The organism is Geomonas edaphica (assembly GCF_004917075.1).
Classification (GTDB): domain Bacteria; phylum Desulfobacterota; class Desulfuromonadia; order Geobacterales; family Geobacteraceae; genus Geomonas; species Geomonas edaphica.
This window is the reverse complement of record NZ_SSYB01000002.1, coordinates 57,672-519,044: the sequence shown is the minus strand read 5'-3', so window position 1 is coordinate 519,044 and position 461,373 is coordinate 57,672. Positions and strand designations below refer to the sequence as shown.

The 461,373-nt window shown below is 60.0% G+C and carries 399 protein-coding genes, 4 tRNA genes and 3 riboswitches (2 of these 406 running past the window's edge); of the genes, 112 read left to right on the top strand and 291 right to left on the bottom strand.

Annotated elements, in window-relative coordinates; genetic code table 11:
- From E8K79_RS08505 to E8K79_RS08425, 16 genes are all read right to left on the bottom strand, one after another.
- A protein-coding gene (locus E8K79_RS08505; RefSeq protein ID WP_136514362.1) for an ATP-binding protein crosses the window boundary here: on the bottom strand, positions 1-1,465 show its start. Its footprint begins 1,574 nt before the window's first position; only the first 1,465 of its 3,039 coding nucleotides appear in the window; it begins with the start codon at positions 1,463-1,465; its stop codon lies off the left edge, out of view.
- A gap of 221 nt (positions 1,466-1,686) precedes the next feature.
- Entirely contained in the window at positions 1,687-2,250 is a 564-nt protein-coding gene (locus E8K79_RS08500) for a manganese efflux pump MntP (RefSeq protein WP_136514361.1), read from the bottom strand.
- Between the two features lie 26 nt (positions 2,251-2,276).
- On the bottom strand, positions 2,277-2,618 hold the full coding sequence (locus E8K79_RS08495; protein WP_136514360.1) for a DUF2845 domain-containing protein: 342 nt from the start codon (positions 2,616-2,618) through the stop codon (positions 2,277-2,279).
- A gap of 67 nt (positions 2,619-2,685) precedes the next feature.
- The gene (locus E8K79_RS08490; protein WP_136514359.1) at positions 2,686-3,786 is read right to left on the bottom strand and encodes an ABC transporter ATP-binding protein; all 1,101 of its coding nucleotides are present in this window, start codon (positions 3,784-3,786) and stop codon (positions 2,686-2,688) included.
- Positions 3,783-4,481, bottom strand: a complete 699-nt coding sequence (locus tag E8K79_RS08485) for an ABC transporter permease (protein WP_136514358.1) — start codon at positions 4,479-4,481, stop codon at positions 3,783-3,785. Before E8K79_RS08485 ends, E8K79_RS08490 begins: the two co-directional genes overlap by 4 nt.
- A 3-nt stretch (positions 4,482-4,484) precedes the next feature.
- Entirely contained in the window at positions 4,485-5,351 is an 867-nt protein-coding gene (locus E8K79_RS08480; RefSeq protein WP_135870418.1) for a substrate-binding domain-containing protein, read from the bottom strand.
- A 114-nt stretch (positions 5,352-5,465) separates the two neighbouring features.
- A complete protein-coding gene (locus E8K79_RS08475) occupies positions 5,466-6,278 on the bottom strand; it encodes a TOBE domain-containing protein (RefSeq protein WP_136514357.1) in 813 nt (270 codons plus the stop codon).
- A gap of 338 nt (positions 6,279-6,616) precedes the next feature.
- Positions 6,617-7,396, bottom strand: coding sequence for a TIGR04290 family methyltransferase (locus tag E8K79_RS08470; RefSeq protein ID WP_136514356.1), 780 nt, complete (start codon positions 7,394-7,396; stop codon positions 6,617-6,619).
- A gap of 33 nt (positions 7,397-7,429) precedes the next feature.
- Positions 7,430-8,485, bottom strand: a complete 1,056-nt coding sequence (locus E8K79_RS08465) for a CgeB family protein (RefSeq protein WP_136514355.1) — start codon at positions 8,483-8,485, stop codon at positions 7,430-7,432.
- Entirely contained in the window at positions 8,482-9,585 is a 1,104-nt protein-coding gene (locus E8K79_RS08460) for a CgeB family protein (protein WP_136514354.1), read from the bottom strand. Before E8K79_RS08460 ends, E8K79_RS08465 begins: the two co-directional genes overlap by 4 nt.
- Before the next feature lie 325 nt (positions 9,586-9,910).
- Positions 9,911-11,008: a CgeB family protein gene (locus tag E8K79_RS08455; RefSeq protein WP_136514353.1), complete on the bottom strand. Its 1,098-nt coding sequence runs from the start codon at positions 11,006-11,008 to the stop codon at positions 9,911-9,913.
- 26 nt (positions 11,009-11,034) lie between these two features.
- Entirely contained in the window at positions 11,035-12,156 is a 1,122-nt protein-coding gene (locus tag E8K79_RS08450; protein WP_136514352.1) for a glycosyltransferase family 4 protein, read from the bottom strand.
- A gap of 325 nt (positions 12,157-12,481) precedes the next feature.
- Positions 12,482-13,483, bottom strand: coding sequence for a Gfo/Idh/MocA family protein (locus tag E8K79_RS08440; protein ID WP_136514351.1), 1,002 nt, complete (start codon positions 13,481-13,483; stop codon positions 12,482-12,484).
- Positions 13,484-13,498: 15 nt separating this feature from the next.
- Complete coding sequence (locus E8K79_RS08435; RefSeq protein WP_136514350.1) at positions 13,499-14,470, bottom strand: MDR/zinc-dependent alcohol dehydrogenase-like family protein; 972 nt, start codon at positions 14,468-14,470, stop codon at positions 13,499-13,501.
- Entirely contained in the window at positions 14,470-16,521 is a 2,052-nt protein-coding gene (locus tag E8K79_RS08430) for an NAD-dependent epimerase/dehydratase family protein (protein WP_136514349.1), read from the bottom strand. Before E8K79_RS08430 ends, E8K79_RS08435 begins: the two co-directional genes overlap by 1 nt.
- Positions 16,518-17,639, bottom strand: coding sequence for an NAD-dependent epimerase/dehydratase family protein (locus E8K79_RS08425; RefSeq protein ID WP_136514348.1), 1,122 nt, complete (start codon positions 17,637-17,639; stop codon positions 16,518-16,520). The genes E8K79_RS08430 and E8K79_RS08425 overlap by 4 nt, the downstream gene beginning before the upstream one ends.
- Positions 17,640-18,344: 705 nt before the next feature.
- On the opposite strand from E8K79_RS08425, the gene treZ reads away from it, so the two are divergent.
- The 11 genes from treZ to E8K79_RS08375 all read left to right on the top strand — a co-directional run bounded on the left by treZ (position 18,345) and on the right by E8K79_RS08375 (position 28,136).
- A complete protein-coding gene (gene treZ / locus E8K79_RS08420; RefSeq protein ID WP_198419796.1) occupies positions 18,345-20,210 on the top strand; it encodes a malto-oligosyltrehalose trehalohydrolase in 1,866 nt (621 codons plus the stop codon).
- Entirely contained in the window at positions 20,207-22,246 is a 2,040-nt protein-coding gene (locus E8K79_RS08415; protein ID WP_136514347.1) for an amylo-alpha-1,6-glucosidase, read from the top strand. The genes treZ and E8K79_RS08415 overlap by 4 nt, the downstream gene beginning before the upstream one ends.
- A 3-nt stretch (positions 22,247-22,249) precedes the next feature.
- Positions 22,250-23,509: a cation:proton antiporter gene (locus tag E8K79_RS08410; RefSeq protein ID WP_136514346.1), complete on the top strand. Its 1,260-nt coding sequence runs from the start codon at positions 22,250-22,252 to the stop codon at positions 23,507-23,509.
- Entirely contained in the window at positions 23,502-23,987 is a 486-nt protein-coding gene (locus tag E8K79_RS08405) for a hypothetical protein (protein ID WP_136514345.1), read from the top strand. Before E8K79_RS08410 ends, E8K79_RS08405 begins: the two co-directional genes overlap by 8 nt.
- Positions 23,984-24,235 carry a monovalent cation/H+ antiporter complex subunit F gene (locus E8K79_RS21100; protein ID WP_162604630.1) on the top strand — a complete coding sequence of 84 codons (252 nt, stop codon included), beginning with the start codon at positions 23,984-23,986 and terminating at the stop codon, positions 24,233-24,235. The genes E8K79_RS08405 and E8K79_RS21100 overlap by 4 nt, the downstream gene beginning before the upstream one ends.
- The gene (locus E8K79_RS21095) at positions 24,232-24,579 is read left to right on the top strand and encodes a cation:proton antiporter (RefSeq protein ID WP_162604629.1); all 348 of its coding nucleotides are present in this window, start codon (positions 24,232-24,234) and stop codon (positions 24,577-24,579) included. The genes E8K79_RS21100 and E8K79_RS21095 overlap by 4 nt, the downstream gene beginning before the upstream one ends.
- Positions 24,566-24,808 (top strand): Na(+)/H(+) antiporter subunit B, encoded by a 243-nt coding sequence (locus E8K79_RS08395; RefSeq protein ID WP_136514343.1) that lies wholly within the window; start codon positions 24,566-24,568, stop codon positions 24,806-24,808. Before E8K79_RS21095 ends, E8K79_RS08395 begins: the two co-directional genes overlap by 14 nt.
- Positions 24,805-25,566, top strand: coding sequence for an MnhB domain-containing protein (locus E8K79_RS08390; protein ID WP_136514342.1), 762 nt, complete (start codon positions 24,805-24,807; stop codon positions 25,564-25,566). The genes E8K79_RS08395 and E8K79_RS08390 overlap by 4 nt, the downstream gene beginning before the upstream one ends.
- On the top strand, positions 25,563-25,907 hold the full coding sequence (locus tag E8K79_RS08385; protein ID WP_136514341.1) for an NADH-quinone oxidoreductase subunit K: 345 nt from the start codon (positions 25,563-25,565) through the stop codon (positions 25,905-25,907). Before E8K79_RS08390 ends, E8K79_RS08385 begins: the two co-directional genes overlap by 4 nt.
- A gap of 2 nt (positions 25,908-25,909) precedes the next feature.
- Positions 25,910-27,718 carry a complex I subunit 5 family protein gene (locus E8K79_RS08380; RefSeq protein WP_136514340.1) on the top strand — a complete coding sequence of 603 codons (1,809 nt, stop codon included), beginning with the start codon at positions 25,910-25,912 and terminating at the stop codon, positions 27,716-27,718.
- 118 nt (positions 27,719-27,836) lie between these two features.
- The gene (locus tag E8K79_RS08375; RefSeq protein WP_136514339.1) at positions 27,837-28,136 is read left to right on the top strand and encodes a DUF2795 domain-containing protein; all 300 of its coding nucleotides are present in this window, start codon (positions 27,837-27,839) and stop codon (positions 28,134-28,136) included.
- Between the two features lie 47 nt (positions 28,137-28,183).
- Here the strand turns inward: E8K79_RS08375 and E8K79_RS08370 are convergent, their stop codons facing one another.
- Entirely contained in the window at positions 28,184-28,498 is a 315-nt protein-coding gene (locus E8K79_RS08370; RefSeq protein ID WP_135871676.1) for a BON domain-containing protein, read from the bottom strand.
- 151 nt (positions 28,499-28,649) lie between these two features.
- On the opposite strand from E8K79_RS08370, the gene E8K79_RS08365 reads away from it, so the two are divergent.
- Positions 28,650-29,063: a hypothetical protein gene (locus E8K79_RS08365; RefSeq protein ID WP_136514338.1), complete on the top strand. Its 414-nt coding sequence runs from the start codon at positions 28,650-28,652 to the stop codon at positions 29,061-29,063.
- On the opposite strand, the gene E8K79_RS08360 is transcribed toward E8K79_RS08365, so the two are convergent.
- Positions 29,060-29,740, bottom strand: a complete 681-nt coding sequence (locus tag E8K79_RS08360) for a uracil-DNA glycosylase family protein (protein ID WP_136514337.1) — start codon at positions 29,738-29,740, stop codon at positions 29,060-29,062. The genes E8K79_RS08365 and E8K79_RS08360 overlap by 4 nt on opposite strands.
- Positions 29,741-29,786: 46 nt before the next feature.
- Between E8K79_RS08360 and E8K79_RS08355 the strand changes: the two genes are divergently transcribed.
- Positions 29,787-30,695, top strand: coding sequence for a zinc dependent phospholipase C family protein (locus E8K79_RS08355; protein WP_407925462.1), 909 nt, complete (start codon positions 29,787-29,789; stop codon positions 30,693-30,695).
- Here E8K79_RS08355 and coaBC read toward each other — a convergent pair whose 3' ends face one another.
- The 15 genes from coaBC to E8K79_RS08280 all read right to left on the bottom strand — a co-directional run bounded on the left by coaBC (position 30,696) and on the right by E8K79_RS08280 (position 43,729).
- On the bottom strand, positions 30,696-31,898 hold the full coding sequence (coaBC, locus tag E8K79_RS08350) for a bifunctional phosphopantothenoylcysteine decarboxylase/phosphopantothenate--cysteine ligase CoaBC (RefSeq protein WP_136514336.1): 1,203 nt from the start codon (positions 31,896-31,898) through the stop codon (positions 30,696-30,698).
- Positions 31,899-31,907: 9 nt separating this feature from the next.
- Positions 31,908-32,537 carry an MBL fold metallo-hydrolase gene (locus E8K79_RS08345; RefSeq protein WP_135871686.1) on the bottom strand — a complete coding sequence of 210 codons (630 nt, stop codon included), beginning with the start codon at positions 32,535-32,537 and terminating at the stop codon, positions 31,908-31,910.
- Positions 32,538-32,551: 14 nt separating this feature from the next.
- Positions 32,552-33,724, bottom strand: a complete 1,173-nt coding sequence (locus E8K79_RS08340; protein WP_136514335.1) for a 3'-5' exoribonuclease YhaM family protein — start codon at positions 33,722-33,724, stop codon at positions 32,552-32,554.
- A gap of 46 nt (positions 33,725-33,770) precedes the next feature.
- Positions 33,771-35,345, bottom strand: coding sequence for an NAD(P)/FAD-dependent oxidoreductase (locus tag E8K79_RS08335; protein ID WP_136514334.1), 1,575 nt, complete (start codon positions 35,343-35,345; stop codon positions 33,771-33,773).
- 10 nt (positions 35,346-35,355) lie between these two features.
- Positions 35,356-35,763: a response regulator gene (locus tag E8K79_RS08330; RefSeq protein ID WP_136514333.1), complete on the bottom strand. Its 408-nt coding sequence runs from the start codon at positions 35,761-35,763 to the stop codon at positions 35,356-35,358.
- Between the two features lie 73 nt (positions 35,764-35,836).
- Positions 35,837-37,027, bottom strand: coding sequence for a hybrid sensor histidine kinase/response regulator (locus E8K79_RS08325; protein ID WP_136514332.1), 1,191 nt, complete (start codon positions 37,025-37,027; stop codon positions 35,837-35,839).
- An 88-nt stretch (positions 37,028-37,115) separates the two neighbouring features.
- The gene (locus E8K79_RS08320; RefSeq protein ID WP_136514331.1) at positions 37,116-37,559 is read right to left on the bottom strand and encodes a universal stress protein; all 444 of its coding nucleotides are present in this window, start codon (positions 37,557-37,559) and stop codon (positions 37,116-37,118) included.
- A gap of 31 nt (positions 37,560-37,590) precedes the next feature.
- Positions 37,591-37,971: a response regulator gene (locus E8K79_RS08315; protein ID WP_012530095.1), complete on the bottom strand. Its 381-nt coding sequence runs from the start codon at positions 37,969-37,971 to the stop codon at positions 37,591-37,593.
- A gap of 260 nt (positions 37,972-38,231) precedes the next feature.
- Positions 38,232-39,080, bottom strand: a complete 849-nt coding sequence (locus tag E8K79_RS08310) for a helix-turn-helix domain-containing protein (protein WP_136514330.1) — start codon at positions 39,078-39,080, stop codon at positions 38,232-38,234.
- A 1-nt stretch (position 39,081) separates the two neighbouring features.
- Positions 39,082-39,834, bottom strand: a complete 753-nt coding sequence (locus E8K79_RS08305) for a tetratricopeptide repeat protein (protein ID WP_135871700.1) — start codon at positions 39,832-39,834, stop codon at positions 39,082-39,084.
- A gap of 102 nt (positions 39,835-39,936) precedes the next feature.
- Positions 39,937-40,854: a PfkB family carbohydrate kinase gene (locus E8K79_RS08300; protein WP_136514329.1), complete on the bottom strand. Its 918-nt coding sequence runs from the start codon at positions 40,852-40,854 to the stop codon at positions 39,937-39,939.
- Between the two features lie 84 nt (positions 40,855-40,938).
- Positions 40,939-41,802: an S-methyl-5'-thioadenosine phosphorylase gene (gene mtnP, locus E8K79_RS08295; protein WP_135871704.1), complete on the bottom strand. Its 864-nt coding sequence runs from the start codon at positions 41,800-41,802 to the stop codon at positions 40,939-40,941.
- A 57-nt stretch (positions 41,803-41,859) separates the two neighbouring features.
- Positions 41,860-42,894: a 23S rRNA (adenine(2503)-C(2))-methyltransferase RlmN gene (gene rlmN, locus E8K79_RS08290; RefSeq protein ID WP_136514328.1), complete on the bottom strand. Its 1,035-nt coding sequence runs from the start codon at positions 42,892-42,894 to the stop codon at positions 41,860-41,862.
- Between the two features lie 65 nt (positions 42,895-42,959).
- Positions 42,960-43,373 (bottom strand): nucleoside-diphosphate kinase, encoded by a 414-nt coding sequence (gene ndk / locus E8K79_RS08285; RefSeq protein ID WP_135871708.1) that lies wholly within the window; start codon positions 43,371-43,373, stop codon positions 42,960-42,962.
- A 149-nt stretch (positions 43,374-43,522) separates the two neighbouring features.
- Positions 43,523-43,729, bottom strand: a complete 207-nt coding sequence (locus E8K79_RS08280) for a hypothetical protein (RefSeq protein WP_136514327.1) — start codon at positions 43,727-43,729, stop codon at positions 43,523-43,525.
- 484 nt (positions 43,730-44,213) lie between these two features.
- On the opposite strand from E8K79_RS08280, the gene amrA reads away from it, so the two are divergent.
- Positions 44,214-44,762: an AmmeMemoRadiSam system protein A gene (gene amrA / locus E8K79_RS08275; RefSeq protein ID WP_136514326.1), complete on the top strand. Its 549-nt coding sequence runs from the start codon at positions 44,214-44,216 to the stop codon at positions 44,760-44,762.
- Between the two features lie 685 nt (positions 44,763-45,447).
- Here amrA and E8K79_RS08270 read toward each other — a convergent pair.
- The 5 genes from E8K79_RS08270 to E8K79_RS08250 all read right to left on the bottom strand — a co-directional run bounded on the left by E8K79_RS08270 (position 45,448) and on the right by E8K79_RS08250 (position 52,551).
- Positions 45,448-46,773, bottom strand: coding sequence for a citrate (Si)-synthase (locus tag E8K79_RS08270; RefSeq protein ID WP_135871714.1), 1,326 nt, complete (start codon positions 46,771-46,773; stop codon positions 45,448-45,450).
- A 218-nt stretch (positions 46,774-46,991) separates the two neighbouring features.
- A complete protein-coding gene (locus tag E8K79_RS08265) occupies positions 46,992-48,182 on the bottom strand; it encodes a M24 family metallopeptidase (protein ID WP_136514325.1) in 1,191 nt (396 codons plus the stop codon).
- 123 nt (positions 48,183-48,305) lie between these two features.
- Positions 48,306-49,955, bottom strand: a complete 1,650-nt coding sequence (locus E8K79_RS08260) for an AMP-binding protein (RefSeq protein WP_136514324.1) — start codon at positions 49,953-49,955, stop codon at positions 48,306-48,308.
- A gap of 757 nt (positions 49,956-50,712) precedes the next feature.
- On the bottom strand, positions 50,713-51,678 hold the full coding sequence (locus E8K79_RS08255) for a D-2-hydroxyacid dehydrogenase (protein ID WP_136514323.1): 966 nt from the start codon (positions 51,676-51,678) through the stop codon (positions 50,713-50,715).
- Positions 51,679-51,951: 273 nt separating this feature from the next.
- On the bottom strand, positions 51,952-52,551 hold the full coding sequence (locus tag E8K79_RS08250; RefSeq protein WP_136514322.1) for a DUF502 domain-containing protein: 600 nt from the start codon (positions 52,549-52,551) through the stop codon (positions 51,952-51,954).
- A 207-nt stretch (positions 52,552-52,758) separates the two neighbouring features.
- Here E8K79_RS08250 and E8K79_RS08245 point away from each other — a divergent pair, with 207 nt between their 5' ends.
- From E8K79_RS08245 to mtaB, 4 genes are all read left to right on the top strand, one after another.
- Positions 52,759-54,126 carry a S41 family peptidase gene (locus tag E8K79_RS08245; RefSeq protein ID WP_136514321.1) on the top strand — a complete coding sequence of 456 codons (1,368 nt, stop codon included), beginning with the start codon at positions 52,759-52,761 and terminating at the stop codon, positions 54,124-54,126.
- Positions 54,126-55,070 (top strand): tRNA (adenosine(37)-N6)-dimethylallyltransferase MiaA, encoded by a 945-nt coding sequence (miaA, locus tag E8K79_RS08240; RefSeq protein WP_136514320.1) that lies wholly within the window; start codon positions 54,126-54,128, stop codon positions 55,068-55,070. The genes E8K79_RS08245 and miaA overlap by 1 nt, the downstream gene beginning before the upstream one ends.
- Before the next feature lie 388 nt (positions 55,071-55,458).
- Positions 55,459-56,127, top strand: a complete 669-nt coding sequence (cysE, locus tag E8K79_RS08235) for a serine O-acetyltransferase (RefSeq protein ID WP_135871727.1) — start codon at positions 55,459-55,461, stop codon at positions 56,125-56,127.
- 366 nt (positions 56,128-56,493) lie between these two features.
- Positions 56,494-57,786, top strand: coding sequence for a tRNA (N(6)-L-threonylcarbamoyladenosine(37)-C(2))-methylthiotransferase MtaB (gene mtaB, locus E8K79_RS08230; protein ID WP_136514319.1), 1,293 nt, complete (start codon positions 56,494-56,496; stop codon positions 57,784-57,786).
- 313 nt (positions 57,787-58,099) lie between these two features.
- On the opposite strand, the gene E8K79_RS08225 is transcribed toward mtaB, so the two are convergent.
- The 8 genes from E8K79_RS08225 to E8K79_RS08190 all read right to left on the bottom strand — a co-directional run bounded on the left by E8K79_RS08225 (position 58,100) and on the right by E8K79_RS08190 (position 67,264).
- Positions 58,100-59,344: a DUF6178 family protein gene (locus E8K79_RS08225; protein WP_136514318.1), complete on the bottom strand. Its 1,245-nt coding sequence runs from the start codon at positions 59,342-59,344 to the stop codon at positions 58,100-58,102.
- A gap of 286 nt (positions 59,345-59,630) precedes the next feature.
- Positions 59,631-59,909 (bottom strand): YcgN family cysteine cluster protein, encoded by a 279-nt coding sequence (locus E8K79_RS08220; protein WP_129127773.1) that lies wholly within the window; start codon positions 59,907-59,909, stop codon positions 59,631-59,633.
- 248 nt (positions 59,910-60,157) lie between these two features.
- Positions 60,158-60,952 carry a hypothetical protein gene (locus E8K79_RS08215; RefSeq protein WP_136514317.1) on the bottom strand — a complete coding sequence of 265 codons (795 nt, stop codon included), beginning with the start codon at positions 60,950-60,952 and terminating at the stop codon, positions 60,158-60,160.
- Positions 60,953-61,180: 228 nt separating this feature from the next.
- Positions 61,181-62,065, bottom strand: a complete 885-nt coding sequence (locus tag E8K79_RS08210) for an ExeA family protein (RefSeq protein WP_246043765.1) — start codon at positions 62,063-62,065, stop codon at positions 61,181-61,183.
- Between the two features lie 160 nt (positions 62,066-62,225).
- Entirely contained in the window at positions 62,226-62,459 is a 234-nt protein-coding gene (locus tag E8K79_RS08205) for a hypothetical protein (RefSeq protein WP_136514316.1), read from the bottom strand.
- 315 nt (positions 62,460-62,774) lie between these two features.
- A complete protein-coding gene (locus E8K79_RS08200; RefSeq protein ID WP_136514315.1) occupies positions 62,775-64,409 on the bottom strand; it encodes a capsule assembly Wzi family protein in 1,635 nt (544 codons plus the stop codon).
- Between the two features lie 322 nt (positions 64,410-64,731).
- Positions 64,732-65,106, bottom strand: a complete 375-nt coding sequence (locus tag E8K79_RS08195; protein WP_136514314.1) for a GxxExxY protein — start codon at positions 65,104-65,106, stop codon at positions 64,732-64,734.
- Positions 65,107-65,332: 226 nt separating this feature from the next.
- Positions 65,333-67,264 (bottom strand): polysaccharide biosynthesis protein, encoded by a 1,932-nt coding sequence (locus E8K79_RS08190; protein WP_136514313.1) that lies wholly within the window; start codon positions 67,262-67,264, stop codon positions 65,333-65,335.
- Between the two features lie 297 nt (positions 67,265-67,561).
- Between E8K79_RS08190 and E8K79_RS08185 the strand changes: the two genes are divergently transcribed.
- A complete protein-coding gene (locus E8K79_RS08185; protein ID WP_136514312.1) occupies positions 67,562-68,188 on the top strand; it encodes a fibronectin type III domain-containing protein in 627 nt (208 codons plus the stop codon).
- 448 nt (positions 68,189-68,636) lie between these two features.
- On the opposite strand, the gene E8K79_RS08180 is transcribed toward E8K79_RS08185, so the two are convergent.
- From E8K79_RS08180 to E8K79_RS21090, 42 genes are all read right to left on the bottom strand, one after another.
- Positions 68,637-69,806 carry a DegT/DnrJ/EryC1/StrS family aminotransferase gene (locus E8K79_RS08180; protein WP_136514311.1) on the bottom strand — a complete coding sequence of 390 codons (1,170 nt, stop codon included), beginning with the start codon at positions 69,804-69,806 and terminating at the stop codon, positions 68,637-68,639.
- A gap of 57 nt (positions 69,807-69,863) precedes the next feature.
- Positions 69,864-70,499: an acetyltransferase gene (locus tag E8K79_RS08175; RefSeq protein WP_136514310.1), complete on the bottom strand. Its 636-nt coding sequence runs from the start codon at positions 70,497-70,499 to the stop codon at positions 69,864-69,866.
- On the bottom strand, positions 70,496-71,101 hold the full coding sequence (locus E8K79_RS08170; RefSeq protein WP_136514309.1) for a sugar transferase: 606 nt from the start codon (positions 71,099-71,101) through the stop codon (positions 70,496-70,498). The genes E8K79_RS08175 and E8K79_RS08170 overlap by 4 nt, the downstream gene beginning before the upstream one ends.
- Positions 71,095-72,321 (bottom strand): glycosyltransferase family 4 protein, encoded by a 1,227-nt coding sequence (locus tag E8K79_RS08165; protein ID WP_136514308.1) that lies wholly within the window; start codon positions 72,319-72,321, stop codon positions 71,095-71,097. The genes E8K79_RS08170 and E8K79_RS08165 overlap by 7 nt, the downstream gene beginning before the upstream one ends.
- Positions 72,322-73,452 carry a non-hydrolyzing UDP-N-acetylglucosamine 2-epimerase gene (wecB, locus tag E8K79_RS08160; protein WP_136514307.1) on the bottom strand — a complete coding sequence of 377 codons (1,131 nt, stop codon included), beginning with the start codon at positions 73,450-73,452 and terminating at the stop codon, positions 72,322-72,324.
- Positions 73,453-73,474: 22 nt separating this feature from the next.
- Positions 73,475-74,587, bottom strand: coding sequence for a capsular polysaccharide biosynthesis protein CapF (locus E8K79_RS08155; RefSeq protein WP_136514306.1), 1,113 nt, complete (start codon positions 74,585-74,587; stop codon positions 73,475-73,477).
- 50 nt (positions 74,588-74,637) lie between these two features.
- Positions 74,638-75,672 carry a nucleoside-diphosphate sugar epimerase/dehydratase gene (locus E8K79_RS08150; RefSeq protein WP_136514305.1) on the bottom strand — a complete coding sequence of 345 codons (1,035 nt, stop codon included), beginning with the start codon at positions 75,670-75,672 and terminating at the stop codon, positions 74,638-74,640.
- Position 75,673: 1 nt separating this feature from the next.
- Positions 75,674-76,852 carry a glycosyltransferase family 4 protein gene (locus tag E8K79_RS08145; protein WP_198419795.1) on the bottom strand — a complete coding sequence of 393 codons (1,179 nt, stop codon included), beginning with the start codon at positions 76,850-76,852 and terminating at the stop codon, positions 75,674-75,676.
- Between the two features lie 36 nt (positions 76,853-76,888).
- Complete coding sequence (locus E8K79_RS08140) at positions 76,889-77,953, bottom strand: CgeB family protein (protein ID WP_136514304.1); 1,065 nt, start codon at positions 77,951-77,953, stop codon at positions 76,889-76,891.
- Positions 77,950-78,996, bottom strand: a complete 1,047-nt coding sequence (locus tag E8K79_RS08135) for a glycosyltransferase family 2 protein (RefSeq protein ID WP_136514303.1) — start codon at positions 78,994-78,996, stop codon at positions 77,950-77,952. Before E8K79_RS08135 ends, E8K79_RS08140 begins: the two co-directional genes overlap by 4 nt.
- Positions 78,997-79,028: 32 nt before the next feature.
- Positions 79,029-80,603: an asparagine synthase-related protein gene (locus tag E8K79_RS08130; protein WP_136514302.1), complete on the bottom strand. Its 1,575-nt coding sequence runs from the start codon at positions 80,601-80,603 to the stop codon at positions 79,029-79,031.
- Between the two features lie 36 nt (positions 80,604-80,639).
- Entirely contained in the window at positions 80,640-81,536 is an 897-nt protein-coding gene (locus tag E8K79_RS08125) for an alpha-1,2-fucosyltransferase (protein ID WP_136514301.1), read from the bottom strand.
- A gap of 15 nt (positions 81,537-81,551) precedes the next feature.
- Positions 81,552-82,982, bottom strand: coding sequence for a hypothetical protein (locus E8K79_RS08120; RefSeq protein WP_136514300.1), 1,431 nt, complete (start codon positions 82,980-82,982; stop codon positions 81,552-81,554).
- A gap of 14 nt (positions 82,983-82,996) precedes the next feature.
- Entirely contained in the window at positions 82,997-83,908 is a 912-nt protein-coding gene (locus E8K79_RS08115) for a glycosyltransferase family 2 protein (protein WP_162604628.1), read from the bottom strand.
- A complete protein-coding gene (locus E8K79_RS08110; protein ID WP_136514298.1) occupies positions 83,901-84,983 on the bottom strand; it encodes a glycosyltransferase WbsX family protein in 1,083 nt (360 codons plus the stop codon). The genes E8K79_RS08115 and E8K79_RS08110 overlap by 8 nt, the downstream gene beginning before the upstream one ends.
- A gap of 681 nt (positions 84,984-85,664) precedes the next feature.
- Complete coding sequence (locus tag E8K79_RS08105) at positions 85,665-87,185, bottom strand: lipopolysaccharide biosynthesis protein (protein WP_136514297.1); 1,521 nt, start codon at positions 87,183-87,185, stop codon at positions 85,665-85,667.
- Positions 87,186-87,527: 342 nt separating this feature from the next.
- A riboswitch (cyclic di-GMP riboswitch) is annotated at positions 87,528-87,617 on the bottom strand.
- Between the two features lie 185 nt (positions 87,618-87,802).
- Positions 87,803-88,570: a tyrosine-protein phosphatase gene (locus E8K79_RS08100; protein WP_246043764.1), complete on the bottom strand. Its 768-nt coding sequence runs from the start codon at positions 88,568-88,570 to the stop codon at positions 87,803-87,805.
- Between the two features lie 84 nt (positions 88,571-88,654).
- Positions 88,655-89,023, bottom strand: coding sequence for a four helix bundle protein (locus E8K79_RS08095; RefSeq protein ID WP_136514295.1), 369 nt, complete (start codon positions 89,021-89,023; stop codon positions 88,655-88,657).
- A 264-nt stretch (positions 89,024-89,287) separates the two neighbouring features.
- A complete protein-coding gene (locus E8K79_RS08090) occupies positions 89,288-91,609 on the bottom strand; it encodes a GumC family protein (protein WP_136514294.1) in 2,322 nt (773 codons plus the stop codon).
- 51 nt (positions 91,610-91,660) lie between these two features.
- A complete protein-coding gene (locus E8K79_RS08085) occupies positions 91,661-92,569 on the bottom strand; it encodes a polysaccharide biosynthesis/export family protein (protein ID WP_246043763.1) in 909 nt (302 codons plus the stop codon).
- A gap of 414 nt (positions 92,570-92,983) precedes the next feature.
- Complete coding sequence (locus tag E8K79_RS08080; protein ID WP_136514292.1) at positions 92,984-93,499, bottom strand: KdsC family phosphatase; 516 nt, start codon at positions 93,497-93,499, stop codon at positions 92,984-92,986.
- A 248-nt stretch (positions 93,500-93,747) separates the two neighbouring features.
- Complete coding sequence (locus E8K79_RS08075; protein ID WP_136514291.1) at positions 93,748-94,191, bottom strand: hypothetical protein; 444 nt, start codon at positions 94,189-94,191, stop codon at positions 93,748-93,750.
- Entirely contained in the window at positions 94,188-94,472 is a 285-nt protein-coding gene (locus E8K79_RS08070; protein WP_136514290.1) for a nucleotidyltransferase domain-containing protein, read from the bottom strand. Before E8K79_RS08070 ends, E8K79_RS08075 begins: the two co-directional genes overlap by 4 nt.
- Positions 94,473-94,747: 275 nt before the next feature.
- On the bottom strand, positions 94,748-95,713 hold the full coding sequence (locus E8K79_RS08065) for a KpsF/GutQ family sugar-phosphate isomerase (protein ID WP_136514289.1): 966 nt from the start codon (positions 95,711-95,713) through the stop codon (positions 94,748-94,750).
- 254 nt (positions 95,714-95,967) lie between these two features.
- Complete coding sequence (kdsA, locus tag E8K79_RS08060; RefSeq protein ID WP_136514288.1) at positions 95,968-96,789, bottom strand: 3-deoxy-8-phosphooctulonate synthase; 822 nt, start codon at positions 96,787-96,789, stop codon at positions 95,968-95,970.
- Positions 96,790-97,133: 344 nt separating this feature from the next.
- Positions 97,134-98,735, bottom strand: coding sequence for a CTP synthase (locus tag E8K79_RS08055; protein ID WP_136514287.1), 1,602 nt, complete (start codon positions 98,733-98,735; stop codon positions 97,134-97,136).
- Positions 98,736-98,954: 219 nt separating this feature from the next.
- Positions 98,955-99,710 carry a 3-deoxy-manno-octulosonate cytidylyltransferase gene (gene kdsB / locus E8K79_RS08050; protein ID WP_136514286.1) on the bottom strand — a complete coding sequence of 252 codons (756 nt, stop codon included), beginning with the start codon at positions 99,708-99,710 and terminating at the stop codon, positions 98,955-98,957.
- Between the two features lie 192 nt (positions 99,711-99,902).
- A complete protein-coding gene (locus E8K79_RS08045) occupies positions 99,903-101,138 on the bottom strand; it encodes an EAL and HDOD domain-containing protein (protein ID WP_136514285.1) in 1,236 nt (411 codons plus the stop codon).
- Between the two features lie 156 nt (positions 101,139-101,294).
- On the bottom strand, positions 101,295-102,362 hold the full coding sequence (locus tag E8K79_RS08040; RefSeq protein WP_136514284.1) for a protein-glutamate methylesterase/protein-glutamine glutaminase: 1,068 nt from the start codon (positions 102,360-102,362) through the stop codon (positions 101,295-101,297).
- Positions 102,363-102,854 (bottom strand): chemotaxis protein CheD, encoded by a 492-nt coding sequence (locus E8K79_RS08035; RefSeq protein WP_136514283.1) that lies wholly within the window; start codon positions 102,852-102,854, stop codon positions 102,363-102,365.
- Positions 102,851-103,729, bottom strand: coding sequence for a CheR family methyltransferase (locus E8K79_RS08030; RefSeq protein ID WP_136514282.1), 879 nt, complete (start codon positions 103,727-103,729; stop codon positions 102,851-102,853). Before E8K79_RS08030 ends, E8K79_RS08035 begins: the two co-directional genes overlap by 4 nt.
- A 25-nt stretch (positions 103,730-103,754) precedes the next feature.
- A complete protein-coding gene (locus tag E8K79_RS08025) occupies positions 103,755-105,842 on the bottom strand; it encodes a chemotaxis protein CheA (RefSeq protein WP_136514281.1) in 2,088 nt (695 codons plus the stop codon).
- The gene (locus E8K79_RS08020; protein ID WP_135871811.1) at positions 105,839-106,204 is read right to left on the bottom strand and encodes a response regulator; all 366 of its coding nucleotides are present in this window, start codon (positions 106,202-106,204) and stop codon (positions 105,839-105,841) included. The genes E8K79_RS08025 and E8K79_RS08020 overlap by 4 nt, the downstream gene beginning before the upstream one ends.
- A complete protein-coding gene (locus E8K79_RS08015; protein WP_136514280.1) occupies positions 106,204-106,566 on the bottom strand; it encodes an STAS domain-containing protein in 363 nt (120 codons plus the stop codon). Before E8K79_RS08015 ends, E8K79_RS08020 begins: the two co-directional genes overlap by 1 nt.
- 346 nt (positions 106,567-106,912) lie before the next feature.
- The gene (locus E8K79_RS08010; protein ID WP_136514279.1) at positions 106,913-108,706 is read right to left on the bottom strand and encodes a methyl-accepting chemotaxis protein; all 1,794 of its coding nucleotides are present in this window, start codon (positions 108,704-108,706) and stop codon (positions 106,913-106,915) included.
- Between the two features lie 564 nt (positions 108,707-109,270).
- A complete protein-coding gene (locus tag E8K79_RS08005) occupies positions 109,271-109,915 on the bottom strand; it encodes a metal-dependent transcriptional regulator (RefSeq protein WP_135871817.1) in 645 nt (214 codons plus the stop codon).
- A gap of 505 nt (positions 109,916-110,420) precedes the next feature.
- Positions 110,421-112,412, bottom strand: a complete 1,992-nt coding sequence (gene feoB, locus E8K79_RS08000) for a ferrous iron transport protein B (RefSeq protein ID WP_136514278.1) — start codon at positions 112,410-112,412, stop codon at positions 110,421-110,423.
- A gap of 156 nt (positions 112,413-112,568) precedes the next feature.
- Entirely contained in the window at positions 112,569-113,000 is a 432-nt protein-coding gene (locus tag E8K79_RS07995) for a Fur family transcriptional regulator (protein WP_135871821.1), read from the bottom strand.
- A gap of 357 nt (positions 113,001-113,357) precedes the next feature.
- Positions 113,358-114,038, bottom strand: a complete 681-nt coding sequence (locus E8K79_RS07990) for an ankyrin repeat domain-containing protein (RefSeq protein ID WP_136514277.1) — start codon at positions 114,036-114,038, stop codon at positions 113,358-113,360.
- A gap of 62 nt (positions 114,039-114,100) precedes the next feature.
- On the bottom strand, positions 114,101-115,330 hold the full coding sequence (locus E8K79_RS07985; RefSeq protein WP_162604627.1) for an alpha/beta hydrolase family protein: 1,230 nt from the start codon (positions 115,328-115,330) through the stop codon (positions 114,101-114,103).
- Positions 115,327-116,289 carry a DUF4123 domain-containing protein gene (locus E8K79_RS07980; protein WP_162604626.1) on the bottom strand — a complete coding sequence of 321 codons (963 nt, stop codon included), beginning with the start codon at positions 116,287-116,289 and terminating at the stop codon, positions 115,327-115,329. The genes E8K79_RS07985 and E8K79_RS07980 overlap by 4 nt, the downstream gene beginning before the upstream one ends.
- Positions 116,286-116,612: a hypothetical protein gene (locus E8K79_RS21090; protein WP_162604625.1), complete on the bottom strand. Its 327-nt coding sequence runs from the start codon at positions 116,610-116,612 to the stop codon at positions 116,286-116,288. The genes E8K79_RS07980 and E8K79_RS21090 overlap by 4 nt, the downstream gene beginning before the upstream one ends.
- 158 nt (positions 116,613-116,770) lie before the next feature.
- Here E8K79_RS21090 and E8K79_RS07975 point away from each other — a divergent pair, with 158 nt between their 5' ends.
- Positions 116,771-117,178, top strand: a complete 408-nt coding sequence (locus E8K79_RS07975; RefSeq protein ID WP_136514274.1) for a c-type cytochrome — start codon at positions 116,771-116,773, stop codon at positions 117,176-117,178.
- Between the two features lie 89 nt (positions 117,179-117,267).
- Here the strand turns inward: E8K79_RS07975 and E8K79_RS07970 are convergent, their stop codons facing one another.
- Positions 117,268-117,483, bottom strand: a complete 216-nt coding sequence (locus E8K79_RS07970) for an outer membrane protein assembly factor BamD (RefSeq protein WP_136514273.1) — start codon at positions 117,481-117,483, stop codon at positions 117,268-117,270.
- 365 nt (positions 117,484-117,848) lie between these two features.
- Here E8K79_RS07970 and E8K79_RS07965 point away from each other — a divergent pair, with 365 nt between their 5' ends.
- On the top strand, positions 117,849-122,315 hold the full coding sequence (locus E8K79_RS07965) for a DEAD/DEAH box helicase (protein ID WP_136514272.1): 4,467 nt from the start codon (positions 117,849-117,851) through the stop codon (positions 122,313-122,315).
- A 2-nt stretch (positions 122,316-122,317) separates the two neighbouring features.
- Here E8K79_RS07965 and modF read toward each other — a convergent pair whose 3' ends face one another.
- Entirely contained in the window at positions 122,318-123,775 is a 1,458-nt protein-coding gene (modF, locus tag E8K79_RS07960; RefSeq protein WP_136514271.1) for a molybdate ABC transporter ATP-binding protein ModF, read from the bottom strand.
- An 82-nt stretch (positions 123,776-123,857) separates the two neighbouring features.
- Between modF and E8K79_RS07955 the strand changes: the two genes are divergently transcribed.
- Positions 123,858-124,100 carry a CopG family transcriptional regulator gene (locus E8K79_RS07955; protein ID WP_136514270.1) on the top strand — a complete coding sequence of 81 codons (243 nt, stop codon included), beginning with the start codon at positions 123,858-123,860 and terminating at the stop codon, positions 124,098-124,100.
- A 303-nt stretch (positions 124,101-124,403) separates the two neighbouring features.
- Here the strand turns inward: E8K79_RS07955 and nifS are convergent, their stop codons facing one another.
- The 3 genes from nifS to E8K79_RS07940 form a co-directional block, all read right to left on the bottom strand.
- Positions 124,404-125,576 carry a cysteine desulfurase NifS gene (gene nifS / locus E8K79_RS07950; RefSeq protein WP_136514269.1) on the bottom strand — a complete coding sequence of 391 codons (1,173 nt, stop codon included), beginning with the start codon at positions 125,574-125,576 and terminating at the stop codon, positions 124,404-124,406.
- Positions 125,573-126,433, bottom strand: a complete 861-nt coding sequence (gene nifU, locus E8K79_RS07945) for a Fe-S cluster assembly protein NifU (RefSeq protein WP_136514268.1) — start codon at positions 126,431-126,433, stop codon at positions 125,573-125,575. Before nifU ends, nifS begins: the two co-directional genes overlap by 4 nt.
- Before the next feature lie 369 nt (positions 126,434-126,802).
- Positions 126,803-128,224 (bottom strand): phosphoglucomutase/phosphomannomutase family protein, encoded by a 1,422-nt coding sequence (locus E8K79_RS07940; RefSeq protein ID WP_135871840.1) that lies wholly within the window; start codon positions 128,222-128,224, stop codon positions 126,803-126,805.
- A 237-nt stretch (positions 128,225-128,461) separates the two neighbouring features.
- Between E8K79_RS07940 and E8K79_RS07935 the strand changes: the two genes are divergently transcribed.
- A complete protein-coding gene (locus E8K79_RS07935) occupies positions 128,462-128,755 on the top strand; it encodes a PxxKW family cysteine-rich protein (RefSeq protein ID WP_129127722.1) in 294 nt (97 codons plus the stop codon).
- A gap of 86 nt (positions 128,756-128,841) precedes the next feature.
- The gene (locus E8K79_RS07930; protein ID WP_135871842.1) at positions 128,842-129,300 is read left to right on the top strand and encodes an NUDIX domain-containing protein; all 459 of its coding nucleotides are present in this window, start codon (positions 128,842-128,844) and stop codon (positions 129,298-129,300) included.
- 544 nt (positions 129,301-129,844) lie between these two features.
- Here E8K79_RS07930 and E8K79_RS07925 read toward each other — a convergent pair.
- The 39 genes from E8K79_RS07925 to secA form a co-directional block, all read right to left on the bottom strand.
- Complete coding sequence (locus tag E8K79_RS07925; RefSeq protein WP_136514267.1) at positions 129,845-130,666, bottom strand: menaquinone biosynthetic enzyme MqnA/MqnD family protein; 822 nt, start codon at positions 130,664-130,666, stop codon at positions 129,845-129,847.
- A gap of 88 nt (positions 130,667-130,754) precedes the next feature.
- A complete protein-coding gene (gene gcvH / locus E8K79_RS07920) occupies positions 130,755-131,144 on the bottom strand; it encodes a glycine cleavage system protein GcvH (RefSeq protein WP_136514266.1) in 390 nt (129 codons plus the stop codon).
- Between the two features lie 3 nt (positions 131,145-131,147).
- Positions 131,148-132,488 carry an acetyl-CoA carboxylase biotin carboxylase subunit gene (accC, locus tag E8K79_RS07915; protein WP_135871848.1) on the bottom strand — a complete coding sequence of 447 codons (1,341 nt, stop codon included), beginning with the start codon at positions 132,486-132,488 and terminating at the stop codon, positions 131,148-131,150.
- Between the two features lie 82 nt (positions 132,489-132,570).
- Positions 132,571-133,053 carry an acetyl-CoA carboxylase biotin carboxyl carrier protein gene (gene accB / locus E8K79_RS07910; RefSeq protein WP_136514265.1) on the bottom strand — a complete coding sequence of 161 codons (483 nt, stop codon included), beginning with the start codon at positions 133,051-133,053 and terminating at the stop codon, positions 132,571-132,573.
- A 206-nt stretch (positions 133,054-133,259) separates the two neighbouring features.
- A complete protein-coding gene (locus E8K79_RS07905; protein ID WP_136514264.1) occupies positions 133,260-134,327 on the bottom strand; it encodes a M24 family metallopeptidase in 1,068 nt (355 codons plus the stop codon).
- Between the two features lie 21 nt (positions 134,328-134,348).
- Positions 134,349-134,783, bottom strand: a complete 435-nt coding sequence (aroQ, locus tag E8K79_RS07900) for a type II 3-dehydroquinate dehydratase (protein ID WP_198419472.1) — start codon at positions 134,781-134,783, stop codon at positions 134,349-134,351.
- 11 nt (positions 134,784-134,794) lie between these two features.
- Positions 134,795-135,157 (bottom strand): roadblock/LC7 domain-containing protein, encoded by a 363-nt coding sequence (locus E8K79_RS07895; protein ID WP_135871856.1) that lies wholly within the window; start codon positions 135,155-135,157, stop codon positions 134,795-134,797.
- Positions 135,147-136,367, bottom strand: a complete 1,221-nt coding sequence (locus E8K79_RS07890; protein WP_136514263.1) for a tetratricopeptide repeat protein — start codon at positions 136,365-136,367, stop codon at positions 135,147-135,149. The genes E8K79_RS07895 and E8K79_RS07890 overlap by 11 nt, the downstream gene beginning before the upstream one ends.
- A gap of 1 nt (position 136,368) precedes the next feature.
- Positions 136,369-137,457, bottom strand: a complete 1,089-nt coding sequence (gene aroB / locus E8K79_RS07885; RefSeq protein ID WP_136514262.1) for a 3-dehydroquinate synthase — start codon at positions 137,455-137,457, stop codon at positions 136,369-136,371.
- Positions 137,454-137,969: a shikimate kinase gene (locus tag E8K79_RS07880; RefSeq protein ID WP_136514261.1), complete on the bottom strand. Its 516-nt coding sequence runs from the start codon at positions 137,967-137,969 to the stop codon at positions 137,454-137,456. The genes aroB and E8K79_RS07880 overlap by 4 nt, the downstream gene beginning before the upstream one ends.
- Before the next feature lie 121 nt (positions 137,970-138,090).
- A complete protein-coding gene (aroC, locus tag E8K79_RS07875) occupies positions 138,091-139,275 on the bottom strand; it encodes a chorismate synthase (RefSeq protein ID WP_136514260.1) in 1,185 nt (394 codons plus the stop codon).
- A 75-nt stretch (positions 139,276-139,350) separates the two neighbouring features.
- Positions 139,351-139,653 carry a disulfide isomerase DsbC N-terminal domain-containing protein gene (locus tag E8K79_RS07870; protein WP_136514259.1) on the bottom strand — a complete coding sequence of 101 codons (303 nt, stop codon included), beginning with the start codon at positions 139,651-139,653 and terminating at the stop codon, positions 139,351-139,353.
- A gap of 43 nt (positions 139,654-139,696) precedes the next feature.
- A complete protein-coding gene (locus tag E8K79_RS07865; RefSeq protein ID WP_136514258.1) occupies positions 139,697-143,836 on the bottom strand; it encodes a putative Ig domain-containing protein in 4,140 nt (1,379 codons plus the stop codon).
- A gap of 41 nt (positions 143,837-143,877) precedes the next feature.
- Positions 143,878-144,453 (bottom strand): hypothetical protein, encoded by a 576-nt coding sequence (locus tag E8K79_RS07860; protein ID WP_136514257.1) that lies wholly within the window; start codon positions 144,451-144,453, stop codon positions 143,878-143,880.
- Between the two features lie 9 nt (positions 144,454-144,462).
- Complete coding sequence (gene pilQ / locus E8K79_RS07855) at positions 144,463-147,246, bottom strand: type IV pilus secretin family protein (protein WP_136514256.1); 2,784 nt, start codon at positions 147,244-147,246, stop codon at positions 144,463-144,465.
- Positions 147,247-147,258: 12 nt separating this feature from the next.
- On the bottom strand, positions 147,259-147,798 hold the full coding sequence (locus E8K79_RS07850; protein WP_136514255.1) for a pilus assembly protein PilP: 540 nt from the start codon (positions 147,796-147,798) through the stop codon (positions 147,259-147,261).
- On the bottom strand, positions 147,767-148,384 hold the full coding sequence (locus E8K79_RS07845; RefSeq protein WP_136514254.1) for a type IV pilus inner membrane component PilO: 618 nt from the start codon (positions 148,382-148,384) through the stop codon (positions 147,767-147,769). The genes E8K79_RS07850 and E8K79_RS07845 overlap by 32 nt, the downstream gene beginning before the upstream one ends.
- A gap of 72 nt (positions 148,385-148,456) precedes the next feature.
- Positions 148,457-149,005: a PilN domain-containing protein gene (locus tag E8K79_RS07840; protein WP_136514253.1), complete on the bottom strand. Its 549-nt coding sequence runs from the start codon at positions 149,003-149,005 to the stop codon at positions 148,457-148,459.
- Positions 149,002-150,054 carry a type IV pilus biogenesis protein PilM gene (gene pilM / locus E8K79_RS07835; protein WP_136514252.1) on the bottom strand — a complete coding sequence of 351 codons (1,053 nt, stop codon included), beginning with the start codon at positions 150,052-150,054 and terminating at the stop codon, positions 149,002-149,004. Before pilM (E8K79_RS07835) ends, E8K79_RS07840 begins: the two co-directional genes overlap by 4 nt.
- Positions 150,055-150,070: 16 nt before the next feature.
- Entirely contained in the window at positions 150,071-150,268 is a 198-nt protein-coding gene (locus E8K79_RS07830; protein WP_129127701.1) for a helix-turn-helix transcriptional regulator, read from the bottom strand.
- A gap of 285 nt (positions 150,269-150,553) precedes the next feature.
- On the bottom strand, positions 150,554-151,135 hold the full coding sequence (locus tag E8K79_RS07825) for a pilus assembly protein PilX (RefSeq protein ID WP_246043762.1): 582 nt from the start codon (positions 151,133-151,135) through the stop codon (positions 150,554-150,556).
- Between the two features lie 48 nt (positions 151,136-151,183).
- On the bottom strand, positions 151,184-152,347 hold the full coding sequence (locus tag E8K79_RS07820; RefSeq protein ID WP_136514250.1) for a PilW family protein: 1,164 nt from the start codon (positions 152,345-152,347) through the stop codon (positions 151,184-151,186).
- Positions 152,344-152,763 (bottom strand): type IV pilus modification PilV family protein, encoded by a 420-nt coding sequence (locus E8K79_RS07815; protein ID WP_136514249.1) that lies wholly within the window; start codon positions 152,761-152,763, stop codon positions 152,344-152,346. Before E8K79_RS07815 ends, E8K79_RS07820 begins: the two co-directional genes overlap by 4 nt.
- Positions 152,729-153,223 (bottom strand): pilus assembly FimT family protein, encoded by a 495-nt coding sequence (locus E8K79_RS07810; RefSeq protein WP_136514248.1) that lies wholly within the window; start codon positions 153,221-153,223, stop codon positions 152,729-152,731. The genes E8K79_RS07815 and E8K79_RS07810 overlap by 35 nt, the downstream gene beginning before the upstream one ends.
- 166 nt (positions 153,224-153,389) lie before the next feature.
- A complete protein-coding gene (locus tag E8K79_RS07805) occupies positions 153,390-154,013 on the bottom strand; it encodes a pilus assembly PilX N-terminal domain-containing protein (RefSeq protein WP_136514247.1) in 624 nt (207 codons plus the stop codon).
- Between the two features lie 14 nt (positions 154,014-154,027).
- Positions 154,028-155,233, bottom strand: a complete 1,206-nt coding sequence (locus tag E8K79_RS07800; RefSeq protein ID WP_136514246.1) for a prepilin-type N-terminal cleavage/methylation domain-containing protein — start codon at positions 155,231-155,233, stop codon at positions 154,028-154,030.
- Positions 155,234-155,253: 20 nt separating this feature from the next.
- The gene (locus E8K79_RS07795; protein WP_136514245.1) at positions 155,254-155,667 is read right to left on the bottom strand and encodes a type IV pilus modification PilV family protein; all 414 of its coding nucleotides are present in this window, start codon (positions 155,665-155,667) and stop codon (positions 155,254-155,256) included.
- Positions 155,639-156,127 carry a type II secretion system protein gene (locus E8K79_RS07790; protein ID WP_136514244.1) on the bottom strand — a complete coding sequence of 163 codons (489 nt, stop codon included), beginning with the start codon at positions 156,125-156,127 and terminating at the stop codon, positions 155,639-155,641. Before E8K79_RS07790 ends, E8K79_RS07795 begins: the two co-directional genes overlap by 29 nt.
- The gene (locus tag E8K79_RS07785; RefSeq protein ID WP_246043761.1) at positions 156,127-161,772 is read right to left on the bottom strand and encodes a pilus assembly protein; all 5,646 of its coding nucleotides are present in this window, start codon (positions 161,770-161,772) and stop codon (positions 156,127-156,129) included. The genes E8K79_RS07790 and E8K79_RS07785 overlap by 1 nt, the downstream gene beginning before the upstream one ends.
- A gap of 112 nt (positions 161,773-161,884) precedes the next feature.
- A complete protein-coding gene (locus E8K79_RS07780) occupies positions 161,885-162,664 on the bottom strand; it encodes a DsbC family protein (protein ID WP_136514243.1) in 780 nt (259 codons plus the stop codon).
- Between the two features lie 203 nt (positions 162,665-162,867).
- Positions 162,868-164,238 carry a sigma-54-dependent transcriptional regulator gene (locus E8K79_RS07775; RefSeq protein ID WP_136514242.1) on the bottom strand — a complete coding sequence of 457 codons (1,371 nt, stop codon included), beginning with the start codon at positions 164,236-164,238 and terminating at the stop codon, positions 162,868-162,870.
- Between the two features lie 66 nt (positions 164,239-164,304).
- Positions 164,305-165,777, bottom strand: a complete 1,473-nt coding sequence (locus E8K79_RS07770; RefSeq protein WP_136514241.1) for a sensor histidine kinase — start codon at positions 165,775-165,777, stop codon at positions 164,305-164,307.
- An 11-nt stretch (positions 165,778-165,788) separates the two neighbouring features.
- A complete protein-coding gene (locus tag E8K79_RS07765) occupies positions 165,789-166,610 on the bottom strand; it encodes a prepilin peptidase (RefSeq protein ID WP_136514240.1) in 822 nt (273 codons plus the stop codon).
- Positions 166,611-166,682: 72 nt separating this feature from the next.
- Positions 166,683-169,349: a valine--tRNA ligase gene (locus E8K79_RS07760; protein WP_136514239.1), complete on the bottom strand. Its 2,667-nt coding sequence runs from the start codon at positions 169,347-169,349 to the stop codon at positions 166,683-166,685.
- A 122-nt stretch (positions 169,350-169,471) separates the two neighbouring features.
- Entirely contained in the window at positions 169,472-170,782 is a 1,311-nt protein-coding gene (locus E8K79_RS07755; RefSeq protein ID WP_136514238.1) for a response regulator, read from the bottom strand.
- Between the two features lie 238 nt (positions 170,783-171,020).
- A complete protein-coding gene (locus tag E8K79_RS07750) occupies positions 171,021-172,157 on the bottom strand; it encodes a serine hydrolase domain-containing protein (protein WP_136514472.1) in 1,137 nt (378 codons plus the stop codon).
- Between the two features lie 85 nt (positions 172,158-172,242).
- Positions 172,243-172,647, bottom strand: a complete 405-nt coding sequence (locus E8K79_RS07745; RefSeq protein WP_136514237.1) for a DUF2914 domain-containing protein — start codon at positions 172,645-172,647, stop codon at positions 172,243-172,245.
- Positions 172,648-172,729: 82 nt separating this feature from the next.
- Positions 172,730-173,905 (bottom strand): bifunctional glutamate N-acetyltransferase/amino-acid acetyltransferase ArgJ, encoded by a 1,176-nt coding sequence (gene argJ, locus E8K79_RS07740; protein WP_136514236.1) that lies wholly within the window; start codon positions 173,903-173,905, stop codon positions 172,730-172,732.
- 220 nt (positions 173,906-174,125) lie between these two features.
- The gene (gene secA, locus E8K79_RS07735; RefSeq protein WP_136514235.1) at positions 174,126-177,002 is read right to left on the bottom strand and encodes a preprotein translocase subunit SecA; all 2,877 of its coding nucleotides are present in this window, start codon (positions 177,000-177,002) and stop codon (positions 174,126-174,128) included.
- Positions 177,003-177,365: 363 nt separating this feature from the next.
- On the opposite strand from secA, the gene mnmH reads away from it, so the two are divergent.
- A complete protein-coding gene (gene mnmH / locus E8K79_RS07730; protein ID WP_136514471.1) occupies positions 177,366-178,388 on the top strand; it encodes a tRNA 2-selenouridine(34) synthase MnmH in 1,023 nt (340 codons plus the stop codon).
- Between the two features lie 13 nt (positions 178,389-178,401).
- Here mnmH and E8K79_RS07725 read toward each other — a convergent pair whose 3' ends face one another.
- Positions 178,402-179,283: a DUF2156 domain-containing protein gene (locus E8K79_RS07725; protein WP_136514234.1), complete on the bottom strand. Its 882-nt coding sequence runs from the start codon at positions 179,281-179,283 to the stop codon at positions 178,402-178,404.
- 235 nt (positions 179,284-179,518) lie between these two features.
- On the opposite strand from E8K79_RS07725, the gene E8K79_RS07720 reads away from it, so the two are divergent.
- From E8K79_RS07720 to E8K79_RS07700, 5 genes are all read left to right on the top strand, one after another.
- Positions 179,519-181,489, top strand: a complete 1,971-nt coding sequence (locus E8K79_RS07720) for a cache domain-containing protein (protein ID WP_136514233.1) — start codon at positions 179,519-179,521, stop codon at positions 181,487-181,489.
- A gap of 38 nt (positions 181,490-181,527) precedes the next feature.
- Positions 181,528-182,910 carry a sigma-54-dependent transcriptional regulator gene (locus E8K79_RS07715; RefSeq protein ID WP_135871919.1) on the top strand — a complete coding sequence of 461 codons (1,383 nt, stop codon included), beginning with the start codon at positions 181,528-181,530 and terminating at the stop codon, positions 182,908-182,910.
- Between the two features lie 387 nt (positions 182,911-183,297).
- The gene (locus tag E8K79_RS07710; RefSeq protein ID WP_135871921.1) at positions 183,298-183,495 is read left to right on the top strand and encodes a hypothetical protein; all 198 of its coding nucleotides are present in this window, start codon (positions 183,298-183,300) and stop codon (positions 183,493-183,495) included.
- 71 nt (positions 183,496-183,566) lie between these two features.
- Positions 183,567-183,818 carry a hypothetical protein gene (locus E8K79_RS07705; RefSeq protein WP_129127679.1) on the top strand — a complete coding sequence of 84 codons (252 nt, stop codon included), beginning with the start codon at positions 183,567-183,569 and terminating at the stop codon, positions 183,816-183,818.
- Positions 183,819-183,850: 32 nt separating this feature from the next.
- Positions 183,851-184,900, top strand: coding sequence for a hypothetical protein (locus E8K79_RS07700; protein ID WP_135871923.1), 1,050 nt, complete (start codon positions 183,851-183,853; stop codon positions 184,898-184,900).
- 203 nt (positions 184,901-185,103) lie between these two features.
- On the opposite strand, the gene E8K79_RS07695 is transcribed toward E8K79_RS07700, so the two are convergent.
- Entirely contained in the window at positions 185,104-185,511 is a 408-nt protein-coding gene (locus tag E8K79_RS07695) for a hypothetical protein (RefSeq protein WP_162604623.1), read from the bottom strand.
- Positions 185,512-185,776: 265 nt separating this feature from the next.
- Between E8K79_RS07695 and E8K79_RS07690 the strand changes: the two genes are divergently transcribed.
- The 7 genes from E8K79_RS07690 (at position 185,777) to E8K79_RS07660 (ending at position 193,651) form a co-directional block, all read left to right on the top strand.
- A complete protein-coding gene (locus E8K79_RS07690) occupies positions 185,777-186,088 on the top strand; it encodes a DUF485 domain-containing protein (RefSeq protein WP_129127677.1) in 312 nt (103 codons plus the stop codon).
- A 16-nt stretch (positions 186,089-186,104) separates the two neighbouring features.
- Entirely contained in the window at positions 186,105-188,099 is a 1,995-nt protein-coding gene (locus tag E8K79_RS07685; RefSeq protein ID WP_198419794.1) for a solute symporter family protein, read from the top strand.
- Between the two features lie 206 nt (positions 188,100-188,305).
- Entirely contained in the window at positions 188,306-189,523 is a 1,218-nt protein-coding gene (locus E8K79_RS07680; protein ID WP_136514231.1) for a DUF294 nucleotidyltransferase-like domain-containing protein, read from the top strand.
- A gap of 65 nt (positions 189,524-189,588) precedes the next feature.
- Positions 189,589-189,912 carry a DUF4212 domain-containing protein gene (locus E8K79_RS07675; RefSeq protein ID WP_136514230.1) on the top strand — a complete coding sequence of 108 codons (324 nt, stop codon included), beginning with the start codon at positions 189,589-189,591 and terminating at the stop codon, positions 189,910-189,912.
- A complete protein-coding gene (locus tag E8K79_RS07670) occupies positions 189,905-191,425 on the top strand; it encodes a VC_2705 family sodium/solute symporter (RefSeq protein WP_136514229.1) in 1,521 nt (506 codons plus the stop codon). The genes E8K79_RS07675 and E8K79_RS07670 overlap by 8 nt, the downstream gene beginning before the upstream one ends.
- Positions 191,426-191,582: 157 nt before the next feature.
- Positions 191,583-192,848 carry a putative nucleotidyltransferase substrate binding domain-containing protein gene (locus tag E8K79_RS07665; protein ID WP_136514228.1) on the top strand — a complete coding sequence of 422 codons (1,266 nt, stop codon included), beginning with the start codon at positions 191,583-191,585 and terminating at the stop codon, positions 192,846-192,848.
- A gap of 8 nt (positions 192,849-192,856) precedes the next feature.
- The gene (locus E8K79_RS07660) at positions 192,857-193,651 is read left to right on the top strand and encodes a sugar phosphate isomerase/epimerase family protein (RefSeq protein WP_136514227.1); all 795 of its coding nucleotides are present in this window, start codon (positions 192,857-192,859) and stop codon (positions 193,649-193,651) included.
- Here E8K79_RS07660 and E8K79_RS07655 read toward each other — a convergent pair.
- The 12 genes from E8K79_RS07655 to E8K79_RS07600 all read right to left on the bottom strand — a co-directional run bounded on the left by E8K79_RS07655 (position 193,641) and on the right by E8K79_RS07600 (position 209,287).
- Entirely contained in the window at positions 193,641-194,096 is a 456-nt protein-coding gene (locus E8K79_RS07655; RefSeq protein ID WP_135871933.1) for a universal stress protein, read from the bottom strand. The two genes, E8K79_RS07660 and E8K79_RS07655, sit on opposite strands and share 11 nt — an antisense overlap.
- 164 nt (positions 194,097-194,260) lie before the next feature.
- Positions 194,261-195,070 (bottom strand): inositol monophosphatase family protein, encoded by an 810-nt coding sequence (locus E8K79_RS07650; protein WP_198419793.1) that lies wholly within the window; start codon positions 195,068-195,070, stop codon positions 194,261-194,263.
- Positions 195,060-195,509, bottom strand: a complete 450-nt coding sequence (locus tag E8K79_RS07645) for a ferritin family protein (RefSeq protein WP_136514225.1) — start codon at positions 195,507-195,509, stop codon at positions 195,060-195,062. The genes E8K79_RS07650 and E8K79_RS07645 overlap by 11 nt, the downstream gene beginning before the upstream one ends.
- A gap of 600 nt (positions 195,510-196,109) precedes the next feature.
- Positions 196,110-197,645, bottom strand: a complete 1,536-nt coding sequence (locus E8K79_RS07640) for an ammonium transporter (RefSeq protein ID WP_136514224.1) — start codon at positions 197,643-197,645, stop codon at positions 196,110-196,112.
- Positions 197,646-197,695: 50 nt separating this feature from the next.
- Positions 197,696-198,034, bottom strand: coding sequence for a P-II family nitrogen regulator (locus E8K79_RS07635; protein ID WP_129127667.1), 339 nt, complete (start codon positions 198,032-198,034; stop codon positions 197,696-197,698).
- A gap of 447 nt (positions 198,035-198,481) precedes the next feature.
- Positions 198,482-200,614, bottom strand: coding sequence for a putative bifunctional diguanylate cyclase/phosphodiesterase (locus E8K79_RS07630; RefSeq protein ID WP_136514223.1), 2,133 nt, complete (start codon positions 200,612-200,614; stop codon positions 198,482-198,484).
- Positions 200,608-203,055 (bottom strand): response regulator, encoded by a 2,448-nt coding sequence (locus tag E8K79_RS07625; RefSeq protein ID WP_136514222.1) that lies wholly within the window; start codon positions 203,053-203,055, stop codon positions 200,608-200,610. Before E8K79_RS07625 ends, E8K79_RS07630 begins: the two co-directional genes overlap by 7 nt.
- Positions 203,056-203,172: 117 nt before the next feature.
- Complete coding sequence (locus E8K79_RS07620; protein WP_136514221.1) at positions 203,173-203,859, bottom strand: type 1 glutamine amidotransferase; 687 nt, start codon at positions 203,857-203,859, stop codon at positions 203,173-203,175.
- A 13-nt stretch (positions 203,860-203,872) separates the two neighbouring features.
- Positions 203,873-204,991, bottom strand: coding sequence for a CapA family protein (locus E8K79_RS07615; protein ID WP_246043760.1), 1,119 nt, complete (start codon positions 204,989-204,991; stop codon positions 203,873-203,875).
- A 21-nt stretch (positions 204,992-205,012) separates the two neighbouring features.
- Positions 205,013-207,001 (bottom strand): heterodisulfide reductase-related iron-sulfur binding cluster, encoded by a 1,989-nt coding sequence (locus E8K79_RS07610; RefSeq protein ID WP_136514220.1) that lies wholly within the window; start codon positions 206,999-207,001, stop codon positions 205,013-205,015.
- A gap of 61 nt (positions 207,002-207,062) precedes the next feature.
- Positions 207,063-208,391: an FAD-binding protein gene (locus E8K79_RS07605; RefSeq protein WP_136514219.1), complete on the bottom strand. Its 1,329-nt coding sequence runs from the start codon at positions 208,389-208,391 to the stop codon at positions 207,063-207,065.
- Positions 208,392-208,474: 83 nt separating this feature from the next.
- Positions 208,475-209,287 (bottom strand): electron transfer flavoprotein subunit beta/FixA family protein, encoded by an 813-nt coding sequence (locus E8K79_RS07600; protein ID WP_136514218.1) that lies wholly within the window; start codon positions 209,285-209,287, stop codon positions 208,475-208,477.
- A gap of 218 nt (positions 209,288-209,505) precedes the next feature.
- On the opposite strand from E8K79_RS07600, the gene E8K79_RS07595 reads away from it, so the two are divergent.
- Positions 209,506-210,357: an energy transducer TonB gene (locus E8K79_RS07595; RefSeq protein ID WP_136514217.1), complete on the top strand. Its 852-nt coding sequence runs from the start codon at positions 209,506-209,508 to the stop codon at positions 210,355-210,357.
- On the opposite strand, the gene galU is transcribed toward E8K79_RS07595, so the two are convergent.
- From galU to E8K79_RS07560, 7 genes are all read right to left on the bottom strand, one after another.
- Entirely contained in the window at positions 210,354-211,220 is an 867-nt protein-coding gene (galU, locus tag E8K79_RS07590) for a UTP--glucose-1-phosphate uridylyltransferase GalU (RefSeq protein ID WP_136514216.1), read from the bottom strand. The genes E8K79_RS07595 and galU overlap by 4 nt on opposite strands.
- A gap of 358 nt (positions 211,221-211,578) precedes the next feature.
- A complete protein-coding gene (gene folD, locus E8K79_RS07585) occupies positions 211,579-212,424 on the bottom strand; it encodes a bifunctional methylenetetrahydrofolate dehydrogenase/methenyltetrahydrofolate cyclohydrolase FolD (protein ID WP_136514215.1) in 846 nt (281 codons plus the stop codon).
- 182 nt (positions 212,425-212,606) lie between these two features.
- On the bottom strand, positions 212,607-212,846 hold the full coding sequence (locus E8K79_RS07580; protein ID WP_135871958.1) for an FmdB family zinc ribbon protein: 240 nt from the start codon (positions 212,844-212,846) through the stop codon (positions 212,607-212,609).
- Positions 212,847-212,931: 85 nt separating this feature from the next.
- Entirely contained in the window at positions 212,932-213,390 is a 459-nt protein-coding gene (locus E8K79_RS07575) for a CBS domain-containing protein (protein ID WP_129127656.1), read from the bottom strand.
- Positions 213,387-213,701 carry a DUF167 domain-containing protein gene (locus tag E8K79_RS07570; protein WP_135871960.1) on the bottom strand — a complete coding sequence of 105 codons (315 nt, stop codon included), beginning with the start codon at positions 213,699-213,701 and terminating at the stop codon, positions 213,387-213,389. The genes E8K79_RS07575 and E8K79_RS07570 overlap by 4 nt, the downstream gene beginning before the upstream one ends.
- On the bottom strand, positions 213,702-214,148 hold the full coding sequence (locus E8K79_RS07565) for a DivIVA domain-containing protein (protein ID WP_136514214.1): 447 nt from the start codon (positions 214,146-214,148) through the stop codon (positions 213,702-213,704). It lies immediately after the preceding gene.
- Complete coding sequence (locus tag E8K79_RS07560) at positions 214,145-214,474, bottom strand: YggT family protein (protein WP_135871964.1); 330 nt, start codon at positions 214,472-214,474, stop codon at positions 214,145-214,147. Before E8K79_RS07560 ends, E8K79_RS07565 begins: the two co-directional genes overlap by 4 nt.
- Positions 214,475-214,720: 246 nt before the next feature.
- On the opposite strand from E8K79_RS07560, the gene E8K79_RS07555 reads away from it, so the two are divergent.
- The 5 genes from E8K79_RS07555 (at position 214,721) to E8K79_RS07535 (ending at position 219,112) form a co-directional block, all read left to right on the top strand.
- Positions 214,721-214,818, top strand: a tRNA-Sec gene (locus tag E8K79_RS07555).
- Positions 214,819-214,943: 125 nt separating this feature from the next.
- Positions 214,944-216,218: a M48 family metallopeptidase gene (locus tag E8K79_RS07550; protein ID WP_198419792.1), complete on the top strand. Its 1,275-nt coding sequence runs from the start codon at positions 214,944-214,946 to the stop codon at positions 216,216-216,218.
- Positions 216,219-216,471: 253 nt separating this feature from the next.
- A complete protein-coding gene (locus E8K79_RS07545; RefSeq protein ID WP_136514213.1) occupies positions 216,472-217,020 on the top strand; it encodes a hypothetical protein in 549 nt (182 codons plus the stop codon).
- 383 nt (positions 217,021-217,403) lie between these two features.
- A complete protein-coding gene (locus E8K79_RS07540) occupies positions 217,404-218,081 on the top strand; it encodes a hypothetical protein (RefSeq protein WP_136514212.1) in 678 nt (225 codons plus the stop codon).
- A gap of 281 nt (positions 218,082-218,362) precedes the next feature.
- Positions 218,363-219,112 carry a methyltransferase domain-containing protein gene (locus E8K79_RS07535; RefSeq protein ID WP_198419791.1) on the top strand — a complete coding sequence of 250 codons (750 nt, stop codon included), beginning with the start codon at positions 218,363-218,365 and terminating at the stop codon, positions 219,110-219,112.
- Between the two features lie 213 nt (positions 219,113-219,325).
- On the opposite strand, the gene E8K79_RS07530 is transcribed toward E8K79_RS07535, so the two are convergent.
- Positions 219,326-219,544, bottom strand: a complete 219-nt coding sequence (locus E8K79_RS07530) for a VF530 family protein (protein WP_136514211.1) — start codon at positions 219,542-219,544, stop codon at positions 219,326-219,328.
- Positions 219,545-219,671: 127 nt separating this feature from the next.
- Between E8K79_RS07530 and merB the strand changes: the two genes are divergently transcribed.
- A complete protein-coding gene (gene merB / locus E8K79_RS07525; protein ID WP_136514210.1) occupies positions 219,672-220,307 on the top strand; it encodes an organomercurial lyase MerB in 636 nt (211 codons plus the stop codon).
- Positions 220,308-220,331: 24 nt separating this feature from the next.
- Here the strand turns inward: merB and E8K79_RS07520 are convergent, their stop codons facing one another.
- From E8K79_RS07520 to E8K79_RS07500, 5 genes are all read right to left on the bottom strand, one after another.
- Positions 220,332-222,974: a GAF domain-containing hybrid sensor histidine kinase/response regulator gene (locus tag E8K79_RS07520; protein ID WP_136514209.1), complete on the bottom strand. Its 2,643-nt coding sequence runs from the start codon at positions 222,972-222,974 to the stop codon at positions 220,332-220,334.
- A gap of 2 nt (positions 222,975-222,976) precedes the next feature.
- Complete coding sequence (locus tag E8K79_RS21575; RefSeq protein ID WP_136514208.1) at positions 222,977-223,975, bottom strand: CheR family methyltransferase; 999 nt, start codon at positions 223,973-223,975, stop codon at positions 222,977-222,979.
- Positions 223,976-224,198: 223 nt separating this feature from the next.
- A riboswitch (cyclic di-GMP riboswitch) is annotated at positions 224,199-224,273 on the bottom strand.
- Positions 224,274-224,429: 156 nt separating this feature from the next.
- Positions 224,430-225,257 carry a hypothetical protein gene (locus E8K79_RS07510; protein WP_136514207.1) on the bottom strand — a complete coding sequence of 276 codons (828 nt, stop codon included), beginning with the start codon at positions 225,255-225,257 and terminating at the stop codon, positions 224,430-224,432.
- Positions 225,258-225,267: 10 nt separating this feature from the next.
- Complete coding sequence (locus tag E8K79_RS07505; protein WP_136514206.1) at positions 225,268-225,558, bottom strand: hypothetical protein; 291 nt, start codon at positions 225,556-225,558, stop codon at positions 225,268-225,270.
- A 158-nt stretch (positions 225,559-225,716) separates the two neighbouring features.
- Entirely contained in the window at positions 225,717-227,612 is a 1,896-nt protein-coding gene (locus tag E8K79_RS07500) for an ATP-dependent helicase (RefSeq protein WP_136514205.1), read from the bottom strand.
- Positions 227,613-227,870: 258 nt separating this feature from the next.
- On the opposite strand from E8K79_RS07500, the gene E8K79_RS07495 reads away from it, so the two are divergent.
- Positions 227,871-228,344, top strand: coding sequence for a hypothetical protein (locus E8K79_RS07495; protein WP_136514204.1), 474 nt, complete (start codon positions 227,871-227,873; stop codon positions 228,342-228,344).
- Between the two features lie 32 nt (positions 228,345-228,376).
- On the opposite strand, the gene E8K79_RS07490 is transcribed toward E8K79_RS07495, so the two are convergent.
- The gene (locus E8K79_RS07490) at positions 228,377-229,042 is read right to left on the bottom strand and encodes a LysE family translocator (protein ID WP_136514203.1); all 666 of its coding nucleotides are present in this window, start codon (positions 229,040-229,042) and stop codon (positions 228,377-228,379) included.
- Positions 229,043-229,395: 353 nt separating this feature from the next.
- Between E8K79_RS07490 and cmoA the strand changes: the two genes are divergently transcribed.
- From cmoA to E8K79_RS07475, 3 genes are all read left to right on the top strand, one after another.
- Positions 229,396-230,130 (top strand): carboxy-S-adenosyl-L-methionine synthase CmoA, encoded by a 735-nt coding sequence (gene cmoA, locus E8K79_RS07485; protein WP_136514202.1) that lies wholly within the window; start codon positions 229,396-229,398, stop codon positions 230,128-230,130.
- Positions 230,127-231,104 (top strand): tRNA 5-methoxyuridine(34)/uridine 5-oxyacetic acid(34) synthase CmoB, encoded by a 978-nt coding sequence (cmoB, locus tag E8K79_RS07480; RefSeq protein ID WP_136514201.1) that lies wholly within the window; start codon positions 230,127-230,129, stop codon positions 231,102-231,104. The genes cmoA and cmoB overlap by 4 nt, the downstream gene beginning before the upstream one ends.
- A gap of 145 nt (positions 231,105-231,249) precedes the next feature.
- On the top strand, positions 231,250-231,627 hold the full coding sequence (locus tag E8K79_RS07475; protein ID WP_136514200.1) for a hypothetical protein: 378 nt from the start codon (positions 231,250-231,252) through the stop codon (positions 231,625-231,627).
- A 20-nt stretch (positions 231,628-231,647) separates the two neighbouring features.
- Here E8K79_RS07475 and E8K79_RS07470 read toward each other — a convergent pair whose 3' ends face one another.
- Positions 231,648-232,607, bottom strand: coding sequence for a tetratricopeptide repeat protein (locus E8K79_RS07470; RefSeq protein ID WP_136514199.1), 960 nt, complete (start codon positions 232,605-232,607; stop codon positions 231,648-231,650).
- A gap of 316 nt (positions 232,608-232,923) precedes the next feature.
- Here E8K79_RS07470 and E8K79_RS07465 point away from each other — a divergent pair, with 316 nt between their 5' ends.
- Complete coding sequence (locus E8K79_RS07465; RefSeq protein ID WP_136514198.1) at positions 232,924-236,085, top strand: PocR ligand-binding domain-containing protein; 3,162 nt, start codon at positions 232,924-232,926, stop codon at positions 236,083-236,085.
- Positions 236,086-236,155: 70 nt separating this feature from the next.
- Here the strand turns inward: E8K79_RS07465 and E8K79_RS07460 are convergent, their stop codons facing one another.
- Positions 236,156-237,229, bottom strand: a complete 1,074-nt coding sequence (locus tag E8K79_RS07460; protein WP_136514197.1) for a GTP pyrophosphokinase — start codon at positions 237,227-237,229, stop codon at positions 236,156-236,158.
- Between the two features lie 483 nt (positions 237,230-237,712).
- Between E8K79_RS07460 and E8K79_RS07455 the strand changes: the two genes are divergently transcribed.
- Entirely contained in the window at positions 237,713-238,159 is a 447-nt protein-coding gene (locus E8K79_RS07455; RefSeq protein ID WP_136514196.1) for a hypothetical protein, read from the top strand.
- 731 nt (positions 238,160-238,890) lie between these two features.
- On the opposite strand, the gene E8K79_RS07450 is transcribed toward E8K79_RS07455, so the two are convergent.
- The gene (locus E8K79_RS07450; RefSeq protein WP_136514195.1) at positions 238,891-239,322 is read right to left on the bottom strand and encodes a hypothetical protein; all 432 of its coding nucleotides are present in this window, start codon (positions 239,320-239,322) and stop codon (positions 238,891-238,893) included.
- A 367-nt stretch (positions 239,323-239,689) separates the two neighbouring features.
- Between E8K79_RS07450 and E8K79_RS07445 the strand changes: the two genes are divergently transcribed.
- From E8K79_RS07445 to E8K79_RS07435, 3 genes are all read left to right on the top strand, one after another.
- A complete protein-coding gene (locus E8K79_RS07445; protein WP_136514194.1) occupies positions 239,690-240,061 on the top strand; it encodes a hypothetical protein in 372 nt (123 codons plus the stop codon).
- A 120-nt stretch (positions 240,062-240,181) separates the two neighbouring features.
- A complete protein-coding gene (locus E8K79_RS07440; protein WP_246043759.1) occupies positions 240,182-240,520 on the top strand; it encodes a BrnT family toxin in 339 nt (112 codons plus the stop codon).
- Positions 240,498-240,836, top strand: a complete 339-nt coding sequence (locus E8K79_RS07435) for a CopG family antitoxin (RefSeq protein WP_136514192.1) — start codon at positions 240,498-240,500, stop codon at positions 240,834-240,836. The genes E8K79_RS07440 and E8K79_RS07435 overlap by 23 nt, the downstream gene beginning before the upstream one ends.
- 157 nt (positions 240,837-240,993) lie before the next feature.
- Here the strand turns inward: E8K79_RS07435 and E8K79_RS07430 are convergent, their stop codons facing one another.
- Positions 240,994-241,851 (bottom strand): SDR family oxidoreductase, encoded by an 858-nt coding sequence (locus E8K79_RS07430; protein WP_136514191.1) that lies wholly within the window; start codon positions 241,849-241,851, stop codon positions 240,994-240,996.
- A gap of 97 nt (positions 241,852-241,948) precedes the next feature.
- Between E8K79_RS07430 and E8K79_RS07425 the strand changes: the two genes are divergently transcribed.
- Positions 241,949-242,359 carry a winged helix-turn-helix transcriptional regulator gene (locus E8K79_RS07425; RefSeq protein ID WP_162604621.1) on the top strand — a complete coding sequence of 137 codons (411 nt, stop codon included), beginning with the start codon at positions 241,949-241,951 and terminating at the stop codon, positions 242,357-242,359.
- A gap of 18 nt (positions 242,360-242,377) precedes the next feature.
- On the opposite strand, the gene E8K79_RS07420 is transcribed toward E8K79_RS07425, so the two are convergent.
- The 5 genes from E8K79_RS07420 to E8K79_RS07395 all read right to left on the bottom strand — a co-directional run bounded on the left by E8K79_RS07420 (position 242,378) and on the right by E8K79_RS07395 (position 246,480).
- Positions 242,378-243,394, bottom strand: a complete 1,017-nt coding sequence (locus E8K79_RS07420) for a DUF3187 family protein (protein ID WP_136514190.1) — start codon at positions 243,392-243,394, stop codon at positions 242,378-242,380.
- The gene (locus tag E8K79_RS21775) at positions 243,391-244,908 is read right to left on the bottom strand and encodes a 2-dehydropantoate 2-reductase (protein ID WP_246043758.1); all 1,518 of its coding nucleotides are present in this window, start codon (positions 244,906-244,908) and stop codon (positions 243,391-243,393) included. The genes E8K79_RS07420 and E8K79_RS21775 overlap by 4 nt, the downstream gene beginning before the upstream one ends.
- A 310-nt stretch (positions 244,909-245,218) precedes the next feature.
- Positions 245,219-245,491, bottom strand: a complete 273-nt coding sequence (locus tag E8K79_RS07405; RefSeq protein ID WP_136514189.1) for a YtxH domain-containing protein — start codon at positions 245,489-245,491, stop codon at positions 245,219-245,221.
- A gap of 27 nt (positions 245,492-245,518) precedes the next feature.
- Positions 245,519-246,115 (bottom strand): DUF3618 domain-containing protein, encoded by a 597-nt coding sequence (locus tag E8K79_RS07400; RefSeq protein ID WP_136514188.1) that lies wholly within the window; start codon positions 246,113-246,115, stop codon positions 245,519-245,521.
- Positions 246,031-246,480 carry a phage holin family protein gene (locus tag E8K79_RS07395; RefSeq protein ID WP_136514187.1) on the bottom strand — a complete coding sequence of 150 codons (450 nt, stop codon included), beginning with the start codon at positions 246,478-246,480 and terminating at the stop codon, positions 246,031-246,033. The genes E8K79_RS07400 and E8K79_RS07395 overlap by 85 nt, the downstream gene beginning before the upstream one ends.
- A gap of 221 nt (positions 246,481-246,701) precedes the next feature.
- Here E8K79_RS07395 and E8K79_RS07390 point away from each other — a divergent pair, with 221 nt between their 5' ends.
- Positions 246,702-247,067, top strand: a complete 366-nt coding sequence (locus tag E8K79_RS07390; protein ID WP_136514186.1) for a DUF3135 domain-containing protein — start codon at positions 246,702-246,704, stop codon at positions 247,065-247,067.
- A gap of 85 nt (positions 247,068-247,152) precedes the next feature.
- On the opposite strand, the gene E8K79_RS07385 is transcribed toward E8K79_RS07390, so the two are convergent.
- Positions 247,153-248,205 (bottom strand): adenosine deaminase, encoded by a 1,053-nt coding sequence (locus E8K79_RS07385; protein ID WP_136514185.1) that lies wholly within the window; start codon positions 248,203-248,205, stop codon positions 247,153-247,155.
- A 207-nt stretch (positions 248,206-248,412) separates the two neighbouring features.
- On the opposite strand from E8K79_RS07385, the gene E8K79_RS07380 reads away from it, so the two are divergent.
- Entirely contained in the window at positions 248,413-249,999 is a 1,587-nt protein-coding gene (locus E8K79_RS07380; protein ID WP_136514184.1) for an L-lactate permease, read from the top strand.
- Here the strand turns inward: E8K79_RS07380 and E8K79_RS07375 are convergent.
- The gene (locus E8K79_RS07375) at positions 249,996-250,385 is read right to left on the bottom strand and encodes a hypothetical protein (RefSeq protein WP_136514183.1); all 390 of its coding nucleotides are present in this window, start codon (positions 250,383-250,385) and stop codon (positions 249,996-249,998) included. The genes E8K79_RS07380 and E8K79_RS07375 overlap by 4 nt on opposite strands.
- 315 nt (positions 250,386-250,700) lie before the next feature.
- Here E8K79_RS07375 and E8K79_RS07370 point away from each other — a divergent pair, with 315 nt between their 5' ends.
- Positions 250,701-252,077 (top strand): ABC transporter substrate-binding protein, encoded by a 1,377-nt coding sequence (locus E8K79_RS07370; protein WP_136514182.1) that lies wholly within the window; start codon positions 250,701-250,703, stop codon positions 252,075-252,077.
- 261 nt (positions 252,078-252,338) lie between these two features.
- Here E8K79_RS07370 and E8K79_RS07365 read toward each other — a convergent pair whose 3' ends face one another.
- Complete coding sequence (locus E8K79_RS07365) at positions 252,339-254,237, bottom strand: methyl-accepting chemotaxis protein (RefSeq protein ID WP_136514181.1); 1,899 nt, start codon at positions 254,235-254,237, stop codon at positions 252,339-252,341.
- Positions 254,238-254,461: 224 nt separating this feature from the next.
- Here E8K79_RS07365 and E8K79_RS07360 point away from each other — a divergent pair, with 224 nt between their 5' ends.
- The 9 genes from E8K79_RS07360 (at position 254,462) to E8K79_RS07325 (ending at position 267,500) form a co-directional block, all read left to right on the top strand.
- Entirely contained in the window at positions 254,462-256,237 is a 1,776-nt protein-coding gene (locus E8K79_RS07360) for a transporter substrate-binding domain-containing protein (protein ID WP_246043757.1), read from the top strand.
- Positions 256,234-257,646 (top strand): sigma-54-dependent transcriptional regulator, encoded by a 1,413-nt coding sequence (locus E8K79_RS07355; protein ID WP_136514179.1) that lies wholly within the window; start codon positions 256,234-256,236, stop codon positions 257,644-257,646. Before E8K79_RS07360 ends, E8K79_RS07355 begins: the two co-directional genes overlap by 4 nt.
- Positions 257,647-258,094: 448 nt before the next feature.
- The gene (locus E8K79_RS21740) at positions 258,095-258,274 is read left to right on the top strand and encodes a hypothetical protein (protein WP_407925476.1); all 180 of its coding nucleotides are present in this window, start codon (positions 258,095-258,097) and stop codon (positions 258,272-258,274) included.
- Between the two features lie 15 nt (positions 258,275-258,289).
- Positions 258,290-258,505 carry a glutaredoxin family protein gene (locus E8K79_RS07350; RefSeq protein ID WP_407925475.1) on the top strand — a complete coding sequence of 72 codons (216 nt, stop codon included), beginning with the start codon at positions 258,290-258,292 and terminating at the stop codon, positions 258,503-258,505.
- Between the two features lie 436 nt (positions 258,506-258,941).
- Positions 258,942-260,582 carry an anaerobic C4-dicarboxylate transporter gene (locus E8K79_RS07345; protein ID WP_136514463.1) on the top strand — a complete coding sequence of 547 codons (1,641 nt, stop codon included), beginning with the start codon at positions 258,942-258,944 and terminating at the stop codon, positions 260,580-260,582.
- Between the two features lie 67 nt (positions 260,583-260,649).
- Positions 260,650-263,613 carry an NAD-glutamate dehydrogenase domain-containing protein gene (locus E8K79_RS07340; RefSeq protein ID WP_136514178.1) on the top strand — a complete coding sequence of 988 codons (2,964 nt, stop codon included), beginning with the start codon at positions 260,650-260,652 and terminating at the stop codon, positions 263,611-263,613.
- Between the two features lie 214 nt (positions 263,614-263,827).
- Positions 263,828-266,359, top strand: coding sequence for a hybrid sensor histidine kinase/response regulator (locus tag E8K79_RS07335; RefSeq protein WP_136514177.1), 2,532 nt, complete (start codon positions 263,828-263,830; stop codon positions 266,357-266,359).
- Positions 266,360-266,400: 41 nt separating this feature from the next.
- Complete coding sequence (locus E8K79_RS07330) at positions 266,401-266,997, top strand: chemotaxis protein CheD (protein WP_136514176.1); 597 nt, start codon at positions 266,401-266,403, stop codon at positions 266,995-266,997.
- A 14-nt stretch (positions 266,998-267,011) separates the two neighbouring features.
- On the top strand, positions 267,012-267,500 hold the full coding sequence (locus E8K79_RS07325; RefSeq protein ID WP_136514175.1) for an SRPBCC family protein: 489 nt from the start codon (positions 267,012-267,014) through the stop codon (positions 267,498-267,500).
- A gap of 349 nt (positions 267,501-267,849) precedes the next feature.
- Here E8K79_RS07325 and E8K79_RS07320 read toward each other — a convergent pair whose 3' ends face one another.
- The 7 genes from E8K79_RS07320 to E8K79_RS07290 form a co-directional block, all read right to left on the bottom strand.
- The gene (locus tag E8K79_RS07320; RefSeq protein ID WP_136514174.1) at positions 267,850-268,971 is read right to left on the bottom strand and encodes a transaldolase family protein; all 1,122 of its coding nucleotides are present in this window, start codon (positions 268,969-268,971) and stop codon (positions 267,850-267,852) included.
- 49 nt (positions 268,972-269,020) lie between these two features.
- Entirely contained in the window at positions 269,021-271,102 is a 2,082-nt protein-coding gene (gene tkt / locus E8K79_RS07315; RefSeq protein ID WP_136514173.1) for a transketolase, read from the bottom strand.
- 237 nt (positions 271,103-271,339) lie between these two features.
- Positions 271,340-272,335, bottom strand: coding sequence for an aldo/keto reductase (locus E8K79_RS07310; RefSeq protein WP_136514172.1), 996 nt, complete (start codon positions 272,333-272,335; stop codon positions 271,340-271,342).
- Between the two features lie 89 nt (positions 272,336-272,424).
- Entirely contained in the window at positions 272,425-272,628 is a 204-nt protein-coding gene (locus tag E8K79_RS07305) for a hypothetical protein (protein WP_136514171.1), read from the bottom strand.
- A gap of 120 nt (positions 272,629-272,748) precedes the next feature.
- Positions 272,749-274,155 carry an OmpA family protein gene (locus E8K79_RS07300; protein ID WP_136514170.1) on the bottom strand — a complete coding sequence of 469 codons (1,407 nt, stop codon included), beginning with the start codon at positions 274,153-274,155 and terminating at the stop codon, positions 272,749-272,751.
- A 243-nt stretch (positions 274,156-274,398) separates the two neighbouring features.
- Positions 274,399-274,767, bottom strand: a complete 369-nt coding sequence (locus tag E8K79_RS07295) for a rhodanese-like domain-containing protein (RefSeq protein ID WP_136514169.1) — start codon at positions 274,765-274,767, stop codon at positions 274,399-274,401.
- A 9-nt stretch (positions 274,768-274,776) separates the two neighbouring features.
- The gene (locus E8K79_RS07290) at positions 274,777-274,986 is read right to left on the bottom strand and encodes a hypothetical protein (RefSeq protein WP_136514168.1); all 210 of its coding nucleotides are present in this window, start codon (positions 274,984-274,986) and stop codon (positions 274,777-274,779) included.
- Positions 274,987-275,252: 266 nt separating this feature from the next.
- Between E8K79_RS07290 and flgM the strand changes: the two genes are divergently transcribed.
- The gene (flgM, locus tag E8K79_RS07285; protein ID WP_136514167.1) at positions 275,253-275,537 is read left to right on the top strand and encodes a flagellar biosynthesis anti-sigma factor FlgM; all 285 of its coding nucleotides are present in this window, start codon (positions 275,253-275,255) and stop codon (positions 275,535-275,537) included.
- 105 nt (positions 275,538-275,642) lie between these two features.
- Here flgM and E8K79_RS07280 read toward each other — a convergent pair whose 3' ends face one another.
- The 5 genes from E8K79_RS07280 to E8K79_RS21080 form a co-directional block, all read right to left on the bottom strand.
- Positions 275,643-278,129, bottom strand: a complete 2,487-nt coding sequence (locus tag E8K79_RS07280; protein WP_136514166.1) for a methyl-accepting chemotaxis protein — start codon at positions 278,127-278,129, stop codon at positions 275,643-275,645.
- Between the two features lie 37 nt (positions 278,130-278,166).
- Entirely contained in the window at positions 278,167-278,922 is a 756-nt protein-coding gene (locus tag E8K79_RS07275) for a substrate-binding domain-containing protein (protein WP_136514165.1), read from the bottom strand.
- A 264-nt stretch (positions 278,923-279,186) separates the two neighbouring features.
- Complete coding sequence (locus E8K79_RS07270; RefSeq protein ID WP_136514164.1) at positions 279,187-280,668, bottom strand: M15 family metallopeptidase; 1,482 nt, start codon at positions 280,666-280,668, stop codon at positions 279,187-279,189.
- Between the two features lie 67 nt (positions 280,669-280,735).
- Positions 280,736-286,393 (bottom strand): MBG domain-containing protein, encoded by a 5,658-nt coding sequence (locus E8K79_RS07265; RefSeq protein ID WP_162604620.1) that lies wholly within the window; start codon positions 286,391-286,393, stop codon positions 280,736-280,738.
- 2 nt (positions 286,394-286,395) lie between these two features.
- Positions 286,396-290,982: a pilus assembly protein gene (locus tag E8K79_RS21080; protein ID WP_162604619.1), complete on the bottom strand. Its 4,587-nt coding sequence runs from the start codon at positions 290,980-290,982 to the stop codon at positions 286,396-286,398.
- A 290-nt stretch (positions 290,983-291,272) separates the two neighbouring features.
- Here E8K79_RS21080 and E8K79_RS07260 point away from each other — a divergent pair, with 290 nt between their 5' ends.
- The 4 genes from E8K79_RS07260 to E8K79_RS07245 all read left to right on the top strand — a co-directional run bounded on the left by E8K79_RS07260 (position 291,273) and on the right by E8K79_RS07245 (position 296,451).
- Positions 291,273-292,454: a hydrogenase small subunit gene (locus E8K79_RS07260; protein ID WP_136514162.1), complete on the top strand. Its 1,182-nt coding sequence runs from the start codon at positions 291,273-291,275 to the stop codon at positions 292,452-292,454.
- A 170-nt stretch (positions 292,455-292,624) separates the two neighbouring features.
- Entirely contained in the window at positions 292,625-294,340 is a 1,716-nt protein-coding gene (locus E8K79_RS07255; RefSeq protein ID WP_136514161.1) for a nickel-dependent hydrogenase large subunit, read from the top strand.
- Positions 294,337-295,509 (top strand): cytochrome b/b6 domain-containing protein, encoded by a 1,173-nt coding sequence (locus tag E8K79_RS07250; RefSeq protein WP_136514160.1) that lies wholly within the window; start codon positions 294,337-294,339, stop codon positions 295,507-295,509. The genes E8K79_RS07255 and E8K79_RS07250 overlap by 4 nt, the downstream gene beginning before the upstream one ends.
- Before the next feature lie 96 nt (positions 295,510-295,605).
- Positions 295,606-296,451: a L,D-transpeptidase gene (locus tag E8K79_RS07245; protein WP_136514159.1), complete on the top strand. Its 846-nt coding sequence runs from the start codon at positions 295,606-295,608 to the stop codon at positions 296,449-296,451.
- Positions 296,452-296,814: 363 nt separating this feature from the next.
- On the opposite strand, the gene E8K79_RS07240 is transcribed toward E8K79_RS07245, so the two are convergent.
- Positions 296,815-297,006 carry a ferredoxin gene (locus E8K79_RS07240; protein ID WP_136514158.1) on the bottom strand — a complete coding sequence of 64 codons (192 nt, stop codon included), beginning with the start codon at positions 297,004-297,006 and terminating at the stop codon, positions 296,815-296,817.
- A 35-nt stretch (positions 297,007-297,041) separates the two neighbouring features.
- The gene (locus E8K79_RS07235; RefSeq protein ID WP_198419790.1) at positions 297,042-297,383 is read right to left on the bottom strand and encodes a YtxH domain-containing protein; all 342 of its coding nucleotides are present in this window, start codon (positions 297,381-297,383) and stop codon (positions 297,042-297,044) included.
- Positions 297,384-297,547: 164 nt separating this feature from the next.
- Here E8K79_RS07235 and E8K79_RS07230 point away from each other — a divergent pair, with 164 nt between their 5' ends.
- The 5 genes from E8K79_RS07230 (at position 297,548) to E8K79_RS07210 (ending at position 303,552) form a co-directional block, all read left to right on the top strand.
- On the top strand, positions 297,548-298,609 hold the full coding sequence (locus E8K79_RS07230) for a hypothetical protein (RefSeq protein ID WP_136514157.1): 1,062 nt from the start codon (positions 297,548-297,550) through the stop codon (positions 298,607-298,609).
- Positions 298,610-298,612: 3 nt separating this feature from the next.
- Entirely contained in the window at positions 298,613-299,785 is a 1,173-nt protein-coding gene (locus tag E8K79_RS07225; RefSeq protein WP_136514156.1) for a vWA domain-containing protein, read from the top strand.
- Between the two features lie 3 nt (positions 299,786-299,788).
- Entirely contained in the window at positions 299,789-300,196 is a 408-nt protein-coding gene (locus tag E8K79_RS07220) for a hypothetical protein (RefSeq protein ID WP_135872396.1), read from the top strand.
- A gap of 124 nt (positions 300,197-300,320) precedes the next feature.
- Entirely contained in the window at positions 300,321-301,181 is an 861-nt protein-coding gene (locus E8K79_RS07215; RefSeq protein WP_135872118.1) for a substrate-binding domain-containing protein, read from the top strand.
- Positions 301,182-301,254: 73 nt separating this feature from the next.
- Complete coding sequence (locus tag E8K79_RS07210) at positions 301,255-303,552, top strand: hybrid sensor histidine kinase/response regulator (RefSeq protein ID WP_136514155.1); 2,298 nt, start codon at positions 301,255-301,257, stop codon at positions 303,550-303,552.
- On the opposite strand, the gene E8K79_RS07205 is transcribed toward E8K79_RS07210, so the two are convergent.
- The 7 genes from E8K79_RS07205 to moaA form a co-directional block, all read right to left on the bottom strand.
- Positions 303,536-304,876, bottom strand: coding sequence for a radical SAM/SPASM family putative metalloenzyme maturase (locus E8K79_RS07205; protein WP_136514154.1), 1,341 nt, complete (start codon positions 304,874-304,876; stop codon positions 303,536-303,538). The two genes, E8K79_RS07210 and E8K79_RS07205, sit on opposite strands and share 17 nt — an antisense overlap.
- A 333-nt stretch (positions 304,877-305,209) precedes the next feature.
- Positions 305,210-307,192, bottom strand: coding sequence for a (Fe-S)-binding protein (locus tag E8K79_RS07200; RefSeq protein ID WP_136514153.1), 1,983 nt, complete (start codon positions 307,190-307,192; stop codon positions 305,210-305,212).
- Between the two features lie 622 nt (positions 307,193-307,814).
- The gene (locus E8K79_RS07195; RefSeq protein ID WP_136514152.1) at positions 307,815-309,161 is read right to left on the bottom strand and encodes an FAD-binding protein; all 1,347 of its coding nucleotides are present in this window, start codon (positions 309,159-309,161) and stop codon (positions 307,815-307,817) included.
- A 344-nt stretch (positions 309,162-309,505) separates the two neighbouring features.
- Positions 309,506-310,318, bottom strand: a complete 813-nt coding sequence (locus E8K79_RS07190; protein WP_135872128.1) for an electron transfer flavoprotein subunit beta/FixA family protein — start codon at positions 310,316-310,318, stop codon at positions 309,506-309,508.
- A gap of 114 nt (positions 310,319-310,432) precedes the next feature.
- Positions 310,433-310,612 carry a hypothetical protein gene (locus tag E8K79_RS07185; RefSeq protein WP_135872130.1) on the bottom strand — a complete coding sequence of 60 codons (180 nt, stop codon included), beginning with the start codon at positions 310,610-310,612 and terminating at the stop codon, positions 310,433-310,435.
- Positions 310,613-310,655: 43 nt separating this feature from the next.
- On the bottom strand, positions 310,656-311,087 hold the full coding sequence (locus tag E8K79_RS07180) for an MOSC domain-containing protein (protein WP_136514151.1): 432 nt from the start codon (positions 311,085-311,087) through the stop codon (positions 310,656-310,658).
- Positions 311,088-311,146: 59 nt separating this feature from the next.
- Positions 311,147-312,127 carry a GTP 3',8-cyclase MoaA gene (gene moaA / locus E8K79_RS07175; RefSeq protein WP_136514150.1) on the bottom strand — a complete coding sequence of 327 codons (981 nt, stop codon included), beginning with the start codon at positions 312,125-312,127 and terminating at the stop codon, positions 311,147-311,149.
- 489 nt (positions 312,128-312,616) lie between these two features.
- On the opposite strand from moaA, the gene E8K79_RS07170 reads away from it, so the two are divergent.
- The 5 genes from E8K79_RS07170 (at position 312,617) to E8K79_RS07150 (ending at position 318,447) form a co-directional block, all read left to right on the top strand.
- Entirely contained in the window at positions 312,617-313,780 is a 1,164-nt protein-coding gene (locus tag E8K79_RS07170; RefSeq protein WP_135872136.1) for an iron-containing alcohol dehydrogenase, read from the top strand.
- Between the two features lie 277 nt (positions 313,781-314,057).
- Positions 314,058-314,179: riboswitch (molybdenum cofactor riboswitch) on the top strand.
- Positions 314,180-314,220: 41 nt separating this feature from the next.
- Entirely contained in the window at positions 314,221-315,951 is a 1,731-nt protein-coding gene (locus E8K79_RS07165; RefSeq protein ID WP_136514149.1) for an aldehyde ferredoxin oxidoreductase family protein, read from the top strand.
- A 69-nt stretch (positions 315,952-316,020) separates the two neighbouring features.
- Positions 316,021-316,245 (top strand): MoaD/ThiS family protein, encoded by a 225-nt coding sequence (locus tag E8K79_RS07160; RefSeq protein ID WP_135872140.1) that lies wholly within the window; start codon positions 316,021-316,023, stop codon positions 316,243-316,245.
- A 1-nt stretch (position 316,246) separates the two neighbouring features.
- Positions 316,247-317,098: a HesA/MoeB/ThiF family protein gene (locus E8K79_RS07155; protein WP_136514148.1), complete on the top strand. Its 852-nt coding sequence runs from the start codon at positions 316,247-316,249 to the stop codon at positions 317,096-317,098.
- A 107-nt stretch (positions 317,099-317,205) separates the two neighbouring features.
- Positions 317,206-318,447, top strand: a complete 1,242-nt coding sequence (locus E8K79_RS07150) for a molybdopterin molybdotransferase MoeA (RefSeq protein ID WP_136514147.1) — start codon at positions 317,206-317,208, stop codon at positions 318,445-318,447.
- A 433-nt stretch (positions 318,448-318,880) separates the two neighbouring features.
- Here the strand turns inward: E8K79_RS07150 and ahcY are convergent, their stop codons facing one another.
- From ahcY to E8K79_RS07135, 3 genes are all read right to left on the bottom strand, one after another.
- Positions 318,881-320,275: an adenosylhomocysteinase gene (gene ahcY / locus E8K79_RS07145; RefSeq protein WP_136514146.1), complete on the bottom strand. Its 1,395-nt coding sequence runs from the start codon at positions 320,273-320,275 to the stop codon at positions 318,881-318,883.
- 53 nt (positions 320,276-320,328) lie between these two features.
- Positions 320,329-321,246: an ArsR/SmtB family transcription factor gene (locus E8K79_RS07140; RefSeq protein ID WP_136514145.1), complete on the bottom strand. Its 918-nt coding sequence runs from the start codon at positions 321,244-321,246 to the stop codon at positions 320,329-320,331.
- Positions 321,247-321,669: 423 nt separating this feature from the next.
- Positions 321,670-322,761 carry an NAD(P)H-dependent flavin oxidoreductase gene (locus tag E8K79_RS07135; RefSeq protein ID WP_136514144.1) on the bottom strand — a complete coding sequence of 364 codons (1,092 nt, stop codon included), beginning with the start codon at positions 322,759-322,761 and terminating at the stop codon, positions 321,670-321,672.
- A gap of 142 nt (positions 322,762-322,903) precedes the next feature.
- Between E8K79_RS07135 and E8K79_RS07130 the strand changes: the two genes are divergently transcribed.
- Together E8K79_RS07130 and E8K79_RS07125 are read left to right on the top strand one after the other, a co-directional pair.
- On the top strand, positions 322,904-323,863 hold the full coding sequence (locus E8K79_RS07130) for a sensor histidine kinase (RefSeq protein ID WP_136514143.1): 960 nt from the start codon (positions 322,904-322,906) through the stop codon (positions 323,861-323,863).
- A 1-nt stretch (position 323,864) separates the two neighbouring features.
- Positions 323,865-324,569 (top strand): response regulator transcription factor, encoded by a 705-nt coding sequence (locus tag E8K79_RS07125; RefSeq protein WP_135872154.1) that lies wholly within the window; start codon positions 323,865-323,867, stop codon positions 324,567-324,569.
- Between the two features lie 150 nt (positions 324,570-324,719).
- Here the strand turns inward: E8K79_RS07125 and metK are convergent, their stop codons facing one another.
- Positions 324,720-325,889 carry a methionine adenosyltransferase gene (gene metK, locus E8K79_RS07120; protein ID WP_136514142.1) on the bottom strand — a complete coding sequence of 390 codons (1,170 nt, stop codon included), beginning with the start codon at positions 325,887-325,889 and terminating at the stop codon, positions 324,720-324,722.
- A gap of 264 nt (positions 325,890-326,153) precedes the next feature.
- Between metK and E8K79_RS07115 the strand changes: the two genes are divergently transcribed.
- Positions 326,154-326,663 (top strand): hypothetical protein, encoded by a 510-nt coding sequence (locus tag E8K79_RS07115; protein ID WP_136514141.1) that lies wholly within the window; start codon positions 326,154-326,156, stop codon positions 326,661-326,663.
- Positions 326,664-326,733: 70 nt separating this feature from the next.
- Here the strand turns inward: E8K79_RS07115 and E8K79_RS07110 are convergent, their stop codons facing one another.
- Positions 326,734-327,249, bottom strand: coding sequence for a peptidylprolyl isomerase (locus tag E8K79_RS07110; RefSeq protein ID WP_135872160.1), 516 nt, complete (start codon positions 327,247-327,249; stop codon positions 326,734-326,736).
- Between the two features lie 166 nt (positions 327,250-327,415).
- On the opposite strand from E8K79_RS07110, the gene E8K79_RS07105 reads away from it, so the two are divergent.
- A complete protein-coding gene (locus E8K79_RS07105; protein WP_136514140.1) occupies positions 327,416-328,045 on the top strand; it encodes a peroxiredoxin in 630 nt (209 codons plus the stop codon).
- Between the two features lie 120 nt (positions 328,046-328,165).
- Here the strand turns inward: E8K79_RS07105 and E8K79_RS07100 are convergent, their stop codons facing one another.
- Positions 328,166-330,202 carry an ATP-dependent helicase gene (locus tag E8K79_RS07100; RefSeq protein ID WP_136514139.1) on the bottom strand — a complete coding sequence of 679 codons (2,037 nt, stop codon included), beginning with the start codon at positions 330,200-330,202 and terminating at the stop codon, positions 328,166-328,168.
- A gap of 789 nt (positions 330,203-330,991) precedes the next feature.
- Here E8K79_RS07100 and ligA point away from each other — a divergent pair.
- Positions 330,992-332,998, top strand: a complete 2,007-nt coding sequence (ligA, locus tag E8K79_RS07095) for an NAD-dependent DNA ligase LigA (protein ID WP_136514138.1) — start codon at positions 330,992-330,994, stop codon at positions 332,996-332,998.
- A 61-nt stretch (positions 332,999-333,059) separates the two neighbouring features.
- Here the strand turns inward: ligA and E8K79_RS07090 are convergent, their stop codons facing one another.
- The 8 genes from E8K79_RS07090 to E8K79_RS07050 all read right to left on the bottom strand — a co-directional run bounded on the left by E8K79_RS07090 (position 333,060) and on the right by E8K79_RS07050 (position 339,062).
- Positions 333,060-333,704, bottom strand: coding sequence for a four helix bundle suffix domain-containing protein (locus E8K79_RS07090; protein WP_136514137.1), 645 nt, complete (start codon positions 333,702-333,704; stop codon positions 333,060-333,062).
- 158 nt (positions 333,705-333,862) lie between these two features.
- A complete protein-coding gene (locus E8K79_RS07080) occupies positions 333,863-334,777 on the bottom strand; it encodes an electron transfer flavoprotein subunit alpha/FixB family protein (protein WP_136514135.1) in 915 nt (304 codons plus the stop codon).
- 9 nt (positions 334,778-334,786) lie between these two features.
- On the bottom strand, positions 334,787-335,563 hold the full coding sequence (locus E8K79_RS07075; RefSeq protein WP_136514134.1) for an electron transfer flavoprotein subunit beta/FixA family protein: 777 nt from the start codon (positions 335,561-335,563) through the stop codon (positions 334,787-334,789).
- Positions 335,564-335,761: 198 nt separating this feature from the next.
- Positions 335,762-335,959 carry a hypothetical protein gene (locus tag E8K79_RS07070; protein WP_135872172.1) on the bottom strand — a complete coding sequence of 66 codons (198 nt, stop codon included), beginning with the start codon at positions 335,957-335,959 and terminating at the stop codon, positions 335,762-335,764.
- A 94-nt stretch (positions 335,960-336,053) separates the two neighbouring features.
- Positions 336,054-336,974 carry a diguanylate cyclase gene (locus tag E8K79_RS07065; RefSeq protein ID WP_136514133.1) on the bottom strand — a complete coding sequence of 307 codons (921 nt, stop codon included), beginning with the start codon at positions 336,972-336,974 and terminating at the stop codon, positions 336,054-336,056.
- A gap of 348 nt (positions 336,975-337,322) precedes the next feature.
- Complete coding sequence (locus tag E8K79_RS07060; protein ID WP_136514132.1) at positions 337,323-337,598, bottom strand: hypothetical protein; 276 nt, start codon at positions 337,596-337,598, stop codon at positions 337,323-337,325.
- A 47-nt stretch (positions 337,599-337,645) separates the two neighbouring features.
- Positions 337,646-338,518 carry a pseudouridine synthase gene (locus E8K79_RS07055; RefSeq protein ID WP_136514131.1) on the bottom strand — a complete coding sequence of 291 codons (873 nt, stop codon included), beginning with the start codon at positions 338,516-338,518 and terminating at the stop codon, positions 337,646-337,648.
- Positions 338,519-338,525: 7 nt separating this feature from the next.
- Entirely contained in the window at positions 338,526-339,062 is a 537-nt protein-coding gene (locus tag E8K79_RS07050; protein WP_136514130.1) for a nitroreductase family protein, read from the bottom strand.
- 177 nt (positions 339,063-339,239) lie between these two features.
- Here E8K79_RS07050 and E8K79_RS07045 point away from each other — a divergent pair, with 177 nt between their 5' ends.
- The gene (locus tag E8K79_RS07045; RefSeq protein ID WP_136514129.1) at positions 339,240-339,647 is read left to right on the top strand and encodes a MerR family transcriptional regulator; all 408 of its coding nucleotides are present in this window, start codon (positions 339,240-339,242) and stop codon (positions 339,645-339,647) included.
- A gap of 67 nt (positions 339,648-339,714) precedes the next feature.
- Positions 339,715-340,956, top strand: a complete 1,242-nt coding sequence (locus E8K79_RS07040) for an endonuclease Q family protein (protein ID WP_136514128.1) — start codon at positions 339,715-339,717, stop codon at positions 340,954-340,956.
- A gap of 1 nt (position 340,957) precedes the next feature.
- Here the strand turns inward: E8K79_RS07040 and E8K79_RS07035 are convergent, their stop codons facing one another.
- The 3 genes from E8K79_RS07035 to E8K79_RS07025 form a co-directional block, all read right to left on the bottom strand.
- Entirely contained in the window at positions 340,958-341,653 is a 696-nt protein-coding gene (locus E8K79_RS07035; protein ID WP_136514127.1) for a DsbC family protein, read from the bottom strand.
- Positions 341,654-341,758: 105 nt separating this feature from the next.
- The gene (locus tag E8K79_RS07030) at positions 341,759-342,661 is read right to left on the bottom strand and encodes an ROK family protein (RefSeq protein WP_136514126.1); all 903 of its coding nucleotides are present in this window, start codon (positions 342,659-342,661) and stop codon (positions 341,759-341,761) included.
- Complete coding sequence (locus E8K79_RS07025; RefSeq protein WP_136514125.1) at positions 342,658-343,134, bottom strand: HIT family protein; 477 nt, start codon at positions 343,132-343,134, stop codon at positions 342,658-342,660. Before E8K79_RS07025 ends, E8K79_RS07030 begins: the two co-directional genes overlap by 4 nt.
- Before the next feature lie 289 nt (positions 343,135-343,423).
- On the opposite strand from E8K79_RS07025, the gene E8K79_RS07020 reads away from it, so the two are divergent.
- Together E8K79_RS07020 and E8K79_RS07015 are read left to right on the top strand one after the other, a co-directional pair.
- Entirely contained in the window at positions 343,424-345,673 is a 2,250-nt protein-coding gene (locus tag E8K79_RS07020; protein ID WP_136514124.1) for an NADP-dependent malic enzyme, read from the top strand.
- A 256-nt stretch (positions 345,674-345,929) separates the two neighbouring features.
- On the top strand, positions 345,930-346,661 hold the full coding sequence (locus E8K79_RS07015) for an energy transducer TonB (RefSeq protein WP_136514123.1): 732 nt from the start codon (positions 345,930-345,932) through the stop codon (positions 346,659-346,661).
- A 4-nt stretch (positions 346,662-346,665) separates the two neighbouring features.
- Here E8K79_RS07015 and E8K79_RS07010 read toward each other — a convergent pair whose 3' ends face one another.
- The 20 genes from E8K79_RS07010 to rimP all read right to left on the bottom strand — a co-directional run bounded on the left by E8K79_RS07010 (position 346,666) and on the right by rimP (position 367,647).
- A complete protein-coding gene (locus tag E8K79_RS07010) occupies positions 346,666-348,459 on the bottom strand; it encodes a tetratricopeptide repeat protein (protein ID WP_136514122.1) in 1,794 nt (597 codons plus the stop codon).
- Positions 348,460-348,520: 61 nt separating this feature from the next.
- Positions 348,521-350,407, bottom strand: a complete 1,887-nt coding sequence (locus E8K79_RS07005; protein WP_136514121.1) for a transglutaminase family protein — start codon at positions 350,405-350,407, stop codon at positions 348,521-348,523.
- Positions 350,394-351,143 (bottom strand): DUF58 domain-containing protein, encoded by a 750-nt coding sequence (locus E8K79_RS07000; protein WP_342782507.1) that lies wholly within the window; start codon positions 351,141-351,143, stop codon positions 350,394-350,396. Before E8K79_RS07000 ends, E8K79_RS07005 begins: the two co-directional genes overlap by 14 nt.
- A 113-nt stretch (positions 351,144-351,256) precedes the next feature.
- Positions 351,257-352,174 (bottom strand): AAA family ATPase, encoded by a 918-nt coding sequence (locus tag E8K79_RS06995; RefSeq protein ID WP_136514462.1) that lies wholly within the window; start codon positions 352,172-352,174, stop codon positions 351,257-351,259.
- A 145-nt stretch (positions 352,175-352,319) separates the two neighbouring features.
- On the bottom strand, positions 352,320-353,072 hold the full coding sequence (locus E8K79_RS06990; protein ID WP_136514119.1) for a 7-carboxy-7-deazaguanine synthase QueE: 753 nt from the start codon (positions 353,070-353,072) through the stop codon (positions 352,320-352,322).
- Positions 353,065-353,433, bottom strand: coding sequence for a 6-carboxytetrahydropterin synthase QueD (gene queD, locus E8K79_RS06985; RefSeq protein ID WP_135872206.1), 369 nt, complete (start codon positions 353,431-353,433; stop codon positions 353,065-353,067). The genes E8K79_RS06990 and queD overlap by 8 nt, the downstream gene beginning before the upstream one ends.
- 112 nt (positions 353,434-353,545) lie before the next feature.
- Positions 353,546-353,899: a hypothetical protein gene (locus tag E8K79_RS06980; RefSeq protein ID WP_136514118.1), complete on the bottom strand. Its 354-nt coding sequence runs from the start codon at positions 353,897-353,899 to the stop codon at positions 353,546-353,548.
- Between the two features lie 23 nt (positions 353,900-353,922).
- The gene (locus tag E8K79_RS06975) at positions 353,923-354,531 is read right to left on the bottom strand and encodes an L-threonylcarbamoyladenylate synthase (protein ID WP_135872210.1); all 609 of its coding nucleotides are present in this window, start codon (positions 354,529-354,531) and stop codon (positions 353,923-353,925) included.
- A 2-nt stretch (positions 354,532-354,533) separates the two neighbouring features.
- Entirely contained in the window at positions 354,534-355,637 is a 1,104-nt protein-coding gene (locus E8K79_RS06970; RefSeq protein WP_136514117.1) for an aminopeptidase, read from the bottom strand.
- 100 nt (positions 355,638-355,737) lie between these two features.
- Positions 355,738-356,178, bottom strand: a complete 441-nt coding sequence (gene dut / locus E8K79_RS06965; RefSeq protein ID WP_136514116.1) for a dUTP diphosphatase — start codon at positions 356,176-356,178, stop codon at positions 355,738-355,740.
- Positions 356,178-357,434, bottom strand: coding sequence for a M16 family metallopeptidase (locus tag E8K79_RS06960; protein ID WP_136514115.1), 1,257 nt, complete (start codon positions 357,432-357,434; stop codon positions 356,178-356,180). Before E8K79_RS06960 ends, dut begins: the two co-directional genes overlap by 1 nt.
- 53 nt (positions 357,435-357,487) lie before the next feature.
- On the bottom strand, positions 357,488-359,578 hold the full coding sequence (pnp, locus tag E8K79_RS06955) for a polyribonucleotide nucleotidyltransferase (protein WP_136514114.1): 2,091 nt from the start codon (positions 359,576-359,578) through the stop codon (positions 357,488-357,490).
- A 180-nt stretch (positions 359,579-359,758) separates the two neighbouring features.
- Positions 359,759-360,025: a 30S ribosomal protein S15 gene (gene rpsO, locus E8K79_RS06950; protein ID WP_129127510.1), complete on the bottom strand. Its 267-nt coding sequence runs from the start codon at positions 360,023-360,025 to the stop codon at positions 359,759-359,761.
- Between the two features lie 139 nt (positions 360,026-360,164).
- Positions 360,165-361,049, bottom strand: a complete 885-nt coding sequence (gene truB / locus E8K79_RS06945) for a tRNA pseudouridine(55) synthase TruB (protein WP_246043775.1) — start codon at positions 361,047-361,049, stop codon at positions 360,165-360,167.
- A 2-nt stretch (positions 361,050-361,051) separates the two neighbouring features.
- Positions 361,052-362,020: a DHH family phosphoesterase gene (locus E8K79_RS06940; RefSeq protein ID WP_136514112.1), complete on the bottom strand. Its 969-nt coding sequence runs from the start codon at positions 362,018-362,020 to the stop codon at positions 361,052-361,054.
- Positions 362,001-362,360: a ribosome-binding factor A gene (locus tag E8K79_RS06935; protein WP_136514111.1), complete on the bottom strand. Its 360-nt coding sequence runs from the start codon at positions 362,358-362,360 to the stop codon at positions 362,001-362,003. Before E8K79_RS06935 ends, E8K79_RS06940 begins: the two co-directional genes overlap by 20 nt.
- Positions 362,361-362,455: 95 nt before the next feature.
- Complete coding sequence (gene infB / locus E8K79_RS06930) at positions 362,456-365,359, bottom strand: translation initiation factor IF-2 (protein ID WP_136514110.1); 2,904 nt, start codon at positions 365,357-365,359, stop codon at positions 362,456-362,458.
- Entirely contained in the window at positions 365,360-365,953 is a 594-nt protein-coding gene (locus E8K79_RS06925) for a DUF448 domain-containing protein (protein WP_136514109.1), read from the bottom strand. It abuts the gene before it with no gap.
- Position 365,954: 1 nt separating this feature from the next.
- On the bottom strand, positions 365,955-367,127 hold the full coding sequence (gene nusA / locus E8K79_RS06920) for a transcription termination factor NusA (RefSeq protein WP_136514108.1): 1,173 nt from the start codon (positions 367,125-367,127) through the stop codon (positions 365,955-365,957).
- Positions 367,128-367,167: 40 nt separating this feature from the next.
- Positions 367,168-367,647 (bottom strand): ribosome maturation factor RimP, encoded by a 480-nt coding sequence (gene rimP / locus E8K79_RS06915; RefSeq protein WP_135872232.1) that lies wholly within the window; start codon positions 367,645-367,647, stop codon positions 367,168-367,170.
- A 406-nt stretch (positions 367,648-368,053) separates the two neighbouring features.
- Here rimP and thrC point away from each other — a divergent pair, with 406 nt between their 5' ends.
- Positions 368,054-369,430, top strand: coding sequence for a threonine synthase (gene thrC / locus E8K79_RS06910; protein ID WP_136514107.1), 1,377 nt, complete (start codon positions 368,054-368,056; stop codon positions 369,428-369,430).
- Positions 369,431-369,497: 67 nt separating this feature from the next.
- Complete coding sequence (gene yrfG, locus E8K79_RS06905) at positions 369,498-370,193, top strand: GMP/IMP nucleotidase (RefSeq protein WP_136514106.1); 696 nt, start codon at positions 369,498-369,500, stop codon at positions 370,191-370,193.
- A 3-nt stretch (positions 370,194-370,196) separates the two neighbouring features.
- On the opposite strand, the gene E8K79_RS06900 is transcribed toward yrfG, so the two are convergent.
- Entirely contained in the window at positions 370,197-370,577 is a 381-nt protein-coding gene (locus tag E8K79_RS06900; protein WP_246043756.1) for a helix-turn-helix domain-containing protein, read from the bottom strand.
- Positions 370,578-370,864: 287 nt separating this feature from the next.
- Between E8K79_RS06900 and E8K79_RS06895 the strand changes: the two genes are divergently transcribed.
- Complete coding sequence (locus E8K79_RS06895) at positions 370,865-372,631, top strand: M3 family oligoendopeptidase (protein ID WP_136514104.1); 1,767 nt, start codon at positions 370,865-370,867, stop codon at positions 372,629-372,631.
- A gap of 148 nt (positions 372,632-372,779) precedes the next feature.
- Here the strand turns inward: E8K79_RS06895 and acnB are convergent, their stop codons facing one another.
- The 43 genes from acnB to xseA form a co-directional block, all read right to left on the bottom strand.
- Complete coding sequence (gene acnB, locus E8K79_RS06890) at positions 372,780-375,299, bottom strand: bifunctional aconitate hydratase 2/2-methylisocitrate dehydratase (RefSeq protein ID WP_136514103.1); 2,520 nt, start codon at positions 375,297-375,299, stop codon at positions 372,780-372,782.
- Positions 375,300-375,519: 220 nt separating this feature from the next.
- Positions 375,520-376,272, bottom strand: coding sequence for a formate dehydrogenase accessory sulfurtransferase FdhD (gene fdhD / locus E8K79_RS06885; RefSeq protein ID WP_136514102.1), 753 nt, complete (start codon positions 376,270-376,272; stop codon positions 375,520-375,522).
- Positions 376,273-376,315: 43 nt separating this feature from the next.
- Complete coding sequence (gabD, locus tag E8K79_RS06880) at positions 376,316-377,773, bottom strand: NADP-dependent succinate-semialdehyde dehydrogenase (protein WP_136514101.1); 1,458 nt, start codon at positions 377,771-377,773, stop codon at positions 376,316-376,318.
- A gap of 185 nt (positions 377,774-377,958) precedes the next feature.
- Positions 377,959-379,311, bottom strand: coding sequence for a cohesin domain-containing protein (locus tag E8K79_RS06875; RefSeq protein ID WP_136514100.1), 1,353 nt, complete (start codon positions 379,309-379,311; stop codon positions 377,959-377,961).
- A gap of 170 nt (positions 379,312-379,481) precedes the next feature.
- Positions 379,482-380,816 carry a S41 family peptidase gene (locus tag E8K79_RS06870; RefSeq protein ID WP_136514099.1) on the bottom strand — a complete coding sequence of 445 codons (1,335 nt, stop codon included), beginning with the start codon at positions 380,814-380,816 and terminating at the stop codon, positions 379,482-379,484.
- 36 nt (positions 380,817-380,852) lie between these two features.
- Positions 380,853-382,049: a murein hydrolase activator EnvC family protein gene (locus E8K79_RS06865; RefSeq protein ID WP_136514098.1), complete on the bottom strand. Its 1,197-nt coding sequence runs from the start codon at positions 382,047-382,049 to the stop codon at positions 380,853-380,855.
- 1 nt (position 382,050) lies between these two features.
- Entirely contained in the window at positions 382,051-382,998 is a 948-nt protein-coding gene (gene ftsX / locus E8K79_RS06860; RefSeq protein ID WP_136514097.1) for a permease-like cell division protein FtsX, read from the bottom strand.
- Positions 382,985-383,656 (bottom strand): cell division ATP-binding protein FtsE, encoded by a 672-nt coding sequence (ftsE, locus tag E8K79_RS06855; protein WP_136514096.1) that lies wholly within the window; start codon positions 383,654-383,656, stop codon positions 382,985-382,987. Before ftsE ends, ftsX begins: the two co-directional genes overlap by 14 nt.
- Positions 383,657-383,674: 18 nt before the next feature.
- Entirely contained in the window at positions 383,675-384,088 is a 414-nt protein-coding gene (locus E8K79_RS06850) for a type II secretion system protein (RefSeq protein ID WP_136514095.1), read from the bottom strand.
- Positions 384,089-384,092: 4 nt separating this feature from the next.
- Positions 384,093-384,584 carry a type II secretion system protein gene (locus E8K79_RS06845; RefSeq protein ID WP_136514094.1) on the bottom strand — a complete coding sequence of 164 codons (492 nt, stop codon included), beginning with the start codon at positions 384,582-384,584 and terminating at the stop codon, positions 384,093-384,095.
- A 19-nt stretch (positions 384,585-384,603) separates the two neighbouring features.
- A complete protein-coding gene (locus tag E8K79_RS06840; protein ID WP_136514093.1) occupies positions 384,604-387,186 on the bottom strand; it encodes a cohesin domain-containing protein in 2,583 nt (860 codons plus the stop codon).
- Between the two features lie 22 nt (positions 387,187-387,208).
- Entirely contained in the window at positions 387,209-387,847 is a 639-nt protein-coding gene (locus tag E8K79_RS06835) for a type II secretion system protein PulP (protein ID WP_136514092.1), read from the bottom strand.
- Positions 387,844-388,398 carry a type 4a pilus biogenesis protein PilO gene (pilO, locus tag E8K79_RS06830; protein ID WP_136514091.1) on the bottom strand — a complete coding sequence of 185 codons (555 nt, stop codon included), beginning with the start codon at positions 388,396-388,398 and terminating at the stop codon, positions 387,844-387,846. Before pilO ends, E8K79_RS06835 begins: the two co-directional genes overlap by 4 nt.
- A complete protein-coding gene (locus E8K79_RS06825) occupies positions 388,395-388,961 on the bottom strand; it encodes a PilN domain-containing protein (protein ID WP_136514090.1) in 567 nt (188 codons plus the stop codon). The genes pilO and E8K79_RS06825 overlap by 4 nt, the downstream gene beginning before the upstream one ends.
- 1 nt (position 388,962) lies before the next feature.
- A complete protein-coding gene (pilM, locus tag E8K79_RS06820; protein WP_246043755.1) occupies positions 388,963-389,871 on the bottom strand; it encodes a type IV pilus biogenesis protein PilM in 909 nt (302 codons plus the stop codon).
- Positions 389,872-389,886: 15 nt separating this feature from the next.
- Positions 389,887-391,608 (bottom strand): GspE/PulE family protein, encoded by a 1,722-nt coding sequence (locus tag E8K79_RS06815; RefSeq protein WP_136514088.1) that lies wholly within the window; start codon positions 391,606-391,608, stop codon positions 389,887-389,889.
- A 7-nt stretch (positions 391,609-391,615) separates the two neighbouring features.
- Complete coding sequence (locus tag E8K79_RS06810) at positions 391,616-392,821, bottom strand: type II secretion system F family protein (protein WP_136514087.1); 1,206 nt, start codon at positions 392,819-392,821, stop codon at positions 391,616-391,618.
- A gap of 73 nt (positions 392,822-392,894) precedes the next feature.
- Positions 392,895-393,080: a hypothetical protein gene (locus tag E8K79_RS06805; RefSeq protein WP_136514086.1), complete on the bottom strand. Its 186-nt coding sequence runs from the start codon at positions 393,078-393,080 to the stop codon at positions 392,895-392,897.
- A complete protein-coding gene (locus tag E8K79_RS06800) occupies positions 393,080-393,820 on the bottom strand; it encodes a polyprenol monophosphomannose synthase (protein ID WP_136514085.1) in 741 nt (246 codons plus the stop codon). Before E8K79_RS06800 ends, E8K79_RS06805 begins: the two co-directional genes overlap by 1 nt.
- Before the next feature lie 212 nt (positions 393,821-394,032).
- Positions 394,033-394,109: transfer RNA gene (locus E8K79_RS06795), tRNA-Asp, on the bottom strand.
- Between the two features lie 97 nt (positions 394,110-394,206).
- Positions 394,207-394,282: transfer RNA gene (locus E8K79_RS06790), tRNA-Val, on the bottom strand.
- Positions 394,283-394,293: 11 nt separating this feature from the next.
- Positions 394,294-394,370, bottom strand: a tRNA-Asp gene (locus E8K79_RS06785).
- 28 nt (positions 394,371-394,398) lie between these two features.
- Entirely contained in the window at positions 394,399-394,674 is a 276-nt protein-coding gene (locus E8K79_RS06780) for an HU family DNA-binding protein (protein ID WP_129127480.1), read from the bottom strand.
- An 86-nt stretch (positions 394,675-394,760) separates the two neighbouring features.
- Positions 394,761-397,184, bottom strand: coding sequence for an endopeptidase La (gene lon, locus E8K79_RS06775; protein WP_136514084.1), 2,424 nt, complete (start codon positions 397,182-397,184; stop codon positions 394,761-394,763).
- Between the two features lie 22 nt (positions 397,185-397,206).
- Positions 397,207-398,460, bottom strand: coding sequence for an ATP-dependent Clp protease ATP-binding subunit ClpX (gene clpX, locus E8K79_RS06770; protein ID WP_129127478.1), 1,254 nt, complete (start codon positions 398,458-398,460; stop codon positions 397,207-397,209).
- Positions 398,457-399,056: an ATP-dependent Clp endopeptidase proteolytic subunit ClpP gene (gene clpP / locus E8K79_RS06765; protein ID WP_129127477.1), complete on the bottom strand. Its 600-nt coding sequence runs from the start codon at positions 399,054-399,056 to the stop codon at positions 398,457-398,459. The genes clpX and clpP overlap by 4 nt, the downstream gene beginning before the upstream one ends.
- Before the next feature lie 8 nt (positions 399,057-399,064).
- Positions 399,065-400,381, bottom strand: a complete 1,317-nt coding sequence (gene tig / locus E8K79_RS06760) for a trigger factor (protein ID WP_136514083.1) — start codon at positions 400,379-400,381, stop codon at positions 399,065-399,067.
- A 321-nt stretch (positions 400,382-400,702) separates the two neighbouring features.
- Positions 400,703-401,731 carry a cytochrome d ubiquinol oxidase subunit II gene (gene cydB, locus E8K79_RS06755; protein WP_136514082.1) on the bottom strand — a complete coding sequence of 343 codons (1,029 nt, stop codon included), beginning with the start codon at positions 401,729-401,731 and terminating at the stop codon, positions 400,703-400,705.
- A 10-nt stretch (positions 401,732-401,741) separates the two neighbouring features.
- Positions 401,742-403,085 (bottom strand): cytochrome ubiquinol oxidase subunit I, encoded by a 1,344-nt coding sequence (locus E8K79_RS06750; protein ID WP_136514081.1) that lies wholly within the window; start codon positions 403,083-403,085, stop codon positions 401,742-401,744.
- 121 nt (positions 403,086-403,206) lie between these two features.
- A complete protein-coding gene (locus E8K79_RS06745) occupies positions 403,207-403,623 on the bottom strand; it encodes an RrF2 family transcriptional regulator (RefSeq protein ID WP_135872286.1) in 417 nt (138 codons plus the stop codon).
- Between the two features lie 131 nt (positions 403,624-403,754).
- A complete protein-coding gene (locus E8K79_RS21250; protein WP_012529698.1) occupies positions 403,755-403,910 on the bottom strand; it encodes a hypothetical protein in 156 nt (51 codons plus the stop codon).
- Between the two features lie 154 nt (positions 403,911-404,064).
- On the bottom strand, positions 404,065-404,622 hold the full coding sequence (locus E8K79_RS06735; RefSeq protein WP_136514080.1) for a ComEA family DNA-binding protein: 558 nt from the start codon (positions 404,620-404,622) through the stop codon (positions 404,065-404,067).
- Positions 404,619-406,205: a citramalate synthase gene (gene cimA, locus E8K79_RS06730; protein WP_136514079.1), complete on the bottom strand. Its 1,587-nt coding sequence runs from the start codon at positions 406,203-406,205 to the stop codon at positions 404,619-404,621. Before cimA ends, E8K79_RS06735 begins: the two co-directional genes overlap by 4 nt.
- A gap of 157 nt (positions 406,206-406,362) precedes the next feature.
- Complete coding sequence (locus E8K79_RS06725; RefSeq protein WP_136514078.1) at positions 406,363-407,580, bottom strand: aspartate kinase; 1,218 nt, start codon at positions 407,578-407,580, stop codon at positions 406,363-406,365.
- Between the two features lie 211 nt (positions 407,581-407,791).
- Positions 407,792-408,265, bottom strand: coding sequence for a tRNA (adenosine(37)-N6)-threonylcarbamoyltransferase complex ATPase subunit type 1 TsaE (gene tsaE, locus E8K79_RS06720; RefSeq protein WP_136514077.1), 474 nt, complete (start codon positions 408,263-408,265; stop codon positions 407,792-407,794).
- Between the two features lie 5 nt (positions 408,266-408,270).
- The gene (locus E8K79_RS06715) at positions 408,271-408,720 is read right to left on the bottom strand and encodes a CBS domain-containing protein (RefSeq protein ID WP_136514076.1); all 450 of its coding nucleotides are present in this window, start codon (positions 408,718-408,720) and stop codon (positions 408,271-408,273) included.
- 2 nt (positions 408,721-408,722) lie between these two features.
- The gene (locus E8K79_RS06710) at positions 408,723-410,312 is read right to left on the bottom strand and encodes an NAD(P)H-hydrate dehydratase (RefSeq protein ID WP_136514075.1); all 1,590 of its coding nucleotides are present in this window, start codon (positions 410,310-410,312) and stop codon (positions 408,723-408,725) included.
- Positions 410,313-410,690: a holo-[acyl-carrier-protein] synthase gene (locus E8K79_RS06705; RefSeq protein ID WP_136514074.1), complete on the bottom strand. Its 378-nt coding sequence runs from the start codon at positions 410,688-410,690 to the stop codon at positions 410,313-410,315.
- Positions 410,691-410,764: 74 nt separating this feature from the next.
- Positions 410,765-412,006, bottom strand: coding sequence for a peptidase MA family metallohydrolase (locus E8K79_RS06700; protein ID WP_136514073.1), 1,242 nt, complete (start codon positions 412,004-412,006; stop codon positions 410,765-410,767).
- The gene (gene dxs / locus E8K79_RS06695; protein ID WP_246043754.1) at positions 411,999-413,936 is read right to left on the bottom strand and encodes a 1-deoxy-D-xylulose-5-phosphate synthase; all 1,938 of its coding nucleotides are present in this window, start codon (positions 413,934-413,936) and stop codon (positions 411,999-412,001) included. Before dxs ends, E8K79_RS06700 begins: the two co-directional genes overlap by 8 nt.
- Complete coding sequence (locus E8K79_RS06690; protein ID WP_136514072.1) at positions 413,937-414,824, bottom strand: polyprenyl synthetase family protein; 888 nt, start codon at positions 414,822-414,824, stop codon at positions 413,937-413,939.
- Positions 414,825-414,890: 66 nt separating this feature from the next.
- Complete coding sequence (locus E8K79_RS06685) at positions 414,891-415,118, bottom strand: exodeoxyribonuclease VII small subunit (protein ID WP_129127463.1); 228 nt, start codon at positions 415,116-415,118, stop codon at positions 414,891-414,893.
- Positions 415,119-415,230: 112 nt separating this feature from the next.
- Positions 415,231-416,571 carry an exodeoxyribonuclease VII large subunit gene (gene xseA, locus E8K79_RS06680; RefSeq protein WP_162604618.1) on the bottom strand — a complete coding sequence of 447 codons (1,341 nt, stop codon included), beginning with the start codon at positions 416,569-416,571 and terminating at the stop codon, positions 415,231-415,233.
- A gap of 122 nt (positions 416,572-416,693) precedes the next feature.
- Between xseA and E8K79_RS06675 the strand changes: the two genes are divergently transcribed.
- Positions 416,694-418,067 (top strand): ParA family protein, encoded by a 1,374-nt coding sequence (locus E8K79_RS06675; protein ID WP_136514071.1) that lies wholly within the window; start codon positions 416,694-416,696, stop codon positions 418,065-418,067.
- 146 nt (positions 418,068-418,213) lie between these two features.
- Here E8K79_RS06675 and E8K79_RS06670 read toward each other — a convergent pair whose 3' ends face one another.
- Entirely contained in the window at positions 418,214-419,167 is a 954-nt protein-coding gene (locus tag E8K79_RS06670; RefSeq protein WP_136514070.1) for a divergent polysaccharide deacetylase family protein, read from the bottom strand.
- A 275-nt stretch (positions 419,168-419,442) separates the two neighbouring features.
- Here E8K79_RS06670 and E8K79_RS06665 point away from each other — a divergent pair, with 275 nt between their 5' ends.
- From E8K79_RS06665 to E8K79_RS06650, 4 genes are all read left to right on the top strand, one after another.
- Entirely contained in the window at positions 419,443-419,862 is a 420-nt protein-coding gene (locus E8K79_RS06665; RefSeq protein ID WP_136514069.1) for a bacteriohemerythrin, read from the top strand.
- 318 nt (positions 419,863-420,180) lie between these two features.
- Positions 420,181-420,876, top strand: a complete 696-nt coding sequence (gene ric / locus E8K79_RS06660; protein WP_456237319.1) for an iron-sulfur cluster repair di-iron protein — start codon at positions 420,181-420,183, stop codon at positions 420,874-420,876.
- Positions 420,877-421,280: 404 nt separating this feature from the next.
- Positions 421,281-421,997, top strand: coding sequence for a c-type cytochrome (locus E8K79_RS06655; RefSeq protein WP_136514067.1), 717 nt, complete (start codon positions 421,281-421,283; stop codon positions 421,995-421,997).
- Positions 421,994-423,364, top strand: coding sequence for a cbb3-type cytochrome c oxidase subunit I (locus E8K79_RS06650; protein ID WP_136514066.1), 1,371 nt, complete (start codon positions 421,994-421,996; stop codon positions 423,362-423,364). Before E8K79_RS06655 ends, E8K79_RS06650 begins: the two co-directional genes overlap by 4 nt.
- A 177-nt stretch (positions 423,365-423,541) precedes the next feature.
- On the opposite strand, the gene hcp is transcribed toward E8K79_RS06650, so the two are convergent.
- Positions 423,542-425,188 carry a hydroxylamine reductase gene (gene hcp / locus E8K79_RS06645; protein ID WP_136514065.1) on the bottom strand — a complete coding sequence of 549 codons (1,647 nt, stop codon included), beginning with the start codon at positions 425,186-425,188 and terminating at the stop codon, positions 423,542-423,544.
- Between the two features lie 193 nt (positions 425,189-425,381).
- On the opposite strand from hcp, the gene E8K79_RS21245 reads away from it, so the two are divergent.
- Positions 425,382-425,555, top strand: coding sequence for a hypothetical protein (locus E8K79_RS21245; protein ID WP_198419789.1), 174 nt, complete (start codon positions 425,382-425,384; stop codon positions 425,553-425,555).
- On the opposite strand, the gene E8K79_RS06640 is transcribed toward E8K79_RS21245, so the two are convergent.
- On the bottom strand, positions 425,552-426,220 hold the full coding sequence (locus tag E8K79_RS06640; RefSeq protein WP_136514064.1) for a hypothetical protein: 669 nt from the start codon (positions 426,218-426,220) through the stop codon (positions 425,552-425,554). The two genes, E8K79_RS21245 and E8K79_RS06640, sit on opposite strands and share 4 nt — an antisense overlap.
- A gap of 378 nt (positions 426,221-426,598) precedes the next feature.
- Here E8K79_RS06640 and E8K79_RS06635 point away from each other — a divergent pair, with 378 nt between their 5' ends.
- The 10 genes from E8K79_RS06635 (at position 426,599) to cobO (ending at position 435,620) form a co-directional block, all read left to right on the top strand.
- On the top strand, positions 426,599-428,002 hold the full coding sequence (locus tag E8K79_RS06635; RefSeq protein ID WP_136514063.1) for a cbb3-type cytochrome c oxidase subunit I: 1,404 nt from the start codon (positions 426,599-426,601) through the stop codon (positions 428,000-428,002).
- A gap of 10 nt (positions 428,003-428,012) precedes the next feature.
- Positions 428,013-428,876: a cbb3-type cytochrome c oxidase subunit II gene (locus E8K79_RS06630; protein WP_136514062.1), complete on the top strand. Its 864-nt coding sequence runs from the start codon at positions 428,013-428,015 to the stop codon at positions 428,874-428,876.
- Between the two features lies 1 nt (position 428,877).
- Positions 428,878-429,048, top strand: coding sequence for a cbb3-type cytochrome c oxidase subunit 3 (locus E8K79_RS06625; RefSeq protein WP_135872329.1), 171 nt, complete (start codon positions 428,878-428,880; stop codon positions 429,046-429,048).
- A 169-nt stretch (positions 429,049-429,217) separates the two neighbouring features.
- Positions 429,218-429,709 (top strand): c-type cytochrome, encoded by a 492-nt coding sequence (locus E8K79_RS06620; protein ID WP_136514061.1) that lies wholly within the window; start codon positions 429,218-429,220, stop codon positions 429,707-429,709.
- Positions 429,706-430,929 carry a 4Fe-4S dicluster domain-containing protein gene (locus E8K79_RS06615; RefSeq protein WP_136514060.1) on the top strand — a complete coding sequence of 408 codons (1,224 nt, stop codon included), beginning with the start codon at positions 429,706-429,708 and terminating at the stop codon, positions 430,927-430,929. Before E8K79_RS06620 ends, E8K79_RS06615 begins: the two co-directional genes overlap by 4 nt.
- A 266-nt stretch (positions 430,930-431,195) precedes the next feature.
- Positions 431,196-431,651, top strand: coding sequence for a FixH family protein (locus E8K79_RS06610; protein ID WP_136514059.1), 456 nt, complete (start codon positions 431,196-431,198; stop codon positions 431,649-431,651).
- A gap of 11 nt (positions 431,652-431,662) precedes the next feature.
- Positions 431,663-434,068 (top strand): heavy metal translocating P-type ATPase, encoded by a 2,406-nt coding sequence (locus E8K79_RS06605; RefSeq protein ID WP_136514058.1) that lies wholly within the window; start codon positions 431,663-431,665, stop codon positions 434,066-434,068.
- On the top strand, positions 434,061-434,297 hold the full coding sequence (ccoS, locus tag E8K79_RS06600; protein ID WP_136514057.1) for a cbb3-type cytochrome oxidase assembly protein CcoS: 237 nt from the start codon (positions 434,061-434,063) through the stop codon (positions 434,295-434,297). The genes E8K79_RS06605 and ccoS overlap by 8 nt, the downstream gene beginning before the upstream one ends.
- 38 nt (positions 434,298-434,335) lie before the next feature.
- Positions 434,336-435,010, top strand: coding sequence for a sulfite exporter TauE/SafE family protein (locus E8K79_RS06595; RefSeq protein WP_135872340.1), 675 nt, complete (start codon positions 434,336-434,338; stop codon positions 435,008-435,010).
- 28 nt (positions 435,011-435,038) lie between these two features.
- Complete coding sequence (gene cobO, locus E8K79_RS06590) at positions 435,039-435,620, top strand: cob(I)yrinic acid a,c-diamide adenosyltransferase (protein WP_136514056.1); 582 nt, start codon at positions 435,039-435,041, stop codon at positions 435,618-435,620.
- Between the two features lie 11 nt (positions 435,621-435,631).
- Here cobO and E8K79_RS06585 read toward each other — a convergent pair whose 3' ends face one another.
- Together E8K79_RS06585 and E8K79_RS06580 are read right to left on the bottom strand one after the other, a co-directional pair.
- Positions 435,632-436,603 (bottom strand): diguanylate cyclase, encoded by a 972-nt coding sequence (locus tag E8K79_RS06585; RefSeq protein ID WP_136514055.1) that lies wholly within the window; start codon positions 436,601-436,603, stop codon positions 435,632-435,634.
- Positions 436,600-440,265 (bottom strand): PAS domain S-box protein, encoded by a 3,666-nt coding sequence (locus E8K79_RS06580; RefSeq protein WP_136514054.1) that lies wholly within the window; start codon positions 440,263-440,265, stop codon positions 436,600-436,602. Before E8K79_RS06580 ends, E8K79_RS06585 begins: the two co-directional genes overlap by 4 nt.
- Before the next feature lie 228 nt (positions 440,266-440,493).
- On the opposite strand from E8K79_RS06580, the gene E8K79_RS06575 reads away from it, so the two are divergent.
- Positions 440,494-441,777: a 4Fe-4S dicluster domain-containing protein gene (locus E8K79_RS06575; protein ID WP_136514053.1), complete on the top strand. Its 1,284-nt coding sequence runs from the start codon at positions 440,494-440,496 to the stop codon at positions 441,775-441,777.
- Here E8K79_RS06575 and E8K79_RS06570 read toward each other — a convergent pair.
- From E8K79_RS06570 to E8K79_RS06555, 4 genes are all read right to left on the bottom strand, one after another.
- On the bottom strand, positions 441,774-443,963 hold the full coding sequence (locus E8K79_RS06570) for a tetratricopeptide repeat protein (protein ID WP_136514052.1): 2,190 nt from the start codon (positions 443,961-443,963) through the stop codon (positions 441,774-441,776). The two genes, E8K79_RS06575 and E8K79_RS06570, sit on opposite strands and share 4 nt — an antisense overlap.
- Before the next feature lie 204 nt (positions 443,964-444,167).
- Positions 444,168-444,785 carry a LysE family translocator gene (locus E8K79_RS06565; RefSeq protein WP_136514051.1) on the bottom strand — a complete coding sequence of 206 codons (618 nt, stop codon included), beginning with the start codon at positions 444,783-444,785 and terminating at the stop codon, positions 444,168-444,170.
- Positions 444,786-444,806: 21 nt separating this feature from the next.
- Entirely contained in the window at positions 444,807-446,108 is a 1,302-nt protein-coding gene (locus E8K79_RS06560) for an MFS transporter (protein WP_246043753.1), read from the bottom strand.
- A 38-nt stretch (positions 446,109-446,146) separates the two neighbouring features.
- Positions 446,147-446,686, bottom strand: coding sequence for a surface-adhesin E family protein (locus E8K79_RS06555; RefSeq protein ID WP_136514049.1), 540 nt, complete (start codon positions 446,684-446,686; stop codon positions 446,147-446,149).
- Between the two features lie 83 nt (positions 446,687-446,769).
- Between E8K79_RS06555 and E8K79_RS06550 the strand changes: the two genes are divergently transcribed.
- Both E8K79_RS06550 and E8K79_RS06545 read left to right on the top strand, forming a co-directional pair.
- Positions 446,770-447,024, top strand: a complete 255-nt coding sequence (locus tag E8K79_RS06550) for a type II toxin-antitoxin system Phd/YefM family antitoxin (RefSeq protein WP_136514048.1) — start codon at positions 446,770-446,772, stop codon at positions 447,022-447,024.
- Entirely contained in the window at positions 447,021-447,281 is a 261-nt protein-coding gene (locus tag E8K79_RS06545; protein ID WP_136514047.1) for a Txe/YoeB family addiction module toxin, read from the top strand. Before E8K79_RS06550 ends, E8K79_RS06545 begins: the two co-directional genes overlap by 4 nt.
- On the opposite strand, the gene E8K79_RS06540 is transcribed toward E8K79_RS06545, so the two are convergent.
- From E8K79_RS06540 to E8K79_RS06505, 8 genes are all read right to left on the bottom strand, one after another.
- Positions 447,269-447,985, bottom strand: a complete 717-nt coding sequence (locus E8K79_RS06540) for an aspartate/glutamate racemase family protein (RefSeq protein ID WP_136514046.1) — start codon at positions 447,983-447,985, stop codon at positions 447,269-447,271. The two genes, E8K79_RS06545 and E8K79_RS06540, sit on opposite strands and share 13 nt — an antisense overlap.
- A 59-nt stretch (positions 447,986-448,044) precedes the next feature.
- Positions 448,045-448,395, bottom strand: coding sequence for a hypothetical protein (locus E8K79_RS06535; protein WP_136514045.1), 351 nt, complete (start codon positions 448,393-448,395; stop codon positions 448,045-448,047).
- A 136-nt stretch (positions 448,396-448,531) separates the two neighbouring features.
- Complete coding sequence (locus E8K79_RS06530; RefSeq protein WP_136514044.1) at positions 448,532-449,239, bottom strand: general secretion pathway protein GspB; 708 nt, start codon at positions 449,237-449,239, stop codon at positions 448,532-448,534.
- 1 nt (position 449,240) lies between these two features.
- Positions 449,241-450,902 (bottom strand): AAA family ATPase, encoded by a 1,662-nt coding sequence (locus E8K79_RS06525; RefSeq protein ID WP_136514043.1) that lies wholly within the window; start codon positions 450,900-450,902, stop codon positions 449,241-449,243.
- 216 nt (positions 450,903-451,118) lie between these two features.
- Positions 451,119-457,886, bottom strand: a complete 6,768-nt coding sequence (locus E8K79_RS06520) for a retention module-containing protein (RefSeq protein WP_162604617.1) — start codon at positions 457,884-457,886, stop codon at positions 451,119-451,121.
- Positions 457,887-458,234: 348 nt separating this feature from the next.
- On the bottom strand, positions 458,235-460,232 hold the full coding sequence (locus E8K79_RS06515; protein WP_162604616.1) for a hypothetical protein: 1,998 nt from the start codon (positions 460,230-460,232) through the stop codon (positions 458,235-458,237).
- A complete protein-coding gene (locus E8K79_RS06510) occupies positions 460,204-461,310 on the bottom strand; it encodes a hypothetical protein (RefSeq protein ID WP_136514040.1) in 1,107 nt (368 codons plus the stop codon). The genes E8K79_RS06515 and E8K79_RS06510 overlap by 29 nt, the downstream gene beginning before the upstream one ends.
- Positions 461,307-461,373: the final stretch of a hypothetical protein gene (locus E8K79_RS06505; protein WP_135872831.1), read on the bottom strand. The gene runs 407 nt beyond the window's last position; the window shows 67 of its 474 coding nt (coding positions 408-474); its start codon lies beyond the right edge, outside the window — the gene reads right to left on this strand; the stop codon is at positions 461,307-461,309. Before E8K79_RS06505 ends, E8K79_RS06510 begins: the two co-directional genes overlap by 4 nt.

The window sequence follows — 461,373 nt, the reverse complement described above, 5'->3', positions numbered from 1 at the left end:
CGAGAAGCTGGCACACCCCCTCGATCAGACGCAGCGGGTCCTGCTCCCTCACGATGAGCTGGTCTACCATGCGCACCGCACGCAGCACCCGGTTCAGATGCTCGACGCGAGCCTCTACCAGCTTGGGCTCGGTGATGTCGGTGGCGACGCCGTCCCAGACGACGACCCCGTCAGACCTCTCCCTCGGGCGGGAGCGCAGCTGCAGCCAGCGCCACTCCCCGTCGGCGCGCCGCATGCGCAGCTCCATCTTGAAATCGGACAACGCATCGCCACTGGCCTTTTCCTGCCTGGCAAGTTCAGGCAGTTGCCCAGGGTCGATCTGCCGGTGCAGCGCCCAGGCGTCCGCAAGCACGGCCTCCCTGGTGACGCCGTGCACCCGCTCCAATCCGGCGCTCAGGTAGACGAAGCGGGTGCGGCCATCCGCCTCGTGAAGGTACTGGTACACGTAACTTTCCGGCAGGTTGTCGCCTAGAAGGCGCAGACGCTCCTCGCTTTCCCGAAGCGTCGCCTCGGCCTCCTCGCGGGCGGCCGCCGCGGAGAGAAGCATCCCCCGCACCTTCTCGATCTCGGCGATGGGAGCGCCCGTTTCGGGAACTGCTTGCGGCGTATGAGCAAGCGCCTCCACCGAGCGCGCAAGACGTCGGCCTGCGAGCATGGCACCGGCCACACTCACGAAGGTTGCCGCCGCGATTGCGGCCAACATGGCGAGAACGGCGCCTTGCATGGGAGCCCCGTAGGTCCTTTCCGGCACCTCGACCACCACGGACCATGGTGCCAGTGTCGACCCGCCTATGAAACGCCCCAAAGAGCCCTGCGCCCGTTTCGGGTGCTCCCCTTTCGGGGAGCGGCTGGCGATCACGGCGTTGTTACTGTCCAAGACGGAGACCGACCAGTCCGCAGGGATGACCAGCTCGTCGAGGCGGTGCTGGAATTTGCTCGCTTCGGTAAGGCAGAGAAGGACGTGCGTGGTGCGCCCGTCGCGGACCACCGGCACGGCGATCGATACAAGCGGGGTCTTGGCGACGGGACCGAAGAAGAGGTCGCTCACCGCTGGCCTCCCGGTCGTCGTGACAACGCTGAATGCAGAACGCCCCCGCACCACCGGTAGATGAGGCAGCGGCATCCCCAGGGGAACGCGCGTGTTGAGGATCATCTGTTTTGAGAGGTCGGATAAAAGGACGTGACTGTCGAAGGTGCGACGGAAGAGCTGCGCCTCCTGGTACAGCTCGCCGAGACGGGCCGGGTCGCCGACCGAGGAAGAAGCGGCAAGGACCTGCAGCCCCGACACCAGCGACTCCACCTGCCTGTCAAGAGCGATGGTGACGTTGCGCGTCAGGGTTTGGGCCTGGAGCTGGTATTGCGTTTTGAGGGCGCTGACGTTGTCGGCGGCAAGATACGCCGCGAGCAGCACGAGGGGCAGCACGCAGATCAATATCAGCCGGGTGAGGAAGGTTCTCAGTGACATGCCAGCATCCTTCGATAGGCTCTTGCTTGGACATGGCTGAAAACGGTGGCCACTGGATCAGGTCGAGTGAAGGGACGGGCGAAAGCGCATTCTGCCTTTCAAAAATCCACATGAAAGCGTATCGACAAACGCCCCGGTGACTTTAGTCGATAATGGCGGAACCGTTACTGCTTGTACTGATCGCAGAGCGCGACGCAGACGGGGGGGCGTTTATATTGACTCTATTTCAGCAGCGTGTGCTCAAGAAGGATCTTGAGTCCGATGAGACAGAGGACCACCCCGCCGCAAACCTCCACCCTCTTTCCCCAATTGTCGCCCAGCTTTCGCCCAAGGAGCATGCCGGTTACCGTGAGGACGCCGGCGACGAGGCCTATGACCACGGAGGGAACCCAGACGCTTACGCCCAGCATGGCGAGGGAAAGACCGACCGCGAAGGCGTCGATGCTGGTGGCTATCGAAAGCATCACCATGGTGAGTCCGCGGGTCGGATCGGAAGGGTCCCCATCCTCTTCGTCATCGAAGGCCTCGACGATCATCCTTCCGCCCACGTAGGCAAGCAGGCCGAAGGCGATCCAGTGGTCATAGGAGGTGATCCATTTCTGGACCGTGAGTCCCAAAAGCCACCCCGCGATAGGCATGATGGCCTGGAAAAGGCCGAAGTGAAAGCCCAGGCGGAAGAGGTGCCGCCCGGTGATGGGGTTTAGGACCGCGCCCGCAGCGAGGGCGACGGCGAAGGCGTCCATGGCGAGGGCCACGGCGATCCCCATGATGCTGATCCAATCCATTGTTTCTCCTGCTGATGTGGCCCGTCCTAGTACCCGTAGTCGAGGCTCTGGATCCGGCAAACGCGGCCGTCCTGAAGCTCGAGCTGGTACTGGAATTCATTGGGGCCGAAGTTGAAGATCCAGTTGTCCACGACGATGGTTGTGACGGTCGCGGTCTTGGTCCCGTAAGTCCCCTTTTCCACCAACTTCCTGGAGCTCTGCGTCGCTGTGGCGGGCTCCCCGCATTTTGCCACCACCTCGCCTGCTGAATTGCCGATGGAGACGATCCCACCCTTGCACCGCATGCTCTCGGATTCGGCGGCTGATGCACAGTCAAACGCTGCCAGGGTCACGCAAAGGGCCGCAAGAAAACCAACGTGTGCTTTCATAGCCTTTCCTCCCTCAGGTGTAGTCAGTGCAGGACTATATAGCGGAAGCCTGCTTTTGAAAAGGGTATTACGCCGCGCGTCTGCCGATTACGTGCACCGAGGTGGCCTTGAAGGAGGCGAAGATCTCTTTCCCCTCGAACAGGGCAAGCTCCGCGAATGATTCGCGGGTGACGTAGGCGGTGAGCGGAAAACCGCAGTCAAGACGCAGCTTGAGGAAGGGCCCCATGGAGGCGATGCCGGCAACGCGCCCGCCGAAATGGTTGCGGGCGCTGCTTTTCTTCCCGGCAGTGGTGGTGCTCACGGTAACGTTCTCGGGGCGGATGCAGCAGTAGACGAGCGCACCGGGCTGCGCTTCCCCCACCGTGTCGATCTCGCTTCCCGCGACCTTGACCGTCATCTGCTGGAACCGGTTGCCGACCACCTCTCCTTCGAGGATGGTCTCCATACCGACGAAGTTGGCGACGAACTCGTTCACCGGGTGGTTCATCACCCCGGCGGGTGGCCCCTCCTGAACGATGCGGCCGCCGTTCATCACCACAATGCGCTGCGACATCCTGAGCGCCTCGGACTGATCGTGGGTGACGAGGATGGCGGCGATGCCGCGGTCGCGGATGACCTCGTCCATGTCCTCGGTGAGCGCCTGTCTCGTCGGGGGATCGAGGTTGGCGAAAGGCTCGTCGAAGAGGATCACCTCGGGTTCCACGGCAAAGGCGCGGGCGAGACTCACGCGGCGCGCCTCGCCGCCGGAGAGCTTTCTAGCCGAGCGCTGCGCCATATCGACAAGCCGGAAGCGCTCCAGGTAGGACGTGACCCGGCTCTTGATCTCACCGCGCCCCATCCCCCTGATCTTCAGCCCGCTCGCCACGTTATCGAACACGGTGGCGTCGAAGAGAAGCGGTTCCTGCAGCACCATGGCGATGCTGCGGCGCACCTTGAGCCAGTCGGCGGAATTCACTATCTCACGCCCCCGGTAGGAGACGGTGCCGCTGCTGCGCTTGATGAGTCCCAAAAGGGAGAGAAGCAGCGTAGACTTCCCCGCACCGTTGGGTCCGATCAGTGAGATGAATTCGTTTTCCGACAAAGAAAAAGAGGGTATATCGAGCACCGGCACGCCGCCTCGATCCACCCTCAGCCCTTTCAGGTCAAGCACGTTTTGTTGCTGTGTCATCTAGGTCTTTCTCGCTGCTGGATGTAGGTAAGGATGTAGTTGACCGCGAAGCAGAATAGCAGAAGGATCACCGACAGGGCAATGGCGATGTCGAAATTGCCACGCCCGGTCTCCATCACCGTCGCCGTGGTGAGGACGCGGGTGTAGCCGCGCACGTTGCCGCCGACCATGATGGAGGCGCCCACCTCTGAGATGACCCCGCCGAAACCGGCCATGACACCGGCCATGAGCGGCAGCCTCGCCTCCCGGACCAGCATCATGACCATCTGCCTTCTGGTGGCGCCAAGGGCCAGGATCTGCAGTCTCAGATTCGCCGGGAGGTTTTGCATGGCGCCGATGGTGATCCCCATGACGATGGGGGTGGCGATGACGGTCTGCGCGATGACGATGGCGGTCGGGGTGTAGAGGAGTTCCAGGTAGCCCAGGGGGCCGTTTCTCCAGAGCATGATGGAGACGAAAAGGCCCACCACCACCGGCGGCAGGCCCATCCCGGTGTTTACCACGCTCACCAGGATCTTCTTGCCGGGGAAGCTGGTCAGGGCGACCAGTGTCCCCACCGAGATGCCTATGACAAGAGAGAAGAGCGTGGCGAGCCCGGAGACCTTGAGCGACAGCAAGGCGATGCCCAGCACCTCGCTGTCGAGCGAGGCGAGGAGCTGGGCGGCCTTTAAGATCCCTTCGAGGATTACGTCCATTAATTACAGGCCCAGGGTTTTCGGGTCTTTGCCGGCATCCGGGAAGAAGAGCGGAGCGCCGAACTCCTTCTTGCCGAAGGTGGCGATGATCCCCTGGACCTTCTTGGATACCATGAAGTCGGCGAACGCCTTGGCGCCGGCGTTGTTCACCTTGGGCCACTTGGCTGGGTTCACCTCGATGACGTGGTAGACGTTGAGGAGCTTCGGCTCGCCTTCCACCATGATCTGCAGGCCGAGATGCGCCTTCTTGTTGAGGGCGAGGTAGGTACCGCGGTCGGAAAGGAGATACCCCTTCTTCTCGGCGGCGACGTTCAGAGTCTCACCCATGCCGAGACCGGTCTGCTGGAACCACTTCTGCCCTTCGGGGGTGATGCCGGCGGCCTTCAAAAGCCCCTTTTCCTTGGCGTGGGTCCCGGAGTTGTCGCCCCTGGAGAGCCAGAGGGAGCCGGTCTTCGCGATGGTCTTCAGCGCCTCGGCAGCGGTCTTCGTGCCGCGAACCTTAGCGGGATCGTTGGCAGGTCCGAGGATGATGAAGTCGTTGTGCATGACGAGCTTTCTGTTCTGGCCGAAGCCACCTTCCATGAACTTCTTCTCCGCCTCCGGGGAGTGCACGAGGAGCACGTCCGCCTCACCCTTCTCTCCCATCTTCATGGCCTGGCCGGAACCGACCGAGATGGTCTTCACGAAGTAGCCGGTCTGCTTCTCGAAGAGCGGGATCAGCACGTCGAGAAGACCGGAGTCCTGGGTGGAGGTGGTGGTGGCGAGGATGAGGTTTTTCTGCTCGGCGGCCCACCCGGTTGAGACCGAGGCGACCGCGCTCAGGAGGAACAGGGCGACGAACAGGGGAAGCATTCTTAGGATTCGATTCATGCAGGCAACTCCTTTTTTAGTGTTTTTTTTCTTTGTACCGGGAATCGTGATAGTGCTCCCGATATAGCGACACGCGTGGAAAAAGGGACGGTGTGTCTCGTCCCCTTACTGGTTTCAGCTTACGCCGAGGATGACGCTCGAGGCCTTGAAGAGGGTGCAGGCGTGTCCGCCGACCTTGAGGCCCAGGGTGGTCCCGCTTTCGTGCGTGATCACGGCGCTTATCGTGTTGCCGCCCCCCACCTCGACGTCGATTTCCGTGGAGACCGCTCCCTCGATGACCTTGACGACGGTACCGCACATGACGTTGCGGGCGCTGATCTTCGCGTCGTGCAGGTCGGTGCCGACCATGACCGAGCTCGCCTTGATGATGGCGTAGGCGGAGCCACCTTCCCTGAGGGCAAGGTTGTCGACGGCGCCGTTGGTGATGACGGCGACAAGCGGGGCCCCGCCGGTGAGGGTGAGGATGACCTCGGCGTTAACCGGCCCCCGGGTGATACTAGTGATGATTCCGGACAAAACGTTGCGAGCGCTTACTTTCATGGAAATCCTCCTCAGGAGCTGGTACAGGCTTGCAGTGTCGCCCAGCCTCCCCTCGAGATTCTCCAGGAATTTACGGTGCTCTTCCTGGAGCACGCCGTACTGCTTCACCACATCTTTGCCGTATGGGGTGAGGGTCGTCCCACCGCCCCCCCTGCCGCCGGTCACCCGCTCCACAAGCGGTTTCTCGGCAAGGTTGTTGATCATGTTGACGAGATCCCAGGCGTTCTTGTAGCTGATCCCCGCCGCCTTCGCCGCCTTGGTGATGGAGCCTAGCTCATCTATTTTCTCAAGCAGCTTGATCCGGTCGAGCCCAAGGAACTTCTGGTCGTCCTTGTGGAACCAGAGAGCCCCCTCGAGCTCAATGCCGCGTTTTGCACCATGACTCAAAATAGCACCTCGTCGTTCTTCCTATGGCAGAGACAGGTCCATTACACTGTCTGCGCTGGAAGCTTAGACATTATATGCCATGAGACCACTGTGTAAAGCTTATCTATGACTGAGTTTTACAAAACAAGGAAGGCAGACGTTATATCACAAACGACATAGCGTAAACAAGAAAAGGAAACGGGAGGAGGCGTATACATTTTTAAAGTTGGGGACGCGCCACAAAAGAGGCCTGATGCCGGTGTGAACCTGCTCCTCCCACAGGAGGGGGGAGGCCGGGAGGGGGGAAGCCGGTGAATGCTGCAGTGCTCCACCTTCCCATCTCTGTCCCTCCAGACGCCTCACCCAACGCCGTTGGTAGCCGACAGATATTCCGCCCGGTTCCAGGTGGTCATGCAGGAAGGATGGATGGGATCGGGCTGGCAAAGGTAGGTTTCATCGCCAGGATGGCCGGTGATGCGCATCCCCGCGGAACGGAGCATCGCCTCGATACCGGCGTGGTTCGCGATCCACCAGTTGGTAGGATCGCCGGCGAAGCGCTCCTCGATGAAGGACATCTTCGGCCACCCCGGTCCGAGGAGGGCGTCGCGTTCGTTGATCCAGAAGTCGTGCTGCCCCGCCACCTCGCGGCCGGGCATGGTGATGGATTGGAAAACGAGCATCCCCGCCGTCTTCTGGGCCACGATATCGAGGGCGAGCATCGGGTAGCGCAGGTGGTAGAAGACCCCCATGAAGAGGACGAGGTCGAACTTCCCATGGATGCGGGCCAGGTCGTACACCTGCATCTGCCGGAATTCGACGCGGTCACGCAGGCCGTACTGCTCGGCGGCCCAGTCGGCCTGTTCGAGGTAGTGCCCGTCGCAGTCGATCCCCAGGACGCGTGCCCCGCGACGCGCGAGCTCGAAGCTGTAAAAGCCTGCGTTGCAGCCGATGTCGAGCGCGCTCCAGCCATTCAGGTCTTCGGGGATGCATTCGGCGATCTCGCGCCATTTGAAGGAAGGGAAGTCTCCCAGGAAGTGGTCCGGGGCGGTCTCGGTGCCGTCCGGCAGGTGCAGGTTGTGAAACCAGGGGGAGAGTTCCTTGATGTCGTCTTCCAGCGTTCTTGCTTTGGCGTGGGTCATGCGGCTACCTTTCGTGAATTGTTTTCCTCGCCGCTACAGCGCGGTCAGGTATTCCTCGAGTTCTTCGGCCCGGCAGGCGGCTGAGTGGTGGCCGAGTACCCGGGCGCGGGCGCGCTCCCCGATGGCGCGTCGCTCCTCCTCGGGGAAGCGCTGCAGGAAGCGGAGCATTTCCTCGGCGCTGGAGGCTACGAGGATCTCTTCGCCCGGGGTAAAGAACTCTTCAAGGCCAGGCCAGCGGTCCGACACAACGGGAACGGCGCAGGCGGCCGCCTCGAAGAGGCGCACGCTCGGGGAATAGCCCGCGACTAGCATCTGTCTGCGGGTCAGGTTGAGCGTGAAGCGCTGCGAGCTGTAGAACTCGCTGTGACACTCCGGAGGAAGATGCTCGATGTGGTGCGTGTTCTCAGGCCACTTGAGCGAGGCGGGGTACTGCGCCCCTGCCACCACGAAACGCCCCTTGCGCCAGTGGAAGGCTGGCTGAAAAAGGAGCTGCTCCAGACCGGGCTGCCGATCGTCACTGTAGGTGCCGAGGTAGCCCAAATCCCAGCGCGGCGTCACCGGCATCGGGAAGTGCACCAGTGGGTCGACGGAACAGTAAAGGGGGCGCGCGGCACGCGAGCCGTAGTGGCGCTCAAGATGGTCGAGGGTCGGGCCGCCGGTGAAAGAGAGGTAGAGGTCGTAGCAGGGAATCAGGTCCTCGCTCAAGTACTGGCACTCCCCCCTGGCAAGGGCGGCCAGGGTCACCGGGGTGTCTATGTCGTAGAAGGCCTTGATCCCCCGCGCGTGCCGGCTTACCCACTTCCCGACCTCGATCCCCTGGTAGACGTAGGAGCCGACGATGACGCAGTCGGCATCGCAGATCTCCGGGCCGTATTCGGAGAAAAGCTCGTCCAGTGAGCCGTAGAGAAGCGTCCTGCAAAATGGCGGCTCCGGGAGGTCGCGGTGCGCCTCGTACCAACGCGCGTCGCGCTCGAGGAAGAGGATCTCGTGTCCGCGCCGATCCATCTCGCGCAAAAGGCCCCGGTAGGTGGTGGCGTGACCGTTTCCCCAGGAAGAGGTGATGGAGAGCCCAAGGACGACTATCTTCATGGCAACCTCCCGATGCGCCGCGACGATCCGGCGGAGAAGATCTCCTCGAACTGCCTTGCCCGGTGCGCGTAGGTGTGCTCGGCACGTACGCGCACCCGCGCCTTTCTACCTACCTCCGCGGCAAGCGCGGGAGTGAGCCGATCCAGGATCTGCGCCACCTCCTCGCCGTCGGCCGCGACCAGGATCTCGCGTTCCGGCTCGAAAAATTCCCCGATACCTTCCCAGAGGTCGGTGATCATGCAGGCGCCGGCACCCGCCGCCTCGAATACGCGGGTGGCAGGGGAAAAGCCGTATCGCGCCATGCCGTCGCGGCTTACGTTCAGAACCGCCATCGGGCTGCAGTTGAAGGCGTTGTGGTCGCCGGTGCCGAGGTGCCCTATGTAGCGGACGTTCTCGCTTTTGGACTTGTCCTCCCAGCCGCTGCCGGCCAAAAGGAAACTGCGCCGGGGTAGCCTTTCGGCTACGGACAGGAAGAACTCCTCGACGCGCCGTTCGCGGTCCGGCAGACGGTTCCCAAGGAAGGAGAGATCGGAGCGCAGTCGCTCGTCGGGGGGGACCGGGTGATGGGTGTCAGGGTCGAGCGCGTTGTAGATGGGGACGCACTCGCGCGCCCCGAAGCCGCGGTAGGCGCGCACCACGGGGTCGCCGCCGCCGTAGGTGAGGATCATGTCGTACAGCGGCACGAGGGGGAGAAACGGGTCCGCGGGGTCGGTACCGATCCGCTCCAAGGTCGCCGGTGCGTCCACGTCCCAGAAGATCACCTGGGTCCCTTCCCGCTTCAGACCGAGCACTTCGGCCTCGAGCAGAGCGTCGAAGACCCCGACTCCGCTCGCCTTCACCACGATATCCGAGCCGCGGGCCGCCTCGAGGGAACTGAACACTCCCTCCTCGGTCGCGGGGTAGACCACCACGGTCGCCCAGTCCGGGTCCTTCATGTCGCGGTGCGCCTGCCGGCCGTAGGCGTCCGGCTCGTAGAAAGTGACGCGGTGCCCCAGGCGGGCGAGCGCCCGCACCATGCCGCGGTAATAGGTGGCGGCACCGTTCCAGTAGGCGGATACAAGGCTCGAGGCGAAGAAGGAGATGTTGAGCGGTGCGGCCATGCAGTTATTTCCTTTCTATGCAGTTCTTCGGAGCATTCCGAGGTTCGACCGGGAATCCGGGGAAGAAATGTGTGTTCCCACGAAGCAGAAAGCGGGCCCAGCGTCCCCCCCTTTGCGAAGGGGGGCAAGGGGGGATTTGCCTTGGTTATGCCATGCAACCGAGACTATTCCTGCAAAGTGCGCAGTTGATCGCAGATGCTGCGCAACTTCTGTTCGGACCTGCCAACAAAAAGCAAATCCCCCCCGCCCCCCCTTCGCAAAGGGGGGAGCAAAAGGTCACCTGCGACGCTTCGTGGACGACCTCTTAGCCATCCCCACGGAACTTCTAATCTGCCGTCCCCAACTCCCGGCAGATGCCGAGCAGTTCGTCGACGCGGTGCCGGCAGGTGTGCCGTGCCAGAATGGTCTGCCGCCCATGCACGGCGAGCCGGTGCGCCTCATCGGGGTCCTCGAGCAGCGCCTTCATCCGGGCTTCCATCTCCCGCCCGTCGCGGGCGTAGAGAAGATCCTTACCCGCCTCGAAGAGCCCGTCGCAGTCGACCCACGGGGCGGAAAGTAGCGGGATGCCGCAGGCAAGCGCCTCGAAGGGGCGGATGGTGGGGATGCCGGGGAGCGCCTCCATGTAAGGGCGGCGCGGTATGTGTACGGTGAGCCGGAACCTGCTGAAGACCCGGGGGACGTTGAAGTTTGGGAGCCAGCCGCCGTAGCCTATCCCGTTTTCGGCAAGGAGTTGCAGCGCCTGGCGCGGATAGCGCACCCCGTACACCGCCGCTTTCAGATGTAGGCGGCGCACCGGCTCGACGAAAAACTCGCGGATCTCCTCGCTGCGCTCGTCGTCGCCCCAGTTGCCCACCCAGACCACGTCCCCCACCTTGTCAGCCCCCTCTACCGGGGCGAAGACCCTCACGTCCGCCGCCTCGTGCCAGACCCACACCTTTTTCGCCCATCCGCGCTCGAGGTAGATATCCCTGATTTTCCCGCCATAGGCGAGGACACCGTCGAAACCGGAGAGGTCATAGGCGGCCATCGCCTCGGCATCGGTGACGCTACGGTGGTGCGTGTCGTGGAAGAGGAGCCGGTAGCGCCCGCCCCCCTTGCGGTGCAGGCCGATCAGCCGGACGAGTTCGGGGTCGTTCCATTCGTGCACGATCACCAGGTCCGCCTGCGCGAGGGCTTGGTCCAGGTCGAGCTCATCCAACCTGTAACGTATCCCGACAAGCCCCGGGTAGACCTGTTCGAACTCCTGCAGCGCGTATTCGCCGCTGTCGCGCAACATGTTCCGGTAGCTCCAACCTTCCTCGGGCTCGTACACCGCGACCTCATGCCCCATGAGGCGCAGTTCGGTGACCACGCCGCGCAGGAAATGGGCGTTGCCGTGGTTCCAGTCGGAAACGATGGAGTGGTAAAACATTACGATGCGCATGGGTCCTTCCGAAGTCGCGTGATTTGTTACGCCTGCTCCCGGAGCCGGTCGTAGAGGTCGAGGTAGCCAGCAGTCATCCTGGCGGCGGAGAAGCTGCGGCTTCGCTCCAGCGCCTTTTCCCCAAGGCGCGCCTGCCGGTTACGGTCGGCGCAGAGAGCGCAGAGCTCGCCTCGCAGTGCCCCGGGGGACTCGGGATCGACGAATACGGCCGCCCCATCCCACAGCTCGCGCAGGCTCGGAATATCGCCGAGAACGAGGGCGCACCCCGAGAGGGCCGCCTCCAAAACGGTGAGCCCGAATGGCTCGTAGCGCGCGGGGAGCGCGTAGACTGACGCCGCCGCGTACCAGGGGGCAAGCACGTCGGGAGCGAGGACGCCGAGCCGGTTCACCCCCTCGACTGCAGCGGCACCGCCGTCGGGGCGGTTGATCTCGCCCGCGACGTAAACCGGCCACGGCAGGTCGTAGGCTTTCTTCACGAGGGCGGCGATGTTCTTTGCGTCATCCCATACCCGTCCCACCGTGAGGATGAAATCCTCCTTCCGCCCTGGGCGGAAGCGGGTGCGGGCCCGCGCGTTGTAGACCACCTGAGCGTCCGGCAGAGGGAGGTAGATGCGGCGGATTGCTTCCAGCATGGCCGCCGATGGGGCCGCCACCAGTCCCGCCGCGGCGAGTCCTCGGGTCACCCGGTCGCGGTATTCGTGCAGACGCTGCGGCGCCTCTTTGCCGCGCACCGCCTGGTACCAGGAAAGGACGCAGGAGTGGGCGACGACCAGGCAGGGGCTTCGCCAGGGGAGCGCTGCATGGACGTAGCCGTTCAGGTGCACGAGGTCGGGCTTAAGCTCAGCCTCTAGCGATAAAAGCCACTCCCCGCTCAGCTCGACGTCGAGCCAGGGATCGTCCATCCATTCAAGACGGTACCCGCTTTCGTAGAGGGTTACGTTCCTCTCGTCGGCCACCTCACGCCGCTGTTCCGGTGAGAGCGGCTGTCCCATAGTAGCAAGCGCCACCTGCACGCCATGGGCGGATAGGCCGCGCGCGAGTTCGAGGGCGTAGTTCCAGACCCCGCCGATGGGGTCGGCCGTCATCAGGACGAGCCCCGGCGGCGTGATTTTGCCCCCCTTCCCTGCTTTGTGGACCGGATCGTTCATGAACAACACGCCTCTCAAAGTAAGTCCCGCCTTAGCCTACCTTATTGCGTGGTTTTTGCCGGAAGGTCGGAAGCGTAGAGTTCAACTGCCCACGAAGCGCGGCAAGAGCCCTTACGTCCCCCACTTTGCGAAGGGGGGACAGGGGGGATTTGCTCTTCGTCGGCATGTACGAAATATCTCTTCCAGCACTGCAGCCGTTTCAGGAGTCAACCCAAGGCAAATCCCCTCTGTCTCCCCTTCGCAAAGGGGAGGACGCGAATTCACGGATAGCGCTTCGTGGTTTCATTGAGAGATACCTTCATGAATTCCCCAGACGAACCGCGCGCTATCTCCCGTACGCCTGGTCGAGCACCTGGGCCACGCGCACGAGGTGCTCGGCCTGCGGGTCGAAGGCGCCTCTGCCTAGCCGCAACTGCCTCGCCCAGGCGACGGCGCAGCGCCCACCCCACTCATCGGGAGGCGAGGAGATGGTCTCCGAGGCGGTGCCACGGAAGCGTTCGGCGACGAAGTCGTAGAAGGAGCCCTGGACGTTCTTGAAGCTGACGCCGCCGCGGGTGCCGTAGAAGCTCGACTCGATGACGGCGTCGCGCCCCGCGGAGACGTTCCAGGAGCAGGCAAGGCGCACGGCATGCCCCTCTTCCAGCACGAGCGACACCACTGCATAGTCCTCGACCTTGCCGCTCCCAGTCTTCAACCTCTCCCCGCCCGCGAAGATCGAGCTGGAGACGCTGCGGACCTCGGGGTAGCCGAAAAACCAGAGTGCCAAATCGACCAGATGGCTGCCAAGATCCATCAGGCAGCCACCACCGGAAAGCTCGGGATCGTAGAACCAGGGCTTGTCCGGGCCGTAGGCGTTGTGGAAGGTGAGGTCAGCGGCATAGACCTGACCGATTTCACCGGAGCTGACCAACTGGTGGATCTTCATGATCCCGTCGGCGAAACGGTAGGAGAAATCGACCCCCAAAAGCCGGTTCATCGACCGGGCCGCATGCACCACGAGTTGTGCCTCCTCGGCGTTTCTCCCCAAGGGCTTCTGGCAGAATACGGCAAGCCCCCGGTCCAGGGCGCGCAAGGCCTGGTAGCAATGCCCGGCGGAAGGGGTGGCGATCACCACCGCGTCTAGGTCGAGTTCCAGCAGCGCATCGAGATCCTCGACCAACACTGCCCCGGGGGCAAGCTTCGCCGCCTCCCGTGCGTTCTCTTCGCATGGATCGGCGATCGCCGCAACTTCCGCCTCGCCGCTCAGGGCAATGGCCTGCATCCTGTGACGGCCGATCCAGCCGGTTCCCAGAAAACCCACCCTGGGCAATGCCATTTTCTTCTTCATCCTTTCCCCTTTCCTTTACTGGCCGATGCGGATCATCCCCTTCAGAAAACCGTCGGGACGCTCCTCCATGATCCGGTAGGCGCGGTCCAGCCCCGCAAGCGGGAAGCTGTGCGTGATGAGCTCGCCGAGCGGGAACATCCTCGACTCGACGGCGGCGATCCCCGCCCGCATCCCCTCCAGATAGACTCGCGCGTCGCGCTCGTGCGCGTTGATGACGTCGATACCCTTCCAGTTCCAGAGCTGGAGGTTCACCTGGCGCAGACCGTCCTGGTGGTACCCGGCGATAATGATCTTGCCCCCATCGCGGACCAGCTCTCCGGCAAGGTCCAGCGGCCACTGGTGCCCGGTCGCCTCGACGACGCGGTCACACCCACGCTCGCCCGCTATCTCGCGCACCCGGTCCATCACCAGCTGGTGGTCGTCGAGCAGCACGGTCTCCTCGGCGCCGCAGCGTCTGGCGAGGTCGAGCGCAAAGCCGCGGCGCGAGATGGCGATGACACGGGCGCCGCGCGCGGCGGCGAGGGAGGTGAAGATGGCCCCCAGAAAACCGGCGCCGATCAGCGCCACCGTCTGACCAGGCTCGATGCAGCTGCGGCGAAAGACGTTCATGGCGCACCCGACCGGCTCGCCCGGGAAAGGCTGGCCGTCCAGGGACGCCGGGATCTTCACCAGCGCGTCGGTGCGCACCAGGTCGAACTCGGCGTAGGCGTTGTTGGAGAGAAAGGCGACGCGATCCCCCACCTTCACCCCCTGCGCCCCGTCCCCAAGCGCCTGCACCCTTCCCCACCCCTCGTGGCCGGGCGCGCCGGGAAGGGCCGGATAGTTGAACCAAGGACGTCCCTGCCAAAGCGGCAGATTCGAGGCGCAGACCCCGCATCCTTCGAGAGCGACTAGCACCTCGCCAGCCCCCGGCTCGGGGCGCGGCACCCTTTTCACCTCCGTCTCTCCCGGTCCAGTGATCACCGCTGCTTCCATGGTCTCACCCATCAAATCGCCTCCACACCCGAAGCCGGGTATCTTTTTCTTCCCGCCTTGTCCGAGGTCCCTTCAGGCTCAAGGCGCATCGACGCACAGAGCCACCGGTACAGCCGCTCCACCCCTTCCTCGACCGAGTGGCGCGGCGTCCAGCCGCAGGCGCCGTTGAACTTGCCGATATCCGACACGTAATAGCGCTGGTCGCCGGTGCGCCATGCGTCGAAGGAGACCTGCGGCAGGCGGCCGTGCAGCCCGCGCAACAACTCCAGAAGTTCCAGAAGGCTTATGGTGCGCTCGGGGCCGCCCCCGATGTTGAAGGCCTGGCCGGTGAGGCGCGGCATCTCCTCGCGGGCCCGGCACATCGCCTCCACCAGGTCCTCCACGAAGAGCAGGTCGCGCACCTGACAGCCGTCGCCGTACAGGGTGATCGGCTCTCCCTTCAGGGTGCGGATGGCGAAGTGCGCCACCCACCCCTGATCCTCGGTGCCGTACTGGTGCGGTCCGTAGATGCAGCTCATCCGGAAGACCGCGGCGTGGATCCCGAAGCTGCGGGCGTAATCGAGCACGTACTGGTCGGCGCACCCCTTGGAGCAGCCGTACGGGCTCAAAAAGTCGAGCGGGGTCCCCTCGCCAAAGCCGCGTTCACGCAGCGCCGGGTCGATCGGCTCGTAGCGCGAGCCGCTTTTGCGGATGCGGCATCCCTCGATCCCGCCGTAGACCTTGTTGGTCGAGGTGAACAGCAGTGATGGTGGCTCCTTGGCGTTGCGGATCGCCTCGAGGAGCGCGAAGGTCCCCTGGCCGTTCACCGCGAAGTCGGCGGCCGGGTTGTCGACGCTCGTGGTCACCGCGACCTGCGCCGCGAAGTGGTAGACGTGCGAGGAGCGTGCGATGGCGTCCTGGAGTGCCAGGTGGTTCCGGGTGTCGGCGATCCTCACCTCGAGCCGATCGCCGCAGTTCTCCGTGAGCCAGAGAAGGTTCTCTTCCACCCCTTCGCGCGAGAGGTTGTCGTAGACGATGACCCGATGGCCGTCTTGCGTCAGGCGGTGCACGAGGTTCGTCCCGATGAAGCCGGCGCCGCCGGTGACGAGGATGGCCTTCTCCGGACAGGCAGTGGCGCAGGTGCGCGCAGCCTGATCGATCCGCTTCAGCGCGGTGACACTCCCCTTTTCCAGCAACCGGTAGAGAAGCTTCGGGGTGCCGTCCGCCTTCTTATACCCGAAGAAGTATTCCCGCTCGTCCAGATGGAAGCGGTCCACGGCGGCGAGTGCCGGGTCGAGGTCGTCGGCGCCGTACCAGTAGATGCGCTGCGCCGGGGCGCCGAGGAGCTCCAAAAAGACCCGGGCCTGCTTGAACTCGTCGTGCTGCCAGGTGGAAAAGCCCGCCTCGGTGACCCAGATCTCGCAGGTGGCGCCGCGCTCATCTAGGATCTCCCGCACCATGGCGATGTTGCGCGCCCACCCCTTCCAGGTGTAGTCGAAGATGTCGGGGAAGCCGTGGATCCCCACCACGTCGATGTAGTCCATGACGCCCAGGTCGAACATGCGGCAGAGCCAGTGGCCGTCGATCGGGCTCATCCCCCCCAGCACGGTTTTCTTACCGCGCTTTTTGGCCCAGTAGGCGGCGGCCCCGATCATCTCGCCGAAGCCGCTCCAGTGCGGGTCGAGGGTCCAGTCCCATTCGCTAAGGTTGTTGGGCTCGTTCCAGAGTTCGATGTATTCGAAGTGCTCGCCGAAGGAGGTGATGAAAAGGTCGATGAAGTCGGCGTAGTCCCGGGCGCGCCTGGGCGGGGATGAGGTCTTGGCCTCGATGCCGATGGAGGGGGGGGTGTAAAGGACGCAGGGGAGGAGCTCCACGACGCCGGACAGGCGCGGGATGAGCCACTCGTACCAGCTTTTACCCTCGCTCGTGTACCAGTCCGCCCAGGATATGCCGGTCCTGAGGCGCTTCACGCCGAGCTTTTCGAGGTCGGCAAGCACCCGCTCCACCCGGTCCCGCTCGCCGGGACGAAACCACTCGACCAGCCCCAGGTGCTCCGGCAGCCGTTCCACGGATGTGCGGCTCATAGCGTAAGTCCCCGCTGGGCAAGCTCGGCGTGTGCCTCGGCCACCCTGTCAACCGCCACCTCCCCTTCGAGCCACGAGGCGAGCTCGGTGAGCCCCTCCTCGAAGCCGACCCGTGGTGCGTAACCAAGCGTCTCCCGCGCCGCGGTGATGTCGGCGAAGCAGTGTCGGATGTCGCCTGCCCGGTAACTCCCGGTGATCTCCGGTTCGATGGTGGTGCAGTTGAGCACCCGGCAGAAGCGCTCGAGGAGCTGCAAAACCGAGATGCTCGCGCCGCTTCCTATGTTGAAGAGGCGCTGCTTCTGGGGGTCCACCTCCATGGCGAGGCGACAGGCAACCGCCACGTCTCGCACGCTCACGAAGTCGCGCTGCTGTAGGCCATCTTCGAAGATGCGCGGGGCGTTGCCGTTCATCAGGCGCGAGGCGAAGATGGCGAGCACCCCGGTGTACGGGTTGGAGAGGGCCTGGCGCGTGCCATAGACGTTGAAGAAGCGTAGCGCCACCACCGGGATGTGGTAACAGTTCCCGACGATGAGGGCCATCCGCTCCTGGTCGTACTTAGAGAGCGCGTAGACCGAGGCAAGCGATGGGGTCTTGTCCTCTGGGGTCGGGACCGGGATGAGCTGCTCGCGGTTCGCGGCGCACGGCTCCCAGCTCCCGCAGCGCAACTGTTCGATGTCGCGCATGATGTCGTCGTAGCGGGTCCCGCTTTTGTCGAGGTAGCGCCCTTCCCCGTAGATGCTCATGCTGGAGGCGACGATGAGTTTCCTCGATCCACTTGCGCGCGCCATCTCCTCGAGGAGCACCGCGGTGCCGCAGTTGTTGACCGAGGTGTACTGCTCGATCTCGTACATGCTCTGGCCGACACCAACCATGGCTGCGAAATGAAAAACTGCCTCCGTCCCGGCGAGCGCCTCTTTCACCGCCCTCGCGTCCCGCACGTCCCCCTTGATCAGCTCGACTTCCGGGTCCAGATAAGCAGGGCGCCTGCCTTCGGGACCATGCACCTGCGGAACCAGGCTGTCCAGGACGCGCACCCGGTAACCGTGACGTAGCAACTCGTCCGCCAGGTGGGAACCGATGAAGCCGGCTCCACCCGTTATGAGAACGGTTCCTGCCATGGGATCCTCCTTGGAGCGATGGGATGACTGCGGCACTCGTCTAATAAACCAAGAATTAGCTTTAACACATTAGCAGTACCCAATACTATCAGTGCCGGTTTTTCTGTCAAACGATTTGAGAAAAAAAGCGCTCTTTCTCCCAATAAGATGGAGGAGATGGGAGGGTAAGCGCCCTCAAGCGGTGTAGCAATTGCGTCACTTTCGCCGCCCTTCTCTTCCCCTCGTCCGCCAAATGAAAACCGCCCCTCCCCGCTTCGGTTTTAAAATTCACGTTATATGTTATTTTTAGAGCCTGTTAATTTTCTAGCGTGGCATGGCCGATACTTCTCGCCTTTGGAACGTTTCTTCAGGGAACACCGTGAACAGGAGGTGGAGTCGCAAACGAGGCGCAGCAGGTGACCTCGCGCTCCCCCCTTTGCGAAGGGGGGACGGGGGGATTTGATTTTTGTCCCCTGTTCCCTCGGTCAGCAGGAGTTGCTTTCACCGTTGGCGAAAAGCATGGTTGTTCAGCATCTTTCATCCATCTTGTGCAGCGGCGGCGATCGCAGTGTTGGAAAGAGCTTGTACGGTCTGACAAAGGCAAATCCCCCCTGTCCCCCCTTCGCAAAGGGGGGAACCTTAGGCCACTGAAGCACTTCGTGGGAACAGACACCAAGCTCCCCGGACTTACCGTCTGCACCTATTTATGAATTTCCGGAGGTTACCGTGACAGCAGTCCAGCGAAGAATGCCGGTAGGAGCGGAGGTGGCGCCGGACGGCGTGCATTTCCGGGTGTGGGCTCCCCGGTGCAGGAAGGTATCGATACAACTCGAGGGAGCGCCGCAGGTAGTGGAGTTCCCCATGGACCTGGAAGAGAACGGGTACCATTCCGGCACCTGCCCGTTGGCACGCGCGGGAACCCGCTACCGCTACCGCCTGGACGACAAAGAAAGCTACCCTGATCCCGCCTCACGCTTCCAGCCCGAGGGGCCGCACGGTCCATCGCAAGTGGTCGACCCGGGGAGCTTCCCCTGGAGTGACGCCGACTGGCAGGGCATCGAGCCCGAAGGGCACGTCATCTACGAGATCCATGTCGGAACCTTCACCATGGAAGGGACCTGGAAGGCCGCCGAAGAGCAGCTGCCTGCACTACGGGACCTAGGCATCACCCTGGTCGAGGTCATGCCGGTGGCCGATTTCCCCGGACGGTTCGGCTGGGGTTACGACGGGGTGAACCATTTCGCCCCGACGAGGCTTTACGGCACACCCGACGACATGCGCCGCTTTGTAAACCGGGCCCACTCGCTCGGGCTCGGCGTGCTTTTGGACGTGCACTTCGGGCCGGAGGGAAACTACCTGGCACAATTTTCCGATTACTACTACGGTGAAAACGAGAGTGACTGGGGGAAGATGATCAACTTCGACGGGAAGCACTGCGAGTCGGTGCGGGAGTTCTTCATCGCCAACGCGTGCTACTGGATCGACGAGTTCCACATCGACGGGCTGCGTTTCGACGCCACCCACGCCATCGCCGACGGTTCGCAAGTACACATCCTGGGAGACATCACCACCCGTGCGAGGATGGCGGCCAACGGGCGTAAGCTCTTCCTCGTCGCGGAAAACGAAAGTCAGGACGCCCGTTGCATGCGCCCGAGAGAAGAAGGAGGCTTCGGCATGGACGGCGTGTGGAACGACGACTTCCACCACAGCGCCCACGTGGCCCTGACCGGCTACCACGACGCCTACTACTCCGAGTACTTCGGCTCACCACAGGAGCTGATCTCCTGCGCCAAGTGGAGCTACCTGTACCAGGGTCAGTTCTACTTTTGGCAGGGAAAGCGGCGCGGCTCCTCCACCCTCGGGCAAAGCCCGAGCCGCTACATCAACTACCTCCAAAACCACGACCAGATCGGCAACTCCGCCTGGGGTATCCGCATCGACAAACTCACCAACCCCGCAGCACTCAGGGCGATGACCGCCCTTTACCTACTGCTCCCGCAGACCCCGATGATCTTTCAGGGACAGGAGTTCGCCGCGAGCTCGCCGTTTCTGTATTTCGCGGATCTCAGCCCGGAAATCTCGCAGCAGGTGCACCAGGGACGCATCGAGTACCTGAAGCAGTTCACCAACATCGATTCTCCCGAGGTCATCGACACCATCGACAAGCCTTACGAGCTGGAAACCTTCCAGCAGTCGCGCATCGACCTGAAGGAGCGCGAGCGCCACGGCAAGGTCTACACGCTCTACCGCGATCTGATCAGGCTGCGGCGCGAGGATCCGGTTTTCAGCCGCGGCTATGCCTGCCACATTGAGGGGGCGGTGCTGGGGCAGGCGGGCTTTCTGCTTCGCTACTTTCTGGAGGATGAGCAGCGCCTTCTGCTCGTGAACCTCGGACGGGAGCTGCACCTGGTGCCTATCCCCGAGCCTATGCTGGCGCCCCCTTCCTGCTGCCGTTGGGAGATCCTCTGGAGCAGCGAGAAGGTCGAATTCGGCGGTTCGGGGACACCCAAGCTCGACACGGAGAAGTTCTGGCGTCTGCAGGGGTATGCAGCTGTGGTGCTGGTACCCGTGCCGGAAGGAGAAACCCCATGACCACGGTGACAAGAGAGTTCCCTTTTGCCAGCCACGATGAGGAAGCGAGGACCCGTCAGCTCCTGGAGCAGGAGTGGCTTCTGACGAACGGCCTGGGCGGTTACGCCTCCGGCACGGTTTGCGGCGCGCTCACCCGCCGCTACCACGGTCTTCTCATCGCGGCGTACCCATCACCCCTCGGGCGCATGGTCCTTTTGAACCGGCTGACCGAGGCGATCCGGTTTCCCGACGGGACCATGTTCCGCTTCGGAGGGGACCAGAAGGAGGCGGGGCTCGAGTTCCATGGTATGGAGTACCTTTCGGGTTTTCGCCTGGAGGACGGCCTCCCGGTATGGCGCTACGACATCAACGGGACGATCATCGAAAAACAGCTCGTCATGGTGCATCGGCAGAACACGGTGCACCTCATCTACCGTCTCGTCTCAGGTGAAAAGATGGTGCGCCTGAAGCTGCAGCCCTACCTGCAGTTTCGCCCCCACGACGCATCTGTCGACGTCGCGTCCGAGGATCCTTACATGTTCACCGCGGTGCAAAACCGCTACCAGATCTCCTCGGGGCCTAACTCGCCGCAACTGCGTCTCGTAATTAACGGCGGCCGGGGCAACTTCACCCTTGAGGAAAAGCACAGCACCGACATCTTCTACGACGTGGAGAACGCGCGCGGCTATGATTCGCTAGGGACGCTCTGGACCGCTGGTTACTTCGCCGTCGACTTGGCGGCGGGCCAGGACGCGGCGCTCACTGCATCCACCGAGACCTGGGAGACCATCGCGGCGCTCCCCCCCGGCGGTGCACTGGAGATGGAGCGGGAGCGGCGCAGGCTTTTGCTCTCCGCCGCAGACCCTCGCGCGCGCCAGGGGCTCCCCGCCGAACTGGTCCTAGCCACCGACCAGTTCATCATCACCCCGGCTGGGCGCCACAAGGACGCCGTGCGCGCCCACGCCATGGGAGATGAGGTCTGCACCGTGATCGCCGGTTACCACTGGTTCACCGACTGGGGGCGCGACACCATGATCTCGCTGGAGGGGCTCACCCTCGCCACCGGGCGCCACACCGAGGCGGGATGGATCCTACGCACCTTCGCGCACTACGTAAAAAACGGCCTGATCCCGAACCTTTTCCCCGAGGGGCACAACGAGGGGCTCTACCACACGGCGGACGCGAGCCTCTGGTTCTTCCATGCCCTGAACCGCTACCTCGAGTACACCAACGACCGCGCCACGCTGCACATGATCATGCCCCAGATGCGCCAGATCATCGACCACCACCTCTCCGGCACCAGTTTCGGCATCGGGATCGATCCTTCCGACGGGCTCCTAAGGCAGGGGGCCGAGGGGTACCAGCTCACCTGGATGGACGCCAAGGTGGGGGATTGGGTGGTGACGCCGCGCCGGGGCAAGGCGGTCGAGTTGAACGCCCTTTGGTACAACGCGCTGAGGCTCATGCAGCAGTGGACCGAGCAGGATGGGGACGACCAGTACGCCCGGCAGTTGGGCTCCTTCGCCGACCAGGCCTACCGCTCCTTCAACCAGCGCTTCTGGTACGAGGAGGGTGGATATCTCTACGACGTGGTGGACGGCGAACTGGGCGACGACAGCGCCTGCCGTCCTAACCAGCTCTTCTCCATCGCGCTCCCCTTCCCGATTCTCGAGCGGGACCGCTGGCCGCGGGTGGTGGAAACGGTACGCCAGCGCCTTTTGACCCCGGTCGGCCTGCGCACCCTCGCCCCGGGACACCCGGACTACAAGGCGACCTACCACGGCGACCTGAGGGCGCGCGACGCCGCCTACCACCAAGGGACGGTCTGGCCCTGGCTCATCGGTCCCTTCATCGACGCATGGCTGAGGCTCCACCCCGAGGAGATCGGGGAGGCCCGTGGCTTCCTCGAGGGGCTCGCGCAGCAGATGAACGAGCAGTGCATCGGCTCCATCAGCGAGATCTGTGATGCGGAGGCGCCGTACAACCCGCGCGGCTGCATCGCCCAGGCCTGGAGCGTCGCCGAACTGCTCCGGTGCTGGCTCAAGACGGCGCAGTAATCGATGCGAGGCTTCCAGATCACGGCGCTTTTGACCACGCTTACGGCAACCTTTGCCTACCTGAACCACCGGTTCCTCAAGCTGCCGCCGAACGTGGGTCTCATGCTGCTAAGCCTCCTCTTCTCCCTGCTCTTGTGGAGTTCCATAGCGGTGGGCGTCGACGTGGTTACCCCGGCGCGGCAGTTGATGGACCACATCGACTTCGATGTCCTCTTCCTGCAGGGGATACTCAGCCTGCTGCTCTTCGCCGGAGCGCTCTTCGTGAAGGTCGAGGAGCTTCTCAACGTGAAGCTCAGCATCGCGCTTTTCGCGGTCGCCGGTGTCCTGGTCTCGGCAGGGGTGATCGGAGGGGGCTTCTACCTCCTCGCCCTTCTGCTGGAGCTGCCGGTCCGACTTGAGTACGCCCTGCTCTTCGGAGCTATCATGTCCCCCACCGATCCGGTGGCGGTGCTCCCCACCTTGCGCCGGCTCGGCATCCCGGACCGGCTTAACGCCTGGATCGCCGGAGAAGCGCTCTTCAACGACGGCATAGGCATCGTCCTTTTTCTGGCCCTTCATGCCGCGGCGCTGAACGCCTCAGCACCGAGCGTTATGTCCGTTTTAAGGACCTTCGTCATCCAGACCGCCGGAGGGCTCGCCTTCGGGTCGCTGCTTGGGTGGCTCGGTTTTCTGCTCATAAAAAGCATCGACAACTACCGTCTCGAGATCCTGATCACCCTGGCGCTCGTTCTTGGCGGCTACTCCCTCGCACTCCTCATAGGGGTTTCCGGCCCTCTTTCCATGGTGGTGGCCGGTCTTTTCATCGGCGGACGCGGCCGCAAGCTCGCCATGTCGGAACACACCCGCATGCACCTGGACCAGTTCTGGGACCTGGTGGAGAAGTACCTGAACGCCATCCTCTTCACCCTGATAGGTCTTGAGCTCCTGGTGCTCAGCGACCGCCTGAGCCTGATCCACCTCGGCACCGGTCTACTCGTCATCCCGGTGGTGCTGCTCGGAAGGTTCCTGTCCGTGCTGGCGGTGGGAGGGCTGGTACGGATGCGGGAGCCCTTCTCCCTCAAGGACGCCTCCATCATGACCTGGAGCGGGCTGCGCGGGGCGATCGCCATAGCGCTCGCCATGTCGCTTCCCCAAAACGAGGGACTGCATATCCTGCTCGTCGCGACATACATCGTGGTGCTCTTCTCGATCCTGGTGCAGGGCCCCACCCTCGGGCTCCTGCTGGCACAGACCTCAAGCGAGGGGGGAGGCTCCCATGAATAAAAGCAGAGTCGGCACCGCTGTCATCACATGGCTTTCCTTTCTAGGGTTTTACATGCTCTTCTGCGGCAAAGCGGACCCCTTGGAAGCGGTTGCCGGGGGAGCGGCGGCCCTCCTCGCCCTGAAGCTTGTCGGGATGCTGCGCGACTCGTTCATAAGCCCGCTGCGCGTGAAGCCCGCCTGGCTGCTCCTGGCTTGGCGTCTGCCCCCGGCCATGTTCTCCGAATCCTGGCTGCTCCTGGTAGCTCTCATCAGGGAGCTGCGCGGCAAAGAAAACACCGGTGTCACCATAGAACACCCCTTCGACTTTACGGCGGACCGGCACGAGTCGGCGCGGCGCGCCTGGATGACCTTTGGGGTCTGCATCACACCTAACAGCTACCTCGTCTTCGTGGACCGGGAGCGGCGGCGAGTGGTGATACGGCAGTTGGTGGGGAGGGAAATCTCAACCATCGACCGCCTTTTCGTGGAGCTGTCATGAACATTTGGCTTTTCTGCGCACTTGCCCTGCTCCTGCTCATGGCCCCATGCGGCTGGCTCTGCCTTCGCGGCACCATCATGGAGCGTTTCGTGGCGCTGCAACTAGCACAACTGTTCGCCGTGCTCGCCATCCTGCTCCTCGCCGAAGGGTACCGCCGCGCCATATACTTCGATCTCTCGCTCGTGCTGGCGGTCCTCTCCTTCGCCTCGGGGCTTGTCTACCTCCGCTTTCTGGAGCGCTGGCTGTGAGCCCCGACCTTCCCGCCGGAGTCGTCGTCGGGCTTCTCGTCTTCGCCCTGCTGGTCTGCACCTTCAGTTGTGCCGGCGTCGCAGTCATGAAGGGGGTCTACGCCAAGCTGCACTACCTCTCCCCCCCTGCGGTGCTCGCGGCGGGGGCCATGGCAACGGCGATAACGATTCAGGAAGGGATGTCCGCCCCCACCATCAAGGCGTGGCTCGTCTTCGCGGTCATGGTGGTCGGCAATCCAGTAATCACCTTCGCCGCGGCACGGGCGCATTACCTACGCGAGGCGAAAGACGTAAAGAAGCCTACCGACGATCAGGGAGAGGAGGATGACCATGGGGCCCATTGAGGTGGTGGCGTTTCTACTGGTGGCGACATCCGGGTGGGCGGTGGTGGCGACGCGCGATCCCCTCCCCCAGTCGATCATCGCCGGTTTTTTCGGACTCACCCTCAGTATCCTTTTCCTGGTGCTGCAGGCGCCTGACGTCGCCCTTTCCGAAATGGTCGTCGGGGCGGTCGCCTTCCCGCTCATGGTTCTCCTTACCGTGGCGAAGACCCGCTCCAGGTGGGCGCGATGAACGATCGCCTGCGCAACACGCTTTTCGGCTTTGCTGCCGCGCTCCTTGCCGGGGGCCTAGTCGCCGCCTTCACCTCCCTCCCCACTTTCGGCCGACAAAGTGGGGCCTACCGGGCGCTGGTGCTGGAGAGCATGGAACCCATGCGGCACGCCCAGCAGGCGGTCGCCGCCGTCACCTTCGATTACCGCGGTTTCGACACGCTCGCCGAAGAGTTCATCCTCTTCGCCGCGGTAGCGGGAGGGCTACTGCTGCTCAGGCGGCAGGAGGACGAAGAAACCCGCGAACCGACGGACCAGGCACCGGACCGCGCCGGCATCGAGGCCGCACCGGCCGTTCTCGGGCTTGGCGTTGTCATGTTCCCTTTCACCCTGCTGCTGGGAATCTACGTCGTCCTGCACGGTCACCTGACGCCCGGCGGCGGCTTCCAGGGCGGGGTGCTGGTGGCTACCGCCTTTTACTACGTCTACCTGAGCGGTGAATACGGCGACCTCCTGAAGATTAAGCGCGACCATCTGGCCTCCCACCTGGAGGCCGCCGGCGCCATGAGCTACGCCATAATAGGCGCCATCCCCCTCCTCTCCGGCTACCATTACATGCGCAACCTCTTTCCTCTCGGAGTCTCAGGGGAACTTCTCTCCACCGGCAGTTTGCCACTGCTCAACACAGCCGTCGGTATCGAGGTGGCCTCGGCCTTCGTGCTCCTGATCGCCGCCTTTTTGCGCCAGGTCCTCGTGATCCGCAGAGAGAAGAAATCATGAACGCGCTCCCCTTCCTCGTTGTCGTGTGGCTCCTGGTGGTAGGCCTTTACGGTATCGCCACCTGCAGGAACAGCATTTACCTGGTGAGTGCTCTCGTCGTCGCCCAGTCCTCAGGCTACCTGCTGCTTCTCTCGGTCGGCTACGTGAATAAGGGCACCGCGCCCATTACCGGCGACATCCCGGGAACGCGGATCATGGTCGACCCGGTGGTGCAGGCGCTCACCCTGACCGACATCGTCGTCGGGGCAACGGTCTCTGCCCTGCTCCTCGCCCTCGCCCTTCAGCGCCACAAGCGCAGCGGGACGCTCGATCCGAAGAGCGAGCCCCCCATGCGGGGTTGACCATGAATATTCCTCCCCTTCCCGTCGTGTTGCCGCTCTTCATGGCGGCGCTTCTGGCTGCTCTGGAACAGCTGCGCTCCCGGCACCGGGTGCTTGACGTCCTCTCCCTTCTGACCGCCCTTGCCGTGGTGATTTTCGACCTCCTGCTTCTGCAGCGCTCTTTGGCCGCCACCCAGGTCTACTGGTTCGGGGACTGGAGCCCGATGCACGGCTTTCCCGTCGGCATCGCCTTCGTCATCGACCCGGCCGCAGCCCTTTTGGCCCTGCTCGCCTCCCTTCTCACCGTTGCCGCCCTGCTCTTCTCCTGGCACCACTTCCTCGCCGTCCGCACCTATTACCACACGCTGATGCTCCTCTTCCTCGCCTCGCTGCAGGGGTTCGCCCTCACAGGCGACCTCTTCAACATGTTCGTCTTTTTCGAGCTGATGGGCGTCGCCGCCTACGCCCTCACCGGCTACAAGATCGAGGAAAGCGGTCCCCTGGAGGGAGGACTCAACTTCGCGGTGATGAACAGCCTCGGGGGGCTCATGGTGCTCCTAGGCATCGGCCTTCTGTACGCCATGACAGGGGGATTGAACCTCGCCTGGATCGGTGCCGCCTTGCAGGGAAAACCGGTCACGGCCGCGGGAGGCGTCGCCTTCATGCTCCTGTCCGTAGGTTTTCTGGTCAAGGGGGCCGTGTTCCCGTTCCACTTCTGGCTTCCAGACGCCCACTCGGTAGCCCCCACCCCGGCCTCCGTCCTCTTCTCCGGCATCATGGTGCAGCTTGGCCTGTACGCGGTGGCGCGCATCTACTGGGTGGTCTTTAGCGACGTGCTCGCCCAGGCTCCGGTGCAATCAGCTTTCCTCGGCATCGGCATCGTGACGCTACTGGCCGGCGGCGCCATGGCCTGCCTGCAACGCCACCTGAAGCGCCTTCTGGCCTACTCGACGGTTAGTCACAGCGGTCTCATCCTTGCCGGGTTCGCGCTGCACGAGCGGCAGGCCCTAGAGGGGACCCTTCTCTACATCGTCGGACACGGCTGTATCAAAGGGGCTCTCTTCATCGCCACCGGTATCCTCGTCTATCACTTCCGCTCCGTGGACGAGAAGCAGTTGCACGACAGATGCTGTAGGCTAAAGATCACCGGGGCCCTTTTTCTCCTTGCCGGGCTGGCCCTCGCCGGACTCCCCCCCTTCGGTACCTGGGCCGGCAAAGGGATCATCGAGGAGAGCGCGCGCGGGCTCGGCTACGGCTGGCTTGTTCCATTTTTCACGCTGGGGTCCGTGCTCACTGGGGGAGCTGTCCTGCGCGCCGGGGGCGGGATCTTCTTCGGTCTCGGGCATCTCGATCCCTTCTCCAGTTCCGCACCCGCCTCCGGTGAGGAAGGCGCGGAAGCGGAAAGGTCGAGTGGGCCGACGCCGGTGCTCATGCTCCTTCCCATGGCCTTGCTCCTCTTGAGCTCTTTCGGGGCCGGTCTTCTGCCGCAGAGCCAGCAGGTTGCAGCGCTGGCAGCGGCACGCTTCGTGGACCGCGATGGATACCGGGATGTTGTCTTGGCGGGAGAGCGGCAGCCCGCATCCCCTGCGGTGAGCGAAGCCCGTCCCGGATTAGGAGGAGGTCTCATCGCAGCAGCCGGAGCGGTCGCGCTTGCCACGCTGTATCTGGCCCCGGGGCCGCTGCATGGTCGCGCAACGAAGCGAATCAAGTCCCTCGTCAAGGAGCCAGTCACTCTCCTGCGCCGGGTGCACAGCGGCTATATCGGGGACTACGTCGTCTGGTTCACGGTGGGTACGGCCGCTCTCACTTTGCTTGCCGTTCTTTCCTGGTGAGCGTTACCTGGGCGTTGTCGCCTCTGTCACAGGCGGCCTTTTCAATTGATTAAAAAAAACCAATTCAATATAATCGACTTGTGTATGGGAGACAAAAAAGACGTAAAAGGAGGAAGTTATGGCAACGCGTGGCACAGGTCATTCGCCGGCAAACGTCACCAAGCATCTGAAAGGTATCGACTTCCCGGCAGAGAAACAGGAGCTCTTAAAACACGCTCAACACATGAAAGCAGAGAAAGTGGTTCTCGACGAGATCCAGAAAATGGAAGAAAAGGAATATGGCAGTATGGCGGACGTCATGAAAGCATTCGGCAAGGAGGGGAGCGAAGAATCAAGCTCTAAAACTGGCAGGAGCAAACAACAGTCAGGCGGACAGGCAGGCCAAGGTAAATCCCACAGCAGGTCTTCCCATCATTGACCCTAATTCCACCCCCTCCCTTCCGGGAGGGGGTTTTTTTATTCCCTCTACTTCGTTATGAGGTCGTTCTTCACTTCCTGGACACCCTTCACGCCGCGGGCGATCTCGCCCGCTTTCCTCGCGTTCTCCGCCGAATCCACGAAGCCGCTCAACTGAACCACGCCGCGGTAGGTGGTGACGTTGATCTGGAACGTCTTCAGGGCCAACTCGTCGAAGAGGGCGGCCTTGACCCGGGTGGTAACCACCGAGTCATCCACGTACTCTCCTGTCGACTCGTGCCTTGACGTGGCAGTGCAGCCGGCGAACGAGGCGAGCATGCAGGCACAGAGCATGACAGTAACGATGCGTCTAATCTTAGCCATAGTGATCTCCTTTGTGCTGGATTGGTTCGGCCGAAGCCGGTTAAGCATATCTAACCGACCAGTACACCGCAAGAAGATAAATTTGAATTTGTTAATCACACTACTATACTTGGCGATGGCTTTAGGAAAACCGCTGCACAGGAGGTCAATCATGAAGCGCGCGCTCTTACTACTTGTACTGCTGGTGCCCGGGGTTAGCGATGCCCTCGCCGTTGACGTATCCATCTGCAATCCTGGATCAACCGCAATCTACTACCCAAACGGCGACCTGAAGTCCTGCAACCTGAAGGACATCACCTTGCTGAGCGGGGTTAGGTGCAACCTGCTGGCCGAAGCGGAGTTCTACGAACTGGGGATGTTGAAGAGTTGTATCACCAAGGACTTCTTCTACTACGAGGGGTTGGTCTGCAATGAGTACGGGGCGATCAGCTTCTACCAGTCAGGCAAGCTGGAGGGGTGCGTCCTTGCGACGCGGGTGCAGGTGGACGACAAGATGTGCGTGGAGCAGCAGCCGATCTCACTCTTTGAAAACGGCCGTTTGAAGTCGTGCAGTTCGCCGCGCTAGCCTCTGCCCAGGCGGCGCATGACGAGTTTCATGTCTTCCCAGACGTGGCGCTTTAGTCCCTCGTCAGCAAGGAGCGCCTCCGGGTGCAGCGTCGGCATGACAGCTATCCCCTGCAGCTCGCGGAAACGGCCACGCAGCCGCGCCAGGGGAGTCTGATCGTTCAGAACCAGCGAGGTCGCTTCCTCTCCAAGCGACACGACCACCTGGGGAGCAAGCTCGGTCACTTTAGCCGCCAGGACCCTCGCCATGGCATCCTGATCCTGTCCCGCTTCGAAGCTCACCAGGCAGATTTCATCCCGCTTGAATTTCATCGCCGCGATGATCTTGGCAAGGAGTCCTCCCGGCGCTCCGTCAAAACCTTCCCCGGACATCAGGAAAAGAAGACCGGAACCAGGTTGTCCCTCCTGGCGCAGATAGGGTTCTGCGGCAGCAGCCGCGGGGGCGGCTTCGGAAGGAGCCGAGGTTGCCGTGCCGGATCCGGCGCCACCAGCCGTTGCAGGCGGCATGTCGCCAACCGTACCAGCAGCCGAAACCGCAGCTGTACCGGTGGAGGCCGCAGGCAGCTCCTCAAGCGGGGCGGCCTCGAAGAGAAGCTCGTCAACGCCGCTCTCGGCCAGACCGGTCAGATACCCCTTGAGCGAGCGTAAAAGCAGGTCCCGCTCCTCCATCTCCGCCATGGCAAACCCCTTTACATTTCCCGTTTCATTAACTATGCTCGAAAGCATGCCGCTACTGATTCTCGCCACATCCCTGATACTTCTGGCGCTCCCCGAGCAGGCACTTGCCTGGGGGGCCGGGGTGCATCTTCAACTCGGCATGAACGTCCTGAACAACCTAGACGTCCTCAAACCCGCCGTAGCCGCCATCATCGCAGCACACCCGTACGATTTTCTCTACGGCACCATCGCGGCCGACATCACCCTGGGCAAGAAGTTCACCCACTACCTGCAGCACTGCCACCGCTGGCGCATTGGGCACCGGGTCCTCGACAAGGCCGGCGACCCAGCACAGCAAGCCTGCGCCTACGGCTACCTGAGCCACCTGGCCGCCGATTGCATCGCGCACAACTACTACGTCCCCTTCAAGGTGATGCGGAGCTTCTCATCGCTCACCCTGAAACACGCTTACTGGGAGATGCGCTTCGAGAACTACGTGGATAAGGAGATCTGGGACACTGCGAAGAAAGTGGCGCAGGAGCATTTCAGCAGCAACGATGAGCTGCTGCGCAAGGTGCTCTCGGATACCATCTTCTCCTTCGGCACCAACAAGCGGATCTTCAATTCCATCCTGCTGGTGAGCCGCCTCGAGAAGTGGCAGAGCCTCCTGTCGACCCTGTCCGATACCTCGCGCTATCAGCTCGAAGAGGACGACCGGGAGGAGTACATGCGCCTCGCCCAGGAAGCGGTCTTCGACTTCCTAAACAACGACGACTCCTCACCCTTCTTCCACGCCGACCCAACCGGCGAGCGGGCGCTCGCCGCCGCCGAAGCGGTGCGCAAGAACCTGCGCCTTCTCTACCGCACCGGAAAGATCACCAAGGACCAGGCGTACGCCGAGCTCGACGAGATCAAGCTGAAGCTGAAAGAGGCGATCTGCGAGCCGGAACTGCTGCTGCAAATCCTTTCCAAATAACTAGCCGCGCTCCCCGCCGCGCAGATGTTCCACGTGCTCCAGGATCACCCCGGCGAGTTCCTCTTTCTCCATGATGGGGAGTTCCTCCACCCGGCCGTCACGGAAGAGAAGCTTCGCGATATTGGTGTCCACGTTGAACCCCGCCCCTTCCTGTGAGACGTCGTTCGCCACCACCATGTCCAGATTCTTCTTCTCCAGCTTCACCCCGGCGTTGCGCACGAGGTCCTGCGTCTCGGCGGCGAAGCCGACCAGGATGCGTTTCCCCTTGCACGCCCCGAGCTCCGCCAGGATGTCCGGGTTCTTCTCGAGCTCGATGGTGAGGCTCTCCGTCTCCTTCTTCACCTTGTTGCCGGCACGCAGCTTCGGACGGTAGTCCGCAACCGCGGCCGCCTTGATGACAACGTCGGTTTTCTCGAGGCGCTCCCGCACCGCTTCCCGCATCTGCTGCGCGCTTTGCACGCGGACTACGTCCACCCCGAGCGGCGCAGCGATACAGGTCGGCCCGGTCACCAGGGTCACCTCGGCGCCGCGCAGGCGCGCCTGCCGGGCGATGGCGTACCCCATCTTCCCGGAGGAGTGGTTGCTGATGAAGCGCACCGGGTCGATCTCCTCGAGCGTCGGCCCGGCCGTCACCAGAATACGCGTCCCTGCAAGCCGCTTCGGGGTCAGGGCCGCCACCGCCTCCTCGAGGATCACCTCGGGCGCCTGCAGTTTCCCTTCCCCCTCGTAGCCGCACGCCAGCATGCCGCAGGCGGGGGCCACGAAGAGGTAGCCGTGTGCCTTCAGGCGCGCCTCGTTCTCCTGGTAAATCGCGTTGCGGTACATGTTCACGTTCATCGCCGGCGCGATCAAAACCGGCGCCCTCGTCGCCATCACCGTGGTGGTGAGAAGGTCATCCGCTATGCCGTGAGCGATCTTCCCGATGCAGTTGGCCGTGGCCGGAGCGATGATGAATAGGTCGGCGCGATCGGCGAGCGAAATGTGGCCGATTTTTTCCTCGGAGATCAGGTTGAAGAGCTCCAGATGCACCGGGTTCCCGGAGAGTGTCTGGAACGTGAGCGGCGTCACGAACTCGGTGGCCGCTTTGGTCATCACCACCTGGACACGGGCTCCCGCCTTGACCAAAAGACGCAACAGCTCCACAGCCTTGTAGACGGCGATGCCGCCTGTCACCCCGAGAACGATCTCCTTCCCCTTGAGCATGGCGTCCCCCTAGTCGTTGAGGTACGGGTTAAAGCGCCGCTCCTGCCCGATGGTGCTGGAGGGTCCGTGTCCGGGCCAGACGATGGTATCGTCCGGGAGCGCCATCAGCTTGGTGCGGATCGAGGTGATGAGCTGGTCGTGGTTTCCTCCCGGGAGGTCGGTGCGCCCAACCGAGTCGGCGAAAAGGGTGTCCCCGGTGATCACCAGCTTTTCGTTCGCGAGGTAGAGGCAGCAGCCCCCCTGGGTGTGTCCGGGGGTGTGCAACACCTCGATGACGCGCGCTCCGAGCTGAAGTTGCATCCCGTCGGTAAGGAAAAGGTCCGGCTCCGGCGAGTCCTCCACGGTGAGCCCGTATTTCATGGCGGAGCGTGACGCGTGCACCAGGAAGTTGAGGTCCTCCTTGTGCGCCAGAAGCGGCGCTCCGGTCTTCTCCTTAAGCCTGCGGTTGCACCCCATGTGGTCGAAGTGACCATGGGTGTTGACGATGTACTTCACGTTGATGCCGAACTGAGCGACCGTGGCAAGGACGATGTCGCAGTCCGCGCCCGGATCCACCACCATCCCTTCCTTGCTCTGCTTGTCCCCGAGGATGAAGCAGTTCACCCCGAGCGGTCCGACGACTATGGTTTCAAATAGCATGGCTATTCCTCCCGTCACTTCTTCAGAATGGCGAACGGGTTGTTGCTGAAGTTTTTCCGCTCGCGCTGGTCCTGCCGTTGTTCCTGACGTTGTTCCTGACGTTGTTCCTGACGTTGTTCCTGACGCTGCTGCGGAGCCGCCTCAGGCCGGTGGGCCGGGCTCGGCGGCGCCGGCGCGATGACCGTCTCCGCTACAAGCTCGGACGGCTCAAGATCCGTTCCCCCTTCACCCTCCGCAACGACCGGTTTTTCCTTGAAGAAGTAGCGGTCGTAGAGGCGGTGATAAGCGGTCCAGCGGGACGGGTTGTCCGGCTCTTTTCTTATGTGGGTCCGGATACCGTTGATCTTCGAGTCGAGGTCGTCCAGGTAGTTGAGGATGGTCGCTTCCAGGGTCTTAGGACGCTTGGGCGAGCCGTACTCGTACTGACCGTGGTGCGACAGGATCATGTGTTTAAGGAGCATGGCGAGCTCGTCCGGAAAGTTGGGGAGCTTCGCGATCCGCTCATGCAGCATCTCGACACCGATGGTGATGTGGCCGAGCAGCTTACCCTCATCGGAGTAGTCGAAGCAGCGTAGATAGGTCATCTCGCGCACCTTGCCGATGTCGTGCAGGAGCGCGCCGGCAACGAGAAGGTCGCGGTTCAACCCCTGGTAGAGCGGCACCATGGCGTCCGCGAGCCGCGCCACGGCAAGCGAGTGCTCCAGGAGCCCCCCGAGGTAGACGTGGTGCATTCCCTTCGCCGCCGGTGCGGTGCGGTACTGCGCCATGAGCTCCGGATCCTCGAAGAAGGAGCGGAGCAGCCGGGCGAGGTCCTGGTCGGCCATGCCGGCGATCAGGGCGTGCAGCTCGGCCTCCATGCCCTTGATGTCGTTGTCGGTCTCGGGAAGAAAATCGGCGAGCACCACGCTTTCCTCGGGTACCCGCTTCAGCTCGGAGACGATGAGCTGCATCTTGCCCAAGTAGACGCTCGCCTTCCCCTTCACGGCGAGGAAGTCGTTTCTGTCGAACAAAGAGCCGACCTGGTCCGCGTTGTCCCAGATCTTGGCATCCACCTCCCCCGTCTTGTCCATCAGCTTCAGGGTGAGGTACGGCTTGCCGTTCTTGGCCATGGCGACGATCTTTTCCTTGACCAGGAAGACCGCATCTACGATGTCGCGGTCCTTTATTTCGGCAACGGTTTTTTTCAAGTAAGGCTCCTTGTAATCAAAATCATGCTGATACGGTGCGCCATCTCTAGCGTCCGGCGGTGATCCTTGCCGCGATGGCGTCGGCCACCCGGATGCCGTCGAGAGCGGCACTCATGATGCCGCCGGCGTAGCCTGCCCCCTCCCCGGTCGGGTAGAGGCCGTTATGGCTAGTCGACTGCAGATCTTCCCCCCTCACGATGCGCAGCGGGGCTGAGGTACGCGTCTCCACGCCGGTAAGAGTCGCCTCGGCCGAGATAAAGCCGCGCATCTTACGGTCGAAGTACTCGATCCCCTCCCTTAGCGTCGCCGCAACCGGCGCAGGGAGCAGCGAGACGAGGTCGTACTCGGTCACGCCGGGGCGGTAGCTCGCTTGAACCCGCCCGTTTCCCTTGCCGAGAAAGCCCATGAGGCTTTGCGCTGGGGCGCGATATTCTCCACCGCCGGCGTGGAAGGCGCGCCGCTCCAGCTCGCGCTGGAACTCGACCCCGGCAAGAGGGGATGCACCGGCGAAATCCGCGGGCCCGACGGTCACCACGAGGGCGCTGTTGGCAAAGGGGCCGTTTCTGAGGTAGCCGCTCATGCCGTTCACCACCACACCGCCCGCCTCCGAGGAGGAGGCCACCACCACCCCGCCCGGGCACATGCAGAAGGAGTAGGCGGAACGGCCGGTCCGCTCATTGTTGTAGGCCTGGAAGTACTCCGCCGCGGGGAGCGAGGGGTGCGCGTTCCGGCCGTACTGAATCTCGTTGATGAGGGGCTGCGGGTGCTCCACCCTGAGCCCCACCGCGAACGGCTTCTGCTCCAGGTTGACCCCAATGGCGTGCAACAGGGCGTAGGTGTCGCGTGCGCTGTGCCCGGGTGCCAAAACGAGCGTGTCGCACGGCTCCTCGCCGGTCTCGTTCACCATGACACTCGCCACCCGGCCGGCGGCCATCCCGATCCCGGTCAGCCTCTGCTCGAAGCCGACGGAAAAGCCCGAGGCGATGAGCCGCTCGCGGATGCCGCGCACCACCGCGCGCAGCCGGTCGGTGCCGATGTGCGGCTTCGACGCGTAAAGGATCTCGGGCGGTGCGCCGAAGTCGACCAGGCGCTGCAGCACCCAGCCGCAGTTCGCGTCCTTCACCCTGGTGGTGAGTTTGCCGTCCGAGAAGGTGCCGGCGCCCCCTTCCCCGAACTGCACGTTGCTCTCTGCGCACAGCTCACCCAGGCGCCAGAAACGGGAAACGTCCTTCGCGCGCCGGTCCACGTCGCGCCCGCGCTCAAGGATCCTGGCGGTGAGGCCGTACTCGGCGAGTCTCAGCGCGGCGAAGAGCCCAGCCGGCCCCATGCCGACGATGACGATGCGCTCGGAACTTAAGAGACGCGGGAAGCGGGGTGCGGCAGGCGGCTCCACCCGCGTCACGTCCCCCTTGGGGTTCACCCGCGACTCATCGGCGAGCGATACCCGGACCGTGTAGACCAGCTTGATGGCCCCCTTCTTCCGGGCGTCCACACCCTTTTTCACCAGGGTGAGCTCCGTGATCTCGGATTCGCGCACGCCCAGGCCGGCGGCGGCCAGAGGACGCAGCGCACTCTCCTCGACGCCCGGGCTCAGGGTGAGGTTACGTAACAAAAATGGCATGGGGTTTCCGTCAGGCGGCGCCGGCGCCGCGCCGTTTTCTTTCCAGGAGCTGCTCGACGATGATGACGATGTCCAGAGGAGAGGTTGATTTCGGGATGTGCACCTTCGCCCCCATCTCGGGGATCGGGTGTTCGTGTGGGGCGCCCTGGAACATCGAGGTCAAAAGGATGAAGATCGGCTCCGGCGACCGCGCCAGGCGCCCCATCTCCAGGGAGGCGCTCACCCCTCCCATGCGGGGCATGATCAGGTCGAGAATGACGACGTCGAAAACGCCGGCGGCGTAGGTCTCGACGCCGCTAAGGCCGTCCCCAGCGGTCACTACGGCGAAGCCCGCACCCGTGAAGGCGTCGGACATCACCTTCAGGAAGAACTTGTCGTCGTCTACCAGGAGGATGCGGCCCCTGCTCTCTGCTGTCATTTCGACCTCAAGGCGTGATGGAATGCGACATCATACAAAAATGCGGTCGAAAAGAAAAGCGGAAAGCACCCTTTTATCTCGGCGCGTTAAGCGGCAGGCGCACCGCGAAGGTGGTGCCGGCGGGGTCGCTCTTTTCCACCTCGATCTTGCCCTTGTAGGTCTTGACGATGCGCAGCACAACCGAGAGCCCCAGACCGGTGCCGCGGCTGTTCGTGGTGAAGAAGGGATCGAAGATGTTGGGAAGGTTCTCGGGGGGGATGCCGGGACCGGTGTCGGCGACACGCACCGTGAGGAAACCCTGTTCCTCCTCCAGCGATACGGTGAGGGTCCCCTCCTCCTGCATGACGTGGATCGAGTTCAAAAAGAGGTTGGTGAAGATCTGCTCGATCTCCATCGGGTCGGCCTTGATGGCGGGGGGGAGGCTTCTGAAGTCGCGCACCACCTTGATCCTTTTTTGGCGCAGTTGCGGGGTGAAGGCATCGAGTGTGTGCTCGAGAACCCGGTCCACTCGGACCTCGCTGATCTCGAACTTCGGGCGCTTCGCGGCGTCGAGGAGCTTGCCGAGGATGTTGTCGATCCGGTCCACTTCCTTGAGGATCTTGTCGACGTACTCCTCGCGCTCCGGCTCGTCCAGCCCGCTCTTGATCAACTGGACGAAGAGCGCGATCGAGTTGAGCGGGTTTCTGATTTCGTGAGCCATTCCGGCGGAGAGGTAGCCAAGCGAGGCGAGTTTCTCGGACTGCACCACCTCGGCCTGGGCCCTGGAAAGCGCCTCGCTCTTTTCTTGCACGCGCGCCTCGAGTTCCCGGTTCCAGTCGGCGATCTCAGCCAAAAGCCGCTCCCGCTCGCTCAAGAGGGCGCGGTTTTGCAGCTCGATACCGCGCAGCTTCAGGACGCTCTCGATCCGCTCGACGAGGTCCTGGTTGTTGAAGGGCTTGAGGATGTAGTCCGACGCCCCCGCCTTCATCAGCTCGACGGCGATTTCCTCGCTCCCCTTGCCGGTGAACATGATGACGTAGGTGTCGCTGTAGAGCCGCTTGATTTCCCTCAGGGCGGTGAGACCGTCCATGTTGGGCATCATGTAGTCCAAAAGGACCAGCTCCGGACGCTCCCGCTCAATGGTCTCCAACCCCTCCTGCGCGCTGAGGGCGGTGTAGACCTGGTAGCCGCGGTTTCTCAGGATGATGCCGGTGAGATCGAGAATGACCTTCTCGTCGTCGACGATCAGAACGCGGCCGCGCGGCTCTTTTTCCACATCGCTCATTTCAGGTCCTGCTCCTTCCGTATAGGATCAAAAACATCAAAAAAAAGGGGCAGCGAACGCTGCCCCGCATGGATGTATGCCGCTTTTATCAGGGAAGCCTCACCGTGACCACCGGGCAGTGCGCCTTGCGCACCACGCGCTCAGCGGTCGACCCGAAGAGCAGGTGGTCAATACCGCTTCTTCCCTGGGTGCCCAGAACGATGCAGGAAGAGCCGTCGGTTTCGGCCCTTTTCATGATCTCTTCCCAAGGTACCCCGGTCACGATGGCAGTCTCGTAATTGGCGAAGCCGGCGATGTTTTGGGTGATAAAGGTGCTCATCATCTTCTGCGCACCCTCCTCGATCTCCTTCTCGAGGTTCTCAAAGGAGACGTGGGGTACGTAGAAGCCGCGCAGGTCGACCGGCTCGTTTATCACGTGCATGATGGTCAGGCGGCTTTTGAACTGCTTGGCAAGGGTCAGCGCGTAGGTAAAGGCGTGGCCGGAGCTTTCGGAAAAATCGGTGGCGAAAAGTATCTTGTCGAAGTTTGGCATCTGGACCCTCCCCGGTTTTCGGCGATCAGAGTCAGTGGCTCGTTTCCTTGAAGATCTTCTTGAGGATCGACTTCAGTTCATCGATCTTCACCGGCTTGTTGATGTACTCGAAGGCCCCAAGGTTCATCGCCTCGATATAGGATTCCACACCGCCGTAAGCGGTGATCATGATTACGTTGCTGGACGGATAGCTCCTGTTCAGCTCCTTCAGGAAGGTAATGCCGTTCATTTCAGGCATATTGATATCGGTGACGATCAGGTTCACTTCCTGCTCGCGCAAGTAGTTGAGCGCCTCGAACCCGTTCGCCACACTGTCTACCAGGAAGCCTTCCTTGGCAAGTAGTCGGGAGAGGCCGATGCGAGCGTTCTCCTCGTCGTCTACCACCAGTATTCTCTTCGGCTGCTTTGGCAAGATCGGCTCCATATTCTTATTAAAATCTGCAGGATTGATTCTAACACTAGGGAACCCGCTGTCAAGGGTGGGTGAGCCCTCTTCAAAAGATTCCGTAACCGGGCGTAGTGAAAGGTATTACGCGGCGAAGACGAAGCGGGGGCATCCCTGCGCAATCGAACTCGCAGCTGCCCCCTTCCCATTAACGTCCGTCACAGTCACTTCTTACCGTCAAACAACCGAAACCAGCCATACCTTAGAGACGGGGATCGTTTCCGGTCTCACTGCCCTGCTTCGCGACCGGTCAACTCCACGTGTGCAGGTTTTCCAGGCTCGCCCAGTGCCTTGAGGGGGCGGCCGTTCAACTCACCCTCGACCGCGCCACCGTCACCGAGGTCGAGAACGAAGGAACGCTCCCCTTTCCACTCGATGATGTCGCCGGCCTTCAGGTCGTAACGCTGCGAGATGCTGTCGTCGATGGTGATGCTGAGCCAGCTGTCCTGGGTGAAGCGCAGCTTCAGCACGACGCCTCCCTTTTTGCCGGGCGGCGTCGCTGTGCTCTCCCCATCCGCAGGGGGCGTGGGAAGCACACCGCGGCTTGAGCTGAGCGGCTTTTGAACGGCGCCGGCAAGAGGTGCAGGCGCGGGAGCTGCGGCCGGCGCAGGGGGGGCTGCCGGAGGGGGGGCTACAGGACGCTCATCCTCGGAGATGAAAACAGCCACGACAACCACAGCTACCAGCAAAAGCGCAGGCACCGCCCACCGTCCGGGACCGGCCACCCTAACCCGCTCGAGGCTTCCGATGCCGGGGCGCTTTGTTTCGGCCTCGGTCGTCTTGGTTGCGGCAGGAGGCTGTGGGCCGGGAGGGGGAAGGAGCCCCTTCTCGTACCGTGCCACGATATCGTCACCGGAAAGGGAGAGATAACCGGCATAAAGCCGCAGAAAACCTTTGATATACGCCGCATTGGGGAGCTTTTCGAACTGTCCCGCCTCGATGGCGACCAGGTAGTTCTTTCCGATCTTGGTGACGCGGGCGGCGTCCTCCAACTGAAGCCCATTCGCCTCGCGGGCCTTGCGCAGGTACTCCCCTACCGGGAGTTCCGCGTCGTTTTCCAACTCTGGCTCAGCCACTTTACCTCACCTTTAGCAGGTCCAGGTACTCCCTGGAGAGCTGCCCGATCTCGGAATCCGGGGCCAGGCGCACGACATCCTGGAACGCGTTTCTGGCCGCGTCGGCGTTTTTGAGCTTCATCTGCGCAAGCCCCATGTGGTAATGGGCGCTCGCGTAGGTCGGCGCAAGCCTAAGCGCCTTCTGGTATTCCTCCACGGCAAGCTCGGTCTTGTCCATGGCGAAGTAGACGCGTCCGAGGTTCAGCCTGGTACGGGGATCGCTGCCGTTTTTGCCGACCAGGCCGCGCAGCACCTCGAGGGCATGGGGGTAATCCCCCTTCCCGAGGTAGGCGAGCCCCAGGTTGATGGCGGCGTTGTCCTGTCCCTGGTAGAAGATGTCGTCCTGCACAACCTTGAACTGGTTGATGGCGTCATCCCAGCGCTTCATCTCAAGGTAGTTGACACCCAGGTTGTTGCGCGCATCGGAAAAGTTCTTCCTGAGGGAGACCGCCTTCAGAAACTTCTCCTCGGCGAGGTCATAGTGTCCCTTGCGAAAATAGGCGAGCCCCAAAAGGTTCAGGAGTTCCGGGTCTTTTGGGGTGAGCTTCTCGGCGGCGGTCAGCTCCTTCAGGGCGCCGGTGAAGTTGCTCTCGGCATAGAAGGACTGCCCCATCTGGAAGTGGTAGACGGCCAGGTTCTTGTCGGCCTGACTCAGGGCGCACCCTGAGGCGAGCAGGACGGTGACGGCAAGCATGAAGGGCGTGGGACGGATCATATACCTCACAGGAAACCCGCGAAATTGCACCAGGAAAAATTAACAGATGTGATGGTCATTGTCAATGAGGAGCCGGTAACCGGCGGCGCGCCAGATGCGGCGCTACAGTTCCCCGCCCCCCTGGAAATGGGTCATGTTCTTGAAGCTGCGGTAGCGCGCCTCGATCTCTGGGTAGCTGAGGGTCTTCAGACGTTCGAGGCTGAAGTCCTCGACGTTGAAGGAGGCCATCACCGACCCGAAGATGATCGCCTGACGGATCCCCTCATCGGAGAGGTTGCCGGTGTTGGCGAGATACCCCATGAAACCGCCGGCGAAGGTGTCTCCTGCGCCGGTAGGATCAAAGACCTGCTCGAGCGGGAAGGCCGGGGCGGCAAACACCGAGTGCCCGTTGAACATGAGCACACCGTACTCGCCGCGCTTCACGATGAGGTTCTTGACGCCGAGGCCGATGATGGCGCGTGCAGCCTTCACAAGGTTCGCCTCGCCGGAGAGCTGGCGCGCCTCCCCCTCGTTGATGATCAGGAAGTCGACGCGGCTGATCACCTTTTTGAGCGCATCAGGCTTCGACGAGATCCAGAAGTTCATGGTGTCGCAGGCGACCACGCGCGGGCTCTTCACCTGGTTCAGCACCTCCATCTGCAGCTCGGGGTCGATGTTGGCGAGGATCAGGTACTGCGCGTCCGCATATGAGGCCGGGATCACTGGCTTGAAGCTCTCGAAGACGTTCAGGTGGGTTTCCAGGGTCTGCGCCTCGTTCAGGTCGTAGCCGTAGCGCCCTTTCCAGTGGAAGGTCTCGCCAGGAACCCGGGATAGGCCGGTAAGATCGATGTTGCGCGAGGAGAGAAAGCGGGTGTGCTCCTCGGGGAAGTCCTCCCCGACCACGGCGACGAGGTTTACGTCAGTGAAGAAGCTCGCGGAAGTGGCGAAATAGGTGGCCGAGCCCCCAAGGACGCGGTCTCTTACGCCGAATGGGGTCTCTACGGAATCAAGCGCGACGGAGCCGACAACAAGTATGCTCATGAAAGCCTCCGGTATGGTACGGGATGGGTGTGCGACTGCGGATAAGAAGAAGCCGCCGGGAAGCCCCGGCGGCACGTGTTCGTTTTACAGGTATTTCCCGAGGATGAGCTCGAGGTTTTCGCGGGTCTCGACGGGGATGACCGAGGTATCGCTGATCACCGCGTACTTGAGCGCCTCGCCGCAGGCACAGCCGCGGCCGGCGGCAACCTGCGCCACTGCCTGGCGGATGATCTTTTTCGCGGTGGCCACGTTGTTCTTGATGATCTCGATGATCGCCTCCACGGAGACGTCGTCGTGGGACTCGTGCCAGCAGTCGTAATCGGTGGAGAGAGCGATGACGCCGTAGCAGATCTCGGCCTCGCGGGCGAGCTTCGCCTCGGTCAGGTTCGTCATGCCGATTATGGAGGCGCCGAAGGAGCGGTACAGGTGCGACTCGGCGCGGGTGGAGAAGGCCGGTCCCTCCATGCAGACGTAGCATCCCCCCTTGTGCACGGTGGCCCCCACCTCCCCGGCCGCCCGGTACAGGATATCGGAGAGTTCGCCGCAGACGGGGTCCGCGAACTGGACGTGGCCGACCACGCCGTTGCCGAAGAAGGTGTCCTTCCGGAAACCGCGGGTGCGGTCGATGAACTGGTCCGGAACGACGATGTGCCCGGGGACGATCTCCTCCTTCAGGCTCCCTACCGCCGAGACGGAGATGATGCGGGTGACGCCGAGCTTCTTCATGCCGTAGACGTTGGCGCGGTAGTTTACCTCGGAGGGGGTGAAGCGGTGCCCCTTGCCATGGCGCGGCAGGAAGACCATCTGCACGCCGTCAAGGGTACCGGTGACGTACTCGTCGCTGGGCCTGCCGAAGGGGGTATCCACGATAACCTGGCTCACCCCGGTCATCCCTTCCATCTCGTACAGTCCGCTGCCGCCGATCACACCGATTACTTCGTTAGCCATAGCTTCCTCCCAGCGTCATTGAATTAATAATATACGGAGCGCCCCTTTCAGGCGCCGCTAGTCTGCCTCGTCCTTTCGGTCCAACTTCCCCTTCAACTGCCCGCAGGCGGCGGAGATGTCCCCACCGCGGCTGGAGCGGGTGATCACGGTAACGTTCTTGTCCAATAGGTACTTGTGAAACCGGTCGATGCTCTCCTGGGTCGGCGTCTTAAAGCCGCACCCCTCGTGCTCGTTGAACGGGATCAGGTTCACCTTGGAGGGGATGTTGCTGATAAGGCGCACGAGCCTTTTCGCGTCCTCCAGCGTGTCGTTCAGGTCCCGGATCATGACGTACTCCATGGTGATCCAGCGCCTGGAAGGAAGCGGGAACGCCTTGCAGGCGGCCAGGAGCTCTTTCAGAGGGTAGCGCCGGTTGATGGGCATGATCTGGTCCCGCACCTCGTCCGTGGTGGCGTTCAGGGAGACCGCGAGGTTCACCGTGCAGCCGCGTCCAAGCTCCGCCATCTCCGGGACGAGCCCCGAGGTGGAGACGGTCACCTTGCGCGTGGAGAGCTGAAAGCCGTCCGGGTCGGTGAGGATCTTCACCGCAGGGATGACGCCAGCCAGGTTGTGCAAAGGCTCTCCCATCCCCATGAAGACGATGTTGTTCACCGGGTGCTCTCGTTTCACCGCGCAGACCTGGTTCACGATCTCGGCCGTAGTCAGGTTCCGCTCCAGGCCGAAGGTGCCGGTCAGGCAGAAGGCGCACTGCATGGCGCAGCCGACCTGGCTGGAGATGCACAGGGTGTTTCTCCCCTCGTCAGGGATGAGCACGCTTTCCACAGCGGAGCCGTCTTTCAGGCGGAAGAGGTACTTCCTCGTGCCGTCCGCGGAAGCCTCGACCGCCTCGGGGATGAGGTTGCTAATCTCGGCACGCTCCTGCAGGACGGCCCGGAACTCCTTGGAGACGTTGGTCATCTCGTCGAAGCTCATGGCATCCATCTGGTAGAGCCACTTGAAGATCTGTTTCGCGCGGAAGCGTTCCTTGCCGAGCCCTGAGATGTACGCCTCGAGGTCCTGCAGGGTCAAATTCTTTATATCGGTCTTTTCCATGTCTTTTGATACTAAAAAAGCCCTTCTCGCGAAGGGCTCTTGGTCTGTCTTGAACCAGCTTCGGATTAAACCAGTTCCAGCTGGTTGAAGAAATACGGGATTTCGAAGGAAGCGGACTCGGGGGAATCGGAGCCGTGCACGGTGTTCTCTTCGATGCTGACGCCCAGGGACTTGCGGATGGTACCTTCCGCGGCGTTGGCCGGGTTGGTTGCCCCCATGAGGGTACGCCAGTCGGCGATGGCGTTTTCCTTCTCCAGCACCAGGGTGATCACCGGGCCGCGGGACATGAACGCGCAGAGGTCGCCGAAGAACGGACGCTCTTTGTGGACGTAGTAGAACCCTTCGACCTGGCTCTTGGAGAGCAGGATCTTCTTCATGCCGACGACCTTGAAGCCAGCTTCCTCGATCATAGCGATGACCTTGCCGGTCACGTTTCTCTCGACTGCGTCAGGCTTTATGATGGCAAATGTTCTTTCCATTGTTTCCTCCGAGATTAATTTATAGTAGACGACCCATCTAATTAGCATTCCGGCTCCGCCGTTGTCAAGGCAAATGGCCGGATAGAGGCACAAAAAAAGCCCACAGAGCGATCTGTGGGCTTTGCGAAACAGGGCGACCCTGTTTCAGCTTACTTCTTCTCAGCCGGGGCAGCCGGAGCAGCCGGAGCAGCCGGAGCAGCTTCCGGAGCTTTAGCGGAGGACATCGGAGCCTGAGCCGGAGCAGCCGGAGCAGCCTGCTCAGCGGCCGGAGCCGGAGCCTCTTCTTTCTTCTTGCAGCCAGCAGCGAAGGACAGGGCCAGAGCCAGGCAAAGTGCGAAGGAGATCAGTTTTTTCATTGACGATATCACCTCTTTTCTTTTGGATTTACCATTACTGCGCAAAGCGCATGGTTTTTTTCGTACGACAACAAAGGCCGAATATACTAGCATTCCTGTAAAAGTCAACACTTTTTAAAAGTGGCGAATATAAAAAAATATTAGCAGCGGCTTTGTAAACTTTTTGATCGACCCGCCTAAACATATCAACTCCACAATATTGCAATAAACATGGACAGAAGTACCCAACGGCAGGTGACTCCTCCCCCAAAAGCGAGGTCGTGGAGCAACGCTAGGGTGAACGGAAAGCGTCCAACATGACGCCAAGGGAAGAGCGCTGCTAGCTGTCGCCCTCAAACATCCCCCTCCTGGTCGTGATCGTGTTGATAAAGACGAAAAACGCTGCGTGAAGGATCGCATAGTTCTTGTAAACAGAGACTGAATATATTACTTTAGTCCAATCTCTCTCCGCCCCGCGCCGGAGCTACGCCACCAAGGGGGACCCGTGAACGAAACACTCAACTCCTCAGACAAGAAACTTCTTCTTCAACTGGCCCGCGAAGCGGTAACGTCGACAGTCCGGACCGGCAAACTCAAAATGCAAACGGTGGCCGAGGAAAGGCTGCTGGTACCCCAGGGGTGCTTCGTCACCATCAAGAAAAAAGGGACGCTCCGAGGCTGCATTGGCAACTTCACCTCTGACAAGCCCTTATATCAATTAATCCAGGAGATGGCCGCCTCCGCTGCAACCAGGGATCCCCGTTTCTACCCGATGAAGGAGGACGACCTGGCTGAATTCGAGGTGGAGATATCGGTGCTCTCGCCACTCAACAAGATAGAGTCCCCAGAAGAGGTGGAGGTCGGCAAGCACGGCCTGTATTTGGAGAAGAACTTTTCGCGCGGGGTGCTGCTGCCCCAGGTAGCAGTGGAGCACAAATGGGATCGCGAGACCTTCCTGACGCAGACGGCGCTTAAGGCCGGCCTAAAGAGAGACGACTGGAAAGAGGGAGCCGATCTTTACGTCTTTAGCGCCCAGGTATTCGCAGAACAGTAATGGACGATTCGGGGCCGCCCCACCGGCGGTCCCGTATTTTCCCAGTCTTCCCCCGCCTAGCATCAGCCCCAGCCTATCCTGGCTTTAGCTCTAGCTTTAACCCTGGCTTTAGCCTTAGCCTAGCCGACCATACCCCTGTCCACGCCTGGCCCATCACTCCCAGCCGCCGTCTAAAAAAAAGTTTTTCAGGGAATTCCGGGGAAGCACGTATCAGTTAGCCTCGAAGCGATGAGCGGGGCATCATGTCCCCCCCTTTGCGAAGGGGGGGCAGGGGGATTTGCCTTAGTCGGACCATACAAACGCCTGCCAACACACCGATCACGCACGCTGCACAAAAAATTGGCTGATATCGGAGAACCCTTCTTCTCATCCAGGAGGAAAGCAAGACCTGGAATCCCGCCCTGTCAACTAGAGCTGAGGGACAAAAGCAAATCCCCCCCGTCCCCCCTTCGCAAATGGGGGGGGGAGCTTTAACGCCACCGTTCTCAGTGAGAAACGGACCGCTTCTTCCCCGGAATTCCCGGATGAACCTTCGCAAAGGGGGGAGCTTTAAGGCCACCGTTCTCAGCGATAGAGGACACGGGCTGCCCTAAAACGCTTCTTCCCTGAAATTCCCGGATGAACCTAAAAAAAAAGGGGGCGCAAACGCGCCCCCTTCCGATCAGCATTGCCGTAAAGCGGCGAATTACATCTTCCTGCCGCCCTCTGCAGCCCACTTCTCGAGCATGTCGGTGGTAACGGACTTCGGACGCTCGATCGCGTAACCAAGACCGCGGTCCCAGGTGATGTTCGCCATGCAGCCAAGCGCACGACCTACACCGAACAGAACGGTGTAGAAGTCCCACTCCTTGAGGCCGTAGTACCACTGGATGACGCCGGACTGCGCATCGACGTTCGGCCAGGGGTTCTTGGTTTTGCCGTGCTCGGTGAGGACGCCCGGGGCGGTCTCGAAGATCATGGCGACCAGCTTGAACAGCGCGTCGTCCTTGAGGCCCGGAGTCTTGAGGCAGAACTCACGCTGCGCGGTGTAGCGCGGGTCGGTCTTCCTGAGAACGGCGTGGCCGTAGCCCGGAACGACCTGACCTGCGTTGAGGGTATCCCAGAGAGCCTTGGTGACGTTCTCTTTGGTCGGCTCGGCGCCGTTGAGTTTCTTCTGGAACTCCATGATCCAGCCGAGCACTTCCTGGTTGGCAAGACCGTGCAGCGGGCCGGCAAGGCCGTTGAGGCCAGCGGCGTACGCGTAGTACGGGTCGGAGAGAGCGGAATGCACCAGGTGGGTGGTGTGAGCCGAGACGTTGCCGGACTCGTGGTCGGAGTGAAGGATGAAGTACATCCTTGCCACATCCTTGTACTGCTCGCTCTGGCCGATCATGTGGGCGAAGTTAGCGCCCAGGTCAAGTTTCGGATCGATGGCGATCTGCTTGTCGCCGCGATACTTGAGGTTGTAAATGAAGGCGGCGAGAACCGGGATACGGGCGACGATGTCGCTGGCATCCTCATATACGTACTCCCAAGCGTCCATCTTGTTGAACTTGCCGCCGCTGTAGAAGGCAGCGAACTTGGACTCTTTCTGCATCGCCATGATGCCGACGGAGAGCATGACCATCGGGTGGCTGTCCTTAGGCAGCGAGCGCACGACGGTGTACACGTACTCGGGCACCACCTGACGGGTCTTGAACTCGGCCTCAACGGCGGCAACCTGCTCCAGGGTCGGAACCTCGCCAGTCAGCAGGAAGTACCAGAAGGACTCGACGGTCGGGTACTCGGAACCTGCAGCCTTCGGCAGTGCCTCGAAGGTCTCGGGGATGGTCTTGCCGCGGAAGCGGATCCCTTCCTGCGGATCGAGGTAGGAGATGTCGGTGACGAGCGACCTGATGTCGCGGGCGCCGCCGATGCACTGGCCGATGTCCACCTTGTCGATAACGACGGAGCCGAACTCTTTGGTCAGCTTGGTGATACGGGGGCGGTGTGCCTGGATCTTCTCAAACAACTTCTCTTTTAATTGCGTCATGTGCCAGATCTCCTTTTCTGTTGGGGTTGAGGTACATACCGATCAAGTAAACTGATCAAATTGCCCGCTGACACCGTGCCTTTTGACACTGACCTTCGGCCGGTTGCGTGAGGTAGGTATACTGTATACAAAGATTTTTCAAATGTATACCATTGAGCCGACTCAATTTCAATACAAAAAAATCCCGTTTTACTATTTTGCATACATTTTAATCCAACCTAAAGCAGTACCAGTTCCTGCTCTGAAAAGGTGAGACGTTTAAGCCCCTGTTCTGACAGATAAAAGGAATTTTCTATGCCAACGGCTCCCTCACCGGGAAACACCAGTTTTGGCTCAAAGGCGAAGGCCATCCCCACCTCCAAGGTTTCCTCATCGAACCCTCTGGCGATGAACGGATATTCGTCGATCTCAATGCCGAGACCGTGCCCGATGAAGGATATCTGGCCGCCGGGTGTGCCCATGAAGGCGTCGGCATATCCCATGGCACAGGCACGCTCGAGACAGGCGCGATAGATGCCGCCCCAACTGGCCCCCTCGACGGCCATCTCCATCATCAGTTCCTCGATGCGGAGCATATCCTCGTAACCGCGCCGCATCCGGTCCGAAACGGAACCGATGGCAAAGATCCTGGTCTGATCCACCAGGTAGCCGTCGAAACAACTTGCGAAATCAACCACCACCGGTTCGTCGCGTCGAATCCTGTTGTAGCTCGCGCCGTGGCCAAAGGCCGGGGTAAGCCCCATGCCGCCGAGGGCGGTGTTGGTGCACGCAGGAGCGGCGGCATCGGCACCGGATAGAACCTGTACACCGGAGATCTCCCCGTTGAAGGCCCGCATCCTTACATACCCCTGGTGCCCCTCGACGCGCATGACGTGTTCGAGTTCGGCGGCAAGATCCACCTCACTCATCCCCTCGCGGATCACCTCACTGGCGCGACGGTAGGCCTTGTCGGCCTGGCCGGCCGCGTCCTGCAGGATGTGGATCTCGTAGTGGGTCTTGCACATGCGCACGCGCCTGATGAGAGGCGTGGCGTCCACGGGCTTTGCGTCGGGGAAAAGGGAAAGGTATCTGTGGTAGAGGTTGACCGGCAGGACGTCGAGTTCAAGACCCAGACGCTGCGGCGCTAAAGCGCCATGCTCGGTGATCAGGGAGGGGAGCCGGTCCAGAGAGGGAAGCGGCACCACGTGTTCCAGGGCGCTCTCCATGCGTGCACGCATGAAGTCCCGGCGCACAAGGTAGATCGGTTTTCCTGAGACGGGAAGGTAGAGGACACCGGTCTGCACGGTACCGGTGAAGTAGAAAAGGTCTGCGTTTTGCACCATGAGGACCGCGTCCATGCCCGCGGCCGCCATCTCGACTTGCAGCTTCCTGTAACGGTATTCCAGTTCGTTCTTCGGCGTAAGCCGCATATCCCCTCCTCTCTCCTCATGATGTTCATGAGGAGGAGAAGGAAAGATAACTCACAATCTGCACCGCGTCAACCTTTGCAGGCCAGTAAGATCAAGGGGTTATTAGCGAATCTGCAGTGAAGATCAGACATTTTCCTCAAGCTGCAGTTCGCGAATCGCCATCTCGCGCAGCTTGAATTTCTGGATCTTACCGCTTGCCGTCATGGGATAGGAGTCGACGAAGCGGACATATTTCGGGATTTTGTAGTTGGCGATCCTGCCGCGACAAAATTCCTTCACCTCGTCCTCGGTCATCTCGCACCCCTGCTTTAGCACCACTGCCGCCATGACCTGCTCGCCGTACTTTCGGTCCGGCACGCCATAGACCTGGATGTCAGAGATATTCGGATGGGTGTAAAGGAACTCCTCGATCTCTCTCGGGTAGATGTTTTCGCCGCCGCGGATGATCATGTTCTTGATTCGCCCGGTGATCTTGCAGTAGCCGTTTTCGTCCATGACCGCGAGGTCCCCGGTGTGGAGCCAGCCGTCCGTGTCGATCGCCTTCGCGGTCTCATCGGGCATCTTGTAATACCCCTTCATAACCAGGTACCCCCTGGTGCAGAGCTCGCCCTGCTTGCCCGGCGGGAGTTCCGCGCCGGTTTCGATGTCGACGATCTTCAGCTCCACGTTCGGAAGCACCCTGCCGACGGTGGAGACTTTAAGCTCGATCGGGTCATCGGTGCGGGTCTGGGTGATGACCGGCGAGGATTCGGTCTGCCCGTAGGCAATGGTGATTTCGCTTGCGTGCATGTCGCGGATGACGCGGCGCATCACCTCGATCGGGCAGTTAGAGCCAGCCATGATGCCGGTCCTAAGCGAAGTGAGATCGAACTCCTGGAAACGTGGATGTTCGAGTTCGGCGATGAACATAGTCGGAACGCCGTGCACCGCAGTGCAGCGCTCCTTTTCGATAGCCTGCAGCACTTTCAGGGGGTCGAAGATCTCCACCGGGACCATGGTGGTGCCGTGGGTGACGCAGGCCATGACCCCTAAAACGCAGCCGAAGCAGTGGAAGAAGGGAACTGGGATGCAGAGGCGATCATGTTCGGTGAAGCGCATGCACTCACCGATGTTGAAGCCGTTGTTGACCACGTTGTGGTGGGTCAGCATGACCCCCTTCGGGAAACCGGTGGTGCCCGAGGTGTACTGCATGTTGATCACCTCGTTCACGTGCAGCGTTGCCTCCACGGCCGCAAGTTCGGCGTCTGACACATCGCGCCCCAGCTCGACGATCTTCTCGAAGTTGATCATCCCGTTAGGGGCTCCCTCCCCAATGAAGACGACGTGCTGCAGACAGGGAAGTGTCGCGTTTGAAAGCTCACCGGGCTTGCTCGTCGCAAGCTCCGGAACCACGCTCGACAGCGTTTCGACGTAGTTGGTATCCTTGAACCCCTGCACCATGAACAAAACGCGCGAGTCGGACTGCCGAAGGAGGTACTCGAGTTCGGCGGACTTATAGCTTGTATTGACGGTAACGAGCACCGCCCCGATCTTCGCGGTGGCGAACTGCAGGGTCACCCACTCTGGAACGTTGTAGGCCCAGATCGCCAGGTGATCGCCCTTTTTCACCCCTAAGCGCAAGAGCCCCTTCGCCACTTGGCGGCAGCGCTCATTGAACTCGCGCCAGGTGTAGCGCAGACCGCGCTCGACGTAGATCAGCGCCTCGTTGTCGGGATATTTGCCCGCTATGTCGTCCAGCAAAGCTCCGACTGTCAGATTGATCTCTTGCGTCATGGGCACCCCCTGTGTTTCACGGTATCAAACGGTTGTTAAACCGAGAAAAGTCATTATAAAAAAAAGGTTTGTCCAATTAACATAGGCACCTGCGGCATGTCAAGATTTATGGCTCGTCGGCCTGCCGCTTCTTTGAGCAGGGAGAGGACCGGGTCCGAAACAGGCGCTCCTCCGGCGCAAAAAAAGCTTGACACGATTTTCCGGCGCCACTCCGCTACCTTAGGCTAAACCACTGAAATCATTAGTACTATGTTTGAAACGTCGTTAGCAGCAACCTGATTATTTTTTAGGCAAAACGCAGAGACCGGCAATTTAAAAAGCATTTCTCCCTCCTTCAACGTCTTTTCCACAGCGCTTTCCACAAAAGGTGTGGAGCGGGCCGGAAAACCTCATTTTTACGCGATGAAACGGGTAGTTAAACAGGAGGAGAGGAATCGGGGCTTCTTCACCAGGCGGCGGTTATGCCGTAAACAGCAAAGACGCAGAGGTCCTGCAGACCGGCTCCGTCCTCCGGTCAGACCATCGCACAGACTAAACACCTATTCGAACAGGGATGAAAGGGATACAGGGGATAAAGACATAAACCTTTCTCACGCAAAGACGCAAAGACAAGCTCAAACAAGAGATTTTGGTTTAACCCAAAAGTCTTTTTGTCTCTGGTTTATCCCTTTCATCCCCTTCATCCCTGTTAAATGTTTTTCAGTTTTTCTTTGCGCCTTTGCGTCTTGAGTGAGCGCAGCGAACGGGCGTGACACGCTTAAAGGTTTTGGTTCACGACGTTTTGAGGGGAACCTTCGAGGAAGGCGGCTATATTTTGCGCCGTTGTCGCCATGAGTCTTTGGCGGGCGGCCAGGGTGGCCCAGGCGATGTGCGGGGTGATGATGCAGTTTCTTGCGGTGAGAAGCGGGCTGTCGGCGGGGATCGGCTCTGAGGCGGCAACGTCCACGGCGGCTCCGGCGATGACGCCACGGTTTAAGGCATCGGCCAAGTCTCGCTCGTTTACAAGCCCTCCCCTCGAGGTGTTGATAAGAAGCGCATGGCGCGGCATGCGCGAGAGCAGTCCTGCGTTCACCATACCCGCGTTATCCTCGGTAAGCGGACAGTGCAGGCTTACCACGTCGGAACGCTCAAAAAGCTCGTGAAGCTCCACCCAGGTGACCGGAAATCCGCCGGGCGCGGTACGGTGACGCGGGTTGTACGCGACGACCTGCATGCCCAGGGCATGGGCGACAGCCGCGACGCGCGCGCCGATGCGTCCGAGCCCCACGATCCCGATCGTCCTTCCACAGAGTTCGGTGAGCGGTTCCCCGACGAGGGTGAAGTCCGCCGAGCGGGTCCAATCACCCCCGTGCACGGCCTCGTTGTAACGAGCCACTCGGTTGGTGAGTTCCAAAATCAGGGCGATGGCGTGCTGTGCCACCGAGTCGCTGCCGTACTCCGGCACGTTCACTACCGGGATGCCAAGCCGCGCCGCAGCCGCGAGATCAACCACGTTGTAGCCGGTAGCCAGGACACATATGAGCTTAAGCTCGGGGAGTTCGGTCAGGGTGGCAGCCTTGAGCGGCGTCTTGTTGGTCAGGACGATCTGCGCGCCGCTGGAGCGCTCCACAACAAGATGCTCCGGGGTGCGGTCGTGCACGGTAAGCTCGCCGAAAGCAGCGACCTCGTCCCACGGGTTGTCACCGGGGTTCAAAGTATGTCCGTCCAGCACCACGATCTTCATGACCACCTCACTCAAAACCGATTCAAACAGGGATGAAGGGGATAAAGGGGATAAAGGCATAAAACCTTTGTCACGCAAAGACGCAAAGACGCAAAGACAAGCACAACAAAAGATTCTGGTTTAACCCAAAGTCTTTTGTCTTTGGTTATCCCTTTCATCCCATTCATCCCTGTTAAATGGCTTTCGGGTTTTACTTTGCGACTTTGCGTCTTTGCGTGACAGAGATTTTGTCGTCTTTGTTTTGCCTTGCGTCTTTGGGTGAGCCGGGTTTTGTTAAAGGTTTTTTTCAACCACGACGCCGCCGGAGACCACGAACTTAACCGCGTCCTCCACCGTCATGCCGCAGTCTTGAACCTCGTCCTCATGGAAAAAGAGCGCGAATCCGGAGGTCGGATTCGGCATGGTCGGCACGTACACTACAACCAACCTCTCGCCGTCATGCTCGACCTCAGCGGTCACGAAGCCGACGGCACGCACCCCCTTGCGTGGCCACTCAACGAACACGGCCCGACGATAGGAGGTCTTGCCGTCCTTGAAAACCTGGGTGAGCTGCTTGCTCGAGCCGTAGATCGACTTCACCAGGGGGATACGCGAAAAGAGGTCGTCCCACCACCTGAGGATCCTGGTCCCCATCACGTTGGTGGCGAGAAGCCCGGAAAGGTAGATGACGATCAATCCGGTCAACATGCCAAGGCCGGGAATGTAGGTGTGGTTGTTGATCAGGGCAGTGAGCAGCGAATCAAGATATGACCCGAGGATACCGTCTGCGAAGTTGAACAGGAACTTCAGAATAAAAATGGTGATGCCAAGGGGAACGACCACGAACAGACCCGTGATGAAGCGCCCCTTGAAATGTTTGATGAGTTTTTCCATTGCGCCTCCTATCTTCCGTTTGCGTTATGCTACAAAAGCGGCCGAAATGTCAACGGGTTTGGGAAGTGAACTGCTGCCCGCGGAAGAACGTCAACCATCTGCAGCAGTATGACAGTTTCGCGGGTGATACACAGTTGACAACGCCCCGCGCAAAAATTACAGTAACAGTCGCCGTTTCATCCCGAAAACTAGCAAAGGCCCACCTGGATGCTGAAAAAAGGTTTCGTCATATCGGCCGTCGCCGCCCTCCTCGCTTCCCTCTTCTTCCTGGCACCGCTTCTCGATAAGGAAGAGCGTGCCCGCCGCAGCGAGGCGGAATACCTCGCCATGTTCAGGGAAGTGGTGGACATCGTCAAAGAGAGCTACGTCGACAAGGTCGACGACAAAAAGCTCATGACCGGCGCCATCAACGGCATGCTCGCCGCGCTCGACCCGCACAGCGTGTACCTTCCCGCTTCGGACTTCTCCGAGATGAAGGTGCACATGGCCGGTGCCTTCGGCGGTGTGGGGATCGAGCTGGACATGCGTAACGGCAAGCTCATGGTCAACGCGCCCATCGAGGACACCCCGGCCTTCAAGGCAGGCATCCTGTCCGGCGATCACATCGCCCTCATCGACGGAAAGCCAACCAAGGATCTCCCCATCAACGAGTGCGTTAGCCGGATGCGCGGCACCCCGGGTACCACTGTCGCCCTGACCATAGAGAGAGAGGGGGCCGCAGCGCCGCTCACCTTCCGCCTCACCCGCGCCATCATCAAGACCAAGAGCCTGAAGGCGCGTCTCATCGCGCCCGGTTACGGCTACGTCCGCATCGCGGAGTTCCAGGAAAGGACCGGCGAGGACTTCGAGAGAGCCCTGAAAACCTTGGCCGCGGACAACGGAGGACCGCTCTCCGGTCTCGTGCTCGACCTGCGCTACAACCCAGGCGGGCTCGTTGACCAGGCCTACCGTGTAGCCGACCGCTTCATCGGCGAGGGGCTCGGCAACGGCGACATCGTCAGCACCAGAGGGCGCGAGCCCGGAATGACCAACACGCTCACCGCCACGATAGGGAATAAGGAGCCGAACTACCCGATGGTGGTGCTCATAAACGGTGGCAGCGCGAGCGCCTCCGAGATTGTCGCCGGCGCGCTGCAGGATCACAAGCGCGCCGTGATCATGGGAACGCAGAGCTTCGGCAAGGGGAGCGTGCAGTCGGTGATGACCCTCAACAACGGCGATGGGCTGAAGCTCACCACCGCACGTTACTACACCCCGAACGGACGCTCCATACAGGCCAAGGGGATCACCCCAGACATCATCATTGAGTTCGCCACGAAACCGGCGCTCAAAAAGGAGAAGGAGGCCGATGTCCGCGAGCGGGACCTGGACGGGCACATGGAGGAGGTTCCCGAGGCAGGGCACCCGACCCCGGCGCCGCCGAAAAAAGCCGCGCCGCCGCAACTTACTAACCGCGGCAACGGGAAGAGTCAGGAGCTTAGCAATGAAGAGCTTCTGCAAAAGGACAATCAGCTCGCTCGCGCCATCGACCTGCTGAAAGATGTCAACGTCCTGCAAAAGAGTGCCGGCCGTTGATGGTATCCGGCAGCAGCAAGACGCCCGGCCACCACAACCTGCTGGTCATCCTCGGAGCCACCGCCTCGGGAAAGACGCGGCTAGGCGTGCAGTTGGCCGACAGGTTCGACGGTGAGATCATTTCAGCCGATTCGCGTCAGGTCTATCGCGGCATGGACATAGGCACCGGCAAGGACCTGCACGAGTATGAAGGCATTCCATACCACCTGATTGACGTAGCCCCCCCCGGCTCCGAGTTCAACCTGTTCCAGTTCCAGCGTCACTTCCTCGCTTGCTTTGCCGAAATCTCAGAGCGCGGCAAACTGCCGATCCTCGTGGGAGGTAGCGGCATGTACCTCGACTGCGTGCTGCGCGGCTACCGCCTGGCCGAGGTTCCGGAAAACCTGGAGCTTAGGGAAGAGCTTTTGCCGCTTTCCATGGAAGAGCTTGCTGAGAGGCTGGCCCGCGCCACCCCCGCCCTGCACAACACCACCGATCTTACTGAGCGCAGTCGCCTCGTGCGTGCCATAGAGATTGCCGAACATAATGGCGAGGCAAGTGAGCCGTGGCCAGACATCGTGCCGTTCACCATCGGTATCCGTTGGGATCGAGCCATGATAAGGGAGCGGATCACCCGCAGGCTAAAGGAGCGCATGGAAGCAGGTATGATCGATGAGGTGCGTCGTCTACACGAGGCAGGGACGAGCTGGGAGCGGCTCGAGTTTTACGGCCTGGAGTACCGCTACCTCGCCCGGCACCTTAAGGGAGAGCTCTCCCGCAACGACATGTTCCAGAAATTGAACGCCGCTATCCACGATTTTGCCAAGAAGCAGGAGAACTGGTTCAAGAAGATGCAAAGCCGCGGCACGGAGATCAACTGGATCGAAGGCGCCGGGGACCCACTAAACGAGGCACTCGAACTGCTGCAAAACCGATTCAAACAAAACCGATTCGAACAGGGATGAAGAGGATAAAAGCATAAACCTTGATCACGCAAAGACGCAAAGGCGCAAAGACAAGCAGATCAAAAAAGTATTTTGGTTTACCCCCAAAGTCTTTCTTATCTTTGGTTTATCCCTTTCATCCGCTTTATCCCTGTTGAATTGTCTTTCAAGTTTTCCTTTGCGTCTTAGCGTCTTTGCGTGACACCAGATCTTGTTTTAGATGTTATCCCTTTCATCCCCTTCATCCCTGTTAAATAAGCCTTTCTTTTGGTTTTACTTTGCGACTTTGCGTCTTTGCGTGAACCGATTATGCTTCTGTTTTGCTTTTTGCTTCGGGTTTCATGTTAATTATTGACGTATTCGGTGTGGTATGTTACGACAAAAAGACATGAAACCAGGGAGGGAACCGATGTTTGCAAGGTTGAAATCAGACATAAAGGCAGTCTTTGACAGGGATCCGGCGGCAAGAAGCGTGCTCGAGGTGATCTTCTGTTACCCGGGACTGCACGCTCTCTGGTTCCACCGGGTTTCGCACTGGTTCTGGATCCACGACTGCTACTTCCTCGGACGCCTCACCTCCCACTTCGGGCGGTTTTTCACCGGTATCGAGATCCACCCCGGAGCGAAGATCGGCAAAGGCTTCTTCATCGACCACGGCATGGGCGTGGTGATCGGCGAGACCGCCGAGATAGGTGACAACGTAACCCTCTACCACGGTGTCACCTTGGGCGGTGTCAGTTGGGAAAAGGTGAAGCGTCACCCTACCCTTATGGACAACGTCGTCATCGGCTCCGGTGCGAAAATCCTCGGCCCCTTCACCGTGGGAAAAGACAGCAAGGTCGGCTCCAACTCCGTCGTCGTGAAGGAAGTCCCCCCCAACTCCACCGTCGTCGGCATACCCGGGCGCGTGGTAATGGCCACAGAAAAGCCGCAGGACCGTCTCGACCTTGAGCACGGCAAGATGCCGGACCCAGAAGCGAAGGCGATTTCCTGCTTGTTCGACCAGATCCGCGAACTGGAAAGGAAGTACAACGCCCTCGCTGCCGAGCACGAGGCCCTCAAAAAGAAGCTCAACTAAAAACGATTCGAACAGGGATAAAGGGGATGAACGGGATAAAGACGTAAAACCTTTTTCTCACGCAAAGACGCAAAGGCGCAAAGAAAGAAGGAAATAAAAGAGACTTCGGTTTAACCCCGAAGTCTCTTTGTCTTTGGTTTATCCCCTTCATCCCCTTCATCCCTGTTAAATAAGCCTTTCTTTTGGTTTTACTTTGCGACTTTGCGTCTTTGCGTGACAGGAGCTTTTAGGTTTATCCCATCCCCCCCGGCATCCCTGTATTAGTTCTTTTTTTCTTTTCGTCTCAGCTCCTTTGCGTTACAAATGTTTTTCGGCCTTATCCCTTTCATCCCCTTTATCCCTGTTAAATATGTTTTTTGAGGTTGCATGAACAAGAAGATAGCCATCACCACCCTCGGCTGCAAGATCAACCAGTTCGAGTCTGCCGCCATGACCCAGGCCCTCGAGCAGCAAGGGTACAGCTTCGTTCCCTTCACCGAAAAGGCCGATATCTACGTCATCAACAGCTGCACCGTCACCGCCAAAACCGACGCCGAGTCGCGCCGTCTGATCAGACGCGCCTCCCGCATGAACCCGGAGGCACGCGTCGTGGTTACCGGCTGCTACGCCCAGATGGCCGGCGACGATCTTCTGAAACTCCCCGGCGTAAACCTTATCCTCGGCAACACCGAGAAGAAAGACATCGTCGGCTTCATCGAGGGGCTGAAGGACGAGCCGCAGGCAGTGGTGAGCGACATATCGAAGGAGAGGTCGAAAGAGAGAACGCCGCTTGAGAGCTTCGCCGAGCACACCCGAGCCTTTCTGCAGGTGCAAAACGGCTGCGACGCCCGTTGCGCATACTGCATCGTCCCCTATGCGCGCGGCGCCTCGCGCAGCGTCGCCCCAGCGGAAGCACTCGAGGGTATGGCCGCGTTTGCAGCGAACGGATTCCGTGAGATCGTGCTGACCGGGATCCATCTCGGCGCCTACGGCCTCGACCTCGACCCGCCGACCGACCTTTTGGGCCTTATGAAGCTTGCCGAAGAGCAGGGAGTGGTGCAGAGGCTGCGGGTAGGCTCGGTGGAGCCGACCGAGGTCCCCGCCGAGATGATCGAGTTCATGTCCACTTCGAAAATCGTCTGCCCGCACCTGCACCTGCCGCTGCAAAGCGGCTCCGACGGCGTGCTGGCCCGGATGGACCGCGGCTATGATACGAAGCTTTTCCGCGGTGTCGTCGACGCGCTGGTTGCGGCCATCCCCGACGTTTGCGTCGGGTCCGACGTCATCGCCGGCTTCCCCGGCGAGACGGACCAGGAGTTTGCCGAGACCTTCGCGTTCATCGAGTCACTCCCCCTCGCCTACCTCCATGTCTTCCCATTCTCGCAGCGTCCCGGGACCCCCGCTGCCACCATGGCCGCCCAGGTGCAGCCGAAGGTGATCAAGGAGCGCGCCGAGAAACTCAGGCTCCTCTCTGAGCGGAAGAAGGCAGAGTATGCCGCCAAGTTCGTGGGACGTGAACTACAGGTACTGGTGCAAAAAGACGATGGTGGGCGCAAGGGACTTGCCAGGAACTACCTGACCGTGCAGATCGACGGAAGCGAGGAGATGGTGAACCGTGAGGTGAACGTAGTGATCACCGGGACCAAAGGCGGGGAACTGATAGGCAGGATAAAAGCGTAAACCTATTCAAACAGGGATGAAGGGGATAAAGGGGATAAAGACATAAAACCTGTCTCACGCAAAGCCGCAAAGGCGCAAAGACAAGCAGAAACAAAGAAAAGATTTTGGTTACCCCCAAAATTCTTTTGCTTTTAAAGGTTTTATCCCTTCCATCTCCTTCATCCCTGTTAAATGAGCCTTTGTCTTTGTTTTCTTTGCGACTTTGCGTCTTTGCGTGACAGAGAATTTTGCCTTGGTTTTATCCCTTTTATCCCCTTCATCCCTGTTAAATAAGTCTTTGTCTTGGTTTTTTCGCGTCTTTGCGTGACAGGGTTTAGTGGTGTGCCTGTATGAACTCCGCCACGCGCTGCACGTCGCCGGTATCCCGGAACTCCCGGTAACCGTCGATGCCATCCTCATCGAGCCCGCGGTAGTAGCGCGGACGCTTCGTCTTAAGCCCGGCAAGCAGTTTCGCCGTGGCGTAGTCCTCGCTCTCCACGTCCCGCCCCGCGAACTTGAGCTGCAACACGATGCTGTAGCCGAGCTGAAACAACCTCTTCAACTCCTCCTCGACCAGGATGCGCGCAGCCACCTCCTCATCACCGGCAGCGACCTTCTCCAGCGCGATGTTCAGGTAACCGCACACCCGGTGCATCACCGCGAGCATCGACTCCGGCTCGTGGAAGGCCTCTCCTTCAGCGACGAGCGCACTGTTCACGAGGTAATTCAGCTCCTGGTGGACGACCTCCGAGCCGGCGCGGTTCAGGGCGCGTGCGAAGAGCGTCCCCTCATCGGCGGAAACCGGAAGAAGATGCCCCCCCTCCCCTGCCGAGACAAGCTCTTTCCCTCCCTCCAGCTCGAAATGGTCCGGATGAACGCGGGCGTATATCGACAACGCCTCGTCAAGCGGGGGGAATCCCAGGTCCTGCAGCCTTCCGGTACGGAAACGCTGGCACTGCTCCTCCATCTCCAGGTCGACGTCCCCTTTCACCCCCTCCATGAGCGCCGTATAGAGCGGGTTGTCCAGCTTGATCAGCATGGAGAGAAACGAGCCGATCAATTGGCTGTGCTGCGGATTCTTGAAAGTCACCATGAACACGCCGTCGAAGGTGTGGTCGTAGTCCGCCAGGTCGTCGTTGCCCTGATCGCCGATGCCACCGCCCACCACGATCTCACGGCTCAGCAAGAGCTGCAAAAGCTCGAAGTCCAGGTGCTTCAGCAGTTCATGCATGCGCGGCTCGCCCCCTTCAATGAAGTAGGTAAGCCAGTGACAGGCGCGATCCTCCGAGAAGGTCCAGCCTTCCCAGAGTTCAATATCGAGGATGAAGACACACTGCTCGGCCGAAGCGATGCGCAGGAGTTCCACCGCGTCGGCCTCGCCCACCTCCTTGATGAGCCAGAAGAACTCCTGCGACTCCAAAGAGGCGGCGAGCCTTTTCGCATTGGGGTCGGCGAGGATCAGGCCCATCTTCTCCTTGCCGCTGCAGGTTTTCAGGTACTGGGTTTTCTGCTGAAGGGAAAGCGCGTGGAAATCAGCTTCCGAAAGTTTGACTGCTACTGCGTGGTTCTTATCCGACATAGTGGGTTACAACTCCTATCATTTTAGATGCATCAAAAAAGCGCCTCACGCCCGTTCGCTACGCTCACTCAAGACGCAAAGTCGCAAAGTAAAACAAAAACAAGGCATATTTAACAGGGATGAAGGGGATGAATGGGATAAAAACTAAAAACCGAAAGATCTTGGGGGTAAACCAATTCTTGTTTGCTTTTGATTGTCCTTGCGCCTTTGCGGCTCCGCGTCTTTGCGTTAAAAGATTTTACGCTTTATCCCCTGTATCCCCTTCATCCCTGTTTGAATCGTTTTTTTACAGAATCCCTTTGCGCATGGCCTTCTTGTAGCCGCAGCTTCTGTGCAGCCACTTCAACTCTTTTACGAGTTCAGGGGTCAGCTGCACGCACTCAGGGAAAACCTTGAAGCGCTTCTTGTAAATCTTGCAGCGCCTGGTCGTTATATCCAGATAACGGCAGGGAGTCGAGGTGAACAGGATCCTGCCGTCCTCGTCCTCAATCTTTTCGAAGCAGCAGAGTCCGCACTGCTCGCACAGCGCCTCCCACTGCGCCTGGTCCATCTCATGCGCCGACATGTTACCTTCCCTTCCTTTCGAACCAAAAATCTCTGTCACGCAAAGACGCAAAGTCGCGACGAAACCAAAAACAAAGACTATTTAACAGGGATGAAGGGGATAAACGGGATGAAACCATAAGACAAAAAGCTTTTAGGTTTAACCCCAAAGTCTTGTTTTTCTTTGCGCCTTTGCGTCTTTGCGTGACACAGGTTCTAAGCCTTTATCCCCTTTATCCCATTCATCCCCGTTCGAATCGGTTTGTGCGGTTATTCCTCGCCCGCCCCGAGGGGGACTACCAAGGAATTACCCTTGCTGTTGGAGAAACGGACACTGTCTTCGTAGATCTGCTCTACCTTATACCCCTCCACCACGGCACCCGGGCGCAGGGCACGCCCGTTCACCATGGCGAAACTCGCCTCGCTGCTATTTTGCCATGCGATCCCGGAAACTCGGATCGCCGGACGCGATTTCTGCAGGGCAGGCTCCGGCACCACGGCAGCGACTGCCGCCGCTTCTATAGGCGCCGGCTGGAGAGCGGCATTCGAGACCGGACGAACCTTCTGCAAAGGCTGCGTGACCTTCACTGCCGCTTGCTGTTTCGGTGCGGCCGGGGTTGCCTCAACTTTCGCAGTATTTCGGACCGGCTTTGCGGCTAAGGCCGGGGCAGTGGACTGCGCAACCGGTTTGGCAGAAGTTTTTGCGACGGGCTGCGCAGGTTTTGTGACGACCTTGGCAACCGGTGCAGCGACCGGCTGCATCGTGGGTTCCGCAACAGGCTGCTGCACCGGTTGCTGCTTTTCGGCTACAGGTTGCTGCACCACCTTGGCAGGAGCTTCTGCAACGGCCGGACGCGCCGGTTTTTCCGCGACCGGAGTCGGATGCGTAAAGCCTCCCATCAGGGCGTAGGTGACGATAGCGGCAACTGAGGCACCGCCAAGCGTCCAAGCGGGCAGAAGCCAGGCAGGACGGCGATCCCGTCCCCTGCCAATGCCGCCGCTGGCCGCACGTCTCGATCTTTGCGACTCATCGACCTTCTCTAAAGCCTTCAAAATAGAGCTCATATACTCCTCTATATACCAGTTCTGTCACGCCCGTTCGCTGCACTCACTCAAGACGCAAAGTCGCAAAGTAGAGCAAATAAAAAACAAAAGCTATTTAACAGGGATGAATGGGATGAACGGGATAAAAAACCAACAGACTTTGGGTTTAAACCAAAACCTTTCTTTTGTTTTTGCCTCTCTTTGCGCCTTTGCGTCTTTGCGTGATAAAGGTTTTAGCCTTTATCCCCTTCATCCCTGTTTGAATATGTTTCGTCCGAAGACGCGACGCAACAAGTTTGATGTCGTGCCGTAAGGGGAGAAACCGCCCACCTCGGAAACGGCCTGGGCCGCCATCTTGCCGGTGATGGTCCGCGCTTCCTCGGTGAAGCCGATCAGCAGGGCCCGGTCACAAACCACGTTCACTAGCCTCGGCACCCCTCCCGAGAAACGGTAGATCCGTTTCATGGCAGCCTTGGAAAACTCGGCGGCGCGGTAGCACCCGGCGAGCTCCATACGGTGGTCGATGTAGTGCTGCGTGCTCTCGAAGTCCATGGGAAGCAGATGATAGCGCACGGTGACGCGCTGGTTCAACTGGCGCAGCTCCTTCCTCGCAAGGACGGACAAAAGCTCCGGCTGGCCCGAAAGAACAATCTGGATCAGCTTGTCGGTCTCTGTCTCAAGGTTCGAGATGAGGCGGATCTGCTCCAGCACCTCGGCTGGCAGATTCTGCGCCTCGTCCATCACCAGCACGACCCTGCGCCCTGCCTCTTTCTGCTCGAGCAGGAAGGCGTTCAAGACCTGCAGCAGTTCCACCCGGCTCTCCGACTCCCAGGAAAGCCCGAACTCGCGGTTCACGCTCTTCAAAAGCTCGAGGTCGGAAAGGCATGGATTGAAGATGAGGGCTGTGCGGTGGCCTTCCTGGTCGAGTTTGCCCAAGAAGGTGCGCAAAAGCGTCGTCTTGCCGGTACCGACCTCGCCGGTCAACTCCACAAAACCCGCGCGGTGGTCGACGGCGTAGATCAGGTGCGCGTACGCCTCCCGGTGCTGTTCGCTCATGAAGAGAAAGCGGGGATTGGGAGTGAGGGTGAACGGGCTCTCCCTGAAGCCGTAAAATTCGCAGTACATCGCAGGCATGTGCCTTCCCTTTAGAGGTTGCCGTTGGCCGAGGGGGTGAATATAGCGTGAATCTGTCGAGAAATAAAGGGGAAAGGGTGGGATGATCAGCTGCCAGTGGGAAGGAGTTATGTAGACATTTGAGTGGGTGCCGCGCCCACCGCTATATACGGTCCGACAGTCAGCATCGTTCGACGCCATGTTTTTGGGGATCATACAAGGCCAGACGCTTCTCCAGACTGAGCCATTCATTGTCCAGTTCGGTCTCCAGTTCACGCCAAAGTAACTCGGTGCGTTCTTTCATACTGCGGCTCCATTCGCGAACCTCTCGAATAAGGGCCTCTTGCCCCTCAAGAAGGTAATCGAGTTTGCTGTTTATGCTTTCCAAAAGCAGGATGACTTTATCTCTATCCATGGACAGTCTCGCAGGTTGAAGTACCGAAAAGTGTACAGGCAGGACTATGCCACAGCGCAGCCGTCAACACAAGCGAAGAGCTTCCCCGCTGAGCCTCCATTCCATCGAAGAACCAGGCGAGGCCTTTACGCCCCGTTTTGTGACGGTGCTTACTCCACAGAGTGGCCTTTAAAGCTCCCCCCTTTGCGAAGGGGGGAACGTTAGGCCCAATGCGCGCCTCGTGGGTTGCGGCACTCCTCTTTCCCCCGGGATTTCCGGAAGAACATTAGCAGCAGGGAAACAGTTCACCAGGCCTACTGTTGATGCAAGGTGGGATCAGTAGCGGTAGGTGAGTTCGGCACGCAGCAACTGGTTCATCTGCGTGTCGCCGGCGCGCAGCTCGTAGTTGTGGACCCATTCCTGACCGTAAAGAAGCAGAGCGCTCCATTCCTTGAAAACCGGGAAGGTCCAAGAAGCGCGCAGGGCGTTCTTGCGCTCGATCGCCTGCATTACCCCGCCCGCGTCATACCTCCCCGTCTCGTCGACGGTGACGCGGCCGTAGTCGCCGCGCCGGGTATGGAACGCCTCCAGCGCGAGGTTGTTACGTACGGAGAACCAGTGGCTGTAACGCAGGAAGAAGTCCTGGGTCGCGCCCCCCTGGGAGTGGCCAAGCGGCAGCCCGTGGTACAGGTATCCCTCAATGAAGGTGCCGTTAGTGTAAAGGATGCGGTTGCCACGAAAGTATTCGAAGCGCAGGTCATCCCGGCCGCTGTCGGTGAGCCTCGGGATGTAGAAGCCGGCGACGTAACTCTCTACGATGGGCCAGAAGGCCGCGGCGTCTTCGCCGGACAGCTCGCCGTACAACTCAGTGTTACGCAGCCAGGGGAGTCTCAGCCGCAGATCAAACCCTGCGATGGAATTGGAATTGTCCTCACTCGCCCCCCCCACAAGGCCGCGTACGATGTCTCCGAAGCCGTTGTTGACGCCGGGGCCGCCCGCCTGTCGTCCGAGGTTTATGCCGAACTCGAGGTTTTCAAGCGGCTTCATGGCGAGCTTACCCGCGAAGAAGTATGGCTCGCGCTCCTTGCCGTCGGTGACGGTTTTCTCAAGTCGGGAAAAAACCAGGGAGTACTTGAGGTCCCAGAGGTATTTACTTTTCACCAACTCTGGACTGGAGAGCTTTACCTGGTCGAGGTTTCTGGCGTTATTGGTGAGCGTAATGGCGCCGCGATAGCCGGGACCAAGCCAGTTTTCGTCGCGCCCCACCTCCAGTTCGAGCCCCTTGCCGCCGATTTTCACGTAGCCGCGGTTCAGGCGCACCCTCGCCTCATCGTCCGCCTCCGACCAAAGAAGCTGCGGCTCAACGAGCGCACTTCCCATGGCACCGAAGTAGAGCTCCCCGCTCCCCCGTAAGTCCAGGTTGTTTCCTCTTTTGTAGACAACACCGTCGTTATTTTCGAAAAGCGGCGTCCCCTCGCTCCCCCGCTGTTGTACCGGTGAAGGATAAGGGTTTGAGGGTCGCAGGCCGCCGCCGATGCCGAAGACGCCGTCGTCGCCGGGGTCATGCACGGCGCGGTAATAGCTTCTCGGTGCACCTTCCAGGTAGACGTAGCGCAGTCGAGCCGTTGTGAGTGGAGCGTAGTCGAAGGCAGGAGTGGACTCTTCGCGACCGTAGTAAGTCAGTTCGCGGGGCAAGAGCTCCTTAAGGCGGGAGATCAGTTCGGTGGCAAGCGGCGAGGTAGCGCCGGATGCGGTTTTCTCCTCAGCCTCCCGGACCATGCGTGCCGCTTCGGCCCGTGAGAAGGGGCGGATACCCTTGACGTCAGAAGAAACCAAACCGAAACCGGAGAGTTTCTCTAGGTAGAGGTAAATGGGACTGTCCAGTGGAATATTAGGGGACGAAAGCGCAAAAGCACCCCCCGGATAAAGGACAGCAACGAGCAATGCCACAACGATTTTGGATAATCTCATTCAAAAATCTCTTTTAACATGGATGAAGGGGATGAACAGGATAAAGGCTTCAAACAAAAAGACTTTCAGGTTTAAACCAAAAGCGTGTGTGGTTTCTGGTTATAAAGGTTTTATCCCCTGTATCCCCTTCATCCCTGTTTGAATCGGTTTTAAAGCCTTAAACACTTTAACAGGGATGAAGGGGATGAACAGGATGAAGGCTTTAAACACAAAAAAGGCTTTCGGGTTTAAATCAAAAGTGTGTGGGTTTCAGGTTATAAAGGTTTTATCCCCTTTATCCCCTTCATCCATGTTTGAATCGGTTTTGAGGCATGAAACGGAGTCAGGCGATGAGTCTATTACCGAGACTTCTGTATTGCAGCTTCGGACTGCCGAAGTTAACCAACAACCCTACTTCGATTCCGGTCGCTTTCAAATAGTTCAGTACTTGGGCTATATGCTCAGGAGCTAAAGCTTTCACTGCTTTCAGTTCCAACAACACCGTCCCTTCAACCACAATATCTGCGAAAAAATCCCCGACAACTTTATTGCGATAAACGACCTTCAGAGGAACTTGCGAGTCAGCTTGCAATCCGACATCCGTCAGGGCTACCAGTAGAGCCTTTTCGTACACAGACTCAAGGAAGCCGCTGCCGAGTTCATTGCTGACTTCAAAACAGGCGCCAAGAACCTTACCGGTCAAGTCATCATGGACCACAAGGACCTCCGTCACCAACAAAGATGAAAAACCATCAACGTTTATAACAGGTCCTGACGTATTTTCTTCGACAAAGGCAAAAACCGCTGAACAGGGATAAAAACGGATGAACGGGATAAAGGCTTCAAACGAAAGGACTTTCTGGTTTAACCCAAAAACTTTTGTCTGTTCGTTTTTAAAGGTTTTATCCCCTGTATCCCCTTCATCCCTGTTTGAATCGGTTTTGTTATGCTGCCGTTTCCTCCCGCAGGTTGCGGACGAGCGCGAGTTTTTGCGGCGGGAACAGGTCGGGACGGACCCTCTGGAAGGCAAAGGGAGGCGCGGCCTCGAAATGATACCGCGGCACGAACTCGGGCACGACGCGCCTAAGCGTACGCAAAACGGCATCCAGCTCATGGCTTCTCGCAACAGAAAAGAGCTCGTCCAGATCTGCACTCACCTGCTTAAGATCGGTCTCCACCGGCGCCATGACCCGGATCTTCTTGTGACTGGTCAGCTTGATCCCCTCCCCGTCGATCAGCAGTTCCTCGAAAAGCTTCTCGCCGGGCTTCAGACCGGTGAACCGGATATCGATTTCATTGTACGGGATGAAACCGGAAAGACGGATCAGCTCCTCGGCAAGAGAAAGGATCCGTACCGGCTCTCCCATGTCGAGCACGAAGATCTCGCCGCCGTGACCGATGCACCCCGCCTGCATTACCAACTGTGACGCTTCCGGTATGGTCATGAAGTAGCGCACCACGTCCTTGTCGGTGACCGTGACCGGCCCACCTTTCCTGATCTGCTCCTTGAAAAGCGGGATGACGCTGCCGTTACTTCCGAGCACGTTGCCGAAACGTACCGTCGTGAACTTCGTCTGACTCTTCGCTGCCAGCGCCTGCACGTAGATCTCCGCGCTTCGCTTCGTGGCCCCCATCACGTTGGTCGGGTTCACCGCCTTGTCAGTCGAGACCATAACAAAATTGCGCACCTTGAACTTATGCGCCGCATCGGCGACGTTCCTCGATCCCATGACGTTGTTCAGCACAGCCTCGGCCGGGTTGTATTCCATCATGGCGACATGCTTGTACGCCGCGGCGTGAAAGACGACCTCCGGCCCGAACTCGTCGAACACCGCCTCGACGCGGTCTTGGTTCTTCACGTCCCCCACCATCGGGATGATACGGAGGTCCGGGAAGCTCTCGGAGAGTTCCTTCTCTATATAGAATAGAGGCGTCTCGGCGTGATCGAAAAGCACGAGCTTTGCCGGCTTGAAACGGGCCACCTGGCGACAGATCTCGCTTCCGATGCTTCCCGCCGCACCCGTCACCAGCACCCGCTTGTCCGTCAGGTAGTTCCTTATCGCGGTCTGATCCAGGACTACGGGATCGCGCCCCAGAAGATCCTCGATCTCCACGTCTTTTATATGGCTCATGGAGACATCGCCGTCGATCATCTCCGTGATGCCCGGAAGCGTCTTGAAGCGCGCCTTGGTCTTCTCGCAGTTTGCTATGACGCGGCGCATGAGGTCCCTGTCGCCTGAGGGGATGGCGAAGATGACTTCTTCGATATTGTGCTTACGCACCAGCCCGCTGAGCCTGCTCGTCCCCCCAAGAACACGGACCCCGGAGAGCCGCATGCCCATCTTCTGAGGGTCGTCGTCCACGAAGCCCAGCACGTTGTATGCGGCCTCTGGCTGCTTGCGAATCTCCTTGAGAAGAAGGTTCCCCGCCTCCCCCGCCCCGATGATGAGTGTTCTCTTCCCTTTGCAAAGCCCGGGGATGATCTTCGTCTCGCGATAGATCCTCCACACCAGTCGGCTCCCGGCAACGAAGGCGAAGAGCAGGAACCAATCCAGGATATAGATGGAGCGCGGCATCCCGAAGGGGCCTTTCATGTAGACGAGGGTGAGGGCTGAAACGGCGGAAGAAAGGGAGACGATCTTGAAGATCTCGTAGGCGTCCTGCAGCGAGGCGTAGCGCCAGATGCTGCGGTAGACCCCGGAGGCGACGAACATGGCGGGCTTCACCGCCATGGCGACAACGAGGCCGGTTTTCAGGTTCTCCACCTGGTTCGGTCTGATCTGGAAATCGAAGCGAAGGAGAAACGAAAGGAAGAACGCGGCGGCAATAAGCACCACATCGAGGAAAAACACCAGGACCCTTCTGGCGTGTATCATGACCCCTCCCAACAAGCAGCGCTCAACCAGGTCTTGCGCTGCGACATAAGAACGAACAACAGCTGCCAAGAATATCACAAAACCTTAAGGAAACAAACCTTAACAATTCGCATAAGGCGATTTACCACGTCATGCTAAGCCTTACCCGATGCCGCTTTCAACTTGCCCTCTTCGGCAGGAGATTCTCTTAACTTAATTGGGAAAAGAGCACCCACCGTTAAGAAAAATCATTGACCTCCCTAGGAAGCGTGGTAGTTATTTAAGCGCTTTCTAATTTCATTGCAAAAGGAGCTGCTTATGGACAACATCACGCTACTCAGCAGTGCGGAAGCGATCCCGAGAACGGCTGCCGTCGTGGTAGCCATATCGAAGGACCCCAGCCTATACACGCTCGTCGAAGCCTGTTTTCCTAAACAGCAAGAGTTGCAGGAAGTCGACGAAGAGCACAAGGCGGCTTTCAGTGCCGCAGCCGACGGAGACCCTGAGAAGGCAAAGCGGCTGAAGGCGGCACGGCAGAAGCTGGACCGCAAGTTCAGCATCTTCTTCACCTTGGTGCGTCATGCCGCAGTGGAACATCCCGAGTTGTTGGAAGCATTCGGGGTCCCCGCCGCGAAGACAAGGAAGGCCCCGACGACACCCGCCCTTACCAGCCCACAGAACCCGCGGGCGAAGCACGGTAAAAACACCGGAGAAATCGAGCTCAAGGTAAACCCGATAAAAGCTGCCAAGAGCTACGATATCTCATGCTGCATCGGAGACCCTTCCATCGAGGCGAACTGGAGACATTGCGGTGTAGGGGTGAAGGCGATGCATCTTTTAGTAACAGGCCTTGTTCCCGGCACCGTCTACTGGTTCCGGGTAAGAGCGATAGGAGCTAACGGGCCTGGGCCCTGGTCGCAGTACGTCACGCTCATGTGCGTCTGATCCGAAAACGAGGTCCCCGCAGGCCATAGCCTCCGGGGACTTCTGTGCATAAGCTCAACGCCCGCTCATTCAGCCGTGCATGACACGAAACCGCCCACCACACACAGCAGACCGGCTTCCCCCTTCAACGCCCTTTCCCGTTAAAGATCAAAGACTTACCTTATGGCTACATATCATCGCGTACGTTCCACGATGGCTTGTTGCCAAAATCAGTCATTTTCTCTCAAAAAACTTTCGTTTTTCAAAAAAGTGTTGGTTTTAGGCCCAAAAAACTTACTTTCCTTCCAAAACTAACTCTCTTGAAGGGAAAACTATTACTTTTGGTGAAAAAAGTGAAAGTTTTGGGCCCAAAACTGTTACTTTTCTCTAAAAACCAAAAGTTTTGATCCGAAAAACTTTCGTTTTCCACGAAAACCAATAGATTTGGCGTTCCCTCTAAACTTTCAGATCATTTCCGCACAGCGGCCATTACTTTTGTTACGGCGGCCACGGTATCCAGCATGTCCTGTTCGGGGAGCGTTGGATGGACAAGGAACATGAGGCTAGTTTCTCCGAGCTCTTTCGCCACGGGGAAACGCGTTGCCGGTCTCAAGCCATCGAAGGCTTTCTCAAGATAGATTTCGCTGCAACTGCCGCTGAAGCAGGGAATCCCTTCGGCAGTGACAGCGTTCATGATTCTATCGCGGTCCCATCCTTCCGCCAGACGTTCCGGCTCAACGAAGACGTAATACTTGTAGTAGGCGTGGCCGATCTCGGGCGGCGGAACCGTCACCCTGAGCCCAGTGAGGTTGCGGAAGCCTTTGGTGAGGATCTCCGCGTTCCTTCTTCTTGCCAGGGTCCATTCAGGCAGTTTGGCGAGCTGGATCCTGCCGATCGCCGACTGCATTTCGGTAAGGCGCCAATTGGTGCCGAAGGATTCGTGCAGCCACCGGAACCCCGGCGGGTGCTGACGGTTGTAGACCGCATCATAGCTCTTGCCGTGATCCTTGAACTCCCAGGCACGACGCCAGATGTCCTCATCGTTCGTGGTGAGCATCCCCCCTTCCCCGCCGGTGGTCATGATCTTGTCCTGACAGAAGGAGAACGCGGCAACGTCGCCCAAAGAGCCGACCGGGCGCCCCTTGTATGAAGCACCGTGGCACTGCGCGCAGTCCTCGATGACCTTGAGTCCATACTCGCGCGCCAGTTCCAGTATCGGATCCATGTCACATGGCCAGCCCGCGAGATGCACGCATATGATGGCTTTGGTTTGCGGGGTGATGTGCGGACGTATGGTCTCGGCGGTGATGTTTTGGGTTACGGGGTCAACGTCTGCAAGGACTGGTGTCGCCCCACGCATGACGATGCAACTGGCGGATGCGATAAAGGTCCGGCTGGTCGTTATCACCTCGTCCCCGGGACCGATCCCCAAGGCGTACAGTGCAAGCTCCAGGGCCACCGTCCCATTAGCCAGCGCAATGGCGTGGTTCACACCACAGTGCTTGGCAAACTCCTTTTCAAACATGCGCCCTTCCGTCCCCGTCCAGTAATTGACCTTGTTGGACAGGAGCACCCTCCGCACAGCATCGGCCTCTTCAGTTGTGAAGGCCGGCCATGGGCCGAATTGTTTACCAGTCATGCTAATACCTCTTGAATCATTACTTCCCGCGCCCTCCGGCAACGGGTGCCGCATAGATCAGATGTGCTTTATTACCCTGGCAGGGCTACTAACCACAAGCACCTTGTCTGGGAGGTCCCCGACAACCGTCGAGCCAGCCCCCACGATGACGCCACTCCCCACTTCCAGGTTGGGAATGACCGTAGCCCCCGCACATATAAACGTCCCCGCACCGACCTTGACGGTCCCGCACAGAGTCGCCCCTGGCGCCACATGAACGCCGTCGGCTACGAAGCAGTCGTGGTCGATGCTGGCGCTGGTGTTCACGATGACATGATTGCCGATGGTGCAATCCGAATTGATGACTGCGCCGGCCATGACCACGCAGTTATCTCCGATGGTCACTCCACGAGCAATCTCTGCGGAAGGGTGTATCGCCGTAACCAGTTCATATCCGCTGGTGACAAGCCAGTCGGCGACGGCTTTGCGGGCGGCATTGCTCCCGATGGCAACGATTCCTTTTTTCACCCCACAGCGACTCAGCTCTTCCTTGCCGCCTGCGACAGGATAACCAAAGACGCTCTTGCCTTTCAAAGAGGCATCGTCGTCAAACAAACATGCGATTTCAAAGACGCCTTGCTTTTCCATGATGTCGATTACCACCTTGGCATGCCCGCTGGCGCCGAAAACAAAAACCCTATCCTTGTTGATCATGGCTCCCCTGACTTCGCCCCCATGAATTCCTCCATGGTCGCCTTTCCCGGATGGTTGATACCTTCCCGAACGAATACTTTTTGCACGGTCATCCAAAGGATCTTGAGATCAAGCCAGAAGGAGTGATTGTCTACGTACCAAACATCGAGCTTGAACTTGTCTTCCCATGTTATCGCGTTTCGGCCGTTAACCTGGGCCCAGCCGGTGATGCCTGGCTTGACATCGTGGCGGCGCGCCTGCTCCGCCGAATAGCGCCCCAGATACTGCGTTAAAAGCGGGCGCGGGCCGACCAGGCTGAGTTCTCCCCTCAGCACGTTTAAAAGTTGGGGAAGCTCGTCGATGCTTGTTTGGCGCAGGAATTTCCCGAAGGAAGTGAGCCGGGCCTCGTCCGGCAAAAGGCGTCCATCCACATCGCGCTCGTCGGTCATCGTCCGAAACTTGATGACATAAAAAAGCTTCGACTGGAATCCGGGGCGTTGCTGCCTGAAAAACACGGGCGATCCCAGTTTGATGCGGACCAGTACGGCGAAAACACACAAAAACGGGCTGAGCAGCGCCAAGGCAACGAGGGCGACGATGAAATCAAAAACGCGCTTCACCATGATGCCCCCGCTCCGGCAACGGCCTGAAACAGTTCTTCAAACTTCCTGGTTCCCACGGGGAGAGCCAGCTCCTTTTGGTAATACTCGGCCCCATTTCTTCCCATCTGGTCGAGTTGCTCCTTATCCATTGCAACAAGTTTCTCTACCGCTTCCGCGATGCTTTGTGCGTTGCCGGGAAGACAGGGAATACCCGCGCCCGCCCTCTCCACGAGATCTGCGGCGTCGCCGCGAACCGCCATGATGATCGGCCTGCCGATGGCCAGGTATGCCTGGGTTTTGGAAGGAAGCGTGATCGCGAAAAGGGGGTCGTCTTTCAGGTGGACCAGCAGGGCGTCCGCGCGGGAAAGCAGGCTACCTATCTCCGACACCGGCCTGCGCGGGAGGAAAAGAACGTTGCCCAGTCCCATTCGCTTCTTTTCCCTTTCCAAATGCTCGACCTGAATACCTCCGCCAACCAGGACAAATTGAACCTTGGGCTGGCGTTGTTTGAGAAGTTGCGCCGCTTCAAGAACAGCGTCGAGAGCCTGCGCCTTTCCCATGGTGCCGGCGAATATCACATTGAAGCGCCCATTCAACTCAGGGGCTTCATCTCCGGCCGCCGTGGAGACGATCTGTGCCTCATCACACCAGTTGTAGATCATGGCAAGCTTCCCGGTGGGCACACCGCGCTCCAGCAACATCCGTCTAAATCCGGGGGAGAGTACGACAACTTTGCTGGCCATTCGATAAGTGAGACGGCAGAAGAGATCAACGCAGGTGAGGATCCTGCGGCTATTAACCATTCCGGTTGCGGAGAGGGTGTCAGGCCAAAGGTCCTGTACGTCGTACAAAAAGGGAATACGCCTGAACAGCCTCAGCGCCATGGCCGGAAGCGCCACCGTCGCAGGCGGATGATAGACATAGGCGACATCGGCCCTTCGCACCAGAAACGGCCCGAGAATCGCTGCCGACAACGCAAAGCTCAGGTAATTCATTATCCGTCTGACAGCGGAGCCGTCATGGCTAGGGTAAAGCGGAACCCGGATTATCGATACGCCATCGACAGTCTCACGTTGCAGCAAGCGTACACGGTAGCCCGGGTAGAGTTTGCCTCCCGGGTAATTGGGAAACCCCGTTAGCACCTCAACGTCGTGTCCTAGGCGGACCAGCTCCCTGGCGAAGACCATTCCCTTGAAAGTAGGTTCAGGGTCGAACCACTGACTGAGGATAAGGATGCGCATCTAACATTTCTTCCAAACAGTGCGATTGACGTAATCGGTGTAACTGATAAGGATGCGCAGCACCTTGTCGGAGACATTCGGCATCGAGTAATCGGCGACCGGCCGAAGCAGTCTCATATCCCCTCGCGCCTGGTCGGCCAGCACCGCAAGCCCTTGGTGCACCCGCTCAACCTCGAGGCCGGTCATCATGACGCTTGCTTCCTCCATTCCCTCCGGACGCTCATGCGCCTCTCTGAGGTTGAGGGCAGGGAAATTGAGAATGGAGGATTCTTCCGTTATCGTGCCACTGTCCGAAAGCACGGCTCGCGCATGCATCTGCAGATGGACGTAATCGGTAAGCCCCAGCGGCTTCATGAGCTCGACATTTTCATGAAAAGTGACACCGAGGCTTTCCACGCGCTTCCTGGTGCGGGGGTGGGTGGAGACGATGACCCTTTTGCCGTAGGTCTCAGCGATGCTGTTCAGCACGTCGACCAGTTTCCGGAAACTCACCTCAGAATCGACATTCTCTTCCCGGTGGGCGCTGACGACGAAATAATCCAGCGGATCAAGTTTAAGAGTCGTCAGTATTGTGGAACGTTCAATCTTCGGCAGGTAGTGCCCGAGCACTTCAAACATGGGCGAACCGGTCTTTATTACCCGGTCCGGTGACAGCCCCTCCCTCAAGAGGTACTCCCTGGCGATGTCACTGTAAGTGAGGTTGATGTCGCTTGTGTGGTCGACAATTCTGCGGTTTGTTTCTTCCGGGACCCTTTGATCAAAACAGCGGTTACCCGCTTCCATGTGGAAGATGGGGATCTTCCGGCGTTTCGCCGGAATTGCCGCCAGACAGCTGTTGGTATCGCCAAGGATCAGAAGGGCATCGGGCTGGATTTCCCCCAGAAGGGGATCGATCTTTATGATCATTTGTCCAATGGTCTCTGCCGCGGATGCGCCGGCTGCACCTAAAAAATGATCGGGCTTGCGGATCTCCAGATCGTTGAAGAATATCTCGTTCAGTTCGTAGTCATAGTTCTGACCGGTATGGATGAGGGTATGGTCCGTGTACTGGTCCAGCTTGGAAAGCACGCGGGAGAGCCTGATGATCTCTGGTCTGGTACCGACGACTGTAGCAACTTTGAGCCTTTTCAATTTCACCTCTTTCTACCTTCAGTTAGACGGTTTCGAAGAAAGTATCCGGATGGTCGGGATCATACGCTTCGTTGCACCACATCACAGTCACCATGTCACTATTGCCCGTGTTGCTGATGTTATGCGTATAACCAGTTGGAATATCAACCACCTCCAGCTTGGCACCGTTCACCGGGTATTCGATAATCGCGGCACTCCCCACCTTGCGGAACCGGATTACCCCCTGACCGCTCACCACGAGGAACTTCTCATTTTTCGTGTGGTGCCAGTGGTTTCCCTTGGTGACACCCGGCCTGGAGATATTCACCGACACCTGTCCCCGGTCTGCGGTCTTTATGAACTCGGTGAAGGAGCCCCGCTCGTCCACGTTCATCTTCAGGGGATAGCTGAAGCAGTCGGTCGGCAGATAGCTCAGGTAAGTGGCGTACAGTTTATTGGTGAACGGATCGGCCATGTCAGGTATGATGCGCTGTTCGCGGCTCTCTCTGAACGAGCGGATCAGTGCCGCTATGTCGCCAAGCTTCAAGGTATGGACCGGTTCCGACAGGCAGAAGCCTTCCAACTGAACCACTGCACCCTCTAGGGCGGCGATGAACGAGGCAACCACGTCGTCCACGTAGACCAGCTTCATCACCACATTCGGGTCGTTGACCTGTATGGGGAGATCATTGGCGAGGCTGTGGCAGAAGGTCGCAACCGCCGAGTTGTAATTGGGGCGGCACCACTTGCCGAAAACGTTGGGCAGGCGGAAGACATACACCGGTGCACCGGCGGAACGGCCATAGGCGAATACTGCGTCCTCGGCGGCCTTCTTGCTTGTACCGTAGGGGTTGTCGAGTGCGGCCTGGATCGAGGAAGAGATCAAGAGCGGCGTCTTTCGGCCGTTGGAGGCAAGATGATCGCAGATCCGCTTGGTCATGCCTGTATTCCCCGAGACAAACTCATCCACATTCCGGGGGCGGTTGACCCCAGCCAGGTGAAAGACGAAGTCGGCCTGGTCGAGCAGATCGTTAAGCGTGGCGGGATCGTTCTGTATGTCAAAAGAGAGAATGCGGATGTCGGCACGCTGCTGGAGCGTCACTCGCAGATTCCTGCCAACAAAGCCCTCTGAACCGGTAATCAGAACAGTCTTCATAATACCCTCGAGCAAAAAATCAATTCATGGCTAACAGTTCTGCGAGGCTTTTATCTTGGCCGAAATTCAGAGGCGCTTCCGGCCAGTTCGCGGCGGACATAGTCAAGGGAGAGGAGTTTCTGCTTTACTTGCTCGACGTTCAGACGCTCGGTGTTGTGCGAGTTGTAGTCCTCAGCCTGTGACAGTTCATGCTCCCCTTCCACGAAATACTTGTTGTAATTCAGGTTTCGGTTGTCGGCGGGGATGCGGTAGTAGCCTCCCAGGTCGGTGGCATGGGCCATTTCTTCCCTGGTCATCAGCGATTCGTATAGCTTTTCGCCATGGCGTGTGCCGATAATCTTCACCTCGTTGCCGGCGTTGAACAGCTCCAGGAGCGCACGGGCCAGATCGCCGATGGCGGACGCCGGAGCCTTCTGCACAAAGGTATCCCCCTGCTGACCGTTTTCGAAGGCATACAACACCAAGTCGACGGCATCGTCGAGGGACATGAGGAAGCGGGTCATGTTGGGATCGGTAACGGTGAGCGGATTCCCTTCCTTGATCAGCTTGATAAACAGGGGGATAACCGAGCCACGCGAAGCCATGACGTTACCGTACCGGGTGCAGCAGAGAGTAGTCTTTGCCGGATCGACAAAGCGTGATTTGGCCACCACGGTTTTTTCCATGAGGGCCTTTGACATCCCCATGGCGTTGATCGGGTAAACCGCCTTGTCGGTCGAAAGTGCAATTACCCGTTCGACCCCTTTGGCGATGGCGGCATTAAGTACGTTGTCGGTGCCTAGGATGTTGGTCCTGACCGCCTCCATCGGGTAAAACTCGCAAGACGGCACCTGCTTGAGTGCCGCGGCCTGGAAGACGTAGTTGACCCCCTCCATGGCTTGGAGAACGCTGTCGTAATTGCGCACATCGCCGATGTAGAATTTGACCTTTGGATTGGCGAGGCTGATCCGCATGTCTTCCTGCTTCTTTTCGTCACGGGAGAAGATGCGGATCTCCTTGATGTCGGTGTCAAGGAAACGGCGCAGGACTGCGTTACCGAAGGAGCCGGTGCCGCCGGTTATTAGTAAGGTTTTTCCAATAAACATATTAACCTTCCAGTTGTGATTTCGTGTGTTTGCTGCCAGCAGCAACTTGCGCGATGAATGAAAAAGTCTCTTCGGCGCATCGCTCCCATGAGTATTCTTGTGCAGTCGCAAAGGCCAGATCGGCAAGTTTTTTCCGCAGGTTGGGCTGATTGAAGAGTGTCCGCAACGCTTCAGCAATCTCATCCGGTTGTTCCGGATCGAAATAGGCCCCTGCCTCACCAAGGACCTCCGGCATAGGCCCTCTGTTTGAACAGGCAATCGGTAGTCCCGCCGCCATCGCCTCTAGAAGTATATTCGGCAGATTCTCGCAGCTTGAAGCGAATACACATGCATCAGCTTGCCGGTACGCTGTATGAAGCTCTTCAAACGGTACTGCACCGCGATAGTGCAGAAACTCCCCATTTGGATCATTTTTTTGAACGGCCTCTAACAGGTGCTCAAGAGCCGGGCCGTAAGCCGGACCAATAAAATCAATTTCCAGATGTACTCCTGCCTTGCGCAGCGAGGCAACCGCCTCGGCCACATGCCACTGATGTTTGTACATATCAATGATTGAAACATACAGGATGCGAAATGGCTTCACCATCGAATACTGATTCATAGCCAACTGCTCACGCGGTGGGTATGAAAATCGTGAATCAATTCCGTGTGAAACAATCGTCGTTTTGCCACGTGAGGTTTTTATAACCTGCATAACAACATCACGGGCATAACACGTTAGGAAAATTAGCCCATCTGCTTGTTTAAATGAACGCCCCTGACTGATGCGCAAAAGGAACAACTTGAGACTCATCAACGATCGGCCGAACCGCGCAAGTTCGCGCCATTCAAACGGCAGAAGATTCTGGCTTAATGCCACCATTGGATGAAAATTACCCGCATAAGAACCGCCCGGTACAAACAACACATCACAACGAGCCAATCGAGCCAACGTGGATAGTTTGAAACATTGCCAAAAAGCTCGATATGGCAGGCTCTTGTCAAGCATCCGCTGGTGGTTCTTAACCAACCATGGACGATCATCGATGCGATTCAAAGTTGCCAAACCACTCCAAACGACAATCTTTGAGAAACCATGAACCTGAGGATCAGCTGCCCGGAGCAATTCAATCAGATGGGTGACTCCACCTCCGGCACGTATATTGGAGGCATCAATACCAATGATAATCTTGCTATTCATGAGTGATATTTTTGACTAAATTTCGAGTTAAAGTAGTCATTTAACCTCAGGGATGTATTTAAGCATTCTTCGCATTCGCGATACAACATCGTGTCCGTCAGCTATTACTCTATGATAACCCGAAACGGCCACGGCCTGCCTCTCTTCCTTATGGTGAAGATAATATCTTAATTTTTCGAGCAGTTCTTCTGTCGATCGAAAGAATTCCGCCTCTACTCCTTCCTGAAACATTGACGCCAGATCTTCGGAGTACTCTGCAAGCATGAAAGTACCAGCAGCAGGTATTTCGAAACAACGACGAGTATATGTATCCCTATTGAGCTTTGAGAGCAGACACAAGGCAATTTTGGCACCACAGAGCGCCTTATTGTAGTCCTCACCACGCAGCGGCACAATAGGCGCAAGTTGCCTTAATAGCTGAGAACGTTGCGAAATCAAATTCCACTCAGGGCCAAATAATTTAAGATTAAATCCCTCCCTTAAAATCAGTTCCAGTAGTGCATCTCGACCATCAGGCTCATAGTGCCCAGCAAACACGACGTCGCACACAAATTTTTTTTGCTCTTCCGGTGTCAACTGAACAGGCCGGTTTCTTTCAGGAATGAACCAAGAACGTAGTAACTCAACCCGTTGTGCTCCAATTCGCCTGAACTCCTTAATGTTGTGGAGTCGATAAGCTAGCATCAGATCATAAGCAGGCACTGCAGCAAGAAAATGGCGCCACAACAGTTTATTATGTCCATCTGCAAAAGGATCATCATTATTATACCCAACTAAGATGGTAGCAGGTAGACTCTGCTTTACAATTATAAGAGAGTCCTCAATGATGTGAGTACCACGATATATGAAGATAACGTCGGGTTTTAAATTAAGAGATGTTCTCACAAAATCTGCATTGATCTGTGCAATGAGAGGACCAGCTATGAGCTTATTCTGCAGTTTGCGACTAAATTTTGCAAAGAACGAGTAAAAACCTTCTATTGGCTTAAAGTACTGGTGCCAAGAGAACCGGAATATTTCATGTCCAAGAGAACTGAATGCTCGGCAAACTGCTTCCTCATGCAATTCAGAGTGCCAATCACCTGCGACAAGTATCTTCACTGTGATTCGCCCCTGTATACGGAGCCAATAGCCGGCGTATATCCTAAACGTTTTTTAATTATCCGTATTAAAAAATCTACTCTGCGAGAACCAAAAATAAGTAGCAAAGTGAAATAGCAATAAAAAATGCCCGATCTCCAAAACCCGAGCTTTGCCAAATTCAGGGCATATTTGACGAACACAGGAAGGCTCTGGTGTGACTGAATCGAAAGAATGGGATAAGAATAGTTACAAATATCCTGCAAAATAGAAGAGTAGATTTTAACACCCCTGCTTTTCTCTACCCATGCAGCGATGTTAAGCATACCCGCAACAAAATGCACCGATGACTCAGGCGTCTGAGCTTCAGGGACAAATAGCCCTCTCTCCTTCTCGCTGTTACCAAAATCAGGAATACCGCCGGTACGATATAAGGCGAGTATTTCAGGAAGAAAAACGCCATTCATTTCGGTCAGAATATTCGCGACCAAGTAGAGTTGATAGAGAAGCGTTCCATCAAAACGATCGGTACCATAGCGAAGAGCAGCTTCTCGATGAATAGTCACGCCGGGAATAACGACGGATCGGCGATAAAATGTTGCAATGGTTGATGCACCGAAGGGGAAAAAAAGTTCTCGATCAAAATACCTAAAGGTCTGCACAACATTCTTCGGAGATCCATTAAATGCCGCGTAACTCCGCAATACAACACCAATATTATCATGCCGCCCTAATGCAGAAGCAACCGTTTTAAGAGCACCAGGACACATAAGGTCATCATTACCCATAAAAAGGCAGTAGTCACCATTCGCTTTCTCTATAAGGTTACGGAAGTTCCCATCATAACCGAGATTTTCTTCGTTTTCGAAATATCTGATACGATGGGGATGTAAGATTCTGAAACCTTCGACTATAGAACGAATTCTTTCGCGTTGTGGAGATTTGTCTTCACAGATTACCACTTCAAAATTTTCTAAGTCCTGTGAAAGAATGGATTCGAGAAGGGGGGGCAAAACTTCAGAACGATTATACGATGGGATACAGACAGATATGATTAAATTCACAAACTACTCCCAATCACCGTGATATACATGTATTAAGGAAAAACATCATTGGTCGAAGCCGGAAGCAAGGATAATATTTTACCGCATCTAGAAACCTCGTTACTTCTCACAGGCTTCCCAGCTAATATTTTAAATTGTTCATAGTTTATAACGTCATTATCAAATAAATACCTCAATGTGGATAGGATATCATTTCGACATTCACGTCTAAAAGCTCCATTCAAATCCTCAGTCCAGTAAGGGCTAAAAAATCTAATTTTGTCATTAGTGCAAAGGCTTGACAATACCGCGAACCTGCTAGACCATTTTCGGCGCATTGAATGGATATATTGTTTAGTAGTTTGAAGTGAGATCGACGAGGAAAGGTCCTCTATATTAGAAAGGTCAGGTCTCCTCATATTCATCAATTGCCGGATTATTTTTTTGTCTCTACGCAAATCAAAGGGCGCCGAGATAAAAAGTTTTTCTAAAAGGGGGTCAGAGAAAGGAGCTACAACTTCGCAATATTTTTTGTATGTTTGAATCAACAAGGAAAAGGTTTTTGATTGCCTCTGAGTTAGATAAACATATTCGTCGAAACCTATATTGAAACAATTATTTTTCCAATCATCATAAATGTATTCCAAATCTAAAATGATTTCACTAATAATAGTCTCATCGATGTTGAGCTCTTGAGCATGAATTTTTAACTTCTTAAATACATTAAAATTTTCAAGTGGCTGTATAGGTTCTTGTCTTTGAGAAGCAGCATAGCCAGCAACTGCGTCAGCCATAAAACCAGTAATTAATAAATTGCTGTTATTTGAGTATCTTTTGAGATAAGAAAATAAATGTGCATGAGTAACCGATAGGCACCCGCGCCACAAATTCCAGAAATCATAAGCAATTTCTGGATAAAGATTTCTTGGTATATCATGAAAAGTGTGATCGGTAATATTAAGCACTGAACACACCTGCCTCGCAATTCTATACTCATAAGTCTTTTTTGAAAATCCGAAGGTTACAGCTTTAATTCTATTCACGTCGCCTGATGACGCTAAATGTAACGCTAAAAGTCTACTATCAAGCCCACCACTCAAAGGTAATAATATCTTCCCGTTTGGGGGTAACCTTTCCCAGAGATTAGAGCAGATCTGAGCGAGTCGATTATCAATTGATCTTAATAGCTCCGACTGGTTGGTTTCATAAGTATTAATATTAAAAAAATACCAGCGTGTAATTGTCCATTGTTTACTTTTGAAATCTAGATAAAATATTGACCCACTAGGTATCTGAATTATCCCTCTATTTAATGTCCTAGAAGAAAAAGAATAATCATATATGATTGATTCCCAGAATCCTGGAAGATCAGGTTTAGCAGTAGCTTCATCATTATGAGTTAACAGTCCTATTTCGTTAGCAATTGACTCACTTTCACTATCATAAAAAACAGGAATTGTGCCGAAATTATCCGTAACTATTTCGATCCCGGCATTTTTCTTGTATATAAACACCCCGTTTGTTTTTTCATGCATCGCATCTATTTTTGATATTTTTTGGGGAGGTGTACCCAATTGGGTAAACATCCAATCGCCATTAGGTAGTTCTTGGAGATTCAATTTATTCATAGACTATCGCCTTAATCAGATCAGCTAATGTGTATCTCAAAGTAAACACCATCTATCCGGAATAAGTCCTGAAAATCCCCATGCCGTAGATGTCCCCGAAAAGATTTTACCTGGAGTTATAATAATTTTTGAATCTGACTCACCTAACCACGCACCCCACCAACTGAAGGTGCTATTTGCCGTTATAATATGGTGGCACTGTTTCATAAGCCACAAATCGGCATAGGCATTTTCATCCCCTACGTTATGGGATACGCAGGTGACCATATTTTCCGGTAGTGCTAATAGTTTTTTTGCACTAATAGGATCATCGGAAAAAATGAAGAAGTGGGGCGCTGAGACTTTGTCCAATATATGTTGGATAGCTCTTTTGTAATAGTTGCTTTCAAGATTATGGCTAGTAACATTAATTACAGTTTTTGGTTTATCAAACCAACGCACATGTATACAAACTGAATTACAGCTTGTGATTTTTCGTGCAATCTCTCTATTAACTGAATCAACGGGTGAAATGATACGGAGGTCATCTTTTATGATTCTTTCAACATCCTTGAAATACATTTCACTTTGCCACAGGCCGTCAATATAAACAGTTCCATTCGGCTTCACTTCAAGTAACCGAGAGTCTAAGTCAATACCTTCTTGTTGAATGTATTTTCTATTTTGAAAAGGCGTTTTTTGGGCAAAAAGTTTTGCAACTCCACGTCGGTAACGTTCAAAAGGTTCCATGCGTTCGATTGAGGTGGCTTTACGTGCCGAAATAGCAAACTTGTCGAGCGCATATATTCGTCGATATTGACGATCCCTGATAAATCCTGTTACGTCATCAATAATCAACTCTGCATCATTAACAAGCGCGAGTCGACGAGCAGCAGCGTAGCAAAAAAGTTGATTACCAAGCCCGCCTTTAATACGAACAATGATTTTTGACATACCGTAAACTTCCCATCAATAGCCAGTAGTTTTTATGAGTAAACCACTACCTTGTAAACCTGTAAGCAAATAAAGAGCGTTTCCACCAATAAACAGAAACAACGAAATAATAAATTTGGTCCACAAATGGTCGTTTGCTTTAAATGTTACAGGTAAGATAAATGGCATTGCTACTGCTAAATAAGCAGTGTGAACACCAACAGCTAAAACCCCTATAAACCATAACATAATTGAGTTTAAGATAAGCACATCACTGTTTAATAAAATTGAACGCCAATTGCGCATAAGAACTAATAAAACAGCTAATTGACACACATGAAAAATATAATCCGGGAAATAATCCATCTCAAAAGAACCGCTCGGATTAATCCATGGGAAAGGTCCGGCAATTCCTCTAACAATCAAAAGTGGTATTGTGGCAAATCTAGCCCAAAAACCGTTTTGAAGGGTTTGATGTCTTCCAAAAACGTATTCAACTAATGATGGAAAAATCAAAACAATGCCTGTAACTATGATTAATAAAAATATTGCCAACTTAACATTGTTAGATACAGAGAGGTTCTTTTTGGTATCATTCACGTATAAATAAATAGTAGATACGAGGACAACAAGCAAGTACGGTTCACGCACAGAAGAAGCCAATAATGCAGCAGGAAAGGCCAACGTAATCCTACCAACAAGACCAAAATTTCTCCCAATAACAACTAGCGCGATAGCAGCGACGATCCAGCATATGCCGACGCTGTCTCGCCACATAAGACTTGCGGGGAACGCCCATGGAATCCATGCAGTTGCTACACCCGCTAAAAAGGATGCACCCAACGGATACCCCAAAGTTATGGCTAATCCTACAATAATTATTCCAGCGACTACGTGATGAAAACTGTTGAAAGGAGCTAAATCAAGCGCATTGTGGCTTTTCCCTGCGGCCAGGAAATATCCCATCCAAGAATGAATGTTCGCGTTTTTTGTGTCACCAATTTCATAAGTTTGGCTCGGCCGCCATTCACCATGTCGTAATAAATTGTCCGCTGCCTTGGTAGCATTTTCATATGTCCAGTAAAATTCCCAATTATTTGAAAGATAATTACCATTGCCTTGGAAATAATGCGGGTCTGTTGACAAATAACTATCAACGCCAACGAGTACACGTGCGATATATGCAGCTACAATGGCAGTCTGGGCAATTTTGCCCCAATGATAGCGACGGAACCAAAATGAACAAAAGAATACGCCAATAGCCCCAGAGCTAAAAGCTGCTATAAATGTTCCAAAGCAGTCTTCGTTACGCGCTAAAAAAAAATACAAAACAAAAAAGATCGCGGTTCCAGCTAGTGCATAAGATAAAGTAGTCTGTAATAAACAACTGGCAGTAACTGTAACAGATTCTGGCTGAACAAAAGGAAGGCGTTTATCATTCGAAAGTGGATGCGTCTTAATATCCACGGCCTATTCTCCGATTATTTCTGTTTATTGGACGAGATAAGTATTGGATTATGTGCCCGACGATATCCCAAAAACCAACCCTTAAAAAGACCACACCACGCAGTTGGCCAGCGAAGAGGGTTCAGGATGTTTTCCTTACGCAATGGCCCTGATCGAAGTGAAGTCAAAAGAACGAGCTTCCATGATTTTTCTTTTGGGTAGCGATATTTATACAAAAAGAAATTCGCTGTTTTTGTCCATTCTTGAAAAGACTGGTTGCCAGGTATTCGGCAACCTCCCATTGGTTCTTTGATGTGTATAAGCCAGATATCAGGATGCCAGATAAATTTCATACCTTGTAAAGTGAGTCTATTCATGAGATCACCTTCTTCCCAATTGGCACTGCCTATAAATGATTCATCCCACCCACCAATAGAGAGAGCGATCTCTCTCCTAATGGAGAAATGGCAGCCAAACAAAGGACCACTTTGTACAGGCACCGTTAACATAGAAGCTTTGGTCGTTCCCAACTCTGGACATTTAAGGTTTAGATCATCAATTGCAGTGAGAGATAGGCGATGCCAGACTTGGCCACCCAAAGCAGCCAAATCTTTGTCATATTGGTAAGAATTCCAATGTTTACCGACCAGATCGCTTGGAACTAATATATCGTCATCTAAAAACAAACAAATTGGACTTACCGAAACACGTAAAGCGTCATTTCTTGCGCCACAAAGGCTCGCCTCCGACCTATTCAACCAGACGAGATCTACCTTATGCATTTCGTAAGCTAGTTTGGTTGCAGTAGCAGGACCCAAAATTCCCAACGTCTGATTAACCACTATAACACGCACAGGTAAGGGAGATTGCTTTAGTAACATTTGCAAAGTTGCATTGATTCTATGATCTCGTCCAAAAGTTGGCACTATGACATCAACATCAACCATTATTCGCGCCGCTCCCATTAGTTTTATCAATGAAATCGTTCAGTGTTTCAAGCCATGCTTTCCCATACATCAAATCTGGTTCGAGGTAGTTACCTTCAGCCCACTCATTCCAGGACTTAATTAGAAGAATATGTTCTGACTCGGTGTTGTTATTTATGAATCCCGTGATGCTAGTGCCTAAATGCTCGGCGAATTTTTCAGGAGAACTACTAGAAAGAACCACCCCCCGACGACCGATTCGTGGTGTATTGTCCCAATTAGGAATTGCCGTCGGTATAGTTGTTATGCCGTCGCATAGTGAATTCTGAAAAAATGGTGCCAACTCTGAGTACTCGATTACCCAACGAGGATAGCGAAACAGACGATGTCGTACCATATTCTTCAGCCGATTTCTCTTGTGCTTTAAATAACCCTCCAGTGCTATATTAAGACTATGGGGTGCCAAAGCATCAAAACCACTGCCCAACAAACGCAGATCACCATCCAGCGCGATGAGATGTATCCCGCCGAATCCGTCTTCCAACGCCCAAGTCTTGAAATAATCGACAAAAGAATTAACTTGCGGGATGTCATTAGGTTTAAATATAGCGAAAACTGGTTTTTGATTAACTCTAATATACCTACCGTCTTCGAAGAATTTTCTCAAATACTCATAATGTGCCCGGTAATCTTCCTTTCCTGGATATGTCTGTTTAACCAGCATGTCGTGGCGGCCAGACCAGTGGGCGGTCCAGTCATGGTTGGCCCAGCACAAGCAGAAGGGGAATTTAGGGGTTTTTCGAGCAAGCAACAATTCAAGTGGTTTTTCAAGCAACAACCTGCCAGCGTACCAGTAATGATAGTAACAGAATCCAGAAAGACCAGCCAAAGCAGCTAAATTTGCCTGGTCAATCTGTGTTTCAGTAAGGCGAAGATCATAGAAACCAAGATCACCCGGCAGATTAGGTTGTCGATGTCCAGGAAATAGCGGCCTAGCCTTTGCGACGTTGCGCCACTCAGTAAATCCAGCCCCCCACCATTCGTTGTTCTCAGGGATTGGATGAAATTGAGGAAGATGAAATGCAATCGCCTTCATAGATTAAAATACCCTTCTGCAATAGTCGCTATACCTAGGAGCCTGTCGGACTGATGTCTGAAGCCTGCGCGAACCCGCTTCGCTATCCGACCGGCGTTGTCTAAAATTTCTGAAGCTTCTCTTCCTCTGGCCGCAGATGCAGCGCAACGGCATGAGATGCCCCTTATTGGGGCATAAATCTTGTTCTTTCGCGATCTATCTGGTCAAAGCATAGTGCTGCTTTTTCAGGTACGCCATACATACTAGGTTCCGCCCGCCTTCTGCTACCTCGTATCCACGTAGTTGGAATCTTCGGAATCCCACGACCGCCTTGATGACGCATAAAACAGGTTCTGAAGTAACTTTGTATAACGCGTAAACTGGTTTCCCAGCGCAGTCTTTAACCGATGCTTCATCTTTTTCATGACATCCGCATCATCCGGCAGTGGTGGAGGTTCCTGGAATCGATCCCAGAGTGGCGGATTGTGCTGATTGCGGTAACAATTTCGACTATGAACCTGGCAAGATGCCCTTCGGGGCCCAATCTTGTACCGAGGCGAGAGCAAATACAATGTTTACTGATCAATTTCAATAAACTGGACAACCATCTCGCGTAACTCCTTGGAACCATAGCATTGAAGTGGAACGAGTGTAGCACATTACGTCGGAAAAACCCAACAAGTGCCTAGAGTTTTAAAATTCTTATGCACGTATTGGAGGACCTAAACGGAACAATTTGTGTCGTATCCATGCTCTTTCATTCACATTTATTGCAAGCAAGTACGCTAATCCTACATGTACTAACAATAGAACTGAACACGCACATATAAATGAGAGCCAACCTGTTGCGGGCATTGTAAACACCACAATAGATGCGCATATGGTAGCAATCATGCAGGGGACAACAACAGGGGAGATAACCAACGTAATATACTGATTGAAGTACATATCAAGTGCGGCCATTCCTCTATATTGTAAATAGATGGCCATCGGGATGTGTGCTATAAATGTCGCAAGCATGACGCCTGAGAGCCCATAATAGTACCCTAGAAGAAAAGACAATCCTAAGTTTGCAACTCCTTCATAAAAAGCAAACCTGGATAATTGGCTCAATTCTCCAGTAGCTATAACAAAAACCATATTGACATGTCCAATAACATTCAATAAGGCAAAACCAGCCAAGGCAAAGGTCATTAAATCACCGGCATACTGTGCTGACCCCACCCAAACTTCAATCATGTGACGATTAAGTAGTAAAATACCAACAAATAAAGGAGCACCAAGCAGCAAGGTGTATCGGTGGACGCTCAGAAATAAATCTTTGAGTTTTTCTACATCTTTTCTTGAGTATAACTCGTTAATAGCCGGGCCAAAATTGTCAACTAGCCTATTTACAAAAAGATAACCGACGACCGATGGCATTTGAGTTGTGTAATATATGCTTGTAGCTGCGGCACCATAGAGAAATCCTACGACAAGGTTGTCGGTTCCTGAAACCAATCTCCAGGCCAAGTTTATGAATAGTGCATGCTTGCCAAAGCTAAACATTTCACGTGTAAGGTTACGGTCAGGCAATCCCCAATAGGGTTTGATGTTTGGGTAAAGAGATTTAAAACGCCTATAACAAAGAAGTATGATCACTCCTTCGCTAACGATATTTGCCAACATCAGCCCGATTAAACCCATGCCAAAATATAAAAGACCTAGTGAAAACAACAGCTTAAAAACATTACCAACTATTCCTATCATGTTGGCAGAACTCATATTTTGTGAAGCATTTAGACCGGTTTGAAATATTTGCCAAGGTGTGCGCAAAATGGTCCAAATGGCAAGTATGCCAAGAGCATATTTAGTTTGTAATGCAATTTCTCGCGAAAAAGAAAACCAATGTTGGCCCCACAATGCTAAGAGCAACAGTAAAATTGAAAACAGTATATTTGTAAAAAGTACTATTGTACGGCTTGTCGTAAGTACTGTCTCAAAATGTTTTCCATCATCATATCCGAAAGCTTGAGACAAAAACCGAGTTAAGGCGAGAGAGAACCCCATATCTGTCAAGGCGAGATAAGCAACCGCTTGCATTATAATCGCATAAGCACCAAAAGTTTCTTGCCCAGCAACAGCAAGAACCAAAGGTGCTAAAAAAACCTGCAGTCCAATCTGACAACCATATTGAAGAAAGCTAGTCAAAACCCCCTTTGCTGCTTTGTCTGCACGACTCATTTAGAAAAACCTTAAGGGACGTTGTTACCTATTCATCTAGGTTCTTTCGCAAATTAATTGACGGTGACCGGCAGGTCCAGAGGAAGGGCCAAGCAGAAAGGACCTTCGGCGGCATTCGTGTGGAGCATCTCCCTTAGCTGCCAGGATCGCCCGGTCCATCCGGCATGACACCTCATCATCGAGGCCGAGATCTCAAACTGGCTTCGGTGTTGGTGGTGATGGCGGTCAGACGGTTAACCTGTTAGGCGAATGCTTCGTAAGGCGGCCTTGCTTCGCGTAAAAAAACGCCCGATTCTGAACGAAGGGGCGTCTTGGGATTGGACTCGGTTCTGTCCCGCCTTTTTTGACAACCCGGCTGTCCGTGTCGTGTACAACGACCGAGGACCCGCAGCTTTGCGTCACCAGATCTCTCTGGTTTTGCCCTGTTCCAAGGAGTAAGTCCCTGCATCTAATACCATTCTGCCTTAAAAGTCAAGGAAAGTTCCCGGTAAAGCATGCTTCATTCAGCGTCCTGCAGACAACAAATGCATATATTGCGAAAAGTCACAAGAGGCATAAATATCATTAGATGAATATTCTGTGAGACAAGAAAAACTTTTGAGTAAGACTCAATCCTTTCACGGGTTGTCCCGCGACTCGCGAATCCCGGAAGCCTTCAGCCCTTTCACCGAGTGCCCGTCTGTACCGTAATGGCTGTAGAGACCCATATCTTGTAACCGTTGGGCGTTCCGCTGCACCCGCTCGCCGTAGAGGCCCGCAAAGCTGCCTAGGTTTCCTTGGAATTGGCAGCCTATCTCTTGCAGGTAGGAAAGCAAAGCGTTTGGGAATTGTGAGTTCTGGGTTTTTAGTTTTGAGTTAAAGAAGGAGGTCCAGAAACCTTTTTTACTTTTATCTTCTTTTGGTTCCAGCAAGCGATAGCGCTCGGGATGGGCTATTAGGGGGGTAAAGCCTTTCTGAACGACTCTAAACAGGGTGCTCTTCACCTGGTCTTCGGTCGCTTGATTGGAAAACTCGACCAGAAGCAGCCCGGTGTCGCCTACAAGGAGCGGATCGTCCAGATTACCGAGGAGAAACTCGTCCAGGTAGTACTCCCGCCCTGGCTCTAACCGCAGGTCTATTCCCTCCCGGTCGAGTCTTCCCTGCAACGCTTCCACCCCGCTACGTACGGCCTGGCTCCCGGCGGAGTACACTCCATTGATCAGATGGGGGGTGCAGTGGACCGTCTGGAAACCGGCGGTGGCCAAAAAACGGGCCATCTCTACGGATTCCTCAACACTCTTCGCTCCATCGTCGACACCTGGGAGAAGGTGACAGTGGTAATCGGTTGGAGAGTTGTGAGCTGCTGAAAAGTTATGAGTTGTGAGTTGTGAGTTTTGGGTTGTCATTCTTATGTTGAGTTTTTAGTTATGAGTTTCGAGTTTCGAGTTACGAGTTACGAGCTTTTCAACCATAGGTTTATTGCTTCGTGCTTAATTCTTTGCTTTGAGTTTTTTGGTCTCGGCGGTGGTTTTTACTATTGAGGTTAACATATTGCTGATCTCGACGGCTTCTGATAACAAATCAAATGGCAGAGGAGCGTTGAGAATCTCGCTGTCTCGGAGCAGTTTGAGCCAATAAATCGTTTCTCTCGCTTCTTTCGATGCTATTGACATCTTTGAAAGAAAATCGGCCCGGCTCTGCCCGGCTAGCGCTTCTTCTACATTCGCTCCTATACTGGTACCTGACCTCAACAACTGCTTGGAAAGCACATATTCATTCCGCCTCGCCAGTTCTTTGTACAAAGCGATGATCTGAAGTGCGAAAGCATAACACTTTTCCTTTATGATGCTTTTGGTCATCGCTCGGACTCACTCTACTTTAACCATATATCGTTGGGAGTTTTGGGCTTTATATCGTTGTGAGTTTTATGTTTTTGTTTTTTAGTTTAAATGCAAATAAAAAAAGTGAATCTACCAATGCTGATCGCTTAGACCTTTCAACCAAAAACTCAAAACCTATAACTTAAAACTTGTATTTAAAAACATGAATCTTACAAAAATTGATAGCTTAGATTTTCCAACCCAAAACTCAAAATTTATAACGCAAAACTTGTTTTTCTAGCCTTATGATTTAAAGAACCGTTTCCACCAGGGTTCAGCCTTGGCGGTAGTTTTTTCATCCTCACCATAACCGTATCCGTAACCATAACCGTAACCATAGGCTACGTCACTGCCGGTTTTGTTGTTGACGACGAGACCGGCAACGGGGGCCTGAACGTTGCTAAGTAACTCACGCACGCGGGACGCGGCTTTGCCGGGGACGCGACCCGTTTCCATCACCACGAGGACAAGGTCAGCAAGGGAGGTGAGAACAGGCGCGTCGGTGACAGCGAGTACGGGCGGGGCGTCAATGATGAGTTGGTCGTACTCTTCCCGGAGGCGGGCCAACAGGTCGTTCATGGCGACTGACCCCAATAGCTCGGAGGGGTTGGGAGGTGTGGTGCCGGCGGCCAGGAGAAACAGGTTGGGTACCCTAGTCTCACGAACGGCATCAGCGCAGCTGATATCGCCAGCCAGAACTTCGGAAAGCCCCGGCACCTTTTCGACCTGCAGTTTGTCGTGAAGTGTGGCGAGACGCATGTCGCAGTCGATTAGCAGGACCCTCGCACCGGTTTGGGCAATGGTGGTGGCCAGATTGGACGACACAGTGGATTTGCCCTCGCCCGGGAAGGAGCTCGTAACGAGCAGGATGTGCTTATTTCGGCTGACTGCGGAGAAGTGGATTGCCGTCCGGAGGGAGCGCAGCGCCTCGGCCCCAGGCGACCTCGGGTTGTCGTGGCAAGTGATGACGTTCGTGACACCGCCCCGCACGCCATTCCTGCCGATGTGGGGAACGGTAGCCAGGAGGGGGTAGCCGAAGATACGCTTCGCCTCGTCGGGGTCCTTGATTGTGTCGTCCAGGTAATCCTGAAAGAAGGCGAGTCCTACTCCGAACATGCAGCCGACCAGAAGCCCTAGGAGGAGGTTCTTCCCCTTCTGCGGCTTGATCGGACGATCAGGGATGATGGCGGGATCGACGATGCTGATATTGCTGATGGTGGAGGCCTTGGAGATGCGGGCCTCCTCGTGCTTTTGCAGGAGCATGGTGTAGATGTCGGCGGTGACCTTGACCAGCCGCATGTAACGAGCCAGCTCGCGCTCTGCCATCGGGAGATTCCTCAGCTCTCCTTCGTAGCCCCCCATCCGCTGGGCGATTCCGGCCTCCTGGCGGGTGGCGTTCCTGATGCCGGTCTCGTAGGTTGCCTGAATCTTCCGTTGCAGCTCGTCGATCTGCGCCTGGACATCCTTCACGGCGGGGTGTTCCGGGGTGTTTTCACCGAGCAGCGCCCGTTTCTGCACCTCCAGCTCGGTCAGTTTCGTTGCCATCCCCGCGACCAGCGGGTCGTCAGCCGTGGCGGCCGGCGTATAGGTCTTACCGCGTCCCCTGCTTTCCTTGAGGGATGCGAGGGCGAACTCTAACTGCTTTTTCTGCAGGTTCACCGCCGCCCGTTGCTTCTCTATGTCGGAAACGTTTTTGATCAGTTCCTGCGCTTCCGCATCGAGCTGCATCACTCCGGTCCTGCTCTTATACCCCTGCAGATCGCTCTCGGCCTTGTTCAGTTCGTCCCTGACCTCCTTCAACTGCTCCTCGACAAAAGTGACGGTGCGGTTCGCCTCCTCGCTTTTGGAGGCGACGCTCCGGTCCAGGTAGACGGACGCCAAGGTGTTGACCACATCCGCGGCCAGGCGGGGATCCGTGTGGTTGTAGGTGATGCCGATGATGCCGGTCTTCTTCCCGGCCTCCATCGCCTTGACCCCACTGCGCAGGGCTGCCACCGTCCCGTTGAAGTTGAGCAGGGTCAGTTCGCAGCTGTCCCCTTTCTTCCCCTGAATCTGGAGCATGAGGGTCAGTTCCGGCGTCTTGAGAAGCTCGTTGCTCCGCCCGCCGCCGATCACCCGGCCTTCGTCGTCGCTTACCGTGTAACGGTCGCCTGCAGTTAGGGTGACCCGATAGGACGGTTTCTTCGCCGTGGAGACGAACTCCAGAACTTTGCAGGAGAGCCCGTCTGAAACGTGATCCACCCGCCAGTCCAGGTGGAGATTCTTCACCACCTGCTCAGCTATGGTGCGGGACTTGAGGATCTCTATTTCAGCCTCTATCGGGTTGTTGCTGGAGAGAAGCGACAGTTCGCCCAGCACCCCCCCGCCCCCCTTATCGTCCTTGACGTGGAGCGTGGCCCCTGCCTGGTAAACGGGACGCACTGAGAAAGTGTAGAGGGCAACTCCGGCAAAGACGGCCAGAAATGCGATGAGAAAGGTGCGGCGGCGGCGCATGATGACGTTGATGTAGTCGGAGAGATGGACTTCCTGTGGCTGATGTGTCGGAGGTTGGATGACAGGGTTCATTTTTTATCCAGTTCGTAGTGTGTTTGTGATTGAGTCGTACGCCGCTGCACGTCAGTTGCTCAGGTACTTGATGTTGACGAACGGCTGCAAAACGGCGCTGATGGCCTGCAAAGACGGCAGGATGTCGGCGATGACGTCGTTCCAGTTGCCGATCTTACTCTTGGGGACGTAAACGATGTCCCCTTCCTGAAGCTGAATCGGAAGGGCTTCCCCGCGGAGGATCTTGTCGAAATCAACCACCAGCAGTTCGCCCCGGGTGGTGGAAAGGGAGCGGATGACCCGGACATAACGGAAGTCGTAGCCGATTTCGCGCAGTTCGGCGCTTGCGATGGCCTGGGCCAGGTTGAGGCCGGAGTTGGGTAGCGGAACCGGTCCCGGTTTTTTCACCGCTCCGAAGATGTAGACCTGTTGGGAATGGTTGTCCGGGATGAAGAGGGTGTCCCCCCCTTTGAGCCAGACGTTCTGCCTGGCGTCTCCCCGCATAAGAAGGTCATATACGTCCACCGGGACGATGCGGCCATCGCGGCTGAGACGGGCGCCGCGCAGGTCGGCGGTCTGGTCGAAGCCGCTGCCGAGAGCGAGCCCCTGGACGAGGGTGAGGGGGCGGTCCATGTAGTAAGTGCCAGATGCGCGGAAGTTGCCAAGAAGGTAGAGCGGTTTACTGCGGTAATCGGCCACCTCCACCACCACCCAGGGGTTCGCTAGGTATTTGCGGAGCGCATCCTGAATGCGAGTCTGGGCTTGGGAGAGGGTGAGTCCCGCCACCTGCACCGAACCGACGAGTGGAAGACTCACATGGCCATTGCCGTCCACCCGGCTCCCCTGCACCTTGCTGTTACTGCTGCCGTTCACGGAGGCGATGGAGAACTCGGGTCTTCCGCTGATGTTGATGAAGAGGACGTCATTGGCACCGATAATGTAGTCGGTTGAGGGGGGTGGATCCGCCTGAAGGGTCGGCACCGCAACGGCCTCCCGGTCAACCACGGCGGCGGAAGCGCCTGCAACTTCCTGGTATACGATTGATTTATGGGCGCCGGCTGGGAGATCTGTATAGGTGGTACAACCTGTATGGAGGAGAGCAAGCGCGCAGAGCGAAATCACATAAAAGATACGGTTCATTGATTGATCCTCAGAAAAATTTAACTTTTCTTATAACTCAATCGCTTTGTTATTGTCAATATTTTGCTGAGAAAATGCGCAGCGCTGTTTCCGGTGGGAGGCAGGCGGGGAAAGCGTCAGGCGACTTAAGCTGTCTAGATCACATGCAAAGCACACGCACAGACTTTGCTGAAAAAGCCCACGAAAAAGGAATGTCTGTTTTTGACATTCCTATCTGTGCTCATTTTTAAATTTCATAATCTAATACACTTCAGATCAGACATAGTATCTAGAAGTGACAGTGTCCCACGTCCCCTGGGCCTTCAGGATGAGATCGCACACCTCTCGCACTGCACCCCAACCACCACGATTCTTCGCGACGAATTGGGCGAAGGGAAGGACCTCGGGCACCGCGTCGGCGGGGGCCGCCGCGAAGCCTACCCTCTTAAGAAGCGGGATGTCGATTACGTCGTCCCCCATGAAGGCGACTTCCTCGTCGGACACTCCGGTCGCCTCAAGCATCTGGCGGTACGGGACCAGTTTGTCCAGCGACTTCTGGTACACCTGCCCGATGCCGAGTTCGACGGCGCGGTTATACACCACCTGCGACTCGCGCCCGGAGATGATGCCGACTTCTATACCGGAGCGCTGCAGCATCTTGATGCCGTGGCCGTCTTTTACGTTGAAGAACTTGCTCTCAACGCCGTTGGAGTCGAAGATGATGCGCCCGTCGGTCAGGACGCCGTCCACGTCGAGGATAAGCAGCTTGATCTTCTTCAGTCTATCTTCCATGAAAACCTCACAAAAACATTTTAACAGGGATGAAGGGGATAAAAGGGATAAACCAAAACAAAAAATCGGGTTAAACCTTCAAACCTGCTCACGCAAAGACGCAAAGTAAATCTTAAAATCGAGGAGTTTTTGGGGTTAAGCCAAAATCTTTTGTTTGTTCTGCTTGTCTTTGCGCCTTTGCGGCTTTGCGTGACAAAAAGGTCTTAAGCCTTATCCCCTTTATCCCCTTCATCCCTGTTTGAATCGGTTTACTGGTATTTCCGGCTGTGAACCTTCACCCGCTCTACGCTGTCGAGAAGCGCCGGGGTCAGCTCCAACACCTTGGCGAAGGTCTCGTGTATCGCCTCGGACAAATACTGGTGCGCGATGTCATTTCTCACCATACGTATCTCTACGAAGGTGTCACTGCTGCCGATCAGTCCCTTCTTTTCGGCCCGGTTTATCCGATCCCTTACCGTTCCCTGCGCGTCCAGATCGATCTCATCTATCAGGCGGAATACCTTTTGAACCAGAATATCGCTCAGCCTCGCGAACCTCCCGGTGAAGGATTCGAAGCTTTCCAATTCCTCGGGGTGATATGACTGCTTTAGCCCGATCCTGCCGCATTTGTCGAAAGAGTACTGAAGCACGTCAGCGGCGTCCTGCAGCAGTTTCAGCTCCTTTTGCAGTATGAGGAAGAGTTGTTCGGTCACAGCTTCACTCCGGTCTTCAGTGCGAGTTGGACGAAGGGGTCGGTGGCATCGACAGCTAGAACTATGTCTATCTTTTGCTCTCCGATGAGCTTGTAGAGCTCCTTCTTTATCGCTCTTTTGGCATCGCCGCCGGATAGCTTGGCGGAAAACACGAGCAGGTCGATGTCGCCACCCCTTTTGGAATCGTCGACCCTCGAGCCGAAAAGAAAAACGTCCGCATCCTGGTCGAGGTTGCGGATGGTCGTCTTGATCGCATGGACTTCGTCCGGCTTTAATCTCATGCAACAACCTCAAAACAAAAACATTTTAACAGGGATGAAGGGGATGAACGGGATAAAACCCAAAAACAAAAAATCGGGTTAAACCTTCAAAACCTGCTCACGCAAAGACGCAAAGTCGCAAAGTAAATCTGAAACATTGAGAGGCTTTTTGGGGTTGGAACCTAAATCTTTGTTTGTTCTGCTTGTCTTCGCGCCTTTGCGGCTTTGCGTGAGTACAGCTTGAAGGCTTTAAGTTTTTATCCCGTTTATCCCCTTCATCCCTGTTTGAATCGGTTTTATGCTATCCCGGCTTTGAGAAGATCGTGCAGGTGCACGATGCCCACGGGCTTCGCATCTTCGTCGTCGGCAAAGACGAAGAGGGAGGTGATGGAGTACTGCTCCATCTGCTGCAACGCACGGGCGGCCAGTTCGTCGCGGCGGATTCGCTTGGGCCCTGCCTTCATCAGGTCGGACGCGGGCAGGTTGATGATGTCCAGCCCTTTGCTAAGGGCACGACGCAGATCCCCGTCGGTGATGACTCCGATCAGCGCGCCATCGGCAGAGGTTACACCGGTGATCCCCAGTCCCTTGGAGGTTATGGTGAAGAGTGCCTCACGCATAAGCGTGTCTGCGGCGACGAGCGGAAGCCCTTCGCCGGAATGCATGATGTCTTCTACTTTCAGCAGAAGCCTGCGCCCGAGCGCTCCGCCGGGATGGAACATGGCGAAGTCTTCGGCCCGGAAACCGCGGCTCACCAGCAGCGCTACGGCGATGGCGTCACCCATGGCGAGGGTAACGGTGGTGGATGCGGTGGGAGCAAGCCCCAGCGGGCAGGCTTCTTCCTTCACGGAAATGTCGAGGAAGATGTCACCGCTTTTGGCGAGGGTGGAGTTGGGGTTGCCGGCCATGGCGATGAGCGACGCACCGAGGCGCTTGATGATCGGGAGGATGCGCACCACCTCGTCGGTTTCACCGGAGTTGGAGATGGCGATCACCACGTCTCCCTTCATGATCATGCCGAGGTCGCCGTGGATACCTTCCGCGGGATGCAGGAAGAAAGCGGGGGTGCCGGTTGAGGCCATGGTGGAGGCGATCTTTTGCCCGATGAGACCGGACTTGCCCATACCGGTGACGACGACGCGCCCCTGTGTGTTGAGTATCATCTGCACGGCCTTCTCGAAGGCCTGGTCAATGGAGGACTCGAGGTTCAAAAGCGCCTCTGCCTCGACGCGGATAACTCTCTTCGCTTCTTCTAATATCAAAATGGACTCCTTAAAAGCTGAAACAAAAAATCGGTGTCACGCAAAGACGCAAAGTCGCAAAGAAAACCTTGAAAGCATATTCAACAGGGATGAAGGGGATAAAAGGGATAAAACCAAACACAAAGACTTTGGGGTTACGCCAAAAACCTTTTGTTTGCCTTGCTTGCCTTTGCGCCTTTGCGCGAGAAAAGGTTTTAAGCCTTTATCCCCTGTATCCCCTTCATCCCTGTTTGAATAGGTTTCGTTTGTCGGTTTTACTGTTTCACGATGGCGTCGATCGCCTTCAGTTTCTTCAGAAGCACCGGAAGGTCGTCTAGACGCACGGAGTTCGGTCCGTCGCAAAGGGCCTGCTCGGGCTCCTCATGTACTTCCATGAAAACGCCGTCCACACCAGCGGCTACCGCGGCGCGGGAGAGGAACTCCACGTACTCGCGCTGACCACCGGACGAAGTCCCCTCGCCTCCCGGAAGCTGGACGCTGTGGGTGGCGTCGAAAATAACCGGGAAGCCGGTGGAACGCATGATCGGGAAGCTGCGCATGTCGACGACGAGGTTGTTGTAGCCGAAGGAAGCGCCGCGCTCGGTGAGGATGATGTTGTCGTTCTCGCAGGAGCGGAGCTTGCCTACGACGTTTTTCATGTCCCACGGCGCAAGGAATTGCCCTTTTTTTACGTTGATCACCTTGCCGGTCTTGGCCGCGGCGACCAAAAGGTCGGTCTGACGGCAGAGAAAGGCAGGGATCTGCAAAACGTCGAGGACGTCGGCGGCGGGCTCGACCTGTTCTATGGAATGGATATCGGAGAGCACCGGAACGCCGAGCGATTCCTTCACCTTGGCGAGAATCCTGAGGCCTTCGGTCATACCAGGGCCGCGGAAGGCGGTGACCGAGGTGCGGTTTGCCTTATCGTAGGAGGCTTTGAAGATGAGCGGGATGCCTACGCCGTTGCAGATACTCATGAGGCGTTCGGCGTGGCGCAGTGTAGCGGCTTCGTTCTCAATAACGCACGGCCCGGCTACCAGCACGAGCGGCCTGTTGCCACCAATCTTGATGTCACCTACAGCGATCTCACGGGTCATAACTTCTCCTATACTCAAGCCTGAAAACGTTGTCACTCAAAGACCAAACCATTTTAACAGGGATGAAGGGGATAAACGGGATAAAAACGAAACGAAGACGCTAAAAATCTCTGTCACGCAAAGACGCAAAGTCACAAAGAAAACCTTAAACAGATAGACAAAATCAATTAACAGGGATGAAGGGGATGAAAGGGATAAAACCTTAAGACGAAAAGATTTTGGGTTACCCCTAAGTCTTGATTTTCTTTGCGTCTTTGCGTCTTTGCGTGAGAAAAAGCTTTTATGCTTTTATCCCCTGCATCCCCTTCATCCCTGTTTGAATCGGTTTTGTTTTAGTTTCTGTTTTACCCTTTGCGTGCCCTGGTGGCGCCGACGAAGGCCTTGAAGAGCGGGTGCGGGTTGAGCGGCTTAGACTTGAATTCCGGGTGAAATTGGCAGCCCAGGAACCACGGATGGTCGGGGAGCTCAATGATCTCCACCAGGTTCCCTTCCTTGTAGATGCCGGAGATGATCATCCCCTTCTCCTCAAGGGCGGCCCGGAAGGTGTTGTTGAACTCGTAACGATGACGGTGCCGCTCGGAGATCTCGGTGGCGCCGTAGGCCTTCTGCGCGAAGGTCCCCTTGACGAGAGAGCAGGGGTACGCGCCAAGACGCATGGTGCCACCCTTCTTGTCGACCCCTTTTTGCTCCTCCATGAGGTGGATCACCGGGCTCTTGCATGCCGGCTTGAACTCGCTGGAGAACGCTTCGGGAAGCCCACAGACGTTACGCCCAAACTCGACGGCGGCCATCTGCATGCCGAGGCAGATGCCGAAGAAGGGAACCTTGTTGACGCGGGCGTACTCGATCGCCTTGATCTTCCCTTCGGTGCCGCGCTCGCCGAAGCCGCCCGGAACGAGGATGCCATCCACGCCGGAGAGGAACTTGTCGGCCCCCTCTTCCTCGATCTTCTCTGAGTCGAGGTAGACCAGGTTGACGCGGCAGTCGTTGGCAATGCCGCCGTGGGTGAGCGCCTCGGAGAGCGACTTGTAGGATTCCTTGAGATCGACGTACTTGCCGACCACGGCGATGCTGACCTCGCCGCAGGCGGGGTTGGTGAGTTTGGAAACCACCTGCTGCCAGTGCGACAGGTCCGGCGCTTTGGTCCAGATGTTGAGCTTCTCGACGACCTGGTCGTCCAGCCCCTCGAGGTTCAGCGCGAGCGGTACAGCGTAGATGTGCTCGGCGTCGCGCGAGGTGATGACCGCCTTCTCCTCGACGTTGCAGAAGAGAGCGATCTTCGCCTTCATGTCCTGGGGAAGTTCCTGCTCGCAGCGGCACAAGAGGATGTCCGGCTGGATGCCGATCTCGCGCAGCTCCTTGACCGAGTGCTGGGTCGGCTTGGTCTTCAGCTCGCCGGCGGTCCTGATGTAGGGGACCAGGGTCACGTGCAGGTAAAGGACGTTACCGGGGCCGCGGTCGCTTTTCAGCTGGCGGATCGCTTCAAGAAACGGCAGCGATTCGATGTCGCCCACGGTGCCGCCGATCTCGACGATGGCGATGTCGCTACCTTTCGCGTTTTCAAGGATGTTGGCCTTGATCTGGTCGGTGATGTGCGGGATGACCTGTACGGTGCCCCCCAGGTAGTCGCCGCGGCGCTCCTTCTCGATGACCGAGAAGTAGACCTGCCCCGTGGTGAAGTTGCTCTTCTTGGAGAGCTTGCTGGAGGTGTAGCGCTCGTAGTGACCAAGGTCGAGGTCGGTCTCGGCGCCGTCGTCGGTCACGAAAACCTCGCCGTGCTGGAACGGCGACATGGTACCGGGGTCGACGTTGATGTACGGATCGAGCTTCTGGATGGTGACCCGAAGGCCCCTCGCCTCGAGCAGAGCGCCCAAAGAAGCGGCGGCGAGTCCCTTACCTATGGAGGAGACAACGCCGCCGGTTACAAAGATAAATTTTGTCTTCACTGAAAAAACCTCCGAATGGAAACCGTTCAACGTTCAGCGTTCAACGTTCAGCGTGATACCGGTTAAAAAGCGGTAGCTGCGTGACGGAACCTGAAACGCGAACTAGATACAAAAAACGTTCGGCGTTGACAAGCAAATCCCCCCTGTCCCCCCTTCGCAAAGGGGGGAACGCGAGGACTTGTGCAACGCTTCGTGGAAAGTGGAACTTTGCTGCTTCCGTTAGCCTTTAAGCTTGGCCAGCACCTTCTCGAGATCGGCGGGGGTGTCCACACCTATCGACTCGAACTCGGTCTCGACGACCTTGATGCGATAACCGTTTTCCAATACGCGCAACTGCTCGAGTTTCTCGGCCATCTCCAGATAGCTCGGCGGAAGTGCGGCGAACACCGGGAGAAACTCCCTGCGGTAGACGTAGAGACCTACGTGCTTGTAGCACAGAAGCTTGCCGCAGCAGAATGCGTCGTCCTTGAGATCGTTCCACTTATCCCGAAAGAAAGGGAGCGGCGAACGCGAGAAGTAGAGCACGTTCCCCTTCGGATCGGAAACCACCTTCACCACGTTGGGAGAAAGGAAATCGTGCAGGGTCCTGATGCGGCACTTAAGGGTCGCCATCGGGATTGTAGTATCCTCGAGCATCGGCTCGATAGCCTGGTCGATCATAGCCGGATCGATGAGGGGTTCGTCCCCCTGCACGTTCACGATGATGTCTGCGTCCAGCCTTCCCGCCACTTCGGCCAAGCGGTCCGTCCCGGTCTCGTGCTCCGCCGAGGTCATCTCCACTCTGCCGCCGAAGCCCCGCACCGCGGAGGCGATACGCTCGTCGTCGGTCGCGACGATCACTTCGGAAACGAGCCTCGCCTTGGAGGCGCGTTCATATACATGCTGCACCATGGGCCGCCCCATGATGTCCGCCAATGCCTTACCCTCAAAACGCGTAGAAGCATACCTGGCGGGAATTACCGCGGTTATTTTCATTTGGCGTCTCAATACGGACCGAACCGGCGTGGCCGGGCCTCAAGTCCTGGTTGCGGTTGTGTTGTGGTGATTTGTAATGGCTGGCTTGCTGCTTGTAGCCGGTGGAGCGCAGCCTGAACTGCCGGCTCCGTCCCTTTGTCTGGCGGGACGAAACAAGTTACATCAAAAGAAAGGTTCGTGTCAAGGAGTGAATCAGAGGGAAGTACTAAGCTTATCGGCCCACGAGAAGGTCTCCAACTGTGCGGTAAGAAGCTGATCAAGGGAGAGCTCACAGATCTCCAACTGCTCGTTGACTGCAGGGAAATCGGCCTGTTCTAGAAGCTCGGCAAGCACAAGCAGCGCACCCAGATCGCCGTCTTTATGAAGCAGCGCACTCTTCACGCTGTCCACGAGGTTTAGCTTCCCGATGAGCTCAGCCATGGAATCTTCGAAGAGTACGTCTATGAGTGAGAGAATCCCGACCATGAAGGCCTGATCGGCAAATTCGCCTGCGGCGCGGCCGTGCGAGGCCAGCATGAGGAGTTCCATGAGCTTGCCGCGGGTCGCCGCCATCTCGAGCAGCGGACTCTGCACGCCGTTACTGTCGTTGTTTGCGTAAAGGGCGAGGGTGATCCAGCGCTTCAGCTGTTCGAGGCCGAGGACGGTCAGGGCGTGGCGCAGCGTCTTGATGCGCACGCGTAGCCCCATGGCGACCGAGTTGACCAGGCGCAAAAGGTTGTAGGTGAGCCCCGGGTTCTGCTTGAAGGTCTCCTCGATCTCGGACCATTCGGCGTCGGCCATCACCTGCTTCATGAGTTGCATCATGGTGATCTTGCCGATGTCGATCTTGTTCTGTCTTAAGACCACCGGGCGCGCGAAGTAGTACCCCTGGAACAGGTCGAAGCCGAGCTGTGAGCAGAACTTGTAGTGGTCTGCGTTCTCCACCTTCTCGGCGAGCAGGGTAAGAGGCCAGTTCCGGAACTTGCCGACCATCTCAGCGAGCGAGGTATCAGGGGTCTCGAGGACGTCCACCTTGACGATGTCTATGAGGCGGTAGATGTCGTGAAAGCTCTCCGAGTAGACGTGGTCGTCGAGTGCAAGGGTGAAACCGAGTGATTTGAGGGTGCGGCAGCGTTCGAAAACTTCTGCGTCAGCAACGATGGTCTCTAAAAGTTCGATGACCACGCGGTCCTTCGGTAGAAGTTCCAGCGCGTCGCTCATAAGCACTTCGCGGGTTACGTTGAAAAAGCCCTTGTGGCGCCCGAGCACCTCCTGGAAGCCGAACTCGGAGAGGGAGTTTACGATGACGCTGGCGCTAGCCATCTGCAGGTCGGAGACGTTGGCCGCGTAGAGGCTCTCCGGAGAGCGGAAGAGCAGTTCGAATCCCACAATCTGCTGCGTCCGGTCCAGTATCGGCTGGCGCCCGAGAAAGAACTTTTCGTCAACCATGTCAACACCCCGAAAACCGGTTCTACGTTCTATGTTCTACGTTCTAAGTTAAGGACTGAAAAGCATCCTGCCTCAGGTGAAGCAGGTGAAGCGGCTCTCGGCTCTACAGTTCCAAGGTTGCAACGTAGAACTTAGAACCTAGAACTTAGAACGGCCTTACTGACACAGCCTCAGCATCTCTCGGCTGATGGAGTCCAGGGGACGTATGTAGTCGACGCCCCCCAGCTTGATCGCCTCGTTGGGCATCCCAAAGACGATGCAGCTCGCCTCGTCCTGCGCTATGTTCAAGGCACCTGACTGCTTCATCTCCAGCATGCCATGCGCCCCGTCATCTCCCATGCCGGTCATGATGATCCCTACCGCGTTCTTGCCGGCATACCGCGCGGCGGAACGAAACAGCACGTCGACCGACGGACGGTGCCTAGAGACGAGCGGGCCGTCCTTTATCTCGACAAAATAGCGCGCGCCACTGCGCTTCAAAAGAAGATGATGGTTCCCCGGGGCGATCAGTGCCCGGCCGCGCACCACGGTGTCGTTGTTCTCGGCTTCTTTCACCGTGATCCGGCACAACCCGTCCAGCCGCTGGGAAAAGGCGCGCGTGAATCCCTCGGGCATGTGCTGCACGATCACGATACCGGGGCAGTCCGCGGGAAGTGACTCAAGAAAGACGCGCAGCGCCTCGGTTCCACCGGTGGACGCGCCGACCACCACCACTTTCTCGGTGGTCTGCATCATCGCCTGGCTTTTCGGCTTCTCCATGATGACGTCGGCGGTGAGTTTCGGGGCCACTTGATGACTTACCACCGGGACGCGCCTGAGCCTCGCCTGGCTCGCGGCCTTGACGACGTCGCAGATCCTCACCCGCGACTCCTCGAGAAACGCCTTGGTCCCTAGACGCGGTTTCTGGATGATCTCCACCGCGCCGTACTCGAGCGCCTTCAGCGCGGTCTCCGACCCCTTCTCGGTGAGACTCGAGCACATCACCACCGGGATGGGATGCTGGCTCATGATCTTGTGTAGGAAGGTGATGCCGTCCATGCGCGGCATCTCGACGTCGAGGGTGATGACGTCGGGGACCTCCTGCCTGATCCGGTCCGCAGCGATGAACGGGTCACCCGCGGTCGACATCACCTCGATCTGCGGGTCCGAGGAGAGGATGTCGGCAAGCGTCTGGCGCACTACGGCCGAATCGTCAACGATGAGCACTTTTATTTTCTTGGGCATCTAGCATACCCCCGATCGGTTCAGCCTTTTGAGAAACACGGCGCCGGTATGGGTGTGGAAGATGATCTTCCTCCCACGTTCGCCGAAAAGGTCCTGGTTCACCACCTTGATCGACTCCCGTGCGAGCATCGTGAGCGCCATCTCGGCGTTCTGCCTCCCGACGGCCCGTCCCCGGCCGCGCCCCTGGAACATGTCGGAGCCGCCGAAGATTTTTACCTCGAGTTCGCCGGCGAGCGCCCCCCGTTCCAACAACCGCGCCAGCATCTCGGTCAGGGCGCTGTCCATGAACCTGCCGGGATGAGTCTGTCCCTCCTCTTCCCTTTCACGGTACGTGGGTAGCTGAGCGTGGCAGATCCCCCCCGTTTTTAAACGTGCGCAGAACATGGTAACCGCAACACACGAGCCCAGCAGGGTGGTCACCAATAGCGGTTGTGAGCTTACCACTATCTGTCCCGGTTTCAGGAAGAGACCCCCTGCCCCCTCCGTGCTCATCGTGGCTTCCGGTACACCGTCGGGTACACGCTGACAAGGGGTACGTCCAGGCCGCTCAGTGTCTCGGAATGCCCCATGAAGATGTAGCTGCCGGGCTTCATGTTGCGGTGAAAACGCTGCAACAGCCTCTCCTGGGTCGGCCGGTCAAAGTAGATGATCACGTTGCGACAGAAGATGATGTCGAGCGGCTCGCGCATACCGAAATCGTCGTCCATGAAGTTCAGACGGCGGAAGTTCACCTTGGCGCGCAACTCAGGCACGATGCGCACCATGCCGCTTGCGCGGTCCTTGCTGCGCAAAAGGTACTTCTTCTTGAGCTCGATCGCCACGGGCTCGACCTGGGACTCGTTGTAGATGGCGGTCTTCGCCTTATCGAGCACCCGGGTAGAGATATCGGTGGCGAGGATCTTGAAATCGAAGCCGGGGTTTCTCGCCGCGAACTCCGAGAGCACCATGGCGAGGGTGTACGGCTCCTCGCCGGACGAGCAGCCGGCGCTCCAGATGGCGAGGGTCCCGCTCGGGTGGCGCTTCACCCATTCGGGAAGCACGGTCTGGGTCAGGTAATGGAAATGGTCGGGCTCTCGGAAAAAATCGGTCTTGTTCGTGGTCACCATGTCCAGCATGGGAACCAACTCCCTGTCGAGCCCCTCTTGAGAGAAGAGAAAATCGCAGTAATCGGTGAAGCTGTGCATGCCGAGACTTCTAAGTCTCTTCTGCAGGCGCGCTTCCAGCATCGTCTTCTTCACGTCGGGCATCTTGATGCCGCAGGTGTCGTAGATAAACCGGCTCAGCCTGCCGAAGTCACGCGCAGAAAGCGACGCACTCGGCTCGATTCGACCTGGTTCCTCCATCTTGAGGGCCTCCGCTGCGTACATTTTTACCGCTACCTCCTGCCCGCTTTCACGCCTGCGCCGCCTCTGCCGCCTGCACGAGCTGTGGGATGTCGAGGATGAGCGCCACGGTGCCGTCGCCCAGGATGGTGGCGCCCGAGATCCCCTCGGTGTCCTTGTAGGCCCGCCCGAGCGATTTGATCACGGTCTGGTGTTCCCCGATCACGTGATCCACTACGAAACCAACCCGTACCCCGCTCACCTGGGTGATGACGATCTGCTCGATCTCCGGGGGGTCGCCGGGAATCGCGAAATGCTCCCTGAGCGGGATGTAGGGGACGAGTTGGTCGCGTACGTGGGCCAGGTTCCTGCCGTGGGCTGCGGCCACATCCTCCCGGGTGAGCTCGACGCACTCGTCGACGAGGGCAAGGGGCATCATGAAGGAGTCGTTGCCGATCTTTACCAAGAGGCTCTCGATGATCGCCAGGGTAAGGGGGATCTTCACCATGATGCGGGTCCCCTCGCCGCGCACGCTGGTGATGTCAATGGAACCGCGCAACGCCTCGATAGCCCGTTTCACCACGTCCATGCCGACGCCACGCCCGGAGACCGAGGAGATCGTCTTGGCGGTGGAGAAGCCGGGGGCGAAGATGAGGTTGAAAAGTTCCTTGTCGGAAAGCTCGGCCCCGGCAGTGATGATGCCGCGCTCGATCCCCTTGGTACGGATGGCCTCCTTGTCGAGCCCGGCGCCGTCGTCGGCGATGGTGATGAGAACGCTGTCGCCGGAGTGAACGGCGGAAAGATGCACCGTACCGCGCTCGGGCTTGCCCGCCGCGACACGTGCCTCGGGACGCTCGATGCCGTGGTCGATGCTGTTTCTGATCAGATGCACGAGCGGGTCGTTCAGCTTCTCGATGACCGTCTTGTCGAGCTCGGTCTCTGCCCCTTCCGTGGTCATCTCGATCTGCTTGCCGAGCTCGGCGGAGAGATCGCGCACGAGGCGCTTGAACTTGCTGAAAGTGCTGCCGATGGGGAGCATCCGGATGTTGAGGGCGCTGTCCCTAAGTTCCGCAGTCAGCCGCTCCACCTCTTCCGCGATCGCCATCAGCTCGGCGTCGTCGCGCTGGGCCGCGGTCTGCGACAGACGCGCCTGCACCGTCACCATCTCGCCCACTAGGTTGACCAGCAAATCTAGCCGCTCCGCGGGGACACGGATGCTCGAGGAGGCCTCGGCGACCTGCTTCTCCTGGCGGACTTCTTTTATGTGCTGCTGCTCCGCCAGGGCCGCCTGAACCTTCCCTTCGTGCAAAATCCCTTGCGAGATGGCCAGTTCGCCGAAACGCTTTTGCTGTGATAGGACGACCCTCATGTCGTCGCTCGTGATGTCGCCGCGCTCGACGAGGATCTCGCCCAGCCTCTTGTAATCCTGTTGCTCCTCGTAGCGGTTGTGCTCGGCGATCGGCTCGATCTTCAGCTCGCAGTCGTCCTCGACGAAGATGAAAACGTCGCGGATGGCGTTCTCCCCCTGGTCCGTGGTGAGGATGACGTCCCAGTAGACGTAGCAGGATTCCGGGTTCATCTCCTCCAGGCAGGGAAAGCCCGCCGTCTGCGCCACCACGGTGCAGGCACCTAATTCCCTCAACTCCGCGATCAAGGTGAGCGGGTTGGTGCCGGAGACGAAGATCTCGCGCGCCGGGGCGAAGCGGATCCGGTAGGTCACCGGGTCTTTTTGCGCCTCGTGAACCTCCTCCTTATGTGCCTCGGCGGCAACCTGCCCCTGGAACCCGGCGAGCTCGCGCAGCCCAACGATGATCTCGGCGCTTGCCTGCAGATCGGCCGCCTCACCGCTGTCCGCGGCATCCAGCATGGACCGGATCTGGTCGCGAGCAGCAAGGGTGAGGTTCACCAGACGTCCGGTGACCTGGAGCTTGCCGTTACGCACCATGTCGAAGATGGTCTCCACCTCGTGGGTGAAGCTCGCGATGTCGTCGAAGCCGAACATCGAGCCGGACCCCTTGATGGTGTGCATGGCGCGGAACACCCTGCCGATCAGGTCCTGGTCGTCGGGTCGCTCCTCGAGCTCGAGAAGAGAGCTTTCCAGCTCAGCCAGGAGCTCGTACGCCTCCTCCTTGAATGCCTGCCGGTGTTGGTCGATCATCCCAGCACCTTTTTGACTACCGCCATGAGCTGTTCGGGTTTGAACGGCTTGACGATCCAGCCGGTAGCACCCGCCGCCTTACCCTCTTGCTTCTTCGAATCCTGAGACTCGGTGGTGAGCATGACGATCGGGATGAACTTACAGCTTGCCAGGGCCCTCGCCCCCTTGATCAGCCCGATGCCGTCCAGGTTGGGCATGTTGAGGTCGGTGATCAGCATGTCGACCTTGGTGCTGGCGAGCTTTTGCAGCGCGTCCTTGCCGTCGACCGCCTCGACCACCTCATACCCCCCCTGCTTCAGGGTGAAGGTCACCATCTGCCTGACGCTCGCGGAATCGTCCGCGGTCATGATTACTTTTGCCATTAGTTATCTCCTCCTACCCAGATACAGCTGCACGCTCGATCGTAGGCGCAACCTGTATGCCTGCGGAATCCTGCCGAGGTCGCCATGTCGCGGAAGGTCGGGTTGCCGCCGTCCACGATATGGAATTCCTTGCCAGCCGTTCCCGCGCTGTGGTGAGCCGCACAAAGAAGCTGCAGGCCGGTCAGATCTATTCCGGTGAGTGCGGAGACGTCCACCTGCACCTCGTTTCCACCCGAGAGCGCCTCGATGAGCGCCTCCTTGAAGTCTCCTGCTACGCCTATGGAGACCTCTCCTGCAACCTTCAGGACCCGGGTTCCGGGATGCGCTGGGTCTTGCCTGCACTCCAACATCAACTCTTCCATTTCTTCCTCGCCTTGTTTAGAAAGGTTCCACCGATTCGAAATACACACACTCCCCACGGCGAAGGTTCTTCCGGGAATTCCCGCCGCAGGCGACCTCGGGCTCCCACCTTTGCGAAGGGGGGACGGGGGGGATTTGCCTCTGTGCCCGGCATCGCGCTCAAGTGCAGGCATCTCGCGTCCGATCCCGCAGTGTACGCAATAAACTCCTCAGCTGGTGCTTGCGTGTAATGGCAAGGCTAAATCCCCCCTGCCCCCCCTTCGCAAAGGGGGGAACGTGATGCCATGCTCACTGCTTCGAGACTGAACGCACGCATGCTTCCCTTAAATTTCCTGAAGAACCTTCGCGTTAAAACAGCTCCACGTTGTCGCCCATGTCGTCATCCGCAGAAGCGGGCGAGGAGGCCGACTGGGTAGGCGGCCGTCTTTCGGAAGTCGAGCCGCTCATCGATTCATGAATCCTGCGTTCGCTCTGCATGGTGTAGCGCTGGGCCAACTGGTCCAAGTTCCCGGTCGAGCCGGCGGGCGCGATGATGCGGGCATCGGCCGCGATGGCGGAGAGCGCCCTGATGGAGACTTCCAGAACCCTGGCCACCTTCTGATGCACCGTGATCCCGGCGATCGCCTGCTCGATTTCGGTGGAAAGGTGCGAGACGCCGTCGTCCATGCTGCCGAGCGAATGTTTCAGGGTATCGTTGACCCGCCTGAGGGACTGTACCAGGGTCGAGAGCTTGTCCACCATCACCTGCACCTCGCTCTCGAGGTTGGAGGCCTCAGCGTTCACCCCTGCGCTCAACCGGTCGGTCACCGAGATGATCCCCTGCAGTGTGTCGGAAACCGCGCCGGTGTGGGTAATGGCGTCTATGGACAGACGCTGGATCGCCTCGGCAAGGACGCCGAGCGCGGCCCCCTCGTCGCCGGTATAGGCCGATTTTATCTGGGCGTTGAGGGCGATCAGCTTGATTTCCTCGCCGATCTTTTCGATGTCGCCGACAAAGGTTGCGATCTCCCCCACCGTCTCTGCCACGGTCGCCATGGCGGCGCAGAGCCCCTGGTTCACCCGCGAGCTTTCCATGAGAGCGTCGCTCGCCACCGAGATGTCCCGCTCCATGTCGGTGAAGAAGCCGCCTCCGGCCTGGTCCGCGATCCCGGCAAGACCGCTTGTCTGGGTGGAAAGCCCGGACTGTTTGCGCGCCACCTCCCGAAGACTTTCGATGATGGTGCGTACCGCGGCGTCCAGTTCCTCCGATGCGTGTCTCAGTTGGGCCACCTGCAGCTCGCAGATGATGGCGGCGGCATCCGCGCCCGCCGTACCGTCCGAGAGCCCCTGCTTCAGCTCAGCAAGGGACTCCTCTACGTGCTCAATTTGCTGGCGCACGATATCGTGTGCCTGCATCGACATGACGACATCGCCTATGGAGCGGGAAACCTCGTCGGATACCGCGGAGATGGTCGCGGCGGAGCTGGAACAGCGGGAGTTGATTTCGGTCAGGGCCTGCACCCCCGTCCTGGTCCGTTCCAGCACATCGAGGACCTTGTCGTGTTGCTTCGCACCCGCTTCGAGTACGCCGGAGAGGGTCTGCGCGATGGCCCGGGCGAGGTCGTCCTTTCTCTTGATGATGAAGGCGGCCTTGTCGTTCACCTGGACCGACAGTTCGCCTACGTCGCTTGCCAGGGTGTCGAAACCGGCGGCACTCTGCCCCAGCCGCGCGCTCTCGATCTTGGTCGAGATGCCTAGCATGCGCAGCACCTTGTTCACCTTCTTGAACCCGGAGAGCGGGTCGCTTACCTGGGAGAGGAGGCTCAGGATCTCGCGCAGCGTTTGTGCGCTCTCCTCTATCTCACCCTGGGCCCGGTCCACGTAGCGCCCCATCTGGTCGAGCATGTCGTCCAGGCCACCCATGGCAGCGGTGACGTGTTCACCCGCCACCTCTCCGACCATCGAAGAGGCGAGCTCCGAGATACCGACGCCGCGTTGGTAGAAGTCCTGCAGCCTGCCGCCGATGGCGAGGAATTCGTCCTCCGTCGTCCCGGAAATGACGGCTAATTCCGACACGGCTTTCTCTAGGGCTGCAGACCACGCTTCGGCGAGCCTCTTCAACTCGGCCTGTTGTTCGTTTATGTCTTTGCCGGTAGATATCATATCGTTCCTTTTAAGCGTTTAACCTTCTCACGCCCCGTTTGCTGCGCTCACTCAAGCCGCAAAGTCGCAAAGAAAGTCTCAACACAATCGAATGCCAAAACGTCTAACAGGGATGAAGGGGATGAATGGGATAAAACCTTAAGCCTAAAAAAATTTGGTTTAACCCCAAGTCTTGTTTTTCTTTGCGTCTTTGCGGCTTCGCGTCTTTGCGTTGAAAGATTACAGGGTTTGTGCCTCTGGTTTTCTTTCTTTGCGTCTTGGCGCCTTTACGTGAGAAAGGTTTTATGCCTTTATCCCCTGCATCCCCTGCATCCCCTTCATCCCTGTTTAAATCGGTTTTAGTCCGGTGCCCGTGCGCCTTCAGCACGCCTAGTGCCCGGTCTTGATACTTTATCGTCACGGTTGTGAAGATCTTGAAGTCTTTTTCTCATGGGGGGGAAAAGTGCGTGGTGCTAATGGGACGGAGGGCAAAGCCGCGCGGGGAAAAGCAAAAAAGGCGCCCGGTGAGGGGCGCCTTCGGTGTTGCGGGCTGCTTTGCGGCCGTGTCGGCAAGGACGGTACAGCTTATCTCCTGACGAAGATCTCGCGGGCCATGGCGGAGTCTATGGCGAACTCGGAGAAACCGACCCTGAAGATATAGGAGGGAAAGGCCTGCAAAAGCGAGATGCGGTTGCCCGGAAGCACCCCCATCGCCATGAGTTTCTGCATCTTCTTGCTGTCCTCGGTCTGGATGTAGGCGATGTCACCTTCGTCGCCCGGTTTGAGCTCGGTCAGCGGGACAACCCCGAGATCGCCGCTTTTGCGCGCCTCGTCGCAGCACTCACCCGGTGGGATAGGCTTGCCGTGCGGGCAGGTGACCGGGTGGTTCAGCATGGCGCAGACCTTGCTGTCCACCCCCTCGTTCAAAAGGTGCTCGAACTGGCAGGCTTTCATGTCGCCGCTTTCACCACGGATGTTGAGGACGTCCATCATGAGCCGCTCGGCGAGCCGATGCCGCCTGATGGTCATGCGTCCCTCCTCGCGCCCCTCAGGACGGAAGTAGATGCGCCCGCCGCGGATCTCGACGAGGGCACGGGAGGAAAGCTCCTGGTAGGCCGGGTCGGACGCTTCGATCTCCATCCGGTCCAGCTCGGCGTAACCGGTCCCCTTCTCCTCCGACTCGATCCAGAGCGCCTCCAGTATCTCTTCCGCTTTATCACTGAGTTTCATAACCTCTCCTTTTACTCCCTCGCTCGAGGGTCGTCATCGGCCCACGGGCCTTGCGGCGCCTGCTGGATCTATTGTTTCTTTCCGAAAATTTTCTTAAGCCCCTTAACGAGAGCCGGCTCCGGCGGATTCTCATAATTGCAGCGGGGACATTTTACCATCTTGCAACCGGATGACATCGGGCAATTCTTGCATCCGACGTTTCCTTCACTTTCCTCGAACTCATGTCCGCAAAATCCGCACCGCATATAACCTCTTAATACATAAAACCGGTGTCACGCAAAGACGCAAAGTCGCAAAGAAAGGCTCACACCAAAAACAATTAACAGGGATGAAGGGGATGAACAGGATAAAACCTTAAGACAAAAAGTTTTTTGGTTTACCCCTAAAAGTCTTGACTCTCTTTGGGTCTCCGCGTCTTTGCATTGAAAAATTATATCGTTTATGCCTCTGGGTTGTTTTTCTTTGCGTCTTTGCGGCTTTGCGTGACAAAGGTTCTTGAATGTTTTTACAGAATGTTCGTCAGCAGCAGGAAGCGGTTCAAAAGCCAGCCGCAGCCGAAGGCGAAGGTGGAGACGAAGAGACCGATGCTTAGAGCCACGTTCCAGCCACGCTCCTTCTTCATGATCAGAAACTGCGCGACGCACGGTATGAAGAGGGTCAGGGTCACGGCGGCAACGGTAAGCTGGCGCGGGTTCATCAACCCCTTGCTCTGCAGATCGTACAGACCGGCCGCACCGTAGTCACGACGGAAAAAACCGAAGATGAAGGCGACGGCCGATTCCTTGGGAAGCCCCAAGGACGCCATGACCGGGGTCATCGCCTCGATCATCTTTTCGAAGAAATGGGTGATCTTGCCGAGCCACAAAAGCACCGAGGCGAGGATGAAGAGCGGCAGGATCTCCATGAAGTACCACTGCATCCTCGTGTAGGTCTTGGTGAGCACGTTCGAGAACTGCGGTAGACGCATCGGCGGGATCTCCATGTAGAACATCGGGGTCTCGCCGGGAAGCACCTTGGCGGCAAGCAGGCCGACAAGCAGGAAGATGCCGAAGAGGCAGAGGCTCCAGACCAGGAGCGCGCCCGGCGTCTGGGAGAGCAGCGACATGATCACACCTAACTGCGCCGAGCACGGGATGGCAAGCGCCAGAAGTACGGTGGCAATCACCCGCTCGCGTACCGTTTCAAGGGTGCGGGTTACCATGGTAGCCATGGTGTCACAGCCGAAACCGAGCACCATCGGGATGACGGCACGGCCGGTGAGACCCATCGTCTTGAAGACCCGGTCCACCAGAAGGGCCAAGCGCGGGAAATAGCCGCTATCCTCGAGGACGGAGAAGAAGAGGAAGAAGGTGGCGACGATGGGGAGGATGATGCCGACGGCATAGCGAAATCCCAGGGTGATGATGCCGTATTCGCCAACAAAGAGCTCCTGGATCACGGGCCACGGAACGCTCCCCTTGACGACCCCGGTGATCCAAGGGTTGAAGTATTCTTCGAACCCTTTTCCCTCCAACACATCGACCAGGGTGCCGGCGCCGAAAACGCCGACGAACTGGTAAAGGCCGAAGTAGAGCACGATGAACAGGAGTGGTATCCCCGTCGCGGGGCGCACCGTCAGGCGCGAGATGCGCTCGGCCAGGGTAACCACCCTCTTTTCCGGCGTCTTGAAGGCGCCGTCGAGCACCCGCTTGACGATGGACTTGCGCTCCATGGAGAGGTCGAGATGAAAAGATTCACGCCGCTCGAAGCGCTTCTCACGCACCGCGCCTTCCACCTGGGTGAAACCCTCTCCCTCGGTGGCGCGCACGAGATCGGCGACCTCGTCGTCCCCCTGCAGAAGAAGCAGCGACAGCGCCTTCTTCGAGAGGATGTAGTCTCCCTTCAAGGTCGCGGCGATCTCGGCAATGTCCCCTTCCATGAGGCGCGAAAAGCTGAAGGGGGGGATGGCGCTCGCGCTGGAGCCAGCGATGGCGGCCTTGATCTCGGGGACACCGACCTTCTTAGCGGTCGCGGCGCCGATCACCGGTATGCCGAGGCGCTCGGACAGAAGCGGGATGTCGATCTGAAGCCCCATGCGCGCCGCCTCGTCCATGATGTTCACCACGAGGATCACGGGGAGCTCGGCCTCGATCAACTGCAGCGTCATGGGGAGCATGCGCTCCAGGTTGCGCGCGTCAAGGACGTGGAGCACGAGGTGCGGACGCTCGGTGAGGAGGATCTCCCGGGCCACCCTCTCCTCCTCGGTGATGGGGAGGATGGAGTACATCCCCGGGGTGTCGATGATCTCGAATTCCTCGCCGCCGATCACGGTGTTGCCGCGGGAGACCTCAACCGAGGTGCCCGGGTAGTTGGAGACGGTGACGTAAGCGCCGGTGAGGGCGTTGAAAAGCACACTCTTGCCGACGTTGGGATTCCCGACCAGCGCCACCTTCTTGGCGCCGGTGCTGGTGACGGTGGGTGTTTCGTGACAGGAACCCTTCTTACCGAAAATCGACATGATTCTACTACCCCTTTTAACGTTAGCTTGCCAATGAAATGTCAATGGATATCACTTTCATGATGGCGGGAAAAAATTTTTACTGCTCTTGATCGATGGGTTGGCTACGCAGGCAGGCCGGGAGGAGCAGGGGCCGTGCCAGGCTCCCTCCGGGCGTTACTTCCTGCAGGTGGCGCAGAGGCCGTACAGTTCGAGACGGTGCCGCTCGATCAGGAAGCCATGAGTCTCGGCCACTTCGTCCTGCAGCTTCTCGATCGCTTCGTTTTCGAACTCTTCGATGTGTCCGCAACGGGTACATACCAAGTGGTCGTGATGCTCCCCCTCGCTCACGTGCTCGTAGCGGGTCTGGCCGTCGCCGAACTGCATCTCGCGGGCGATACCCGCCTCGGCGAAGAGCTTCAGCGTGCGGTAGACGGTTGCGTAGCCGATGTTAGGGTGCTTGGACCTGAGCTTCAGATACAGCTCCTCGATGCTCAGGTGCCTGTCGCTGGAGAGGAAACTGTCGAGGATGATGTCGCGCTGCTTGGTCGACTTGAGTCCGCGCTGGGACATGAATTCGGCGAAAGCTTTTTTCTTGGCTCGTTTCATGATGACCCCAATTGAAAGTGGATGTCATGATAACGACGAGCCGTGTCACTGTCAATCATTTTTTGATGGATTGGATCAGGGGGGGAGACAATAAGTTTCAGGACGCTAATTGTGTTCTCCGACCAAGCGCTGTGTGAGCCAAAGCGCCTCCCCCTTTGCGAAGGTTCACCCGGAAATTCCTGGGAAGCACGTGTGTGTTGCTCGAAGCAGTAAGCTGGTCAAACGTTCCCCCCTTTGCGAAGGGGGGCAAGGGGGGATTTGCTTTTCGCCTGCCTACTTCCGCCGCTCCAACGGGAGTCTAGGGAACAGGCGTACTTGTAGTGCAAGCCCGATAGGAAAGGGAAACAGGTGCGATAGTTACATGTACGGCAGGCCAGGAGGAACGGTCGCCCCTCGCTCCCGCAAAAGCCGCAGCAGTTCGGCACGCTTGTGACAGTCAGGGAGGTCAGGATCGATGCACATGCGCCGCTGATCATCCACCAACTGGTCCAATACATTAAATCCATGGCTACTTCTAACCCTAAACTCCGCCCCCTTAAGCAGCAGTTCTTTTGCCCTGTCGTACTCCATGTGCATAACCAAGTCGAGTAGCAATGATGAGCCGTCAGGCAGTTTTGAGTTGACGTCTGCTCCACTTGAAAGAAGCATCTCATACTGGATCCAGTTCTGGCGTGATAGTGCGAAAAATATTAACGGCATGCCCTGACATTTCAGATTCGGGTCTAAACCGAACTCCAGAAAAAGACGTAGAAAATCTGGGTCTTTTTCTGTAACGGCGTCATCCGCTGCCGCCACAACGCCTCGAGGTGTTATGGAGTTAGGGTCAACTCCCAACTGGAACAGCAACCTGACCACCTGCTTTTGCTTCAGCTTTACTGCGACCCGTAGAGGCGTATTCTCATGCTTCCCCACCGCATTCAAATTCCCGCCCTCTCCTGCCAACGTTCTGATTGCCTTTAAATCGCCTATGGAGATAGCTTTGATCAACTCTACATCCTTAGATACCACAAAATCCTGATTATACCCGCTTTCTGACATTGACTTATCTCCCACACAACTGGTTAGAAGAGAAATTCCCATTGCAAAAGCAGGCAGGGCTCTCACTGCCTTTCCCTACTGATCGTATTCATGTCATCAGCCTTTTGCTGTTCAAGCCCCGCAATGACATATACGGGGTCATGCAAACCCACCTTTCGTACAGGGTTGATGGCGTTTGAGAGCTTCTCCGCAAGACCAGGCGTTAGTCCCTGAACTGATTTACCATTTAGCACGTCTTCAGCGTTAGCAATAATAGGGAGCTTATGTATCACACCCGGTGGGCCATAAGTGACAGTACCGGATTCTGACATTGCACGACGCCCTGCGACAACCATAGTGCCACCAATAGCTGGGGCCGCCAAGGTGACTCCTGCAACAATGACGCGTTGGTTTGCCGGATTTTGGATGCAATCCAGGATTTCACCGTCAGCAATGTAGTTCGTGACGTATCTTGCAGCAGCCTCTCTATTGTATCGTCCACCTACACGTTCCAGCGTAAGGGGATGTACCCCTGCAGGGTCAATCGCATTAACTTTTATGCCGGCAACAAGTCCGGCCGCAATTGCCATTCCACCTCCCATTGAATGACCAGTAACCTCAAGCTTGTTGCCCAAGAAGCGCTTCAGCTTCCGAGCGGCTGCTATGGCACGAGAATAATGGTCCGTTTCCCCTCCGAAGGCTTGGACCAGATCGGTAATTCCATCTTTTTTCCCTTGCGTGCCACGAAAGGACAGCACGTACTGCTCGTGATCAAAAACATCAGGTTTGGATTTGTAAAGCTCTGCGAAATAGCCATCTTTATAATCTTCTGGAGAGAATCTGCGATCTAGTTGTGGAAAATCTTCTTGATTCATTCCCATTCGTCTCAGTTCCCCCCCCCCGACCCTCTCCCACCCCTCCGGCGGGTCGCCCTGCCCTACTTTGTAGGTATCCTCGGCAAGACGGGCGCGCTCGACGGCGACGTTGTTGCGTTCGAAGCGTTCGGTCGCGTGTGCCAAGGCCTCCCGCTTGGGTCCGGCGGGCATGTTCTCCAACCGTTCCCTGCTCGACAAAAGCTTGGCCTTCCGTTCAGCGACGCGCTCTGCCTTCCTGTTCTTCGGACAGGGTTCGATGACCGCCCCGGCCGGCTGCGGATTAATTCTCTTCGCCACGTACGCTTTCGCCTTTCTAGAGACAGTTTCCACCCTTTCTTTTGCCATCTCTGCCGCGTGCGCGACAAACTCAGCACCGCTTCTGACCGCATCGCCTGCACGGTGCGCAAGTTCCGATAAGATATCGCCTTGCCCGTTCACAGTCCCCTCCCGCCGTCGCCGGTCCCGAGAGATGCTGCCGTCGCATCGATGAAGTCCCACAGCCATTCCGCTTTCCTACCGCAGTCCATCTCGTAATCCAGCAAAACTTCCCGCGCGGCGGGGTACGACTCATCGAAGTTCATCCCAAGAATCCAGGCTGCGGCGAGGAAGGCGGCGATATGATTTTCCAGTACCAGTTTGTACCCTGCCGCGCGTTCGGTAAGCTCCATGACCATCCGATCGAGGTTGGTTCTCGGCACCCTTCTGCTTTCGGGAAACACCTCGTTCAAATAAAGTCGCATACGCTCCAGGTAGATGCTCATCCCCAGTAGCTGGAGCTGTTCCGGTCGTACGTTCAGCTTCCCTGCTTCACCTTGCGGTCTCAATCTGTTCCGCTCAACCAGCCCATGAAGAGTGTCCAACGGGGCGCCTTCCCCTAGTGCCACCGTGTGCTGACGAAGCACATCTCCATCGAACCCGAAAATCAAGGCGACACCAGGTTCCTCGTCTTCCACGATGAAGAATTCCACGTCGCCAAAGAAAGCCCTCAGTTCCACCTTGGTACAAGTTGGAAGGTAGTTTCGCAGGACGACAGGGTCGTAATAGCGAAAATAAGCCTGCCGGTCCGCGTACTCGATGAGGATAAGGCTTCTGAAATGCCTGTTCAGCCCATGAAGGTCGCAGCGCGAGACGCCTAAGACACCGCTGCTAAGCCCCCACAGGGACATGACCCAGTCGGTGAAAGGCGCCTCGGGCTCAAGCGCCACGAGGTAGGGCGCGACTGCCGCCAAGTCAGGCGCCAGCTCACCCCGTAACAGGCAGTAGCGCTCGGGTTGGCAATGCGCGAGGGTCGCAAGGAGGTCCGGCCGGGCTGCGCCGTCCAGCATGGCGAACGCCCTCGCCTCATCCGTGCAAAGGAGCAGTCGTTTCAGGGTCCTAATGTCTGCCGCAGATATCATTTTTGCCTGGGTTTGTTGATGATCTCGGGGGGAACGTCTTCGGGGAGGGGCTGCACGGGCCTGCCGCAGCGCTGGCAGCAGTCTTCGCAACCGGTCGTGGTCGCCTCCTCTCGCTCGGTGGGAGGCTTTGTCGGCTGTTTCTGCGCCGCCTTGCACTTCTGGCAGCATTCGCAGGCATCTTCCTGGGTTGGACTGCTTTCGATATCCCTTTGGTCCGGGATGAACTTGCCGTTGGCGCGGTGGACGACCTCATTTCCGGCCGCACAGCAAATGGATACCTGACATGAAAACGCCAGCACGACCAGCATGACCATTCTCTTCATGATGGAACCTCCTTTGCCCCTAACGGACGCCATAGATTAGCATTTGCCAACAAAAAGTCAAAAAGGCCTCTGCAGTTAAAAAAGAAGCTCTTGGCACAGCAGGATAAATGTTGTCTGGTATACTCGCCGGATGAAAAAACCCTAACAGGAGGTGTCACATGCAGAGGCGTTTGGTTGTAACCCTGGCAATTCTGGCACTAGCTTCCACCGCAGTAACAGGATGCAAAAAGAAGAGCGAAGAGCAGGTCACGCCGCCGCAAAGCAAGGTAAGCTCGGCTACCTCACCGGCGGCCAAGGAACCCGCTCCTTCAGCGACCGGGCTCACCGGCGAGCAGCTCTTCAAGCAACACTGTGCCGTCTGCCACCCCAACGGCGGTAACACCATCACCCCGGCGAAGCCTTTGGGAGCAAAGGCGATGGCTGAGCGCAGCAAGATCACCAAGCCCGAGGATATCGTGAAGGTGATGCGCAACCCCGGTCCAGGCATGACCAAGTTCGACGAGGGAATGATCTCCAACGACGACGCCAAGAAGATCGGCCAATACATCCTCGCAACCTTCCCCTGATGCACAAAAAAAAGCGGCGGGGTGTTTTCTCCCCGCCGCTAGCCGATAAAAGCCCCTTCCCTTGCGTCCCTCTGTCTACGAAACTGGCGCTACTTCCCTCCCAGCGCCGTAAGCCGCTCCTTAGCCTGCTTTGCGACCGGGCTGTCCGGGTACTTGTCCACGATCTCCTGGTAAAGCTGCTTCGCATGTTCGCGGTTGTTCTGTTTCTCCTCGAACTGCGCGGTGTCGTAAAGCTCCTTGCTTTTATCCCCGGAACACCCGGCTCCCGCCACGACCAGCATCGCCACGAGCAACAGTCTCTTCATGCGAACCTCCATCGTCCCTACCGGCGAACGCCGTGAGACGCGAAATAATTGGCAAACTCAGGCATCCATTACCATTGGAGGCAGGCAAAGTAAACATCTTTCCGAAATGCCACTTTACAAGGGTCCATCGGAGATTCCCGGAACATGGAATACAGCTGTCCACGAAGTGCTGCGTGAGCCTAGGCGTCCCCCCCTTTGCGAAGGGGGGACAGAGGGGATTTGCAGTTCGCTTGGATAGTTCCAAGGAACTATTATCTTTCCTTTCTTAATAAACTCGGCTCACAGCCCCTCTCACTTGGGACAAGAGCACCACAAAAAAGACGCGCTACTTGAAGAGGGCTTCACCTTCGCCTAAAGTCATAGCTATGTCCTCGACCATCCTCAGACACTTTCATCCCTTGGTACAGAAATGGTTCGCCGAAACTCTCGGTCAGCCAACCGACGTCCAGTTGCGGGCCTGGGACGAGATCAGCCAGGAGCGCCACGTCCTGGTGACGGCGCCCACCGGCAGCGGCAAGACCCTTGCCGCGTTTCTCTGGGCGCTGAACCAGCTGATCACCGGGGCCTGGTCCGCCGGGGAAACAAGAGTCATCTACGTGTCGCCGCTGAAGGCGCTCAACAACGACGTGCGGCGCAACCTGCTCGCACCGCTCGACCAGTTGCGCCGGGTCTTCGAAAATGAGGGGGAGCCTTTTCCCGCCATCGGCGTCCAGACGAGAAGCGGCGACACTCCGGGCTCCGAGCGCCGCCGCATGCTGCGTCACCCCCCCGAGATCCTCATCACCACACCGGAAAGCCTCAACATCCTCCTCACCTCGAAGGGGAGCCGCGCCGCGCTCACCGGTGTTGCCACCGTCATCCTCGACGAGATCCACGCCGTCGCCGGGGACAAGCGCGGCACCCATCTCATCACCGCCGTCGAGCGGCTGACCCTTTTGAGCGGCGAGTTCCAGCGCATCGCCCTTTCCGCGACGGTTCGCCCCCTGGAAACGGTGGCGGACTTCGTGGGCGGTTTCCGTCAGGTAGGAGAACGCTACCAGCCCCGTCCGGTGGCGCTGGTGCGCGGCGAGCAGGAAAAACGCTTCAGCATCGGAATCAGCGCGCCGAACGCGGCGCACAGCCCGGCCGAGGAAGAGTTCTGGCCAGCGCTCGTGGAACGCTTCATCGACATCATCGCCCGCCACCGCTCGACGCTTTTCTTCGCGAACAGCCGCCGGACCACGGAAAGGGTCACCCGGCTCATCAACGAGTTGTCAGGCGAGGAACTCGCCTACTCGCACCACGGCTCCCTATCGCGGGAGATCAGGCTCGCCGTAGAGGAGCGGCTGAAAAGAGGCGAGCTTAAGGCGATCGTCGCCACCAACTCCCTTGAACTGGGCATCGATATAGGGCGGCTTGACAGCGTCGTCCTGATCCAGACGCCTCGTTCCATTTCCTCCGCCATCCAGCGCATCGGGCGCTCCGGGCATGGCGTGGGAGAGGTGAGCAGCGGAACGCTCTTCCCGACCTTCGGGATGGATTTCGTCTGTGCCGCGGTCATCGCGCGCGCCATAGCCGACGGCGAGATCGAGGAACTGCATCCGGTCGAGGCGCCGCTCGATCTCCTCGCCCAGATCGTCCTAGCCATGACCCTGCCGGAGAAGTGGCACCTGGAAGATCTCTTCGACTTCCTGAAGTGTAGCTACCCCTATCGCAACCTGACCAGACAGCAGTTCGACATCGTCGTCGGCATGCTGGAGGGGAAGTACGCCGACACCCGCGTTCCGGAGCTGCGCCCACGGGTTACCATGGACCGCATCGACGAGACCATCGCGGCGCGACCGGAGCTCTCCATGCTCGTTTACCTGGAAGGGGGAACCATCCCGGAGCGTGGTTATTTCGAATTGCGCCTGAAGGAAAGCGGCGCGAAGATCGGTGAACTGGACGAGGAGTTCGTCTGGGAGAGAAGGCTCGGCGACACCTTCGCACTGGGGGCACAGGTCTGGCAGATCACCGAGATCACGCACAGCACCGTGTTGGTCGTCCCAGCCCGGAAGTCCCAGCAGATCATACCGTTTTGGCGCGCCGAGGAACTGGACCGCGACTTTTTCCTCTCGGAGAGGATCGCCGGTTTTCTGGAGCAGAGCGAGGAACAGCTCGGGAAACCGGCACTCGCCGCGCGGCTCGTGGAGCGCCATTTCATGGATGCCGGCGCCGCCGAGGCGCTTGAGGGTTATCTCAAGCAGCAGAGGGAAGCAACACGCGCCCCCCTTCCCCACCGCCATCACGTGCTGATCGAGCAGTTCCGGGACCGCGTCGGAGGGGCCGAGACGCAGCAGATCATCCTGCACACCCTCTGGGGCAACGCCGTAAACCGCCCCTTCACCTTCGCCCTCACCGCTGCTTTTGAGAAACGCTACGGCTACCCGCTGCAGGCCTTCTACAATAACGACGGCATAGCGCTTTTGCTCCCGGACGAACTGGAACAGGCGGAAGGGATCCTGGAACTCGTGACGCCGGAGAACGTCGAGACGCTTCTCAGGGAATCGCTGGAGGCGAGCGGTTACTTCGGGGCGCGCTTTCGCGAGAACGCCGGGCGCGCCCTTCTCCTGTCGCGCAGCAGCTTCAAGAGAAGGATGCCGCTGTGGCTGAACCGGCTCCGCTCGAAGCGACTTCTCGCCTCGGTGCTAAAGTACCGCGACTTCCCGGTGCTGCTCGAGACCTGGCGTTCCGCCCTAAAGGACGACTTCGACCTGGTGAACCTGAAGCGGCTCCTCGAGGAGATCCAGGACGGCACCATCGCCGTCACGCAGGTCCGCACCGCCCAGGCCTCTCCGTTTGCCCGCGGGCTCATCTGGCAGCAGACCAACAAGTACGTCTACGAGGACGACACTTTGGGAGGCGGGCGCAGATCGTCGCTTGGGGGCGAGCTCCTCAAGGAGATGGCGCTCTCGCCGCACCTGCGCCCGCGCCTGCCCCAGGAGCTGGTCCGGCTCTTCGAGGAAAAACGGCAGCGCACCGCCCAAGGGTATGCCCCGGAATCGGCACGTGAGCTGATCGACTGGGTTAAGGAGCGGCTTTTGATCCCGGAAGAAGAGTGGCCTCTCCTTCTGGAAGCGGTGCGACGCGATGGCGGCTCCAACGAGGAATTGCTCCCGCAGCTGGCGGAGCGGATCGTCCTGCTGAGGCCACCGCGCACGGCAGCGCCGCTCTTTGTCGCACTGGAGATGGTTCCCGAAATCGCGCGGGGGCTTTCCCTTTCGAAACAGGAGGTGGCCTTCGAGCCGCTCGTCGATGATGCGATACTTCTGGACCGGCTGCATAAAGCGCTGCGGAAACTCTGGGAAAGGGAGCGTTCCAGCGAGGAGGAAGCGGAGGAAGAGGAACCGTGGGCGACAAGGGTGATCGGCCGGTGGTTGAGCTATTACGGACCGGTGCCGGTCGCACGGTTGCAGGCAAGGCTCGGGTTGCGGGAGCAACAGTTGCGCGATGCCCTCGCGACCCTTGAGGAGGCGGAAGCCATCATCCTTGATCGGTTCACCGAGGAGAGCATCGAGCCCGAGGTTTGCGACGCGGTGAACCTCGAGGCACTGCTGCGCATGCTGCGCCGATCGCGAAAGCCGGTTTTCGAAGCCCTCGAGGTCGCCCAACTTCCCCTGTTCCTTGCCCACTTCCAAGGATTAACAGCTCCGGGAGATAAGCCAGACGACCTGAGGACCCGGCTGGAGCAGTTGCTCGGCACCCCGCTTGCCGCGCCCAACTGGGAGGAGGAAGTTCTGCCCGCGCGCCTTGCGCCGTATTTTGGGGCCTGGCTCGACAGTCTCATGCAGACGAGCGACCTCCTCTGGTTCGGCTGCGGCGAGCGCAGGCTCTCCTTCGCTTTTCCCGAAGACCTCGATCTCTTTCGCGATGTGGAGGAATACGGGAAGGAAGCGGACATCCCTGCCAGGCTCATCCAAGACCCCATGGGGCGTTACAGCCTCTCCTCGATCTGCTCCATCTCTGGAAAACCGGCTGGCGAGGTCAACGGCGAGCTCTGGCAAGGCGCGTGGGGCGGCGCACTGAGCAACGATTCCTTCGCCGCGGTGCGCCGGGGCATCCTGAACCGCTTCGAGCTCCCCCACGCGGAGCCGGGACATGCGCGCCAACTGCGGCGCCCGCTCGGAACACGCTGGAGCCGGGTGCAGGAAGGACCCGGCAACTGGTACCTCTTGCCTCGTTCGACCGAGGCGGGAGATGTCCTCGAGCAGGAGGAGCGCAACAAGGACCGCGTCCGCGTGCTGCTGGATCGTTACGGGATTCTCTTCAGGGAGTTGCTAACGCGGGAAATGCCGCTTTTGCAGTGGGGAAGGCTCTTCAGAACGTTGCGCATCATGGAGATGTCTGGCGAGGTACTCTCCGGGCAGTTCTTCGAGGGGATCCAGGGGTTGCAGTTCATTTCGCCGCAGGCCTACCGGCTGCTGCAAAAGGGACTGCCGGGAGACGCGATCTACTGGCTGAACGCCACTGACCCGGCATCGCTTTGCGGCAGCGGCATCGCGGGGCTGCACGAGACGCTCCCCTCCCGCGTTCCCTCCACGCATCTGGTTTACCACGGGCCGCGTCTCGTCCTGGTTTCCAGGCGTTACGGGAAAGAACTGGAGTTTGCCGCGGAACCGGATCATCCGCTTTTGGAGCGCTACTTGTCCTTCTTCACCATCCTGGTAAGTCGGGACTTTAACCCGCTCAAGCGGGTGACCGTGGAGCGGATCAACGGGGACCCGGCGCAATCTTCCCCTTACGCGGAGGGGCTAAAGCGCTTCGGCTTCCAAGAGGCCTACGCAGGCCTTGAGTACTGGCGACAATACCCGTAGCGCTATCCGATGACGGCGGTGTAGCCGCCCCCGGCGGCCGGCACCAGTTCCATGCTGTTGGTGATGCAGGGTATGCGGTCATCGAAGTTATGGTTCACGTAGAGGATCTGGGTGTTGCCTGTGCGCCCCAGGTGGTCGATCAGCTTCAGCACCATCTCGCGGTTCACATCGTCCAGCCCTTGGCACGGCTCGTCGAGGATCAAAAGGTCCGGCTGCTTCACCATGGCGCGGGCGAGAAGGACGAGACGCTGCTCGCCGTAGGAGAGATCACGGAAGGCGTGGTCCCAGCGGTGCCCCATGTGTAGGATGTCGAGCCACTCGAGCGCGATCTCCTGCTGGCGCAGCGTATATTGAGAATACATGCCGATGGAATCGTACATCCCGGAGATGACGGCCACCTTCACCGTACCGGCCAAGCGGTACTCCTGCTGCAGCGAGGTGGAGACGAGGCCGATCCGCTTCTTGATGTCCCACACACTTTCCCCGCTCCCCTTTTTACGGCCGAAGAGGCTGATATCGTTGGCGTAGGCCTGCGGGTTGTCGCCGCTTATGAGGCTCAAAAGGGTTGATTTCCCCGAGCCGTTCGGCCCGCTGATCTTCCAGTGCTCCCCTTCCCGCACGGTCCAGGTAACCCCGCTCAGAATCTGCTTCTCCCCGTAGCGCACCGTGACGTTTTTCATGTCGATGAGCGGCTCGCCCGGCACAAGGGGCGACACGCTGCGCGCCGTGTCGACCTCGGGCAAGACGGCCGGGAGGGTGTAGTGGAAGGCATGGAAGCGGCGCAGCGCCTCCGACGCCAGCATCTCTTCCCTTTCCCCCGACATGAAAATGCGGCACTCCTTTATGTAGGCTATGTGGGTCGTCTCCGCCACGATCTCGCTGAAGCGGTTCAAAATGAGCACCACCTGGGTGCCGCGCTCGATGCAGCTACTGATCAGCTGTTTGAGCACCGCGCTCGAGTCCCGATCCAGGCCGTCGAAAGGCTCGTCGAGCACCAGCAGCTCTGGATCCTGCAACAGCGCCTTGCAGATGAGGGCCTTGCGCATCTCACCGGTCGAGAGGAACTTGATGCCGCGCTCCAGGATCTTAGTGAAGCCAAGTTCCTGTGCCAGTTCCGCGAGCCTCGCCTCGTCCGCATCGGTGCCGGCGAGAATGAAGCGGTCCACGCGTGTGCCTTCCGTCACGTAGCCCAGGAAATCGGAGTCGTCGTTGTAGCGTTCCACTTCCAGTATCTCGTCGATCTTTTCGAACGAGACGTAGGCGGAGCGGACCGGAACGCGGCTCGTACCGGACAGTACGGGAAGTCCGTTGCAAAGTAGCTTTCCCATCGCCGATTTGCCGGAACCGTTTGCGCCGACCACGGCCCAATGCTGGTCGCGGGCAATCTCGAGCGTTATGTCTTCCAGGAACGTCCCTTCCGTTATCCTGGCTTTTACCTTTTCCAGACGGATCTCAACCAATGATTTTTTCCTTTCACATCGGCTCCGACATCGACTTGACGGAACAGCGTCATGGCGCTATGCTCGGCTCGGAGGTATAGATATGTGTGCATTAACAAAAAGAACGACGGTGTATTTCGACCCTGCCATGCACAGGGCGCTACAACATAAGGCGCTGGAAACCTCCCGCTCATTCTCAGATCTCGTCAACGATGCAGTCCGCAACAGTCTGGCGGAAGATGCAGAGGACTTGGCCGCCTTCGAGGAGAGGGTAAACGAGCCGCTAGTCACCTACGAGTCTTTGCTTCAAGAGCTAAAGGCAAATGGCTCGATACGGTGGCCTTAAAGCTCCCCCCTTTGCGAAGGGGGGCGGGGGGGATTTGCTCTTTGTTGGCCCAACAGAAGTCGCTCAGCATCTGACATCTACTTTCACAGTTGCGGGAATGGCCCAGATAGCATGGCATAACCACGGCAAATCCCCCCAGCGTTCCCCCCTTCGCAAAGGGGGGAACGCTGGGGCTCATGCAGCACTTTCGTGGGGACAGACATCTGCCTTCACGAAATCCCAGAATGAACAAATTTAAGGGGTGAGCATTGACATGCTCACCCCTTTTATTTTGCTCCGTCTGTTGTCTTTCAGACCGCGGATTTACTTCTGAACCAGATACTCGCGCCCGAACGGCGACATCTCGCGCAGACGGGAGATGATCGGCGGCAGTTCCTTGATCACCGCGTCGATATCGTCGTCGGTGGTGAACCTGGAAAGCGAGAAGCGGATGGAACCGTGGGCGCAGGTGAAAGGAACGCCCATGGCACGCAGCACGTGGGAGGGCTCAAGGGAGCCGGAGGTGCAGGCACTGCCGGAGGAGGCACAGATCCCCTTATCGGAAAGAAGGAGCAGGATCCCCTCCCCTTCCACGAACTCCATGGCGATGGAGAGGGTGTTGGGGAGACGGTCGGTACCGCCGCCGTTGATACGGGTGTTCGGAATCAGCGCGGTCAGCTCGCGCTCGAGACGATCGCGCAGTTCGCGCACGCGCCCCGCCTCGTCCGCCATGTACTGCTCGGCAAGCTCGCACGCCTTCCCCATCGCGATGATGGATGCGGTGTTCTCGGTACCGGCCCTGCGGCCGCGCTCCTGGTGCCCGCCGACCAGCATCGGGCGGAACGGAGTACCACGGCGCACGTACAGGACGCCGACGCCTTTCGGGGCGTGCAGCTTGTGCCCGGAAAGGGAGAGCATGTCGATGGCGGACTCCGCCATGTTCAGCGGGATCTTCCCTACCGCCTGCACCGCATCGGTATGGAAGATGGCACCCTTCTTCTTCACGATCCTGGCAGCTTCCTCGATCGGGAAGATGACGCCGGTTTCGTTGTTCGCGTACATGAGGGAGACTATGGCGGTGTCTTCGTCCAGCGCCTTCTCGAGCTCGTTCAGGTCGAGCTGACCGTTGCCGTCGACGTTCAGCTCGGTGACGCGGTAGCCGCGCTTGGTGAGGTTGCGGCACTGGGTCAGCACGGCCGGGTGCTCGACGCGGCTCGTGATGATGTGACGCTTCTCCGGAAACACCTCGAGCGCCGAGCGGATCGCGGCGTTATCGCTCTCGGTGCCGCATGCGGTGAAAACGATCTCGTCCGGCAGGGCGCCCAGAAGAGAGGCGACGCGGGCACGCGCCTCGTCCACCTTCTTCTGCACCTGGCCGCCGAAGAAGTGCATGGAGCTCGGGTTGCCGTACAGCTCGCAGAAATAGGGACGCATCTCCTCGAAAACGCGCTCGTCCACCTTGGTGGTGGCGTTGTTATCAAGATAGATCTCTCTCATCCCTGTACCTCCTGCACGGTGATGTCGGGGGAAACGAGTTCGCGCAGCTTCTGTTCGACGAATCTTGCGGTGTAACCGGAGGAGGCGCACCCGGCACACGCCTTCCTGAAGGCGACCTGGACGTTGGAGCCGTCGATGTCGATCAACTCGAGGTCACCGCCGTCAGCCCAAAGCTGCGGACGTACCTCGTTTTCCAGGGTTTCCTGGATGAGCTGCATCTTCCTTAAGTTGGTGAGCTTGGAGGGCTTCTCGGCCGCCGCCTTCTTCTCTTCGCCCATCACCTCGGCGATCAGTTCCTTGATCTTCGGGATGCAACCGCCGCAGGCGCCCCCCGCCTTGGTGAAGTGGGTGACCTGCTCGGCCGTGTGCAGTTTGTTGGAGGCTATGACCTTCTTCAGGAAGACGTCGGTCAGCCCGAAGCATTTGCAGACCAGTTCCCCCTCGGTCTCGACGTGGTCATGACCGTGGCCGTGAGCCGGTGCATCGACGCCGCGGTACTTGGCGATGGCGGCTTCCAGAGCTTCCTGCCCCATGACCGAGCAGTGCATCTTCTCTTCCGGAAGCCCGCCCAGGAAATCGGCGATCTGCTGGTTGGTGATCTCCAGCGCCTCGTCAAGGGTCTTCCCCTTCACCATCTCGGTGAGGGCGGAAGAGGAGGCGATGGCGCTGCCGCAGCCGAAGGTCTGGAATTTCGCGTCGACGATGCGTTCCTTATTTTCATCCAGCTTTATAAAGAGTTTAAGGGCATCGCCGCAGGCCAGGCTTCCCACCTCGCCGACCGCATCAGCATCCGTTATCTCGCCCACGTTCCTGGGGTTGAGGAAATGTTCTTTTACTTTATCGGTGTAGTCCCACATAGACCCTCCCTTCTAATTAGTCCCGTCATCATAGCGCAAAGCTCGTGGAAAGAACAACCCCTAAACGACCCCGAAACAACAGCAAAGTGGTCAGGTACTTTTTTTATCCAGAGTTTACGGCAGGGATTGCAATTCCCGCTCCCCATGCGGCAGCGGCGGAAAAGAAACCAATCACGAAGCGGTAAGTGGGGGAATGCGCGAAGGAAGTTGTACCACGATCGTGAACGGGTATCGTCGTTGCTTTCGAGGCGCTGCCTGCAGTGCGGTCTGGTGCGCGCAAAAAAGCGGCAACTGAAAAAGGGAACGCAGAGCGCCCGGGAAAGAACGGTTCCCCTTTGGCGTCTGCGTCCCTTGTGCGATGAGGTTTTCCTATTTGCCCAGGATGAATGCCCGGCCTGCTTCCACGAGCGCCTGGAGACGATCTTCGCTGGAGGCCTCGCAGTAAAGACGCACCACCGGCTCGGTGCCCGACTTCCGGAACAAAAGCCAGCTGCCGTCTTCGAGAAGGAACTTGTTCCCGTCCACGGTGATCTTTTCACGCACCGCCTCTCCGGCGAAGCTCGCCGGAGTGGCGGCGATGGTCTGCGGGAAGGACTCCTCCAGTTCGGGGGAGAGCGTGATGTTCACCCGCTTGGTGAGATAGCGCCCGACCTTGCTGTAGAGCCGCTCCAAAAGCGCCTTGACCGGCATCCCCTCGTGCGCAACCATCTCCGCTACCAGCAAGCAGGCCAGAATGCCGTCCTTCTCGGGCACGTGCCCCTTGATGGACAAACCGGCGCTCTCCTCGCCGCCGATGATGATTTTTCCCTGGCTGATCAGTTCGCCTACGAACTTGAAGCCGACGGGCGTTTCGTACACCTTGATGCCGTGCATCTTCGCCACGGCGTCGACGAGATGGGAGGTGGCGACCGAGCGACCGACCCCGCCGGTCATCCCCTTCACCCGGACCAGGTAATCCAGAAGAAGGGCGATGATGTAGTTCGGTTCGATGAAGCTTCCGTCTCCGTCGACGATGCCGAAGCGGTCCGCGTCGCCGTCGGTTGCGATGCCCAGAGAAATTTCCGGATCCTGCTGCACAAGTTTTATAAAATCGTGGATATACTTCTCGCTGGGCTCGGGGGGAAAGCCGCCGAAATATGGATCGCGGTTCGCATTCATCTGAACCACCTTCACGCCGTGCGCCTTGAGCGGTTCGGCGAGGTAGCCGCGCGCCGTACCGTAGAGCGGGTTGACCGCGACGGTGCCGAGTTTGGCGATGGCGGCGAAGTCGACCTTCTTGGCGAGATCGGCAAGGTAGTCCTGCATCGGGTCGATCTCCTCAAGGAGTCCCTTCCGGGCCGCCTCGTCAAGAGGACACTCGTTGTAGCAGATCTCGCCGGACATCTCGTTGGCGCGGCGCTCTATGTCGTTGGTGGTTTCGGGAAGTGCGGGGCCGCCCCAGGAGGGAGAAAACTTGATGCCGTTATACTCCGGAGGATTATGGCTTGCAGTAAAGTTGATGGCGCCGGCGGCGCCCCTTCTCAGGATCTCGAACGAGATGACCGGGGTGGGAGTATCACGGACACACAAAAAGGTGGGGATACCGGCGCCGGTCAAGACGCGTGCGGACTCCTTTGCGAACGCTTCCCCCATGAACCTTGAATCGTAGCCGACGATGATGCCTTTATTCGCTTCGCCGGTACTCTTAACGTGATCGGCAATGGCCTGGGTCACTACCTTAACATTCTCAAAGATGAAGTCCTCACACATGATGCCGCGCCAGCCGGAAGTGCCGAAAGTGATTCGCTGCATAAACCCTCCAGGACAATTGATAGTAAGGCCACCTGCTGTGGCAAAACGTCCAGTATCGAGTTGTATAACACATCGAAAACAGGAGTGCCAAGCGACCCGATAGAATAATTACTAGAGATTAATTCAATGCGGTAGGAGAGTCAAGTTTTCGGGAAAAAAGTGGGTTGACATTTTTCTTTCGAAATTGGTAGAGTGTCTTTTATCAACGATTACGAAGCAATTGAGGAGGCTTAAAACATGCAATGTCAAACCGTACTTCCTGGTGCCGAGTGCACTTTCTGGGGTAAACAGGGTTGTGTATTTACCGAAGGTTCCTGCCAGCTTATCGTAGAGAACTGCGAAGGTTGCGACAGGGTAGTCGATGGCTCCATCGGGAAGGTTTGCAGCGCATACCCGGCCCCCGAGAAGAAGTGGGTCGGCGGTATCTGCAACTTCGCTACCCACGTCAAGGTCGAGATCAAGACCGACGACGCCAAGATCAACCCGCTCAAAGCTTCCAAGAAAGCTGCAGGCGCCAAGAAGAAGAAGTAGTACCCAGAACAATCTGCTGTACCATAAAAGGGAGGACCGAAACGTCCTCCCTTTTTTTGTATCAACTATTGAACTGGAGGCTAGTGATGCCTTTTGACTTCCTCGCCTGCCCCGCGTGCGGTGCCAAGGTCAAACAGTACCGGAACCCTCTGCCGACCGTGGACGTGATCGTAGAACTCCCCGAAGGGGTCGTGCTCATCGAGCGCAAGAACGAGCCCTTGGGTTGGGCCATCCCGGGCGGGTTTGTCGACTACGGCGAAACGCTGGAGCATGCGGCCGTGCGGGAGATGCAGGAAGAGATCGGCCTCGAGCTGGAAGAAGAACAGTTGCGGCTGCTGGGATGCTACTCGGACCCGGCCCGCGATAAGCGCAGCCACAACATCTCGACCGTGTACGTAGCCACGGCCACCGGCACCCCCAACGCGGGGGACGATGCGGCAGCATTCGGCATCTTCCCCATCGACGCACTCCCCGAACCACTCTGCTTCGACCACGCACGGATTCTTTCAGACTATCGCAGTAAAAAAGCGGCAGGAGAGTTATAGAAGCGCTGGTTTAAAACGAACGAGCCCGACGTGCGTTTGAAATCAAAAAAGTGAATTTCAAACGACAGAAATTTTTTTCAACTCGTTAAGATGCGGTTTGAAATTTCAAAACGGAAATTCAAATCGATGGACGCGCGTTTAAACTTCAAAAAATAAAATTCAAACGGCGGAAATTTTTTTCAACTCGTTAAGATGCGGTTTGAAACTCCAAAAAAAAATTTCAACACGAGGACCGCACGTTTGAACTTCAAAAAATAAAATTCAAACGGCAGAAATTTTTTTCAACTCGTCATGACGCGTTTTGAAACTCCAAAAAAAAAATTCAACACGAGGGCCGCACGTTTGAACTTCAAAAAATAAAATTCAAACGGCGGAAAATTTTTTCAACGCATCAAGACGCGGTGAGAAACTTCAAAAACGAAAATCAACCCGAGGTCGGCACGTTTGAAATCCGGAAATTTTTTTTAAACGTCTGAAGGGCCTTTTGAATTCACGCAGCCGCGGTTCAAAACTCGGGAACCGGAATTGAACCGGTTCTTCCCCCCTATTCCAGAAAACGCAACTCCGGCAGGCTCGGGATCAGCCCCATCTCGAAGGCATACCGGAAGAAAAGGCGTGCCCCTTCCAGATGAGCCACGGTCAGCTCGTACGAGATGGTCTGCCAGTAATCCACCAGTGCCTCCTCGCTGAGCCAGGCGCGCTCCTCGCTTCCCGCAGCAATCTCGGCGTAGCTGTCATACGCGAGCTTTTTGGCGGCCACCAGGTCCCTGGCAAGCGCCTTGAGCTCCGCGTGCTTTTCGCGCGCCGCGTCGCGCCGCACGATCCAGAGGGCGAACACGAAGGGGAGCCCGGTAAACTCGTGCCAGAGCTGCCCCAAGTCGTAGCAAAAGAAACCGGAACCCGAGGCGGCCCCTTTGAGCGCCAAGTCGCCGATGAGGAGCAGGCCGGGGAAGCGCTCCAGGGCCTCGGCAAGGGGGAGCGCGGTGCGTTCGAAGGTGTTAGTGAAGCCGTACTTGCGGGCGAGTAGCACCTTCAGAAGGTTGACCGAGGTGTCCGATTCGGCGGTGAGGCCGATGGCGGCGCCGTCCAACTCCTCGATCGGCACGCGCGAGAACATGAAGACGCTCTTCACCGGCCCTATGGCGCTGATGGAGAGCTCCGGCAACAGGCAGTACTGCTCGTGCGCCATGGCGTATTCGATGGACGAGGAAGGGCTTAAGTCTATGCCGCCTGCCCTAAGCATCGCGTTCAGTTGCGCCGGGACTCCGTCCACGAAACGGTAGCCGGTGCAGTCAAAATGGGATTCGAGGGCGGTGAAGATGGGGGTGCAGTTCGCGTACTTGATGTGTCCGATATTTATGGTCACGGCAAAGCTCCAGGATAAGGCTTAAGAAACAAAACGAAAAGGCGAGAGTATCTCTCGCCTTTTCTGGTATATCGGGTGCAACTTCTTGTTATTCTTCTGAGACCGAGACAGTGTCCTCGTAAAGCTCGGCGGACATGAGGAGGTTCAGTTCCTCAGGGTCGGCCATCTCGATGACGACCAGCCAGCCGCCGTCATAAGGGTCATCGTTCACGAACTCCGGTGCGGTGGCGAGCTCGGAGTTGGACTCGAGAACGGTCCCGGAAAGCGGAGCGTAGAGCTCGGCGACCGTTTTTCTCGCCTCTATGGAGCCGAAAGAGTCGTCCTGCTCCAGTTCGTCGCCCGGCTCCGGCAGCTCAACCGAGGTCACGTTGCCAAGCTCCACCTGCGCGTAATCGGTGATGCCGATGACAGCCCGGTCACCTTCGACGCGCACCCAGAGATGTTCCTTGCTGTATTTGAGTTCTTCGGGAAAGTCCATAGTTTACTCCAGCACCAGCCTTTCAATGAAACCGGTATCTATGTTCCCTTCGATGAAGTCCTTGTTCGCCATGATCCGCTTGTGGAACGGGATGGTGGTCTTGATCCCGTCGACGATGTACTCGTCGAGGGCACGGGCCATACGCTTGATCGCCTCATCCCTGGTGTCGGCATGTACGATGAGCTTCGCGATGAGCGAGTCGTAGTGCGGAACGACGGTGTAGTTGGTGTAGACAAAGGAGTCGACACGGACGCCAAGTCCCCCCGGGGTGTGGTGATCGGTGATCTTACCGGGGCACGGGGTGAACTTCACCGAGTCCTCGGCGTTGATGCGGCACTCTATGGCGTGCCCCTTGATCTTGATGTCTGCCTGGGTGTAACGGAGTTTTTCGCCGTAGGCGGAGCGGATCTGCTCCTTCACGATGTCGACGCCGGTGATCATCTCGGTTACCGGATGCTCCACCTGGACGCGGGTGTTCATTTCCATGAAGTAGAAGTTGTTCTTCTTGTCGACCAGGAACTCCATGGTGCCGACGCTCGAGTAGTTGACGGCCTTCGCCGCCGCAACCGCGGCCTCGCCCATCTTTTTCCTGAGCTCGGGAGTGGTGACGGTGGAGGGGGCCTCCTCGATCACCTTCTGGTGACGGCGCTGAATCGAGCAGTCACGCTCCCCAAGATGGATGACGTTGCCGTGCTTGTCGGCAAGCACCTGGATCTCGACGTGGCGCGGGTTTTCGCAGTAGCGCTCGATGTAGACCTCGGGGTTGCCGAAGCCGGTCTGCGCCTCGGACCTTGCGGTCATGAAGGCGTTCGGAAGAGCCGCCGGCGAGTGCACGATCTTCATGCCGCGCCCGCCGCCTCCCGCCGTCGCCTTGATGATGACGGGGAAGCCGATCTCCTTGGCAACTTTGATCGCCTCGTTGACGTCGTTCACCCCCTCCTTGGTGCCGGGGAGGATGGGTACGCCGACCTTGATGACGGCCTGACGTGCGGAGATCTTGTCACCCATGATGCGCATGCTCTCGGCGGTGGGGCCGATGAAGGTGATGCCGCACTTCTCGCAGATCTCGGCAAAGCGCGGGTTTTCGGAGAGGAAGCCGTAGCCGGGGTGGATCGCCTCGGCGTCGGTCAGCTCCGCCGCGGAGATGATGGCGTTGATGTTCAGGTAACTGGAGAGGCTCGGTGCCGGTCCGATGCAGACGCTCTCGTCGGCGAGCTTTACGTGCAGCGACTCTGCATCGGCAGAGGAGTAGACGGCAACCGTCTTGATCCCCATCTCCTTGCAGGTCCTGATGATCCGGAGGGCAATCTCCCCCCGGTTGGCGATAAGAATTTTATGGAACATCGATGTCTCCAGGAAACAGATAAAGATCGAGATTCAGATCGGCACGCAATCCAAGGCTCGATCTTCATCTAAATCTGTTTGATTACAGCTTCTCCACCACGAACAGGGCGTCGCCGTACTCGACCGGCTGGGCGTTCTCCTTGCAGATCTTGAGGATCTTGCACTTGAACTCCGCCTCGATCTCGTTCATGAGCTTCATCGCCTCGACGATGCAGAGCACCTGTCCCTTCTCCACGATCTGGCCGACTTCAACGTAGGCAGCAGCCTCCGGAGCGGGAGCGCGGTAGAAGGTGCCGACGATGGGGGAAGTGATCACGTCGCCCTGCTCTTTCTCGGCAGCGGCCGGAGCTGCTGCGGAAGCGGCAGCCGGAGCTGCGGGGGCGGCGGCCGGAGCGACAGGAGCGGCCGGTGCATACTGGTAAGCGACGGGCGCCTGCATCTGGAACTGCGGAGCGGCGCAGCCTCTCTTGATGACCACCTTCTCGTCGGTGTTCTCCAGCTCGAACTCGGTGATGTCGGTCTCCGTTACCATCTTGATCAGCATCTTCAGGTCTTTTATATCCACATCTTTCTCCTTTATTGCATGGTTGTGGGCCGCCCCGTTGCAGCCGGAGAAGCCCCCCTAAAAACAAACGTTGCGCTTTAGGCCCCCCACTTTGTGATGGGCTACTTCCAACTCCCCACTTTGCGAAGGGGGGCCGGGGGGGATTTGCCTCTGCCAACCCAACTGAAATCCCCCTAAATCCCCCTTCGCAAAGGGGGACTGCAAAGTCAGACTATGATCAGGTCCTTGGGGACCCTGGTGATCGGGCGGCAGCAGTTTTTCTCGACGACCACGGTGTCCTCGATACGGACCCCACCCCACTCAGGGATGTAAATCCCCGGCTCGATGGTGAAGACCATCCCCTCCTGGATGACGTGTTTGCTGCGCGGCGACGCGCCCGGGTGTTCGTGGATGTCGATACCGACACCGTGCCCGAGGCCGTGACCGAAATAGGCCCCGTACCCTTTGCCCGCGATGAGGTCGCGCGCCTTGGCGTCCAGGTCCTTGAAACTCATACCGGGATGCACCGCCTCCATGGCCACCCGCTGGGCCGCCAGAACGGTCTCGTACACCTCGCGCTGCTTCGCGTCGGGTTCTCCCAGACAGACGGTAACCGTCTCGTCCGAGCAGTAGCCCCGGTAGATGGCACCGAAATCTATGGTGACTAGTTCTCCCGCGGCAAGTTTCTTCTCCGAGGCCCGACCGTGCGGCAGCGCGCCGCGCTCGCCGGAGGCCACAATGAAATCGAAGGATTTCCCTTCCGCCCCCTTTTCACGCATCGCCACTTCGAGCATCCAGGCGACCTCGGCTTCGGTCATGCGCGGCTTCAGGCGCGCCACCGTCTCGAGGAGCGCCTCGGAGGCGATAGCGGCTACCTGCTCCAGGATCGCAAGTTCGCCGGCATCCTTGACGGTGCGCAGACCGGCTAGCTCCGCGTCAGCGGGAAGGTATTCGATCCCCGGCGTCTTTCCGCAGAGTTCCTGGTAGAAGGCGACGGTGGTGGAGCCGGCCTCGAAGGCGACCCTGGCCGGACGGAGCTCTAGCAGCCGCTCGACCAGCCCGTCCATCCGGCTCGAGAACTCGATGACCTTTGCGCCCGTGACCTCGGCGCCCGCCTGTGAGGTGTAACGGGAATCGGTGAGAAACCACCCGTCTTCTGGAGAGAGAATGAGCAGCGCCTCGCTGCCGGTAAAGCCGGTTAGATACCTGATGTTGCTGAGGTTTGTCACCAGCAACAGATCGGCGTTGAACCGTTTCAGGCACTCTCGGGCCGCGGGGATTCTGTTACCTATCATAATTCCGTCCGTAAGACAATCTTATTTTCCCAGCCGTTTGGCAAGGGCTCTGAGCCCCAAAAGGTAGCTGTCGGCGCCGAAACCGCAGATCTGGCCGACCGCCACCGGGGCGATATAACTGTGGCTTCGGAAGGCTTCCCGGGCATGGACGTTGGAGAGGTGTACCTCCACGGCCGGAAGCGCCGTGGCAGCGATCGCGTCACGGATGGCAACGCTCGTGTGGGTATAAGCGGCGGGGTTTATCAGGATGCCGCGGCAGTCCGCCATGGCCCCCTGGATGGCGTCCACCAGGTCGCCTTCGCTGTTGCTTTGCAGTATTTTGAGGTCAAGCGACAACTCTTCGGCCAGCGCGGTAAGCTCCTTGTTGATCCCCTCAAGGGTCATGGTGCCGTAGACACCGGGCTCCCTGACCCCAAGGAGGTTCAGGTTCGGGCCGTGTAAAACGAGCACCTTCAGCTTGGCCGCGCTCATTTGAGTTCCTCCCTGAGGCCAGGTGCTGCACGTTTCAAAAGGTAGCGGGCCTTTCCGAAGTTGCCGTCGGCAGGAAGCACCAAAGACACGAAGAACTCATCGCTTATGCCGCGCACGATGACGCAGCACCTCTCACTGATGATGGAAACCTCTTCCAGGTCACCGGTCTTCAGCACGCCGACCGTTCTTTTGATCTCCTTGAGCACCGAGGCGTATTCGATGGTCATGGTCTGCACGTCCACGCCACTCTCCTCTCGCAGGTACTCCTCGATGGCGATGCCGTCATAACCCATGATGACCCCGCCCAGGCCCCCTCCGCTCTCCTCGACGATCTCCCGCAGGATTGCCTTAAACCCCATCTTTTCTTCTCCTTATGTTTTCCAGCCAGCGCTCCAAGGCGCTTTCCACGCCCCCTTCCGTCCCACCTGCGTCTTCGTGACGAGGGTGTTCAAGCGGAGCAGCCTCCTGTTCCGCAGGTGATTCCATCCCGGCAAAGGCAGCGGATAAACCTGCTGCGGCAGCGGGGATCTCTTCGGAGGCGGTGGGCAACGAAGGTGCAAAGGGCGCCACCACCGTTGCTGCCGCCTCGGCGAGACCGGCCGGCTCGACGAAAAGCTCCGGAGCAACAGCCACCGGCGCGGACGCTGCTTGCGGTGTTGCCGGTGCCGCGGAAGGCGGTGTTGCAGCCGGCTGTTGAGCGGACGGCTGTCCCGACGCGAGTTCCGCCGGCCCAAGCTGCAGCTCCTGCAGTTCGGTCAGTTCCTCGAGCCTTAAACGGTACTGCTGGTTGCCGGGATGGGCGGTGAGGAGCTCGCGATAGATGTTCTGCGCCTTCTCAAGGAAGCCCTGCGATACGTAGAGTTCGGCAAGGGTCGCGGTCGTCAGCGGGTCCGGTGCGCCCGGACGGGACGCGGCAGCCGGGGGTGCTTCCGCCAACTCCGGCTCCCCTTCGAGGTCCTCGATGGCCCAAAGATCGTCGTCTTCGGGTTCGGGCACCGGTATCTGTTCCGCCGCTTTGGGCACTGATGCCGAAGCAGGCTGGGACACACTCATCGCCGGAGCTAAGTAGGGTGGCTCTTCGATCACCTCTTCAAGCTCCTCGATGATTTCTACATCCTCAATGATCTCCTCTTCCGAGGAAGCGGCGGAAGCGGCCGAAGCGATCGAGTTCAGCAGCATGGTGCTTTCGAGGTCCTCGGGGTCCCGCTGCAGGACGCGTCCCAGGATGTCGCGCGCCGCGTCGATCCGGCCCAGCTCGACATAAATCTGGCTCAAAAGCTTCATGGCCTGGATGTGGTCCGGCTTGAGCTCTACCGCCTTCTCGAGTGCCTGGCAGGCATCCGCGGACTCCCCCTTCGCATAGCAGGCGTTGCCCAGGGCGAGAAACCCGAGGGGGTATTCGGGATGGGCGGCGCACCCTTTACGGGCAACAGAGATGGCGTCGTCCAAAAGCCCGAGCTTCCGGTACAGTTCGGAGAGCGGTGCGAAACACAGCGACTTGGCGTCCTTGGCCAGCAGGTCTTCGTAGCGCTGTATCTCCGTCCAAAACGATAAGGCGTCCTCTACCATGTCACTCTCCTATGCCGCAGATCTCCAGAAGTGCTTTGAGGTCGGTGACCCGTTCCATCTTATAGGCGCCGATGCCCCGGTTGCAGATAAAGAGCAGCCCCTTGTCGCGCACCTTCTTGTCGTGGGAAAGCGCCTCCGCGTAACGCTCGGCCGGGAAGGCGGGCAGTTCGGCAGGCAGCCCAAGGGCTCCGACAAGGGCATCGATGCGCCCACGATCGGAATCGCTGCAGTAACCGTAGTGATGGGATATCTTGGCCGCCTGTACCATACCGATGGCAACCGCCTCGCCGTGCAGGTAGCTGGTGTACTCGGTGAGGGTCTCCACGGCGTGGCCAAGCGTGTGACCGTAGTTCAGCACGGCACGTATCCCCCCTTCCCTCTCGTCCAGAGCGACCACCTGCGCCTTGATGGCGCAACTGCGCGCAACGGCGTGGATGAGCGCTTCCTTGTCGCGGGCGAGGAGCTTCTCTACGTTCTGCTCGAGAAAGGTGAAGAAGTCGCCGTCGAGCACCGCGCCGTACTTCACGATCTCGCCCAGACCGCTTCGGTACTCCCGCTCCGGCAGCGTGTCCAGGGTATTCACGTCGATCAGTACTGCCTTTGGCTGGTAGAAGGCACCGATTAGGTTCTTGCCGCGGGGATGGTTGATGCCGGTCTTGCCGCCGACGCTCGAGTCGACCTGCGAAAGGAGCGTGGTGGGGAGTTGTACGAAGGGGATGCCGCGCAGAAAACTTGCGGCGGCAAAGCCCGCCATGTCCCCGATCACCCCGCCGCCCAGGGCCAGGATGAAGGAACCGCGGTCCAAGGACGCATCAACCAGACCGTCGTAGATGAGGTTGAGGGTCGTGCTGTTTTTGTATGCTTCACCGTCAGGAAGGATGACCTCTACCGCACGGTATCCAGCCTCCTCGAGGGAAGCGCGCACCGTTTCTAAGTAAAGCGGAGCCACGGTGGTGTTGGAGACGACGGCCGCGGTACCGGAGAGGCCGAGAGCACGGCAGAGGGCACCGACACCGCCCAGGATGCCTGCCCCGAGTTCGATGTCGTAACTGCGCTCTCCCAATGCCACTTCGATATGCTGAACGTTCACGGATACCTCTTCAAAGAATCAATTAATTCGTCCACGACCCCGGCGACGTCCTTGCCGGTGGTGTCGATGCGCAGATCGGCATCGGCGTAGAACTCCTCGCGGGCCTTTAACATGGTGCGGATCTTTTCCACGGAAGCGCCGTCGGCGAGCAGGGGTCGTTCGCTGTTGCCGCTCACACGCGCCACGATGGTCGGGACATCGGCTTTCAGATTGACGATGCGGCCGTACTGGCGCATGACGGCGCGGTTGCCGCGGTCGATGACGGCCCCACCTCCGGTCGAGATGATCTGACCGCTGCCGGCGGCGATTCTGACCAGCACGCGCGACTCCAGTTCGCGAAAATACGGCTCGCCGTGTGCCGCGAAGATCTCCTTAACGCTCATCCCCGCCTCTTCCACGATAGCGTGGTCGAGGTCCACGAACTCCCAGCCGAGCCTCTGCGCGAGCACATGGCCGACCGTGGTCTTGCCGCACCCCATGAAGCCGGTAAGAAAGATGTTCCGGATATTCATAAACAAACCCTTTAACGCGAAGACGAAAAGCCGCTAAGACGCAAAGGGGGACCGACGAGCATGCCGAGTCAAAAAGCTTTTCTTCCGCGTCTGCGCACCTTGGCGTCTTTGCGTTGAAGCCTTAAAACTCCCGCAGGTACTCGATGTAGGACGAGTAGTTCCGTGCCGTCTCGGCTACCGAATCACCGCCGAACTTTTCCATGAAGGCACCTGCAATCTCGATCGCGACTACGGCCTCAGCGACCACGGACGCAGCGGGGACGGCGCAGCAGTCAGAGCGCTCGACAGTGGCCTCGAAGGGCTCCTTGGAGAGCATATCAACCGACTTAAGCGGCGTGTACAAGGTAGGAATCGGCTTCATCGCGCCGTAGATGACGATCTCCTCGCCGTTGGTGATCCCACCTTCGAGCCCTCCCGCACGGTTCGTGTTGCGGTAGAAACCGGTCTTTTCGCCGCGCGCCACGCGCTGCTCATCAAAAAAGATCTCATCGTGCACCTTGGAACCCGGAAGACGGGCCGTCTCGAAACCGGCGCCGACCTCAACCCCCTTGAAAGCCTGGATGCTCATCACTGCGGCAGCGAGACGGGCGTCAAGCCTTCTGTCCCATTGCACGTGGCTCCCAAGCCCCACGGGGAGACCGTTCACGCGCACCTCGATCACGCCCCCCAGGGTGTCACCCGCGTCCTTCGCTCGATCGATCGCTTCCATCATCTCCACCTCGGCCTTCTCGTCGTAGGTGTAGACCGGCGACTTGGAGATTTTCTCCTGCAGCTCCTTCACACCGGCCTCAGCGGGGCGCTCCGCCCTGACGCCCCCAAGTTCGACCACGCACCCGGTGACCGCGATACCAAAGCGGTTGAGATAAGCCTTCGCTACCGCTCCGACGGCCACGCGGATCGCGGTCTCGCGGGCGCTGGAGCGCTCGAGGATGTTACGCACGTCGTTATGGGCATATTTCATTGCCCCCGGGAGGTCGGCGTGTCCCGGACGTGCACGGGTGACCCGGATGCTGTCGTCACGGAACTCGGCATACGGAGACATGCGCTGTTCCCAGTTCACCCAGTCCGAGTTTTCCACCACAAGGGTGATGGGGGAGCCCAGGGTTTCACCCCAGCGCACACCGGAGAGGATCCGTACACGATCCGTCTCGATCTTCATGCGACCGCCGCGCCCGTAACCGCCCTGCCTGCGGGCGAGATCCTCGTTGATGTCTTTCTCGGTGAGTTTGAGCCCGGAGGGTACCCCTTCGACGATGGCGGTCAACTGCGGGCCGTGCGACTCGCCCGCGGTAAGGTATCTGAACATGCCTGCTCCTTATTTGATAAACGAAAGCCAGGAGCTTCCCTGGCTTTCGATGCGCTGGTGATGTCTTTGGCTAAATTACTTCTGGAACTTCTTCTGTGCCTCGGTGGTGAGGTTGGCCTTGGTCTCAGTCGACATCATGCTGCCGGTAAAGATGTATTCGCACTTCTTGTCTACGTAAAAAATGACCGGGTGACCGCCCACAGAGATGGCGGCTTCGTAAAGCCCATCGATTCCCTTGACCTCCGAGACCTGCAGCACTTCAAAGTTCATCGGAATGAACTTCTTGACCGCCGCTTGCACCTGCTCCTTGGCGGGGGGCTTGGAGCAAGCGGAAAGAATCAGCGCAGAAAGACAGATAACAACAAAATGTTTAAACATTAAAAAAGACTCCTTGTGTTTGTTTCATCCAACCTGGCGCCCTCTACCGGGCCACCGCCATCTTTTGCTTGCGGAACCGGTTGAAGGCGTAGAACAGCGGCAAAAGCAGCATGGTGACCGGGTACTTCACCGCAAAGATAAGCGGGGTGAGTGCCCAGCGGGTAAGCAGGCGCAGGAAGCCGTGTTCGTAGATGAAATCAGCGATCGGCGGGCTGTGCTTGTAGTAGAAGGATACGAAAGCACGGCCCGGTGCGGATTTGAGAAGCACGTTGTCACGGAAATGCCTGAGCACCACGACCTGCGGGTCGAGGTAACTACCGTAGGCAGCGGTTGCGATAAAGCAGCCGCTCTTGCCAGTGGACGAGGCCGGCGGCGGGTTGTTACCCGTATCGGTACCGCCACCGGAAGTGCCCCCTCCCTCGACACCGACAACGATGGGGTCCTGGATGAAACCAGCGTTCAAGTCGGAGTCGTGGCGCTCGTCGTTGTCAATGACGGCAAAGACCGCGGTGTTGCCAGAGCGGCTCACTGGGGTGATCTTGGTCCAGGTTATCTCATTGGTAAGCGGGTTATTCACCACCTTATAGTAGACGCTGCTGTCGCTCAGTGTGGTCTGGAAGGTTACTGCGACATTCACCGTCGCAGACGGCTGGACGTCCTCAATGCGAAGGCTGATAGCACTGAGCGGGGTGAAGTTGTCCGGTTTGCCTACACTGACATCGGCAAGAGCAGGATTGGAGAAGAATATGGCGGTGTCGGCAGTCGTGCCGGCAGTCCCCTCGATGGCGGCAACGGCGCTGGCCCCGCTACCGGAAAGGGCGAGTGTGTACGTAGCGCCGGTGGTGTCGGTTACGGTAAGAGTACCGGTGTAGTTGGAAACGGCCTTCGGCGTGAAATAAACGCTGATCGGAAGTGTCTGCGCCGGCTCGACGTTACCGAATCCGGTAGCTGTAAACGCGGAGTTGTTAGTGACGACGTTGCTCACAGTGATGCGTGAGGTGGTGGTATTTTTCACATACACAGTTGCTGCGGCGCGGGAGTTGACCAGGGTGCCGCCAAAGTTTTGGGTGCCACCGAGGTCGGCTCCGTTGCGATCGACGAAGACAAGGTTACCAGAAACGATGCCAGCAGCCCTTACCGAGATGGTGAGTAGCTTGGTATAGATGTTGCCGTCGGCGTCGGTCACCTTGACGTTAAAGCTGTAGCTGCCGGAACCACCAGCGGTCCCCCTGATGACGCCGGAGGCGGTGTCGAGGGTCAACCCGGGCGGCAGCGTACCGCTGCCTGAGATGGACCAGACGTACGGCTGGGTGCCGCCATCGGCAACCAGTTCCTGAGCATAGCTCGCACCACTATCAACTGACGGAAGAGAGTTCGTGGTTATAGAGAGAGTCGGATTCACCTTGATGACAAGATCACGCGTCGTTGAAGCCCCGGTTGAGTCGGACAACTTGACCGTGAAGGAGAAGGTGCCGGTCTGGAGCGGCTTGCCGCTGATGGTCCCGGTGCTGGGGTTCGGGATGAGGCCGGCGGGGAGGCTGCCGCTAGTGATCTGCCAAAGGTAGGATGGCGTCCCCCCCTGCATCATGAGTGACTGGTTGTAGTCTGCACCGAGGACAACTGCCGGCAGACTCGTGGTGGTGATGAAAAGTGCCGGGTTGATATCGAGGGTCAGGTTTTTGGACGCCGTGTAGGTCCTGTTGGGGGTCACGGTATCGTCAAGGTAGCTTGCCTGTACCGTCACGTTGTAGGACCCGGGAATAAGCGGTCCAGTAGCCGGGTCCACGTCAGTTATGGTGCCGCTGGAGGTGAGCTGTAGTCCCTGCGGCAGCCCCTGCGCGGTCCAGGTCAAATTGGCCGGCTTTACGGTGACCCCGGGGATGGAAGCCGCAAGCGTTTTGCTGTAGCCCGTCTTAAGCTGTGTCCAGGTCGGCAGCGACGAGGTCGAAATCGACATCGCCGTGATGTTCATGGTGAGCGACTTGGTCGTGGAAGTCCCGTTGGAATCCGTAACCGAGACGGTGAAGGTATAGGACGAGGTGGCGGCCGGATCGATCGTTCCGCTGATAACGCCAGTGGTGGACGAAAGGGCAAGTCCCGGCGGAAGTGTGCCGGAGGTGACAGTCCAGGAACCGTATGGCCTGACGCCGCCGGTTGCGGTGAGCGTGGCCCCCTGATAGGCGGAGCCGGCGGTGCCGTCAGGCAGCGAAACCGTGGCAATGGAGAGAGGCAGATTGCCTACCCCTGCGCCGGAAAGGTTGATCACCGCCTGCCCCCCGTTGGAATCGAAGATCATGCGGTACCCCTCAGCGGGGTTCGAGTAGGAGCCTGCAGCAGTCGGAGCGAAACGAACCGTCATCTCGGCATTGGTGCCCGGGCTTATGGTGGTCGGCTTCGGTGTGGTGAACGAGAAAGGCGCAGCCGGGTCCACAATCGAATTTATGGTGAGAACCGAGTTACCGTCGTTTCTGATCCGGAAGGTGATGTCTTTGTACGGCGTACTGGACGAGATATCAACATTGCCGAAGTCGATGGCACCGCTTAGGATCGGTACATCGTTGGTGTCGGTGATGGTGAGCTGCGGCGCGGTGGAGAACTCGAGCAGCTGGGCAAAGATATCCGAGTTGGATAGCGCGCGGCCGTCCTTCCACACCACCATGAATTTCCTAAAGTTAACGTCACCGAAGGCGACCGCGGGAGAGAGCTGGTTGCCGGTAGCCACCGTAACGATGGAGTTGCCGCCGGAGAGGTTCCCCTGCGGGTCGACGAACTGGCTGTACAGGTCGATGTTGCTCAGGTTTGCGCTCTGGTTCCTTGCATCTTCCCATGCCACGAAGAAGCGCTGGTTGACGTTGTCAAAGGCTGCAACCGGTGCGGTCTGATCGCCGACGGCGTTGGAGATGCGAATTCGATCACCGTAGGAGGTGAAACCTGAAAGATCAACGAGTTGCCCGACGATGTTCTTGCCACTTTCCGTCCCACCGTTGTTGTCTTCCCAGGCGAGCAAGAGACGGTTCGTGTTGGGATCGACGGCAACTGTTGGGTTGGTCGAGGCAAAGCCCACAGTACCGTAGCTGAAGTCGTTGATGAAGCCAAGCCCCTGATCTCTGCGCAGTTTCACCTTCGTCGGGGCGTCGTCCTTTTTGACTGAGGTAAAAAGGTAGCTCTTGTAAATCGCCCTGATCACATCAGGCGGTCCGACTATCGTGGTAGTCGTGTAGTTGATGGAGAGGGTAACGGTAGTGGTAGAGCCACTCCAGCTGGTGAAGATCTCGCCTGTAATCGGGCTGTAGGCGATCCTCGGGTGTGATTCGTTCAGCTGTACCGACCATGTGTCGGTGATGACGGAACCGTTGTCGGTGATGGCCCCAATGCGCACCGTCTTGGAGACGTTTTGCATGTTGTTGGTGGCGCCAGTGAGCGGGTCGACTTCAATGGTGCGTACGAGGTTGTTGTCGGCGTACGGCAGCGGGATGTGACCAATTGTAATAGAGTCGGAAGTGCCGACCGCGGTGTAGGTCACGTCGTTGGTGGCGTTAGCGTCGGTATCGTAGGTCGTTGTGTCGACCCAGGCGACGACGAACTTGCCGGTAACCTCGTTGTAGATAAGGTCTGGGTCGTTCTGGTTAATATCGATGTTAGCGGTGTGGGTGGAGATCGTGAAGTTCGAGCCGATGAGGGCACCGGTCATGCTGACGAACTGGCCGTAGATCTGGCCGTAGCCGGCACGGGAGTCTGTCCAGACAACCAGGTACCTGCTCTTGGTGGCATCGGTCGGGTTCGTCGGGTCCCTGTAGAAGGCAACCTTGGGCTGGGACTTGTTGCCGGTAACAGTGGTGATCGGGAAGTTGACCGGGTTGGCGGCGATGGAGGTAACGTTCCCTGTGACCCCCTGTCCAAGCGAATCGGAACCGACGCAGATGGCACCGTAGAGCTGCTGACCGTTTCGGCTGTCGACGAAAACGGTCAGGTAGCGGTTGTGATTCACCGTGTCATAGGCAATGGCAGGCTGAGACTGGTCGGTGGTATTTGTAGTTACCTGGAAATCGTTGGCAAGTACTTTGGCCGGCTTCTTGCCAGACGTAACCGTTGTGGAGTCGGTTCCGCCGTCACCGGAACAACTGAGCATGATGGCGCACAAAAGCATCAAAAACACCCAGCTAATCTTCTTCGAAAAATTCATTTCACACCCCTCTTACCAATCAAGACATGGGACTTTATCGTTTAGGTTCTGTCTGCGACCGCCAGGTTCATCCTAGCTGTAACGTTGTGGACATCGCCGTTGCCTCCGATTTCCGAGGCCTCGAAAACGATGTTCACGTAGTACTCGAAGACGGTGGAACCACAAACCGGCATGGCAAGCGACGTGCGGTTCAGAAGAGCTAACTTCTGAGCTTCAGTAAGGACCGGAACCGATATGGTCGAGGTCGTGCCCGGATCGACTTGCTGAGATACGTTCAGGTAGGAATCGGGGATGTCCGGAGTGGTAGCCGGGTTCACCGGGGTGTACTGGATAGTGATCTTGCTGATGACAAGTTTGAGCGCACCGGTCGTGTATAGCGCGGTGGATTTGAAGTCGACGTCGGTGGTATCGGTGACGATGTTGCCACCAGTAGATACTGAGGCTGAGCAGGTATTCCCGGTCAGAATGTCGGACTCCAACCTGTTTGTCAGGGCGGTGGCGCTCGCGTTTACCGTGGTGAACTCCCCTACTCCTCCACCTACGTCACCGGCCCCACACGAACTGAGGACCGCGATCGCGCACGCACTGCAAAGAAACAAAGCTAACCTTTTAAACATGTGATCTCCTTAAATAACAATCTTCGGCGTAATGAAGATGAGCAGTTCGGTTTTGGTCTTTTGCTTCGAGTTCGACTTGAAAAGCCAGCCAAGAAGCGGAATGTCCGCGAGGAACGGCACGCCCGTGTCGGATTCCGTGTCGCTATCAACGTAGATCCCGCCGATAACGGTGGTGTCACCGTTGGAGACAACGAGCTCGGTAGTGGCCTCTTTCTTGTTAATCGGCGGCGGCGACCCAGTGCCCGGGGAGTTGTTGCTCGCCTTGATCTTCATGCTGACCGAGCCGTCGGCGGTGATGTGCGGCGTGACTTCAAGGGTGAGAGCGGCCTCGACAAACTCGGTCTTGGTCCCCTCAGCAGAAGTGGTCTGGTAAGGGATCGACTGTCCCTGCGAGATCTTCGCTGCCTTGTTGTTCAAGGTCACCACTTTTGGTGTGGAGATAATCTTCACCTGCCCGACGGTGGCAGCAGCTGCAAGTCTCATGTCGAGCTGAACGTTGCTGGTCAGCTTGCCGAAGGACATCCCAAGGCCCAGACCGCCTGACCCGCTCGTCCCTGGGCCTGCCGACGATACGACGCCGCCGAAAGTGGTCTCCATGGAGTTGATGTTCGCCACCGACGCGGAGGCGTCACGGTAAGTGAGCCCCCACTGCACGCCAAGATCGCGGGTGAAGGTGGAGGTTGCCTCAACGATGCGGGCCTCGATCATCACCTGTTTTTCTGGCGCATCAAGGTTTTTCAACAATGCGCGCATCTCGTCGAGGGCGGGCTGGACGTCCCTAACGATGACGCGGCTCGTGCGATCGTCTTTAGTGATGATGCCGCGCTCGCTTTTTAGCATGCCGAACTGGGTGGCTACGTCCCCGACAGAGGCATAGTTCACCTCGAACACTGCAGTCTTAAGCTCCATCATGCGCTCGGCGGCTTTCTTCGCAGCGGCCTCCTCGTCAGCCTGGTTCTGCATCTTGTTGCGCGGCTTGATCTGCACGATGTTCCCCTGCTGCATCATGGCAAGCCCTTTGGAGTCAAGGATGACGTCGAGTGCCTGGTCCCAGGGAACGTTGACCAGCTTGATGCTGATGGTTCCGGTGACATCGTCACCTATGAGGAAGTTCAGGTTACTCACCTCGGCGATGAGCTGGAAGATCTTTCTGATGTCGGCGTCGGAGAACTCGAGAGTGACCCTTCTCCCCTTATAAACCTTCTTAGGGATGCGCTTCTCCGCCGAGGCGGAGATGTCGGTCATCGGCTCTTCGACGCGTGCAGGTGCGGGGGAGGCGGCGAGCTCGGCAGCAGCATCGGTGCCGCCGTGCGCCAGTGCGGGTGCCGCAGGCAGCTTTGCCGGGACTGCGGGACCGGGGTTCACAATATCCCAGGTGAAGACGTCGCCCCTGCGGTTCGTGCTGTACTCGGGGTTGCCGCGCAGCTTGACCGAGATCCTTGTGAGGTACCCTTTCTTTCCTTTCACCTGGTATGGGGTGACCGAGAGCACCGGCGTCCCGAACTTGGAGGTGTCCATGGCGCGCTGCAATTTTTTCGGTACCTGGCAGTCGTTGATGGTGAGGGTAAGCCCCTGTGCGGAGCGCACCGGCTCACCGGGTTCACAGGTGCCGTACAGTTTCATGGTTATGCGGGATACCCCGTCCACAACCCTGAACTCAACAGCCTCGAGCGACCCTTTCACGTTCTTCGAGGGCGGGACATCCGTCTTCATTCTGGTAACGGGAGCGGGAGCCGCAGGTTTTGGTGCTGGTGCCGCTGCGGGAGCTGCGGGAGCTGCCGGCTCGGCCGGTGCTGCTGGTGCGGCCGCGGCTGGGGCCGGAGCTGCAGCGGCAGCCTCAGCTTGTACGGGCCCTTTTGCTTTCAGTTTGATCTTCACGCCGAGATCCGTCTTGACAACCTCGTAGGCGGGCAGCCCCTCCCCTGATGCGTCGAGGACCACACGTACCTTGTCCGGGGTTGACCCCACGCGCGCGTTAGCGACACCGAAGGCGCCTATAGGCACTACGTTCTGTACCAGGGCGTTTTTGACCTTGAAGAGGTCGAGGACGATACGATCCGGCTTGGCGAGCTTGAACGAGTTGAAGGTCTGTACGCCGCCTTGTACAGAGAGTTCCACGCCGTCGGCCACGGTCATGATGGCGTTCAGCTTCTGGCCGTTACTGGCATCAGCCACGGGGGCCTTCGCCACCGGTTTCTCAGCAGGCGGTGCGACAGGTGCCTGTGCGTCGCTTTTTTGCACGGGGGGTGTCGCAGCCGCGGCGTCCGCTACGAGGGTTTTCTCTTCGATGCGCGGCTCCGCGATGGGAGCCTCCTTGACCTCCGGCTGCTCTGGCTTGGCCTCGGCCTCGCGCGGCAGGGTGATCATGAGCTTGCTCTTGTTGGCGGGGTCGGTAGCGACGAAGAAATCGACATCGTGGGTGAGCACCACAGAAACGCGGGTCAGCACACTTCCTCCGACCGGCTGGCGCTCAACATCGATACGCTTCACACTGCCGCGGTTAACCTCGATCGGTGAGGAGACGCCGCCCGGCTCAGTCTGAGAGATATCGACGATGATCTTTGTCGGCTCACCGCTTTTGTAAGAGGTATAGGTGAGAGGCTTGTCGCTGATCAGCTCGACGCTGGAACCGTCGGGGGAGACCGTCACGGAGCGTAGCGTGGCAAAAGCGGTGGCCCCTGCTTGAGCAGGCTCGTTCGCGGCGGTCATCCTCTTGACGCAGCCGGCGGAAACCGTCAACAAGACGATTAGGGCCATGGCATTGAAAAGAATTCTGCTCTGGTACATGGTCATCTGAAACGCTCCTTACCTTTTCTTGGCCAGCGTGAGCACGATGGTTCTACCCTTGCCGCGGCCTGCACCCTTCTCTACGACCTCGACGCTGGAGGGGGTGATCCTGGTGACGCGGCCGTTTCCGTTTCCTACCTGCATCCCGACCTGCACGACGTAACCTTTGCCATTGGGATCTATCAGAAGCGCCCGGTTCTCCCTCATGCCGGCGATGATGCCGGCTACCTTGAACTTGCTCACCTCGAAGCTCTGGATGGGGAGAAGGTCGGCCGCAGGGGATACGCTGGAGCCAGCCGCTGTGGCGGACGGTGCAGGGGTGACCGGTACGATCGCGGGCTTAAAGGGATCCTTCTTGAAGCTAAGAGCCCCGGAACCTTTGACCGCAGACGACAGCTGCTGCTGCACCGGCGCCGCCGGCTTGGGAGCGGGCGGCGGCTGCGCCGGCTTCGGCGCTGGGGCGGGTGGCGCGGCTTCTTCTTTCTTGCAGCCAGGCACAAGCGCCAGCGCAAGCAGCAGCACGACGCTATTTCGGTTTATTCTGGTTGGCTTTCGCATTAGCATTCTGTGCCTCTTTGGGGTCGAGGAAACGGAAGGTGGTGGCCAGGCAGTTCACCTTGAGGCTGGTCCTGCCGCCAACCGGCTTTATGTCTATGAAACTAACGTTTGTGATGTTCACGATACGCGGCAGTTTGCTCACCGCGACGAAGAAGTCCGCAACGTTGAAGAAGGTCCCCGCGACGGCGATATCCACCGGCACCTCAGCATAGAAATCCTTGGGGACTTCGGGCTTTGGCCTGAAAAGGAGGAATTCAAGCCCAGAGCTTTTGCCGACGTTGGAGATGTTCGTCAAAAGCGACGGGATCTCCTTCTGATTCGGCAGCTCGGTCAGGGCGTTGTCCAGATCGCGCTTTAGCTGCTCGTACTCCGCCTTGAAGCGGGGGAGGTTGTTGGCGATGCGACGGTTCTCCGCCACCTGCTTCTGCAGATCCTCGTGCTTTTGCTTCAGCCCCTCCAGCTCCTGTATGCGGGGGCGGTGCAGCCCGTAGTACATGGCCGCCCCCTCGAGGAGCATGAGCAGAATCAAAAGTGCGACCTTCTCCTTGGTCGGGAGCTTCAGCAACTTCTCTATCTGTGGATCCATGGCAATGCCTCTGCTTCAGCGTGATTGTTGGCGCGAGGTCAACACGCGCCTTCCCTGTGCCGGAACCCCGGCCTACGGCTTCTGATCGGCGATCTGGAAGTTCAGATCGAAGCGCTTGTACTTGACTCCGGAGAGTTCCGCCTGTTCCGAGACGGCCAGCTCCACATTTTTGAAGGCGCCGGAGGCCTGCAGGCTCTTCATAAAGATCGCAATGAGGTCCTCGCTAAGGGCACCGCCGCTCACAGAGATCTTGTCGCCGTTCTCGGTGTACTTGGTGAGCCACACCTTATCGGGCACCGACTCGGAAAGTGCAGACAAGCGCGACGCAGGACCGCTTTTGTCCCGACGCAGCCGGTTCAACACGTCCAGCTTCTTCTTCACGTCGGCCTGCAATTTCTTCAGGTTGTCGATCGCGCCGATCTTCGTCTTCAGCGTGGCAAGTTCCGTCTCGGAGCTAGCGATCTCAGTATTCAGGCTGGTTATCTGGCTACGCAGGTAAATCCAGGCGCCCACCCCTACCGCTAAAAGCCCCACTAGGGCGACCACGAGGATGGCGACCTGCTGTCGCATGGTCTCTTTCTTTTTAGACGCCCGTACGGGAAGGAGGTTTATCTTTATCATTTGTCTCCGGCCCTCCTCGTCGCGAGGCCCACCGCAACCGACATAAGCGGGGCGATCTCCTCAAGGTACCTCGGATCAAATTCCTTCTCGTTCACCGACACCTGAGCCAGGGGATTCATCAGCTCGACCGGGAGCGACAGGCGTTGCTGCACCGCTTCCACAAGTTGCAGCGTCTTCGCGCCTCCCCCAGAGAGAAAGACCTTGGTGATGCGTTCCTCGCCGGCGGTGGAGTTGTAGAAGTCAAGGGAGCGGCGCATCTCGAGGGCTATGGTGTCGTTGACCCGCTGCAGCACATCCTTCAGACGGGGATCCGCCGCATCGGCCGCTTGAAGCTTCATCTCCTCGGCCTCGCTACTGCTGATGCCGAACTGCTTCTGAATCTCCTCTGTGTAGAGGTTGCCCCCCATCTGCACGTCGCGAGTGAAAAGGGAGATGCCGTCGCGCACGATGTTCAGGTTGAAGATGCTGGCCCCGATGTTGACGAGCGCCACCACCTGCTCAGGGTCGGCCGGGTAGTTTAGCTCATAGGAGTTTTGCACCGCGAAGGAATCTACGTCCACCACGACCAGCTTGAGTCCGGCCTCAGCGAACACCGAGAGGTAGTCGTTGATGATGTCTTTCTTGCTGGCAACCAAGAGGACGTTCATCTTGGAGGGGTCCTGCTCGTCGGGGGAGAGGATTTGGAAGTCGACGTTAACGTCGTTGATGTCGAAGGGGATGTACTGCTCCGCTTCCCAGTGGATCTGGTCCTCGAGCTCTTCAACTGGCATCACCGGAAGGGAAATCTTCCTGATGATAACCGAGTTGCCGGAGATGGAGCATGCGGCCTCCTTAGCCTTCACCCCGAGGGTGGTGAGAAGCTGTCGGACGGTCTCGACGATGGAAGAGCTGTCCATCAAGGTGTTGTCGACGATGGCCTCCGCGGGAAGCGGCAGGATCCCGATCTTCACCAGATGGTACCCACCCTTGGCCGGGCGCATTTGCACCAGCTTAACTGCACTGGACCCTATGTCGACCCCTACTATGTCCTTCTTCTTGGAGAAAAGCATCGCGTGGTCCTATACCCTAGTCCTGGAATACCTTGTTCTTGTCGGAGAGGGAAAATCCAAGAGCAAGCAGGATCTTGCGCTTGGTCTCCATCCTGCATTCCTCACCCCGTTCGATCCGGTCGATGGTTATCGGTGACACCCCGGCCAGGCGCGCCAGCTCTGCCTTGCTCATCAGGCGCTCTTCCCGCAATTTCTTCACGCTGTTCATGATCATTGATTGGCACCGCTTAAGACAGTCGTAGGAAATTTTGGCATAGATATACGCCAAACTTCACGAAAGTCAACATTTTAATTCAAGTTATACATAATTATATGCCAAAGAAAGGTACTGATCCCACATCGGGAGCGAGACCGCCTCCCGCGAAGTATCAGAATTCTAATGGGCGGGCATGGGAGATGATACCAATAAAAAGGCGAGTTGCAATTTGTAGCAACCCGCCCTTCAAGATCACCTATGGCACTATTTTTGCGCCGCACAGCGGCACCTCGCCGTAAACGGTCAGTACGCGTAGAGCACTGACAACCGCGCCCTTTCACGCGTCTGTCCCTCCCGGCTCCCCTGTACGCCAAGATGGTACATGGCCGGAACGTGTTGTGGACGCACCACTTCATCCTGGGCCGCCACCGCCCCCCCAGCATCGAGGAGGTCGTAACCGCTTCGGTCCGTGTTGCCGGGAACGGTGTCTACGATCTTCGTGGTTACGGTGAATCCCCGCGCCGCAGGAAGGCCAGCGAGCCGGAACGACACATCCGGAGCCGCAGCGGGGTCGTTTGATGCCTGAGCCGCGCTGCAGGCGGTCCAAGAGCCAGGAGACAATGTGAGTTTTTGCCTGAGGCATGCATCAAGTTTGACATGCAGCTCGATCCCGGAGAACTCACGCTCCAAGTCCACGATCGTCGTTTCCGGCTGGAAGAGCCTCGGCATCAGTTCCTGAGTAAAGAGATCGACCGCGCCTCGCGCAGCCGAGAGCGAGCTGTGGTAACGCTTCTGGCTTGCGGAAACCTGCGTGCCAGCAGTGATCATGGTTAGAAGTGCGACGGCGATCACTAGCGACAGCGCGGTCAGCATAAGCGCTGTCACCAAAGCCACCCCTTTTTGTGAACAAAGCCTGCGCATCGCCCCTCCGCGCTACAGGTTTTTCGGCTGCACGACGATGGTGTAGATCTTCCAGTGGTAGTTGCGCCAGCTTGCCCCGAACTTTGCAGTGAGCGCCTGTTCGCTCCAGACATGCCCGACTTCCGGCCGCCCCGGGTCGCCGACAAGAATAACGCTTGAGGGGGCACTCACTGGATACATAAATGATGGATCTCGCTTTCCCTGCTGCGCCATCACATAGACTCTGACCTCTTTCAGCTCCTCGCGCAGCTTCTTTGGAGTCGGGTCATCTTCGCCGGAGGGACCGCTGTTGTCAAAAACATCGTCACCGTTGGTATCAAAGTAGAGGACTACCTGCATGTCTGCGACGCAGTCGAGAAGCGGATATTTTCTGTATTTAGGCGTGACGTCGTGATCGTACACGGCCTTATAGAGGATACCGGTCCCCTTGTTACAGAAGGACGAAATCCTATCTGACCCCTGGTCTATGTAATAATCCGAACGGTTAAAAGGAAATCTTAGATTTGTGTCTGCTACGCCGTAGGCTAGATAAGTATCGGTCTTTTCGCTCGGGGCGAACGTCTTGTCTAAGGGATCCGTAAAATTGATCGCGTAACTCTCGCCGCTTTGATCCGTCACCAGTGATCGACTTGGGCCGTCCGAGAGAACTTCGTTTTTGAGCACGATGACGCGTGGCTTCTTGCTGATGTCCAGTTCGGGAGTGACTCGCGATGGTTTGGTAATTCCGCCGTAGGTGACGTAGCACCAACTGCGGCAGACCGAACGGTCCCCCAGCGGAGTTCCCTTAAGCACGAGGTAATCAGAGCCGTTGAAGCCGACGTTGTCTCCCACCCGGTAGGCGGAGGGAGGATTGTCGTTGTACAGGCTTGGCCTAGCGCCGGGACACCCGCCGCTGCAACTGTTCACAAACTGCCACGCCCCCTCCGCTTCCACATAATTAACCGTATCGGGTACGCTCCATGGTAGGCCGAAACCTGCCAGCTCGACGTCGCTGCGCATCACCTCGAGCCCGATCAGGCCGGCGATGTCGGTCTCGGCACTTTTAGTAAGCTGACTAGAATTTTTCACAATCCTCGTGAAGGAGACACAGATGAGCGTCATCACCACCGAAAAGATCAGCATGGCGACCAGCATCTCGACCAGCGTGTAGCCCTGCTTCGCTCCCCGTCGCATCATTCCCCGACTCTCCTCGTCCTCAGGGCGTAGATCTCGTGACTCGCCGTCTCCCCCTTTGGACTCCAAATAACGCCTACCGTCAGTTTCAAGGTCGTGGTGGTGCTACCCGCCGGCTCCGCCTTTGTCGTCACTTTATAGCTCCAGGGGACTCCACCTACCTTCGTCGTCTCTTCCTTAGTCTCGCCTGACTTCTCCTTGATCTTCTCGAAGGGAAGCCGGGTCCATCCATGCATCTGTTTTTCCGCCACCAGCACCGCTTCTGCGCGAAAGCGGTTCTTCATCCCGTGCTGATAGGCGACGATCACGGCCTGAAGCAGCCCCAAAAGCCCAACAGTCATCACGAGCATGGCCATCAACATCTCCACGAGCGTGAAGCCGCCGTTACTTGAAAGTGATGTTTGGCGAGACGCAGTCATTTGCCATCTCCTTTACTCCAGACCTGATGCTCGTCGCACTTATGACGATGCTGTTCAATGCAGGTTGAGTTCCTTCGATATCGACACAGATAGAGCCCCAACTGTCGGTGAAGCCCGTTTCCTTGAAGTCGACTTCGACTTCTTCCGCAGCCCCGGAGAAGTTTTTCGTGATTGGAAAATTAAGAGACTGCACCATGATGGGATCGACCCCTTCCCTGCGCTCACTGGCCGATGAGTAAACCTCGAACCGATCCCGGTAAAGTTTCACACGGGTTCCCCGGTGTTGGGTGATCGCATTCATCCGGGCCTTCATAAGTTCCGCGAGTATGAGGCGAGTCTGCGCCTCAGCTCTGAAGCTGCGGTCGTAGCGCTGGAACATGAGGGTGCCAAGGGCGATGAGAAGCGATACGGTCGCAACAACCGTTATCATCTCGACGAGCGAAAATCCGCGTGAGGACATTTTTCCCCCAGGAAGATGACCGGGCACCGGCAACGAGGGGCACGGCTAAATTTGAACTCACCAATGTTAGCAAAGGACGGGGGAAAAAAAAGGAGGGAAAACTGAGTCGGCAGGCAAAAAAAAAGGCCCTCCCCATGGGGGAGGGCCGCTTGGCGTGCGAATGCTGTCAGTAGGCGTAAAGGACGGAGAGGACGGCCTTTTCTTTCGGGTTGGTGGCACGCTCCCCTTGCACCTCCAGGCTGTAGAGTGCTGGGTTGTGTTTCGGGGCGATACCGGAGCCGATACCCGCGACCCCCACCCCTGCATCAAGGTAATCGACCCCGGTCGGGTCCGAGTTGCCAGGGACCGTATCAACCACCTTGGCGTAGACCTTGAAATTGGTGTTGGAAGAGAGCCCCTTCAAAGTGAACTGTAGGTCAGGCATGTCCTTCGGGTTCACCGTCCTAGAAAGGCTCCCCCAATCCTCAGTCGCCTTACCCAGCTTCGTTCCTAGGGCCGCTTTGTCTATCACGAGGTTGATGTCACCCATCCCGCCAGCGCCGTAGTCTTTCAAGAGAGGGTTCACGCTGGTGGAGTAGTTGGCGAAAAGCCTCGGGATGAACTCGCGGGTGATGAGCTCGGTGCCGCCGTAGGAGGCTTCCAGCGCGTTGCGGTAGGCCTTCTGGCTCCCGGAGACCCTGGTCTCAAGAAGCAGCATTTGCATCAACCCCGCCACAATCCCAAGGCAGATCAGGGTGAACATCAGTGCCGTCACAAGTGCTATGCCGTCTTCGTTGCCGATCTTTTTCATAAGCGTTCCGTGTCTTACTGTATGAGGTTCTGCGGTCGAACCACTATGGTGTAAAGCTTCCAACGGTAATTACGCCAGTCTCCCCCGATCCTCGCGCTTAGGTCGAAGGTCCTCCCGATCAAAGGGCTCGCGGCACCGCCAAACCTTTCGCCCACGTCCACGGTCTGACTCGGGTAGGAGTAGAAAGAGTCCTTCTTCCCAGTGTGCGCCAGGATGTAGACCCTTATCTCCTTTAGCCTCTCCCGGATGTCCTGCGCGCTGCCGGTCCCCGGCAGGTCCGCCTGATGCAGGTTGACCTCCTTTGAGCCGGCGTCTCCGATCCCATAGACCACCTGCATGTCGGCCACACAGTCAAGAAGCGGTATGGGGCTGAAGCCGCCATTCGCCGCCTGGCTGAGCACAGCCTTATAAAGAACCCCGGTGTGGGGTGCACAGGCAGGAGGCGGGGCGGCGGGCGTCGCAACGTAGTAGTCGGCGCGGTTGAACGGCATCCTGGGCTCAGTCCCCGGGTCCACCCCGTACACTTCAAAGGCGTCACCAGAGGAGTGTGGCAGGGTGAGACTCGTGTACTGGTTCTGTTTGAAATAGGCGGAGAAGTTACCGGTGCTGTCCACCTGCAGCTGCCGGCTCGGGATGCGGTCGATGAAGGTGTTCCTGAGCACGATTACCCGCTCCGTGGCATCGTTGGCGCTCTTAAAATCGCGGCTTGAGTCCCCCCAAACGGTCGTGTGCCTGCCGGTGTCGGTGTAGGTCACGTTTACCGATTTCTTCTGGGTGCCGTCAACAGAGGTCGCCGCGATCAGGGACTTGATCACCAGGTATTGGGAGCCACCGTTGAAGGTGGTAGATCCGCTCTGGACGGCGCGCGGGATGCCGGGCGCGACGCCGGCGTCGTTGTAGATTCGCGGGCTATCACCGGCAGACCAGATGTCGGCAGAGACCGGCCCACCGCTATCCCCGGCGGTCGCCTCGGTGTACTTCGTAGCGGCCGGGGTCGACTGGAAGGCCCAGGGGAGCCCGTATCCCGCGTTTTGCAGGTCGGAGCGGAACATCTCGAGACCTACCACGTTGCCGATATCGGTCTCCATCTGCTTACTCTGCTGCCCCACCTGGGTGAGTACGGTCTTGAAGCCGTTGGAAACCACGATGAGCACGGTGACAAAAATCGCCATGACCACGATGAGTTCCACCAGGGTGTACCCCTTGTTCCGCTCCACCATCGGTAACTCCTGAGCCCCGGTCATGGCTGCGCCACCACTGAAACCACCCGGTTTTGCGAAGTGAGGTTGCGGAAGGCCCACTTGACTACCACGGTCACCTGTCTCGTTGTCGGCTGCAGGGAGCCGTCCCGTGCAAGCACCTGGGAGCTGCGTTCCACCACGTACTGCTTGCTTACCCCCCTCACCTTCCTGTCTACGTTCATGCTCGGATAGGCATCGGTTATGGAGGCGAAGTTCATGCCGCGGAACTCTGCCATGTACTGCTCGCCCACTTTCACCGCCTCGTTGCGCAGCTCGTTCTTCAGGTTGTGCTGCAGGGTCACGTTCACGGTCTCCAGCACACCGAACATACCGACCGAGATGATGATCATCGCGACCATAAGTTCGATGAGGGTAAAGCCGTCGTTATTTTTGATCAATGCTGCTTGGGGCACAGGCGCCTCCTGATCTTCTTTTTCCCATATAGGTGCGCACCGTCGAGATGATGGTGCTGTCCATGTTGCCGGGATTTTCGGCGACGTTGCCGGGTTCCACACAAATGGCGCGTTCGACCGAATTGACCACCCCAGACGCGTCGTAGACGACGGCTCCCGCCCCCGGGCCAATCACCATCGGGAAAGCAAGGTTGACCACCGAAACCGGCGCCACCGTCGTGTCGTTGGTCGCGTAGATGTTAAGGGAACTGCCGACGACCATCACGGCGCGCGGGCTCTTCGTGTACATCGCCTGGAGGCGGACATCGGTGAGAGTCGAGTAGATGCTGCGCACCTGCTCCTCGATTTTGGCCTTCTTCTGCATGGTGCTGAAGCTAAGGCTTCCGATGGTCAAAAGCGTCGCCATGATAGCAACCACTACCACCAGCTCAACGATGGTGAAACCTCTCTCTTTGCTCATCACCGCTCCTGGATATGCATGATGCGCTTCACCGGTTTGTTCCCGCTTTTACTGACGATCGGGAAGGCGTCGGCAGGCGGCTTGCCCGTCATCGGCACGCCGGTGCGCCTTAAAAGCCGTGCGGCGCCGCTACCGAAAGCACTCTGCAAGTCAATCTCCTTAAACTCACCTGTGGAGAGCTGGATGAGCGCCTTGCCCGTGAGCGCCGCATCGCTTGGCCTGCCGCCGGTGTCGTAGCCCACCGCCCAAAGGAACGAGTTCCCGCCGAAGCCGCACGGGTCCGCCGTCGGCATGAAGGAGGTGAGGAACACGGTGCCGTTGGTCAGTGCAACGGCGTCGGTGACGATGCGCTCGGCGCCGAAATCACCGCTTGCCCCGTCGAGGTCAATCTTCCATCCTCCGTCCCCTATGTCGGTGGCGATGCTCGTGGACTGGTCGGTGATCCCAGAGGTCACGGTGGCCTTGCAGGTCTTGTCAATGAGGTTGCCTGGGTTCGCGTCCGTGTTGTAGCAGGGGTCCTTTATGCCGTAGATGCTGCGCTGGTTGGTGAAGTCATCGATATCCTTACCGGCACGGTAGTAGTACCTGCCGGACCCGAAGTAGAGCCAGAGGTGTTTGTTCTTCCTATCCTGCAGCCTGGAGATCGACGTCACCACGGGACCGGTATCACGGACCACCTCACTCCACTCCCAGTTGGCGACGGTGTCGGTCTCCTTAGTCATGATCCTGACCACACCGCCGTCGCTCCAGGTGTTGGTGGTGGTGTTCTTTTTGGTGTAGCCGATGTAGATGGCGTCATCCTGGTAATGTCCATTGGCCGAACTGTTCCAGCGGTCCGCATCGATCGAGCCACCCAGCATGGAACCGGCGAAGGCGTTGGGTATCCCGGTATCGATGGTGCGCAAGAGTTTGCCGGAGCGCAGGTCCACGATGAAGAACTTAAGCGTTTGGCTCGACTGCCCCATGAACTGGCTGTTGATGGTATCGATCTTGCCGGTGGGGCCTGAGCCAAAGACAGCGTACCAGTGCCCGTTTTTGGCCCGATCCCCTACCCTTACGATGGCGGGCCCGGTGGTCGCGTACCCCATTGAGGTATCGTTAAATTCCCACATGAGCGACGGGGTGTTGGGGTCGGTGACATCGAGGGCGAAGTAGGTGGAATAGCCTAACGCCTTTGTGCCGTCGGATGGATCGGCAGCAAGCGGGGTCGCCACGCAAGGGGCCCCGGAGGCGCAACCGGAGGCGCCGCCGATTCCCATTCCGCCAATGAGTATGGTGCGCCAGGTGTTGGCAGCCGGGTCCAGTGCGGTGCCGGCGGCCCCGGTGGTCACCGCGTTGGGCTTCACGCAGTCGTAGTAGGTGGCGGCATCGGAGCACGCCGTGCTGCTACCAATACTCGCATCGAAAAGCAGCGTTGCACCGTCAACATAGTAGAGGTGGCTGTAGTCAGGATCCCCGTAGAATTTAAGGTAAGGGAGCGCCTGTTTCGGGATGTAGGCCCACTGCTCCTCTCCCAGCCCGTCCCCGGAGAGGGTCGCCTTCTGGGTGTTGCTCGCGGTCACGTCGAGAAGCCCCAGTTTGAAGGCGTGCAGCATGCCGTCGTTCGCACCGACGTAAACCGTGCCGCGGCTCTTGTAATCGCTTGAGCCGACGAACGAGGCATAGGAGACGTCGTTGTAGCCGGCCGACGGGACCAGGTTGTACGTGTTCAGCTTTCCAGTCGACTGGATGCGCGGCGTGGAAGAGATGATGTCGCCCAGGCGCCATATGCCGTCGTCCACCGATCCGCTTATGGGGTCCTTGATGGTAACTTTACGCTTGCGGTAAGACGCCATGCCGGTCGCGTCATCCTGGTCGAGACCGTGCACGTAATTGATGAGCCGGGTCGCTTCGCCGGTGCTCACGTTCAGGTACGGCGCAAGGGCTGCCGAGTTATCGGTCTTCGAATCGCCGGTGAAAGTGGAGGAGGAGAAATCGATGAGCGAGGTCCCGTTGATCGAGGTCTTGATCTTCCGGGCTCCGCCTGTAGCCGTAATGTCACGGGCCCAGAGCTGCTTTCCTGCACGCCAGATACTTTTCACGTAGTCGGTGTCTTCCTTCACCTCGGCGGTGTCGCCGATGCCGTCACCGTTGTTGTCGATGGAGGTATAGGCGTACGTTGTGTTGTCGGTGCTGTCGAAGCGGAAGTTAACCACGTGGTCCGCGATGAGATCGAGTACTCGGTTCTGGTCCGTGTCCTCCCTGATAGTGGAGCGGCTGATCTGAGGATCGACGAAGTACCAGAGGTTCTGCATCTCGCCGATCCAGTTTGTCGAGGTCTGGTTATAGAACACCTTCTTCGGGAAGAAGACCGCCTGGAGGATGTTGGCGCCGCTCCCTTCGGAGTTGCTGAGGATCGACGCCGCGGTGCCGGAGGAGGCCTTGGCGGCTATGTTCTGGAAGATGGTGGAAAGCGAGTCACGGAGCTTCTTCGGGTTGTTGGCCTGCTGCAGCGTAGTGCCGCCGTTGCTCGCCGTTTTGCCGAGCAGATTTGCGGCAGAGCAGACGTCGGTGGTGCCGGTGTCCTCGCCGTTGAAGACCACGTAGGTGGTGAAGTAGTCGCGGGGGTAGACCCCGTTTTGGCAGCTCTCACCCGTCGGGCAGTCGGTGTCCTTGGTGCATACGGTCGAGGTGTGACCAGAGCAGTGCAGCGGAGTAACAGCCGAGGTGCTGAAGCTCGCCAGGTTCTGCCGTCTGCCGATCCAGGACATGATCGGCAGGTTGGAGGTGCCGCCATGGTCGACCTCGCCAGAAGGGACCGTGCAGGCCCCGGCGGTGGTGCCGGCCTGGGTGGCGTAGAGGGTGGCGAGGTTGCCCACCGGAGTGTTGCGGTCCGCGGTCGAGCTACCGTCACTCAGAAGAAGCAGGTAGTTCTGCTGGCAACGGTACTCAGAGGGATGCAGCACCTCGTTGAAGTCGCTCGTGTTGATGCGCAGGCCGGTGATCCCGGTGGCGGCGCCGGTGACGCGACTTTTGAGGGTGTTGTCATTCTGCGGGATGGCCGCGAAGTATCCTAGCACGTCATACAGGGTCTCGGCGAGCGGCGTCCAGGAGATGGCCCTGATGTCGTCGATCTTCTTGACCAGCGTGTTGGAGGTGATGTGGTCACCCGCGTCGTCGCGTATGCAGGCCTGCGATGAGCCGGTGCAGTTCATCACCGAGGTGCAGACATCCGTTCCCTTGGTGCCACAGTAGCCGTTGAGACACTTGTTCGGTAAAGAGCATTGGCCGTCGGTAACGCAGGCGGTGGTGGTCATGGTGGCGCACAACCCTTGCCCTACGGGATAGACGATACGGCCGCCGTCAAGATCGCTTGACGAATAATCGCCGCAGTGATTGGCGCTGCCGCAGTCTCGGTCCAAGGTGCAGGACTGGAGCGGGTCAACCGGTGTAGTGCCTGTGCTCCCGACGTAGCAGACCTTCGGAGGCTTCACTCCGGCGACCGTTGTCGTCTCGGACGCGGAGCCGAAGGGGTTAAAGTTGGCAAAGCCCAGCCTGATCTTGCTGGCGAACTCCTGGATGAGCCCGATCGGCTGGCAGATGCCGCCGGTGCAGGCGAACTGTTTGTCCGGATCAATTGAAGCGCAGTCGGTCACCGTGCTGCAGGAAGTGGCGGCGACCCGTGCCCTCATGGTCTGGATCGGCGCACCCAACTGTGCCTCGACACCGATGCCGCTGAGAATCGCAGGCATGTTGTCGGTCAGCGCGGTATCCGAGGGTGAATCCGTCGGGTCGGTGACGGGGGGCGCTGTCATGTCACCGCAGAAGCGGTATTCGGCTTCCTTCATCGCCAGGTAGCTGTTGGCGGCGCCGGTGGCGGTCACCACCCAGTTGCCGTTGGTGTCCTTGGTGAAGAATGTCCCCTCGTAGTTCGTGCCGCACAGAAGGGCCGGGTTGCCGGGACCGATGGCGCTGGGGCCTGAATCGCAGGTCACCGTGCCGTCGGCCGCACAGTCGGTATCGACGGTGCACTGCTTCAGATGGTCGTTGTGGCAGGTCTTGTAGGAAGCGTATATGTCCGGGCACTGATTCAGCACCGTGTTCATGTTCGGGAAGCCGTAACCGTCGGCAGCGGTATGGGTCTCACCGCGGATGGTCCAGCACTCCTGCATAGACTGTTGAAAGCTGACCTTGGTCTTCGTCGCCGCCCCTTGTGCGGTCAGCACGCAGTCGCCTACGTAGTTAGCAACACACGGGCCGTAATCGGCAGCGCTGGTGCTGATGCAGGGGCCCTTGTTCGCGGTGGTCGCAGCGACATAGCCGACGCAGGCCCCGGTCTTCGGCGTGAAGTTGGTGCCGGTCGACTTGAATTTGCAGTCGGTATCGGTGACGCAGGCGTTCCCCGGCGGCGTGTCCTTGCTGCCTGGAGTCGGGGTGTACATGCTCTTACTGGTGGAGCAGGTGCCGTTTTTCGCAGGCACGTCTATTAAACAGTTGGCATCGGTTGAACAGGCGATAGTCGGATCAACGGAGCAGGAGTTCCGCGCAGCCACGCTGCAGGAGGTGGTGTCGCTCAGGCCGGTGCAGGTCTTGTTCAAATATTTCTGGCAGATGTAGGATGAGGTGCTCGCCTTGTTCAGGTAGCAGTCGGAGCTGGTGGCGCAGGCAGGAAACGGCTGAAAGGCAGCCGGTACGGTCCGGCAGGTGCCAGTGGCAGGCGCAGTGCTCGCAAGGCAGGCACTCACATCCTGCTTGATGTCAGCGTTGCCGCCGCTGGCGATCGAGGTGATGGCATCCTGGCAGTTGCTGTAGTTGAAGGCGGCCCCGCCAAAGAGGTTTATATAGGTCTGGCCGCCAGTAGCAGGGGCGGTCGGGTTATACGGGTTGGGTTCGCCGGTGATGGTGTAGGTCACCTCGAGCGAGGTGTTTGGGTCCGGAGTGCCATCGGAGAAGTTGACGAAATTGGAGGCGTTCTGATCCTTCACGAACGGCTGTCCCACGCACCCACGCGACTGGGGCTTGAGCGCTGAGCCGTCGAAGACGCCGCCTGTCAGGATCTGTTTCTCAGTGTCGAGTTTCGAGGCGGTAAGCCAGTTGAGATAGCTTCCTTTCGCCACGAAGGCGACCAGGGATTTTGCCGAGGTGTACTCGAGACACATCTGCCCGGGGAAGGTTTTTGTGGTGTTTGCGGCATTGGTGCCGCAGGAAACGGTGGTCAGGGCATCGGCAAGTGTACTCCCTGCAACGACCCTGAATTCGTCCCCGGTGCCATCGGTTTGCTTCTTGTAATAGTAATAGAACTTGTCCTTGTTGAAGTAGCCGTAATAAGGCTTGGTACTGTCAAAGGTCTGGTCATAGCAGTAAAAGGGCCGGCGGTCGAAGACACTGCAGGTGCCGCCCGGACAGTCGGCATTCTCGGTGCAGACCTTGGCGGAGTTGTTCGAGCAGTGTTTCATCCCCTCGTCGACATAGGCCAAGTCATACATACTGGCCGAGTTGTCGATCATGAGCAGCAGGTTCGGGGGTATGTTGCCGGCAACGAAGGCGGGCTTCACGCAGTACGGCTCGCCCGGCCAGGAAAGCTGCGCATGGGCCGGTAACGCCTGCAGTGCGAAGGACAGCGCGAATAAGGAGGCCGCGGCTAGAACTCTCTTGCTATTTTTCATCAAACACCTCCATCACCAGAGGGGACGTTTATTCCAAATTAAGACCTTCCAGGCTCCCGCACAGGAGGTCGTATCTTTTGCGTCATCGTCAGGTGGGTCGTAATGGGACCGGCTAGCGCAGCAGTTCCCGCATCTCTTCCGCGCTCCGGAATCCGGGCTGTATGCGACCGTCCGGAAGCACGAGGGTCGGCGTCGAGTTGATGCCGTTGGCCCCGGCGAAGCGGATGGTATCATCAATCGGCTTTTTGTCATCCTTATCGGTCGCGGGAGGAAGCGGCTTTCCAGCAAACGACTTATCGAGTAGCTCCATCGAGTTGTGCGACAGGATTACCCGAGACTTGTCGTATGCCTTCGGATGCATCTTGAGCGGGAAGAACTTGATGTAGATGGTGAGATCAGGCTCCATGTCCGCCAGTTTTTTCAGCTCAACGTGAGCCTTAGCGCAGTACGGGCATTCCGGATCGGTGAAGACGTAGAGCTTTTTCTTGCCGTTTGGATTACCGAGCACCAGCGCGTTCTCCGGGGTAAGTGTGGCGGGGTCCAGGTGGTCCTTACGCTCCTGGCGCGCAACCTGCGCCGAGCCTCCCACAGGCTGCCGCGAGGCAAGGTCGAAGACCTGACCGGCGATGATGTGCTTTTTGCCGTAGTCAAGATACGCGACTCCCGTTTGACCTTGCTGTTCGAAGGTGACCTCGTACAGCCCACGTACCGGTGCCGGCTTGACGTCTTTGACCGAGCCGATGTCCTTTAAAAGACCGCTCGCCTCCTGGAGGGTTATCGAATGGCATGATGCGCAATCACCGCTGCAACCTTGCGACATGGCAAAGGCGTGGGAGGAGAAGGAGACGGCTGCTGCAAAGGTAAAGGTAGCGAGAACTTTCCACAACGACATCAGTACACCTCATACGTGATTTTTATTGCCTCGGGGTTGTCAGCAACAACCATGCCTCGAACCGCGCTGCTCGTGACAGTGATCGTTTCAGCGTCAAACCGCACAGTTGCGCAATACCATACCACGGCGACGCGGGGAAGCCTATGCATTTTTTTCATAGCAGCCTCCCCCTGACCCCGCAAAATTTGGCACCATACGGCAGGCTAACCCAGATCGTATTCCTTCAACTTGTACAAAAGAGCGCGATGGCTGATCTCGAGCAGGCGCGCCGCGTGAGTCCGGTTCCCACCGGTCTTTTCAAGGGCGCGCACTATGAGTCGACGCTCCAGCGCCTCGGCTCCTTTCTTGATGGAGAGCGAGTCGGAAAGCTCAGGCAGCGACTGGTCTAAACCCGCCCCGTCGCGCACGACATCCGGGAGTACCGCCAGCCCGAGCGAAGTGCCCTCGCAAAGGACAAGGCCGCGCTCCATGCAGTTCTCGAGCTCCCGCACGTTGCCAGGCCAGCGGTAGCGCAGCAGGGCCTGCAGTGCTTCGGGTGTAGGTCGCACCCCCGGCTTTCCCATCAGCGCACCGTACTTCTGCAGGAAATGCTCGACGAGGAGAGGCACATCCTCAATGCGTCCGCGCAGCGGAGGCAGGGTTAGAGCGAAGACGTTAAGCCGGAAGTAGAGGTCCTCCCGGAACTTTCCGTTGGCGACCTCCTGAACGAGATCGCGGCTTGTCGCAGACACCACCCGCACATCGACCTTCGTGGCAGCCGCCCCGCCTACCCGGCGGATTTCTCCTTCTTGGAGTACGCGTAAAAGTTTCACCTGCAACGGCAGCGGCAGCTCGGCGATCTCGTCCAGGAAAAGAGTCCCGCCATCCGCCTCCTCGAAGAGCCCGACCTTGTCGTAGCTCGCGTCGGTGAAGGCTCCCCTGACGTGGCCAAACAGCTCACTCTCAAGAAGGGATGCCGGTATGGCACCGCAGTTGACGGCAACAAAGTGGCCTTGTCTGCGCGAGCCGCAGTTGTGCAGAGCACGGGCTATGAGTTCCTTGCCGGTACCAGATTCGCCCTGGATGAGGACCGTGGTCTTGTGCTCCGAGAGTTTTTTCACGAGCTGCATGATCTCGGACATCCGTGCGTTGCGGGTGATGATTTCCGAAAAGGTGCTGCCGCGCCCCACCTCTTCGCGCAGACGACGGTTTTCGTCCTTCAGGCGTTCGCGTTCCTCCGCCTTTTTAAGGACTAGTGCGACCTCGTCGCTGTTGAATGGCTTGGAAATGTAGTCGTAGGCACCAAGCTTCATGCAGTCGATGGCGTCATCAACGGTACCGTAAGCAGACATCATGATCACCGTGGCACCAACGCCAGCTTTTGTGCAGGCGGTGAGAAAGCTTTTGCCGTCCATGACCGGCATGCGGATGTCGCAGAGGATGAAGGAGTAGTCCCCTTCGCGCGCCTTGGCAAGGGCGTCGGCGCCGTCCGGCGCCTGCTCCACCAGGTAGCCCTGCTTCTTGAGGAGAACCTGCAGCATGTGGCGTAGGTTTTCCTCGTCATCCACAACAAGGATTTTCTTCTTCTCGGTCAAATGCAGCTCCTTCTCTTTTCTGTCTGACTGGTCCGACTGGGCCGACAGCCCACAGCCAGCCGCCCCCTACCCTGTCGCCCCTGCCTTCGCCGGTAGGGTCAGGGCAAAGCGGCTCCCCTTCCCCTGCTCGCTCTGCGCCTCAAGCTTTCCACCGCAGGATTCGGCGATGCGGGCGGCGATGGCCAAACCGAGCCCAGTGCCTTTCCCGGGCTCCTTCGTGGTGAAGAACGGATCGAAAACCTTGCCGAGATGTTCGGGGGGCATGCCATGACCACTGTCGATCACCTCGACGACCACATCGGCTCCGCGAAGGCTTCCCTTTAGCCAGAGCTTTCCTCCCTGCGGCATGGCATCTCTAGCATTCATGATCAGGTTTATGAGCAGTTGCTCCAACTGGTGAGGATCGGCGTTCACGCAGGGAAGTTCAGCCGCTATCTCCACGGACACCTCCAGGTGTTTCAGCACCCCCTGAGCGGAAAGAAGCTCAACCACCTTTTCGATCAGTCCGCCGATCATCACCTCTTCGCGCTGCGCGTCTTTGGGGCGGGCGTAATCCAAAAGCCCCCGGACGATCCGGTCGATCCGTTGGGACTCCTCGGTGATGCGCCGCAGGAAGTCGGCCTTTTCAGGGTCCGCGGCAAGATCCTCGCTGAGGATCGCGCTGTACCCCATGATTGCCGCAAGCGGAGTACCGATTTCGTGCGCCATCCCCGCCGCAAGAAGCCCCACCGAGGCCATCTTCTCAGAACGGACCGCCTCGCTGCGCGCTTCGACCAGCTCCTTGTTGGCCCAGGTCAGCGCAGCGACCTTTTCCTCGACCTCAACCCTCTTCTCCCTGAGTGCCACGAGCATGCTATTGAAGGACTCAGAAAGCTCTGCAACCTCCGCACTCCCGGCTACGTTGACGGAAACGCCCAGATCTCCGGCGGTGATCCTCCGCGTGGCCTGGAGGAGTTTCTTGAATGGAGAGACAACGGTGCGGGAGAGCAGGTAGGAACCTAGCACCAGCAGCAGCAGGAAATCGAGGGCGAAGTAGGCGAGAAAAAGACGGCGCGACGAGGAGAGCCGCTCCTGTGCGGGGCGAAGCGAAAGTGTAAGCCGGGCAGCGCCGACGATCTTCCCCTGCTCGACGATCGCAGAGTATAGGCGACAAGTGGCATGATCGGGAGCGATTTGAAAAAGCGAGCGGCCGCTGTTCAGCACGCTGAGAAGACTGTCGTCCACCGCACTGCCGGCGGGGTACGCATAGAGGCGTCGCCAGGCGTCATCCACCACGAGCAGCCCTTCGAAGCTTCCGTCCTGCCTCAGCTGCTCAAGATACCGTGCCACGCCGCTACCCGGGTCGGGAGGGGCCAAGGGGCGCGGCAGAACGGAGACAATGGCACCCAGAAGAAGCCGAGTGTCTTCCCCTTTCTGGGTCAGCAGGTCTTTTTCTGCAGTCTTGAACGAAATTAGCGAGAGGAGTAGCCAGGTGAGCACGAGCAGCAGGCTCACGGCGGAGAGGATGTAGAAGGTGAGGCTGAAACGGAGAGGTTTCATGGCAGCCGCGCTCACCCTCCCATGTTCAGGTACCAGTTGATGATGCGGCGGCCGTAGAAGATGTAGAGGACAGCGGCGCTAGCCAGGAACGGCCCGAAGGGGATGGCGAGGGTGGAGTCTTTCTTCTTTATCGCCATCAGAGTGACGCCAATCACGGAGCCAAGTAGCGACGAGACGAAGATGATGAAGAGAATCGATTTCCATCCCAGAAAGGCGCCCATCATGGCCAGAAGTTTAATATCGCCCCCACCCATGCCGTCCTTCTTGGCTACGGCCTGGTAGATCCAGGCAATAAGGAGCAGGCTTCCGCCGCCGGCAACTATACCGATCAGGGAGTTGAGCCAGCCGAGACTCGGGATGAAAAAGGAGACGAGAAAACCAGTGACGATGCCGGGGAGCGAGATCGCATCAGGGATAATCTGGTGCTCGAGGTCAATGAAGGTTATCACGACGAGAGCAGAGCAGAACACGAATAGGATGATGAAGTAGAAAGCAGGCCGCCCCATTACCTCCAGCGGTGCCATCTCCAGGAAAGCTGGCGGGAAGAATTTGACGAAAAGGGCAAGCGATAAAAGCCCGTTCAGAGCCTCGACGAGAGGGTACTGGATCGAGATGTGGGTCCCGCAGGAGCGGCACTTGCCGCCAAGTGCCAGGTAGCTAAGGATCGGGATGTTGTCGTACCAGCGGATTTGGTAGTCGCACTTAGGGCAGTGCGACGGCGGCGACACCACCGACTCGCCATGCGGCATCCGACAGATGCAGACGTTCAAAAAGGAGCCGACCACGGCCCCAGATAGGAAAGCGAAAAAGGCGTAGAGAATGTAAGGAGTCAATGCTACCTCTTGGGGGCAATCCGTTATCGGACCAGTCTTACTTGTCTGACTGGTCCGACAAAAGGGTAATTGCTACTTCAATCTCTGGATCTTCTCCAGGCTCTCCTCGAGGAGCTTCTTCTTGTTCTCGAACTCGGCGATCTTCTCGCGCTCCTTCTCGACCACGTCGGCCGGCGCGCGCTCTACGAAGCTAGGGTTGGTGAGCTTCTTGGACAGGAACTCGATGTCCTTCTCGATCTTTGCGATCTCCTTGCCGAGGCGCTTCTCCTCTTCCTCGACGTTCACGAGCCCTTTAAGCGGAACGATGATCTCGACGTCACCTGCCACCTGCAGCGAGGCCTCGGCGGGACGCTCGATCCCCTGACCGATGGCGAGATCGGAAAGGCGCGCAAGGCTCATCACGTAGACTTCGTTCTTCTTCAAAAGCGCGAGGCTCGCCTCGGACTTGCAGTCGAGTATGGCGGCGATCTGCTTGCTCGGGGCCACTTCCATCTCGCCCCTGATGTTCCGGATCCCCTTGATGACTTCCATGACCAGCTCCATCTCGGAGGCGGCCGCGGCGTAGCCCTGCCACTCCTCGCACGGGGTCGGGAAGTCGGAGATCATGATGGAGTCGGCCGCGCCGTCCTTCTTCGGAAGCGCCTGCCAGATCTCCTCGGTGATGAACGGCATGAACGGGTGCAGAAGGCGCAGGAGGTTCTCGAGCACGAGCCAGAGCACGTACTTGGTCGCCGCCTGACGCTCGGCGTCCCCTTTGTAGAGGTCGTCCTTAGCGAGTTCGATGTACCAGTCGCAGAACTCACTCCAGGTGAAGCGGTACAGCTCGTTTGCCGCCTCGTTGAAGCGGAACCCTTCGAGGGCGGAGTCGACCGAGGCAGCCGCCTCGTTCAGGCGGAAAAGGATCCAGCGGTCGGCGTTGGAGAGCTTGAGCGACGCGACATCGACCTGGTTCGGATCGAAACCTTCCAGGTTCATCATGGCGAAGCGCGAGGCGTTCCAGATCTTGTTGGCGAAGTTGCGGTACCCGGCGATCCTCTCCTCGGCAAGCTTGATGTCGCGCCCTTGCGCCGCGAAGGCGGCCAGGGTGAAGCGGAAGGCGTCGGTACCGTAGGCATCGATCACGGTGAGCGGGTCGATGACGTTCCCTTTCGACTTGGACATCTTCTGTCCCTGCGCGTCGCGCACGAGGGCGTGGATGTAGACGTCGGTGAAGGGTACCTCGTCCATGAAGTGCAGCCCCATCATCATCATGCGGGCGACCCAGAAGAAGAGGATGTCGAAACCGGTGACGAGGCAGGAGGTCGGGTAGAATGCGGCGAGTTCCGGGGTCTTATCCGGCCATCCCATGGTGGAGAAGGGCCAAAGCGCCGAGGAGAACCAGGTGTCGAGCACGTCGGTCTCCTGGCGGATCTCATCGGAGCCGCACTGGCTGCACGAAGTCGGGTCTTCCTTGGCCACGGTGATGTGGCCGCAGTGGTCGCAGTACCAGGCGGGGATGCGGTGCCCCCACCAGATCTGGCGCGAGATGCACCAGTCTCGGATGTTCTCCATCCAGTCGTAGTAGGTGTTTTCCCACTGCTGCGGCACGATCTTGGTGCGGCCGTCCTTGACGGCGCCAAGCGCACGCTCCGCGAGCGGTCCAACCTTCACGTACCACTGCAGCGACATGTACGGCTCGACGACGGTCTTGCAGCGGTAGCAGCCACCCACGGAGAGGCCGTGGTCCTGGATCTTTTCGAGGAGCCCGGCTGCCTCGAGGTCCGCCACCACCTGCTTTCTCGCGGCGAAGCGGTCCATCCCCTCGTACTGCTTGCCGGCAGCGTTCACCACGCCGGACTCGTCGAAGACGTTTATGCGGTCGAGGTTGTGCCGAAGGCCCATCTCGAAGTCGTTGAAGTCGTGGGCCGGGGTGATCTTCACGACGCCGGTGCCGAACTCGCGGTCGACGTAGTCGTCGGCGATGACCGGGATTTCGCGGTTCACGAGCGGAAGCATGACCATCTTGCCGATCAGGTGGCTGTAGCGCTCGTCCTCGGGGTGTACCGCGACGGCGGTGTCGCCCAGCATGGTTTCGGGACGGGTGGTGGCGACGATGACATGCTCGTCGGTGCCCACCACCGGGTAGCGCAGATGCCACAGGTGCCCCGCCTTCTCCTCGTGCTCGACCTCGATATCGGAAAGCGCTGTGTGGCAGCGCGGGCACCAGTTGATCAGGCGGTTATCGCGGTAGATGAGCTTCTCTTCGTACAGGCGCACGAAGACCTCGCGCACCGCCTTAGAAAGACCGGCATCCATGGTGAAGCGCTCGCGCTCCCAATCGCAGGAGGCGCCCAGGCGCTTCAACTGGCCGATGATCTGCCCGCCGGATTCACCCTTCCACTGCCAGACGCGCTCGATGAAGGCCTCGCGGCCAAGCTCGAAGCGATCCTTTCCCTCGGCGGCCAGCTGACGCTCGACCACGTTCTGGGTAGCGATACCGGCATGGTCCGTGCCCGGCATCCAGAGCACGTTGTAGCCGCTCATCCTCTTCCAGCGGCACAGGATGTCCTGCAGGGTATTGTTCAGGGCGTGCCCCATGTGGAGGACGCCGGTGATGTTCGGCGGGGGGATGACGATGGAGTAACCCGGCTTGTCGGACGGGACGGAGGCATGGAAGTAACCCTTCCCTTCCCACTCCTGGTACCACTTCTGCTCAACGCTTTTCGGCTCGTAAACCTTTTCCAGCTCTTTGTTTGCCATCTGATTACCTCTTCAGGAAAATGCTCTAGCAGGGCTCACCCCGCACAGCTTGTATTAAGTAATGAAAAAAGGGGATCGTGAAATCCCCTGTTTCATAAGCGGATGCGCGTACGACGTCCGCTTTAACCGCGTACGCCGCTCCTCAGCTTGCGGATCTCTTCCTTGATGATCACTTCCGCCAGGTCGGGCACCACTTCCCACACGATCCGCTCGATCACCTCGCGCGAAACCTTGGAGAGCGCGGCGACCAGTTGGTCCTCGGTCAACTCAGGGACCGCTGCGGGCGATGCGGCCGCGGGGGCCGCCTGGACCGGTGCGGCGACCGCAGGTGCGGCAGGTGCGGCAGGTGCGGCGGGTGCGGCGGGGACAACCGGCGCCACCTGAGCGGCGGCAACGGGTGCGGCAGGTGCTGCCTCGGATGCGGGCTCATCCAGTCCGAACTCGAACGGCTCGTACTCGGGAACTCCAAAGGCCGTGGCCTCGGCTTCCGCTTCAGCCTCGGCGGGGACCGCCGGTGCCGCCTCGGGCTCCTCGGCAAAGGCGAAGAACTCCTCCTCAGAAACGGTGAGCGCGGAATCGGCGGCCGGTTCATCAGGGTCGAGCGGCGGGCCGGTCTCCTCGATTTCCTCAGCCTCGTCGAAGCTGAAGATCTCCTCGGCCTCGTACTCGGCCTCCGGCTCAACCACCCCGAAAAGCTGGGCTGGGGATTCGGCAGGCGCGGCCGGGGCCTCCTCTTCCAGTTCGAAGGCGCCCCAGAGATCGTCTTCCATGGTCGCCTCCACCATCTCCACGGCAGCGGCGGGTGCAGCGGCGGGCTGTGCCGGCGCCGACGGCGCCTCCCATGCCGGTTCCTCGACCGCGGGGAGCTCCCATGCGGGCTCCGCGGCGGCGGTAACACCTTCCCAGAGGTCCTCGTCCACGGGTGCCGCAGCAGGTGCCGCAACTGGAGCTGCAGCAGCAGGTGCCGATTGAGCCATGGCATCAAACGAGGAAAGATCACCCCAGATCTCTTCCGCGGCGGGAGCGGGCTGGGCTGCAACGGGGGGGGCGGTCTTGCGGGTCTTGCCGAGTTCCAGCATCTCCTTCACCCGATCGATCAGTTGCTGCGACTCGAACGGTTTCGAGATGGTGGCGTCGGCACCGCACTGGCGGGATTTCTCTTCGTCCAGCGGTTCGAAGGCGCCGATCAGGAGGATGACGGGAACGGCACCGAGCGCCGGATCACGACGGATTTCGGCGCAGACCTCGTAGCCTGTCTTGCCCGGCATCAGCGCGTCGACGAGCATCACGTCGGGTTTGATCTCCCGCGCCTTTTCAAGGGCAGCAGTACCGTTATCGACAACGGTAAGTTCAAACTCCTCATTGGCGAAGATGATCGCCACGACCTTCTGGATAGTGATGCTGTCATCGGCGAGGAGCAGTCTGTTGCCCATCGATTCCCCCTGTAACTAGGAAGCTTATCTATAGGAGTTATCTTGCACTGAAGATGTCATGCCGTGCGGCTAAGACATAGAGAACAGCAAAGCAGGATCAAAGGTTCTCTCTGTGTCTGGTCTGACAGAAAAGACAGTCTGCTAAGTGAGCGCAAATAGATCCAGTATCAAGCCAAAATGGTAAAAAAAGCTAGCATAAAGGGCAAAGGGTGTCAAGGTTTTTGCCCTTTCTTATTAATCACTCGTCATTGAACCTGGCCATCTCACCGAGCTCAGGCGGAATGCCGAAGATCTGCGAGGCGAGCGTGGAGAGATCTCCGCGCAGCTTATTGAAATCATGTACCTTTTTATATTCCAACCGAGAGGTGAGGAGAATGACGAAGGTATCCGATGCCGGGTCGATCCAGATCGAGGAACCCGAGTAACCGGTATGCCCGAAGGAGACCCTCGAGAACCCCTGGCCGCGTGGGGCCGAGAAGGGGGAAGAGATGTCCCACCCGAGGCCACGAACGACGAGTCCGCCGCGCGAGAAATACGGAGCGGTCATCTGGTCCACGGTGCGCTGGGCAAGCACCCTCTTGCCGTCGAGCACCCCGCCGGCGAGCATCATGCGGCAGAAGCGGGCGAGGTCACCCGCGGTGGTGAAGAGGCCGGCGTGACCGGCGACGCCGCCCAACTGGCGGCAGAGGTAGTCCTGCGGTTCCCCGAAAAGGACCCGGTCGTCGCTGATGGTCCCGGAACAGCGCCCCGTCTCCCTGGGATGAAAGGAGGTGTCGACCATGCCGAGCGGGCGGTAGAAGGAGACCTGGGCGAAGAGGTCGAGGGGAGCACCGGTGGCGCGGCGCACCAGCTCGGCCAGGAGGATGAAGTTCAGGTCCGCGTAGCGGAAGCGATGCCCCACCTCCCCCTTCAGCTTCTGCGCGGCGGCGCCTTCGACGGCACTCTGCATCGGGTTGGCACTGGAAAGGGGTATGTCGTCTAGCCCCGAAGTGTGGGTTAGGAGGTTCATCACCAGAATGGCGTCCTTCCCCTTCCCGGCGAACTCCGGGAACCACTTGACGACCGGGTCCAGGAGGGAGATCCTCCCTTCCTCGGCGAGTTTCAGCACCGACGGTGTGGTGGCGGTCACCTTGGTGAGCGAGGCGATGTCGAAGATGGTGGAAACGGCCATGGGAGGAGCGTCGGGAAACGGGGAGATGCGCCCGTAGGGCTTCTCGAAGAGGATGCGGTCCCTGTTGCCGATGACCACGACGCCGCCGGCGATGAGGTTGCGCGAGATGGCCTCGTTCATCAGCGAGTCGATGCGGGGCTGATCGCCGGCATGGGAATCGGTGGCGAATACGATGACCAGCAGGATAAGGCAGATGCTTCTCAGTAGGGGGCTTAAGTGCCCCCCAAAACGTGTGACTGATCTCAATGTGTACTCTCTTGCTGCGTTACCCGAACGTGACCGCTTTTAGCTAGTTCATCCTGAAACTAACCGATTTTAGGACCTTGCCTTCCATATCGACGGCATCGCAGCGCCACTCGCCCGAGTTCCCCTTCTCCACCGCCTTGCGGCTGTAGGTGCGCCAGTGCGCCCCCTTGACCGGGAGCTCGTACTCGGCGACCACCTGGTCGTTCAGATACCACACCTGTTTGATGGTGGTGTCGGTATCCTCAGGTGCCGAGAACCTGGTAAAGCAGTACAGCGCCTTGACCGAAGTCGAAGAGATGCGCCGCACCGAGTCGATGGGGTTTCCCTTGACGATCTTCGTGGTGACCGCCATCTCCGTAATCTTCAGGTCGCCCGCGCGTGAAAGGCCCGGTGCGGCTAGGGTGGCAACCAATGCAGCGATGACGGGTAACATCCTGGTGCGGATCATTGTTCCTCCAGCAGCGTGTGGCGGAGAGTGATATGCCGGCGTGCCGCCGGTGCCGCCCGAAGAGGCGGCGTCGTTTGCCGTTCTAGGTCCGGTAATCTGCGTTGATGCGTACGTAATCGTAGGAGAGGTCGCTGGTAAAAACGACGGCCTCGCCGGCGCCGAGTTTCAGGTCGATGGTGACGCGGAATTCCTTCTGCTGCAGGACGCGGGTCCCGGCAGCCTCGGCATCACCTCCCGCGAAGACGCCGCCGGTTGCCATGACCACGTCGTCGAAGCGGATCTCCACCCTATCCTGCTGCACATCGGCACCCGAGTAACCGATGGCGGCGATGATCCTGCCCCAGTTGGCATCTTGCCCGAAGAAGGCGGTCTTAACCAGCATGGAGTTTGCGACGGCGAGGGCCGCCTTCTTGGCGTCGGCCTGGTTTGCCGCGCCTTTCACCCTGATCTCGACGAACTTGGTCGCACCTTCGCCATCCTTGACGATAAGCTTCGCCAGGGAGAGGAGCACGTCGTGCAGGAGAGCGGCGAAGGCGGCACCTTCAGGGGTGCCCGCCTTGATTGCCGGGTTCTGCGCCGCGCCGTTGGCGAAGATGACCGCAGTATCGTTGGTCGAGGTATCGTTGTCGACCGTGATCGCATTGAAGGAGCCATCCACCGCCTCGGTGAAGGCGCTCTTCAGGAAGGCGCCGTCGACCTCCGCGTCGGTGACCAGGAAGGAGAGCATGGTGGCCATGTTGGGATGGATCATCCCCGCCCCTTTTGCGATCCCCCAGATGCTGTACGGCTTCCCACCGGCCTCGCCGCTGCGGCGCTCGATTTTTTCGAAGGTATCCGTGGTCATGATCGCACGGGCCACGTCGTCCAGAGTGCCGTGGTCCAGGCCGTCGACGAGCGGCTGGATGCCCTTTTTGAAGCGCTCCATGGGGAGCGGCTGGCCGATCACCCCGGTGGAGGCGATGAGGAGTTCCTCGTCCGAGAGGCCTAGCGCCTCCGCGGTCCTTCTGCCGCACTCGAGTGCATCGACCATCCCCTGTTCGCCGGTGCAGGCGTTCGCGTTGCCGCTGTTCACGAGGAGGGCGCGGCACCTGCCGTTTTTGGAGCGCTCGCGCGATATGAGGACCGGAGCCGCCTGTACCTTGTTGGTGGTGTAGACCGCCGCCACCTGGGCGGGGAAGTCGGAGAATATAAGTGCCAGGTCGAGCCGGCCCGGCTTCTTGATGGCCGCCTCAACGGCGGAGAAGCGAAAACCTTTCATAAATCCCCCAGAAACCGTTCAACGTTCAGCGTTCAACGTTCAACGGAGTTGGTCGCCCACCGCATCTCGGTGCGGTACTGCTAACGCAACCAACACACACGAAGCAATCGAGCGTTCAGACATCCGGGGGAGCGGTACGGGTACCGCGACGCCGGTAAAGGGGGTAAACAACCACACCCTTCATTGAACGTTGAACGCCGAACGTTGAACGTCTTTTAGATTACTTGCCGCAGCACTTCTTGTACTTCTTGCCGCTGCCGCAGGGGCAGGGATCGTTTCTCCCCGCGTTGCGCGCATTTTTCGCGGTACCCTTCGACGCGGCCTCTTCCGCCTCCGGTTCGACGAGGTTGAAGACCATCTTCTGCTCCGGCTGCTCCAGCTCGTACTGAGCGAGATCCTCCTCCTGGCCGATCTGCACCCAGAAGATCTTCTCCACTACTTCCTGACGGATGCGGTTCATCATGTCCATGAAGAGCTGGTACGCCTCGCGCTTGTACTCCTGCTTCGGATCCTTCTGACCGTAGCCGCGCAGACCGATCCCCTCTTTCAGGTGGTCGATGGAGAGAAGGTGGTCCTTCCACTGGGTGTCGATGACCTGCAGCATGATCACCTTGATCAGGTGATCCATGAGCTCGTCGCCGAACTCGGTGACCTTCTGGTTGAAGCGGTCACGGGTGCTGCTTCTAAGCGTATCCTCGAAGTTCACCGGGGTGATGCGATCGAAAAGCTCCGGGGTCAGGTCGAGGTGGATGCCGAACAGCTTGAAGACGGTGTCTGTGATCCCCTGCCAGTCCCACTCGCGCGCCGGGGTACGGTCGATGACGAAGGCCTGCACCACGTCGGTGACGGTCTCCTCCAGCATCCCGGCGAAGCTCTTCCTGATCTCGTTGCCGGCGAGGATCTCTTTCCTCTGGGTGTAGATCACCTCGCGCTGCTTGTTCATGACGTCGTCGTACTCGATCAGGTGCTTCCTGATCTCGAAGTTGTGCGCCTCGACCTTCTTCTGCGCGTTCTCGATGGCGCGGGTGATCAGGCCGTGGGTGATCGCCTCGCCCTCCTCGATGCCGAGTTTGTCCATGATCATGGAAACACGGTCAGAACCGAAGATGCGCAGGAGGTCGTCCTGCAGCGACAGGTAGAAACGGGAGGAACCCGGGTCGCCCTGACGGCCGGAACGGCCGCGCAGCTGGTTGTCGATGCGGCGCGACTCGTGACGCTCGGTGCCGAGGATGTGCAGGCCGCCGAGAGCGACCACCTCGTCGTGCTCCGCGGCGCACACCGGCTTGTGCTTATCCACAAGGAGATCGAACTGGCGCTTGTACTCGGCGAAGAGCAGCGGCTCGAGCTGATCGGTGTCGATGTCGAACCCGTTTTTCACGTGACGATCGACCACGGGGAAAATGTTGCCGAAGTCTTTCTCGAGCATGCGCAGGATGGCTGCTTCGTCCTGTTCCTCGTCGATCGCCTTTCCGATCGCCTCGAGAACCTCCTCGGTCTTCACCTCGGGGGTGCCGCCGAACTCCTGGCGCGCAAGCCCGTCCGGGTTACCGCCCAGAACGATGTCGGTACCGCGGCCGGCCATGTTGGTGGCGATGGTGACCATCCCCTTGCGGCCCGCCTGGGCGACGATCTCCGCCTCCTTCTCGTGCTGCTTCGCGTTGAGGACGAAGTGCGGGATCGCTTCACGCTTCAGGAGCTCGGAGAGCTGCTCGGACTTCTCGATGGAGATGGTGCCAACCAGGATCGGCTGCCCCTTCTCGTGCAGTTCCTTGATCTCGGCGATGACCGCGGTGAACTTCTCGCGCTCAGTCTTGTAGATGACGTCCGGGAAGTCCGGGCGCAAAAGCGGGCGGTTCGTCGGGATAACCACGACGTCCAGCTTGTAGATCTTGTGGAATTCCTCCGCCTCGGTGTCAGCGGTACCGGTCATGCCCGAAAGCTTGTCGTACATGCGGAAGTAGTTCTGGAAGGTGATCGTGGCGAGAGTCTGGTTCTCGTTCTCGATCTTCGCCCCTTCCTTCGCCTCGATGGCCTGGTGCAGGCCGTCGGACCAGCGGCGCCCCGGCATGAGGCGGCCGGTGAACTCGTCGACGATGAGGACCTCGTTGTCGCGCACCACGTAGTCCACGTCGCGCTTGAACAGGGCGTGCGCACGGAGCGCCTGCTGGGTGTGGTGCAGCATCTCCATGTTTCTCGGATCGTAGAGGTTGTCGATCTTTAGGAGCTGCTCGACCTTCAGCACCCCTTCCTCGGTCAGGGCCGCGCTCTTAGCCTTCTCATCGACGGTGAAATCGCCGGTGTAAGTCTTTCTTTTGCCGGAGAGGGTATTGGCCTCGACCTCGATCACCTCACCCTTTTTCAGCATCGGGATGATGCGATCGATGATGTAGTACTTGTCCGTGGAGTCCTCGGTAGGGCCGGAGATGATGAGCGGGGTCCTCGCCTCGTCGATGAGGATGGAGTCGACCTCGTCGACTACGGCGAAGTTGAAGGGACGCTGGACGTAGTCGGCCAGGTCGAACTTCATGTTGTCGCGCAGGTAATCGAAACCGAACTCGTTGTTGGTGCCGTAGGTGATGTCGGCGGCGTAGGCCTCGCGGCGCTCCCAGTCCTCGAGGCCGTGCACGATGACGCCCACGGAGAGCCCTAAGAACTTGTGGATGCGGCCCATCCAGTCGGAGTCGCGCTTGGCGAGGTAGTCGTTCACGGTGACGACGTGGACGCCCTTGCCGGAGATGCCGTTCAGGTAGGAAGGAAGCGTCGCCACGAGAGTTTTACCCTCGCCGGTCTTCATCTCGGCGATCTTGCCTGCGTGGAGCACCATGCCGCCGATCAACTGCACGTCGAAGTGGCGCATGCCGAGAACGCGCTTGCCCGCCTCGCGGCAGACGGCGAACGCCTCCGGAAGCATCGCGTCGAGGCTCTCCCCCTTGGCGTAGCGCTCCTTGAACTGTGCCGTCTTGCCGCGCAGTTCATCGTCGGTGAGCTTGACGGTCTCCGCTTCCAGCTGGTTTATGCGTTCCACGATAGGCCAGAGACGCTTCAGTTCCCGCTCGTTCTTGCTCCCGACAAACTTCTTTATAAGCGCGCCAAACATCTATGAAATCTCCTTAGCAGTTAAAACAGGATAAAAAAAACAGTGTACGCTACCATAAAAGTGAGAATCCCTCAACTGAAAAGGCGCCAGTCTTGCAGGGTTTTCCGGGTGTAATATTGCCCGGCAGTCCCCTCCCCCGTTCGGCCGACACCCCGTACGTTTTCCCCGCCCCCGGAGGGGGAGGGTCAGGGAGGGGGGGCGCAGCGTCCTGCCAAAACGTGCCAAACCTGCCCGGGTGCCCCACCCCCCTCCCGACCTCCCCCCTCCAGGGGGAGGAACTCCATCCGTCGGCCTGTGCGGACGTTCTTGCATTCCCACTGCCGCATCTCTATAATGGGCCGCCGGAAAAGGAGCCCAATGTACGTGGAAACAACGCCGTTCAACGAAGAACTTATCGACACCCACCTGATAGTCGACGTCCGCACCCCTCTTGAATATGTAGAGGACCACATCCCCGGAGCCATCAACGTTCCGCTGCTCACCAACGAGGAGCGGGTCGAGATCGGCATCCTGCACAAAGAGGACGGCCCCCACGCGGCGCGCCGCCGCGGTCTGGAGCTCACCGCGCACCGCTTCCCCGCCATGGTGCAAGAGATCGCGGACGCCGCGGCAGGACGCCCCATCCTCGTCTACTGCTGGCGCGGGGGACTACGCAGCAAGACCGTCACCGTCATACTCGACCTCGCCGGCTTCAAGGCGACCCAGTTGATCGGCGGCTACAAGAGTTTCCGCCACGTGGTCGGCGAGTACTTCACCCCTTTCACGCCCAAGGTGCCGCTCGTCGTCCTGCACGGCATGACCGGCATCGGCAAGACCACCCTTTTGCAGCGCCTGAAAGAGCGCGGCCGCTCCACTCTCGACCTCGAGGGACTCGCCTGCCACCGCGGCTCGGCCTTCGGCCAGCTTGGGCTCAACCAGGACCTCACCCAGAAACGCTTCGAGACCCTCCTTTGGGATGCCTGCCGCAGGGCGCCCGAAGGCGAGCCTCTTATCCTCGAGGGTGAGAGCGAGCGGATCGGGCGCGTCTCGCTTCCGGGCGACTTCTACCAGAAGATGGCGCAGGGGATCAGGGTGTGGTGCCATGCCTCGCTGGAAACCCGCGTCGTGCGTCTGATCGATGAGTACGGCCTTCCCGAGTACAAGGAGGAAATGGCGACGGCGCTGCAGCGCATCAGGAAGAAGCTTGGGGGCAAGCGCTGCGATGAGCTCGGCGAGAACCTGGAGCGCTGGGAAATGGAAGAGTTCATGAAGGGGTTGGTGATCGACTACTACGACAAGGTCTATTACAAAAACCGCACCTGGGACGCCGACTTCGACCTCTGCATGGAGGACTTCGACCAGGCGGCAAAAGAGCTGGAAGAGCGCCTGGCGGCGCGGACGACGTAGCCGCCAGGAAGGCTTACCGCCTCCGCACCCGGTACTTCGCGAGGAGCTCCACCGGGTGATAGGAGAGCTTCGCCTGCCGGAGCGCCTCCTCTCCCAGATCCTGCTCGCGGTTCAGATAGGTGCATTCGGTGAAAAGCAGCCGGGAGAACTCCCGGTCCAGGAGCTGGTAAAGCCCCTCCATGAAGTTGTCCCCCTTCTCGAAGTGGCAGACAGCCGTCTCCAGGTTCAGCCGCTCACCTATGGCAAAACCGCGCACCACCCCTTCCACCAGCACCACGACCCCGGAAAGCCCCAGTTCACCATGCAGCCTTAGCGCCTCCGCGCACCCCTCGACCTCGCCCCGGACCGACCCGGCGGGGGCAAGCTCCATCTTCACCCTCCCCCACTCCTCGAGAAGCGCGAGTGATCCCGCCACGTGCCGCTCGGCGAAGAGCTCCACCTCGTGCCGGTGCCGGTTAACAAAGTAGTTCACCCGGTTCTTTTTCTTGTGGTAGAGCTTCCCGCTTAGCTGCACCATCTCCTCTTTCACGTGAAGGTAGTCGAAATTGTTGCGGTCAGGCACCGCTTCGAAGCGCTCCGATGGGAGATGGCGCGCGAGGAAAGCGTCGTCTGCGCCGTAAAGCGTGAGCCCTTCATCGAGGAGCTTCAGGGCGACCGCGTTGACGTCGCCGCCGAAAGGTGGAAGGAAGTAGGGGGTGCCGTCGTAGCCCCGCCCGAGCGCGAGGACGGCGTCCCCAACTCTGGTCAGGCGATATTCGTGCGCCTTGCGGAAAAGGTAAAGGTTCGCGAAGGTGAGTTCCGAGACGCGCGGCTGCAGCTCGGAAAAAAGCCGGTCCAGGAGGGGTTTGTCCTCCAACGTGATGCCCCGCGAGCCGGGATATTGCGGAATCTCCATGGCGCTCTCCGGAAAAAATTTGTCACAGTATACTCATTTTTTTGCAGAAATGCGAAAAAAGGACTGGCATTTGCCATACCGTATACGGTAGTATCGCCGTTACACTGTCAGCAGTGTTTGCAAAAAAGTGTTTGTCTCAGTGCAATGCCAGTAAACACGGCGATAAACGCGCTAACTGCACACGAGATAGTTTCCACCATTTGCACAAAAAGAAAACCCATTTTTCGGGGGAGCCGTGCAGAGATACCTCTTCGACTTCATCAACAACCTGAAGCTGCGCTGGAAGATGGTGGTTCTGGTGCTCCCCCTTGTGATCATCCCCATCTTCCTCGTGGGTGGGATCATCGGTTATATCTCGACCAAACAGGCCTACCTCGGCATCACCCAGACCAGCAAGGATGACCTGCAGCACATGGCCTCCTTCACGGTCGACCTCCTGAACTCCCACTACCAGCAGTTCCAGGTCTACAAGCAGGACAAGGAGAAATCCTTCCACGACGAGCTGCAGACGGTCACCGAGCTTGCCTACAACGTGGTGAAGAGCCAGCAGAACCTCCAAAAAACCGGACGGATGGATCTGAAGACGGCCCAGCGCGAGGCGCGCAACGCCCTCTTGAAGGTGAACGTCGGAAAGACCGGCTACATCTACGCCATGGACAGCCGCGGCGAGCTGAAGGTGCACGTGGCGCAGGAGGGGGCAAACGTCTTTGATAGCCGCGACGAGAGCGGGCGCTACTTCATCAGGGAGATGATCGAAAAGGCGAAACGCTCGAAGCCTGGCGAGATCCTGTACATCGTCTACCCCTGGAAAAACGCGGCGCTCGGGGACAAGTCGCTGAGAAAGAAGATGGTGGCGTACCGCTACTTAAAGGAATGGGACTGGATCATCGCCGCCGGCGGCTATCTCGAGGAGACCTACGAGGACGTCGCCTTCGAGCGGCGCTCCTTCGAGGCGCTGAAGGAGAAGATCAAGAGCAAGAAGGTGGGCAAGACCGGCTACATCTATGCCATGGACACCTCGGGGAACTTCATGATCCACCCCACCGGGGAGGGGAAGAACTTCCTGAACGCCACCGACTCCAACGGGCAGCACTTCATCAAGGAGATGTGCGAAAGGAAAAACGGCTGGATCCGCTACCCCTGGAAGAACAAGGGGGACGAGGCGCCCCGCATGAAGATCGTGCGCTACGAGTACTTCGAGCCGTGGAACTGGATCGTTGCGGTGGGTTCCTACGAGGAGGAGTTTTACCAGGAGGCGAATGCGATCAAAGGGCGCATCCTCGAGAGCATGGTGGTGCTCACCATCCTCGTCTCGGTGCTGGCGGTGTTCATGGTGCTTTTGGCCTCGCGCGTTATGACCGAGCCGATCAGCCGAATGATCGAGGTGATCAGGAGGGTGAAGATGGGGCGGCTGGACGAGACCATGCCGGTGGACTCGGAAGACGAGCTGGGCGAACTCGCCACCGCCTTCAACCGGATGACCAAGATCATCAAACACAACAAGGAGCTCGAGGCAAACCTTGCCCAACAAGGGAAAATGGCGTCCCTCGGCGTCCTCTCCTCCGGTGTGGCGCACGAGATCAACAACCCGCTCGGCGTGATCCTAGGATACGCCGCCTACATCGAGAAGAAGCTGACGCCTGAGGACCCGAACTACAAGTTCATCCACGAGATCAAGCGCGAGAGCAAGCGTTGCAAGAAGATCGTCCAGGACCTCCTCTCCTACGCCCGGACCCCGCAGCCGGTCCTCGAGGAGACCAACGTGAACGACCTTCTGGAGCAGATCGTCGACTTCGCTGCGAACCACACCGACATGCATCACGTGACGGTGCAAAAGAGTTTCGACCTCTCCCTGCCTCGCGTCATGGTCGACGGCGACCAACTGCGCCAGGTGGCCATAAACCTGATTCTGAACGCGGGCGCCGCCATGCAGAGAGGGGGCGAGCTCGTGGTGAGCACCGCCGCCGTGGAAGACGAATGGGTTTGCCTCAGGTTCCGCGACAACGGCGCGGGGATCTCGCCCGAGCACATCGAGAAGATCTTCGAACCCTTCTTCACCACCAAGGTCAAGGGGACCGGCCTGGGTCTCGCGATAACCAAGCAGATCGTGGAGCAGCATCACGGCAAGATCGAGATCACCAGCGAGATGGGGGTCGGCACCACCGTCGAGGTGAAGCTTCCCATCAACAGGGACGAATACTGTTAGGAAAACGCCGCGCCGCGCGCGGATAACGGAGTGGCACCATGACGAAAAAACGGGTGATGTTGGTCGACAACGAGGAGGGGCTTTGCCGCATGATGGAGGCGGTCCTCTCCGACAACGGCTACCAGGTCTCCGCGTTCACGAGGAGCTTCGAGGCGGCCGAGTCCTTCCAGGCCGGTCAGTGGGACCTCCTCGTCACCGACATCAAGATGCCGGGGATGGACGGGCTCGAGCTCCTGCAGAAGGTGAAGCAGAAGGACCCGGCCATCCCGGTGATCATGGTCACCGCCTACGCCACGGTGGAGATGTCCATCCAGGCCCTGAGAAAAGGGGCCTATGACATGCTCACCAAGCCCTTTGAGCCCGAGGAGCTGTTGTACCGGGTGAAGAACGCGCTGCAGCACACCCGCCTCATGGAGGAGAACCGCGAACTGCGCGAGGAACTCGTCGGGCGCTTCAACTTCGGCAACATCATCGGGGCGTCGAAGGCCCTGAAGGAAGTGCTCGAGCGGGTCGAGAAGCTCGCCGTGCGCGACACCTCGGTGCTCATCACCGGCGAGTCCGGAACCGGCAAGGAGCTCATCGCCCAGGCGATCCACTACAACTCCCCCAGGAAAGACAAGAAGTTCGTCGCCATAAACTGCGGCGCCCTCCCCGCCTCGCTTTTGGAGAGCGAACTCTTCGGCTACAAGAAAGGGGCCTTCACCGGCGCCGCGGAGAACCGGCGCGGCCTGCTGGAGACCGCCGACGGCGGGACACTTTTTCTCGACGAGGTGGGGAACCTTCCCATGACGGTGCAAAAGACGCTGCTGCGCTTTCTCCAGGAGCAGGAGTTCAACCGCCTGGGGGACCCCACCCCCACCAAGGTCGACGTCCGCGTCCTCTCCGCCACCAACGCGGACATGAAGCAGGCAGTGAAGGCAGGGGAGTTCCGCGAGGACCTCTTCTACCGCCTGAACGTGGTCAACATCAACCTCCCACCGCTCAGGGAGCGACGCGACGACATAGCACTCATCGCCGCCCACTTCATCTCGCTGCAAAACGCCAAGTTCGGCACCCACATAAAGGGGCTCGCCCACGACGCCATGGAGGCGGCGGTCGATTTTTCCTGGCCCGGCAACATCCGCCAGCTGAAGAACGTGATCGAGGCCTGCATCGCCATGGAAAGCAGCGACTACATCACCCTGCCGGTGCTCTCCCAGTTCATCGAGGTGATCCCTTCCGAGGGGGGCGCCGAGGCTACGGCCGATGAAGGTGACTACTCGAGGGCGCTCATGCGTTTCGAGACCGAGTACCTGAGAGGCCTCTTGCGCAAGAACCAGGGGAACGTGGAGGCCGCCGCCAAGGAGGCGGGGACCAACATGGCCACCATCTACCGAAAGATCAAGAAGTACGCCATCAGGAAAGAGGAGTACAACAGCTAGTCCTGCCCGCGGCGTTTCTTTTTTGCATCATTGCAAAAAGGGGCGCCGCCATACTTGCAGCCTTGCAAATTCATTAGCCCCGACGCGCCCTACCCGCCAAAACCGCCGATATCACTCACCTTTACATGAAACGAGGCAAAAAGCCCTACGAAGCTGCCCCTCGGTAACCACGCCCCTCCCCTTTCGGCTTTCTTCGCGTTTTTGCAAAAAGCCCACTGAGAAGCTCCGCCGCGCCCCCGCCCCGCGATGCGGTAACTCACCGGTTTAAAGGCGTTTGAGATCCAATGATGCAGGTAAACACCAAATTGGTACGGCAGTTGCTAATCCTGTTTACGTCACCCCTTTCTTGCCTGAGGGCGTCTGCTTTGAAAGAGGAATAGAGGTCTTATGCAGGAAACAAAGGTCTGCCCCTTCTTCGGCAAAAATGACGATTACTGCGACGTAGGCTGCGGCTACATCTCGCCGCACGACGTGAAGCAGATCATCATGTTCTGCAGCTGCCGATTCAGGGAATGCCTGAAGTACCAGGAGCTCTCGGACCGCGTTCCGGTCGGAAAGCTCGATCCGAACCTCTGCCTGGTGTGAGCCGACGGGTTCAGCCAGGCGGACGGATCACCGCTTAGTCCACTGTGATTTGTTGCAAAAGGAGAAAGGCGATGAGTGAAAAAGAACTAGAACTGCTCGCTAGACTCGAGGAACTGGAACGGCACACCTGGCGTAACAGCGCGATCCTGCGCGCCGTCGCCATGGTCGCCTTTACCGCGCTGATCGGCATCGTGGTTGCCTCAGGCGTGGTGGGTGGCGGCCGCGGCAGCCACTGGTCCGGTCCGGCCTGGAACACCATGTGGCTCTACGGCCTTTTTGCAGCGAACGCGGTCTCCATGTTCTGGACCACCCACAAGGAATAGCCCCACAGGGCGTCGATGCGGAGGAACTTCACATGCCGATGAAATTGACAAACGTGATACTTCTCTTGGTCGTCGTCGTGACCTGCGCCGTCTTCTCGTTGCGCATCTTCCAGGGGCTGGACGAGATGATGGGGGATCAGTACTGGGTCGTCGATACCACCCAGGGTGACCACGGCTGGTACGCCATGGGCCTCTTGCCGCACGTGAAAAAAGTACCGAAGGAAGTGGTCCAGGCGGTGAACACCGACCCTGAGCGCGACGACAAGTACATCATCTACGCCCAAAACGGCGACTTCGCCGGCAACTCGGTCTACGGCATCTGTCTCGGCATCCCGCTCATCATGTACCTGATCTGGTTCGCCTTCATCCTGGGTTTTCCGGACCGCATCGATCCCTATCTGCTGCCAAGGCGCATCTTCACCCTGACCGTCATCATCATGTGCTCGGTGATCGTGAACCTCTTTTTGATGCGCATCGCCGCCGACTTCGCCCGGGATCCCATGTCGCGCATCGCCAACGTAGCCGGCAACCACGCCTCGCTCCTCTTCCACAACGCGGGGATCTGGTTCGCCATCCTCTTCTCGGCCCTCGGCACCCCGAACCACTCCATGCGCGAGACCGCGGCGCCGGACAGCCGCAACTGGCAGACCCAGGCGAACGAGAAGTTCAACTGGATGTTCGTGCTCCTCTTCGCGGTTACCATACTTGAAGTGGCACTCGTCAAGAACAAGCTTGCCCTGCCCGACGCGGCGGTGGACTACTCGGTCTGGATCATCCTCGTCGTCATCTTTATGAGGATGTTCGGCTTCTCCCCCAAGTACTGGGTCAAGCGAGGGCGCGGCATCGCCATCATGGTGGCAGGGACCCTCATCACCCTCCCCGTCTTCTACCTGCTGGAGCGCGCCACCGGGACATTGGGCGCCGGCTTCGCCTCCCCGATCCTCACCAAAACCCTCGGGCCGGAGAACGCCAACATAGGCCTCTCGCTCATGGTTTCCATCTACCTCATCTTCTGGATGGAGTTCGCTGCCGCAATACGGATGAACGGTCCAGCTAGGCCACTGTCATTGGGACGAAGATAACTACTACAAGCTTTGGAAGACACTGAATAAAGGAGGATACCGGTATCGGCATCCTCTTTTTTTGTCGTAAAACGGCTTCGCTACAAGCTTAATAAAACACAGCGACAATACACGCCATTTAAACGCCACGTCTGATTTGCTTTAAGTGCAGTGCTGCTTTTTTACTCCATCGTCACAGCTCGCTCTTTGATCTCATCTGAGTTTCAAAAGACAGTCAACAGTGCAGCTGACAGCCCTATCTCGACCCGCCTACGTCCTTCAAATGCCGTCATCGCCTCTCGAAGATACAGAGATTTGTTGCCATTTAGAGGCAGGATAGTGTCCGCCCATGCTATAAAACCCGCGAGATTGAGTCGCCCAAAATGTCTGACACAACAATGCGACAGCGTTTGAGTGATCCGCAAAACAGCCACACAAAACGCCTCAAACGAAGCACGCGCGCCGACTAACCAAACAATAATAAAAAATAATTTACCACCCAGTTTGGCATTTAATGCAACAAAATCGAAATGTTGCACTTGACCAGATATACACTTTTCGACTTTTTTAGCGATCAAAATATTTAGAACGCTGTTTATTTTTATTGTACATTTACCATGCGTGTGGTACAAGAAATACACGTATACATCAGATGCAAAACCGCAGCGAGGAAAGCTGACGGAAACCTCGACCAGATACCGACTTAAAAAGTACGTAAAACCGACAACATGGCGTTTTTTGAATCAAAACAGAACGCTTTAACAAAATTTAGCAAAACAGCATCGGGAATTTTGGAAACGAAATCAGTTATGGAAAGGGGGATTTATCGAAGAGTAGGAACAACAGGGGCGGGACGCCGCCGCGCAACGCATCTTACCCTAGAAAGGAGTGACAACCATGGCAGAAAGACAGTACGACTGGAAAGCAATTGCAAAGAATCCTAAATTCGTGGAACTGCATCACAAGAAGACGGCCTTCCTTTTCGGATGGTGGATTTTCTCCTGCGTGTACTATTTCCTGCTCCCCATCGGGGCGGCGTACACACCGGGACTCTTCAAGGTCAAGATCATCGGCGTAGTAAACTTCGGGTACATTTTCGCGCTTTCCCAGTTCTTCGTCTCCTGGGGGATTGCACTCTACTACTCGCATGTCGCCAACAAGGACTTTGACCGGTTGACCAGGGAACTGATCGACGAATTACATCTCTAGGAAAGGAGGACAGGACATGACCATCAAGAAGATATTCATAGCAGCCAGCTTGGCCCTCTCGGTAGCCGCAGCCGCCTACGCTGAAGAGCAGAAGGCACCGGCAGCCGGCGCAGCCCCGGCGATGAGCGCACCCGCAGCCCAGGGAGCACCCGCCGCGACGGCAGCAGCACCCGCGCCCAACGCAGCCGCTTCAGTGGCCACACCTGCCCCCGCCACACCGGCACCGGCAAAGAAAGAACTTAAAACGAACAGGACCATCACCATCGGGATGTTCCTCGTGATCATCGCCATCACCATGGGTGTCGTCGTCTGGGCGGCCAAGCAGACCAAGACCGCATCAGACTTCTACGCAGCAGGGGGCGGCATCACGGGAACCCAGAACGGCTGGGCCATCGCCGGCGACTACATGTCGGCAGCCTCCTTCCTCGGTATTTCCGGCCTCATCTCGCTGTACGGCTATGACGGCTTCATGTACTCGGTCGGCTGGCTGGTAGCCTATATCACCGTGCTCCTGATCGTCGCGGAGCCCTGCCGCAACGCGGGCAAGTACACCCTTGGCGACATCCTCTCCTTCAGGACCTCGCCCAAGCCGGTGCGCGCCTTCGCTGCCATCTCCACCGTCGCCGTCTCCACCTTCTACCTCACCGCCCAGATGGTCGGTGCAGGGAAACTGATGGCCCTCCTGATCGGGATCCCGTACAAGCTGTCCATCATCGGCGTGGGCGTACTCATGGTAGGTTACGTAGTCTTCGGCGGCATGGTCGCCACCACCTGGGTACAGATCATCAAGGCGGGCCTCCTCATGGCCGGCGCCTTCCTGCTCTCCTTCCTGGTCATGATCAAGGCAGGCTTCAACCCGATCGGCTTCTTCTCCACCATCGTCGGCAGCCCTGAGATCCAGGACCACGTATCCAAGCTGGTGCTCAAAGACGGCGTCATCCTCTCCGGCATGGACGCAGGCCAGCGCTTCCTCGAGCCCGGCCTTTACCTGAAGAACCCGCTTGACCAGATCTCTCTCGGTATGGCACTCGTGCTCGGCACCGCCGGCATGCCGCACATCCTCATGCGCTTCTTCACCGTGCCGACCGCACAGGCCGCACGTAAATCCGTCATCATCGCGATGTTCATCATCGGCGGCTTCTACATCCTGACCACGCTCCTCGGCTTTGGTGCAGCTATCCACCTGACCCCGCAGGGGATCACCTCGGTTGACCCGGGCGGCAACATGGCAACCCTGATGCTGGCCCAGCAGATGGGTGCAGACATCGCGCCGATAGTCGGCGACCTGTTCCTCGCCTTCCTGTGCGCCGTCGCCTTCGCCACCATCCTCGCCGTGGTCTCCGGCCTGGTGCTTGCAGCCTCCGCGGCCATCGCCCACGACATCTACGTGAACGTGATCAAGGACGGCCACGCCGACCAGCACGAGCAGGTCTTCGCGGCACGCATCACCTCCTTCGTGGTAGGCGCCTGCGGCATCATGATCGGCCTCGCCGCCGAGAAGCAGAACGTCGCCCACCTGGTGGCACTTGCCTTCGCGGTCGCCGCCTCCGGCAACCTGCCGGTCGTCATTCTCTCGCTGTTCTGGAGGAAGTTCAACACCGCAGGCGTCATCTCCGGCCTCCTGGTCGGCACCATCGCCTCCATCTCCCTGGTGATGGTATCCCCCAACATGACCTACCCGAAAGTGGTCGCCGAAGGCGCCAAGAAGGTGATCGTGGCCATGGAGAAGAAACAGGCGGCACTTCCGGCAGGCCAGAGCCTGTCCGAGAAGGACGCGAAGGCGCTTGCCAAGGCTAAGGTGGACGCACAGCAGACCGGCACCTCGATGGTTGGCCTCGAGAAACCGCTCTTCACCCTGAAGAACCCGGGTCTCATCTCCATCCCGCTGGGCTTCATGGCCGCCATCCTGGGCGCCCTCGCCTTCCCGAGCAGGCGCTCCGAAGACATGTTCGACGAGGTTTATGTCCGCCAGAACACCGGTTTGGGTATGGCCAAGGCAGTCGAGCACTAGCAAGCAGCAGCAGCAACACAGCAAGGAATTGGGGAAGGGAAACCTTCCCCAATTTTTTTTACCCGCACTCCAATCCTTCCGTGCTCTTTGCCGAAGAAGAAAACCATGGAAGCACTCGAAAGTGACCGCGATTTAAGCAAAACAGTTTTACATCCCCATTTTTTTCTGTAGAATCGCCACAGAACACATTAAAGAGGTGGCCGCACATGCCGCATCAGACCTACCCACCGGAGCCAGGCGAGGAGGCACTCCTCGAGGAGTTGCTGGGGGAGGTGCGCGCCTACCTGCCGCTTCTGGACCGAGAGGAGATGAAACTGCTCCTCTCCGGGCTGGTGCAGCGGACCTCCGATGAGCTCGGCAGATTCAGGATCTGCTCCGGACGAGAAGAGACCCTGGTCGAGCGGGTAAAAACCGAGACCGATTACACCGCACTCCTGAGCCTCCATGAGGAGCTGAACGCCCTCGAGATGGAGCGCTTCCTAAGCTTCTACTCCGTCCCCTCGCTGCACGAAAACTGCACCTGGTACCGCGACGCCCTTGCCCGGCGGGCCCTCGAGCTCGTTGCGGCCGAGCTCCCTTCCCCGCCGCCCGTCCCCTTCGCCCTGATCAGCATGGGAAGCGACGGTCGTGAGGAGCAGACCCTCATCACCGACCAGGATTACCTCATCGTCTACGCCGACGAAGGGGGCGAGGAGGCGGACCGCTACTTCGCCGAGTACAGCCGGGTCCTCGTCGAGAGGCTGGCCGAGATCGGCTTCAAGAAGTGCACCGGCGGGATCATGCCCTCCAACGACAACTGGCGCGGCTCCATCTCGCAGTGGCAGCGACGCCTGCACGCCATCGTGCGCTACGAGGCCGAGGACTACGGAAAGAACCTCATGGACCTGATCGTCCTCTCCGACGCCCGGTTCGTTGCGGGTGACGAGGAACTTGCCGGCCGGCTGGTTTCCCTGATCCGCGCCCTCTTGCAGGACTACTTCATGGCGCTTTGGGGGATGGCCAAGGCGGCCACCGAGATGAAGCTCGCGCTCGGCTTTTTAAAGCGTTTCTGGACCGAGGGAAGCGGCGAGCACAAGGGGGCCTTCAACCTGAAGCTCCTCGCTTGGGCGCCGCTCGTGATGAACGTGCGCATCCTGGCGATCAACCAGGCGATACCCGCCACCTCGACGGTGAGAAGGATCGAGCTCCTGGAGCAGGAGCACAGCTTCTCGGCCAACATGGCGCGCGGGCTCGTCGCGGCCTACCGCATCCTCACCAAGCACCGCATCCTGCTCCAGATAAAGGTCATCAAGGGAATCCAGAAGGACGCCTACTACCTGAACCCGTACTCGCTCCCCTCAGACGAGCGGGAGCGGATGCGGCAGGCGCTCCTTCTGATCGAGGACCTGCAAAAGACGATACACACGAACTTCTCCATACTCTAGAGCCGCCGTGCCGACGCCCTTTCGGCGTCAACCGCGGCGGTCGCCCATCCGTCAAGGGAGGAGACATGAGCCGTCCCGAAAAGCGCTCCAAGGTAAACCTGTTCCGCCCCAAGAAGGGGCATATGCGGGACGAGGTGCTGATCATCCTCGCCATCCTCTTCGGCTGGGTCGTCTGCACTTTCGGCTTCCAGTTACTGGTTTACGCCTGCCGCGGGACCGGGGCGGGGAGCCTCCTCACCCGCCTCACCTTGTTCAACCTCCCGCTGCACTTCTGGTTCACCGGGCAGTTCCTGCCGCTTTGGTTCATCTTCTTGTGCATCATCTTCAACGTCTACGTGGACCGGATCACCGAGTACCACAGCCGCAAGCGAGACAGAAGCTATGAATGACTCGTCCTGGTCCATCTTCGTCGTCCTCCTGGTGCTCCTCTCCTTCATCCTCGTGGGACTGAGGCAGAAAGCGCGCGAGAGCCAGGAATACGGCTTCGGCGGGCGCTTCACCGGCCGCATCGGCGGCGGCGCCGCCATCGCCAGCAACTGGATGAGTGCGGCGAGTCTCATGGGGCTTGCCGGGATCATCTACCTGCACGGCTATCAGGGGCTCGCCTACGTCATCGGCTGGACCGGCGGCTACGTGCTGCTCCTCGTGCTGTTGGCGAGCCAGATAAGACGCTTCGGCAAGTTCACCACCCCCGAGTTCGTGGGCGAGCGCTACGGTTCCAGGCCCGCGCGTCTCATCGCCGCCGTGATCTCCATCGCCATCTCGGTCATCTACTGCGTCGCACAGTTCAAGGGGATCGGCCTCATCTTCTCCTTCATGTTCGGCTTGGGGTACGAGCAGGGGGTCACCTACGGGGCCCTTGCCGTGGTCTCTTACCTGGTCATCTCCGGGGCGCTCGGTGTGCCGCGCAACCAGCAGCTGCAGTACCTGGTGATCTGCGTCGCCTTCATCGTCCCGCTCATGTGGCTCGCCCGCCGTCTAGGCTACTTCTGGGTGCTGCCGCAGTTCGGCTACGGACGCGCCTTGACCGACCTCTGGCGCGAGTTCCGCATCGACTTCACCCTCCCCTTCGCCGACGACTCTCTCTTTCAGTGGTGTGCGCTCTGCTTCACCCTCATGGTCGGCACGGGAGGGCTGCCCCACGTCCTCTCCCGTTTCTACACCGTCCCCAACGTGCGTGACGCACGCTGGAGCGTGGTCTGGGGGCTCTTCTTCATCGCCCTCGTCTACTGGTCCGCCCCCGCCTTCGCCGTCTTCGGCAGGCTCATCGAGGCGCGCCGCGGCATGATTCCCTCCCCTGAGGCGGCACGTGCCGCGGCCGATGTCGTGACGCTCAACACCGCAGTCGCCGCGGGACTTCCGGGATGGCTCGTCGGCGTCCTTGCCGCCGGGGCCCTATCCGCCGCCTTCTTCACCGTCGCGGGGCTTCTCATGACCGGGGCGGCGTCGATCTCGCACGACATCTATTACAGTTTCCTGAACCCGCGCGCGAGCGAGCGGGCGCGCATGCAGGTGGCCAAGGGGGGGACTCTGGTGCTTGCGGCGCTGGTCCTCATCATAGCGCTCGACCCACCCGGGCTCATCGCCGAGATCACCGCAGTCGCCTTCGCCCTGGCCGGGAATACCATTTTCCCGCTCTTTCTTCTCGGGATCTGGTGGGACCGCGCCAACCGCTACGGCGCCATCGCCGGTATGCTGACCGGCGTGCTCTGCACCGTGGCGCAGCCCGTTTTCGGCGGAACTTTCCCCGCCGTCGCCGCCTTGTTCCCAGTGACCTCGTCCGCCCTTTGCGGGACGCCCCTGGTGATCCTGGTGATGATCGCCGTTTCGCTCGCCACCCCTCCCCCGCCCGAGGAGATGAGAAGCTTCCTCGAGCAGGAGGTGCACGGGCATATGGACTGAAAACCGAACGGACGTTCCGCGTTCAGCGTTCAACGTTCCCGCGCGGCATCCATGAGGTCCAAGAGCAACTTGGAATGCAGAGGTTTTCCTGGTGTGAAGCAGTTAGAGGTTCAAAACGTTGAACGCTGAACGTTGAACGGTCTTTCGGGGGGTACTCATGCCCATGCTGTTGGGATCCAAAGGGGAGGACATCCTCACCTGGCGGGCCAGCACGGTGCTGCTGGAAAATCTGAAAACGCGCCTGGAGCGCAAGTGGGAGAGCAGCTCATCCCGCGCCGCCGAGAGCTTTCTTACGACGCTCATGGACACGCTGCGCGCGGAGCTCGACTACGAGGGGCAACTAGACCAGGAACTTGCCGTCGTCGAGGAGGAGATCGCCCGCGCGGAAACGGCCTCGGCACTCGTGGCGCCTCAACAGCGCTACCGCGAGCTCGCGGCGGCCCACTTCCGACGCCGCGGCTCTCCCCTCGCCCTTTGCGGCGCCTGCAGCCGCCTGCACGACCTCGTGCTGAAAAAGGCGGCTGAGCTCGCCGAAGAGCGCATGCGCGAGCTGGGACAGGGAACGGCGCCGGTCTACGCCCTCCTCGTTTCCGGCGACAGGGCACGCGGCGAACAGACCCTCTACAGCAGGAACCGCTACCTCTTGCTGCACCAGCTCGACTCCGAGCGATTCTACCTGTTCAGCCGGCAGTTCACCCTGGCGCTACAGCAATCGGGGCTTCTGGGCGAGCAGGAGACCCCGTGGCACGGCTCCCTCTCCGAATGGCGGTCGCTTCTGAAAAACGGCAACGACAAAGGTGAAACGCCCCCCGTCTCCCCGGCCCCACTTCCCCCCTTCGCCGCGGCAGAGCGCCAGCGCGCAACCCCGCTACCCGAGTGGCGCTGGCGCCTTGAATCCATGGCCGACCTCGCCTACGTCACCGGGTTCGAGCCGCTCGCGGACCAGGCGGTCGGCGCGGCGACCCTCGCGCTAAGAGAAGAACTCGGGCGCGATCCCTTCTTCCAGCTCGCGCGGCGCGTGATCAGCCTGCCGCTTGCTCTCGGCCGTTTCGGGCGCTGGCGCCTCGAGCGAGGCGAGCACCAGGGTGAGATCGACATCGAAAGGCTCGCCCTGTCGCCCTTGGTGCAGCTCGTGCGCATCCTGTCGCTGAAGGCCCAAGTGCATGAGGGGGGAACGTTGCAGCGTATCCGTGCGCTCTTGTACCGGGGCGCCATGGACGTAGACCTCGCCGAGAGGCTCTTGAAGGCGCTGCAGTGCCTGCTCGCGCTGCGTATCGAAAGCGAGATCCGCAGCGAGGGGCCCGGCGGATATGCGAACCCCGAGGTTTTCGACCTCGAACAGGACGCACGGCTCAGGGAAGCGCTGGAGGCAGTGCTCAACCTACAGAAGATCGCCTACCAGAACATGGTGGGACAGGTATAGGACCAGGCATGAGGATTTCCATCTCCGCAGGAACGCTCTTCATCTTCCCGCTTCCCAAGGCGTTCGCCATGGCGAGGGAGGCCGGGTTCGACGGCGTGGAACTGGTGATCAACCAGGAGTTCCAGAAGGTGAACTCGCGCCGCCTGGTGAAGGAACTCGCGGAGATCATGCCGATCTTCTCCATCCATGCCCCTTTCCTGCAGCTGGATGGCTGGGGAAGTCCGGTCGACTCATTGAAACGTTGCGTGGAGATCGCCGCGGAATGCGGCATAGGGCTGGTGAATTTCCACCCGCCGTCATGGATGGGGTGCGAGTTCGCCTACTGGCGCTGGCTTTACCGCATGCAGGACTTTCAGCAGGAGGTGGGGGGGGACCAGGTGACGCTCACCCTGGAGAACATGCCGTGGACCGGAAAGTACCGGATCAACGGTTACATCCTTTCGGAGACCCAGAAGCTGATCGAGTTCCTGCACGAGAGGAACCTCTTTCTCACCTTCGACTGCACCCACATGGGGAGCGGGCGGGCCAACTTCATCAACGACTTCTACCTCTGCTACAACAGCGGACGGATCCGCAACATCCACTTCTCGGACTACGGCCACGGCAGGCAGCACCTGTTGCCGGGACACGGCATCCTGCCGCTCACCCGCTTTTTGAACCACCTGCGCAACACCGAGTACAACGACATCCTGACCCTGGAGCTCTCACCCCACGAGTTTCCCAAGGGGGAGCAGATCATCATCCAAAGCCTGCAGGAGATCCTCGCCTATCTAAGGCAGGAGACCGACAAGGCTACCCTCTGACCACGTAGACCGAGCATTTCGCGTCCCGCACCACCTTGTGGGAGACGCTCCCCAGCAGCTTTCGCTTCAAAAACCCCTTGCCGGTACTCCCGATCACGATCACATCGATCTCCTCCTTCTGCGCGAAGCGGATCAGCTCCTCGGCCGGGTCTCCGTAGACGACGGCCGTCTCGAGCGGCACGTCGAGTTCCGCCGCGATCTTCTCCACGACGTAGAAGATGCGCTCCTTCAACTCGCCCCACTTCTCCTGCTCCGTTATGGGGCGGGCCGGGACGAAGTCGGTGAAGGTGTTGCGCGGCGCGTTGGGGAGCACCAGGAGCCCGTACACCTTGCTCTTGAACTGGCTAGGGATCCCCGATGCGAAACGCACCGCCTCCTCGGCGGCCTTGTCCGAGAGCGGCGAACCGTCTATGGCCACCAGGATTTTCTTGCGCAGGTTAAGCATCAGGATCCTCCGGCTGTCAGGGTGGGCGAAAAGCTGCACAACTATATAACATCGCCACGTTTTTTCCTACAGGATTTTAAGAAGCGACCGGCGCCGACACTCCTTTGCGTTAAAGCAAAAAAAAGGCGCTCCTAAGAGCGCCCTTTCCCAAATCCAACTGCCGCTCAAAGAAGCGGCGCCGACTTTTCGGCCCGCTCCAGGAGCGCTTCGATCTCCTCGTGGATGAGCCCGTTGCTGGCGAGGATGCGGTGGTCGCCGATCCGGTGCGGCTCCCCTTTGTGGTTCGTTACCATCCCCCCCGCCTCCCTGACCAAAAGCGACCCCGCCGCCACGTCCCACGGCTTTAGCTTGCACTCCCAGTAACCTTCGAGCCTCCCGGCGGCCACGTAGGCGAGATCGAGGGCGGCGGCCCCGGCGCGGCGCACACCGCGCGCGGCCAGTTGCAGCTCGAAGAAGTTTCTGAAGTTGTTCTCGTTGCCTCGCGCTACGTCATAGGGAAAGCCGGTCGCGATCAGGGAGTGGCGCAGGGGTTTGCGCGAAGAGACGCGGATCGGCCTGCCGTTTAGGAAGGCGCCGCCGCCGCGTACCGCGGTGAAGAGCTCGTCCATCATGCAGTGGTAGATGACCCCAAGCGTCAGCTCTCCTTCGTGCTCGAGGGCGATGGAGACGCAGAACCAGGGGAAGCCGTGCGCGTAGTTGGTGGTGCCGTCCAGGGGGTCGATGACCCAGCGCCAGGCGGGGTCGCCGTCGGCGTAGAGGTTCTCCTCGGCGAGGAAGCTGTGACCGGGGAAGGCGGCAGCGATCCGGCTCACGATAAGTTCCTCGCAGGCGCGGTCCACCTCGGTCACGATGTCCACCTCACCCTTGAAGTCGAAGGTGAACTCGCCCCAAAGCCGTTCCTTCTGCAGCCTGCCGGCCTGGCGCGCCGCGGTGACCGCGGTGTCTAGCATCGCTTGCAGCCCCTCAGTAGACATCATCCCTCCCGTCCTTCAAAAGTTCGCGCATCTCCTCGAGAAGGGTGAAGTGCATCTCGTCCTCCTCGGCCATGGTCTGGAACAGCTCGCGCTCCCAGGGGTGCAGCGCCTCACGCGCGAGATCGGCGCAGGCGCGGGCGGAAACGGCCTCGAACTGCATGGCGTTCAGGTAAAGCCCGAGGTCGCCACGGTAGCGCCCGAGCTCCTCCGCCGACAGGCGGCGCAGGATGCTTCTCGCCCCCTCAAGCGTCGCCGATTGGCGCAGATCGACCCGGCCGCCGTCTCTCAGGGCGCGCAGGGCTCCCGCATGACGCAGTTCGTCCTCGCTGAACATCCTGAAGATGGAGGAAAGCCCAGCGATCCCCGCCTCGGCGCTGCAGCGCTCGTAGTACCCACTGCCGTCTCCTTCCTTGCGGAGCACCATGTCCCTCGAATCCATAATCGTCCTCCCGAGATCGTTCTGTTACGGCTGGAAAACAGTAACAGGAAATCTCGGTATTTCAAAACGCTAGATCATTTTTTTGGCGGTGCGACGCTGCCAAAGAGCTGCAGAGTTTCATGCCCATCCCGCCGCGAGTCCCCCTCCCCATCTCTCCCCCTGCGGCGTCGGGAACGGCGTTTAAACTCTGTGGGACGCCCCCCGAGGAGTACCCAACGAAGCGTCGCATGAGCCCGGGCGCTCCCCCCTTTGCGAAGGGGGGACGGGGGGGATTTGCTTTTTGCTCCTTGGTTTCCGCCAGTCGAACTTGATCGAGGATTACTTTCCGCCTAGACAAAACAGCTACAGTTGCTCGGTATCTCACACCATCTTCTGCAGCGCGCGCGGTCGAAGTGTCAGGAGGAGCTTGTATGGTCCGACCAAGGCAAATCCCCCCTGCCCCCCCTTCGCAAAGGGGGGACCCCATGGCCAGCTCACAGCTTCGTGCGGCGCGAGTCGTCATGGATCGACTCATTCTCAAGAATCCTTCTTGGAACGAAAAAAGGGGGGCTTGCGCCCCCCCTCCATCTTTGCTGCTGAAAATACGTCTTGCTGCGAGAACTAGTTGTAAGCGGTCTCGGAGTGCTGGGTCTGGTCGAGGCCCATGATCTCGTCTTCCTTCTCGACGCGCAGGCCGATGGTCTTATCAAGGATGAGGGCGATCACGAAGGTCACCACCACCGCGTATGCTGCAGCCGCACCGACCGCAATCAGCTGGGTGACGAACTGCTTCATGTTTCCGGAGGTGAGGCCGGTTGCGCCTACCGTAGCGAAGACGCCGGTCAGGATGGCGCCGGTGGTGCCGCCCACGCCGTGTACGCCGAAGGCGTCCAGGGAGTCGTCGTACTTCAGTTTCGCCTTCAGCATCACGCCGCCGTAGCAGACCAGGCCGCCTGCGATGCCCATGAGAATGGCGGCACCCGGCTGAACGAAACCGGCTGCGGGGGTGATCACGACCAGGCCCGCTACGACGCCAGAGCCAAAGCCCAGTGCCGACGGCCTGCCGGCGTGAATCCACTCGGCGATCATCCAGGTGAGGCCTGCGGCGGCCGGGGCGATGGTGGTGGTCATGAAGGCGAGGCCAGCGAGACCGCCCGCCGCGTCGGAGCAGCCGGCGCCGACGATGGCGGAACCCGCGTTGAAGCCGAACCAGCCGAACCAGAGGATGCCTACGCCCAGCAGGGTAAGCGGCAGGCTGTGCGGAGCCATGCGCTCGGTCGGGAAGCCGTGGCGTTTGCCGAGGAAGGCGAGTACCACCAGGGCGGAGATACCGGAGGAGAGGTGAACGACGGTACCGCCGGCGAAGTCGAGAGCGCCCATCTTGAAGAGCCAGCCGTCAGACATCCAGACCCAGTGCGCCAGCGGATCGTAGACCAGGGTGGTCCAGAGGAGGACGAAGAGGCAGTAGGCGGAGAACTTGATCCTTTCTGCGAGGGCGCCGGAGATGAGGGCCACGGTGATGATGGCGAACATCGCTTGGTACATGGCGAAGACGTATTCGGGAATCGCGCCCGGCTCGGTCGGGACGTTCTGGAACAGCGTGTAAACCGCGTTGCCGTCCTTGAAGGTGATCAGACCGTCAAGCAGCGCCTTGCTGAAGTTACCGACAAGGCCGTGCCCCATGTCCGGTCCGAAGGCGAGCGAGTAACCTATGATGGCCCACTGCACCCCCACGATCCCCATGGCCACCAGCGAGTGCATCATGGTGGAGAGGACGTTTTTCTGGCGCACCATGCCGCCGTAGAAAAGCGCGAGGCCAGGGGTCATGAAGAGGACCATGGCGGCGGAGACCAGCATCCAGGCGGTGTCGCCGGTATTGAGGACCGGGTCGACGTTTTTCGGTGCGGCAGCGGCTGCGGGGGCTGCGGCAGCGGGAGCGGCCGGTGTTGCGGCGGGTGCTGCGGGTGCCGTGGCCGGGGCGGCAACGGCGCTTGCCGCGGCCGGGGCCGAGGCGGAATCGGCAGCCTTCTCCTCGGCGATCGCGAGGACCGGCACAAGCATGAGGCTGCCCAGAAGGGCCAGTTTGCCGAGTTTCATGGCGAGGCAGTTGGAAGCGGGGGTAGCTGCGTCCTTAACCTTTTTAATGTCACGTATCATAACACTCTCCATTGATCGTTTTGTTATGGATTGGTCTTGTCAGCTAGGGCCTAGACGGCCTCGTCGCCCTTCTCTCCGGTCCTGATGCGGACCGCGTCTTCCAGCGGGAGTATGAAGATCTTGCCGTCCCCGATCCTGCCGGTCTTGGCGGTTTCCTCGATGGTGGCAACGGCCTTGGCCACGAGCTCGTCGGCCACGGCGATCTCGATCTTCACCTTGGGGATGAAGTCCACGACGTACTCGGCGCCGCGGTACAGTTCGGTATGCCCCTTCTGGCGGCCGTACCCTTTTACCTCGCTCACGGTGATCCCCTCGATCCCGATCTCGTTGAGGGCGTCCTTCACCTCGTCCAGCTTGAACGGCTTGATGATTGCTTCGATCAGCTTCATCGCGTGCCTCCTCTTCTTTGTGATGGCGGTGGATTTCGTCGTCAGTACACAGCGTGTACTCATGCTTGCAGAACATTCGGCAGGCCGGCTCGCCGGCTTGCAGACATAGCATCAATCGGGTTAAACGGGTTTCACCCTCTTTTCAGGCCCGTGAAGGCTTCGATGCCCTTGCCTTTGTTCAACGTCGAATAAACAGCTTCTGGTCCAGCCTTGAAAACAGTCCCCCTTTCCCAATAATGATGCCCTCCACCACGACCTGCACCATTGCCTAAACGGGCGGGAAAGCCTTGTCCAGCACGCCATCGTGCCGTGTCTGATCACGGTTTAGCACAGGCCATGCCATCACGAAGCGACATCTATAAACAGTGGATACTACGAGGTTTTCCGACACGCACTCGTATACGTGGCGGCGAAGCGGGTGACTATTGCGGCAGCGATGACCTTTTTTTAGGCAGGGTCGGAGGAGGGAGGGAGGAGAAACATGCGCGCGATCTCCTCGGGGGGGACCGGCTTGCAGAACAGGTACCCCTGGTACATGTCGCAGCCATGGTCGGTCAGGAACTCGAGCTGCGCCCGAGTCTCCACCCCTTCTGCGATAACGAGGAGTTTCAAGGTGTGAGCCATCTCGATGGTGGCAAGGGTTATGGCGGCATCGTCCACCTCGGTGGTGATGTCCTTGATGAAGGCGCGGTCGATCTTGAGGACATCGAGGGGAAAGCGCTTCAGGTACGAAAGCGATGAAAACCCGGTGCCGAAGTCGTCGATGGCAAGGCGCACCCCCATCCCTTTCAGCGCCTGCAGCGTTTTCACGGTCCGCTCGGTATGGGCCATGAGCACCCCTTCGGTGAGTTCCAGCTCCAGGAGCTCGGGGGGGAGGCCGGTCTCCCTGAGGACCGCGGTCACCGCGTCCAGGAGTTCGTTCTTCATGAACTGCTGCCCGGAGATGTTCACGGCCATGACCACCGGTTTCATCCCCGCGTCCATCCAGAGCTTGTGCTGGCGGCACGCCTGCGCGATGACGATCTGGTCGATCTGGATGATCAGTCCGATCTCCTCGGCGAGGGGGAGAAAGCGCGACGGCTCGACCATACCGAGCTCCCTGCTGTTCCAGCGCACCAGCGCCTCAAGCCCCACCACCTCCCCGGTGACGTTGGAGACCTGGGGCTGATAGTGGAGGACGAATTCCCCCTCCTTGATCGCCTTGTGCAGCTGGCTTTCCAGGATGATCCGCTCCAGCGCCTTTGCGCTCATCGACTCGTCGTAGATCTGGTAGCCGTTTCTCCCCTGCTCCTTCGCCTGGTACATGGCGCCGTCCGCGTTCCTGATCAGGTCGCTCGCCGTGGTGGCATCGAAGGGGTAGAGGCTGATGCCGATGCTCGTGGAGACGAAGACCTCCTGCCCCTCGAGCGAGTAGGGGACCGAGACCGCCTCGAGGATGCGCCGGGCGACCTTCGCCACGTCCTGGAAGTGCTCGATATCCGAGAGCATGATGGTAAACTCGTCACCCCCGAGGCGCGACACGAGCGAGGGGGGACAATCATCCTGCTCGGCCCGGGCGAGGCAGTCGCTTCTGCGCACGCAGCGCAAAAGGCGGTCCGCCACGTCCTGCAGCAGGCGGTCCCCAACCCCGTGCCCCAGGGTGTCGTTCACCAGCTTGAAGCGGTCCAGATCGAGGAAGAGGACGGCAAGCATCCGGTCGTTGCGGTTCGCGTAGATGAGCGCCTGTTCCAGCTGCTGCTGAAAGAAGCGGCGGTTGGGGAGCCCGGTCAGGGCGTCGTAGTAGGCGAGGAGCCGGATCTGTTCCTCGGCCCGCTTCCTCTCGGTGATGTCCTGGATGGTCCCGGTAAGACAGATGGCGTCCCCCGCGTCGTCCAAAACGGTCGCCAGTTCCGCGTGCAGCACCCGCTCTCCCCCTTCGATCAGGATGCGGTAGTCGAAACTGACCGGGGTACGCCTTGATACGGCGTCCTCGAGGGAGCCCTGCACGAAGGCAAGATCCTGGTGGTGTACCAGGTCCAGGATCGGGTTCATCCGGTTTTGTTCCCGGTCGAGGCAGCAGATGCTGTAGACCTCCTCGGAGCAGCGGATCTCGCCGCTGGATAGGTCCCATTCCCAGCTTCCTATGTGCGCTAAGCTTTGGGCGTGGGCAAGTCCCGCCCTACTCTCTCTCAGCTGCTCGAGCGCCGAGCTCGCCCGCAGCATGTAACTCACCCGGTAGCCCAGGATGTGCCAGTTGATCGGTTTGGTGATGAAGTCGGTCGCCCCCGCCTCGTAGGCTGAATCGATGGAGGCGAGATCGTCCAGCCCCGTCATCATGAGCACCGGGGTGTCGCGCCCGGCATCGGTGTTTCTTATCTCGGAGCAGACCGAGAAGCCGTCGATCCCCGGCATCATGACATCCAGGAGCACGATGTCCGGGTCGTGGAGGGCGAAATCTTCCAGCGCCTGCTCGCCGGTTTCCGCGTCGCGCACGACGAACCCGGAGCTCTCCAGGGCCTCCCGGGCCAGCATACGCACCGCCTGGTCGTCGTCCACCACCATGACCAGCGGGGTTGCGCGCTTGCTCTTCCTGGTCAGCATAGCGGTCCTCCCTTGAGCGCGTCGCGTACCAGCCGGTACTCCTCCTCGGCCTCGTGCAAAAGCGGAAGCGCCCCTTCGGTCGAGCCGGCTCGCCCCAATCGCTCCAGTTCCCTGCAGACCCCGGCCAGGCGCAAGGCGCCCAGGTTGGCGCTCGATGACTTGAAGCTGTGCGCCGCCGCCTTCAGTTTCTCCGCATCCCCCCCTGACTCCGCCTCGCGCATGGTCTTTAATAGCGCCGGCGTGCTTGCAAGGTAGAGGTCCACGACCTTGCGCAGCACCTCCTTGCCGCGATTGCCGGGCAGGGTCCTGATCATGGCGAGGGCACCACTCATCCTGTCGCGGGAGATCACCTCGGCCTCCTGCGTTTCCCCATGCTGCGGCGCCGTCCCACGCAAGAGCCGCTCCATCGCCCGGGCAACCTGTTCACGGCTGAACGGCTTGGAGATGTAGTCGTCCGCCCCGGCCTCGAGGCATGCTTCGCGGTCCCCCTTCATGGCATGGGCGGTGAGGGCGACGATCGGGACCCGCCCCTCCGCTGCACCCTCGCGCTCCCTGATGCGCCGGGTCGCCTCCAGCCCGTCCATGATCGGCATCTGGCAGTCCATGAAGACCACGTCGTAGCCGCAGCGCTGCACCTCTTCCACCGCGGCAAGCCCGTCCTCGACCACCTTCACCCGGCACCCGAGGCTCTCGAGCATCCCCTTCCCCACCTCCTGGTTCACCACGTTGTCCTCGACGAGGAGCACCCGGCGCAGGCGCGGCGGGGTCGCCCCGCAGCATCCCGCCTCGAGGCGCTCATTCTCCTCCATCCCGAGCGCCGCCACCACGGCGCCGTATAGCCCTTCCTCGCGCACGCCGCCGCGTGGATAACAGGTCGCCTCCACACCGGTAAGGCGCGGGTCCCCTGCCAGTTCCTCGTTTTCATCGAGAAGAAGAAGGCGCAGGGAACGCCCCTCAGGGAGGGCCCGGATGGCACAGGTGAGTTCCATGGCGCCACTTCCCGCCACCTCCCGATCGATCAGGGCAAGGTCAAAGGGGGCGGCGACCAGGCGGCAGAGCGCCCCAGGCGCGTCCCCCGCGCTCTCCAGCTCCACCCCCCACGAGGCAAGCTGCTCCGCCACCGCTTCGCTTAGCTGCGGCGCATCGCTCACCACGAGCACCCTCTTGCCGCGCAGCGCAGCACAGCAGCGCTCGGCGCGCGAGGACTCCTCGTGGAGCTGCAGGCGGGCCGTGAAGCTGAAACGCGCCCCTTCCCCCGGCGCACTCTCGACCTCGAGCGCCCCCCCCATGAGCTCGGTCAGCTGCCGGGCGATGGCGAGCCCCAAGCCGGTACCGCCGTACTTGCGGGTCATCGACTCGTCCCCCTGGGCGAACTGGCGGAAGATGCGCTCGCGTGCCTCGGTCGGGATGCCTATGCCGGTATCCTCCACACTCACGCGCACTAGCGCCGGTTCCTCGGCGAGGGACAGGGTCAGGCGGACCCACCCCCGCGGGGTGAACTTCACCGCGTTGCCGAGGAGGTTCACCATCACCTGGCGCAGCCTGCCTGGGTCACCGATGAACATCCGGGGGAGCCCCGGCTCCAGCTCCAGTGAGAGCTCGAGGCTTTTCCGCGCCGCATCCTCGGCGAAGATAGCCACCGCGTCGGAGGCCAACTGCGGAAGGTCGAAGGGGATGTTCTCGAGCTCCATGCGCCCCGCCTCGATCTTCGAGAAGTCGAGGATGTTGTTGATGATGCAAAGAAGCGCCTCGCCCGAGCGGCGTACCGTCTCCACGTAGCGCACCTGCTCCTTGGTGAGGCCGGTTCCTAGGAGGAGTTCTGTCATGCCGAGCACCCCGTACATCGGGGTCCTGATCTCGTGGCTCATCTGGGCCAGGAAGTCGGACTTCGCGCGGCTTGCCGACTGGGCCGACTGCATGGCGTGGCGCACGCTTTTGAGGCTCTCCTCGAGCTGCTCGTTCACGCTGCGCAGCTCGCTCGTCCGCTCGGCCACCTCGAGTTTCAGCTCCTCCGAATGCAGCGCGAGCCGCTCGTCGCGCACCGAGATCTCGGCCAGCATGTTGTTGAAGCAGGCGAAAAGAAGGCCGAGCTCGTCCCCCGACGCCACCTCGGGGTCCACGCGCACGCGGTAGTCCTGGCTTGCCGAGACGAGCTCCATCTTCTCGGTGAGCCGGCGGATGGGGTCCGAGATGAGCCGGTCGATGCGCTGGGAGAGGAGACCCAAGAGCGCGGCCAGGCCACAAAACGCGAAGATGAACTGCAGGGAGGCGAAGAGTATGAGCGGCGCATCGGCACCTGGAAGGCGCGGAGAGGCGGGGATCAGGAGGCGGTAGCAGAGACACCCCGCGGCGAGCCCGAGCAGGAGCATCCCGTTGCCGACGAGAAGCAGTGTGATCAGTCTGGACTTAAGGCAGTGTTGACCCGGCCACGGAAGCTTCACGGCACCCCCTCGGTCGCGCTCCGGAGGAAGATCTACAGCCGCGCCCCCGGGCAGGGGGCGATTTTAATGATGCCCGGAGCACAAACGTTAGAACTTTACAATAAAGGGTCGGCTATTTCAAGGTTGTGCAGGAGAGAGCGAGAGGGATACGAAATTGGCGAGGATGGTACGGGAGGCTGCGTTGAAGGTCTCCTCTGCGGCGATGAAGCCCGAGAGGTGGTCGGCGCGCGGGGAGAAGAAGCCGTCCCAGAGGTCCACGATGGAGCGGTCAACCTCGGGGTGAAACTGCACCCCGTAGATGCGCCCGGGGAGGCGGAAGGCCTGCGCCGGGCAGGCGGGGGAAGAGGCAAGCAGGGTCGCCCCTGGCGGCGTGGTGAAGCTGTCGTTGTGCAGCTGGAAGGTGACGAAGGGGTTGCCGACGCCGGCAAAGAGGGGATCGGCAGCGCCCGCAGCGGTGAGCTCGACGTGGTGTATGCCGTGTTCCCCGTGGGGCGAGGGGGAACTCACCGTGCCGCCGCAGGCGTGCGAGAGAAGCTGTCCACCGAGGCAGATGCCGAATAGCGGCAGCCCGGCGGCGACGGCCTCCCGCATGAAAGCGATGACGCGCGCGAGGTGCGGGTGCCGCTCCGTGTCGTGCGCACCCATCTCCCCCCCGAGCACCACCGCCGCCGTGAGGCCGGAAGGGTCGGGAATCGGGTCCCCCGTGAAGGCGCAAACGGTGCGGTAAGGAACGCGCGCCTCCTCGAGGACCTGGTGCAGCATGCCTGCCGGGCAGTTGGGGTCGTTTTGCACGATGAGGAACATGATAACTCCTTCTTTATCGCTTTACGCCGAGCGCTCCCCGCTCCCCGAAGACGATGGGGGAGTCCGGAAAATCATCGGCCGAGAGTCTGCGTATAAGGCGCATGGCGCGCCGCTTTGGGTCGGGGCGCGGTCCGGTGCCGGGAGACTGCCGAAACGACTCGATGCTTCCGGCAACGAAGGATCCGTCGGCGGTGAGTTCGGCGGTGATGAGCGGCGCGTAGCCGCTCTCCCCGGCGACGCTCACCCCGCTGCAGGTGGCGAAGTTGCCGAGGCTGTAGGCGATCAGCCTGCCGCGGTAAAGCTCCAGCCCCCGCGGCACGTGCGGCCCGTGCGCGAGCACGAGGTCGGCGCCGCGGTCGATGGCGTCATGGGCGAAGCCGACCAGGTCGCCGCGCGGCTCGTCGAGAAAACGCTCCATCCCCGGGGAGACGTGCAGCGCCCCGCGCCCCTCGGCACCGGCGTGCACGGAGATGATGACGATGTCGTTTAGGCGCGCCTCAGTGGCGATCTCCTGCAGGGGGTGTGCCGGGAAGACGATGGAGCGCGGCGCCGGGCCGTAGGAGAGGGAGATCACGGCGACCTTCACGCCGCGCACGTCGAAGCGGGCCACCTCGCCCCTCTTGCTGGAGAAAAGTATCCCCGCCTCCTCGAGGGCGCGCCTCGTCTCGGCGAGCCCTTCCGGCCCGAAGTCGTGGGCGTGGTTGTTGGCGAGCGAGACCATGGAGAAGCCCGCTTCTTTCAGGTTGCGAACGTAGGATGGGGGGGTGCGAAAAAGGTAACGGCGCCCGGGAAGGGGCACTTTTCCGGGGAGTTGCGCCTTGGTGAGCGGTCCCTCGAGGTTGCCGAGGGCGAGGTCGGCGCGCTTCAAAAACGGCGCGGCCGCGGCGAAGAGGTCCCGGCCGCCGCGCGGCGGGAGCCTCGGGGTCGGGTAGTCGGTGCCCATCATGATGTCGCCGACCGCGGCAATGGTCACCGTCCTCCCGGCGGCCTCGGCCGGAGGAGAGGTGTGGGGGACGAGAAGGGAGAAAAGAATCGCGACGGCGGCGCGCCATGGGGTGAGCGGGGTCAGCGGGGTTCTCCTTTTGCCTGCAAAGCGTGCACTCCCCCTCCCGGCGCCCCATTTTTTGGGCACCCCGGAAGGGGGAACACGGTATCAACCCTTTTTGTGCAAGAGCCCTTCGGCGAGCACCTCGACCACGTCCCGCACCTTGACCTCTCCGGCACCGCGGTCCTTCAGGCCGTCCTCCATCATAGTCATGCAGTAGGGGCAGGCGACGCATACGGTGTCCGGCTTTTCGGCCAGGAGTTCGTCCACGCGGGTGTGGTTCACCCTGTCGCCGATGAACTCCTCCATCCACATGCGCCCGCCGCCGGCGCCGCAGCAGAACGAGTTGCGGCCGTGGCGCTCGGCTTCCTGCGGTGCGCTGCCGGTGACGGCCTGAACCACAGTGCGCGGCGCCTCGAAGATGTCGTTGTGGCGCCCTAAGTAGCAGGGGTCGTGGTAGGCGATTTTGCCGAGGCTCTTCTCGCTGCCGTCGAGCTTGATGCGCCCCTTTTTGATCAGGTCGGCGATCAGCTCGCTCTGGTGCACCACCTCGAGCTCGAGGCCGTACTGGCGGTAGTCGTTTTTCAGCGTGGTCAGGCAGTGCGGGCAGAGCGTGATCACCTTGGCGACGCCGCGCTCGCGGAAGATTTCCACGTTCTCCTTAGCCATCTTGTCGAAGAGGTACTCGTTGCCGAGGCGTCTAAGCGAATCGCCGCAGCACTTCTCGTCCTTGCCGAGGATCCCCCAGGAGACCCCAGCCGCGTTCAGGACGGTGGCGAGCGCCACGGTCACCTGTTTCGCGCGGGAATCGAAGGAGCCGGCGCAGCCGACGTAGAGGAGGTATTCGGTCTCACCCGCGACAAACGGCTTCACGGGAAGGGTGGAGACCCACTTGGCGCGCTCGCCCGGGGCGATCCCCCAGGGGTTGGAGCGCTGCTCCATGTTCTCGAAGAGGTTCAAAAGCTCCTCGGGGAACTTCGACTCAGTCTCCACCAGGTGGCGGCGCATCTTGACGATCTTCGGCATCTGTTCGATGAGGACCGGGCACGCCTCCATGCAGGCGCCGCAGGTGGTGCAAGACCAGATGGCGTCCTCGGTGTTGGTCCCCTCCCCTTCGTCGCCGATGAGCGGCAGCGTCCCTTTTCTTCCATCCTTCAGCGCCGGGCCGTTCTCCAAGAGGTTCGTCTTGATGGCGTGCACTACCTGGCGCGGGTTCAGCGGCTTTCCGGTGATGGAGGCGGGACAGACGGACTGGCAGCGGCCGCACTCGGTGCAGGAGAAGGAGTCGAAGAGGTCCTTCCAGGTGAAGCGCTCCACGCTCCCGACACCGTAGACCGCCCCCTTCTCGAAGGTCTCGCGCGGCTGCGTGGCGGGCCAGTTAAGCGCCCCGAAATAGCAGTTGGGGATCGCGGTCAGGATGTGCATGTGCTTGGAAAGCGGCAGGAAGCAGATGAAGGCGATCAGCACGAGGGCGTGCACCCACCAGGAGACGCTCTCCACGAGGGTAAGATCGACGCCGGCATGGGTGAGCCAGGCGGCCACCACGGTGGATACCGGCATGGCGGAAGCGGCGGCCTCCCTACCCTGCGCGATGATGGCGCCATGCATCCCGAAGTAGGCGAGCATCAAAAGCGCGATGAAGGAGAGGATGGCGAACGCCTCGGGGCTTCTCCCCTTCACGTACAGGCTGTCCAGTTGCGGCGGCCTGACCACGATCCTGCGCACGAAGGAGAGGGCGATGGCGAAGAGGGTCAGAAGCGACACCACGTCGAAGGCGACGAGGAGCGCCCTGTGCAACCCTTCCGGCAAAAGTGCGAGGCTAAGCGACGGGAAGACCCCGTTCACCAGGAACTCGCCGTTCGCGATGGCGAGGATCACGAAGGACCAGAAGATGACGAAGTGGTTCAGGCCGAAGGGCTTCTTAATGACGCGCAGCTGCCCGAAGGCGTAGAGGAACATCTCAGAAAGACGGCGCCCCGGCTGGTCGAACCTCTCCTCGGGCAGTCCCAGAAGGACCAGCGACAGGCGGCGGTAGACGCTCCAGGCGAAAAACAGGAGCGAGGCGACCAGAAGCGTCGTGAAGATGGCGGTTTGCATGGGTGGTACCTCGTATCGTTTGCGGCCTATGGCCGCTAGCAGGGTTCTTTTTCTCTTGCGGCTACTTGGCCCCGGAGCGGGCCGCTTTCAGCGTCCTCAGCTTCTGCGTGAGCGCGGGGATCACCTTGAAGAGGTCGCCTACGATGCCGTAGCTCGCCACCTCGAAGATGGGGGCCTCGGGGTCTCGGTTGATGGCGATCACCACGTCCGAGTCCTGCATCCCGACCAGGTGCTGAATCGCGCCGGAGATGCCGCAGGCGATGTACACCTTCGGGCGCACCGTCTTACCGGTCTGACCCACCTGGCGGTCCGGGGGCATCCACCCGGCATCGACCGCGCTCCTGGAAGCGCCGACCACGCCGCCAAGTACCTCGGCGAGTTCCTCGAGCATGGAGAAGTTCTCCTTGGCCATCATGCCGCGCCCGCCGGAGATGATGAACTCAGCGCCGGCGATGTCCACCTTGGAGCCGCCGCCGTCCATCAGGATGTCGAGCACCTTCACTTGGACGTCATTCTCGGCGATCGGCACCGGCTCGCGCACGATCTCTCCTTTAGCCTGCGGGTCGAACTCCGGCATCGGCATGACGTGCGGCCTGACCGTGGACATCTGGGGACGGAACTTGTCGCAGACGATGGTGGCCATGATGTTGCCGCCGAACGCGGGACGGGTCTGCATCAGGTTCCCCTTCTCGTCGACGGAGAGGCCGGTGCAGTCTGCGGTAAGCCCGGTGGCGAGGATGGTGGCGACTACGCCGGCGAGATCGCGCCCAAGGCCGGTGGCGCCCATGAGGATCACCTCCGGCTTGTACTTCTCAACCAGGGCGCAGAGGCTCTTCTGGTACGCCTCGGTGCGGTAGTGCCGCAGTACCGGCGCGTCCATGAGGTACACGGTCTCGGCGCCATAGCCGAACGCCTCGGCGCAAAGCTTCTCCACGTTGTCGCCCATGACCACGGCGCAAAGTGGCGCCTTCCTCGCCTGGGCGAGCTCCTTACCTTTCCCCAAGAGCTCCCAGGAGACCTTGGCGGCCTCCCCCTCGGTCTGCTCGATGAAGACCCAGACGCCGCGGTAGGCGGCGAGCTTCTTCTTAAGCGCCGCCTCCTCGGGGTCCTCCTCCACGACCTCTCCACCGGAAGCGGCGGCGAGTTCCTGAAGGATGCGCAGCTCCTCCGGGGTGAAGGCCATCTCGATCGCCTGCACGGGGCAGACCTTCACGCATTTGACGCACCCGATACAGCGCGAGGGGTCGATGATCGGCTCGCCCGCGTCGTTCATCTGGATCGCGTCAACCGGACAGGCGCTCTGGCAGCGGGCGCCGCAGGCTATGCACTTGTTTTCCAAAAGCTGCGCCTTGCCGCGCGGTTTTTTCGGTGGTTTCACAGCATCGGTCATTGCTTCTTCCTTGATGATTCCTGGCTGACGATCGTTCGCCTATTCCGGCTCCCGGTCGCCCGAATCCAGGTGGTGAATTTGAATTAAAGCGCTAAGAGATCCTTCTCGATCATCTTGTCGATGAGGAGCTGGGCCGCCCCCTCCGGGTCGTGCGCGCCATCCCCGAGCATCTCCCCCTTGGCCCTCTCGGGGGAGAAGATGCGGCTTACCCATGTGGGGGAGCCCTTGAGGCCTATGGTGTTCACGTCGAGCCCGAGCACGCTGTTATCCCACACCTCCACCTGCGCGTCGGCGGACTCGAGGCGCATGGCGACCGTCGGGTAGCGGGGACGGTTCAACTCGCGCACCACGGTGAGCAGTACCGGAAGCGGGGCCTCGACGTGCTCGTGGCGCCCCTCGAGCTTGCGGCTCACCTTGATCCTGCGGGCGGAAAGGTCAAGCTCGTCGACCCGGTCCACCAGGGTGAGCTGGGCGAAGTCCAGACGCGTGGCGATGCCGGGGCCTACCTGGGCGGTGTCGCCGTCGATGGTCTGCTTGCCGCAGATCACCACGCCAACCTCGTCCTCCTGGGCCAGGCGCTCGATGGCAGCGGCAAGCACCTTGCTCGTGGCGAGCGTGTCAGCGCCGCCGAACACCCGGTCGGAGAGAAGCACGGCCCGGTCCGCCCCTTGGGCCAGCGCCTTTCTGAGGGTCGCCTCGGCGTTGGGTGGCCCCATGGAGATGGCGACCACGCGGCAGCCGTAACGGTCCTTGAAGCGGAGCGCCTGTTCCACAGCATGGGTATCGTAGGGGTTCACGATGAAGGGAACGCCCTCACGGATGAGGGTGTTGGTGACGGGATCGATCTGTACCTGCGTGGTATCTGGGACCTGCTTGACGCACACCACTACGAGCATGGCTACCTCGGAAGTGAATTTTTATGTCTTAACGTTACTAGAGATTTCAGGAAAAAAGTTGACCTAGGTCAAGGAGCGGTAAAAAACTGAGGGGTGGAGGGCACGCCGTCAGGCGCGAAACTGTCTGCCCAAACCCCTTGCTTTTTGCGAAATGATCTTCTACCATCACGCGAGGTTCAGCGCCAACACATCACCCGATCAGTCACGGGTGGAGATACATGTCAGATAGATACGTCGAGAAAAACTTCCTTTACCTGCTGCTGCTCTCGCTGCTGTGCCATCTGGCGGTATATCTTGTTATCACGTTAATCCCCCCTGGACAAGACAAAAGCAAAAGGCCCCCGGAAGCGACCATGGTCGATCTGACCGACCTCCAGGAGCTCCCTCCCCAGCCGAAACCGGAGATCAAGCCGCAGCCCAAACCCGATATCAAGAGGTACTCGGAAACCCCGCAGCGCGTCGTCAGGGAGATGGCCCCGAAGGCGAGCGATGCGGTAGACCGGATACTGCCGCAAAGAAAAAGCGCTCCGCCCCAACCGAATCGCCCTTCCCAGGCAACGCGTGAGCCGTCCTACCCAGCGCCCCAGCCGTCCAGAGAACAGGCGGCACCGGGCCAGGGGATCTTCAAGCCCAAAAGCGCCCCGCTGGACCGCGCGAAGCTCTTCCCGAGCGCGACCAAGCTAGCGCGCCTTGAGGAGAGCTACCGCGAAAAGTACCGCAGCGAAGTCGAGGAAGGGGATACCCGTTTTCTTAACACCGACGATATCCAGTTCGGCTCGTTCCTGCGCCGGCTGGAGACCGCCATCTACGGCGTCTGGCATTACCCGCAAGCGGCACTCATGCGCGGCATCGAGGGGACGACGCCGGTCAGGATCACCTTCAACCGAAAAGGAGAGATCGTCCGCGTCGACATGCTGGAAAGTTCCGGGAGCAAGATCCTGGACGACGAGGTGCTGCGCACCCTGAACGCCCTCGGGCCGATAGGCTCCTTTCCCAAGGGGTACACCGGCGAAAGCTTCAAGCTGATCGCCTTCTTCCACTACGGCAGCGGCAGCGGCCGGCTGCACTAGCAGCCCAGTCGCTGCCTCAAGAACGCCTCGAAATCCCCGTTGAATTCATCGCGCTTCAGCGCCATATCCACCGTCGCCTTCAAAAAACCGAGCTTGTCGCCGCAGTCGTGGCGTATCCCGTCAAATCGGCAGCCGTAGATCGGCTCCTGGCGCGACAGCGTCTTGATGGCGTCGGTGAGCTGAATCTCCCCGCCCTTCCCCGGCTCCTGGGTCTCGAGGATCGGGAAGATCCCCGGCGTCAGGATGTAGCGGCCGATGATGGCGAGATCCGACGGTGCCTCGGCGACCGGCGGTTTCTCCACCAGGTCGAGCACCTCGTAGGCGCGGTTCGCCAGGTGGTTCGCACGCACGCAGCCGTAGGAAGAGATGGATTCCATGGGGACCTGCTCCAGGGCGAGGACCGGGGAGCGGTAGCTCTCGTAGGTCTCGAGGAGCTGGGCAAGGCAAGGCTTTTGAGCGTCGATGATATCGTCACCCAGAAGTACGGCGAAAGGCTCGTCCCCGACGAACTCCTTGGCGCAGAGGATGGCGTGGCCAAGCCCCAGCGCCTCCTTCTGCCGCACGAAGAAGATGTTCGCCATCTCCGCGATCTCGCGCACCTGCTGCAGCTCGTGATCCTTCCCCTTCTCGTAGAGCAGCGACTCGAGCTCGAAGGAGATGTCGAAGTGGTCCTCGATGGCCCTCTTGCCGCGGCCGGTGACGAAGAGGATCTGTTCGATCCCCGAGGCGACCGCCTCCTCCACTACGTACTGGACGAGCGGCTTGTCGATGAGCGGAAGCATTTCCTTGGGTGTTGACTTGGTGGCCGGCAGGAAGCGGGTGCCAAGCCCCGCGACCGGGAAAACGGCCTTTTTAACGCGCATCGTAATACTCCTTGCTCATGTCTTATTGATTCGTCTCCCCTCCCCTTGCGGGAGGTTCATCCGGGAATTCCGAGAATTCCGGGGAGCCCGGTGTGTTCTCACGAAGCGCCGCAGGTGACCTAGCGCTCCCCCCTTTGCGAAGGGGAGACGGGGGGGATTTGCTTTTGTTCCCGGTACTTGCTGTTAAAAATTAGACATCAAGCGTCTGATCCCACTGCGTGTGCGATGGACTCTTCAGTTGGTGCATGTTGAGAAGACGAGGCTAAATCCCCCCTGTCCCCCCTTCGCAAAGGGGGGAACGTGATGCCATGCTCACTGCTTCGAGACTAACGCACCCATGTCCCCCACCCGTCTGCTCCTACATCCCCCTTTTCGCCGACTCCAGGGTGTTCTGCAAAAGCATGGTGATGGTCATCGGCCCAACGCCGCCCGGAACCGGGGTGATCGCCGAGGCACGCTCGCTGGCCGCGGCATACTCCACGTCGCCTACGAGCTTCTTCTCGCCCACGCGGTTCACCCCCACGTCGATGACCACGGCCCCCTCCTTGATCCAGGCCCCCTTGATCATCTCGGGAACACCGACCGCAGCGATTACCACGTCCGCCTGCCCCACCTTGGCGGCGAGGTCGCGGGTTTTCGAGTGGCATAGCGTCACCGTCGCGTTTTGCTGCAGGCACATGAAGGCGACCGGCTTACCGACGATGTTGGAGCGCCCGACCACGACGACCTCCTTGCCGGTCAGGTCGACACCCGTCTCCTTGAGCATCACCATGACGCCGTAGGGGGTGCAGGGCTGGAAGAGCGGCTTGCCGATGACGAGGCGGCCGACGTTGTAGGGGTGGAAGCCGTCGGCGTCCTTCTCGGGCGATATCGCCTCGAGGACCCTTTCGGTGTTGATCTGCTTCGGCAGCGGCAACTGCACGAGGATGCCGTGGATCTTCGGGTCGTTGTTCAGCTTGTCGATGAGGGTGAGGAGTTCCTCCTCGCTCGTTTCCGCCGCGAGCTTGTACTCGTCGGAGAAGATACCGACATCGGCGCACGCCTTCTCCTTCATGGAGACGTAGACCTTGCTCGCCGGGTCCTCCCCGACAAGCACCACGGCGAGCCCGGGGACGATCCCCCGCTCCTTAAGTTTTGCCGCTTCTGCGCTGATCTCGGCGCGGATCTTTGCCGCGATGGCCTTACCGTCGATGATTTTCGCCATGAACGTGTACCCCTCTTTCCGCTGGAATATGCAGGCGCGGCGCGTCCTCGCGGGCGGGCCGGGCTCAGTTTTTTAAGCTGTCGATAATAATTAAAACGGAAGGTTTTGTAAAGGATTTTGCCGGGAACGGGGGACAAAAAAAGCCCCCGTGGGTACGGGGGCCTTGTCGTTTCATGGCGTGATCAGGAGGCCGAAGGGCAACCGGCGCATCCCCCGCCAGAGGGGCAGGAAGGGGCCGCCTTGGAATCGCTGTAGCCGTCACCGTACCACCCTCCCCCTTTCAGGGAGAAGCCGGACTGGGAGATCAGCTTTTCAACGGAGCCGCCGCACTTAGGGCACTCCGTGGCGGGTGCGTCGGAAAACTTCTGGCGCAACTCAAAGGTTTCGTTGCAGCTTTTGCATTGATACTCGTAAAGTGGCATCGCTTTTACAACCTCCTATAAACTTTTCCGCCGGTCGCAGGCGGCCGGGGACAGGTACAAATATAAGTACCCGGTACATTTTTTGTCAAGAGGCAACGATCAGGCTCTGGCTGATGGCGAAGAGCAGGCGCGAGCGATAGATGATCCCAACCACCTTCTTGCCGTCCACCACGGGTACTCTCTGGAAACGGTGCGTGAGAAAGAGCCTCGCCACGTCGCTGACGCTCGCGTCCTGGGTGACCGAGATGGGCTGGTGCTCCATGATGGCGGAGGTGGGGAGATCCTTGATGCGGTCGCACAGGGAACCGAAGAAGGCGGGGTCGGATTTCCCCTCCGGCGCGTCGTCCATGATGGCGGTGATGATACTCAAGGGCGTGAGGATTCCCGCGAGTCCCCCCCTTTCGTTGACCACGATCAGGCCGGGTGCGGCGTTCAGGAAGCTCTCGTCGCCGAAGTTGCTCTTCATGATCCGGACCGCCTCACCCACCGTGGTCTTGGTGGTGATGGACGGCACGTCCGTTACCATAATGTCTTTCGCCTTCATTGCTGCTCCTTCTCCGATTTGAATAAGGGCAGGAGGTCATCCTGCTCCACCCCTTGTACTCTGACCACCTTGTGCCGGGACTTGGCGCCCGACTTGATGCTGACCTTGGACTTGGCGATGCCGAGGCTCTTCGCGATGAGCTCGACGCACTGCTTGTTCGCGGCGTCATCCACCGGCGGCGAGGTGAGCCGTACCCTTAGCTCCCCTTCCTTCGGGCCGCAGATCTCGCTGCGCGAGGCGCGCGGCTGCACGTGCACCGTGAAGAGGAGCCCCTCAGGTGTGCGTGTTACCCGTACCGTCTCTTCGTTCATTTATTTGTCCAGGGCGAGCAGCTTATAGTAGGTATCCAGGAGGTTCTTGAAGCCCGACTCGAACTGAAGCTTGTCCCTCTTCAGCTCCTGGATCTGGTTGTTCAACTGCACCAGCTTGTTCTCGGCGTCCGCGATGATGCGCTCCCCCTTAAGCTCAGCCTCCGAGATCATGAGGTGTGCCTCCTTCTGGGCGTTCGCCTTCATCTCCTCGGTGATGCGCTGAGCCGCCAGCATGGTCTCGCGCAGTTGCGCCTCGCGGGCCTCCATCTCCGTCATCTGTGTCTGGTTGCGGTTGATGCGCTCCTTCAGGTCGTTGTTCTCCCTGATGAGCTCCTCCATCTCGCCCGCCACCAGTTGCAGGAAGGCATCCACGTCCTCCGGGTCGAGCCCGCCGAACATCTTCCCCTTGAACTGCTGCTGCTGGATGTCCATGGGGGTTATCTTCACAGGGCACCCCCTTTGAGCTGGTTACTGTAGATGATGAGATAGCTGTAGGCCGTGTCGAAGACCACGATCTGCACGAGGTAGATCAACGCGAAGAGTACGAGCGGAGAGAGGTCGAGCATGCCGGTGTCCGGCATGTAGCGGCGGATGCGGCGCAGCGCAGGCTCGGTTACCCGGTAGATGAAGTTGACAATGGGGTTGTAAGGGTCGGCGTTGACCCAGGAGATGATGACACTGGCGAGCAGGATGTACTTGTACACAGTTAAAAGACCGTTGGCCAACTCGATGATCTTCGCAAGGGCCAAGAGTATGTTGGCGAACAGGATCATTCATCCCCCTCTTTAAATGGTAGTAAGCACGCCAAGCTATACAGAAAACACGATTGTTTGTCAAGCATCGCAGGGGTGTTCGGATAGGCGCAACTATCAGCAAAACTAAGAACATTTTTGTAAGGCGAACAAATAAAGGAGACGAAAGAGAGGGTGCCCGGAAGAGGCAGCGCTTTTTCATATCCGATTTTATATATTGACTTAAAGTTGGAGATGATTTAAAAAGTTCGACAAGAAAATCAATGAGGAAGCACCACCGTCGCTGGTGGGCGGCCCGGTCTTCAAAACCGGTGTGGGGGGTGAGAAACTTCCCAGGTGGGTTCGATTCCCATGTGCTTCCGCCATTACCCTACCTCCATAAAGAGAGCCTTTGGTATCACCAAGGGCTTTTTCTTTGTCTACTCCAGTACAAGAAAGGGTTATTGGAATGAATTCTCGTCCAGTCGCCGTAACGTGCCCCTCGTGCGGATTGAGTAAATCCGTCCCCTTCGACAAATGCCCGCCCGACGCGACGGTCACCAGTTGCCCCAGATGCAAAACCAGCTTCGTTTTCTCAAGGGACGCGGCGACTCTGCCGCTGCCCGAACCGATTACGGACGAGGTGGCGCCACCCGCCGTCGCGGCATCGACGACGAAAGCCCAGGCGACTCGAAACTGTCCTAAGTGCGGCTATCAGAGGCAGGAGTCCGATGCCATCTTCGATGCGGCGTCATGCCCCAAGTGTCACGTGGTCTATGACAAATGGACGACCGGCCCAAGCGGATCCTCGAAGAAAGCCTCCGGCAGCATCCCCAACGTCAAGCTGGGCCCCATCATCTACCACCGGGAGGAGCGCCTCTTCATGATCCACGCCGTGGTTGCGACGATTTACTGGCTGGGGCTGCTCTTCGCGACCAAAGGCGTTTTCGCGTTACTGCTGCCCGCTTTCGGCATCGCCCTCCTGATCGGTCAATCCGCACTGATCGCCCATCTGAAGGGCAACGGCATCAAGCTCTCCCCCACCCAGTTCCCCGACCTTTACAACCGGCATCTCACCTGCTGCAAGACGCTCGGCCTGAGTGACCTTCCCGACGCCTACCTGATCAACGGCAGTGGCTTTCTGAACGCCTTCGCCACGAGGTTTTTGGGCAGGAACTTCGTCGTGCTCTACACGAACGTCATCAACGCCATGTCCGACCGTCCCGAAGCGATCAACTTCTACATCGGGCACGAACTCGGTCACATCAAACAGAGACACCTGCAGTGGGCACCCTTCCTCTGGCCCGCAAGCCTATTCCCGCTGATAGGAGCCGCCTACTCCCGTGCCCGCGAGTACACCTGCGACCAGTACGGCAGAGCCTGCTGCGACAGCACCGAGAGCGCTCTCAAAGGACTGATCGCGTTGTCCGCAGGAGAAAAGCTCTGGTCCGAGGTCAACGTGGAAGCCTACCTGAATCAGATCGAGCAGAGCAGCGGTTTCTGGATGTCGTTGCACGAGCTCATCTCCGACTACCCCTGGCTCGTCAAGCGAGCCGCACGAGTCGACAACCCGTTTGCCGCCCCCCCGCCACGCAGTTTTTTCGCCTGGTTCTTTGCCCTCTTCATGCCGCGCATGGGAGTAGGAGGATCAGCCGGCGGCGTTCTGGTCACCGTAGCCATCATCGGCATCCTGGCCGCGATAGCCGTCCCCCAGTTCGCCCAGTACCAGGCTAAGGCGAAAGCACACAACGCAGAGATGGGAGTGGGCAGGGTGAACAGCAAGTAAGAACGTCAGGGCAAGTTCTTGAGACTTTATAATTTGGGTGTCAAAGTCGTGATTTCAAGAATCTCCTCTTATCACCACCGCACCAAACACTTAAAAGGAGGGAAACATGCGAGGGCTTTTGACAATGCTTTTGGCGGTATCAGCTTGCACGGTTGTCGGGTGCACCCAGATCTCAGCTCCAATACGCCCAACAGCTGATAGGTCAGACAACTCGGCGTTGAGCGGAGACCAGTATTCCGAGGTGGGAGGGGCTGTGGTACGCCAAGAGGACGTTCTAACTTTCCCTGCTTTCTCAACAGAGAAGTGGGTTGAGTTTAAGGAAGAGAACATGGAGCGAATTCCGCCTGGAACAATATTCACTGCCGCATTCCAAGGCCCTGGTGAAACCTATCAGTGTGCCCCACCGATGGCCACCCCGCTTGTTGTTTTTGGTACCCCAGAACCCTCTACCTGCCTCTGGATATCAAAAGAAGGCTTGGTAAAAGGATCTTGCACCTGCGGAATGCCTGGAACTTGCTATGATTTTTCCAGTCAGCAACCTCCTGTTCAGATGAAGCTGACAACAGCGTATGCTCCCGGATCTATACGCAAAGAGATCCTTTATAATGGCAAATCCAAAGACACAATCAAGATGGTTTATCGTGAATTTGCAAACGATATGGCTCGCCCTGCTTTTTATCAAGACCTAAGCTATGACTTGTCGGAATCCAAAGTGATCGGGTTTAGAGGGCTGGTGATAGAAGTTTTGGAAGCCACTAACACTGGAATAAAGTATCGGTTTACCAAGCGAAGCTGGATTTAAAAGGGGCAGGGCTGGACGTTGTTGATATATTTACATTTGGTGAGGCAAGTAGAGGGGGCCTGGGGTCAGGTCTTGTTTCTTGATTTTATTATATTTACGAGGGCCGAGTTCAAGAATAAAGACCTGCCTCCCAGGCTCTGAATCCTCGGCAATGAGACCTAGCGAGGAATAAATTTGTATAGAGCGCAGAGGGACAGAGCGCAGGGGACACATATAAGATAATAAGTTTATATCGCCGAATCTTATAAACTTATACGTGTCCCCTTATTTCCATAATCTACAAACTTATACCTGCCGTCTTTGTTCCCCCACTTCGAAACCCTCTCATTGATCTGATAATAGTCTAGGCCGGTCAGACTAGGGACGGTAATGGTAAGAAAATCATGCATGAAAATTATAAATTAGGGATCGCACCAAGTGATTTTATAGCAATGCTCGCAAAAGGCGTCTCAGGAGCAGTTCCTGTTATTGGCCCCTTTGTAGCTGAAGTCCTAGGAGCAGTAATACCGAACCAAAGGGCAGATCGTTTTGTGAAATTCTTGGTTGCTTTTGAAGAGAGAGTGAAAAAGATAGAAGTTGACAGCGGTGAACTCAAAGCCAGATTCATGAGCCCTGAATTTATAGATATATTTGAGGAGGGCGCAACGCAGGCAGCAAAAGCATTTCTTGCAGAACGCCGTGAATATATTGCTCAAATTCTTACTAACGGGTTAAGAGAGAGTGAGCTAAATCATTTAAAAACAAAAAAATTGCTTCAGTTACTATCACAAGTTTCTGATCCAGAGATCATCTTTCTTCAATTTTACTTTCTTGTTCAAGAAGGTGCCCCAGGTGAAGATAATGAGTTTTACCAAAAACACCAAGGTGTAATGGAACTCGCTGACAACTCTTTGGGTATGCCAATTGAGAACTACCAAGACTACGAAATACAGAAAGCCTATTTATATAATCTCACACATCTTAAGCTATTGAAGAATGATTCTTCTGGACCTCCTTCTGTAACTTATCTTGGAAGATTATTTTTAAAATCGATCTTAGGCACAGCGACAACTTCAACATGAGGGGAAGTCCCCCACTTGTCATGCTGCTAAGTACGGGGATGGGACTGGAATGAGGGTCAGGTCTTTATTCTTGATTACCCGTTGACGATCCGAACAAACCTCTCGGCCAAGAAGGAGTAAATTGAGCAAGAGTAAAGACCTGTCCCCCATGGTTGCATGGTTGCTGGAGACAACAAAGCCCTAAAGTCAAAACTTCAGAGACGTCCCGCTATTCGCTGTAGCCTGCCTAACCGGTCAATAACAATCTTCGCCAACAGAATCGACAACAAATTAAGGGGAACATGTCTGAAAACGAAAATTCCATAACAGAAAGACTAATTGCAAGCGCTGGTATCGCAAAGGGAATGCGTGTCCTTGATATCGGTTGTGGCAATGGAGTAGTCTCATTTCTCCTTTTGGAGGCAGTTGGCCCAGAAGGAGAGGTTATTGGCATAGATATCAATGGAAGCGCTCTTGAGATGGCTAAACACCGCGCGCAATCAAGCAATGTCTCGAATGTCAAATTTTGCGTCGCAGATATTTCCGCACACTTGCCAGAACTGGGAGTCTTTGACGCTGCATTTGGTCGGCGTGTTCTTATGTACTTGCAAGACCCCGTATCTGCTTTGAAAAACATTTCCAGCAATGTCAAAAGCGGCGGAGTGGTTGCTTTCCAAGAAAGTGATTCAACAATTACACCTGCACGCATTACTTCTCTCCCCCTTCATGAAAAAGTAAACCAATGGATATGGCGAACTGTTGAGAGGGAGGGCGGCAATCTTCATATGGGATTCGAATTACCAACCGTTCTTACCGAAAGTGGGTTTATTGTCGAGAATGTTAAAGCAGAGGCAATTATTCAGGGGCAAAAATTACACTATCCATTTTCAACAGTGGTTCGGGCCATATTACCAAGAATAGTCGAACAAGGAATAGCGACTGAAGCTGAGATCGATATTGATACGCTTGAGCAAAGATTGAAAGAAGAAAGGCCAAAGAGCTGCGTGTTTATTAGCGACCTCGCTTTTTCTGTTTTGGCACGCAAGCCCTAGAAGCAGCGTAAGAGTCACGGGCGGCGAGGGGCTGGAGGTAGAGTAGAGGGCAAGGGAATCTGGGAATCTGGGGCCAGGCTTGCAAAGTTGCGATTTCTGATGCTCTGGCCGTTAAATTTGCTATTATTGCAGGCGCCCCCCATAACTTCCAGGAGTTACGGTTTCGACGGTAGGGCTAGAAGGAGAACGGTGAAAGGGAGGTCTTGCCCCCCTCTACATCTTCAACCGCAGGTACATCTCCTCGACCTTGTCTCTGGCCCAGGGCGTCCTTCTTAGGAACTTGAGGCTGGAGGAAATGCTGGGGGTGTGGGTAAAACAGCGAATGTCGATCCGCTTTCCCAGCTCTTCCCAGCCGAACTCCTCCACCAATTCGGTGAGAATCATCTTCAAAGTGACGCCGTGGAGCGGGTCGGTAGGCGATTGAGTGGTCATGGTTTCATCCTGATTGCAGCTTGGTGCAAATCTGAGTAAAGTGGCGTGCTGTTGATATGGCTGATTGACCGGAACGAGACTCCCCAGTCAACTCCCAGCCGCTGGGTCATAAAGAGAGGTAAGGCACATGTCCATTGATCCTTTATTGGGAGAGCGACTCCAGGCCGCATTGCATTGTCGACATCCCAAGCTCTGGTTGCATTTGTTGCGCGCGTTGGCAAAAGGCAAGCCCGTGGCTAAAGCAAGCATAGCACTCGCTCTCGATATCCCCCTGCGAGACATAGAAACGGCTTTGATGGAATTCAAAGACACCGTGTTCGATGATGACGGCAACATAATCGCCTGCGGACTGTCTCTGATTCCCACACCACACCGCTTCAGCGTTGACGGCCACAATCTGTTTACATGGTGTGCACTGGATGCTCTGATGTATCCCGTTGCATTGCAGCGGATGGCTCTGGTGGAATCACGCTGCCCGGTCACAGAAGTTCCGGTTCGGTTAACTGTCACGCCAACAGGGGTTACCGCGCTGACTCCGGTCGAAACTGTGGTGTCTCTCGTGATACCTGCCGACCAGGCAGGTTGCTGCAATGTGCGCAACGCTTTTTGCAGCCAAGTCCATTTCTTAAGCGCCCCAGAGGCTGCGGATAAATGGCGCTCCACGCATCCGGAAGCGACGATTCTGTCCGTTGAAGAGGTCTGGCGTTTGGGACGCGCAATAGCCCAGCGTCGGCTGGATAAAAAAGATAAAATTGCGGGCTGAATTCCCCCTATTTGTGTTGTGACGTCATTGATCGTCCAACACGCTGCGGATTTTGGCGGCCAGCTCTCGTAAGGCATACGGCTTTTGGATGAAGTTCACACCTTCGTCCAGCACTCCCCGGTGTGCGATGACATCCGCGGTGTAGCCTGACATGAAGATAAACCTCATACCGGGATGAGAGGCGGTCAGTCGATTCGCCAGGTCATGGCCGTTCATCTGCGGCATCACAACGTCGGTGACGACAAGCTCGACGGGCTCACCTTCTGCGAGGGCAAGCGCTTCGCCCGGGGTGACCGCGGTGAGCACGCGGTAGCCTAGGTTACGAAGGTAGTTCTCCAGCAGGCGTAGGTTGGCCTCCTCGTCCTCTACGATCATCACCGTCTCGGTTCCGCGCCCCGGATCCATAATCCGGTGCTCGACCTCGGACGCACCATCCTCAGTCCGCGGGAGATAGATACGAAAAGTCGCCCCCTCCCCCGGCTCGCTATAAACATTGATAAAGCCGCCATTTTGTTTAACGATGCCGAAGACGGTCGCAAGCCCGAGCCCCGTCCCCTTCCCCACCTCCTTGGTGGTGTAGAATGGCTCGAAGATGCTCGACATCTTCTCCCGAGCGATCCCCCGTCCATCGTCACTTACCGTGAGAGTAACGTAATTCCCCGGAATGAAATCCGGGTGCTCGTAGCAATACTCCTCGTCGATGGATGCATTCCCAGTCTCTATCTCCACCTTCCCCACACCGCCGATTGCATCCCTCGCGTTGGTGGCGAGGTTCGCGAGAATCTGGTCAAGTTGTCCGGAGTCCATCCTGACCTTCCAGAGTCCCCGAGCCGGCTTCCAGGCAAGATCAATGTCCTCCCCGATGAGCCGACGGATCATCTTTAGCATGGGCTCCAATGTAGCGTTCAGATCGAGCACCTTGGGGGCTATGGTTTGCTTCCGGGCAAAGGCGAGCAGTTGGCGCGTAATGTCTGCTGAGCGCTCGGCGGCCTTTGCGATCTCCTCGAGGCGTTCCCTGACCGAGCTCGCGGGATCGACCTCCATCAAAGCGAGCTCGGCACTGCCGTGAATGACCAGGAGCATGTTGTTGAAGTCGTGGGCGACCCCTCCGGCGAGGCGTCCCACGGACTCCATTTTTTGGGATTGGAAAAGTTGCGATTCCAAGTGCTGTCTCTCGCGCTGGGCGCGCATCTGCTCCGTTACATCGCGTGCCACCACCACGGAGCCGACAACAGCCTCTGTCGCGTCCAGAATCGGGCTGAAGCTGAAGCTCCCCATCCACGCCTCCCCGGTGTCCCTGCGCCGCAAGTTGTACATAACATTCGTGGCTTGTTCGCCGCGAAGGGCACGTTGTAGCGCCAGTTGCCCCGGCGGAACCGGTTCTTGGGTGTCACCCAAAAAAACATCGAGGATGGATGGGACCGTCTGGAGAACTTTCGCGCACTCGTCCTTGCTCTGGAAACGGTGAAAGGAGGCAAAGGCGTCGTTGAATTCCACGGTCCGTCCGTCGCTGTCGGCGATCAACACGGCATCGGTCATGCTGTGCAGGGCCGATCTGAGCTTCGCCTCGCTCTCTCTCAGGCTTTCCTCGGCCCTAGACCGCTCCAGTACGACGGCGCACTGAGCCGCCACCCATTCAATAATCCGAAAGTGCTCTTCGGTCCAGTGTTGGGGTTCCTTCGAATAGGCCTCGACGGCACCAACGTTTCGGCCTTCCACCCGCAACGGCGTTGCCAGGATCGACCGAAAGTTCCGCTTGGGGGAGGACGGTACGAGGATGTCCGACCGCGCGGTCAGGTCGTCCACATACCCGGTCCGGTCACGTCCCATGATCACCGACGCAAATGATCTCTCCAAAGGCCATGTGGCATCGGCCAATTCGTCCCACCCCGCGTAGCTCGACACCACCAGGCTCTCGCCCGCAGACTGCACAATTGCTGCCCCGCTGGCGGCTTCACCAAGCAGGGACAGGAGCGAGCTGCACACCTGGTCGAGCAGCTGCTTCCCACTTCCACCGCCGCGCAACGAGGAAAGGATGGTCACGAGCATCGACTCGCGCTGCTGCAACTCTTCGTTGGCGCTGCGAAGCTCCTCCGCCTGTACCTGAAGTTCCTCTGCCTGCTGTGTCAGTTCCTCAGCCTGCTGCCTGAGTTCCTCTTCCTGGCTTTGCAGTTCCTCGGTCTGCTGAGCAAGCTCCGCGCTCTGCTGGGTCAGCTCCTCGTTCTGTTGAGCCAACTCTTCCGCCTGCTCGTTGATCTCCCGGTTTTGCCGCTCCAGCGCTTCGTTGGACGCGGAGAGATCCAGATTGGCAGCGGTGAGCCTCTCGGTCAACCGAATGATCGCGTGAATGGCGCCCCCGATCACGGTGATGTTCACTACCTGGAAAGACCACTGCATCAATTCGTAGAAGTCATTGGTATTCGGGTCTGGCAGCACCCAGAAGGCCTTTGCGGCAGCAATGGCCATAAAGGAGCCCGCCATGGCCCATAGGAGCCGCAGGTCCCGGTGCCAGAGGCACGCAAGCAATGGCAGGCCGTAGGTGAGTGTTATGAGTGTGTTGGGAAGAAGGAAAATCCGAAGGTACGCCATCAGGCCGACGGATACCAGGAATATGACCACAGAGAGAGCGATGGAAGGCTTTCTGGTCCCGGAAGCTTCACTTCTCATACTTACTCTCCCGTTTTTCGATAGACATTTGCGGCCACTCGGACCAGAGTCAGCGAAGGGGGCAGCTTTTCGGCCTTTCCGACCACTAGTGCACCGTCGTGTCCAAGCGCCGATGTCAGCCTCTCCCAGAGCAGTACCACATGTGGCTCGTTCAGGTAGATGGCAACGTTGCGACAGAGGATGATATCCCATCCTCCCCCGGGGATGTCGGAGAGCAGATCGCCGACTTGCCATCTGCATCGATCCCGGAGTGCCTGCGTGATGCCGGATCGCGCGGGGGGCGAGGGGAAAGCATCAAGCCCTGCCGCCTCCCGCGCGTGGAATATGCCAGCGCGGGCGCGGTCAATCGCGTCCGCGCGACAGTCCATCCCCAACAGCTCGCTCTCCTCCAAGGCGCCCAACTCTTCCAAGAGCATCGCGATCGAGTATAGCTCCTGCCCGTCGGAACAGCCGGCGCTGAGCACCCTCAAACCGTGCCTTGAGCTCAACAGCTCCGGGAGGAGATTTTTCCTTAGATAGTCAAACACTGGACGATCGCGGAAAAACTCTGTCACCCCGATGAGAACAGAGTTGAGCGCTTGCCCCAAAAGTTCCGGTCGCAGTTCCAGAGCAGCTTTTGCCTCACAGGCCGTAGTGACGCGAAGTTGACGCAGGCAGGATGGCAAGCGGCGGGCCAATGCCGCCGGTCTATAGGCGGATGCATCCAGTCCGAACCGTCCCAAGAGCCACACGAGGAAAGGATCAGGCACTGCTTCCGCAACTGACTCCTGCGGGGCATGGACATCTTTAGCTTTATGAAAGCTAGTTGAAGGGGAAGACTTTTTAGCAACCGGGCGAGTTCGTCCAGAGGTGCGGGCCGGACGCGCGACGCCCTCGAAAAAGACGTGACTCAGGTCGTATTTAGGTATGCAACAGGAATCGAACTGTTCAGACTGCGGAGGCACCGGAACGGGCAACGCGGAGTTTCCATCTGAACATTTTAATTCCAAATGATCATTCATGCGTCTTTGCAAGTTAGCACCACCCTAAAGAAAGGAAAATGGTATGCGCCCGCAGGAGAAGTTTTTCAAAGTACTGATGATAAGGTGGGCCTTTATCTGCAATTTTTAAGTTTCGTGCGCAGACCGCTTTTATCAGGCCAGCGGAAGCTGAAAAATAAAATACCTGCCATCGTCGAAAAGGGCAGGTTCTAGGTGCGGCACAACGCGCAGCACTTACAACCGCTTCGGTAACCCCTCTTCCCGTTCCGGGCAGGTGGCTTTGCGTCGTCCGGTCCCCCGGATTTTGCCTTTTCGGCCGTATATTATATATTTGGGAACAGAATGAGGCAACGGCACTGAGATGTCAACGACAAAGAAAGGCGGGGTCAGGTCAGGCATGCAGAGGGAAAATGGGACAGGCTACTTTATCAATTCTAGCAGCAGGAAAATATTAAAGTAGCCTGTCACCTTTTTCCTAGGCGAATTTGGGATTTCGAGGCACCTCAAGCTTGTTAAAAAACTCGAAGCCGATAGCCTCGACCGTCGACCGGAAGTAATCTATGAAGAGATCAGCATCGTCTTGGGTGTATGAAATGGCAGGCAGCATCTTCTTCTCAATGATATACAGGGAAAAGTACTGAGCATAACCGGCGAGGAGGTGCTCAATCAGGGTGACCGCGACGAGCGCCAGATTGGCTAGATAGACCTGGTCTGGAGTGGTTTCCTCCTCCAGCGCCCCAGTACGAAAGATCTCCTGGATCCTCCGGCACCCGTAATCAAAACAGTCGCTTTGGCTTGCGGGATTCTTCATCTCGCTCGTTACGGCGGACTTTTCAGCATCGAGCGCTTTAGCAAACCCGTCGACCGATGAGAACTTCCCGCTCAGGAGCTTGCGGAAAACGCTGAGCATCCTATCATAGGAGAGCTGTTCAATGCCCGTTTGCATAGCAAAGCGCTGGAAACACTCATCAAGAGATCCCGACTTCCTGTAAACATTCTCCTGCATCCGGTCGATTTCCGAGAGGGAATAGTTCGTTAACTCGCCCTGGTACTCATCATAAGTTCTGAACAGAGTTCTTATGGACTCTATGATATTTTGCCTGTTCTGGTTACTCATCAAAAACACAAGGTTGTTGGTGTACTGTGCCTCTGTTCCGTGCACCGATGTCACGTAACTTTTGTACTCCTCGTAGTGCGCTGGACAGTAGTTTGTCGTCTGGTCGTGATTTTCGTACTTCGCCTGCGACATGCAGCCCGCATAGCTGCACTCTTTTCGGGATACGGAGATGTTCCAGTTGGGCATGGCCAATTCCTCACGGGGTTGAATTGATCTTGGTAAGAAAGAAAGCGACGGTGGGGTATTTTTCCGTAACGCGTTTAAGGTTCGCGTTTATCTTCCACTCTGGGTAGGCCGCCACTTCCTGCTGGCAGGTGGCATAGCGCTGGCGAACCAAGTCGTTTGGCTCGGCCAGATGCATCTTGAGCGTCCAGGCCAGGAGCATAGCGATATTGTTGTTTATGGTGCCATCATGCCACATCGCCTCAATCTCACCGTCGAGCTTGTCCATCATCAGCTTGATGAATGCCTGTTCCTCGCTATTCATTCATACCTCCTCTTTATTGGTATAGCGGCGTCAGCCCGATGCTAGCGCCTGCTTCTCTTTGCAGAGTGGGGGTGACACAGTCCTCCTCCCAAGCAGCATCTCGGGTGGTTGGGAAGCCGTGCACTCAGCTGGTCCGAGTAACGTGCACGGTCCACAAATCATGACGGACCAATGGGAGGGGCCTTGAACCTGTCCAGGACATGGACGGGGAGCTCCTCGACGAACCTTGAGATCTCCTGGCGGAACGCCTTTCCGTAAGAGTTGGCGGAAGAGGTGTAACACGAGAGATATAGATCGTGGCTCGCGCGGGTCACGGCCACATAGAAAAGCCTTCTCTCCTCCTCCTCGCATCCGGGTGCCAAGAGCGCTAGGTTGAGCGGGAACCAATATTCCACAAGGCCGATGACGAAGACGTAGTCCCACTCTAGCCCTTTGGCGCTATGAATGGTGCTGATGACAACCTGAGACTCCCCGTGCTCCTTGCTTTCGACCACAGTATTGAGGCTGAAAGATTCCAGCAGCTTTCTGATCTCCCGGAACTGCCCCGCGAGCTCCAGCATGATACTGATGTCTTTATCGAGGTCGTCAGGGGTCAGGGGGAGCCGTTCCAGCAGCTGGCGCTTTATGGATCTGGTGATGTGCACCAGCAGGGACTGGATGTCCTGGCTCTTTCCGTATTCGGCGCAGTAGCGGTCGATGGTCTCTTTAAACTGCACTAACGCGAGGCAATGGGCACTGCGGTCAGCTACGGCCTCAGACCAGAAGTCAGTGTCGTTGTTTTCCGCCCTCAACTCTAGCTGGTCGAGGTGGCCCTGGGGGACTAACCGAAGCAGGTTATTGATGGAAAGGAGCGAGATGATATCGAACGGGTTCAGAACCAGTCGCAGGTAGTCAAGGAGGATTTTGATGTGATCCTCGGCAAAGAAGTCCTTGCCCCCGATGAGCCGGTAATCAATCCCCCTTCTCGTGAATTCGTTTTGCAGGAGCGCGGCTTGCCTAGTGGTGCGGCTTAAAATAGCAATGGAAGGGCGCCCCGTGGCCCTGGCGATGGTGTTCTGGACGGTTTGGGCGATGCAGTGGGCCTCTTCGGCCGGAGTCTGGGCGATTATCAACCTAGGTTTTCGGGAAGACGGTTTCTGCGACCGGCAGGTTTTAAAAATTTGGTTTTTGTTGTTACCTATGGAGATATTGGCCACGTCGACAATGCCAGCGGTCGACCGGTAGTTGTTTTCCAGGACAACCTTCTCCGCATCGAAGGCTGCCTCGAAGGTGATAATGTTATTCACGTTCGCCGCTCGGAAGCCGTAAATCGATTGGGAATCGTCTCCGACGACCGTGAGGTTTGCGTTGTGCAGTTGTTTTAGGATGTTGCACTGGATGTTGTTGGTGTCCTGAAACTCGTCTACGAAGATGTGGTGGATTTTTCTGCGCAGTTCCGCCGCCGCCCCGTCCCGGTTCAGCATATCGAGGAGCAGCCTCTGGATATTGTCGAAGTCGACGCGACCACTTCTTTTGCAGAGCGATTCGTACTTGCCAACAATCTTCCTGGTAACTGGAAGGGGGACACTCTGTATCTCTTTGTAGCTAGGTGACGCGAGAAGGTCTTCCAAGGGGAGGGCGGCGTTGATGGAGAAACTGTAAAGGGACTGGATGGCGCGGATCTGCTTAGGATTGAGGATGCCATAGGCTTTGGCTGCTATGGAAAAAATTCTATCGCTGTCCTCGCTGACAAGGATGCTCCATTTGCCAACGGTGTGGGCACCGATACCATCCTGCTGGAGCAGCTTCCAGCACAGACTGTGGAAGGTGCCGGTCCACACCCTGCCTTCAAGCGCAGGGTCCGCGCATGCTGCCCGGACCCGCTCCCTGATCTCCTGGGCAGCTTTCCTGGTAAAGGTGGCGAAGAGAATCTGCCGATCGCCAGCTTCATCCAGCATCGACAAGGCCCGCTCAACCAAGGTCTTGGTCTTGCCACTTCCAGCTCCAGCGAGGACTAGGAGGTTGGAGCCGCGATGGCTTACAGCGGCCCTTTGTCGGGAATCGAGCAGTTGCATCAGCACCTAATTCATTAAATAAAATATACTTCGTGGGGCGCTCTGGCAAAAGGGTGACCACACGGCATGGCGGCATTTATAAGGAATGGTGCTTCGAGGCAAAGAATTATAGTTTTTTCAAGGCGGAAATGCAACGGGCAAATCACATAGACTCCAATGAGCAAATATTTTCAATAGGGCCTACTAGGAGCACGGGGATGTCACTGCCTAAAGAAACCGCCGCGGCACTCCGATAGTGTGCTGAGGAGGATTCATCGCATGGACACCTTCGTCCGTTATTTCCTCATACTGTCGTTACTCAAACCTTATCCGCGCCGGATGACGGCGAGCGACATGCAAACGGCGCTAGGCAACCAGGGCATCGACCCGCGGGTCTTGATGTCGCCCACATACAACTACTTCCAAACTCTAAACTGCACCATGTCAAGCAGGAGTGCGGACTATGAGATCTACAGCCCTAAAGAAAGCACGCACCAGACTCTCGTGCCATGCATGACTCCTGAAAATTTCGCCGTAGGCGAAGGAACTTTTGCTTACCAATGTACGGTGGGACAGGCAGGTGACGAGCTCCTGCATAAGGTGGTGGTCTACACCATGGGACGCGGAAAGAGTCGGGAAGTCATGCATTGCCGCAACCCGCAGTTTCCCAACGGCAAAACTATCGCTTGCGAAACAGAAGAGGTAAACGCCGCGGGGGTTCTAAGGCTTCAACGGATAGAGAGGGCATTGTAGCCCCCCCTGACGAAGGGGCTATGGGGCTTAGGTTAGGTGCCGGTGAGGTTTAAGGACGCGGTGGAGATCTGGCGGCGGGCTTCCTTTAGGGTGGTGATGAAAAGGGCTAGGCCAACACTGCTCACGACAAGGGCGGCCAAGCGATTGAAGGGACTGCGAAAACGGGCGTACCCGGTGCGCACCTTGCTGCGTGAAAAGACATACGCGAGAAGCAGATGCCAGGAGGCCGACGACACCATCACGAGTGCTATGACTGAAACCTGCAGTACCTTGTCCGGAGCGGGTGGAAAGGAGGCGGCCAGAATACTTCCGAAAAAGAGGGCCGCCTTCGGATTGGTGATGTTGGTCAAAAAGCCAAGACGAAAGGCTGCCAGCGGGGTTTTCGCGGCGCGAACCTTCTCCTCCGAACCGTGCGCGGCGGCTGCACGCCAGAGACGCCACGCGATGTACAGGAGATAGACCGCGCCGGAAATCTGCAGTGCCATCCTGAGAGTTGGAAACACCACGAAAATCACGTGCAGCCCGCACACGGCACAGATGCACCAGATGGTGGAACCGACGGCGACTCCGATGGCCGCCACTCGGGCCGATTTGCCGTCATCGCTTGCGGCAAGCTGGGTGATGAGGAGGGTGTTCGCACCGGGACTGAGCAGAACTGCTACGTAGAGAAGCCAAATAGTAAGAAGTGTGGAGAACATCGCAGTTCCTTCCTTTTAACTGACCACCGCATCATAACCGCGATGGGACAAGGTGTGGACCAGCCAGTAAACAAGGGTAAGCGGTCCCCCTGTATCGACTCAGGCCCGTTGAAAAGATTCGTAACATTACTTCAACCGGGGCCGCTAGTGAAATTATCTTTTCGCATGAAAATTATCCCCATTGCCTATAAGTGGAACCAGCCTTCAGCCCTGTGACCTGTCACCACAACTTCGGCTCGATTCGGGGCGGCATTATCTCGGGGTGGCAAACACGGGGTTGATGTTCGGGAGGAAACGGGCTATGTTCCACTCTCTGCTTCACGCAAAACCAGCTTCACGAGGAACCAAAGACTGTGATCAAAAAAACAGATGCCATCTATGCCGCCCCTCTGCAGGAGATGATCGACTTCAAGTTCGATGAACGGGTCGTCGCAGTCTTCCCGGACATGATACAACGCTCGGTCCCAGGCTACGGGATGATCATATCCAATATCGGCATCCTCGCGGCGAAGTACACCCAGGCGGGGAGCCACTGCTATGATCTCGGCTGTTCCCTTGGAGCGGCCACCCTTTCCATGCGCCAGCGCATCAAGGAACCGGAGTGCGACATCATCGCGGTCGACAACTCCCCCGCCATGCTCGAGCGCGGCCGCGAGCTCCTCGCGCGCGATGCCGCTGCGGCCGTTCCGGTGACCATGATCTGTGCCGACATCCAGGAAGTCCCCATCGAGAATGCCTCGGTCGTCGTCCTGAACTTCACACTGCAGTTCATCCCCCCGGCACAGCGTCCGGAGCTGATCGAGCGCATCTACGCCGGACTCAGGCCGGGCGGCATCCTCATCCTCTCCGAGAAGATCGCCTTCAGCGAGCCGGCGCGTCAGCACTTTCATCAGGAGCTGCATCACGACTTTAAAAGGGCCAACGGCTACAGCGACCTGGAGATCAGCCAGAAGCGGTCGGCGCTCGAAAATGTGATGATCCCTGAGACTCTCGCCTGTCACCAGGAGCGGCTTAAGTCGGCCGGTTTCTCTTCCGTCGAGTTATGGTTCCAGTGCTTCAACTTCGCCTCCATGGTCGCCATCAAATGAATTTCTACGACGCCCTCTATCCGCAATTAATCGCCATAGGGCAGGAGCGCTGGGCAGAGCAGCTGCGAGCGACTCTGCCGGAGAGACTGGATCTCGACAGCCACGGCAAAATGTCCAGTTGGATCCATGCCCTGCAGTCGCTGCCGGAGCTGCGGCCGTCCCATGTTGAACTGCGCGACAGCGTCACCATCGGCTCGAGTGCCGACCTCGATCTCGCAAAGGTGAACCGCGAAGAGCTGATCGCCCAGCTCCAGGCATTTCACCCCTGGCGCAAAGGCCCCTACAACTTCTTCGGCATCGAGATCGATACCGAGTGGCGCTCGGACTGGAAGTGGGACCGCGTATCCCCGCACATAGAGCCGCTCGCGGGACGCAGGGTACTCGATGTCGGCTGCGGCAACGGCTATCATGGCTGGCGCATGCGCGGCGCAGGCGCCGAGTTCGTGCTGGGCATCGACCCCTTCCTGCTTTCGGTGCAGCAGTTCCAAGTGATGCAACGCTACCTGCGCGACCCGCAGCACCACGTGGTCCCCATCGGCATCGAGGACGTCCCCGCCGATCTTGCCTGCTTCGACACCGTCTTCTCGATGGGTGTTCTCTACCATCGGCGCTCTCCCCTCGACCATCTCTTCGAGCTGAAGGGGTGCCTGCGCAGCGGCGGACAACTGGTGCTTGAGACACTGATCGTCGAAGGGGACCAGGAGACCATCTTCATGCCCCCGGGGCGTTACGCGAAGATGCGCAACGTCTGGTTCCTCCCCTCCATCGCAGCGATGACCCTGTGGCTCAAGCGCTGCGGCTTCACCGAGATCGCCTGCGTCGACACGAACCGCACGAGCACCGGCGAGCAGCGCACCACCGATTGGATGCGCTTCGAGTCGCTCCCCGATTTCCTCGACCCCGACGACGCGGAGAAGACCATCGAAGGACACCCTGCACCGCTGCGTGCCATCTTCACCGCGACGAAGCCGTAGCGGCGGGGCCGTTTTTTTCGGCAGCAGTGGCAAATCCTCCCCCCATGCGGTACATTTTGTGACTGGCAAAAGGCGAAGTCGCACCGACCACTGACCTCGCCACCGTAGTGACGCACCAACCATTCCAGCTAAGGGGAGGCGCATCATGGATATTGCGAGAGAAGACAGACTGCTCTCAATGGAGTTGGGGACGTTAAGCAAGGAGTCGATCAGGAGATCTCAAAGCGTGGAGGAAGACGATAATAAACAGCGTCAGCTCTTCGCGTTTGCACAGGTTATCGGGGCACGCGACCTGCTGCAATACCTCGTGGATAACGAGGAGTGGTCCGATTTCGGGGAGTTCCTGGAGGCGATAATCGAAACCGAGGAGTCGCGATACAGGGAAGCTTGTGAGAACGACGACCGCCAAACCATGATCATCACCATGGCTCACCGCCGCCAGTGCAGCAGGCTGGTAAGGAGGCTGACCGATCCCCGACGCAGGCAATCGCTGCTCGCGCAACTCGATTCTCCCGCGGAGTGAGCGCCTTCACCGTCGCAAAGTTAGCCGAAAAATTTCTCGCTGAACCAAAAAACCCCCATCGGCTCTTCCGGCATGTCTCCGCGTATCTTGCAACTCGCCACGTCTACGCTCTCGACCCCGGCGGCGCTCTCGAATACCTTGACCATCTCGAGCGCCCGTTCCTCTGAATCCGATACCACGTCGTAGACGATACCGTAAGCCTGCGCCTCCCGATACCAGGGATGGTCCATCGGGAGCTTGGCGACAATCGCGAGGCGGTAATATTTGGACTCCGCACTGTAGCGTAATTCTTCCAGCTTCACTATTTCATAGAGCACCGGAGTGCTGCATCCGAACTCCTCCAGAAAATGCATCAGGAAACTCCGAACCTCTTCCTTTGATCGTCCCTTTAGCAACCGAATGCGCGCGAGTGCCGCGGCCACAAGCCCTACCCTTTTTTGATACTCCCCATCCCCCTCGGTACGCTCCTTGAGAAGGACTTCGGCCAATGCTTCCGCTTCGGCAAGTCTGCCGACCCCCTCCAAAGCAGCCACTCGCGCCTGTTCGGCACCCGGTCGCAGAGAAGGTTGTTCGAGGCAGTCAAGGTAACCAAGCGCCGCCTGGAAGGCCTTACAAGCTATCGAGAGAAATGCCATGTTGAGACGAATCATATCCGCGTTCGCCTGCGGACAAAGCAGTGCCTGTTCATAGGCGGCCAGCGCTTCTTCATATTTATTAAGCTGGCCGAGATAGATGCCGAGGCAGAACCAGTTCGTCCAAAAAGTGGGGCGCTTCAACACGCCGCGCCTCATCGTCGAAACGGCATCTCTGAAATTCTTGGAGCTGGCATAGACCTCGGCGGCAATGTAGAAGGCGAGAGGCCCTTTGGCCTCTTCGAGCTTCATGGCGACTTGAATAGCTTCCGAGTACCTTCCGGCCTCCAAATGATCAAGCCCCTGGTTCGTCAGCTTTTCAATCCTCTTGTTGGCTATATCATCCATCACGGTCGTCTCCTTCACTGCAGCATGTGCTCCACATCCCCGCACAAAAGATTAAGCAATTCACATCAAACTGTCAATAGAGAGCGCTTCACCGTTTCCGCCCCCGGAAGGCCCATCGAATGGGGTTCGTTCGCAGTCTCCGCAGCCCTCCGCCACTGGAACAGCCGATTCCCCACAAACTCAAACCGCAATTGACCGTTCTCTTTACGACTTCTTTTTCTCTGTTATCTTTTCTATGTCCACAACTCATTAAGGCCAGGTTCCGCTTTTGTCCGGCCTGATACAGTGCATCCGAACATCGAACAAAGGACCCGGAATGTTCAAAAGTCTCATCCTCATGCTATGCCTCATAGTCTCCGTTGCAGCAGCGTCGGGCGCCTATCAATCCCAGAAAACGCTGGTGGTGGGGAGCGAGGAGAATTTTCCTCCCTTCTCCACCGGAAGCACCGACGCGACCGCCGGCGGTTTCGCCGTGGAACTCTGGAAAGAGGTCGCCCGGGAGGCGGGGCTCCCATACACCATCCGGGTCAGGCCGTGGGGCGAACTGCTCCAGGAATTCAGGGACGGCAAGGTGGACGTGCTGCTGAACATCGCCACCTCGGACGAGCGCCATCGCTACACCGACTTCAGCGTCCCCCACGTCATCGTGAACGGCGCGATCTTCGTGCGCAAGGGGGACTCCCGCATCGGCTCCGAAGCGGACCTGGTCGGAAAATCCATCATCGTGTTCAAATCCGACCTCGCCCACGAATACGCGATATCCAAGGGATGGCAAAAGCAGCTCGTGCTGGTGGACGATGCCCGGGAAGGACTCAAACTCCTTTCCTCAGGCAAGCACGACGCCATGCTGCTCAGCAAGCTTGCCGGCATGCAGACGCTACGCGAGCTCCGCATCGACAACGTGCGCCAGCTCGACGTGAAGGCCGGCTACGCGCAAAAGTTCACCTTCGGCGTACACAAAGGGGAGTCGGACCTCCTCGCCGTGCTGAACGAAGGACTGGCCCTGACCAAGGCCGACGGCGACTATGACGAACTGTACCAGAAATGGTTCGGGGTTTATGAGCCCAAGGAGCCGACTTTCAGGGACATGCTGAAATACCTGCTACCCTTCGCGCTGCTGGTCGCGTGCCTCGCCGTTTATTTCTTCTACCGGCGCACTTGCGAACGCAAAGCGTCCGAGGCCGCCCTGCGGGAAAGCAAACTGCGCCTGGACACCATCCTCGACAACGTCGGCGCCTACATCTTCATAAAAGACACCCAGTACCGCTACAGCTACGTGAACCGCGAGGTCTCGGAGTTGTTCGGGCAGCCCGAGGAGATGATCCTTGGCAAGACCGACGACGCCTTTTTCTCCCCCCAATCGGTGCGGGAGATAATGATCAGCGACCGCCCTGTTCTCGAAGAGGGGCTCACGGTCAAAAGAGAAGAGACGAATCTTGGTGCGGAAAACGAAATAACGCGCAGCTATTGGACGGTGAAACTTCCGCTTAGGGACGAGTCGGGCGCGATTTACGGCCTTTGCGGCATATCGACCGACATCACGGAACTGAAAAAGTTGGAAGACGAGTTGAAGAAGAAAAGCGTCCAGCTCGAGGAGGAACTGGCGGAGCGGGAGATTACCCAGGAAACGCTGCAGGAGCAGACGGCGCTCCTCGAGGAACAGACCGCGATGCTCGAGGAGGAGGTCGAGGAACGCAGGCGGGCCGAGATCGCGCTCAAGGAAAGCGAGGAGACCGTCCGGCACAAACTGAAGGCGATCCTGGAACCAGAAGGCGACATCGGGACACTGGAACTCTCCGACATCATCGACAGCGAAAAACTCCAGGCGATGATGGAGGATTTTTACAAGATAACCGGGATGCTCGGAGCGGTCCTCGACGTTTCGGGCAAGGTGCTCGTCGCGGTAGGGTGGCAGGACATCTGCACCAAGTTCCACAGGGTCCATCCCGAAGCCTGCAAAAACTGCCTCGAGAGCGACACCGTTCTTTCCAGGGGCGTGGCGTCGGGGACCTACAAACGCTACCGCTGCAAGAACAACATGTGGGACATCGTGACGCCGATAGAGGTGGGTGGCAGGCACGTCGGCAACGTCTTCATCGGGCAGTTCTTCTACGAGGACGAGCCGCCCGACGTGGAGGTTTTCCGCGAACAGGCAAGACGCTACGGTTTCGACGAGACGGAGTACCTGGCCGCGCTGGACCGTGTGCCGCGCTTCACCCAGGAAGCGGCCGAGGCGGGGATGAAGTTTTACGCGGAACTGACCGGGATGGTCTCCACGCTCAGCTTCACCTCGATAAAGGTGTCGAGGATGCTTGCCGAGCGCATCCACCTCGAAGAACAGCTCCGGCAATCGCAGAAGATGGAGGCGGTGGGACAACTGGCCGGCGGCGTCGCCCACGACTTCAACAACATCCTGCAAGTGATCACCGGCTATGGCAACATGCTCAAGATGAACGAAAGCCTTGGCAAAAAAGAGCAGGAATGGCTTGATCACATCCTCTCCTCGTCCGAGCGGGCGGCGCAGCTCACCCAGGGACTGCTGACCTTCAGCCGCAAGCAGGTCATCCACCTGGAACCTGTCGACCTGAACAAGGTAATAGAGAACTTCAAGAAATTCATCCTCAGGGTGATCGGCGAGGACATACACCTGAGGACGGTGACCTACGGCGACCGGCTCATCGTGCATGCCGACGTGGGGCAACTCGAACAGGTGCTGATCAACCTTGCGACGAACGCACGTGACTCCATGCCCAGAGGCGGTATGCTCACCATCGAGACCGGGCTGCAGGCGGTGGAGTCCCCCTTCGACCACGAATCCGGGCGTGCGGAACCAGGAAGCTACGCCGTGGTGACCGTGTCAGACAGCGGCAGCGGTATGGACGAGGAGACGCGCAAGAGGATCTTCGAGCCGTTCTACACCACGAAGGAGGTCGGCAAGGGAACCGGCCTCGGCATGGCGATCGTCTACGGCATCATCAAGCAGCATAGCGGGATCATCAACGTCTACAGCGAGCCCGGGCACGGGACCACCTTCAGGATTTACCTGCCGGTGCAGGAGGCCAGGAGCGAGACGGACGCCCAAATCGTGCAGGTGGAGGCGCCCAAAGGGGGGAGCGAGACCATCCTTTTGGCCGAGGACGATGCCGAAGTCCGCAACCTCGTGGTATCGATACTAAGCCAGTACGGTTACGAGGTGATCCAGGCCGTGGACGGGCAGGACGTCGTCGAGCAGTTCGCCGCGAACAGTGAACGGGTCGCGATGATTCTCATGGACATGATCATGCCGAAAAAGAACGGCAAGGAAGCCTACGAGGATATCTCGCTGCTGCAGCCGGGGGTCAAGGTGCTTTATTCGAGCGGCTACACCGCGGACTTCATCCAGAACAGGGGCGTGTCCGAAGAAGGGATCGAACTGGTCATGAAACCGGTTCAGCCGATGGAACTGCTGAGAAAGGTCAGGGAGGTGCTGGACCGCTGATGCGGTGACGGCGCCCCCCTACCCCGCCCAGTACCAAGGCTCGCGACCGGCGCGCATCAGCACCAGGGGATTACAGCTGCAGCGCTTCGGGTGACGGCTGACTGGCCTTGATCCAAGCGACGAAACGTTCCTTGTTCCTTCTCGACAAGATGCGCGGGAACTTCTCCGGATCGTAGAGATAGAGACAGTGCCTGATCGAGGTGTAGGCGCTGAAGGTCCTCTCAGGGTTTTCCGCGAGTACGCGTTCGCGGTACTCCCTGACGACCTTCAGGTTCTCGTTCAGGCACCTGTGCAGTTCGGCCTTTTGCAGGGCGCCGTTTTGCTCCAGGATGTCCTGCACGAAATCATCCACCTTCTCGTCATCGAAGACGAAGTCGCGGAAAAAGTGCGCGGCGATGGGGACGAAGTTGAAGGCGTTCACCGTCCTGGTTCCCGCAGTCACCGCCTGGCCCGTCGCTTCCGGCTCAATCTGGGTAACCGTCGCCTGCTGCATGAGGTCCGAGGTGGCGTTTCTGATCTCTTTAAACTCGCGGTCGGCGAGTTCGAAAAGAGCGGCGAGCACGTTGATCCTGCGCTTCAGATCCACCGGTATCGACTTCTTGTACTTGATCTTGTGGTCCAGCATGCTCCAGGCGTCCTGTATCAGGGACCGAATCTGCACCTCGAAGCAGAGATCCTCCGGCGGCAGGTTCCTGGTGAGGTAATCCGCCTTAGGGTCCAGGGCCAGGTCCATGTGCAGCCCCTTGTAGCCGAAGGAATCCTCCGTGCTCTCCACGGCCGAAGTCTTGTCCGTTACGTTTAGTATCTTGAAGTTGCGCTGCAGCAGCTCCGACACCACCGGGACCTCGTCTTCATAGAGACAGACGATGCGCACGCCGATCAGGTCCGAGATGAAATCCCTGATTTGGTAAGGCTGCTCGTCAGCCTCAAGTTTCCCCTGGTATTTGCGCTGGAACTTTTTGATGCACTCCTCTTTTTCCTTTACGCGCCCCTCGACCTTGATGGTCGTCCCCGCCCCGGTCTGTCCGACCAGGCATCTGACGATGTCCACAAAGTAGTCCTTCGCCGCGATCAACTGTTTCTCGTGAGTATCGTAGTATTTCCTGAAAAGCGCTTTTTCGCGCTGAAAATCAAGCGATGCCATAATTTAAATTCCTCATACCTCAAGCCGCCCAGCCGGAAATCCTCCGTAGCCAGCGCTTCACCATCCAATCAAGTCTTACATAACGCACCCGCTCACGCAGGCGTTCCGCTTTTCAATAACACAGGCGGCTTCTTTCAAAAAGGGAATTCGCTCTCATAGGATCGGGGGCGGCAGGCTCTTTAGCAGCGTCGGACTCACTATGTTTACAGTTTTGCCTTGAACAATAACAACGAATCCATTAGATTGCGCTTACACCTTATGAGTTTCGGGAACACCGTGATCTGATTTCAGAATGGAGAAGACAAGCCATACAAGGCCGCATGCAATGGCGAGATCGTGGACTCCTTCCTTTATTACGCGGAATCGGAAACCTCAGGAGGATTCCCTGTAAAACCAGATATGAAGCTGGAAAATCTGCGCCTGTGGCCCAGCCTGCTCAATTCATAACACTCTCCATTTACTGCTGACAACCAAGGAGGACAAATGAGAACATCCCTGATTACCGTCTTATTGTTGAGTGTCTGTTGTTTCGCAAATGCAAAAGAAATCAAAAATTGGCAGAAAAACATCCCTCCTGCTAGCAAAGGTTGGAAGCAATATCAGTTAGCGAACAGTCCGAACTTCATTGTTGCCTACTCAAAGGATGATGGTAAGGAGGAGAAAGGGTATCAACAAGTGATTTTGAGGATACTGTTCAAGGATACTGAGGCAAAAAGGTTTTATAAAACCTATGACCAGACATCATTTTTGGAGTATGGATACAATATAAATTGCAAAAGAAACTCTTACTTTACAATCTACGCACTTGAACTGGACAAGAACAACAAGCAAGTAAATTCAAATTTCATACTTTCACCAAGTCCAAACGACTGGAAACCTGTCAGTAAAAATCGGTTTGTTGCCGATATGAATAATTCGGTATGTAAATAAAAAGCAAATAATCGCATGTGAATTACAGAGTGAGGTAGAGATGTAGATAACTTGTCTAATGTTTTAGTTACAACTCCCTTCCGCACTCGCACCTGCTTCATCGTCGGCCGCATCATCTGTCGCCTCCATCCTCGTCAGCTTCTTTCAACCCGGACTTGGTGTTTGTATATCTTGGGTGACAAGACGTGCATCTTGATAAATATCGCGTGAACCATGATTTACACGCTGCGAATGAAGGTTGACTTCGTGTGTAGGTGGATTTACTTCGCGTAAGTCATGATTTACTTCGTGTACATCACCATTTACTTCGTGTGCATCAAGAGTTACTTCTAACACATCCGAATTCATTTTTAATATATCACGACTTACTTACCATACATCCGGATTTACTTTTAATATATCTTGACTTACTTCTAATACATCACGATCAACTTCGCATACATCTAAATGTGCAGGAACTAAATTGCGGTTTAAATCTTATCAATCTCGCCTGACTCGAAGTGCATCGACGTTTACACGATATAAATCACGTTTCACTTCATACTTTCAACTCTCAGGTTATTAGGGATCAGCAGGGGCAGGAAAGATGCGCTGGCGCGGAGGACGGTCTACGGGGTGCCTTGAAAAGAAGGGAGTCCGGCGAGAGCAGAAAAAAACAGGGGGTGCCGAGGGGCACCCCCTGGCAAAGAGGTGGGGTAATGCCACTTATGCGGTGGAGAGCTGGAACCGCATCAAGATGAAGTACCGCCCTCCCCTCCTTCCTGCTCGCTCTGAACGGCACTGAGTGCCGCATTTACGCCCTTACCCCGACCGTGTCCTCTTTTGTCCCTGCTCAGGTCAAATCCTGAAGCGCTGAACACCTCGGGTTTCGAAATGGCGGCCATTTCCAGGTGCAAAGCAATCTGTTCGAGGTAAATGACGAGTTGCCTCTGAAGTTCGTCGCGTTCCATAATCAACAGCCTGTTGCCCATGATGGACTGGTTATGCACCGCATCGTGTTTGAGCACTGCAGCCAGAAACGCCTGGAACAGCGCCAACCTCCCTTCCCAAAATGAATCGGGAAACTTGGTCTTGTCAGAGAGGGCAGCAGCCACCCTCTGCACCAAGGTGTGAAACTTCGTTGGGGGCATTTTCCGGTAGTTTCGTATGATCCGATAACCCACGTCGCACCTCCCTTGCTTCGCATCAGCGAAAGTCGTGGTCCGTTCAACAATTAACCCACCTCAATTATAAAAAACTTACAGAAGTCTACTCCGCCGATGGCGCAATGCAAGCAGGAGCTCCAAGCACCACTGAGGAAGCCGAAACCTCCACCTGTAAAATCAATTTGAGAAAGTGCCCCGTTTTTGCCATACTGCCGCGCGCAACCCATTGCGGTTACGGCTCATTGATTGGCGAAGAACGAAAAGGCGGATGCACCCGCTTCTGCCGATTCGCATGTTTCAAGAAGATACGAGGTATGTTATGGATGTCGGGGGCTACAAAGCCGAGCCCGGCTCCTTCCCTTCATCTCTATCCAAGGAGTGTTCAATGCGTTACATCAATACCGACAAAATCCTTGCCGCCCAACTCACCACTCCCGCCGAGAATCCGCTCGTAGGCGACGATACGCGCCTGATCGACGTCTGGTTCGACGGCAGCGCAGTTCGTAAGCAGCTCTTCAAAAAGGTGCACAAGACCGAGCAGGAGGAAATGGCGAGGGACCTCGAAGGAAGGGGTTTTCTGCGCTCCGGCAATCTCCTCATCAACCCGCGTGCCGTTCTCTTCGCCGAGATGGAGCACGAGATCGTCGGCGGTCTCGTCACCATCGGTTACCAGGACAACGGCAAACCGGTGGAACTGAAGGTGGATACGAAGGCGTTCAAGGACCTGTGCGAGCGACTGGCAGGTAAGAAAAAATGATTTAAGTGTAGCATTGAAAAGCAGTCCCTCTCAGAACAACAAGAAGCCCGCCGGATATTTCGGTGGGCTTCTTTGCACCTGCAGGTCACCAGGTTCCTCCCGGCCGGAGAGCTTTTAGAGATGACAAAAGGCACACAAGAAGCTAAAATCACCTCTATGAAACCAGTCAACTGGAACTCAGACAAGAACATGAGCCTGAAGTCCGAACGTGGCATTTCATTTGAGGAAACCTTGGTATCTATTTCAACAGGTGGCCTCTTAGATGTAGTGGAGCATCCTAATAAAGAGCGTTATCCAAACCAGCGCATTTTTGTTATCCATGCCCGAGGTTACGTCCATCTTGTCCCATTTGTAGAAACAGAAAAAGAAATATTCCTTAAAACCATCATCCCAAGTAGAAGCGCCACTAGAAGGTATATCAAAGAAGGAACATCCGATGAGAAAAAAGATAAAACCTGAAGATAAGCAATATGAAGACGACATCATGGCGTCGTTCGAAAGTGGTGAGTGGCAATCAGTGCCTGGCCTGAAAGAAGAGACGGCGCGTTATGCTTCCAGTGCATCAGCTACGCTGACCAAGGACAAACGCATCAACATTCGACTATCATCGAGAGATTTAGAAGATATTCAAATGCGTGCAGCAGAAGAAGGGATGCCGTATCAGACATTGATCGCCAGCATTCTCCATAAGTACGCAAGCGGTAGACTCATTGAGAACACGCAACATCCGGCGCCACGTGCGACCGGCCGTTCGAAAAAAATGCTCGCCGGTTAGCTCTTCCCCGTCACCAGCCTCACTTCCTCTCACCGCTTCGGAAATCAGTCAGCTCCAAAACATACAAAAGCCCGCTCGGCAGTGCCGGCGGGCTCTTTTTGTGTCAGAGAAAGCTGCCAGAGACATGACAGTCCCACTGAAGAGACAGTCGGGCGTTTCAGGCGCCTTTTTTGCCTTGGGCTATCACCGCTGCGAGGGAAGTGGTGGGCCTGCCGATCAGGGCGCTCAACAGGTGACCGTCGTCAAAGAGGCCTCCCTTGGCTGCGCCGCTGTCTGAGTCGGCCAAAAGTGCGGCAAAAGGCTCGGGAAGTCCGACGGAGACGAGCAGTTTTTTGAACTCGAGCTCGGGGAGGTTCACGTAGTTCACCTCTTTGCCGTACTGCCGGGAAATCTCGGCGGCGAACTCCGTCAGGGTGTAGGCGGTGTCGCCGGCGAGTTCATAGACCTGCCCCCCCTCCCCTTCCCTGGTGAGCACGGCGACGGCGGCTTCCGCGTAATCGGCACGGGCGGCCGACGCGATCCGGCCGTCACCGGCGGAGCCGTAGAAGGTTCCATGCTCGACCGCAGAAGGAACACCGGCGGCGTAGTTCTCGGTGTACCAGCCGTTGCGCAGCATCACGAACGGTACGCCGGAGTCGCGGATCATGGTTTCGGTGGCAATGTGCTCGGCGGCAAGGGCAAGGGGTGAGGTGTCGGCATGCAGCAGGCTCGTGTAGGCTAAAAGTTTCACGCCAGCTTCCCTGGCTGCTTCGATGACGGTGCGATGCTGGTTGATGCGCTGCCCGACCTCGCTCGAGGAGATGAGCAGGAGCTTTTCGGCTCCGGCAAGCGCCGCCTTCCAGCTCTCGGGAGCGTTGTAGTCGGCCTGGCGGACCTGCACTCCCAGGGAGGCGAGATCTTTTGCTTTGTCCGGATTCCGTACGGCGGCAACGATGCTTGAGGCAGGCACTCTCTTCATAAGCGATGCGATGACGAGACGACCCAACTGTCCGGTAGCTCCGGTAATGACGATCATGTGACTAACTCCTTTATGTCTGGATGCGATGTATGTTACAGGTGGAGCATAACAACAACGCTTTCAAAAAGTAAGTACGCACAAAAAGGTAAGTGTCATGAGTGAGTCGAAAGCCGTTAGCCTGGCAGAGCAGATGCGCCGCGGAGAGCTGTTCTCCACGCAGTGTCCCTCGCGTGAAATACTGAAGCATGTGACCAGCCAATGGGGTGTCCTGGTACTTGTCGCCCTTATGGGAGGGACGCACCGATTCAGTGAACTGCGGCGCAAGGTGGGAGGAGTGAGTGAAAAGATGCTTGCGCAGACGCTTCAGTACCTGGAGAGGGACGGCTTCGTCTGTCGCGTCTCGTTTCCTGTGGTGCCGCCTCACGTGGAGTACTCGCTGACCCCGCTCGGAAGGGACATCGGACTGAAAGTGGAGGCACTGGCGGACTGGATCGAAAGCAACCTGCCGAGCATCATGTCCGTTCAGGCAACGGCGGACCAGGAAGTAGCCGAACAGCAGGCGTAGCGGAGCAGCTTCTTCGTCCTAGAAGCGCTGCCCCAGACCCAGGTGAAGGGCGACGTCCGGAGAGGCACCGACGATGATGTCCTCGGAAAGGGCTATGTCGAGCGTGGTCGAGGGGGTGAAGGCGTAGGTGCCGCCAAAAAGAAGCTGCACGGCGGGGGAGGTAAGCTCGCTCAGCTCGCTGTCCTTGTAGAAGGCGGTGTGCCCGGAAAACTGCACCTTGAAGGCGATGAAGTCGCGCGGGGACCAGCCTCCGCCGACGGTTCCGAAACCGACCAGGTTCTCCTGCTGTCCCTTCAACACATCCCCATCGGTGAGCCCCATGCCGCCGAGCGCACCGAAGAGGGTCGCGTGCCCCCATTTCCCCGGGAGTTGGTAGTCATCGCTGCCGGTAAGCCAAAGGGCCAGGTCGGTGCTGCCGCTGCCGGTAAGCCGCGAGCTGCTTCCGGTGGGAAGCTTCATGCTGGCACGCAGCGCAAGCGCGCGGGGATTAACGCTACGGTCGTGGTACAGCTGCCATGCGCCGTTCAGCCGGACGTCGCCCATGCGGAAGGTGGCATCGTCCATACGAAGCCGCTCCTCCCCATCACGGTCATAGCGGAAAAGGAGCCGGTTATCGGTCGCACTCAACCGGTTCCCTTGTGGGAGCCCGAAGAACCGGTGCCACTGCTCGATGAATCCGTCGAAGATCCCCCCGTTGTAGGCCACCATGGGAAGATCGAAACCCAGTTCCAGGTTCTCTGAAACGCCGTAGCGAAGCGCGAGCGTGATCCGTTCGCTCTCGCCATCCAAAAGCAGGTGCTCCCGTGCGTTTTTGTCCTCGACGTAGCTGTTCGCAACGTCGAGAGCGAGAAGCCCCCAGGCCTTTCCCACCGGCTGCACAATGGCGTTCTCCGCGGCCGGCAGACCGTAGACCTGCACAAGTGGATTCTGGTTGAAGGTGTAAAAGGGTGTGATCGCCAGCGGTTCGGCGCCGACGCCCGAAACCGTGACGGCGACTAAAAAGAGCGCAACGGCAAAGCTTGCAAGTTTCCTCATCGATCCTCCCCAAACCACCCCTTCTCGTTCTCCTCGGTAAGGCGCCCCAGCAGGTACTCCCACAGCGCCGGGCAGCCCGCCTCAATAGGAGGCCCTATACGTCCTATCACCCGTTCGTAGCTGATGCCGTTTTCGCGCCAGCTCTGCCCCTCGTTCGCCAGGTTGAGCAGAGCCGGAATGGCGCGGTCGGCGGCATGGGCGAAACGCGCCTCCGGGGTCACCGCTTCCTCGAACTCGAGCCAGAGGGCCAGAAAAAAGGAGCGCTGCGGTTCCTGCACCATCCCGAAGATCCTTTGCACCGCCTCCAGTTCGGCGGCCTTACGCTCTTCCCATCCCTCGGTGGCATAGACGATGGTGTCCCCGGTATCGATCTCCCCCACATCGTGCACGAGGAGCATACCGACAACACGGTGCATGTCCAGCACAGTCCGGGCATAGGGCTGGAGCGAGTAGGCCATCATGGCGATATGCCAGCTGTGCTCGGCCGAGTTCTCGTAGCGGTCACTCCCCTTCGAACGGTTCTTGCGGGTCACGCTCTTCAGCTTGTCAAGCTCGAGAATGAAGTCCACGGTGCGTGAAATGGTCATCGTCCCCCTCTCCTTCTCGTTTTCAATCCGCTTCAGTTCCGAGAAAAGCTCCCGGTTCACCGGCGTCGGGATCCGATACTGCTCTCCCATGGCGATCATGGTCCCGGCCAGCATGTCCACCTCGGTCGGACGTCCCGCTTCCACATCCTGGAGCATCGAGGTCTTACCGAAAGCGCCCAGGGTTCCAAGTACGCGGTACCACTCCTCCAGGTCGGACTCGGAAAGATCCACCTTTTTGGCTACGGCAACGGCGATCACCTCGCGCATGGCGGCGTCCATCATTTCCCGCGCGCGGGCGGACTCCCTGAGGGCGCCGTAGGTCATGCCGAGGACGGCGGATACCTGGTTCACGCCCACGTTGATCATGTACTTGAACCAGAGGCTGCGGACCATGTCCGGGGGCACCTCGCAGTTGATTCCAGCACGCCGGAAGAGGTCGCCGACAAGGCGGACCCGCTCACTTTGTTCCGTGTTGTCACGCTCGCCGAAGAGGATGCGCCCCAGATTCTGGTAGGTGACGGCGTTTTCCTCGCGCACGGCGTCGATACCGAGCGACAGGGCGTACAGCACCTTGTCCCAGCCGTACACCGCAGCGATGCGCTCCTCGCTGTCGATGCCATTCATCACCGAGAGGATGACGGTGCGCTCACCGACGACGCGGCGGATGCCGGCGATCGCCTCGTCGAGCTGCCGGTGCTTCACCGCCACGATGACAAGGTCCGCGGTGGGCGCCTCTTCCGGGGTGAACGCAGGGATGGGAAAACGTGTACCGTTCACGACCACCCCATCGGCCGCCAGCTTTTCGCGGCGGGCTCCGTCGGCGATGAAGAAGACCGAGTCACGGTCGAGGGTAAAAAGGAGGCTGCCGTAGACGGCGCCGAGCGCTCCGGCACCGATGATGGCGATCTTTTGGATGGGTCGGTTCATCAGGTTCTCGAATGGGAAAAATTTTAGGCAATTTGTCATACTGCGGCGGCGCCGTCAACCCTGGTTTGGGGGGAGGTTGTTGAGCAGAGGCAAATCCCCCCTTGCCCCCCTTCGCAAAGGGGGGAACGCTTGGCCAGGGGGAACGCTTGGCCAGCTTACTGCTTCGAGGCAACACACACGTGCTTCCCCGGAATTTCCTGAAGAACCTTCGAAAAGGGAGGGGGCACGCTGGAGTTCGGGCAGTGCCGCTTAAAAAGGAGGCTGCCCTTTCGGGCAGCCTCTTGCGGAGACTTGCGCCCCGCGGCGGTTATCAGTGATATTCCTCAACGTTTGACGATAGCTCCGAGACCTTTTCTTCCGCGTACTCACGCCCCTTGCGCAGGTTCCGGTTCAGCTTGTCCTGCACCTCGGTAGTCAGCCCTTTCATCTTAGAAATGGCGTCACCGGTCACGTCGGATACCTTTTTCCTCATCTCATGCCCCGTTTTCGGAGTGTAAAGCAGGGCAAGCCCCGCCCCTACCAGTGCCCCGGCCGAAAAGCTCACCACCTCAGCCGTGGTGCTCGCGTGTCCGTGTCTTCTCATGACGTCCTCCTTCCAGCCTTGCTGGTTCTAGACTCTGCCGGCCTTGTGGTTGTACCAGTAGCTCCCAAGGGCGGCGCCTACGCTTGCCGCCAGACCACGCCAGGCAAGCTTTTTCCCTTCCCGCGGCGTGCCGTGCTTTTGCGAGGCCCGTTTGCCGCTTAGGAAGGATTTGAGGGCGGTTGCCGCAAGAGACCACCCCGATAACGGCGGTGCCACGGCGGTCGAACTTTTCGCGTTCAGCCTGCGCAGAAGCAGCCACAGCGCTCCGGCTCCCGCTGCCCGGGCCGCGCTCCCCGTCACAGGGACTTCAACCGTTTTCTTCATCCCAACGCTGGCGGTGACCCTGTCGCGTACCCGCTTGTTGCCAAGCGCCACGAGCGCGGCGGCTGTGCCGATAAGCGAGGCCTGCACCGAGGTCCGCTGCGCCAACCGCAGTACGCCTGCGATCCCTTTCCATGCCAACAGTTTCGCCCGGCGTACACCGCGCGTCTTCAGGTACTGCGGCGAAAGATGTTCCTCAAGATCGTGCACGGTCCGGGTTATATCGCCTTCCGTATGCCGGATCTGCTCGCGAATCTCGTCCGCCGATGCGTGCTGCTCGTGAACCTTAACGTTTTGGCCCATTTTACCGTCTCCTTCAAAGCCCCCATCGTCTGCGTGGGCTTTGCATCCATCTCCTTCACATACTTTCCGCCTTTAAGAACGAGCACCGCTCCTATCGCCAAGAGACCCAGCGCCACCAATAGCGCCGCACCCCACGCCGGCATGATCGTCGCGAGCCCCAGCACGATGGCCGCCGTCAACACTAGGAGCCCCGTGTACAAAAGCACTCCACCCACGACGATGGTGGCCGCGTCCTTGGCGGCATGTACCACCTTCTCCTTCATCTCGGCCGCAAAAAGACCAAGTTCCTGTCGGAGCAGGTCACGCAACTCCCCGCCTAGCTCCGACACCAGTTCACCAATCGTTTTCTCCTTTTTCTCCGGCATGACAGCCTCCTTTCCGAATGACGACCTGGCATCACTCCGGACCAACGTTACCTGTAATTAATGTTAAGAAATTTAAATTTTTATTGCAAGCGGGCATTGTCTCAGCCTCCAGCCGTATACATTTTGCTGGCATTTTTTTGTAATTTGAATAACAATTAGAAAAACTCAATCGGATGTTTGAGTATGGCTTTTATTGCAATGAAAGGAAGAAGGAGAGTGTCATGAGTACCAGACGAGAGTTCACATCTTACACCCCGGGAGAACTGCGGGAACTATACAAGAGAGACCCTGCCCTGTTCGATGAACTGGCGGACGAAGCCGTGAAGAAGGCCTGCGTGGCAAGTACCCCCGAGAAATCACTGCAACTGCAACGCATGCAGTGGTCGATCGGCATGCAGTTACGTAAGGCCAGCAGCAACGTCGGGCGCATGCACCTCATGGAGAACATCTTTTACAGCGAGGTCTACGGCGAGAATGGTCAGCTTGAGAAACTGGTGCAGACCTGCAACAGCCTAATGCGCACCCTCGGCAGAAAGGACCGCATCGAGAGGAAGGAAGAAGAAACCGCAAAACTACGCAAGATTTGACGAAACGCAGCGTGTGACAAAAGCGGCCACGGGGTGTTATCTGAGCGCAAAAGCAGTCTCAGATATACTCCGTGGCCACTTTATTTCAGGCCTTTTCCCCGCACGCGGCGGCGAAGAACGCGTCGAGCGCCGCCACCCACCCCTTTTTCTCCTCTTCAGCAACGAAAGACGCCTCGAAACTGTTTCGCGCCAGTTGGTACGCCTCGCGCGCGCCGAGTTCCGGCAGGGCCGCGAAGGTCGCCGCGTAATTGTCGTTCAGATAGCCTCCGAAATACGCGGGGTCGTCCGAGTTGACGGTGGCGGCGATGCCGGCCTGAAGGAGCCTGCCCAGGTTGTGGTCGTGCATCTCGTGGAAGACGGCGAGCTTCACGTTGGAAAGCGGGCAGACGGTGAGCGGCACCCTCTCACGCGCCAGCCGGGCCACGAGGTCGGCATCCTCCAGGCAGCGCACGCCGTGGTCGATACGCTCCGCCTTCAGGATGTCCAGGGCGTCGCGGATATAGTCGGCCGGCCCTTCTTCGCCTGCGTGCGCGACGATGTGCAGCCCCAGTTCCCGGCAGCGTGCGAAGACCCGTGCGAACTTCTCGGGCGGGTTGCCCCGCTCGCCGCTGTCCAGCCCGACGCCGATGAAGCGGTCGCGATACGGCAACGCTTCCTCCAGGGCGGCGAAGGCCTCCTCTTCGCTTAGATGGCGCAGAAAGCAGAGGATCAGCGATGCGGAGACGCCGAGCTCTTCCCGTCCGCGACGCACCGCACGGTCCAGTCCGCCTATCACCGTCGCAAATGGGATGCCGCGCGAGGTGTGCGTCTGCGGATCGAAGAAGATCTCGGCATGGAGCACGTTGTCGGCCTTGGCGCGGTTCAGGTAGTTCCAGGCCATATCGAAGAAGTCCTCTTCGGTCTGCAGTACACCGGCACCCGCGTAGTAGATGTCGAGGAAACTCTGCAGGTCGGTGAAGGCGTAGGCTGCGCGCAGCTCCTCGATGGAGGCGTAATTGAGTTTGATGCCGTTTCTCTGTGCCATCTCGAAGATCAGCTCCGGCTCCAGCGAGCCCTCGATGTGTATGTGCAGTTCCGCCTTGGGCATGCGGTTTAATATGGAGGGAAGCTCCCGGCGCGGGATCGATTCCAGGTTCATGTGGTACTCCTGTTGCTTTGAATGGTGCTCCTCGGCTGAGGAAGCCGCGGATTGTGCCACAACGGCACCAAAGCCACAACACTTCCTTTACAAGAGACGGCAAATGAGCATTTATTTCTGGAACCGTGAGGCTCGTTCCTTTATGATGGGGCGCTTGTGCCGGATAAAGCCTGCGGCACAAAGTCACTCCCGAAAGGAGCCTCACCGATGTCCCCGCTGCTGCTTACCCTGCTTCCCATTCTCGTCATCCTCGTTCTTCTACTGGTATTGCGCAAGGCGGCCGATATAAGCGGCCTTGCGGGATGGATCGTCATCGCGCTCGTCGCCTGGCTCGGCTTTGAGACCTCCGCCGAGGTGATCCTGCGCTCCACCGCGGCGGGACTCATCCGCTCCTTCTCGGTGTCGCTCATCGTCGCCACGTCACTTCTGCAGATGGCGGTGATGGAAAAAACCGGCGCGCTCAAACGCATCACCATCTTCATAAAGACCATCGCCAGCGAGAACCGGGCCGTGCAGATCATGATGATCAACATAGGCTTCGGCACACTCATGGTGGCGGTCGGGGCGACTCCGGTCTCCATTCTGCCGCCGATCCTCCTCGCCATGGGGTATTCGAGCACGGTCGCGGTGGCGCTCCCCGCCATCGGCTACGACTCCCTCTGCACCTACGCCCTCCTGGGCGCTCCCATCGTCGTCTTCGTGGACATCGCCAACAGTTTCTTAGGCAAGGGGGAGATCACCCTGCACCAGGCGGGGATGGTCTTCTGCCTTTTCCTGCCGGTGGTATCGACGCTGATCGGGTTCTGCATGCTCTGGATGGTCGGGCGCTGGGAAGGGATCAAAAGCGGCTTCCTCCCCTGCCTCATAACGGGCGGCGTGATCGGCGTGATCGCCTCCTTCACCAACCGCTACGACAACCTCGTGGTGCTGACCGGGGTGATCTGCGGCATCGCCGTGATCATCGCCATGGCGCTGTACCTTATCGTCACCGGGCATCCGGTACTGGACCAGAGCCGGCTGACCAAGGACGAACTCGCCTTCTGCCGCGCCTTCCCGCTCTGGCGCGCCGTGATGCCGTGGTTGTTACTGGTGCTCCTCATCCTCGCCCTGAACCTCCCGAAGGAGATGTTCGACCTGCTATACCGCACCCTGAAGCTGCCGGTCGCAGGGCTTTCCGCCGACGGCAAGCCGATCGATACCCGCGCCCTCTGGCAGGCCTACACCTGGATCCTCGCGAGCACGCTCCTCGCGCTCCCCTTTCTGCGCCCCACCGGGCAGCAGTTGCGCGAGGCCGGCGCGGTATGGTTGAAGCGTGCGCCCCGTCCGGTGTTCGCCGCCGCCATCTTCTTCGCCATCGGCGAGGTGATGAACATGACCGGGTACGACATGGCCACGCACCAGTTCGCCTCGCCTAGCATGGTGCGCGTCCTAGCGGACGCGTCGGCCCAACTGTTCCATGGGGCTTACGGGCAGGTGGTCGCCTTCATCGGGCTTTTCGGGGGCTTTATCACCGGGAGCGAGGCGTCCACCATCGCCATGTTCGCCAAGTACGCCATGTCGACGGCCCGAAACCTCAAGATGTCCACCGAGGCGATGCTGATCATAACCGCAGGGCTCGCCTTCGGGGGGGGACTCGCCAGCGTAGTTTCCCCGGCGAAGCTGCAAAACGCGGCAGCCGCCATCGACAGGATCGGGGAGGAGAGCCTCGTCATACGCATCGCCTTCATCTTCGCCATCATCCTGACCCTGGTCACCTCATGCTTCGTCGTGGCACTGCTCTGGCTAAGGGGCTAAGACCTTTTCTGCATCCTGCCGCGGATGGCGAAGGAGAGACGCGCCAGACGGCGGTGTGGGTAGTTTTGGTCGATGACCGGGATACCTTCGACGCAGGTCACGAACCCTTCGGACTGTGCCTCGTCGAAGCAGTCGTGGGCGGCGTTTCTCAGGGTGTCGAAGAAAAAGATGGTGGATATCATCGCGTTGTAGCATGAGATCCCCAGCACTTCGTGCCCCTTCAAACCGCTCGCGAAGCCGCTGCAGGCGACCAACGCGATGAAGGGGGCGGTAACGAGCGCCGTGTAGAGGATCAGGGTGGCACGCGCCCTTATCGCCTCCTTGGTCAGTTGTACGCCTTCCCAGGGGTCCTCATCCTCATATCGACGGTAATCGCGTTCGCGCATGGCTCCCCCCACTCTCTCAGGAGACTGCTGATGCCGGGTTGTTCCAGAGCACAATTGTACCGGATTTCACGACGTCGTCACAGTATCGACACGGCAGCGGGTCTCCTCAACCACAACACTTTTTCCTGTGAGAAAGACGCCATGCCGCTCAAGCTTGGAACCATTATGCCGAAACTGTTTACAAATGCGTCATGTGCAACATGCGCTCTCTGCACCGGAGACTTTCTGTCAAAAGTGATCAAAAAAAGCTCTTGAGGGTTGCACCGTCCTCTGCTCACCGGCTGGCTAACTCCAGGCCGGGTGGAGAAACGAATTATGGATAAAAGCATGCTCCGGCTGCTCCTGTTTTTCCTCACCATCATCCATCTAATCGTTCCGGCCGGTGCCAACCGTGCGGACGCCGCTGAGGTCAAGACACGTCAGAAGGTCCTGATCCTCAATTCCTACCATTCCGGATACCGGGGCTCCGACGACATCGCCAAAGGGTTCACGGAGACTCTGCTTAAATCCCTACCCCAGACGGAAATACAGACCGAGTATCTGGATTCGAAGAATTACAGCGGCAGCGCCTTCGACGCCAAGATCATCGACCTGCTCAGGTTCAAGTATGCGCGGAGACACTTTGACCTCATCTTTTCCACCGACGACTACGCCTTCGACATCCTGGAAAAAGAGCGCGAGAGCATCTTCGGGGCCACACCGGTCGTCTTTTGCGGCACCAATTCCTTCGATCCGATCCGGCTCAAAGGAAAGCGCGACATCATCGGCATCGACGAACGCCCGAGCTTCAAGGATACGCTTGACCTGATCTTCCGCCTGCACCAGAAAACGAAGGAGATCATCGCCATCAGCGACCGGTCGGTGACCGGAAAGCTGAACGAAGAAGAGTTTCGCGAGGCTGCCGCCGCATTCTCGAATAAAGCCCGTTATACGTACCTGGCCGGGCTGCGCATGGACGAACTCGTCGCCCGTGTGAAAAAGGTGGAGCCGGACAGCGTCATCGTCTATTTCGCGTCCTTCGTGGAAGACAAGACAGGGGAGCGCGTCTCAAGCAACGATGCGTTGAAGATCGTTTCCGACGCGAGCCCGGTACCGATTTACGGCGGTTGGGAGTTCAGCCTCGGCAACGGCATCGTGGGGGGACGCCTCATCAACCTGCGCGAACACGGCGCCGCGGCGGCTGTCATGGCGGTCAGCGTCCTCAAGGGTGCCGCCGTTGCGACCACGCCGAGCATCGCACCGAGCCCCAACAAGGACATGTTCGACTACAAGCAGATGCAGCGTTTCCGCATACCGGAATCGAGGCTGCCCAAGGGGAGCATGGTGATCAACAAGCCCCCCAACCTGCTCTGGAGCCTCAGGGTGGAGATCCTGGCGACCATCTCGGTCATTCTTCTCTTCGCGCTCATCGACAACCTGTTCAAGCTGGTACACAGCCGCAGAACGATAAAGATGCACCGCGACGCCCTGATCGAGCGGAACCTGGAACTGGAAGAGGCCCTGTCGAAGATAAAGGTGCTCGAGGGGATCATTCCCGTCTGCATGTACTGCAAACAGGTGCAGAACAACGAGCAAAGCTGGCAGCAGATGGAGTCCTACATCTCGCAGCACTCGGAGGCGCAGTTCAGCCACGGCATCTGTCCCGCCTGCTTCGCGGAGAGGTTCGGGGACGCAGCGACCAAGAAGGCGTGATGCGCGGTTCGATGTTGTTTTTCCGCCATCATTTCTAAGCTGCAGCGTGGGATTTACCTGATATCTGGTTGCCGTCCTGTTCAAAGCAAATCCCCCCTGTCCCCCCTTCGCAAAGGGGGGGACGCCGGGGCAGCTTTCTGCTTCGAGGGACACATCCATGGTTCCGCGGAATTCCCGGATGAACCTTAGCAAACGTGGAAAGGCTTAAAAAAAGGGGGACGAGTGATCTCGTCCCCCTTTTTGCGTTGTGGTGCGGGCGCCTTACAGCTTAAACTTCCCGACGATCATCTGCAGTTCAGCGGAGAGCTCGGATAGACGGGAGGCGGACTGGGCGGAGTCCTGGGCACCGCTGGCGGTCTCCTGGACCACGGCGGTCACCTGCTGGATGTTGTTGGTGATCTCGCCGGTGGTCGCCCCCTGCTCCTCGGCGGCGGTCGCGATCTGGTTCACCTGGGTGGTCACCTCGTTCACCTGCTCGAGGATGCTGGCGAGCGCCCCCTCGAGCTGGGCCGCCTCCTGGATCCCCTGGTCGGTCCCCCTCACCCCTTCTTCCATGGAGGCGATGGCGGACTTGGTCTCCTGCTGGATCGCCCGGATCATGGTCCCGATTTCCTTGGTTGCCCTGGTGGTCCGCTCGGCGAGGGCGCGTACCTCGTCAGCGACGACGGCAAAGCCGCGTCCCTGCTCGCCGGCGCGCGCCGCCTCGATGGCAGCGTTAAGCGCGAGGAGGTTCGTCTGGTCGGCGATGTCTTCGATAGTGGCTACGATGGCACCGATCTGCTCGCTCCTCTCGCCCAGTGAGGAGATCGCCTGAGCGTTGTCGCGGGTCAGTTCACCACGCTCGCGAATACCATTCACCGTGCTCTTCACGACCTTGAAACCGTCCTGGGTGGTGTCGGCGGCGCGCTGGGCGCTATCGGCGGCATGGTGGCAGTTGTTGGCGATGTCCGCGGCGGTAGCGGCCATCTCCTCGCTCGCGGTGGCCACCGTGGCGGTCTGCCCGGCCACCGACTCGGCACCAACCGATATGGACATGGAGGTGGAGGTGAGGGCGTTGGACTCGGAGGCGAGCGCCCGGGAGGCATCCGCGATCTGGCCGATGATCCCCCCCATGTGCTCGACGAAGGTGTTCAACTTGTCGGCAAGGAGCCCGATCTCGTCGTTGCGGTTTCCGACGTCCACACGCTTGGTCAGGTCCCCCTCACCTTCGGCCAGGTCGGAAACGCGGTGGCAGAGTATCCCCAGTGGGCTCAGGAGGCGGCGCAGCACGAAGAAGATCAGCGTGATACCACCGCCAAGGAAGATGGCGCCCAGCACGACGAGCGCCGTCACCTGCTTGTTGACCGGGGCGTAGACCTCTGACTTCACCGTGGTTACGCAAAGGTACCAGTCGGCCGCGGGGATCTTGGCGTAGGTGGCGATCTTCTCCTCACCGTCTGCAGTGTATTCCAGCGTCCCACTCGGTGCAGCGGCCAGCTTCGCGCTCAGATCGCCGAGCCCGGTGGCGAGCTCCTGGAACTTCTTCTTGAGGACCAGCTCCTTTTTCGGGTGAATCAGTATCTTCCCGGTCTTGTCGATGACGAAGGCGTAACCGGATTTCCCCACTTTCACGTCCAGCACCTGCTTGACCACGTCGTCAAGCATGATGTCGGAGCTGAGTACGCCGGTGAAGGCCCCCCCTGCGGTGATCGGGGCGATGAAGGAGATGATGGTCTTGCCGGTTTGGGCGTCGACGTACGGCTCGGTCTGCGACACTTTCATCTCGCTCTTGGCCTTCTCGTACCACGGCCTCTTGCGGTGATCCCATCCGGCATCCGGGACCCAGCCGTCGGAGGAGACGAACGTGCCGTTCTCATAACCGGGGTAGACCGTAGAGAATCCGCCGGCCCCGGCCAGAAGCTGTACGAGCTTCATGATCTGGTCCCTGGACTGCCCCTGCTCTTTGGTGAGGTCCTTGGCGCCTGCGGCGATGATGGCCTCTTTGGACAGGAGCCACGCGTTGACGCTGGCGGCGTTGTCATTGGCCAGCGCCACCTGGGAACTGCTTATCATCCCCCCCATGATCTTGCGGGTGCTGCTGGTGGCGGCGACGATGAGCGCTATGAGCGCCACGGCAAACATTATGACGACTGTAACGTTTACCTTGCTTCTCAGGTTCATAAGGTACCTCTTGGATATGTAATGTGTCTTCGGAACAGAAATGCTCCGAAGATAAGCCCGGTGCAGGTCATATCGTTGTCTTCGGCGCATAATCCGGGCACTTAAGCTAATTCCGGCGCGGCCAACAAACATTGGACTAAAATAATTGATCAATGCCATCGCGCCAACAGCGATAGCCGGAAGAACTGCTTGCAAGCTGCTGGATTGACAGATAAGCTGCATCGATGATGACTGCATTTGCCCGCTTCAGATTCATACTGGTGATCCTCTTGTGCCTTGTCGCCGGCTCGCTGACACTGGTCCTGCCAGGCACCAACGCCGCCGATGGTATAGCGGAGGGTGGAGAGGAGCCGGCGCTCGTGGTGGTAGGCGGCGACCGCAGCTATCCCCCCTACGAGTTCCTGGACCGGGAGGACAAACCGAGCGGCTACAACGTGGAGCTCACCCGCGCGGTGGCCCGGGTCATGGGGCTCAAGGTCGAGATCCGCCTGGGTGCCTGGTCGGAGCGGCGCCGGGACCTGTTAAACGGGGACGTCGACATCCTGGAGGGGATGTCCTTTTCGGACGAGCGTGCGCAGAGCATAGACTTCTCGCCGCCTCACACCATCGTGCACCACTCCATCTTCGCCCGCAAAGGGGGCAACCGTCACCTCACCCTCGCGGACTTGCGCGGCAAGGAAGTCCTCGTCTTGAACGACGGCATCATGCAGGAGTTCCTGGCGGCGAAGAAGGTGGGTGCGAAGATCGTCCCGGTCCCCACCCATGCCGACGTGCTGCGCGCGCTTGCCTCGGGGAAGCACGACTACGCGGTGATGGCTAAACTCCCCGGACTCTACCTGATACGGGAGCTAGGTCTCACAAACCTTGAGGCGGTGGGCGACCCGGTATCGGCCCAGCAGTACTGTTTCGCGGTGCAGAAAGGTAACGCGGCGCTTCTGGCCCGCTTCAACGAGGGGCTCGCCATTCTGAAGAAGACCGGCGAGTACCAGAGGATCTACAACAAATGGCTTGGCGTGCTGGAACCGCCCGGGCTCACCTGGAGCGAGGTGTTCAAGTACGGCGCTATCGTGGTGCTGCCGCTCATCCTGCTCGTGGGGGGGACGGTGCTATGGTCGCGCACACTGCAGCGGGAAGTCGCCGCGCGCACCGCGGAGCTCACCCGCGAGGTCGAGGAGCGGCGCCACGCCGAGGAGGAGCTCCGAAACCGCCAGCAACAACTGGTGCAGGCGGACAAGATGGCGGCGCTGGGGATCCTGGTCTCCGGGGTCGCCCATGAGATCAACAACCCGAACGGCCTGATCCTTTTGAACCTCCCGGTGATGATGGAGGCGTTCAGGGACGCGGAGCCGATCCTTGAGGAGCATTTCGAGCGGCACGGCGATTTCGAGTTCGGCGGGCTCCCCTACTCCCGCATGCGCGAGGTGCTCCCTAAGCTCATGGGGCAGATGCAGGAGGGGTCGCGCCGGGTGAAGCTCATCGTCGAGGACCTGAAAGACTTCGCGAGACAGCAGGAGCCGGGCAAGAGCGCCGAGCTCGACCTGAACGAGACGGTGCAGGCCGCGCTGCGCCTGTTGGCGAACCTGATCGAGAAGAGCACCGACAACTTCACCGTGTCGCTCGGTGAGGGGATCCCGAAACTGCAGGGAAGCGCCCAGCGCATCGAGCAGGTGGTGGTGAACCTCCTGGTGAACGCCTGCCAGGCGCTCCCCTCACCCGAGCGGGGCATCGAGCTCGCCACCTGGTTCGACGCGGCGGAGAACAGCGTCATCCTCGAGGTGCGCGACCAGGGGACGGGGATTGCTCCGGAACATTTGCAGCACCTGACCGATCCCTTCTTCACCACGAAGCGCGAGAGCGGCGGGACCGGCCTAGGACTTTCCGTTTCGAGCGGCATCGCGAAGGAGCACGGCGGCGGGCTCGCCTTCACCTCCGAGCAAGGTGCCGGGACCGCGGCTCGTCTCACCCTTCCCGTACCTCTGCCAAAGGAGCAGCAGTCATGAGTGCGACCCTCTACCCGTCTTTCGGCATCCTCCTCGTGGACGACGAGCCGGATTGGCTCTACTCGATGAGCATCACGCTGGAGCGCGCCGGGCTGAACAACATCCTCACCTGCCAGGACAGCCGCGAGGCGCTCTCGATGATGGCGCGGCACGAGATCGGCCTCGTGCTACTCGATCTCACCATGCCGCACCTCTCGGGAGAGGAGCTTCTGGAGCGGATCGCCGAGGAGCACCCCGAGGTGACCGTGATCATCGTAAGCGGCCTCAATCAGCTGGAGACCGCGGTGCAGTGCATGAGAAGCGGCGCCTTCGACTACTACGTGAAGACCTCGGAGGAGGGGCGCATCGTCAAGGGGGTCAAGCGGGCGGTGCGCGAGAAGGAGCTGCAACTGGAGAACCGGGAGCTCAGAAACCGCTTCCTGTACGACCGGCTGGAGCACCCGGAGGCCTTTCGCGACATCGTGACCGGCGACAAGGGGATGCGCTCCATCTTCCAGTACATCGAGGCGGTGGCGGTTAGCTCGCAGCCGATCCTGGTAACCGGGGAGAGCGGCGTCGGGAAAGAGCTTGTCGTCGCGGCGCTGCACCGTCTTTCGGGACGGAAGGGTCAGTTCGTCGCGGTGAACGTGGCGGGACTCGACGATGCGATGGTTTCTGACACCCTATTCGGACACGTGAAGGGGGCGTACACAGGCGCTGCCGAGGCAAGAAGCGGCATGATCGAGCAGGCCGCGGACGGGACCCTCTTTCTGGATGAGATCGGCGACCTGAGCTTAAGCTCCCAAGTGAAGCTCCTGAGGCTATTGCAGGAGGGGGAATACTACCCGATCGGGAGCGACCGGCCCAGACGCATGAGAGCGCGCGTGGTGGTGGCAACGCACCAGGACCTGGCAGCGCGCCAGGCGGCGGGTGCCTTCAGGAAGGACCTCTACTACCGGCTGCGTGCGCACCACCTGCATGTCCCCCCGCTAAGAAAGAGAAAGGAAGACATCCCGCTGCTTTTAGATCACTTCCTCGAGCTTGCCTGCGCCGAGTTCGGCAGGAAAAAGCCGACCCTCCCGAAGGAACTCGCCGTGCTGCTTTCCACCTACGACTTTCCGGGCAACGTGCGCGAGTTGAAGGCGATGGTGTACGACGCGGTCAGCCTGCACCAGGGGGGTGTTCTCTCCATGGAGGCCTTCATCCGGGCCATCGGGGAGCGTCCGGCGCATCCTGCCGAGGAGTCGCACGCCGAGCCGTCGGAGAACCCGTTCTTCAACGTGGAGCGTCTCCCCGGCTTCACCGAGGCGATTGATCTCTTGGTCGCCGAGGCGGTGCGTAGGGCCGAGGGGAACCAGTCCATCGCGGCCAGGCTTCTCGGCGTGTCGCAGCCAACGCTCAGCAAGAGGCTCAAGCAGCGCAGGGAGTGATTTGTGTGCTTAGTTTCGAAGCGGTGAGCATGGCATCACGCTCCCCCCTTTGCGAAGGGGGGACGGGGGGGATTTGCTTTTTGCTTTCCGGTTCCGTCAACTGAACTGGATTCCAGAAGTTGTTTTCCATGTGGACGAGACCGGCACGGCTGTTCGGCTTCGGTCATTTCCTTATTCAGCGTGGACTATCGCCGCGTCAGCAGGTGCTGGGATGGGCTGACCAGGCAAGGCAAATCCCCCCTGCCCCCCCTTCGCAAAGGGGGGAACGTTTAGGGCTAGTGCGGTGCTTTGTAGGCAGCTGTGCTTCCCGTTCCCCGGAATTCTCTGAAGAACCTTCGCAAAGGGGGGGACACTGGGGCTCGTGCAGCGTTTCGTAGCTGGAAGTCCTCATAGAGCACCCTGAACTCTACGGGACAGCGCAATGGCGCAAAATTTTGCGGAGGAACCGATGACTAAGTATTTAAAGGGGGGCGCCCGGTTTTTCCGGCGACAGTGGACGATGGCCCTGGCGGCTGCCTTTGCCCTATTCCTGCTCGCGCCGTCGCTCGTGGGGTGCGCGACGGCACCGGTGGCGGAAACGGGCGCCCGCTCCTACCCGACGATCGTGATGTTCGTCGGCAGCGGCTGAAGCTACTGCGAAGAGGTGGAAAGTTATTTCACCACAAAAGGAATCCCCTTCACGGTACGCGACATACGCAAGGACCCGAGCGCACGCAAGGAGTGGCGCGAGCGATACGGCGGCGAGATCGTGCCGACCATCGTCTTCGACGGCGGCAAACGGATCGTCGACGGCTGCGACATCCCCGCAATCGAGCGCACTCTGCGCGAGCTGGCACCCGCCACACCCGCCCCACGCTGAGACGGGCTTGCCGCTTCGATCCCCCTCCCTGTCCCTCCCCTTCCGGGGGCGGGGACGCTACAGCAACTTCCTCAGAAGCGATGTCATATCCCTATAGAAGTTGCAGCTAGCGGCGCCCTCACCCTGCCCCTCTCCCACGGGGAGAGGGAATGTGGAGATCCGTAGCAAGATCCACCCAAAAGGGGTATGCCCGCGGGCATACTATGCCTTTCGTCATACCGACTGCTAAGCCGCTGTAGTTTCGCACCTTTCCGCACCACAACCGCCCCCCCTATTCCCGCGGGCATACCCCTCCGCCTAGGCACGCAACTCCTCTACACTTCTTAACCACCAGTTATTACAGCGCTTATTCACACAAACATCTCTTGGCATCCCCGATGCTATGTCCAGGTCATGGACGCGCGGACGTCCGACCACCTCAGAGGGGAGAATCATCATGTTCTGGCTGGAATTCGCAGTGGTACTGGCAGCAATCTTCGTAGGGGCCCGGCTGGGCGGTATCGGCCTGGGCGTTCTCGGCGGCCTCGGACTCGCCGTCCTCACCTTCGTGTTTCACCTGCAGCCTACCGCACCGCCCATCGACGTCATGCTGATGATCGCCGCGGTGGTCACCGCCGCCGGGGTCCTGCAGGCGGCCGGAGGGCTCGACTACCTGGTAGCGCTCGCCGAGCGCATCCTCAGGAACAACCCGGACCGCATCACCTTCCTGGGTCCGATGGTGACCTACTTCTTCACCCTCTTCGCCGGTACCGGCCACGTCGCCTACTCGGTGCTCCCGGTAATCGCGGAGGTGGCGCGCGAGACGGGGGTCCGTCCGGAGCGCCCGATGTCCATCTCGGTCATCGCATCTCAGCAGGCCATCACCGCGAGCCCGATCGCAGCGGCGACCGTCGCGCTCCTCGGTCTTCTCGGCGGGTCCGCCGCCAAGTTCGGCTTCAATGTCGAACTGATAGACATCCTAAAGGTCTGTATCCCCTCCACCTTCATCGGCGTCATCATCGCCGCTTTCATCTCCAATAAGCTGGGTAAGGAACTGGACCAGGATCCGGAATACCAGAAGCGCCTGCAGGAGGGAACCGTTCCCCCGCCGCGCACCGCCCACACCGACACCGCCAAGGTGAACGAGGCGATCAGGAACACCCCGAAAACGGCCAAGATCGCGGTCGCCCTCTTCCTGCTCGGCACCATCCTCGTGGTCCTTTTCGGCTCGTTCCCGCAGATGCGCCCCGAGTGGAGCGTCGGTAGCGACACCCGCATCAGCCACATCGTGGTGAAAAGCGAGTCCGAGGCGAAAGAGGTGCTCGCCCAGCTTAAATCCGGCGGGAGCTTCTCAGATGTCGCTAAGCAGTGCTCCATCGACGCCACCGCGACCACCGGCGGCGACCTCGGCTGGCAGGCGAAGGGGAAAATGATCCCCGAGTTCGAGAAAGCGTGCGCAAAACTGAAGAAACCGGGCGACCTGACCGAAGTGATAAAGACGCCCTTTGGCTACCATATCGTCAAGTTCGACGACAAGCGCCCCGCCCAGAACAAGGAGAAGATGGGGATGCCGCATGTGATCGAGATCGTCATGCTCTCCATCGCCGCACTCATGCTCCTTCTCTGCAAGGTGAAGATCCACAAGGTCGCCGAGGGGAGCGTCTTCATTGCCGGGGTGCAGGCGGTCATCGCCATCTTCGGTATCGCCTGGATGGGTGACACCTTCTTCCAGGGGAACATGGACTTCCTGAGCGGCTCCATCAAGGATATGGTCACCACCGCGCCGTGGCTCTTCGCCTTCGCCCTCTTCGTCCTCTCCATCCTGCTCTACAGCCAGGCGGCGACGGTGCGGGCCCTCATGCCGCTCGGCATCAGCCTCGGCATCCCGGCGCCGTTTCTCATCGCCATGTTCCCTGCGGTGAACGGCTACTTCTTCATCCCGAACTACCCGACCGTGGTCGCCGCGATCAACTTCGACCGCACCGGCACCACAGGCATCGGCCGCTACGTCTTGAACCACAGCTTCATGATCCCGGGGCTCGTCGCCACCTTCTCATCGATAGGCATCGGGTTCGTACTGGCAAAGCTTATGTTCTAGCCTGGTTCCCCCTCCCCTTGCGGGAGGGGCAGAAATTCACTCACTTCTTGCAAAGGAGTTACGAGCAATGAAAGCAACAACCGCAGAGCTTAAAAGGCTGAGCACACAGATTACAGAGAACCGTTCCTGGCTCATGGAACAGTTTCCCCCTTACTTCTTCATCGCCATGAAGGACGAGCCGGAGGCGATGGCCCTTCTCGAGCGCGAGATGGGAAGCCTCGCCCAGAATCGCCGCCTCGTGCTCGCCGACCGGGAGAAATGCCTGATCCAGGCGCTCCCCAACGTGCCGGGCTCCCTGTACGACACGCTGCGCCGCATCCCCGAGCGCGAGATCTCGTACGCGATGATCGGCCACTCGGAGAACCCGCTCCCCGGAAGCGACCGCACCCTCGAAATCCAGCGCTTCGAGTTCGACAGAAAAAGCAACAAGGAGATCCTTGAGGGGGGCGGAACCGAGGTTCCTTCCGCGATACGGTCCAAAGTGGCCCAGGCGCTGCGCAAGAGCTACCCTGACTTCGCCATGGCCGACCTGGACCGCCTCCTGCGCATCATCTGGCTCAACAACGAGAATTACGTCCGCATGGCCTGGCCCGAGCGCCTGGCCCAGGTGCTGAACCTCTATCAGAAAGGGAACCAGGCCGGAGGGCTCTACCTGGACGTCGAGGAGATGGAGGGGGGAAGAGAGTCGCGCATCCACTTCGCCGTCGCCAACCCGCCCCAGCACGACTTCCTGCTCCAGGTGATGGAGGTGTTCAACCGCCTCGACCTCGGCGTGAACCGCGCCTACTGCCTCACCATCTCCAACGGCGTGCACCCGATCTTCCTCGGGACCTTCTACGTGCGCCGCCGCGACGGCGAGATCCTCTCGCGCGGCAGCGAGCTCTTCAGCCTGTTGAGGGACGAGCTCTGCAACACCCAGATCCTCGCCACGAATTCCCACGCCTACCGCGACTTCGTCACCAAGGGGACCTTCAGCGGCCGGCAGGGTTCCCTCGTGAACGCCTTCATCGCCTTCTGCCACACAAACCTCGCCCATAACCAGCCGGACCGCTTCGGCCTGGACGACGTGAAGAGCGCCTTCTTCTCGCACCCAGAGATCGCGCTGCAGTTGACCGAGCTTTTCTCGGTGCGCTTCGACCCTGCGGTCGCCGACCGCGAGCTCATTTATCCGAGCGCCCTCGCCGAGACCGAACAGGTCGTGGCGGGCTACAACACGGGACACCGCTACCTGGACGAGGTGCGCCGCGCCATCTTCCGCTGCTGCCTCATCTTCATAAAGCACACCCTGAAGACGAACTTCTACGTGGCGGAGAAACAGGCGCTCGCCTTCAGGCTCGACCCCGCTTATCTCACCGAACTTGGCAGGGAGTTCACCTCGGATCTTCCCCCCGCCCTCCCCTTCCGGGTCACCTTCTTCTTCAGCCGCTTCGGTTTCGGCTACCACATAGGCTTCTCCGATATCGCCCGCGGCGGCTGGCGCACCGTGATCGCGAGGAACGGCGACGATTTCATCACCAACGCGAACACCATCTTCCGTGAGAACTTCGTCCTCGCCCACACGCAGCACCTGAAGAATAAGGACATCTACGAGGGGGGATCCAAACTCGTGCTGATCCTCGAAGCGGGGGACCTGCAAAGAAGCGGTGAGCGCGACCTGGAGACGCTCAGGCTCTACAAGCTGCAGTACGGCGTGGCGAACGCCTTCCTCGACATCTTCGTGACCCAAAATGGCGTGGCGAAGCTCCCTGCGGTGGTGGACTACTACCGCGAGGACGAGCCGATCGAATTAGGCCCGGACGAGAACATGCACGACTCCATGATCGAGAGCATCGCGCGCATCTCCAAAAATCGCGGCTACCTCTTGGGCATCGGCATCATGTCCAGCAAGACGGTCGGCATCAACCACAAGGAGTTCGGCGTCACCTCGACCGGCGTGGTCCGCTTCGCTGAGATCACCATGGCCGACCTCGGCATCGACATGGTGAACCATCCCTTCAGCGTGAAGTTCACCGGCGGCCCCAACGGTGACGTGGCAGGCAACGCCATGCGCATCATGCTGGACCGCTATCCCCGGATGCAGATCCGCCTCATCCTGGACGGCACCGCGGCACTCTTCGATCCCAAGGGGGCGCGCCACGAGGAGCTCTCCCGCATCCTCCTGAAGGAAGACCTGGACGCCTTCAACCCGCAGGCGCTGCACGAGGGGGGCTTCATGCTCTTCAGAAGCGGCAGCCGCACCGAGGGGCTTAAGACCCTGTACCGCAAGGCGACCATGAAGGCGGACGGACTTTTCGAGGAGTGGATCTCCATCGACGAGTTCTCCCGCCTCTTCGGGGAGCTCATCTTCACCACCGAGGCCGACCTCTTCATCCCGGGAGGGGGACGTCCCGAGACCATCGACGCCAACAACTGGGAACGCTTCTTCCTGGCCGACGGCACCCCTTCGGCACGCGCCATCGTGGAGGGGGCCAACTCCTTCATCACGCCCGAGGCGCGCATGCAGTTGCAGAAGAAGGGGGTCATCATCATGCGCGACGCCTCGGCCAACAAGTGCGGCGTCATCTCCTCCTCCTACGAGATCATCGCGAACCTGCTCATGAGCGATGCCGAGTTCCTCGCCGACAAGGAGGAGTACGTGGCAGGGGTGATCGCCATCCTCGAGAAGCGGGCGGCCGACGAGGCGCGGCTCATCCTGAAGCGCCACCGCGACAACCCGGTCCTGCCGTGCACGGAGATCTCCGATGCCATAAGCACCGAGATCAACGGCCACTACGCGCGCCTGTTCCGCTTCTTCCAGGGGCGCCCGGAACTCCTCGGCCAGCCGCCGTTTCGCCGTGCGGTGCTCGCCCACCTGCCGGTGCTCATCGCCGACAACGCGCGCTACCGCCGCAGGATCGCCACGCTGCCGCAGAAGTACCTCTGCGCCATCCTCGCCGCCGAGCTCGGCTCCTCGATGGTGTACCGCGGCGACCAGGAAACCGACTTCGAGGACATCCTGAGGCTGCACATCTCGAGAAACTTCCCCGCATAACCGACGTCACCTCCCCTTCCCTTCCCCGGGAGGGGGAGATCAACGGACGCAGCACCAGTGAACCCGCCGGCAACGGCGGGTTCACCCGTTTGTGCAACCGTTTTTTGCTGTTATCATTAAGTCGCCCGAGGCTGCTCGACGGCGCTTCATAACTCAACATTTCCGCCAAAATGCCGATGAGCGGTGCATCACCCCTGTCCCGCCGGAGGAAGTTGTGCCGAAGACGAGTTACTCCCCGCCCCAGCAAGATCGCACCGACAACCGGTCGGTCGCACTACGCTACAGCATCGTGCTGTTCGCCATCTTCCTGTTCGTGTTCACACTCATCGTCTGGTTTACCGAGGGAAATAACGAAAGGGCCAAGGAAAGCGACCTCACCTCCCGCACCAGGACCTTCAGCGGATCGCTTCAGATCACCCTCGAGGGGAACAAGAGCTACCTCGAGATGCTCGCCTACGAGCGGAGCTCTGGGAAGCTCAATGCCGGGCTGTTCCAGGAGAGGGTGAGCCAGTACGTGCAGGCCCATCCCGAGCTGATCAACGTCACCTGGGTCGACGCCGACTTCACCATCACCGACGTAGCACCGCTTGCCCCCAACCGTCAGATCGTCGGCCTGCAGCTAAACCTCCCGGAGCCCAAGCGGGCCTCCCATTTGGCCCGCGAGCAGCGCAAGGCGGTTTATACCCGTCCTTTCGAGGCGATCCAGGGAAGACCATCCTTTGAGATCTGGGTCCCGGTCTACCGGGACGGTACTTTCCTTGGACTCTTCGGAGGGGTGTACTCCTGCGACCGGCTGCTGCAGCAGTTGATCTCGCAGACCCGCCCCCGCCTCTACCACTTAAGCCTCTCCGACATCAACGGTCGTATCCTCGCCACCTCTTCGCAGCGCGACACCACGGACCATCACGCCATCAAGGAGGTGGCGATTACTGACGAAACGAGCGGCGTCATGCTCCGGGTGCAGCGCTACACCAGCCGAGTCGACTGGCGTTTGAGCCTCCTCAAAGCCCTTTCCTTGGTCCTCGTGGCCGGCATGGGATACGCCCTGTGGCAGCTCAAACAGGAGATCGACGAGCGCAGAAGGGCCGAGGAAGAGGTGAAGCAGAAGGCTGTGCAACTCGAGGAAGAGATCACAGAGCGGCAGGCGGCCCAGGAAAGCCTGCAGGAACAGGCCGCACAGCTCGAGGAGGAGATCTCGGAGCGCTGGCTGGCAGAGGAGGCTCTCAGGGAAAGCGAGGAACGGCTGCGGCTTCTGCTCGATTCGACCGGCGAGGCGATCTACGGCATCGACCTTGAGGGAAGGTGCACCTTCTGCAACCGCGCCTGCGTCAGGATGCTCGGCTACCAGGGCGCCGAGGAGCTTCTAGGCAAGGACATGCACGACGTGATGCACCACAGCTACCCCGACGGCCGCAAGATGCCCGAAACGGAGTGCAGGGCGCACCAAGCCATGGTGCAGGGAAAGGTCGGTCACGTCGAGGAGGAGGTCTTCTGGCGCTCGGACGGCAGCAACTTCCCGGTGGAGTACTGGTGCTACCCGCAGGTGAAGGAGGGGAAGGTGGTGGGGTCCGTGGTTGCGTTCATCAACACGACCGAGCGCAAGCACCTGGAGGAACAGTTCCGCCAGTCCCAGAAGATGGAGTCCATCGGACGCTTGGCCGGGGGAGTGGCGCACGACTTCAACAACATGCTGAGCGTCATCTCGGGCGCCGCGGAACTATCGAAAAGAAAGCTAGAGGACGGCGAGCCCGTGGGGCAGTACCTGGAGCTCATCATAAACGCCGCGCGCCGCTCGAGCGACATCACCCGACAGCTCCTCGCCTTCTCGCGCAAGGAGGTGATCTCGCCCAAGCCGGTGAATCTCAACCGTCAGATCGAAGAGGCGAACCGGATCCTTTTGCGGCTGATCGGCGAGGACGTGCAGCTCACCTTCCACCCGGCGCAGGAACTCTGGTGCGTGCTTATCGACCCCTCGCAGGTGGACCAGATCCTGATCAACCTCGCGGTGAACGCCCGTGACGCCATGCCGGAAGGGGGAAACCTCACCATCGAGACGGCCAACGTCCAGGTCACCAGCCAGTACGCCTACCTGCACCCAGACGCACGCGCCGGCGAGTACGTGCGCCTCACCGTGAGTGATACCGGCTGCGGCATGGACAAGGCGACCGCGGCGCACATCTTCGAACCCTTCTTCACCACGAAAGGGGCGGGCAAAGGGACCGGTCTCGGGCTCTCCACCGTGTACGGCATCGTGAGCCAAAACGGCGGCTTCATCAACGTCTACAGCGAACCGGGCGAGGGGGCGGTGTTCCGGATCTATCTGCCGCGCCTACCGGAGCAGGGGGAAAGCGCCGAGGGGGGCTCTACTGATGAGCAACAACTGCAGGGTACGATCCTCCTCGTGGAGGACGAGGAGATGCTTTTGTGGCTCACCACGAGGCTGCTGGAGGAGATGGGGCTCAAGGTGATCCAGGCGCAGGCCCCCCTGCAGGCGGTGGAGATCTGCCGCGACAGGCTCAGCGAAATCGACATGATCCTGACCGACGTGGTTATGCCGGAGATGAACGGCCGGGAGATGGTGGCACGCATCAAGGAGTTCGCGCCCGAGGTCCGCGTGCTGTACATGTCCGGCCACACCGCGGACACCGTGGTGCAGCGGGGAGTGATGGAGTCGGGGATGCACTACATCCAGAAGCCCCTTGAGATGGAAAAGCTCCGGGAGAAGATCAGGCAGGTGCTGACGTAGTTTGCCGCGGTGCCGCACAACCCGCAGGAGACAGGTACCCGATGAAGATCGAAAAGTACCAAAACGGAGAGCGGGTCACTATTTCGCCGGGAGAGCTGTACGTAACCGGCGGCCCCTGCGTCATCTCCACGCTCCTTGGCTCCTGCATCGCGGCGTGCCTCTACGACCCGGTACGGCGCATCATCGGCATGAACCACTTCATGCTCAGTAACCCGCGCTATTCGAAGGAGCTCCCCCTCAACATCACCGACGCAGGTCGCTACGGCATCCACGCCATGGACCTTTTGATCAATGCCATGATGGCCCAAGGGACGGACCGGCGCCACGTGAGGGCGAAGATCTTCGGCGGCGCCACCATCATCAACCCGGAAAGCTCCAAGGACAACTTCTTCTGTGTCGGGCAGGTGAACTGCCGCTTCATCCTGCAGTTCATGGAGAAGGAAAGGATTCCCGTTGACGCCATGGACATCGGCGGGGACTTCGGCCGGGTGATCCACTTCTCCAACGGTGACTTCGCGGTGCACCGCAGGAAGGTGGATTCAAAACGCAGCGGCAAGCTTGCCCAGCGCGACCGCTACTGCTGGCAAAAGGCGATCGAGCAGCAGCAAGAGGCACTCACCGAGATCGAACTCTGGTAGAAGGAAGGAACGTGATGAAGATGTACCGATTGAAGCAGGAACAGCTGCTGCCGATGCCCATCGAAAGGGCATGGGAGTTCTTCGTCCACCCGGCGAACCTGCCGCTCATAACGCCGCCGGACCTGGGCTTCAGGATAACGGGCGCCTTGCCGGACAAGATGCACGCAGGGATGATCGTAACCTACACGGTCACCCCCTTTTTAGGCCTCGCCGTCAACTGGGTCACCGAAATCACACACATGCACGAGCCCCACTTTTTCGTGGACGAGCAGCGCTTCGGGCCGTACCGGCTCTGGCACCACCAGCACACCTTCGAAGAGACGCCGCAGGGGACCCTGATGACCGACATAGTACACTACGTGCTCCCCTTCGGGCTCCTGGGACGACTCGCCGCACCGCTTGTGACGCACCGGGTCCGACAGATCTTCAACTACCGCCACGTGGCGCTCGCCAGGGAACTCGGCTTCCCCCCCAGTTCCGCTTCGCAGGCGGAAGGAGTCTGAGCTCTTTCCGCCATCCACTCTCTGCACTGTCACACCCCTGCTACCTGCTCCCTTCGGCGCATCCGGTGCCGCCCGACACGCTGCACATTTTTTAGGCAAAAGGGTAAAAAACTGCGATCTACGGTAGGATATCGAGACGATCCAGAAACTTATCCACAGTTTTTTCCACCAAACTGTGCATTGCCAAGCCGCGTCCACCTTGATTCCGGCAGGATCGCGGGAAACTTATTCACTTTTATAGCCTTTTTCGCACCGGCGACATAATATTGACAAATATTAATTTGCGCGTGCCAATCCTGCGCATTTGAAGATGCTTCGTGTTGCGGGGGATGCGCCATCCTCCTCATCCCTACAAGGCCGCTCGTCGCTTGAGTTCGATGTTGCGCAAGAGGCTGTCGTAATGACGCGTCAGACGCTCCACCCCTTCGTCCTCAAGTTCCTGGGCCAAATGGTGCAGGTTCACCCCCAGGGTGCAGAGGTTCTCCAGGAGGACGATGGCCTCCTGCACGCCGTCGTCGAGCCGGCATACGGAGGCGCCATGCTCACGGAAGGCGGCCAGCGTAGCAGGCGCCATGAGCTGCACCGTGTCCGCACCGACGAGTGCCTCGGGATAGGTGAGGTCGAGGTCGCCGGCGCCGGCGCCGGAACTCGCCCACACGAGCCTCTGCGCCCGTCCACCACGCGCCGCGAGAACGCGATAGCGGTCATTGCCGTGGATCTCCCGGTTCACGCAGCGCAGGGCCTTAGCTAAGGCGATGGCGGCCTTCCCCTTCAGCACCTCCGCAAGGGACCTCTCCGCATTCTCCCCCCGGGCGAGGCTTGAGAGGAGCGGTTCAAGCAGGCGATCGATCTGCATGAGCGGCAGCTCCACCACCGAGGTGACGCACTCAAGCGGCAGCCCCCGGGCGGCCCGCTGCGCCAGGGCGTCCAAGTAGGCGTCTGCAACGGCGCGGTATCGGGGCACGCTGAAGACCAGGGTGACGCAGACGCTTATCCCCTCGCGCACCAGTTGGCGCAGGGCGGCCACCCCTTCCAGGGTGCCGGGGATCCTTATGTAGAGGTTGGGGCAGTCGGCGGTATCCCAAAGACGCCGTGCCTCGGCAACGGTTGCGCCGGCATCTCTGGCAAGACGGGGGGAGACCTCGAGGGTCGCAAATCCCTCTTCCCCTTTTGACAGCTCGTAGACCGGGCGCAGTAGTTCGGCGGCAAGACGGGCATCCTCGGTGAGGAGAGCCGCGCAGATATGGGTGGCGCCGAGCCCGCGCCGGGAAAGGAACGCGATCGAGGCGTCGTAATCACTACCGGCGGCTACGAGCCGTTCCAGCGACGCAGCGCTGGAGGCAAACCCGCTCACACCGTCCTCCTGCACCAGCGCAGCAAGCTCACCGGAAAGGAGCATGCTGCGGCCGATGCCGTCAAGCCACACGCTCTGGCCGCAGCCGCGCAGCCTCGTGATCGGCGTTTCTCTCATGATCGCTCCTTCCCGGCAGGGAGCATGAGGCGCCTTCAGCACCCCCGAATCACGCCCCCCTTCCGATCAGCTGCAGGGCAAGCCTGCAGACGTTGTCCACGGTGAAGCCGTATTCGGAGAGCACCACCTCGCCCGGCGCGGAAGCTCCGAAACCCTCCACACCCAACACCGCGCCGGCACTCCCCACGTACCTGTGCCATCCAAGCGGGCTTCCCGCCTCGATGGCGAGCCTTGCCGGGACCTCCGGAGGGAGCACCGATTCACGGTACTCCCGGGGCTGCTCGTCGAAAAGTTCCCAGCACGGCATCGACACCACGCGCGTCGCGATCCCCTCTTCCTGGAGCCGGTCGCGCGCCCGCAGCGCGAGGGAGACCTCGGAGCCGGTGGCGATGAGGATGAGCCGTGGCGTGCCGCCGTCCCCTTCGGCCAGGACGTAGCCGCCGCGTAGCACGCCTTCGGCGGCGGCGCAGGTCGCCCGGTCCAGGGTGGGGACCGCCTGGCGCGACAGGACGAGCGCCACCGGCCGGTTCCTCGTCTCGAGCGCGGCCCTCCAGGAGAACGCGGTCTCGTTGGCATCGCATGGGCGCAGCACCAAAAGACGCGGAATGCCCCTGAGCGACGCGACATGCTCCACCGGCTGATGGGTCGGACCGTCCTCGCCTACCGCGATCGAGTCGTGGGTGAAGACGTGGATCACCTTGAGATCCGACAGGGCGGCCAGGCGCAGCGAGGGGCGCAGGTAGTCCGAGAAGGTGAGGAAGGTGGCGCCGAAGGGGAGTACCCCTCCGTGGGCGGCAAGGCCGTTCATGATCGCGGCCATGCCGTGTTCTCGCACGCCGAAGTGGACGTTGGCGCCCCCCCTGCCCCACACGCCCCCGACGGCACCCTGCCGGTCTTCAGGCTGCCACGCCTCGCTCTGGAAGTCCCCCTTGCCGGTAAGCGCGGTCACCGTGGAGGGGTTCAGGTCGGCGGACCCGCCGAAAAGCTGCGGCAGGCGGGAAGCGAGTGCGTTCAGTACCTTGCCGGATGCGGCGCGGGTCGCCATCCCCTTCGCGTCGGCGGGAAATTGTGGGAGCACCTCCTCCCACCCGACGGGGAGCTCCCCGGATATGGCGAGGGCAAGTTCCGCCGCCTCTTCCGGGTACTGCGCCGCGTAACCCTCGCGCAGTTCCTCCCACGCGCCCTGCCGCGCCCCCCCCTGCTCTAGCGCCTCCCTGAAGCGCGCAAGCGCCGGTTCAGGGACGAGGAAGGGGGGCTCGTCGGGCCAGGAAAGCCGCTTCTTGGCGGCAAGCACCTCTTCGGCCCCAAGCGGCGCGCCATGGGCCTCGAAGCTCCCCTCTTTTGCCGGAGAACCGAAGCCGATCCGGGTGCGCACCATGATGAGCGACGGGCGCTCTTCTTCCGCCCGCGCCGCCTCGAGCGCCTCCCCGAGTGCAGCCAGGTCGTTGCCGTCCTCCACCTCCAGGACCTGCCATCCGAAGGAGCGGAACCTCCCAGCACGATCCTCGGAAAAGCTGAGCGAGGTGGAGGCGGCGAGCGTGATGCGGTTGTCGTCGTAAAGGCAGATCAGTTTCCCGAGGCGCAGGTGCCCGGCAAGCGACGCAGCCTCCGAGACCACCCCCTCCATCAGGTCGCCGTCACCGGCGATGACGTAGGTGTGATGGTCGACCAAGCGAAATCCGGGACGGTTGAAACGCGCCGCCAGGTGCGTCTCGGCCATGGCCATGCCGACCGCGTTGCCGAAACCTTGCCCCAAGGGGCCGGTCGTCACCTCTACCCCCGGCGTCACGCCGCGCTCGGGATGCCCGGGGGTGCGGCTTCCCCATTGGCGGAAGCGTTGCAGCTCCTCCATCGGGAGGTCGTAGCCGGTGAGATGCAGGAGCGCGTAGAGGAGCATCGAGCCGTGCCCGGCGGAAAGGACGAAGCGGTCCCGGTCGAACCACCCCGGATCGCGCGGGTTGTGCTTAAAGAACCTGCTCCAGAGCAGGTACGCCATGGCGGCGGCCCCCATGGGCATCCCCGGATGGCCGCTGTTTGCCTTTTGCACGGCGTCTACCGCGAGAAAGCGTAGCGTATTGATGCAGAGTTCATCGGTCTCGGTGGCGGGTGCGATAAGGGGATGCTTGCTCATGGCGCTGCTCCTTTAGCCTTGACGGTCTCGGAGCATCGGCCGGTTCCCCTCCCGCACCTGGCGGACCGCTGTGGGCGGCCCGGAAACGGTCGGCAGGAAACCCCGGTCGGCTCCTGCCATGAATATAGCAAGTCATTGAGCAAAGTTAAACCTTGTCGCTCGTGCTCTATGACAATGAATCATGCAACAGATACTGTAATGGATGTGTCTGTGACTGATAAAGGTCGGAAACGCGGCCTAGTCGGAGTCCTCGGTGAAGCGAAGGGCATCCTCTTCGCAGCGCTCCCCGGCGACATCGAAGCAGGAGACGGAGCGGTCGAGGGCACACCATACGTCCTCGGCGAACCTGAGCCCCACCGCCTGCGTGTTCTCCTCAAGGTAGCGCGTATGCTTGGTCCCGGGTATCGGGACGATATCGCCGCCGCGCCTAAGGATCCAGGCGAGGGCAACCTGGGCAGGCGTCGCGTCATGGGTGCGGGCGATCTCGTCCACCATGGAGACGAGCGTGAAGTTGTGCGTTAAGTTGTGGGCGAAGAAACGCGGGTTCTTGCGACGCCGGTCGCACGGCTCCAGGTCCTCCGGCGTCCGGATCTTGCCGGCGAGAAAACCGCGCCCCATCGGGCTGTAGGCAACCATGCCGATGCCTAGTTCGCGCAGTACCGGTATGAGTTTTTCCTCCGCCCCGCGCTCCCAAAGCGAGTACTCCGCCTGGACCGCGGAGAGCGGGTGCACGGCATGGGCACGCCGTACCACGCGCGGCCCCGCCGCCGAGAGCCCTATGTGGCGCACCTTCCCTTCCTCGACCAGCCGGGAAAGCGCCCCCACCGTTTCCTCCACCGGGACGGCTGGGTCAAGTCGGTGCTGATAGTAGAGATCGATGTAGTCGGTCCCGAGCCGCTTGAGCGACCCCTCGACCGAGCGGCGCACCTGGGCGGGGCTGCTGTCCAGACCGATCAGTTCGCCGTGCGGCCCGAAGCGCCAGGCGAACTTCGTCGCGATAACGAGCCTCTGGCGCGGCACCTCTTTCAGGAGGAGCCCCAGGAGCTGTTCGTTGCTGAACGGGCCGTAGTTCTCGGAGGTGTCCCAGAAGGTAACCCCCAGTTCTACGGCGCGGCGCAGCACCCTTATCGATTCGGCATCGTCCCGGTGCCCGTAGCCGCAGGTCATCCCCATGCAGCCAAGGCCGATGGCAGAGACCTCCAAACCGTACTGTCCCAGTTTCCGCTTGTGCATTTCCACCTCCCCCGCTGACTATCGGTCGGCGTTCCACGCTGCGGCGCCTCATCGGTTGCCGCAGCGCACGTCACCCGGCGGCAGCGCCTTCAGTCTTCGCATCGTTTTCCCAGCACCATTCTCGCAAGCGGAATGGTGCTGGCGGCACCGGCAAGAAAAAGCGTCCAGCCGGCAAGCCTGCGCCGGCGTCCGCTCAGCCGATCGGCCAGCAGCAGCCCCAGGCCGCCTCCCAGCAACACGCGCGTCGCCGCAATCAGGGAGACCTGCGGCAGGGTAACCACGGTCTTATTCATCTCTTTCTCCTAGGACCAACAAAAATAGCCCATGCGTGATGGGCTATTTCTGCGGCGGTAACAGGCTGCCGAAGGCCAGGGTGCTTGAGGTGAGCGGGGTTCCCTGGCCGTTGTCCATGGCTATTTCTGGATCACGCAGTCGATGATGGCGTTGATCCTGCGGTTTTGCGCACGCCCTTCGGCGGTCTTGTTGTAGGCGATGGGACGGGTTGCGCCGTACCCCTTGGCGGAGAGCCTGGAACGCTCGATGCCAAAGTTCTTCACCAGGTAGTCGACCACGTTCTGGGCACGCTGCTGAGAGAGCTTCATGTTCTGCTCGGGGGTGCCGGTGCTGTCGGTATGCCCTTCGATGACCGCGGTGGTCGTGGTGTAGCGCTTCATGTAGTCGGCCACCTTGGCGATCTCGTCGCGGTACTGCGGTTTCACATCCGCCTTGCCGGTATCGAAATCAAGCACGAGCGACATGCAAAGGCGCTGCGGCGGGGGGAGCTGCTGCACGTCGAAGGCGCAGTCGATGATCGCCTCGATGCGGCGATTTTTCTGTTTCCCTTCCTCGGTCGCGTTGTCGGCGATGGGACGGGTGAAGCCGTACCCCTTGGCGGAGAGGCGTGAACGGTCGATGCCGTACTGTTCCACCAGGTAGTTCACCACCGCCTCGGCGCGGCGCTGGGAGAGGTCCATGTTGTGGTTGTAGGAGCCGACGTTGTCGGTATGTCCCTCGATTACGGCAGTGGTGGTCGGGTATTTCTTCATGAAGTTGCCGACCTGGGCGATCTGGTTACGAAGGTCATCGCGGATGATCGCCTTGTCGATGTCGAACTCGCCCTGGAGCGTGATGCAATACTTGTAGTGCCCGGGGGTGGGCTCGGTCGCGGTGGCCGGTGCGGGTTGCGGCTCAGGCTCGGTGGCAGCCTTCTCTTCGGCAGGGCCGCCCGGTGCGGCAGTCGCCTTGGCGGGGGCCATGGCCGCCTTTCTCCCACCCATCACGAAGGAGAGACCAAGGCTATATTCCCAGTTGTTGGCGATGTTGTCGTCGAGGTCCTTGTTCTGGAAGTCGAGGATGTGGCGGGCGTCCAGCCTCAGGGCTAAGTTGTCGCCCATGAAGAACTTGAGGCCGCCGCCGGCGTTGAAGGTGCCGTCATGCGAGTTGGGGCCTTTGAGCCTGATGGTGGTCCCGCCGCCGCCGACCGCTACGTAGGGTACGAACGCGGTCCTTGGCATGAAGTTCCAGAGGAGGTCGAGGTGATAGGAGTAGATCCCGAAGTGCTTGTCGACGCTGGCGTACTGCCCCTTCATGTAGCTCCCCACGAGTTCGGTGCTGAAGTGGTCGGTCCAGTCATAGCCAAGCCGCAGGCCGCCCATGAGGCGGTGTTCCTTGAGCCATGCCTGATCGTCGTCGTCAAAAACATACCCGCCGACGAAGGGGGAGATGCTGAATGCCCCCGCCCGTTCCCCTGCCTGCGCCGTACCGGCAAACGCCATCACGGCCAGGACCATCATGCAGATAAAGCTGGTGACTCTTTTCATCGCAGCCTCCTTGTTGAGGAGCACCCGCTGGTACAGGCCTCCTGCCAATTTTTAGGCCCCGCCCGCGGCGAGCGCCCCTAGCCCGGCCCTCGCCGGCGTGGATTGATCGCTTACCCGATGTTGCGGCCGGCGCCTTCGGGGGCGCCGGAAAAATTAACGCATACCAATATATCGTCCTTCCCCCCCCTGTCAACTCCCGCAAGGCTTTAGGGGGTGCGCCGCTCGTGAGAGCGCCGGTAACGGCTACAGCCCGCGGTTGCGGGTCATCTCCCGAGCGGCGCGGCGCTCCTCCGCTGGGAGCCCCGCCTTAAGGTATTCCAGCACCCCCCCGGTGAGGGCGCGCGCCTCGATCCCCGCCTCCTTCAGCCGCAAGGCAAGCTCAAGGGCGGGCTCGTCCCCCGGGACCGTGGCACAGATGACGACGAGTCGGTCGTGCGGCAGCTCCGGAAGGTGACGCAGCACATCGTCGAGATTCGCCACGAGCGCGCCGCGCACCTTGTGCACCGAAAGGTCGACGTCCCCCGGGTGATGCAGCTCGATAAAAAAGAGCGGCTCTCCTTCCTTGATCCGCTCCCAAAGCCAGTCCACCGACACGGCAAGTTCCCTTTGCATGGCGTCCTCCTAGTTGTCCTCTCCTTCGTCCCCCGCCTTCTGGTCCACGTGCTTCGGCGGTACCTGCCGCCTCAGGGTGAGGTAGACGAAGAGGGCAATGGCCAGGATGATGAAGAGGGTGACGCTGATGGCGAAGGTTCCGAAGGAATGCTGTTTCACCACCGTGACCGGCGCGTTCGCCGGAGCCTGGGTCTGCGTCTGCAGTTGCGCGCTAGGCATAACCTCCTCCTTTGACAGCGTTTTTTCGTCACTTGCCCGCGGCGCCCCGCAGGCACCACACAAAAATAACTTAGTGACTTTTAATGTCAATAAACCAATATTTCTTTTTTTGATAGGGAGGGGTGCTGCGGACCGCGGTGGTGAGAGGTGGAACGGGCAGGTTAACGGCTGCGCCATGAAAGAAAACTCACTGGGCTTCGGTGTCGGAAACGTTTACCATTCAAACAGATGCAACGTTCCCAACCGAATTCAACGAAGAGGAAAAAATGGACGTTACCTCGAAGATAGATCAGGCGAAGTCGGCCCTCCCCGTGGAAGGGAGAATGGAAAACCCGCTGCGCCCCCCTGCCAAACGGCAGCAACCTCAATCGACCAAGCAGGAAGACGTGGTGGAGCTCTCGTCGTCCTTGGCGAGTATCTCGACACAGGAGTTGGACCGGGATCAGGCCCGGCGCGTAGCGGCGATCAAGGCGCAGCTCGACGCGGGGAGTTACCGGGTGGACACGCGCATGGTGGCGCAGAAGATGCTTACCGGTGGCGCAGGCCTCTGATCGCCCCCCCCTCTCAACCACGAACAAAAAACGGCGCGCCACGAAAGTGACGCGCCGAACTGTTTCTACCACCGGACGTCGGGCGCCCCCCGACGCCCCTTCCCGTTAAGCCGCCTTGCAGCGAAACCAGCCTGCCATACCGGAAAGTTCCTCAGCGATCTGCCGCAGTTCCGACGAGGCGCGCCTCACCTCGTCGGTGGAGTGCTCCGACCTTCTGGTGATGTCGGCCATGCCATCGACGTTGGCGGATATCTCCACCATGGCGGTCGATTGCTGCTCGGCCGCGGCCGCGATCCGCTCCGCCATTTCGGCACCACGGTTCGAGGCGGCCAGGATATCCTTGAGCGAGCGGCTCGCCTCGCCGGCGCGGCGCACACCCTCCGTGACGTTCTCGTTTCCGGCGCGCATAGCGCGCACGGTGCGCGAGGTCCCGTCCTGGATCTCCCGGATCATGGCGGCGATCTCCGTGGTCGCCTCGGTGGTGCGCGTGGCTAGCTTGCGCACCTCGTCCGCCACCACGGCGAACCCCTGCCCCATCTCCCCCGCCCGGGCCGCCTCGATAGAGGCGTTCAGCGCCAGAAGCGAGGTCTGGTCGGCGATGTCGTTGATGATGTCGACGATGGAGCCGACCTGTTCCGAACGCTCACCGAGGTTGTGTACGAGGGCCGCCGCCTCACGCACCGAGCTCGCGATCTGCTCCATACCCTGTGCGGTCCCGGCAACGATCTCGCCCCCCTCTTGCGCGGTCGTGAGCACCTGCTGGGATGCCTCGGACGCCTGGGCAGCGCTTCCCGCCACCTCGTTGATACTCTGCGATATCTGGCCTACCGCGTCCGCCGACTGCTCCGTCGCGATGGCCTGCTCTCGGGCTCCCTGCGCCAGTTCCTCGGCCGTGATGGAGAGATGCCGAGAGTGATCGGCAAGCCTGCCGATGGAGCCGGCAAGCGCCCCGGTGATCTCGCCAAGCTTCGCGGAGGTCTGGTTGAAGTGCAGAGCCAGGGCTCCAAACTCGTCCTTGCGCCCGGCATCGAGCTTGCCGCTGAAATCACCGCTGCCGAACCCCTCGGCGAGTACGGTAAGTTCCCGTATCGGCGTGGTGATGGAACGGGTCAGAAGGATGCCGGTAACCAGACTGAAGACGATCATCGCGCCCCCCAGAAGTGCCACCACCAACACGAAACCTTGCACCACGCGGTTCACCGAGGCGACCGCCTTCTCCTGTTCGGTCTGGGCCGCGGTCACCCCGTCTTTGCCACGCTCATTTTGCTGTGCCACCAGCTCCTTAAGCTTTTTGTTCAGGGCACCCGCCTGGCTGCGCACCTGGACCACCTGCTGCAGCTTCGCCACAACCCCCTCTTTGGAGAGGAGCTGCCCCTTGATGCCGGCAAGGTTCGCCTGCACGCCGCGCAGGACGCCGAGCTCTGGGCTGCGGCTCCCAAGCTGCGCCGCCATGCGCTTCTCGATCCCCTCGGCGGCCGCGAACCTCGCCTGGAGCTCCCCGGTGACCTGGGCGATCTCCTCATTTGTCCGCGCGGCAAAGAGCTCCCTGATGTCGCTCTTGATGTCGAGCCCCAACGAGAGGAGGGTGCCGTTCAAGGCAAGGATGTCCCCCGCCAGGTTCGATCCTTTCAGCGAGTCATCGTGGCTGCGACTTTCCTGCTGGTACTTACCGGTCGCCAGGGTAACCGACTGCTCGATCTCGATCACCGAGCCCGAGAGCTTGGCCGATACGTTCTGCGCCATCTGCTCGTACTCGGGTGAGGGCTCCCCTCCTTTGGAGAGCACGGCTCCCTTCAGTTCCAAAAGCCCCTGGGGCCCGTTGACGAGTCGGCGCGCCTCCGCCGCCATTTCGGCAGGGACCTTGACGCCGGCATCCCCGGCAACGACCAGGCGGTTCTTGCCGAACTCGTTCAACGCCGCGTCGAGTTTGCCGCGTGCGATGATCACCCCCTTCTTGCCGTTGGCCTTCAGGAGCTCGGAGAGAGCGTAGTTCGCGTCCTTCAGGTAGTCCCTTGCCGTGGTGAGGCTCATGAGTTTTTGGGTGATATCGCTTGCCGAACCGCTGGAGGCCGAAAGCTGCCGGGCCGAGGTCTTCTGACGCTTCTGGATGGTGACGTCAAGCTCGGACAGCTTCCGCGTGATCTCCTGGAGTTCCCGCTTCATCGCGAGGTCGGCCTGGCGCGCCCCCTCCTCGGCCTTGAGCCGCGCCTGGGTGGTGGTGAGCATCTCGGAGGTGAGGCTTTGCAGCCGCTCGACTTCGCCGCTGGCGCCGTCTCCCCCTTCCCCACCCTTGAGGATCGCCAGTTCACCGCTCACCTTGTGCAGATCGGAGAGGGTCCGTTCACTTGCGCTGCGGGCGGCGGCCAGGGCATTCACGTCCAAGGCGAAGGCCACCTCGGCGAGATTTGCCGTGTGCTCCTGCAGCGAGCGCTGCATCTCAATGGTCTTTAGCTGAAACGGGGTGGAGCGCTCGGTCAGGATGAAGAGCTTTCCCTGAACGAATTTCATCCCCAGCAGGCTCACCCCGCCTATGATGGCGATACCGGCGAGGGTGAGCAGGGCGTTGCTGATAAGCTTCGTCTTTATCGTCATGTAAAGGTACCGTTTCTCTGTCTGTAGGCCTGAGCGACTATTTCTTCACGTAGTTTTGTCCGTCGCCCTTGATGTAGTCGAGAACCTTCTGCGCCCTGGGTGAGGGCTTGCCGTTGGTGATCGCGATAATCGGCATAGTGAGGGCTGGGCTCTCCACCACCTTCACCGTCGCATCGGCGAGGCCGTGCGGGTCGATGCCGACCGCCTCGGGGGTTGCTGCGACGCTCTCCTTGATCTTGGCGTAGTTGGTGGTGTCGAGGATGTCCTTGGCAACCTCAGCGCCATCGAGGATCTCCTTCTTGAACTGGGCGTTCTGACCGGGCGTCGCTTTGCCCCAGACCACGATGATGTCTTTATCGTCGCCGCCGACCTCTTTCCAGTTGGTGATCTTCCCGGTGAAGATTCCCTTCAGCTGTTCCTTGGAGAGCTGCGCCACCTTGTTGGAGGGATGAACGAAGATCACGGTACGGTTCACTGCAACCTGAGTCATCACGAGCCGGTTACGGTCCACCTTGACCCCGTCCTTCTCGGCACCGCTGACCATCGACTCGAGCGGAACTGCGCCGGCCGCGATGTCGAGTTTGCCGTTCAGGAGATCGACAAGACCGTCCTTCGGGGTGGACTGCAGCACCAGCAGGGTGTCACCCGTCGCCTTCTCGAAGGGGGCCTTTACAGGGGTGAACACCGCGGCCATGGAGGCGCCCCCGCCCCCTACCTTGAGCTCCTCCCCGTAGGCTGCCGCCGCAGCCAACACCCCCAAACCGCACACCGTTACCTTCAGCATCTTTTTCATTAAGCACCTCCGGGATTTTTTGGGGTGTATCGACAGATGCCCGGGGGAACCTTAGCAAAAAAATCAACAACATCCGTATACAGAAGAAAATCGCGTGGAATGGTGGAACGGGGGCGGAGGGCCGTCGAAGGAACTGGGTCCACCGCGGCCTTTCCCCCTGGGCGGCCGTCCCCCCTCCCAGCCTCCCCCCTCCGGGGGGAGGGACGCTCTGACAGTACATCGTAGCGGGGGGCCATAGCCTGATCGGGAAATAATATGTGGTGATTAAGGCAGGGGGAGCTTAGCGGGATCGAACTCGATGTGCTGGTAGTCGGGGAAACGCCAGCCTCCACCCCAGGTGAAGCCGCGCTCTTTGAACGCGGCTAGGAGCGGGTCTGCCGGCTGCAGCATGCCAGGCAGGCGCTCATTGCGGGCGAGGTAGGGAGCCGAGGCGGCGGGTAGAACGCGGCAGAGGGCGGGGTTGCCGAGGCAGAACTCGAGCGCCGCGGCGCCCCCGTCGACCCGGGCGCCCTTTTCCCTTCCCGCCTCTTCCAGCATGAGATAGGGGTTCTGCAGCGGGTTTATGTCGAGCGCAGCGCCGTAGCTGTGCCGCGAGAAGACGCCGGCCTTTCCCGGGACCTCCCGGCAGTTGAAGGCGGAGCTGTTGTTGGCGGCCATGGAACGGAAATCGTCGGCGTCGAAGGCGTCGATGAGCTCCATCCGCTCGATCGGGAACCGGCCGTTGTAGCCGTGCTGCAGCGCGTCCATGAAAAAAGCGGCAAGCGCCTGGTGCACCACGAGCTCACCGTAATGCCGCGCGCCGTCGAACCCCCAGAATGAGGTGACCAGGTAGGCCAGTTCCTTCAGGGGAACCGGACACTCCTGACGCCAGACCCCTTTTTCCTGCATGCGTGCCGCAACCTCCGGCGGGAGTGCGACCGCGGCCGCGAAGAAGCCGCTTCCCTGCCTGAGCGCCAGAAGGCGCGCCCCCTCCGAGAGCCGCTGCTTTAAAACGGGGGGGAGATCGGCGGGGAGCACGCTTTTCACCCCGTCGGCCGCGACTGCGACGGCCGAGGTGGTGCCGATTACCACCTGCGGCCTTTTTTCCGGATCAAGCCACTGCATCACCTGCACCAGGTCCGCTTCAGGCATCGAAACGCATCCGGCGGTGCCGGCGCCGGGCGCGCGCTCGACGTGGATGAAGATAGCGCTCCCCATCCCCCGCACCACGGGTTCGCTGTTGTAGTCGACGGCTATCGCGTAGCGGTAGAGGGGATCGGAGCGTAGAAGTTCCTCGAAGGAGGAGGCATTCGTGGCGCCGCGCACCACCCAGCGGTTGTAGTCGGGGGACTGTGCGTCGTCGACCCAGAGGTCCTGCGCGTCGACCTGCCGGAACGGGAAGCGCCCGCTGACGGCGGGTACCGAGCCAAAGGCGCGGGTGAGCGGGAAGATGCCTGAAGGGGTGCGGCCATCCCCCTCGCGCTTTTCAAATGGGGGGGCCACCCCGTTTCTGCCGAGGTTCACCGGGACCTGTGGGAGGGCCTGCTCCCATCCGGTCAGGGTGTGCTGCACCGGGTACAAAAACGCCTGCGGGCGCCCGGGCGTCCCGGGGTCCACGTAAAGGAGCTGCCCGCTGTCGGTTGTGGAGGCGATACCGTTGAGGCTCGCGCCGATATGCCGGGGAAGCTCCATCCGCGGGCCGCACCCGGCAAGGCTCAGGACCGCTAGGATGCAACCGGCAGCGATGGACCACCAACTCTGTTTCATGAGCCGCTCCTTTTCTAGACGTTAGCGACGTCTATACGATTTCGGAGCGCCGAAGGCAAGAAAAATCCTAGAAAAAAGCGAGACCGACGATTCTGCGCAAGAGCACGAGGACATCCCCCACGTCGATCATACCGTCCGGTTTGGGGACCCCGTCCACCAGCGGCGCGAGGTCGCCGTGGGCCATGACCTCGGCGGAAGCCTCTTCCGCCCCCAGCGAAACCCTGAGCAGGCGTGCCGCGTCACCCAGGTCCACCCTACCGTCGCCGTCTAGGTCACCGGCGATGCGCTCCACCCTTATCAGGTTGCGCTGCGCGACGCTTACCTCCCCCGCCGCACTCCGCGCCTCGACGGTCACTCGGTTCTCGCCCGGGCGCAGGGCGATCTCACGCTCGAAGAGCCCGGCGGATAGCGCCATAGGCGCGGTTGTCCCGTTCACGACGAGGGTGAGGCCACCGTCCGCTATGGTGCTGCAACTCCCCCTGAGCACCACCGACGCCGCCTCGGTCCTCATATCCTGTGGCGGCCACGTGATGGCGACGGAGGGGCCATTGGCGGCGGACGTGACGCTGCGCTTGACACGGGAGCTTCTCCCGTCCCGCTCGGCGGTGAATTCCAGCGTGTTGACGCCGGGCAAAAGCGCCGCGGTCGCCGAGAAGGCGCCGTCGGTGACGGTGAGAAGTTGCGTCCCCTCCCCGTTCACGGTCATGGCCAACGTACTCCCGGTCGGGACGATGCCCAGAACCGAGAGGGAGGTGGCCTCGGTGACACTGTTGTCGGCCGGGGTGGTGACTTCAAGCTTAGGCGCGAGCGGGTCCAGGGTGATGCTGAAGGTATGCGTGGCCAGATTGCCGGAACGGTCACGGGCGGCGACGCTGACGCTGTTCGCCCCCTCGGAGAGAACCACGGCCGAGCTGAAAAGGGAGGCGTCGGCGGTCCGGTCGATCCCCTGCACGGTGAGGCTCGCGATCCCCGAGGCGTCGGAAGCCCGCCCCAGGACGTTAAGGACCGGGTTGGAGGTGAAGCCCCCCGAGCTCAGCGTGGATAGGGAGAGCTCCGGCGGGGTCCCTTCGGCTGCGACGATAAGCGCCCTCGACACCGGCGCCGCGGCAAGGTAGTTGCCGTTACCCGGCTGCAGTGCGCTGAGCACCGTGGTCCCAGCTCCGACGACGGTCACCGTGCTCCCCGCAACCGTGGCGACCGTGGGGTCGGAGCTTTGATAGCTCACGGAAAGCCCGCTTGTGGCACTCCCCTCCAGTTCGAAGGGAGGATCCCCCACCACCTTCTGGGCCGGTGAGCTGAAGGTCACCTGCTGCCCGCTTCGATGCACTATGAAGGTCTGCGACATCTCCGGCGCCGTCTCGAGGTCCCCGCTTCCCGCCTGGGAGGCCGTGATCACCGCACTTCCAGCCCCGGTAACGGTGAGGACGTTACCGTCGACGCGGGCCACAGCCGGATCGGAACTTCGGAAGGTGAGCGGGAGGCCGCTGCAGGCCGAGGCCACTATCACGAAGGGGGGATCGCCGAAGGTCCGCTCAGGGATGGCGGGGAAGGTGATCTCCTGACAGGACCTGAACACGTTGAGCGTCCCGTCCACCGCCGTGATGCTGTAGTTCGCAGCCTGCAGCGTCCCCACGCCGGCTAGAATGGGATAACTCCCGACCGCACTGGTCAGGGCGGCCGTGGTGGATAGCGTAGGAGCGCCGGAGAGGACGGAGCTACCCTCTCCCTTTACGAATCCGCGATAGAGCATGGTGAGCTCTGGGTTGGGGGTCAGGTAGGCACGTGACTTGTCCTCCGCGACCACCGTCAGCCGCGCCTTGACAACCGTGCACGGGACCGGGACGGGAGGCGCGGGGTCCCAAAAATTATCGCCGGGCTGCGAAACTATGATCACGGTGCTTCCGGCTGTACCTGGGTGGATCTCGCCATCCACAACGGTGGCCACCGTCGGGTCAGAGCTCGCGTAGACAAGCGGTAACCCACTATTTGAACTCCCCCCCGCGGCGACGGGAGGATCGCCATAGGTCATCGTCACCGGCACTGGGGGGGTAATGCTCTGGGTCTTGCCGGTCACGGTGAACGTGCCGTCGGCGAAGCTGTACACGTAGTTCGCGCTCGTGATCCCCCCGAGTCCGGCCGTGATGGGATAGGTCCCCTTTGGAGTGGATGCGTCAACGGTGGTAGCAAGCAGAGGGGGGCCGCCCAGGCTTGCCGGAGTGTCCCAAGGAGCAAGCCCTGAGAAAACGGCGGTAAGCTCAGGAGTTGGAGATCCGGCAACCTTCGTCTTGTTTTCGACCCTGATGAGAAGTGGTGCCTTTAAGACCGTACAGGTGACCGAGACGGGAGCCGCGGGATCCCAGTAGCCGTCACCCGGCTGCGATGCGGTGATCACGGCGCTTCCCGCCGCACTGATGCGGACTTCGCCGTTCACTACGTTGATTACTGCCGGATTTGAGCTCGCGTAGCTAAGCGGCAACGCGCTGCTTGCGCTCCCCCCGGCGGCGAAATCGGCGTCGCCCCAGGTCCTTGGTGCCGGGGCGGGCAGGGTAATCTGCTGAGGCTTCCCAATCACCGTGAACGTGCCGTCCACGAAGCTGTAACGGTAGTTGGCGCTCGTGATACTCCCCAAGGAGACGCGGATCGGATAGCTCCCCTTTGTGGTGAAGGCATCAACGGAGGTAGCAAGCAGCGGAGCGCCGCCAAGGCTTGCCGGGGTGTCCCGTGGGGCAAGCCCGGTGAAGCCGGCGCTAAGCACTGGGTTTTCCAATCCGGCCGTCTTCGTAAGGTCGTCCGCTTTGATGACGAGTCCCCTCTGGCCAATGCTTAGAGGGGCGCCGATGAAGACGAGCTCATAGCCGCTGCCAAGGGCGAGCGTCCCCTGGGTGATGGGGTAGCTGCCGACGTCCTCGCCTGCCGTGCGTGAGAGGGCGCCGGTGAAACTGTCCCCGGCCTGCAGCGCCGGGGTGAAGGTGTATGTGAGAGGCGGATCGGCATCACCGTAGGTCTTCTTCGCGGGACCGGCGGTTACCGTGACCTTGATTTTAGTCTGCTTCAGGTAGTAGAGCCGGACCGACTCCATGAGCGCCCCGGCACTGCCTGTGCCACCCGCGGTAAATCCCCTAGCACGCACATAGTGATTGGCATTGACACCCAGTTGCTCCGCGTTGAGGCCATCAAGGCGCCACCCTCCAGGGATTCGGTCCGCGTGCCCGAGAAGTTCCCATTGCACGCCATCGGCCGAGTACTCGAACCAGGCCCGCCACAGCTCAGCCGACCGGCCGGAGCGGCGCCAAGTGATGGAGGTGCCGTCCGCGGCGACCGAGAGATCCTCGGAACTCCAGCCGCCGAAGACGCGGGCAAGCTTGCTCCTTGCCCCAAAATTGTTGAAGTTGCCGCCGAGAAGGAACTTGCCGTCCGGCTGCAGGTCGACCGTGTTCACGGTGTACTGCACCATCGACGGGGGCTGGACAAGTCCCAGGTCGAAGTCGGGGTCAAGGCGCCCCTCCGGCAGGATGCGCGCTGCATAGCTCCGTTCGAGCATCGTCCCAAAGCCGTCGCGTACCGTATCGAAGAGCCCGTAAATGATGATGGCCCCGTCGGCTTCTAGCGCGGCGCCGAAAATGGTGGGAGCGTAGAGGGAATCTGTGGCACCGGCCGCAACAACGAAGCTCTCGTCCACGGCGCCATCTGGGTTAAGCAACAGAATGTTTCTAAGCACCGTGTCGGTATGCCCGGTTGCTGGATCCGTGACGGAGCCCGGGTACTGAAGGTCCCCAGCGACCAGTATCCTGCCGTCAGCAAGGACGACGATGGCGTAGACACCTTTAGCGAACTGCAGCGGTGTGCCTCCGTTCCATGCGGGGTCGAGGCCCCCGGAAGGGAGGACTCTCAAGAGCTTTCCGTTTTCAGTGCCGACAAGGAGCAGATCGTTGTGCTGCATGGCAAGGACGTTCACGTAGGCATTGATCTCTGCAGTAGGAACGAAGCGCTCATCGCGCGCCCCGCTTTCATGGTAGCGGGCGAGGTAACACCAGGTGGAATTATCCCCTACGTCCCCCCCGGCGTAGAACATCCCTTTCTCGCCCAACGGCCCTCTGGCCGGCTGTACGATGGGGGTGATCCCCCCAAACCCCTTGCCGAGGGTGGAGTTAATGATGGCATTGAAGGATGGCACCGGCACCCCGGCGTCATCCACCAGCATGAGGCTGTGCTGCAGCTGGCCGTTCACGAAGAGAAAATCTCCGCCTAGCAGCAGCCCTCCATCGGGGATGGTGGCGATGCTCACGATGCGCCTGGTGAGCTCGATGGGACCGAAGCCATCGTCGAAGGACCAGTCGCGGGTAAGCCCGGCGGTGTAGGAGACAGCCTCCCCGAGTATATTTTTGAACGGCCCGGCGATGAAGATGCGCCCATCTGGGCGCTGCGTCGCCTTGAACACCATGCTTAGGTCCATGTCCTCATCCTGCACGATCTGCGGGATATCGTCATCGAGTACACCGGTCTGGTAGAAGCGGGCAAGGGAAGTGCGGGGGACGGTGCCGATCACGGTGAATGCACCACCCGCCACTAGCTTGCCGTCGCCCTGCATTGCCAGGGCAAAGATCGCCGCATCGGGGGCAGGATAAGGAAAGGAATCCAGCGTAGCGTCGATATTGAAGCGGGCCAAGTTCGCGCGCTTTGCCCCCAGCGGCCCGACGGTGAAGCGCCCGGCCGCGACGATCCTGCCGTCCGGCTGCAGCACAATAGCGCTTACCTGCCCCCCCGGGATCGTGTCGAGTGCAGCGTCGAAAGCGTCGGGGGCGCCGTCCGGCATGAGTCGCGCCAGATAGGCGCGCGCGAGCCCTGAGCCGGAGAAATCTCCCCCGAGGAGGACCTTGCCGTCCTCCTGCACCGCTAGCGCCCGCACCACCCCTCCCGGCGAGGGGGGAGCGAAGGTGCCGTCATACACCCCCAAAGAGGTGAAGCGCGCTATGTTGGGCGAGCCGGGGGTGACGAACTCACCGCCGACCACCACCGCCCCGTCCTGCAGCGCGATGGCGTAGACCGCCGCGTTTCCCGCGTCGTCGCCAAGCCCTCCGACGTAATGCCAGTCTAGCTCACCGCTCGTGGCACCCGCGGCCGAGACCCCGGCCAAGTTCCGTGTCGGCACGCCATCCTTGATCGATGCGAAGACACCGCCGACTAGGATGCTCGTTTTAGATGGAAGGATGGTGATGGCGTGCACCGTGACGGGACCGGCTGCGGTCACCGGGTCGAACCCGGCGTCGAGTGCGCCGTCTACCCCGGAAAGTCGGGCAAGCCCCTTTCTGGTCACGCCACCGACGCTGGTGAAGCCGCCGCCGATCAGCACTAGCTCCGGCCCGGCCTGGAGGGCAGGGGCGGGCTGCAGCGCCACGGCGTACACCGGGCCGTCCAGTACAGGAGGGATAAAGGAGGGGTCGAGAGTACCGTCCGGGTTGAGACGCGCGAGGTTGCGTAGGGTCGCTACCGGGGTGCCGCTGGTCAGGGTGAAGTCGCCGCCGATGACGATCTTGCCGTCGGCGCCCTGCACCGCGACGGAGTGTACCGAGCCGTCGATGGCTACGGTACCACCAGGGGAGATGTTGAAACCGTCCAGATACGGGTTCATGGCACACCCGACGGTGGGATGGACGAGGAAAAAGAAAAGGGCAAGGAGCATCACCCAGGTGGCCTTATACCACTTTGTCGCAACGGCTCGTCTCATACCTAACGCTCCTGCATGTGGATGATTCTCTTGAGCGGCTTGAGACCGCTGTTGGTGACCAGGCGCGGCTTCACCGCCTTCCCGGGCAGCGGCGCGCTGCGGCGCCCGGCACGGTCGGGGAAGGCTGCGAGGTCGACAGCAGCAACGGAGCCGTTGGAGAGCGGGAGTAGCGCTTGCCCTAGGATGGCACCCACTGCCCCCCCGGTGCTGTATTGCACGCCCCATAGGTATGAGACACCTTCCCCGCATGGATCTAGAGACGGTTTGAAGGTGGGGAAGAACACTGCACCGCTCGTGACGGAGCTAGGTGAATCAAGGGCGCGCTCGCTTGCCAGCCCGGCGGATGCCCCGTCGAGGGCGATCCACCACCCCCGGTAGCTCCCAGGTTGCTGTCCGGGGAGGATCACCTTCCCGGCATCGGTCACCTCGGTGAGGTCACCTCGGGTGACAGGGGAGGCGGCGCAGATATCGTTGATCCTGAGTACGTTGTCACTGCCGTTGTAGCAAGGCTCGATGACACCAAAAAGCGCGCGTGCCGACTGCAGGTCGTCCTGATTGTAAAAGTGGCGACCGGTGCCGAAGTACAGCCAAAGCCGCTTGTACTGCCGGTCCTGGAGCTTCGCCACCGCCCCGGTGACAGGTCCAACGTCGTCGATCACCCGGCTCGTTTTCCAGTTAGCAGGGTTCGGGTCCTCGCCGGTGTAGAGCCGCAAGACCCCGCCCGTCCACCCCGCGTCGCCGCGCCTCGTGTACCCGACGTAGAGCGCCTCGTCCTCGTACTGTCCCCCCTTATTCGCGCTGCCGTTCCACTTGTCCGAATCGATCCCAGCACCCGCCATGCTTCCGCCGAAGGCGTACGCAATCCCCGTGTCGATGATCCAATAGTTGCGCCCCTCAACGAGGGGGGGGACCGCGTTCAGGTCGACGACAAAGAGCTTCAGATTCTGGTCCGAGGTGGCAGTGAACTGGCGTGTCCTTCGGTCAACGGCGCCCGTTGGGCCCGAGGCAAACACGGCAAACCAGCGCCCGTTACGGTCGGGGTCGTGGATCTCCACGGTTCCATCAACTCGGCGCGCCTTCACGCGCAGTATGGCCGCGCCGGAGGTGGCAAAGCCCATTTGCGGGTGCGAGAACTCCCACAAAAGCCGCGGGGTGCCTCCTTCGGCGCTCTGGTCGGTGACGTCGAGGGCGAAGTAGGAGGAAAGCCCACCGACACCGGCAGCCGGGGCCTTGACGCAGGTGGCAGAGCTACCATCATCAACGCAGTCAGTGCCGTAGGGGCGGCTCGCCCCACCAAGCCCCATCCCGGCCAGAAGGACGGTGCGCCAGTTGCTCCCTGCCTTGGGGCAGTTCCAGTAGTCGCTGCGGCTGCAAGTCGCGGGATCACCTATGCTCGCGTCGACGAGGGTGCTCGAGCCATCCACGTAGTACAGGTGCGGGTAGAGCGGTTCTTTCAGGTATCTGAGGTAGGGAAGCGCGCTCTTCGGGATGAAACCCCATTCCTCATCCCCTAAGACCTTGCCCACGACCGCATCGTCGTTCCCTAAAAGCTGGGCCTTGCGTGTTACCGGCCAATCTTTTTCGGGACGCACCTTGAGTGAGCCCAGCCTAAAGGCGTGCAGCATTCCATCGTTGGCGCCCACGTAGACGGTCCCACGCTTCCCGTACACACCCTTGATGAAATCCCCATAGGATGAGTCCCCATAGCCACGCGGCGAGGGAAGATGGTAGCTTCCAAGCGGCACCGCCGACTGCACTACCGGCGTCGACGAAACGATGTCGCCTAGTTTCCAGACGAGACTTTCTGCCGTGCCGTAAGCCTTGAGGCTTCTCTCCCTCGTCGGGGTTCCGCCGCTTCCGGAGGCGTCGTCCACCCCCTTCACAAAGGCGGCGATCTGTTCCGCCTCCGCCTGATCCTTGGCCTGCAGCAGTTGGCGATGGGCATCGACCGAGGTGTCGAGAAAGTCGATGAGCGTCGCCCCGTCGGTCTGGGTGTACAGGGTGCGCTTGTTGGGAGTTATCTTCCAGAGCTGGCGCCCCGCACGCCACAGGCTCTGCACCGCCTCAGGCACCACGCTTAGCGGATACCCCGAGGGCTGCGGTACATCGACGTTGCCGTCGCCATCGCGGTCGGTAAGAAGCGTGGCTCGGCCCTCCCCGAGAGGGCTCGGCACCTCGAAACGGACCACCCGGTCCTGCTTCAAATCGAGGATCTTGTCCGCATCGGTGTCCTCGCGGATGCTGCTTGCGGTGCCGCTGGTCCCGATCAGCGGATCGATGTAATACCAAAGCCCCTGCAACTCACCGGTCCAGACCGCAGAGCTCACCCCGCCGTCGTAACTCTTGTTGGGGAAAAACCTCGGCTGGAGGTAGAGGGCGCCGTTGCCGTCGCCTGTGGAGAGTAGCGAGGAGCCGGCGCCCGCGCTGGAGCCGCCAATCACCTGCAGGAAGATCCCCTTCAGCGCCCCCAGAAGGGCAGGTAGGTCCCTTACACTTTTCATGCTCCCCCCACCGTTTTGGGCGGTGAGCTGCATCAGCTTCTCCGGTATCCCCTCGTTCGTGGTGGTGCAGCTTCCATCAGCGTTGTAGCCACTTGTCGCATCGCCGCAGGGAGGGCCGGTGTAGACCACGTGCGTAGTGATGAAATCCTTGGGTTGGGCCGGCTGCTGGTTGAGGTCGTAGATGTTCCGGTGCCGGGCGACCCAGGCGACCTCGTCCAGGTTGTAGCTCCCCTGGTAAGGAGGGACGCCCGAACCCTTGGTGCCCATCGAAGTGGTCATTCCAGCAGGGAGGCCGCCGGCGCCGGACCACGTGGAAACGGCGTCGGCGACAAAAGCGTTCAGCGCCGGGGCGCGGTCCGCGGTGGACATCCCGTCGGTCACGATGAGTACGTTGTTACGTTGGCAACGGTACATGGATGGTGGCTTGGCAACGTCGAAGTCTCCAGGCTGAAAGCGATAGGAGCCGTTGTTGGCGAAATAGCCGATGCTCTGGTAGAGCGTCTCCGCGAGCGGCGTCCACGAGGTTCCCCTTATGGTATCGATAGCGGCGATGAGCCCCGTGGCGTGGTCCCCGACCGGCGAGTAGTTGATGTAGGAGATGATGCTGCCGCCGTCGCTTTTGGCGGTGGGAAGGCAGGGCCCCCTGGTGTCACAGTCCATGTCAGTGGCGCAGTCCCTTTGCGGGACGGCGTCCTTACTGCAGCGGCTCACGCAGTGGATCCCCCCCTCCTGATCGCACTCGGAGCGGGCACCATCGTCGTTGAAGGTAATGGCGCCGAAGTTGATCTCAGTCGCGAACTGCTGAATCAGCCCGGCGGGCGGCGCATCCGCGGCCACTCTCGCCACGACGGTCGCTATCGGAGCGCCGAGACTGGTGATGCCGGCGTCCAGGATGAAGGCAGGAAGTGCCGCGTCGGTCGAGGACCTGTTCGCATTCGCGGAGGGATCGCTGAGCCACGGATCGGACAGTTCCCTGCAGTAGTCCTTGATCGAATTGAGGGCGCAAGGCTGGTTATAGCTTAAGCCTCCCCCTTGAGTGCACTCACCCAGGTACCCCGTGGTATGTATGTACCCGTTATACTCGCGAGGGTTGTGATAAATCTTCGTCGCGCAGATGTCCTCTCCGGTGTTCCTAACGATCTGGAACGGGAGGAGGTAGGCCATGTAGCGCGAACGGCAGTCGTCCTTGATGACCATGGCCTCAGCGTCACCGAAGTCGGTCCCGCGCGAATAACAAAGGCTCAGGGTCTCGGTGAAGATCTTGCCCGGCGTCGGTATTCCTAAGGTGTCGACCAGATCGCCCATGCAGCGCCCAGCGGTGTCGGAAAGCTCGGATGGGGAAGCGTTTTCCTGCCAATTCTTCACCGCGTCGAGACAGTATTTCTTCCGGTACACCGCTGGATAGATGTCGATGCGGGTCGGCCCGCCATGACTCGACTGAGAGACGTACCCCGCTTCGGAGGGAATGGGCGCCCGCACACCGAAGGTGATCGGGAGCGGATCGCCTTTACCGTCGTACACCATCTTGACGTAGCGCTTGCCGACGCAGCCGCGGGACTCAGCCTGCATCAGGTTGGTCGCGGGGTCGTACTTGCCACCGGTGAGGGCGAGCTTCTCGAGGTCCAGTTTGCTCATGGCGAGCCAGTTAAGAAACTTCCCGGTGGCGAGGAAGGTGTCGAGCTTCTTCGCTTTAATGTTGACGCAGAGGAAGTCGGTGCGGGCCTGGTTGCAACTGCTAGCCGCGATGCTGTCGGTGGTAGCGGTGAAGCGCGTACCGGTGGTGACGTAGCGGTACACATTGTTTTCATTGAAGTAGCCGGGATAGGAACCTGCCGGATTGAAGGTGTCGTCGAAACAGAAAAGCGTCGGATCGGTATAGGCGAGGTCGTACATACTGGCGGAGTTGTCCAGCATGAGAAGGAGGTTCGGCCTCACCCCGAGCCCAGGTAAGGGCGGCACGCTGCAGTACGCCTGCATGGCGGCCGCAGGATCTGCCGCGCGCGCCGTTGCAGCAATAAGCAGTAGAACGGAGACCAGCATAACGACCACCGCGTAGCGCGCGGTCCGCGGCGCTGCACCCTTGTTCATCTCGGCCACCTCTCCCATTAAAGTGATTTCGCGGCGATGCTCGCACGGCAGAAACATTAGAAAATTTCAATCAGAAGAGTATAGCGTCGGCTTCTCGAAAATAAAGTCTCCTATCGAATCGATGGGTTCCAGGTCTTAAAAGCGCTCCCGGTCTAATTTGACATCTCCCCCTTCAGAGTTAATCTTTTCTTTAAATTCATTGGAAAGATCCGGTGACCTTCCCAATGGCCGTGCAGTTCTCAATCAAACGACCTTTCCCTCCCCGGGGAAGGGAAACGGAGGCGGAGAAGATGAACGAGTCCATGGATGACGGTTGGCCAGGCAGCGAAGGGTTTAGGGATTACCTGGCCCGGCGTGGGGTAACGAGGAGGGATTTTCTCTCTTTTTGCGGCAGGATGGCGGTGCTCTTCGGCGCGGCGTCGCTTCCCGGAGGGGGGCGGGCGTTCGCCAAGGACGTAGCCGAAAGGCTCTCCGGGGCGAAGCGCCCAAGCGTCATCTACCTCCAGCTCCAGGAGTGCACCGGATGTGTCGAGAGCCTGCTTCGATCCGGCAGCAGCCCGGTGGACCGGCTGATCCTGGAGCAGATCTCCCTCGACTACAACGAGCTTCTGATGGCCCCCTCCGGCACCGCCGCGGAGGAGGTATTGAAGGAGGCCGAGGGAAGGCCGCATCTTTTGCTCGTGAACGGCTCGGTGCCGCTCAACGATGACGGCGTCTACTGTACCATCGGCGGCGACTCCGCCCTGAACGTCCTGAAACGCGCGGCGCAAAAGGCGAGCGCCGTCATCGCGGTCGGCGCGTGTGCCGAGTACGGTTGTGTGCAGGCCGCCTCCCCCAACTTGACCGGCGCCGTCGGCGTCTCCGATGTCATCACCGACCGTCCCGTCGTCAACATCAGCGGCTGTCCCCCCATCGCGGAAACCATCACAGCCACCCTCACCTATTACCTCGCCTACGGTCACACACCGCCTCTGGACGGCAACGGCCGCCCACTCTTCGCCTACGGTCAGCGCATCCACGACAAGTGCCCGCGCCGGGCGAGCTTCGACGCCGGCCAGTTCGCCGACAGCTTCGACGACGAGAACGCCCGCCAGGGGCACTGCCTTTACCGCCTCGGCTGCAAGGGGCCGGCGACCTTCGCCCCCTGCGCCACGGTGGAGTGGAACATGGGGCAGAGCTTCCCGATCAAGGCCGGGCACCCCTGTCTTGGCTGCACCGAACGCCACTTCTACGACCGCATGACTCCCTTCTACGACAGGCTCCCCGGCTTCATGGTCCCAGGACTTGGCGTAGAGGCGACCGCCAACACCATAGGTATCGCCGCCGTCGCCGCCTCGGTGGGTGGCGTCGCCGTCCACTCGGCCGCCACGGTGATCGCGAAAAAACGCGCGAAAAAGGCGCGGCCCGAGACGCTCCCCCTCGCGGTCCTGGGCGACACGGAAAAGCGGGAGGACCAGGACAAAAAGACTTAACGCAAAGACGCCAAGGCGCGGAGACGCAAAGAGAACCTTAAAGCAAAGGAACGTTTTTGGTTTCCCCCAAAAAGCTTTTCTTTGCGGCTTTGCGGCTCTGCGTCTTTGCGTTGAAGCCTTTGGGGTTGAAGCCTTTGGTTTGGAGCTTTTGAGGTCAAAGGAGAAGTGAAATGGCAAGCGAGAGAATCGTCATCGACCCGATCACCCGAATCGAGGGGCACCTGCGCATCGAGCTGGAAGCGGACAACGGAAGGATAGGTGACGCCTGGGCCTGCGCCACCCAGTTCCGCGGCATCGAGCGGGTGCTTCAGGGGCGCGACCCCCGCGACGCCTGGGCCTTCGCGCAGCGCATCTGCGGCGTCTGTACCGGGGTACACGCCATCGCCTCGATCCGCGCCGTCGAGGACGCCATCAAGTGCAAGATCCCCCCGTGCGCGGAGCTGATCCGCAACCTCGTCTCCGGCATGGCGACGCTGCAGGACCACGTGATGCACTTCTACCACCTGCACGCCCTTGACTGGGTCGACGTCATGAGCGCGCTGAAGGCCGATCCCGCCGCCACCTCGCGTCTGGCAGCCTCAGTTTCCCCCTGGTCCAACAACTCAGCCACCTGGTACGCCGAGGTGCAAAAGCGCGTGGCGGCTTCAGCGGAAGGCGGCCTCGGCATCTTCTCCGGCGGCTACTGGGGACACCCCGCCTACCGTCTCCCCCCCGAGGCGAACCTCATGGCGCTCGCCCACTACCTGGAGGCGCTCTCCTGGCAGCGCGACATCATCCGCCTGCACACCATCTTCGCCGGGAAGAACCCGCACCCGAACTACCTGGTGGGTGGGATGGGCTGCTCCATCAATTTGAACAACCAGATCACGGTGAACCAGGTGCGTCTCGACGAGATGGCCGGCATGATCGACCAGGCGAAGCGCTTCGTCCTCGAGGTCTACTACCCCGACGTCCTCGCTATCGCCTCCTTCTACCCGGACTACGCGGCCATCGGCGCCTCCTCCCCGAACCTCATGGCGACCGGTGAGAGCGCCTGGTCCTGTTCGGGCGCCCCGGCGGGAGGGGTCTTCCCCGCCGCCCTTCTCATGGACGGCAACTACGGCACGGCCCACCCCTTCGATTCCAAAAGGGTCGCCGAGTTCGTCTCCTCCGCCTGGTACAGCCAGCCCGAGGGGGACCGGCAGGGGCTTCACCCGTGGCAGGGACATACCGAGCCGCGCTACACCGGTCCGAAGCCCCCATTCAAGCAGCTCTCCGACCAGCCTAAGTACACCTGGTGCAAGGCGCCGCGTTACGACGGCCGCGCCGTGCAGGTAGGCCCGAACGCCCGGATCATGGTGGCCGTGGCGCAGGGGCACGCCGAGACGGTGCAGCTCGCGAAAGAGGGGCTCGGAAAACTCCACGCCGGCATCGAGGCGCTCAACTCGACTTTAGGGCGCACATACTGCCGGGCGCTCGAGTCGGTCATCCTCGCCCGGCGTATGGATCAGTGGTTCGCCCAGTTGAACGAAAGGATCAAGTCCGGCGACACGGCCACCTTCCACAAGGAGCACTGGGAGCCCTCAAGTTGGCCCAAACAGGCACAGGGGATGGGGTTCATGGAGGCGGCGCGCGGCACCCTTTCGCACTGGATCGAGATCGAAAACGGTCGCGTCGCGCGCTACCAGGCGGTGGTGCCGAGTACCTGGAACAGCTCCGGCCGCGATCCTGGCGGGCAGCGCGGCCCCTACGAGGAGGCGCTGGCCGGCGGCGGGAAGCATCCGCTAGTGGACGCGAAACGCCCACTCGAGGTGCTGCGCACCATCCATTCCTTTGACCCGTGCATCTCCTGTGCGGTGCACGTGCTGGTGCCCGGTGGGGGCGGGGTGGAGGTGAAGGTGCGATGAGTCTCTATGACATACCTGAATCAGAGATACGGATCGAGCTCGAGGACCCGGTACCGTTTAGCGGGAGGAAGAGACGGGAACTCCTTATCGCCGCGGCGCTTGGCGCCCCTTTCGGGACCGACGATCCGGTCGACTTAGCCCTTTTGAGCGCGGCTTCGAAGAAGGAGGACCTGCGCCACTACGAGCAGCTCGCCTTCACCCCGCTGGAGCCGAGACTTGCCAGGAGCGTCGCGCGGGTGCGCCGCGTCGATAGCGGCGAGGAGGCGCTCATCGCCCGCGGCGAGGTGGACAGCATCCTTTACCTCTGCCACCCGGACGAGGCGACGCGCTACCGCGCTGAGATGCAGGCGGAGATGCGCATGACCCACGGCTTCCGCGCCCTCGGCGTCGGCAGGGGGAGCGTCGCTCCGGACGGGTCGGAACACTGGGAGTTCCAGGGGTACATTCCGGTGCGCGCCACCCGGCGCAAGAGTAGGCGCATCGAAGAGCCCGCCGAATTCCGCTACGTCTCGGTGTGGGACTGGCAACTGCGCGTGCTGCACTGGTTCTCGGTCTTTCTCATCCTGGTCCTCTCCGCGACCGGACTTTTGATGGGAAGCGGCCGCCTCGTCTACAGCGGGGCGGAGGGTTTCACCAACTACTTAAGCTGGCTAAGGCTCGTGCACTTCGTTGCGGGCTGGCTCCTTCTGTGTGCCGCCATCCTGCGCATCGCCGGTCTCTTCCTCGCCTCGAACCAGTTCCAGCGCTGGTACGCCCTTTTCCCGGTGCGCGTGCGCGACCTGAAGAACCTTGTGCAGGTGGCGCTCAACTACCTTTTCTGCCGCTTCGACCGACCTCCCCACTACATCGGCCATAACCCGCTGCAGCAGGTGGCCTACACCGCCATCTTCGGGGTTGGGCTCCTGGCGCTTTTCACCGGCTTCGCCCTTTACGCCCTCTACGACCCGGGGAACATCGTCTTTCGCTACTTCGTCATGTTCGACGACCTGGTCGGCGTGCAGTACGTCCGCCTCGCGCATCAGTTCGTCATGTGGATCTTCCTTGCCTTCATCCCTATCCACGTCTACCTCTCGGTGCGCGCCGACACCGTGGAGCGCGAGGGTGCCCTCTCCTCCATCGTGAGCGGCGGGCGCTGGTGCCGCAAGGGAACCCACTTCGAGGATGCTTGAGGTCCAATTGACAATGGGCAATTGACGATGGACAATTGGACCGCGAAAAAAACCGCCGGGGCGGATGCTCCGGCGGTTCTCGTTTGCGGAGGAACTATGGCTACCCTTTTTCGGACGATACTTCTGGTCTCCATTTTCCTCATGACGGCAGCAGCGGCACCGGCAGCGCAGAAGGTGAAATCTCTGTGCGAGATCAGCTACCCGAGCGACTCCCGCATACCGTGGAGCTGCCGGAAGCTCACCTGGAAGGATACGCCGCAGGGGCTTTTCGGTGCTTCGTGGCGCGACGTGCTCCGCTTCAACCGGATGGACCGGCGCCACTTCTTAGGCGGAGTCTCGATAAAGGTCCCGAATAATCTCGCGCAGGTGAAGAACTTCAACCCCATGCCGCTCACCTATCCCGCAGCCGCCAAGGAGCCCAAGTGCATCCTGGTGGATCAGACCGAGATGTTCCTGGGCGCCTACGAGTACGGCAAGCTCCACTTCTCCTCCCCCATCGCCCTCGGCATCGAGGGGATGATGGTCCCCAACGGTACCTTCCGCGTCGACGCCGCGGACCGCCGCCACCAGTCAAACCTGTACCCGGTGGAGGAGATCGGCCGCCCCTACCCCATGCACTACGGGCTCAGGTTCTGGGTGGACAAAAGCAAGGACGAGGAGCCCTCCTACTGGATCCACGGCCGCGACCTCCCCGGCTACCCCGCCTCCCACGGCTGCATCGGGCTCTACGACGAGGAGATGCAGTACGACTACTACAGAAAGCACGACCGCAAGGTGAACGGGAAGAACTACCACGAGCTCACCCGCCCCTTCCTGGAGGACGCCAAGGCCCTGTACGTTTGGGCCGTCGATCAGCGCAGCGACCCCGGAAAATTCCACAAGTTAAAAAACGGCCCGCTGGTGGTGATCACCGGCCGTCCGCCGCACACGCCGAAGAAGTAGCGGCGCGGGGCGGTAGCGTATCGCAAGATTATGGTGCCCGAGCCTCCCCCTCCCTTGACGGGAGGGGGGCGGGGGGTGGGTGAAGCTGCAAGCGATAGAAAAGGTGGCAAGTTACCCCACCCCCTAGCCCCCTCCCGCAAGGGGATGGGGAACAACAGCGTTTCCCATCCCCTGAAAAAAGTCCTTTGCGAATGCGAGGCATACAGGCCGCCTGGTCTGGGCACCAACAAAAAGGCCGCCTCCCGGTTGGGTGGCGGCCTTTTCGCTCGGCCTTTTAAACTGAGCATTCCTTCTTGATCCTTTCCTGCACCCACCGAAACCGGCACGGGCGCCTTTCATAGCGCCAGTGCCACCTGCAGAACGTCACCGCCAGTGGATGCAGCTAACCGGGCAAACGTCGATGGCATCGCGCTGAATGACGTCCTCGGAAGCGCCAACCGGATCGTATGCCTCGGCCTTGCCGTTGTCGGCAAAGCGGAACACTTCCGGCACGTTGTCCGTGCAAAGCCCGCAGCTGATGCAGACGTCTTGATCGACCCAGGGTTCTTTTGCCATGACTGTACCTCCAGTAGTTTGATGTGTGCTGCTCGTTAGATGCTATCCTCAAGCCTCTTTCTCTGTTCTTCCAGTTTCTCCTGCGCCTTCTCAAGTGCCGCGAGAAGCATCTTCTTCGACTCCTTGGTGAGGGTATCCTTCTCCTTCACGAATTCGGCGGCGCGGTCCGTCGCCTTTTCCACGAAGTCGGAAACCGTTTCGGCGAACTCGCTCACCGTGTCGTTAGCCTTCTCGCTCATATCCTCCGCCAGCGAGGCCAGGTACTTCCGCGTCTTTTTGCCGGTCTGCGGGGCGAGCAATAGTGCAAGTCCGGCGCCGATCAGGCCGCCGATCACCAGACTCGCCATCCCCCCTCCTTCACATTCCTTGTGTCCCATACCGTGCTCCTCCGTCCCTTTGGGTTTGAACGACAGCGGTAATACTAGCAACTAAATTAATCACGTCCAATTCAAAATCCAATTTAACCCCTTCCACCTTCTCATGAATCTGTGTAAGATATCGGTTTGTCTCAACTTCAAGAGCAGGAAAGGTTCAGGCTGCCATGAATATTGAACAGATGAAGACGGTTGTAAAAGAAATACTCTCCAAGACCGACCTGACCCCGTGCGTCGTCGGGCACCGCGGCGTCGGCAAGAGCGCGGGGATCATCCAGGCCTGCCGCGAGCTCGACCGCCAGTACGTGTCGCTGCGCCTCGGGCAGATGGAGGTGGGCGATCTGGTCGGCATCCCCTTCAGAAACGGCGACGTGATGCACTGGTCGCGCCCCTCCTGGCTTCCCGCCGAGGACGCGCCGGAAACGGTGATCCACTGCGACGAGCTGAACCGGGCCCAGCAGGAGGATACCCTGCAGGCGATCTTCCAGTTCGTGGAGCCCCCGGCGGAGGGGATGCTGCGCGCCATCCACACCCACACCCTCTCCCGCCGCCACAAGGTCGTGGTCAGCATCAACCCGCCCGACGGGAGCTACCAGGTGGCGACCCTCGACCGCGCGCTCATCGACCGCATGGTGATGCTCTTCGTGGAGACCGACTACCAGTGCTGGGCGCGCTACGCGCAGAAGCGGGAGCTCGCTGGCGAAGTGCGCCAGTTTCTCGCCGGCAACCACGGCTTCCTCGCTAAACAGGGGATGCCGATGGAGATGCAGGTGGAGCCGAGCGAGCGCGCCTGGGAGATGGTGAGCGTTCTCAAGAAGAACTGCCGCTTCCCCGCCGAGCTTGAGATGGAAGTCTATTCCGGGATCGTCGGGAAGGAGGCGGCCATCGCCTTCATGCGCTGGCTCTCGGACCGCAAGGGTAGGCCAGTCACCGCGGAGGAGATCCTGAACGCCTGGGCGGAGGTGGCCGAACGGGCCGAGTCGCAGCGCGACGACGTCCAGGCCGCGACCATCAACGACCTGACCGCCCTGCTCCAGGTCTCCCCCACCCTCAGCGAGGAACAGGAGGAGAACCTGGTCGCTTTCATCGCCGTACTGCCACGCGACCTGCGCTTCGGCTTCGTGAAGTCGCTCCTGAAGATCCCGGAGGTCGCCCTGCTTCTCGTGAAGGACAAACACGACGCCGTCATCTTTGAGGCCATGCAGGCCATCAGCGCCCAGGCGGGGTAGGAAGTGTCCACCGGCACCCTGCAAAACGCCGTGGTGCGCCTTTTAAAGGAGCGCCCTTTCTACGGCCACTTCCTTTTGAACCTGCGCCGCGAGGAGATGCCGCTCAAGGGAAAGGCCGCCGGCGTCACCATCAGAAACGGTACCCCTACCCTGGCCGTCGATCCCGGTCCCTTCGACCTTCTCGCCGCATCCGAGCAGCAGGCGCTTTTGGAGCACCTCGTGAAGCACCTTTTGCACCTGCACATGCTGCGTGGAAAAGGTAAGAACGCCCACGACTGGGACCTCTGCTGCGATCTCGCCATCAACCCGGACACCCCGGGACTCCCAGAAGGGGCGATCTACCCGACCCAGTTCGATCTCCCGGACGGGCTAGCCGCGGAGGAGTACTACGCGAAACTGGTGCGACCTTTCGACATCGGCAACCTCTCCGGCAGCGGCTTCGGCGACGAGGCAGAGGACGTCCAGGGGGCAAGCGGCGCGGGGAAGGCCCCCGACGCGGCCGCTACCGTCGACGACCACGCCGTCTGGAGCGACGCCGACAGCACGCCGCTGCCGCTTGCCGAGGAGATGCTGCGCGCAGTGACGCGCGAGAGCCTGCGCGGCAGCGACGGCGAGGCGCCCGCTGAGCTGCTTGACGTGGTGGACGCCCTCCTGCGCCCCTCCCCCATCCCTTGGCGCCAGGTGCTCAGGCAGTTCGTCGCCACCGCCGGAAGGATTGGCAAGACGAGCACCTGGATGCGCGAACACAGGCGCTTCGAGCACGACACCCCGGGGACGAAGAAGCGGCGCCGCCTGAACCTGCTGGTCGCCATCGACGTGAGCGATTCGACCGACATCGTCGAGCTGCGCGAGGCGTTCGCCAGCGAGCTTTTGCAGATAGCCCGGGGGCGCGACGCCGCGATCACCGTCCTCTACGCGAACAGCCGCATCCAGCGCGTCGAGGCGTTCAAGGGGAGTGCGTTCGTACCGGAGCGCTACGACGGCGGCGGGTTCACCGACTTAAGACCCGTTTTCGAGTACGCGAAGACCATGCATCCCCTCCCCGCCGCGGTGATCTACCTCACCGACGGCATAGGCCCCGTCCCGGAGCAGATGGAACTGCCGACCCTGTGGGTACTCACCGCCGAGGGGGAGAAACCGGCCCCCTGGGGCATCGAAATGAGACTGGAGGTTTAAATGATGGAAGAGAACTTCAAGCCGATGACCGCCGAATCGGTTGGAGAGATATTGAGGGAGGCAGGCGCCCAGGTGATGGTGCGCTCGGGACGCAGCGAGAACTACAGCGCGCCGCGCGAATTCTCCTTCGAGGTGAAGGCCATCTTCGAGAACGGGATGGGGCTGCACGTGGTGGCGCGCCAGTTCAACTACCGCGATCCGTGGGAGGCGGAAGGGAGGGTGAACGACCTGGTCGACGTGATGCTCTTGCGCGACGGCGCCCTCACGCCACTCCCGAAGGGTTACCCCTATTTCCAAGGCATCGACGAAGAGTGCGGACTGGATGAAGAGATGCTGCGTGAGGTGGTTGAATGCGTCCACAAGGTGAACCCCAAGCTCTATCTGCTTCAAGAAATGACAGGTGACCTGTAATAAAGCCCCATTGATTAACATGATTGTCATGTTAGACTGTCTCAGCGTGGGGCCTATGCCTTATCTTTCACCTCCATGTTCATCCGAGACGAGCCAAACCAAGGTCGAAGTTGGGAGAGACGTAATGAAAGCACTTGCGATTGCCTTCGCTGTCATCTCCACTCTCTGTCTTGCCGATGTTAAAGCCTTTTGCGCCGAACCTTTGAAGTTCGGCGTCGCCGCGATGATTTCTCCCCAGGAGACGGTCAAGTATTACGACCAGATCATCGACTACGTTGGAAAGAAACTGGGGCGGCCGGTCGAGATGGTGCAAAAGCGCACTTACGAGGAGACCGACCGGCTCCTGGAAAGCGGGGAGCTTAAGCTCGCCTTCGTCTGCTCCGGACCGTACGTCACGGACAAGGAGAAGTTCGGCGTCGAGTTGCTGGTAGCGCCCCAGTCCTACGGAGAACCCTTCTACTACGCCTACATCATCACCCATCGCAGCAGCAAGATCAGGAACCTCGCGGGACTTAAGGGAAAGAGTTTCGCGTTCACCGATCCCAAATCCAATACCGGTAAGCTCGCCCCGACCTACATGATCGGCAAAAGCTTCAATCTCCCTCCGGAGAAGTTCTTCAGCAAGATCATCTACACGAGAACGCATGACAAGGCGATCGAAGCGGTGGCAAAAAAGATCGTCGCCGGGGCGAGTGTGGACAGCCTGATCTACAACTACGCCGCCAGCAAGAATCCCCGTTTCACAAGCCAGACGAAGATCATCGCCAAGTCACCACGCTACGGCATCCCTCCCATAGTCGTCCGCGGCGACCTCGATCCTGTGCTTAAAGCGCGCATCAGGAACATCTTCCTGACCATGCACGAGGACCCCGAAGGCAGGGAAATCCTGGCAGGTATAAAGGTGGACCGGTTCATAGTCCCGAAAGATGCCGACTATGACTCGGTTCGTGAGATGGAAAAATGGCTTAAAAAGAACATCAAGTAGGCCTCGCTGCTGACCGTACAACTTCCACCGGGACGTCGGCGCACCAGCCGACGCTACGCGAAGGCAGGTATTAATGGGCACCTGGCAGATCAGACATCCAAGCCTGCAGCGAAGGTTTTTCCTCCTCTCCTTCAGCATCGTCCTCGTATTCTCCGTTGCCGTAGCGGTGACCCTGTTCGTCGCGCAAAGAAACAAGCTGGAGCTCACCCTCGAAAACAAGGGAAAGGCCTTCGCGAGTTACATTTCCTCGGTCTGCACCGATGCGCTGATCCTTAAGGATACCCTGCAGTTGGATGCCCTGGTCTCGGAGGTGCACGATGACGAGATCATCTACACCATCATCGAGGACGCCGATGGTATCCCGCAGACGACAGCCTTCGCCAGCCTGAATCGCTCCCATCCGCAGGTGAAACACATCCTGGAAAATCTCCCCTCCGATGCGTCCGTCAGTACCGTCGTGGACCGCCTGAAAAAGGACGGCGACGTAATCGAGCTACTGCAAAGGATCAGCGTCGATGCCTCCACTCAGGGCGCGGTCCGCATCGGGCTCAGCCGGCAGAACGTCCATGCACAGTTGGTGCGCCAGACCGAGATAATCCTGGTGGGCATGCTCTTCATGTCGCTCACCTTCTCCATCGTCCTGAATGCAGTCGCGAACCGGCTGGTGCTCCGCCCGGTGAGCGAGCTGGCCCGGGTCGCCGATGAACTGGCGGCCGGGAACATGGCCGCGCGGGTAACCTGCGCGTCGGTGGGGGAGATCGACACGGTCTGCAGGAGTTTCAACATGATGGCGGAGCGCCTGGAAGGAGACATCGCAGAGCTCAAGCAGGCCGAGGCAAACGTGCGTTTCGCGCAGGAAGCGCAGGAGGCGATCCTCAACTCGATGCCCGATTTAATGTTCCGGACCGACTTGGACGGGATCATCGTGGAATTTCACTCCTCCTCGCAGAACGAGCCCTACGTGCCGCCGACCCTGTTCATGGGAAAGAAGTTCCCGGACGTCCTGCCGGAAGAGCCGGCGCGTGTCATCACGGCAGCCCTCGCCGAAGCGGGCAGGACCGGCTCGCACCGGGGCGCGGTTTATTCCCTCGACATGCCGCAGGGAGAGATGTGGTTCGAGCTTTCCGTCACCGCGATGGGAACGCCGTGCACCGGGTTCATCCTGCTGGTCCGCGACATCACGGCGCGCAGGCGTCTCGAGGCCGAGCAGAAGCAGCTCGAAAAACAGCTCCTGCACTCGCAGAAGCTGGAGAGCCTAGGCGTCCTTGCCGGGGGCATCGCCCACGACTTCAACAACATCCTCATGGCCATCATGGGGAACGCGGAACTCGCCCTGATGCGGATCAACAAGGAGTCGCCCGCCATTGGGAACCTGCAAAACATAGAGCATGCCTCCGCCCGCGCCGCAGACCTGGCGGCACAGATGCTCGCCTATTCGGGCAAAGGCAAATTCGTCATCGAAGCGGTCGACCTGAACCGGCTGCTGCAAGAGATGCTGCACATGCTCAAGGTCTCCATCTCCAAAAAGGCCTTGCTGAACTTTCATCTCGCCGATCAGCTCCCGTGCATCGAAGGCGACGCGACCCAGATACGCCAGGTCATCATGAACCTGATCATCAACGCTTCCGAGGCCCTTGGAGAGAACAGCGGGACCATCTCGGTCAATACCGGCAGCATGATCTGCGATCACAGTTATCTGAAGAACGTCTGGCAGAACGAGGAGCTGCCGGAGGGGCTTTATGTCTGGTTCGAAATAGCGGATACCGGCTGCGGCATGGACAAGGAGACCGTGGGGAGGCTGTTCGATCCCTTTTTCACCACGAAGTTCACCGGCCGCGGCCTGGGGATGGCGGCCGTGCTGGGGATCGTGAGGGGACACAAGGGGGCGATCGTGGTTTATAGCGAGCCGGAAAAGGGGACCACGATAAAGGTGCTCATCCCGGCAAGCACGCTGCAGACGGTGAGCGAAAAGCCCTCTATCCCGGAGGAGGCCGCTTGGGAAGGGGCCGGAAAGGCGCTCCTTGTCGACGATGAGGAAGTGGTGCTGGATATAGGCACCCAGATGCTGAGGGAGCTCGGCTTCGCGACGGTCACCGCGCGCGACGGCCGGGAAGCCCTCGAGGTGTACAGGACGACCCCCGGCATCCGGTTCGTCATCCTGGACCTGACCATGCCACACATGAGCGGCGACCAGTGCTTGGTCGAGTTGAAGAAGATCGATCCCGATGTGAAAGTCGTCATCTCCAGCGGCTTCAGCGAGATCGAAGTGAAGCAGAAGTTCGCGGGGAGTGAGCCTGCAGGGTTCATTCAGAAACCGTACCGGCTCTCCGCACTCAGGGAGGTGCTCAAGGGGGTCAGTCCAGGCACCTGAAGACGCCGGAGCTCCAGAGGCAGCTGCCGCAGGGCTCGGAGTTCACGTAGCAGTCGACGTCGAAACGGTCGGCCTGCATCAGGTCGCAGGGAGAGGTGTTGCACTCGGCACAGGATGGGTAGTCGTGGCGCAGCACGTTCTCCCGGTAGCGGCGGAAGGGAGGGCTGTTCCAGATCCCCAGCACCCCCTTGTCCTTCACGTTGCCGAAACTCCAGGGCTGCACCGGGTGGAGCCAGCCGTTCGCGAAGGAGCGGCAGTGGTGCCAGAGGTGGTAGCAGGGATGCATGCCGCCGTCCCAGGAGATGAAGGCGCTCCCTTTCTCGATGAAGCTGCAGACGCGGCTCTCCCGCCTCGCCACCTCGGGAAGCTTCAGCTCGATCCCGGTCCTGCGCGCCACCTGCGCCGCCTCCTCAAAGATCTCCTGGCTTTCATGGATGCGCGCGGTGTCCAGGGCGAAGAGGCGTTTCAGGTCGAGCGTCACCCCGCGCTGCTGCGCGTCCGATTTCATCGCCGCCACGTACTCTATGATGGTGCGCTCCTCCTCGGTCTTCTTGTAATTCCAAAGCACCTCGAAGTAGCGCCGGATGTCGATCCCCTTAAGCTCCGCCTTGCTCATCCAGCTCTGGAAGAGCGAGATGGACTCGTCGCTTGAGAGGTCGTAGCTGCACTGGGAGAGGTGCGGCTCGTCGAAGGGGTGCAGGTGCGACACGAGCGCAAAGCTGACGCCGAACTCGGAGGCCCAGGAAAGAGCGGCCGGGAGCTGGCGCAGGTTGTCGCGCATCACGACGAACTCGACCCCGATCTCCATGTCGGGGCGCCGGCAGGCTACCTTTGCCGCCCCCAGCGCGTTCAACGCGTGCTCCAGGTCGACCAGTTGGCTGCCGGAACGGATGGAGCTGAAGGTATCGGCATCTACGCCGTCCATGGAGAGGCAGATGCGGTCTACCCCGGCCTCCAGGAGCGACACGGCGCGCAGGTGCGACAGCAAAAGGCCGTTACTCTGGAAGCCGACCCAGCTCCCGACCGGCATGAGCTTCTTCGCCCGCGTGATGAAGTGCTCCAGGCGGGTGTTGATGAGCGGCTCGCCGACGCCGTTCAAGACCAGCGCCTCCAGGTTCGGAAGCGCGGGCTCCAGCTGGCTGAAGGTGGCGACGTCAAGGTCGCCGTCCTCGACCCGGCTGCCGTCCGCGTTCTGCTTCATGCACATGACGCAGTTCAGGTTGCAGCGGCTGGTGGTCTCGACGAAGAGCTTCGAGGGGTATTCCAGGAAGGCCGGCTCGTTGTCCGGCATGAATTCAGACAGTGCCGCCGCGTTGTTGTTCATCTTGCGTTCCTCAAAAATCGTGTTGCCCCTCGCCATCCGGGAAAGGAGCCGGGGGGGGAGGTGCCGCCCGCGTCAAGACGTCCCACCCGGTCCTTCCCGGAAAGCGAAGAGTTCTCGGAGCCGTCGACGGCTACGTTGCCCGCCCCTCGTCTCCAACTGCCACTATATTACTGGTTCTCCTCCCCCTCCCTTGACGGGAGGGGGCCGGGGGTGGGTGGAGCTGCGGTCTGCACCGCTGATGGCGTCTACCCCCCCTATCCCCTCCCGCAAGGGGAGGGGGCAGCGTGGGCCAGTTTCCGAAATAGCCGAACCAACAGCCTCTCTATGCGACTCTCACCCTTTTGCCGCGCCTTTCAGCCCTTCCGCCACCAGCTCGGCGATGTCTTTCACGTTGGTGCCGCCCGTTGAGCGATCCTTCAGGCCGTCCTCCATCATGGTCATGCAGTAGGGGCAGGTGGTGCAGATGGTGCCGGGGTCGCCGGAGATCGCCTCGGTCACCCGGTTCAGGTTGATGCGCTCCCCCAGATGCTCCTCCATCCACATGCGCCCGCCGCCCGCGCCGCAGCAGAAGGAATTCTCGCGGCTTCGCTCCATCTCCGTGGGGGCGCTCCCCGTGGCGTGGGCGATGACGGAACGGGGCGCCTCGTAGACGCCGTTATGCCGACCTAAATAGCAGGAATCGTGGAAGACGATGTTGCCACCCTTCTTCGCGTGGTGATCGAGCTTCAGCTTACCCTGCGCGATGAGCGACTCGATGAACTCGGCGTGCGGGATCACCTCGAGCTCGAGGCCGTACTGCTTGTAGTCGTTTTTGAGCGTGGTGAAGCAGTGCGGACACTGGGTGACGATCTTCTTCACCCCCTTCTCCTGGAAAAGCGCCACGTTCTCCTTGGCCATCCTGTCGAAGAGGTACTCGTTCCCCAGGCGGCGCAGGCTGTCGCCGCAGCACTTCTCGTCCTTGCCGAGGATGCCGTAGGAAACCCCGGCCGCCTCGAAGATCTGCGTCATGGCGAGGGTCACCTGCTTGCTGCGCGAGTCGAATGACCCCGCACAGCCGACGAAGTAGAGGTACTCAGTCTTTCCCGCCTCGAAGAGCTGCACGTCGCGCCCGCCGGCCCACTTGCCGCGCTCACCCGGTGCGATGCCCCAGGGGTTGGAGCGCTGTTCCATGTTCTCGAAGAGGTTCAGAAGTTCTTCCGGGAAATCTGCCTCCATCTGCACCAGGTGCCTGCGCATCTTGGTGATCTTCGGCATCTGCTCGATAAAGACCGGGCAAGCGGCAAGACAGGCGCCACAGCTCGTGCAGGACCAGAGCGCGTCCGGCTTGATGCATCCCTCGCCCTCGCCGATCATCGGCACGGTCGGCTCGCCGCCGCGCTTTAAGAGATCGCCGTTAGCAAGGAGGTTCACCTTGATGTCGTGCATGACGAGGCGCGGGTTGAGCGGTTTGCCGGTGTTGGCGGCAGGACAGGACTTCTCGCAGCGCCCGCACTCGGTGCAGGAGAAGGAGTCGAAGAGGTCCTTCCAGGTGAAGCGGTCGATGCTCCCGGTGCCGAAAACGTTCCCCTCCTCGAACTCCTCGCGCGGCTGGGTGTTCGGCGTCTTTAGCTCTTTGAAGAAACAGTTCGGGATGGCGGCCAGGATGTGCATGTGCTTGCTGTAGGGAAGGTAGTTCATGAAGAAGAGCAGCACTGCCGCGTGCAGCCACCAGGAGAGCTGCGCGACGCTCTTCAGGGTCTCGCTCCCCTCCCCCGCCAGCATGGCTGCCAGCGCCGAGGAAACCGGCATCGCCTGAGCCGCCTGTTCCTGCCCCATGGCGATCTCCGCCGCGTGCAGGCCGAAGTAGGCGAGCATGAGCGTCCCGATCATGGAGAGGATGCCGAAGGCCTCGCCGGTGCGGGCCCCTTCGTAGGGAGGCGCCACCGCTCTTCGCACCAGGGCGATGACTACCGCGGCGAGGGCGCAGAGGGAGACGAGGTCGAAAGCGAAGACGAGCGGCAGGTAGAGCGCCGCGGGGAGAAGGCTGGAGAGCTTCGCCGCCGGGAACACCCCCGCGAGCAGGAATTCCGTGTTGGCGACTGCGAGCACCAGGAACGACCAGAAGATGAAGACGTGGTTGATGCCGAAGGGACGGCTCACCACCCTTTTCTGCAGGAAGGCGAAGAGGAACATCCCCTTGAGCCTCTCGGGGAAACTGGAGAGACGGTCTTCGGCCGCGCCGACGGCGACCAGGCTGAAGCGGCGATAGCAGCTCCAGGCGAAGATGGCGCAAGCCGCCGCCAGAAGCGGTGTGAAGATGACAGGATTAGGTTGCATGAACGTATCCTTGTAGTTGTTTTTTCGAAATCCGGTTAACCCGCTCAAGCCCGCAGCGGTGTAATAACAAAGCAGTGTCCCTTCCCCTGAAGGTCATCCGGGAATATCGGGGAAGAAGCGTTTCAGGCAAACCGTGTCCTCTTCTGCTGAGAACGGTGGCCTTAGAGCTCCCCCCTTTGCGAAGGGGGGACGGGGGGGATTTGCTTTTCATCCACTGGTTTCTAATCAGTTGAACGAAGTCACTTTCCTCACGGAGAAGTTATTCGTCATCTGTCATTTTACTGTTGCAGCGTGCGTGATCGCAGCGACAGCAGACGCTTGTATGGTCGGACCAAGACAAATCCCCCCTTGCCCCCCTTCGCAAAGGGGGGGACGTTTGGCCGGCTTACTGCTTCGAAGCAACACACACGTGCTTCCCCGGAATTCTCTGAGCCCCTCCTGAGGAGGGAAAGGATTGGGGTGAGGGCGGTGCCTCAACCCCACGTCGACGCATTACCACCGTAAGCGGCGCCCTCACCCCTACCCTCTCCCACAAAGCGAGGAAGAACCGTTGCAAGATTCATCGTTCCTACGCTCCAGCGTGGGAACGCAAACCCCAGACGCTCCAGCGTCTCCTCAACCTTTACGCCGCCTTGACGTCCTTGACCTCAATGCCGCTCGAGGCCGCCTTCATCTCCCGCAGCGCCGCGGTGATCGCCGGGACCACCTGGAACAGGTCGCCCACGATGCCGTAGCTCGCCACCTCGAAGATGGGGGCCTCCTTGTCGCGGTTGATGGCGATGACGAGGTCGGAATCCTGCATCCCAACCAGGTGCTGGATCGCGCCGGAGATACCGCAGGCGATGTAGATCTTCGGGCGTACCGTCTTGCCGGTCTGCCCCACCTGACGGTCCGGCGGCATCCACCCCGCGTCCACCGCACTGCGCGAGGCGCCCACGACGCCCCCGAGCTCGTCGGCAAGCTCCTGCAGCATGGCGAAGTTCTCCTTCGCCATCAGGCCGCGCCCACCGGAGACGATGAATTCGGCGCCGGCGATATCCACCTCGCCCGCCTTCTTGTCACGGATCACCTCGAGCACCTTGGTGAAGACGTCCGCCTCGCTGATGGGAAGGGAGACATGGATGATCTTACCCTTGCGTCCCGCCTCCTGCGCCGGCATGGGCATGACGTGCGAGCGCACCGTCGCCATCTGGGGACGGAAACGGTCGCACATGATGGTCGCCATGATATTGCCGCCGAAGGCCGGGCGGGTCTGCATGAGGTTGCGCTTCGCATCGATGTCGAGTCCGGTGCAGTCCGCGGTGAGGCCGGTCTTGACGCGGGTGGCGACGGCCCCGGCGAGGTCGCGCCCCATCCCGGTCGCGCCCATGAGCACGATCTCCGGCTTGAACTTGTCGATCAGGTGGCAAAGGGCGTCCAGATACGGATAGGTGCGGTAGTTGGCGAAGACCGTCTGATCCATGAGGTACGCCTGGTCGGCGCCGTAGCTGAAGGCCTCATAGCAGAGGTGCTCGACCTTGTCGCCAAGCACCACCGCCGAGAGCTCAACCCCGAGCTTCGCCGCCAGTTCCTTCCCCTTGCCGAGGAGCTCCCACGAAACGCGGGCCGCCTCCCCTTCCGTCTGTTCGATGAAGACCCATACGCCGCGGTAAGCCGCCACCAGTTCGCGGCGTGCCAGCTCCTCCGGGTCGGCCTCATCCTCGGCGAGGTCCTGCTGACCGGCGAGCTGTGCCAGGATCTCCAGGTCCTCCTTCGAGTAGAAGATCTCCAGGGCCGAGCCCGGGCAGGCCTTCACGCACTTGAGGCAGCCGATGCACTTCGAGAGTTCGATTTGCGGTTCCCCCGCCTCGCTCATCTGAATGCCGTCCACCGGACAACTGCTCTGGCAACGCGCGCCGCAGGCGATGCACTTCCCCTCTATGAGCCGAACCTTCCCCCGCGGCTTTTTCAGTTTTTTCACCTCGCTCATCAACTGTAGTCCTCTCGTTATTAAATTAAGGCTCAAGCAGTTCCATGCGCTCCCTCCCCTGGAGGGGGAGGGTCAGGGAGGGGGCGCGCAGCGTCTATCTTCGGACGGCGGGGGGGGGNAGGCGATGCACTTCCCCTCTATGAGCCGAACCTTCCCCCGCGGCTTTTTCAGTTTTTTCACCTCGCTCATCAACTGTAGTCCTCTCGTTATTAAATTAAGGCTCAAGCAGTTCCATGCGCTCCCTCCCCTGGAGGGGGAGGGTCAGGGAGGGGGCGCGCAGCGTCTATCTTCGGACGGCTTCCCCCCTCCCGACCTCCCCCCTCCGGGGGGAGGAGCTGTGGTGACTACACCGCCAGCATGTCCCTGGCCACCAGCTTCTCCAAGAGGAGCTTGGCGGTCCCAGTGGGGTCGTTCAAACCGTCGCCGATCATCTCGCCCGCCGCACGCTGCGGCGAGAAGATCCTGCTCACCCAGGTAGGCGATCCCTTAAGGCCTATGCCGTTGGGGTCGAGCATCAGCTCGTTGTTGCTCCAGACCTTCACCTCGCTTTTAGCTGCCTTCAGCCGCATCGGGACTGTCGGGTAGCGCGGGCGGTTCAGTTCGCGCACCACCGTGATCATGGCCGGCAGCTTTGCCTCAACGATCTCGTAGCGCCCCTCGAGTTTGCGGCGCACGCGGATTTTTCTGGAAAGGAAGTCCAGGTGTTCGATGCGGTCAACGAGCGTGAGTTGCGAGAAGCCGAGGCGAATGGCGATGCCAGGGCCGACCTGCGCCGTATCGCCGTCGATGGTCTGCTTGCCGCAGAAGACCAGCCCAACCTCGTCATCCTGGGCCAGTTTCCTGATGGCCTCCGCCAGCACTTTGCTGGTGGAGAGCGTATCCGCGCCACCGAAGGCGCGGTCCGAGCAGAGGATCGCTTCGTCCACGCCGAGAGCCAGCGCCTTTCTGAGGGTCGCCTCCGCGTTAGGCGGTCCCATCGAGAGCGCCGCCGCCTTGAACCCGTAGCGCGCCTTCATGCGGAGGCTTTCCTCCAGGGCGTGGGTATCGTAAGGATTTACGATGAAAGGGATACCATCGCGCACCAGCGTATTAGTAACCGGATCGATCTGCACCTGAGTCGTATCCGGCACTTGTTTAATGCAAGCCACCACGTACATTGAAGATCCTTTCTTTTACCAACTCTGTTCAAACCCGTTGTCACAGGCCACCGGGTCCACAAGGTCCAAGGTCCAGAGCGTCCACCGAGTCCATCAAGGTTTTAGTGGCACCACCTAGTGGGTCGCCTCACCCCTCGAAACCTCCCACTGCTCCCTGAAAAGTGCGAACGCCTCGCGCATGATGAAGGAAGCCTTTTTCCCCCTTTTGTCCATGAGCCTCTGGATGGCGTCCCGCTCGTCGTCGCTCATGCGTATCGAGATGATGTTCACCTTCTTCTGACTTCTTTCCTTCATGACTTCTCCCCTTCTTTGCCTGCTGATTTGAATATGCCGCCTGTTACAGCAGCTCGATCTTGTCCTCGGGGCGCACCACACCGCCGCTCACCACGGTGGCGAAGATCCCCTCTTTCGGCATGACGCAATCGCCCGCCTGGTAGTAGATGGCGCACCGGGTGTGGCAGACCTTTCCTATCTGGGAAACCTCCAGCACCACCGGCCCGATGCCGATCCGAGTCCCCACCGGCAGAGTCACCAGTTCGATGCCGCGCGTGGTGATGTTCTCCGCGAAGTCGCCCGGCCCGACGGCAAGCCCCAGCGCGATCATCTTGTCGATGCTCTCCTCGGCTAAAAGGCTCACCTGGCGGTGCCAGTCCCCCGCGTGCGCGTCGCCGATGATGCCGTAGTTTTCCCTCAGGTGGACCGCCGGCCCCGGCTTCTTCCTCTCGCCCTTATTCTCGCTTACGCTGACCGCCACTACAGACGCGCTCATAGTCTCCTCCGTTTTCGCCGGTCCCGGACCCATCTTCCACGAGCCCCGGTCTCCGTCTTCTAACCGCCTATCCTCGACATGTTGACCACGGCCTGCTCGGCCCCTTCCTCGGCGATATGATGCCGTCCCGGCTTCTGCGTCACGATGCGGCTCAACGCCTCGTGCAGCGGAGCGGGATCGTCGGAAGCCAGAAGAGGCTTCAGGTCCATTCCCTGATCCGAAAAGAGACAGCCACGTACCCGGCCGGTCGCCGTGATCCTGATCCGGTTGCAGCTCTCGCAGAAGTGCCCCGACACCGGGGTAATGATCCCGATGGCGCCCGCGGCACCCTGTATCTTGTAATTCCTCGCCGGCCCCGCCATCTCGGAGTTCACCAGCGGCAGCAACGGGTAGCGCTCGGCTATGCGTGCGAGGATCTCACTGCCGGGCATGCTCTGGGCGCCCCAGCTCTCGTCCTGCAGGGTCGGCATGTACTCTATGAAACGCACCGTGAACGGGTGGTCCAGGGTAAGGGCGGCGAAGTCCAGGATCTCCTGGTCGTTCACCCCGCGCATCACCACCATGTTGATCTTCAAGGGCCCGAAGCCCGCTTCCTGCGCCGCAGCAATCCCCGAGAGAACCCGGTACAGATCGGCACCACGGGTGATCCTGGCAAAGGTCTCCGCCCTCAGCGAATCTAGGCTTATGTTGAGCCTGGCCACCCCTGCCTGCCTGAGCGGCTGGGCGAGTTCGTCGAGGAGGAGCCCGTTCGTGGTGACCACCAGTTCCTTGAGTCCCGGGATTGACGAGAGGCGACCGAGAAAATCGACGATGCCTCTTCTGACCAGCGGCTCCCCGCCGGTCACCCTTATCTTCTCTATCCCCTGCGCGACGCAGGCAGCGGCCGCCCGGTAAAGCTCCTCGTAGCTCAACATCTCTTTATGCCCGAGCTTCGCCACCCCCTGCGCCGGCATGCAATAGCTGCAGCGCATGTTGCAACGGTCGGTGACCGAGAGTCTCAAGTAGTTGATCCGCCTGCCGTAGGTATCGATCAGTGCCATGCCGCATCCCCCTGTGAAACACGCCTCGCCGTATACAAGGCAATATCGGTACCAACTGTTCCACTTCGGCGCAAAAAGGCGCGCCTGGCACTAATGAGGCGGTAAGTAAGATGGTGAATACACAACAAACGAACCAATTTTTGGGATTTTGAATTCAACAGGCGGGCACGGCGGGGATCATCGGTTTAGCAATCAAAACGGACGTTCCACAAAAGCGCAAACGCTCCATTATGGAACGTCGCAACTGTTCGATTTCAGAACGCAACCTTTGGGCTAGTGCAGGTTAATGTAAACAAAGGATTCGTTAAGTATACGGTATCCTATGAAAATTGTTCGGTCTGGCAAAAAATTGCGTTTACAGTGAATTCTGGTACGCCCCTTGCGAAAGCGTAGAAAACCGTTTTAGGAAAGTGTATGCAACACCGCACGAATCTTAAAATAATCAAACCCGGTGCAAATAGCCCGGAAAAACAACAGGGGGAAAGAAAAATGGCATTAGGAGAACAGACTTACGGCTTCTTCATTCCGACGGTTTCGCTGATGGGTATCGGTTCCGCTAAGGAAACCGGTGAGCAGGTGAAGGCACTGGGCGCATCCAAGGCCCTCATCGTAACCGACAAAGGTCTTTCGGCTATGGGCGTTGCCGACAAGATCAAGGAGCAGGTGGAAGCCACCGGCGTAAAGGCCATCATCTTCGACGGCGCCGAGCCGAATCCGACCGACATCAACGTGCACGACGGCGTGAAGGTGTACCAGGAAAACGGTTGCGACGCGATCATCTCCCTGGGCGGCGGTTCCTCCCATGACTGTGCCAAGGGCGTTGGCCTCGTCATCGGCAACGGCGGCAACATCCGCGACTTCGAAGGCATCAACAAGTCCACCAAGCCGATGCCGGCATTCGTCGCCATCAACACCACCGCCGGCACCGCTTCCGAAATGACCCGTTTCTGCATCATCACCAACACCGACACCCACGTAAAGATGGCCATCGTCGACTGGCGCTGCACTCCGAACATCGCCATCAACGACCCGCTGCTCATGGTCGGCAAGCCGGCCGCTCTGACCGCTGCTACCGGCATGGACGCCCTCACCCACGCAGTTGAGGCATACGTCTCCACCATCGCTACCCCGATCACCGACGCATGCGCCATCAAGGCCATCGAACTGATCGCCAAATACCTCTCCAAGGCTGTCGCCAACGGCGAAGACCTCGAGGCACGCGACAAGATGGCTTACGCCGAGTACCTGGCCGGCATGGCGTTCAACAACGCTTCGCTTGGCTACGTTCACTCCATGGCGCACCAGCTGGGCGGCTTCTACAACCTGCCGCACGGCGTCTGCAACGCCATCCTGCTGCCGGCCGTCAGCCAGTACAACCTGATCGCCTGCCCCGAGCGTTTCGCCGACGTCGCAAAAGCACTGGGCGAGAACGTCGACGGCCTCTCCGTGACCGAAGCCGGCCAGAAGGCGATCGACAGGATCCGCAGCCTCTCCGCTTCCATCGGCATCCCGACCGGCCTCAAGGCCCTCAACGTGAAGGAAGAGGACCTCTCGATCATGGCGGAAAACGCAAAAAAGGACGCTTGCCAGTTCACCAACCCGCGCAAAGCGACCCTTGAGCAGGTCATCCAGATCTTCAAGGATGCAATGTAGTCAGCACGTGCCCAAACGTCCCCTCCCCCCTTGCGGGGGAGGGACAGGGTGAGGGGGAATACGCCACCGGCAACTCTGATGGCAACTTCACCCACCCCCCTACCCCCTCCCGTCAAGGGAGGGGGAGGTTAAATACCGCCAGTGAACATGGCGGCAGATACAACACCTGTAGGGGCGAATAATCATTCGCCCCTGCAGTTCAACACCGCCTGCGGGCCGTAGCGGCTCGCAGGTCCGAACAGATGCGACAGATGCGCAAGCGGTGTCGGGTCAGTCTGGCATCAAAAATCTCCGAGCCGTGTCGAGCCTAAAAGGGACCTCCCCTCATGGCTCCAGGCCAACGGGTTGCCCTGGAAACGGTGCAGCCTCCCTCTTGGAAAGGAGTCCCGGCTGACGTCAAGCAGCCGGTAGAACAATTTAAATTAGGGAGCTTGAAAAGCATGGATAAGATTTTTCGCGTCAACATGACCGACCTCACCACCAAGATCGAAGAAGTTCCGGCAGCCTGGGCAGGCCTTGGCGGCCGCAGCCTCACCTCCACCATCGTCTCCGCCGAAGTACCGCCGACCTGCCATGCGCTTTCCGCCGAGAACAAGCTGGTGTTCGCACCCGGCCTTCTGACCGGCACCCCGGCAGCCAACTCCGGCCGCCTCTCCGCAGGCGCCAAGAGCCCGCTCACCGGCGGCATCAAGGAGTCCAACGCCGGCGGCACCGCGGCACAGATGCTGGCGAAACTCGGCATCAAGGCCCTCATCATCGAAGGCGCCCCGAAGGGTGACGCCTGGTACAACCTGGCCGTCGGCGTGAACGGCGTCACCATCAGCGAAGAGAAGGAACTGCTGGGCCTTGGCAACTTCGCCGTCATCGACGCAGTCGAGGCGCGTCTGGGCAAGAAGACCGGCGTCCTCACCATCGGCCCGGCCGGTGAGCTGAAGATGACCGCCGCCAACATCTCCGTCAAGGACCCGGACAGCAAGATCCGCAGCCACGGCCGTGGCGGCCTGGGCGCAGTCATGGGCTCCAAGCAGATCAAGTTCATCTCCATCGACGGCGAAGGCGCCCCGGGCGTGAAGATCGCCGACCCCGAGAAATTCAAGGTCGCCGCCAGGACCTTCTCCAAGGCCATTCTCGAGCACCCGGTCTCCGGCGAGGGTCTGCCGACCTACGGCACCAACGTCCTCGTGAACATCCTGAACGAGGCCGGCGGTCTCCCGACGAGAAACTTCACCACCGGCCAGTTCAAGGATCACGACAAGATCTCCGGTGAGACCATGTACGACACAATCGTAGCGCGCGGCGGCAAGCCCAAGCACGGCTGCCACGCCGGCTGCATCATCCAGTGCTCGCAGGTCTATCACGACAAGGACGGGAAGTACGTCACCTCCGGCTTCGAGTACGAGACCATCTGGGGCCTGGGTGCCGACTGCTGCATCGACAACCTGGACGACATCGCCCGCGCCGACAACCTGATGGACGACATCGGGATCGACTCCATCGAGACCGCCGTCATGTTCGGCGTAGCCATGGAAGCCGGCATCCTCAACTGGGGTGACTCCAAAGAGATGCTGCGTCTTTTGACCGACGAGATCGGCAAGGGGACCGCCCTCGGCCGCATCCTTGGCGGCGGCGCAGGCTCCGTGGGCCGCACCTACGGTGTCACCCGCGTACCGGTCGTCAAGAACCAGGCGATCCCGGCCTACGATCCGCGCTCCGTCAAGGGGATCGGCGTCACCTACGCCACCTCCACCATGGGCGCCGACCATACCTCAGGCTACACCATCGCCACCAACATCCTGAACGTCGGCGGCTACGTCGACCCGCTCAAGAAGGACGGCCAGGTCGAGCTCTCCCGCAACCTGCAGATCGCGACCGCCGCGGTCGACTCGACCGGTATGTGCATCTTCGTCGCCTTCCCGGCGCTGGACATCCCGGAGTGCCTCCCGGCCCTGATCGATATGATCAACGCCCGTTTCGGCATCGCCCTCACCGGCGACGACGTCACCAACCTGGGCAAGTACGTCCTGAAGACCGAGCGCGAGTTCAACCAGAAAGCCGGTCTCAGCAACGTCCATGACCGCCTCCCGGACTTTTTCAAGAACGAGCCGGTAGCGCCGCACAACGCGGTGTGGGACTTCACCGACGAGGAACTCGACGAGTTCTGGAACTTCTAAAAGCAGCCGACGCCCGGCGTGACGAAGGTCACGCCGGGTTTTTCCGTTTGAACCACGAGCAGGTGCCTCATGCAGATAACTCTCAAACTTTTCGCTACTTTCAGAAACGGCAGGTTCAAGGTGGCCGAACAGGAACTCGCCGAAGGAACCGAGGTGCGGGCCGTGGTGCTCTCTTTGGGTCTCACCGAAGAGGAGATCGGCATCGTGATGCTGAACGGCCGACACGGCGAACTGGACAGCAAGCTCGCCCACGGCGACACCCTTTCGCTTTTTCCCCTGGTCGGAGGAGGCTGACATGCATAACGCCCTCGTCTTTTTGAAGGAACAGACCAAGGACGGCCTGCTTTCCTGGCGCGCCCAGGACACCACCGCGAAACTCTTCGACATAAGCCACGCCGCGGTGGAGTGGCTTGCCTTGCAAAACGGCATCCTCCCGGCCCGCTACCAGCGCAACCGGAGCATGATCGGTGTCGAAGACCAGTTGCGCCTGTTCCAAAGCCGCGTCGCCGTGATCGGCTGCGGCGGCCTGGGCGGCTACGTCCTCGAGGAGCTGGCGCGTCTCGGCGTCGGTCAGATCGTTGCCATAGATCCCGACATCTTCGAGGAGCACAACCTGAACCGGCAGATACTCTCCTCGCCGGCGTCCCTTGGCCAGCCGAAGGTGGCAGTCGCGGCAGAACGGCTTGCCCAGGTGAATCCGGCCGTCACGGTGACCCCCATCGAGGACGCCTTCTGCCTGACCAACGGCTTCGAACTACTTGCAGGGGTAAGCATCGCGGTCGACGCCCTGGACAGCATCCCCTACCGCCTGCAGCTGGCCGAGGTATGCACACTGGCCGGAATTCCCATGGTGCACGGTGCCATCGGCGGGTGGTACGGGCACGTGGCCACCCAGTTCCCCGGAGAGACCACGGTGCAGAACATCTACCGGCATTGGGTGGCCGGCAAGGGGATCGAGCAGCAGCTCGGCAACCCCTCCTTCACACCGGCCGTGGTGGCGAGCCTCGAGGTCGCCGAGGTGTGCAAGGTCCTGCTCGGCAAGGGAGAGCCGTTGAGAAACCGCAAGCTATCCATCGACCTCCTGGAAATGGAAATGCACGAGATATCCTACGCGGAAGTCCCGGTGAAGCTGGTGAACGCGGCGTAAAGAAGCAAATGATCTACCCTTCCCGCAAAGGGCTTGGCCACAAAGATCGTGGCTGCAGTTAACTACCGGCGCCACGACGGCGCCAGACAGCACCGAGGAGGTGCACCATGCCAAGCTTTGAAGAAGCGCGCGGCATCATATTGGCCCACGTGAGGCCCCTTGGAGAGGAAACCGTTCCGCTAATGGACGCCTTCGGGCGTCTGGTGAGCCGGGACATCATCGCCCCCTGGGACCTGCCGCTTTACGACAACTCCGCCATGGACGGCTTCGCCGTGCACGCCGCGGATTGCACCTCAGCCCCCACCCGCCTGAACATCACCGGCTTTCTACCCGCCGGGGGCGACGTCGCCGCCATGGTCGAGCCCGGATGCGCGGTGCGCATCATGACCGGAGCTCCCATCCCACCCGGCTGCAACGCCGTAGTACCCATCGAGGAAGCGGAAGTGGACGGAGACCATGTGGTGATCAGCCACAAGGTGCTCCCCCGGCAGCATGTGCGCGTGAGAGGCGGCGACGTGGGCGCAGGCGCCCCGGTCCTCGCCGAAGGAACCGGGATTCGTCCGGCCGAGGTCGGCATGCTGGCCGCGATGGGACAGGCGCTGGTGCCGGTGTACCGCAAGGCACGGATCGCCATACTTTCCACTGGAGATGAACTGATCGAACTGGGCGAGCGCCCGGTTTCCGGCAAGGTGATCAACTCCAATGCACTGTCGCTGGCCGCAGCGGTGCGCGAGGCGGGGGCCGAGCCGGTACTGGTCGGTATCGCACGCGACAACGTGGAAAGCCACCGGGAGAAGATGCTGCAGGCACTATGCTGCGACGCCTTGATCACCTCGGCCGGCGTTTCCGCCGGGGACCGGGATCTCGTGCGCGAGGTCGCCGCCGGACTTGGGGCAGAGGAGCTTTTCTGGAAGATCGGCATGAAACCCGGCGGTCCCACCGCCTTCTCGACCTGGCAGGGAAAGCCGATCTTCTCGCTTCCAGGCAACCCGGTCTCCACCATGGTAACCTTCGAGCTTTTGGTGAAGCCCGCCCTCTTGAAGATGATGGGGCACCGCAAGGTGGTCCCCCCGTTCGTGAAGGGAATTCTCGCCGAGGACGCCCACAAGAAACCCGGTAAGCTGCACTTCATCCGGGTGACGGTGAAGAAGCGTCACGGAAGACACGTCGCCTACTGTGCCGGAGAGCAGCACACGGCGATCCTCAGCACCATGACCAGGTGCGACGCGCTCGCCGCCCTCCCCTGCGACGCAACCTTCATCCCGGCCGGCAGCGAAGTGGATCTTGCCCTGCTGCGGGAGGTGGACTTGGTCAGCGAGTGCGAGGCGGCCGTCGGCTACCTGCACTGAAGCTGAAAGGGTAATAATAATAATTAATTTGGTATATTTTTCTTCCCGAATATGCGATATAGTGCATCGTATCGTTTTGGGAGGTGAAATATGAACGAGCTGTTGATTCTGGTAGGAATAGTGGTTGTCTGGGTGGCGCTGCAGCGTTTCATCCTGCCCCGGATGGGGATTGCGACCTGAATGTCGCCGGCATGCACCCCTGGTCAGGGGAAGAAGAAAAAAGAAGAAAGCGAGCAGGAAGGATAAGAAAGGGCGCCGGTAAAACCGAGCGCCCTCTTTTTTTGTCTTGCGTGTTTCTGTGCCGCCTCTGTAGGCGGCGAATGATCATTCGCCCCCCTCCCCCGGAGCAAAGATGCCCCGGGAGAGTTTAGCAGTCAGTCAGTTAACATAGAACATAGAACATAGAACGTAGAACGTAGAACGTCCTCTCGGTTTAATACCTGTAGTGCTCCGACTTGTACGGACCTTCCTTCTTCACGCCGATGTACGCCGCCTGTGCGTCGGACAGTTCGGTCAGCATGGCACCCAGGGTCTTCAGTTGCAGACGCGCCACCTTCTCGTCCAGCTCCTTCGGCAGGATGTAGACGCCGACCGGGTACTTGCCCGGGTTGCAGAAGAGCTCCATCTGCGCGAGCGTCTGGTTCGCGAAGGAAGAGGACATAACGTAAGAAGGATGGCCGGTGGCGCAGCCGAGATTCACCAGGCGACCTTCCGCGAGCAGGATGATGCGCTTGCCGTCCGGGAAGATGACGTGGTCGACCTGCGGCTTGATGTTCTCCCACTGGTACTTTTTGAGCTTCGCCACCTCGATCTCGTTGTCGAAGTGACCGATGTTGCAGACGATGGCGTTGTGCTTCATCGCCTTCATGTGGTCATGGGTGATGACGTCGATGTTGCCGGTGGTGGTGACGAAGATGTCCGCCTTGTCGGCCGCCCACTCCATGGTGACCACCTTGTATCCTTCCATGGCCGCCTGCAGGGCGCAGATCGGGTCGACCTCGGTGACCCATACCTGGGCCTGCAGCCCGCGCATCGCCTGGGCGCATCCCTTGCCCACGTCGCCGTAGCCGCAGATGACCGCAACCTTGCCCGCCACCATAACGTCGGTAGCGCGCTTGATGCCGTCCATGAGGGACTCGCGGCAGCCATAGATGTTATCGAACTTCGACTTGGTCACCGAGTCGTTCACGTTGATGGCCGGGAACTTGAGCTTCCCTTTCTCGAACATCTGATAGAGACGGTGCACGCCGGTGGTGGTCTCCTCGGTAACACCCTTGATGCAGGCCGCGGTCTTCGCGTACCACCCCGGCTTCTCGGCGAGACGCTTCTTGATGGCCGCGAAGAGCACCTCTTCCTCCTCGCAGGTCGGCTTGTCGAGGACCGTCGGGTCCTTTTCCGCGTCGCTGCCAAGGTGCAGCAAGAGGGTCGCGTCGCCGCCGTCGTCGAGGATCATGTTGGGCGCACCGCCGTCTTGCCACTCGAAGATCTTGTGGGTGTAGTCCCAGTATTCGGTGAGGCTCTCACCCTTGGTCGCGAAGACCGGGATGCCGGCAGCGGCGATGGCTGCCGCGGCGTGATCCTGGGTCGAGAAGATGTTGCAGGAGGCCCAACGGACCTCGGCGCCTAGCGCGGTGAGGGTCTCGATGAGCATGGCGGTCTGTATGGTCATGTGCAGCGAGCCCGCGATGCGTGCCCCCTTGAGCGGCTGGGCCGCCGCGTACTCCTCGCGAATCGCCATGAGACCCGGCATTTCGGTTTCCGCGATGATCATCTCCTTGCGGCCCCAATCGGCCAGCGACATATCCTTTACGATGTAATCCTGTTTCACGTTGTTCTCCTTTCGATGGTCTTGCTGTCTAAACTGCTAAAATTGCCTGTCTCTCACGCCTTTACCGCCTGCACCAGCAGCACGTCTTCAGCACCGTTTCCTGACGAGACGCGATCAATGGTGATACCTGAAAATCCCGCTCCCTTAAGCCACCCCTTCAACTCACCATCCTCGAAGCCGAGCCACTGGTCTGCCAATTGCTCCCTGGCCCATTCCTGTTCGTGACGCGCGAGGTCGGCGACAAGCAGCGTTCCCTGCGGCGCCAGTACGCGCGCGATCTCGGCGAGCACCGTTTCCGGCCGAGCGGCATGATGCAGCACCATGTTAGCTACCACGCAACCCGCCCCTCCGTCGGCAAGCGGCAGGTGGTTCATATCACCAAGCCTCAGTTCGGCCCCCTGCACCCCAACCTTGGCGAGCCTGCGACGCGCCTCTTCAAGCATCGCGGGCGAGTGGTCGACACCGATCACCCGCCCCGCCCGACGCGCAAGCTCCGCGAGGAGCACTCCGGTACCGACGCCTATCTCCAAAAGCACCGCCGCCTCAGGCACCTTGTCCAGGAGGCTTTTCTGGTATTCGGGCACCGGCAGGAGCGTGCGCGAAAGCTGGTCCCACTGGGCCGCGTGCCGGTCGAAAAACTCCTGGCTCCGCTTGCGGCGTGCCTCCAGGGCCTGCGCCACGGCAGCCAGATCCTCACGGCGCTCGGGAAGCTGCTCGAGTTCGCGTTCGAACTCCGGCCGGATGGCGCAGAAAAACGGGTTGGCGTCACCGGCGCGGTAGTAGCTCCAGGTTCCCTGGCGCTTCACCGCAAGGACACCGGCCTCGGCCAGGATCTTCAGGTGCCGCGAGATGCGCGACTGTCCCATCCCCATGATCTGGGTGAGTTCCTGAACGGTGAGCTCCGCATTAAGGAGCACGCCGACCAGCCGGAGGCGGCAAGGGTCCGCCAGTGCCTTGAAAAGTTCCAGCATGTCTATATCAACTCTCGCTATTCTTATAAATCAAGTTTTCTTGATATAGCACAGTACGCCGCTGCCGACAAGACGGAAGACATATTATTTCCTCCTTATGCATGCTCTGCCGCAGCAGACTCCCTCCATCCTACCCAAACCGTAGGGGCGAATAATATTCGCCCAGCCGCCGTTGCCCCGGCAAATCCGATGGCGTGATGGACACAGGCGCGGCAAATGGGGGCGAATGATTACTCGCCCCTACAGGATGCCGACAATGCATTTCCGGCCGCAGAGAAAGGGGACCGGCAAAAACCAAGAATCCCCCAGCGGCACGAAGCCACTGGGGGATCTGGTGATTCCTGCGCAGAAGCGGCACCTTTGCCGGCCTTTAAAGGCGCCCGGCGCAAGGTGCGCTCCTGCGTTTGGTGCGTATTTACTGGATCAGGCGGCCTTGTCCTCGGCGACGACGCCTTGCGCGCCGAAAATCTCGTCGAAGATCTCCTGTACCGTCTCGATGCGGTTCGCCTTCCAGGCGTTGGTGCCGCAGAAGACGAGACCCGAATCGACCTCACCGCGCTGGGCGCGATCAAGGGATTTCACGATGCAGAAGCGCTCGCCGCTCTCCCTGTAGGAGCATTTCTTGAGACAGCCGTACGAGCAGACCGAGGAGTTGTCGCGGTCGTAGTCGAAGATCCCCTGCTGGTTGCTGAGAATGGCGCGTCCCGGGAGACCGGCCGGACTCATGATGAGGCCGATGTCTTCCTTCTTGCAATCGAGGTAGGCCTGCTTGAAAGCATCCTCGGCGTCACACTCGACGGTGGTCACGAAGCGGCTCGCCATCTGAACGCCGTCGGCCCCTTCGGCCAGGGCGTGCTCGACGTCGGCGCGGTCCCAGATGCCGCCTGCAGCGATTATCGGAATATCAAGCCCGTACTCGGAGCGGAAGAATTCCTTCACGCCGCGCACGGTTTCGTACTGGTCGTATTCGCCCGTCCCGATATTCTCCATCTTCTCGCCCAGGTGCCCACCGGCGGTGTCAGGGTCCTCGACCACGACGGCATCGGGAAGACGGTTGTAGGATTTGTCCCATTTCTTGGCGATCAGTTGCGCTGCACGCACCGAGGATACGATGGGGATGAGGGCGACGTCGGGCGCGTGCGCGGTGAGCCCGGGGAGGGTCAAGGGAAGGCCGGCGCCGCAGACGAGCACCTTCGCCCCCGCCTCGACCGAAGCCACCACGAGTTCCTCGTAATCGGTGAGGGCGACCATCACGTTGACGCCGATGATGCCATCCGGGGCGATCTCGTAGGCCTTGCGGATCTCGTCCTTCAGCGCCTGCGCGTTGCTCTTGAGGTAGTTTTTGCCGTCGAAAAACTCGCTGTTCAGGGTGATCCCGGGGGACGCCACCAGGCCAACACCACCGCACTTAGCGACGTGACCGGCCAGCGAGCCCGCTGAAATCCTTACCCCCATGCCGCCCTGGATAAGCGGGTATCGTGCCTCGTGTTTACCAATGCGCAACGGCTTGAACATAACTCCTCCTGAGTATCAGACTGCGACGTAAACACATTATCAGAGAACGCCGACGGCTTTTGTAATACTAGTGTAAAAACAAACGCCCCAGTACTCTCAGATACCCCTTGCAAAAACGAGGCAGCGATGCTACCTGTGTGGCATGAAAATGAACCGGAAACTCTCCAACCCGTTGATTGCACTGATAGGGATCCAGCTGATCTGGGTGGTGATGGTCGTCTCCTGGGTCTACTGGTTCATCGGAAGGAACAAGGAGTTCAAAGCACTTGCCCTGCGCTACAAGCCCGAACTAGTAACTAAAGGGGTTGAGTGGATCGTTCTGGTCGAGGGGCTGTTGATGGCGGTTGCCATCCTGGCCGGGGTCTATGTCATCTTCCTCTATTGGCGGCGGCAGGCGAACCTCTATCTGCAGCAGCGCAGCTACATATCTCAGTTGACCCACGAGCTCAAGTCCCCGCTTGCCTCGATCCAGTTGCACCTGGAGACGGTGAAGATGAGGGAGCTCCCCAAGGAGAAGCTCGACGGCTTCCTCGACACCATGCTCTCCGATACCGAGCGCCTGAACATCCTGATCAGCAACCTCCTCATGGCGACGAGGATCGAGTTCCGCCAGTTGGGCGAAAAGGCGAAGCAGATCGACTTCTCCGGTTTCGTCACCAGCTATCTGGAAAGCAAAAACGGCGACCTCCCGGAGGGGGGCAAGCTGACCGTGGAGATCGAGCCGAACATCACCGCGACCATCGACGCTGAAGGGATGGAGATGGCGCTCAGAAACCTCTTCGAGAACGCCCTCCTCTACTCACCGGTATCGCCGGAAATCCGCGTCTCCTTGAAGCGCAGCGCAAGCGGCAGGCAGTGCGTGCTCGACTTCCAGGACAACGGCAAGGGGCTGGGTAACGACGAACTGGAGAAGATTTTCGACATGTTCTACCGGGTGCGCACCCCGGGCGAGAACATCAGGGGAACCGGTCTAGGGCTCTACATCGTGAGAAGCGTGGTGAACGCGCACGGCGGCAAGATCTCGGTCGAGAGCCCCGGGCCCGGCAAAGGCTGCACCTTCCACATCACCCTGCCGCTTCAGGGCAGGCAGCAGCGAGGATAGGATGTCCGGCGAGAAACCGCACATACTGCTAGTCGAGGACGAGATGCACCTTGCGCGCGGCATCACCTTCAACCTGGAACAGGAAGGGTACCTGGTGAGCCACGTGGAGAGCGGCGAGGAGGCACTGGAGAAGGTACGGATGGAGAAGTTCGACCTGATCATCCTGGACGTCATGCTCCCCGGGATCGGAGGGTTCGAGGTCTGCGAGAAGATACGGGGGCTCGACTCGCGCGTCCCGGTTCTGATGCTGACGGCGCGCTCCGCCGAGAGCGACCGCATCTCCGGACTTGCCGCCGGGGCCGACGACTATCTAATCAAGCCGTTCAACCTGAAGGAGTTTCTGCTCAGGGTTTCCGGTATGCTCCGGCGCAGCGCGTGGTACCGTCCCGAGCCGGTCGAGGAAGGGTACAGCTTCGGCGACAACGAGGTCTTTCTGCTCTCCTATCGGGCGAGGACGCGGCAGGGAGAGATCGACCTGACCGACCTCGAGGTGCGCATGCTGTCGCTTTTCTTCCACCGCGAAGGAGAGGCGATTCCGCGTGGGGAGATTCTGGAGAGCGTGTGGGGGTATGCCACCGATGCCGAGACGCGCACGCTGGACAACTTCATCGTGCGGCTCAGGAAGTACTTCGAGCCCGAGCCCTCCCGCCCGGTCTTTTTCCAGACCGTACGCGGCGTGGGGTACAGGTTCAGCAAAAAACCTTAACGGCGGTTCAACGTTCAGCGTTCAACGTTCGCCGAGCTTGTCCGACATACCGCAACGATATCGCTACTGCCACATTGGCAAAACAAAAGGCCCTCCGAAATACCGGAAGGCCTTTTGTTTTAACGTGGAACGTTGAACGTTGAACGGGTGTTAGAGCCCCGCCTTCTCCCTGATGATCGCGGCCTTGTCGGTGCGCTCCCAGGTGAACTCGGGAAGCTCGCGGCCGAAGTGGCCGTAGGCGGCGGTCTTCTTGTAGATCGGACGCAAAAGGTCGAGCTGCTCGATGATGGCGCGCGGACGCAGGTCAAACACCTCGCGCACGATCTCGGAGATGCGCTTGCTCGGGATCTTGCCGGTGCCGTTGCAGTCAACCATGACGGAGACCGGCTCGGCGACGCCGATGGCGTAGGCTACCTGCACTTCGCAACGCTCGCAGATGCCGGAGGCGACCAGGTTCTTGGCGACATAACGCCCCATGTAGGCCGCGGAACGGTCAACCTTGGAGGGGTCCTTGCCGGAGAAGGCACCGCCGCCGTGGGCACCGTGCCCGCCGTAGCTGTCGACGATGATCTTGCGACCGGTGAGACCGCAGTCACCCATCGGTCCGCCGATGACGAAACGACCGGTCGGGTTGATGAGGAACTTGGTGTTCGCGTCCATCAGGTGGGCCGGGATGATCTTCTTGACGACTTCCTCGATGATCCCTTCCTTGATCATCTCGTAGGACACCTCGGGGGTGTGCTGCGACGAGATGACGACGGTGTCCACGTGCACCGGCTTGTCGTCGATGTACTGAATGGAAACCTGGGACTTGGAGTCCGGACGAAGGAAGTCGAGCACGCCGGCCTTCCTGACGTCGGCGAGCCTGGCCACGAGCTTGTGGGCCAGCAGGATCGACATCGGCATCAGTTCCGGGGTCTCGTTGCAGGCGAAGCCGAACATGAGGCCCTGGTCGCCCGCGCCCTGCTCCTTGAACATCCCCTCCCCTTCGGTGACGCCCTGGGCGATGTCCGGGGACTGCTTATCTATAGAGGTCAGCACCGCGCAGGTTTCCCAGTCAAAGCCCATGGCGGAATCGTGGTAGCCGATTTCGCGGATCGTTTCACGCGCGATCTTCGGATAGTCGATGACGGCGTTGGTGGTGATCTCGCCGGCGATCACGGCCATACCGGTGGTGACCAGCGTCTCACACGCAACACGCGCCTTGGGGTCCTGAGTCAGGATGGCGTCGAGGATGGCGTCGGATATCTGGTCGGCAACCTTGTCCGGATGCCCTTCAGAGACAGATTCAGAGGTAAAGATGAAGTCCTTCATTTCCATAAGGTGAGACCCCCAGAAAAAGTGTGCAGCTAGGTATAGGCAAAGCTGACGAATTGTATAGGCGCCATTTTCCTTTGTCAACGATTAAGTACAGCAAATTTCAACACATTTTACCGGGGTACTGCTGCCGACTCACCTACCACTCAAACATTAGTTGATACCAATAAAACTTCCGTTACAATCTTCTAGCGTTGCGAAACAGTACGGGGGGCATTGCACCTTGAGCGCAAAGAGTTGAACTGGAAAGGCTTTGAGGGAGGAATTATGAAATTGCTTGCGGTGATGCTGATGTGCCTGTTAATCGCAGCATGTGGTGGCTCCGGGTCGGATCAAATTTCCGGCAACGACGGCAACGTGCACATCCCGGAACCGGCTAGCGGGACGGTGCATGTCCTCGTCACCACGCAGGGACCGGTCGCCGATGCCGTACTCTACGCCGCCCAGTTCACCTTGCGCCTTCCCGCCGGGGTCTCGGTGCCGACCGATGCCGGCGGTGCCGTCACGGACGGGGTCGTGGCCCCGGCCATCGGAGGGAGCTACGTCGGCGCCGCCGTGGTGACCCCTTCCTCGACGTCCTCCGGGCCCGTGCTCTCCGTCAACATCGTCAATCCCGTCGGCATGACCGTCGGCCCCCTGGTCACCCTTACCTGCACCGCGGCAGCCGGGACCATCCCGACAGCGGAATCCTTCACCCTCGACGCCTTCTCGGCCCGCAATGCGAGCGGTGCCGCCATCTCCGACATCACGTCCCGCTTTACCCTTCAAACGCAATGAGCGGCTGACGTATCCGCCAGCCGCTCATCAAAAACCACCGCCCCTGCCGGGGCGGCTTCTCTATCTTTTCCTACTCGGCCAAACGCACCGAATTGATGACGACAGGTTCTACCGGAACGTCCTGATGACCGGACTTCGTGGTGGTCTTAACGTCGCGGATCGCGTCCATAACTTCCATCCCTTCGATCACCTGCCCGAAGACGGCGTAACCGAAACGGTCCGGGGTCTTGCCGGCGTGGTCCAGGAACGCGTTGTCCACCACGTTGATGAAGAACTGCGAGGTAGCGGAGTCGACGACCGAGGTACGGGCCATGGCGAGGGTACCGCGCACGTTCTTAAGACCGTTGGTCGCCTCGTTCTTGATGGCGAACTTGGTCTTCTTCGGCTGCATGCTCTCGTCCAGGCCGCCACCCTGCACCATGAAGTTCTTGATGACGCGGTGGAAAACGGTGCCGTCGTAGTATGCGTCTTTGACATAGGAGAGGAAGTTACGAACGGAGATGGGGGCCTTATCTTTGAAGAGTTCGATCTTAACGGTACCCATCGAGGTTTCCATGATGACCACGGGATTTTTTTCTTCAGTCATTATGATGCTCCTTTGTGTTTGGTTTGCCACACCAATACCATACTAAGCACTGGGTGAAAAGTTTTTGTTGGTTGCTCATACAGAGCTAGGGTATGATGTATCGTCGTTGAATTATACCGGAAAACGTAAACAGTAAAGCAGATAGCGTCAGGCACAGGAGCGACAGATGAAACTTTCCACCGTTACGTTGTTAGCCGCACTGGCCCTCTCCCTCTTCGTATCCGCTCCTTCTGCGATAGGCGCGGATGACCTCCAGCAGACCGCCAAGGTAGGTGATCCGGCCCCCGGCTTCAAGCTCGACGCCTGGGTCAGCACCACGCAGGGCAAGGAGTTCCGGCAGGTCTCCCTCGACGAGTTCCGAGGCAAATGGGTCGTCCTCTTCTTCTACCCGATGGACTTCACCTTTGTCTGCCCGACAGAGATCAAGGGGTTCAACGACGCGCTCGCCGGCTTCGAGCAGTTGAACACCGTCGTGCTGGGCGCTTCCACGGACAGCAAGTACTCCCACCTCGCCTGGGTCCAGCGCGGCGACCTGGGTAACCTGCGCTATCCCCTGCTCTCAGACATCAAGAAGGAAGTCGCCCAGAAGTACGGCTGCCTCGACGAGAAGGACGGCGTCGCCCTGCGCGCGCTGTACATCATCGACCCGGAAGGGGTGCTCCAGTACCAGGTCGTGCACAACCTCGACGTGGGGAGAAGCATCGAGGAGACCATGCGCGTTCTCGAGGCGCTGCAGACCGGCTCGCTCTGCCCGCTCGGCTGGAAACCCGGACAAAAGACCCTCGGCAAACCTTAGCGGCTCTCTACCAGGCGTCGCAGTTGACCTTACGCTCCCCCCTTTGCGAAGGGGGGACGGGGGGGATTTAGCTCAGTTGCCGGCCTGTATGAGGGGCGACCTCGGCTGCCCCCCTTGCCCCTATCCCATCATCGCCTTCATCTTGGCGAAAAAATCTCCAGCGCTCTTTTCCGCCTCTTCCGGCGTGACCTCGCGCGCCACCCCGCTTTGCTGCACGTTCAGGACGTTCGACGGGATCTCCTCCAGAAACCTGGAGGGGACCCGTTCCTCGAGCTTCCCGTACCTCTTCCGGTACAGCGTCCGCGTCATTACAAGCTGCTGCCTCGCCCGCGTGATGCCGACGTAGCACAGGCGGCGCTCCTCGTCGATGCTGTCGTCCTCGTAGATGGCACGCTTGTGCGGCAGGATCTCGTCCTCCATCCCGACCAGGAACACGAAGGGGAACTCGAGCCCCTTGCTTGAGTGCAACGACATAAGGGTCACCGCGTCCTTGCCGTGATCCTTCTTGTCCTTGCCGGAGAAACGGTCCTCGTCCATGAGGGAGACCTTCTCGATGAAGCCCCCGAGGGTCGCCTGTGGCACCCGCTCCTCGTACGCAGCCATGGAGTTGATGATCTGCTCGACGTTCTCAACCTTCCGGCGTGCGGTCTTCTGATCGTCGATGGTGCGGAAGATCTCCTCCTCTATCTTCAGCTTCTCGAAGAGTAACTTCCCTCTCTCGGCAAGCCCCCCCTCCTCCTTGAACGCCTCGGCCGCGTCGAGAAGGGTATGGTGGAAGGCGAGCACCTTGTCCCTTATGTTGTCGGCGATCCCCTCGATCTCGGCGACGCGGCTGAACGCCTCGAACAGCGGGATCTCCTTTTCTAGCGACCACTGGTTGATGCGGATCACCGTGCTGTCGCCGATGCCGCGCCGCGGGAAATTGACGATGCGCAGAAGGGCCACCTCGTCCAGGGGGTTCGCGATCACCTTCAGGTAGGAAAGGGAGTCCTTGACCTCCTTCCGCTCGAAGAACTGGGTGCCCCCCACGAGGACGTAGGGAATGTCCTCGAAACGGAGTTGCTCCTCGAAGGCGCGGCTCTGCGCGTTGGTGCGGTACAGGATGGCGAAGTCGCTGTACGGGACGTCCTTCTTGAAGCGCTCCAGTTGGATGCGCTCGACCACGCTGGTCGCCTCCTCCTCGTCATCCTGCACGATGCAGAGGTCGATGAGCGGCCCCTGCCCCGAGGCGGTCCAGAGGCGCTTCGCCTTTCTTATCTTGTTGTTGCCGATCACGCTGTTGGCGGCATCGAGGATGTTGCCGGTGGAGCGGTAGTTCTGCTCCAGCTTTATGGTGCGACACCCCTTGAAGTCCTTCTCGAAGTCGAGGATGTTCCCGACGTCGGCGCCGCGCCAGCCGTAGATGGACTGGTCGTCATCTCCGACAACGCAGAGGTTGCCGCTGCCTGCGGCCAGGAGGTTCACCAGGAGGTACTGGGAGGAGTTCGTGTCCTGGTACTCGTCCACCATGAGGTAGCTGAAGCGCTCCTGCCAGTGCTTCAACACAGGCGGGTGGTGCTGTAAAAGCTCGGCGGTGAGCATGATGATATCGTCAAAGTCGATGGCGTTGAACGCCTTCAGCGCGGACTGGTAGCGGGGATAGACCAGGGCGGCCATCATGTCCACGTCGTCCAGCGGGTTCGGCGTGAAGCGGTCGGGAGGGATCAGCTTGTTCTTCGCTCCGGAGATGCGCCAGATGATGCTTTCGGGATCGTACTTTTTGCTGTCCGTGTTCACCTCGCGAACGATCTGACGCACGAGCCCCACCTGATCGGAGGTGGAGTAGATGGAGAAGTTCTTCTTGTACCCCAAGCGTTCGATGTCTCGCTTGAGCACGCGCACCCCCAGGGAGTGGAAGGTCGAGAGGACGATCCCCTTCGAATCACGACGCCCCACGAGATGCTCCACGCGCTCCTTCATTTCCTTGGCAGCCTTGTTGGTGAAGGTAACGGCGAGGATGCGGTCTGCCGGCACCTTCAGGTTCAGGATAAGGTGCGCGATGCGATATGTGATGACGCCTGTCTTACCGGAACCGGCACCGGCAAGCACCAGGAGTGCGCCTTCGGTTTGCTTTACCGCGGCAAGCTGTTCGGGATTTAGACGTGAAAGGTCGAGCATGTAATCCTCTGCGAGATGAAAAAAGCCGCCGTATTGTTACCAGATGCGGCAGGGCAATGCAAGGCGGTATCGCGTTTCCTCCACCACCTCATGCTTAACCCGCTGCACACGACCGGGAAGGAAGGTAAGGCGTGCATTTGGGTAATGCAGAGGTCGCTTTAGAGAAAAGCAGGGGCGCTTTTATTGATGTGTGGTCAGCTTCAAGAAAAAGCAGGGCGCAGTTTGTTAATGTAAGGCCTGCTTTAAGCAAAAGCAGGACGCAGTTTGTTAATGTAAGGTCTGCTTTAAGCAAAAGCAGGGGTGCATTTGTTAATGTATGGGTGCAGTAAGACGAAATAAGACCATCATTTGCTAATGTACCTCCCGGCAGGCGACGTGTGCGTGTCATTTTTACCACAGCGGGCCGCTCTCCGCATCCAAATTGGCCATGCCATGACCGAAGATGGGCGCCATACCTTAATGAACCGGTCTCACTTGTTAATATAGGGGCTTATATTAACAAAGTAAGAGGTGCATTTGCTATTTCAAGGTGTCAGATTAAAGAAGTGTGGTCCCGGACAACGAGCCAGGCGGCAGGGATGTTTGTCGGGGTTCGGCCACCGGGCTTACACCTGATGCCACTCAGCTTAAGTGTCGTCTGGTGACCCTTCCGCGCGACAGCCGCGAGCTTAACAACGAGGCCGCCGCGCTTATCTTTGATGACGCTCTGCAAACCATCTCCCGTTTAAATATCTCAAAGGGTGTGCTATAAAGCAGCGTTCACGACAAAAGCCATCGAGGTCCGAGAAAATGGAAGCACAAGCCGCAGGGGAGCGCATCGTTTGGCTCGCAAAAGAGATCGAGCGCCACAACCGACTTTACTACGAGCAGGACATGCCGGAAATCACCGACGCGGAGTACGACGCGCTGTTTCGCGAACTGCTCGCGCTGGAAAACGAGTTCCTGGAGCTCGCCCTCCCCGATTCACCCACGAAGCGTGTAGGAGGCAGACCGCTCGCCAAGTTTTCCCAAGTGCGCCACACCCTCCCCATGCTCTCGCTGGAAAACGCCTTCACCGAGCAGGACATGATCGACTTCGACGACCGGGTCAAGCGCTTCCTAGGTCTTTCCGGGGACGCTGAGATCGCTTACGTCTGCGAGCCGAAGATGGACGGTGTCGCCGTGGAACTCGTGTACCGGCAGGGGCTTCTGGAAATCTGCTCGACCCGCGGCGATGGCGTCGTAGGTGAGGACGTGACGCAGAACCTGAAGACGATCAAGGACGTGCCGCTGCGCCTGGAGACGGACGCCCCCCCTGAGCTTCTTACCGTGCGCGGCGAGGTGTACCTGCCCTTAGCCCCTTTCCGCAAGTTCAACCAGGAACGCGAGGAGGCGGGAGAGCCTCCCTTCGCCAACCCGAGAAACGCGGCCGCCGGGTCACTGCGTCAGCTCGACTCGCGCATCACCGCCAAGCGCCCGCTTAGCATCTTTTGCTATGCACCGGGGGAGATTGCCGGTGCCGACTTCACCTCCCAGAGTAATTTCCTTGAGACCATCCCGAAATGGCGCCTCCCTGTGAATCCGCTCACCAGCGTGGTGAGGGGTATAGGGGCGATGCTCGCCTACTATCAGGAGATGATGGAGAAGCGTGACGATCTACCCTACGAGATCGACGGCGTCGTGGTGAAGGTGGACTCTTTCACCATGCAGCACGAGCTTGGGGAAAAGAGCCGTTCGCCGCGCTGGGCCATCGCCTGGAAGTTCCCACCTCGGCAGGCAACGACAGTAATCGAGAAGATCTTCCATTCCGTCGGGCGTACCGGTGTCATCACCCCTGTTGCGTTTTTGAAGCCGGTGAACGTCTCCGGCGTCATGGTCTCCCGGGCCACCTTGCATAACTGGGAGGAACTCGAGCGGAAGGACATCCGGGAAGGTGACACCGTCATCGTCGAGCGTGCAGGCGACGTCATCCCAGCCGTGGTGCAGGTACAGCTGGACAAGCGCCCCGAAGGTGCGGTGAAGCCGGAGGTCCCGGCACATTGCCCGGTGTGCGGCGGCGAAGTGGTCCGTATCCCCGACGAGGTCGCCGTGCGCTGCGTCGCCTTCGCCTGCCCGGCGCAGTTGCTCGAGCGGGTGAAGCATTTCGCCTCGCGGCGCGCCATGGACATCGAGGGGCTCGGGGACAAGTTCATCGAACAGTTGCTAAGTCTGAAGCTGATCAGGGACGTGGCCGACATCTATGCGCTCAAGGAAGAGGATTTCATGCAGTTCGAGCGGATGGGGAAGAAGCTTGCCGAGAACCTGTTGAACGCCATCGAGGCGAGCAAGGAGCGTGAGCTCTCCAGGCTCATCTTCGCGCTCGGCATAAGGCACGTGGGGGAGCACACCGCGAAGCTATTAGCCGAGGCCTTCGGCAGTATCGACAACCTCGCCAAGGCCGGGGAAGAAGAGCTGACCAGCATCCGCGAGGTAGGCCCGCAGGTAGCGGCGAGCATCGCAGATTTCTTCAAGAGTGAGGAGAACCTGAAGGTGATCGAGCGCCTCAAGGAGGCCGGGGTGAGTCCCAAGGTCGAGGAGAAGCGGGTTGGCGGCCGGTTCACCGGTAAGACCTTCGTATTCACCGGCGCCTTGGAGAAGTTCACCAGGGACGAGGCCAAGAAGATGGTGGAGCAGGAAGGAGCCCATGCCGCCGGGTCGGTTTCCAAGAAGACCGACTATGTGGTGGCCGGCGCCGACGCCGGGAGCAAGCTCGAGAAGGCGCGGCAGCTTGGCGTGAGCGTTTTGAGTGAAGAGGAGTTTTTGGAGCTGATGCGGTAGGCGTCGCAGGTGTTGTTAAGAGAAGGCGCGGCAGCCGATGGCTGCCGCGCCTTTTTTTGTTTCAACGGTGTTCCTTGCGGTAGTTGTAGAGTCTTTCCGTGAAGCCGCCGTTTTGGACGAAATCATGTTCCTGGCGCTCCATCTGGCGTCTTAGCAGGAAGCTTGCCTGGTGGGACAGGCAGAGGAGGATGTTGGCGCCCACCTCCGCGCTGCTGGTGCGCAGGGCTCGCAAAGCAGCCAGCAAAGGTTCGTCGAAAAACTCCGACCTGTCTGACCTGTCTGACCTGTCTGACCTGTCTGACCTGTCTGACCTGTCTGACTGGTCCGACCTCTCCGACTTGGTCAGCCGTCCGGCGAGCCTTGCCCGCATCCCCCTTACCTTTGGGGAATCCTTGTCCCAAATCTGCAGACCGTTCTGGCGCAGGTAGTCCTCGTAGTCCCGGATCAACTCTCCCAGGCTCGCGCGGGCGACTCCGGTCAGTTTAAGCTCTGTTTTTTTCGAGGTGCCCGAGGCGAGAGAGCCTTCGGCTATGTTCTGCACGCCGCTGCGCGCGGCCTGCACCATCTGGTCGTGGGTGCGCGAGCGCTTGTCGATGAAACGGTCGCAAAAGATGATGGTGCCGTCGTAGGCGGCCAAAGCCACCACGAAGCTGCGCAAGCGGCGAAAGCCGCCGTGCGGCAGAATGAGGTCGTCAGAACCGTTCATCAGCGCCTCCCGCCTTGTTACGGCCACTCCGACTGGTCCGAGTGGTCCGAGTGGTCCGAGTGGTCCGAGTGGTCCGAGTGGTCCGAGTGGTCCGACTGGTCCGACTGGTCCGACTGGTCCGACTGGTCCGAGGGTTAGAGGGTCCGCCGGCCGCTGTGCTACTTCGCCAGCTTCGCGGTCAGCGCTGGGACGAACTGCATCACGTCGGCCACCACCAGCACGTCGGCAACCCCGGCTATGGGGGCTTCCTTGTCCTTGTTGATGGCCACGATGAACCCCGACTTCTTCATCCCCGCCAGATGCTGAATCGCCCCACTGATGCCGCACGCCACGTACAACTTGGGACTCACCGTCTGCCCGGTCACCCCGACCTGGCTCCCTGCATCCATCCAGCCGCTGTCCACGACGGGGCGGCTCGCCCCGACCTCACCTCCGAGCACCCTGGCAAGCTCGGCGATGACCGGGATGTTCTCCTTCTTGCCGACACCACGACCGACGCTGACGATCACTTCGGCCTTGGTCAAATCCACCCCTTTGCGCGCCGCCGCTTCATAGCCGAGAAATTCGAGTCTCCCCTCCCCCGCCGCGTCGATCGGCTGCACCTGCGGCGTCCCTCCCGGCACCAACGCGGGAAACGCTCCCCCCTGCAGGGTGAGCACCACGGGCGTTCCTTTGGGCTTCACTACCTGACGCATCTTCTGGCTCAGGCAGGGTCGCTCGAAGCCACCCCCTTCCGCCAGCGCAACCACCTCGGAAACCTGCGGCACCTTTAACAGGGCCGCGACCCTCGGCGCCAGATCCCAGCCGTAGGAGGTGTGCATGAACACCACGTAGTCCGGCCGCTCCCGCTCGACGACCGCCTGCACCAGACGCTTGTGCAGGTCCGGGTTGTACTCGCCGTACTTGCCTGCATCGGCTAAGTAGACGGTACCACCGTATCCGGGAAGGGCCCCCTCCCCCCCGACGATGAGCATTGCGGTTTCGGCTCCCGCCTGCGACGCGAACCCGAAGAGCTCGTAGCTGTATTCCAACAACTTGCCTTCACGGCATTCACCGATCAGTAAGAGTTTCATGACATCCCCCTAGCGCAGCACCGCTGTCTTGTCCTTCAGTATCCCGATGAGACGGTCGACCTGGTCGGCGAGCTCCCCTTCCAGCACCACGGCGCTTCCCTTCTTGGCCGGAGCCCGGAATTCGCACGGAGCCACCCTTTGATCCTGATGCAGCAACTCGGCTACGGGGATGACGCGGACCTCTTTCTTCTTCGCCTTCATGATATTTGGCAGTGTCGGGTAGCGCGGCTGGTTCAGCCCTAATTGGCAGGTCACCACGGCCGGCGTCTTCAGGCGCACCGTTCCCTTCACCCCTCCTTCCAGCTCGCGCTTCACCGTAACGGTGCCATCGGCATACCCAAAGCCGACCACGGTGGTGGCGCAGGCATAGTCGAGCAGCTCCGCAACGGTAACGCCGACCTGGGCGGAACCTCGATCTTGTGACTGCAACCCGGTGAGGATGAGGTCGAACCCTTCCCCGGCGGCATAGGCGGCGATTATCGACGCCACCTGCCAGGAATCCTTCAGGTGTGCCGCTGCATCTTGCACGTGAACACCGCGGTCCCCGCCCATAGAGAGCCCCTTTTTGATCGCCTCGACCACCCGGTCCGCACCTATCGAGAGCACGGTAACCTCAGGCTCGCCGCCCAGTTGCTCCTTGAGCAGCACGGCCTGCTCGATGGCGTACTCGTCGTACTCGTTCACTCTAAAGGCAAGGTCCGTCTCGGCGTACCAGACGCCCGAAGCATCAGGCTTGAACCGGGACTCCATATCCGGCACCTGCTTTATGCATACCAGTATCTTCATGGCAACCTCCTCCAGCTGGGATTGAAAGAACGGTGCGCGCCGCGGGTCGGCGCACCGTCAGGAGCTTTAATTATAGGATATAGGAGTAACGAAATGTGTCAAACATCTTAATGAATTACGCGGGAGCGGCAGACACGAAGGAACTACAACGGGGGATGTGTTGAGGGGAGGTCTGACGGAAAAGGATGAAGAAAAAAACTAGATCCAGTAGGCGAGCTCTTCCCGCCTGGACCAATCACCCTGCTTAGCCTTTACGGCTTTCAGATTCTGCTCCAGCTCACACAGCAGGTGCGTTAGCTGGCGAAAGAGCTGGTTCTTTTCCGCGACATCATCGGTACGATCGAGCTTCGCCAGCAACTTCAGGTACCTGGCGTAGGCTTCGTCAAAACTGTCCATGGAACGTCCTCCTGGTTCGGTGTCGAGCAGAAGGTACGTTTACAATTAAATTAGAATATTTTCAAGTTAATTCCTTAAGCAAGTCTAATTTTTTTCAGGTCGGCATCATATCGACGCGGTTTCTACCGCTTTGCTTCGCCCGATACAGCGCCTCGTCGGCGCGGCGAAACAGCGAGTCGATGTTCTCGACGGACGGGCCCGGGTAGGTGGCGACCCCGGCGCTGATGGTGAGGGTGAGATCTTCCATGGGGGGAGGGAAGGAGGATTCAAGCACGGCCTGACGCAGGCGCTCGGCGACGATGACGCCCCCCTCGAGCGCGGTACCGGGAAGCACCAGCACGAATTCTTCGCCGCCGTAACGCGCAGCGCTGTCGTAGGCGCGCATCTGCTGCTGGGCGATCCCCGCGACGGCCGAGAGGACTATATCGCCGTTTTGGTGTCCGTAGGTGTCGTTCACGCTCTTGAAGTAATCGATATCGAAAATGACGAGGGAGAGATTTTCGTGGTTACGTCTGGCCCTGATGAACTCACCGTCCATTATCTCGGCCAGGTAACGCCTGTTGAAGAGGTTGGTGAGATGATCGATGTTGGTCAGGCGCTTCAACTGCTCGTTGGCCTTCCTCAGATCATCCTGCAGGGACTTGATCTTAAGTTGCACCCGGACCCGCGCCACGAGCTCGCCGGGATCGAACGGCTTGGTGAGGTAGTCGCTTGCCCCCTGTTCGAGCCCCCTGATCTTCGAGTTGAAGTCCATCATGCCGGTCAGCATGATGATGGGAAGCCCCTGCAGGTCGGGGCGCGATGCCACCAACTGCAGGAACTTGTAGCCGTCCATGCGCGGCATGTCGACGTCGCAGATGACGAGGTCGGCCTTGGATTCGATCAGCGTCTTGAACCCTTCCAAGCCGTCCCGCGCTTCCCGGTACTGCTCGAAAAGGCCGACATCTTTCAGGGTGCGCACCACCTGTTCCCGTATGGCGGTGGAGTCATCGATAACGAGCACACAATTGGACATGATTTCTCCCATCGACATTACACAAGAGTAGCCGGTAATCGATGCCAATGTGAAACCGGAGCGTTCACAGCAGTCACAACAAACTGCGGGAAAGCATCATGAGTCTCAAAAAGGATGTGACGCTTATCGTCAAGTGCTACGGTAAGGTTTAATAAAAAAGTAGATGATCAGCAGGAATGGAACGGAAGAGAAAGCCGCCTCAAAATTCCCTTTAAAGAGTTGCCATGTTCCAAAACCTACCACTGCCAGAGTGAACAAAATGATGAATATTGCTGCGGGTTTTTTCATAGGTGGGATATTAACCAATCCTCGTGGATCTTGTCCAGATATTTAATACTTGTAACGCGGCTAAGGGGTGTTCCAGTCCCAAGAGAACTTCAGCTCATCCTCGGTGACGAACAGTTCGCAATAAGTCTTCTTGAAGGCAGCCTGGTTGGCCGCGCTGTCGAACTCCTCCTGCACCACCTTCTCTATCAGTGCATCGGGAAGGTCCATGCTCTTTTCAAAGGCCCCCTCGAGGAACCCCTCGCGCCATCCCGCCTCTTTCAGATGGATCTTGAAGAGGCTGACATGAATGCTGTTGTTGACGCCGTAATCAACCATCAAAAGCACGTTCTTGGCCATCTTGCACCTCCGTGTGCCGGACTTCTCCAGCTGCAGACCGTTCTAGATTACCACAAAAGCTCCCGATTCGACTGAAACTCCATGAGTTTCCCGGTCACCGGGTCCTTGAATCGGAGCGTGCGCGCCAGAAGCTGAAGCGGCTTTTCGAAATCATCGAACTGCCGGGGACGCAGTTGCGGGTAAAGTCTGTCGTGCATGATCGGCATCCCGAGGCTATTCATGTGCACCCGCAACTGGTGCGTCTTCCCTGTGTGCGGGACGAGCGAGAAGAGCGACACGCCTCCTTTTTCATCGATGCGCGTTATCTGCGAGCGGGCGTTCGCCTCTCCCGGCGCGACCGTCATGGTGTACCAAGGGTCACCCGGTACGAGCCTGCTCTCCACGTGCCACTTTTCGCCCAGCACCTTCCCTTCGGAAAGGGCGAGGTAGCTCTTTTCGATCTGCCCCTGCCGGAAAAGCCCGCTGTAAAGGCCGCGGGTCGCGGGGTTCACGGAGAAGAGGACGAGGCCGGCGGTCTCGCGGTCGATGCGGTGCAGCGGCACGATGTGATCGATCCCGGTCCGTCTGCGCAGCCTGTGCAGGAGGCTCTGCTCGAGGTAGGCCCCTACCGGCGTGACGGGGATGAAATGGGGCTTGCACGCCACCAGCAACTCCTCGTTTTGAAAGAGGATCTCTTCGGTGAAAGGGATGACCGGCTCGTTCTCGATCTCCCTGAAATAAAAGACCCGCTTCTGCGGCGCGTAGGGAGTCTCGGGGGTGATCGGCGTACCGTCCTCGGAGAGCACCTTACCTTCGGCGACGCGGCGCTCCCATACCTCCGGCGGGATCTTCGGGAAACGTTGCAACAGGAAGGCGAGCACGGTTCGGTGCGGCTGCTCCCCCCTCGGCATGGTCACCTTGGCGGCGAATGCGGAAATCATCGTCTGCTCACCACCGGCTGTTCCCCCACTCCTCGCTGAAGGCCACCTCCGCCAGTTCCTTGCGCGGGCGGGGATTGGGGGACTGGTCGGGATACCCAAGCGGCGTGAGCCCCACCACCTTGATCCCTGCGGGAATGCCGAGCGCCTCCTTGATGCGCTCCTCGTCGTACCACCCCATCCAGCAGGTCCCAAGTCCGAGCCCGTAGGCAGCGAGGCAGAGATGGTCGAAGGCAAGCGCCGCGTCGGCTATGTAGTACTCGATGCCGTTTTCGACGCCGCTCTCGTTCGGATCCGCACAGACCACGACGATGCACGGCGCCGATGCTATCGCTTTTTTACCCGGGTTGTCGTCCGGGAAGGCTTCGAACAGGCGCCCGATGCGCTCAGGCTCGGTCAGTACCAGGAAACGCCAGCACTGCAGGTTCTTCCAGGAAGGCGCCAGACGCGCCAGATTAAGGACCTGTTTTATTTTGCCTGGTTCGACAGGCGTCGTTTTGAACTTTCGGATGCTGCGCCGCCCGGTTATGGCCTGGAAAACATCCATGACAATGGCCTCCTTTTTGTCGGTTTTTGGACTACATATCCCAAAAACGTCGTTTTGTAAACCGCGCATTTTGTATGACGTATCGCATACTTTTCCGCACCTATCCGGCCGGAAAGCGATTGACACCCAGAACGCCATGTTCTAGATTAGCTTGGAATTTAACACCACGAGGACTCCATGGACATATTGACGGACGGCGAGGAAATCACCTCTATCGGGGAAATCGCCTCTGCGCTGGGGCTCACCACCAGGACCATCCGCTACTGGGAAGAAGTAGGCATCATCGAGAGCGTTCCCAGAAGCGACGGCGCGACCCGCGGTTTCACCCCTTATTACGTGCGCCGGATCAAGTTCATCATCAAGCTGAAGGAACTGGGCCTCACCATCAGGGAAATGCAGGAGCTCTACGCGGCGTACGGCGAGGCGAAGCAGACCGAGCGCATGGTGCCGCGCCTGGTGGAGATTCTGGACGAGCACCTCGAGAAGATCGACGAGAAGATGGCGAAGCTCGCCTCACTGCGCAGCGACATCTCGAGCTACCGCCAGCACATGGTCAAAAAGTTCAGCAACGAGATGGGCGACTGAGCCATCCACCAGCACCCCGCATCCCCCGCCCGCCGCGCCCGAAGGCGGACTACCCATCGGGACACAGATGAGATTCATCGCGGACCTGCACATCCATTCGCGCTATTCCATAGCCACGAGCCGCGACTTAGGCCTCGAGAGCCTCTGGCGCTGGGGGCAGTTGAAGGGTATCCGGGTCATCGGCACCGGCGACTGCACGCATCCCTTGTGGCTCGAGGAGCTCGAGCGCGAACTCGTCCCGGACGGCAACGGGCTCTTCCGGCTCCGGGAAACCCACGAACTTTGCGGCAACCCCGCCGTGCCGAAGCGCTGCCTCGCGCCGATTTCCTTCCTGCCCAGCGGCGAGATCAGCTGCATCTACCGTAAAAACGGCCGCACCAGGAAGGTGCACTGCCTGGTGCTACTTCCAGACCTTGACTCGGTGCGCAGGCTGAACGAGAGGCTCGCCAGGGTCGGGAGCATCACCTCGGACGGCAGGCCGATCCTGAAGCTCGACGCGAAGGACCTGCTCGCCATGCTGCTCGAGGCCTCCCCCGAGGCGCTCCTCATCCCGGCCCACGCCTGGACCCCCCACTTCTCCGTATTCGGCGCCTTTTCCGGTTTCAACACGCTGGAGGAGTGCTTCGAGGAGCTCGCCCCGCACGTCTTCGCCATCGAGACCGGACTTTCCTCCGACCCCGCCATGAACTGGCGCGTCTCGGCGCTCGACGGCATCACACTCGTCTCAAACTCGGACGCCCATTCCGCATCTAAACTCGGACGGGAAGCGACCGTCTTCGACACCGACCCTTCCTACCAGGGGATCTACCGCGCCATCAGCTCGGGCGAAGGGTTGGCCGGGACCATCGAATTTTTCCCGGAGCAGGGGAAGTACCATGCCGACGGCCATAGGTGCTGCGGCGTGCGCCTTACCCCCTCGGAAACGGTTGCCAACGGTTACCGCTGCCCGGCATGCGGCGGCAAGGTGACCGTTGGGGTGCTGCACCGGCTGGAGTCAGTTGCAGACCGTCCCTCCGGGACGAGACCTGCCGGGGCGCCCCCCTTCTGCTCCCTCATCCCCCTCATCGACCTGATCGCCGCGACGCTTCACGTGGGGAGCGGCAGCAAAAAAGCCCAGAAGCTCTACTTCGAGCTCCTGGGCCGCTTAGGAAACGAGTTTCACGTCCTTCTTGAGGCACCGCTTGAGGAGATCGCCGCCTCGGCGGCGCCCCTCGCTGCCGCGATCGGCAGGATGCGGCGGGGCGAGGTCGAGATCGATCCGGGCTATGACGGCAGGTTCGGCACCGTCTCGGTCACGCCCGAGCAGTAAGTTACTTGAGGAGCTCGTCCAGCTTCTTCGTGTCCGCTCCCACTACCATCTGCCCGTTGACGAAGAAGGTCGGCGTCCCGCTGATCCCCACCTTCCTGGCGAGCGCCATATGATCCTGCGCCAGCTTCTTGATCTCCGCCGACGCAGGCTTGGCCGATGCGGGGATTTCCTGCCCGAGCATCATCGCGTCGTAGGCCTGGGTCTTGTTCTCGGCGGAGAGGATGTACTCGATCTTGGTGATGGCGCCGGGGTGGGCAAGCGGCGCGAAGAAGATGTACTGGGTCACGTCGCTGCGCTTGGTGAAGTACTCGGCGCCCTTCCTGCAGTAGGGGCAGTCCGGGTCGGTGAACTCGATCACCACCTTTTTGCCGTCGCCGATCTTCAAAGCCTTGTCCAGCGGGAGATCCTTCACGAGCTTCGCAGCGAGTTGACCCTTGCGCTCGGCGGTCAGGCTCTTCAGGTCCTTGTTCACGATCTCGCCCGTCAGCACCAGTTGCTTGTCAGGGTAGTAGTAGAAGATGTTCTGGCCGGTGATCACCTCGTACAGTCCCGGGATCTCGGTCGGGGTCATGCTGTCGAAGGCTACCTGCGGGAAGGTGCTGCGGAAGGACTCCTCCGGGGTCGCGGCGAAGGATGCGGCGGATGTCAAAAGGAGAAGGGAAAATACTGCTGCGATGAAGCTTTTATGCAACGACATGAGCGCCTCCATGGGTCTTTTGTGTTCCCCGGCCTGCGGGGCAGCGGCAACTATAGCATATCTTTATCGAAAGGTAGTCTGAATAATGAGAGAAGTCTGCGGGAACTACAGTGGGAGTGAACTGCAGGCCAGGGCCGCGGCACCAAGGACGCCGGCGTCGTTGCCGAGACTCCCTTTGAGGATACGGACGCGGGCGCCGGGGACGGCAATGCTGCGGGCGGAAAGCTCCCGGCGCAGGGAAGGCTCCAAAAGTTCGAAGCTTCCCGAAACGCCCCCTGCCAGGATCACCGCCTCGAGGTTCAAGAGGTTCACCACCCCCGCGACCGCGATGCCGAGATAGCGTCCTGCCTCCGCGAAGAGGGTGAGTGCCGCGGCATCCCCTCCCCTTGCCATCGCGGCGACCGTTTCCGCGTCACCGCTACCGCCGGATATGGCGGTCGCCGAGGCGTACTGTTCGAGACAGCCACGGGCGCCGCAGCCGCAGGCACGCCCGAGCGGCTCAACCGGGACGTGCCCAAGCTCCCCCGCGGCGCCGTCGGCTCCAACCCAGAGCCTTCCGTCCAGGATGAGTCCGGCGCCGATGCCGGTCCCGAGGGTGACGACGAGGAGCGAAGAGCAGCCGCGCCCCGCACCGAAGCGGTGTTCGCCCACGGCGCAGGCATTGGCATCGTTCACGAGTAACACCGACAGCCCAACCGCTTTCTCGATCTCCTCCCCGAGCCGCACCTCCTCGAGCGCTGGTATGTTGACGCTGGCACGCACCACGCCGTCCCTACCTACGAGTCCAGGCACTCCTGCACCTACCGCAACTACTTCCATCCCCGCCGAGCGGGCCGTCTCCCTTAGCCCTTCAATTGCGAACTCGAGCCTTGAGAGGAGGAAAGGGAGCCCGGCCGCGGGAAGGGTCGCCTCTTCGCTCCTCGCGAGCACGCGTCCCTCCTGGTCGACCAGCGCCAGGCGCAGGTTGGTCCCCCCTATGTCGATGCCGATGCATCCTTTTTGCTTCAACGCGCCTCCTGGAAAAACGGCTTCAGCCGGTCGTAGGTTGCCCAGAGCGACTCCGGGAGCACCCGGACGTCGGCGAGCACGGACATGAAATTGCTGTCGCCGTTCCAGCGCGGCACTACGTGCATGTGCAGATGGTCCTCGACACCGGCCCCGGCGGCCTTGCCGAGATTCAGCCCGATGTTGAAGCCGTCGGGCTTGCTCGCCTTCGTCAGCACATCCTTGCAAAGCGCAACGGTCGTCAGGAGCTCCTGCATCTCCTCGCCCGTCAGGTCGTTCAGCTCCGCCGTGTGCCGGTTGAGCGATACCAGCAGGTGGCCGTTACTGTAAGGATAGCGGTTCAGCATCACGCGACCCAGCGGGGTGCGATGCACGATCAGGAGCTCCCTGTCGTCCCCGTGCGCGCAGAAAATGCAGCCCGACGCCGGCGGCTGCGTCAGGTACTCAACCCTCCATGGCGCAAAAAGCCTGTCCATGACTCCTCCTGCCGGATGTCCTGTCAAAAGCCGGCTGATTATAACCAAACTCTCTCAATTTACAACCCCGCCATGACATTGCAAGAAGACGAGCTGAAACTTGAGGAGGTCCGGCACTGATTCTCGTTTCCTGCACGGTCATTGTGGACCGGACGTGTCATGCTATAATTTCGCGACCCCACCACAACATCCATTTCCGTCACTGCATCTCCTGTTAAAGAACCAGCGCTTACGCCGCTTTCTCCAGTCTAAAAAGATCACCCTCACCATACTGACCGAGGAGGATACCATGACGAAGAAGAATGACGCACTGCAATACCATGCCGCGGGTCGCAGGGGCAAGATCGAAGTCGTTTCCTCAAAGCCCTGTCTCACCTCGCTGGACCTCTCACTCGCATACACCCCCGGGGTCGCCGAACCCTGTCTCGCGATCCAGGAACGCCCGTCGGACGCCTACCTCTACACCGCCAAGGGGAATCTGGTGGCGGTGGTCTCAAACGGCACCGCGGTGTTAGGCCTCGGCAACATAGGCGCGCTGGCGGGCAAACCGGTCATGGAGGGGAAAGGGGTCCTCTTCAAGCGCTTCGCCGACGTGGACGTCTTCGACCTGGAGGTGAAGAGCGAGCACCCCGACGACGTGATCAAGGTAGTGCAGCTCCTGGAGCCCACCTTCGGCGGCATCAACCTCGAGGACATCAAGGCGCCGGAGTGCTTCTACATCGAAGAGGAACTAAAGAAGACCATGAACATCCCGGTCTTCCACGACGATCAGCACGGCACCGCGATCATCTGCTCCGCGGCGCTCATCAACGCGCTGCATCTCGTGGGCAAGAGGATCGGGGAGGTGCGCATCGTGGTGAACGGCGCCGGAGCCGCCGGCGTAGCCTGCGCGAACCTCGCCCTCTCCCTCGGGGCCGCCCCGGGAAATCTCTGCATGTGCGACACCAAGGGGGTGATCTACAAGGGGAGAAGCGAGGGGATGAACCCTTACAAGGAGCGTCTCGCGCTCGACACCGAAATGCGCACCCTGGAGGAAGCGATGCTCGGGGCCGACGTCTTCATCGGCGTTTCCGCCAAGGGGGCGGTCACCCCGCAGATGGTACGCGGCATGGCGAAGGACCCGATCATCATGGCGATGGCGAACCCGGACCCGGAGATCACTCCGGAGGAGGCGCTCTCCGTCCGCTCCGACGTCATCATGGCCACCGGCAGAAGCGATTACCCGAACCAGGTAAACAACGTCTTAGGCTTCCCCTTCATCTTCCGCGGCGCCCTGGACGTGCGCGCGAGCACCATCAACGAGGAGATGAAGCAGGCGGCGGTCGAGGCACTCGCCGCATTGGCTCGCGAGGAGTGTCCCGACTCGGTCTGCCGCGCCTACGGCAACGAGAGCTTCTCCTTCGGGCGCAACTACATCATCCCGAAGCCCTTCGATCCGAGGGCGCTGCTGCGGGTCGCCCCGGCCGTCGCGAGAGCCGCCATGGAGAGCGGCGTCGCACGCACCCCGATCGAGGACATGGACCGCTACATCGAGTGGCTGGAGACCCTGCAGGGGCGCGCCAAGGAGACCATGCGCGCCATCATCAACAAGGCTAAGTGCGACCCGAGGAGGATCGTCTTCCCAGAGGGGGACCACGAGAAGATCCTGAAGGCCGCCCACCACCTCGTCGAGGAGGGTATCGCGAAACCGATCCTGATCGGCAACCGGATGAAGGTGGAGGCGAAGATCGCGGAACTCGGGCTGGAGCTCTCCGTTCCCATCGTCGACCCGGAGGAGAGCGAGCTCACCGAGATCTACGCGCAGGAGCTTTACCGCATGAGGCAAAGAAAGGGGATCACCCTTTCCGAGGCGCACCGCATCGTGCGCCGCAAGTCGCGCAACCACTTCGGTTCCATGATGGTGCACATGGGGGACGCCGACGCCCTTTTAGGAGGCATCGACACCCATTACCCGGACACCATCAGGCCGGCACTGGAGGTGATCGGGAGGCAGCCGCAGCTCTCCGGGGTGCACGGCATGTACATGATGGTCTTCAAGAAGGGGATCTATTTCATGGCCGACACCACGGTGGAGATCGAGCCGACCGCCGAGGAGCTGGCGGAGACGGCGCTTCTCGCCGCCGAGAAGGTGAGGCTTCTCGACATCGTACCGCGTATCGCGATGCTCTCCTTCGCCAACTTCGGCTCGGTGCACCACGCCCTCACCCAAAAGGTGAAGCGCGCCGTGGAGATCGTGAAGGAGCGCGACCCGGAGCTCGAGATCGATGGGGAGATGCAGGCGGACACCGCGGTGACGCCGGAGCTTTTGTCCAACTACACCTTCACGACCCTCACGGGAGCCGCCAACATCCTCATCTTCCCCGACCTGAACTCGGGGAACATCTGCTACAAGCTCCTGCACCGCCTGGGAGGCGCCGAGGCGATCGGGCCGCTCCTCATGGGGATGAAGAAACCTGTGCACGTGCTGCAAAGAGGGGACGACGTCGCAACCATCGTCAACATGGCCGCCATCGCCGTTGTGGACGCGCAGAGCATGTAGTCTGCGGAAATTCAACTAGAACGTCAAAAGGGACCTTTCGGGGTCCCTTTTGTTTTGGTTCTTCAAAGCAAATCCCCCCCGTCCCTCCTTCGCAAAGGGGGGAGCCTGAGGTCAGCTATGGCGCTTCGTAGCCATCTAGCCGTTGCTTTGACGTAAACGCCTTTCTTTGGTTGCCAGCGGCGCGGCTAATTTGCTATACATGACGGACGCTAAACGCAAAAAATCCCCTACCGGGGAAGAAGGACGTGCCGTCACCATGGAAGATGCACTGGATCCGCTCGAGGAAGAGGAGTACACGCTAAGGCCGAACAAGCAGTTCGTCCTCGGGCTGGCCGCATCGCTGTTTCTGCACACGGTCCTGGCCGTCGTCCTCGTGGGTCTTCCCAGTGGTGGTGGCGGAGCACCGCCTCGCCCCGCTGTCACCTACGTCGATCTGAAATCCATCCCCGCGCCCGCCGCACCGGCGGTAAAACCGCAGCCCGAACCGATACCGCAGCCGATGAAGTCGGACGAAGAAGCCGAACCGCTTCCGGAAACGCCCCCCGCACGTGAGCTTCCGCAGGCGGCAAAGCAGGTGGCATCCCCCGTTCCTCCCACCCCTGCGCAGGCCGCGGTGGAGGAGACGAAAAGCTCGTTCGGAATGGGGCTTACCAAGGGGTTTTTCAAAGCGCTCAGCGACGGCGATTCTCTGCGTCCCGACATCAAGGAGTACTACCAGAACGTCCTGCAGGGGGTCAACGAGAAGTGGTGGCTGGAGCAGAAGGACGACAAGGTGAAGACGATCGTGGTGAACCTGATGATTGACAGGAGCGGTCGGATCCTAGGCAGCAACATCATGATCAGTTCTGGCAACATCGTGTACGACCGGGCGGTGCAGAAGATGCTGGAAAGCGCTGGCCCGCTCCCGCCGGTCCCCGAAAGCTACACCGCAGACGTATTCATGGCGCCGATCCGGCTAGTCCCGCCACTAAACCTGATGTCCTGGTAGCTGGCTACTCTTCCAGTTCTAGATCGATGATGTCGATAGACTCCTCACCGGAGAGGGCGAAAAGCCGGTCCGAGGCGTCCTGGTAGGCGGGATTGCCCCGCACCACCTCGCGGTAGAACTCGATCGCCTCCTCGGTCCTGCCGGTCCCCTCGAAAAGCACCGCCAGCTCGTAGCTGAGGGCGATGCGCTCGTCTCTTGAGATCACGCTCAGCGCGAGGCCACGCCGCAGCAGTTCCTCCGCGCGGTCCGGCTCTCCTTTTTCCCGGTAACAGATGGCCTGCAGGGTCAGGCAGGCGAAACGGCGCTGCGGGTTCGCGGCAGCGATCTCCAGCTCCTTTATAGCACCCGCGTACATCCCCATCTCCTTGTAGCCGATCCCCAGGTCGTAGTGACTTTCCAACTCCATGAGGTCAATCTCGGCACCGTCGCCTGCCGCCGCCTCGGGATAGATCTCCTCCCACCCATGCGACTCGACTGACTCCAAAGAGACGGCTTCCGGTTCCTCGAGCCACTGCGCCTCGAACGGCTCAGCCTCAGCCAGCTCGACCTTTTCCGGGTGCAACGGCTCCACCTCCGCCAACTCTTCCGGTTCGCTCTCCCACTCGAAGTCTCCGAAGGGGGAGGCGTCCTGCGGCAAGGTGAGCTCCAGCGACTCTTCCTCTTCGATATCGAGCTCGACCGCAGGTTGCGCTTCCTCTTCCGGCTCCTCGACCGACTCCGCCGCCTCATCGAAATCGAGCTCCATTGATAATTCCATGGGAAGCTCGAGCTCGGTTACCACAGCCTCAGGCTCTTCAACTGGTGCAGGCTCGGGTACGCTTAGGACCGGGGGCGCCACCGGCGTGGCTTCCTCGGGGGCTTCGAAGAGGTCATCGCCCAGATCGAGCTCGATCTCCTCCTCCCAGGCGGTCTCCGTTGCGGCAGCTTCGGGTGCGGGCGCGGCCTCCCACGGGGACGGCGCCTCGACCGGGGCCGGAACATCCGCCTCCTGCGCTGCCGATGCGGGTGCAAAGGGGTCGGGGAGCTCGGTCTCCTCGCTGTCCCACTCGGGAAGCTCCGGCTCGTCGGCCGGCTCCTGGATTTCCCACACTGCAGGCTGCGCCGCGGCAGCAGTGATCCCCTCTACTCCCCCAAGAGGGTCTGAAGGCAGGGACGCCTCCACCGCTTCAGCGGTAACACTTGCCGGTGGCGCTTGCAGATGCTCAGGGAAGAGCTCGGTGAGGCGTGCAGAAACCGAAGCAGCCTCGTCGCGCAGTCCCTTCGCGCTGAGCGCGGCGGCTAGATCCTGGTAAGCCTGCCGGGACTGTTCATGGGCGCCGGTGACATGAAGGAGTTCGGCGTACTTGAGACGGGTGGCGGCATGCTCGTGATCTACCTCCAGCATCTTCTCAACTACCTTGAGCGCCTCCTTAGGTAGGTTTTCTTTCTCGTATTGGGCGGCAACCTGGCTGTATTCGGCCAAGGCGTTGCCGATGAGCCCCTGCTGATGATTCAGCCAGGCGATATTGAGGGCGGTTGGGATGCTGCCAGGATTGAGTCGCTGGATCTGCTTGTAGATGGCGATCGCCTTAAGGTAGTAACAGTTGTCGGCGTAATGCTTGCCGATATCTTCGTACTGCTGTATCGCTTCTTCCTTGCGGTTGTCGCGCACCAGAAGCTCGGCCAGGCGCTGCCGATACCTGATATCGTTGGGCTCCATGGCGACCACCTGCTGGTAGTCCTTGATCGCCTTGTCGATCTGCCCCTTGAGCACGAACTTTTGTGCGCTCTCCAGAATTTTGTCTTTTTTGGAAGCCAAGTTAACGCCTCTTACCGCCTGAAAATTGGAAACCTAAAACTAAAGCAAAGTGCCCGTTATGTCAAGGAAGATGCTGGGACGCAAGCCGGATGATTTCCTCCAACTGCGTCACCTCTTCCCGGCTCAAGGAGCGGTCGCAATACACGGCACCTCCGTATATCGAGACGAAGCGCTTCAGGTGCGGGTCGTCAAGACGCGCGGCAAGTTCGAAGAGCCCCTCCCCGTCCCCTATGCCCCCCGGATGACGTCTAGTAACGACGCGGAGCATGCGCCGCAACAGGCGGGCCTCCACGCTCGGTGGGCGGCGCCGGATCCAGACCACCACGAGGGCGAGCGGCACTACGACGAGCATGACGATGAGGAACCCTTTGCCACTCTTTTCGGGAAGGCGCAGGTTGCGCACCCTGCTCCCAGCCTCGCGCACCAAGGCGATCTGTTTTTCCAGGTCGTAGGTAACCACCGCCTTGTCCCAGTAAAAGCCGGCCATGTCCACGTATTTGGCAAATCCTGCGGCCTGCGTGCCGCGCACCGCCCCCAGCGCCCACGCGCTCGGGTCGACGAAGCGCCACCCCACCCCATCCTCGTACGCCTCGACCCAGACGTGCGCCATATCCTCGGTGACGAGGTAGTACCCCCCGATGTCGTTGTAGATCCCGCCGCGGTAACCGCCTACGAGACGTGACGGAACCCCGGCCAGGCGCAGCAGTATCGCGTAGCTCGAGGCGAAATACTCGCAGTTGCCCCGCTTCTTGTCGAAAAGGAAGGAGTCCAGCGGGTCAGCACCGACGGCCATGCCACTGTTGGCGTAGGTGAGCCGCTGCCCCCGGAAGAAGTTCTCCAGAAGCCGCATGCGCTGAGTGGTACTTACCCCTTTTTGCGCCACCTCCCGCCCTTTGGCCCTCATCCTCTGCGATATGTTGCCGGGAAGTTCGAGGTAGAAGGCACGGTCCAGCCCCCGCACCCGGATGACGTCGCTCAGCGCCGACTCGGCCACGTACTTCACCTTCTGGTCCAAGGGGCGACTCGCGACGAACACGCCGTCGGTCGAGGCATCGTTGCGCAGCCCCGAGACGGCGCGCCCGACGTTCAGCGCGGGGAGATAGGCGCTTTGTGACCGCTCGGGGTAGATCTCCTGCGTCACCCGCTCACCGGCCGGGACGCTGTCGATTTCCCCTGGCACCCCCTTCCTGACCCAGGCGTCGTTTTTGAAGGAGTTCAGCACCACGCCGCGCCAGTAAAGCTTCTCTTCTGGGACTTTTGGCGAGAGGGCCCGCAGCACCACCCCCTTCACCGCGCTGACCGCGGGGGCGCTCCCCGGCTTCACCGTGTCAGAGAACCCGATCCGCTTCTCCGCCGGAGTCTTAAGGAAGTTCCAGAGCGGGTACTGCGTCCTCGGGAGGATGAAGAAGAAGAAAAGAAGCAGCGGCAACGCGACCACCGGCATGAGAAGCGCCACCGTCACCACCTTCTTCGCTTCGTACCGGGTGAGAAGGATCGCCTCGTCCTGGGCATGGAAGGTGAGGAGCACCAGCGCCACGGCAAGAAGGAGAAGCAGGGCAAAGAGGTAGACGAGAAAGAGCGCCGACATCTCGAAGAGCGAGGAAGCGGCGAGGCAGAAGAGGGAGAGCGCGAACGCCTGCAGGTAATGGCGTCCGCTGCGCTCTCCGAGTAGCCTCACCCCGAGGAAGACGACGAGGAGGTCGGCGGTGACCGGGACGAGCCGGCTGACACTGAAACCGGAGGCTAGGTAGATAAAGAGGAGTATCGAGAACGGGGTGAGCACCCGCCCCGGCAGCGCGCGTCCGCTGTAGTACAGGTACACCCCGGCAAGCAGCGCGGCGGGGAAGAAAACCCGTGCGAAGAGGCCCAGGTGCGCGAGCAGGGGGAGGTACCCGATAAGCGCGATGCAGGCGGTGAGCCCACTGAGAAAAAGATCAACCCTTACCATATAGGGCAAGCTCCGTGAGCAGTTTGAGCCGATGTGACCGGGTGGTGCCCGGGGGGACGACGCGCTCCCCGAGCTTGAGTCCGACCGGCCGCCCCGACCGCGCCAGCCGGTTCACGAGGAAAGTGCCGTAGGAGAGGCGCTCTTCCAGGTCGCGCCCCGGCACCGCGTCGAGGTCGATGATAAGCGGCTCCGCCGCGGTCGCCGTGAGCTCCTTCACCTTGAAGACCTCGTGCTTCGCGGAGAGGCGCCAGTGGATGAGCTTCAGCGGTTCGCCGCCGCGGTAGTCGGAGATCTTGGCTAGCTCGCCGTCGTAGCCGGATGCTGCCGCGGAAACCGCCTCCCCCGCGTCGGGCGTCCCCCCCGGTGCCGGTACCAGCACGGGGCGCGGTGCCGGAAAGACGGTTCCCTCAACCGGCAGATGGACCGCCGTGGCGCGCACGAAGAAGTTGACCGGGAACGGGGAACTCACCGTGGCGTCTGGAAGTTTAAGGGGACCGCGCTCGCGAAACGAGAGAAGGAGCGCCGCGTTCTGCGGACGGTTGCGTTCAAGGAGGGTGAAGCTCGTGGAGTTCCCCATCAGGGTCACCCTGATCAGGAAGGACGGGAGGAAGCGCTTGCCGTTTTCCGCGACGACCGGCAGGAGCGTTTCGGTGCCGGCATAGACCTCGTCCGGCAGCCGCACGCTGAGGACGATGCTGCGGATGTTCAGCCACCCCAGCACCCCGGTTACCGCCATGAAAGAGAGCATCGCGGCGACGATCAGGAAGAGAAGGTTGTTGCCGGTGTTGACCGCAGAGACGCCGAGAAGCAGCGTGGAGGCAACGTAGAGCCCGCCCCCCTTGGTGAGCCTTATGTGAGCGGGAGGGGTATTTCTTTCAGTATTGCGTTTAATACGTGCTCCTTGTCCACCCCTTCGTGCTCCGGGCGGAAGATGAGGCGGTGCGGGCAGACCGCATGCACCACGTCACGTACGTCCTCGGGTGCCACGAAATCCCGGCCGTGCAGGTAGGCTGCGGCCTTGGCGACGTCCACCATGCCGATGCCGCCGCGGGTGGAAAGCCCGGTCTGGACAAGCGGATGGGTCCGGGTCGCCTTGATGATGGCGTAGATGTAGTCGGTCACCTTCTCGCCCACGTAAACCTGCTCCCTCACGGTGCGGATCGCCTCGACGAGGTCTTCGTGCTGCAAGAGGGGTGGGATGTGGAGGATCTCGTTCCTTATGCTCCCCTGCCTTAAGATCCCCTTCTCGACCTCCTCCGGAGGATAGCCGATGCCGGTCCTGATCAGGAAGCGGTCCATCTGCGATTCGGGGAGGGGATAGGTCCCCACCTGCTCGACCGGGTTCTGGGTGGCGAGCACCATGAACGGCTCGGGGAGCTGGTAGGTCACCCCCTCGACGGTTACGCGCCGCTCCTCCATCGCCTCGAGCAGGGCGCTCTGGGTCTTAGGCATGGCGCGGTTCACCTCATCGATGAGGACGATGTTGTTGAAGATCGGCCCTTTGATGAAGTTGAAGCGCCCCTCGGTGCGGTCGAAGACGGAGAGGCCGGTGATGTCGGAGGGGAGGAGGTCACTGGTGCACTGGACGCGCCCGAAGGAAAGGCCCAGCGCGCTGGCGAAGGCGAGCGCCATGGTGGTCTTGCCAAGCCCCGGGATATCCTCGAGTAGGATGTGGCCACCGGTCAAAAGGGCCATGAGGCTCAGGCGGAGCGCCCTCACCTTACCCTTCAGGTGCTGGCTGGAGAGCTCTTCGAGTACCGCGTTCATCTCGTCTACTTTGGCTGGTTTGGGCAAAGCGGGAACCTCCTGGGAAGCAACAGCCACTCATTATATCGGCCGGGCCGTAAAAAGGAAAGGGGCGCCCGGAAAGGCGCCCCCAATCGATTCCGTATCTGCCGGCCAAGCAAGAGAACTAAAGCTGCCCCATGAACTTGTGGGTCTGCGGGATGACGCGGACCTCCTTCAGGGAGGTGCAGAGTTCCTGGAGTTCGAGAGCCCGCTGGGCGGTGATGCCGATGGTTCCGTCCTCCCGCGTCAACGGCTGCAGTATGAGCGGTATGGCGGGGTCCACCGCACCGATCATGGCGCAGGAGCGACGGATCTCCCACTCCTCGGTGCTCTGGTCGACGACTATCTTCACGAAGACATCCTTCATCGCCGCCAGTTCCAGGAAGGCATGGTGCTGGTCCCACAGCTCCGGGCACCCGGAGGCGGAAGGGAGCTTGATGTCCATGCCGATGCTGTCCAGGTGCGGGATGAGCGGTGCCAGGGCCTCGGGAAGCGTCCCGTTGGTCTCCAGGTAGATGGGGAGTAGCTTTCTCAGCTCCGGAAGCCACTCCTCCAGAAGGGCGCCGTAAAGAAGCGGCTCACCGCCGGTGATGCTGATCGAGTGGTGGATGCCAGGCCAGGCGGCACCCCAGCTCTCGAGAAGTGTTGCGACCCGCTCGAGCGTGACCGGGTTCGGCACCTTCTGAAAGTCGCGCCGCCCGGGGGTGAGCTCCAGGAGGCACTCCTGCGGAACGGCGGACATCCCCGGGGTGTCGCAGAAGCTGCAGTTCAGGTTGCAGCCGGCAAAACGGAGAAAGACCTGGCGCAGGCCTACCAGCACCCCCTCCCCCTGAATGGAGGAGAAGCATTCTACCAGGGGGGCCTGCAGCTTACTCATAGTAGCTCGCAGCGGCAAAGTCCGATTCCCAGACCGTGACCATCTCGACCTTCACCTTGTCCGACCCGAAGATCTTGGTCAGCTCATGGTACAGGTAGCGGGCGATGTTCTCGGATGACGGGGAGATCTCGGAAAACGGTGCGAGCTCGTTCAGGTACTTGTGATCGAGCGTCTTCAAAAGGTTGTTGGTTTCCTTCTTGAGGATCTTGAAGTCGATGCCGAGACCGGCCTTGTCGAGTTCGTCGGTGGTGATGGAGACCTCCACCTTCCAGTTGTGGCCGTGCAGGTTCTCGCAGTCCCCCTGGTAGTTGATCAGGTTGTGGGCTGCGGCAAACGCAGTGTGAATGGTGAGACGAAACATGCCACCCTCCCTTTTAATTATTTTTATCGGTTGCAATATATCATGAACGGGAAAGAAAAACAGGCTAAGAAAAGCCTTCCTCAGCCGGAATCAGTCCTGAATCAGGGTTGGTCTATATGGTTATGCTTTCGCCACGCTGGAGGGGTGGCGGAGCCGGTGTGGTGATCCAGGTGTAGGTGAGGACGAAGAAGAGGACGACCAGCGAGAAAAGGAGCATGAAGCTTGGGAGCAGGCGGGTCCGGGACTCTGCCGCGCTCCCTTGCACGAGCCCGAGGGCGGCGACCAGGACGCCGAAGCCACCAAGCATCCCGGCCATGAAGAAACCGAAGAAGGTAAGACGAGCCTCGCCGGCGATGCCCAGCATGAGGAGGGCGGAGATTTCGCTATGGAAGAAGGTGGCTGCGATCAGGGCGATGAGGCCCGCGTTGATCGCTTTTATGCCGCGACGCACCGTAGTTTTACGCATCGTTGAACCTCAGGGAATCGGCGCTATTCGCACCAGCTCACGTCGCCTACCCCTTTGCGGAGCACTTCGGGGCGATCGCCGATCAGGCTGACAACGGAGCTTACGTCGGCGGTGAGATCGCCGCCGTCCACCACCAGGTCGAGCTGTTTCCCCAGCTCGTGCTCGACCTCCCACGGGTTGCCGATCGGGTCCTCGCCGGAGAGGTTGGCGCTCGTGGTAACGATGGGTGCGCCGAGCTCCTTCACGATGGCGAGGCAGATCGCGTTGTCCGGCATGCGGATGCCGACCGTCCTCTGCTTTGTCTGTACGAGATCGGGAACCACCGAGTTCGCCTCGAGGACGAAGGTGTACGCCCCTGGGAGCAGACGACGCAGCTGCTTGAAGGCGTAGTTCGAGACGCGCGCGTAACGTGAGATCTCAGCCATATCGGAGCAGATGAAGGAAAAGGGTTTCTTCTTGTCGCGCTGCTTGATCTGGTAGATCCGCTCGATCCCCTTCTTGCTGAAGATGCTGCAGCCGATACCGTATGTGGTGTCGGTCGGATAGGCGACGACGCCGCCGTTTTTCAGGATCTCGACGACCTTGGCGATGAGGCGCGGCTGGGGGTTGTCAGGGTTGATCTCGAGCAGCATGGCTATTCCTCGGGATTCAGTCCCAGAAGCGACTCGTGCACGAAACGGCCGTCCTTCTGGATCAGGATATCGTCGAACCAAAGCTCGCCGTCGCCGACGAGGATCTTCACCATGTCCCAGTGCACCGCGGAGCGGTTGCCGTTGTCGCACTCGTCGTAGGCCTGGCCGGGGGTGAAGTGAATCGATCCGAAGATCTTTTCGTCGAAGAGGATGTTGCGCATCGGCACGCGGATGTTCGGGTTCACGCCGATGGCGAACTCGCCCACGTAACGCGCCCCCTCGTCGGTGTCGAGGATGCGGTTCAGTTCCGCGTCCATGCCGGGAGCGGTCGCTCTTACGATGCGCCCCTTCTCGAACTCGAGGCGGACGTTGTTGAACTCCTTCCCCTGGTACACGGTCGGGCAGTTGTAGGTGATGTACCCTTCCACCGAATCGCGCACCGGCGCGGTGAACACCTCGCCGTCCGGGATGTTCAGCCGCCCGTCGCACTTGATCCCGGGAAGCCCCTTGATGCTGAAGGTGAGATCCGTGTCCGCGGCCTTGATGTGCACCCGGTCGGCCGCATCGACGCAGGCCTTCAGCGCGTCCTGTTTCCTCGACTCCTCCTCCCAGTCCATGCAGCAGGCGGCGAAGAGGTAATCCTCGTACTCCTCGAGGCTCATGCGCGCTTCCTGGGCCGCACCGTGGGTCGGGTAGCGCGTCACCACCCAGCGGGTCCCTTTGACGCGCTGGTCGATGATGGGACGCACCACCTTGGACCAAGCGATCATGCTGGCCTGGTTCGCCTTGGCGTTCACCATGGAGTTGTCGGCGGCGGAGAGACCGAAGTAGACGTCGACCTGTTTCATGAAGTCGAGCTTGTGCTGCGGGAAGTAGGAGAGCTGGTCGGCGCTGGCCAGGTTGTAGAAGTGGCGCCCGATCTCGGGGACGCTGAACTCGTACTCGACGTACTTCGCCCCTTTTTCGAGGCAGAGGGCGTAGAGCTCCTTCACGAGCGGCGTTCCTTCCAGTCCGGCGCAGGAGATGAGCACCACGTCGCCCGGTTGTACGCGACCCGAGTAGTTGACCAGCACTTCAGCGAATTGTCTGACGCGAGGATCTTTCATAAGCGTGCCCCCGTAGGTGGTTTAAGAATGGGTGACGCGGCTTACCGGCAGAGGAGGCCGGCAAGCGGGTTATATTCCGTAAGGATGAATGGCGATGGATCTACCTGCCCGTATGCCCGAACCCGCCGGCGCCGCGGGCGGTTTCGCCCAGTTCGTCCACCTCGATGAACTCGGCGCGCTCGCAACGGGCAAAGACCATCTGCGCGATGCGCTCGCCGTGCTTTACGGTAAAAGGCTCGCTGCCGTGGTTAATAACGATGACCCCGACCTCGCCGCGGTAATCCGCGTCGATGGTACCGGGCGAGTTTACCAGCGCGATGCCGTGCCTGAGCGCCAGGCCGCTTCTGGGTCTCACCTGCGCCTCGATGCCGGGTGGAATCTCGATGGCTATTCCCGTCGGGACCAGGGCGCGCTCGCCCGGATGCAGCACGAAATCCTCATCGAGCGCGGCATGCAGATCGACACCCGCCGCCTGCTCGGTCATGTAAGAGGGAAGCGAGGTCGACCGCAGGCGCTTTATCCGGATGGGTATGGTTTTCATCAAACGTTGATATCGGAGTCGGCAAAGGTGGGAGAACCGACCCGGCCCAGCATGACCAGAGTCAGCGCGGAGTTGTCCAGTATCTCTTGTGCGAGCTCCTGGATGCTCTCGGAGGTGACGCGGTCGAACCCTTCCATGATCTCGGACAGCGGCAGCGGCGTACCGAAGTAGATCTCGTTTTTCGCGAGGCGCGACATGCGGTTGTCGCTCGATTCCAACGACAGGAGCAGGTTGCCCTTCAACTGCTCGCGCGCCCCCTCGAGCTGCTCCATGGGGACCGGCTCGCGTTTGAAACGGCCGATCTCGCGCAGCATGATCTCGAGAAGCTCCTTAGCGTTTTCCGGGCTCGCACCGGCGTACACCACGAGCGAACCGGCATCGGCATGGGAGGCTATGTAGGAGTAGACCGAGTAGGCAAGACCGCTCTTCTCGCGTACCTCCTGGAAGAGGCGCGAACTCATGGAGCCGCCAAGAATGGCGTTCATGATGAAGGCATCGTAGCGCTGCGGGTGGCTTTGCTGCACCCCCTTGAGGCCAAGGCAGACGTGGATCTGCTCCAGGTCCTTCTCGACCAGCTCGATCCGGCGCTCGTACACGGGGGGGACGGACTCGCTCCGGCCGTGCCCCGGCTCGACGCCGTTCAAGAATTCCTCGAGGAGCACGGTGAGCTTGTCGTGGTTGACGTTACCGGCCGCTGTGACGATGATGTCGTCGGCACGGTACATCTTGTCCTTGTAGGCGATGATGGCATCGCGTGAAAGCCCGGTGACGCTTTCGGCATCGCCCAGGATCGACATCCCCAGCGGGTGCCCCTTCCAGAAATGCTGGTGGAAGAGGTCGTGGATCAGGTCGTCCGGGGTGTCCTCCATCATGTTGATCTCCTGGAGCACCACGCGGCGCTCCTTTTCGATCTCTTCGTCATCGAAGACGGAATGAAGGAAGATGTCGGTCAGAAGGTCGACGGCACGCGGTAGGAACTTATCCAGCACCTTCGCGTAGTAGCAGACGTACTCGCGGCTGGTGAAGGCGTTCAGGACGCCACCCACCGAGTCGATCTCGCGGGCGATGTCCAATGAGGAACGGCGTTCGGTGCCTTTAAAGAGGAGATGCTCGATGAAGTGGGCGACGCCGTTTGACTCCCGCCGTTCGTGGCGGGAGCCGTTGGCGACCCAGATTCCTATGGAGACGGAGTTTGCGTACGGGATACGCTCGGTAATGACGCGTATCCCGTTATTTAGGGTGGTCTTTTTAATCATGGCTAGAACTATACCGGGAAAGCCGAAAATTGCCAGCTCTCACATGAGAGATGTTATTCGGTGAAGGTCTGGCCCAGAGCCTCTTTACGGGAGAGCTTGATCTTGCCCTGTTTGTCGATGCCGATGCACTTCACCAGCACCTTGTCCCCTTCTTTGAGGATGTCGCTCACGTTCTTCACGCGCTCGGTGTCGAGCTCGGAGACGTGCACCAGGCCGTCGGTTCCCGGGAAGATCTCGACGAATGCGCCGAACTCCATGATCTTCTTGACGGTGCCCATGTAGAGCTTGCCTTCCTCGGCCTCGGCGGTGAGGTTCCTGATCATCTTGATGGCGAGGTCGCAGGCTTCCTTGTTGTTGGAAGCGATGTTGATCTTGCCGGTGTCCTCGATGTCGATGGCGACGCCGGTTGCCTCGGTGACGCTCCTGATGTTCTTGCCGCCGGAACCGATGACGTCGCGGATCTTGTCCACCTTGACCCAGATGGTGGTGATGCGCGGAGCGAAGGAGGAGAGGTCGGCACGCGAGGTGGAGAGGGTTTTGGCCATCTCGCCCAGGATGTGCACGCGGCCTGCTTTTGCCTGCGCCAGTGCAGCACCCATGATCTCGCGCGTCACGCCGCCGATCTTGATGTCCATCTGCAGCGCGGTGACGCCTTCGGCGGTACCGGCCACTTTGAAGTCCATGTCGCCCAGGTGGTCTTCGTCACCGAGGATGTCGGAGAGGATGGCGTACTCGTCGCCTTCCTTGATGAGGCCCATGGCGATGCCCGCGACCGGTGCCTTGATCGGGATGCCGGCATCCATCATGGACATGGAGCCGCCGCAGACGGTGGCCATGGAGGAGGAACCGTTGCTCTCGGTGATGTCCGAGACGATGCGGATGGTGTAGGGGAAATCGTCGTGCTTCGGGAGCACCTGCTGCAGCGCGCGCTCGGCCAGCATGCCGTGGCCGATTTCGCGGCGCCCCGGGGCGAGGCGGAAGCTGGTCTCGCCGACGGAGTACGGCGGGAAGTTGTAGTGCAGGAGGAACTTCTTCCTGGAATCGCCGTAGAGCGAGTCGATGCGCTGCTCGTCGACCGAGGTGCCGAGGGTCGCGGCCACGATGGACTGGGTCTCGCCGCGGGTGAACAGGGCGGAACCGTGGGCGCGCGGCAGGAAGCCTACCTCGGTGGCGATGTTACGGATGGTCTTGGTGTCGCGGCCGTCGATCCTGGAGCCGTCCTTGATGATGTGCTCGCGCACGAGGTTGTACTCGAGGTCCTCGATGAAGGCCTTGACCTCTTTCTCGGAGCCTTCGAACTCGCCGGCCAGTGCCGCGACGGTCTTCTCGGTGATGGCGTCGATGGCGTCGTGACGCTCGCCCTTCGCCTTGATGCGAACCGCAGCCTTCATCTCTTCCTTGGCGAGTGCGTCAACGCGGGCTTTCAGCGCCTCGTTCACGACCGGTGCCGGAACGTCGCGCTTTGCGACGCCGACCTTGGCAGCCAGCTCTTCCTGTGCTGCAAGGATCCCCTGGACCGCTTCCTTGCCGAAGAAGATCGCTTCGAGGAGATCATCCTCGGAGACTTCGGAGGCGCTACCTTCCACCATCAGGATGGCGTCCTTGGAGGCCGCGATCACGATCTCCATATCGCTCTGCTCTTCCTGCTCGGCGGTCGGGTTCGCGATGAACTTGCCGTCCACGCGCCCGACCTTGACGCCTGCGATCGGGCCGGCGAAGGGAGCGTCGGAGACCATGAGTGCCGCGGAGGCGCCGATCATGGCGAGGATGCCGGGATCGTGGTCCTTGTCCGCCGACATGACGGTGGCCATGATCTGGGTGTCGTTAAGGAACCCTTCCGGGAACAGCGGACGGATCGGACGGTCGATGAGACGGCAGGTCAGGGTCTCGCTGTCGGAGGGACGCCCCTCGCGCTTGAAGAACGAGCCGGGGATGCGGCCGCCTGCGTACGCCTTCTCCTGGTAGTTGACGGTGAGCGGGAAGAAGCCCTGCCCTTCCTTGGCGGTTTTCATGGCGACGGCGGTCACGAGGACCATGGTGTCGCCGCTTTTGATCATGACCGCGCCGCTTGCCTGCTTCGCGATCTTTCCTGTTTCGATGGTGATTGTCTTGCCACAGCATTCCGCCTGTACGGTATGTACCATTGTTACGGCCTCCATTATTGGTGCTTCGGTTGGTGTTGGGGCCGCCGAGAAAAGCGTCCTGCCGGCACGAGCCTGCCGCAGGACGGTTTTATCCACGCCCCCAACAAAGAAAAGGGCACAAAGGCCCTTACAAGATGAAAGAGGAAAGGCAATATACCCCTGGAGGTATACTGCCTTTTTTTACCTTCTGATGCCGAGCTTGGCGATGATCGCCTTGTAGCGCTCTACATCCTTCTTCTTCAGGTAGTCAAGCAGACCCCTTCTCTGACCGACGATCTTCAGCAGACCGCGACGGCTGTGATGATCCTTCTTGTGAGTCTTGAAGTGCTCAGTCAGATAGGTGATACGCTCCGAAAGAATTGCAATCTGCACTTCCGGCGAACCCGTGTCGGAATCGTGCAGCTTATGAGCTGTGATGATTTCCTGCTTCTTTTCCGTTTGCAGCATGTGGTTACACCCCCTTCCCATCTTAATTGTTAGTGCTTTTATTTATGTACTTTTATGCCTTCCCGCAGTCCCAAGGCCACGGCATAGATCAAGACCTTCAACTCTTACCACAAAAGCAGGTACGTGTAAAGAAGGAATACTAATTGAATACACGCATGAGACGCAGCCCTTTGAGCCGGTCGTGGCAAGCCACTGCTAGAAAACGCTCACCCAGATAGAGTCGCACCTGCTCGCCGTCCTGAAGCAGGCCGGGCGCCTCGACGAACTCCCCATCTCCCGGCACCACGCCGTTACCGACCTTGCGCCCCCCTGCCTCGGTGAGCTGCAGGCGCCTCAGGTGATCGAGCGCCCGGTCCAGGGGCAAAATAAGCGCCTGCTGGTCGGCCGCCGCGGCGAGCGCGTCGATGGTGATGGCGTCCGCCTCTTTGAAAAGGCCGCTTTCCGTGCGCCGCAACTCCAGAAGATGCGCGCCGCACCCGAGCGCCTCGCCAATATCGCAGGCAAGGGTCCTGACGTAGGTGCCGCGCGAGCAGCGCACCGTGAAGCAGGCCTCGGGTAGACGGATCCATTCGAAGGTGAGCGAGTGGATCTCCACCTCGCGCTCCTCGCGCTCCACCTCGATACCCTTTCTCGCCAGCTTGTAAAGCGGCACGCCCCCCTGCTTGATAGCGGAGAACATCGGCGGGAGCTGCTTCTGGAGGCCGAGAAACCGCGGCACGATCCCTTCCAGGTCCGCGGGCGAGAGATGTGACCACTCCCTTTCCGCGATCACCTCCCCGGTGAGGTCCTGGGTGTCGGTGGCGATGCCGAGTCTAAGCACCGCCCGGTACTCCTTCTCGGACTCGTCGAGGAACTGGATCGCCTTGGTCCCCTCCCCCACCGCAACGGGAAGCACACCGGTCGCGAAGGGATCGAGGGTTCCCGTGTGCCCAACCTTCTTCTGGTTGATGGCGCGGCGGACCTTCGACACGATGTCATGGGATGTGACACCGGCTGGCTTGTCGATCACGAAAAAGCCGTTCAGCATCAGCGCATCTGCTCCAGCCGGTCGAAGACCTGCGCCTTGACCTCGGCGAGCGTGCCGCGCACCATGCACCCGGCGGCGTTGTGGTGCCCGCCGCCGCCAAAGGAGGCGGATACCGCGGAGACGTCCACCTTCCCCTTGGACCTGAAGCCGACCTTGAAGAGCCCCTCCTCGACCTGCCGGAAGAAGAGCGCCACCTGCACCCCCTTGATGGAGCGGGGGTAGTTGATGAAACGGTCGGTGTCCTGGGCGGTGGCGCCGGTCTTGCCGTACATGTCGAGCGTCACGGTGACCGAGGCGTACTCGCCGGAAGGGGAAACGGTCAGGTCGGAGAGGGCGAGGGCCAGAAGCGCGATCCTCTGCAGCGGCTCGCTCTCGTACAGGTTCTCATTCACGCTCCAGGCATTCACCCCCTTGCCGATCATCTCGCCGGCGATGGCAAAGGACTCGGGGTCGGAGTTCGAGTAATGGAAGCTGCCGGTGTCGGAAAGGATGGCGGTGTAGATGCAGAGCGCGGTGGGATAATCCACCTCGTCCCCCGCCGCCCTGATGATCCGGTAGATGAGGGCCGCGGTGGCGCTCGCCTTCGGGTCGATCAGGTTGCAGACGCCGAAGTTCTCGCACCCGAGATGATGGTCCACGTTGATGAAACGCCCGACCCGCTTGTTCTCGGTTACCGCCTTGCCGGAGCGGCGGAATTCGCCCACGTCGAGCACGAAGCAGACGTCGAAGTCGTGCTCCGGCATCTCCCCGTACACCTGGTCCGCCATAGGCAGAAAGGAGCAGTTGTCCGGGACCGGATCGCAGAGGTAGACGGTGACGTCCTTGCCGCGCGCGGTCAGGTAGTTGGCCAGGGCCAGGGAGGAGCCGACCGCGTCGGGGTCGGGACTTTCGTGGCTTGTGATCAGAAAGCTCCGCGCCTGGTCGATCTCCGCCACTATCCGCTTAATCTCAGCTGTTGTCGCCGTCATCCTTAGCCCCTATCTCCTTCAGAATCGATTCGATATGCTGGCCGTAATCCAGGGAGGTGTCGTACTTGAACGTGATTTCGGGGGTGAAACGCAGCTTCAGGGCCTGGCCGATCTCCTTGCGGATGAACCCTTTGGCGGAGTTTAGTCCCGCCTCGCTGTTCGTCTTCGCGGCGTCGTCGCCGTGCACGGTGAAGTAGACGGTGGCCTGCCTGAGGTCGGGGGTCACCTTCACGCCGGTGATGGTGAGGAAGCCTACGCGCGGGTCCTTGAGACCCTTTATGAGCAGCTCGGAGATGATCTTGTGGATCTCTTCGGCAACCTTGTCGGAACGCTTTACCATGTTCTTTCTCTCTTGTCGTGAAACGATTAAGGGGAGAGGGCCTTCCGCGGGCCGGGATGCCGGACGCGGGACGCCGCTCTCCCCGTGTTTTTTTCTTACAGCTTGCCGGCTACCTTCTCCATCTCGAAGCACTCGAAGATGTCGCCGATCTTGAGATCGTTGTAGTTCTCAAGCGACATGCCGCACTCGTAGCCGGTGGCGACTTCCTTCACGTCGTCCTTGAAGCGGCGCAGGCTGCCGAGCTTGCCTTCGAAGATCACCACGTTGTCGCGCAGCAGGCGTACCTGTGCGTTCCTGATGATCTTGCCATCGGTGACGTAGGAACCCGCGACCATGCCGGCCTTGGGCACCGAGAACACCTCGCGGATCTCGGCGCGACCCAGGTATTTCTCCTTGAAGGTCGGCTCGAGGAGACCTTCCATCGCCTTCTTGATGTCGTCCACCGCGTCGTAGATGATGTTGTAGAGCCTGACGTCGACCCCTTCCTTCTCGGCGAGTGCCGCCGCCTTGACCTCGGGACGGACGTTGAAGCCCAAGATGATGGCGTTAGAGGCGCTGGCCAGGTTGACGTCGGTCTCGGTGATGGCGCCGACGGAGGCGTGCAGCACGTTGAGACGGATGGCATCCGTGGTGAGTTTCCGGAGGGACTCGGCAACCGCCTCGACGGAGCCCTGCACGTCGCCCTTGACGATGGTGTTGAGGTCCTTGACCTCGCCCTTCTGGATCTTCTCGTAGAGCTGCTCCAGGGAGAGCTTGCTGTGCTTGGCGAGTTCGGACTCGCGCAGCTTCATCTGGCGGTGGTTTGCGATCTCCTTCGCCTGTTTCTCGTCGTTCATGGCAACGAAGATATCGCCTGCGTCAGGCACGCCGTTGAAGCCGATGACCTCGACCGGCATGGCCGGGCCGGCGGCGTTGACCTTCTCGCCCCGGTCGTTTTGCATGGCGCGCACGCGGCCAAAGTGAATGCCGGCCACGAAGTAATCGCCCGCCTTCAGGGTTCCTTCCTGGACCAGGACGGTCGCTACCGGGCCGCGCCCCTTGTCGAGTTTCGCCTCGACCACGGTGCCGCGGGCGGTCTTGTCCGGGTTCGCCTTGAGCTCGAGGACGTCGGCCTGCAGAAGAACCATCTCGAGCAGCGACTCGAGGTTGATGTGTTTCTTCGCGGAGACCTCGACGAAGATGGTCTCGCCACCCCATTCCTCGGAAACCAGGCCGAACTCCATCAGTTCCTGCTTCACCTTGCTCGGGTTGGCCTCGGGCTTGTCGATCTTGTTGATGGCGACGATGATCGGAACGCCTGCAGCCTTAGAGTGGTTGACCGCCTCGCGGGTCTGCGGCATGACGCCGTCGTCGGCAGCAACCACCAGGATGACGATGTCGGTGACCTTGGCCCCCCTGGCGCGCATCGCGGTGAACGCCTCGTGGCCCGGGGTATCGAGGAAGGTGATCTTCTGTCCCTTGAGTTCCACGTCGTAGGCGCCGATGTGCTGGGTGATGCCACCGGCCTCGCCGGCAATTACGTTGGCCTGGCGGATGGCGTCAAGAAGCGAGGTCTTGCCGTGGTCGACGTGACCCATGATGGTGACGACCGGCGGACGCTTCTGCATCGCTTCCGGCGCATCCGGCTCCGCCTCGAGGAGTTCGTCCACGTCGAGCGCCACGTTCTCGATCTCGTAGCCGAAATCGGTGGCCAGAAGGGTCGCGGTGTCGAAGTCGAGCGGGTGGTTGATGGTCGCCATCACACCGAGCTTCATGAGGGCGCGGATCAGGTCGGTAGCCTTGATCCCCATGCGCTTGGCCAGCTCGCCCACGGTGATGGACTCGCTGATCCTGATGATCCTCTTGATCGCCTTCGGTACCGTGATCTCGGTCTTCTTGCCGACCTGAACCTTCTCGGCGTACCTCCCTTTCTTACCCTTGGAGCGCGGCCCGGGCTCGAAAACCCGCTCGCGTTTGTCCAGAAGGTCCTTGAAGTTCTCTTTTTTACCCTTGCCTGCGGGAGCTCCGCCCTTCTTGGCGTTCTTGCCGAAATCGGTGCCGCCCGCCGGAGCGGGTTTTCCCCTCTTGCGACCGCGATCGTCCAGCAGCGGCGGCGGCTCGACAGGGGCCAGGGGGGCCGGACGATCGGGGCGCGCACCCATGGGGGGACGCTCGCCGGGACGACCTGCGCCGGGACGCGGTGCCGGACGCTCGGTGCCGGGACGCTCCACGCCGCGCGGCATGCCGGGACGCTGCCCCGGACGATCGCCCTGCGCGGGGCGCTGGTACTCGCGGCGCTCGGCCGGACGTTGGGTCGGAATCGGGATCTCGACGCGACCGAGGATCCTCGCGCGGGTTGCCGTCGGCTTGTCCGGCTCGGGCTCGACCACCTTGGCGGCGGGCGCCTCGGGCGCCTTGGCGGCAACCGGTGCTTCCGCGGCGGGAGCCTTCGGGGCTTCGACCTTGGCGGGCTCGGCTTTCGGCGCCTCGGATGCGGGGGCAGCAGGCGCCTCCGCCTTCGGGGCCTCGACGACCGGCTTTTCCGGTGCTGCGGGCGCGGCAGGTGCTGCGGCCGCCGGTTTCTCTTCCTTGACCGCCGGAGTCTGGGGGGCCGGGGCCTCGGCCTTCGCCGCAGCCGGCTTCGGAGCGGGAGCCGCCTCGATGATCCTCGCGCGGACCGGTTCCGGACGCTTGGGCGCCTCTTCCACCGGTGCCTTCTCGGGGGGCGCCGGCTGGGGTGCCTCCTCCTTGACCGGCTCGGCCGGCTCGTCTGCCGCCTGGGCCTCAGGCTCAACCGCCTTCGCACGACGGCGGATCAGGGTCGGTTTCACCCTTACCTCTTCCTGGGAAACTTCTTTGACGGGGGGGTGCGCGGGGGCGGATAACGCCTTGATATCCGAATCCTCAAGAACAGCCATATGGTTTTTGACCTGCACGCCTGCCTCGGCAAGTCTTGCCATAAGCTCCTTGTTTTCGATCCCCATCTGTGCCGCTAACTCATATACGCGGGTTTTGCTCATCTACTCACGCTCCTCCTCAAAGAAGTTCCTGTACTTTTCCATTTCCAATTCAATCGAGCCCACGAAGCCGCTTTCCATAACAACCAGGACGCTTCTGAGTTCCTTTCCCAGCAATTCCCCAAGGCGTTCCTTGGTGAACAGGGAGATGCAGGGGACTTCCTTCAGCTTCGCGAGCCCCCTGAACTTCTCGCCGATATCGGGCGAGATATCGGTGGCGACGAACAAAAGTCCCGCCCCACCCTTCTTCAGCTTTTCCTGTACCTGATCCGAACCCGAAACCACCTTCCCCGCCTTGTTGCCAAGGCTGATGTAGGAGGCGATGCGCTCCTCGAGCTTGTGGACCACCTGTTTGAGCAGCCCCTCTGCGTCGGCGCCCAGCACCTCCCCCTTGAAGCCGCGGGCGAACTGCTTTTTCTGGGCCGCGAGCTTCAGGCATGCAGCCTTCATGCAGGTGTACGCGCCGCGCCCGGGGAGCTTGTTCTGCAGGTCCGGTACGAGGGTACGGTCCGGGGCCAGCACGAAGCGGAGCAGCTCGCCCTTGTCCTTCGTCTCCCGGCAGGCGAGGCAACTTCTCTGTGGTGCGGCCTTGGTCATCCTAGTCCTCTTCGGTCGCCTCTACTGCGGGCTCGGCATTCTCGGCATTCTCGGCATTCTCGGCGACTTCCTCTGCCTCTTCGGCCTCTTCGGCCTCGGTGCCGTCGTAGGAGGCAAACTGCTGCAGCTCGGCCTCGGCCATGCGGGTCTCGCTCTTGATGTCGATCTTCCACCCGGTCAGCTTGGCGGCAAGACGCACGTTCTGGCCGCGCTTGCCGATGGCGAGCGAGAGCTGGTCGTCGGCCACGATGACCTCCATGGCGTACTCCTCCTCGTCGACGTACACCTTGGTGACCACGGCCGGGGCCAGGGCGTTGCAGGCGAAGCGGGCGATGTCCTCGCTCCAGGGGATGATGTCGATCTTCTCGCCGCGCAGCTCGGAGACCACGTTCTGCACGCGGGAGCCGCGCATACCGACGCAGGCGCCGACCGGGTCGACGTCGGCATCGTGGGAGTAGACGGCGATCTTGGCACGCCCACCCGGCTCGCGCACGACGCTCTTGATCTCGACGATCCCCTCTGCGATCTCCGGAACCTCGGCCTCGAACAGCTTGGCGAGCATCTGGGGATGGGTGCGGGAGAGCATGATCTGCGGCCCTTTGGTGGTCATGCGAATCTCGGTGATGAGGGCCTTCACGCGGTCGCCCTGACGGTACACCTCGCGCGGGGCCTGCTCCTTGTGCGGGAGAAGTGCCTCGGCGCGGCCGAGGTCGACGATCAGGTCGCCCTTCTCGAAACGGCGCACGACGCCGTTCACGATCTCGCCCTGGCGCTCCTGGAACTCGTTGAAGATGGTCTCGCGTTCAGCCTCACGCACGCGCTGGATGATCACCTGTTTCGCGGTCTGCGCGGCGATCCTGGAGAAGCCGGAGGCGTCCATCTTCATGCCGATGGAGTCGCCGATCTCGACGTCCGGATCCTCCTCGCGGGCCTCGTCGAGCTCGATCTCGCGGTAGGAATCCTGCACCTCTTCCACGACGGTAACGAACTCGAACAGCTCAACCTCGCCGATCTCGGGGTTATAGTGCGCCTCCAGATCACGGGTATTACGAAATTTCTTGTTGGCGGCCGTCAGTACTGCCTGTTCCAGCGCCTCTACCACAATACTTTTATCGATACCCTTCTCTTTTACGATCTGGTCGATCGTGTGCTTGAGGTTAAAGCTCGTTTCCACGTGACTGTCTCCTTCTGCTGATAATTACAAATAGAAATTTTTAGAATTCGAATTCGAGGTTGGCCTTGGCCACTTTGTCCAGAGGGATGGACGCATGCTGCCCCTCGGTGAGGTCGATGCTGATCACCCCGTCCGTGACCCCCAGGAGCTTCCCGGTGAAGGTCTTGCGCTTGTTCCCCGCGTCGTCGGCCAGCATCTCGAAGGTTTTCACCTTCACCAGGTGTCCCGCGAAACGCTCGTAGTCGGCTACCTTCTTGAGCGGACGGCAGATCCCCGGCGAGGAGACCTCCAGGTCGTAACGCTCGGGCATGAAGTCCTCGACGTCCAGGATGTCGGAGAGCTGGCGGCTCACGTCGGCGCAGTCGTCCAGGTTGATCCCGCCTTCCTTCTCGAGGAAGATCCTGAGCACCATGTCGCGCCCCTCACGCTTGTACTCGAGGTCGACCAGCCCGATACCGAGCGGTGCGCCGATCTCTGCAACGATTTCAGTGACTCTTTCTGCTACATCTACCTTGGCCATCTCTAGGTTTTCCCATAAAAAAAAGCGAGCCGGAGGAGCTCACTTTTGAGTGAACATTAACATGTACGGCATTAATTACCACGGAAGCCTTCTTTATGCAAGCGCTTTTTTCCCAGAGTGAGCCGTTTTTTCGGGCTTTCAGGCATGTTATCACGCTCATTCAGCGCCCATATTTCTTCTGCCGGAAAGAAGGGGATTTTTTGCCGCCGCATGTGACATTGGGGCAATTTAAGACACCACTGCTTTTTCCACTGTGCTCCCTGTCGCCGCGTCGAAGTCACGGCAGCCGCGGTGCACCCGACCACAGTCAGCAACCCAGCAATCGCTTCACTTTTACACCATTAGCTGTTATATATGGGCGTCGCCGGAAACGGCACAAAAACCTGTAAAAGGAAAGAGAACCGACATGAAATACATAAGCACCAGGGGAAACATCGCCCCCATCGGGTTCAAGGACGCAGTAATGATGGGGCTTGCCACCGACGGCGGCCTTATTCTGCCGGAGAGCATCCCGCAGCTCGACCGCGACACCTTAGCCGCGTGGTCGAAGCTCCCCTACCGTGAGCTCGCTTTCAATATCATCTCCCTCTTCGCAACCGACATCCCGGCCGCCGACCTGAAGGCGCTCATCGACCGTTCCTACGGAACCTTCGAGCACCAGGAGACGACCCCCCTGGTGAAAAAGGACGGCGTCTACATCCTGGAGCTCTTCCACGGCCCCACCCTCGCCTTCAAGGACGTGGCGCTGCAACTGCTCGGAAACCTCTTCGAGTACCTTTTGAAGGAGCGCGGCGAGAAGATGAACATCCTGGGCGCCACCTCCGGCGACACCGGGAGTGCTGCCATCGCCGGGGTGCGCGGCAAGGAGAACATCAATATATTCATCCTGCATCCGCACCTGAAGACCTCCCCTATCCAGGCGCTGCAGATGACCAGCGTGCTCGACGCCAACGTGCACAACATCGCCGTAGAGGGGACCTTCGACGACTGCCAGAACATCGTGAAGACCCTGTTCAACGACCTCGAATTCAAGAAGGAGTACGCACTGGGCGCGGTGAACTCGATCAACTGGGCCCGCGTGCTCGCCCAGGTGGTCTACTACTTCTACGCCTGGGGCAGGCTCCCCGAGCAGGGGAAAGTGGTATTCTCCGTCCCGACCGGGAACTTCGGCGACATCTTCGCGGGCTACCTCGCGAAAAGCATGGGACTACCGGTGGAAAAGCTCCTCCTTGCCACCAACGAGAACAACATCCTCTCGCGCTTCGTGCAAAGCGGCGACTACTCTTTGGGGAAGGTCGTGCAGACCGTCTCCCCTTCCATGGACATACAGCTCGCCTCGAACCTGGAGCGCTACCTCTATTACCTCTTCAACGAAAACCCGAAGCGCGTGAGAAGCGCCTTTGCCGAGCTGCAGCAGACCGGCAAGATCGTCTTCACCGCAGAAGAGGTGCAGCGCGTGCAGAGCGAATTCCTGAGCTGCACCGTGGACGAAACGAAGACCCTCGACACGATCGCCTCCTTCAACAAGGAGACCGGCTACGTTCTCGACCCACACACCGCGGTCGGGGTGCGCGCCGCCCTCGAGTGCGTGAAGGGGCATCCGGCCGTCGTATGCCTTGCCACCGCGCACCCGGCGAAGTTCGGTGACGCCGTCGAGCGTGCCATCGGCGCCCCCGCCGTGCTGCCGCCCCAACTCGCCGCCTTGCAGGGCAAGGAAACGCGCTGCGAGATCATGGCTGCGGACAAAGAACTGGTAAAAGCCTTCGTGAAAGCCAAAGCCTAGTCTGACATCGGACCTGTCAGACTAGTCAGACTAGTCGGACAGGTCCGACATCAAAAGAGAACCCGCAATGTCCCTCCCCCCCCTGCAAGTAGACTGGAATCACATTGACACCGTCCACCTCGACATGGACGGCACCCTGCTGGACCGCCACTTCGACGACCACTTCTGGCTGGAGCACGTCCCCAGGCGCTACGCCGAGAAAAACGGCATCGACGAGAGCGCGGCAAGGGAAAAGCTCTACCGCATGTTCCGCTCCCAGGAGAAGACCCTCAACTGGACCGACCTCGATTACTGGTCCGCACAACTGGGCCTCGACATCCCGGTGCTCAAGGAGGAGGTGCACCACCTGATCGCGGTGCACCCGTTCGTCACCGAGTTCCTACTCTTCCTGCGCCAGCACGGCAAGAAGGTCTACCTGGTCACCAACGCCCACGGTAAGACGCTGAACCTGAAACTGCGCCGGACCACGATCGGCGGCTACTTCGACGGCGTCATCTCGGCCCACGACCTGGGACTGCCAAAGGAGGATCCGCTCTTCTGGGGGGAACTGCAGAGGAAGATACCGTACGATCCGGAAAGGACCATGCTGGGAGAGGACAGCGAGACCAACCTGGAGACGGCGCGCCGCTTCGGCATCCGCTACCTGATTTACGTCGGACGCTTCAGCTCGACGATGCAGCCGCTCCAGTCGAAAGACTTTCACACCATCCATTATTTCAGCGAACTGATTCCGCGCGACGGCGGCATGGCAGTACAGATTTGACCGTCAGCCGCGCGTCTTGATCCTGCACACCCCGTACTTCTTCACCAGATCGTAAAGGGCCGGACGGCTGACGCCAAGCATGTCCGCTGCCTTGCTCATGTTTCCCGCACAGGCGCGGATCGCGTCGTACACCATCCACCGCTCGATCCTGTCCCTCGCTTCCCGTAGGGTGAGTGACGCGAAGGCCATGGCCCCAACGCTGCACCCGACGTCCGCGCCGTGCCCCGCTTCCGCGCCCGTTGACATCGCATCGTTGCGGCAGGAAAAAAGCCGCTGCAACACGATGCACTGACCACCGCCTCCTGCCCCGAAACGGTCACAACCTGTTGCCGTACCCGGTGCAGGTTGATAAGCCGCATCCTGAACCACCTGACGCTTTTTCATGGCGTCCATCCTCGCACTAGCGGTTAACGAAAGAACCACTTGCGGGGGAGGCTCCCTGCCACCCCCACCGGGAAGAGCTCTCAGCGGCTGATGCATGATTATTATATTTTTTTAACAGTTGCTATTTCTATCGCGCCCCTTTTGGTTGTCAAGGCGCGTAAATGCAGCAGAGGACGCTGATTCACCCACCAAGCCCCCGCCTCCCCTTTCTTGACACCTTGGCTACCTTGCATTACTATCGGTTGCATTCGTTTGAAATCATTAGGAAATCAGCTTCAGGAGGAACCATGTCAACCAACCTCTGCTGGGATACCACCCCGCTTTACTCTTCCCCTTCAGCACCCGAGCTCAACCAGGCTTTCGAGGGTGCTACTTCGCAGGTTGCAGCGTTCAGGGAACGCTACCGCGGCAAGGTAGCCGAGCTCTCCGCCGCGGAATTGCTGGAGGCGCTTGAGAGCTACGAGAAGCTGCAGGAGGATCTGGCGGTGCCGCAGCTCTACGCGCACCTGCTCTTCGCCGCCGACAGCGAGAGCGATCTGCACAAACGGCTCTCCCAGAAGTCCGAGGAGTTCGGCAACGCCATGGGGCGGGAGCTCCTCTTCTTCGATCTGGAGATCATCCAGATGGAGGAAGAGCCGTTCCAAAAGTTCGCCAAGGACAGGCTGCTCGACAACTACCGTCACTTCCTCGAGGTGCTGCGCAAGTTCAAGGCGCACACCCTTTCCGAGCGTGAGGAGAGCCTGCTTTCCCAAAAGAGCCTGACCGGTGTGCAGGCCTTCTGCCGTCTCTTCGACGAAGTCTCCGCCTCCCTGCGCTACACCCTCGAGATGGACGGGGAGACCAAAGAGGTAACCGGTGAGGAACTCCTTGCCCTTTTGCATCACCCGGACGCAGGGGTGCGCGAGCGCGCCTTCGGCACCTTCCTCAAGAAGCACGAGGAGAACGGCATCCTCTATTCCGCCGTGTTCAACAACGTGGCGCTGGACCACTCCCAGGAGATGGAGCTCAGAAACTACCGGCACCCGATGGAGCCGACCAACCTTGGCAATGAGATCCCCAACGAGGTGGTCGAAAGCCTCATGCAGGTCTCCGAAAAGAACTATCCCTTGGCACAGGAATACTTCCGCCTGAAAGCGCGGCTGCTCGGCATGCCGAAGCTGAAAAACACCGACGTCTACGCCCCCCTCACCGAGAGCGACCGCAAATACAGCTTCGAGGAAGCGCGCACCATGACGGTCGAGGCGTACCGCGGCTTCTCCGAAGAGTTCGCTGAGCTTGCCGACTCCTTCTTCACCGGCAGGCGTGTGGACGTCATGCCCCGTCCCGGCAAGAGCGGCGGCGCCTTCTGCATGGGGATGACACCTGAGCTCCCGCCGTACCTGCTTTTGAACTTCACCGGGAACCTGCGCGACGTGGCGACCATCGCCCACGAGGTGGGGCACGGCATCCACTACCTGCTCGCTCAGGGCCAGACCATGCTCAACTACCACCCGCCGCTGCCGCTTGCCGAGACCGCCTCGGTGTTCGGCGAGATGCTCCTCACCCGGCAGTTGCTGGAGCGTGAGACCGACGTGGAGGTGAAGAAGTCCCTTCTGTGCGCGAAGATCGAGGACATCATCGCCACCACCTTCAGGCAGAACGTCCTCACCAGATTCGAGGAGCAGATGCACCTAAGGCGTAACGACGGCCTTCTCACCGCGAACGAGCTCTGCGACCTCTGGTGGAACGAGAACGCGAAGCTTTACGGCGACTCGGTCGAGATGATCGAGCCTTACCGCTACGGCTGGAGCTACATCTCCCACTTCATCCACGCACGTTTCTACTGCTACTCCTACACCTGCGCGGAACTGGTGGTGCTGTCGCTGTTCCAGCGTTACCTGAAGGAGCGCGAGAGCTTCGTCCCCGTTTACCGCGAGATACTCGCCGATGGCGGCTCCAAGTCGCCTGGTGACACACTTGCCCCCGCAGGCATCGTCTTCAGCGACCCCAGCTTCTGGCAAGGGGGCTACGACCTCCTCGGCGACCTCATCGCAGAGCTGAAAGCGCTGCTGTAGCGTCGGGTTCCGCCGCCAGTCGGACCAGTCGGACAGCTGGGACAGGTCGGACAGCTGAGACTCCCAGGCAGTCGAACTGCCGCCACAGAAAACAGAAAGGCCCGCCGGTTTCCCGGCGGGCCTTTTTGCTGCTTGTTACCAGCTCTTCCTACATCTCGTCGAACTGGAGGTACTTGTACACGGTTGCCTTGTTCGGCTCGACCTTCTCCTTGTACACGGCGAGGTACTCGGCCGGGGTCGGGAGCTTGCCCATGTTCACGGTGACGGCACCGAGCTCCGCGGAGCCGAGGAACACCTTGGCGCCGTTGCCGATCCTGTCGTCGAAGTTACGGGTCGAGGTGGAGAACATGTTCACCCCGTCGGGTACGCGTGCCTGGTTACCCATGCAGAGCGAGCAGCCGGCGATCTCGACGCGTGCGCCCATCGCGCTGTAGACGGAGAAGTACGCCTCGTCCTTGAGCTTCGCCTGATCCATGCGGGTCGGCGGGCAGATCCAGGTACGGACGTTCGGGTTGAACTTCTGGCCCCTCCAGATCTCACCTGCAGCGCGGAAGTGACCGATGTTGGTCATGCAGGAACCGAGGAACACGTCCTGGATCGGGGTGCCGGCAACGTCGGAGAGGAGCTTCACGTCGTCCGGATCGTTCGGGCAGGCGAGGATCGGCTCGGTGATCTCGGCGAGGTCGATCTCGATGACCGCTGCGTACTCGGCGTTGGCGTCTGCTTCGAGAAGCTTCGGTGCCTTCAGCCATTCGTTTACTGCGTCGATCCTGTTCCGCAGGGTCTGCGCGTCCTGGTAGCCGTCGGCGATCATCTGCTTCATGAGGGCCACGTTGGAGCGCAGGTAGGTAGCTACCGACTCCTCGGAAAGCTTGATGCAACCGGCGGCGGCGCTACGCTCGGCAGCGGCGTCGGTCAGCTCGAAGGCCTGCTCGACGGAGAGCTCCGGAAGACCTTCCATCTCGAGGATGCGGCCGTTGAAGATGTTGACCTTGTTCTTCTTGGGCACGGTGAGCAGGCCCTGCTTGATCGCCCAGTACGGGATCGCGTTAACCGCGTCGCGCAGGGTGATGCCGGGGTTGAACTTGCCCTTGAAGCGGACGAGAACGGACTCGGGCATGTCGAGCGGCATGAAGCCGAGGGCGCCTGCGAAGGCGACCAGGCCGGAACCTGCCGGGAAGGAAATCCCGATCGGGAAACGGGTGTGGGAGTCGCCGCCGGTACCGACGGTGTCCGGAACGAGGAGACGGTTGAGCCACGAGTGGATGACGCCGTCGCCCGGCTTCAGGGGCACGCCGCCACGCTCGATGATGAACTGCGGCAGGGTCTTGTGCATCTTCACGTCGGCCGGTTTCGGGTAGGCCGCGGTGTGGCAGAAGGACTGCATGAACATCGGAGCCTGGAACTTGAGGCAGGCGAGCTCTTTCAGCTCGTCGGCGGTCATCGGGCCGGTGGTGTCCTGGGAACCGACGGTGGTCATCTTCGGTTCGCAAGCGGTCCCCGGAAGGACGCCGACGACGCCGCATGCCTGGCCGACCATCTTCTGGGCCAGCGAGTAGCCCTGGCCTGCCTTGGCAACCGGGTTGACCGGGAGGGTGAAGACGTCGGTCGGTGCCATGCCGAGTGCTTTCCTGGCACGGTCGGTGAGGGCGCGGCCGATGATCAGCGGGATACGGCCGCCGGCGCGGAACTCGTCGAACAGGGTGTTCGGGGCCACGGTGAAGGTGGAGAGAACCTCACCACCCTCGGTGGTGACCTCGCCCTTCTTGGCGTTGATCACGATGACGTCGCCGGTCTTCATCTTGGTCACGTCGGTCTTGATCGGGAACGCGCCGGAATCCTGCGCGGTGTTGAAAAAGATCGGTGCGATGACGCCGCCGATGATGATGCCGTCGCGACGCTTGTTGGGGACTGCCGGGATGTCCTGGCCGATGTGCCACAGCACGCTGTTGCATGCGGACTTACGGGAGGAACCGGTACCCACGACGTCGCCAACGAAAGCGACCTGGAACCCGTCCGCCCTGAACTTGGCGATGGTGGCGTTGCCGTCGGCGAAGCGGGTCTTGCCCATGGCGAGGGCGTGCAGCGGGATGTCAGGACGGCTCCAGGCGTCGCCCGCCGGGGAGAAGTCGTCGGTGTTGATCTCGCCTTCGACTTTGTAGACTTTCACCTTCACCACTTCTGGCAGGCCCGGCTTGGAGGTGAACCACTCGGCGGCGGCCCAGGACTCGAGGACCTTTTTGGCGCCGGCGTTGCTCTTGGAGAGCTCGAAAACGTCGTCGAAGGCGTCGTACACGAGGGTGGTGCCGCAAAGCGCCTTAACGGCCTCGTCGGCAACTTCCGCGTCCTTCAGCGCTGCGACCAGCGGGGAGACGTTGTAGCCGCCCAGCATGGTGCCCAGGATCTGAACCGCGTCCTTCTTGGAGACCAGCGGGGACTTCTTGGCGCCGGTGAGGATGGCGGCGAGGAAGCCTGCCTTCACTTCGGCAGCCGGGTCGACGCCCGGGGAAACCCTTTCCTTCAGGAGGTGGAGCAGGAACTCCTCCTTGCCTGCCGGGGGTGCTTCCAACAGTTTGCAAAGTTCCGCGGTCTGCTCAGGGTCGAGCGGTTTCGCAGGAATCCCGAGTGCTTTTCTTTCTGCCTCTTGCTTCAGGTACGCTTCGATCATGATTCCTCCTCCAGATAATGTGCAGCTATTTACGGAAGTTATGTTAACTCTTCTTTCAGCTGGTACTTCATTTGAACGGATACTGTATACAATTTTTACCCTGCTTTGTCAATTGTTGAAAGTGCCTGTAAGATGGCGCAGATCCGTGTAAAAAGAGCTGTTACTATGGCGTTTTATCTGGAATCAGCGGAGGTGTTTGACGGTGGGCGGAGTGAAAGTATTAAGAAAATAAAATATATTCGGAATGGGTATATGCGGTGAGTTTGGCGCCGCGCAGGTAGCCGATCAGCGTAATGACGCTTTCGTCGCAGATACGGACCGCCATGTCGGTGGGCGAGGTTCGGGATACGACGACCGCGATACCGAGCTGCGCCGCCTTCGCGGCCATCTCGGTCGAGACGCGGCCTGAGGTGGCGAGGATGGTGCCTTCGAGGGGAATCCCTTTAAGCAAGGCCTCCCCCGCCAGACGGTCGATGGTGTTGTGCCTGCCGAGGTCTTCGGCGTGCAAAAGCAGCCTTCCTTCCACGTCCCCGATGGCGGCGGAGTGGAGGCCGCCATGGCTTTTGTACCGGTCCGAGGTCTGGGCGAGTTGCCTCATCAGCTCGAAGACGGCACCGACCGCGATACCGCTGCGCGGAATTGGAGCCTGCCTGCCCTGCGGCAGGGAAAAAGTAACACCGGTGCCGCACCCCGAGGTGAGCACCGGCTTCAGTTCATGGGGGAGTTCCCCCTTGATGCGGACGTTGGCGATGCCGTAGTCGTTGCAGACGCTCAGGACCAGAAAATCATCGGCCGATGCGACGAACCCCTGTAGCCAGAGAAAGCCCGCCACCAGGAAGCGCAGGTCGTGCGGCGAAGCGACCAGGGTAACCAGTTCCCGGTCATTCACCCTGAGGACCAGGGGGAACTCCCGCACGACGTCGATCTCGCCGCGCAGCACCTTCCCGTCGTTGTATTGGAGCACCTCGGCCATCGTTTACCTGCTTCCCTGCCTCGGACAGGGTCGTGTGCGCCGCCTACCTGATCCCGCCGATGCAGAGATATTTAACCTCGAGGAAGTCCTCGATGCCGTACTTGGATCCTTCGCGCCCAACGCCGGACTCCTTCACGCCGCCAAAGGGAGCCACGGCGGTGGAGATGAGGCCGGTGTTGATGCCGACGATGCCGTACTCGACCGCCTCCGCCACCCGCCACACCCGCGCGATGTCACGGCTGTAGAAGTAAGCGGCGAGGCCGAACTCGGTGTCGTTGGCAAGACGGATCGCCTCCTCCTCGGTCTTGAACCGGAACAGCGGGGCCACCGGCCCGAAGGTCTCTTCCCGCGCGACCAGCATATCCGGTGAGACGTCGGCCAGCACGGTCGGTTCGAAGAAGGAGCCCCCCAGGGCGTGGCGTTTGCCGCCGGTTACCACGCGCGCCCCCTTTGCGAGGGCGTCGCCTATGTGCTCCTCCACCTTCTCCACCGCGGCCATGTCGATGAGCGGTCCCTGCTGGGTTTCCCCTTTGAGTCCGTCGCCCACCTTCATCGCGGCAACCGCGCTGGCCAGCTTCTCGGCAAACCGGTCGTAGATGCCGTCCTGCACGAGGAACCGGTTGGTGCAGACGCAGGTCTGGCCGGTGTTGCGGTACTTGGAGATGAGCGCTCCTTCCACCGCGGCGTCGAGATCGGCGTCGTCGAAGACGATGAACGGGGCGTTGCCCCCAAGCTCCATGGAGACCTTCTTCACCGTTCCCGCGCACTCTACCATCAGCTTTTTCCCGATCTCGGTCGACCCGGTGAAGGTCAGTTTTCTCACCAGCGGGTTCGCCGTCATCTCGCCGCCGATCCCCGCAGCCGAGCCGGTGACGACGGAGAAGACTCCGTCCGGCACACCCGCCCGCCGCGCCAGTTCGGCGATAGCGAGGGCCGAGTAAGGTGTCGCCGTCGCCGGTTTGACGACCATGGTGCAGCCGGCGGCAAGCGCGGGCCCGGCTTTGCGGGTGATCATGGCGGAAGGGAAGTTCCAGGGGGTGATGGCGGCGCAGACCCCGATCGGCTCCTTGAGGACGATGATGCGCTTGTCGCTTTGGTGCGAGGGGATGACGTCGCCGTAGATCCGTTTTCCCTCCTCGGAGAACCATTCGAGGAAGGAGGCGGCGTAGACCGTCTCGCCGCGCGCCTCGGCAAGCGGCTTGCCCTGCTCGGCCGTCATCAGCACCGCCAGATCCTCCTGGTGCTCAAGCATGAGTTCCGACCAGCGCCTGATGATGACGGAGCGCTCCTGAGCCGTCCTCGCGCGCCAGGCGGGAAGCGCGGCTTGCGCCGCTTCTATGGCGCGGCGCGTCTCGGCCGCTCCCATTTTCGGGATGGTGCCTAGTTTTTCTCCCGTTGCCGGGTTGGTTACGTCGATGGTCTCACCACTGTCGGCCGCACTCCATGCACCGTTGATGAAGCAGAGTTGCCGAAAAAGACTGCTGTCTTTCAGGTTCAACATCGGTTCCTCCCATGTGTGAAATGATCGCAGCAGTTTTTTGTATACAACATCGTCGGCGGTGCGGCAACTGAAAAGCCCCCTCGGTGCCGGCAACTTGCCTCCTGAAACGACAGATGCCCTCCGGCTTGTGGCCTGGAGGGCATCTTTGTTAGCGCTGAAACAGAAACAACTGCTGCTTGTACTTCCTATCTGACCTTATCTTTTTGCACGAGATAGTTCGCCGTGTAGATGTAATCATCGACGTAGTCTCGTTTGCCGTCCTTGTTCAAATCGAAGTGCGGCGCAGATTCGGTGCCGCGGTCGGTGAGGAAGCGCTGGAAGTCTGCTTCCGTGACCTTTTTCTGACCTTTCTTGGTAAGCCGCACCGCGGGGGCAACCACCAGCGGGAATTCCTGTCTCTGGCTGTTGTATAGCACCGCGATGCTTGCGCTCAGCGCGTCGCGGTCGGGGCGCGCCTGGATCTCCCACCCCTTCTCGATGCGGCTGTAGGAAACGTAGCTGCAGTCGCCGAAGCTGAACCTGGGGGTCGCATCGCCGACGTTGATGTAAACATTGAGCGTCACCGTCGCCTTGCCGTCCGCAAGCACCACCGCCGGAACCTGCATGTACTGCGCTTGTGGGGGCTGCACGAAGAGCGCCGTCAGGTTGGCCGGGGTACGTTCCCCTTTGAAGTCCCTGAACCTTGTCAGCACGCTTTCGACCTTTACGGGCTCGGCGACGTGGGCCGGCTTGCCGTCCACGGTCGATGCCCCCCCGCGCTCGTCCGAAGACGGCGACGGGTTATCCCCGCGCTCGAGCTTAGGTTCAGCGTCGTCCGGCTGTACCTTTTTGGTCCGTACCCGTCTTTGCGTTTCCTGCGCGGAAGAGGCATCGTCTCCAGACGTGGTTTGCCCCGTCGTGGTCTCCTGGCCGGACGTCTCCTGCCCCGGGATGCTGAGCGTACCGCCGAGGTATCCGCCTGATCTTGTCGTGCCCACGCCCGAGCCGGACGTCTCTCCGGTGGTCCCGGTCCCTGTCCCGCCGCTTCCTCCGCTATTCCCTGAGCTCCCTCCGGTCTGGCCGTCACCGCTTCCGCTGTCGGAGGTTGACGGCGGTGGTGGATTGGTGATGATCGGTGCAGCCATGGCGACCTTCTTCCCTGCGGTATCGATGAGGCTCGCCGTGAGCAGGGTGATGCTCCCGGGAGAAGTCCCGGTCCGATCGAAGGTGATGGTGGCCATTACCCCGCTGCTGCTATTCACCGCATTGATGCTAGTGCCGGCCATCCGGATCGGGTTACCCGGATGCGTAGTATTCGCCATGCTCGTCATCCCAGCGACCAGGCTCCCAAAGGTCACCCGCGGGTTGGAGAGCGTTGCCGAGTCGAAACCGACCGTCACGTCGAAACCGGCAACACCGGTCATCTGCGCGCCGTAGAGCACGAAGACACCGTCACCCCCGGGCGATGAGATGGAGAGAATCGGCAGGGCAAGGGCCGGAAGTGGAAGAAGGGTGAGCGAAAGGAAAAGAAGCACACGCGAGAGAGTCTGTATCATCATGGCTTACCTCGACTGCTTTGGGTGACTGCCGCACCCGGGTTACTCTACGCAGCACCGGGGCGGGTGTCAAGAACGGCTGTGCCGGTTACACCGCACTTCTGTGGCAAAAAAAAAGAAGGGGCGGCGACATGCTACCCCTTCTTTTTTTCATACCGGTTGGTTCCTAACCGCTAAGAGGGGAGCTTCCCCATGGTCTTCAGGATCTCCCAACCCTTCAGCAGGTCAAGGGCACGCAGCACCTGGGAGTCGCTCTTGATCATCTCGTCGGTCTTGTAGGGAGCGGGCTTCGCCGTCTTGTCGTCCTGCTCATCCTTCTTGTCGCTCTCGAAGTGGTTCTCGAGGTCCTTCTCGCGGATGTGCATCCCTTCCCGCTTCTCGCCGGTGGGGGCGATCTCGACGCGCTCAGCGACGATGTCCGGGGTGATCCCCTTGGCCTGGATGGAGCGGCCGCTCGGGGTGTAGTAGCGAGCGGTGGTGAGTCTAAGACCCGAGTTGTCGGAGAGCGGGATGATGGTCTGGACGCTGCCCTTGCCGAAGCTCTGGGTCCCCATGATGACGGCACGCTTGTGGTCCTGCAGGCAGCCCGCCACGATCTCGGAAGCGCTGGCCGAGCCGCTGTTGATCAGCACCACGATCGGGTACTCGCCCTGCTTGTGGCTCTTCCTGGAGGTGAAGCGCATCTGGGAATCCTTTTCGCGCCCCTCGGTGTAGACGATGAGCTTCCCTTCCGGTACGAAGTGCTCGCAGACGCGGACCGCCTGGTCCAGGAGCCCGCCGGGGTCGTTCCTCAGGTCGAGCACGAGTCCCTTCAGCACCTTCTTGTCGGCCTGCAGCGCCTGCAGCGCCTTCTCAAGGTCGTCGTCGGTCTTCTCCTGGAACTGGGAGATCCTGACGTAGCCGTAACCATCGTCGAGCACCTTGTACTTGACGCTCTTCACCTGGATGATGTCGCGCTCTAGGACGAACTCTTTCGTCTTGTCGAACCCTTCCCGCATGATGGTGAGGGTGACCTTGGTCCCCTTAACGCCGCGCATCCTCTTCACCGCGTCGGTTATCGTCAGGTCCTTCGTGTACTTGTCGTCGATCTTGAGGATCTGGTCGCCCGCCTTGATCCCGGCCTTGAAGGCGGGGGTGTCCTCGATCGGTGAGATGACGGTGAGGATGCCTTCTTTCACGGTGATCTCGATCCCGAGACCGCCGAAGGCGCCCTTGGTGTCGATCTTCATCTCCTTGTACGTCTCGGGAGGCATGAAGGAACTGTGCGGATCGAGCGAGCTCAGCATGCCGTTGATGGCACCGTAGACGAGCTTCTTGGTGTCTACCTCCTCGACGTAGCTCTTCTTCACGATGGCGAGGACGTCGGTGAACAGCTCGATGGACTGGTAATCGTTTCCGCCCCCTTGGGCGGCACATCTGCGCTGTACACCGAACGCGATTGCGAGCGTCAGCAGTGCAACGGTAGTGACAAACAGGGTTGTCTTCTTGAATTTGCTGCCCTTGAACATTTTGCCTCCCTGAGTTTTTCTCTTGCGATACCCTGCTTATCTGAACCAGGGGGACGGGTCAACCGGCTTTCCCTGGTAGCGGATCTCGAAATAAAGCATGGGCCCCTTCGCGGAATCGACATCACCCACGCTTGCAAGTACTTCGTTTCTGGTGACCTTGGCGCCGACTCTCTTCGCGATCGATGAGGCGTGTGCGTAGAGACTGAAGAAGCCTTCTCCGTGATCGACGATGATCATATTACCATAGCCTTTGAAATAGTTCGCGAAAATCACCTCGCCGTCGTCGATGGCATGAATGGCACTGCCGGCTGGGGCTTGGATGGAAATCCCATTACTGACCGTGAATGAGTCAAAGTCGGGGTGCTTGTGCCTGCCGAAGCGGTCCACGATGTTGCCTCGTACCGGCAATGAGAGTTTCCCCTTCTGCGCCCCGAGACCGCGACCGGGGACGGGCGTTGCCTTGGCGGTCACCCCGGGCTGCTTCCCCTCGCTCCCCTTGGAACGACCTTTGGCACTATACGCTTTTCTACTTTTCGCTTCAAGCTTCCGGATCATACTCTGCAGACGTCCCGCGTTGGCCTGCAGCTCCTTCAGCGAGGTGAGATACCCCTGCTTGTCCTGCCGCACCTTGACGAGGTAGGTCGCCTTGCGGCTCTTTTCCTGCTCGATCTCGCGCTTTTTCGCTTCCATGGAACGGCGGATCCCTTCCTTGCGCGCCGCGTCCTGCTCCAGTTGCTGTTTCAGCTTGTTCAGCCGCTGTACGTTGTCGTTGTACTGCTGGAAGAGCTTCTTGTCGTTTTGCAGGATGCTGCGCATGTAGCGGAGGTTTTCGCTCATCTGAGGAAAGGATTCCGAGGAGAAGAAGACACGCAGGTTCCCGGTATCCCCCCCCTTATAGAGGGCAGCGACACGGCGGTTGATCTGGGCCTTCTTGCGCTCCGCCTCCTGACGCTCCTTCTCGATATCCAGGAGTGTGCGGTCCACCCCCTTCTCGACCACGGCCAAATCGCGCCCCAGCGCCACGAGGCTCGACTGCTTCTCGGCGAGGGACTTTTGGATCTGCACCAGCTCACCCGAGACTTTGGTCTCGACCTTTTGGGTCTTCGTGATGAGGCGGTTCTTCTCCTTGATCTGCTTCTTGATGTCCTGCAGGTCCTCTTTCGCGCCGGCGTAACTTAAAAGCGGCAGAGCGAGAACCAGCACGAGCAGGTTTATGGCGGTTAACTGGCGCATGCTAGACGTTGATGAACCTTTTGAGCGAGGTGGCGCTTCCTATAAAGCCGAGCAGGATCCCGCCGGCGACGACGCCGGCCAGGTGCGTGGCGGGGAGGAAGGAGAGTCCGGCCGAGGCCGGGTTGATGCCGAGGAAATCGCCGGCGTTCTTCAGGAACGTGTAGTAGCACGCAAGCAGCGCCAAAAGCGAAATCACCGCGCCGGCAGCCCCCTGCAGTACCCCCTCGATCAGGAAGGGAGCCTTGATGAAGAAGCGGGTCGCTCCCACGAGGCCCAAAAGCTCCAGTTCTTCCTTTCTCGCGTAGATGGTGAGCTTTATCGTGTTGGAGACGATGAAGAGCACGGTGATGGTCAAGAAGGCGCCGAGTAGCCCACCCATGAGCCGGAAGAGGTTCATGAAGGAGTTGAAGCGCTGCACCCACTCCTCGCCGTACTGCACCTCGCTGATCCCCTGGATCTGCTTCAGCTTCCTGACGTAGGCGGCGACTGATTCATTGTCGCGGTGCTCCCGGTCGAGACGGATCTCAAACGATGCCGGAAGCACCTCCTGGGTAATCCCCTCGAGGAGCGACTCCTGCCCCTTCAAGCGGCTTCGGAGTCGCTTTTCCGCCTCCGCCTGGCTCACAAAAATCACCTTCGCAGTGCCGGGGAGGGCCTGCACCCTACCCTTTAGTGCTGCCACCGCAAGCGGCGCGGGTTCCTGATCGAAGTACGCGGTGACCTGCACCTTGTCGCTCCACCCCTGCGCCATCCCGTCTAGGTTCACGTACACCAGGAGAAAGAGCGAGGCGATGAGGAGCGCTAGGGCAATGGTCCCGACAGTCACAGCGCTTACGAAGACGTTTTGCCTAAGGTTCGCTACGGCACGGCTGAAAAAGTAGGAAAGCCTGCCGAAGAAACCTTCCTGTTCGAGCTTCGGGCGCACCGCCCCCTTGTTAGCCTTGGACATTGGGCACCTCCACGATCCGCCCCTTGTCCAACCGGATCACCGTGCGATGGGAGTTCTCTATGACGCGCCGGTCGTGGGTCGCCACGACCACCGTGGTGCCACGATTGTTGGCCTCTTTGAAGATCTGAAGGATCGCTTCCTTGTTCTCGTCATCAAGGTTCCCGGTTGGCTCGTCAGCCACGAGGATCTTCGGGTCGTTCACCAGGGCGCGCGCGAGTGCCACGCGCTGCTGCTCGCCCCCGGAGAGCCTGAGCGGCGTTGCGTTCACCTTGTCCTCGAGCCCCATGCGCTTGAGGATGTGGAACACCTTCTTGCCGATGTCACGCTTGCCCCACCCGAGCACCTCGAGCGTGATTGCAACGTTCTCGAGTACGGTGCGGTTTGGAAGGAGCTTGTAGTCCTGGAAGACCACCCCAATGGAGCGGCGTAGCTGTGGGATCTGAGAGCGCGAGAGCCTGGTCAGGTTGACCCCGTCGATGAGCACCTGCCCCCGCGTGGGGATGAGGTCGGCGTAGACGAGCTTCAAAAGCGTCGATTTACCGGCCCCGGACTGCCCGGTCAAAAAAACAAAATCCCCTTTGGGGATTTTGAGGTTGATATCGGCCAGCGCGCTCGATTCCGGCTGGTACGACATGAAAACGTTGTGCATCTGTATCATCGTCTGCAAGCCTCTTCGCTACCACTCGTTGTACGGTTTCCCGTCGCTGCCGATCAGCGGGGAGCCGCTGTGCACCTCGTACACCCCTCCCGTCGCCGCACCATCGGTGGTCTCGGACGTGGTGGGCGGACTCACCACCCAGGTATCGTTCGACTTGGTGAAAGGGTCCTTAGGAATCTCCCGCAGGTACTTGTTCTTGTTGTCCACCAGCTCCTGTAGCGAGTCCGGGTACTTCCCCTGGTCGGCGTAGTACTGGTCGATAGTGGTGCGGAAGTTATAGAGATCCTCCCTGAGCACCGCCTCCCGCGCCTTTATGATGCCCCACTGGTAGTTCGGAGCCGCGATCGCCGCAAGGATGCCGACGATGGTCACCACAATCATCAGCTCTATGAGCGTGAAGCCACGCGTTGTCTTTAGTATCCTCTTCAACATGAGGTCACCAGTCCTTGTAATTCGTGCCGTCTATCGCGATCCCGTCGCTTTTGGAGTACACATTGAAGACATCTTCTTTCCCCCACGTGCTGTCCGGTTCGTCTTTATAGGAGCGAAGCCCCCAACCGGTATCGCCATCACCGTCACCTTTGAAGAAGGGATCCTTAGGGATGCGACGCAGAAACTTTTTCTTTTCTTTTATCAGACCACCGAAGTCGTCCCCTTGGACGAGCAGATCAAGTGTCTCCGGATACCCACTCTTGTTGAGCACCTGTCCGGTCTTCTGATCGGACTGCACCTTGTCGTAGTTCTTCTTGTACTCATCGATGGCGGTCCTGATCTCGCGCAGATTCCTCCTTAGCTCGACCTCTTTCGTCCTCTTTGAGGCAAGCTGGGCCGATGGTATGATCAGCGAGCCGAGGACAGTCAGGATGACCATGGTCACCACCAGCTCGATCAGGCTAAGCCCTCGATTTTCTCCCAGGATTTTCCGCATGATGACAAGCCCTACGGGGCTACTTTACCTCCACTACTGACTTAAACGGCGTGACAGAGATCGCCGCTCCCCCCTGGCCGGTGAAGCTCGTATTGGAGAAGGAAACGGCCGTACTTCCGTTTCCTATCGCCTTGAAGGTCAACAGGGCTACCACACCGTTAGCAGGAGTACCTTCCCCCTTTGTGCCGGAAATCCAGACCTCGCCCTTCTTTTTGTCAGCGTAGGACTGGAAAGTGGCAGGTTTGTCAGTCTGCTGTAACAGCGCTCCAGGGGACTGCGCGACTGGTTCCAGCACCTTCGGATCGTAGTTCACAACGAACACGGCTCTATCAAGCCCCGGCACATCCGCTACGGTAACCTGCGCGGTAAACTGCTCGTTCAGTTTAACGGAAGCAGGCAAAGTGAAGGCCAGCAGCGCCTTGGCCAGAGGGGCGGCCGCTACAGGGGCGGCAGTCGTCTTTTGAGCCGCCGGTGCTGCAGGAGCGACCGGTGCAGGAGCCGGAGCAGCCGGCGCAGCGGGGGGAGTCACCGCAGGCGCTTCGGGAGCCAGGTTCACGGGTTGGAGCAGCTCAGGGTTGTCCTCTGGATTCGGCTCATCGAAAGGGACCTGGGCAGGGACTGGTGCCGGGGGCGGCGTGGAAGCCGCACCCGGTGCGGGAACGGGTTTGGTCACCGGGGCCGGTTTGGTCACCGGGGCCGGTTTGGTCACCGGGGCAGGTTTGGCCGCCGGAGCTGGAGCCGTGGTGTCCTGCGGTACGAACTCCGGTTCGATAAAGGACTGGTACGGTTTGTTGGTGGAAGGATCGTCCTCGCGGCCGGACCAGAATGCAGCCACATCGGTGTCCGGCACCGATACGCCACGCACGATGCGCGGTGTGATCGCCAGGAGCAGTTCGTTTTTGTCGTTCGACTTGTCGGTATTCGAGAAGAGCGATCCGAGAATCGGGATGTCTCCCAGCAGGAAGACCTTGTCCTTGCTGTCGGTCTTGCTCTTCTGGATCAGACCGCCGATGATGCTGGTCTCGCCGTCTTTCAACGACAGCACCGTGTCGAGGTTTCTCGTACCGATGGTGACCACGGTGGTCGCCTGGTCGGTACCGACGGTATCACGCTGCAGGATCGAGCTGACCTCCAGGCCCAGCTTGATGGCGACCTCGTTGTTCAACTGGATGGTCGGCTCGGCGTTCACCTTGACGCCGACGTCCACGTATTGGACGTTGACGCTGGTGCCGGTGGAGGTGGAGGACGTGGTGGTAATCGGTACCCGGGTCCCCACGTTGAACTTCGCCTTCTCCCGGTTCTTCACCCTGATCTTCGGGTTGGAGAGGGTCTCTCCGTTGGCCATGGTCTTGCCGAAATTGAAGGTGGCGTTAGGGATAGTGATGTAGCCGTTGTAGCCGCTCACCCGGAACAGGTTTAGCAGGCTGCTCGTATCCGCGACGGTGGTAGTGGTCCCGGTGGTGGCGGAAGTGGTCGCCGTGGTGCTCAACGTGTCGGAGAAGAACTTGCCGCTCGGGGTGGTGACTCCCATCGAGGTCCCGTAGCGCGAAAGGAGCATCCCGAAGGTCTCAGAGTCCTTCTTGGAAAGCTCGAACACCTCAACCTCGAGCAGCACCTCGGCGTCGGGGACGTCGTTCGCCTCCAGGATCTTGCGTGCCACCTCGATCACCTCCGGGGTGTCGCGGATCACCAGGGCGTTGGCCTCCTCGTTCACGTAGATCTTTTTCACCTGGAGCATGGTGCGCACGAGGTTGACCGCCTTTTTGGCGTCAAGCTTGTTCAGGTAGAAGGTCTGCAGGAAGAGCTCCTCGTACTGCTTCTGCTTGTCCGGGGTCTTCGGATAAATGATGATGGTGCTTTCGTTCAGCACCTTCTTTTCCAGCTTCTGCAAACCGGTCAGAAGCTCCATAGCCTGCTGAAAACTCCCGTTTTCCAGGTGCAGCGAAACGTTCACGTCCTTTACACCATCGTCAAAGACGAAGTTGATCCCGGAGAGTTGGGTCAGGATGGAGAAGATATCCTTTAGCTTCGCATCCTTGAACTTCAAGGTAATCGGTTTGGTTGACTTGAGGTTCAGGTCGAAACCGTCCAGCTTGCTTTTCTTGGTGGCAAGGATCCGGTCCAGTCCCTCCTTAGCCGGTGCATTCTCGGGGTCGAACTGCAGCACGTGCCTGAAGGAGATCATGGCGTCGCGCAACTTGTGTTCCTTCTCGAAGTCCAGCGCCTCCTGCAGATAGGTCTGGGCATTTCTGAGCTTCAGCGCATGCTCAGCACGCAGCTTCGCCTCCACGTAGCCGGGGTCCATGGCAAAAGCGCTCTGGAATTCGCGCACGGCCTCGTCGTAGTTCTTCTTATCGAAGAAGGTCTCCCCTTTCTTGAAGTGGACCCTGGCTGCGGCCGCGGTCACTGAGAGGAGCTTGACCCGGTACTCGCCGTTATCCGGGTTGGCGGAGGCGACCTCGGCGTACTTTACCAGCGCGGCGTCCAAGTTTCCTTCGCGCTCGAGCTGTTCGGCCTTGCTGAAAGCGGTGCGTCCCGCGGCACAGCCGGAGAGAGCCACGGTAACCAGCATAAGGGTTGAGATCGATCTTAGTCTATGCATGCAGTTGCTCCTTGAGGCCTGGTTACTTGCGGCGCGTGCTGAGCGACCTGTTCTCTACCAGCGGTATCACCATCTGACGGTCTGAATCGACCGATTTTATCGTGATGGCATCTTCGGTCAGGTCGGCGACCCGGAATCTGGAGCCAACCTGCCCCCCCTTCTTGACCACAAAGATCTCCCCTCCCTTGGAAAGAAACACGGTGCGTTCCCCTCCTTTCTTGAGGAAACCAAGAAAGATGATCTTCCCGAGCTCGGCCTCGTCCAGTTGGGCCTGGGTCGGTGGTGGTGGTGGCGGTGGCGGCGGAGCCGGCGCGGCGACCGATGGCGGTGGCGGTGGCAGTTTATGGGGCGGCGGCGGTGGCGGCGGGAGTTTGAGCGTCCCGGGCTTTTCCTCTTCTTTAAAAAGCGGTGCGAAGATGTTACGCCGATAGCCGCCGGCCACAGCACTGTTTTCCTGCAACAGGTCCAGACGCACCCCACCGGCAGGCACGACCGCTGTTTTCTGTGCACTCGGGTCCTTGCGTATCACGGTCACCTTGGCCCCGGGCCGATTCTTGAGGACTTGGGCCTCTTGCTGCCGCGGAGAACGGATGAAAGCGTAGGCCACGGCTACCACCAGGGCTATCAGCAGAAGGAAAAGCGCAAGTTTCTGGCGGTTCATGCCCCCTCCGTAAGCAGATAGACCGTAGTCTGGAGCTTCAGGTCGACCTTCTCCTGGGTAGTTTTCTGGTTCCCAATCGAGATAGTGTCCACTGTCACCATCTCCGGAAAGCGCGCCATGTCGGCGAGGAAATTTTTGACCGCTCCGTACTTACCGCTCACCTGGAACGAGACGGTATACGGCAGCACCTGCGTCCCCTTGATCAATTGTCCCGGTTTGTAGGAGATACCCTGCAGGGAGAGGGCGTTTCGGCTTGCGGTTTCGTAGATCCTGCCGAGCACCGCCGCAAAGTCTCGCTTGGGTATGAGGAGCTTGCGGAACTGCTCCAGGTCGCGCATACCGCGCTGGTATCTTGCGGCGTCGGCCTCGGTCTCCCCCCGGGCGAGGGCGTCACGTCTGGCAAACCACTCCTGCTGGCGCGCGGCAAGCTGCGGCCCTTGGTAGGTAGTGAGGTACATCTCGATTCCCACGGCGATCAGCAGTAAAAACGCCAGAAAGATGAACGCTTTGCGCCGTGCGGCTATCATGTCGAGTATCGTCTGGAAGTTCATCGGTAGCTGACCTTGCAGGAAACAGAAAAGCTGTACCCGTGCTGTGTGTTTCCCACCTTGACATCATTCTGGTTCAAAAGAAGCACGTCGGAAAAGCCTGGGGTCCGCTCCATGGTTTCCAGCAGTGTGCGGATGTTTGCGAAGCTGAGGGCGAGGCCGGTGATCTTGATTCCCTGCGGCCCCTTCTTCTCCTTGCCTCCCACGCCAGCTTGCGAGGAGGGGTCGACCTGGGTGACCATAACCCCTGCCGGTACCACCTGCTCCAGCTTGTCTAAAAGTCCTACCCAATTTGTGGTCTTGCGATCGATGAGTGTGTTGGCGAAGACGATTTTTGCATCGAGCTCGTTAATCTGCGCCGCCGGGATCGGGGGGGCGCCCGCCGGTCCGCGGTTCGCCGCCGTCATCTGTCCCTTGATCCTGTTGATCTCCGCCTGGTTGGTGGCGACCTCACGCACTAGGTAGATGAGCAGCAGCGCAACGACCACGAAACAGACCGCCAGCACCGCGTTCAGTTGGCGCAGATTGACGTAGCGCCTGGTGGCGAGGTTGATGGTGAGTTTCATGTCAAAGGCTCCTAAGCGCGGCGCCGAGTGCGCCAGCCAGCGCGTGCATGCCCGGGCGGTCGAGCCCCAGGGTCGCCCCCTGGCGCACCGTGCGCTCCAGGTCGAGCAGTACCGGTTCCATGCCGCTCGCTTCCGCGACGAGTGCGCGGAAGGACTCGGCATCCCCCGGGGACGCCATACAGAACACTTCGCTCACCGCCTGTCCGGGGAGCTGGTCCCCGTAAACCAGGAAAGAGCTGTTCACCTCGCGGAACAGATGCTGCACCTCCCCGGCCGCGTCTTTGCTGCGGTAGAAGTTCAGCACTCCGCCGTTGAAGATCAGCACCGTCATGGTCCCCTGGTAGTAGGAAACGAAGGCGCCGTCCTCGGCGAGGTCCAGGCGCGGAGTGAAGAGGCGATAAAGGTTGAAGGAGGTGAAGTCGACAAGCTTGGGCTCGAGTCCCGCTTCGACGAGCAGCTCCTCGTACTGGGTCACCACCGTGCGCGAGATCAGGGATACCAGGAGCGAAACTGCGCCGTTTTCCTTCTCCTCCAGGATCTGGTAGTCAAGCTGCACCGACCCGATGTCGAAGGGGAGGCTCTTTTTGAGCTTCCAGCGGATCACGTCCAGCCCCTCCTCACGGCTCCTGAAGCGCGCCTCAAGTTCGAGGAGCACCACGCGGCCGACGGCGTCGGGGAGCGAGACGTTCACGGCGCGCTCCCTGGTGAGCAGGCGCAGGTGTGCCTCTTTCAACTGGGCCACGAACCCCTTGGCGTCGGTAATATTGGGCTCGCGGCGGGACAGGGTCAGCATCCCCGGCGCAAACGGCAGGGAGAGCCCCGCCTCCACGAGGGGAAGTTTTCCACCGCTCGCAAGAGCGAAGCTGAACCCGGCGGGGGAGAGCTCGAGCCCGAGACTTTTGCTGGACATTAGCATATCAAGCACCTACTCCACAAAGGTGACACGGTTGATCTCTTTAAGGGTCGTCTCCCCGGCCAGCACCTTCGCCACCGCGGATTCCCTCAGGAACATGGTCCCGGCCGCCTTGGCGGCCTTTTTCAGTGCGGCGGCCGGCGCCTTCGAGATGATCAGCTCACGGATCTCGTCGTTTAAGTCCAGCAGCTCCACGATGGCGGAACGTCCACGGTATCCGGTTCCGTTGCACTCGTCGCACCCACGCGCCTCGTAGAGAGTAAGGCCACGGGTGCGCTCAGGGTCGATGGCCGACTCGCGCAGTTCCTCGTCGGTGTGCACCACGGCCTTTTTGCACGCCGGGCAGATTTTCCTCACTAGGCGCTGTGCCATGACACAGTTCAGACAGGCGACGAAGTTGTAGGGGTCGATACCCATGTGGGTGAAGCGCCCGATCACGTCGAAGACGTTGTTCGCGTGCACCGTGGTGAACACGAGGTGACCCGTGAGGGCGGACTGCACCGCGATCTGGGCCGTTTCCGAGTCACGGATCTCGCCGACCATGATCTTGTCCGGGTCATGGCGCAAAACGGAACGCAGGCCGCGGGCGAAGGTGAGCCCTTTCTTCTCGTTCACCGGGATCTGCGTGATGCCAGAGAGGACATATTCGACAGGGTCCTCGATGGTGATGATCTTTTCAAGGCCAGTATGGATCTCGGTGAGCGCGCCGTAGAGGGTGGTGGTCTTGCCGCTGCCGGTAGGGCCGGTAACGAGCACCATGCCGTATGGCTCCTTAATCATCTTCCTGAAGCGTTTGATCTCGTGGGAGGCCATGCCGAGGGTCTCGAGGGTAAGTCCCCGGAGGTCGCTTGCGATGCTTTCCTTGTCGAGGATACGGATAACGGCATCCTCGCCGAAGGCGCTCGGCATGATGGAGACACGGAAGTCGATCGACTTGGCGCCAATCCGCACCTTGAACCGGCCGTCCTGCGGGATGCGTCGCTCCGAGATGTCAAGTTCACTCATAACCTTGAGCCTGGAGATGAGCGGTCCCTGGAAGTGGTTGTCGATCGGGTCGGTTGCCTTGTAGAGCACGCCGTCAATGCGGTACTTGATGATCACCCCTTCTTGGGCGGTCTCGATATGGATGTCGGAGGCGCGCCGGGTGAGCGCATCGAGGATGGTGGAGTTGACGAGTTTGATGATGGGGCTTGTGTCGGCCGAGACGTTCTCGACGGAGAGGATCTCCTCCCCCTTGTCGGTCTCGGTGACGAGCTGGAGCATGAAGTCTTCGGAGACTTCCTTCAGAACGCGACTCGTCCCCTCGCCCCGTTTCAGGAGGTAGGTGATCTCGGAGTCCGCGGCGACCCGGAAGGTCAAGGGGCGCTCCAGAAGTAGCGCCATCTCGTCCAGCTGCAGCACCGCGGTCGGATCGGAGATGGCGACGACCATGAGATCGCCCTGCATCTCCAGGGGGACGAAGTGGTAGCGGAACATCACCTCGGGGGCAACTACGTTGAAGAGTGACTCGTCGGGGCGGACCCCCTTGAGATCGACGAACTCGAGGCCGAACTGCTCGGCCAGTGCCTGCCCGAGGACCGCGTCGCTGATGAGGCCGTCGGCAAGGCATATAGCCCCCAGACGCTCCTTGGTGGACTGCTGCTTGTCCAGAGCGTACGCCAACTGGTCCTTGGTCAGGTCTCCCCGCTCCATGAGGATGTCACCGAGTCTCTGTCTCTTGAACGGCTTCAGCATGGTCCCTCTAGCCTACGGTACTGGCGATCTTGAAGATCGGCAGATACATGGTGATGATGATGGTACCTATGACGACGCCCATGACGATCATGATGGCGGGCTCGATGGCGGTGGTCAAAACATGGAGGTTTCGCTCGATCTCATCCTCGAAGTAGTCCGCGATGTCGCCCAGCATCTCCTCGAGCGCACCGGTGGTCTCGCCGACCGAAAGCATGCGCAACGCAAGCGGTGGGAGTAGCTTCATGTTCTCCAGGGCCGTTGAAAGCTTGCTCCCCTCCTCGACTCGGTGCACCGCCATCAGCAGGCCGCGTTCCAGCACCTTGTTGTTCAGGGTGCCGACTGACATCCGCATCGCCTCGATCACCGGGATCCCGGAACCGAGCACGGTGGCAAGGGTCCTCGTGAACCCCGCCAGTGCATACCGGATGGCGATGGTGCCGACGAAGGGAGTCTTGATCTTTATCGTGTCCACGCGGTAGCGTCCGGCCTCGGTCTCCTTCCAGCGCCTGAAGAGTACTACGCCGACCGCAACCATGGCGATAAATACCGGCAGATAGTGGCGCAGCGCCTTGGTCGAGTTGATTAGCATCTGCGTCGGCACAGGTAGGGCGCTGCCCGAGTCGGCGTAGATCTGGCTGAAGGTCGGAACCACGTAAACGAGCAACAAGGCGATGGCGATCACAGCGACGGAGATCAGGATAGCCGGATAGAAAAGCGAGCTTATGATCTTCGAGCGAAATCCCTCTGTTCTCTTCAGGAAAGCTATGTAGCGCCGGATGGTCTGTGGCAGATCACCAGTCCGTTCGCCGGCACGGATCGAAGCGATGTATAGCTGCGGGAATATCCTCGGGTATTTCTCCAGCGCCGCGGAGAGCGCGAGTCCACCCTTGATGTCCTCACGCACAGCACCAAGGATCTCGTTCAGCTTTCCGGTACCCGACTCGAGGATGGTATCGAGCGCCTGTATGATGGGAAGTCCCGCCTTGAGCAGCACCAAAAACTCCTGGTTGAAGAGCAGGAGTTCCTTGTTGCCGATCTTCCTGCGACCGATCCCGGACTCAAGCAGGAACTGGAACGGTTTCTTGCGTACCTCGAATACGACGTACCCCTGCTCCTCCAGACTCTGCCTTAGCAAGCCGGTGTTGACCGAATCGAACTCCTTAACCAGAATCCTGCCGTCAGAGGAGCCTAATTTGCAGGTATATACGGGCATAAGCCAATACCACTACCACAATTAAGAGAGAATTAAAACAGTAAAACAGGGAGTGATTCCGTCTACAACGACGTCACGCCTGGGTCATACCGAAGATCCAAATCACGAAACAGACGAGCCCAGCCCCACCCCACTGCAGCGCTGAGCGCCCATCGAAACGGTCCCGAGCCGGGAACGCACGGAGAATCAGTAGGATGGTGCAGAAGATACCGCCCCAAAGCCCCGCTAGGCAGAGCGCAGACCAAAACGACGAGGACATTACCCCCTCCCCCCTGGCAGCAGTTTGCGCAGTAACGTGCCGAGTTTCAGTTTCCATACCATAACCACCGCCTCGCGCACGATGCGCTTGGACATCTTCGACGTTCCGGCGTGCCGGTCAATGAAGATGATAGGAATCTCGCTGATAAGAAAACCCTTTTCCTTGCAGCGGTAGTTCATCTCGATCTGAAACGAGTAGCCGTCGGAACGTATGCTAGAGAGATCGATCGCCCTTAGCGTATCGGCCCGGAAACATTTAAAACCGCTCGTGCAGTCGGAGATGGTGAGCCCGGTTATGACCCGGGTGTAGACACTGGCGAAGTAGCTCAGCATGAGGCGGCGCAGCGGCCAGTTTACCACGCTCACGCCGTTCAGATAGCGCGAACCGATGACCAAGTCGGCCTGCCGGGCCTCTTCGAAGAAATACGGGATCATGGCGGGGTCGTGGGAGAAATCGGCGTCCATCTGCACCACGAGGTCGGCACCCATGTCGAGAGCCCGGGCGAACCCCTCGCGGTAGGCGGAGCCAAGCCCCAGCTTGCCGCTTCGATGCATCACCGAAACCCGTCCGGTCTCGGCCCCAAGCCGGTCAGCCAACTGACCGGTTCCGTCCGGGGAGTTGTCATCCACCACCAGGAGCTCGACGGCCGGGTCGAGCGCGAGGATCTCCCGCACCAGCTTTTCTAGGTTGTCTCTTTCGTTGTAGGTGGGGATTACCACGATGGGCTTGATGGGTTTCAAGGGGGGGGTCGCCTTTTGTTCGCAATAAATACGCTAAGACCGCAATATCATGGCCGGTTCACCGGCAAATACACCCGAAACAAGAGATTCGCAGAGGATAAACGATTTAGCGTTGCCAAGTCAAGCTAAAGGGAAAGCAGAGACCGGGTGTCGCAGCCGGTGACCAGAACGAAAAAAGGAAAGGCCGCCTTGCATGGCGGCCTTTCCTCGTATGGCGGGGTTGACGGGGCTCGAACCCGCGACTTCCAGCGTGACAGGCTGGCACTCTAACCAACTGAGCTACAACCCCAACTCTAAAACCAAGTTGAGAAACGGTTCTACGTTCTACGTTGATGCTAAGCACTAAAACTTAGAACTTAGAACCTATAACGTAGAACTTGTTTTTATGGTGGGTGAAGAGGGGATCGAACCCCCGACATCCAGCTTGTAAGGCTGGCGCTCTCCCAGCTGAGCTATTCACCCATTATTTTGTATGGCGGGGTTGACGGGGCTCGAACCCGCGACTTCCAGCGTGACAGGCTGGCACTCTAACCAACTGAGCTACAACCCCGCATCCTTCAGGTTCCCGAAGGAACCGCTTAACCGTTAACCAGGGCCTTCAGGGTGTTGCCGGCCTTGAACTTCGGAGCGGAGGAAGCAGGAATTTCAATCTGCTTGCCGGTCTGCGGGTTCTTACCGGTACGTGCGGCGCGCTCGGCGACGCTGAAGGTGCCGAAGCCTACCAGGGTGACCTTGTCTCCACCAGCGAGGCAGTCGGTCAGGGCATCGAGGATACCGCTGAGAGCCTTGTCCGCATCAACCTTGGTCAACTGTGCTTCTTCGGCAATGGCGCTTACCAACTCAGCCTTATTCATTAGTTCCTCCTAGAGATGCATCGCAAAGTGAAGCCACCTTATATCAGAGCCCGCTTCGGACTGTCAACCTTTTTTCTAATTTTTTTTCAGTGGGGTATCACTGGAGCCTCGCCAGCTCCCTGGGCCTGATCCCCATACAGGGTTGCTGCAGGAAGCCCTACTGCGGCAAGCAGGGCGTGTCCCAACACCTCGTCCATGTGTGCCACCGGGTGTACGGTGAGCCCGGAGAGGATCTCTTTGGGAACCTCAGCCAGATCCTTCTCGTTCTCCTTCGGGATGAGGACGGTCTTGATACCGCCGCGCCCGGCGGCGAGGAGCTTTTCCTTGAGCCCGCCGATGGGAAGTACGGTGCCGCGCAGGGTCACCTCGCCGGTCATGGCGATATCACGGCGCACCGGCCTCCTGGTGAGGGCCGAGGTGAGCGCACACGCCATGGCGATCCCGGCCGAGGGGCCGTCCTTCGGTATGGCACCTTCCGGGACGTGGATGTGGATGTCGAGGTGCTGATAGAAGTCTTTGGGAAAACCGAGGAGTTCACCTCTTGAGCGGACATAGGTCATCGCAGCCTGAGCCGATTCCTGCATCACCTCGCCAAGCTTTCCGGTTACGGTCAGCTTACCCTTCCCTGGGAGGGCGACCACCTCTATGTTGAGGAGTTCGCCGCCGACCTCGGTCCAGGCGAGGCCGGTCACGAGCCCCACCGCATCCTCCTGCCCCACCTCACCGTACTTGTAGCGCGGGGGGCCAAGGTAGGTTGCGACCTGCTTGGGCTGCACGGAGCGGCGTGGTTTGCCCCCTTCGGCGATGGAGAAGGCGATCTTGCGGCAGACGGCGCCGATCTCGCGCTCGAGGTTTCTGACGCCGGCCTCGCGGGTGTAGCGCCGGATCAGCTCCAGAAGCGCCGCATCGGTGAAGGCGACCCCCTTGCCGGCAAGCCCGTTCCCCTCGGCCTGTTTGGGGATCAGGTACTGCCTCGCGATGGCGAGCTTTTCGTGCTCGGTGTAGCCGTCCAGCCGCACCACCTCCATACGATCCAGAAGCGGCCTCGGGATGGTATGGCTCGAGTTGGCCGTGGTGATGAACATCACTTTCGAGAGGTCGTAGTCGAGGTCTAGGAAGTGGTCGTTGAAGCAGGCATTCTGCTCGGGGTCGAGCACCTCGAGAAGCGCCGAGGCGGGATCGCCGCGGAAGTCCGAGCTCATCTTGTCGATCTCGTCCAGGAGAAACACTGGGTTTGAGGAGCCGCACTTCTTGAGCGACTGGATGATCCTCCCCGGCATCGCCCCGACGTAGGTGCGCCGGTGTCCGCGGATCTCCGCCTCGTCGCGCACCCCGCCAAGCGAGATCTTGACGAAATCGCGACCGGTCGCCTTGGCCACCGAGCGCGCGAGCGATGTCTTGCCGACGCCGGGAGGCCCCACGAGGCAGAGGATCGGCCCTTTCATCCCCGGGGCGAGCGCGTTGACGGCGAGGTACTCGAGGATCCTCACCTTCACCTTCTCGAGGCCGTAGTGATCCGTCTCAAGGCAGGCACGCGCCGCCGGGATGTCGCGTCTCTCCTCGGCGAACTTACCCCAGGGGAGCGCGAGGAGCCAGTCTACGTAGTTGCGCACCACGGCCGCCTCGGCGGACATGGGGGACATGAACTTAAGCTTCCGGATCTCGCTTTGTACCTTCTGCTTCGCCTCGGCGGAAAGAGGGAGTTTACCCGCCTTCGCCTCGAGGTTTCTCAACTCCTGCTTGAACTCGTCCTTCCCACCCAGTTCCTTCTGGATGGCCCGGATCTGCTCGTTCAGGTAGTAATCCTTCTGGGTCTTCTCCATCTGCTTCTTGACCCTGGCGTGGATCTTCTTCTCGATCTGCAGGATCTCGATCTCCGCCCCCATGAGCGAGAGGAGCCGCTCCATGCGCCGCGCCGGCTGCACCGCGGCCAGGAGTTCTTGCTTCTGGGCCACTTTGAGGTTCAGGTGCGGAGCGATGGTGTCGGCGAGGCGGGAGGGGTCGGTGATCCCCTGCACCGACTGGAGGATCTCGGAGGGAACCGAGCCGTTCAGCCCGACGTAGTTCTCGAAGGAAGCGAGCACGCCGCGCTTGAGCGCTTCCGCCTCGGTCACGTTGTCCGGCTTCTCGACGAGCGACTCAACGTCGACCTCGAAATAGTCGGCCCGGTCGCTGAAGGAAACGATGGAGCCGCGCCGCTTACCCTCCACGAGCACCTTCACGGTGCCGTCGGGAAGCTTCAGGAGCTGGATCACCTGGCACAGCGTCCCCACCGTATAGATGTCACCCGGCTCGGGATCCTCGGTGCGGGCGTTTTTCTGCGTAGCCAAAAGGATCAGCTTGTCGTTTTGAGCCATGGCTGCTTCGAGGGCGAGCACCGACTTCTCGCGCCCCACGAAGAGGGGGATCACCATGTGGGGAAAGATGACGATGTCCCGTAAAGGAAAGAGAGGGAATCTTTCCGGATTCCCTCTCTTCTTTCTGCGTCTGGTGCTGGTTTCTTCGGTCATATTGTCCTGTTAGGCGGTCCTGTTAGGCGCTTTCCGCCACGTTCTCGTAGACGATGATCGGTTTTTCCTTGTTGTAGATCACCTCTTCGCTGATGACCACCTCCTTCACCATACTCTGGGACGGGATCTCGTACATGATGTCGAGCATGGCGTTCTCCAGGATGGAGCGGAGGCCGCGGGCGCCGGTCTTTCTCTTGAGCGCTTCGCGGGCGATGGCAATCATGGAGCCGTCGGTGAACTTGAGCTTAACGTGCTCCATCTCGAACAGCTTCTGGTACTGCTTAATCAGCGCGTTTTTCGGTTCCTTGAGGATCTGCACCATCGCTTCCTCGTCCAGCTCGGAAAGTGAGGCGAGCATGGGGAGACGCCCGACGAACTCGGGGATGAAGCCGAACTTCAGGAGGTCCTCCGGGGTGACACCGGCCAGAAGCTCGCCCGCCTTCTTCTCCACCTTCTTCTTCACGTCCGCGCCGAAGCCGAGCGTCTTCACGCCGATCCTCTGCTGGATGACGCTGTCGAGCCCGGGGAAGGCGCCGCCGCAGATGAAGAGGATGTTAGTCGTGTCGACCTTCAAGAACTCCTGCTGCGGGTGCTTGCGTCCCCCTTTGGGAGGCACGCTGGCGACGGTCCCTTCGATGATCTTCAAAAGCGCCTGCTGCACTCCCTCGCCCGACACGTCGCGGGTGATGGAGGGAGAGTCGGACTTCCTGGCGATCTTGTCGATCTCGTCGATGTATATGATCCCCTTCTGCGCCTTTTCGACGTCGTAGTCGGCGGCCTGCAGCAGGGTGAGGATGATGTTCTCGACGTCCTCGCCCACGTAGCCCGCTTCGGTCAGGTTGGTCGCGTCCGCCATGGCGAAGGGGACCTTGAGGATGCGGGCCAGGGTCTGGGCGAGCAGGGTCTTGCCCGAGCCGGTGGGGCCCAGAAGCAGGATGTTGCTCTTCTGCATCTCGACGTCCCCCGCTTTCACGGGCGCCTCGACGCGTTTGTAGTGGTTGTACACCGCGACGGCAAGGACCTTCTTGGCGCGTTCCTGGCCGATGACGTACTCGTCCAGAACCTCCTTGATCTCCTGCGGTTTGGGAAGCTTCCTCACGTCGGGACCCGTTGCGTCTTCAAGCTTGGACTCCTCCGCGATGATGTCGTTGCAAAGCTCGATGCATTCGTCGCAGATGTAGACCGTCGGCCCCGCAATAAGCTTCTTCACCTCTTCCTGGCTCTTCCCGCAAAAGGAACAGATCAGCGTATCGGAACGGTCATCTCTTCTGCTCAATTGGCACCTCCGGTGACTACGTTTCTGGTCACGATGGCATCTATAATACCATAGGCCTTCGCCTCTTCGCCCGACATGAAATAGTCGCGCTCAGTGTCGGCGGCCACCTTCTCGACGCTCTGACCGGTGTGCTCGGCCAGAAGCTCGTTCAGTTGGTCCTTCATGCGCAGGATTTCCTTGGCGTGGATATGGATGTCCGTCGCCTGCCCCTGGAACCCGCCCAGCGGCTGGTGGATCATGATGCGCGAGTTGGCGAGCGAGAAGCGTTTACCCTTCTCACCGCCGGAAAGCAGGAACGCCCCCATGGAGGCCGCCTGCCCAATGCAGATGGTTGACACCGGTGCCTTGATGTAGCGCATGGTGTCGTAGATCGCCATCCCGGCGGTGACCACACCGCCGGGAGAGTTGATGTACAGGTGGATATCCTTGTCCGGATCCTCGGCCTCAAGGAAGAGGAGCTGGGCAATCACCAGGTTGGCGACGTTATCGTCGATGCCGCCCCCAAGAAAGATGATCCTGTCCTTCAGAAGGCGCGAATAGATGTCATACGACCTCTCGCCCCTTCCCGTCTGCTCCACTACTATCGGTACCAGCATGGAATCTCCTATTTGTTTTCGGCGATTTCCGCCTTGGGAACCTCGGTCACCTTGGCGCGTTCGATGATGAACTGCACCGCCTTGTCTTCCCGCATCTGGGCCATGAGGCTCTCCTTGGCCCTTTCGTTGGTCTTGTAGAGCTGCTGCACCTTCTCGATCGGCTGGCCGCTCTGTGCCGAGATCTGCTCGAGCTGAGCCTCGAACTCCTCCTCGGTCACCTGAACCCCTTCCTTGTCGGCGACGGCTTCGACGATGAGGGAGCCTTTCACCTGATCCTTGGCCACACCGCGGAACTGGGCTTTGTAGGTATCGTCGGTCATCCCCATCATCTCCAGGGACATCCGCTGGGAGGCGAGGCGCTGCTTGGTGTTATCCAGCATCATCTGCACCTGGCGATCCACCATGGCCTCGGGAACCTCAAGGTCGTTCTTCTGGACCAGAGCCCTGAAGACGCGCTCGCGCAGGTCGCCGGCGATGCGTGCCTCTTCCTGGCTCTGGTTGATCTCGGCCAGTTTCGCCTTCAAAAGGTCCAGGGTCTCGAACTCCTCACCGAACTCCTTGGCGAACTCGTCGTTCAGTTCGGGCAGTTCCTTGCTCTTGATCTCCTTGACGACGATCTCGAACTGAGCCGGCTTGCCAGCGAGCTCGGCTGAACCGTACCCCTCGGGGAAGGTAACCGTGATGGTGGTAGCCGCACCGGCGGTCAGGCCGACCATCTGCTCCTCGAAGCCCGGGATGAAACGGCCGGAGCCGAGCTCCAGTTGGAAGTCCTCAGCGGCCCCGCCTTCGAACGGAACGCCGTCCATGGACCCCTTGAAGTCGAAGGTCACGAAGTCGCCGAGCTTGGCGGCATGCCCTTCCGGGGCGGGCGCCAGCTGGGCCATGCGCTCCTGCATCTCCTTGAGACGGGCGTCGACCACGGCGGCATCGAGTTCGAGCTTCTCTTTCTGCACCTCGAGGTCGAGATACTCCTTGAGCTCGACCTTCGGGAATACTTCCACGGTAGCGGAGTACTTGAACGCTTCACCTTTCTTGAGGGGCTCGTTCTCAATCACCGGATAGGCGACCGCTTCGATCCCATGCTCGGCCACCGCCTTGAAGTAGGTGTCGCTGATGAGGTTTTTCACGACGTCCTCGGCCATCTTCTCGCCGTAATGCTTCTCTATCAGGCCCATCGGGACCTTGCCCTTGCGGAACCCTTTGATGGCGGCATGCTTCCTTATTTCGGCATAAGCCTTGTCGACTTCAGCAGAAACTTTGTCCGCCGGAATTTCGAAGTTCAGCTTCTTCTTGATGCTGTTGACCGATTCAACGTTGATCTGCATGAAAAGTCCTCTCTTTGTTCACTTTATATGGGCAGCCTTTCTGCCGTAACGCCTCGTGCATGGTTGTCTGGGGGGAGTTGTGGGACGGGTTCTGTCGGGGCATCCGCTAGAAAAGCTGCCTCCCCGGAAGGGGTATGGGCACCGGAGCTGTTCGCTTAGGGGCACGACAAGAGGGTAAAGTAGCAAAGGGGACGGGAACTTGTCAATATAGAAATGGTTTCGCTTTAATCGCTTAGCGGCAACGGCTTGCACCCCGATCACATCCCCAAAAAAGGCGGAAGCCGCCCCCCTTTGCGTGGGGGGCGGCCATGAAGGAGCGTACTAGTAGGCCTCGTGATCGGCGGCGACCGCCTCGGCGGTGACCCGTTCCCTGAAGAGCCGGTATACCCAGATCTTGTACAGGATGACGATCGGCACGAAGATGAAGGCGACCGTGGTCATGATCTTCAGCGTGTACTCGGAGGAGGAGCTGTTGTAGATGGTAAGACTGTAAAGCGCATCCAGGCTCGACGGGATGAGGTTCGGGAAGAGCCCGATCACGCCGGTGCCGACCACGCCCAGGATCGTGACGCAGGAGGCGGCGAAGGCGGCAAGCGCGTTGCCGGCGCCAAGGAACATGCGTACCCCGACCAGCGCACCCACCGCGAGCAGCGGCACGACGAGGAAGACCGGCGCCTTGAGGTAGTTGTCGTACAGCTTGGTGGCGAAGTTCGTGTAGCCAAGGAACAGGACCGCGATGAGCAAAAGCGGCACCCACAAGGTCTTCGCGAGGTTTTCGGCACGACGGCTCAGATCCCCGGTACTCTTCACCGCGACATAGAGGGCGCCGTGCTCGACGAAGAGCATCACGAAGAGAAGCCCGCTCACGATACCGTAGGGGTTCAGCAGGGCCAACAGCGAGCCATGGTAGCCGGCCTTGTCCATCGGAAGGCCGGAGAAGATGTTGCCGAAAGCAACGCCGAAAAGAAGCGCCGGTATGAAGCTGGAAATAACGATGGCCCAGTCCCAGCACCCCCTCCAGGCGGCCCCGTCTTCCTTGCTGCGAAACTCGAAGGAGACCCCGCGCACGATGAGCGCGAAGAGCAGGAGCAGTAGCGGCGTGTACAGGTAGCTGAACATGAGGGCGTAGGTGGTCGGAAACGCCGCGAAGGTGGCGCCGCCCGCCGTGATCAGCCAGACCTCGTTACCGTCCCACACCGGGCCGAAGCTGTTGATGATGACGCGGCGGTCGCTGTCGTTTTTACCGAGGACGCGGTGCAGCATTCCGGCGCCGAGCACGAAACCGTCGAGCATGAAGTAAACGGACCAAAGGACACCCCAAAGCACAAACCATACGATATGCAGATCCATTATTTTCCCCCTAGTTTCCGAAAGCGCCGGTGGCGCGAACATGAGTTTCTTCAGGCCCTTTGCGGGCGAACTTGACCAGCAGGTATATGTCCACGAAGCCCAGCAGGCCGTAGAGGAGCGTGAATCCCGCCAGCGACCCAACCACCTGCGACATCTCGAGCGACTTGGAGACCGCGTCGGAGGTCTTCATCAGCCCGTAGACGATCCAGGGCTGCCTCCCGAGCTCGGAGACGATCCAGCCGAGTTGGTTCGCTATGTACGGAAGCGGGATGACCAGGACCAGCAGCTTCAGGAACAGGGGGTACTTCTCGAGGAGGCCGTTTTTAGCGAGGAAGAACGCGGCGGCAGCGACCACGATGAAGAAGGTGCCGAGCCCCACCATAAGGCGGAAGCTCAGAAAGACCGGGAGGACAGGCGGGCGCTCGTCCTTAGGGAAGGAGGTGATGCCGCGGATCTCCGCGTTCGTGTCGTGGAAAGCGAGGAAGCTCAAAAGCCCCGGGACCGGCAGCGCGGAGACGAGGTTGCACTCGTTCTTAGCGTCCGGGAAGGCGATCAGGTGCATGGGAGCGTTGTTACATGTGTTCCACACCGCCTCCATGGCGGCGAATTTGGCCGGCTGGGTTTTCGCGACGTCGGCAGCATGGAAGTCGCCGATGACCGCCACCATGATGGTGGCGAAGAGGGCAAAACCGGCGGCCATGGTGAAGGATGCCTTGAAGAACTCGCGGTTGCGTGCCTTGAGCAGGTGGTAGGCGGAGATGCCGATGACGAAGAAAGCGGCAACGGTGTAGCCGGAGACGATCTGGTGCCCGAACTTCAACAGGCCGAAGGGGTTGGTGATGAGAGCGAGAAAATCCACCATCTCGGCGCGGCCGTTCCTGAGCACGTACCCTACCGGGTGCTGCATCCAGCCGTTGGCGAGCAGGATCCAGAGGCCGGAAAGATTCGTGGCAATCGCGACCATCCAGATCGAGAAGGCATGGAACCTCCTGCTGACCTTGTTCCAACCGAAAGCCCACACGCCGATGAAGACCGACTCCATGAAGAACGCCACGGTGGCCTCGATGGCCAAGGGCGCCCCGAAGATATCCCCCACGTAGCGGGAGTATTCGGCCCAGTTCATGCCGAACTGGAACTCCAGGGTGATGCCGGTCACCACGCCCAACGCGAAGTTGATCAGGAACAGCTTGCCCCAGAACTTGGCCATCCTCTTGTACATCTCATTGCCGCTCAAGACATAGCGGGTCTCGATCATAGCCACGAAGACCGAGAGACCGAGAGTCAGCGGGACGAAGATGAAGTGGAACATGCTGGTGACGGCAAACTGCAGCCTGCTCAGGGTTAGTACATCCATTTTTTCGCTCCTTTGATTAAATTGAAACTTTTGGCCCGTGGGGCCGGTTCAGCCGTTGTTGATATTAATGCTCACAAAAGACAAACAGGACCTTCTTTATCCTAATTGTTTACAAAAAAATTTAACCTTTGCAGTCAGGGCTGCGGGCGAGGGTATCGATGGTCACCGCGTCCAGAATGGAAACAACCTCGGTCTGTACCTGTTTCCAGACGGCGTGTACGCGGCAGGGGCCGCCGCGGTCACAGGCGCTGCCCAGAAGGCAGCGGTTGGGCAGGATCGGCCCCTCAACCGCCTCGACCACCTCACGCAGGGTGATGGTGGACGCGGGACGGGCCAGGACAAAGCCCCCCCCGGTACCGCGTGAAGAGGAGACCAGACCAAGCTTCGCGAAGCTCTGGAATATCTTGGCCAGGAAAGTCTGCGGGACTTCCGCGGCGGCGGCGATCTCGCTGATAAGCGAAACCCGGCCCGGCGGCTGCTGGGCCAGATAGATGATGCCGCGGATTGCGTATTCTCCCTTTCGGGTTAGTTCCATCATAAAAAACACCTTTAGGACCAATTTGATCCCTTTTATAACGGACCGGCCAGGAGCTGTCAAGCCCAAAATCAGCAAGAAAAAAGGGGGGCCGCTTATGCGGTCCCCCTTCGCTGTTCTCTATCGGTTCAGTATCAGCCGAGGAGGCTGTTGAAGTTCCTTGCCCTGTTGGCCAGGATGGTCGGATCGAGCACCTCGCCGCAGCAGGTGCACTTCCAGGCGTCGAACGATCTCACGAAGTCGTAATATTTCTCGGCAAACATCCTACCTTTGCATTTAGGGCATTTCATAAGCCATACCTCCCAACAGAAAGTTGATTAAAGAACTTCATGTGGGTTCGTATATTTCACCTAACATGCCAAGAAGAAAAATATGAGGAAGTTGTAATGCTACAATTACTCCTTTTCGAAGGAACCTTTCGCAAAAAGGCCCGGTTGCAGCGCATTAAAAATATCTTTTGATTGCAGCAAGCTTGCCTGGGCCGATCCCCGGCACCCGCAGCAACCCTTCCACGGCGCCGAAAGCGCCATTTTCCTGACGGTCTTCGATGATGCGTCGAGATAGTGCCGCCCCGATCCCCGGCAGGAGGACCCATTCCGCCTCACTCAACAGGTCCGGGTCCAGTGGCACACCGAGGAGCATACGCTCCTTGATCGCCATATTACTTAACAAAAACTTATACTTACCAGACCGATCACGGCTGATGGCAACGACATCCCCGCTGGTAAGTTCGCGAGTGTCGGATCCTCTGACGCTTGCCGCAACCTCGGCGACGGGGAGCGTCATTTTAATGGCGGCGACCGCAGCAACCCCCTTGGGGAAGCGATAGACGCCGGGACGCGGCAGGTCTCCCGTCAGGCGCACCGTCACAGTCTGGCCTGTGAAACGAGAAAAGGCCGCGTCCTCACCTTGCGGGGTGGGGATGCGGCCTTTGATGTAAAGCGGCAGGGTGAGAGCCAGGGCGAGACACCATAAGGCGAGTCGCTGGCTCCTCGGCATCATTTCTTGGGTGCCGCCGTCTCCTCGTCCTTGTGCAGCTTGAACTCGATTGCGTCGATGAGGGCCTGGTAGGAGGCCTCGATGACGTTGCTGGAGACGCCTACGGTCCCCCAGCGCCCTTCCTTGTCACCGCTCTCGATGAGGACGCGGATCGAAGAAGCGGTCCCCTGCCCCGCCGGGAGCACGCGAACCTTGTAGTCGTGCAGCTTCACGTCCTTGAGCTTCGGGTAGAACTTCTCGAGGGCCTTTCTGAGAGCATTATCGAGGGCGTTCACCGGGCCGTACCCCTCGGATGCGGTGTGCTCGATCTTCCCACCGACCTTGACCTTGATGGTCGCCTCGGAGATCGGCTGGTCGTCCTCGGTCCGCTTCTCATCGATGACGCGGAAGCCAATCACGGAGAAGAACTTGCGGTGCGTACCGAGGGCGCGCTTCATCAGGAGCTCGAAAGAGGCCTCCGCCCCCTCGAACTGGTAGCCGCGGTTCTCCATCGCCTTGATGTCTTCCAGGATCTCGAGGGTGACCGGATCCTTGCTGTCCAGGTTGATGTTGAATTCGGTCGCCTTGGCGAGGATGTTGGCGCGCCCGGAGAGGTCGGATACCAGCACGCGGGTGGTGTTTCCGACCAGTTCCGGCCGCATGTGCTCGTAGGTCTCCGGGTGGCGCTGGATGGCCGAGACGTGCACGCCCCCCTTGTGGGCGAAGGCGGAGTTGCCGACGTAAGGCTGGTGCTTGTTGGGAGCGAGGTTCGCCAGTTCGTAGACGTAGCGGGAGAGGTCCCTGAGCGTCTTCATCTGCGCGTCGGAGATGCAGTCGCGCCGCATCTTCGCCTTGAGCGCCGGGATGATGGAGCAGAGGTTCGCATTGCCGCAGCGCTCGCCGAAGCCGTTGATGGTCCCCTGCACCTGCACGATCCCCTGCTGCACCGAGATGATGGAGTTGGCCACGGCGCACTCGCCGTCGTTGTGAGCGTGGATGCCGAGCGGGGTGGTGATGACCTTTTTCACCTCGTCCACGATGCTCGCGATCTCGTACGGCATGGAGCCGCCGTTGGTGTCGCAAAGGATGATGCAGTCGGCACCCGCCTGCTGCGCCGCCTGCAGCGTCTTCATGGCGTACTCGGGGTTGGACTTGTAGCCGTCGAAGAAGTGCTCGGCGTCGTAGAAGACCTCCGGCATGTTCTGCTTGAGGAACTCCAGCGAGTCGAAGATGAGCTCAAGGTTCTCCTCGAGCGGGATCCTGAGCGCCTCGTGTACGTGGAAGTCCCAGGTCTTGCCGAAGATGGTGGCGGCGTCGGACTTGGACTCCACCAGGGTGCGCAGGTTCTGGTCCTTATCGGGGGTGATCTTCGCGCGGCGGGTGGAGCCGAAAGCGGCGATCTTCGCCTGGATGAGCCTTTCCTTCTTGATGTCCTTGAAGAAGGCGACGTCCTTCGGGTTGCTGCCGGGCCATCCCCCCTCGATGTAGTGAATGCCGCACTCGTCCAGTTTGTGGGCGATGCGGATCTTGTCCTCGACCAGGAAAGAGATGTCTTCCGCCTGCGTACCGTCCCTAAGCGTCGTATCGTAAAGTTTCACCAGACTCATATCACCCCCAACTTCAACAAAAGACGTTCAACGTTCAACGTTCAACGTTCGATTCACAAAGCCAAGCCGTCTTCAAGTTCGCGCCCGCCGCACCGAAAACGCCCGAAGCCGAAGCCCGGACGTTCCGGAACGCAGAACGTTGAACGTTGAACGGGTGTTATTTCCCGGCCAGTCCGAAGGCGTCGTGCAGCACGCGGACAGCGAGCTCGGTGTATTTCGCGTCGACCACGACGGAGATCTTGATCTCGGAGGTGGAGATCATCTGAATGTTGATCCCTTCCTTCGCGAGCGCCTGGAACATGGTGGTGGCCACACCGGCGTGGCTCCTCATGCCGAGACCGACGATAGATACCTTGGTGACGCTCTCGTCGGAAAGAACTTCTTTCGCGTTGATCGCCGCGGCGGTCTCCTTGGTGATGGAAAGCGCCTTCTTGAAGTCGGCCTGGGGCACGGTGAAGGTGAAGTCGGTGGAACCGGCCTCGCTCACGTTCTGGACGATCATGTCGACGGAGATGTTGGCGTCGGAAAGCGGCGACAGGATCTGCGCTGCGATCCCGGGCTTGTCCGGCACCTGCATGACGGCGATCTTCACTTCATCCTTGGCGTAGGCGATACCCGAGACGAGCACTGCTTCCATTTCTTTATCCTCCTTGGTAACCATGGTTCCGAGATTTTCGTTGAAGCTCGAGCGGACGTGGACGTCGACGTTGTACTTGCTGGCGAACTCGACGGAGCGGATCTGCAGCACCTTCGCCCCGAGGCTGGCCAACTCAAGCATCTCCTCGTAAGAGATGCGCTCGATCTTTTTAGCGTCCTTGCAGATGTTCGGGTCGGTGGTGTAGACGCCGTCCACGTCGGTGAAGATCTCGCATACGTCGGCTTTCAGCGCCGCGGCGAGCGCCACCGCGGAGGTGTCCGAGCCGCCGCGCCCCAAGGTGGTGACGTTGCCGAACTCGTCTACGCCCTGGAAGCCGGCGACGATCAGGATGGTCCCCTCTTTCAAATCGGCACGCATCTTCTTGTCGTCGATGCTCTCGATGCGGGCCTTGCTGTAGGAGGTATCGGTGAGGACGGGGACCTGGAAACCGAGGTAGGACTTCGCCTTGTACCCCATGGCTTTCAAGCACATGGCCAGAAGGGCGATGGAGACCTGCTCCCCCGCCGCGACGAGTACGTCGTATTCACGGGTGTCCGGGAATTCGCAGACCTCGTTGGCAAGCGCAACCAATTTATTGGTTTCACCTGCCATGGCGGAGACAACTACCACCATGTCGTTGCCGGCGTCGTAGGTTTTTGCCACCCTCTTGGCGACGTTGCGAATTCGTTCGACGGAACCCATCGAGGTGCCGCCGTACTTTTGGACAACCAAAGCCATGTCAGTCCTCCTTGTACTATATGCTGTTGATCCGCCTGGAACCTTCGCTCCCGGCGATAGGAAACACTTTATTAGCAAGTTTACTGTGCCCGGTCAAAACATTTTTTTAAACAATCAAGGCCAAGACAGCCTTATGAGCACTTTTTGCCCCCTTCTCTGTTTACAACAAAAAGAAACGCCCCTTCCGGAACTGGAAGAGGCGTCTTCAGACTTAATCTCGCTCCCCTGCTGAGAGAGCGCGGACGATGGCCTGTGACCTGGGGCCTGAGCCCTCGAAGCTGACACTGCGTTCCTCTTCCCCCTCGTGGCTAAGCGTCACGGTGAGGACGTCGTCGGGCATCTCCCCGTCCAGGCGCTCGGCCCATTCCACGACGCAGGCGCCGTCCCCGGAGAAATACTCCTCGAAACCGAGCGCGTCGACGTCGTGTGCCCCCTCGAGACGGTAGAGGTCGAAGTGATACAGGTGGAGCCTCCCCTCGTAGATGTTCAAGATGGTGTAGGTCGGGCTCGTTACCGGGGTCTCCGGGTCGACCTCGAGCCCTCGGGCGATCCCCTTTGCGAACTGGGTTTTGCCCGCACCGAGTTCACCGGTCAGGGCGATGAAGTCGCCGGGGGCAAGCAGCCGCCCGAGCCTCTCCCCCAGTTGCACCGTCTCGTCGCTGCATTTGGTCCGCACAAAAGACATCGACACTACCCTATCATGGTGCGCACCATGTCGATGCGCCCGATGATACCGACCACGCGGCGCCCCTCGACCACCGGGACGGCCTGCACCTTCTTGTTGGTCATCAGTTCGGCCACCTCGGAAACCGGCGACTCCGGCCCCACGGTGAGCACCTCCTGCGAGAAGATGTCCGAGACGGTCTGTCCGGTCATCTTCTGCAGCTCCTTCTCAAAACGCTTGTCGCTCTCCAGGTAGATGACCCAGTCGAAGATGGAGATGACGGTCGGTATGTGCAGCGGTTTGTCCCGCTCGATGAGGTCGCTTTCCGACACGATGCCGATCAAAAGCCCCTCGCCGTCCACCACCGGGACGCTGGAGATGCGGCGTTCGGCGAATAGCTTGGCAAGATCTCTCACTGTGGTGTCGCGGCCTACGGTAACCACGTCTTTGGTCATGATCTCTTTTGCTTTCATCATGGTCATTCTCCCTGTGATGTGTTGTCGGTATCTAAGACGTGATGAGTGCCGCGCGTCCGGGCGATCCGGTCCATCGCGGCGGGAAGCGCCTCCTGCACGTCGGTGGCGCTCATCCCTTGGCTGCCGCGGGTCTCGAGCAGCAGGTCGGCAGCGAAGCCGTGGACGAAGGCGCCGAGCCTGCAGGCGGTGAAGGGGTCGTATCCCTGGCCGATGAGGGCAGCGACGACGCCGGTCAAGACATCCCCCATGCCGCCGCTCGCCATACCGGGGTTGCCGCTGCCGTTCACGGCGATGCGGCCGTCGGGGGCGGCTATGATGCTGCGTGCTCCCTTCAGGATCAGGTGCACCTGGTATCTGGTCGCGAAGTCGCGGGCGCAGCCGATACGGTCCTCCTCCACCTCGGGTACCGAGCCGTTAATAAGGCGTGCCATCTCGCCGGGGTGCGGCGTGAGCACCGTGATCAGGCCGCTTCTCTTGAGTAAAAGGGACGGGTCGGGCGCCACTGCGTTCAGGGCATCGGCGTCGAGCACGATGGGCTGCCTGAGCGCGGCCAGAAGCGAATGAACCAGGTAAACCGTGGAAGGGGCCGTCCCGAGACCGGGGCCGAGGGCGACGACGTCGCGGGCCGCCGCAGCAGCGGCGATTTCCGGGAGCGCCCCGGCCTGAAGGTAACCCTTTGCCCCCGGGCCGAGCGGGATGGTCATCGCCTCGGTGGTCTTCGCCTCCAGGATCGGGTGCAAAAGTGCCGGGACCGCGAGGGTGACGAGTCCAGCCCCGGCGCGCAGCGCGCTGTTCGCGGCCATGGCCGCGGCACCGGTCTTGCCGGTGCTCCCGGCGACGACGAGAGTGTGGCCGCCGGTCCCCTTGTGGGCAGTTGCCGGGCGCGGCCTGAAAAGAAGGGCAGCGCTCGGAAGATTGGTGAACTCGACTCCTTCGGCCTCGGCAACCACGGCGTCGGGCATGCCGATGTCGGCGACGACGAGCCTGCCGCAGAGTTCCGCGCCGGGGTTCAGGATGTTGCCCAGCTTAGGCAGTGCGAAGGTGACGGTAAGGTCGGCGCGCACCGCGCGCCCGAGCACCTTTCCCGTAGCGGAGTCGACGCCGGACGGGATGTCCACGGCAACCACAGGAACCCCGGCCGCGTTGATCGCGTCGATCGCCTCGCCGTAGATGCCGGACACCTCGCTCTTCATCCCGGTACCGAGCAGGGCGTCCACGATCACCGTCGCCCCCTCGAAAAGGTCACGCGCCCCGGCTATCCCCTGCGGCACGCTCTTCACCACGCCGGGATGAAGGCGCGCAAGGTTCGCAGCGGCGTCTCCGGCGATCGCCTCGGGGGCAGCGAGAAGCAGCACCGGAGCGTCCCACCCGCGTTCCGACAGAAGGCGTGAGACGACGAAACCGTCGCCGCCGTTGTTCCCCTTCCCCGCCACGATCACGGCGCGCTTCCCAGTACCGCCGCCGAAGGTATCCACGATGGCATCGGCACAACCGCAACCGGCACGCTCCATGAGGTCGAGCCCCGGGATGCCGAACTCACCGATCGCCCTCTTGTCCATAAGCTGCATGACCTGACCGCTCACGACTTTCATCTAGCGCTCCAGTACCACGAAGGCGACGGCACAGCCGGCGTCATGGGAAAGGGAGAGAAAGCAGCCGGCAAGCCCCGCCTGACGGTAAAGCTCCTCGGCCCGCCCGGTCAGCTTCAGCTCAGGCTTACCAAGGGGATCGTTCACCACCTCCATGTCTTTCCAGGAAAGCCGGTCACGCAGCCCGGTACCAAGAGCCTTCAGGAATGCCTCTTTTGCCGCAAAACGCAGGGCGTAGTGCTGGGCGCAGTTCTTTTTCACCGAGCAGTAATCGATCTCCCGCTGGGTGAACAGTCTCTGGAACAGTCCGTCGTTGCCCTCTCTCAAGAACTTTTCGAAGCGGGCGATTTCAACGATGTCAACGCCAGTGCCGTAAATCAAGAAAACTCCCGTTTATTGCTTTGCTGTCTGCCGCTGATACTGCCGAACTTGCGGCTTAGTTCATACTATACCACTCAGTTGGCACCGTCGCCCGCAGCCGTTGCTGTCAGCGACTCACGCCACTCACGCATCACGCCGTCCAGATCCAACCCGTAGTCGGAAAGAGCTTTGGCGACGGCCTCTTCGATGCCCGCGCGCTCACCCAGATACTTGAGCAACTGCTGCATGGCGTACCAGCCGTAGCGCTGCACCATGAACGACGCCATGGCATGGCTTTGCTGGTAGGCGAGCCACGCCTCCTCTCCCCCCATCCCGGCAAAGCCGCGGGAGAGGGACGTAAGCGGCAGCACGTGCTTCCCTTGTACGGCGCCGAATCGGGGGAGCGGCGGGGCGAACTCCTTGCGCCCCTCCATTTCGGCGAGACCTTCGTTCAGCCAGGTGGGGATGTTGCCGTGGGTAAGCTCCGCGACGAGGACGTGGGTGAACTCGTGAAAGATGATGGCGCGCAGTTGCGGCGTCACCCGGGTGAGCCCACCAACCGGCAGGCGGATCTTGCCGTCGTAGAGCCCTCCGGACCAGTCCGGCCCGGTGGTCACGCTGCTGTAGTCCTTCTTCGTGTAGAGCAGGACCGGAATACGCGTGGTAGGAAAGACGCCGAGGTCGGCGCCCACCGCGTTGTAGGCGCTCTCGAGCGCGTCCAGCACCTCGGCGGAGAGCCCCGGCGGCAACTCGGCGTCGTAGGAGAGGTCGAACATCGAGCTGTACCCCTTGTCCATACGCGACTCGACGGGGAGCTCGCGCTCCGCCTTGCCGATCAGGGTCTCGAGCGTCTTGTTGCCGGGGTCCTTCCCCTTAGCCCGCCGCCACACCTCGAGCGCGCCGGGGAGGTCGCCCGTGTCGTAGCTGATCTTCCCAAGATAGATGAGCGGCTCGCTCCCCTCCCCGGCCTGCAAAAGCTCCTCGCGGGCCGCCGCGTAATCCTTGCCGAGGTAAAGCGCGATGCCGCGCATGAGTCCCAGTTCGGCACTTGCCGGGAGGAGTTCGTGCGCCTGTCCGAAGTGTTCGGCGGCGGCGGAGAAATGCCCTGACTGCAGGTCGCGCTTGGCGATTTCGGTGTAGGTGAAGGCAAGTTTGCGCCGCACCCCTTCGTCGTAAGGAAAGAGCGAGGTGGCGGCCTTCAGTTCGTCGACCGCTTGGGCTAGGTCCCCCCTGGCGATCATCTGGTCGGCCTTGGCGCTCAGGGCGAGCGGGTCGGCGGCCAGGGCCGGACCGGCGTAAAGCAGAAAGGCAACGAGGAGCGGGGGGATCTTAGGCATGCGGCTGGTCCGGGACGGGTTCCCCGACCGGAGCCGCCGCTTCGGAGCGTGCCGGGGCCGGGCGCCGCGCCTCCCGGATGCTTGCGGCGATGCCGGCGGCGTCGAGCCGGTAGGCGGCCTTCAACTCGGCCTGCTCCCCCTGCTCGACGAAGCGGTCGGGGTAGCCAAGGCGCAGCACCTTAACGCCGGTGACACCGCGCTCCTCAAGGAGTTCAAGGACGGCGGTGCCGAAGCCCCCCTGCACCACGTTGTCCTCGAGGGTAACCAGGAAACCGGTCTCGGCGAGCGAGAGGATGAGGTCGGCATCGAGCGGCTTTACGAAGCGGGCGTTCATGACGGAGAGTTCGATCCCGTCAGCGGCAAGAGCTGCCGCCGCTTCGCGGGCCGGCTGCACCATGGTGCCGACGGCGATGATGGCGCCGTCCTTCCCCTTCTCGAGGAGTTCGCCGCGGCCGATGGGGAGCGGCTTGAGGATCTGGTCCATCGGAACGCCGAGGCCGTTGCCGCGCGGGTAGCGCAGCGCCGCTGGGCCGGGAAGGGAGAGCGCGGTCACCAGCATGTGCTGCAGCTCGTTCTCGTCCTTCGGCGCCATGATGGTGAGCCCCGGTACCGCACGCAGGTAGGAGAGGTCGAAGACGCCGTGATGGGTGGGGCCGTCGTTGCCCACCACGCCGGCGCGGTCGATGGCGAAGGTGACCGGGAGATCCTGCAGGCAAACATCGTGGAAGAGCTGGTCGTAGCCGCGCTGCAAGAACGAAGAGTAGAGTGCGACCACCGGACGGAACCCTTCCGCGGCGAGGCCGGCGGCGAAGGTGATGGCATGCTGTTCGGCGATACCCACGTCGAAAAAACGGTCCGTGAACTCCTTAGCGAAGGGGGTGAGCCCGGTACCGTCCGGCATGGCCGCGGTGATGGCGACGATGCGGTCATCCTCGTGGGCGAGCCTTTTCACCGTCTCACCGAAGACGCCGGTGTAAGAGGCGGCGCCCCCCTTCCCTTTCAGCACCTTGCCGGTCTTTAAGTCGAAGGGGCCGACGCCGTGGAAAAGCGACGGGTTCGCCTCGGCCGGGGGATACCCCTTCCCCTTCCTGGTGAGGACGTGGATGAGCACCGCGTCGTCGAAACGCTTAACGTTCTCGAGCGTCTCAAGGAGTTTCGGGATGTCGTGCCCGTCGATGGGGCCTATGTACTCGAAGCCGAAGGCCTCGAAAAGCATGCCTGGGGTGAACAGGGTCTTAAGCGACTCCTCGGCGCGCTTGGCGATCTTCAAAACGGAGCGCCCGAACATGGGAACACCCTCGAGAAAGGCCTCCAGGTCCTTCTTGGCCCGGTGCACGTACTCGCTGGTGATGGTGCGCGAAAGCAGGTTCGACAGGGCGCCTACGTTCTCCGAGATGGACATCTCGTTGTCGTTCAGGATGACCACCAGATCCTTGTTCAGCTCGCCCGCGTGATTCAGCGCCTCGAAAGCGAGGCCGCCGGTCATGGCACCGTCACCGATCACGGTGAGTACCTTGTTGTGCTCCTTCTTCAGGTCGCGCGCCACGGCGAAGCCTACGCCGGCCGATATCGAGGTCGAGGAGTGGCCTACGTCGAAGCTGTCGTGCGGCGACTCGCAACGCTTGGGAAAGCCGCTGATTCCACCGAGGGTCCGCAGCGTGCTGAAGCGTTCCTTCCTGCCGGTAAGAAGCTTGTGGGCGTAGGCCTGGTGCCCCACGTCCCAGACGATCTTGTCCTTCGGGGAGTCGAAGACGCGGTGCAGCGCGATGGTGAGCTCGACGACGCCGAGACTCGGCGCGACATGGCCGCCGTTTGCGGCGCAGGTCTCGATGATGCGGGCACGCAGCTCCTCGGCGAGCGTCTCCAGCTCGCGCAGGGAAAGCGCTTTCAGCTGACTGGGTTCGGTGATGCCGTCGAGGATACCTGCCATTTACGATTTCCTTTTTACGATGTACGAGGCGATGGCCCGTAGGGGCTCGGCGCGGTCGTCGAAGATGGCGAGGGCGTCGAGCGCGATCTGTACCAGTTCCTGGGCGCGCGTCTTCGAGGCCTCGAGTCCCATGAGGGCCGGGTAGGTCGCCTTGCCGCGGGCCTGGTCGCTGCCTGCGTCCTTGCCGAGTTCCTCGGTGGTCCCTTCCACGTCCAGGATGTCGTCGGCGATCTGGAAGGCGAGGCCGATGGCGTCGGCGTAGCGGGTGAGCGCCTTGAACTGCTCCTCGCTCGCCCCCCCCATGATGGCGCCGGAGCGGACCGAGGCGCGGATCAGGGCGCCGGTTTTGTGGGTGTGGATGTAGGAGAGCGTGGCCATGTCCACGTCGTGGCGCCCCTCACTTTCCATGTCGACCACCTGGCCGCCGACCATGCCGCGCGAACCGGCGGCGACGGCGATCTCCTGGATCACCCTGAGGCGCGCCGCGGGGTCCCCACCCTGTCCCTCGCCAGAGAGGAGGATGAAGGCCTCGGTCAGGAGGGCGTCACCCGCCAGGATGGCGGTCGCCTCGCCGTAGACCTTGTGGTTGGTCGGGTTGCCCCGGCGGAAGTCGTCGTTGTCCATGGCGGGAAGGTCGTCGTGGATCAGCGAGTAGGTGTGGATCATCTCCATGGCGCAGGCCGCGGGCATCACCGCGTCGGGCGAGCCGCCGACCGCCTCGCATGCGGCGAGCATGAGGACGGGGCGAACGCGCTTGCCGCCGGCGAAGACCGAGTAGCGCATCGAGCCGTGCAGCGAGGAGGGGAGTTCGGAGGCGGCTGGGAGAAAGCGCTCCAGCGCCTGGTCGACCAGCTGGCATTTCTGCTTCAGGTATTCCTTGAGATCCATTCAGGCTTCCTTGTATTCCAGAATCCCCCTCCTGCGGGAGGGGGTTAGGGGGAGGGGAAAGGAAATTTACTCTTCCTCTTCAAAAGGCCTTGTGGTGAGGCTGCCGTCGCGCTGCTTCACGAGAAGCTCGACGCGGCGCTCGGCCTCGTTCAGCTTCTTGCTGCAGAAGGCGGAATATTTCACCCCTTCCTCGAAGGCCTTCAGCGAGTCCTCGAGGGAAAGTTCTCCCCCTTCCAGCTTCTTCACGACGTCTTCGAGCTTCTTGAGCGCGGTCTCGAACTTTTCTACGGCCATGCCATCCCTCGTGCTGCTTGCTGCCGCGGCGCCAATGAGGACGACGGCCGCGCTATATAATGAAAAAGTGATCGCCTATTATACCGATCGTTGAATAACCGTCAAGGATTCACTATCCGCGGGTTTCCTCCACGGTGCAGAGCGCGCTGCCAGCGGCGAGGGAGAGTTCCAGCCTGTCGCCCAGGGCGATCTGGCGGTGCGAGGTGACCACGGCGCGCCCGGGCAGCTTCCGGGCGATGCTGTAGCCACGGGAAAGGGTGGCAAGGGGCGAGACGGCGTTGAGCGTCCCGGTGGCGAGCCCGACACTCTCGGCGGCGCAGGCGAGGCGCCTGGTCATGGCGTGGTCCAGGCGCAGCGTGAAGGTGGAGAGGCGCTCCGCGTTCTGTCCGAGGATGAGTGCCGGACTCTGGCGGGCGAGCCGCGCAGCGAGGGAGACGATCCGCTCGGAGGCATCGTCGAGGATGAGCCCCGCCTCCCGCACGAGCCTCGCGTCCAGCGAGTCGACCCGCTGGGCGAGGTGGCCAAGGATGCGGCTCGGGTCAGTGACGGCGCGGGAAAGGGCGACGACCTGGGCGCGGGCGCGTTCCAGCCGGCGTGACTGGGCCACCGCGAGACGGTGCGTGAGCCCTTCCACCTCGGCGGTCAGTTCGTTCTTGCTTCTTACCACCAGTTCGGCGGCGGCGGAGGGGGTCGCGGCGCGCAGGTCGGCGACGAAGTCTGCGATGGTGAAGTCGATCTCGTGCCCCACGGCCGATATAACCGGAACGGCGGAGCGGTGGATCGCCCGCGCCACCACCTCCTCGTTGAAGGCCCAGAGGTCCTCGAGGGACCCGCCGCCGCGCCCGACGATCATGACGTCGACGTTCCCGACACGGTTCAGGTCGGTGATGGCCGCGGCGATCTCCTGCGCCGCCCCCTCCCCCTGAACGCGGACCGGCGCGATAAGGAGTTCCACGTTGGCGAAGCGGCGCGAGAGCACGGTGAGGATGTCGCGGATGGCGGCGCCGGTGGGGGAAGTGACCACGCCGATCCTGCGCGGCAGCTTGGGGATCTCACGCTTGTAGAGCTCCGAGAAGAGCCCCTCCTTGGCGAGACGCTCCTTCAGCTGAATGAAGGCCATCTGCAGCGCACCGATCCCCTGCGGCTCCATGGCGTCCACCGAGAGCTGGTACTCGCCGCGCGGCTCAAAAAGGGTCATCCGGCCGCGCAGGACAACGCGCATCCCGTCGCGGGGGGTGAACTTTAAAGTACGGAAGGCGCCGCGGAACATCACGCAGCGGATCTGGGCGCCGGGGTCCTTGAGGGTGAAGTAGCAGTGGCCGGACTGCGGGCAGGCGATGTTGGAGATTTCCCCCTCGACCCATACCTGGTCGAAGTTCTCCTCCAAAAGGCCGCGCACCAGCGCCGTCAACGCACTTACCGTGAGGACCCGCCGTTCTTTGAAGAGCTGCATCTAGCCTCCTGAATCTTCCTTCACGCTGAAACTCCTCACCGTGCTGAAGGTTGCAGCCGTTTTTATCACGCGGCGCGCGCCACTGTCAAACCGGTTGACCGTCCCCGCGTCTCGATGTTAGTATGCGCGCCATGAAAAATTACCCTTATGTAATAACCGTTTCCTCGGAAAAAGGGGGGGTAGGCAAGACCACGCTGGCCACCAACCTCGCGATCTTTTTGAAGGCACTGGACGAGAACCTTCCGGTCTCCATCTTCTCCTTCGACAACCATTTCACCATCGACAAGATGTTTTCCATCAAGGGACAGAAGTTGAACGGCTCCGTCGCCGACCTGCTGCTGGAGACCCGCGGGCGTGACCTCCTGCACACCGGGCAGTACGGGGTCAATTACATCCCCTCCTCGATCGCGCTCCCCGAGTTGCGCGGCTCGCTCAAGGGACCGATGGTGCTTGCGCGCCTGCTCGCCATGTCGGAGATCCCGGGTGTGCTCATCGTCGACACCCGACCGGACCTCGACGTGATGACCCAAAACGCGCTCTACGCGGCGGACCGGGTGCTGGTTCCGATCAAGGACATGGCCAGCATGGACAACTGCCGCAACATCTTCGAGCTCTTCGACAAGCGGGGGCTCGACAGGAAGAGCCTCTCCCTCATCCCCTGCCTCATCGACGAGCGCATCAAGTTCGAGGGGATGTTCAAGGACCAGAAGACCCTTTTGAAGGCGTTTGCCATCAATCGCGGCTTCCGCTGCTCCGACATCTTCATCTCGAAAAGTCCGAAGGTCGAGAGCCTCAACACCAACCCGGAAGGAAAGATTTACCCGATTCTCACCCACGGTCGAGGTACCGACGTCTACGGCCAGTTCGCCGCCCTCGGTCAGTGGTGCACCAAGGAGTATTACGAGACGGAAGAACCGCGCGCCATGCTCTACGACAAGTGGCAGCACGAGGAGAACAAGCGCAAGAAGGAAGAGTATTTCGGCAGGCTTTCGGGGCTTAAGAGTCAGTGCCTTGTCTGCGGCAAGGAACTCGGGCAGGATTCGCAGGTCTCCTACTACTGCGAGAGTTCCGACGGGGCGGCGAGCGGCTACATGGAGGCCGACTGCTTCACCGGCTTCCTGATCTCGACCATTTTCAAGATCGAGAAGCAGCTGCCGGCCGACGATCCGACCAGGCAGATGATCCACCAGACCGCCCTGGAGTCGGTGTTCGTGCTGAATCCGGGTATCGGCGACGAGGCAGGGACCATCGATTTCCACCGCTTCGACCTCGCCGGCGGCGAATTATTGAAGAAGAAATACCCGATGGCCCGCGCGCCGGAGCGCGACGGATTTTCCGGGATCATGCAGGAGACCCTGGCCGGGTACGGCGGGGAACTGCGCGACGCGTTTTTGATGGTTCACCCGGTAAGCGGCGACAACCCCGCCTCGATACTTGTGGACGAGAAGTACCGCGAGGTTTCGCGACTGAAGAAGAGGATCGCGGGACAGCTCTAACTACACTTTCTACGTTCTACGTTCAACGTTCGCCGGCATGGACAACCTTGCCGTCTTTTTCCTGACGGCGAGAACTGTGGCCGTAGCGGGAAGACGATCAGGGCGACCGTTTTCTTGAACGTTGAACGCTGAACGTTGAACGGCAGTTAAGAAGCCAGCTCCGAAGCGTGGACGAAGGTGATACCGCTTCTGGCAAGTTCGGGCATATAGAGCTTCAGGGCTCGCATGGTCGCAGGGTGCGGATGACAGATAGCTATCGCCGCACCCTTTTTTCTTGCTATGGCCGCGGCTTGGGCTAGCTGCCTGCCGATCGCCGCCTCATCCTGCACGTTGTCCAAAAACACCTGGCGCGCCGCACACTTCATCCCCATGGCCTTCGCCTCCCGGTACCCCACCGAAGCGGGACTGGTCTTGCTGTCGACGAAGAATACCCCCTTCTCTTTCAACACCTGCAAAACCACCCTCATCTTCCCGGCATCCTGGGTGAAGCGCGATCCCATGTGGTTGTTGGCACCTACGGCATGGGGGACGGTGCGGAAATACCCCCTCACCCGTCCGGCGACTTCTTCGTCGTCCATCGATACCAGCACCCCAACCGATTCCATCTTCTGCTTCGGGTACCCCTCGGGCTCCATCGGCATGTGCACCATCACCTGGGCACCGGCAGCGTGCGCCCCCTCGGCCACGTCTTTTGCATGGGCTAGGCTCGGAATCACCGAGTAGGTAAGCGGCTGACCGATCGACTGCAGGGTCTTCAACTCCTGCAGGTTCGTCCCCATGTCGTCGATGATGATGGCCAGACGCCCAGGACCGTGCGCTTTCGGCAACGCAGACGGGTGCTGCTTAAGGGCGGGGGTGGCCTCTGCGGTGGACATCTTCTGCTGCACGGGTGCCACCCGCTCCGGTAACGGCAGGTGTTTCGGAGCGGAAACTGATGGTTTCGGCGGGGGAGCCACCGGCGGCGCCGGTTTCTTGAACCACTCGAGCAACAAGAAGGTTAGGCCGATGAGAACGGCTACCGCCAGAAGTGCAAAAAGCGGCCTGCGTCCGCCGCCGGAAGAAGATTTTCGCCTGTTTACCGCCCTGCCCTTTTTCGCCACAACTACCTCCGCCAGACCTGAGACGGTCCGGCATCACAAGCTGATTTCAATGCCCAATGTTCTAATGTGAGATAGCATGACGCACTGTGACATTGCAAATGATTTGCACGGGGATTAGACAGCGGAAGGGGAGAGGAAGGGGCAACGAGGCCGATCAGTTCACCACGTAAGGCAAGGGGAAAGACCCGCTGCTCTTGCTTGGGCAGTCACAAATATATTGATTACAAAAAGAAGAGTAGGTATAAAAGTTCCCGCAGTGATTAACCGGAGGAGCCATGTTGATGCAATGGAACGACGATCTGAACATAGGTGTGCTTGAGATAGATATCCAGCACAAGCTTCTTTTCGACAAGTTCAACGCTTTTGCCGACGCCTACCAGTCCCGGCAGAGTACCGACGAGATCATGAGGATGTTCTGGTTCCTCGAAGCGTACGCCGTCACCCACTTCAAAGACGAAGAGAAGCTGATGCAGCAGGTGCGCTACCCCGACTTCGACAAGCACCGCGCCAAGCACGTGGCGTTTGTGGAAGAGGTCAACAAGCTCAAAGAGCGCCTCAAAGTGGAAGGACTCACCGCCCCCCTCGTCACGACGATGACCGGCTTCATCACCAATTGGCTCATCGACCACATCTCAACCATGGACCGCGCCATCGGCCGCTTCGTACAGAATTCTTCAGAGCTTCCCACGCGCTGATTCTCACGCCTTCGGGCGCTGCTGGGTCGGCCGGGTTCTCAATTCCATATTTCAAATGACAAAGGCAAATCCCCCCGCTCCCCCCTTCGCAAAGGGGGGAACGTCAGGCCAGATACGGCCCTTTTTTTGGACGGCAATTCATAGCCGCGCTCCCCACTATCAGAATGAATGCACCTTTTCTTGACCTGAATCATACGTTTTTGAGCCGTTGGTGCTACCATGGGCTTAACAGCAGATGGCTCACACAACGTCTGAACCGGCCGCCCTTGTCAGCGGCCAAGGAGCGACACCATGGAAAAAGAGACTCAGGAAACCACAATGACTGAAACCGTAGGCTCAGTGGTCGCAAAAGACTTCCGCACCGCCGAGGTCCTCGAAAAATACGGCATCGACTTCTGCTGCGGCGGAAACGTCCCGCTGACGCAGGCATGCAGGGAAAAAGGCATAGATATCGAGGCGCTGCGCAGCGAGCTCGAAGAGGTGGCCGTCCGTCCGCAGGACCGCAGCCAGAACTTCGACGCCTGGGAGCTCCCCTTCCTCGCCGACTACATCAAGAACCAGCATCACAGCTACCTCAAGGAGAACATCCCTACCATCGCAGCCTATGCCGACAAGATCGCCCAGGTACACGGGGAAAACCACCCCGAGGTCGTGATGATCGCGCAGATCTTCAGGAAGGTCGCCATGGACATGGCTCAGCACCTTAAAAGCGAAGAGGAGCAGCTTTTCCCGGCCATCAAACGGCTGACGGAACTGCACGAGCAGGGCGCGTCGCCGGCCGGCGAAGAGATCACGAAGCTGAAGGCGGTACTCGCCGAACTGGGGCACGAGCACGACGAGGTCGGCGCTGCTGTGCACGAGATACGCCGGCTCGCCAGGAACTACACCGTCCCCGACGACGTCTGCAATACCTTCATGGTCACTTACGAGAAGCTGAAGGAGTTCGAGGACGACCTGCACAAGCACGTGCACCTGGAAAACAACATCCTCTTCCCGAAGGCCGCGAAGCTCTGAGAGGGCCCCATCTCCCATTAGGCTGCCACCTACGCTCATGGCGTCTTACCCCACCCCCTCCCCCCTCCCGCAAGGGGAGGGGGACTTGCGGTGAACGAACCAAAGGAGCAACCATGACGATCATAGTGACTTTCTTCGCGCTCTCCTGGCTGGGTATGGCGGCGGTTTCGCTCTGCCCTTTGAGGCGGCGAAAGGATTAAAAAGAAGCCGGCAGTACCCACATGAGGCGCCCCTGCCGGGGAGCCATAGCATCACACAACACCCCGAAGCGGACATCCCCAGTCCTTTCGGGGTGTTGTTTTTCCTCCACGGTTGACTTCCCCCTCCCCCACGATATTCTTCTGCTGTTCGATCATTAGAATATTCAAAGAAATCTAGAAACCAACAGACACAGGAGGGGTGGTATGACCGGGAAAACAGCTCGTCTGATCTTCTGGCTGGGGACGCTTTCCTCCGCCGCGATCTTCCTCTGGCAGACCTACGATTTCCACAAGCAGACTCCGAAGTTCACCCACACCGACAAATTGACCGAGCAGGTCGTGGCAGGCAAGAAAGTCTGGCACAAGTACAACTGCAACGACTGCCACACCATCCTTGGCTTCGGCGGCTACTACGCACCGGACATGACCAAGGCTTTCTACCGCCTGGGCGAGAACAACATCGCCTCGATCGTGCAACACCCGGAGGTGATGTACAAAAACTCCTTCCGGAAGATGCCCCAGCTTGGCGTCACCGAAACGGAGACGAAGCAACTGGTCACATTCCTGCGCTGGGTCGGCGATATCGAAAACCGTCACTGGCCGCCCCAGGACGAGAAGTTCGTGGAAGCGTACAAGCTGCGCGAGTCCCAGCCGCAGAAGCTCGACAAGGTGCACCTCATCCTGCAGGCATGCGGCGGGTGTCACACCTTCGAGAACCAGGGGCGCAACGTGGGCGGCGACCTGACCGCCATCGCCAACCGGATCACCTACGACCGCCAGACCCTGATCAACTACATGATCAACCCGCAATCGGTGCGGCCGGGGGTCGCCATGCCGCCGCAGGACGTCTCGCCGCAGACAGCCGGGATCATCGCCGACTTCATCCTGAGCCTTAAGTCGACCAAGGAGGTGAGCAAATGATGCTGATCGAATACCAAAGCCAGCGGGTGTCGCTGTGGTACTTCCGTCTTGCCCTGGTGCTTTTCATCCTGCAGGTGATCCTGGGGCTCTGGCTCTCCATCAACTACGCCTTCACGCTGCCGCAGGAACTGGTGAACGTGTTCCCCTTCTCCACCGCCCGGGCGCTGCACACGAACCTCCTGGTCGCCTGGATGCTGCTCGGCTTCATGGGAGGAACCTACTACATCCTTCCACCCGAGTGTTCCAGGGATCTCTTCAGTGAAAAAATCGCCTACCTGCAACTCATCATCTTTGTCGGCGCGGCGGTCACAGCGGTGGTGGGCTTTCTCTTCGGATGGACGCAAGGCAAGCCGCTCCTGGAAATCCCCCTCCCCTTGGACTGGGTCATCGTGGTCGCGGCGCTCATGTTCATCGCAAACGTCGCCATGACCATCATAAAAGCCGAGGTCCGCACGGCGCTGCAGTGGATGCTTCTGGGCGGGGTCACCTTCCTGGCGCTCATGTACCTCTTCGGCATGCCCTTCTACCAGAACCTGAACACGGATTATTACTACTGGTGGTGGGTGATCCATCTCTGGGTGGAGGGGGCCTGGGAGGTGGTGACGGCATCGATCGTCGCCTACATCATCATGAGGGTTACCGGGGTGGATCGGAAAGTGGTGGAGAAGTGGCTCTACGTGGAGACCGGACTCTTCCTCTTCACCGGCATCGTCGGCACGGGCCATCACTACTACTGGATCGGGGCACCGGACTACTGGATTTGGTGGGGCGGCATCTTCAGCGCCCTTGAGCCCCTTCCCATCGTGCTCATGGTGGTCGACACCTGGATGCACGTGCGTGAGCGCAAAAACCCGATCGTGAACCCGCTCACCTGGTATTACATCATAGGGCTAGCCATCTATCACCTCGTCGGGGCCGGTCTTTGGGGCTTCATGCACACGCTGCCGCCGATCAACTACTACACCCACGGCAGCCAGGTCACCGTCTCGCACGGCCACTTAGCCTTCTTCGGCGCCTACGCCCTTTTGAACCTGACCATCTTCTACTTCGCCATGCCGCGCCTCAAAGGGATCAACAAGTATGACGACCAGTTGGGCAAGTGGGGCTTCTGGATCACCACCATCGGGATGTTCATCTTGGGGCTCGTCTTCGGCATCGCCGGAATCCTGCAGACCTACCTGGAACGCTTCCTGGATATCGGTTACAGCACGGCGCACCTAACCATGATGTTCTGGTTCCGGGTCGCCTTCGGTGTCGGCCTCGTTTTCCTGGCCGGCGTCGTCATCACCGTCTACCACCTCTTCACCATCAGGCCCTCCAACCTCCCGGCGCCGGAGCCGGTGGTCGCTCCGGCAGCCGACATCTAGCAGAGGGGAATAAAGAAGGGGACCCTGCAAACAGCAAGGTCCCCTTCCTTCGTTCACACCAGTAAAGTCGGGCGAATAAAAAAAAGGCGCCAGGTCTGAGAGGACCTGGCGCAGAGACTAAGGAGCTACCTACTTCTTTTTCTGTGTCTTATACCGCTACTGCTTCTTTTGCCGCTACTACGCGAGAGCCGCCTGCAGATCGGCGTCGACGTTGCCGATCTGACCGATGTTGAAGTTGTCGACCAGGAACTGCAGCACGTTCGGGGAGAGGTACGCGGGAAGCGCCGGCCCCAGCTTGATGTTCTTCACGCCCAGGTACAGAAGCGACAGCAGGATCACGTGCGCCTTCTGCTCGTACCAGGAAAGGATGAAGGAGAGCGGCAGGTCGTTCAGACCGCAGTTGAAGGCACCCGCCAGCGCCGAGGCGATCTGCACCGCGGAGTAGGCGTCGTTGCACTGTCCGACGTCGAGAAGCCTCGGGATCCCGCCGATGTCGCCGAACTCAAGCTTGTTGAAGCGGTACTTGCCGCAGGCAAGGGTCAGGATGACGCAGTCCTTCGGCACCTTTTCGGCGAACTCGGTGTAGTAGTTCCTCCCGCTCTTAGCGCCGTCGCAGCCGCCGATCAGGAAGAAGTGCTTCACCGCCCCCGCCTTCACCGCCTCGATCACCTTGTCCGCGACGCCGAGCACCGCGTTATGGCCGAAGCCGGTAAGGATCTCCTGTCCCGGCGCGTCGGGCATGTCGGGACATTCGAGCGCCTTGTTGATCACCTCGTCGAACTTGTAGCCGGTCAGGTGCTTGGCACCCGGCCACCCCACCTCGCCCCAGGTGAAGAGACGGTCCTTGTAGTTGTCCGCCGGGCGCTGGATGCAGTTCGTGTTGAAGATGATCGCGCCGGGGAAGTTCGGGAACTCTTTAGCCTGGTCCTGCCACGCGCCGCCGAAGTTGCCGTAGAGGTGCGCGTACTTCTTGAGCCCGGGGTAGCCGTGGGCCGGAAGCATCTCGCCGTGGGTGTATATGTCGATCCCCTTCCCTTCGGTCTGCTTGAGGAGTTCCTCGAGCATGCGCAGGTCGTGGCCGGAAACCAGGATCCCCTTGTTCTTGCGGGTGCCAAGCTGCACCTTGGTCGGGACCGGGTGGCCGTAGTGCTCGACATGCCCGGTGTTCAGCATCTCCATGACCTTGATGTTCACCTTGCCGCATTCCATGGCGATGCCGACCAGATCCATGAGCCCCTTGGTCGGATCGGTGGTGGCGGCGAGCGCCTTGTGGAAGAAGGCGTAGACCTCCTCGTCGGTCTTGCCGAGGAGACAGGCGTGGTTCGCGTAGGCGGCCATACCCTTTAGACCGTAGATGATGATCTCGATGGCGGAGAGGAGATCCGGGTCGCTTTGCTGGGTCTTCACCCCTTGCGCCTGCCCCTGAGCCACGAGCCCCTCGAGGTTGTCGGCGATCACCCAAGCTGCCGGTCCCGCGGTGATGGCGGGCGCCTCGCCCCCCTTCTGCTCGCGGTAGGCGGTCTCGTACATCGACTTCACCTGCTCTTTCAGGTCGTAGCACTTCCTCAGCTTACCGGCGAGCTGAACAGGATCGAAATCGACGTTGGTAACCGTGGTGAAGAGCCCCTCGACAAGGTACATGTCCGCAACGGTGTTGCGCGCGTTGAGCTCCCTTGCCTTGTCAGCATAGATGGCCAGTCCCTTGAGCCCGTACATCATCAGGTCGAGCAGGGCGGCAACCTCGGGATTCTTACCGCATACCCCCACTACCTCGCACCCGGTCCCCTTGGCGGCCTGCTCACATTGACGGCAAAACATCGACATATGAAATCCTCCTTTTCTATTGATGTCACTGGGAAATTTCGAAAACTGATTTACTATATCGGGAAAGAATTTCATTTCAACCGCACTGACACAAAAACAATATTAAATCAGCTTAACACGCAAGCACGATTGCTAATAAGTGCCGCAACGTTTCCTGATACAGATAAATTGACTTCAAAGAGAGAGGAACACCATGGGGAAGGACACGAAAACACTGTGCAAGTGGGACAAGGACGAGATCAAGGACAACCTGAAGGAGTTGAAGAAAATCGTGGCGGAACCGCGCTACCTCTGCAAGAAATGCGGTCGGGCGGCCAAGAAGGATGACTATCTCTGCAAGCCCGAACCGCTGGACAAGAAGGACTAGCTGGGAGGAGGGGCTGACGCCCCTGACGGCGGTGTCTCGTTCAGCCACTTCATCATCACGCTGCTCACCGGGTTGCGCCTGCGGAACTCGTTGCGCACAAAATCCATGAGCCGGTTCAGATGGTCTTCGAACTGCCCCCATTCCTTCTTCAGGTCGTCTAGAGCGAGCGCGTTCTGCGGCTCCCGTTGCACCCGACGCAGCAGTTCCTCCAGACGCTCCTGTGCCGCCTTCTGCTGGGTCAGGAGGTCCTTCACCGTCCTGGTGAACTCCTCGGAGAAAAAGAGCCCCTGCTTCTGGAAGGTATCGGCGAAACTCTCACCGGTGCCCCTGATGGTTCTCAGCTGTTTCTCCGCCCGGGACCGCTCCCCCTCTGTCACCGAACCTATAAACTCCCTGCCGAGCCGCAACTGGTCGATGAGGGTGGCGTAGAGCCGCGCCAACGCGTCGGACTTGTTCTCCTGCTGTACGATCTGCTCGCATAGCCCCTCCCGGAACAGCTTCAAGGCCCTTTCCGCTTCGGCCATCATGCGCATCCTGAAATCGTGGCAGCTCTGCTGGGTTACCTGCCTGATGAAGAAGTTGACCGCCCAGTAGGTCGCCCCGATCCAGACAACGAGAAGGGTTGCACCTGCCGCAATATAGTAGATAAGTTCGCCTGTACTCATATGATCCTCGGGATGTACGCGTCGTCCGGTCCATACGCCATCAAATAGGGTAGCTGGGAACCCGCGCCAGTCAACGCGGGAACGCCCTCACTTTGCCTATTCGGCACCCCTGCCGTTTTCTACAGCCAAAAGGGGGTAAAAAATTAACCCGTATACAAGCGGAATGCTTGCTAAAGCGTGATTACCACTTAAACTAACACTTTGTTATTGCGGCATCATTGGACGTTCCTCCGACAATAACTCTACCCTTCAGACAAAGTCACGGCAGATCCAACATTTATGACAGAAGCTTCCGGCAACAGAGCGACGGGTGACGGCACGATTTCACCATCGTCCAGTAGTTGCCTTTATTGATCCATTCATCCCCAGGAGGACGGCATGAACCAACAGGATGGGTACGCTGACGACATCGTCAAAGGGTTTATCATCTGGAGCATGGTGTGGGGTCTCGTGGCGGTGCTGGTCGGGGTCTTCATCTCGTTCCAGATTGCCTTCCCGCAACTCAACTTCCCCCCCTACCTCACCTACGGCCGACTGCGCCCGATCCACACCAACGCCGGGATCTTCGGCTGGGGTATCGGCAGCTTCATGGCCTTTTTCATCTACATCACGCAGCGCCTGACGCGAACGAGCCTCTGGAGCCCGGCACTCGCTAAGGCCCAGCTGTGGCTCTTCAACGTGGTGATAGCACTCGCCGCGGTGACCCTCGCCATGGGGATGAACCGCTCCAAGGAATACGCCGAGCTCGAGTGGCCGGTGGCAAGCCTCGTCGTGGTGCTCTGGGTGATCTTTGCGGTGAACATCGTCATGACCATCGTGAAACGGCGCGAGGAGCAGATGTACATCTCGCTCTGGTACATCCTCGCCACCCTGGTGGGGGTCGCGGTGCTCTACCTCGTGAACAACGCGTCCATCCCGGTCTCGCTCACCAAGTCCTACTCCGCCTACGCGGGCGCCAACGACGCGAACGTGCAGTGGTGGTACGGGCACAACGCGGTCGCCATGGTGCTCACCACGCCGCCTCTGGCCATCTTCTACTACTTCCTCCCCAAGGCTACCGGCGTCCCCATCTACAGCCATAGGATGGGCGTCGTCGCCTTCTGGAGCCTCATCTTCATGTACCTCTGGACCGGCGCGCACCACCTGCTCTGGGCCCCGGTCCCGGACTGGGTCCAGACGCTCGCCATGGGCTTCTCGGTCATGCTGATCGCCCCCTCCTGGGCCGCCGTCTTCAATGGCTACTTCTCGATGAACGGGCAGTGGCACCAGATGCGCGAGAACTACCTGGTCAAGTTCTTGATCTTCGGCATCACCTTCTACGGCATGCAGACGCTGCAGGGGCCGTCGCAGTCGATCCGCACCTTCTCCGCCTTCATCCACTTCACCGACTGGGTACCCGGGCACGTGCACATGGGGACGCTCGGCTGGGTCTCGCTCGTCCTCTTCGCCGCCATCTACTACACGGTCCCGAGGCTCTATCACACCGAGGTCTACAGCATACCGATGGCGAACATGCATTTCTGGCTCGTGCTGACCGGGCAGCTCATCTTCTCCATCACCATGTGGATCGCCGGCGTGCAGCAGGCGGCCATGCTGAACGCGACCAACCCGGACGGAAGCCTGCACTACAGCTTCATCGAGACCATGGCTGAGCTCTACCCCTACTGGTACATGCGGGCGGCGGGCGGCGTCATCTATCTCGCCGGTCTCCTGCTCTTCCTCTACAACATCTACAAAACCATCACCGTCGGCAAGGCTCAGGCCGCGGTGCAACCGGCCTAGGAGGGACGCCATGATAGAGAAAAAGCCCATCATCTTCCTGCTCCTGGCCACGGCTACCATCCTGGTCGGCACCATCATCACCATGGTCCTCCCCTTCCGGTGGATCAACGACCCGAAGCTCGCCATCGCATCCGTTAAGCCCTACACACCGCTGCAGCTCGAGGGGCGCGACATCTATATCCGCGAGGGATGTAACAACTGTCACACCCAGACGGTTCGGCCGCTGCTCTCCGACACCGAGCGCTACGGCGAGTACTCGAAAAGCGGCGAGTTCGTCTACGACCAGCCCTTCCTCTGGGGATCGCGCCGAAACGGCCCCGATCTCGCGAGGATCGGCGGGAAGTACCCGGACGCCTGGCACGTGAAGCACATGAAGGACCCGCGCGCCATGGTGCCGCGCTCCAACATGCCCTCCTACGCCTTCCTGGACCGGCCGCTAGATACGAGCCTCACCGAGAAAAAGATGAAGGCGCTCAAGTTCCCGTACACGCAGGCCGATATCGATGCCCTCAAGGGTAAGACCGAGCTCGACGCCATGGTCGCCTACATGCAGAAGGTGGGGAACGACATCCCCTGGAGAAAGACCGGTAAGGCCGAGGTGGTGGGCGAGCTGAAGAACCCGTTCCAGGACAACCTCTCCGTCCTTCCCGAGGCTCAGAAGCTCTATGCCGAGCACTGTGCGCAGTGCCACGGCATCGAACTGAAGGGCGAGGTGGGGCCGGACCTGCGCGACATGGACAAGCCGGATGCCAAGGTCTTCGCTACCATCTACAGCGGCATTACGGAGGGTGGCATGCCCGCCTTCGGCGACACACTCGGCAAGGAGCGTACCTGGAAGCTGGTCACCTACCTCAAATCCGTGCACAGGAAGTGATATGGATAGCGCCAGCATCTACTACCTCGGGGTGACCCTGTTCCTCTTCATCGTCTTCGCGGCCATCGTGGCGCGCACCTATCGCAAGGCGCACCGGGCGAAAGGGGAGGAACCGAAGTTCCGTATGATGGACGACGACCAACCTAAGAAACACGACCATCCTGAAACTTAAGGGAAATATCGGCGCCAGAACCTCCCCCTCCCTTGACGGGAGGGGGGCGGGGGGCGGGTGAAGCCGCAAGCAACGGAAATGAATGGCACCTTCCCCCACCCCCTTACCCCCTCCCGCAAGGGGAGGGGGGGCAACAGCAACCTCAAAAAAATCAGCAAAGGAGGACGCGATGTCCGATGAAAATAAGGAATACGACGGCATCAGGTACCGCGCGGAGAAACACGCGCCGCTGGTGTTCAGGATCCTGTTCTGGGGGCTTGTGACCTGGGGCGTCATCTTCATGGCCTACTACCTGTTAAGCGGGTGGAGCTCCTACGGCGAATTCGCCGAGATCAAGAAGGCCAAAGAGGCGCGCCTCGCCGCACAGACGCAGAAGGAGTCGGCGGCAAAGGCGGTGCCAGCGCACGAGGAGATCAGGACGACGAACCTTATCGGTGAAGGGAAGAAGGAGTTCGCCGCCCGCTGCGCCTCCTGTCACGGCGCCGACGGCAAGGGGGGCATCGGTCCCGACCTGACCGCGAAGACCTACAAGTACGGCAAGACGGCACCCGAGGTGACCGCAACTATTTCCGACGGACGCCCAGGCGGCATGCCCGGCTTCAAAAACGAGCTCTCCGGCGACAAGATCCAGGGGCTCGTCCAGTACGTGCTGTCGCTTTGATTCTGCCTCCCTTCAAAACGGCACGCATAGCACCAAAGCGCAAGACGGTGCAGTGGCTTTGCACCCTGCTTCTCCTCGTAGTCCCGTTCATCCGCCCCGGCGGCGAGTCGCTGCTGCGCCTTGACGCCGGGACGAGGACGCTCCTTTTCTTCGGCGCGAAGCTGCGCATCGAGGAGTTCTACCTCCTCCTCGTCGTGGTGCTGATCCTGGTCTTTGGCTTCCTGTTCGTGACCATGCTCTTTGGCCGGGTGTGGTGCGGTTGGCTCTGTCCCCAGACCACCCTGGGAGACCTCGCCGACTGGCTCGACGCGCGCGCCAGGGGCATCCCCGCCCCGCTCGATGGGGCGCTGCGCCACGCGGGCTACTTAGTCCTCTCCGCGCTCGTGGCGTCGAACCTGGTCTGGTACTTCATAGCGCCTCCGGACTTCTTCGCGCGGCTTCTATCGGGAAGCCTGGGTGCCGTGGCGGGGATTTCCCTCGCGGCGACCGGGGTGATCGTCTACCTCGACCTCGCCTTCGTGCGGCGCACCTTCTGCAAGACCGTCTGCCCCTACGGGCGCATCCAGCTCATGGCCATGGAGCGCGGCACCCTTACCCTGGAATTCGATCCCGGCCTCAAGGAGGCCTGCATCCGTTGCGGCTCCTGCGTGCGCGCCTGCCCGATGGGGATCGACATCCGGCAGGGGCTGCAGATCGAGTGCATCAACTGTGGCCGCTGCCTGGACGCCTGCCGGGACGTTATGGCACCGCGGGGCAGCGGGGGGCTCATTCACTACACCTTCGGCCCGCCCGCTCCCGACGGTTCGCGGGCGATCAACAAGAAGGCGCTCCTGGTCGGCGGCGTCGTAACGCTTCTCGCGGCGCTCCTGGTGGTCGGGGTGACGACGCGCAAGGAGGCGACCCTCAAGGTGCAGCGAAACGCGAGCGGCGAGGTGAAGACGCTTGCCGACGGCTCGCTGGTGAATTTCTACTCTGCGTACATCGAGAACCGCTCCGGTGCGGCGGGGACCTTCCAACTGGAGACGGCGCCGATGCCCGGCTACCGAGTCGAGCTGGTAGGGCCGGTACGGGACGTGGCGCTCTCGGCAAATGAGAACCGGAAGATCGGCTTCGCGCTGAAACTGAAGCCCGCGCCGGCGCCGGGCACCGTCGTCGAGCTAAGACTCGTTACCGCGGGTAAAGTGGTGGCGGCAAGTCCGCTGCCGGTAGCGGTCAGGTAAACGGAAAGGTTCATCGGAGAATACCAGGGGGGGGGCGATCGCCTTATCAGCAGGTGCTGGCAGGGAAGACCAAGGCAAATCCCCCCTGTCCCCCCTTCGCAAAGGGGGGAACGTTAGGGCCAGTGCGGTGCTTCGTAGGGACACACATGGCCGGACTTCTTCGATGCCGGACTTCTTCGATGAACTAGCGCGCCCCTCACCATCCAGGCCTTCGCCCATCGTAGGGCTCCGGCCTGCAGGCGGAGAGGGAAAAAACGAGGGAAATAATGCAGAAGACAGTAAACCTATCCCCCTGCCGCTGGCAGCTCTCCATCATGCTCATGATCGCCGTCTTTCTCCTGGGCATGGCGGGCACCATGCTCATGTCCATGCAACACGGAGCGGGGGTGACCGATGCAAAGTACTACGAAAACGGCCTGAACTACGACCGGACCAAAAGCGGCGCGCGAAACCCCGGCCTTCGCTGGAGCATGTCGGCCTCCCTCGCCGGACGCGACCTGCAGGTGCGGGTCCACGACGAGAAGGGAGCGCCGATAACGGGCGGGGCGCTGCAGTTCCGTAGCGAAGCCGCCGGTAACCCGGCGGTGCTGTCACTCAACGAGGCTGCCCCGGGCGTCTTCGTCTCCCCCTGGCCCGCCACGGGAAAGGCGGAGCTTCGGGGGCTCCTCGTCTTCACCAAGGGTGAGGCTAGCGCGAGCCGGAAGGTCGTGTTCTTCAATTGAGAGGAGTCTTCGTGCCCTGTTTTCATTGCGGCGGCGACATACCACCGGGGATGCTGGTCGAGGAGCGCAGCGGTGACACCGTGCTCCCCTTCTGCTGCCACGGCTGCCACGGCGCCTACCTGCTGATCAGCGGCTCCGGGCTCTCCGATTACTACCGCCGCCGGCAGTGGCAGGAAACGGGGCTCATCCCGAAGGCCTTCAAGGGGGGCTTTCGCGACAGCTACCTCGCCGGCTTCGTCCGGGAGTCGGCCGAAGGGAGCGCCATCGACATCATCGTCGACGGCATCCGCTGCGCTTCCTGCGTCTGGCTCATAGAAAAGATCATCGGCGCGCTCCCCGGCGTCGTCGAGGCGCGCGTCAACTACGCCACCGGCCGGGCCCGCGTGCTGTTCGACCCCGGCATCACCTCTCCCGCCGCCATCTTCAACCGCATCGACCAGATCGGCTATGCGCCCCGTCCCTACACCGAGAGCGAGGTGCGCGAGATGGCAAGGCGCGAGCAGAAGGACCTCCTGATCCGCTTCGGGACCGCCTGCTTCCTCAGCATGCAGCTCATGGCCTACGCCTTCGCCCTGTACGCCGGCTACTTCCAGGGGATCGAGCCGCAGATGAAGGGGTACCTGCAGCTCTTCTCGCTCGTAGTGACCGCACCGGTCGTTTTCTACTGCGGCTGGCCCTTCTTAAAAGGCGCCTGGCGCGGCCTCGCCAACGGCGCCCCCAACATGGAACTTCTCATCGCCCTGGGCGCCCTCTCCTCCTTCGGCTACAGCGTCTATGCGACCTTTTCCGGCGGCGAGGTCTACTACGAGACCGCGGCCATGATAGTCACCCTCATCCTCGCCGGGAGGCTGCTGGAAAACGGCGCCAAGCGGCGTGCCTCCGGGGGTATCGCGAGGCTCCTGGAACTCTCCTCAGGGCAGGCGCAGCGTTTCGCGGGAGAGACGCTCGAGACGGTGGACCCTTCCGAACTCCAACCCGGCGACCTCATCCTCGTCGCCCCCGGGGAGCGCTTTCCCGTCGACGGCAGGATTGAGGAGGGAGCAAGCGACGTCGACGAGTCCGCCGCCACCGGCGAGCCGCTCCCCCAGCTTAAGAAAAAGGGGGACGAGGTGATCGCCGGGAGTACCAACCTCTCCGGCGCGTTGCGGGTGACCTGCCTGCGCGAGGCGGGGGAGAGTTTCATCGCGCGGATCGCGCACCTGGTCGAGGAAGCGCAGAGCCGGCGCGCCCCGATCCAGGGGATAGCCGACCGGGTCGCCACCTACTTCGTCCCCGCCGTACTGACCCTCGCGGTCGCCACCTTCTGCCTGCACTACTGGGAGGGAAGGGCCCTTGGTGCCAGCCTCATGATCGCCCTCGCCGTCCTGGTCATCGCCTGTCCCTGTGCCCTGGGCCTCGCCACCCCGACCGCGATCCTCGCCGGCACCGGCGCCGCCGCTTCCTTCGGCGTCATCTTCAAGGGTGGGGACATCCTCGAGCGCTTAAGCCGTATCACCATCGCCGTCTTCGACAAGACCGGGACCCTCACCCAGGGCGCCCCGATGCTGGTCGACATCCAGCCGGTGCCGGGGGTGAAGCCCAAGGAGGTGCTCGCCCTCGCCGCGGCCGTCGAGCGGGGCTCGCTGCACCCGGTGGCCCACGCGATCAGGGCCTACGCCGATCGGCACGAAATCGACTACCCGACCGGCACCGAAATAGTGACCCTGGCGGGAGCCGGGATCAAAGGGCGCGTGGCGGGTGAGACGGTGGCGCTAGGCAGCGTCACCTTCCTCGAGCGTCTCGGCGTCACCGGGATCCCGGACGGGGTCGAGTCCCCCGAGGGGGGCATGGTGGTGGGCGTCGCGCGCAAGGGGCACTACGCAGGGACGCTCATCTTCAAGGACCGGATACGCGACGACGCGCCGGGGCTCGTCTCGTACTTCCGGCGCCAGGGGATCGACACCCTCCTTTTGAGCGGAGACCGCCAGGAGTGCACCGACAAGGTTGCCCGGGGCGCGGGGGTAGCGCTCGGCCTCGGCGGGCTTTCGCCATCGGACAAGGCGCGGGAGATCGAGAAACTGAAGGGCGCGGGAGCGACCGTGCTCATGGTGGGTGACGGCATCAACGACGCCCCCGCCCTCTCCGCCTCGGACGTCGGCTGCGCCGTGGCCGGCGGGACCGACATCGCCATGGAGACCTCGGACTTAGTACTCGCGAAGGCGGACCTGGACCGGTTGGCGCTCGCGCACCGGATGGCCCGGCGCACCATGAAGGTGGTACGGCAGAACCTCGCCTGGGCCTTTCTCTACAACGTGATCGGGATCCCCCTCGCCATGACCGGGCAGCTCACCCCGGTGTACGCCGCGGCCGCCATGGCGTTAAGCTCGGTCTGCGTCGTGGGGAACTCACTGAGACTTTTGCGGGTGCCGCATGACTAGCTCGCTTATCGCGCTCATCCTGCTATCCTTCTGCCTTGGTTGCGGCTGCTGGCTCTTCTTTCTCTGGGGGGTGCACCGGGGGGAGTTCAACGACATGGAGCGCCCGAAACACAGGATGCTCGACGACGAGGCGCCTCTGCCGGATCGAGAAAAGACCGGCGCGGCGGAGCCTCCTTCCGACGGCCGCGACGACAGCGCTTCAGCGCATGACCCGCAAAGCTGGCAGTAGCCCCACCATCCCATTGACACAGCGCACAGGAGACCGAAATGCTACAGATCTGGTTGGCCTTCCTCGCAGGACTCGCCGGGAGCTTCCACTGCATCGGAATGTGCGGCGGCATCGTCGCCGCCATCTCCCTGAAAGACAGCAGTAACGCCTTCGCGGCGCGCCTTAGGTCGCAGCTCTTCTACAACACGGGGCGCATCGCCACCTACACCGTCCTGGGCGCCGTCGCCGGCCTGATCGGCTCGTCCCTCGACCTCATGTCCATGAAAGTGGTCTTCCGCTGGTTCATGGTCGGGGCGAACCTCATGGTGATCATGGTGGGGCTCTCCTCGGCGCTCGGGCTGAACGTCCTCAACCTCTCTACCCTGGAGGGGACCGGCGCGCGCTTCCTGACTGCGCCCTTGAAGCGCCTCTTGGCCGCCAACTCCCCCCTCGCCTCGCTGCCGCTTGGCCTCGTGCTCGGCTTTCTACCCTGCGGCCTTGTCTACGCGCCGCTTCTGGCCGCGGCCGGTACCGGGAGCCCGGTGATCGGAGCCGCCACCATGGCCGCCATGGGGCTTGGCACCGTTCCCGTGCTCCTTGCCTTCGGCACCGCCTCGAGCGCCGTCTCGGGTGCGCTCAAAAACGCCATGCTACGGGCGGCAGGTCTCGCCATCGCCCTTATGGGGGTTGCGGGGCTTTGGCGCGTCCTCGGCAAGATGGCCGCACATCATTGATTAATGGAAGACTTGTGGAGGCAACGTCATGAAGAAACAGGGAAGTCCGCCGCTCAAGATAGACCGACTGGTACCGAAGGTGAGGAAGGGGTTGACCGTGGTGATCACCGGCCACGGCAAGGGGAAGACCACGGCTGCGCTCGGCATGGCGCTGCGGGCGCTCGGGCACGGGATGCGGGTCTGCATCATCCAGTTCATGAAAGGGGATCTTTACGCCGGGGAGTGGGACGGGGTGAAACTTCTGGGAGACAGGGTGGAACTGCACGCGACCGGCAAGGGGTTCTGCGGCATCCAGGGGAACCCGTACCCGAAGAGCGAGCACCGCGCCAACGCCCAGGACGCGATCCAGCTCACCCGGGAGAAGATGGCGTCGGGCCTTTTCGACATGGTCATCCTCGATGAGATCAACAACGCCCTGCAACTGAAGCTCATCGATCTCGAGCAGGTGCTTGAGATCCTCGAGGCGAAGCCCCCCCTCATGCACCTCGTGCTGACCGGCCGCGACGCCCACCCCTTACTGATCGAGCTGGCGGACACGGTAAGCGAGGTGGTCGAGGTGAAGCACGCCTACCGCAAGGAGATCGAACCGCAGCCCGGGGTGGACTACTGAGGACGTCGCATCTAGTCGTCCGCTTCGGCCGCCGCGACGGTGACGCGGTTACGCCCCTCCGCCTTTGAGCGGTAAAGCGCCTGGTCCGCGCGTCCCAGGAACCACTCCATCGTATTCGCCCGCTCGACGAGCGTCCCCGCCACCCCGGCACTGAGCGTCACCACGTGGTGTTCGGAATGCCCGTGCGGCAGCGCCTGTGATAAAAGCGCGAGCCTCAGCCGCTCCGCCATGTGCCCGGCGAGTTCGGCGCTCGTGTCCGGGAGGATGACGGTGAATTCCTCCCCCCCGTAGCGCGACACCACCTCTCCCGCCCTCTTGAAGGTATCCCGCAAAATTTCCCCCATGAGTTGCAGGCACTTGTCCCCGGCCATGTGGCCGTACAGGTCGTTGAACCTCTTGAAGTGGTCGATGTCGCACAGGATGAGGGAGAGGTTGCGGCTGTTGCGCATGGCGCGCTGCACCTCGGACTGCAGCACCTCGTCGAAATGGCGCCGGTTGGAGACGCCGGTGAGCCCGTCCTTGCGCGCGAGAACGTCAAGGGTGCGGTTCTTCTCCTCGAGCTCGCGGGTGAGCCGCTCAAGAAGATCGCCCCGGTGCTTCAGCTCCAGATGGTTGCGCACCCGGGCCTGGACGATGTGCGGGCGGATCGGCTTGGTGAGGTAATCGATTGCGCCGAGCTCCAGCCCGCGCGCCTCGTCCTCGTCGTTCCCCATCGCCGTAACGAACACCACCGGGATCCGGGCCGTCGCCCGGTCCTGTTTCAACAGCGAGCAGACCTCGTACCCGTCCATGTCCGGCATCATGATGTCCAAAAGGACCAGGTCGGGATGCTGCTCCTGCACCATCCGGATGCCGTCCGCGCCGCTCTTGGCGAAGAGGACGTCGTAGTTGTCCTTGAGGATCTTGTACAGGATCTCGATGTTCGCGGCGGTGTCGTCCACGATCAGGATCTTGTGCCTCTTCATCTGGCTTCTAAGGTTCATAGCGTGATCTCCAGCTCTTCCATAATTTCCTTCAGGACCGCGCCTGCGTCCCCGAAATCGAGCATCTGCAGCGTTTGGTCCAGACGTTGCGCAAGTTCCCCGGAGAGAAGCGGGCGCATCTCCTCCCAAACCGCGAGCGCGCTCATGTTCTGGCTCTGCAGCAGGCGGTCCAGGGTCCGGGAGAGCGCCGCCATCTGTTCCAGGTCGTCGCAGGCGATCTTCACGTTACTTCTTTCCGCACCGTGAATACCCCACTGCTCCTCGAGCTGCCGGATGGCATCGAGCACCTCGGTGAGCTTTTCCGCAAAGCTCTCCAGGGTCTGGTGCACAAGCGAAGCGTCCTCGCCGCGCAGCGCAATCTCGAGGGAGGCAGCTGCGCTCCCGAGCCTGGTGGCGCCCAGGTTCCCCGCGCTCCCCTTCACCGTGTGAATCAGGCGCCGGGCGAGCTTCAGATCCGCGACCGAGGCCGCCGCCCCGATCTCCTCGACCATCGCCGCGTTCTCCTTGCGGAAACTCACCAGCAGCTTTTTCAAAAGCCGACCATCCCCGATGCGCTCCATGGCCCGCTTCAGGTCCAGCCCGGGCATCTGCTCGGGGATGTCGCCCTCCTCCTGGAAATCCGGCACGGCTGCCGCCTTCTCGATGACGCGCGGCTCCGCCCCCACCCAGCGCCCGAGGGTGGCGAAAAAGGCCGGGATGTTGATCGGCTTGTCCACCTGGTCGTTCATCCCGGCGTCGCGGCAGAGCTGGCGCTCCCTCGGCAGGGCGCCCGCCGTCATGGCGATGATGGGGAGCGTGGCAAGCGCCGGGTCAAGCCTCATGCGCCGGGCTGCCTCGAGCCCATCCATGACCGGCATGTGCACGTCCATGAGGACGGCGTGGTACGAGGCACCGGCGGCATGGACCATGGCAAGCGCCTCGGCCCCGTTACCCGCCACCTCGACCTGCACGCCTCCGCGCTCGAGGATGAGCCGCGCCACCTCCTGGTTGATCCGATTGTCCTCCACCAGCAAAACCCGCACCCCGGACAGGTCCCGCGGCTCCCCTTCGGTCACATGCGGCGGCGGTACTGGGTCCTGCCCCGCATCCTTCAGGCCGAAGCGGGCGACGAAGCTGAAGGTGCTGCCGCGCCCAGGCTCGCTGTCGACCCACATCCGGCCGCCCATGAGCTGCACCAACTCTCGGCAGATGGCGAGGCCGAGCCCGGTCCCGCCGTACCTGCGCGTGGTGGAGCTGTCCGCCTGGCTGAACGGGAGAAAGAGCGCCTCGCGCTGCTTTTCGTCCATGCCGATGCCGGTATCGGAAACGGCGAAGCGCACCGTCGCCTCCCCGTCCTCTAGGGCTACGAGGGCCGCCTCCACCTCGATGCTCCCCTTTTCGGTGAATTTGACCGCGTTCCCGGTCAGGTTCAGGAGCACCTGCCCCAGACGGATCGGGTCCCCAACCAGCAGTTCCGGGATGTCGCCGGCGGCGACCTTGAAGGCGACCTCCTTTTCACCCAGGATGGCCGACGCCACGTTTTCCAGGTCGCCCAGCACCTGTTCCAGCCGGAACGGGATGTGCTCCAGCTCCATCTTGCCGGCCTCGATCTTGGAGAAGTCGAGGATGTCGTCGATCACCCTGAGGAGCACCCCCGACGCGCTCTGCGCCTTCTCCAGGAATTCCTTCTGCTGCGCGGAGAGCTCGGTCTGCTGCAAGAGGTAGAGCATCCCGAGGGCCGCGTTCATCGGGGTCCTGATCTCGTGGCTCATGTTGGCCAGGAACTCGCTCTTCGCCCGGGTGGCGCTCTCGGCCGCCTCGGTGGCGCGGTGCAACTCCTCTTCGGCCCGTTTTCGCTCGGTGATGTCGAAGAAGGTCACCACCCCGCCCACCGGCTCTCCATCCTGCAGTTGGGGGAAGGACCAGTATTCCACCGCGAAGCTCGTACCGTCGGCACGCCAGAAGTACTCCTTGTCGTCATGCACCCCTTTGTTCCCGCGCAGCACCTGGTAGACCGGGCACTGCTGGACCGGGTTGGGCGATCCGTCGGGGCAGCTGTGGTGGATCAGCAGGTGCATGTTCTTCCCGAGGAGCTCGTCCGCGTTGTCGTAGCCCAAAAGCCTTGCGCAGGCACGGTTGGCGAAGGTGCAGTTGCCAAGGAGGTCGATGCCGAAGATCGCCTCCGCCGTCGACTCCAGCAATAGCCTTATGCGCTCGTCGCTGCGGATCAGAGCCTCCTGGGCCCGCTTTCTCTCGGTTATATCCTCCTTCACCGCCACGAGGTTGCTTATCTCCCCCGACGCATCCTTCACCGGTGAGATCGACGCGCTCTCCCAGTAAAGGTCGCCATTTTTGCGCTTGTTGCGCATCTCCCCGCGCCAGACCTGGCCTGAAAGCACGGTCTGCCACATCTGCGCGTAGAATTCGCGGGGGTGCCACCCCGATTTGACCAACCTCGGGGTCTGCCCGAGCGCCTCCGAGGCGAGGTATCCGGTCACCTTGGTGAAGTGAGGGTTCACGTAACGGATGATCCCCTCGCGGTCGGTCACCAGCACGGTCACGGGCGCCTGGTCGATGGCGAGCTGGAACTCACGCGCCGCATCCTTTTGCCGACGCAGTTCCTCGATCATCCGGTTGAAGGCGTGCGCGAGGTTCCCTATCTCGTCCCCGGTGTGGATTGCCACAGGCTCCAGGTCCCGCTCCTGTTCGGTAATCCCTTCGACGTGGCGAATGAAGGTGAGAAGTGGCGCCGTGAGCCGTCTCATAAGGAAGAGCGAGACAAAGATGCTAGCCGCAACGGCGCTGGTAAGCCCAAGGAAAAGAAGGAACTTCGCATTTCGTGCCGGGGCGTACGCCTCCGCCAGCGGGTAGTTGGCGCCGAGGATCCAGCCGGTGCTCTTCAGCCGCTTGAACGAGCTCACCGAGGCGAGACCGCAGGAGTTGACGTTCTCCCCGGCCCCCTCGAACCCGGCGATGGCGCGGTCTAGCAGCAGATTGGTGCCGACCTGGACGTCCCGCTTTAAGATCCGCCCCTGGTCCGGATGCACGATGATGTAGCGGTCGCGGTTGAACAGGTAGAAGTAACCGTTCTTGCCGACGCGCGCGTGCGCGAGCTTGCCGAGGAAGTTGTCCTTGTAAAGGTCGACCGCTCCGCCTAGCATCCCTATGACGGCGCCGTCGGAGTCGAGCACCGGAACGATCAGGGCGACGGTAGGGTGCCGGTGCGCCTGGGTCGAGATGAAAGGCTCGGAGATAACGGTCTGTTTTGTGCGCGCGGCATTCCGGTAATAGTCACGGAAGGAGTAATCCCTGCCGATGAGACCGGGCTCCAGCGGGGTCATCGCGAGGAGCCGGCCGCCGGAATCGAAGAGGAATATGCCGCTGTCGAATAGGGCGAGGGTGTCAGGACGCTGCTGCAGGAACCGCTGCGCCGCGGCAGCATCGGTGAAAAGCCGCGGCGGAACCGTCCGCGTCAGCGCCTCGAGTTGTACGGCCGCACTGCGTATCTTGCCGTCGATCTCCTCGGCCATGGAGGAGACCATGGAGAACTGCTGCTCCGAAACGGTCGACTCGTACTGTTCCTGCAGAAACCATGACGCGCATAGGGTCATGAAGGAGAGCACCAGCACCACCAGCAGCGACACCATCATGCTCATTTTCGTTGTGAGGCTCAGGTTTTTCATCTCAGGCGGCGGGCTCCTTGTGACGGCGGCACGGCGGTCCGCGCCCCGGTTGGCGGTGCCGGGGCAAAGACGCAGGCGCTTATGCTACTCATCGGCGGGCACGGGAAGAGCTTTAATTAGATAGGGGTTTTCGAACCGGCAGTGGGAGAAGTCCCGAGACCGTCGTTGCCGACGTTTCTGAGAGTGTTAAAATGAGGCGTTTTCTCTTTTCATACCGGAGATGCCGCCATGACCAAGCGCGTGACACTGGACGGCTACCATCGCCTGATGCGGCGGGTGAACCTGTTCCCGCAGGGCGCGCCCGATTCGGAGCTCCTGCACAGGATCTTCTCGATACTGTGCAGCGAGGAGGAGGCTTTTTTGATGAGCCGGCTCCCGCTCCGCCCGTTCACGGCGGCGAAGGCTGGGCGGATCCTGGGCCTTTCCACCGAGGCGGCGCGCACCCGTCTGGAGCGGCTCGCGGCGCGATCGCTGCTTTTGGACATCCAGCGGGAGGACAGGACGGTCTACTTTCTACCTCCCCCAATGGCGGGGTTCTTCGAGTTTTCGCTGATGCGGCTGCGCCCGGAACTGGACCAGAAGGGGCTTGCCGGCCTTTTCTTTAATTACATAAACGTCGAGGACGCCTTCATCCGCGACCTCTTCGCCGGTGGGGAGACTTCGCTTGGCAGGGTGATGGTGAACGAGGAGGCGATCCCCGAGGAGAAGGCGTGCCAGGTGCTCGATTACGAACGGGCAAGCGAGGTGATCAAGAGCGCGAGCCACATCGCGGTGGGACTTTGCTACTGCCGCCACAAGATGCTCCAGTTGGAACGGGCCTGCCAAGCGCCGCTGGACATCTGCATGACGCTGAACCTCGCGGCAGAATCGCTGATCAGGCACGGGGCGGCACGGGAGGTGGACCGGGCCGAGGGGCTCGACCTTCTGCAAAAGGCCCGCGACCTAAACCTCGTGCAGTGCGCGGACAACGTGCAGCGTCAGGTGAACTTCATCTGCCACTGCTGCGCCTGCTGCTGCGAGGCGATGATCGCCACGCGCAGGCTCGCCATCCCGAACGCCATGTACAGCACGAACTTCGTGCAGTCCACCGACGCGGCGCGCTGCACCGGCTGCGGGAGGTGCGCGGCGGCCTGTCCGGTAGGGGGCATCAGCATGGAGGCAGAGGGTGAAGCAGGAAGAACGGCCCGCGTGGCAAAGGAACTCTGCCTCGGGTGCGGGGTATGCGTGCGCAGCTGCCCTGCGGGCGCCGTCTCCCTGGAGCCTCGGGAAAGGCGCATCCTCACTCCCGTCAACACCGCGCACCGGCTGGTCCTCATGGCCATCGAGCGCGGCAAGCTGCAAAACCTAATCTTCGACAACCAGGCGTTTTTCAGCCACCGCTCCATGGCGGCGCTTTTGGGCGCCATCCTGAGGCTCCCCCCGGTGAAAAGGCTAATGGCGAGCAAGCAGCTTAAGAGCCGGTACCTGGAGCGGCTCTTAAGTGAGGTCGAAGTCGACCGCTTCTCCGACTAGCGCTGCATCGTCTGCAGGAACTGAAGGGTCTTCGCTTCCAGTAGCGCCGCTTCCTGGTTCTGGGGAGCGACCCGGCGCGCCTGCTTGAACTGCTCCAGCGCCTTGTCGATCTGCCTGAGCGCCGCATAGGCTCGCCCCATGTCGAGGTACGCCGGGACGTAACTCGGGTCCAGCCGCACCACCTCCTGATAGCAGCCGATAGCCTTTTCCATCTCCTTCTTGTGGTAGTAAGCGCCCGCCAGCCGGTACCGTGCAAAGGCATATCCGGGATTTTGACCCGCGATCTCCTGGTACATCCTGATCGCCCCGTCGAGGTCCCCGGCCGCCTCCGTGATGGCGGCGAGGTTCACGCGCGGCTCCAGCGCGGCAGGGTCCAGACGTCCTGCCTCCAGCACGTGCTGCCTCGCCTCCTCGAGATTCCCCTGCTGCAGCAGAGCACCTGCCAGGTTGTTCTGAGCGACCATGTTGGCACCGTCAAGCTCGACAGCCTTTTTGAAACAGGCGGTCGCCTCCACCAGCGCCCCCTTTTTCTGCAGGGCGGCACCCAGGTTACTAAGGGCGACGACGTAGTTCGGGTTGGCGGCAACAGAGAGGCGATACTGCTCGATTGCGGCATCCAACGCCCCCATCTTCTCGTACACCGTGGCAAGGACATTGTGGGCCTCAAAACTCTCCGGAGCGAGCCTGACCGCGTTGGATCCGGCGGCTAAGGCCTCGTTCACCCTGTTTTCCTTAAGAAGCGCACGAGCGAGGTTGTTTTGTGGGCGCCATTTATTAGGGGATTTGGCCGCATTGTCACTCCAAAGGGTGACACTGTCCCCCCATACGCCGTTTCGCTGCCAGGTCGTGACGGTCAGCGCCAGCACTACGAAAGCGGCAACGGCAACGCGCGTCGAGGAAGCGGTTTTCTCGAAAGCAATGGCGAAAACGGAGGCGAAGGCCAGGAATGCACCGAAACTGGGCAGGTAGAGCCGGTGCTCGAAGATGACGTCGGTGATCGGAATGAGGCTCGACTCAACGCTGAGGGTCAGGAAAAACCAGAGTATGCCGAAACCGATGAGTCGGAAGTACGCTCCCCTCCCCTTCTCTTCTCCCGCGTCCCCGGCCTGGGGCGCAGATAACCGGTACAGGTACAGTGCCAGGGCGAAGAGAAGTGCCAGCACGAGAAAGGAGAGGAATACCGGCGGAGTGAGGAAGGTGCTGTATATCGGGAAATCGTAGTCCACGTTCTGGGCGATCGGCAAGACCAGGAGCCTCAGATAGGTGACGATCACGCTGAACTGGGTTAGCAGGTAGTCCAGGCGGGACAGTTGCTGGGTCTCCCTGGTGGCGCGGGAGATGTCGGAGATGAGCTCCCCGATCGGGCGCTCCGCAGTGGCAACGACCACCGCGACTGCCGCGATGCAAAGGACGGACGCAGCCATAAGCAGGTAGCGTTTTTTCATCCCCTTGCCGAAGAAGGAGAAATCGTAGAGCAAAAGCGCCAAGGGAAGCGTGGCGGCGATCTCCTTGGTGGCGAAGGCAGCGAGTGCGGCAAGCAGAGCGAGCAGGAAGAAACCTACGCCACATGCCGGGAGGGTGTTGTCGCTTTCCTCCTGCATCACCCTCCCCTTCGCGTAGCAAAGAAGAGCGGCAAGGTAGAAAAGGGTGGCAAGCGATGCCAGGCGCTGCACCACGTAGGTCACCGCCTGGGTCTGGACCGGGTGCGCCACGAAGAGCAGGGCGGCCAAAAGCGGTATCGCCGCGGCGGCCGAACGCGGCAGCGACTTGACGCGGAAAAAAGGGGTCGCGAGGGTGACCCGGCAAAGAGCGTACACGACCCAGCCGCAGGCGACGTGGATAGCAAGGTTGACCGCGTGATAGCCGGCCGGTTCGAGCGCCGAGAAATGGTAGTTGAGGGCGAGGGTGAGGTACCCCAAAAAGCGCCGCGGGTTGTAGGCAAATCCGTCCCCGGAGAGAAACCTCCCGACATCCCTGATCACCTGGTTGTCGATGATGGAAGTCTGGTCGTCGAAGACGAAGGGGACCCCGAAGGTGTTCGCGTACCCTGCCAGCGCAACCAGGAGGATGAGGATGATGTGCAGTGGCACCTTGTCCAGCCATTGTCCCCGGCTGGGAGCGTTTGAAGCGGTCGGTGTGGAGGGGACTGCAGGGGTCTTTGCTGCTGCGGAAGCCTTTTTTGCCATATCACGTCTCGCCTTCGCGGAAGAATAGCCGCGGAAAGCGGCCGGTGCGGGGAGTGACACGGGGCTGCCGCCCGGGTGCGTCCGGCGGAAAAAGCACCGGCTCCCACACGCTTGCGGCAATTTAGTGCATACTAATAGAGGTGTCAATATATATTGCAAGACGCTTGCAATGATCTTCTGATCAAGTCCCCGGGGTCCCCCGCTTTACAACACCCCCAGCAGCCGAAGCCCCTCCCGGAAGAGAAGCAGCGCGAAGAAGGTCAAAAGAGCACCGAGAAGACGCATGATCCAGAGGTAGAGGCGGCTCCCCATGAAGGCCCGCGACTTCCCCACTGCCACGGCGAGGATGATCTTCGCGCCGACTAAAGAGAGATAGAAGCTCCCGATGAAGGCAATGAAAGCGGTGATGCCTGTATTGAGAGACCTGGTCAGGATGGGAGCGCCGACCGTGATCCAAAAGAGGTACGGATGCGGACTCAGGAAGTTGGTGAGTATCCCCTTGCGCAGCGATTTCGGCGGCTCCTTGGGGAGTTCCAGTGCGACCGGGCGGGCGCGCAGCGACTCGTACCCGGTGTAGAGCACGAACAGTCCCCCTGCCAGCGAGACGACGCCGAGGACGCCGTGATAGCCGGAAAGGTTCATCAGCAAAAGCACGGTGGCGAGGATGATGGGAAAATCGGTGATGACCGGTGAGAGCGCCACCCGGACGCCGGAGCGGGTGCCGTGGGTGAGCGTCTCCGAGATGACCAGCATAAGAAGCGGCCCCGGCGAGAACCCCGCCGAAAATCCGAGAACGAGACCTGCAGTCAGGAAATCAAGCATTCAAAATACGTCCTTTGTTCGTCATCGTTTATCCTCAGGCATGGGAGGCTGCTCCGCCGCGCTCTCCATGCCGTTGGCCACCTCCTTCAGTATCCCCATGCGGGCGTATATCGGGCGCACCAACGCCCTGATGCGAGGCAGATTCCTCGCGAAAACGAGAGCACCCAGCAGACAGCATACGGCACCTACGACGAGCGTCACACGAGGCCCCACCATACGTGACATGGTCCCCGCCCCGAGGCTACCAAAAGGTGTCATCCCCATGAAGGCGACGGTGAAAAAGCTCATCACCCGCCCCCGCTTGTCCTCCTCCAGGATGGTCTGCAGGATGGTGTTGCAGGAGGCGACCAGGGTCATGGCGCCGAAGCCGGCGACCATTAAGGCCGCAAACGAAAGTGGGATGCTGCTGGAAAGGGCGAAGGCGGCCACCCCGACCGAGAAGAGCACGGCCGAAACGACGATGACCCGCCCGAGGCCGAGCACGCTGTCGCGGGAAGCGAGATAGACGGTCCCCGCCAGCGCGCCGCAACCTGCTGCGGTCATGAGAAAGCCGAAGGTGTGGGCGCCGCCGTGCAGGATATCCCTTGCAAAGACAGGGATCAGCACGGTATAGGGCATGCCGGTGAGGCTCATCAGCGCGATCAAAAGCAGGATGCTCCGGATGGGGGCGAAGCCGAAGGCGTATAAGAAACCTTCCTTTAGTTCGTGCAGCACGTGGCGCCGCGGCTTACCGTCGCCCTCACGCGGCTCGATGCGCATGGCGAAGAGCGCCAGCAGTACGCCAAGGTAGCTTGCGCTGTTCAAAAGAAAGCAGATCCCCTCCCCGACCGAAGCGACCAGGAGCCCGGCGACGGTCGGGCCGACCAGGCGGGCGGCGTTCACCATGGAGGAGTTAAGTGCGATGGCGTTGCCGAGATCCTCGCGGTTTGTCACCATCTCGACCACGAAGGACTGCCGAATCGGTATATCGAAGGCGTTCACCATGCCGAGAACCAGGCTTAGCACCACGATATGCCAGACCTGCACCACCCCGAGCATCACCGCGGCGGCAAGAAGAGCCGCCTGCACCATGGCGAGCGCCTGGGTGATCATCAGCAGACGCCTGCGGTTCATGCGATCGGCGAGAACGCCTGCGAAGGGTGAAAAAATAAAGGTGGGAATCTGGCTGGTGAAGCCGACCACGCCGAGCAGGAAGGCCGAGTCGGTGAGGCGGTAGACGAGCCAACTCATGGCGACCTGCTGCATCCAGGTGCCGACGAGCGAGATGCTCTGGCCGGCCACGAAAAGCCGGTAGTTGCGGGAGCGCAGTGCCCGAAGCAGCAAATTAAGCCGCGATGTCCCTTCAACGGGAGCCATGGCCCCTAAAAGACGGTCCCTTCCTTGACCGGTTCACCAGGGACCTCTTGCGCGGGGGTCGCGTCCTCATCCCCGTCGTCCTCCACGGAGCAGACGATGGCAGCCACCGTCTCGCCGAAGCTGCCGGGGACGATATCGGACCACTCCTCGTCGTTGTTGTAGGAGTTGAGCGGGGTCCCTTTAGCGTCGTAATAGTGAATGGATGAGACGTTCATCTTCAGATCGTTGCAGTTGATGTTCCACTTTTCTTTGCTGTAATAGCTCCCCTTCAACTGCGGCGCGAGCGTCTTGCGCCCCTCATTGGTGTAGAGAAAGGCGACCCAGGCGGACCGGACGTTGGTGTCGGCGTCGATGATCTGGGCCGTCCCCTTGATCCCGTAGACGCACATGTTGTCGTTGCAGTCGAGCTTCAGCAAGGAAGGATCGGCATCCCATTTTTCCTGGAGCGTAACGGAGGCTGCCGTCTCTTTGGGCACCTTCTTTTTCTGTCCGGCGAAGGAAGTCGAAGCAATCAGGACCATCGCCAGAACCATCAATTTCTTCATACTCCCCCCTCTTCTTTCATTCCACGTTGCCAATGCAACGGGCAGATGTTATTGTACAAGAAGTTGTCAAACTGGAGGTACCCATGCAAGCGATAACATACAGTGAAGCACGTCAGGACTTGAAAAACGTGATGGATGAGGCCTGCAAAAACCATGAACCGATTCTGGTTACGCGCCGCAAAGGCGAAAGCGTGGTCATCCTGAGCCTCGACGATTACGAGTCCATCCTTGAAAGTGACTACTTGCTTTCCAGCCCTGCCAATGCCACCCGTCTCACCCAATCCCTCGCGGAAGCAAAAGCCGGTAAAAGGACGCCGCTCGAAGCCCTCGAGCTATGAATGTCTCTTTTACTCCCACCGCACTGGATGACCTGCGTTACTGGTTAAAGACCGACAAGCGTCAGGCTGAGCGGGTCCTCGCCCTGCTGGAAGAGGTCCGGCGCACTCCCTTTCAAGGTGCAGGGAAGCCGCAACCGCTTCGCTTCCAACTAGCCGGTTGCTGGTCCCGAAGGATCGACCGTGAGCACCGGCTCGTGTATCTAGTGGAGGAAAAGGAAATCGTTGTGATTGCCTGCCGCTATCACTACGCCGGCTGACTCACCATTTTCTCCCCTTCCCTGCAATACCTCACCACGCTTTCGACGTGAATGGCCGTAGTGTTGAGAAAGGTGGTGTCGTAGTCGCCATCCTTCACGATGAGCGGCAGTTCGGTGCAGCCGAGGATGACCGCCTCCGCCTTTTCTTCGCGCACCATGCGGTCGATGATATCGATCAGCCCTTTCCTCGTTTCCTCCTTGAATACGCCCAACTCGATTTCCGTCATCAGCTTCTCGTGGATGTACTCCTGCTCAGCCTCGCTGGGAACCGCCACTGAAATACCGGCGGCGTTAAAAGGGGGAGCGAAGAAGTTCTCCTGCATGGTGAAGCGGGTGCCCAGGAGCGCGACCTTCTTCACGCCCAACTCCTTGGCCTTGTCGCAGGTCGCCGTGACGATGCTGATCATCGGAAGGGTCGTCTTTGCCTTTACCTCGTCGAAGACCACGTGCGGCGTGTTGGCCGTGATGATGGCGACATCGGCCCCCGCCTTCTGCAACGCCCTGACCTTCTGCACGAGCAGGTAGATGAGATGGGTCCACTCGCGCCGGGCCACCAGGTCCAGCACCTCCTCAATGTTCACGCTATAGATCACCATTTCGGGCGCGGCGAGGCTTCCGGGGACCCGGCAGGCCTGAACGATGCGCTGGTAGTAGTCCACGGTGGACTCAGGACCGAGTCCCCCAATCATGCCGATGGTCTTCATCCCCTGCCTCCTTGTTCCCATCGCCGCGTCAGCGCCGCACGGACGCATCATCCGCCGGCTCAGCCGTCCGCAACGAGGTTTATCTCATAGCCGTTCTTACGGAAGGCATCCATGAAGGCCTCAAGCTGGTCCTTGTCCAGTGAAGCAAGGAGCGCCTTCAGGTCCTTCCTGTTCTTATGCACCGCACAGATCTTTTCTTTCAGCGACTGCTGCAGGGTTTCCTGTAGGTGCGAGTCTCTTGCGATGCGGTCCATATCTCCGGATTCGCACAGCACGAGTCTCAACTCCGGCCTGTCGCTGGTGATAAAGAAGCTGACGTTTTCCTTGTGCACCATGAAGTTGCCGGAACTGCAACCAGCCAGTGCCAATGACAAGAGCCCAGAAGTCAGATACACACGCGTCCGCAGCATGACATCACCTCCTGCTGGAGCCAATTATCCACTGTCAGACAGCCTCTGTCCGGTATTTTTCTTTATAGTGCTATTTTTTTTTGAAAGACAGCCCCACGGTCCACGCGAAATGACCGGAGGGCGGCAAGGGGAGCAACTAGCGGGACTGCATCCCGGAGGAGAAGGGAATCTCGAAGACGTGCCCTCCTCTGGACAGCCTCACCTTGGTTTCCTTGATCTCGACCACCCGGGCGCCGGCAACCTCGGCCCCCTCGCCTACCAGGCTTCCATTCAGCACCGCACGACGCATGCGCCGCTCGTCCTGATATGCGATGCCGGAGATGACGATATCCTGCCCGCCTGCGGCAGCGGTCGCATTTTCCCCGCGCGGCACCCTCGGCTGAGCCACGGCTTCTTGGGCAGCAGCAGGCGCAGCAGTGCGGGAAGTTTTTCTGATCGGCTCCGCCGGGGACGGGACGGGTGTGGCGGCTCCAATCACAGGCTGGGCGGGAGCTGCCGGAGCCGCGGCAGACGGCGCGGAAACCGGTTGAGGAAGCGCGGCAGCAGCCGGAGCAGCAGGTGCCGGTACCGCCGCGACCGGTGGCTGTACCGCCACGGCAGGCGGTGCGGCGGGCACCTGGTCGGCAACATGTGCCGCACCGCGACTCTTAAGCATGAAGCCCACTCCCAGGCCGGCGCAGAGCAACACGAGGCCGGCCGCGATAGCCAGCGGATACCGGGACTTTTCCTTGGGCTGGGCGGCCAGGCGGTAGCGAAGCACCTCGGGACGCAGGTCCTGGCTGTTGCCGCGCTTGCTTCTTCGTTCCTGCTCCATTTTTCTCAATGCATCAAGGATAAGGCTCATGTCAGATCCGCCCCGTAGTCTGTTTGCCGTTTGCCCCGCTTGCCTTGGCAAGCCCCGGAGGGAAGAAACCACCGGCGCGCCGGTAAAGCAGGATGAGGGTCTGGGCCCCCACCTTGCCGTCCGCCGTCACTTGCTCCCTGCGCTGGAACTCGGCAAGGGCCGTTTTCGTGGCCTCGTCGAAGGCGCCGTTCGGCGTCCCGGCGTAACAGCCGATCTGCTTCAAAAGCTCCTGCAGCTGCCTGTTCCCGGCCGCCTTGTCGGCGCCTTTGGTGGCTATGTCGTGAAAGTCCTTCCAGAGCAAGGTGGCTCCGCCGCTCCACAACTGACCGAGTTCCGTGCGGGACAGGGTCGATCTTCCGGAGATGGCGGGGACGACATGTACCTGGTCCCCTTCCAGCCCGACCAGGGCCACCAGCCGTTCGACGTTTCCGGGCAGAACGAGATGAAGAAGCGCCGGGGCGTCCAGACGCTCGAGGGTTTCGAGGCTCACGTTTTGTTTGGTCGCGGTGAGGCCGCGCTGCCGCGCAAGGGTGCGGATGTTGTCGGCCTGACCTGGTGTCGGGTCGATTTTCGGTACCTGCCAAGCCGCGAGTAGCGCGTTCATCGCGGCGTAAAGGTTATCCTGTACCGGCTGAGCGGCTATCGCCTGCCGGGCGGCCTCGACCGAGAAAGGCGCACTTTGCTTTGCCTTCACCTTGGCCTCTTTGTGCTCAGACACCTGTTGCACCGCCTTGTTCTCACCCCTCTCGAAAAGGTGCAACGAGGCGATGGAGAAGCCGGCGATGACCAAAACGCACACCACCAGTGCGGCCGAAAGCACCTGGACCTGCAGGCTACGCCGTCTGCGCGGGCTCTCCCTGCGCAGATCGGCGATCGAGAGAGAGGCCATCGTCTTGCTCACCTCCTTGCACTCCCGTGTGTAGGCGAGCAGCAAGGCACGGTCGCAAACGCCGTTGATCAGGCGCGGCAGTCCCCCTGAAAAGCGGTAGATGCGTTTGAAAGCCCCTAGGGAAAAGGCGAGCGGTTCCCTGCCGTCGGCCGCGAACCGGATCCGGTGCCTGATGTAGGCGCAGGTATCCTCGAAGCACATCGGTTTCAGGTGGTAACGCACCGTGATGCGCTGGTCTAACTGGCGCAGTTCGTCCCGCCCCAAAAGCGCGTTCAGCTCCGGCTGCCCGACCAGCACGATCTGGATGAGCTTGGCGCTCTCCGTCTCCAGGTTCGAGATGAGCCGGACATGCTCGAGTACCTCGATGGAGAGGTTTTGCGCCTCGTCGATGACCAATACCACGGTCCGCCCCGCCCGGTTCTCCTCGAGGAGGAAGGCGTTTAGCGCGGCGTGCAGGTCGCGGATCTCGTTACCTTCGCAGGAGAGGCCGAACTCCGCGTTCACCTCCTTCATGAAGCCGATAGGCGAGAGGATCGGGTTGAAGATGAGCGCGGTGCGGTGCGTTTCCGGGTCGAGCTGGTTCAGCAGTGTCCTGACGATGGTGGTCTTGCCCGTGCCGACCTCGCCCGAGAGCTCGATGAAGCCTGCGCGGTTCTCGATGGCAAAAAGCAGGTGCGCGAAAGCCTCCTGGTGCGGAGCGCTCAGGAAGAGAAAGGACGGGTTAGGAGTGAGGGCGAAAGGTGGTTCTTTGAAGCCGAAAGATTCCCAGTACATAATTCCCCGAAAAGCCCAGCCAGGGCGGAGAAGGGTTGGGTGAAGTGGACGTTATAGCTATAGTTTTTTGCGGCAGGAGTGTCAAGGGAATCCTGCGGAGGGGAATGGAAAACGATTAAAGTTACAGGAAGCCACAGATGTTATCGATTCCATACAAAAAAGCTGCCGCGAAAGATGTCTTTCGCGGCAGCTTTGGCTTAAACAATCACTTAAACCTTACTTGTGAATCGAGGGATCGTCATGAATAAGGGAACTCAAAAGATCCGTTGAGTTACCGACGTTTTCAAAAGTCACCGTTCCAACCTGAGCGCCGTTATTGTAGATGGTAAGATGTGCCGTAGTGGATCCCTCCGTATGTTCGAAGAGTGCGTCTGTGTGTGTTGGTTCAATGACTATTTTGTCTTCACCAACGGTGTAGTCTTTAATCGTGTCATGCCCTGCACCGACTTTAAACGTGTCGGCACCTGCACCGCCAGTCAAGGTATTATTACCTGCGCCGCCGGAGAGCGTATCATTGCCTTGCCGTCCCGTGATGACATCATCGCCAGCACCACCGCTGAGATTATCGCCATGGGAAGTGGTTCCGTAGATTACATCGTTGCCATTTGAACCAACCGTAGATACCGAGTTTTGCGCGCTTACATCCTGAACGATCGAGAGATGTATGTACCGTGCCTGCTCGTTTCCGGATTTAATATCGTCGTACACTACGGTCCAGACAGAGCCTGGGGACTGCTGATGGTCAGCCAAGTAGGACGCTAGCGTCGTGGTTCCATCTGAGATGTCATTGAACGAAATGCTGTGCTGTTGAATGGTGTTGGCGCCAGCGGGTGCATTAGTGTTCACGCTGGTCCAATAGGCTCCATGATCTACATTCAAGTCGCCGTCACCACCACTGCCAGGTATCGCCTGCCAATTCACATGCGTGGTGTCGCTGGCAGAGACAACCGTGAAGGTGTGCCCGTCAATGACCAGTTTAACGTTTACCTGGTTCTCAACCTGGGATGTCAGAGTCTTCGTATTCATGCTCATGAAGTCGGTCGTGAGCTGTATTGCGGCCTGAGAGTAGTCTGTAGCCGATGCCAATATCGGATCCACTGCAAACTGAACGGACTGATTGCTCCCCGAAGTCAAGGGATGAGAGACGCTGCCCACCTGTACCTCTGCAATGTAACCACCGGTGCCAAGCAGCGTATGCAGGTCTATTGTCCCTGTTGCCGAATCAAACCCATTATTGACCGTGTAGGTGAACTGAACATTGTCTGCGCCGGTCTTACCAAATCCAGTCGCCGGATCGAACGTTGCCAGGCCATCAGGCTGATAAACCAATGACTGCAGTTGCGCGGATGTTAGTGTCTGGTTAACAGCAACGGTATGGAAGCCGGTCCCGTCGACATACCCAATAGTGCCGGCAGTAGGTAAGCTGCCGACCGTAATGGTTAGTGCGTCGCCGCTGTCTCCACCAGAAGGTGCGCTGATTTGCAGTGCATACCCGTTAGCATAGTCGCCGGTCATCTCTGAAGAAGAATCCGGCATGTAGACGCTGTGCGAATCAAGAGCCGGCAAGTCAGGGGCACCGTGAATCGTTATAACGATGTCGTGGCTGGTGCCGTCGACGCTCTGTACGGTAAAGGTTTCAAGTTTGGTTTCGCCATTGCCGAGGTACTGCACATCGGCATTGGCAACGCTGTAAGTCCAGTGACCGGCGCTATCGATAGTGATGTGGCCCAGAGCGCCCTCGCTCGCAACCGGGGCAACGGCCGTGTTGATTGCAGACTGGTGCTGATCAAGATCGGTAACGACCAGGGTCCCATTAGTGGACAACGTCACGGTCTCAACCGTGGGGGCGTCTTCCGTCACGGAGCCGGAGTCTGCACCAGTGAAGGTCGGAACGTCGTTGGTGCCGTTGATCGTGATGACGATGTCATGGGTGGTGCCGTCGACACTATGTACGGTGAAGGTTTCGACTTTGGTTTCGCCATTGCCGAGGTACTGGACGTCGGAGTTGGCAACGCTGTAAGTCCAGTGACCGGCGCTGTCGATCGTGATGTGGCCCAGAGCGCCTTCGCTGGCGACAGGTGCGACGGCCGTGTTGATAGCAGACTGGTGCTGATCCGCGTCGGCAACAACCAGGGTGCCATTAGTGGACAGCGTCACGGTCTCAGCGCTCGGAGTGTCCTCGGTCACGGAGCCGGAATCGGCGCCGCTGAAGGTCGGAACATCGTTGGTTCCGTTGATCGTGATGACGATGTCGTGGCTGGTGCCATCAACGCTCTGTACGGTGAAGGTTTCGACTTTGGTTTCACCATTGCCGAGGTACTGCACATCGGCGTTGGCAACGCTGTAAGTCCAGTGACCGGCGCTGTCGATCGTGATGTGACCCAGGGCGCCTTCGCTCGCGACCGGGGCAACGGCCGTGTTGATCGCAGACTGGTGCTGATCCACGTCGGCAACTACCAAAGTTCCGGCGGTAGTCAGGTTGACAGTTTCAGCGCTCGGGGTGTCCTCAGTCACGAAGCCGGAATCGGCGCCGCTGAAGGTCGGAATGTCATTGGTCCCGTTGATCGTGATGACGATGTCGTGGGTGGTACCGTCGACACTATGTACGGTGAAGGTTTCGACTTTGGTTTCGCCATTGCCGAGGTACTGGACGTCGGAGTTGGCAACGCTGTAAGTCCAGTGACCGGCGCTGTCGATCGTGATGTGGCCCAGAGCGCCTTCGCTCGCTACAGGTGCGACGGCCGTATTGATGGCGGACTGGTGCTGATCCACGTCGGCAACAACCAGGGTGCCATTAGTGGACAGCGTCACGGTCTCAGCGCTCGGGGTGTCCTCGGTCACGAAGCCGGAATCGGCGCCGCTGAAGGTCGGGACATCGTTAGTCCCGTTGATCGTGATGACAATGTCGTGGCTGGTGCCATCCACGCTATGGACGGTGAAGGTTTCGACTTTGGTTTCGCCGTTGCCGAGATACTGCACGTCAGCGTTGGCAACGCTGTAAGTCCAGTGACCGGCGCTGTCGATCGTGATGTGGCCCAGTGCGCCTTCGCTGGCAACCGGGGCGACGGTCGTGTTGATGGCCGACTGGTGCTGATCCGCGTCGGCAACGACCAGGGTGCCATTTGTGGACAGCGTCACGGTCTCTACGCTCGGGGTGTCTTCCGTAACGGAACCGGAGTCGGCACCGGTGAAGGTCGGAACGTCGTTGGTGCCGTTGATCGTGATGACGATGTCATGGGTGGTACCGTCGACGCTCTGTACGGTGAAGGTTTCAAGTTTGGTTTCGCCATTGCCGAGGTACTGCACATCGGCGTTGGCAACGCTGTAAGTCCAGTGGCCGGCGCTGTCGATCGTGATGTGGCCGAGTGCGCCTTCGCTCGCAACCGGGGCGACGGTCGTGTTGATGGCCGACTGGTGCTGATCCGCGTCGGCAACAACCAGGGTGCCATTTGTGGACAGCGTCACGGTCTCAGCGCTCGGGGCGTCTTCCGTCACGGAGCCGGAGTCTGCACCAGTGAAGGTCGGAATGTCATTGGTCCCGTTGATCGTGATGACGATGTCATGGCTGGTGCCGTCGACACTATGTACGGTGAAGGTTTCTACTTTGGTTTCACCATTGCCGAGATACTGCACGTCGGCATTGGCAACGCTGTAAGTCCAGTGGCCTGCGCTGTCGATAGTGATGTGGCCGAGTGCGCCCTCGCTGGCAACCGGGGCGACGGTCGTGTTGATGGCCGACTGGTGCTGATCCGCGTCGGTAACAACCAAGGTCCCATTAGTGGACAACGTCACAGTCTCAACCGTGGGGGTGTCTTCAGTAACGGACCCGGAGTCGGCACCAGTGAAGGTCGGAACGTCGTTGGTGCCGTTGATCGTGATGACGATGTCATGGGTGGTACCGTCAACGCTCTGCACCGTGAAGGTTTCAAGTTTGGTTTCGCCATTGCCGAGGTACTGCACATCGGAGTTCGCAACGCTGTAAGTCCAGTGCCCGGCGCTATCGATAGTGATGTGGCCCAGAGCGCCTTCGCTGGCAACCGGGGCAACACTTGTGTTAATAGCCGACTGGTGCTGATCCGCGTCGGTAACAACCAAGGTCCCATTAGTGGACAACGTCACAGTCTCAACCGTGGGGGTGTCTTCAGTAACGGAACCGGAGTCGGCACCGGTGAAGGTCGGAACGTCGTTGGTGCCGTTGATCGTGATGACGATGTCATGGGTGGTACCGTCAACGCTCTGTACGGTGAAGGTTTCAAGTTTGGTTTCGCCATTGCCGAGGTACTGCACATCGGCGTTGGCAACGCTGTAAGTCCAGTGGCCGGCGCTATCGATTGTGATGTGGCCCAGAGCGCCTTCGCTCGCAACCGGGGCGACGGTCGTGTTGATGGCCGACTGGTGCTGATCCGCATCGGTAACAACCAAGGTCCCATTTGTGGACAACGTCACTGTCTCTACGCTCGGGGTGTCCTCGGTCACGGAACCGGAGTCTGCACCTGTGAAGGTCGGAACGTCGTTGGTGCCGTTGATTGTGATGACGATGTCATGGGTGGTGCCGTCGACGCTCTGCACCGTGAAGGTTTCAAGTTTGGTTTCGCCGTTGCCGAGGTACTGGACGTCGGAGTTCGCAACGCTGTAAGTCCAGTGGCCGGCGCTATCGATTGTGATGTGGCCGAGTGCGCCTTCGCTGGCAACCGGGGCGACGGTCGTGTTGATTGCCGACTGGTGCTGATCCGCATCGGTAACAACCAAGGTCCCATTTGTGGACAACGTCACTGTCTCTACGCTCGGGGTGTCCTCGGTCACGGAACCAGAGTCTGCACCTGTGAAGGTCGGAACGTCGTTGGTGCCGTTGATTGTGATGACGATGTCATGGGTGGTGCCGTCGACGCTCTGCACCGTGAAGGTTTCAAGTTTGGTTTCGCCGTTGCCGAGGTACTGGACGTCGGAGTTCGCAACGCTGTAAGTCCAGTGACCGGCGCTGTCGATTGTGATGTGGCCCAGAGCGCCTTCGCTGGCAACCGGGGCGACGGTCGTGTTGATGGCAGACTGATGCTGATCCGCGTCGGTAACAACCAGGGTCCCATTAGTGGACAACGTCACAGTCTCAACCGTGGGGGTGTCTTCCGTAACGGAACCGGAGTCTGCACCGGTGAAGGTCGGAACATCGTTGGTGCCGTTGATTGTGATGACGATGTCGTGGGTGGTACCGTCGACGCTCTGCACCGTGAAGGTTTCAAGTTTGGTTTCGCCGTTGCCGAGGTACTGCACATCGGCATTGGCAACGCTGTAAGTCCAGTGACCGGCGCTATCGATTGTGATGTGGCCGAGTGCGCCTTCGCTGGCAACCGGGGCGACGGTCGTGTTGATGGCCGACTGGTGCTGATCCGCATCGGCAACGACCAGGGTGCCATTTGTGGACAGCGTCACGGTCTCTACGCTCGGGGTGTCTTCCGTAACGGAACCGGAGTCTGCACCGGTGAAGGTCGGAACGTCGTTGGTGCCGTTGATCGTGATGACGATGTCGTGGGTGGTACCGTCAACGCTCTGCACCGTGAAGGTTTCAAGTTTGGTTTCGCCGTTGCCGAGGTACTGGACGTCGGCGTTGGCAACGCTGTAAGTCCAGTGGCCGGCGCTGTCAATCGTGATGTGGCCCAGAGCGCCTTCGCTGGCAACCGGGGCGACGGTCGTGTTGATTGCCGACTGGTGCTGATCCGCGTCGGCAACAACCAGGGTGCCATTTGTGGACAGCGTCACGGTCTCTACGCTCGGGGTGTCCTCGGTCACGGAACCGGAGTCGGCACCGCTGAAGGTCGGAACGTCGTTGGTCCCGTTGATCGTGATGACGATGTCGTGGGTGGTACCGTCAACGCTCTGCACCGTAAAGGTCTCAACCCTGCTCTCGCCGCTGCCAAGGTACTGGACGTCGGCGTTGGCAACGCTGTAAGTCCAGTGACCGGCGCTGTCGATGGTGATGTGACCCAGGGCGCCTTCGCTTGCGACCGGGGCGACGGCCGTATTGATTGCTGACTGGTGCTGGTCCGCATCGGTGACAACCAGCGTCCCGGCGGTAGTCAGGTTGACAGCTTGAGCATTCGGGGTGTCCTCGGTCACGGAACCGGAGTCTGCACCGGTGAAGGTCGGAATGTCATTGGTCCCGTTGATCGTGATGACTATGTCATGGGTGGTGCCGTCGACACTCTGTACGGTGAAGGTTTCGACTTTAGTTTCACCATTACCGAGGTACTGGACGTTGGAGTTCGCAACGCTGTAAGTCCAGTGGCCGGCGCTGTCGATGGTGATGTGGCCGAGTGTGCCTTCGCTCGCAACCGGGGCAACGGCCGTGTTGACTCCGTATTGATTACCATAAACATCTACGACGGATAATGTTCCTGTCGTCGAAAGATTGGGGTTCGAACTATCTTCCGTGACAGAGCCGTGGTCAGAGCCGACACCAGGTCCCGTAGGGGTGCTCGGCAAAGTTATCCCCGCCGCCTCTATCGTCCCGGTCGACCCGAAGGTGACGCCGGTGGTGGTCAAACCGCTCGTGGGGGTGACTTCCACACCGGTCGGGGCGACGACGAAGAGCGGATGGGTACCGCCGGCGCTGGCGGGACCACCCGCTGCCGGGGCTTCGAGCTCGATGGGCTGATCGCCGGTCAGAAGGGCCTGCTGAATCTGCTCTACTTCTGACACCGCGTCGGATACCTCTTCGGGGGTCACCGTCGCATATACGTCATGGTCGATGGTCACATTGGTCATACGACCCAGATCCAGATGATTATCCTGCGCTCCGTCAAAAACGATCGACGCGCTACCGTCACTCTCGGTGACGATACGATCGTTCGCATAGATCGGGCTGTTCGGCATGAGTAGCCTTACCGCACCATCCGGGGATATCGCTTTCACTGTCCCGTACAGAATCACAACCTTACCAACCACCTGGTTCCCGGCGCCTGCCGTTGCTGCGTGAGTGTTCTGTGCCATGACCATTCTCCACTGTTAGATTTATTGGCTGAAGGGGGCTTCTCTAAATTCGGTTAGCGTAAACATATCTCTCAGGCAGGACTATGTCTATTGTACCTTGGTACTAGATTGACATAGTGATCAAGATTACATAGGGCTCATTTTTCTTCAGCCATCCTGTATATCTGCTGCCGTGACAACGGAAAATTCGTATGCCAGAACGACTGTTTTTTCACAGACAAGAAAAGCCCTCCTTGACACTGAGGGCTTTTCTTATGATTTGAGGGGCAAAGGCAAATCCCCCCTGCCCCCCCTTCGCAAAGGGGGGAACGCGAGTTCACTTACAGCGCTTCGTGGCGCAACATGAAATCAGAACGGCCTATCAAGCCGGTTGGGCTCCTTGACGAGTTTCGTGAAGTTCGAGTTCTTCTGGATCTCCTCCAGGTAGAAGAGCTTCAACAGGTTGTGCGTCGGATGATCGGGGTTTCTCTGCATCTCCTCGCGCATGCTCTGGAACGAGGCGACAAGCTGCGTGTCGGTCGGTACCTCGGCCGGGGCCGTCCCTGCGAAGAGCTTGTCGACCGCGTTTATGTAGGCCAAGCTCGCCGTCGCCGTCTCGGGACGCTGCGCGCTCACCCATTTCTTGATCGCCGGGGACTGCTTGATCCGGCTCGCCAGCGGCAGGAAGTAGTCGAGGTACAGGTTGTAACGCCCGTCTTTCTTGAGTGCAGCCGAGGTCTGGCGCACCTCGCGCAGCGAGAGCGGGAAGAGCTCGGCCGAGAGCAGGCGGTGCGTGAACCACAGGTTGTAGGCGCCGTTGTCCGTGCTGAACTCGCTCACCCTGCGGTAGGCATAGGAGACCTTGTCGGAGGCCTCGAAGGCCCCGAAATATGCCGAATCCGGGATGACGTCGTTGAATCCCCTACCCTGCTGCGCGGTGAGGAAGTTCAGGTAGGAGTTGAGCGCCATCTGCATAGAGGTGGCGTAGCTCTGGATGTTCTGCGCGTCCTGCGTCGTGTTGAGCTTCACGAGGTAGTAGTCGCCGGTCCAAAGGGAGAGCTCCATGATGGCCCGCCAGAGACGGTGCGTGGACTTCAGGTACAGCTCCCGGCTCTGGTAGCCGGCCCGCTCCCACCCTCCCGCGGAGTACGGGGCGATGTCGTTGAAGATCGCCATCGACTTCAATAGGGCGGTGCGCCCCTCCTGGTCGGGGAGGGTCGAGAAGAACTTGTAGGCTGCCGCGTTCTCGTTGTCGGCAAGGCGCGGAATTGCGAAACTTGTCATGTCCAGATAGTCCACCGCCGCCATGACGACGCCGCTCGACCTAGGTCCCGCCGCCCACTTGAAGCAGAGATCGTTGAAGGTCTTAGCACGCTCGTAGGTCTTTTGCACCGACTCGGTCATCCCCTCGGCGTCGAGCTTGGAACTTGCCACCTGCTGCAGGCGCTTGGATTCGATCGCAGCTACGGTGAAGTTGAGCCGATAGCGGTCCGAGTCCGGAGCGCCAAGCCCGTCCACGATGCGCTGCACCAGCGTCTTCGTGTACTTCCCTTCGCTGTCCTTCTCCCCGAGGTTTCTGTCGTTCATCATGACGAACAGGGGCCCGAGCGCATTCAAACCGTCCAGCTTGCGAGCGATGATGGCCCGGTTCACCACGAGGTTGATGAGGTTTCGATAGTAGAATGGGGTGTTGGTCGGCACCGCGCCGCTCGTCGCCCCGGTGGCGATCTCGTTCTTCTCGATGTAGAGGACCGAGCCGTTCCAGATGCCGTAGACCTGCGCTACGAAATCATCGGCGTCGTCACGCTCGAGCGCCTGCAGCGCCTTCACCATACCGCTCCAGTAGGCGATCTCGGGCATCGAGGCCTTCCCCTTCAGGCTCTCGATGGTCTTCGCCGCGGCGGCGAGGCTCTCGGGGTTGTCGCTTTGCAGGTAATCAATGGTCTGGGCGATGGCGAGCCTCAGGTAGTCGCGGTCGCGAAATAGCTGCGGCTGCTCCCCGGGGCGCTCGGCTCCCTTTTGTCCGGGTGCGAGTTTCCCGCTCCAGGTGGCGATGTAGGAGGCAAGGGTCTCGCCGATCTCCTGGTCGCGTTTTTCACGCCAATCCTTGATCTCGTTCTTGTCCCAGTAGGTCAGCTCGTAGGCGACGTCGAGGTAGGGGCCCCACTCCCTGATCTGCGGGGCGGCGACCGGGGCCGCAACCTTGGCCGGGGCCGTCTTGTGTTCCTTCTTCGCCGACGCGGCGTGCCCCTTTTTCTTGGTGGCGCCCCAGGAGGGCGCTGCCGCCAGAAAAAGGCAGATGGCGCAGAAGATGATGAATGAAAGCATCCGTTTCGGGCTAGTTTTTCCTAAGGCAGTCGTACGCATATTCCAACTCCTCGCATCGCTGGGATGGCTCTCGCCCCTTGGAGGGGAAGATGATGAGGTTGAAGGACGATACCCGTTTGGTTCCCTTGAACTGGAACTCACCCTTGTCACTGGTGCAACTGTGGCGCGAGCCGACAACGCTCAGCACCGACTTGATCGCTTCCTCCTGTTGTAATGCGCTGTCGCAGATCTTAAGGCTCATAAGTGACACCCCGCGCGACAACGAGACATCGGAACCGGCAGCGGCACTTCCCGCCGGGCTCTTGCTGCGCTCCCGGGCGGCCGGGGAGTTTTTTGCCTTCGGCTCCTCGATGGGCGCCTCCGGCGCACTTCGTACCGCGGCGACACGCGGCGCCGGGGCGCTCGCGGCAGCCTCGACCGGCCGGGTCGGGCGCTGCGGCGAGAGGGCCGGTTCGCTGGCCGAGGGGAGCGCGGCCGTCGGGCCACCGCGCATGCGATAGATATAGGTGCTCTTCGTCGAAGGGCGCGCCCCCACCTCCGCGGTCGCCTCCTTCCTAAGCCTCGTCGTCGGGGTACCGGCGCTGCCTGCGGCCGGGTCGAATCCCTCAGCGGCCTGACGCTCGCGGGTCACCACCGGAGAAACAGAGACTTCGAACCCGCTCTGATATCCATAGGACCGGGCGACGACCGGGTAAGGCGTCTCGGAGGGGTAGCTCGCCTCGTGCCGCTGCGCGGCTTTGCCGGGTGAGGTCTTCTCCGGGCGTCTTCCATCTTCCGCCGGCGCGTTGTACTGCGGCGGCTTGGCATCCAGCGCGTACACGGTGCGCTGCCGCTGGACCTTTTCCGCGACCGGATGCATAGGTGGCGCCAGCTTTTTCGGTTGCACCGGTGGGGCCTTCAAATCCAGTTTGCTCACGTCCATGATGGTGCGTTTCGACACCGGTACGCCCGGCATCTGAAACCGGCTCACGCAAAGCGCGACCGTTGCGAGCACAAGGGCGACGAAGAGACGCAGCCAAGTCGGGACCGGGGGGCGCAGCTCATGGTCTGCGCAAACGAGGATCCGTTTAAGCCGCGTGCCGCCATAGCCGCAGGTGCTCTGGAGGCGCGCGCTCATCTTTTATCACCGGTGCGCGAGGTGCGCACCACCGCAAGCCCGTCGGAGCCCCAGTACTTGCTC

Excerpts from the sequence above, each read along its gene's own strand:
- ndk (WP_135871708.1), bottom strand. The coding sequence starts at position 43,373 with ATGGAAAGAACATTTGCCATCATAAAGCCTGACGCAGTCGAGAGAAAC.
- E8K79_RS08480 (WP_135870418.1), bottom strand. The coding sequence starts at position 5,351 with ATGAATCGAATCCTAAGAATGCTTCCCCTGTTCGTCGCCCTGTTCCTC.
- E8K79_RS08495 (WP_136514360.1), bottom strand. The coding sequence starts at position 2,618 with ATGAAAGCACACGTTGGTTTTCTTGCGGCCCTTTGCGTGACCCTGGCA.
- coaBC (WP_136514336.1), bottom strand. The coding sequence starts at position 31,898 with ATGCTCAAGGGGAAGGAGATCGTTCTCGGGGTGACAGGCGGCATCGCC.
- E8K79_RS07060 (WP_136514132.1), bottom strand. The coding sequence starts at position 337,598 with ATGGCCAAGAACGTGCTTTTGATGGTTGATTACGGCGTCAACAACAGC.
- E8K79_RS07040 (WP_136514128.1), top strand. The coding sequence starts at position 339,715 with ATGAGATTCATCGCGGACCTGCACATCCATTCGCGCTATTCCATAGCC.
- E8K79_RS07020 (WP_136514124.1), top strand. The coding sequence starts at position 343,424 with ATGACGAAGAAGAATGACGCACTGCAATACCATGCCGCGGGTCGCAGG.
- E8K79_RS08370 (WP_135871676.1), bottom strand. The coding sequence starts at position 28,498 with ATGGCTAAGATTAGACGCATCGTTACTGTCATGCTCTGTGCCTGCATG.
- E8K79_RS06545 (WP_136514047.1), top strand. The coding sequence starts at position 447,021 with ATGAATGTCTCTTTTACTCCCACCGCACTGGATGACCTGCGTTACTGG.
- flgM (WP_136514167.1), top strand. The coding sequence starts at position 275,253 with ATGGACGTTACCTCGAAGATAGATCAGGCGAAGTCGGCCCTCCCCGTG.
- E8K79_RS06735 (WP_136514080.1), bottom strand. The coding sequence starts at position 404,622 with ATGATGCCGAGGAGCCAGCGACTCGCCTTATGGTGTCTCGCCCTGGCT.
- E8K79_RS08025 (WP_136514281.1), bottom strand. The coding sequence starts at position 105,842 with ATGATCGACCAACACCGGCAGGCATTCAAGGAGGAGGCGTACGAGCTC.
- moaA (WP_136514150.1), bottom strand. The coding sequence starts at position 312,127 with ATGGCACTGATCGATACCTACGGCAGGCGGATCAACTACTTGAGACTC.
- E8K79_RS07510 (WP_136514207.1), bottom strand. The coding sequence starts at position 225,257 with ATGCCCAACTGGAACATCTCCGTATCCCGAAAAGAGTGCAGCTATGCG.
- E8K79_RS06925 (WP_136514109.1), bottom strand. The coding sequence starts at position 365,953 with ATGACCAAGGCCGCACCACAGAGAAGTTGCCTCGCCTGCCGGGAGACG.
- E8K79_RS07965 (WP_136514272.1), top strand. The coding sequence starts at position 117,849 with ATGTCCTCGACCATCCTCAGACACTTTCATCCCTTGGTACAGAAATGG.
- E8K79_RS06840 (WP_136514093.1), bottom strand. The coding sequence starts at position 387,186 with ATGCATAGACTAAGATCGATCTCAACCCTTATGCTGGTTACCGTGGCT.
- E8K79_RS07005 (WP_136514121.1), bottom strand. The coding sequence starts at position 350,407 with ATGGTAAGGGTTGATCTTTTTCTCAGTGGGCTCACCGCCTGCATCGCG.
- E8K79_RS07380 (WP_136514184.1), top strand. The coding sequence starts at position 248,413 with ATGTCCCCGCTGCTGCTTACCCTGCTTCCCATTCTCGTCATCCTCGTT.
- E8K79_RS07035 (WP_136514127.1), bottom strand. The coding sequence starts at position 341,653 with ATGTCGTTGCATAAAAGCTTCATCGCAGCAGTATTTTCCCTTCTCCTT.
- E8K79_RS07295 (WP_136514169.1), bottom strand. The coding sequence starts at position 274,767 with ATGCAAAGGGAACTTGCCGTGTCGGTGGACTGGCTTTGGGAGCGGATC.
- cobO (WP_136514056.1), top strand. The coding sequence starts at position 435,039 with ATGAAGAAACAGGGAAGTCCGCCGCTCAAGATAGACCGACTGGTACCG.
- E8K79_RS07215 (WP_135872118.1), top strand. The coding sequence starts at position 300,321 with ATGAAAGCACTTGCGATTGCCTTCGCTGTCATCTCCACTCTCTGTCTT.
- E8K79_RS07805 (WP_136514247.1), bottom strand. The coding sequence starts at position 154,013 with ATGAAAAAGATCGGCAACGAAGACGGCATAGCACTTGTGACGGCACTG.
- E8K79_RS08035 (WP_136514283.1), bottom strand. The coding sequence starts at position 102,854 with ATGAGCACGGAGGGGGCAGGGGGTCTCTTCCTGAAACCGGGACAGATA.
- E8K79_RS08080 (WP_136514292.1), bottom strand. The coding sequence starts at position 93,499 with ATGGAAGATAGACTGAAGAAGATCAAGCTGCTTATCCTCGACGTGGAC.
- E8K79_RS06690 (WP_136514072.1), bottom strand. The coding sequence starts at position 414,824 with ATGGATCTCAAGGAATACCTGAAGCAGAAATGCCAGCTGGTCGACCAG.
- E8K79_RS07300 (WP_136514170.1), bottom strand. The coding sequence starts at position 274,155 with ATGAAAAGAGTCACCAGCTTTATCTGCATGATGGTCCTGGCCGTGATG.
- E8K79_RS08250 (WP_136514322.1), bottom strand. The coding sequence starts at position 52,551 with ATGGAAAAACTCATCAAACATTTCAAGGGGCGCTTCATCACGGGTCTG.
- E8K79_RS06990 (WP_136514119.1), bottom strand. The coding sequence starts at position 353,072 with ATGAGTAAGCTGCAGGCCCCCCTGGTAGAATGCTTCTCCTCCATTCAG.
- E8K79_RS07250 (WP_136514160.1), top strand. The coding sequence starts at position 294,337 with ATGAGTCTCTATGACATACCTGAATCAGAGATACGGATCGAGCTCGAG.
- E8K79_RS07495 (WP_136514204.1), top strand. The coding sequence starts at position 227,871 with ATGGACACCTTCGTCCGTTATTTCCTCATACTGTCGTTACTCAAACCT.
- E8K79_RS07845 (WP_136514254.1), bottom strand. The coding sequence starts at position 148,384 with ATGGATCCACAGATAGAGAAGTTGCTGAAGCTCCCGACCAAGGAGAAG.
- E8K79_RS08220 (WP_129127773.1), bottom strand. The coding sequence starts at position 59,909 with ATGTCGGCGCATGAGATGGACCAGGCGCAGTGGGAGGCGCTGTGCGAG.
- E8K79_RS21775 (WP_246043758.1), bottom strand. The coding sequence starts at position 244,908 with ATGAACCGACCCATCCAAAAGATCGCCATCATCGGTGCCGGAGCGCTC.
- E8K79_RS06515 (WP_162604616.1), bottom strand. The coding sequence starts at position 460,232 with ATGCGTACGACTGCCTTAGGAAAAACTAGCCCGAAACGGATGCTTTCA.
- E8K79_RS07780 (WP_136514243.1), bottom strand. The coding sequence starts at position 162,664 with ATGTCGTTGTGGAAAGTTCTCGCTACCTTTACCTTTGCAGCAGCCGTC.
- E8K79_RS06960 (WP_136514115.1), bottom strand. The coding sequence starts at position 357,434 with ATGATTAAAAAGACCACCCTAAATAACGGGATACGCGTCATTACCGAG.
- E8K79_RS08205 (WP_136514316.1), bottom strand. The coding sequence starts at position 62,459 with ATGGATAGAGATAAAGTCATCCTGCTTTTGGAAAGCATAAACAGCAAA.
- E8K79_RS08190 (WP_136514313.1), bottom strand. The coding sequence starts at position 67,264 with ATGATACACGCCAGAAGGGTCCTGGTGTTTTTCCTCGATGTGGTGCTT.
- E8K79_RS06530 (WP_136514044.1), bottom strand. The coding sequence starts at position 449,239 with ATGAGCCTTATCCTTGATGCATTGAGAAAAATGGAGCAGGAACGAAGA.
- E8K79_RS07435 (WP_136514192.1), top strand. The coding sequence starts at position 240,498 with ATGAGAAAAAAGATAAAACCTGAAGATAAGCAATATGAAGACGACATC.
- kdsB (WP_136514286.1), bottom strand. The coding sequence starts at position 99,710 with ATGAAAATAACCGCGGTAATTCCCGCCAGGTATGCTTCTACGCGTTTT.
- E8K79_RS06555 (WP_136514049.1), bottom strand. The coding sequence starts at position 446,686 with ATGAAGAAATTGATGGTTCTGGCGATGGTCCTGATTGCTTCGACTTCC.
- E8K79_RS07830 (WP_129127701.1), bottom strand. The coding sequence starts at position 150,268 with ATGATCATGAACAGCGTGAAGAAATTGCGGGAAGAGCGCCTGATGAGC.
- clpP (WP_129127477.1), bottom strand. The coding sequence starts at position 399,056 with ATGCTGGTACCGATAGTAGTGGAGCAGACGGGAAGGGGCGAGAGGTCG.
- mtnP (WP_135871704.1), bottom strand. The coding sequence starts at position 41,802 with ATGGCTAACGAAGTAATCGGTGTGATCGGCGGCAGCGGACTGTACGAG.
- E8K79_RS07000 (WP_342782507.1), bottom strand. The coding sequence starts at position 351,143 with ATGGCGGTAACCGGGGTGCTGGGGTGGCTGAACATCCGCAGCATCGTC.
- E8K79_RS08255 (WP_136514323.1), bottom strand. The coding sequence starts at position 51,678 with ATGAAGATCGTGGTGCTGGACGGACATACTTTGAACCCCGGTGACAAC.
- E8K79_RS06750 (WP_136514081.1), bottom strand. The coding sequence starts at position 403,085 with ATGGATGTACTAACCCTGAGCAGGCTGCAGTTTGCCGTCACCAGCATG.
- E8K79_RS06635 (WP_136514063.1), top strand. The coding sequence starts at position 426,599 with ATGAACCAACAGGATGGGTACGCTGACGACATCGTCAAAGGGTTTATC.
- E8K79_RS07715 (WP_135871919.1), top strand. The coding sequence starts at position 181,528 with ATGACGAAAAAACGGGTGATGTTGGTCGACAACGAGGAGGGGCTTTGC.
- E8K79_RS08435 (WP_136514350.1), bottom strand. The coding sequence starts at position 14,470 with ATGGGTGAGACCATGGAAGCAGCGGTGATCACTGGACCGGGAGAGACG.
- E8K79_RS07200 (WP_136514153.1), bottom strand. The coding sequence starts at position 307,192 with ATGCAACCTAATCCTGTCATCTTCACACCGCTTCTGGCGGCGGCTTGC.
- E8K79_RS07230 (WP_136514157.1), top strand. The coding sequence starts at position 297,548 with ATGAATATTGAACAGATGAAGACGGTTGTAAAAGAAATACTCTCCAAG.
- E8K79_RS08145 (WP_198419795.1), bottom strand. The coding sequence starts at position 76,852 with ATGAATAGCAAGATTATCATTGGTATTGATGCCTCCAATATACGTGCC.
- E8K79_RS07205 (WP_136514154.1), bottom strand. The coding sequence starts at position 304,876 with ATGAACAACAACGCGGCGGCACTGTCTGAATTCATGCCGGACAACGAG.
- E8K79_RS08225 (WP_136514318.1), bottom strand. The coding sequence starts at position 59,344 with ATGTCGGATAAGAACCACGCAGTAGCAGTCAAACTTTCGGAAGCTGAT.
- E8K79_RS07220 (WP_135872396.1), top strand. The coding sequence starts at position 299,789 with ATGGAAGAGAACTTCAAGCCGATGACCGCCGAATCGGTTGGAGAGATA.
- E8K79_RS21090 (WP_162604625.1), bottom strand. The coding sequence starts at position 116,612 with ATGAAGAGAATGGTCATGCTGGTCGTGCTGGCGTTTTCATGTCAGGTA.
- E8K79_RS07630 (WP_136514223.1), bottom strand. The coding sequence starts at position 200,614 with ATGCTGACCAGGAAGAGCAAGCGCGCAACCCCGCTGGTCATGGTGGTG.
- E8K79_RS06850 (WP_136514095.1), bottom strand. The coding sequence starts at position 384,088 with ATGTTGAAGAGGATACTAAAGACAACGCGTGGCTTCACGCTCATAGAG.
- E8K79_RS07045 (WP_136514129.1), top strand. The coding sequence starts at position 339,240 with ATGGACATATTGACGGACGGCGAGGAAATCACCTCTATCGGGGAAATC.
- E8K79_RS08375 (WP_136514339.1), top strand. The coding sequence starts at position 27,837 with ATGGCAACGCGTGGCACAGGTCATTCGCCGGCAAACGTCACCAAGCAT.
- fdhD (WP_136514102.1), bottom strand. The coding sequence starts at position 376,272 with ATGGCCGAGGTGCTCCAATACAACGACGGGAAGGTGCTGCGCGGCGAG.
- E8K79_RS07385 (WP_136514185.1), bottom strand. The coding sequence starts at position 248,205 with ATGAACCTGGAATCGATCCCGCGCCGGGAGCTTCCCTCCATATTAAAC.
- ftsE (WP_136514096.1), bottom strand. The coding sequence starts at position 383,656 with ATGATACAGATGCACAACGTTTTCATGTCGTACCAGCCGGAATCGAGC.
- E8K79_RS06540 (WP_136514046.1), bottom strand. The coding sequence starts at position 447,985 with ATGAAGACCATCGGCATGATTGGGGGACTCGGTCCTGAGTCCACCGTG.
- E8K79_RS06700 (WP_136514073.1), bottom strand. The coding sequence starts at position 412,006 with ATGCCTAAGATCCCCCCGCTCCTCGTTGCCTTTCTGCTTTACGCCGGT.
- E8K79_RS07390 (WP_136514186.1), top strand. The coding sequence starts at position 246,702 with ATGAGTACCAGACGAGAGTTCACATCTTACACCCCGGGAGAACTGCGG.
- E8K79_RS06620 (WP_136514061.1), top strand. The coding sequence starts at position 429,218 with ATGTCCGATGAAAATAAGGAATACGACGGCATCAGGTACCGCGCGGAG.
- E8K79_RS06525 (WP_136514043.1), bottom strand. The coding sequence starts at position 450,902 with ATGTACTGGGAATCTTTCGGCTTCAAAGAACCACCTTTCGCCCTCACT.
- E8K79_RS07520 (WP_136514209.1), bottom strand. The coding sequence starts at position 222,974 with ATGAGAAGTGAAGCTTCCGGGACCAGAAAGCCTTCCATCGCTCTCTCT.
- E8K79_RS07610 (WP_136514220.1), bottom strand. The coding sequence starts at position 207,001 with ATGCAAACCGCCATCTTCACGACGCTTCTGGTCGCCTCGCTCCTGTTT.
- E8K79_RS07980 (WP_162604626.1), bottom strand. The coding sequence starts at position 116,289 with ATGATATCTGCGGCAGACATTAGGACCCTGAAACGACTGCTCCTTTGC.
- pilM (WP_136514252.1), bottom strand. The coding sequence starts at position 150,054 with ATGCTTTTCTCCAAGAAGAAGGACATAGTAGGGGTCGACATAGGGTCC.
- E8K79_RS07090 (WP_136514137.1), bottom strand. The coding sequence starts at position 333,704 with ATGAACGGTTCTGACGACCTCATTCTGCCGCACGGCGGCTTTCGCCGC.
- nifS (WP_136514269.1), bottom strand. The coding sequence starts at position 125,576 with ATGAGAGAGATCTATCTTGATAACAACGCCACCACCAAGGTGGACGAG.
- E8K79_RS07405 (WP_136514189.1), bottom strand. The coding sequence starts at position 245,491 with ATGAGAAGACACGGACACGCGAGCACCACGGCTGAGGTGGTGAGCTTT.
- E8K79_RS21100 (WP_162604630.1), top strand. The coding sequence starts at position 23,984 with ATGAACATTTGGCTTTTCTGCGCACTTGCCCTGCTCCTGCTCATGGCC.
- E8K79_RS07365 (WP_136514181.1), bottom strand. The coding sequence starts at position 254,237 with ATGAACCTGAGAAGCAAGGTAAACGTTACAGTCGTCATAATGTTTGCC.
- E8K79_RS07135 (WP_136514144.1), bottom strand. The coding sequence starts at position 322,761 with ATGTTCAAGCCGTTGCGCATTGGTAAACACGAGGCACGATACCCGCTT.
- E8K79_RS07140 (WP_136514145.1), bottom strand. The coding sequence starts at position 321,246 with ATGCTGGAACTTTTCAAGGCACTGGCGGACCCTTGCCGCCTCCGGCTG.
- E8K79_RS06875 (WP_136514100.1), bottom strand. The coding sequence starts at position 379,311 with ATGATGATACAGACTCTCTCGCGTGTGCTTCTTTTCCTTTCGCTCACC.
- E8K79_RS21245 (WP_198419789.1), top strand. The coding sequence starts at position 425,382 with ATGGGGAAGGACACGAAAACACTGTGCAAGTGGGACAAGGACGAGATC.
- gcvH (WP_136514266.1), bottom strand. The coding sequence starts at position 131,144 with ATGGACTTTCCCGAAGAACTCAAATACAGCAAGGAACATCTCTGGGTG.
- E8K79_RS08500 (WP_136514361.1), bottom strand. The coding sequence starts at position 2,250 with ATGGATTGGATCAGCATCATGGGGATCGCCGTGGCCCTCGCCATGGAC.
- E8K79_RS07025 (WP_136514125.1), bottom strand. The coding sequence starts at position 343,134 with ATGGACAGGCTTTTTGCGCCATGGAGGGTTGAGTACCTGACGCAGCCG.
- mtaB (WP_136514319.1), top strand. The coding sequence starts at position 56,494 with ATGAACAAGAAGATAGCCATCACCACCCTCGGCTGCAAGATCAACCAG.
- E8K79_RS07700 (WP_135871923.1), top strand. The coding sequence starts at position 183,851 with ATGCCGATGAAATTGACAAACGTGATACTTCTCTTGGTCGTCGTCGTG.
- feoB (WP_136514278.1), bottom strand. The coding sequence starts at position 112,412 with ATGTCGATTTTCGGTAAGAAGGGTTCCTGTCACGAAACACCCACCGTC.
- E8K79_RS07395 (WP_136514187.1), bottom strand. The coding sequence starts at position 246,480 with ATGCCGGAGAAAAAGGAGAAAACGATTGGTGAACTGGTGTCGGAGCTA.
- E8K79_RS07240 (WP_136514158.1), bottom strand. The coding sequence starts at position 297,006 with ATGGCAAAAGAACCCTGGGTCGATCAAGACGTCTGCATCAGCTGCGGG.
- E8K79_RS21250 (WP_012529698.1), bottom strand. The coding sequence starts at position 403,910 with ATGAAATGCCCTAAATGCAAAGGTAGGATGTTTGCCGAGAAATATTAC.
- E8K79_RS07505 (WP_136514206.1), bottom strand. The coding sequence starts at position 225,558 with ATGAATAGCGAGGAACAGGCATTCATCAAGCTGATGATGGACAAGCTC.
- E8K79_RS07180 (WP_136514151.1), bottom strand. The coding sequence starts at position 311,087 with ATGAGCGCGTCTGTAGTGGCGGTCAGCGTAAGCGAGAATAAGGGCGAG.
- E8K79_RS07685 (WP_198419794.1), top strand. The coding sequence starts at position 186,105 with ATGACCATCAAGAAGATATTCATAGCAGCCAGCTTGGCCCTCTCGGTA.
- E8K79_RS07115 (WP_136514141.1), top strand. The coding sequence starts at position 326,154 with ATGAAATTGCTTGCGGTGATGCTGATGTGCCTGTTAATCGCAGCATGT.
- E8K79_RS07130 (WP_136514143.1), top strand. The coding sequence starts at position 322,904 with ATGAAAATGAACCGGAAACTCTCCAACCCGTTGATTGCACTGATAGGG.
- E8K79_RS07015 (WP_136514123.1), top strand. The coding sequence starts at position 345,930 with ATGGAAGATGCACTGGATCCGCTCGAGGAAGAGGAGTACACGCTAAGG.
- E8K79_RS08380 (WP_136514340.1), top strand. The coding sequence starts at position 25,910 with ATGAATATTCCTCCCCTTCCCGTCGTGTTGCCGCTCTTCATGGCGGCG.
- E8K79_RS07560 (WP_135871964.1), bottom strand. The coding sequence starts at position 214,474 with ATGATCCTGTTCGCCAACATACTCTTGGCCCTTGCGAAGATCATCGAG.
- E8K79_RS08365 (WP_136514338.1), top strand. The coding sequence starts at position 28,650 with ATGAAGCGCGCGCTCTTACTACTTGTACTGCTGGTGCCCGGGGTTAGC.
- E8K79_RS08325 (WP_136514332.1), bottom strand. The coding sequence starts at position 37,027 with ATGAGCGATGTGGAAAAAGAGCCGCGCGGCCGCGTTCTGATCGTCGAC.
- E8K79_RS07165 (WP_136514149.1), top strand. The coding sequence starts at position 314,221 with ATGGATAAGATTTTTCGCGTCAACATGACCGACCTCACCACCAAGATC.
- aroC (WP_136514260.1), bottom strand. The coding sequence starts at position 139,275 with ATGTTCAGATACCTTACCGCGGGCGAGTCGCACGGCCCGCAGTTGACC.
- E8K79_RS08395 (WP_136514343.1), top strand. The coding sequence starts at position 24,566 with ATGGGGCCCATTGAGGTGGTGGCGTTTCTACTGGTGGCGACATCCGGG.
- E8K79_RS08170 (WP_136514309.1), bottom strand. The coding sequence starts at position 71,101 with ATGGTGAAGCGCGTTTTTGATTTCATCGTCGCCCTCGTTGCCTTGGCG.
- E8K79_RS07990 (WP_136514277.1), bottom strand. The coding sequence starts at position 114,038 with ATGTCAGAAAGCGGGTATAATCAGGATTTTGTGGTATCTAAGGATGTA.
- cysE (WP_135871727.1), top strand. The coding sequence starts at position 55,459 with ATGTTTGCAAGGTTGAAATCAGACATAAAGGCAGTCTTTGACAGGGAT.
- E8K79_RS06630 (WP_136514062.1), top strand. The coding sequence starts at position 428,013 with ATGATAGAGAAAAAGCCCATCATCTTCCTGCTCCTGGCCACGGCTACC.
- E8K79_RS07840 (WP_136514253.1), bottom strand. The coding sequence starts at position 149,005 with ATGATAAAGATAAACCTCCTTCCCGTACGGGCGTCTAAAAAGAAAGAG.
- E8K79_RS08100 (WP_246043764.1), bottom strand. The coding sequence starts at position 88,570 with ATGACAACCCAAAACTCACAACTCACAACTCATAACTTTTCAGCAGCT.
- E8K79_RS07860 (WP_136514257.1), bottom strand. The coding sequence starts at position 144,453 with ATGTTTAAAAGGTTAGCTTTGTTTCTTTGCAGTGCGTGCGCGATCGCG.
- E8K79_RS06780 (WP_129127480.1), bottom strand. The coding sequence starts at position 394,674 with ATGAATAAGGCTGAGTTGGTAAGCGCCATTGCCGAAGAAGCACAGTTG.
- E8K79_RS07360 (WP_246043757.1), top strand. The coding sequence starts at position 254,462 with ATGATGACTGCATTTGCCCGCTTCAGATTCATACTGGTGATCCTCTTG.
- E8K79_RS08215 (WP_136514317.1), bottom strand. The coding sequence starts at position 60,952 with ATGAGCTCTATTTTGAAGGCTTTAGAGAAGGTCGATGAGTCGCAAAGA.
- E8K79_RS07600 (WP_136514218.1), bottom strand. The coding sequence starts at position 209,287 with ATGCTCGTAGTGGTGTGCGTCAAGCAGGTCCCAGATACCACGCAGGTA.
- E8K79_RS07705 (WP_129127679.1), top strand. The coding sequence starts at position 183,567 with ATGAGTGAAAAAGAACTAGAACTGCTCGCTAGACTCGAGGAACTGGAA.
- E8K79_RS07975 (WP_136514274.1), top strand. The coding sequence starts at position 116,771 with ATGCAGAGGCGTTTGGTTGTAACCCTGGCAATTCTGGCACTAGCTTCC.
- E8K79_RS07580 (WP_135871958.1), bottom strand. The coding sequence starts at position 212,846 with ATGCCACTTTACGAGTATCAATGCAAAAGCTGCAACGAAACCTTTGAG.
- E8K79_RS07620 (WP_136514221.1), bottom strand. The coding sequence starts at position 203,859 with ATGTTCCTCATCGTGCAAAACGACCCCAACTGCCCGGCAGGCATGCTG.
- E8K79_RS07770 (WP_136514241.1), bottom strand. The coding sequence starts at position 165,777 with ATGAAACCTCTCCGTTTCAGCCTCACCTTCTACATCCTCTCCGCCGTG.
- E8K79_RS07190 (WP_135872128.1), bottom strand. The coding sequence starts at position 310,318 with ATGTACGTGGTGGCTTGCATTAAACAAGTGCCGGATACGACTCAGGTG.
- E8K79_RS07570 (WP_135871960.1), bottom strand. The coding sequence starts at position 213,701 with ATGAACGAAGAGACGGTACGGGTAACACGCACACCTGAGGGGCTCCTC.
- E8K79_RS06655 (WP_136514067.1), top strand. The coding sequence starts at position 421,281 with ATGACCGGGAAAACAGCTCGTCTGATCTTCTGGCTGGGGACGCTTTCC.
- cimA (WP_136514079.1), bottom strand. The coding sequence starts at position 406,205 with ATGAGTCTGGTGAAACTTTACGATACGACGCTTAGGGACGGTACGCAG.
- rlmN (WP_136514328.1), bottom strand. The coding sequence starts at position 42,894 with ATGGAAAAGACCGATATAAAGAATTTGACCCTGCAGGACCTCGAGGCG.
- E8K79_RS07785 (WP_246043761.1), bottom strand. The coding sequence starts at position 161,772 with ATGAAAAATAGCAAGAGAGTTCTAGCCGCGGCCTCCTTATTCGCGCTG.
- E8K79_RS07050 (WP_136514130.1), bottom strand. The coding sequence starts at position 339,062 with ATGGATGTTTTCCAGGCCATAACCGGGCGGCGCAGCATCCGAAAGTTC.
- miaA (WP_136514320.1), top strand. The coding sequence starts at position 54,126 with ATGGTATCCGGCAGCAGCAAGACGCCCGGCCACCACAACCTGCTGGTC.
- E8K79_RS08390 (WP_136514342.1), top strand. The coding sequence starts at position 24,805 with ATGAACGATCGCCTGCGCAACACGCTTTTCGGCTTTGCTGCCGCGCTC.
- E8K79_RS06970 (WP_136514117.1), bottom strand. The coding sequence starts at position 355,637 with ATGAAAGATCCTCGCGTCAGACAATTCGCTGAAGTGCTGGTCAACTAC.
- E8K79_RS06865 (WP_136514098.1), bottom strand. The coding sequence starts at position 382,049 with ATGCGCCAGTTAACCGCCATAAACCTGCTCGTGCTGGTTCTCGCTCTG.
- E8K79_RS08450 (WP_136514352.1), bottom strand. The coding sequence starts at position 12,156 with ATGAACGATCCGGTCCACAAAGCAGGGAAGGGGGGCAAAATCACGCCG.
- E8K79_RS07440 (WP_246043759.1), top strand. The coding sequence starts at position 240,182 with ATGACAAAAGGCACACAAGAAGCTAAAATCACCTCTATGAAACCAGTC.
- E8K79_RS06640 (WP_136514064.1), bottom strand. The coding sequence starts at position 426,220 with ATGAGTACAGGCGAACTTATCTACTATATTGCGGCAGGTGCAACCCTT.
- E8K79_RS08430 (WP_136514349.1), bottom strand. The coding sequence starts at position 16,521 with ATGAGCCGCACATCCGTGGAACGGCTGCCGGAGCACCTGGGGCTGGTC.
- E8K79_RS06675 (WP_136514071.1), top strand. The coding sequence starts at position 416,694 with ATGCGCGCCATGAAAAATTACCCTTATGTAATAACCGTTTCCTCGGAA.
- E8K79_RS07865 (WP_136514258.1), bottom strand. The coding sequence starts at position 143,836 with ATGAATTTTTCGAAGAAGATTAGCTGGGTGTTTTTGATGCTTTTGTGC.
- thrC (WP_136514107.1), top strand. The coding sequence starts at position 368,054 with ATGAAATACATAAGCACCAGGGGAAACATCGCCCCCATCGGGTTCAAG.
- E8K79_RS08490 (WP_136514359.1), bottom strand. The coding sequence starts at position 3,786 with ATGACACAGCAACAAAACGTGCTTGACCTGAAAGGGCTGAGGGTGGAT.
- E8K79_RS08005 (WP_135871817.1), bottom strand. The coding sequence starts at position 109,915 with ATGAAACTCAGTGATAAAGCGGAAGAGATACTGGAGGCGCTCTGGATC.
- ric (WP_456237319.1), top strand. The coding sequence starts at position 420,181 with ATGACTGAAACCGTAGGCTCAGTGGTCGCAAAAGACTTCCGCACCGCC.
- E8K79_RS06870 (WP_136514099.1), bottom strand. The coding sequence starts at position 380,816 with ATGTTCAAGGGCAGCAAATTCAAGAAGACAACCCTGTTTGTCACTACC.
- E8K79_RS08165 (WP_136514308.1), bottom strand. The coding sequence starts at position 72,321 with ATGCGCATCCTTATCCTCAGTCAGTGGTTCGACCCTGAACCTACTTTC.
- E8K79_RS07490 (WP_136514203.1), bottom strand. The coding sequence starts at position 229,042 with ATGTTCTCCACACTTCTTACTATTTGGCTTCTCTACGTAGCAGTTCTG.
- E8K79_RS06835 (WP_136514092.1), bottom strand. The coding sequence starts at position 387,847 with ATGAACCGCCAGAAACTTGCGCTTTTCCTTCTGCTGATAGCCCTGGTG.
- E8K79_RS08440 (WP_136514351.1), bottom strand. The coding sequence starts at position 13,483 with ATGAAGAAGAAAATGGCATTGCCCAGGGTGGGTTTTCTGGGAACCGGC.
- E8K79_RS06975 (WP_135872210.1), bottom strand. The coding sequence starts at position 354,531 with ATGCTGCTCGAGATCAACCCTGACAACCCCCAGCCGCGCCTCATCGCC.
- E8K79_RS07755 (WP_136514238.1), bottom strand. The coding sequence starts at position 170,782 with ATGGGCAACAGACTGCTCCTCGCCGATGACAGCATCACTATCCAGAAG.
- E8K79_RS07290 (WP_136514168.1), bottom strand. The coding sequence starts at position 274,986 with ATGCCTAGCGCGCAACTGCAGACGCAGACCCAGGCTCCGGCGAACGCG.
- E8K79_RS07370 (WP_136514182.1), top strand. The coding sequence starts at position 250,701 with ATGGATAAAAGCATGCTCCGGCTGCTCCTGTTTTTCCTCACCATCATC.
- E8K79_RS07605 (WP_136514219.1), bottom strand. The coding sequence starts at position 208,391 with ATGACCGATGCTGTGAAACCACCGAAAAAACCGCGCGGCAAGGCGCAG.
- cmoB (WP_136514201.1), top strand. The coding sequence starts at position 230,127 with ATGAATTTCTACGACGCCCTCTATCCGCAATTAATCGCCATAGGGCAG.
- galU (WP_136514216.1), bottom strand. The coding sequence starts at position 211,220 with ATGCGCGTTAAAAAGGCCGTTTTCCCGGTCGCGGGGCTTGGCACCCGC.
- E8K79_RS08180 (WP_136514311.1), bottom strand. The coding sequence starts at position 69,806 with ATGACTGGTAAACAATTCGGCCCATGGCCGGCCTTCACAACTGAAGAG.
- E8K79_RS07055 (WP_136514131.1), bottom strand. The coding sequence starts at position 338,518 with ATGATTTCCGCATTCGCCGCCAAGGTGACCATGCCGAGGGGGGAGCAG.
- dut (WP_136514116.1), bottom strand. The coding sequence starts at position 356,178 with ATGAAAACCATACCCATCCGGATAAAGCGCCTGCGGTCGACCTCGCTT.
- E8K79_RS08045 (WP_136514285.1), bottom strand. The coding sequence starts at position 101,138 with ATGGTTGACGAAAAGTTCTTTCTCGGGCGCCAGCCGATACTGGACCGG.
- E8K79_RS06595 (WP_135872340.1), top strand. The coding sequence starts at position 434,336 with ATGCTACAGATCTGGTTGGCCTTCCTCGCAGGACTCGCCGGGAGCTTC.
- pilO (WP_136514091.1), bottom strand. The coding sequence starts at position 388,398 with ATGAACTTCCAGACGATACTCGACATGATAGCCGCACGGCGCAAAGCG.
- E8K79_RS07325 (WP_136514175.1), top strand. The coding sequence starts at position 267,012 with ATGAAGATGTACCGATTGAAGCAGGAACAGCTGCTGCCGATGCCCATC.
- E8K79_RS06575 (WP_136514053.1), top strand. The coding sequence starts at position 440,494 with ATGACCAAGCGCGTGACACTGGACGGCTACCATCGCCTGATGCGGCGG.
- E8K79_RS06665 (WP_136514069.1), top strand. The coding sequence starts at position 419,443 with ATGTTGATGCAATGGAACGACGATCTGAACATAGGTGTGCTTGAGATA.
- E8K79_RS07280 (WP_136514166.1), bottom strand. The coding sequence starts at position 278,129 with ATGACGATAAAGACGAAGCTTATCAGCAACGCCCTGCTCACCCTCGCC.
- tsaE (WP_136514077.1), bottom strand. The coding sequence starts at position 408,265 with ATGTCTTTTGTGCGGACCAAATGCAGCGACGAGACGGTGCAACTGGGG.
- E8K79_RS07690 (WP_129127677.1), top strand. The coding sequence starts at position 185,777 with ATGGCAGAAAGACAGTACGACTGGAAAGCAATTGCAAAGAATCCTAAA.
- E8K79_RS08200 (WP_136514315.1), bottom strand. The coding sequence starts at position 64,409 with ATGAGATTATCCAAAATCGTTGTGGCATTGCTCGTTGCTGTCCTTTAT.
- E8K79_RS07760 (WP_136514239.1), bottom strand. The coding sequence starts at position 169,349 with ATGGCAAACAAAGAGCTGGAAAAGGTTTACGAGCCGAAAAGCGTTGAG.
- ccoS (WP_136514057.1), top strand. The coding sequence starts at position 434,061 with ATGACTAGCTCGCTTATCGCGCTCATCCTGCTATCCTTCTGCCTTGGT.
- E8K79_RS07680 (WP_136514231.1), top strand. The coding sequence starts at position 188,306 with ATGCCGCATCAGACCTACCCACCGGAGCCAGGCGAGGAGGCACTCCTC.
- rimP (WP_135872232.1), bottom strand. The coding sequence starts at position 367,647 with ATGGCCAAGGTAGATGTAGCAGAAAGAGTCACTGAAATCGTTGCAGAG.
- E8K79_RS07150 (WP_136514147.1), top strand. The coding sequence starts at position 317,206 with ATGCCAAGCTTTGAAGAAGCGCGCGGCATCATATTGGCCCACGTGAGG.
- E8K79_RS06535 (WP_136514045.1), bottom strand. The coding sequence starts at position 448,395 with ATGCTGCGGACGCGTGTGTATCTGACTTCTGGGCTCTTGTCATTGGCA.
- E8K79_RS07640 (WP_136514224.1), bottom strand. The coding sequence starts at position 197,645 with ATGATACGTGACATTAAAAAGGTTAAGGACGCAGCTACCCCCGCTTCC.
- E8K79_RS08260 (WP_136514324.1), bottom strand. The coding sequence starts at position 49,955 with ATGACGCAAGAGATCAATCTGACAGTCGGAGCTTTGCTGGACGACATA.
- E8K79_RS07745 (WP_136514237.1), bottom strand. The coding sequence starts at position 172,647 with ATGATCCGCACCAGGATGTTACCCGTCATCGCTGCATTGGTTGCCACC.
- E8K79_RS07425 (WP_162604621.1), top strand. The coding sequence starts at position 241,949 with ATGAGTGAGTCGAAAGCCGTTAGCCTGGCAGAGCAGATGCGCCGCGGA.
- E8K79_RS06650 (WP_136514066.1), top strand. The coding sequence starts at position 421,994 with ATGATGCTGATCGAATACCAAAGCCAGCGGGTGTCGCTGTGGTACTTC.
- E8K79_RS08020 (WP_135871811.1), bottom strand. The coding sequence starts at position 106,204 with ATGGCAAAAGTAATCATGACCGCGGACGATTCCGCGAGCGTCAGGCAG.
- E8K79_RS07635 (WP_129127667.1), bottom strand. The coding sequence starts at position 198,034 with ATGAAGCTGATCGAAGCAATCATCAAGCCGTTCAAGCTGGACGAGGTG.
- E8K79_RS07065 (WP_136514133.1), bottom strand. The coding sequence starts at position 336,974 with ATGTCCAATTGTGTGCTCGTTATCGATGACTCCACCGCCATACGGGAA.
- E8K79_RS08070 (WP_136514290.1), bottom strand. The coding sequence starts at position 94,472 with ATGAGATTAAAGCCGGACGAAGTCCATGCGATCAAGACGACCATCCGC.
- E8K79_RS08095 (WP_136514295.1), bottom strand. The coding sequence starts at position 89,023 with ATGACCAAAAGCATCATAAAGGAAAAGTGTTATGCTTTCGCACTTCAG.
- E8K79_RS06825 (WP_136514090.1), bottom strand. The coding sequence starts at position 388,961 with ATGAAACTCACCATCAACCTCGCCACCAGGCGCTACGTCAATCTGCGC.
- E8K79_RS07850 (WP_136514255.1), bottom strand. The coding sequence starts at position 147,798 with ATGCGAAAGCCAACCAGAATAAACCGAAATAGCGTCGTGCTGCTGCTT.
- E8K79_RS06980 (WP_136514118.1), bottom strand. The coding sequence starts at position 353,899 with ATGCGTAAAACTACGGTGCGTCGCGGCATAAAAGCGATCAACGCGGGC.
- ftsX (WP_136514097.1), bottom strand. The coding sequence starts at position 382,998 with ATGTCCAAGGCTAACAAGGGGGCGGTGCGCCCGAAGCTCGAACAGGAA.
- E8K79_RS08185 (WP_136514312.1), top strand. The coding sequence starts at position 67,562 with ATGGACAACATCACGCTACTCAGCAGTGCGGAAGCGATCCCGAGAACG.
- E8K79_RS06565 (WP_136514051.1), bottom strand. The coding sequence starts at position 444,785 with ATGCTTGATTTCCTGACTGCAGGTCTCGTTCTCGGATTTTCGGCGGGG.
- dxs (WP_246043754.1), bottom strand. The coding sequence starts at position 413,936 with ATGGCAGGTATCCTCGACGGCATCACCGAACCCAGTCAGCTGAAAGCG.
- E8K79_RS07540 (WP_136514212.1), top strand. The coding sequence starts at position 217,404 with ATGCATGAAAATTATAAATTAGGGATCGCACCAAGTGATTTTATAGCA.
- E8K79_RS06810 (WP_136514087.1), bottom strand. The coding sequence starts at position 392,821 with ATGCCCGTATATACCTGCAAATTAGGCTCCTCTGACGGCAGGATTCTG.
- E8K79_RS07895 (WP_135871856.1), bottom strand. The coding sequence starts at position 135,157 with ATGGGGTTTAAGGCAATCCTGCGGGAGATCGTCGAGGAGAGCGGAGGG.
- E8K79_RS06725 (WP_136514078.1), bottom strand. The coding sequence starts at position 407,580 with ATGGCTTTGGTTGTCCAAAAGTACGGCGGCACCTCGATGGGTTCCGTC.
- E8K79_RS08245 (WP_136514321.1), top strand. The coding sequence starts at position 52,759 with ATGCTGAAAAAAGGTTTCGTCATATCGGCCGTCGCCGCCCTCCTCGCT.
- E8K79_RS06510 (WP_136514040.1), bottom strand. The coding sequence starts at position 461,310 with ATGAGCGCGCGCCTCCAGAGCACCTGCGGCTATGGCGGCACGCGGCTT.
- E8K79_RS07575 (WP_129127656.1), bottom strand. The coding sequence starts at position 213,390 with ATGAAGGCGAAAGACATTATGGTAACGGACGTGCCGTCCATCACCACC.
- E8K79_RS08130 (WP_136514302.1), bottom strand. The coding sequence starts at position 80,603 with ATGAATAAATTGAATCTCCAAGAACTACCTAATGGCGATTGGATGTTT.
- E8K79_RS08425 (WP_136514348.1), bottom strand. The coding sequence starts at position 17,639 with ATGGCAGGAACCGTTCTCATAACGGGTGGAGCCGGCTTCATCGGTTCC.
- xseA (WP_162604618.1), bottom strand. The coding sequence starts at position 416,571 with ATGCAGCTCTTCAAAGAACGGCGGGTCCTCACGGTAAGTGCGTTGACG.
- E8K79_RS06550 (WP_136514048.1), top strand. The coding sequence starts at position 446,770 with ATGCAAGCGATAACATACAGTGAAGCACGTCAGGACTTGAAAAACGTG.
- E8K79_RS08460 (WP_136514354.1), bottom strand. The coding sequence starts at position 9,585 with ATGGCCGCACCGCTCAACATCTCCTTCTTCGCCTCGAGCCTTGTATCC.
- E8K79_RS07210 (WP_136514155.1), top strand. The coding sequence starts at position 301,255 with ATGGGCACCTGGCAGATCAGACATCCAAGCCTGCAGCGAAGGTTTTTC.
- E8K79_RS07530 (WP_136514211.1), bottom strand. The coding sequence starts at position 219,544 with ATGACCACTCAATCGCCTACCGACCCGCTCCACGGCGTCACTTTGAAG.
- E8K79_RS07710 (WP_135871921.1), top strand. The coding sequence starts at position 183,298 with ATGCAGGAAACAAAGGTCTGCCCCTTCTTCGGCAAAAATGACGATTAC.
- pilQ (WP_136514256.1), bottom strand. The coding sequence starts at position 147,246 with ATGACCATGTACCAGAGCAGAATTCTTTTCAATGCCATGGCCCTAATC.
- E8K79_RS06900 (WP_246043756.1), bottom strand. The coding sequence starts at position 370,577 with ATGAAAAAGCGTCAGGTGGTTCAGGATGCGGCTTATCAACCTGCACCG.
- E8K79_RS08210 (WP_246043765.1), bottom strand. The coding sequence starts at position 62,065 with ATGCCTGCGATGTACTGCGAATTTTACGGCTTCAGGGAGAGCCCGTTC.
- E8K79_RS06715 (WP_136514076.1), bottom strand. The coding sequence starts at position 408,720 with ATGATGAAAGCAAAAGAGATCATGACCAAAGACGTGGTTACCGTAGGC.
- E8K79_RS07930 (WP_135871842.1), top strand. The coding sequence starts at position 128,842 with ATGCCTTTTGACTTCCTCGCCTGCCCCGCGTGCGGTGCCAAGGTCAAA.
- E8K79_RS07955 (WP_136514270.1), top strand. The coding sequence starts at position 123,858 with ATGTGTGCATTAACAAAAAGAACGACGGTGTATTTCGACCCTGCCATG.
- E8K79_RS07420 (WP_136514190.1), bottom strand. The coding sequence starts at position 243,394 with ATGAGGAAACTTGCAAGCTTTGCCGTTGCGCTCTTTTTAGTCGCCGTC.
- rpsO (WP_129127510.1), bottom strand. The coding sequence starts at position 360,025 with ATGCTGCAAACGGAAAAGAAGCAGGAAATCATCACAGCTCATAAGCTG.
- E8K79_RS07275 (WP_136514165.1), bottom strand. The coding sequence starts at position 278,922 with ATGAAAAAGATGCTGAAGGTAACGGTGTGCGGTTTGGGGGTGTTGGCT.
- E8K79_RS08410 (WP_136514346.1), top strand. The coding sequence starts at position 22,250 with ATGCGAGGCTTCCAGATCACGGCGCTTTTGACCACGCTTACGGCAACC.
- E8K79_RS08335 (WP_136514334.1), bottom strand. The coding sequence starts at position 35,345 with ATGCCATTTTTGTTACGTAACCTCACCCTGAGCCCGGGCGTCGAGGAG.
- E8K79_RS06895 (WP_136514104.1), top strand. The coding sequence starts at position 370,865 with ATGTCAACCAACCTCTGCTGGGATACCACCCCGCTTTACTCTTCCCCT.
- E8K79_RS21080 (WP_162604619.1), bottom strand. The coding sequence starts at position 290,982 with ATGAACAAGGGTGCAGCGCCGCGGACCGCGCGCTACGCGGTGGTCGTT.
- E8K79_RS07940 (WP_135871840.1), bottom strand. The coding sequence starts at position 128,224 with ATGCAGCGAATCACTTTCGGCACTTCCGGCTGGCGCGGCATCATGTGT.
- E8K79_RS07790 (WP_136514244.1), bottom strand. The coding sequence starts at position 156,127 with ATGAGCAAAGAGAGAGGTTTCACCATCGTTGAGCTGGTGGTAGTGGTT.
- E8K79_RS08320 (WP_136514331.1), bottom strand. The coding sequence starts at position 37,559 with ATGCCAAACTTCGACAAGATACTTTTCGCCACCGATTTTTCCGAAAGC.
- metK (WP_136514142.1), bottom strand. The coding sequence starts at position 325,889 with ATGGAAATGAAGGACTTCATCTTTACCTCTGAATCTGTCTCTGAAGGG.
- E8K79_RS08150 (WP_136514305.1), bottom strand. The coding sequence starts at position 75,672 with ATGTTTATTGGAAAAACCTTACTAATAACCGGCGGCACCGGCTCCTTC.
- E8K79_RS07445 (WP_136514194.1), top strand. The coding sequence starts at position 239,690 with ATGCGTTACATCAATACCGACAAAATCCTTGCCGCCCAACTCACCACT.
- E8K79_RS07110 (WP_135872160.1), bottom strand. The coding sequence starts at position 327,249 with ATGACTGAAGAAAAAAATCCCGTGGTCATCATGGAAACCTCGATGGGT.
- cydB (WP_136514082.1), bottom strand. The coding sequence starts at position 401,731 with ATGGATCTGCATATCGTATGGTTTGTGCTTTGGGGTGTCCTTTGGTCC.
- E8K79_RS06710 (WP_136514075.1), bottom strand. The coding sequence starts at position 410,312 with ATGAAAGTCGTGAGCGGTCAGGTCATGCAGCTTATGGACAAGAGGGCG.
- E8K79_RS07645 (WP_136514225.1), bottom strand. The coding sequence starts at position 195,509 with ATGGATTCGAGGGACATGGTGCTCCGCAAGGAAGGAGACGGCAGTGGG.
- E8K79_RS06815 (WP_136514088.1), bottom strand. The coding sequence starts at position 391,608 with ATGCTGAAGCCGTTCAAGAGACAGAGACTCGGTGACATCCTCATGGAG.
- E8K79_RS06745 (WP_135872286.1), bottom strand. The coding sequence starts at position 403,623 with ATGATGGAACTAACCCGAAAGGGAGAATACGCAATCCGCGGCATCATC.
- gabD (WP_136514101.1), bottom strand. The coding sequence starts at position 377,773 with ATGTTGAACCTGAAAGACAGCAGTCTTTTTCGGCAACTCTGCTTCATC.
- E8K79_RS06520 (WP_162604617.1), bottom strand. The coding sequence starts at position 457,886 with ATGGCACAGAACACTCACGCAGCAACGGCAGGCGCCGGGAACCAGGTG.
- E8K79_RS07155 (WP_136514148.1), top strand. The coding sequence starts at position 316,247 with ATGCATAACGCCCTCGTCTTTTTGAAGGAACAGACCAAGGACGGCCTG.
- E8K79_RS07075 (WP_136514134.1), bottom strand. The coding sequence starts at position 335,563 with ATGAAGATACTGGTATGCATAAAGCAGGTGCCGGATATGGAGTCCCGG.
- E8K79_RS07535 (WP_198419791.1), top strand. The coding sequence starts at position 218,363 with ATGTCTGAAAACGAAAATTCCATAACAGAAAGACTAATTGCAAGCGCT.
- folD (WP_136514215.1), bottom strand. The coding sequence starts at position 212,424 with ATGGCGAAAATCATCGACGGTAAGGCCATCGCGGCAAAGATCCGCGCC.
- E8K79_RS07355 (WP_136514179.1), top strand. The coding sequence starts at position 256,234 with ATGAGTGCGACCCTCTACCCGTCTTTCGGCATCCTCCTCGTGGACGAC.
- E8K79_RS08385 (WP_136514341.1), top strand. The coding sequence starts at position 25,563 with ATGAACGCGCTCCCCTTCCTCGTTGTCGTGTGGCTCCTGGTGGTAGGC.
- E8K79_RS07675 (WP_136514230.1), top strand. The coding sequence starts at position 189,589 with ATGAGCCGTCCCGAAAAGCGCTCCAAGGTAAACCTGTTCCGCCCCAAG.
- E8K79_RS07475 (WP_136514200.1), top strand. The coding sequence starts at position 231,250 with ATGGATATTGCGAGAGAAGACAGACTGCTCTCAATGGAGTTGGGGACG.
- hcp (WP_136514065.1), bottom strand. The coding sequence starts at position 425,188 with ATGTCGATGTTTTGCCGTCAATGTGAGCAGGCCGCCAAGGGGACCGGG.
- E8K79_RS07460 (WP_136514197.1), bottom strand. The coding sequence starts at position 237,229 with ATGGCATCGCTTGATTTTCAGCGCGAAAAAGCGCTTTTCAGGAAATAC.
- E8K79_RS07100 (WP_136514139.1), bottom strand. The coding sequence starts at position 330,202 with ATGCTCGACCTTTCACGTCTAAATCCCGAACAGCTTGCCGCGGTAAAG.
- E8K79_RS07185 (WP_135872130.1), bottom strand. The coding sequence starts at position 310,612 with ATGAAGGAAAGAAGTCAGAAGAAGGTGAACATCATCTCGATACGCATG.
- E8K79_RS07160 (WP_135872140.1), top strand. The coding sequence starts at position 316,021 with ATGCAGATAACTCTCAAACTTTTCGCTACTTTCAGAAACGGCAGGTTC.
- nifU (WP_136514268.1), bottom strand. The coding sequence starts at position 126,433 with ATGTGGGACTACACCGATAAAGTAAAAGAACATTTCCTCAACCCCAGG.
- E8K79_RS07105 (WP_136514140.1), top strand. The coding sequence starts at position 327,416 with ATGAAACTTTCCACCGTTACGTTGTTAGCCGCACTGGCCCTCTCCCTC.
- E8K79_RS08040 (WP_136514284.1), bottom strand. The coding sequence starts at position 102,362 with ATGCCCAAGAAAATAAAAGTGCTCATCGTTGACGATTCGGCCGTAGTG.
- E8K79_RS07455 (WP_136514196.1), top strand. The coding sequence starts at position 237,713 with ATGAGAACATCCCTGATTACCGTCTTATTGTTGAGTGTCTGTTGTTTC.
- E8K79_RS07465 (WP_136514198.1), top strand. The coding sequence starts at position 232,924 with ATGTTCAAAAGTCTCATCCTCATGCTATGCCTCATAGTCTCCGTTGCA.
- E8K79_RS06935 (WP_136514111.1), bottom strand. The coding sequence starts at position 362,360 with ATGGTAAAGCGTTCCGACAAGGTTGCCGAAGAGATCCACAAGATCATC.
- tkt (WP_136514173.1), bottom strand. The coding sequence starts at position 271,102 with ATGAGCAAGCATCCCCTTATCGCACCCGCCACCGAGACCGATGAACTC.
- E8K79_RS07650 (WP_198419793.1), bottom strand. The coding sequence starts at position 195,070 with ATGTCTACTGAGGGGCTGCAAGCGATGCTAGACACCGCGGTCACCGCG.
- E8K79_RS07800 (WP_136514246.1), bottom strand. The coding sequence starts at position 155,233 with ATGGTGGAGCGGAACAAGGGGTACACCCTGGTGGAACTCATCGTGGTC.
- E8K79_RS08405 (WP_136514345.1), top strand. The coding sequence starts at position 23,502 with ATGAATAAAAGCAGAGTCGGCACCGCTGTCATCACATGGCTTTCCTTT.
- E8K79_RS06570 (WP_136514052.1), bottom strand. The coding sequence starts at position 443,963 with ATGGCAAAAAAGGCTTCCGCAGCAGCAAAGACCCCTGCAGTCCCCTCC.
- argJ (WP_136514236.1), bottom strand. The coding sequence starts at position 173,905 with ATGAAAGGTTTTCGCTTCTCCGCCGTTGAGGCGGCCATCAAGAAGCCG.
- E8K79_RS21740 (WP_407925476.1), top strand. The coding sequence starts at position 258,095 with ATGACTAAGTATTTAAAGGGGGGCGCCCGGTTTTTCCGGCGACAGTGG.
- E8K79_RS07305 (WP_136514171.1), bottom strand. The coding sequence starts at position 272,628 with ATGAATAAGACCGTGGTTACCCTGCCGCAGGTCTCCCTGATTGCGGCG.
- E8K79_RS07655 (WP_135871933.1), bottom strand. The coding sequence starts at position 194,096 with ATGCTTAACCTGCGCAAGAAAATCCTGGTGGCCATAGACGGTTCGCCG.
- E8K79_RS06625 (WP_135872329.1), top strand. The coding sequence starts at position 428,878 with ATGGATAGCGCCAGCATCTACTACCTCGGGGTGACCCTGTTCCTCTTC.
- E8K79_RS07235 (WP_198419790.1), bottom strand. The coding sequence starts at position 297,383 with ATGGGACACAAGGAATGTGAAGGAGGGGGGATGGCGAGTCTGGTGATC.
- E8K79_RS07245 (WP_136514159.1), top strand. The coding sequence starts at position 295,606 with ATGGCTACCCTTTTTCGGACGATACTTCTGGTCTCCATTTTCCTCATG.
- E8K79_RS08125 (WP_136514301.1), bottom strand. The coding sequence starts at position 81,536 with ATGTCAAAAATCATTGTTCGTATTAAAGGCGGGCTTGGTAATCAACTT.
- E8K79_RS08015 (WP_136514280.1), bottom strand. The coding sequence starts at position 106,566 with ATGGAAGAGTTGATGTTGGAGTGCAGGCAAGACCCAGCGCATCCCGGA.
- E8K79_RS07330 (WP_136514176.1), top strand. The coding sequence starts at position 266,401 with ATGAAGATCGAAAAGTACCAAAACGGAGAGCGGGTCACTATTTCGCCG.
- E8K79_RS06995 (WP_136514462.1), bottom strand. The coding sequence starts at position 352,174 with ATGAACGCGGTACTCGAAGAGCTCTCCAGCCAGCACCTGAAGGGTAAG.
- yrfG (WP_136514106.1), top strand. The coding sequence starts at position 369,498 with ATGTCCCTCCCCCCCCTGCAAGTAGACTGGAATCACATTGACACCGTC.
- secA (WP_136514235.1), bottom strand. The coding sequence starts at position 177,002 with ATGTTTGGCGCGCTTATAAAGAAGTTTGTCGGGAGCAAGAACGAGCGG.
- E8K79_RS07125 (WP_135872154.1), top strand. The coding sequence starts at position 323,865 with ATGTCCGGCGAGAAACCGCACATACTGCTAGTCGAGGACGAGATGCAC.
- E8K79_RS07375 (WP_136514183.1), bottom strand. The coding sequence starts at position 250,385 with ATGCGCGAACGCGATTACCGTCGATATGAGGATGAGGACCCCTGGGAA.
- E8K79_RS08455 (WP_136514353.1), bottom strand. The coding sequence starts at position 11,008 with ATGCGCATCGTAATGTTTTACCACTCCATCGTTTCCGACTGGAACCAC.
- E8K79_RS07170 (WP_135872136.1), top strand. The coding sequence starts at position 312,617 with ATGGCATTAGGAGAACAGACTTACGGCTTCTTCATTCCGACGGTTTCG.
- E8K79_RS08155 (WP_136514306.1), bottom strand. The coding sequence starts at position 74,587 with ATGAAGACTGTTCTGATTACCGGTTCAGAGGGCTTTGTTGGCAGGAAT.
- E8K79_RS07935 (WP_129127722.1), top strand. The coding sequence starts at position 128,462 with ATGCAATGTCAAACCGTACTTCCTGGTGCCGAGTGCACTTTCTGGGGT.
- E8K79_RS08345 (WP_135871686.1), bottom strand. The coding sequence starts at position 32,537 with ATGCTATTTGAAACCATAGTCGTCGGACCGCTCGGGGTGAACTGCTTC.
- E8K79_RS07400 (WP_136514188.1), bottom strand. The coding sequence starts at position 246,115 with ATGGGCCAAAACGTTAAGGTTCACGAGCAGCACGCATCGGCGGACGAG.
- E8K79_RS08105 (WP_136514297.1), bottom strand. The coding sequence starts at position 87,185 with ATGAGTCGTGCAGACAAAGCAGCAAAGGGGGTTTTGACTAGCTTTCTT.
- E8K79_RS07665 (WP_136514228.1), top strand. The coding sequence starts at position 191,583 with ATGCCCATGCTGTTGGGATCCAAAGGGGAGGACATCCTCACCTGGCGG.
- E8K79_RS06685 (WP_129127463.1), bottom strand. The coding sequence starts at position 415,118 with ATGGCCGTAGAAAAGTTCGAGACCGCGCTCAAGAAGCTCGAAGACGTC.
- E8K79_RS21575 (WP_136514208.1), bottom strand. The coding sequence starts at position 223,975 with ATGAATGATCATTTGGAATTAAAATGTTCAGATGGAAACTCCGCGTTG.
- E8K79_RS07255 (WP_136514161.1), top strand. The coding sequence starts at position 292,625 with ATGGCAAGCGAGAGAATCGTCATCGACCCGATCACCCGAATCGAGGGG.
- infB (WP_136514110.1), bottom strand. The coding sequence starts at position 365,359 with ATGAGCAAAACCCGCGTATATGAGTTAGCGGCACAGATGGGGATCGAA.
- E8K79_RS07340 (WP_136514178.1), top strand. The coding sequence starts at position 260,650 with ATGAAAGCAACAACCGCAGAGCTTAAAAGGCTGAGCACACAGATTACA.
- E8K79_RS07470 (WP_136514199.1), bottom strand. The coding sequence starts at position 232,607 with ATGGATGATATAGCCAACAAGAGGATTGAAAAGCTGACGAACCAGGGG.
- E8K79_RS07260 (WP_136514162.1), top strand. The coding sequence starts at position 291,273 with ATGAACGAGTCCATGGATGACGGTTGGCCAGGCAGCGAAGGGTTTAGG.
- E8K79_RS07880 (WP_136514261.1), bottom strand. The coding sequence starts at position 137,969 with ATGAATATCCGGAACATCTTTCTTACCGGCTTCATGGGGTGCGGCAAG.
- E8K79_RS07890 (WP_136514263.1), bottom strand. The coding sequence starts at position 136,367 with ATGGTAGAGGACGCCTTATCGTTTTGGACGGAGATACAGCGCTACGAA.
- E8K79_RS07595 (WP_136514217.1), top strand. The coding sequence starts at position 209,506 with ATGTCAGATAGATACGTCGAGAAAAACTTCCTTTACCTGCTGCTGCTC.
- E8K79_RS06610 (WP_136514059.1), top strand. The coding sequence starts at position 431,196 with ATGCAGAAGACAGTAAACCTATCCCCCTGCCGCTGGCAGCTCTCCATC.
- E8K79_RS07995 (WP_135871821.1), bottom strand. The coding sequence starts at position 113,000 with ATGAAACGAGCCAAGAAAAAAGCTTTCGCCGAATTCATGTCCCAGCGC.
- E8K79_RS08355 (WP_407925462.1), top strand. The coding sequence starts at position 29,787 with ATGCCGCTACTGATTCTCGCCACATCCCTGATACTTCTGGCGCTCCCC.
- queD (WP_135872206.1), bottom strand. The coding sequence starts at position 353,433 with ATGTTTCGTCTCACCATTCACACTGCGTTTGCCGCAGCCCACAACCTG.
- E8K79_RS07080 (WP_136514135.1), bottom strand. The coding sequence starts at position 334,777 with ATGAAACTCTTACTGATCGGTGAATGCCGTGAAGGCAAGTTGTTGGAA.
- E8K79_RS07070 (WP_135872172.1), bottom strand. The coding sequence starts at position 335,959 with ATGGACAGTTTTGACGAAGCCTACGCCAGGTACCTGAAGTTGCTGGCG.
- E8K79_RS08270 (WP_135871714.1), bottom strand. The coding sequence starts at position 46,773 with ATGACGCAATTAAAAGAGAAGTTGTTTGAGAAGATCCAGGCACACCGC.
- pnp (WP_136514114.1), bottom strand. The coding sequence starts at position 359,578 with ATGGTACATACCGTACAGGCGGAATGCTGTGGCAAGACAATCACCATC.
- accC (WP_135871848.1), bottom strand. The coding sequence starts at position 132,488 with ATGTTCCATAAAATTCTTATCGCCAACCGGGGGGAGATTGCCCTCCGG.
- tig (WP_136514083.1), bottom strand. The coding sequence starts at position 400,381 with ATGCAGATCAACGTTGAATCGGTCAACAGCATCAAGAAGAAGCTGAAC.
- E8K79_RS08090 (WP_136514294.1), bottom strand. The coding sequence starts at position 91,609 with ATGAACCCTGTCATCCAACCTCCGACACATCAGCCACAGGAAGTCCAT.
- E8K79_RS06940 (WP_136514112.1), bottom strand. The coding sequence starts at position 362,020 with ATGACGGCGACAACAGCTGAGATTAAGCGGATAGTGGCGGAGATCGAC.
- E8K79_RS06585 (WP_136514055.1), bottom strand. The coding sequence starts at position 436,603 with ATGAACCTTAGAAGCCAGATGAAGAGGCACAAGATCCTGATCGTGGAC.
- E8K79_RS06805 (WP_136514086.1), bottom strand. The coding sequence starts at position 393,080 with ATGTCCTCGTCGTTTTGGTCTGCGCTCTGCCTAGCGGGGCTTTGGGGC.
- E8K79_RS07345 (WP_136514463.1), top strand. The coding sequence starts at position 258,942 with ATGTTCTGGCTGGAATTCGCAGTGGTACTGGCAGCAATCTTCGTAGGG.
- E8K79_RS07265 (WP_162604620.1), bottom strand. The coding sequence starts at position 286,393 with ATGAGACGAGCCGTTGCGACAAAGTGGTATAAGGCCACCTGGGTGATG.
- E8K79_RS07810 (WP_136514248.1), bottom strand. The coding sequence starts at position 153,223 with ATGTCCTCACGCGGATTTTCGCTCGTCGAGATGATAACGGTTGTTGCG.
- E8K79_RS07430 (WP_136514191.1), bottom strand. The coding sequence starts at position 241,851 with ATGATCGTCATTACCGGAGCTACCGGACAGTTGGGTCGTCTCGTCATC.
- E8K79_RS08175 (WP_136514310.1), bottom strand. The coding sequence starts at position 70,499 with ATGATCAACAAGGATAGGGTTTTTGTTTTCGGCGCCAGCGGGCATGCC.
- E8K79_RS08030 (WP_136514282.1), bottom strand. The coding sequence starts at position 103,729 with ATGTACGCAGCGGAGGCCCTCAAGATGGAGGAACCAGGTCGAATCGAG.
- E8K79_RS07815 (WP_136514249.1), bottom strand. The coding sequence starts at position 152,763 with ATGACTGCGTCTCGCCAAACATCACTTTCAAGTAACGGCGGCTTCACG.
- E8K79_RS08470 (WP_136514356.1), bottom strand. The coding sequence starts at position 7,396 with ATGACCCACGCCAAAGCAAGAACGCTGGAAGACGACATCAAGGAACTC.
- E8K79_RS08265 (WP_136514325.1), bottom strand. The coding sequence starts at position 48,182 with ATGCGGCTTACGCCGAAGAACGAACTGGAATACCGTTACAGGAAGCTG.
- E8K79_RS07670 (WP_136514229.1), top strand. The coding sequence starts at position 189,905 with ATGAATGACTCGTCCTGGTCCATCTTCGTCGTCCTCCTGGTGCTCCTC.
- pilM (WP_246043755.1), bottom strand. The coding sequence starts at position 389,871 with ATGTCCAGCAAAAGTCTCGGGCTCGAGCTCTCCCCCGCCGGGTTCAGC.
- E8K79_RS07970 (WP_136514273.1), bottom strand. The coding sequence starts at position 117,483 with ATGAAGAGACTGTTGCTCGTGGCGATGCTGGTCGTGGCGGGAGCCGGG.
- E8K79_RS08300 (WP_136514329.1), bottom strand. The coding sequence starts at position 40,854 with ATGAGCATACTTGTTGTCGGCTCCGTCGCGCTTGATTCCGTAGAGACC.
- E8K79_RS07270 (WP_136514164.1), bottom strand. The coding sequence starts at position 280,668 with ATGAAACAGAGTTGGTGGTCCATCGCTGCCGGTTGCATCCTAGCGGTC.
- E8K79_RS07725 (WP_136514234.1), bottom strand. The coding sequence starts at position 179,283 with ATGGAGATTCCGCAATATCCCGGCTCGCGGGGCATCACGTTGGAGGAC.
- E8K79_RS06580 (WP_136514054.1), bottom strand. The coding sequence starts at position 440,265 with ATGAAAAACCTGAGCCTCACAACGAAAATGAGCATGATGGTGTCGCTG.
- E8K79_RS07660 (WP_136514227.1), top strand. The coding sequence starts at position 192,857 with ATGAGGATTTCCATCTCCGCAGGAACGCTCTTCATCTTCCCGCTTCCC.
- E8K79_RS07195 (WP_136514152.1), bottom strand. The coding sequence starts at position 309,161 with ATGAGCGAGGTGAAAAAACTGAAAAAGCCGCGGGGGAAGGTTCGGCTC.
- E8K79_RS08305 (WP_135871700.1), bottom strand. The coding sequence starts at position 39,834 with ATGATCCGTCCCACGCCCTTCATGCTTGCCGTCACCGTCCTGCTCGCC.
- E8K79_RS07820 (WP_136514250.1), bottom strand. The coding sequence starts at position 152,347 with ATGATGCGACGGGGAGCGAAGCAGGGCTACACGCTGGTCGAGATGCTG.
- E8K79_RS08110 (WP_136514298.1), bottom strand. The coding sequence starts at position 84,983 with ATGAAGGCGATTGCATTTCATCTTCCTCAATTTCATCCAATCCCTGAG.
- lon (WP_136514084.1), bottom strand. The coding sequence starts at position 397,184 with ATGACCGAAGAAACCAGCACCAGACGCAGAAAGAAGAGAGGGAATCCG.
- E8K79_RS06845 (WP_136514094.1), bottom strand. The coding sequence starts at position 384,584 with ATGCGGAAAATCCTGGGAGAAAATCGAGGGCTTAGCCTGATCGAGCTG.
- E8K79_RS07310 (WP_136514172.1), bottom strand. The coding sequence starts at position 272,335 with ATGCACAAGCGGAAACTGGGACAGTACGGTTTGGAGGTCTCTGCCATC.
- E8K79_RS07500 (WP_136514205.1), bottom strand. The coding sequence starts at position 227,612 with ATGCAACTGCTCGATTCCCGACAAAGGGCCGCTGTAAGCCATCGCGGC.
- E8K79_RS08485 (WP_136514358.1), bottom strand. The coding sequence starts at position 4,481 with ATGGACGTAATCCTCGAAGGGATCTTAAAGGCCGCCCAGCTCCTCGCC.
- merB (WP_136514210.1), top strand. The coding sequence starts at position 219,672 with ATGTCCATTGATCCTTTATTGGGAGAGCGACTCCAGGCCGCATTGCAT.
- acnB (WP_136514103.1), bottom strand. The coding sequence starts at position 375,299 with ATGATCGAAGCGTACCTGAAGCAAGAGGCAGAAAGAAAAGCACTCGGG.
- E8K79_RS08465 (WP_136514355.1), bottom strand. The coding sequence starts at position 8,485 with ATGAAGATAGTCGTCCTTGGGCTCTCCATCACCTCTTCCTGGGGAAAC.
- E8K79_RS08280 (WP_136514327.1), bottom strand. The coding sequence starts at position 43,729 with ATGAAAAAACTGATCTCCTTCGCACTTTGCCTGGCTCTGGCCCTGTCC.
- E8K79_RS07320 (WP_136514174.1), bottom strand. The coding sequence starts at position 268,971 with ATGAGAGAAACGCCGATCACGAGGCTGCGCGGCTGCGGCCAGAGCGTG.
- kdsA (WP_136514288.1), bottom strand. The coding sequence starts at position 96,789 with ATGACCCGTGAGATCGCTGTAGGTGACATCAAGATTGGTGGCAACAGG.
- E8K79_RS07870 (WP_136514259.1), bottom strand. The coding sequence starts at position 139,653 with ATGTTTAAACATTTTGTTGTTATCTGTCTTTCTGCGCTGATTCTTTCC.
- E8K79_RS08415 (WP_136514347.1), top strand. The coding sequence starts at position 20,207 with ATGACCACGGTGACAAGAGAGTTCCCTTTTGCCAGCCACGATGAGGAA.
- E8K79_RS08010 (WP_136514279.1), bottom strand. The coding sequence starts at position 108,706 with ATGATATCTACCGGCAAAGACATAAACGAACAACAGGCCGAGTTGAAG.
- E8K79_RS08360 (WP_136514337.1), bottom strand. The coding sequence starts at position 29,740 with ATGGCGGAGATGGAGGAGCGGGACCTGCTTTTACGCTCGCTCAAGGGG.
- E8K79_RS07905 (WP_136514264.1), bottom strand. The coding sequence starts at position 134,327 with ATGATAGGTAACAGAATCCCCGCGGCCCGAGAGTGCCTGAAACGGTTC.
- E8K79_RS08115 (WP_162604628.1), bottom strand. The coding sequence starts at position 83,908 with ATGGTTGATGTTGATGTCATAGTGCCAACTTTTGGACGAGATCATAGA.
- E8K79_RS08330 (WP_136514333.1), bottom strand. The coding sequence starts at position 35,763 with ATGACAGCAGAGAGCAGGGGCCGCATCCTCCTGGTAGACGACGACAAG.
- ligA (WP_136514138.1), top strand. The coding sequence starts at position 330,992 with ATGGAAGCACAAGCCGCAGGGGAGCGCATCGTTTGGCTCGCAAAAGAG.